Consider the following 461,373-nt stretch of genomic DNA (forward strand, 5'->3'; position numbering starts at 1 on the left):
TGACCGTAGTCAGTTCGTCTCGCCTCTCGGCCTTGAGGATCCGGATTTACCTGAATCCTCAGCCTACCGGCTTTCACCAGGACAACCAACGCCTGGCTCACCTAGCCTTCTTCGTCCCCCCATCGCAATACTGTGAGGTACGGGAATATTGACCCGTTTCCCATCGACTACGCCTTTCGGCCTCGCCTTAGGGGCCGACTCACTCTGCTCCGATTAGCGTCGAACAGAAACCCTTGGTCTTCCGGCGGGGGAGTTTTTCACTCCCCTTGTCGTTACTCATGTCAGCATTCGCACTCGTGATACCTCCAGCATGCTTCTCAACACACCTTCATCGGCTTACACGACGCTCCTCTACCGCGTGTTCGCATCCTTAAAATGACTCAGGCCGTTCACCTTGCCCTGCCCGACTCAACGTTCGGGAAGCGCTTTGCCATCGCTTCGCGATGGCAGCGAACTGACACTATCGAATCACCTTAAGTGATGCGAACACACCCGTAGCTTCGGTACCTGGTTTGAGCCCCGTTACATCTTCCGCGCAGGCCGACTCGACTAGTGAGCTATTACGCTTTCTTTAAAGGATGGCTGCTTCTAAGCCAACCTCCTAGCTGTCTAAGCCTTCCCACATCGTTTCCCACTTAACCAGGATTTCGGGACCTTAGCTGACGGTCTGGGTTGTTTCCCTTTTCACAACGGACGTTAGCACCCGCTGTGTGTCTCCCACGCTTGCACTCACCGGTATTCGGAGTTTGCCTCGGGTTGGTAAGTCGGGATGACCCCCTAGCCGAAACAGTGCTCTACCCCCGGCGGTGATACGTGAGGCGCTACCTAAATAGCTTTCGAGGAGAACCAGCTATCTCCGGGCTTGATTAGCCTTTCACTCCGATCCACAAGTCATCCAAATCTTTTTCAACAGATCCTGGTTCGGTCCTCCAGTTGATGTTACTCAACCTTCAACCTGCTCATGGATAGATCGCCCGGTTTCGGGTCTATTTCCAGCGACTGGTCGCCCAGTTAAGACTCGATTTCTCTACGCCTCCCCTATACGGTTAAGCTCGCCACTGAAAATAAGTCGCTGACCCATTATACAAAAGGTACGCGGTCACCAAACAAGTTGGCTCCCACTGCTTGTACGCATACGGTTTCAGGATCTATTTCACTCCCCTCTCCGGGGTTCTTTTCGCCTTTCCCTCACGGTACTGGTTCACTATCGGTCAGTCAGGAGTATTTAGCCTTGGAGGATGGTCCCCCCGTCTTCAGTCAAGGTTTCACGTGCCTCGACCTACTCGATTTCACAACACTCAGGTTTCGGTTACGGGGCTATCACCCACTATGGCCAGACTTCCCAGTCTGTTCACCTACCAGTTGTGTTGCTTAAGGGCTGGTCCCCGTTCGCTCGCCGCTACTAGGGGAATCTCGGTTGATTTCTTTTCCTCGGGGTACTTAGATGTTTCAGTTCCCCCGGTTCGCCTCTCATGTCTATATATTCAACATGAGATACCCAAGTTACCTTGGGTGGGTTTCCCCATTCAGAGATGTCCGGGTCGCAGGTCGTTTGCCACCTCGCCGAACCTTATCGCAGGCTTCCACGTCTTTCATCGCCTCTGACTGCCTAGGCATCCACCGTATGCGCTTCATCGCTTGACCATATAACCCCAAAGGGTCTGTCAATCGATGATGTCACGACAATTGCCGGATACGCTTGAAACGTATCTTACTTTGTCAGCATGATATACATTGTTAAAGAGCATTAGAGCACAAAACTCTAAGCTGGCGGCTTGTAGCTTGCTAATGAAGCACAAACGTCCAACTTAAAGTTCCGTTAACCGCTCTATCGATCAGGTAATTCATTGTGAGCACTTACCGACAGTCAGATGACGTGTCGTTTAAGGAGGTGATCCAGCCGCAGGTTCCCCTACGGCTACCTTGTTACGACTTCACCCCAGTCATGAACCACACCGTGGTGATCGCCCTCCGAAGTTAGGCTAACCACTTCTGGTGCAGTCCACTCCCATGGTGTGACGGGCGGTGTGTACAAGGCCCGGGAACGTATTCACCGTGACATTCTGATTCACGATTACTAGCGATTCCGACTTCACGGAGTCGAGTTGCAGACTCCGATCCGGACTGAGACCGGCTTTATGGGATTAGCTCCACCTCGCGGATTCGCAACCCATTGTACCGGCCATTGTAGCACGTGTGTAGCCCTACCCGTAAGGGCCATGATGACTTGACGTCGTCCCCACCTTCCTCCGGTTTGTCACCGGCAGTCTCCCTAGAGTTCCCGACCGAATCGCTGGCAAATAGGGACAAGGGTTGCGCTCGTTACGGGACTTAACCCAACATTTCACAACACGAGCTGACGACAGCCATGCAGCACCTGTCTGAGAGCTCCCGAAGGCACCAATCCATCTCTGGAAAGTTCTCTCGATGTCAAGGGTAGGTAAGGTTCTTCGCGTTGCATCGAATTAAACCACATGCTCCACCGCTTGTGCGGGCCCCCGTCAATTCATTTGAGTTTTAACCTTGCGGCCGTACTCCCCAGGCGGTCGACTTATCGCGTTAACTGCGCCACAAAGCTCTCAAGGAGCCCAACGGCTAGTCGACATCGTTTACGGCGTGGACTACCAGGGTATCTAATCCTGTTTGCTACCCACGCTTTCGCACCTCAGCGTCAGTGTCAGTCCAGAAGGCCGCCTTCGCCACTGGTATTCCTCCCGATCTCTACGCATTTCACCGCTACACCGGGAATTCTACCTTCCTCTCCTGCACTCTAGCCTGACAGTTCCGGATGCCGTTCCCAGGTTGAGCCCGGGGCTTTCACAACCGGCTTATCAAGCCGCCTACGCGCGCTTTACGCCCAGTAATTCCGATTAACGCTCGCACCCTCCGTATTACCGCGGCTGCTGGCACGGAGTTAGCCGGTGCTTCTTCTGTGAGTGATGTCCTCCCTCGAGGGTATTAACCTCAAGGCTTTCTTCCTCACTGAAAGTGCTTTACAACCCGAAGGCCTTCTTCACACACGCGGCATGGCTGGATCAGGCTTTCGCCCATTGTCCAATATTCCCCACTGCTGCCTCCCGTAGGAGTTCGGGCCGTGTCTCAGTCCCGATGTGGCTGATCATCCTCTCAGACCAGCTACGGATCGCAGCCTTGGTGAGCCGTTACCTCACCAACTAGCTAATCCGACATAGGCTCATCCGATAGCGCAAGGTCCGAAGATCCCCTGCTTTCCCCCGTAGGGCGTATGCGGTATTAGCCTGGGTTTCCCCAGGTTATCCCCCACTACCGGGCAGATTCCTATGCATTACTCACCCGTCCGCCGCTCGACGCCTCCTAGCAAGCTAGGATCGTTTCCGCTCGACTTGCATGTGTTAGGCCTGCCGCCAGCGTTCAATCTGAGCCATGATCAAACTCTTCAGTTTAAAGTCTGATAGTCCGTTAAGCGGACCAAACTTGGCTCAAGGTTCAAACGTCTCGTTTGACGAGTCGCTTGCCTTGATATTTCAGTGACAGTGTCACTGACTCATCGGCAAGCGCCCACATGAATTACCTGATCAAATTATTAAAGAGCGTGCTCTGGGCTCTATAGAGAGCTTAAAGAGCTGCTCTTGCGGCACCCGGCCGGAAGAGCGCCTCGCTTTGCTGCGCCACAGCCCTAAGGCTTGTCACAGCGCCCTTCGAGGAAGGCGTATTCTACAGAATCGAAGCGCTTCGTCAAGGCTTTCTTTTTTCGCCGTGCAAGCGACGCCTGCAGAACCCAAGAGAAAGCGAAGCGAGCCTGACGCGCATCCTGCGATGCCGTCCTGGCGACTCCGATCGAGTGGCGAGTATTTTACCGATTTCTCGTTGCCCGTCAAGTGGAGAATTTTTCGAAGACTTCAAAAAGCCTTTTCAAAACAACCACTTTTACCACTCTTCACCGCCTGTGACGTTTGCTCGTCGTCGGCAGCGGATGCGTACTTTACGGATCGGGGCCGGCCTTGGCAAGCACTTCGTGTAAAAAAATTTCGACCAAAGGCTAAGCCTGCCCGGCGACGGATTTTGCAGGCCCATGGGTACGCCCGGGGACAGCGCTGCCCACGCTGCCCAAGCCACCGCCCTCCCCTCGTTGGTCTCTACAGCACCAGCAGATCGACAAAGCGATGAACCGGCGTCGCCGCCAGGCGCTCGGCGTCCTGATACAGCGTCATGATCTCGTCGCAACGTCCGGGGGCGAATCGGGTGGCCAGGTGGCGTCGACACTTGGCCTCGAGCACCGCCATGCCCTCTTCGCGACGACGGCGATGACCAATGGGATATGCCACCTCCACCTTGTCGGTCGCACTACCATCGGTGAACACCACCCTGACCGCGTTGGCGATCGATCGCTTGTCCGGGTCCAGATAGTCCCGTGTATAGCCCTCGTCCTCGACGACCACCATCCTTGCCCGCAGCTCATCGATCTCCGGATGAGCCTGATGAAAGTCATCCTCGTAGTGCTCGGCCTGAAGCTCACCCAGCATCAGCGGTACCGCCACCATGTACTGCAGGCAGTGGTCTCGATCTGCCGGGTTGGCCAGCGCCCCTTCCTTGGAGATGATGCGTATTGCCGACTCATGGGTAGTCAGCTCGATGCGCTCGATCTCATCCAGCCGCCCCTTGACCTCGGGGTGCAGGGTGACCGCCGCCTCGCAGGCCGTCTGGGCATGAAACTCTGCGGGGAAGGAAAGCTTGAACAGGATGTTCTCCATCACGTAGCTGCCAAACGACTGAGGCAGACGTAGACGCCGGGTGTCCTCGGGCTTCAGCGAGAGATCACGATTGGAGTGACTGAAGGAGACATCACAGAAGCCCCACTGGGGAGCGCTCAGGACGCCGGGTATGCCCATTTCCCCGCGCATCGCGATGTCCACCAGACGCGCCGACCGCGAGGTGGCGTCACCGGCGGCCCAGCTCTTGCGCGAACCGGCATTGGGAGCATGGCGGTAGGTGCGCAGGCTCTGACCGTCGACGAAGGCATGGGATAGCGCCGACAGCGTCTGCTCACGACTGGCGCCGCGCAGCCTGGCGATAGCGGCAGTGGACGCCACCTTGACCAGTAACACGTGGTCCAGTCCGACACGATTGAACGAGTTCTCCAGCGCCAGCACGCCCTGTATCTCGTGTGCCCGTATCATCGCATCGAGCACCTCGTGCATGACCAACGGGGCTTCGCCCCTGGCCACGCGGCACTGTGAGAGATGGTCGGCCACCGCCAGGATACCGCCCAGATTGTCCGACGGGTGCCCCCACTCCGCCGCGAGCCAGGTATCGTTGTAGTCCAGCCAGCGCACCATGGCTCCGATATCGAAGGCCGCCTTGATCGGGTCCAGTCGATAGGACGTGCCAGGCACCCGCGAGCCACATGGCACCTGGGTGCCTTCCACCAGCGGCCCTAGATGCTTGGTGCATTCTGGGAAGCGCAATGCCAGCAGGCCACAGCCCAAGGTATCCATCAGGCAGTGGCGCGCCGTATCGAAGGCCTCGTCACTATCGATGACGGCGTCCAGCGCATAGTCGGCGATGGCCTTGAGTTCGTCGTCGTAGTCGGGACGAACATTGGATTCGACGGTGCTCATGTCTGCCTCCTTCCAGTGAGCGCTATCGCCCGCTGCCGGCGTGCCTGCACCTGAGCCAGTGCCTGAGCCTGTGCCTGTATCAGGGCAGGGGCCGGGAGTCCGAGGACCAGCGTGGGCGGATGGCGAGAGGTTCGAGAATGGGGGAGAACGACAGCGCCGCCTGGCGGCGGCGCTAATGCAAAAGGTCCGTTGTCAGTATCGTCGTGGTGCGCCACTGGCGCCAGTATCGACACTGGCGGGCTTCATCGGTCGAGAGCGTTATGAATCGAGGACGTCCGCCGGCACCCTGACCTTGCCCTCCATCAGAATGCGGGCACTGCGGCTCATGGTCGCCTCCGTGGCGGTCCATTCCCCGTCCAGCTGTTCAGCTCGCGCCCCGACCCGCAGGGTGCCGGAGGGATGACCGAAGACCACCGAACTGCGCCCCTCGTCGCCGCCGGCGGCCTGGCTGACCAGGGTCCCCGGCACCGCGGCGGCCACTCCGATGGCCACGGCCGCGGTGCCCATCATGGCGTGATGCAGTTTGCCCATGGACATGGCCCGCACCAGCAGATCGATATCGCCTTCGTCGATCTGCTTGCCGCTGGACGCCCGGTAGCCCCGAGGCGAGGCGACGAAGGCCAGCTTCGGCGTGTGCTGACGGTTCGCGGCCTCCTCGAGTCTCGAGATCAGCCCCATCTTCAGCGCGCCGTGGGCCCGTAGCGTCTCGAGCCGATCGAGGGTGGCGGGGTCTGAATTGATATCGTCCTGAAGCTCGGTGCCGTCATAGCCAAGGTCGGCCGCGCTGACGAAGATGGTCGGAATACCGGCATTGATCAGTGTTGCCTGAACGCGACCTCCGGCCACCACCTCCTCAGGAACCTCGAGTTCATCCATCACCTGGCCTGTCGGGAACATCCGCCCTTCGCCGTCGGCGGGGTCCTTGAAGGCCAGGCCGATCTCGGCGGCGGGGAAGGCCACGCCGTCAAGCTCGAAGTCACCGCTTTCCTGCACCTGACCGTCCTGTATCGGCACTCGGGCGACGATGGTCTTTTCGATGTTGGCCTGCCAGATGCGTACCTCCACCTCGCCGTCGGCAGGAATTCGCTCAGGCGGGATCAGTCCGCTCTCGATGGCGAAGGGACCGACCGCCGAGGACAGGTTGCCGCAGTTACCGCTCCAGTCGACAAAGGCCTTGTCGATGGCCACCTGCCCGAACAGGTAGTCGACATCGTGATCCGGCGACTCGCTGGCGCTGACGATGACCACCTTACTGGTGCTGGAGGTGGCGCCACCCATGCCGTCGGTGTGCTTGGCGTAGGGATCGGGGCTACCGACCAGACGCATCAGCAGGGCGTCGCGCACGGGGCCGGGCTCACGCGCGGCCTCGGGCAGGTCGTCCTTGCGCAGGAAAGTACCCTTGCTGGTGCCGCCACGCATGTAGATGGCGGGAATGCGGAGCTGCGGAGCAAAAGCGGCCATCACGCCACCTCCGATTCGAGGAAGTCCTGGGCGAAACGCTGCAGCACGCCACCGGCTTCGTAGATCGACAGCTCCTCGAAGGTGTCGAGACGACAGGTCACCGGCACCTCGAGGCTTTCCCCGTCACGCCGCTTGATCACCAGGGTCAGGCTGGCCCCCGGCTGGATGTCGCCGCGGACATCGAAGGTCTCGCTGCCGTCGATGCCGAGGGTCTTGCGCGTGGTCCCCTCCTCGAACTGCAACGGCAGTACCCCCATGCCGATCAGGTTGGTGCGGTGGATGCGCTCAAAGCCCTCGGCCACGATGACTTCGACACCGGCCAGGCGCACCCCCTTGGCAGCCCAGTCACGGGAGGAACCCTGACCATAGTCGGCCCCGGCGATCACGATCAGCGGCTGCTTGCGCGCCATGTAGGTCTCGATGGCCTCCCACATGCGCATGACCTCGCCCTCGGGCTCGAGGCGAGCCAGTGAGCCCTGCTTGACCTCACCGTCGACCACCGCCATTTCGTTGATCAGCTTGGGGTTGGCGAAGGTCGCCCGCTGGGCGGTCAGGTGATCACCTCGATGGGTGGCGTAGGAATTGAAGTCCTCCTCCGGCAGGCCCATCTTGGCCAGGTACTCCCCCGCCGCGCTGGTCGGCAGGATGGCATTGGACGGCGACAGGTGGTCGGTGGTGATGTTGTCCCCCAGCACCGCCAGGGCGCGCAGCCCGGTCAGCGAGCGCTCGGCGGCCAGCGCACCCTCCCAGTACGGCGGACGCCGGATATAGGTGCTCATCTCGCGCCAGTCGTACAGCGGGCTGATGTCCTTCGACCTGTCGAAGGTGGTGTCGAACATCGGGATGTAGACGTCGCGGAAGTGCTCCGGCTTGACGCTCTCGGCGATGATCGCATCGATCTCGTCATCCGCCGGCCAAAGATCCTTCAGGGTGATCGGGTTGCCCTCGGCGTCTTCGCCCAGGGCGTCCTTCTCGATATCGAAGCGCACGCTGCCGGCGATGGCGTAGGCCACCACCAGCGGCGGAGAGGCCAGAAACGCCTGCTTGGCGTAGGGGTGGATACGCCCATCGAAGTTGCGGTTACCCGACAGCACGGCGGTGGCGTAGAGATCACGCTCGACCACCTCCTTCTGGATCACCGGATCGAGCGCACCACTCATGCCGTTGCAGGTGGTGCAGGCGAAACCGACGATGCCGAAGCCGAGCTGCTCGAGCTCACCGAGCAGGTTCGACTCCTCCAGATACAGCTGCACCGCCTTGGACCCCGGCGCCAGCGAGGTCTTGACCCAGGGCTTGCGGGTCAGGCCCAGCTCGTTGGCGCGCTTGGCCAGAAGCCCCGCGGCGATGACGTTGCGCGGATTGGAGGTATTGGTACAGCTGGTGATGGCGGCGATGATCACCGCGCCATCGGGCATCTCGCCGTCCTTCTGCTCGTAAGGAGCGGCGATACCGCGACTGGCAAGCTCCCGCGTAGAGACCCGGTTGTGCGGACTCGAAGGCCCCGCCAGGGTGCGCTCCACCTTGGACAGGTCGAAGTGCAACACCCTTTCGTAGTCGGCGTTGACGAGGCTGTCGGCCCACAGGCCGGCGGCCTTGGCGTAGGTCTCCACCAGTTCGATCTGCTCCGGCTCGCGCCCGGTCAGCTTGAGGTAGTCGAGGGTCTGATCGTCGATGTAGAACATCGCGGCGGTGGCGCCATACTCCGGCGTCATGTTGGAGATGGTGGCACGATCACCCAGTGTCAGGTGCCCCGCGCCTTCACCGAAGAACTCGAGATAGCTCGACACCACCCGTTCGCTGCGCAGGTATTCGGTCAGCGCCAGCACGATATCGGTGGCGGTGATGCCAGGCTGGGGCTTGCCGCTGAGCTCCACCCCGACGATGTCAGGCAGTCGCATGTAGGAGGCACGCCCCAGCATCACGCTTTCGGCCTCGAGCCCGCCCACCCCGACGGCGATCACGCCGAGGGCGTCCACGTGGGGCGTGTGGCTGTCGGTGCCCACCAGGGTGTCGGGGAAGGCAACGCCGTCACGGGCCTGGATCACCGGCGACATCTTCTCCAGGTTGATCTGGTGCATGATGCCGTTGCCGGGGGGGATCACGTCGACGTTCTCGAAGGCTTCGCGGGTCCAGTTGATGAAGTGGAAGCGGTCCTCGTTGCGCCGATCCTCGATGGCGCGGTTCTTGTCAAAGGCGCCCTCCTCGAATCCCGGGTGCTCCACCGCCAGCGAATGGTCGACAATCAGCTGGGTCGGCACCACCGGATTGACCTTGGCCGGATCCCCCCCCTTCTCGGCGATGGCGTCACGCAGGCCGGCCAGGTCGACCAGCGCCGTCTGCCCGAGGATGTCGTGGCACACCACCCGCGCAGGGAACCAGGGAAAGTCGAGTTCGCGCTTGCGCTCGATGATCTGGGACAGCGCCGCCGTGAGATCCTCCGGCGGACAGCGGCGCACCAGGTTCTCGGCCAGCACCCGGGAGGTGTAGGGCAGTCGGTCGTAGGCGCCGGGAGAGATGGCGTCCACCGCCTCCCGGGTATCGAAGTAGTCAAGGTCGGTCCCCGGCAGGGGCTTGCGATAGTCGGTGTTCATGGGCGTCACGGTCTCGGGCGCCCGAGGGCACGGCCCTCGCGGCGCGAATATGGTAGGAAGGCGGCGGAGCCACTTGTGCCTGCGCATGACCATGACCACAACCATGACCATGCGCGCGCCCCGCCGCTCGAGCCTCGGGATATCTTCAAGATACGTTCAGGAGAGCCCCGGACTCAGTCACGCTCTTCGATGGGTACCCATTCGCTGTGGGCCGGGCCGGTGTAGTCGGCGCTGGGGCGGATGATGCGGTTGTTCTCGCGCTGCTCGAACACGTGGGCGCACCAGCCAGTCACCCGAGAACACACGAAAATCGGGGTGAACAGCTTGGTCGGGATATCCATGAAGTGATAGGCGCTGGCGTGGAAGAAGTCGGCGTTGCAGAACAGCTTCTTCTCGCGCCACATCACCGCTTCGACCCGCTCGGACACCGGGTACAGGCGCGTGTCGCCCACGTCGTCGGCGAGCTTCTTCGACCAGTGCTTGATGATGGCGTTGCGCGGGTCGGACTCGCGGTAGATGGCATGTCCGAAGCCCATGATCTTTTCCTTGCGCTCGAGCATGCCGAGGGTTTCGCGTTCGGCTTCTTCGGCGCTCTGCCAGTTCTCGATCATCGCCATCGCCGCCTCGTTGGCGCCGCCATGCAGCGGGCCACGCAGGGAGCCGATGGCCCCGGTGACGCAGGAATGCATGTCAGACAGCGTCGATGCACAGACACGAGCGGTAAAGGTCGAGGCGTTGAACTCGTGCTCGGCGTAGAGGATCAGCGAGACGTTCATCACCCTGGCATGCAGCTCGGAGGCCGGCTCGTCACGCAGCAGGTGCAGGAAGTGCCCGCCCACCGACTCGTCGTCGGTCTCGGTGTCGATGCGCACGCCATCATGGCTGAAGCGGTACCAGTAGCAGATGATCGAGGGCAGCGCCGCCAACAGGCGATCGGAGACGTCCTGCTGCTGGCTGAAGTCGGCCTCGGTTTCCAGGTTGCCGAGCATCGAAGCACCGGTACGCATCACGTCCATCGGGTGGGCGTCCGCCGGGATCTGCTCGAGTACCGTCTTGAGCGCCTCGGGCAGACCGCGCAGGCCCTTCAACTTGGTGATGTAGGCATCCAGCTCGCTCTGGTTGGGCAACTTGCCCTTGAGCAGCAGGTAGGCCACCTCCTCGAAGCGGGCCTTGTCCGCCAGTTCCTTGATGTCGTAGCCGCGATAGGTCAGGCCCGAGCCACTCTGGCCCACGGTGCACAGTGCGGTCGCACCGGCGCTCTGTCCCCGCAGACCGGCTCCTCCAATCGGTTTATCAGCCATGGCGTATCTCCATTTTCGTCATTGGTCGTTGTTATAAAAAAGGCATGAAAGGCGTGCTGGACGCCCGAGGGTCTCTCAGTCCTTGCCCTCGTCGAACAGCGCGTCGAGCTTGCGCTCGAAGTCGTGGTAGCCCAGCACGTCGTAGAGTTCGTCGCGGGTCTGCATGGTGTCGACCACGTCGCGCTGGTGTCCGTTGTCGTGAATGCTCTGGTAGACCTTGAGCGCGGCAGCGTTCATGGCGCGGAACGCCGACAGCGGGTAGAGCACCATACTGCACCCCACCTCGGCCAGTTCCTGCTGACTGAACAGCGGGGTGGCACCGAATTCGGTGATGTTGGCCAGGATCGGGGCATCCACCCGCTCGCAGAAGGCGCGATAGTCGTCGAGGGTGTGCACCGCCTCGGCGAAGATCGCATCGGCACCGGCCTCGATGCAGGCGTTGGCACGGTCGATGGCCGCGTCGAGTCCTTCCTTCTGGAAGGCATCGGTACGGGCGATCAGGTAGAACTCCGGATCGATGCGCGCGTCGGCAGCAGCCTTGACCCGATCCACCATCTCCTGCTGGGACACGATGGCCTTGTTCGGGCGATGGCCACAGCGCTTCTGCGCCACCTGGTCTTCCAGGTGCACGGCAGCGACCCCGGCCCGCTGCATCTCCTTGACCGTACGCCCGATATTGAAAGCGCCCCCCCAGCCGGTATCGATGTCCACCAACAACGGAAGGTCACTGGCCCCGCAGATGCGATGGGCGTCTTCCACCACATCGTTCATGGTGGTCATGCCCAGGTCCGGCAACCCGAAGGAAGCATTGGCAACGCCACCGCCGGACAGATAGATCGCCTGATGCCCGACCCGCTCGGCCAGCATCGCGGTGTAGGCGTTGATGGTGCCGACGATGGGCAGCGGGCTATTGGCGTTGAGCGCCGCACGAAAGCGGGCACCAGGGGTCGAAGTGGACGAGGATGTCATGGGGGGCTCCAGTCAGGGGAAAGTAAGATCAGGTCACCAGGCCGTTGCCGGCGACCACCTGGGGTTCGTCGCGCCCCTCCAGCGAGGCGGCGTAGCGCGCCATCACGTTCTCGCGGGAAGCGCTGACGTGGCGACGCATCAGCAGCTCCGCCAGCTCGGCGTCACCCGCCTCGATGGCGTCGACGATACGGTGGTGCTCGACGAAGGCCTTCTGCGGACGTGCACCGCTGGCGCTGAACTGGGTGCGGTACATCCGGACCAGGTAATAGAGGTCGTCGCACAAGAGGGCCATCAGCATGCGATTGTGGCTGCCCACCACGATACGATAGTGGAAGTCCAGATCGCCCTCGCGCTGATAGTAGGCCTCACCGCTGGCCAGATCAGCCTGCTTCTCGTGCACTGCCAGCACTTCTCGGAGGCCGGCGATCTCGCTGGCGGTCATATGCTCGGCGGCGATCCTGGCGGCCATGCTTTCCAGCGCCTCGCGCACGTCGAACAGCTCCATCAGCTCCTTCATCGACAGCTTGACCACCCTGGCACCCACATGGGGTACCCGTTCGATCAGCCGGTGAGCCTCGAGTCGTCGCATGGCCTCGCGCAGCGGCCCACGAGAAATACCGTAGGCCTTGGACAGTCCCGGCTCGGTGATCTTGCTGCCCGGCGCCAGTTCTCCCCGGACGATGGCGTCCTGCAATTGATGAAAGACCCGCTCGGCGAGGGTTCTGACTTCGGGGGTGGCGGGGGTCTCGTATTCGGCGCTGGTCATGGGATCATTGTCGACAATGTTGGGATAACGGAAATGTAAGATACGCCAAGGCGCGGGTCAATGGCCTGATCAGGCTCATAACCTTAACCATTGGTTGTAGACAATGCCATCCATCTTCCTTGTCCTGTCGACAATGCAGCGTTGACTCGCGCCATCCTTCCACAACGACAAGCCCTGTCGTTGCCCGTAGAATATGCCGCCTGCAACGCCCGAGGCCCCGAATGAACGCCGAGCTCCAGACCACCTCCCTGCCCTACCACGCGACCCCCCTGCGCTATTTCGAGGCTCTGCGCTCGAGGCCCGGGGCGGTGCTGTTGGACAGCGGCCGGCCCCAGGCCCCCGGCGGACGATTCGATATCCTCTCGAGCGACCCCATCGAATGGCTGGAAGTCGATCAGCATGGTCTGCCCAGAGACTCGAGCGGCAGGGCCCTCGAGGGTTCCGCCTTCGACGCCCAGCAGCGCCTGCTCGAACGCCTGCCCCGTCCACGCCAGCCGCTTGATCTTCCCTTCGTCGGCGGGCTGATCGGCTACTGGAGCTACGACCTGGGCCGGCAACTGGCGGGAATCGAAGGGCCTTCACAGACCGCCACCGCCCTGCCTCAGGCCCGGCTCGGCCTGTATGACTGGGCGCTGATTCAGGACCACCAGGAGCGCCGCTGCCTTCTCGTCGCCTCCCCCGAACGGCGCCAGCAGGTACAGACCTGGCTGGCGACAGCGACACCTGCCGGCGACTTTTCGCTGAGCTCCGCCTTCACCTCCAACCTGAGCGAAGCGGGCTACCGCGATCGCTTTGCCAAGGTGCAGGACTATATCCGTGCCGGAGACTGCTACCAGATCAATCTGGCTCAACGGTATTCGGCGGATTACCGGGGAGACCTGTGGCAGGCCTATCTCCGCCTGCGTGACGCGACGCCGACCCCCTTCGCCGGCTTCATGGCGTGGCAGTGCGCAGGGCGCGAACAGGCGCTGCTGTCGCTGTCGCCCGAACGCTTCGTTGAAAGCCGCCAGGGCGAGGTGGAGACGCGTCCGATCAAGGGCACGCGGCCGCGGGGAGCCAATGAGCAGGAGGATGCAGCCCTGGCACAGGAGCTGTCCTCGAGCATCAAGGATCGTGCCGAGAACGTGATGATCGTGGACCTTCTGCGCAATGATCTGGGTCGCGTGTGTCAGCCCGGCACGGTGAAGGTCCCCCAACTGTGCGGACTGGAAAGCTACGCCAATGTTCACCATCTGGTGAGCGTGGTGAAGGGACGCCTACCCGCCGAGACGCCACCGCTCAAGCTGCTGGAAGCGGCCTTCCCCGGTGGCTCGATCACCGGCGCCCCCAAGATTCGCGCCATGCAGATCATCGACGAACTGGAGCCGGATCGACGCAGCGCCTACTGCGGTAGCCTCGGCTACGTCGATGTGCGTGGCCATATGGATACGTCCATCGCCATCCGTACCCTGGTCGCCGATGCCGGCCGACTGCACATCTGGGGCGGTGGTGGCCTGGTGGCGGATTCTCGGGAACAGGCCGAGTACACAGAAACCCAGGACAAGATTCGCCATCTAATGGCCGCCCTGGGCACTGCGACTGACTCGCGCTAGACAGGAACAGGCCGACCTACCATAAAGAAACCCAGGACAAGATTCGCCATCTGATGGCCGCCCTGGGCACACCTGCCAAATAGTAATAAGAAACCTTACCGCTAATCGATAAACGCTATATAAGAACCGAACCAATCGATATTGGGGCGATGGCGGCGGGTTTTGGTAGGGTATCGGCAAAACCCCCAGTGGAGGTCGCCGTGACGTCCTTTGACCCCAATGCGTTCGTCCTGGCCAATGACCAGGCGACACCCAAGAATATCCTGAAAGCCGCCTACGAGGCCTTCGGCGAACTGACCGTGTCATTCTCCGGCGCCGAGGACGTGGTGCTCGTCGACCTGGCGCTCAAGGTCGCGCCCAAGGACAAGGTCAAGGTGTTCAGCCTGGACACCGGGCGTCTGCACGCCGAGACCTACGAGTTCTTCGAACGAGTCCGCAATCACTATGATATCGAGCTCGATATTCGCTTCCCCGATCAGCAGGCAGTGCAGGCGCTGACCAGCGAGAAGGGATTGTTCAGCTTCTATCAGGACGGCCACCACGAGTGCTGCGGCATTCGCAAGGTAGCGCCGCTGCGCCAGCGCCTGGCAGGCCTGCCGGTGTGGGTCACCGGCCAGCGTCGGGACCAGAGCCCGGGCACCCGTTCGAAGCTGCAGATCGCCGAGCGCGACACCGCCTTCGGCAGTGACGATCAACCCCTCTACAAGATCAACCCGCTGACCCACTGGACCAGCGAAGACGTGTGGAACTACATTCGTTCCTTCGATGTGCCCTACAACGCCCTGCACGAAAAGGGCTACGTCAGTATCGGCTGCGCCCCCTGCACCCGCCCCATTCTGCCCGGCCAGCACGAGCGCGAGGGTCGCTGGTGGTGGGAAGACCAGGGTGGCAAGGAATGCGGGCTACATGCCCTCAACCTGCCCCAGGCGGCCACCAGCTGACGTTGTGAGGTATCTGGCTGCACAGCCTCACAAGATCGCAAAGGCCCCGGACTCGCTTGAGTCCGGGGCCTTTCGGTTCATGACGACGCCGTTCATGGCGACGTCAGTGAAGCTCGCCTGACGCCACCTCGCCGCGGTCAGCGCACCGGCAGGCTGATCTTCTCGAACAGCGCGTGTTCATGGCGCGGTCCCGCTGCCAGGGCAGCGTCGACCAGATCACGGTCCAGATGGTCGGCAAACTGCTGCAGGAAGTCATACATGTAGCCGCGCATGAAGGTGCCGCGGCGGATACCGATCTTGGTCGTGGAGCTCTCGAACAGATGGCTGGCGTCCAGCGCTACCAGATCCTCATCGAGCACCTCGTCCACCGCCATGTGCGCCACGATGCCGACCCCCAGCCCCAGACGCACATAGGTCTTGATCACATCGGCGTCGGCGGCGGTCAACACCACATTGGGAGAGAGTCCACGGGCACGGAAGGCGTCGTCGAGCTGCGAGCGTCCGGTGAAACCGAACACGTAGGTCACCAGCGGGTGCTTGGCCAGTTCGTCGAGTCCCAGACGCTCGACCTCGGCCAGGGGGTGATCCCGCGGCACCAGGATGCAGCGGTTCCAGCGATAACACGGCAGCAACACCAGGTCGTTGAACAGTTCCAGCGACTCGGTGGCGATGGCGAAGTCGGCCTGTCCCTCGCTGACCATCTGGGCGATCTGCTTGGGCGTCCCCTGCTGCATATGCAGAGCGACATCCGGGTAGCGCTGGGTAAAGTTCTGGATCACCGGCGGCAGGCAGTAGCGCGCCTGGGTATGGGTGGTGGCGATGGACAGGCTCCCCCGCCGCTCGTCGCTGTGTTCCTGGGCCACATCCTTGATGTTGGCGGTCAGCCTGAGCACCTGGCCTGCCAGCTCGATGATCGCCTCCCCTGCGGGTGTCACGCGAGTCAGGTGCTTGCCGCTGCGCGCGAAGATCTCTACGCCAAGCTCGTCTTCCAGCAGACGAATCTGCTTGGATATGCCTGGCTGAGAGGTAAAAAGACTCTGAGCGGTAGCCGACACATTCAGGTTGTGGCGGGAAACCTCCCAGATATAGCGCAGCTGCTGTAATTTCATGGCCGGGGCTTACCTCGTCCGAAGTCGACGGATTGGCACGGTGGTCGCGGAAGCGGACTAGACTGGAGCCATCGCGTTGGCGGCGTGACAGCGTCCTTGCCCGGGTTCAAGCACTGGACCTCGGGCATGACAACATGCCAAAGCGCCATAAAAAACCACCTTTGTGATTACTTTATAGCATAATGAGATGAGATGCAGCGATTCGTAAGCTGACTAAGAAACTATCGACCCAATATTTGCCAGCGTATGGGCCGACCGCTACCATCGTCCCACCGGACATGGCAGACATGTCCCACATTCCGCTCGATGAAGCGCAACGTAGATGGAGAAACACATGGCTAACAATGTCGATGTCACCAATGCCAACTTCGAGCAGGAAGTTCTGCAGGCCGACTCCCCGGTATTGCTGAAGTTCTGGGCTCCCTGGTGTGGCCCCTGCAAGGTCATGGCACCGGTGGTCGATGAAGTCGCCGAGGAGCGTGACGGCGCCCTCAAGGTCGTCAGCATCAACGTCGATGATGCCCCGGAAATCGCCGCCGAGCAGGGCGTACGTGGCGTCCCCACCGTGATGCTGTTCAAGTCAGGTGCCAAGGTGGCATCCCTGGTAGGTGCCCAGTCGAAGTCCCAGCTGACCCAGTTCATCGACCAGAACGCCTGATACAGCGCTGTCGACCTCTGCCGTCACCAGACGGGACGTCCAGCCAGGGGCCAAGGCCCCTGAAACATGGCCCGGGATCCTCCTTCAGGATCCCGGGCCATGTCGTTACTGCCCCGAGCGTTATCGCTGAAGCCAAGGGCTTGGGCAATGGCAGTGCCCACCCTCGCCAGTGGATGCCATCGTGCGAGGCTCGAGGCAGCGCCGACATCAGTCCCGCAGCACGTAGCGCAGGATCTCTACCACCTGGTCGGTGGTCGTGGCCCAGGCCTGGGCGTCGGCATCGACCTCCTTGAGCGGATGTACGATGTCCTCGCCGTGCAGCGTCACATAGGGCTTGCCGAGAGCCGAGCAGTAGCCGGCGTCGAAGGCCGCGTTCCACTGCTTGTACTTGTCACCGAAGCGCACCACCACCAGATCGCTCTGCTCGATCAGGGTCCGGGTCCGGATGGCGTTGACCCTGGAAGACTGGTGATCCCGCCAGAAGCCACTTTCCGGCACGCCCAGCATGTCTCCGGCGGCGTCGCTGGCATCATGGTTGGTCACCGCCTGGGTGAACACCACGTCGAGCCCGGCGTCTCTGGCTCCCTGCTTGATCTCTTCACGCCAGTCGGTATGGATCTCACCGGACAGATAGACGGTAAAACTCATGGCCTCATTTCCTTGTTCTCGGTCTTGCATGAATCATTGTCGGAGTGCCAGGACGCCGCCACCGGCCGTCACCCGAAAGAGGGACCAGGACATTCGGACTTCATCCTGGCCTTCGGAGCTGATAATTTGCCTATTGGCGGTCTAAGGAACCTGGCCCTCGTGGCTTCTTGCGTGGCGCTCACCATCATACCCGCGCCTCCTGTACTGACAAACCGGTTGCCCGGCGCAGTGACGGCGTGGCGGTATCGACTCGAGCACCACCAGTCCGTCTGACTTCATTCGACAAGGATCTTCGATGCACCCGCAGGACTCCCCTTCCAACCGGCCAATGCCTGTCAGCGCGGACACCCGGGAAGCCAATCGACGCCAGGACCATTTCGGCTCTCGCGAGGCGATCTGGCTGTTCGGCTACGGCTCGCTGATCTGGAAGGCGGACTTCGCCTATCGCGCACGTCGTCCAGCGCTGATCGAAGGCTACGCCCGCCGGTTCTGGCAGGGCTCCCACGATCATCGCGGCACTCCTGAGGCTCCTGGTCGCGTCGCGACGCTGATCCACCAGCCGGGCTCGCGGTGTCTGGGCATGGCCTACCTGATCGGGCCGGAGGTGTTGGCCCCCCTGGACCTGCGTGAAAAGAACGGCTATCTGCGTGAGCGTGTCACGCTGCATTTTCTGGACAACGATCTCGCCGACAACGATCAGCCTGATGTCGATGACCCACTCGACGATGACGGCCTGACCACCGCCAGGACCGCCGAGGGGCTGGTCTACATCGCCGGTGATGCCAACCCGGCCTATCTCGGTGATGCCTCCGATGACAGCATTGCCGAGCAGATCGCCCACGCCCATGGCCCCAGCGGCCCCAACAGCGACTACCTGCTGCACCTGGCAGACGCCCTGCATGCCATGGGAGGCGAAGACGACCACGTCTTCGGCCTGGCGACCGCCCTGCGCCGTCGAATGCGCCAGGCGGCGACTCACCCGGCTACCACCGACTGAGCGCCGCCCTTCCCCTCGGCAATGCCGGCCACGCCTGGCTCTCGGATCGAGCCGGCGACCCCGCCGGCGACACCTTGTGCCGGACGACCTCCGGCCATCTGTCTGTTACCCGCTGGAGATCCCGGATGAGTGTGACCCTTGAAGACATTCGACGTGCCGCCGATGCGACCGTCGGCCATATCGCCCGTACTCCCTTTCTGCATTCCGCCACGCTGTCGCGGCTGGCCGGCTGCGAGTTGTACATCAAGTTCGAGAACCACCAGTTCACCGCCGCCTTCAAGGAACGCGGCGCCCTCAACCACCTGCTGTCCCTGTCCGAAGACGAGCGCCAGCGGGGGGTCATCGCCATGTCGGCCGGCAACCACGCTCAGGCGGTGGCCTACCACGCCTCAAGGCTCGGCATCCGGGCGGTCATCGTGATGCCGCGCCACACTCCCAACCTCAAGGTCAGCAATACCCGGGCCCTTGGCGCCGAAGTGCACCTGGTCGGTGATGGGGTGGACGAGGCCGGAGACTACGCGGCTCGCCTGGCCGAGGAGCACGGCTATGTATTCGTCCACCCCTACGACGACGAGCGCGTGATTGCCGGCCAGGGCACCATCGCGCTGGAGATGCTCGAAGACGTGGCGGATCTGGATGCGCTGGTCATCCCCATCGGCGGCGGCGGCCTGATCGGCGGCAACGCCGTGGCCGCCAAGGGACTCAATCCCGACATCGAGATCATCGGCGTGCAGACCGCCCGCTTTCCCGCCATGCAGCAGGCGCTGGCGGGTGAAAAGATCCACTGCAGCCTCGCTACCATTGCCGAGGGGATCGCGGTCAAGCAGCCCGGCAAGATCACGCGAGAACTGGTGCGCGAGCACGTCAGTGACATCCTGCTGGTCGACGAGGCCACCATCGAGCGGGCGATCCTGATGTTCCTGGAGATCGAGAAGACGGTCGCGGAAGGCGCCGGTGCGGCGGGACTCGCTGCCGTATTGAGCCAGCCGGAGCGCTTCCGCGGTCGCAAGGTGGGGCTGGTCCTGTGCGGCGGCAATATCGACATGCAGGCGTTGTCGTCGGTGATCCAGCGCGGCCTGGTGCGCTCTGGTCGCATCGTGCGCGTTCGCGTGGGCATCTCCGACGTACCCGGCTCGCTGTCAGAGTTGACCCAACTGCTCGCCGAGCAGCGTGCCAACGTCATCAGCATCACCCACCAGCGTACCTTCACCGACCTGTCGCTGCGCGCCACCGAGGTCGAAGCCACCCTGGAGACGCTGGGCAGCGAACATACCCGAGAGGTCATCGAGGCCCTGCGCCATGAGGGCTACGATCCGGTGATGCCGGCCAATGAGGTGCATCCGGACGAACGTTGGGCCAGCGGCGTGGCTCCCGGCGACGTCTAGGCCCCGCCAGCGGCGGGACGTCACCTCATCGAAGGGTCCCGCCCAGGGCCGCTTTCAGGTCTGCAACAGCCCCGCCGATCGCAGAGCCTGGCCGGTCGCCGGGCCCAGCCGGGCGAGTATCTCGAGCTGTGTCTCGAGTTCCGCCTGCTGGCCGTCGTTTGCCATGCGCTCCACTCGGGCGGCCTGCGCCTCCAGGGCCTGGCAGCCCAGCGAAGCAGAGACGCCCTTGACGTCATGAGCAATCTGACCGAGTGCCTGGTGGTCGCCGACCGACAGCGCCTCTCGCATCTGCTCGAGCCGCTCCGGGAAACGCTGCAGATAGTTGGCCACCATGCGACTCAGGCCCTGGGGCGACATCACCTGACGCAGCTCCTCTACCGTGTCTCCGGCGAGCAGCGTCTCGTCGATCCGGGGCCGATCCTCGAGCATCGGGGCAACGACGGCGGGTGCCGCTTCGACAGTGCCGCCTAAGGTCTCGCTATCCAGGCCGCGGTCCGGACCACTCGCCCTGCCATCGCAACCCCTGCCATCGCCCCCCCTGCCGGCATTGTCGCCACCTGATGGGCTCGCGTCAGCGGAGCTCGGTGCCGCGTGCACCCGGCTGTAACGGCGCAGCGCAGCAGACAGCTCCTTGCGCGAGAACGGCTTGCCGATGACGTCGTCCATTCCCGCATCGAGACAGGCGCGATGATGCTCGGGCATGACGTTGGCGGTCACCGCGATGACCGGCAAACGCTGGACCCGCTGGCCCTGTTCGCGCAGAGCCTCTTCGTGCTGGCGCCAGCGACGCGTGGTCTCTAGCCCGTCCATCACCGGCATCTGCATGTCCATCAAGACCAGATCAAAACGTCGTTGGCCCAGGGCCTCCAGCGCCTGCTCGCCATTGCCCACCAGTTCGCAGGTCTGTCCCAGTCTGGTCAGCATGGCGGCCACCAGCTCACGATTGAGGGCATTGTCCTCGACCACCAGCACGTGCTGGCTTTCCAGCGGCTCCTGCTGCCCGGTGCTGGCAGCACCCTCTTCCACCCCCGCCACCACCGGCAAGGGAAGATCGAACCAGAATCGGCTGCCGGACTCCGGCTGGCTTTCCACCTTGAGCTCTCCGCCCATGGCCGCGACCAACTGAGAGCAGATCGCCAACCCCAGGCCGGCACCCTCATGGCGACGTGACAGGGCGGTATCGGTCTGGGCAAAGGGCTCGAAGATGCGCTGCTGGTCCTGCTGGGCGATACCGCAGCCGGTATCGTAGACCATGAAGGTCAGCCGGCCGTCCCCATTGTCGGAGACCCGGAGCATCACAAAGCCACTTTCGGTGAACTTGAAGGCGTTGTTGAGCAGATTCATCAGCACCTGGCGCAGCCGATGCACGTCGCCATCGACCCAGGTGGGCAAGGCGGGAGCGGCACGCATCAGGAACTGCACCCCGCTGCGGCTCTGGGTCTGATAACCGGTCGCGAGTTGCTCCAGCATTCTCGACAGGTGGAAGGGTTGACGTTCGACCGCCAGGTGCCCTGCCTCGATACGGGTGTAGTCGAGCACGTCATTGATCACCGAACGCAGCCCAGCGGCGCTGTCACGCAGCCCTTCTATCTGGCGGCGTCCCTGATCACTCAAGGGTTCGTCGTGCAGCAGCTCGGCCATGCCCAGCACGCCGTTGAGTGGCGTACGGATTTCATGGCTCATGATGGCCATGAAGTCGGACTTCGCGCGATTGGCCACTTCCATGCGCTGATAGGCCTCGCGCAGGGTTTCGGACTGGGATTCGAGCAAATGGGTCTTGTGACGATGCTGACGCGCCTCCTTCACCAGCGCACGAATCAGCACGCCACCGGCGATCAGCGACAGCAGGATCGAGATCAGCACCGCGATGTACAATCGCCCGAGCACGCCCATGTCCGCGCTGCGCTCTTCCGCGGCGATTCGACCATGATGCAGCATCAATTGCCGACTCAGTTCCTGCGCTTCGCCGAGACGCTCTATCAGTTCGCGTCGCAGTGCAGCGTCATAGGCAACGTCTCCATCGGCCACCGCAATGAAGCGTCGATCCAGCCGTTGCATGCCACGATCCAGCTCGTCGATCAGCTCACGACCGGTCGCGTAGCGATCCAGGAAGTTGCTCGTCTGGCCCTCCAGCAGCACCATGAAGCGCCCGTACAGCAGTTCGAAATCCAAAAGGGTCTCGTCCAGCCGGCTATCGCCGCGCTCCCAGATGGCCAGCCGCAGATCGCGCAGCGAGCGATCGTACTGATACAGGGTCCAGGTGACGGTGTCGACGTCTCGGTGGTAGATCGCCTTGTTGCGGTCATAGATCAGCCCTCCTGTCACCATCACGGCGACAATGAAGACGACGGCGGCGATCGCAGGAATCCTGATGCGCAGACGATGGGCCATGAGAACTCAGTTGACGTCGATGCGGGCGACCTGCCAGACAGATCGACTGAAGTAGATATTGGTCTTGAGTTCCGGCTGGTCGTCGAAAGGATAGACCACGAACAAGGGGCCCTTGTCGCGGATTCTCATGCGCTCTCCATCGCGGCGCATGGCGAGGATCACACCATGTTCGTGGGCGTCGCTCACCGGCATCAGCGTCTCGTAGTCTTTGATGGCGGCCACCCTGAGCTCGTCGCCCTCGGCCTCCACCGCCGCCAGTACATCGCTGAGCAGCGGCCCCTCGAAGCGAGACTGACCATCGATCCAGGGATTGCCGGTCACCACGACATGCTGGGGCAGCGCCTCGAGCATGGCGCGGTCGAAGTGGGCTTCATCACTCACATTGGTCACGGAGATGCGCCCACCCACCTCGAGGATCACCCTGCCACCGGGGGCGTCCAGCGCAAGAGCCTGTCCGACCATTCCCCATAGCATCACCAACGCGATGGTTCGCCATCCCATGACGCCTCTCCCATTGAAAATCGGCATTCTCGACGAATTTTTGCCGTACCAGCGACATGCTACTGCCAGTTCAACGGCCAGGGAAGGCATTCACGCTCAGGATTCAGCGAAAGCTGTCGAGCACTCCGGTGGTTCGCCAGGCAAGACCGGTGCGGGTGCCGATGTCCTCCAGTTCCTTGATCAGAGGCACCAGCGGCTCGTGACGGCCCATCTCACCGTGCTCGATGATCGCCTCCACCACCGCGACCACTGCCGTGCACCCCAGGGTGGTTGACGCATGATGAAGCTCCCTGGCCTCACCGACCAGCATGTCGAAGTCCCTTTCTTCGTGGGCCGTGTAGAGCCTCGCGATGCGAGCAGGAAAGCGGGCCAGGTAGCCGCGTACCATGCGCTCCAGAGCATCCGCCGAGACCATCGAGCGCAGCTCTTGAAGCGTCGTTCGCGACAGCAGGTCGGCACTGGCGACTCTTTCTTCCGTCGCCGTCTGGGTGGGCGCGGAGGCCCCTTCGTGGGCGGATGTACTCGGAGGCGTCCAGAAGTTTTCGTCGGGGTCGAGGGAGGGATAGACCCGAGAGGGAAAGCGACCAAGCACCTGGCCTAGATCCTGACGCGTGAAAGGCTTGCCAATCAGGTCATCCATCCCCGCCTCGCGGCTGGCCCGGCGATGTTCCGGCAGAACGTTGGCCGTCACCGCGATGATCGGCAGCCGAGCGTCGTCGTCGCCATCACCACGGTGGATCGCCGCTTCCCGCTCGCGCCAGCGCCGGGTCGTCTCCAGACCATCCATGACCGGCATCTGCAGATCCATCAGCACCAGATCGAAGTCACGCTGTGACAGCGCCTGCAGCGCTTGCTCGCCGTTGGACACGACTTCGCAGGACTGGCCCAGGCGGGCCAGCATACTGGCCACCAGCTCCCTGTTGAGAAGGTTGTCGTCCACCACCAACACATGGTGCGGCGCCAGCGGCGCCGGGGCAGACGCCACCTCGACCTTCTCCTCTTTCTGATCGCTGGCCGGCAAGGGAAGTTCGAACCAGAATCTGGAACCGCTGCCCAGCTGGCTGTCCACCTTGAGGTCGCCCCCCATGGCGCGCACCAGGCTACGTGCGATGGGCAGGCCAAGACCGGCACCGTCATGACGCCTGGCCATCACCGGATCGGATTGTTCGAAGGGCTCAAAGATTCGCTCGACATCCAGCTGAGATATCCCGCACCCGGTGTCGTAGACGACGAAGGCAATGCGCTGATCCTGGGCACAGGAAACCCTCAACATCACGAACCCCTGGCGGGTGAACTTGAAGGCGTTGTTCAACAGGTTCTGCAGTACCTGGCGCAGCCGATGCTGATCTCCTTCCACGCAAGCGGGCAGGTCCGGGGCCAGGCGCATCAGAAACTGCACATCGCCCAGGCGTTGCGAACGATAGCCCAGGGTGGTCTGGTCGAGCATATGGCGCAGCGCAAACAGTTCGCGCTCGACCTCGATCCGGCCGGTCTCCAGCCGCGTATAGTCGAGCACATCGTTGATCACCGAGCGCAGTCCCGTCGCGCTGGCCTCCAGGCCTTCGATATGACGCTTGCCCTGATCGCTCAGGGATTCGTCGCGCAGCAGATCGGTCATGCCCATGACGCCACTGAGCGGTGTGCGCATCTCATGACTCATGATCGCCATGAAATCGGACTTGGCGCGACTGGCGTTCTCGGCACGCTCCACCGCTTCCTTCAGTGCTCGCGACTGGGCCTGCAGCAACTCCGCCTTGAGGGTGTGGGCACGCCCCTCACGCATCAGCGCCAGCACCAGCACGGTACCGGTCACCATGATAAGCACGATGCAGGCCAGTACGACACCATACAGACGCAGCATCGACTGGGTATCTTGGGTGCGCAACTCGGCCACACTGGCCTTGTGTTGCAACAGCATGTCGCGACTGACGTTCTGCAACTGCCCCAGGGTCTGCTTGAGTGCATCCCTGTCGTCGTCGAGCAGGCGCCCCCCCTGCTCCAGAGGCTCGACTCGCCCCCCCAGATCGTCGATCAATTGCTCCGCGCGCCGATACAGTTCCTGGGAGGCACTGGTCTGACGCAGAAAGTCCCGAGTCTGCCCCTGACGCAACAAGTCGCTTCGTCCGTGCAGAATCTCGTAGTCGAGGACCAGGCTATCGATATCATCCGCGCTGACCTCGGCGGCCTGAATGCGCATTTCGCGCACCATGCGATCGAACTGGTAGAGGTTCCAGGTGACGGTATCGAGGATGCGATGCTGCAATTCCTGCTGCCGATCGAAGGTAAGGCCTCCCGCCACCAGTGCCGCCACAAAAAACAGCACCGTTGCGGTGGCCGCCACCCTCGAGCGATACGGCAGTTTCAGCATAATCTGACCTCGGCCACCGGCGGCTCAGTGGACATCGATGGACTCCACCTGCCAGACGGACCGCGTCAGGTAGACAGCGTTGTAGATTTCAGGGTGCTGATCAAAGGGATAAATCACAAACAGGGGCCCTTGATTGCGCACTTCCAGGCGCTCGCCATCGCGCCACATCGCCAGCACAAGGTTGAAGGTCGAGGCATCCTGCACCGGAACCGACGCCACAAAATCGTTCAATGCGGAAACACGCAGCTCGGTACCGCGCGCCTGGACCGCATCGAGTAGCCCCTCGAGCAGAGGCCCCTGATAGACAGAGGCACCGTCAAACCAGGGGAGATGGGTCGTGATCGTGCCCTGGGGTAGCGCCTCGAGCATGTCGCGGTCGAACCAGGCCTGATCACCGACATTGGTGACCCCGATGTCACCGGACACCTTCAACAAAGGCGTGCCCGAGGGCGGTTCGAGCGCCATCGACAGGGGCGACGCCAGTGTCAGCCCCAGGACCATGAGTCGCCAGCAATATCTCACATCTCCCCCTATGGCCTCCTGCTTGGGCGTGGAAGCAATCTTCGCTTATATGCTGAATCAGCTACCGATGATGTGAAAAGAGTAAAGCAAAAGACACAAACCGTCACGTTTAGAAACCTGAAGCGCCTCTCTACTACCCTTCCATGGTGAAAGACGACCCTCGGGAGACACCAGTCGACACGGACGCGTCTACCCACCAGGCAACAATGGCGTGCTGTTCTCGCAACGTCATGGATGTTTCATGGCCTTGTCATGACCACGCCCTGAACGGTGTGCTCCGTCCTATAAAACCACGTCTCAAACCCCTGTTTCGACCTGCCCTCCCACCAAGTGGTCTCCTACGCGTGCCGAAGCACATATCCTTGCTGGCTTGCCAGCCGGCGATACCAGGATAAGACCGCTTCGGGCCCTTGCGCACGCTACCAGATCACAGCACGCATCCTCACTAGCCTGCCGGCCGGCACTACAAGGACAAGTGCACTTCAGGTACTTGCGCACGCTACCAGATCACAGCACGCATCCTCGCGAACTTGCCAGCCGGCCATACAAGGGCAAGTGCGCTTCAGGTACTTGCCCACGCTACCAGATCACAGCACGCATCCTCGCTAGCCTGCCGGCCGGCCATACAAGGGCAAGGCCGCTTCAGGTACTTGCCCACGCTACCAGCGCCAACTGCTGCGGGCCACGGCGTCGTGGGCGTGCAGGCTCTCGGCATGGATCACCTTCTGTTCGAAGCCATCGATCCCCGGGATGGTCATCAGGCAACCATGCACACGACGTGCGGCGTCCTCGCAGAACATCAGGTTCTGCCCGTTGGCCAATGCAAAGGCCTGTTCGTCGGGACGCTTGACCGCAGTCTGCAGCGCCGTGCCCAGGCTCTGCTCCACCCTGTCGATGACTTCGACCATGGGGACGTCCTCGACCTCGAGGCCCAGCCTGAGCGCCATGATCACCTGGCTGCGCTGGCTATGAGGCGTCGCCACGATCCCCGACTCCTGCCCCAGCCAGCGGTGCACCTCATCACGGGCCGGATGAGGCTCTGCGGCAAAGTCACGGTTGAACTGTTGCTGGATCAATTGACGCGCCAGCGCCGCGGAACAGGGGCAAGTGGAGGAATAGCCCACCTCCAGACGCAGGACTACCGACCGCTGGCCACCTCGTTGCTCGACTTCAAGGTGAAAGGGATAGGCCTTCCAACCAGCCAGGACACTGACCAACGCCGGACGCTTCAACAGCAAACGTCCCTCGAGAGACAGACTGGCAGACCGGGAGAGACCCTCGTGACTGTCGAGAAAGCGCGCCAGGCAGGCGTCCAGTCGAGGCAACGTCAGCGCTTCTTCGGTCAGGTCGTCAAGCGCCAGGTACAACCTCGACATATGAATCCCGCGGGCCTCCGGGGCGTCAAGACTGACCCCTGCGTTCACCCTGGCTTCGATCCGCTGTCCCGCCAGCTCGACGGGCAGCGCGATGCCCTCCATGCCGACCCAGTCCAGGGCGACGCCCTGGCTCACCTGCTGCACGGCCACATCCGACAGCCTTTGTGGATCGTCGATGGGCTCCCTCCCCCGGGCGTCTGTGTCGCTGACCGTGTCGTTGACCGTATCGCTGACTGTGTCGTTGACGGCCTGGCTGGCCTCGATCTGTGCGTCATTCATCCTTTCACCGCCGGTTCAGTCTGATAAAAAACTACGTTATAACATAACATTAACAACGACTGCATTCGGACATCCTGCTCTACCATCAGCACGCAGCAGCGCGACCGAGCACCCGTTCACAGCGCGGCGAGCCGCGCCATTGCCGGCTCGCACCTCGTATCAGCCCAGCACCTCGTATCAGCCCAGCGCCGGCGCTTCGGCCAGCTCTGCCGCCAACCAGTCGGCCAGATCATTTGCCAGCGGATGGCGCGCCCCCCTAGGCCCGGCAGCCAGTTCCAGCACCAGGCAGGCGTCGGTGGCGACAAAGCCCCAAGGCGCCACCAGGCGCCCTGCGCGCACGTCCTCTTCCACCAGGTAGTCCGGCGCAATGCCGACCCCAAGCCCCACCAGGGTCGCCTCCAGCAGGTAGTTGAGGTGCTCGAAGCCCTGGCCCATCGTCAGCCGCTCCGGCGCGATCCCCTGGCGGCGACTCCAGTCGCCCCAGGCGGAGGGACGTGAACGGGTATGCAACAGCGCTTGGCCGAGCAGTACCCGCGGGTCGGGCGGGCTTGCTGTAGCCCCGCCGGGCCGATGCAGCTCAAGCTCACGACTGAGCACGGGACCGATGCGCTCCTGCCCGAGGATACGGGTGACCTCGCCCGGCGGCTCCCCTTCCGGCAAGCGCTGAAAGCGCAGCACACCATCGACCCCGGATAGCGTCGCGACACCTTCCTCACCGGCGGTCAGATGCAACTCCAACTGCGGCAGAGCCTGCTTCAAGCGGGCCAGTCGAGGAATGAACCAGCGCGCCAGGAAGGAGCCTGGGCAGCTCAGCACGAAGGGCGACTGGACGCTGGTGCGAGCGACCTCGGCGCAGACCCGTGCCAGGGCGCCAAGATGGAATCCGGCGGCGTCGGCCAGCTCACGGCCGGCATCGGTCAGTCTCAACCCCCGCCCTTCCTTCTCGACCAGGGCAACCCCCAACTGGTCCTCGAGCAGCTTGATCTGACGACTGACCGCACCATGGGTCAGGTGCAGCGAGGCCGCCGCCCGCGACACGCTACCGTGGCGCCCCAGCGCCTCGAAGGCCCTGAGCGCCCTGAGCGAGGGCAACGGGACGTCCTGGTTGTGCGATGTCATGGCGAGCGTCTCTCCCGGCTTGGCATGGGGTGTCTTGTCTTAGCTCGTCTGGGCCTGGTGTGCCCCGGCGCCCAGAGGTCAGCTGATGGTGCCACTGCGTGCCGTGCGTGCGGACTTCCGGGGCACGGCTCACGGCCTAGTTCGGGACCACAGTGAAGGGCCAAGTGGTCTTGCAGCTCCTCAACTGGTGAGATTTTCTCACACATCCTGGCTGTTATTTCGATTTTTTCCGGCCGCATGCAGCGCTATGCTGCTGTCCATGCCATTCGGGGCGCAGATCGCGCCTGGTCAGCCTTGGAGCCCGTCATGAACCAGCAACGCCCAACTCCCAGCCTCCGTCACGGACCCGACCCTCGTGGTTTCTTCGGTGACTTCGGCGGTCGTTTCGTGGCCGAGACCCTGATGCCGCTGATTCTGGATCTCGAGCAGGAATACGACGTCGCACGCCAGGACCCGACCTTCGCTGACGAGCTGGCCTCGCTGTCGGCCGACTACGTCGGTCGCCAGAGCCCGCTGTACTTCGCCGAGCGCCTGACCGAGCATCTGGGCGGCGCGCGCATCTATCTCAAGCGCGAAGACCTGATGCACACCGGCGCCCACAAGATCAACAACGCCCTCGGCCAGATCCTGCTCGCCCGTCGCATGGGCAAGCGTCGCATCATCGCCGAGACCGGCGCGGGCATGCACGGTGTGGCCACCGCCACCGTCGCCGCGCGTTTCGGCATGGACTGCGTCATCTACATGGGCAGCACCGATATCCATCGCCAGCAGCCCAACGTACAGCGCATGCAACTGCTGGGCGCCAAGGTGATTCCGGTCACCGCCGGCGACGGTACTCTGAAGGACGCCATGAACGAGGCGCTGAGAGACTGGGTCACCAACGTCGACTCCACCTTCTATATCATCGGCACCGTGGCCGGCCCCCACCCCTACCCAGCGCTGGTGCGCGACTTCCAGTCGGTGATCGGGCGAGAGGTGCGCGACCAGATCACCGCCAAGGAAGGACGCCTGCCGGACTCGCTGGTCGCCTGTATCGGCGGCGGCTCCAACGCCATGGGCCTGTTTCACCCCTTCCTCGACGACCCTGAAGTGGCGCTGGTCGGCGTCGAGGCGGCCGGCGAAGGCCTCGACACCCCACGCCATGCGGCCAGCCTCAAGGGTGGACGTTCCGGCGTGCTGCACGGCAACCGTACCTTTCTGCTGCAGGACGACGAAGGCCAGATCAGCGACGCCCACTCCATCTCCGCCGGCCTCGACTACCCCGGCATCGGACCCGAACACGCCTGGCTGCATGCCATCGAGCGCGCCGAGTACGTGGCAGCCACCGATCGTGAGGCGCTGGACGCCTTCACCCTGCTGTGTCGCAAGGAAGGCATCATCCCGGCGCTGGAGTCTTCCCACGCCCTGGCCGAGGTGATCAAGCGCGCCCCGCGACTGCCGGCGGATCATCTGATGGTGGTCAACCTGAGCGGCCGCGGCGACAAGGACATGGCCACCGCCACCGAATGTCTTGCCGATGAACTGGGCCTGGGAAAGCCCGACCAGCAGGACTGACACCCCGGATTCCAGGAGAGAGACCATGACCACGACCACGACCGCCGAGGGGCGCCTCGCACGTCGCTTCGCCGAGACTCGCCAGCAGGGACGCGCCGCCCTGGTGACCTACATCGCAGCCGGTGATCCCGACTATGACACCAGCCTCGCGACCCTCAAGGGCCTGGGCGAGGCCGGCGCCGATGTGATCGAACTCGGCATGCCGTTCACCGACCCCATGGCCGACGGCACCGCCATCCAGCATGCGACCCGCCGGGCGCTGGATGCCGGCCAGACCATGGACAAGACCCTCGAGATGGTCCGCCAACTGCGTCGGACCGATCAACAGACTCCGGTCGTGCTGATGGGCTACTACAACCCCATCTACGCCCGTGGCGTGACACGCTTTCTCGATCAGGCCAAGGCTGCCGGCGTCGACGGTCTCATCGTGGTCGACCTGCCGCCGGAACACGACGACGAGCTGTGCCTGCCTGCCAATCAAGCCGGGCTCAACTTCATTCGTCTGGCGACCCCCACCACTGATGCCCGCCGTCTGCCGGGGGTGCTCACCAATACCTCGGGCTTTCTCTACTACGTCTCGAGCAACGGGGTCACCGGTGGTGCTGCGCCAAGCGCCGAACGCGTGCAACAGGAGGTAGCCCGCATCCGCGAGCACAGCGATATTCCCATCGCCGTCGGTTTCGGTATTCGCACCGCCGCCCAGGCCAGAGAGATCGGCGCCTTCGCCGACGGCGTGGTGGTAGGCTCGGCGCTGATCGATGCCCAGGCCAGCGGCGACACTCCCGCCGAAGGTACCCAAGCCGTGCTCGAATTGACGCGCGAGCTGGCCCAGGCGCTGACCGGCGCCCGCTAAGCCCTGGCAAAGAACCCCGGTCAGGAACTCCGGTAAAGAACCCCTTATCGCGTGATCCCGGTACAGAGGCCCTGTCGGCGTCTGCTCGACATAAAGACGCCTCGAGGAGACTCACGCCAGGCCTTGCGCCAAGCCACTCCCGGGAAGCGTCTCTTCCCCACGCAAGCCCCGCCGATCAGGCGGGGCTTGCTGCCATCGGGCCGAACATCTCCCCAACCCAGTCAATATTTTCAGCGGACACCAGGAATGCAGCCACACCATCTATGCAACTGCTGATCCATGCCAGATTCTTACTGCTGATATCATGCTTAAGTCGAACCGTTGGGTGTGGCCGACGGTGATAGAATCGCCCTCCTTCCGGCCACAAGCCGACGCCCATCCGTCCTGACGCGACGGTCGATGCACACTCCACGCTTCGAGACCAGAGCCATGTCCACCTCCTTGAGCGCCCCCTTCAAGGCGCTGAATCGTCTGGGGCTGATCCCTCAGATCGTGATCGGTATCCTCTGCGGTATCGCCGTCGCCACCCTGTCCCCCGAGCTCGCCGCCTCGGTATCGCTGCTCGGCCAGGTATTCATTTCGGCCTTGAAGGCGGTCGCCCCGGTGCTGGTCTTCGTGCTGGTGATGGCCGCCATCGCCGGCCATCAGCGCGGCCAGCCGACCCAGATACACAGCGTACTGGTGCTGTATCTGATCGGCACCCTGGTGGCGGCGCTGGTGGCGGTGGTGGCCAGTTTCGCCCTCCCCACCGAACTGACCCTGAATACCGCTCAGGCCAGCGGCAATCCGCCAGGCGGCGTGGTAGAGATCCTGCGCAACCTGCTGTTGAGCGCCGTGGCCAACCCGGTCAGCGCATTGATGAACGCCAACTTCATTGCCATCCTGGTGTGGGCCGTCAGCCTCGGCCTGGTGCTGCGCAGCGCCAGTGCCGCTACCAAGGGCATGATCGAGGACCTGTCCCAGGCGGTATCGACCCTGGTGCGCTGGGTCATTCGTCTGGCACCGCTGGGTATCTTCGGACTGGTCGCCGGCACCCTGGCCGAAGCCGGAATCGGTGCGCTGCTGGAGTACGCCCAACTGCTGTCGGTGATCGTCGGCTGCATGCTGTTCGTCGCCCTGGTGACCAATCCGCTGATCGTCTTCCTGGCCACTCGCCAGAACCCTTATCCGCTGGTCTTCAGCTGTCTGCGCGGTAGCGCCATCACCGCCTTCTTCACTCGCTCAAGCGCAGCCAACATCCCGGTCAACCTGGAGCTGTGCAAGCGTCTGAAGCTGGATGAGGACACCTACTCCATCTCGATCCCGCTCGGCGCCACCATCAACATGTCCGGTGCCGCCATCACCATCAGCGTCATGACGCTTGCCACCGCCCATACCCTGGGCATCAGCGTGGACTTCGTCACCGCCCTGCTGCTGTGCGTGGTCTCCGCCCTGGCCGCCTGCGGCGTCTCCGGCGTGGCCGGTGGCTCGCTGCTGCTGATTCCCATGGCCGCCAGCCTGTTCGGCATTTCCGCCGACGTGGCGATGCAGGTGGTCGCCATCGGCTTCGTCATCAGCGTGGTCCAGGACTCCACCGAGACCGCCCTCAACTCTTCCACCGATGTGCTGTTCACCGCCGCCGCCAGCCGCAGGGGCGAACTGAGCGACTGACGCCCAGAGGCGCTGCCGCGCTTGCTCATCTCCTGAAACAACAGCTCTTCTGAAACGACAGCGAGCCCCTCTCACCAAAGGGTGAAAGGGGCTCGCTGTGTTGTTCGAGCGGGCGACATCGCCACGTCAGCCAGCGATGACCTCCGGATGATACCGCGAGGCGATCGTCACCAGGCGCTGCATGGTCTCGCCACTCGGTGGCGCCACTCCTGCCAGCGGATAGTGCTCTCCCAGCTCCTGCCACTTGTACTCGCCAAGTGCGTGATAGGGCAGCAGCTCGACACGCTCGACGTTGTCCATCGTCTCGACGAACTCCCCCAGCAGGTGCATGGATGCCTCGCTGTCGGTAAAGCCAGGCACGATCACCTGACGAATCCAGGTGGGCTTGCCGATCGCCGCCAGATGACGGGCAAAGGCCAGGGGACGGCGTCGGGGGATACCGGTGAGCTCACGGTGCACGCCCTCGTCGAGATGCTTGAGATCCAGCAGCACCAGGTCGGTGGCGGCAAGCAATTCGTCGAGGACCTCATCGTAGTGGCAGACGTAGCCATTGGTGTCGAGGCAGGTGTGCATGCCCTCGGCCTTGGCCGCCTGAAACAGGTCGCGCACAAACGCCGGTTGCAGCAGCGCCTCGCCGCCGGTGCAGGTGATGCCGCCCCCCGACGCCCGCATGAACGGCAGATAGGTTCTGGCTTCGGTGAGTATCTCGTCCACCGTCACCTCACGTCCGCCCTGGCGATCCCAGCTGTCGCGGTTGTGGCAGTACTGACAGCGCATCACGCAGCCCTGCAGAAACACCAGAAAGCGAATGCCTGGGCCATCCACGGCACCACAGCTCTCCAGGTGATGGAGACGGCCAGTGATCATCATCGGGACTCCTCACGAAAAGGGGCTCCGGGAGAGACCCGGAGCCCGGAAAGGGACCGCTGTCGCGGCCCCGGGCGAGACGACTGTCGGCTCAGAGCGTTTCGGTGAAGGTGCGGGAGATCACGTCGCGCTGCTGTTCCGCGGTCAAGGAGTTGAAGCGCACCGCGTAGCCGGACACGCGAATGGTCAGCTGAGGATACTTGTCCGGATTGACCACGGCGTCCTCGAGCATCTCGCGGTTGAGCACGTTGACGTTCAAGTGCTGACCGCCCTCCTGACGTTCGCTGTGGTGGAAGTAACCGTCGAGCAGGCCAGACAGGTTGCTGCGCTGGGCGCCCTCGTCCTTGCCCAGCGCCCTCGGCACGATGGAGAAGGTATACGAGATCCCGTCCTTGGCGTGGGCGTAGGGCAGCTTGCCCACCGACGTCAACGAGGCCACAGCGCCCTTGGTGTCACGCCCGTGCATGGGGTTGGCACCCGGTGCGAAGGGCTCGCCGGCGCGACGACCGTCCGGCGTGGTGCCGGTCTTCTTGCCGTAGACCACGTTGGAGGTGATGGTCAGCACCGACTGGGTCGGCTCGGCGCCACGGTAGGTATTGAGCTTGCGGATCTTGTTCATGAAGGTCTCGACCAGCTCGCAGGCGATATCGTCGACGCGCGGATCATTGTTGCCGAAGCAGGGGTAGTCGCCCTCGATCTCGAAGTCCACCGCCACGCCGTCAGGATCACGCACCGGGCGCACCTTGGCGTACTTGATCGCCGACAGCGAGTCCGCCGCCACCGACAGCCCGGCGATGCCACAGGCCATGGTGCGCTTGACGTCGAGGTCGTGCAGCGCCATCAGCGCTGCCTCGTAGCTGTACTTGTCGTGCATGTAGTGGATGGCATTGAGGGCGGTCACGTACTGGCGTGCCAGCCAGTCCATCAGGCCATCCATGCGCGCCCACACCTCGTCGAAGTCGAGCACCTCGGTGGCGATCGGCTCACTCCTGGGGCCGACCTGGATCTTCAGCTTCTCGTCGACGCCGCCGTTGATCGTGTAAAGCAGCGTCTTGGCCAGGTTGGCCCGGGCACCGAAGAACTGCATCTGCTTGCCGATCACCATGGGAGACACGCAGCAGGCGATGGCGTAGTCGTCGGAGGCGAAGTCCACGCGCATCAGATCATCGTTCTCGTACTGGATCGACGAGGTATCGATGGACACCTTGGCGCAGTAACGCTTGAAGCCGTCGGGCAATTGCTCAGACCACAGCACCGTGAGGTTGGGCTCCGGGCTCGGACCCATGGTGTAGAGGCTATTGAGGAAACGGAAGCTGGTACGGGTGACCAGGGTGCGTCCGTCAAGCGCCATCCCGCCCAGGCATTCGGTGGCCCAGATCGGGTCGCCGGAGAACAGCTCGTCGTACTCAGGGGTGCGCAGGAAGCGCACCATGCGAAGCTTCATGATGAAGTGATCGACCAGCTCCTGGGCGCGGGCTTCGTCGATCACGCCTTGGCGCAGGTCACGCTCCAGGTAGATATCGAGGAAGCTGGAAGTACGTCCCAGTGACATGGCGGCGCCGTTTTGCGACTTCACTGCCGCCAGGTAGCCAAAGTAGGTCCACTGGATGGCCTCCTGGGCGGTGGCAGCCGGGACCGAGACGTCGAAGCCGTACTTGGCGGCCATTTCCTTGAGCTGGCCGAGTGCACGATGCTGCTCGGCGACTTCCTCGCGCAGCTGGATCACCGCCTCCAGGTCCTCGCCCTGTTCGAAGCGCTGCTGCAGCGAGGCAAACTGCGCCTGCTTGTCACGCATCAGGAAATCGACACCGTAAAGGGCGACCCGGCGGTAGTCACCGATGATGCGTCCACGACCGTAGGCGTCCGGCAGTCCAGTCAGCACCCCTGACTTGCGACACTTGAGGATGTCCGGGGTGTAGACATCGAACACCCCCTGATTGTGGGTCTTGCGAAATTCGGTGAAGACCTTCTTGACCTGAGGATCGAGTTCACGACCGTAGGCCTGGCATGAGCCCTCCACCATCTTGATGCCGCCGTTGGGCATGATCGCCCGCTTCAGCGGCGCGTCGGTCTGCAGTCCAACGATGGTCTCGAGACGCTGATCGATATAGCCGGCGTCATGAGCGGTGATGGTCGAGACCAGCGAGGTGTCGAAGTCCAGCGGTGCATGGGTGACGTTTTCCTGCTTGACGCCTTCCATCACAGTGTCCCATAGCTCGCGAGTGCTGGCCGCCGGCTCGCTGACCAGGAAACGCTCGTCACCCTCGTAGGGCGTCACATTGGCCAGCAAGAAGTCTCGTACGTCGACGTCCTTCTTCCACTCGCCCCCGGCAAACCCTTCCCACGCTTGCGCGAATTGCTCTTTCATCGACTTGCACCTCAACAGAGTAAATGACAACGCTAGTCCTGCATGCTGAGCGACGGCCATCCCTCGGAGATGGCAGCCGGCCCGCCTGTTCGGTGGCAGCAGCGGTCGCCGCATCGGAGGCGGCGGGTGTGCTGCACGCTTCTCGATCGGCGAAAAAACACCTGCCCTCGAGAGCACAATTCGACCTTAGCAGTAGTCCCGTCGCCCCTACTTGACCCGCATCATGGCGCCACGGGACGGCGATACAGCGCGAGCGAAGCGGCCAAGAAACCTGTACCAGGCCAATTTCGCGCGGCGAGGACGGCCGCCTGCGCTATGCTGACAAGGGCATACGTAGGCCTGAGCCCTGTCCCACCGCCGGGTGCCCGTGATGAACAGCTTTCCCACGCTTCTGGAGTACGGTCTGCCAGGCTTCGCCGTGGTGCTGCTGATCCTCGGCTACCACCTGCTCAACAAGACCCACACCCTGTTGCTCAATGAGCGCTCTGGCGAGACCAGTGAGGGCACCGAGTTGCGCATTCGCTATCTGCAGGAGATCTCCAAGAACGCCAGGCTGTTCATGGCGCTGAGTCTGCTGTTCTTCGTCGGCGGGCTGGCCATGGCAATGATGAAACCCTCGAGCCAGGTCAATCTTTCCATCGCCCCGCCGGAAGGCGTACTGCCGGTCATCCGTCTGCAGGAGCGGGACATGCCGCTGGATGGCCGGGGCACGGTCGTGCTGAAGGTCCAGGACGACAATGTGCTGCGCATCTTGAACAACGATCTGCACGGCCGGCTGATCGCCATCGAGCAGGAGCGCGACGCCTTGAAGAGCCAACTGGCCGACGTCATCGCTGCAGCGGAGCGAGATTCTCCGCAGGTAGGCTTCTAATGAAGAACAGGCAGGGCGCCTTGGCGTCGCGCGCGATGGCGACAGACCTGGCCGGGCCAGCGAAGGGAAAACGACGGCGCCACCCCACGTCTACGATAAACGCCCTGCTGATCGTGCTGCTGAGCGTCGGGGTGGCGTGGCCGGTGATTGCCCAGCAGGCCCCGCTGTCCAGGGCCAAGGCGCTGTTGCAGCAGGGTGACAACCAGGCCGCCCTGCGCGAACTACGGCCTCTGCTCGAAAGTCCTGATCCGCTGGCCCGGATGGAAGGCTTGAACGCCCAGGGCTGGATTCTGTATCGGGAAGGCCGCCACGCTGACGCCTCAGCGCTGTTCGAGCAGGCGCTCAGGGCGAGTCAAGGTCATGACGGCTTGCGTGAGGTGCGCCTGAAGGCTCTCAACAACGCTGGCATCAACGCCTTTTCCGCCGGAGAGCTCGACAAGGCTCGAAGCTACTTCGAGGCCGCACTGGCCCTCGGCAGCGACGTGGCCCCGCGCTACCTGACCATCATCACCCGCCAGGCCCCCATGCAGTCGGCCCAGCAGCAGGTCAGCGCAGGACGTGAAAAGCGCATCGAGCGCGACTTCGAGGGGGCGGTGGCCGACTACACCCGGGCGCTTGCGATCGACCCGAACAACAACGACGCGCTCTCCTACCGCGGCTACGCCTACTACCGCTTGGGCCAGTACGACAGGGCCCGGGCGGATATCGAGGCGGCCCTGGCGAGTTCTCCCCAGCGGCTGGACGCACTGATCAACCTGCTCAAGGTGAGCTGCGCCAGCGGCGATGACATCGATGCGGTGCTCAAGCGCCGAGGTCACGCCATCCAGCGTCAGCGTGAGGCCATGCTCGACGACAGGGAGCTTCAGCGCCAGTGCCCCGACCTCTTCGCCAGCCTGAAACACTGAACAACCGCCATCGGCGCGGCAAGGACGTCGCCTTGCAGTTGCCTGAACGCAGCGACGCCACCCGAAGGTGGCGTCGTGGTTGGGGCGCTTGAGCTCTTGACGTAGGCAGCCAGCTTGTCAGGCACTCAGCAGGGCGTTGAGACGCTTGACGTAGGCGGCCGGATCGTCGAGATGACCACCCTCTGCGATGATCGCCTGATCGAGCAGGATCCGCGCCAGATCACCGAAGCCGTCACCGTCGGCCCCTTCCAGGCGAGCGACCAGGGCGTGGTCCGGGTTGAGCTCGAGGATCGGCTTGACCTCGGGCAGGCTCTGGCCCGCAGCCTCCATGATACGGCGCATCTGGAAGCCCATCTCGTGCTCGGGTAGCACCACGCAGGCAGGTGAATCGGTCAGGCGGTGGGTGATCTTGACCTCCTGGACCTCCTCGCCGAGCGCTTCCTTGACCCGCTTGACCAGATCCTCCTTGGACTTGGCGGTCTCCTCCTGGGCCTTCTTCTCGTCCTCGTCCTCGACGTCCCCCAGGTCCAGATCGCCCTTGGCAACATCGGCAAACTTCTTGCCATCGAACTCGGTGAGATGGCTCATCAGCCACTCATCGATGCGATCGTGGAGCAGCAGCACCTCGATGCCCTTCTTGCGGAAGATTTCCAGGTGGGGGCTGTTCTTGGTGGCGTTGAAGCCATCGGCGACGATGTAGTAGATCTTGTCCTGACCTTCCTTCATCCGCTCCACGTAGTCGGCCAGGGACTGATCCTGGGTGGCGCTGTCGGTGTGGGTGGAAGAGAAACGCAGCAGTCCGCTGATCTTGTCGCGGTTGGCGTAGTCCTCCGCCGGACCTTCCTTGAGCACCGAACCGAAGGTGTTCCAGAACGTCTGGTAGGCTTCCTTGTCCTTGGCCAGCTTCTTGAGCATGTCCAGGGCACGCTTGGTCAGCGCGGACTTGATCTTCTCTACCTTCGGGTCCTGTTGCAGCAGCTCACGGGATACGTTCAGCGACAGATCGCGGGTGTCCAGCACCCCCTTGATAAAGCGCAGGTACAGCGGCAGGAACTGCTCGGCGTCGTCCATGATGAACACGCGCTGGACGTACAGCTTGACCCCACGGGCACCGTCACGCTCGTACAGGTCGAAGGGTGCGCGGCCCGGCACGTACAGCAGGCTGGTGTACTCCAGGTTGCCCTCGACCTTGTTGTGGCTCCAGGTCAGGGGGTCGGAGAAGTCGTGGGCCACGTGCTTGTAGAAGGCCTTGTACTCGTCCTCGGAGACCTCGCTCTTGGGCCGCACCCACAGCGCGGTCGCCTCGTTGACGGTCTCCCAGGTGGTGACCTCGCTACCGTCGACCTCGTTGCCATCGTCGTCGGTGGCCTTTTCGGTACGCGGCATCTTCACCGGTACTTCGATATGGTCGGAGTACTTGCGCACCAGGCTCTGCAGGCGATAGTCGTCGGCAAACTCCCTGGCGTCCTCCTTGAGGTGGAGGATGATCTCGGTGCCGTGCTTCTCGCGCTCGATCTCGGCGACCACAAACTCGCCCTCGCCTTTCGAGCGCCACTCGACGCCGGCATCGGCGGCGTCACCGGCCTTGCGGGTACGCACGGTGATCTCGTCGGCGACGATAAAGCCTGAATAGAAGCCGACCCCGAACTGGCCGATCAGCCGGGCGTCCTTCTGCTGTTCGCCGGAAAGCTGCTTGAGAAACTCGGCGGTGCCACTCTTGGCGATGGTGCCCAGGTTGGCGATCACGTCCTCGCGGTTCATGCCGATACCGTTGTCACGAAGGGTGACGGTGCCGGCCTCGCTGTCGTGCTCGATCTCGACGCGCAGCTCGCTGTCGCCCTCGTAGAGCGCATCATTGTCCAGCGCCTGATAACGCAGCTTGTCGCAGGCGTCGGCGGCGTTGGAGATCAGCTCCCGAAGAAAGATCTCGCGGTTGGAGTACAGCGAGTGGATCATCAGGTTGAGAAGCTGCTTGACCTCGGTCTGAAAGCCCAGGGTTTCTTCGTGGGTAGCGGTGGTCATGGTAGATCGAACCCCTTTCGACATGGCGATTTCCGGGCCAGCGATGGGTCGCTGGCGGTCCAGAGTGCACGGCTCGCGCCGCACGTCATTCAAGATGACAATCGATATGGGGTCCGCGCTGCGCTTTTCAAGGCTGGCGCCACCAAGTCAAGGCTGGCACCTTCACATCAAGGCTGGCCAGACCTGGGCCGACGTCCCTGGCCGTGGTCACCCGGCTAACGGCTGCCCAGGCCGGCTCTCACCTACGCCGGCGCCCCCAGCACGTAGGTCAAGCGAGCCCGGGCAACCGGCGCGTCTTCGTCGTCCTGCCACGCCCATGCCTCGACATTGGCCATGCGCCGCCCTTCGCGCACCAGACGACAACGCGCGAAGGTTGGCTTCACCCCGGCCGAACTGAGGTAGTCCACGGTGACGTTGACCAGCCTCGGCAGGCGCGGCTCACGGGTCTGCGCCAGGGTATCCAGCGCTGCAGCAGTCTCCAGAAAGGCCGACACCACACCACCGTGCAGCGCCGGCAGCATCGGATTGCCAACGTTGTGGGGACGCGTCTCCAGTACAAAGCGCCTGCCGTGCTCATCGCGGTCCTCCCTCACCCCGATGAAGTCGGCGTAGGGCACCTCGCCAAGCCAGGCGTTGATCTCACCGCTGGCACGCCCACGTTCCAGCAAGCCGCTGACACTCTCGTGTGGAGCCGCCGCTATCGCACCACTGTCGGCATCGCCAACTGGGGCCTTCTCTTCGATAAGGGGATCGCCCTCGTCTTCCACAAGACCGGCGAACATGGCCTCGGCAAAACCTGCTGGCGTGTTGCGCGGCCCCAGCCGGGCAAAGTGCCCGCGGGCGCAGGCCACCACCTGTCCTTCGTGCTGCCAGGCCCGGGCCTCGGTGAACACCACCGAGTCGGTGATGGCCTCCACTTCGGCACGTACCCACAATGACGCCCCCTGACAGGCAGGGCGACGATGACTGATATGCAGATCCAGGGTGGGACAGACCTCAGGACTTGGCAGTGCCGGCAGGACCGAGGCACCGCAGGCGGTGTCCAGCAGTACGCTGAGCACCCCGCTGTGCACCAGGCTTCTCGAGCGATCACCGCACAACTCGGCGCCCCCGGGCAGATATAGGGTGACGCCGCTGGCATCCACCGCAACGACGCGCATGCCGAGCGCCTGGGTATGTGGAATGACATCGACAAAGCGCTGAAGCGCCTGCCGCCAGAGCGACACGGAGGGTGGCTGCAGGGTGCGGTGCGAGGAGGACATGAGCGGGCTCGAATTCAAACGTTTGACTGACAATCTAGACCCAGCCCGCCGACGCCACAATAGGTCCTTGGTCCGCATTTTTACCTTTTACCCGCCAAATGCTCGCCAAGCGTCAGAAACAGACGACGTACCCTGAAGCAAACGCAAAAAGCTCGAATCCGCACACTTCGAGCCAGAAAATCAAGAACAAGGCACCTTAGATGTCGTGGATATCCCGCTCCTCCCGCGGAGCATCGTCCTCGCCAATACCACGCCAGGCGCGATAGTCGGCCAGACTATTGTCCACCTTGGTCAGCAACCAGCCGACGATGACCACATCATCGAGAAGACCGAACAGCAGCAGCACATCGGGAATCAGATCCAGCGGTGACACCAGATAGGCAAAGGCCACCGCCATCCAGCCGAAAGCCGCCCAGGGCACCGGGCGGTAGCGACCGCTGAGCACGTCCTGCAGCATCGGGATAAACAGCTTGAGCGCCCGCATTATATGCTTGAACGCTCGGGTGCGTTGGGTAAAGCGACCAATAACGGGGATTCGATCAAACAGGGCCATGGATAGTCTCCTCGACTCAATTCAGCACCAACGATTGCCGATGGTATTTATCGGGTGTCAACGGCTATCTTCATGGCGTCGACGTCGTCTTATCGCAACATGGGGGCGAAGCTGACCGGGGTCAAGTCTCGTAACCTGGCCGGGCAACTGTTCAAGGCCCGCCGGTTCGGTCACCATGTGGCTTCGATCCGACATCGATTCGCCGTCTACGGCACAAAAAGGCAGCAATGTCTTCTTCTTCACAGACCAGGAGGGTCTCCATGCCATTCGCCTTGTTTCGTCGCCTCGTGCCGCTGGTGGCAGCCACGGCACTGTGCATGCCATTGACGGCTACCGCCCAGGGCAGTGACGGCGCCATGCGCAGCGCCCTGGAAGCCGCCCGTAGCGGCAACTTCCACAACATCAACGACGCCGCCATTCGCGGCCACGAACTGGCCGGCTATGTGGCGTACTATCGTCTGCGCGATCGCCTGCCCAACGCCAGCCCTCAGGAATTTCTCAGCTACATCTCGGCCAATGCCGATGCGCCGCTGGGTGACTGGATGCGTGAGCAGGCCATCCTGCGCTACGGCAAGGCCGGGCGCTACGGCGATCTGCTGGCCGTCGCCGGCGGCGTTCCCGAGACCACCGCCGAGCAGTGCTACTACTACACCGCGCAACTGGGCCAAAGCCCCGCCGTCGCCGCTCAGGGCGGCCGCGAACTATGGCTGGTGGGTCGCTCCCAGCCGGATGCCTGCGACTCCCTATTCTCCACCCTGCGCGCCCGCGGCGAGATCGGTGGCACGGAAATCTTCGAGCGCATGATGCTGGCCTGGGAAAACGGCGAAGACGGACTGGTCAGCTATCTTGGCCGTCAATTGGGACCCGCCTGGAGCTCCGCTGCAGCAGCGCAGCAAAGCGTGGCCGCCAACCCGTCGCGACTGGCAAGCGTAGCGCGCTGCGTCGGCCCCAACTGCGCCGGCACCGCCTCCTTTGTGCGGGCCGCCATCATCGCCACTGCAGAGTCATCCCCGGCGGCGGCGCTGTCCGCCTGGCAGCAGGTCTCCGGCAGTGTGAGCCTGCCGGCCCAGTCTCGCCAGGCGCTGGAGCGCGAGATCATCTATTACGCCCTGCGCCGCGACCAGCGCAGCCTGCTCGGCTGGATCGACGGCGCCCTGGCCGGCCAGCAGGATCCGGAGGTGTTCGAACTGCGTGCACGCCTGGCCATCCGCGATCGCGACTGGGCCGCCGTCGAGCGCACCGTTGGCATCATGCCCGCCGAGCCCCAGGCCAAGGCGCGCTGGCAATACTGGCTGGGCCGCGCGCTGGCCCTGCGCGGGCAGCAGGCAGACGCGCAGGCCGCCTACGCCCGGGCAGCGGGTCAACGCGACTTCTTCGGCTTCGTCGCCGCCGACCGCCTCGGCCAGTCCTACGATCTCAACATGGAAGACACGCGTTTCAGCGAAGCCGAGCGCGCCCAGGTCGCCGGCTGGCCGACGGTGCGTCGCACCGAGGCGCTGCTGCGCGTCGGACAGGAAGGGCTTGCCAACCTCGAGTGGAATCACGCGGTACGCAGCGCAGGCCCCACCGACGCCCGGCGCCTGGCGGACTACGCCGCAGGACGCGGTTGGCACGTACGCCTGGTGCAGACGACCATCGTCGGCAAGATGCTCGACGCCCTGCCCTGGCGCTTTCCCGAAGCCTACCGGGAGGACTTCCGCCGCTGGGGCCAGGCCAACAATGTCGATCCCTACCTGCTGATGGGGATCGCCCGTCGCGAGAGCGCCTACAACCCCGAAGCGCTATCACCCGCCGGGGCCAGGGGCCTGATGCAGTTGATGCCGGGTACCGCCGCGCTGGTAGGACGCCAGGTGGGCATCGGTGATCCTGGACCCTACGGCGTGCTCGACCCGGCCACCAACATTCGTCTGGGCAGCACCTATATCCGTGACATGATCGCGCGCTACGGCGGCAACCGTATCGCCGCGGCGGCGGCCTACAACGCCGGCCCCCACCGGGTCGACACCTGGCTTGCCCGCGCGCCGGGCGAATTCGACCTGTTCGTCGAGGAGATCCCCTTCAAGGAAACCCGCCGCTACGTCCGCGCGGTGCTCGAGTACCGGGTAGTGTTCGAAAGCCTGGCCCAGGGCTCGACCCAGGGCGTGCAGGTGCTGACAGCGGCCGAGAAGAGCTCGCGCTACGACGGTTCCATGGTACGTCGATGATGTAGCGGAGCCCCGGTGCGTCGATGAGGTGAGATCGCCTCGCAAAGCAAGAACCCCCGGCCTGTGGTCGGGGGTTCTTGCTGTCGAGGTCCGGCTTTTGCGGTAGCTTCGCTGGCCTGTGTCTCGGGCTATTGGCCTACGCGCCGATCGCGTCGGCTCAGGACGGCGCCCGCGTCAACGCCAGCTTGACCCCGAACGCCACCAGCACGCCACCGGTCAAGCCGTTGAGCACGCGCGAGAACGCCGGCCGAGCGAGCCAGTGGCTGGCGCTGCCCACCAATACCGCGACCAGGATCTGCCACAGGTTGGCAATCACGAAGTGGATACCGGCAAGCCACAGGGACTTCAGCAAGGCCGGATCCGTGGGGGCGATGAACTGGGGCAGAAAGGCCATGTAGAACACCACCGTCTTGGGATTGAGCACGTTGGACAGCAACCCCTCGCGCAGCGGCCGCCACGGCGATACGCGCTGGCGGCGGGCGCCACTCGCCGCCGACACCGCGAGCCCCTTGCCGGCCCAGGCCTGACGCAGGCTGGCGACTCCCAGCCAGGCCAGGTAGCCGGCCCCGATCATCTTCAACGCCGAAAACGCCCAGGCCGACTGCAGCAGGATCAGCGATACCCCCAGGGCGGAGATGGTGGCGTGGACGAACAGCCCCGAACAGATCGCCAGGCTGGTCAGCACACCGTCGCGCAGACCGCCCCGAGCGGTGTTGCGAATCACCAGCAAGGTGTCGACCCCGGGAGTGACGCTCAACAGCGTGATCGCCACCACGAAGCCCAGCAACTGGGCATCGATCCAGCCTTCCATCAGCGCACGGACTCGAGGCTATCGGAGTGTTTCAGCGAAATCTGGTCGTTGAGCGTCCAGAAGTCGTAGAGGATGCCGATCAAGAACAGACCACCGGTGAGCAGATAGATGATGCCGGTCACCCATTTGCCCATGTAGAAACGGTGCAGGCCGAATACCCCGAGGAAGGTCAGCAGCACCCAGGCCAGGGTGTAGTTGGTGGGACCACCGCGGAACCGCAGGTCGGCCTCGCGATCCATGCTCGGGATCAAGAACAGGTCGATGATCCAGCCGATGAAGAACAGTCCGAGGGTCAGAAACCAGATGGTGCCGGTCACCGGCTTGCCGTAATAGAACCGGTGGGCGCCGAGGAAACCGAACAGCCACAACAGGTAGCCCACCACCTTGGAGTGGGTATCGTCGCTATGGATCACGGGGGCAGTCATGTGAATTCCTTGTGTCATCTTTTCCGTTAAGAGGCAGCAACGGGCGTCCGGCTGGACGCTGCTGGCCTTTCGATCTACAGTAACTTGGCGAGTCGAGGTAAGCCATTCTCGCCTGCCAGGGGTGGTCGACACCAGAGGTGTCGTTTCCCGGGTAATCGGAATCGCCAACTCGACCGCAGCGTAGGACAGCAAGTAGAAACGTCAGCAGTGGTAGTTCGATCGCTCTATTGTCGAAACACGCAATGCGCCCTTCTTTCTTGTCATGCCCACGCAACAGGGTTCAGACCACACGACGGGAGAAAAGCTCCCCGGGTGGTTGAGCCTGCACCATCATTTAGCGAGTTAAGGAAATCGACAATGGCAACTGGCACTGTCAAGTGGTTCAACGATACCAAGGGCTACGGCTTCATCTCTCCGGACGACGGCGGAGACGACCTGTTCGCCCACTTCTCCGAGATTCAGGCTGAAGGCTTCAAGTCCCTGCAGGACGGCCAGAAGGTCTCCTTCGAGGTGACTCAGGGCAAGAAAGGCCTTCAGGCCTCCAACATCAAGGTCGCCGACTGAGCCTAGTGCCTGTCTGACCTTGTCACGGGGAGATCGCATTCTGCGTGATCTAGCCACCCCGTGAAGCAACAGCGCTTGAGCAGGATTGCCGCAAGTTGTGACGATCCTCGATCATGCGACAAGAAGGCCCACCATACGGTGGGCCTTTCTTGTTGGTCGGCAGAGCCTGCCGGGGGGCCGATCGGATGCCGTAAGAGCTTGCTAGCACGCCTTGGGCCCATGACTAAGCCATGATTAAGCCACCCGGACCTGATGCCCTGCCAATACCAGCTCAGGGCGAGTTGTCGGTACGGGTCTCGACGTCGCCTTCGGCGTTGACGTCGGCATCGAAGGACGCGTCCGCGTCGGCGGGCACCTCCTCGGGGACCTGGCGCTCGGCCTGCTCGAAGGTCTCGTCGATCTTGCGCTTGGCTTCCTCGAACCGGCGTTCGGTTTCCTGAAGGATGGCGTCGACCTCCTCGCTCGATCCCTCGAATTGCACCGGTTCCTCGACAGGGTCCGGCACCGAGGGCACCGAGGCTTCTCCGTCGCCTGTGTCGCTCTGCTGCCCTTCACTGTCCGGTGTGCCTTGGCTAGCGCTCGTTGCCTCGGCCTGCTTATAGGTCTCGTCGATCTTGCGTTGCGCTTCCTCGAAGCGACGCTCGGTCTCCTCCAGGATGGCATCGACATCTGACTCGGTGCTCTCCCCCGGCAGCGCCTGGCCCTGCTCCAGGGTGTCGGTGGCACTGCTGCCGAGGTCTACATCGGCCCCATCGGCGTCACTGTTGCTCTGCGCCCCGTCGGCCCCGCTCGACGCCGCTTCACTCGATGACTCTGACTGGGCTGCGGACATCCCGCTCTCGGAATCGGATGGCTGTTGTTGAGTCGCTGACGGCTCCTCGTCAGTAGCTGAGGGCTCTTCCTCAGTAACTGAAGGCTCTTCCTGAACAGCGGAAGGCTCACTCTGAGACGCCGGGGGCTCCTCTCCATCACACCCAACCAGCCACAGCGGTACGCTCAGTGCCACCAGGGCCGCCGCCATTCGAGGGGTCATTGCCATCGTCTTCTCTCCATAAAGCCTTTGTCCATGCGCCCAATCTCCATGATTGATCGCGCGCTATTGCACCAAAGCCACCCCGGCCACGCAACTTGCGTTGGCGCTGCAGCAAGCCGCAATCTCGCCTATCGGGCGACGTCTATGGCGGCTCCCGCCCTGATCATTCTCCCCGGGGTGAGGCCATGCGACAGCTGTCGGGCATGGTCAGACGCAGCGCCAACGGCATGACCCGGGCCTCGAACGCGCGCTGATAGCAGGCTTCGCCGTCCAGCGTCAGCGGCAGGCGCGCCTCGCCATCGGCTTCAAAGCGCAACCAGGCGCTGCGAAAGGCGTCGACGTACTGGCCATGGTAGGGCCTGGCCCGCAGTTCCTGCATCATTGCCCGAAGCTGGCGCAGCGAGCGGAAGTCACGCACCAGCAGCACGTCGAACAGGCCGTCGTCCAGTCGCGCCGCCGGCGTCAACTGCTGACCGCCACCGGCCTGGATGCCATTGCCGATACCCAGCAGAAAGATGCCCGCTCGACTCTCCCCACCATCCCAGGCCAGGTGGCCCTGGTAGAGCTGATAACGCCAGGCCTTGAAGGCACCGAACACCGAGTAGGCTCCCCCGCCCATCAAGCGCTTGAGCGGCTTCGGTGTCGATGTGGTGATCTCGGCACCGAAACCACCGGTGGCCATGTTGATGAAATAGCGATCATTCATCCTTGGCACATCCACCCAGCGGCTGGGCAGACGACAGGCGGCGTCCAGCGACGCTGCCTGGCCGAGCGGCAGGCCCAGGGACTTGGCCAGGTCATTGGCGCTGCCCAACGGCATGATGGCAAGCTCCGGACGCTCTTCGCGCGGCAACTGCATCAGCCCGTTGACCACCTCATGCACGGTACCGTCACCACCGCCGGCGATGACCCGCTTGACCCGATCGCGTCCAGCCTGGGTGGCCTGGCGTTCGCCGTCGCCCTTTTCCCAGGTGACACGCACGTCCACATCGAGGCCGCCTCGCCGACAGGCGAAGACAGCGCTTCGCACTTCCGGCAATTGCGCCGATTGTCCGTTGAGGATCAGCCGATTGGTGCCCGGCGGCTGGGTCATCCTGACGCTTCCTTTTTCACATGAGGTTCATGAAAGTCGCACATCCTCCCTGTGCGGCGCCTATTTCATCACATCCTTCCCCCGGCATGGAGGCCCGCAGCGGCGATCCGACACCTGCCGGCGTCCAGCCACGTCCTGCTGCCGACGCCGCACCTATGCTGTTGCGGGACGGGCACAATCGCAGCCATAGCGCTGACTTGACCCGTATTTCCCTTACAATTGATCAAGACACGCCCCCCTTTGCGACCGAGTTCCTGCATGATTGAACCAATTTTTGTGCTGACCGCCTTTGTTTCAGGCCTGGCCGCCATGGCCCTCAGACTACCACCCTTGGTGGGTTTTCTCGCCGGTGGCTTCATCCTCAATGCTCTCGGCTACGACGAAACGCCGGTCCTGACGCTGATCGCCCACCTTGGCGTCACCCTGATGCTGTTTACCATCGGTCTCAAGCTCAACGTCAAGACCCTGCTGCGCCCGGACGTCTGGGGAGGCGCCAGCCTGCATATGCTGGCAAGCGTCGTGCTGTTCGTAGGTATTCTGGCTGTCCTGAAGGCGATCGTCACCCTCGGCTGGCTGACGTCACCCAACGGTCTACTCGCTGGACTCGACCTGACGACGCTGCTGGTGCTGGCGTTCGCCCTGTCCTTCTCCAGTACCGTCTTCGTGGTCAAGGTCCTCGAAAAGCGAAGCGAGACCCATGCGGCCTACGGACGCCTGGCCATCGGTATCCTGATCATGCAGGACCTGTTTGCGGTGATCTTTCTCACCGCCTCCACCGGCAAGCTGCCGAGCCCCTGGGCCCTGGGCCTGTTCGCGCTGCTGCCGCTGGCGCCGTTGCTGCGGCGGCTGCTCGACCGCATGGGCCACGGCGAGATGCAGATGCTGTGTGGCGTGGTGATGGCCCTGGTGCTGGGCTACGGCCTGTTCGAGGCGGTCGGCGTCAAGGGGGATCTCGGGGCGCTGATCATCGGCATGCTGCTGGCGCCCCACCCCGCCGCCCAGACGCTGTCGCGCTCGATGTTCAATATCAAGGAACTGCTGCTGGTCGGCTTCTTTCTGAGCATCGGCCTTACCGCCCTGCCCAGCTGGTCGCTGTTCGGCATCGCCCTGCTGCTGGTGGCGCTGTTGCCGCTGAAGAGCCTGCTCTACCAGCTTATTCTGATGCGTTTCGGCATGCGCCACCGTACCTCGGTGCTGGCCACCCTCAGCCTGAGCAACTATTCCGAGTTCGGTCTGATCGTCGGCGCCATCGCGGTATCCAGCGGCTGGCTGGCGCCGCAGTGGCTGGTGGTGGTGTCGCTCGCGGTCGCGCTGAGCTTCGTGGTATCGGCGATCCTCAATGCCGTCAGCGAGCAGTTCTACCGCTGGCTCGAGCCACGCCTGCCACCGGTCGACGAGGCGTCGCTGTCCCCCAGCGACCGCCCCATCGAGGTCGGCGACGCCGAAGCGGTGGTGCTGGGCATGGGCCGTATCGGTCGCAGCGTCTACCGTCGCCTGACCAAGGAGTATGGACTCAAGGTGCTGGGGGTCGACTCCAATCCCAAGAGCGTGAAGATGCTGGCCGACAAGGGCTTCAATATCGTCGAGGGCGACGCCGTAGACTCGGACTTCTGGGACAAGATGCTGATGTCCTCTCAGGTAGAACTGGTGGTGCTGGCGATGCCCCACCATGCCGGTAACCTGTTCGCCCTGAAGCAGCTGCGAAGCCGCCACTTCCCGGGCAAGATCACCGCCGTGGTCGAGTACCTGGAGGAGATCGACACCATCCGCGAACTGGGCGCCCACGCGGTCTACCACGTCTACGACGAGGCCGGCCGCGCCCTGGCCGACAGCGCGGCGGAGGAAGCGGGAATCATCTCGCGTACCGAACAACTCGGCTAGGCGCTGTCCGAAAAGTCGACGAGCGAAGGTTAGACAAGGCAAAAATCGGTGAGAAAGCGCAGTTTACGGGGTGTAAATGAGCATGTTGATCCGATTTTTAACGCCGTATTACCGAGCGCAGGCACTTTTCAGACAAGCCCTAGCAAGTGGCGCGCGCAGACCTGTGCAACACCCAGACGCGCTCGGCCACGGGGCTTGCCGTGGACAGGTCGGATGCGGATACTCGGGGCTCCCATGGCCAAGGCTCGTGCTCAAGGCGCGCGCCGAGGCCCTTTGCAAGCTCCACGACAAGGATGCATGGCGGTGGAAGACGTCTTTACCTGGCTGGGCGAGGCCCTTGGCACCCTGATTCGCTTTGTGGTCGATACCCTGGGCACCTTCTTCAACAACATCGATGACGCCGCCGCCGGCTTTATCGACGGCCTGTCTCGCTCGCTGGGCATCGCACCGACCTTCTTCACCCTGGCGCTGCTGGTGCTGGGCCTTTTCTTTCTTTGGCGGGGTCTACGCGCGATCCTCACAGGCTCCCCCATCGCCGCCCTGCTGTGGGCACTGCTGGGCCTCTTGACCCTGGGCATGCTGCTGCCCTGACGCGGGACGGGCTTCAAGGCCAGCCGAGCCGGTAGCACACAGCACAACGCCGCCCCGAGGGGCGGCGTTGGCATTCATGACGGTGGCTCAAGCAGCGATCGTCGTCGCTACATCAGGCCAGCGCCTTTTCCACGATCTCGTAGACGTTGGGCGAGAGTTCCTCGCCACGGATGCGCTCCAGCTCGGCGCGCATCAGCGCCTGGCGAGCCTCGTCGAAGCGCTGCCAGCGGGTCAGCGGCGTGATGATGCGTGCGGCGATCTCGGGGTTCAGCCGGTTCAACTCGATCACCACGTCGGCCAGCAGGCGATAGCCTTCGCCATCCAGGCGGTGGAAGTTGACCCGGTTCTGCCCGGCAAAGGCACCGATCAACGCGCGCACCTTGTTGGGGTTCTTCAGCGAGAAGGCCGGGTGCTCCATCAGATAGCGCACCCGATCCAGGGCGTCCGCCTGGGGGCGGGTCACCTGCAGGCTGAACCACTGGTCCATCACCAGCGGATCGTGGGACCACTTGCGCCCGAAGGCCTTGAGTGCCGGATCGGCGATATCCGAGCGGCTACTGTGGACCAGCAACGTCAACGCTTGGCGCACGTCGGTCATGTTGTGGTCGGCCTCGAACTGGGCCTGGGCCAGCTCGATCGCCACCTCGTCCTCGATGCTCATCAGGTAGGACAGCGCGACATTCTTCAGGGCGCGCTGGCCGATCTGCTCGGGCGTGGGCGCGTAGGCGGCGTCGCTCTGGTTGTCGCGATACAGTGCCAGCAGTTCGTCACGCAGCTCTTGCGCCAGCGACTGCTGGATGAAGGTGCGCGCGGCGTGGATGGCGTCGACGTCGACCAGCGGCTGCTGTTCGGCGATGTAGGCTTCGCTCGGCAATTGCAGCATCTCGGCCAGCACCGCCTTGTCGTCATTGCCTTCCTCGATCAGTGCGCGGAAGGCCTCGACCAGGCGCGTATCCATGACCTTCTCGACACCATTGCGGTGGGCCGCGATCAGATCATCGAGTGCCAGCAGGGTCAGCCGCTGGCCGGCGTCCCAGCGGTTGAAGCCATCGCTGTCGTGGGCCATCAGGAAGGCCAGATCCTCCCGCGAATAGGGGAAGGACAGCTTGACCGGCGCCGAGAACCCGCGCAGCAGCGAGGGCACCGGAGCCTCTTCGATATCGGTGAAGATGAACTCCTGCTCGTCTTCACGCAGATGAATCACGGCGTCTCTACCCAGGCTCTCGCCGTCCAGGGTCATCGACAGGTCGCGGCCGCTCTTGGTGCCGACCAGGCCCAGGCGAATGGGGATATGCAGCGCCTGTTTCTCCGGCTGGCCGGGGGTGGCCGGCGTGCGCTGACGCAGGATCAGGCGGTAGCGGGAGTTGGCGTAGTCGTACTCCCCGAAGGCGTCGATCTCCGGCGTACCCGCCTGGGAGTACCAGCGCATGAACTGCTCGAGATCCTGCCCGGACACCTCGGCCATGCAGTCGACGAAGTCCTCGATGGTGACCGCCTGCCCGTCGAAGCGCGAGAAGTACAGATCCGAGCCCTTGCGGAAGGTCTCCGGCCCCACCAGGTTGGACAGCATCCGCACCACCTCGGCACCCTTCTCGTAGATGGTCAGGGTGTAGAAGTTGCCGATCTCGATGTAGGAGTCGGGGCGAATCGGATGCGCTGTGGGGCCTGCGTCCTCGGCGAACTGGGCGGTGCGGAAGAACGACACTTCCTCGATGCGCTTGACCGGCGCGGAATTGACCTCGGCCGAGAAGCTCTGATCGCGAAAGACGGTGAAGCCTTCCTTCAACGACAGTTGGAACCAGTCACGGCAGGTAACGCGGTTGCCCGACCAGTTATGGAAGTACTCGTGGGCGACGATTCCCTCGACCCGCTGGAAGGCAGCGTCGGTGGCGGTGTTGGGGTGGGTCAGCACCGCCGCCGAGTTGAAGATGTTGAGCCCCTTGTTCTCCATGGCGCCCATGTTGAAATCATTGACCGCCACGATCATGAACAGGTCCAGGTCGTACTCGCGACCGTAGGCCTCTTCATCCCAGCGCATGGCACGCTTGAGTGAGCCCATGGCGTGGTCGGTCTTGTCGAGGTTTTCTTCCTCGACCCAGATCTGCAGGGTGACGTCGCGGCCGCTCATGGTGGTAAAGCGATCCTCGACCTTCTTCAGGTCACCGGCCACCAGCGCAAACAGGTAGGCGGGCTTGGGATGAGGATCGTCCCAGGTCACGAAGTGGCGGCCATCCGGCAGCTCTCCCCGCTCCACCGGATTGCCGTTGGACAGCAACACCGGCTCACGAGTCAGGTCGCCGATCACGGTGGTCGAGAAGGTCGCCATCACGTCCGGGCGGTCCGGGTAGAAGGTGATGCGGCGGAACCCTTCGGCTTCGCACTGGGTGCAGAACATGCCACCGGAACGGTAGAGGCCGGATAGCGCGGTATTGTCCTCGGGCGAGATCTCGACCTCGGTGTCCAGAACAAACGCCTCCGGCGCACCGGTAATCGACAGCCCCTTGCGGGTCAGTTCGTACTCGCCTTCCTCCAGCGGCTGGCCATCGATGGCGATGGCCTTGAGCGAAAGCTGCTCGCCATCCAGCCAAAGCGGTGCACCAGCCTCGCGCTCGGGATGACGCTCCAGATGCAGGCGTGCCTTGACGCGGGTGGTGCCAGGCGCCAGGTCGAAGGTCAACTCGGTGCGTGAGACAAGGTAGGCCGGCGGACGATAGTCGCTCAGATGGATCGGCTGGGGGTCGGACATCGGGGATGCTCCAATCAGAAAAATCGACGATATTGTACGGGTACGGACGTGCCGGGCTCAAAGAACCGGCGCGACCCGGAGCACGTCGGAACCATCAGGCGAAACGGATCAAGGCGGAAGACGTCAGGACGAGGAGGCGGGCTCGGGCCGGGTCACGATCCAGATGGCAATCCCTATCAGCATGACGGTCAACCCAAGCTTCAACCACCACAGTGACACCGTGATCAACAGCACCACCACCGACAGTGACAGCATCGCCAGCGCCATCCACTTGGCATGACGGGGAATCGCACCGGATTCTTCCCAGGCCACCACCGCAGGGCCGAACCGAGGATGACTGCGAATCCAGCGAGCGAACCGCGGCGACCCCTTCGACGCCGCCCACACCGCCACCAGCAGAAAGCAGGTACTGGGCAACAGCGGCACGAAGGCCCCGATGACACCGAGGGCAAAGCTGGTCCAGGCCAGCAACTGCCAGGCCAGGCGACGGGTGGTGGAAATCAAGGGCGAACTCCGGCGGCGCACTCGCCACGCCAATTGGTCAAGAATTCACTTATTGAAACGCAGCAGGTGCGACGAGGCCAATCGGACGCCGCTATCAGGCCAGTAGCCTGCCGAATCCGCAGGGCCACTCGCCTCACGATGCCGGCAACAGAGACATGTCAGCCGCCGATCCTGTCAGTCGCGGAAATTGTCGAACTGCAGCGCCAGATCAGGGCCCTCATCAGCGCGCAGCAGTGCCATCACACTTTGCAGGTCATCGCGCTTCTTGCCGGTCACGCGTACCTTGTCGCCCTGAATCTGGGCCTGGACCTTGAGCTTCGAGTCCTTGATGCGCTTGACGATGTCCTTGGCTTCCTTCTGCTCCAGCCCCTGCTTGAGGGCGACCGTCTGACGCGCCTTGACGCCGGACAGCTCAGCGTCCTGAACGTCCATGATGCGCGGGTCGATGCTTCTGGCGATCAGCTTGTTGCGCAGGATGTCGAGCATCTGCTTGAGCTGGAAGTCGACCTCGGCGTGCAACGCCACGGATTCATCGGACAGCTCGAAACCGGCGTCGACACCGCGAAAGTCAAAGCGCCCCTGGACCTCACGGTTAGCCTGGTCCACGGCGTTCTGGGCTTCGTGGCGATCGAATTCGGACACAATATCGAAAGAGGGCATGCTCGCTCTGCTCCGCTGACAAAAACGCTAGTCTACCATCGACGGCGACCCGCAGGGTGTCACTACCGAGTCCTCCCCGGATGTCACGGAGGACGGCTCGGAAGGTGGTGTAGAAGACGGCGCCGAAGATGTCGCTGGAGCTGCCACGGAAGGTGAACCCCGAGGCACGACGGCAGGCTGCTCTCGAGACAGGCCCAGCGACTTGACCATGCGCCAGGCGGCACAGCCATCCTCGTAGTAGTCGTCGAGCCAGCAAGCCAAGCGAAAGCCCGCCCGTCGATAGAGGCCGAGAGCAACACGATTGTCGGCCCGCACCTCCAGCGTCATGCGCTCGCAGCCACGCTTGCACCCGTCACGCTCGAGCGCCTCGAGCAAGGCCTTTCCCACTCCTTGGCCACGCGCCTCGGGGGCCACACACAGCGAATAGAGGCGCGCTGCGCGGCTGTTGCGACGAAACAGCAAGGTACCGTAGCCGAGCGGCAAAACGGAGCCGGTGGCGTCCTCGGCGATCAGGGTCAGCCCATGGGCGCGCTGGAGCAGGTGGCGCAATTGGCGACGAGTGAAGCGGTCCCCCGAAAAACCGCGACTCTCCAGTCCCTCCAGGGCATCGAGATCGCTTGGGGTGGCCGAACGCAAGGCAAGTGGCATAGTGAGAGGTCCCGTCTCGGCAGCCCGACGCCCGACTCGGGCGACGTGTGTTATCTGTTGATTCTGTCTGGCCCACACGGCGCTGTCAGCCGCCGACAGAATGAATATTTTTCACTTTCTTGCCGTATTGCTTTGCCGCCAACCCAGGCGCATCCTGCCACCGTCGGCCCTGACCTCTACCCCGACTCGTGCGGTGTCCTCCGGCTTCGGGCTATCACCTTGTTTCGGCCTTGCTTCACCCTTGCTCCGCCATTGTCTCGTCCCAGTTTCGCCCCTTGTCTCGCCCCTATCTCGCCCCTTGCCGAGGAATTCTTGCGATGTGCGCCCTGCGTATCGTTGTCGACCGCCAGCGCGACTGGCAGCCCTACCACCCCAGTGACGATGTGATCGACGCCGACCACTATGTCGACGCCGCGGACATCGCCGATGCCAAGGCCACCTCGGGCGCCACCAGCGCACAGGTCATCAACCTGTGTTCCGACCTCGGCTACCTGGGCCGAGGCTACTATGTCTCGCTGCTCGCCCAGGCGCGAGGCGCCAGAGTGATCCCCAGTGTCGATACCCTCAACTCCCTGCGCCGCAAGTCGACCACCGACATGCAGCTCGAGGGCCTTACCGGACTGCTCGATGAGCTGAGCCGGCCCGCTGCAGTCGAGCGACTCGGCGATGACGTCCATTTCAGGGTGCTGTTCGGCGAATGCGTCGAGCCCCTGCTGGCACGCGTCGCCCGCCGCCTGTTCGAGCGCCTGCCCTGTCCGCTGATGGAGGCGCGCCTGAATCGCACCGCCCAGGGCTATCGACTGGTGCGGCTGCGTCCGCTTGCGCTTGGGCGGCTTCATGAAGACGAGCAGGACGCCTTCGCTCGCGCCCTCAATCGCCATTCGCTGAAGATCTGGCGTACCCCCAGGGCGCGGAGGCGCTATCGCTTCGACCTGGCCATGTTGATCGACCCTGAAGAACACCTGCCGCCCAGCAACAAGGGCGCGCTCAAGCAATTTATCCGCGCCGGTCGGCGCCAGGGCATCAATGTCTCGCTGATCACCCATCGCGACAGCGCCCGGCTGGCCGAGTTCGACGCTCTGTTTCTGCGCCAGACCACCGCCCTCGACCACCCCACCTGGCGCATGGCCCGACGTGCCGAACACGAAGGCCTGGTGGTCATCGACGCGCCCCAGGACATTCTGCGCTGCACCAACAAGGTCTATCTGCATGAACTGCTTCGCACCCGGGGGGTCGCCGCTCCCGAGGGACTGTTGCTCAAGCGTTCGGATCGAGCACGTCTCCTCGAGCAGACGCAGGGTCTCAGCTACCCGAGGGTGCTGAAGGTCCCCGATGGCGCCTTCTCCCGTGGCATCGTCAAGGTAACGTCCAGCGAATCGCTGGCTCGGGAAGCCGATACCCTGTTCAAGAGCTCGGACCTGCTGTTGCTGCAGGAATGGCTGCCTACCGAATACGACTGGCGCATCGGCGTGCTCGACGGTGCTCCACTGTTCGCCAGCCGCTACTACATGGCCCGTGGCCATTGGCAGATCTACGATCATTCCGGTTCTCGCACCCGCAGCGGCGGCTTCAGCAGCCACCCCATCGACGAGGTGCCGGCCGCCGTGCTGCGTGCGGCGCTCAAGGCCACCCGGCTGATCGGCAATGGCCTCTACGGTGTCGACCTCAAGCAGGTCGGCGACCGTGTGCTGGTGATCGAGGTCAACGACAATCCCAACATCGATGCGGGCATCGAGGACAGCGTGCTGGGTGCGGCGCTCTACGATCGCCTGATGGAGGTCTTCGCCAGGCGCATGGAGGCGCGCCGACAGGCACGCTCGGCTAACACGGCTTCGCCCCAGGCGGGACGCCAGAGCCTTCCAGCCAATGATCCCGGCTGAGGCGGAAAGGCATATCCGGGCTGACGCCGGCGTCCGCCTCGGCTACCCTGCGCTTTTCACCAGACAGCGGGAGCCGGCATGAGCGAGCAGGACAGAAACACCCGACACAAGAAGGCCATGGAGAAGCTCAAGTCCCACGTCGACGCCAAGGTCGCCGCCGCCGACGAGGAGCGCGGGCTGATGCTGGTGTTTACCGGCAACGGCAAGGGCAAGACCACCGCCGCCTGGGGCACCGTCACCCGCGCCCTGGGTTACGGCTACCGGGTGGGCGTGGTGCAGTTCATCAAGGGACTGTGGGAGTGCGGAGAGCGCGACCGTCTCGAGGCCGACGACAACCTCGAGGTGGCGATCATGGCCACCGGTTTCACCTGGGATACCCAGAATCGCGAGTCGGACACCCAGGCATGCCGCGAGGTCTGGCAGGAGGCCAGCCGCATGCTGGCCGACCCCGAGGTCTATCTGGTGGTGCTCGACGAGATCACCTACATGCTCAAGTTCGGCTACCTGGACATCGACACCGTGCGCACGGCCATCGCCAACCGGCCTGCCGAGCAGACGGTCATCATCACCGGGCGCAACGCCCATCGCGAACTAATTGCCATGGCCGACACCGTGACCGAGATGCAGGAGGTCAAGCACGGCTTCACCAATGGCCTCAAGGCCCGCCGCGGCATCGACTTCTGAGCACACCCGACGCCAGCAAGCGCCGCGAGCGACGATAGGCACCTCGCGGCACAAATGCCCTCGACCCGACGACACAGAGCCCGACGCCAGCCGGGCTCTGTTCCTTTTCACTCGCCGAGACCGGACAGCCCTGTCCGGCGTTGGCCTCCCCCGGTCGCGCCGAGGGAGACCGCTGCCCTGCAACTCAACCTGCTATTCCACCTGCAACTGGCCGTCGTCGATCATCTGCTGCAGGAAGGTCGCCGAGTCCTGTCCCCCCATATCGACGCCATTGAGGGTAATGACCTGATCGGCATCGCCTCCTGTATTGCCGATGCCACCATCGCTCTTCACGTACAACACGGTATTGCCGCCGCCGTCCTCCTCGGCGTAAAGATAGTTGTTGACGGTTGCCTCGGTCGCTCCATCGAGTAGATCCGACATCTCCAGGCGATCGGCCTCGGCGTCACTGCCGACGTCTCCCAGGGTAAAGTCATTGATCTCATCACTGGCAGGCGCAGCACTGGTCCCAGCGTCGCCATCATTCCAGGCGACCACATCGGCGCCGGTGCCCAGATCGATGATATCGTTGCCCGCGCCGCCATCGAGCGTATCGTTGCCGTTGCCACCAACCAGGGTGTCATCACCTTCGCCGCCAAGGAGGGTATCCCCCCCGGCGCCGCCGATCAGGGTATCGTTGCCTTCGCCGCCGTCCAGGGTGTTGATCCCGCCTTCATCACGCGACTCGTCAATCAGATCGTCGAGATTGTCCCGGATATAACCGATCATTTCGCCATCGGTGGGTTCGGTACCACCATTGACTCCCCACTTGACGTATTCGTAGAGCCCTTCGTAGCCCAGACCGTCATGCCCACCCGCGGTAAAGACCTCACCGGTGTCGGTATTCGTCCAGGCCAGGTGGTCACTGTTGAGCACATCGCCGATCAGGATGTCGTCGCCGCCTCCGCCCGACAGGACGTCATCGCCAAGTGCCAGAAGCCCTCCTGCGGCTTCCTGGATGGCACTGTTGAGACCGTCCTCGTCGTTGACGATCTGAACCTGGCCGACCGGATCATTAAACGTCGTACCGCCAATGGTCAGGCCTCCGGTGCCATCGACGTTGCTGTTGTCGAAGTACTCAAGCGTTTCCTCGTTGATCCCGTTGCCGATGCCGATGGCGGCCACCTCGACATCATTGGCGACCAAGTCATTGAAGGCGGCGATCGATTGCGTCATCACCGCGGTGCTGTTGTTGCCTCCGGGGCCGCTGAAGCCACCTGAGCTATTGACATGGTAAGTCGGCTCGCCATCGGTCAGAAACAGCGCGAGGTTCTTGTAACCCGAGGTCGAGCCAGCAATACCTTCGAAGAACGTCTCGGATTCGTTGAACCCAGCCTCGTAGTTGGTGCCCCCGAAAGCCACCATGGCCTCGATATAATCAATTGCATCCTGTAGATCATCAGGGCCGAAGTTCTCAATGATCAGCGAATCAACCGTCTGACCTGTGCCGTCGAGCCCAGGCCTCACCAGGGAGTCAAAGTCCACGATCTGCAGATTGATGGTCCCACCGTAGGTCTGGAGATGGATAAGAAGATTCTCCAGGGCGTCCTTGGCCAGCTGCATCCGCGTCTTGCCGGCGGTGCCCGACGCATTGCCCATGCTGCCCGAGCTGTCGATGATCAGTGACAGGTTGTAATTCTCCGGCTGCGCCTGGGCCACCCCGCCGGCGTCGCCGATCAGCACGTCGTCGCCATCACCACCGGCCTGTTCGCTGTTGTCGTTGTCATCCACGTACAGGGTATCCGGCGCCTCTCCGTTAAGGGTCAGGGTGCTCTCGAGTCGATCGCCGTCGCCATCGACACCGACCAGACCGAGGGGCACCTCGAAGTCCTCGCGCTGCTCGCCGCTGCGATGGTTGATGTCACCCAGTGACAGATCGCCAGGGGACTCACTGCCACTCTGCTCCGCCTCGATGGAGACCGCCTCGAAGGGGCGATCGTCACCGGTGCTCAAGCGCACCTCCCAGCCATCCTTGAGGCCGTCGACCTCAATGCCATCGCCGGTATCGACCAACGACACCCTTCCCGTGACATCCACGCCCCGAGCGTCGAACACCTTGACGTCATCGACGCTCAGATCCATGGCGGCACCGCTGGTCGCCCCTGGATCACCGCTGCCTGCGCCTTCAGCATCGAACACGACGGCAGAGAGCAACAGAGCGGCGGTGACGCCGTTGGTCACATGGACCTTCTGCGAATAGCTCGTCAGGCCAACGTGGTCCTGCCACTCGGGCGTCGCCCCGGAAGCGGTAACGCCCTTGAGCGCATCGATGCGCAGGGTCCCGTCGGTACCGAGGGCGATACGGCCGTCGCTATCCTGGTCGGTCGTTCCCGACAGCAAGAGGTCGTTGACCGCGACGTCATCACCGGCGTGCAAGGCCAGGTAGTCACCGATCGTCTGGGCATCTGCCGGGCTTGAGTCGAACGCCTCGCCATTGGTGATCGCACCGATCACCTCGACGCTGTAGCCATCACCTGCTGCGTTGAGGGTGACGCTGAAGCCGTCCTCGGCACCATCGGCGCTTTCGGCGTATAGCGTCGTTCCACCAGCGCTCAAACGGTAGTTCAGCGGCTTGCCGTCGACCCGCAGCGCGTTGCCCTGGCTATCCGTCGCCGGCTGTCCGTCGAGGGCGGCGGCAAAGACCACCTCCCCGACCCCATCGGCTCCGACATTGGGCCCGAAGTCCAAAGTGCCGTTGCCACTTTCCAGGACGTGCTCCGCCTCGGAGAACACCTGGGGCACGTCGTCCTTGATGTCGATGGTCAGGGTGGCCGGATCACTGGCGTCACCGTCGGAGTCGGTCACCACCACGCTGAAGGCGTCCTGCACAGCGTCGCTGGCGGTACCCTGGCTGGTATGGTCCGTGCTGTTGTCGGTCAGGGTATAGCGATACTGATAGGTCCCCGCGTTATCCTTCCACACCTCCAGGGTGCCGAGGTCTCCGTCGACCTCGACCGGATTGGCCTCGGTACCGTCGGTCACATCGATACCATCGATCTCCACCTTGGCCAGGCTGTCGCTGCCGGTGTCGATGGTGAGCGACCCCAGAGTGGTCTCGAGGTCGGTGGAGGCCTTGCTCCCGCCGTCGTCGAGACCCGCCTCGTCCACCTCGCTGTTGCCCGAGGCATTGGGCGACTCGGGATTGACCTCGACCTCGGGCGTGGCGTCCACGGTGATCGTCAGGGTCGCGCTGCTGAGATCACCGTCGGCGTCGCGGATCGAGTAGTTGATCACCGCGTCACCCTCGAAGCCGTCGGCTGGCGTGAAGGTGATATTGCCGCTGGTGTCGACGCCACTGATGGTGCCGCTGCCACTCTCCAGCTTCACGCTGTCGATATCCATGGTGATCGGTCCATCGGCACCAGGGATATCCTTGCCCCCGGCCGTGCCGTCGAGCACGTTGACGGTGACCGGCTCGCCCTCGTCAGTCTGGACCTCGTCATTGACGGCCGCGGGCACGTCATCCTTGATGTCGATGGTCAGGGTGGCCGGATCACTGGCATCACCGTCGGAGTCGGTCACCACCACGCTGAAGGCGTCCTGCACGGCGTCGCTGGCGGTACCCTGGCTGGTGTGGTCCGTGCTGTTGTCGGTCAGGGTATAGCGATACTGATAGGCCCCCGCGTTATCCTTCCACACCTCCAGGGTGCCGAGGTCTCCGTCGACCTCGACCGGATTGGCCTCGGTACCGTCGGTCACATCGATACCATCGATCTCCACCTTGGCCAGGCTGTCGCTGCCGGTGTCGATGGTGAGCGACCCCAGAGTGGTCTCAAGGTCGGTGGAGGCCTTGCTCCCGCCATCGTCGAGACCGGCCTCGTCCACCTCGCTGTTACCCGAGGCATTGGGCGACTCGGGATTGACCTCGATCTCGGGCGTGGCGTCCACGGTGATCGTCAGGGTCGCGCTGCTGATATCACCGTCGGCGTCGCGGATCGAATAGTTGATCACCGCGTCACCCTCGAAGCCGTCGGCCGGCGTGAAGGTGATATTGCCGTTGGCGTCGACGTTGGTGATGGTGCCGCTGCCGCTTTCCAGGCTCACGCTGTCGGTGACGAAGGTGTAGGGACCGTCGGCCCCGGCCACGTCAGGCTCGCCCGCCGCACCGTCGAGCACATTGACGGTGATCGGCTGGTTCTCGTCTGTCTCGGCGGCGTCATCCTTGGCCAGGGGCACGTCATCCTTGATGTCGATGGTCAGGGTGGCCGGATCACTGGCGTCACCGTCGGAGTCGGTCACCACCACGCTGAAAGCATCCTGCACAGCGTCGCTGGTGGTACCCTGGCTGGTGTGGTCCGTGCTGTTGTCGGTCAGGGTATAGCGGTACTGATAGGTCCCCGCGCTATCCTTCCACACCTCCAGGGTGCCGAGGTCTCCGTCGACCTCGACCGGACTGGCCTCGGTGCCGTCGGTCACATCGATACCATCGATCTCCACCTTGGCCAGGCTGTCGCTGCCGGTGTCGATGGTGAGCGACCCCAGAGTGGTCTCGAGGTCGGTGGGGGCCTTGCTCCCGCCGTCGTCGAGACCCGCCTCGTCCACCTCGCTGTTGCCCGAGGCATTGGGCGACTCGGGATTGACCTCGATCTCGGGCTCGTCGTCCTCCACCTCCACCCGCCAGGTCGCCTGGCTGGTATCACCGTCGTTGTCGGTCAGGGTATAGAGGATTTCGGCGGTCCCCTCGAAGCCCGCCGCCGGGGTAAAGGTAATGGTACCGTCGGCGTCGAAGTCCAGGCTGCCGGCGGTGCTGTCCACCAGTTCTGCAGCGGTCAGCTCGGCGCCATCGGCACCGAGCGTATCGGCGCCTGGCCCATCGTTGATAACGTTCAACATGACCGGAGCATTGTCGGACGCGCCGATAGTCTCGTCATCCTTGGCCTCGGGCACGTCATCCTTGATGTCGATGGTCAGGGTGGCGCTGTCGTTGACGTCGCCATCGCTGTCCTCGATCACCAGCGCGAAGTCGTCCTTGATCCCGTCGGTGGCGGAGCCCTGGGTCGAGTGCTCTTCGGTGTTGTCAGCCAGGGTGTAGCTGTAGCTGTAGTCGCCGTTCGACTCGGTCACCGTCAGGGTGCCGTAGACGCCTTGCACAGTACCGCCATTGGTCACGTCGACCTGTGTGCCATCCTTGTCCACGATCTTCAGCGAGGCCAGGGTGTCACTGCCGGTGTCGATGTTGATCGCACCGCTGGTGGTCTCCAGGTTGGTCTGCGCCTTGCTTCCGCCGTCATCGAGACCCGCTTCGTCGACCTCGTTGTTGCCCGAGGCGTTGGGCGACTCTGGATTGACCTCGATCTCGGGCTCGTCGTCCTCCACCTCCACCCGCCAGGTCGCCTGGCTGGTGTCACCGTCGTTGTCGGTCAGGGTATAGAGGATCTCGGCGGTCCCCTCGAAGCCCGCCGCCGGAGTAAAGGTGATGGTACCGTCGGCGTCGAAGTCCAGGCTGCCGGCGGTGCTGTCCACCAGTTCTGCAGCGGTCAGCTCGGCGCCGTCGGCACCGAGAGTATCGGCGCCTGATGCGTTGGTGATGACATTGATACTCACCGCCGTATCGTCGGTGGTCTCGACGGTAGGATCGTCCTCGGCGCGGGGCGCGTCATCCACGATCAAAATGTCGAGCGAGCCGCTGGCGCTACTGCCGTCCACGTCCACCGCCTGCACATTCAGGCTCTCGAGATAGCCGCCATCGGTGGCGCCGGCAACGCTGTCATTGTCGACGTTGTCGGTCAGTTCATAGGTGTAGCTGACGGTGCCCCCTGCGGCCGACCCGGTGAAGCCGGTCAGCGTCACCACACCATGATCGGTGACGATGGTGACCGGCGAGGTCCCCAGGGCATCAAGCTGGGCAAGCGTCAGGGAAACCGGCCCCACCGTCAGGGTGGCCAGGCCATCAGGTGAATCAAACCCAAAGGAGCCGGTGCGAACCAGCTGGGTGGCGTCGCCACGGCTACCGCCGGCCAGGTCCGCTTCGAACAGCACCTGCTCGGCGCCAGCGGCACCGATGGGCAGCTCGCCAGGATCACCGGGGCCACCGGGACCACCGGGGTTGCCGGGGTTGCCGGGGTTACCTGGGTCACCGGGGCCAGTGGGATCTTCGGGGCCGTCGAGACCGGTCAGGGTGACACCTTCGTCGTCATCGCCGGGATCCACCGCGTCGACACCGGTGAAATCGCGCTCGATGGGACCATCGCGCCCCTCAAGGCCAAACTGGAAGGCCAGCGGATCCACCGTCTCCACGATGCGCAACAGACGGACAAAACCACTGCCCTCGTCGTCCCCTCCCCCGCCGGTGCCGCCGGCCGCCGGATCCTCAAGATCATCGAACAGGTCGCCTTCGCCGGAGTCGATGGCGGCCAGCAGCTCGTTGAGTTCTTCGTCACCCAGCACGTTGTCGGCCTGCTCGGCGATCTGGGCGAGGGCCGCGAGATCAGCGTCCGTGGAGCCGGACGCCTGGGTGCCCTCGGGAACCGGTGCGTCTATGCCGACAGCCGCGCCAGCCGTCACCGGGCTGCCCAAAGGGGTCGCGGGCGCGACGATGGGCGCCGAGTCGTCGGAAATCTCCACAATCCCCTGATCGACCAGCGAAGGGCCGGCCGGCTCGGTGGTGGAAGGCAACAGGCGCACCTGTCCGCTACCGGAAAGTGTCACGGGGTCGCCGACGCCACCGGGCGAAATCGAGATTTCACCACCCTGTGACGTCACCAGGCGCTCCCCGTCGCTGATCACGTCTCCCGGCTTGAGTTCGCGAAGGCTACCATCGGTGCCCTGAACAAAAGCCTGCCCCTGTACCATCACCACCGTCGCCGTGCTCATGTCGCTTCCCCTGATGCTCGTTGTCGTTTATCGAGCGCGCCCAAGGATATTTCTGTCCTCGATAACGCACCTTATCGGCACACTGTGGAAGCAGTATTAGCGAAGCTTTTTTATAACTAGCATTGGACTCAAGTACAGTGGTTTTGGGAACCATCTATTCCATTGATGTTTTATGCAAACTTCTGAAAACAACGCTCATATAATTAACGCCAATAACTTCGCGTCATTCATACTTAACTAACACCAATGATGGCGATAAACCTCATACTCTCCAGTGGACGCATGTGAGCTTCGGTCCCTCCTGGTTCCCCTGTTCGACCCATATTCAAAGCCTAAGCCACTGTTCAAAAAAGCATTCCTCCCCTCATCCGCTGATGACACTGTTTCACTGCCGGGTCGTCCAGCTCGACGTTCGCCGCGGCTCGACGCCTGGAGGCTCTGCCGTTACTCGGCGTCGATAACGTCAGCATGGCGATCGTCATGCCGCAAAAACCGTCTCAAGCATGATGCTCCGATCGGGTGCTGATCGGAGAAACGTAAGAAAACAGTGTTTTCACTTTATTATCAATAACTTATAACACAAAAAACCATTGGCGTATCCATAGAGCAACATATAACTAATTGATTTCTAATGCTTTATACGAACGTCGCGCACCATTGTCTGTTAATGGCGACATTCCGGCCGACCATCGGTCATCCCGGAGAACGCTCACTAGAGCACGCATCCAAATAAGTTGTTGTTTTTAAAATACAAAAAGATAACTGGATCGATCCTTGCCCTCATTGCGGTCAGAACAAGGCTTTCCCGGCGTCCCTCCGACGCCCGAGGCAAGGCCGCCAATATCACAAGCGACGGCAAGGAGTGAGTTCATGAAAATCACGATTCACGGCTCGGGTTACGTAGGACTGGTCACCGGCGCCTGCCTGGCCGATGTGGGACACGACGTGATGTGTGTGGACGTCGATCAGGTCAAGGTCGCCCGCCTCAAGCGCGGTGAGGTACCGATCTTTGAGCCAGGCCTCGAGGATCTGATTCGCCACAATATGGAAGACGAGCGCCTGACCTTCTCCGATAGCCCGGAGGAAGGAGTGGCCCATGGCCTGTTGCAGTTCATCGCGGTGGGAACGCCCCCTGACGAGGACGGCAGCGCCGACCTGACCCACGTGCTTGGCGTGGCCCGTACCATCGGCCAGCACATGGACGGATATCGCGTCATCATCAACAAGTCCACCGTCCCGGTGGGGACCGCCGACAAGGTTCATCAGGCGGTGGCCGATACCCTGGAGGGACGCCAGGCCGAGGTCGACTTCGACGTCTGCTCCAACCCGGAATTCCTCAAGGAAGGCGCGGCTATCGAGGACTTCTCGCGGGGGGCGCGGATCGTCATCGGTACCGACAGCGACAAGGTCCGCAAGCTGATGCGCGAGTGCTATGCCCCCTACAGCCGCCAGCGCGACAAGCTGATGTTCATGGACGTGCGCAGCGCCGAACTGACCAAGTACGCCGCCAACGCCATGCTCGCAACCAAGATCAGCTTCATCAACGAAATCGCCAACCTGGCCGAGCACCTGGGTGCGGACGTCGAGCAGGTCCGCCACGGCATCGGCAGCGACCCGCGTATCGGCTACCACTTCATCTATCCCGGCTGTGGCTACGGCGGCTCCTGCTTCCCCAAGGACGTCAAGGCACTGGCCCGCACCGCCAGCGAGGTCGGCGCCCCCGCCCGCATGCTGCAGGCGGTGGAAACGGTCAACGACGCCCAGAAGACGCGGCTGTTCGACAAGCTGGAACTGGCGCTCCACGGCAACCTCAAGGGCCGCACCATCGCCCTGTGGGGACTCGCCTTCAAGCCCAACACCGACGACATGCGCGAGGCGCCGAGCCGGGTACTGATGGAACAGCTGTGGCAAGCCGGCGCCCGGGTCCAGGCCTACGACCCCGAGGCCGCCGCCGAGTGCCATCGCATCTACGGCGAGCGCTCGGACCTGTGTCTCTCCAAGCAGCGTGACGCTGCCCTGGAAGGCGCCGACGCCCTGGTCATCTGCACCGAGTGGAAGGCCTTCCGCACCGTCGACTTCGACAAGATCGCGCGCACCCTCAATCACCCGCTGGTGATCGATGGACGCAACCTCTTCTCACCCGAGGACGTCGAAGCGGCGGGTCTCGAATACTACGCCATGGGTCGCGGCGCCTCCCTGCAACACCCCCGGGTGTAAGGACGCCACCATGTCATCGCTACCCAAGCACACCTCCGTGGCCAGCAAGGCCACGGAGCTGACCACCCTGGCGCTGCTGCTGTCGCTGCTGATCGTGCTGGTCAGCGAGTTGCCCTCCGAGGTGTTCTCGCCGGCGTCGAAGAGCTTCTTCTTCGCCATTGGCGCGGTCGGTGCGTGGCGCTATTCATGGTGGTTCGTCCAGGCGCTGCGATCGGTGTGGTACAACCGCCGCGTCTTTCCACAGATGCGGGCCGAGGCCGACGCCCTGGGAGAGTCCGGCAAGCCGTCAGAGCTCTACGTGCTGTGCACCTCCTTTCGCATCGACCCCGACGTCTGCTTCCGGGTCTACGACGCGCTGATCGAGGAGACGCGGCACTATGGCGTGCCGACCACCATCTTTGCCTCGGTCTCGGACCAGACCGACGTGGACATCATCTCCCACGTACTGCAGGAACACCGCTGGCCGTCGCACATCGAGGTCCGCTACATGTTCCAGAAGGGCGACGGCAAGCGCTCGGCGATGGCCGAGGTGCTGCGTGCGATCTCGCGCCGGGCCCCGGCCCCCGACGCCCTGCTGGTGTCCATGGACGGGGATATCCTGCTCGAGCCCGGAACCCTGGAGCGCTCGCTGTCGTTCTTTGCCCTGCGCGATGATCTCGGCGCCCTGACCACCAACAACAGCGCCATCGTCACCGGCAACGATGCCACCAAGGAGTGGTACGACCTGCGTTACGCCCAGCGTCATCTGGTGATGAGCTCGATGTCGGTGTCCGAGCGGCTGCTGGTCCTGACCGGCCGCTACAGCGCCTTCCGCGCCGACCTGGCGACCCACCCGGACTTTATCGACATGGTCGAGAACGACCACGTCGAGCATTGGCGCTTCGGCAATTTCAAGTTCCTGTCCGGGGACGACAAGTCGACCTGGTACTGGTTGCTAAAGAACGGCTGGAAGATGCTCTACCTGCCGGATGTCTACGTCTCGGGATTCGAGGAGCTGCCGGACCGCAAGCGCTTCTTTGCCTCGACCACCGACCTGATGCGTCGCTGGTACGGCAACATGCTGCGCACCAGCGGTCGCGCCATTGCCCTGGGACCGAGGCCGATGGGGCTATTCACCTGGTGGAGCCTGATCGACCAGCGGCTGTCCATGTGGACGACCCTGATCGGCCCCATCGTGGCGATCCTGGTGACGCTGTTTGTGCGGCCGTCGTTCATCTTCGCCTATGCCCTGTGGATCCTGTTCACCCGCGGGATCTCCACCTCGATCCTGGCCTGGCAGCGTGGTCGCTTCAGCCTTCTGTGGATCCCGCTGATCTACTACAACCAGGTCTACGGCGCCCTGCTCAAGACCTATGTGAGCTTTCGCTTCAACCGTCAGAAGTGGTCACGCCAGGGCATCTCCGCCGGCGAGCCAGGTGATGAAAAGGCGGTTCGCCGCCAGCGTCGCATGGGTCACCTGCTGCATGGCTTTCATGTGTGCCTGATGTTGTTCGTGCTGACCCTGGCCACCGGCGTACTGAAAGTACCTGACGCTACCTCGCTGAAGATCCTCGAGCGTGCAGGCCCGGTGCCCAGCGACAGTGCCGAGCTGCCTGACGCCAGTCGCTGGCTGGCCAGCCGCATCGAGGATGGCTCGGGCGAGCTGCGCCTGCCTGCCGGCGAGCTGCGGATCAGCGATCGGCTGATCGAACGCCTGGGCGCAAGCAGCATCGGCGAGGCCACCAATCTCAGCGGCAGCCCCCAGGGCACCACGCTAGAGGTCCCGCCGGCGTTGATCGACCGCCTCAAGGACGCCCAGGGGACCACTCCAGCCCCCGGCGATCTGTTGAGCTGCACCGACCAGCAGCGCTGCTCGCTCGATCTTCACGACACCAGGCTGTCGCTGAGTGACCTGCGCATCCAGGTGCAGCCACGCCACGGCTGAACGCCACGGCTGACAACGACGACACGGCCACACTTTGTCGCTGGGCCGCATGTACGGCCAGACACCGCCACGGCTCAGCGAATACTGACTTCAGGACACCGATATGAGCGATTACTTCGACGACAAGGACACCTCCACACCTCGCCACGAGCCCACACACCAGCCGGAACCCGCACCGCGCGCCGAACCCCATCTGGGCGATACGCGCTCCCAGCCGCGCCAAGAAGAGGCACCGGCAGGCTCGGGACTGGCCCATGAGCGCCGCGATGAGCGCCGCTACATCCGCGTTTCGCCGACCTTCGAGGTGCGCTTCGATGACGGCAACCGCTTCCGCGGGCTGGACCTGTCCCAGGGCGGCTTCGCCATCGAGAGCCCGCGCCCGATGCGCCAGGACGCCAGGGTGCGCGGCAGCATCGCCATCACCACCGCCAGCGGCGAGCTACTGGTACCCGTGAGCGCCCAGTGCCGCCATAGCCTGGCGCTGGAAGGTCGCGGTGGCGCACACCACGCCGGCTTCGAGATCACCGACATCTCCCCCTCCCACCTTGAGCTGCTGCGCCGCGTGGTCCGCGCCCATCTGGCCGGCCGGCCGCTGGACGTCGAGCAGATGGTCCAGGGCGAGGATGCCCAGACCCCACGCAAGCGTCGCGGCACCGGCAGCACGCCCCAGGCGGCGGCTCGTCCGCCGAGGCCCATGGGCCGCTACGTGGCGCTGTTCATTGGCTTCGCGGTGCTCGCGGTGGTCGCGGCGGCCACCGCCTATCGCAACTTCATGCTGATCGAGCCCAACTTCGCCGCTGTCACCGCGCCACGCATCGACATTCGTGCACCGAGCCCCGGCATCCTGATGGCGCACGAACTCAAGGCAGGTGACCGTGTCACACGGGACGAGCAGCTCACCCGAGTCAAGGACGTCGATCTGGAGTCCGACCTGATCCTGGCCGAGGCCGCCCAGCGCTACAACAGCCAACTGATCGAGAACCTTCAGGAAAACCTCGACGGCGCCAATGGCGGACAGGTCAGCCTGGCCAACTCCGCCGAGCCCGGCAACGGTGACGCCGTGAGCTTCGAGACGGTGTCCCCGGACATCGCTCGTGCACGTATCGATCAGTTCGAGACCGCCCGGGACTTCCAGGCGTCCAGGGTCACCGCGCTGCAGGCGCGCCAATCCCAGAACGAGATCTACAGCCCCTGCGACTGCCTGGTGGCGTGGGCGCTGTCGAGCTCCGACGGCACCTATATCAACGAAAGCGAAAAGATCATGACGCTGATGCGTACCGGCGACGACGAGGTCATGGTCGAGGCGCTGGTGCATATGGACGACATCGATCGCATCGAGCCCGATCAACTCGCCTATCTGTCGCTGCCCAACGCCTCCGGCCCGATCAGCGCTCGGGTGCGCAGCGTGGCGCTGGACATCGAGCGCCAGCCGCGCGCCGGCTTCCCGAGCTGGGTACGCCAACAGCAGAACGTCGCCAGCGTGCTGCTGGTACCGGAAAAGCCGCTGCCGGTGGAAAGCGTCGGTACTCCGGTGGACGTGCGCTTTACCGAACAGGCCCTGCTGGGCGCCACCGCCGAGTGGATCTGGCAGAGCGGCCGCCGGGTGGTCCAGCAGGCCAGCCAGCTGTTCTCGGGCATTGGTGACAACGACGCCGCCGACACCGCCGGCTGAGCCACGCTCTTTCTTTACACGTATCCGTCCCACTTGCCACGACCACCGCGGTGGTCGTGAGCCAACAGGAGATCGAACGCCATGTCGACACTGACGACGCGCCTGTCCGCCACCCTGCTGGCCATCTGCGCTACCCAACCCGCCCTGGCGGACAACGGCGCCAATGACAGCGACGCCGATCAGCAGAGCCCCGGCGTCCCCCAGGTCGCCGCCTGCTCGGCGCGCCATCCGCTGGTCGCCTCACCCGCCCCTGCGCTGGGTGAGAAAAGCGCCCACGACGCCATCCGCGAAGGCTTCGACACCACCCGTACCTGGGGCACCGAGGAGAACGTCGAGCTGTTGTCGGGTCATTCGGCGACACCGGCGCTCAGGGTCCTCTATCCCGAGGACACCTCCTCGCCTGGCGACACCGACACCGGAGGCGCCGGCTTCTACACCGAGCCTTCCGCGCTCGAAGGGCGCGATCACGCCTGCCTGAGCTACCGGGTTCGCTTCGAGAGCGGGTTCAACTTCGTCAAGGGCGGCAAGCTGCCGGGGCTCTACGGCGGCGAAGCGCCCAGCGGCGGTGACGATGTCACCGGCGAGAATGGCTTCTCCATGCGCTACATGTGGCGCGAAGACGGCCAGGGTGAACTTTACGAATACGTGGTCGGCGGCGAGGGCGACTACGGCGACTCGGTGGCCCGAGGCCGCTTCACCTTCCCCACCGGTCAGTGGGTCACCCTGGAGCAGGAGATCATCCTCAACGACCCCGGCAAGGCCAACGGCATTGCCCGGGTGTGGGTCGATGGTCGGCCGGTGCTCGAGCAGACCAATCTCACCTACCGTACCGACGACGACGTGCACATCGATGGCCTGATGTTCTCGACCTTCTTCGGTGGCCACGGTGAGGACTGGCGCACCCCCAGTGACCAGCACGCTGACTTTGCCGACTTCCGTTTCTACGCCCCCCGTTCATGATCGCGGCGCCCCCAGGGGCGCCGCCAAGGAGACGCTTGATGCCCCCATCCCATGGCTCATCCCCCGGTCCCCTCCCCACCCGAGGCCTGGGCCCATCGATGCCGGCATTCGAATCCGGCCGGTGCCACCACTTCGACCAACGCTCGGCAAATCCGCTCAAGCGTCTGGCACACAGAGTGATGGGATGGCCGACGGCCAGGTTGTCGGGAAAGCTGGCAACGGGCCTGACGCTCGGCCTGACGATGGGTGCCGCCCTGGTATCGTCCGCGCACGCCATGACCCTGGAAGAACGGGCCGAGCTGGACCTCAGCGACTACCGAGTGACCAGACCTGACGCCTCCTACTTCGATGTAGAGGCCCGCATGGAAACACTGGCCGACACCGACAACTCGATCCTGTTGCAGGAGCTCGATCAACTGACCAACGGACCCAGCTGCCAGCAACTGCTGGCCCAGGAGCCGATTACCACGCGCCTGCGGATCCCCGGCTATTATCCCAGCCCCAAGGAGTGGGAACTGGCATCCGAACCCCTGTTCGACTTCGAGGACAGTGTGTCGATGCTCGCCGGCTCCTTCGTGGCCACCGGCGACACCTACTACGCCGACTGCCTGGTGACCTTTCTCGATCAATGGGCCCAGCACGATGCCCTGACCGACTTCCACTACGATCCCAAGGAGCCTCAGGCCTGGTTCGCCACCGAATCGATGATCTTCGCCGCGGGCATGGCCTACTCGGTGGTGCGTCCCCGCGTCGAGGGCAGCGACCAGGCCAAGCAACGTGTCGAGCAGTGGCTCAACCGGCTCGCCCACAAGCACGCCGCCATTCAGGGGCAGCCCGGCAACAGCTGCTGCAACAACCACTTCTACCGCCGCGCCCTCTACGCCAGCATGATCGGCGTGATTACCGAGGACGATGAGCTGTTTCGCTTCGGCGTCAGCGCCATCCATTCGGCGCTCTCCGACATGACCGAGCGCGGCGCCTTTCCGCTGGAGATCGAGCGTGGTCGTCGCGCCACCCACTACCAGAACTATGCGCTGCTCTACCTGATCACCAACATGCAGGTCATCGCACGCCAGGGCTATGACATCTTCGAACTCGAGATCAACGGCCATGACATCCACGACGCCGTGGACTTCGCCATGACCATCTTCAACGATCCCGAGGCGCTTGGAGACCTGGCGCCCCACGAGCAGTACACCGGCTTTCTCAAGGACAACCAGTACTTCGCCTGGATGGAGATCTATCAGAGCCGCTTCGATGACCCGCGCATCGAACGGTTCCTGGCCCAGGTGCGTCCGGTCTACAACCGCAGCGCCGGCGGTTACCAGACGTTGTACTTCATGTCACCCGAGGCGCAGCAGCACCTCGTCGTCGATGAACAGGAGCGCGAGACCACCGCCTTCGAGGGTCTCGACGACGACAGCGCGTCTCAGTGACAGCACACGATCAACCAGGAGGCCTGCTTATGATGCTCCCCCGTTTTCGCCCAGACACCGCCCAGGGCCAACGCTGGTCCCGGGCCTTTCCGCTCACCGCCTCGGTCGCCGTGGCGCTGTGGCTTGGCGGCTGCGCCGCCCCCGGTACCGAGTTCCAGAGTACCGGCGTCGACCCGCTGCCTGCCGAGTATCAGGACTTCTTCGACAAGGAGCAGCCGCGCAACCCCGAATGGATGCATGACAACACCCTGGAAGAGGCGCAGCAGCTCGTCGCTGCCGGCCAGACCCGAGAGGCGATCCTCAAGCTCAAGGGGCTGGCCGCCCAGGACATCCCCAAGGCCTACTACGAACTCGGCAAGATCTGGGATCAGGGCAAGGGCATCCAGGCGGACCCCGCCAAGGCCGCTGCCTACTACGAGGATGCCGTGCGCACGCCGTCCTATATCCTTGGCCACGCATCGCTCAACCTGGCCAAGCTGAGCCTGGAACAGCAGGGTGCGCCCTATCGTCCGGTACTGGCCTACTATCTGCTCGAGCAGGCCATGGAAGAAGAAATCGGCCGTGACGAAGGCGTGGTGATGGCCTCATTGCTGGCCCGCGGCGCCGACGGCGTCGCGGCGGACCCCCAGCGCGCCCTGGCGCTGTATCGTCAGGCGGCGAACAACGGTAATCCGGATGCCATCCTGGCACTGGCCAACGCCTACGCCGAGGGCGGTTGGCTCGACACCGACAAGGCACGCTCGCGCGAGTACGCCGAGCGTTACGCCGAAGGCCTGCGCGAGCGCGCCGGCGGCGGCGATATCAAGGCGATGACCGAACTGGCTGAGCTGTACTCGGCCGACGGCCTGCTGGCCGGCAACGACGATCGCCGCCTGCACTGGCTGACCCAGGCCGCCCAGGCCGGTGACCCCGACGCGGTGGCCAAGGCGGGCCGCGAGATGCTCGACAGCGGCCGCGCCGAACAGGGCGTGACCCTGCTGACCCAGGCGGCCGAGAACGGTGACGTCGACGCCATGGAGCGCCTGGGCCGGATTCTGCTGGAGGGCGACGGCCTCAGGGCACGGCCAATCGAGGCACGCAATTGGCTCGAAAAGGCCATCGACGAGGACTCGGTCGACGCCCGCGTGACCCTGGGTCGCGCCTTGCTGGAAGGCGACGCCCTGCCGGCGGAGCCCCAGCGCGGCATCCGCCTGCTCGAGCAGGCCGCCCGACACGACGACCCGCTGGCACTGGCGATGCTCGGCCAGGCCTACCTGGCCGATGAGGTGGTGCCGACCCAGCCAGTGATCGCCGCCCGCTATCTCGAGCGCGGACATGAGCTGGGCCATCCGTTTGCCACCGAACAGCTGGGCGCGCTCTACCTCAGCGGCCGTGGCGTGGCCACCGATCCGGCCCGGGGCGAACGGCTGTTGCGCGAGGCCATCGACCAGGGGCAGAGCGGCGCCCTGCGCACCCTCGGCGAGGCCTATCTGGCCGAGGACGGTCCCCTGCCCTATCAGCCCCGTGAGGCGGAGCGCCTGCTGACCCAGGCGGTGGAAGCCGGCGATACCAGCGCCGCTACCCGCCTGGGCGAGGCCTATCTGACTGGCGAGCTGACCGGCGAGACGACAGGCCCGAATCCCACCCAGGAACCGGGCGGCGACGCCATGGCCGTGGCCGATGGTGCTTCGACCCAGCGAGGAAATTCTCGGGTGGATCACGGACGGCGCCTGCTGGAGAACGCCGCCGAGCAGGGCGACGCCTACGCCATGGTCGTCCTCGGCCGCGCTTACCGCGACGGTACCGGGGTGAGCCGTGACCTTGCCCAGGCCACCGAGTGGCTCGAACGGGCCGAGGCCGCCGGCCACCCCTCCGCCGCCGAGGCGCTGATGCGCACCCAGCGCGATCGCGGCCAGGCCGGTGACATCCAGGCGCTGATCGCCTCTGCCCGTCAGGGCAACGTCAACTCCATGGCGGACCTCGGCCGCGCCTATCGCGACGGTGAGGGCGTCGGGCGCAACCTGTCCGAGGCCAGCCGCTGGCTCGAGCGAGCCGCCCGCCAGGGTCATCCAGGCGCCGCCGCCGCGCTTGGCCGCATGTACCTCGACGGTGAAGGCGTCGCCCGCGACCCGGCCAAGGGCGCCGAACTGCTCCAGGTGGCGGTGGCCGGTGGCCACGCCGGCGCGCGTGCTGACCTGGGCGGCATGCTGCTGACCGGAAACGGCGTGGAAGCCGACCCCGAGCGGGGTCGTCGCCTGCTGAGCGAAGCCGCCGAGGCCGGCAACGAGTATGCCGCCCAGACCCTTGGCGAGGCCTACCTCGAAGGCAATGGCGTCAGCGCCGACCCGGCCGAGGCCGAGCGCTGGCTGACCCGGGCCAGCGACGCCGGCAGCCTGTCGGCACGCGCCCTGCTTGGCACCGCCCTGGTGCGAGGCGACCAGAGCCTGGCTCAGGACCCGAGCCGGGGCGAACAGCTGCTGACCAGCGCCGCCGACCAGGGACACGCCGGCGCCCAGGCCAGCCTCGGCCGCGAGTACCTGCGTGGCGAAAACCTCGAGCGGGACACCCGCCAGGGCGCCGACTACCTGCTCAAGGCCGCGCGTCAGGGCCACGAGACCGCGCGGCTGGCGCTGGCCAAGGCCTACCTGGCCGCCAATGGCCTGGAGAACGCCAACCGTGAGCAGGCGCTGGTATGGCTCGACGGGGTCATGGACGGCAACTCCCAGATGGCGTCCCAGACCCTGCACGACCTGCTCTCCGACGAGGCTACCCTGGCCGCCATGCCGGAGACCATGAACGCCGGCGGCTGACCCCTGCCCCTGGCGTCACGCCCCAGGCGCCATGTGCCCACTAACTGGTACATGGCGCCCTGGGTTACCTCGCGGCTTCTCATGCCCGCAGCTTCACCGTCGCCTGAGTCCCCCTGAGTCTTCTCCCGCTCGCCTTTCCAGGCGCTCACCATCTTGCCCGGACTGCGCCCTTGCCTGCGTGCTGCCCGCCTTCACCTGGCTTTTTCGGGGCGGCCCTTTTGGATACCTCGACAAACACAGCTAAAGTGCTGAGACGACAGCCACGGCGCCCGTGCGCCCTGACAGGAGACCATCATGAGCTATCGTCCCGCCGAAGACCGTTACGAACGCATGCGCTATCACCGCTGCGGTCGCAGTGGCCTCAAGCTGCCCGCCCTGTCCCTCGGGCTGTGGCACAACTTCGGCCACAACGCCCATGAAGACAACGCTCGCGAGATCTGCCGTACCGCCTTCGATCACGGCATTACCCACTTCGACCTGGCCAATAACTATGGCCCGCCGCCTGGCAGCGCCGAGTCCATGTTCGGGCGCATCCTCAAGACCGACTTCGCCGGCCACCGCGATGAACTGATCATCTCCACCAAGGCGGGCTATAACATGTGGCCCGGCCCCTACGGCGAGTGGGGCAGCCGCAAGTATCTGCTGTCGAGCCTCGACCAGAGTCTCAAGCGCCTGGATCTGGACTACGTCGACATCTTCTACTCCCACCGCTTCGATCCCGAGACACCGCTGGAAGAAACCATGGGCGCGCTGGACCAGGCGGTACGCTCGGGCAAGGCGCTCTACGCCGGTATCTCGTCGTACAGCCCTGAGCGCACCCGCGAGGCCGCTCGCCTGCTGCGCGAACTGGGAACCCCCTGCCTGATCCACCAGCCCAGCTACTCGATGATCAACCGCTGGATCGAGGACGACGGGCTGCTCGATGTGCTGGACGATGAAGGCATCGGCTCGATCGTCTTCTCGCCACTGGCCCAGGGCCTTTTGACCGCCAAGTACCTGGGTGGGGTGCCTGACGACAGCCGTCTTGCTCGCGGTGGTGCGATCCGCGAACAGCACCTGTCCGACGACAACCTCGAGCGTGTCAGGGCGCTCAACGCCATCGCCGAGCGGCGTGGCCAGAGTCTGGCGCAGATGGCGATTGCCTGGGTGCTGCGCGGCGGCCGCGTGACCAGCGCCTTGATCGGCGCCAGCCGCCCCGATCAGGTCAGCGACTGCGTCGAGGCCCTGGACAACCTCGACTTCAGCGACGAGGAGCTGGCCGACATCGACCGCTACGCGGTGGATGGTGGGGTCAATTTATGGGCCCAGTCCTCCAAGGCCTAGGGCTTGTCTGAAAAGTGCCTGCGCTCGGTAATACGGCGTTAAAAATCGGATCAACATGCTCATTTACACCCCGTAAACTGCGCTGTCTCACCGATTTTTGCCTTGTCTAACCTTCGCTCGTCGACTTTTCGGACAGAGCCTAGGGCATATCTGAAAAGTGTCTGCGCTCGTCGACTTTTCGGACAGAGCCTCGGCAAGCCAGCTCGGCAAGCCAGGAAGCATCAAGCCTGCCGCGAAGTGACAAGGCTGCACCGAAACTGCGCCTGCGCTCGATCACAAGGTGACCAGTTGCACCCCGCTGCAACACACCAGTGACTTGTCGCCACGATCGGGCCAGGCCTCGCGCGTATAGGCGTAGATCTGGATGTCCAGGGTGCTCTTGCCGGCGTGCAGATGGCGCTTCAGGGCCTGGGTCACCGGTACCCGCTTGAACGCCGGTGTCATCGGATGGGAAGGCCGGGTATCGAAGCGTCTGAGACCATCCGGGCCATGGCAGTGTCCTGGCGAGCCCCAGCATTCGGCGTGGCCGAACAGCGCAAAGGTGCCGGCATAGCCCCGGCTTTGCGGGGTCACCCTGGCCGGCAGGCGCGCGCTGAAGAAGAGCCAGGCGGTGTAGCTGGGGCGCAGGTGGTGGATGCCATAAAGCTCGACGAAGGCTTCCTCGAACTCATCGGCGCGAAGCGCGCCCAGGTCGAGCCGCGGCAGGCGATAGCGTTGCTCGATCATCAGGCCTCCTCCAGACCGCTGCCGGCCAGGGTCAGGTCCGCCACCGAACGGGCATACTCGTAGCCCAGCGACTGGACATTGAGCACTTCGCCGACGGTCAGGCCGAAGGGTTCCAGCACGATCTCCTCGAGTCCCGGGGGAAAGTTGGTGATGCCGTGGCTCTTCTGCCACAGCGACCAGAGCCGGTCGATCATGCAGTGGTGAGAATAAAAGATCGGATCATAGGCGGCGTAGGTGGTGCTGGCCATGGTCGCACCGACATAGACGTGGAGCTGATCATGCACCGTCTCGATCAGGTCGTTGAACTGCTCGAAGGTGTCCACCCGCTCCACCAGGAAGGCCGCGATCTCGCCCAGCGTCGCCCGGCCATCGCCGTTCACGTCGGCCACTGGAAAGGAAAACACCGGCAACAGGCCGCCAGGATTGCGCTCGGTGACCAGGTCCACCGGTTCGGGCACCTGGGGGGGATAAAGCTGGATGCGCGAGGAGTGGAGCGGATTCTCCTCGCCATCGATCAGCGCAACATCGAAGGCCTCGGGAATGCCCTCGCCTCCGGTCCAGTCCCACCAGGGGATCGAGACCTCTTCATCGATATCCTGCAGCGACTGCTCCAGACGATGGAGGTAGGCCCGGTGCCAGGGCAGAAACAGCCTGGCGCTAAGGCTGGTGCGAGGCGAGAACTGATGATGCCAGCACCAGCGCCCCGGGGCGCCATGGATGCCGGCGTAGTGGTAGAAGCCTCGATTATCCTGTCGAGCCTTGGACGCGCCCAGTGCAGCGATGTAGCGGCGCATGTGCACACGCTCGGCAGCTTCCACCGGCAGGCGATACATCATCTGACCCGACATGCTTCCCCCTTGCCGTCGCTGTCGACGGCAGTCCCGGGCGCCGAAGGACGGTTATCCCCGGCTCGTTTCAGCCTAGTTCAGTCCCCGGGGCTCGGCCACGCCGCCGTTCGCCCTCATTACCGGCCAGCCAGCCGTCTGGACGCGTCTCTCCGACATCGTCCTGATGATCCCAGCCAGCCCGGAGCGACCGCCCGTTATTGAGCAATTACTCAAAATGCGTTTGAATGGCGTCCACCCACGACATCACCGAGTCGTCCCGCGCCCTTCCAAGGAGTCCCCATGGCAAGCGTCACCAATCGAACCCTGCTGGATCTGGGGCGGCTGACCGCCAACCTGGTCACCTACCCCGAAGGCCACAGCGTCTATCGCCACAACGACCCCATGGGTGGCGGCCGCTACTACAAGCTGAACCTGATCCTGAAGGCCCCTCGGGCCGGCGGGGTATTCGAGACCGAAAAGGTGATCTTCAACCTGTTCGACCGGGTGATCCTGTTTCGTCCCGACCTCTACCAGCACAGCGTCTCGAAGATCGAAAAGGGCAAGCGGGTGTTGTTGAGTATTGCCCTGCACACGCCCTGAGCCTATGGCTTTGTATGAAAAGTGCCTGCGCTCGGTAATACGGCGTTAAAAATCACACCAACATGCTCATTTACATCTCGTAAACTGCGCTGTCTCACCGATTTTTGCCTTGTCTGACCATCGCTCGTCGACTTTTCGCCATCCACCTTGCGCCGTCGCCGAAGACTCTGACCTGAGACGTTGGCGTGGGCGTTGGCGTTGGCGCGACACGCCTATCGAAAATGCACGAAAGGTGCGCCTTAGGCCGGTGCAAGCGTAGCCCTGGCCTCGGACCTGGGCCTGCTCGATCATCCCCCCCTACTCGGCTGAACTCCCCCGCCACCTACCGACCAAACTGTTGGCGATCCCCGGCGCCTCACCCCAGGGCCGGCCCCCGGCATCCTGCCCCAGGCTTCGTCAGCCATGCCAACAGGAGGCGTCAGCTGTGACCACCACCCTCGTTCAGGCGGAAATCGCCGCCAATCGCTTTGGCCTCGGCGCGGGGCCAGGTGAGCTTGCCGAGATCGCCAAGGACCCCCAGGGCTGGGTGCTGGCGCAGATCGACGAGGCCGAACGAGCGCCACTGATCGAGCCTCTCGCCGCCCTGCCATCCACCATCACCTACCTGGAGCGCTTTGATCGCTTTCGCCGAGACCACGCGGCCGCCCGTCGACGCATGAGCGAGGCCGCCGCCAATGACAAGCCCACACAGAGCCTGCCGACCCTGCTCGAGCGTTTTGGCGCGATGAAACAGGCCGAGATCCAGGCCAGGGGGCGCCAGCAGTGTCTGAGTCCGTTTCCGGTACTCGAGCGCTGGGTGATGTTCTGGAGCAACCACTTCACCGTGTCCGCCGATCGCGGCGGCGTACAGTTGCTGCCCGGGGCCTTCGAGCGCGAGGCCATCCGGCCCTATGTGTCGGGTAGCTTTTCGGCCATGTTGCTGGGCGTCGAGCAGCATCCGGCCATGCTGCTCTATCTCGACAATGCAGCGTCGGTGGGCCCCGATTCGCCGCTGGCCAGAAGTGCCAGAGCCTCTGCCGGACGGCTCGGGCTCAACGAGAACCTGGCGCGGGAAATCCTGGAGCTGCATACCCTCGGCGTCGACGGCCCCTATCAACAGCAGGACGTGATCGAACTGGCCAGGGCCATCACCGGATGGCGGACACGGCTAGAACTGCCGCCATCGACCGAGGCGCCGGCCCTCGGACCCTACGGTAGCCTGTTTCATGGCGCGGCCCATCAAGGCGGCGAGCGAGAACTGCTGGGGCGGCGCTTCGCTGCAGGCGGGGCCAGGCAGGGGCGTGACATGCTGCGCTTTGTTGCCGGCCAGGAGGCCACCGCAACCTTTGTCGCCACCAAGCTTGCCCGTCACTTTGTCGCCGACGACCCACCCAGTGAGCTGGTATCGGCCTTGGCCTCCACCTTCCAGCGCGAGAACGGTCGCCTGTCGGCGCTGTTTCGCACCCTGTTCAGCCACCCCCAGGCGTGGCAGCCGCAAGCGCTCAAGTTTCGCCGTCCGCAGGAATATCTCGTCGCGCTCTATCGCGCCCTGGGCAAGGCACCCTCGCCCGATGGCAGTGACTGGGGCCAGCAGCTTCGACTGCTGGGCCAGCCACCTTTTCTCGCCGGCGCCCCGGCCGGATGGAGCGATGATGCCAACGACTGGATCGGCGCCGATGCCTTGTACAAGCGACTGCTGGTCGCCCAGCGCCACGCCGGTGACGCCAATGGTGAACCCATGGAGCTGGCCCAGCAGAGCCTTGGCCCACGCCTGCGTGAAACCACCGCGGTGGCGCTCAGTCAGGCGCCCCGGCCACAGGCGCTTGCCATGGTGCTGGCAAGCCCCGAGTTTCAATGGCGCTGAGCGCTGTCGCGACATCACCCAACGGAGTCCGCCATGTTCAACCGACGCGAGTTTCTCAAGGCCATGGGCGCAGGCGCCAGCCTGCTGCTGTGGCCCTCGCTGGCTCCGGCCGACTCCCCGCTCGGCAAGCGCCGCCTGGTCGTGGTGCTGCTGCGCGGAGCCCTCGATGGCCTCGCCGCCGTCCCCTGTGACAGCGACCCCGCCTACCGGCGCTTGCGTGGCAGCCTGGCCTCGCTGGAAGGAGTCGTTGCACCACGACTGGACGGGACCTTTTCGCTGCATCCGTCACTGGCCTTCTGCCACCGTCTCTACCAGGCCGGCGACTTCGCCGTGGTTCACGCCTGCGGACTGCCCTATCAGGGACGCTCGCACTTCGACGCCCAGGAGTGCCTGGAAAACGGCACCGCCACCCCCACAGGAAGCCGCACCGGCTGGCTGAACCGTGCGGTGGGCAGCCTCGGCGACACCCAGGGACTGGGCCTCACCTCCTCGCGCCCGTTGTTGATCCGTGGGCCGGCCCCCTTCGCCACCTGGTCGCCGTCGGCGCACGGTACCACCCAGCCGTCACTGGCCCAGCGGGTCGCCGCGCTCTATCGACAGGATCCCCGGCTGGGCCCGGTGTTCGAGCGCGCCCTGGCGATGCAGCAGATGGCCCCCACCGATATCGACAGCGGTGGCCGCCTGGAGGATACCCTGGCGGCGGCAGCACAGTTCCTGGCCGCCGCGGATGGCCCCCAGATCGCCATGGTGGAAGACGACGGCTGGGACACCCACGCTCGCCAGAATGCGGTGCTGTCACGCAAGCTTGAACAGCTGGATAGCGGGCTTGCAGCACTGCACGGCAAGCTCGGCGAACGCTGGCAGCACACCGCCGTAGTGGTCATCACCGAGTTTGGCCGCACGGTGGCCGTCAACGGCACCGGCGGCACCGATCATGGCACCGCCAGCTGCATCCTGCTGGCCGGTGGCGCCATTCGAGGGGGGCGCGTCCACGGCCAGTGGCCGGGGCTCGCCCGGCTGCGTGACGACCGTGATCTGATCGCCGCCCAGGACACCCGCACCGTCCTCAAGGGTGTGCTGCGTGACCACCTTGGCCTCGACCTCGATCCCCTGGCCGAGCAGGTCTTTCCCGACAGCCGGCAGGTGGGCCCTCTAGCTGGCCTGATTGGCTGAACGGATGACCCGAACTGACTGGCCCGAACTGACTCACTGAGCCGGCTAACGTCGCTGACTCACTGAGCCAGCGACGTTAGCCTGGTTTTACCAGGCTGGAAAAGGGTCATCCGAGTCGACCCAGGCGTCCATGCCGAGGGCCAGCTCCGATTCGCTCAGCAGGCACTCATCCAGCGCCTGACGAATGCGCTGCTCCGCCAGGTTCTGGCCGATGAACACCAGTTCCTGGCGCATATCACCGAAGGGCTCCCGCCATTTGGCCAGAATCGCCTCGCGATACTCCGGGTCCTCGGGCCACTGCTCCTCGGGTACCGCCCGCCAGAAGCGACCCGCCAGGCCGTGGTGAGCGATGCCTCCCGCCTGACTCCACTGACCGGCGAACTGAGGACGGCTGGCAAGCCAGAAGAACCCCTTGGAGCGCAGCAAGGTGCCACCGAACCAGTCGCCATGCAGCAGTTCATGAAACCTGCGCGGATGGAAGGGGCGGCGCGCCTCATAGGCAAAACTCGAGATACCGTACTCCTCGGTTTCCGGCACATGCTCACCGCGCAGCTCCTTGAGCCAGCCCGGCGCCCGCTGGGCCCGCTCGAAGCTGAAGCGTCCGGTATCCAGCACCCGCGACAGCGCCACCTCGCCCTGGACCATATGGACGATGTCGGCCTCGGGATTGAGGGCGCGCAGTACCGCCTCGACCTCCGCCAGTTGCTGCGCCGAGATCAGGTCGCACTTACTGATCGCCAGCACATCGCAGAACTCGATCTGGTCCACCAGCAGGTCCGCAACATTGCGCTCATCGTCCTCGCCCAGCGACTCCCCCGCCTCCTTGAGGGAGCGGGCTTCAGCGTACTGGCTCAGAAAATTGGCGCCATCGACCACGGTGACCAGGGTATCGAGTCTGGCGATCTCGGACAGGCACTGACCGTCCTCATCGGCGAAGGTAAAGGTCTCCGCCACCGGCAGGGGTTCAGAGATCCCGGTGGATTCGATCACCAGGCTGTCGAAGCGCCCCTCCTCGGCCAGCCTGCGGACCTCGATCAACAGGTCCTCGCGCAGGGTGCAGCAGATACAGCCGTTGCTCATCTCCACCAGGCGCTCTTCGGCGCGGTTCAGCGTGACCCGGTCCTCCAGCTCGTCTGATGCCCCTGGCCCACCGCGCACCAGAGCGGCGTCGATATTGACCTCGCTCATGTCGTTGACGATGACCGCGACCCGACGCCCCTGGCGATTGGCCAGAAGGTGATTCAGCAAGGTGGTCTTGCCGGCTCCCAGAAAGCCTGACAGTACCGTGACCGGCAACCTGGCATCATTCATGAACCTGTTCCCCCCATGTGCTCTCGCCAAGGAAAGCCCCTCTCTGCACGAGGCGCTTTCCTTGTTTTAAATGTTACGTTATAACATTGTAAACACATCCCATGGAGACGCCAAGATGTCGCTGTCCAGCTCACTGTCCACCTGCGTCGATGGAGACGCCCCGACCGCGTCTTGCGAGTCGCAGCCAAGTGTCCACTGGGCCCAGGGTATCGATGCCTCGATCCTGCCGCGCATCTTCGAGCAAGGCATCACCATCGCGGTGATGCAGCGCGCGCTGTCCCCCAGCCTGGAACACAGCATCCAGGCACAGTGCGATACCGATCGTCGCTGGAGTTTTCAGTGGCTGGGAGTTCCCGACGCCGCCATGAAGCGAGAACTCCGGCGCAGCATGCCCGCCCCGGAGCAAGCCTGCCCCCTGTTAGACGACGTCGTGCTGTTGACCCAGGCCATGGCGATGCTGTTTGACACCGACACTCTGGGAATACGACTGCGCCTGCTGGACAGCGCCATGTGTCCACGCTTTCACTGCGACAAGTTGCCGGTGCGACTGGTCACCAGCTATCGGGGGCCGGGCAGCGAATGGCTGCCCGAGTCTGCGGTCAATCGCGCCGGGCTCGGCGCACCCTCGCCGGACAAGCCCGAGACGCTTCGCCAGGCCCATGCCATTCAGCGGCTGGGCACCGGCGACCTGGCACTGTTGAAGGGAGACGGCTGGAGCGGCAACGAGGGCCGCGGACTGGTACATCGCAGCCCGGCGCAGCAGGCAGGGGAGACGCGCCTTTTGTTGACCATCGATCCGAGCTGAGTCGAGCGGCCGCCGACGCTTTGCCAGGGGCGTGGCGGCCGCCGGCGCACGCAACGCGTGGTCAGTGGATCTTCAGGCGTGGCCCGACCGAGCGGCCGAGGACGTCGCTCAGCGCCTCGGCGGTACCCTTGAGCGGCCCCAGCAGGATGAACTGGTGCTGGCGCTGCAGTCCCTGGTAGGCCGCCCGCGCGAGTCGCCCGCGCAACTGGACGTCATCGGCGAACCAGCCTTTCACTTCGCCGACGCTGCCGGCCTCACCCAGCGACAGCAGGGTACCCTTGTCCTCGTAGACGAAGGGCGCCGGCGTTTCCCCCGCGAGAAAACGCGGCAACTCCTTGGCCAGATGTTCTGCCTGCTCGCTGGCCGCCTGGGCGGTGGGCGGTGCGGGCTCGTCGTCGATAACCGAGCAGTCACCCAGCGCAAAGACGTGATCACTGTCGACACTCTGCAGGGTCGGCTTCACCCGCCACTGGCGCTTCTTGGTGGTCGCCAGCGCGTCGATCGAGTCGGCCACCGGCGGCCCCACGCGTCCGGCCGCCCAGATGGTCAGGTCCGCCGGAAACTCGTCGCCGCCATCGGTGGTAAGACGGTCGCGATCGACGCGACTGACCTGTTGTTCGGTATGAATGCCGATGCCGACATTCAAAAGGCGCTTGCGGATGGACTGGCGCACCTCATCCTCCATGCCCGGCATGAAGGTATCGGTCGCCTCCAGCAGGGTCACCTTGACCCTGGGCTGGCACTCTCGTGGGGCCACACTCGAGGCCCGCGCCTCGGTGGCCAGCAGCCCTGCCAGTTCCACCCCGGTGGCCCCTGAACCGACGATGGCGATATGGAAGGGATCACTGCGCTGCCCGGCGCGATGCGCCAGCAGCCCCGTCGAGAAGCGCTCGAACAGTCGCTCGGCGTCGGCCTCGCTGTCGAGCATCAGGGCATGCTCGAGCACGCCCTCCACGCCCATGTCCGGGGTCACCCCGCCAATCGCCAGCACCACCGCCTGGTAGCCGATGCAGCGACCGGGCACCCTCACCCGACCGTCGTCTTCGGGCCACTCGGCCAGGGTCAGGGTACGCGCCTCGGGATCGATGTCCGCGAGTTCACCGCGCTCGAAGCCAAACCCCCAGTGCTCGGCGAGTCCTGCGTAGTCCAGCTCATCGACCTCGCCACGCCGAAAACCGGCGGCAAGCTCATGCAACCGCGGTTTCCACACATGGGTGGCGCTACGGTCGATCAGCAATACGTCCTTGTGGCCTGCCTTGGCCAGCCGGATGGCAAGCTCGAGGCCGCCGGCACCACCACCTACGATCACCACGCCTTCACTGCGAACGTTCATGGGACCTCCTGTCATCGCCCCTGCGGGGGATCCACAGGGACGTCCGGTGTCGATTCGTCCCCACCCTACCACTCCGTGCCCGGCTTGAGGACATGCTCGTTGCAGCGTAGTTTGGGGAGGTCGGAAACGGAACTTCTTCAGGAGATTGCCCCTATGCACACCCCTGAGAACCAGCTGATGACTGACCATGCCTATCTTGGCGGACGTTGGGTCGAGGCCAGTGACGGCAAGACCCGGGAGGTCGAAGACCCGGCCACCGAAAAGACCATCGGCAAGGTGCCCCAGCTGACCGAGGACCAGTTGGGCGAGGCCATCGATGCCGCCAGTCAGGCCTTCGAGCGCTGGCGTGACACCCCCGCCCTGGAGCGCGCCGACGCGCTGATGGCCTGGTACCAGGCGATGCAGGACAACGCCGAGGCGCTGGCCCGCCTGATGACCCTGGAGCAAGGCAAGCCCCTGGCCGAGGCCCGTGGCGAGGTCGATTACGCCGCCAGCTTCCTGCGCTGGTTTGCCGGCCAGGCGCGACGCATCGCCGGTGATACCCTGGCCTCGGATGACCCCGACATCTCGCTTGGCACGCTGCGCCAGCCGGTCGGCGTGGTGGCCATCATTACCCCCTGGAACTTCCCGCTGGCGATGATTACCCGCAAGGTCGGGGCCGCGCTGGCGGCGGGCTGCACCACCCTGGTCAATCCAGCAAGCCAGACCCCTTTCTGCGCACTTGCCCTGGCCAGACTGGCCGAACAGGCCGGGCTGAACCGGGGCGAATTCAACGTCCTCACCTGCCCCGGCAAGCGCTTTTCCGAAAAGGTCTGTGACGACAATCGCGTTCGCGCGCTGTCGTTCACCGGCTCCACCGAGGTCGGCCGGACGCTGCTGGCTCAGGCCGCCGACACGGTCAAGCGCAGCGCCATGGAGCTGGGTGGCAACGCCCCTTTCATCGTCTGCGAGGACGCCGACCTGGACGCCGCCGTGGAAGGCGCCATCGCCGCCCGCTTCCAGACCAGCGGACAGGACTGCGTGGCGGCCAACCGCCTGTTCGTCCACCGTTCTCTCTACGACACCTTCATCGAGCGCTTCACCCAGCGCATGAATGACATGCCGGTGGGCAACGGCTTCGATGAGGACATCGAGATCGGCCCGCTGATCAACCGCGACGCGGTGGCCAAGGCCCGCGAACTGGTAGAGGACGCCAGATCCCGGGGGGCGCGCGTGCTCGGTCGCGGCCAGGGCCAGGCCCCAGGGCCACGCTTCTTCATGCCGACCCTGGTGGCCGGCTTCACCGATGATATGCGCATCGCCAGTGAAGAATCCTTCGCGCCCCTCGCCCCGGTGCGCGCCTTCGACAGCGATGACGAGGCCATCGCCGCTGCCAACGACACGGTCTACGGTCTGGCCGCCTACGTCTATGCCAAGGACCAGCAGCGCATCCGTCGCTACCAGCAACGTCTGGAAGTCGGCATGGTGGGTACCAACACCATGGATATCACCGGGCCCCAGGTCCCCTTTGGCGGCGTCAAGCAGTCCGGCCTCGGTCGTGAAGGCGGCCTCGAGGGCATGGAGGAATACCTCGAGACCAAGTACCTGTGCACCGCCCATGGCTAGCGTGTACACACCCTGAGTCCCCCGGGAGAAGCGCAGCCTTCTCCCGGGGAGCACGGTTATCTCCTGCGACCCCGTCCCGCCGAGGATACCCGGCAGGGCCTGCGGCGCCCCCACCGACCCACAGATCCCCCCTCCAGACTCCGTCAGAAACTTAAGAAAAGCTGGCTTTTCAGGAGATTGCCTCACCTCCTGCACAAGGCTGAGGGTAAAGTGAATGCGACACCTGGCCGATACTAATACTTTACTCTCAAGGATCTCACCTGCATGGACCACTCGCTTGCGTCCTACAACCCGGCACTGGTCGCCCTGAGCCTTGGCATCGCCGCCATCGCTTCGCTCACTGCCCTCGATCTCGCCGGACGCGTCAGAGCGAGCCAGGGCCTTGCCCGCCACCTGTGGCTTGCCGGCGGTGCCTTCGCCATGGGCACCGGCATCTGGTCGATGCACTTCGTCGGCATGCTGGCCATGGACCCCGACTCGCACTTCGCCTACGGGATCCCCCTTACCCTGGCGTCCCTGCTGGCGAGCCTTCTCGCTTCCGCCTTGGCACTGGCAACAGTGCAGTCAGGCCACCTCACCGGTCCTCGACTGGCCGTCGGCGCACTGATCATGGGTAGCGGCGTCTGCCTGATGCACTACATCGGCATGGAGGCCATGCTGTCGGTAGACAGCCTGCGCTACCGACCGGACCTGTTTGCCCTGTCCGTGGTCATCGCCGTGCTGGCCTCAGCGGTCGCCCTCAGCCTGGCCTTTCGACTCAACCCGGTGGGGGGACGCTCCCCGCTGTGGCAACGTGGCCTGGCCTCGCTGGTCATGGCCGCAGGCATTTCGGGCATGCACTACACCGGCATGTCCGCCACCAGCTATCGCACCCTGAGCTACTCGGCCTCGGCCCCGGGCATCGGCACCGACCAGCTGGCCATCGTGGTGGCGCTGATCGCCACCTGCATCATGCTGGCAGCGTTGATGATGTCGATCTACGACGCCCATCTGTCCTCGCGCAATGCTCAGCTGGCACGTTCGCTACAGCAGGCCAACCAGGAGCTCAAGGACCTGGTCCATCATGACGTCCTGACCCAACTGCCCAACCGACTGAAGCTCGAGGAGCACCTCGATGAACTGCTCGAGGACAACATCGATACCTTCGCGGTGTTCTTCGTCGACCTGGACCGCTTCAAGCAGGTCAATGACGGCCTCGGCCACCATGTGGGTGACGAGCTGATCAAGGGCGCGGCCCGACGCCTGCAGATGGCGGTGCGCGACAGCGACCTGGTCGCCCGGGTGGGCGGCGACGAATTCATGGTGGTCACCCATCAGGTTGCCAGGCGCGGCGACGCTGAAGCGCTGGCCCAGCGCATCGTCAGTTCGCTGGACAAGCCCTTCCAGATCGGCAACAGCATGGTCAAGGTCTCCACCAGCCTGGGCATCAGCCTTTACCCCGACCACGGGCGCAGCAAGCATGCCCTGATGGTCCACGCCGACGCCGCCATGTATCGCGCCAAGCAGCAGGGACGCAACAACTTCCAGTTCTTCGCCTTGGACATGACCTCCGAGGCGGACCGTCGCAGTACCCTCGAGCGACGCCTGACCCAGGCCATCGAGGAGGATCGCCTGAGCCTGGCCTATCAACCGAAGATCCGCGTCGACAGCGGTGAGGTCTCTGGCGTCGAAGCGCTGCTGCGGTGGCACGATGAGGAACTCGGCCAGGTCACTCCTGACGAGATCATTCCCGTCGCCGAAGACTGTGGCCTGATCCTTCCCCTGGGCGCATGGGTGCTACGCACCGCCTGCCGGTTTTCGAGCGAGTGGCTCAAGGAGTCCGGCGAGCCATTGCCGGTGGCGGTCAACATCTCGGCCATTCAGCTCAATCATCGCGGCTTCGTGGCCACCATCGAGGCTGCGCTTGCCGAATCGGAGCTTCCCCCTCACCTGCTGGAACTCGAACTGACCGAAAGCACCCTGGTACAGAACCCTGATCGCGCCCTGGAAGTACTGAGTACCCTGCGCAACATGGGTGTGCTGCTGTCCATCGATGATTTCGGCACCGGCTATTCCAACTTGACCCAGTTGAAGTATCTGCCCGTGGACCGTCTGAAGATCGACCGCACTTTCATGCAAGGCGTGGTCGATTGCGAACAGGACGCGGCCATCGTCCAGGCGGTGATCTCGCTGGCCAGGTGCCTGGGGCTTCATATCATCGCAGAAGGTGTCGAGAGCGAAGAACAGCTGGCCTTTATCCGCCAGCTGCAGGGCCACGAGTACCAGGGCTACCTGTTCAGCAAACCGGTCCCGGCCGAAGAGCTCAAGGCACTGTTGGCCAAGGGTCACCTCGTGGCAGCGGCCGCAGCGGAACCCCGACACGTCACCCGGGATACGCCGGTGCGCGAGGCCCGCCTATCCGGGCTCGAGCCTGAAGGCAGACCTTCCCACCCCACTGGCATCGTCTAAACGGCAGCCCGATACCGTCGATACAGGCTGCTTGACCTTGCCGGTCAGGCAGCGTCACCCTTCAGCCACCACGACAACAACACTCCGCAGCGCAGAGATCGCCGCCATGTCCAATGCCTTTCGCGCCCCGCCCCCGGCGCACCAGGAATCCCCGCCGCTGTCCTCCCCGGAGCGGCTGGTTCATCTGCTGTCCAGAGTCGCCGACAAGGACCGGGAGGCCTTCGCCGAGTTGTACGAGGCCAGCGTGGCGAAACTCTTCGGCACGGTGTTACGTATCTTGAAGCAGCAGGCCTGGGCCAACGATGTCATCCAGGAGGTCTACGTGACCATCTGGCAGAAGGCCGGACGCTTCGAGAGCGAGCGCGCCTCCGCCATCACCTGGATGGTGACCATCGCCCGCAATGCGGCCATCGACGAGCTACGCAAGGCACCGACACGGCCCACCGAGAGCGACAGTATCCTCGAGAACTGGGTCGCCGAGACGCCCTCCGCCTACGATCAGCGTCACCAGGACGAGACGTCGACACAGCTGACGTTGTGCCTTGATGAACTGGAAGAGAGCCGGCAGCAAATGGTGCGCCTGGCCTATCTGGAGGGCTGGTCGCGGGCCGAACTGGCAAGCCACTTCGACCAGCCGGTCAATACCGTCAAGACCTGGCTGCATCGTGCACTGAAACAACTCAAGGGGTGCCTGGGATCATGAGCGACCGCGACGACAAGGACATGCTGGCCGCCGAGTTCGTGCTGGGCACCCTGGATCGTGACGAGCGCGACAGGGTGCGCCGCCAGCGTCAACACGACAGCGAACTCGAGCAGCGTATCGGTGAATGGGAGAGCCGACTGGCGCCTCTGGCCGACGAGATCCAGGACCTCACCCCGGGCCCGGACCTGTTGCCGCTTATCCAGCAACGCATCAAGGCCATCGAGGACGCCGCGCGTGGCGATACGGCGCCCAACGCCCCCCCGAGCACCGCCAGCGTCACGCCGCTGCACCGCCGCCTGGCCTTCTGGAAGGCCGCCACCGGCCTGTCCAGCGCCGCGGCGGTCATCCTGGCGGCGGTGCTGCTGGCACAGCCGTCGCCGTCCACCAGTGAGTCCAACTTTGTGGCGGTGTTCCAGCAGGACGATCGCCAGCCCGCCTTCATGCTCAGCGTCAACCTGGAGCAGCGCCGCCTGCATGTCCGCCCGGTCAGCGCCGAACCTCTACCCGACCGCTCCTATCAACTTTGGATCAAGCATGATGATCTGGGCTCCGCTCCCCGGTCCGTCGGTGTACTCGACGATGACCTGAGCCTCGACCAGGCCGCCCTGCGCGACTACGAACCTGAATTGCTGAAGCATGCCACCTTTGGCATCAGCGTCGAGCCTCCGGGTGGCTCGCCCACCGGCCAGCCTACCGGCCCCGCTATCCACGGCTACCTGTACCCCACCGAGCCCAGCGGCGGCCAGCGTCTCTGAGAATTTCAGTCCTCACTGAAACCTTTTCGCCTCCCCTGCGTAGCTAGTCGATGACCCCGCCACCGGCAACGGCCGATGGCGGGGTCATCGTGGCGGGCATGCGTTTCGACACCCTCGAGGCGTACGCCCCGCACCACGACTTCCCTGCTTGGCCACTCGTTCGAGTGGCCTTTTTTATCTGGACGTCGGCTCTCGCCTTGGCGTCAGGGCACAACATTTTTTTTCGATGACCTGAAACCCACCGTGGCATCGGCACGTAGCTGTTATCAACTCGGCAGCCATCCTGTCGTGGAGCACCTTCGGCAAGCCAATCAGCAACACCAGGAGACCATCACCATGTTCAAGCCATTGGCAGCACGTACCCTCATCACCTCAGCCCTCCTCGTCGGCGCGGCCACCCTGGCCACCGGCGCCCAGGCCGCCCACCATGGAGAGATGGACGAAGCCGGCCATCTCGGCGTCTGGGCCGAAGATCAGTCGGTGGAGAGCGGCACCGTCACCGCCGATCGCATCGTCGCCGAGAACAACGGTTGGCTGGTCGTCCACCGTACCGACGAAAGCCACAAACCAGGGCGCGTTGTCGGTCACGCCCCGCTCAAGGCCGGTGAGAACACCGATATCGCGGCCATCCTGACTGAAGAGGTCAGCAGCGGCGAACATCTGATGCTGATGCTCCACGGCGAGGACGGCGGCATGCAGACCGGCATCTTCGAATACACCCTGGGCGCCAGCGAAGACGGCCCGGTCAAGGTCGACGGCAACCTGGTGATGAGCGTGATCACCGCTCAATGACACCAGCCCCCTCCTTTTGACGACTTGGCGAGGGCCCTGCCCCTCGCCTTTTTTGTGCCTGCTGCTCGCCCTTCGTACCCCACCGCTGTCCTTCCGCGCCGGCCTCCCGGTCTTTCCTGTGCCTGCCGCTCTTCCTGCTCGCGCCAGCCCCCGCAAAGAATCCTCTTTGATGACTTCACAACGCCTCTTGAAGATTGTATAAAATATAAAACCTGATCAACGACGCCCAGATGATCGTCGATCACCACAACCGACAACAAACCGGGGTACTCCATGCAACGCGTACACGTCATCGATTCCCACAGCGCCGGCGAGCCCACGCGCCTGGTCATGGACGGCTTTCCGACGCTTGCCGGCGCCACCATGACCGAGAAACGCGACTGTCTGCGCGACCGACACGACCACTGGCGCCGCGCGGTGATGCTGGAACCCCGTGGCCACGACGTGCTGGTCGGCGCACTCTACTGTGAGCCGGTATCTCCGGACGCAACCTGCGGGGTGATCTTCTTCAACAACGCCGGCTACCTGGGCATGTGCGGTCACGGCACCATCGGCCTGGTCGCCTCGCTGCATCACCTGGGCCACCTCAGCCCCGGCGACCACCGCATCGACACGCCGGTGGGCCAGGTCGAGGCGACCTTGCATGCCGACGGTGCCGTGACCGTACGCAACGTCCCCTCCTACCGCTACCGCCGGCAGGTCGCGGTGGAAGTGCCCGGCCACGGCATGGTCCATGGCGACATTGCCTGGGGCGGCAACTGGTTCTTTCTGGTCAGCGACCATGGCCAGCGCATCGCCCTGGACAATGTGGAGACCTTGACCGGCTATACCTGGGCCATTCGTCAGGCGCTTGCAGGCCAGGGCTTCACCGGCGATGACGGTGGCGAAATCGACCACATCGAGCTGTTCGCCGATGACGACGAGGCCGACAGCCGCAACTTCGTGCTGTGCCCCGGCAAGGCCTACGACCGATCCCCCTGCGGTACCGGCACCAGCGCCAAGCTGGCGTGCCTGGCCGCCGACGGCAAGCTCGCTCCCGGCGAACGCTGGCGCCAGGCCAGCGTCTGCGGCGGCCTGTTCGAGGCGAGCTATGAATGGCAGGGCGATCAGATTCGCCCCAGCATCACCGGACGCGCCTTCATGAGCGCCGACAGCACCCTGCTGATCGACGAGCAAGACCCCTTCGCCTGGGGCATCGGCGGCTGAAGCCCCAGCGGCTGGCGCCCCAGTACCCGACGACGGCCATTGACGTTTTTACCCACCGGCGGCTGCCCAAGAAGGGCGGCGCCTCCCTGACCCCGTGACACCGTCCCACTCAAGGACCCGACATGAACGACAATATCTTCACCGGCTGCATCCCCGCCCTGATGACCCCGTGCACCAAGGACCGCCAGCCCGACTTCGACGCCCTGGTCGCCAAGGGCCGTGAACTGATCGAGGCCGGCATGAGCGGCGTGGTCTACTGTGGCTCCATGGGCGACTGGCCGCTGCTGACCGAGGCCCAGCGCCAGGAAGGCGTCGCCCGCCTGGTGGAAGCCGGCATCCCCACCATCGTCGGCACCGGCGCGGTCAATTCCCGCGAAGCGGTATCCCACGCTGCCCACGCCGCCAAGGTCGGCGCCCATGGACTCATGGTGATTCCTCGGGTGCTGTCTCGCGGCACCTCGGTGACCGCCCAGAAGGCACACTTCGCCGCGATCCTGGACGCCGCGCCGGACCTCCCCGCGGTCATCTACAACAGCCCCTACTATGGCTTTGCCACCCGCGCCGACCTGTTCTTCGAATTGCGTCGCCAGCATCCCAACCTGATCGGCTTCAAGGAATTCGGTGGCGCCGATGACCTGCGCTACGCCGCCGAGCACATCACCTCCCAGGATGATCAGGTCACCCTGATGGTCGGCGTCGACACCACCGTCTTCCATGGCTTCGTCAACTGCGGCGCCACCGGCGCCATCACCGGCATCGGTAACGCCCTGCCCCACGAGGTGCTGACGCTGGTGGCCCTCAGCAAGAAGGCTGCCAAGGGCGATGTCGAAGCCCGCCGCCGGGCCCAGGAACTCGAGCAGGCCCTGGGGGTGCTGTCCTCCTTCGATGAAGGTGCCGACCTGGTGCTCTACTACAAGCACCTGATGGTGCTCAACGGTGACGAAGAGTATCGCCTGCACTTCAACGAGAGCGACGCCCTCAGTGATGCCCAGCGTCGCTACGTCGAGACCCAGTACGACCTCTTCCGCACCTGGTACGCCGGCTGGTCAGCCTCGCTCGACCTGTCCTGAAGCCCGATATGTCCTGAAACCACCGGGGAGGCTCGCTCGACGCCGGGCCTCCTGTTGTTTTCGGCATGGGCGACAGGGGCGTTGGCACAACCCCCCTTTCGCCCATGCTGCTTCCCGCACTTCCCCCTCGACAGGAGAGTCAAATGACACTGGAAGGCAAGATGCTGATCGGACAGGACGCCGTGACTGGCAGCCAGGCGCCGATCCACGCCATCGACCCCGCCACCGGCAAGCGCCTGGAGCCGGCCTACCCGGGCGGCAGCCAGGCCGAGGTGGAGCGCGCCTGCGCCCTGGCAGAGGCCGCCTTCGATGACTACCGCGAAACCACGCTCGAGACACGCGCCCGTTTTCTCGAGACCATCGCATCGGAAATCGAGGCACTCGGCGATGCGCTGATCGAGCGCGCCATGCAGGAAACCGGCCTGCCCCAGGCCCGCCTTGCCGGAGAGCGCGGACGCACCTGCGGACAACTCAGACTGTTTGCCGACACCGTACGCGCGGGCGAATGGCTCGACGTTCGCATCGACCCTGCCCAGCCACAACGCCAGCCCATGCCCCGTGCCGACCTGCGTCAGCGTCAGATCGCCCTGGGGCCTGTCGCGGTGTTCGGTGCCAGCAACTTTCCGCTGGCCTTCTCGGTGGCCGGCGGCGACACCGCTTCGGCCCTGGCCGCTGGCTGCCCGGTGGTGGTCAAGGCTCACTCGGCCCACCCCGGCACGTCGGAGCTGGTCGGCCGCGCAGTACAACGGGCGGTGGCCCGGTGCGAGCTGCCCGAAGGCGTGTTTTCGCTGATCTTCGGCTCCGGCCGCGTGGTAGGCCAGGCGCTGGTCGAGGACCGCCGAATCAAGGCAGCCGGCTTCACCGGCTCTCGCTCTGGCGGCATGGCCCTGTGGCAAAGCGCCCAGCGCCGACCGGACCCCATCCCCTTCTACGCAGAGATGAGCTCGATCAACCCGGTATTCCTGCTGCCCGAGGCGCTCAAGGCCCGCGGCAAGGACCTCGGCGAGGCCTTTGTCGGCTCACTGACCATGGGCGCCGGACAGTTCTGCACCAACCCGGGGCTGGTGATCGCGGTCAAGGGCGAGGCCCTGGACGCCTTCATCGAGTCGGCCGCCGAAGCCGTCAAGGCCGCGGGCGCCCAGACCATGCTGACCCCGGGCATTCATGACGCCTACACCCAGGGCGTAGAGACCCTTGGCGACAGCGACAAGGTCCGAGAAATCGCACGTGGGCCGCAAGGCGAAGGTGTCAATCAGTGTCAGGCGGGTCTCTTCGTGGCCACGGCCAGCGACTTTCTCGGCGACGAAGCACTACAGGCCGAGGTATTCGGTTCGACGTCCCTGGTGCTGGAGTGTGCCGACATAAGTGAGGTCAAGGCGCTGGCCGAAGGTCTCGAGGGCCAGCTGACCGCCACCTTGCAGATGGACGACGGCGATACCGAGACGGCCCGCGGCCTGCTTTCGATCCTCGAACGCCGGGCCGGACGTATCCTGGTCAACGGCTGGCCAACCGGGGTCGAGGTATGCCATGCCATGGTGCATGGTGGCCCCTTCCCCGCCACCTCCGATGCCCGTACCACCTCGGTGGGCAGCGCCGCGATCCAGCGCTTCCTGCGCCCGGTGTGCTATCAGGATCTGCCCGAATCGCTGTTGCCCCAGGCACTGCGCGACGACAACCCCTGGGCCCTTGGCCGCCTCATCGACGGCAAGCGCGAGGCCTGAATCAGGTCCCTTGCCCAGGCGGCGGCCCCTGGGGCCGCCGCCTGCCCATGGACATTCATCGCGGTTTGTATACAGTGTGCAATAACATCCGATGGGCAGAGAGAGGCTATGGCGACTTTCAAGACACGCGCACAGTTCGTCGCGGATGACCTGCGCAGGCGTATCCTGGGCGGAGAGTTCCAGGGGGGAACTCAGCTGCGCCAGGATGCCCTGGCAAAGGACTATGACGTCAGCCGTATTCCCGTGCGCGAAGCCCTGCTGACCCTGGAGTCCGAAGGGCTGGTCGAGTTCCATGCCCACCGCGGTGCCTTTACCACCGAACTGTCGGTCGCCAAGATTCGCGAACTGTTCGACCTGCGAGTATTGCTCGAGACCTACGTCCTGCGCCATGCCATCAGCGAGTTGACGGAAGACGACCTGCTCAAGGCAGAGCGCATCCTCGAGAAGTACGACGATGCCCTGAACAGCGGCGGCGAGATCGACAACTGGAGCGAGTACAATTTCGCCTTCCACCAGGCCCTCTATGCACCGGCCAGGTTGCCCGAAACCCTGGCGTTGATCAGTCAGCTCAACACCAAGTCGGATCGCTACATCCGCATGCAACTGCTCTACACCCAGGAGATCGAAAAGGCCGAGCGCGAACACCATGGGCTGCTCGACTTCGCCCGTCAGGGCAAGGCCGACGAGGCCTGCGAATTGCTCCAGCGCCATATTCAGGAAGCCTGTGAAGGCATCGTGACCCTGCTCGAAGAACGCGCCCAGCGCGGCGACGCCGACTGAAGCGCCATCCCTCCCCTTGTGCTTACCCTGTCGGCGCCTTGCGGGCGCCGACTCGCTAGAACCCTGGCGTCAACGCCATAGCCCCCTGAACATCCGCGGATGAGCTGCCCGCTTTCGCTGTCGTCGCCCTTGGCCTGCCAGGGGCGTTATCGCCCCCGTCGGCGCCAGCCGCCTGTCATCAAGGTTCCCCCCTGCGCTGGCTTGTTCAAAACGCACCGTCCTGACGCTCCATCCCCTTGGCACGTTTTCTGCGCTCCGAACACGGCGCATTCCTTTGCGCTCCAACCCCAGCGCGGCTCTCTCGGCGCCCCGAACCCGGCGCGGATTTCCAGGCGCCCCGAACCTGGCGCGTTCCTTTGCGCTCCGACCCCAGCGCGGCTTTCTCTGCGCCCCGAACACGGCGCGTTCCTTTGCGCTCCGACCCCAGCGCGGCTTTCTCTGCGCCCCGAACACGGCGCATTCCTTTGCGCTCCGGCCCCAGCACGTCGTTCATGCGCTCCCCCTCGGTGCGTCGCCCATGCAGACCGTCCAGCGGATAACGCCAACGTTGAATATCGCCGCTATTGATCCGAAAGGGCACCTATCTTATATTTTATACAATCGACAAAGACAAACGCTGCAGAGGCAAACCATGGGTTCACCCGGCTCGCGACAAGACCGCCAACCCGGCGACACGCGCATTACCGTGATCGGTGCTGGCGTCATCGGCCTCGCCTGCGCACTCGAGCTACGCCGCCAGGGCTTTTCGGTGCAGGTACTGGATCGTCAGGCTCCCGGCATGGGGGCGTCATACGGCAACGCCGGGCATATGGCCACCGAGCAGGTCTTTCCCATCGCCGACGCCTCGATCCTGACGCAGCTTCCCGCCATGCTGCGTGATCCGATGGGGCCGCTGCGACTGGACTGGCGCTACCTGCCCCGCGCCCTGCCCTGGTTCACTCGTCTATTGCTGAACCTGCGCTCTGCCCCCTACGCCAACAGCGTGGCCGGGATTCGTGCCCTCAACGAGGCCAGCCTGGACGCCTGGCGCAAGCTGCTCGATTCGATCGATGGTCGCCATCTGATGAAGGAAGACGGCTCGCTGCTGGTCTATGAGCAGGACCAATCAAAGCCCCGGATCGACCAGCTGGCCGCCGCCATGTCGGCCCAGGGCGTAGCCCTCGAATCCTGGTCGGGCGACGCCATACGCGAGCTCGCGCCGTCCCTCTCGGCCAAGCTCCGTGGTGGCCTATTCTTCCCCGCCACCGCTCATGTGGTCGCCCCCGCCGCCATCACCGCTGCCCTGGTCGACGCCGCCCGCCAGGAAGGCGTTACCTTCGCCACGGCAGAGGTACGCACTGCCCGTGTCCATGGCCAGGGCGTCAGCCTCCAGACCGATTCTGGGGCGCTGGACTGTGAACGGGTACTGCTGGCCTGCGGCGCCCACTCGGCCCGCCTGGCCGCCGAACTCAGCGGTCGCCGTGTGCCACTGGATACCGAGCGTGGCTATCACCTGATGCTGCCGGCAGAGCGACACCGATTGCCGGTGGCGGTCACCTCGCTGGAGCGCCGCTTCATCATGACGCCGATGAGTGACGGCCTGCGCCTGGCCGGCACTGTCGAATTCGCCGGCCTCAAGCGCCCCCCCAACATGGCCCGCGCCTGGCAGCTCCACCGCCTGAGCCAGGGTCTGTTCGACCACGACCTGGACGCCACCGATGCCAAGCCCTGGATGGGCTTTCGCCCTTCCCTTCCCGATTCGCTGCCGATCATCGACAGCGCCCGGGACGGCCGCGTGCTGCTGGCCTTCGGCCACCACCACCTGGGACTGACCCAGGCCGCTGTTACGGCACAGCTTGTCGCCCGCCTGGCGACGGGGCGGACGGGCCCAGCGACCGGATCCGGTCCGGTGTCACTCCCGCCACTATCGCCACTCCCGCCACTGTCGCCCTATCGGCTCGAGCGCTTCTGAGCATGACCGCTCGGCCCCTGCACCGCAGAACCCACAACAACACCAAAGGAGATCCCATGACGTCGTCTTCCACCCCCATCCGCCTACCCGGCATGGCCGAGGTACTGGCCGTCATGATCGGCTTCATCGCCATCATGTTCTTGAGCATCAATGTCCTTGGCCTGCCCATCCAGCTTGCCCTGTTCGCCTCCTGGTTTCTGGTCATGGCGCTGGGCGTCAGGCTCAAGATCCGCTACGCCAGCATGCAGGAAGGACTGATCAACGGCATTCACAACGGCATGGAAGCCGTACTGGTGCTGACTACCGTCGGCGCCCTGATCGGCACCTGGATCGCCGGTGGCATCGTGCCGAGCATCATCTACTACGGTCTGACGGTGATGGACCCGCAGATCTTCCTGTTCGCTGCCTTCATCATCTGTGCCCTCACCTCGCTGGCCACCGGTACCTCCTTCGGTACCGCAGGCACTGCCGGTGTCGCCATGATGGGCATCGGCCACAGCTTCGGCATCCCGCTGCCGCTGGTCGCCGGCGCGGTGATCTCCGGTGCCTACGTCGGCGACAAGATGTCTCCGCTGTCCGATACCACCGTGATGACCGCCTCGCTGTGCAAGGTCAACCTGATCGACCATATCCGCTCGATGATGCTGGTCAGTGCACCGGCAATCCTGATCGCCGGCGTGCTGTTTCTGGTGGTCGGCTTCTTCTTTATCGACGGCGACGTCGACACCTCCCGTGCCACTGTCGCCATGCAGGCGCTGGAGACCCACTTCACCATCAGCCCCTGGCTGTTGCTGCCGGCGGTGATTGTGATCGGCCTGCTGACGCGCCGATTCCCCGCCATCCCGGTAATCACCTTCGGCGCCGTGCTGGGCAGCATCTGCGCCTGGTGGGCCCAGGACGTGTCTCCGGTCGATGCCATTCGCATCGCCTATGACGGCAACGCCATGGCCTCGGATGTGGAATTCCTCAATACACTGCTCAATCGCGGCGGCATCCAGTCGATGCTCGGCGTGGTGGCACTGATCCTTTTCGCCCTGGGCCTCGGTGGCCTGATGGACCGGGTCGGCATCCTCAAGGCGATCAGCAACGGCTTCCTGCGCTGGGCCAACAACCCGGGCCGGCTGACCCTGTCGACCATGCTCGGTGGCTTCTTCGGCAACTTTTTCGGGGGCGCCGCCTACGTCTCGCTGATCACCGCCAGCACCATCACCGAGAAGAACTACGATGATCAGGGCATCGATCGTCGGGTGCTGTCGCGCAACGCCGAAGCCGGTGGCACCGTGACCACCCCGATGGTGCCCTGGACCGATGGCGGCGTGTTCATGGCCACCACCCTCGGCGTGTCCACCATGGCCTACCTGCCCTTCCTCTGGTATCACATGCTGGTCATCGCCATCTCGCTGTTCTACGGCTACGCCAATATCGCCATCTGGCGCACGACCCCGCCCGCCGAGAAAACGACCACCTCCAGCGGCGAATTTCAGACCACCTGAGCCGTCACCAACAGCAGGCAACCAAAAGCCCCCGCTCGCCTTCACGGTGAGCGGGGGCTTTATCTTGTAGCGGGGCTGGGCAGGCGCGCGCCAGGCTCGTCCCCGGTCGAGGCATCCAGGTCTGGTTCGAGCAGGACGCTTCCTGCCTGGCCTTCTGCTCACGACGGCGTGTCAGTAACGGCCGCTGCGGGTGTCGACCCTGGTCCAGGCAGACTGCAAGCCGAGGACGCCGAACGTCGATCAGCGGCCTTCTGTACCTTCCAGATAGGTCAGGGTGGTTTCCCAGCTTTGGCTACTGACCTCAATCGCGGCCCTGACGGCCGTCTCGTCGCCCGCTTGGAAAGCCGCGTAGATCGCCTTGTGGTCCTTGAGCGCCACCTCAGGCAAGGTCTGCATCGACGTCTCGAGGCCGGCCTCGACCAGTTGAATCAGCGTCTCGCCGACACGAATCGTCATGGGGTTGTGGGTGGCGGCCAGGATCGCGCGATGAAAGGCCGTGTCGTGGCAAGCGGTCTGCTCGTCATTGGCAATGGCTGCCTCGAGCGCGTCAATGGCAGCGCCAATCGCCTCATGATCCTCGGGCGTGGCATTGTCCATCGCCTGCAGCGTATAGGCGGGTTCAAACATCTTGCGAAACTCCAGAACGTCACGGGTCATGCCTCTGGCCAGGATCATGCCAAATGCCATCGGATCGACCAGCGGCTCTCCGGGCTCCTTGCGAATCAGCGTCCCCTGCCCCCGCTTGACCTCGACGATGCCGATCGCCTGCAGCATCTTGATCGCCTCGCGCACACTGGACTTGCCGATTCCCAGGCTATGGGTCAATTCCGTCTCCGAAGGCAGATAGTCTCCTGGCTTGAGCTCACCGGCGATCAGCGCCGTCTTGATGCGCTCGAGCAGCTGCACCGCGACCGACTGGCGGTCGATTGAACTCCCGAAGAGATCCATTGGCTTTATCCTTGTTGATGCGTTTCGAACTTGGCGTGGCGCGGCTGGGTAACACGTCAAAAGCGGTCAGCGACAGAAAATATCCAACCAATCTGCGCATCGACACAAGACGGCCGCGACGAAAATCTATTTTTATCGGTTTTATCATTACTTTTTGAGCGCCAGGACTTGCCTGGACAGCAACCTTGAGTCTAGCATGATGACAGACATCTGATGTCTTATGACAACAACAACGAGACGCGAACATGTCCTCCCTACCCCGTATTCTGGTGATGACCACCGGAGGCACCATTGCCAGTGCCCTGGATAGCTCCGGGCGCAGTCTGTCCGGTGCGCTCCCAGGCGACGCCTTGCTGGCAAGCGTTGCGCTACCCGAAGCGCTCCGCGATCGCGTCGACGTGGTTTCGGTCCTGCAAAAGCCAAGCAACGCCATCAGCCGTGCCGACCTTGTAGCGTTGCACCAGCGTTGCCTGGACGCCATGGCCGACCCAGGCGTGCAAGGCATCGTGATTACCCACGGCACCGATACCCTGGAAGACACGGCGTTCTTCCTCGATCTGACCCTGCCGTCGCACAAGCCTGTCGTGGTGACTGGCTCCCAGCGACCGCCACACCAGGCCGGGACGGACGCTTTCACCAATCTGGCCGACGCCATCCGGGTGGCCGCCGACGAGCAGGCACGTGGACTGGGCACACTGGTCGTGTTCAACCAGTCGTTGTTCGCGGCTCGGCAGGTACGCAAGGTCTCGACCTATCAGCTGGACGGCTTTGCCGCGCCTGCCGCTGGCCCCGTTGGCCGAGTGGATGGAGAGAACGTCCACCTGCTGCAGCGCCCCGTCGATCACCAGGTCTTCGAGTTGCCCTTGCAGGCACAACTTCCTCGCGTCGACATCGTTCCCGCCTACCTCGACGCCAGCCCCGCACTGCTCGAATGCGCCATCGACAACGGCGCCGCCGGCATCGTCATCGACGCCCTGGGTAGAGGCCATGTCCCTCCCGACTGGATGCCGGCTGTTCGTGATGCCAGCTCGCAAGGACTTCCTGTACTGGTCACGAGCAGTTGCCTGTCAGGCCCGCTCCACCAGAGCTACGAATTCTCGGGAAGCCTTGTCGATCTGTGTCAGGCAGGCGCACTGCCGGTCAGCGGGCTTGGCGCACGCAAGGCGCGAATTGTCCTGTCGATATTGCTGGCCAGCGACACTCCACTGGCGGCAACACTCGATGCACTGGCTCGCTGAATCGAAGCACCAGGTCTTACTCAGCCATCCCCGATGGTGCTCCACCATTTTCATCGCGTTGTACCGACCACAACAACAACTACGACAACAACCACGACAAAAAAGGAACCATCCATGAAAATGTCCCTGAAGCTGGCCCTGCCCCTGGCCATCGCCGCAGCCTCCATCTCCGGCCAGAGCCTGGCCGCCGACTACACCTTTTCCTTTGCCCATGTGTTGATTGAAGACACGCCCAATGGCAAGGCCGCCCTCGCCTTCAAGAAGGAGGTGGAGGAGAACTCCGACGGCCGTATCAGCATCAACGTGCTGCCCGCCGCCCAGGTCGGTGGCGATGTCGAAATCATCGAACAGATCCAGATGGGGCTGGTGGATATCGGCATCCCCCCCACCGCAACCCTGGGCAACTTCGAACCCCGCCTGCAGATTCTTGACCTGCCTTTCCTGATCTCGACCTACGATGACATGGAAGCGGTGCTTGATGGCGACGTGGGACGGGAAATCCTCGACACCCTCGAAGATGATGGCATGCATGCCTTCAACTTCTGGGGCGCGGGTTTTCGCCATATGACGAATAACATCCGTGCCATCGAGTCCCCCGAAGACCTCGACGCCATTCGCATGCGCACCATGCAGGCCCCGATCATCATCTCGACCTACGAGAACTATGGCGCAAACGCCACTGCGATGGCGTTCACCGAGGTCTACAACGGCTTGCAGCAAGGCGTGGTAGAAGGACAGGAAAACCCGCTGGCCAATATCTACACCATGCGCTTCCACGAGGTTCAGGACTACCTGTCACTGACCAGCCATGCCTACCACGCCTACGCCGCCGTCATGAACAAGGATGCCTGGGAATCCCTGCCCGAAGACCTCCAGCAGGTCATGCTCGAAGCCTTCGACAACGGTCGCGATGCCTCACGCCAGATGACGCTCGAGGACGAGGAAGTGATCATGTCCGAGATCAAGGACGAGATCGCCATCAACGAGATCAGCGATGAGGCTCGCCAAGCCTTTGTCGAGGCCAGCATGCCGGTACACGAGGACTACGAAGACGTGGTGACGCCGGAACTGCTGCACAAGGTCTACGACGTCGTCGGTATCGAATACTAAGAGAGAGCTCCGATGATCAAGACGCTGAATGCAGCGATTGATCGCCTGGAGAGCGTTTCGATGGTCGCGTTCATGTCGATCGCGACCGTCATTACGGCGGTTCAGGTGGTTTATCGTTATGGCTTCAACAGCTCGCTGTTCTGGGCCGAGGAAGTTGTCATCTATTCCATCATCTGCATGAGCTTCGTCGGTGCCAGCATGGGGGTGCGACACGGCGCTCATATCTCGGTCGATGTGCTCAATGCCATCGCCTCGCCCAGGGTCAATCGCCTGTTGCATCTGGTCTCGGCGGTACTCGGCATCATCTTCGCCGGATTCATGGTCTTCTACGGGTTCCAGCTATTCGGAAAGACCATGGATCGCGGACAGCTGACGGCAGCCCTGAGACTGCCGATGGCATGGTTCTACCTGCCGATCGGTATCTCGGGAGTGCTGCTGATCATCCGTTACCTTGGACTCTTGCAGACGATGTGGTCGAGCCCCCCCATGAGCCACGCTGAACAACTCGCCGCAGAGGCAGACAAGCTCGTCTAACCAGGAGACTCCCATGATTACGGCGCTTCTGCCAATCTTCTTCGCGGTGTTGTTGCTCGGTCTACCGATATTCGCCGCACTCTCACTCGCCGTTTTTGTCGCAATTGAGCTGTTCGGCTCGACCAGTGCGCTGATTGTTCCCATGCGCATGTTCACGGGCATGAACAACTTCTCGCTGATGGCGATCCCCTTCTTTATTCTAGCCGCCGAATTGATGCGTATCGGCGGGCTGTCCGACCGCCTGATCAACCTGGCCAAGGCACTGGTCGGCTGGGTGCCCGGAGGACTCGCGGCAGCCACCGTGCTGTCATGCCTGTTCTTTGGCTCCATCTCAGGTTCCAGCCCAGCCACCGTGGTGGCCATCGGCACCATCATGTTTCCCGCCCTGGTCGCGGCAGGCTACAACCGGCTTTTCGCCATTGGCCTGATCGCCACGGCCGGCACCCTTGGCCCGATCGTGCCCCCCAGTATCGCCTTGATCATCTATGGTTCGGTGACTGGCACCTCGGTGGGTCAGCTATTCGCTGCGGGGTTGCTGCCGGCCATCCTGATCGCCTCTCTGTTGATCGGCTACTGCATGGTCTACGCCAGCCTCAAGGGATATGCGCGTGCGCCGATTCCCTCTTTGGGCGAGATCCTGCGTGCCTTCAAGGCGGCAGCCTGGGGCCTGGGACTCCCCTTTATTCTGCTGGGCGGCATCTATAGCGGCGTCTTCACCCCCACGGAGTCAGCGGCGGTGGCCTGCGTCTACGGACTCTTTATCGGCATGGTCGTGTATCGCACCATTGGCCCCAGAGAGCTGGTCGCCACCCTGAGAAGCTCCGGCTTGACCTCTGCGACCTTGCTGCTGATCACTGCCGGCGCCTCTGCCTTCTCATGGCTGCTGGCGATCACCGGTACGCCAACCCAGCTGGCCAGTCAGGTGCTATCACTGACCGACGATCCCATTCAGGTCATGGCGCTGTTCAATGTGGTGATGATCGTCGCAGGCTTCTTCCTCGACAGTGCCTCGGCCATCATCGTGCTGTCCCCTCTCCTTCAGCCTATCGCCGAGCAGGTCGGCGTCGACCCCGTGCATTTTGGCGTGATCACCCTGATCAACTTCTCGGTGGGAATGATCACTCCCCCGGTCGGGCTGAATCTTTTCGTGGCCATGTCCATCTCGAAGATGTCACTGCAGGAAGTGTTCAAGGCGTGCCTGCCCTTCATCGCCATGATGCTGCTGGCGTTGATTGTCATCAGCTATGTTCCCTGGTTCAGCACCTGGCTGCCCTCACTCATCTATTGAGACGAGCACAATGCAACAGCACAGCACATTAGGGCGAGAGGTCGATATCGATCGCTTCTGGCAGGACGTTCAGACCCAGGCGCGCATCGGCGCGCTACCCGAAGGCGGCCTCGGCCGCCTGGCACTGGACGAAAGCGACATCGAGGCACGTCTGTGGCTGATGCAAGAGGCGGCTTCCCTCGGCGCGAGCGCCTTCCACGACCCCATCGGCAACCTCTACCTGCGCCGAGAGGGGCGCTCCCCGGAGCTCCCACCGCTGTTGATCGGCAGCCATATGGACAGTCAGCCTCGAGGGGGAATCTACGACGGGGCGCTGGGCGTCATCGCTGGCCTCACCGTGCTGCGCACCCTGCACGAACAGGACATCACGCTCGAGTGCCCTGTCGAAGTGGTGAGCTGGACCAACGAGGAAGGCGCCCGTTTCGCCCCGGGAACACCGGGGTCTGCGTGGTTCGCGGGGGTTAGAGACATCGCGGCGATCATGGCGTCACGCGATGATGCCGGAGTGTCATTCGAACAAGCCCTGGCCCCTTGTCTAGAGGCCATGGAAGCCCGGGGATCGACCAAGCGAGAAACCCCCTTTTCACCATCGGCCTATCTGGAGCTGCATATCGAGCAAGGTCCCGTGCTGGATGCAGGCCAACTCCCCGCCTGTGTGGTCGTTGGTATTCAGGGTGTCAACTGGTACCGCTTTCGCCTCCAGGGACGTGCCAACCACGCCGGCACAACGCCCATGGACATGAGACGAGACGCAGTGATGGGGGCACATGCCCTGATCAGGGAGCTGGAGAACTGCGTCAACCGACGGGACTCGCAGGTACGTTTCACCATCGGCAAGTTCAGCGTGGCACCAGACTCGATCAATACCATCGCCGACGAGGTCAGCTTCACGGTCGACCTGCGCCACCCCGATGGCTCGGTACTGGCAGCCATCGACGACGAATTTGCCGCCCTGGTAGCGACTCACTGGCAGGACTGTCCGGCCACACTGGAACGATTGTCCTCGATCGCACCGGTCACCTTCGATTCCGCCATCCTGGCATCACTTGAACAGAAGCTTGAAAAGTACGCCACCAAAGCCCCCCGACTGGTGTCTGGCGCCTTTCATGACGCCATCCATCTGGCCAACCTGTGCCCTGCTGCGATGCTGTTCGTCGCCTGTCGTGACGGCGTCAGTCATCACCCGGACGAACATGTCGAGAAGGACGATGCCGCAGTGGCCGTCCGAACCCTGACCGACACCGTCCTCGAGCTTGCTCAAAGCTAAACACGACTGGCCAGGGCACTCTCGTTCGTGGCAACGGGCTAGGCCAGGCGCTCCAGCACCTCTTCCATGGCCTCGACCAGGCGACGGCATCGGCCATCGTCCATGGCGTGGGCATGCGGTGACGAGAAGCCCTTGCCGTCGTTGTCGTAGTACTGGCCGCCGGCGTTGCCGAACTCCTCGGACAATGCTGCCCTTACCAGGATGTCGACGCCGATGGACAGGTCGTTGCCGGCCACGCCAAAGCCTTCCTTGACCATCTTGCTGGCCAGCAAGGATCCGGGATTGACCGCCACCACCATGGGATCGCCGGCACTGGACCTGGCGGCCAGGTCGCGGGTCCACATGATCAGCGCCAGCTTGCTCTGGGCGTAGGCGTCGAAGTCACCGTCGGCGTCGGCGGTGCCGGCAAGCGCCGCCAGCGACACCGGCGCCTGGGCGGCGGAGGCCAGATTGACCACCCGCCCCTTGTCTCCGAGCAAAGCCGCCAGGCGACGGGCCAGCACGTAGGGCGCCAGGGTATTGACCGCAAAACGCACATCGAGGCCGTCTGCGGTACGGGTGTCCGGGGTGCGGTAGACCCCGGCGTTGTTGATCAGCACATCGATGCGCTCATCGCTCTGCTCGACCTCCGCCGCCAGCGCCGCCGCTTCGGCCAGGCGCGACAGGTCGGCGACATGCCCTGCGGGCACCTCGCCTTGCGAGATCGCTGCCAGCTGCTCACGGGCCGCCGCGAGCTTGTCGGGGTTGCGTCCATGCAGGATGACGCGATGGCCCTGGCGCGCCAGCTCGCTGGCGGTGGCAAGGCCAATCCCATCGGTGGACCCGGTGATCAATATCGTCTTCATGGCAATCTCCTGGCGGCGCCGGTCACCGGATAACGGTGCGGCGACATGTTTTCCCCCATGCTAGTGCAGCCCTGTGCCGACGATAAGCCGGCAAGCGGCGCAATCAGTTTTCGGTTTTCTTGCAAAGCCATCGCCTGCACCACGCCGGCAGCCTCGCCTATCCCGACCCTGGCGTATGGCCAGCGCCTTGCGCCCGACATAAAAAAAGCGCTACCGACGGAGGACGGAAGCGCCAATGGGCGATGCAAATAGACGAGGCCTAGGCGCTGTCCGAAAAGTCGACGAGCGAAGGTTAGACAAGGCAAAAATCGGTGAGAAAGCGCAGTTTACGGGGTGTAAATGAGCATTTTGATCCGATTTTTAACGCCGTATTACCGAGTGCAGACACTTTTCAGACAAGCCCTAGGCTTTGGTCAAGCCTTAGAACAGCAGATGGGTCGCCAGCGCCACCATGGGCATGGCCACCAGGGTGCGCAGCAGGAACACCACGACCAGGTCACGCACCGTCAGCGGGATGTCCGACTCCAGCATGGCGTTGGCACTCTCGGTGAAGAAGATGATCTGCACCGACGACAGGGTGCACACGAAGAACACCGCCATGGGGTCGACGTCGGCGCCGGAGATGATGATCGCCGGCAGCGCGATCTCGGCGATCGATACCAGCACGGTGGGGGCAATGGCGCTGGCATCCGGCAGCTGAAGCGCAGAGATCAACGGCTCCACCAGCACGCCCAGGTAGTCGAATACCGGGGTGTAGGTCGCCAGCAGCAGCGCCAGGGTGGCGATGGCCAGGATGTAGGCGACGATCTTCTGGGCAAAGGTGATGGCCTCCCAGAAGCCCTTGTAGAACACATCGAGACGGGTCTGGGAGGCGCGCTCGGCGGCGGCACCACAGGCCCGGGCCAGGATGTGTCCATCATTGGAGACTTCGAGATCCTGAGCCGTCTGGGTGTTGCCCTGATGGTAGACGTCGAGCTTGCGCGACAGCGGCGGAATCCTGACCATCAGCGCCGCCAGGGTGAAGTTGATGATGAAGGAGACGATGATCATGTGCGGCAGGTAGGCCATGATGCCGCCGATGGACGCCAGCAGGGCGAAGAAGCCCAGGCTGCAGATACTGAAGTTGGTGGCAATGCTGGCCGACTCCCGCTGGGTATAGTGGCCTTCCAGATAGAGCTTGTTGGTGATGAAGATGCCCACCGCCGGGGCGGCGACGAAGGAGGCAACCGCGTCCACCGCAGACTTGCCCGGCAGACGATAGAGCGGACGCATCAAGGGCTCCATCAGGGTGCCGACAAATTCCAGGAAGCCGAACTCGGTCAGAAACAGCACAAACAGGCCGGCGATGGCCACGGTCAGAAAGACGCTGCCCCCCAGGTACAGCGCCAGCCCACCGACATCCTTGTGCAGCAGCCAGTCGGGGCCGATCTGGAACACCAGCATGAAGGTGAACACCGCCGCCAGCAGGAAGGTCAGCCCGGTCATCGTGCCGTCCTTCTCATGGTAGGCGGCGACGGCTCGGCGCCATGGAGACGACGACACGGAGGAAGCCACCAGGCGTGACAGCAGCCAGGTCACACACAACAGGACGACCAGGCCAAGCGTCAGATACTCGAGGGCCCCGCCGAGCGAAGACTTCAGATAGTCGATGATGATCACCAGCGGGATCTTCAGCGAGCCATCTGCCGTCGGGAAGGGGAAAAAGAAGATGCAAAGGCCAATCAGGCTGCCGACCAGCGAGGTCACGCCAGCGCTGCGTGGAGGGGCTGCCACCTTGGGATTGTTCATGTTGTGTCTCCAGTGGGGCTTGCGATGAGCACCGCCCGAGGGGGCGATGCTCGGTGGTGCCGGCGCCGTCATCGACGCCAGCGGGATGGAAGAGATTCAGGAGTTGAATGGCCAGCGCCGTTAAGCACAGAACTGTGGCCATCCGCGTCAGCGCTCGGCCAGTGCCTGGTCGAGTTCGGGCAGTGCCTGGAACAGGTCCGCGACAAGACCGTAGTCGGCGACCTGAAAGATCGGCGCCTCCTCGTCCTTGTTGATGGCGACGATGACCTTCGAGTCCTTCATCCCTGCCAGGTGCTGGATGGCGCCGCTGATACCCACCGCGATATACAGCTCCGGCGCTACCACCTTGCCGGTCTGCCCTACCTGCAGGTCGTTGGCCACGAAGCCGGCGTCCACCGCCGCCCGCGACGCCCCGATGGCGCCGCCAAGGGTATCGGCGATACCTTCGAGCAGGGCAAAGTTGTCACCGCTGCCCATGCCGCGACCGCCGGAGATGACCACCCTGGCAGCGCCCAGCTCCGGGCGCTCGCTCACCGCCCGGGTCTCGCCGACAAAGTGCGAGCGCTGGTTGACGATGGCGATGTCGACGGACTCGATGGGTGCTGCGCTTGAGGCCTCGGCCACCGCCTCGAAGGCGGTGACCCGCACGGTGATGACCTTGACCGGGTCCAGGCTCTGTACCGTGGCGATGGCGTTGCCGGCGTATATCGGCCGCTTGAAGGTATCGGCGGACTCGACCGCGATGACCTCGGAGAGCTGGGCGACATCGGCAAGCGCCGCTACCCGCGGCAGCACGTTCTTGCCGCTGGTCGATGCCGCAGCCAGCACGTGGGTGTAGTCCCCGACCAGCGCCGCCACCAGATCGCCCGTGGGCTCGGCTAGTTGATGGGCAAGGCTCGCCTGATCGGCCAGCCGTACCCGGCTGACGCCCTCAAGCCTTGCCGCCGCCTCGGCGATGCCCGCGACGCCCTCACCGGCTACCAGCACGTCGATATCGACGTCACTTGGGTCTGCTGCGGTCTGTGCGATCTGCCGGGCGGCGGCCACCACCCGCGCGGTGGCCTCGCCGAGCTGTCCTTTGTGATGTTCCCCCACAACCAGAATCTTCATGCGATCACCTTGGCGTCGTTCTTGAGCTTGTCCACGAGTTCGGCCACCGAGGCCACCTTGATGCCGCCCAGCCGCTCGGGCGGCGGCTCGACCGCCTTGAGCCTGAGCCGAGGGCTGACGTCGACGCCCAAGGCGTCGGGCGTGGTCACCGCCAGGGGCTTCTTCTTGGCCTTCATGATGTCCGGCAGCTTGGCGTAGCGAGGCTCGTTGAGGCGCAGGTCGGTGGTGATGACCGCCGGCAGCGCCAGCGACAGGGTCTCGAGGCCGCCGTCGATCTCGCGGGTGACCTTGATCTGGCCCTGCTCTACCTCCAGGGCGGAAGCGAAGGTGCCCTGGGGCATGCCACCGAGGGCGGCCAGCATCTGGCCGGTCTGATTGTTGTCACTGTCGATGGCCTGCTTACCGAGCAGCACCAGCTCCGGCTGCTCCTGCTCGACGACCGCCTTGAGCAGGTGCGCCACCGCCAGCGATTCCAGCGCGACCTCGGTGTCGATGTGCAGGGCACGGTCGGCGCCGAGGGCCAGCGCCGTGCGCAATTGCTCCTGCACCGCCTTCGGCCCGGCACTGACCACCAGCACCTCACTGGCCACACCGGCCTCCTTGAGGCGAACCGCTTGCTCCACGGCGATTTCACAGAACGGGTTCAGGGCCATCTTGACGTTGGTGAGGTCAACGCCGGAGTGGTCCGGCTTGACCCGGATCTTGACGTTGTGATCAATGACGCGCTTGACCGCGACAAGGATTTTCATGGGCTATCTCCCTTGCTGGGCGGTCAGGCGGTGATGGCACGGCCGATGATGATCTTCTGGATCTCCGAGGTGCCCTCGAAGATGCGGGTGATGCGGGCGTCACGGTAGTAGCGCTCGATCGGCAGGTCGGAGATGTAGCCGTAGCCACCATGGACCTGCACCGCGGCGTCGGTGACCTTGGCCGCCGCCTCGGATGCCACCAGCTTGGCCACCGCCGACTCAAGGCTGAAACGCTGGCCGGAGTCCCGCGCGTCCGCCGCCTTGTAGGTCACCAGCTTGGCGGCCTCGAGCTGGGCGTGCATCTCGGCCAGCATCCACTGGATGCCCTGGTGCCGGCACAGCGGCTTGCCACCGACGATGCGTTCCTTTGACCAGGCCAGCGACGCATCTCGAGCGGCCCGCGAGATACCGACGCTCATCGCCGCCACCTCGACCCGGCCGCGATCCAGCACCTCCATGGCGGTGGCGAATCCGGCCCCCTCCTCGCCCATCAGCGCATCCAATGGCAGCACGCAGTCGAAGCCGATCTCGTAGATGTGGCTACCGCGCAGGCCCAGGGTCTTCTCGGGACTCGAGAACTCGATGCCGGCGGTGTGGCGGTCGACCAGAAAGGCAGAGATGCCGCGGTGGCCCTGATCGGGGTCGGTCTTGGCGTAGACCACCAGGAAGTCGGCGAAGGCGCCGTTGGTGATGTAGTGCTTGGTGCCGGTCAGGTGCCAGCCGTCGCTGGTGCGTACCGCCCGGGTGCGCATCTCGGCGGGATTGGAGCCGGCCCCGGGTTCGGTCAGGGCGAAGGCGCCCAGCTTCTCGCCGCTGGCACACTGGGGAAGCAGCGCCTGCTTCTGATCCTCGGTGGCACCGATCAGCACCGAGTCGGTGGCCAGAAAGTGAGCGGTCAGCGATGAACAGGTGGCCGCGCAGTGGTAGGCGATCTCTTCCACCGCCAGCGACATGGCGATGCTCGAGATCTCCACACCGCCATACTGCTCGGGCAGGTTCATGCCCCAGAAGCCCAGCTCGCCCAGGGCGTCGAGGCTCTCGCGGCAGAACTCCCGCGTTTCGTCGTAGCGCGCCGCATTGGTCTTGAGCACCTCAGCGCAGACGCGGTGAGCGGCGTCCTGGAAGGCGATGTCATCTTCATTGAAGGTAAAGTTCATGCGTCGATCTCCTTGTCGAGGTGCTGTGATTCGAGACAGGCGTTGTGTTGGCCAAGCGTCGGCGCGGGGCGATCGCAGACGACCCGTCGGCCATTGAAGAACACCGGTTGAGCCGGCGAGCGCCAGTGCCCCATATCGAGCAGCAGCTGGCGGTCTTCGGCATGCCGGGATTCGGCAAGCTGGGCGATGTTCCAGATCGGAGACGCCGGCACTCCCGCCTGATCGAGACGCGCGCAGACCTCCTCCACGGTGAACTGGCCGGTCCAGTCTTCGATCAGCGACTTGAGTTCGGCCTGGTGGAGACAGCGCTGCTCGTCGTCGACGAAGCGCGCATCCTCGGCGAGCTCTGGCGCCTGCATGCACGCGGCCAGGCGAGAAAACAGCGTGTTGTTGATCACCGCGATGATTACCTGGCCATCCTTGGCCTCGAAGCTGTCGAAGGGCGCCGACAGCGGATGGCGATTGCCGATAGGGGAAGGCGCCTGGCCGCTGGCGACGAACTGCGCCAGGTTGGTGACCTGCATCGAGAACAGGCAATCGAGCATGGACACATCCAGATGGCAGCCCTGGCGCTCGGGGTCACGTTCACGGGCGAACAACGCCGCTGCGATCGACCAGCTGGCGAACATTCCGGCGCACACATCGCCCAGCGACTCGCCGATGCGGGTCGGCATGCCGCCATCGGGACCGGTGGCCGCCATCATGCCCGACAGCGCCTGGGCGATGATGTCGTAGGCTGGCTTGACGCGCATGGCACCGCTCTGACCGAAGCCGGAGATCGAGCAGTAGATGAGACGGGGGTAGCGCGCACGCAGCGTCGCCTCGTCGATTCCCAGGCGCTCGGTAACCCCGGGCCGGAAGTTCTCCACCACCACGTCGGCGCGCTCGCAAAGCCGATGAAAGCGCTCGAGGTCCTGGGGGTCCTTGAGATTCAGACACAGGCTCTTCTTGCCACGATTGAGCATCGAGAAGTACAGGCTTTCGCCCTCGACGTAAGGCGCAATATGACGGCTGTCGTCGCCCTGCCCCGACTCGACCTTGACCACTTCGGCGCCCAGGTCAGCCAGCATGGCGGTGCAGTAGGGCCCGGCGAGCACCCGGGACAGGTCGAGGACGGTGATCCCCTTGAGTGGTTGCATAGCGTCTTGCCTCCGGTCTTGTTGTTGGCAGTGACATCGAGCGCTGACGGCCGCTCAATATGTATATACATATTTATCGCTAAAGTGGCCGGCTTTCCACCCAGACATTCTTGCCAAAAATCTCAGAACGAAATTTATTTATTGTTTTTTAAACGCTTTCTAAAATATAGGCCTTGAGAATTATCGACCAAGGTCTAATGATAAATGGTGACACCAGGCGCTTGTGGCACATATTGGTATATACATCTAGCGTCATCGACGGCCCGCACCGATGTCGAGGGAGTCCGCGGCACGACACCCCGAAGCCCGTCGGGAACCCGAGAGATGGTCATCGAGGGCAACGTCAGGGAGGGGGAGAACGACGGGCGCCAAGCGTTCGTCAGCGCTGCCAGTAGAGAGACAGCAGAGAGATAGCAGGGTGATAGGAGGGAGTTCGGCGAGAGAGCTTGCCGGGGGGGAGATCACCGAGAGAGGGAGGTGAAAACGCGAGCGCTGCATGACACCAAGCCACAGCCGTCACCACCCTCACAGCAAAGACCTGCGAAGGAAGCCGTCCGAACAGCGGCGGCGATGCGCCAGGGTAGCTTCAGGTATTGCGGGAGGCGTTCAGCTTGTAGCGCTTGCCGGGATGCAGAAGCTGGGTGTAGCTGATCAACAGCTCCCCGGACCAGGTACGCCGCACCACCAGCAGGCAGGCGTCGCTGGGAGACATCTCCAGCAGCGCCGCTTCCTCGTCATTTGGCAGCATCGCCTCGACGCTGTTCTCGACGTCGGTGACCGGATAACGCGCCACCAGGATGGCGTTGGGCGTCTGGCGCTCGAAGTCCTGCTGCAGGTAGTCCGGCGCCAGCTTCGGGTTGACGTGGCGTCGCTCGAGCTGGATCGCCACGCCATTTTCCCGATGCACGATCTCGGAGTAGAACACCCGGGTCCCGGTCCTCACCCCCAGAAAGACGGCGACCTCTTCGGATGCGGCCACCTCCTTCAACGCGATGATCTGGCTTGAGTGCTCGCCGCCTCGCAGGCGGATCTCGTCGGCGATATTGCGGATGTCGAACAGCGACGATTCGGACTTGCGCTGACTGACGAAGGTACCGGACCCCACCCGGCGCACCAGCAAGCCCTTCTGTACCAGATCGCGTATGGCCTTGTTGGCGGTCATGCGACTGACCCCAAACTGGGTAGCCAGAGCATTCTCGGCAGGGATTCGATCACCGGCGACGTAGGCCCCGCTCTCGATCTCGGACAGCAGATATTCCTTTATTCTTGCGTAGCTGGGCCGCGAGCTTGCCATGCAACGTCCTGTGGGCAATGGGAAACGCCAAGTGTAGCCATGCTCCCGGCCCCAGGGAAGCCGAGGTGAACATCAAAGCATCGTCGTCAACGGCAGGCACGTCTCGATGCAGGGATTCCGGCTCCCCTCCGAGCACAGCGTTAACACCGTCTCTTGGTTGCCCGGCGGCAGAACTTCACCTCCGTCGCGGCCCTCCTGCTGCTCACTCACTCCCGTCATGACTCGCTGCTGCCTCGATTGAAGCGTTGAGCCGCGAGCAAAAGGTCCGCCAGGCAGCCTGCATGGGTCTCAGCCTGGGAAGGCCATGCAGCGCGCTATGCACCATGCCTTCGGCGATATCCAGAGAAACATGCACTGAAGCGCCCGACCATCGCTCCACGGCATCTGCCGTCATTGCCGTCAGCGGGTCGTGCTCTGCCGCCAGCACATGAACGTAGCGCGACGGCGGAAGGCTCACATCATGACAGGGAATATCGGCCGCGACCGACCGCCACAACGCCATGACATCGTCGCGTGTTAGCAGCGGTGCGTCCGGCCCCAGTGTCGTCATGTGCGGCGTACCGACGACTGGATAGATCAGCCCCAGCGGTGGTACGCCAACGCCTTCCCGAGTTAGCGTGGCTGCTGCATCCATTACCAGCCTGCCCCCGGCGCTATCCCCTACCGCGGCGACAGGATCACAGGTTCGCCACACGCCAAGCACATCCGCCAGTGCTTCGCGGTAATTCGCTTCAGGCAGCAGCCGATAGTCCACGCTGACCACTTCGCGGCCCAGCGCCAGCACCAGGGCTTCGGCGACGCCGCGATGGCTACGACTAGACCCGAGCGACCAGCCTCCACCATGGGCATACACCACCACGCCATCGCCTCGACCCACGCCATCACGCGCCCACAGCCTGGTGACCGGCACACCGGTGATCTCGGTGACGTCGCAAGCGATTGCCGAGCTTCTCACCTGAAAACTTTCGCACAGGCGCTCATAGCCAAGCCGGGAGTCGGCGACTGTCATCCCGTCAAGCTGATTGAGCCCCTTTTGATAACAGTTGATGAACTCTTCGATTTCCATGCGGCTTTCCGGGCACCTTTCCACGTAATGAAGCGTGAGATCATGGTAGCGATTTCTGCAACTTTCAGTCATTTGCATCTGCAATCGTCCCCATTGCAAAGACTCGTGCGTCGCCCCTTGGCAGCGAGCCCCGCTGGCCTAGACTTAAGGCTCCACCCCATAACCGGACTTCTAGATGACACTTCAACGCCGTGCCACGACAACAATCACCGCCGGACTGCTCACCCTCTTTGCCATAACATCTCATGCTGACGACAACATCGTGGTCGGTGGCAAGAACTTTACCGAACAGCAGATCATCTCGAGCATGACCGCCCAGTACCTTGACCATCTCGGCTACGACGTGGACAAGCGCGCCGGCATGGGCTCGGCGGTGCTGCGTCAGGCCCAGGAAAACGGCCAGGTAGACCTCTACTGGGAGTACACCGGCACTTCCCTTATCGTCTTCAATGGGGTCGAGGAAAAGCTCGATTCCCAGGAAACCTATGACCGCGTCAAGGCGCTGGATGCCGAGAAGGGACTTGCCTGGCTCGAACCTTCCGGCGTCAACAACACCTACGCGATCGCCATGCGAGAGGCCGACGCCGAGGCCATGGAGATCACCAGCATTTCGGACATGGCAGAAGCGGTCAACGCCGGCGAGGACCTGCTGTTTGCCTCCAATGCAGAATTCTACGCCCGACCTGACGGACTGCGGCCGATGCAGGACATCTACGGCTTTCAGTTCGAGCGTTCCGACATCAAGCGCATGGATACCGGCCTGACCTACACGGCGCTGAGAGACGATCAGGTGGACATCGCCATGGTCACCACCACCGATGGACGCGTATCGGCCTTCGATCTACGTATCCTCGAGGACGACAAGGGCTTCTTCCCGCCCTACGCCATGACCCCCGTGGTGCGCCAGGAGGCGTTGGACACCCACCCCGAGCTGGAAGCCCAGCTCAATGCTCTCGCTGCCAAGCTCGACGATGAGGTGATGACCCGCCTCAACGAACAGGTGGACGTGAACCGCGACGTCGTCGAGACGGTCGCCGAGCAGTTTCTCGTCGACCAGGGACTGATCGACTGACCATACGCCAACATCCCCAAGATCCCTTCCCCACCAACCGGTCACAAACGGCCTGGCAGGCGGTTTGTGGCCGCTATTTCTTCTGCATCCTGAGGGCGCCATTGTCCGGGAATTCCGAATAGTGTGTTTGGCGGCCGCCGGTGTTTCACGACTCCATAGCACGCTAAGGTGTTGCCATTGATGAACACCTTACGGGAGATCCCATGAAAGCTATCGGTTACCACGCCCCCGGCCCCATCGACCGCGCCGACGCCCTGGTCGATCTGACCCTCGACACGCCACAGGCCAGCGGCTTTGACCTGCTGGTCAAGGTCGAGGCGATTTCGGTCAACCCGGTGGACGTCAAGATTCGCCAGGCCCGCGCCCCCGAAGAAGGTCAGCCTGCTGTGATTGGCTGGGACGCGGTCGGCGAGGTGGTCGCGGTCGGTGACCAGGCCTCACGCTTCGCCGTGGGCGACCAGGTCTGGTACGCCGGCGATATCTCCCGCCCGGGCACCAACAGCGAGTACCATCTGGTCGACGAGCGCATCGTCGGGCATGCGCCTCGCTCCATCCCCACCGCCCAGGCAGCGGCACTGCCGCTCACCACCCTGACCGCCTTCGAGATGCTGTTCGATCGCCTGCGGGTGCTTGATCCGGTCCCCGGTGCCGCCCGTGCAGTGCTGGTGATCGGCGGTGCCGGCGGCGTGGGTTCCATCACCATCCAGCTGTTGCGCGCCTTGACCGACCTGCAGATCATCGCCACCGCCTCGCGCCCGGAGACCCAGGCCTGGGTGAAGGAACTCGGCGCTCACCACGTGATCGACCACAGCCAGCCGCTGCCCGAACAGGTCGAGGCGCTGGGCCTGGGTGCGCCAGCCTTCGTCTTCTCGACCAACTATTCGGAGCACTATGCCCCCCAGGTGGCCGAGTTGATCGCCCCCCAGGGCCGCTTCGGGCTGATCGATGACCCAGAGACGCTGAACATCACGCCGTTCAAGCCCAAGGCGGTGTCGATCCACTGGGAGCTGATGTTTACCCGCGCGCTCTTCACCACCGACGACATCGCCCGCCAGGGCGAGATCCTCGACAAGGTGGCGGGGCTGATCGACACGGGTCGGATTCGCTCCACCGCCACCGACAGCTACGGCACCATCAACGCCGACAACCTCAAGCGCGCCCATGCGCTGATCGAGAGCGGCAAGGCCAAGGGCAAGATCGTGCTCGAAGGTTTTTAAGGCGCAGACGAAAAGACGCCCGCCCCGCTCGGCAGTGCCGAACGGGGCGGGCGGCTTGCGTATCGAAGACGGTCCGATCGAATCGATACCACGATCCGCGTCAGTCGAGCTCCAGAACCTCGGACTCGAACCTCGGTCTCAATCCTCAGAGCCGAATCAGGCCCTGACCTCGGCCCCGAATCTCAGCCCCCGACCTGGGCTTTGCACCTTCCACTCTGCCGTCAGGACAGGCGTTCGCGGAAGTCCTGATAGCCGAACTCGCGGATCACCCTGAGCTCACCGGTCTCGGAGTTCCACACCGCAATGGCCGGCAGGCGCGTGCCATTGAAGGTGGTGGTCTTGACCATGGTGTAGTGGGACATGTCCTTGAAGATCAGCTTCTGACCGATCTCAAGCGGCTCGGGGAAGCTGTAGTCGCCGATCACGTCCCCGGCCAGACAGGTCAGCCCGCCCAGTCGGTAGGTGTGCGGGTACTCGCCTGGCTCCCCCGCCCCCAGCAGACCGGGACGATAGGGCATCTCCAGCACGTCCGGCATATGGCAGGTGGCCGAGGTGTCGAGGATCGCCTGGTTCAGCGCATTGAAGCTCGTGTCCAGCACCGTGGTCACCAGCACCCCGGAACCGATGGCAACCGCCTCGCCGGGCTCCAGGTAGACCTGCACCTGGTGACGCTCGGCGAAGTCACGCACGCAGCGGATCAGGTCGTCACGCTGGTAGTCGGGACGGGTGATATGGTGGCCACCGCCGAAGTTGACCCACTGCATGCGCCCGAGCAGATGGCCGAAGCGCTCTTCCACCGCCGCCAGGGTACGCTCAAGCGGCGGGAAGTCATGCTCGCACAGGGTATGGAAGTGCAGACCGCTGATGCCGTCGAGGCTCTGCTCGTCGAGCTCGGACAACGGGATACCGAGCCGCGACCCCGGTGCGCAGGGATCGTAGATCGGCACATCGCCCTCGGAGTGCTCCGGATTGATGCGCAGCCCGAAGCGCAGCCCCGGACGACGCGCCAGCGCCTCGCGCACCAGCGGCTGGGCCCTACGCCACTGGGCCGAGCTGTTGAACACCACATGGTCGGCGATCTTGAGGATCTCGGCCAGATCGGCGTCGCTGTAGGCGGCGCCGAAGACGTGGACCTCGCCACCATAGTGCTCACGCCCGAGCTGCGCCTCGTGCAGGCCGCTGGCGCAGGTGCCGCTCAAGTAGCGCGACACCATCGGCGCGAAGTGCCACATGCTGAAGGCCTTGAGCGCCGACAGCACCTTGGCACCGCTGGCCTCGGCGACCTCGGCGAGGATCGCCAGGTTGCGCTCCACCGCCACCTCGTCGACGACGTAGCAGGGTGACGGCAGCGCTTCGGCGTCCAGCCGCGTGATATCCGTGAACTGAAGGATCTCCACGCCTTAGAGGTCCTCGCCCTTCTGCACGTCCAGACGGAACGACGGATCCAGCTCGATGACCTTCCACGGCAGACCGTACTCGTTCATGTCGGCCATGAACGGATCGGGATCGCACTGCTCCATGTTCCACACGCCCGGACGCTTCCAGTGACCCTCGAGGATCATCTTGGCGCCGATCATCGCCGGCACGCCGGTGGTATAGGAGATCGCCTGGGACTTCACCTCGGCGTAGCAGTCCTGATGGTCGCAGATGTTGTACAGGTACATGACCTTTTCCTGGCCATCCTTCTTGCCGCGCACCACGGTGCCGATGCAGGTCTTGCCCTTGGTGCGCGGGCCCAGGGTGGAGGGGTCGGGCAGCAGGCTGGCCAGGAACTGGATCGGCACGATCTGCTGGCCGTTGTACTCCACCGGCTCGATGCCGGTCATACCGACATTCTTCAACACCTCCAGGTGCTTGAGGTAGCTGTCGCCGAAGCTCATCCAGAACTGGGCGCGCTTGAGGCTCGGGAAGTGCTTGGACAGCGACTCCAGCTCCTCGTGGTAGAGGCGGTAGATGTTGTAGTCACCGACCTCTTCGGGGCAGCTGAAACGGGCCATCTTGGACATCGGCGGCGTGGTGACGAACTCGCCATCTTCATAGTGGCGGCAGTCCGCGCTGACCTCCCGGATGTTGATCTCCGGGTTGAAGTTGGTGGCGAAGGGGTAGCCATGATCGCCGCCGTTGACGTCGATGATGTCCAGCTCCTCGATCTCGTCGAAGTAGTGCTTGGCGAGATAGGCGGTGAACATGTTGGTGGCGCCCGGATCGAAGCCGCTGCCGAGCAGCGCGGTCAGGCCGGCCTGCTTGAAGCGATCCTGGTAGGCCCACTGCCACTTGTACTCGAACTTGGCGGTATCCAGCGGCTCGTAGTTGGCGGTGTCGAGGTAGTGCACGCCGGCGGCCAGGCAGGCATCCATGATGCTCAGGTCCTGGTAGGGCAGCGCCACGTTGATGACCAGCTCCGGCTTCTCGGCTTCGAGCAGGGCAGTCAGCTCGGCGACGTTGTCGGCGTCGACCTGGGCTGTGCGAATCGGGCGCGGCAACTGCTCGGCGATGGCCTTGCACTTGGATTCGGTGCGACTGGCCAACAGGATATCGGTAAACACCGATTCAAGCTGCGCACACTTGTGAGCGACGACACTGCCCACACCGCCGGCACCGATGATGATCACTTTTGACATAACAATACGCTCCCGCCTGAGTACAACGACCCGTCAAGATGGATAGGCCCGGTCGAGGTGAGCCGAATCGCGACCCACGAGGCTCGTCCACCCGACGAGCCCCCTACCCTACTACCGGACGGCGCATGCTAACCAGATTTGCCGTTTCACGCCACGGCTTTTCGCCCCTTAGCTGTGCGTCGCCGAGGTGGATGTCAAGGCGTGCCACCGACCTGGCGACAGTGTAGTCAATCACCACCAGATGACAGCTTGATGTGACGCTGTCGAGCGCCTGGTGCGAGCCCATGTACGAGCCGCCCTCACCTCGCGCCAGCTCACTCCACCTCACGCCAGCCCACTCCAGCTCACTCCACCTCACGCCAGCTCATTCCAGCTCACTCCAGCTCGCGCCAGCCCACTCCACTTCAGGCCTCCTGACTCACTTGCCCCAGCCTCCACCCGACGCTACAAAGCGCGCACGCCACCCATCAATCCACAAAAAAAAGACTACGTAGTCACTAAATTAAACTAAAGTATATTTAATTAATATTCAGCAACTTACTTCACATACATGGATCATGGAATTTTCTATTGTTGAATACGTATGTCGTTTGGATTTACAAGTGTGCACTCCGCAGCGCCACCACCTCGAGCGCCGCCGATTGCCCCTCGCTGCCGGCCAGGGGCTCACAACGACAACAGGAGAGCTCCATGCGCCACTTTCACCCCCTCCCCTTCAGCCTGACCGCCCTGACCGCCGCTGTCGGTCTTGGCCTGTCCGCGACCGCCCTTGCCCAGCAGGAACGCACCATCGACGTCAGCCTGCCGCTGGGACCCGAGTCACAGCAGGGCATCGGTATCCTCAAGTTCGGTGAGGAACTTGAGCGCCTGTCGGATGGCCGTCTGACCGTCGAACCTCACTACGACAACGCCTTGGGCGCCGAGCGTGAGGTCATCGAGGGCATGGGGCTTGGCATCATCGACGCCGGCATCGCCTCCACCGGCCCCATGGGCGGTTTCGTCGACGAGTTCCTGCTGTTCGACCTGCCCTACATCTTCGAGGACCACGAGCACGCCTACGGCTTCCTCGACAGCGAACACGGCGAACAGCTCGCTCAACTCGCCGAAGAGCAGATGAACGTCAAGTTCCTGGCCTGGATGGAAAACGGCTTCCGCCACAACACCAACTCGGTACGCCCGCTCGAGCACCCGAGCGATCTCGACGGCATCAATCACCGCACCCAGGAAAGCCGCGTTCAGGTGGACACCTGGGAAGCGCTGGGCGCCAACGCCACGCCGATGGCCTGGACCGAGGTCTACACCGCGCTGCAGCAGGGGGTCATGGATAGCCAGGAAAACCCGCTGGCCACCATCTACGACGTCAACTTCTACGAGGTCCAGGACTACCTGAACATCACCCAGCACGTCTATTCGCCGGCGCCGCTGATGATGAGCCTGAACCTGTTCAACTCGTTCAGCGAAGAAGATCAGCAGATCATCCTCGAAGCCGCGCAGATCGCACTGCCGGTACAGCGCGAGGCCAGCCAGGAGCTGGAGCAGCGCTACAAGGGCGAACTGGCGGAACTCGGCATGACCGTGACCGAGCCGGACCTGGCCCCCTTCCGTGAGGCCGTGCGTCCGGTGATCGACAAGTGGGCACCGACCGTGGGCGAGGACCTGGTCGACGCCGCGATCAACTTCGACCACTAAGCAACAAGGCGCCCGCCGAGCCCATGGCAAGGCGGGGGCCGTCTCTTCCTGCGAGGCATCCCATGCAATCCTTCCTGCAATTCGTCAACGTCGGGATCGGGCACTTCAACCGCTTGATCGGCTGGGGCCTGGCGCTGCTGCTGCTGGTCATGACCGTACTGATCTTCTGGCAAGTCTTCGCCCGATTCGTGGTCGGCAGTCCCTTGTTCTTCTCCGACGAGATCGCGCGCTTTTCGATGCTCTGGCTGACCTTTATCGGTGCCGGCTACGCCTACCGCAAGGGCACCCTGATTTCGGTCGACATCGTGCTGGAGTATTGCGGCGAACGCGTGGGCCGCCTGATGCGCATCCTGGTTGTGCTGTGCTCGGCGGTGTTCGCCTTCGTCATGATCAAGTACGGCTTCGAGCTGGTCGGCCGGGTCTCCAGCCAGACCGCCCCCAGCACCCGTATTTCGATGATGTGGCCTTACCTCGCCATCCCGGCAGGCGGCATCGTGATCATGGTCAATAGCCTCGGTCTGCTGATCGACGAAGCCCTGGGCCAACCGGTCCACCACCATCAGGAGGTGAACTGACCATGGCACTGTTACTGTTCGTCCTGCTGATTTCCCTGTTCATTCTTGGCGTCCCCATCGCCTTCTCGCTGGGCTTGGCCTCGGCCATTACCGTCTGGCACGGCGACCTGATGCCGATGCTGATCGTCGCCCAGCAGATGCTGGCCTCGGTCAATTCCTTTCCGTTGATGGCGATCCCGTTCTTCATCCTGGCGGGCTACCTGATGCAGGGTGGCGGCATCTCCAAGCGCCTGGTCGACTTTTCCAACACCCTGGTGGGCAGCATGACCGGCGGCCTGGCCATGGTGGCCATCGTCACGTCGCTGTTCTTCGCGGCGATCTCCGGCTCCGGCGCCGCCACCACCGCCGCGATCGGTGCCATCCTGATTCCCGCCATGCTGTCCAAGGGCTATCCCGGTGGCTACGCCGCCGCCAACCAGGCCGCCTCCGGCGCCCTCGGCGTGATCATCCCGCCCAGCATCCCGCTGATTCTCTACGGCATCGCCGCCAACGTCTCGGTGGGCGACATGTTCATCGCCGGTATTCTGCCGGGCATCCTGGTGACCCTCACCCTGCTGGTGTTTGCCTACTTCTTTGCCCGTGCCAATGGACTTGGCGGCGGAGAAAAAAGCTCGCTCGGCGACGTCTTTCGCGCCGGTAAAAAGGCGATTCTGGCCATCCTGATGCCGGTGATCATCCTCGGTGGCATCTATGGGGGTGTCTTTACGCCCACCGAAGCCGCCGTCATCGCGGTCGCCTACTCCTTCGTCATCGGCACCCTGATCTACCGAGAGATCAAGTTCGCAAGCCTGGTAGGCATCCTCAAGCAATCCGCCGTGACCACCGCGGTGGTGCTCAGCATCATCGGCGCCGCCGGGCTCTATGGGCGCATCCTGCAAAGCCTGCGGGTCCCCGACATGATCTCGGACTTCGTGATCTCGGCCATCGACAGCCCGCTTCTGTTCATCCTGCTGGCGAACCTGTTGCTGCTTCTGGCCGGCATGTTCATCGAGGCCGCCGCCGCCATCCTGATCTTCGTGCCGATCCTGCTGCCGATCGCGGTGAGCTACGGCTTCGACCCGATCCACTTCGGCATCATCATGGTGGTCAACCTCGCCATGGGCATGTTCACCCCACCGGTCGGGCTCAACCTCTTTGTCGCCTCCCAGATCACCAACATCGGCATCGCTCGTCTGACCTGGGCGGTCATGCCCTTTGTCGCGATCGTGCTCGCCAACCTTCTGATCATCAGCCTGCTGCCGGTGTTGTCCACCTGGCTGCCGTCGCTGTGACCCCACACAAGGAGAACACCATGAACGTCGTTGAAAGCCTCACCCCACGCCAGGGACTGCGCGTGCTGGTCACCGCCGGCGCCTCCGGCATCGGCCTGGCCATCGCCGAGGCCTTCGTCCAGGCCGGCGCCAGGGTCCACGTCTGCGACATCGACAGCGAGGCCCTGGCTGCCCTGCCAGACGGCATCACCCATACCCGTTGTGACGTCAGCCTTGAGGACGAGGTCGCCCGCCTGTTCGATGACGCCCGCGCACTCGGCGGTCTCGATGTGGTGGTCAACAACGCCGGGATCGCCGGCCCCACTGCGGGCATCGACGAAATCGATCACGCAAGCTGGACCCAGACCATCGACATCAACCTGAACGGCCAGTACCGCGTCGCCCACCGCGCCGCGCCGCTGCTGCGCGAAAGCCAGGGACTGCTGGTCAACCTGGCCTCGGTGGCCGGACGGCTTGGCTTCGCCTACCGCACGCCCTACGCCGCGAGCAAGTGGGCGGTGGTCGGCCTGACCAAGAGCCTGGCCTGCGAGCTCGGCCCGGACGGCGTGCGGGTCAATGCCATCCTCCCGGGCATCGTGCGCGGGCCTCGCATCGAGAAGGTGATCGAGGACCGTGCCGCCAAGCGCGGCATCAGCTACGCCGAGATGGAAACGGAGAACCTGTCGAAGATCTCCATGCGGCGCATGGTCGAGCCCACCGATATCGCCGCCATGGCACTGTTCCTGGCGGCGCCGGGGGGCACCAACATCAGCGGCCAGGCACTCAGCGTCTGCGCCAACGTCGAATCCCTGTGACCACGGAAGCCTCCTTATGACCAGACCCGTAGGTATTCTCGGCGCCGGCCTGATCGGCCGCGCCTGGGCCATCGTGTTCGCCCGAGCCGGCATCGACGTGCGCCTGCATGACGCCGCAGACGAGGCGCTCGAGCGGGCCCGCGACGCTATCGCCACCTCCCTCGACGACCTCCACCAGGCGGGGCTGATCGAGGACACGGAGCGGGCGATGTCGCGTATCCGCTACGACAGCGACCTGGCATCGGCCATGGCCGGGGTCGGCTACGTGCAGGAGTGCGGGCCGGAAGATGTCGAGACCAAACGGCGCATCTACAGCGACCTTGAAGCCGTGGTGGCCAACGACACGGTGCTGGCCAGTTCGACCTCCGGTATCGCCGCTTCGCGCTTCACCGATCACCTCCATCACCCTGACCGTTGCCTGGTGGCCCATCCGGTCAATCCGCCCTACCTGATCCCGCTGGTGGAAGTGGTGCCGGCGCCGGCCACCGGGCAAGCCGCGGTGGCGTCCACCATGGCGCTGCTGGAGCAGGCCCGGCAGACACCGATCCTGGTCAACAAGGAAGTCCCTGGCTTCGTGCTCAATCGCCTGCAAGGCGCCTTGCTCAACGAGGCGCTGAGACTGTTCGCAGACGGGGTGTGCTCCGCCGAGGATCTGGACAAGACGGTCAAGCACGGGCTGGGCCTGCGCTGGTCGTTCATGGGGCCCTTCGAGACCATCGACCTCAATGCGCCCGACGGCGTGGTCGACTATGGCAACCGCTATGGGCCGCTGTATCGCGACGTCGACCGCGAGCGCGGTGACGACGATCCCTGGCAAACCACGACCCTGGCGGCACTCGACCAGCAGCGCCGTCAACAACTGCCGGCCCAGCGCCTGGGCGAGCGACAGGCCTGGCGCGACCGACGCCTGATGGCGCTGATCGCCCACCAGCAGACGCTGGCAAACGATTGACCCGGGCCAACGACTGACCCAGACCAGCCACTGCCCCACCTTACCCGCCTATCCATCATTCAAGGACCCGACCCATGGCAAAGCAACGCAAGGTCATCATCACCTGCGCGGTCACCGGCGCGATCCACACCCCGTCCATGTCGCCGCACCTGCCGGTCACCCCGGAAGAGATCGCCGAGGCAGGCATCGCCGCCGCCGAGGCCGGCGCCTCGATTCTGCACCTGCATGCGCGTGATCCCGACAACGGCAAGCCGACCCAGGACCCGGCCATGTTCGAGCGCTTCCTGCCCCGCATCAAGGACGCCTGCGACGCGGTCATCAACCTCACCACCGGTGGCAGTCCGCACATGACGGTGGAGGAGCGCATGCGCCCGGCCATGGAGTTCAAGCCCGAGCTTGCCTCCATGAACATGGGCTCGATCAACTTCGGGCTGTTCCCGATGCTCGACCGCTACGCGTCGCTTGAGCACCAGTGGGAGCGTGAGCACCTGGAGAACAGTCGCGACCTGGTGTTCAAGAACACCTTCGCCGACATCGAGAAGGCGATGACCCTGGGCGCCGAGAACGGTACCCGTTTCGAGTGCGAGTGCTACGACATCGGACACCTCTATTCCCTGCGCAACCTGCTCGACCGCGGCGTCATCGGCGGCCGCGTGTTCGTCCAGAGCGTGTTCGGCATCCTCGGTGGCATCGGTCCTCACCCAGAGGACGTGATCCACATGCGGCGCACCGCGGACCGGCTGTTCGGCGACGCCTACGAGTGGTCGGTGCTGGGCGCCGGCAGCAGCCAGATGCGCATCGCTGCCCAGGCCGCCGCCATGGGGGGACACGTGCGGGTCGGACTCGAGGATTCGCTGTGGCTGGGCCCGGGCAAGCTGGCCGAGACCAACGCAAGCCAGGTCGCCAAGGTGCGCGAGATCCTCGAGGGTCTGTCGTTTGAGGTGGCGACCCCGGACGAAGCGCGTCAGATGCTGGGACTCAAGGGCGCCGACCAGGTCGGCTTCTAGGGAGACGGACGATGACCCTGTATCGACTCGGGGGCGAGGCCCCCGATATCGCCGCCAGCGCACTGGTGTTCGACGAGGCCACGCTGATCGGCGACGTACGCCTGGGTGAGCGCGTCAGCGTGTGGCCCGGGGCCGTGCTTCGTGGCGACAATGCGCCTATCGTGGTGGGAGACGACAGCAACCTGCAGGACGGCTGTGTGGTTCACTCGGACCCCGGCTATCCGGTTACCATGGGACGCCAGGTCACGGTCGGTCACCTGGCCATGCTGCACGGCTGCCGCATCGGCGATGACGTGCTGGTGGGAATGAATGCCACGGTACTCAACGGTGCCGACATCGGTGATCGATGTATCATCGGCGCCGGCGCGCTCGTCACCTCGGGCAAGCGCTTTCCCCCTGGCTCGTTGATCGTCGGCAGTCCAGCCAAGGTGGTCAGAGAACTGACCGAGGACGAGATACAGTCGGTGCGCGACAATGCCAGCGTCTACACCGACAAGATCGCCGCCTATGCGTCTCTGGAGCCTGTCGAGCCGGCGTGATCGCCGGCCATTTCTGCCACCCGACACGACATGACTCGATGAAAAAGAAATCCGTCACCTCACACGATGTCGCCCGTCTTGCCGGGGTCTCGCAGTCTGCCGTCAGCCGGACCTTTTCGCCGGATGCCAAGGTGTCGGACAAGACCCGCAAGAAGGTCATGGAAGCGGCGCGGCAACTGGGCTATCGGCCCAACACCATCGCCCGCTCTCTGATCACGCGATCGAGTCGCACCATCGCGGTGGTCGTCTACAGCCTCGAGAATCCCTTCTACAGCTATATGCTGGAAAAGGCGTCCCGCTTCTTCAAGCAGCAGGGTTACCACCTGCTGCTATTCTCGGCGTCCAGCAGCGACGGCTTCGATGACGTGCTCGACGACATCCTGAGAAGCCAGGTCGAAGGCATCCTGATGCTGGCGATTACCCTCAATGACGACCAGGCGGCTCTGGTCTGCGACTACGGCATTCCGGTGGTGATCATCAACCGTACGGTCGACTACGCGGGCATCAGCCAGGTCGCCTGTGACAACTTCCAGGGCGGCTACTGGGCGGGCCGCCACCTGGTCTCGCTGGGCCATCGCCGCATCGCCTACCTGTCAGGCCTGGTCGACTCCTCCACCGACATCCAGCGTCGCGCTGGCTTTGTCGAGGGCCTGGCCTCCATGGGGGCAGCCCTTCACGACAGCGGCATCGGCCACTATCAATACACCAGCGCCTGCCAGGCCACCCGTCTGCTGTTCGCCAGCACCACCCCGCCCGACGCCCTGTTTGCCGCCAACGACCTGATGGCCATCGCCGCCATGGAAGTCATCCAGAGCGAGTTCTGCCTCAAGGTGCCCGAGGACGTCTCGGTCATCGGTTTCGACGACGTGCCCATGGCCGCCTGGCCGAGCCACTCGCTGACGACCCTGCAGCAGCCGGTACAGACCATGATCATGCGTGCCACCGAATTGCTGCTGGCCCAGATCGACCAGCCGGACACCCCACCACAGCAGATCACCCTGCCGGTCACGCCGATGCTGCGCGGCAGCGTCAGGCGCCCTTCAGGCGACGTCAACGACACCTAGTGAAGCGACGACCCTCTCGCCATCCGCCGACGCATGCGTGAGCATGCGCCGGCGGATGGGCCAGCGCCTATTCCACCTCGAGCTGTCCATGGTCGATCAATCGATCGAGGAAGGCGTCGCTGGATGCTCCGCCCATGCGCACGCCGGCCAGGACGATAAACTGATCGGCGCCGGCGCCGTGTGCGCCGATACCACCATCGGACTTGACCGCGATGACGGTATCGTCCCCCTCCTGACTGGCGTGCAGGAAGTCCGACACCTGGTGGTCACGGGCGTCATCGAGCAGATCAGACAGATCGAGCCGGTCTGCCTCGGGGTTGCGGGCGGTGTTGCCCAGGGTGAAGTCCTTGATCTCGTCTTCTGCAGGCCTGCGCACACTGCCCGCATCCCCCGCCTCGTAGCCAAAGGTGTCGGCGCCAAAGCCGCCCCACATCACGTCGCCACCGCGACCGCCGATCAGCACGTCGTCACCACCACCGCCGATCAGCACATCGCGCCCCCCTTGCCCAAGCAGGGTGTCGTTGCCGCCATCGACACGGTCTGTATCCATCAGCTCCCGGTAGTGGTCCTGGATATAGGCAATGATCTCTGCGTCGCTCGCCTCGGCGCCATTGCCATGGTGAACCGACCACTTGAGGTACTCGGTCAGCCCTTCGTAGCCGAGGCCGTCGTGGCTGCCGGAGGCAAAGCTCTCGTTGGTATCGCCGTCTCTCCAGCGGAGGTGGTCGGAGTTGACGGTGTCGCCAAACAGAATATCGGCCTTCACCCCGCCGGCAAGCACATCGTCACCGAGCACCTCGAGCGGTGCGTCGGGGCCACCCTGCGCCAGCGCGGCGTTCAGTACCTCCTGGGTGTTGACGATGACCGACTCACCGGCGGGTGACGTCCACTCGGTGCCGTCCTGCAGGGTGATGGTGCGAGCCCCCTGGGTCTCGGTATTGTCGAAGATGTCCAGATAGTCCTTGCGCAGCAGACCCGCAGGATCCGGCTCCCCCGCGACCTCTTCACCGATGCCGAAGGTATGCACCTCGGACAGCCGACCGAGTTGAAGGAACTGTTGATACGCCTTGTGGACAGGGGTAAAGGCCCCCGCCACATCGCTCTCCACGATGTGTCCCCCCTCCCGGTAGGCGGTTGGGAGACCATCGGTCAGGAACAGGGTCAGCGACCCGTCACCTTCATCTTCCTTTGCGACATGGTATTTTCTGGCGGCGGAGAGGGCTGCCTGATAGTTGGTGGAGCCCTGGGCCGCCGCACCGTTGACGTAAGCGATAAGGCCAGCCACGTTATGTTCGTTCAGACCATCGACCGCTCTGGGTGAATGCGCCTTGTCGTCAAAACGCACCACTTGTACGTCCACATTTCCGTCGTGACCCGCCAGACGTGTGAGCAACAGATTGACGTTCTGCTGCAATAGCTGGAGCCGAGTCAGACCATCGGTGCCGGACGGCTGGCGCATGCTGCCGGACTCGTCGATCAGGATCGAGATATTGTAGTCGACACCTGACGCAATCAATCCCTGCTTGCCGCCCAGGTCGCCGATCAGGACGTCATCACCCGGGCCGGTCGACCCATGATTGTCCCCATTGTCACCGACATAGAGTTCACCATCTTCCCGGCCCGCCATCACATCGACCGTCAGTGACGCCGAGGTGATATCACCGTCGCCATCGGTGCCGTTGTAGTCGATCACTGCGTCACCGGCGAAGCCCTGGTGCGGGACGAAGGTCAGGGTGCTGTCGGGGTTGATGGTGACGCTGCCGACGCCAGCACCACCCTGAACGCTGGCCCTGATGACATCGCCCGGGCCATCGGCACCATGCTCATCGTTGGCCAGCACATCCACACGCACCGGCGTGCCGCTGGCGGTAGTGGCACTGTCGTCATGGGCGATTCCGCTGTCGTCATCGATGATGATCTGCACAGCTCCGTCAGCGCTGTCGCCGTCCCCATCCGTGACGGTGTAGCCCACCGCGAACTTGATATCGTCTTCAAACGTACCGCTGCGGTGGTCCAGCGGACCTTCGACAAACAACTTGTAATAGGCCGTTTCAGGGCCATGCAGTATCCAGATAACGCGGTCACCGTTGTCGTCGAAACCTTCCAGCGAACGACCGTTACCACTGAGCTGCCAATTGATCGGGACGCCGCCGGAAGTTAGTGACGGCAGCCCGGCGGTGTGCCAGGTGAAGGAGCTCACGCCGTCGTTACCGACGTCATAGTTCAAACGAGCGGCGGTAAAGCTCTGGGAAGTCAAGGCGTCGCCTACGCCACCTCGAATGCCGCCGGGCAGGCCCTCTTCGTCAACCACCGACCTGATCAGACCGGCGGTCGGGGTATGGTCGTGTGGACTGTCGATCGAGGTGTAGGTGCTCACATTGTCTGTTTCGGAATCGGTGTTCATGACAGTCTCCTGTCCTTGGGTGGGTCGAAATTCGCGTATGACTCCTTGAAGCTAGGCGGTCGATACCGACCTCGACACTGGACTGGTGGCCACCACTTTTCGCCCCATTACTCCTCGATATCTGGCACCAAACGCGACTTTCATAAAAAACCGACACTTGCGAATCAGCAAAAAACCACTTCGCACCAAAAGCCACACGAAAGAAAATTCACGAAATTCGTTACCAACTGAAAAATAAACCTTTTTGTTTTTCCAGCGATTTTAAAACATGAGATTCCGGCATCGAAAAACTCGAAACAACACAGTTCCGTAGGTCGGATCAACGCCGGCGCTGCCCTGGCTTATAAAAGCCAACAGTCCACCTTGTCGGTCACCGCTACCTTTTGGAATATTGATCGATCAACATTGATCACACGACAGAAAAAACATCCATCAATCATCAAGACGTCGAGGCAGCGTTTCAGCCGGTTTATCGACACAAAAAGACGCGAAGAATATCGCGATAGCCGACAAGACATCACCCAGCCAAAGGCCGGGTGATCGAAGGGAATCTTCGCTGGAGTGATCCACCGCTGACTCCACTCTCTACTCCACTCTCTACTCCACTCCACTGCCTACTCCACCAGCAGCGCAGCCTCCTGGCCGATGCGCTCCAGCGTGGTGTCGCCGGCACCGGCGCCGTTCAGGGCCAGTGCTTGTTCACTATCTGCGCCGCTGTCCATGCCGCCACCACTGCCTCCACCACTGCCCCCTGCCGACGCGGGGCCTACGCTGTCGGTCTGGTCCTGTTCCGGAGGCAGCCAGACCGATACCTCCTCGTCGCTCTCGTCATCAAGCAATTCCGACAGCGCCAGCCGGTCCGTCTGGGCGTTGTCCAAAGCGTTGCCGAGGACGTCGTCCTGAGCCTCGGCTTCGAGGACACTCACGGAGCCAAAGTCGTAGGGCAGCGATCCCGACTGGATGCTGGACTCACCGGGGGCGTCATCACCGCCATCGGTGATACCGTCCGCCAGACCGTCCTCAGCGACGACAACCGGGGTGAGACTCGAGTTGGCCCTGGCGTAGTCACCGGTATCGACATTGCTCTCCACTGTGATGGAAACATCGTCCACATCGATGGAGCCGTCACCGTCGATGACGTTCAGGTAGACGGTGGCGATTCCCGTAAAGTCGGGATGGGCCGTGAAGAAAAATCCTGCGCTGGTGGTGCTGACGCTGCCGACCGCGTCACCCCCCTGAACCTCGACGCTGAAGTCGAGGCCATAGTCGGCACCGGACCTGGAGAAGCGCAGTACATTGCCGAAAAATACCTTGGAGCCACTCTCGATGGTTGCTTCCATGCTGGCCACGGCGAAGGGGCTATCATCGTTTACCCGTACCTGTATCTTGCTTGCGGCACTGTCACCGTCGCCATCGGTGATCCGGTAACCAATATCGAAGTCGATGTTGCTTTCCACATAGGCATCGTCATGGTCCATCGACTGCTCCAACCACACCTGATAGTCCCCGCTGAGGACATCGGTGAGTTCAAACCGTATTACCGTACGCCCATCGGCAGCGCCCCTGAGCACAAGACCGTCGTCGCTGAGCTGCCAATCGATCGAAGATCCCCGACTCGTCAGCGTCGGCAGGTCCTCGGTCAGCCAGGTAAAACTGCCAGGCCCGTCATCGCCGAAGTCATAGCCCAGTTGACCATTGTAAGAAGTGCCAGCGGGGTCAGGAATATCGCCAGGACCACCACCTATACCGTCAACCAGACCGTCCTCGTCGAGGAGAACCCAGGGCGGCGTGGAGGGGGTGGTGGGGATACCATTCCCCTGCGGGTCCCTGACGGTGACGGTAAGCCGCCCCTCACTGGTGTCGCCGTCGCCATCGCTGGCGCTGTAGTCGATCAGGGCGCTACCGGTGAAGCCGTCGCCAGGCACGAAGGTCAGGGTATCGTCGCCATTGACGCTGACGCTGCCGACGCTCGCCCCTCCCTGGACGCTGGCCGCGACCACCCCGCCACTCCCGTCGGCACCGAAGGCGTCATTGGCCAGCACGTCCACGGTCACCGGTGTCTTGGTGCCGGTGGTGGCGCTGCCGTCGCTGACCTGCGGGCTGTCGTCGTCCACGGTGATACGCAGCACGCCTGAGGCGCTGTCGCCGTCTCGGTCGGTGACGGTATAGCCCACGCTGAAGTTGAGATCGTCCTCGATGCCGGCGTAGGTGTGATCCAGCGGCTGTGCCACCGCCACCTTGTAGCTGCCGCTCGCCACATCCGTAAGCTGCACCGAAATCACCCGATCGCCGTTGCCGTCGAACCCCACCAGCGAGCGACCATTGCCATTGAGTCTCCAGCTCACCGGGTCGCCGCCGCTGGTCAGCGCCGGCAGGCCATCGGTGTGCCAAGTGAAGCCGCCCAGACCGTCATCGCCAGCGTCGTAACCCAAGACGCCGGTCTCCACGGTCTGCTCGGTGAGCGCATCCCTGACACCGCCGTGGATGCCGCCGGCCAGGCCATCCTCGTCGACCACGGCCTTGGCCGGACCGGTGGCCGGGTCACCATCGGTTTCAGGGGTGGTCGGGACATCGTTGCGCTGCCCCTCGACCGTGACAGTAAGCTGGCCGTCACTGGCGTCGCCATCACGATCCTGCATGGTGTAGTCGATCAGGGCGCTACCGGTGAAGCCGTCCCCCGGCACGAAGGTCAGAGTATCGTCGCCATTAACGTTGACACTGCCGACGCTCGCCCCGCCCTGGACGCTGGCCGCGACCACCCCGCCACTCCCGTCGGCGCCAAAGGCGTCATTGTCCAGCACATCCAGCGTCACCGAAGTGCCAATGGTGGTGGTGGCGATGTCGTCGTTGGCCCGGCCACTGTCGTCATCCACGGTGACGCGCAATACACCGTCGGCGCTGTCGCCATCAGCGTCGCTGATGGTATAGCCCACGCTGAAGTTGAGATCGTCCTCGATGCCGGCGTAGGTGTGATCCAGCGGCTGTGCCACCGCCACCTTGTAGCTGCCGCTCGCCACATCCGTAAGCTGCACCGAAATCACCCGATCGCCGTTGCCGTCGAACCCCACCAGCGAGCGACCATTGCCATTGAGTCTCCAGCTCACCGGGTCGCCGCCGCTGGTCAGCGCCGGCAGGCCATCGGTGTGCCAAGTGAAGCCGCCCAGACCGTCATCGCCAGCGTCGTAACCCAAGACGCCGGTCTCCACGGTCTGCTCGGTGAGCGCATCCCTGACACCGCCGTGGATGCCGCCGGCCAGGCCATCCTCGTCGACCACGGCCTTGTCGGGACCGGTGGCGGGATCATCGTCGGTCTCGGGAGTGATGGGGGCATCCACGCCGCGGGTATTCATCAGCGCAGTGGCGCTGGCATTGGCTCTTTCGGTGTCGGTATTCATGGGAGCGTCCTCGCCACCGGTTGGTGGCGGCAAACAACGAAAACAAGGCAACAAGCTCGGTTTTATTCCTGCGTCTGCCCTAAACCTAGGCACTGATTTTCGCTCTCGACACTGGACTGACGAACATCATTATCACTCGAAGCCTCCTTGTTTTCCGACATCAAAAATTTCTTTTTTATAAAACAGATAATTGCGCGTCAGAAAACGCCTCATCCACCAATTCACACTTTGTGATAAAAAATTCACAAATTTTTAAATGATTGATAATTCGACACTTTACTGTATAAATAAATACCAAGGTCGCTGCCATCAAGCGACTAAACAATCGATTAAGCACAATTTTGCATGCTTATTCCACGCCTCGGGCAATGATGACTGCGAACAATCACACAAAACACTCTAGATTTTACGTCACGATTTTCTTCCCTTGTCAGTTCGACAACTGAAAAAACAAAAACCACACTTCCATCTTTCCATAAGCGAGTACACGCCGGCCTTTACGCACGTCGCTATAACGCCATAACAAAAAATTATCACCTTTTGATAAAAACCCCGATTGGCCGAATTCAAGTGCTGATGTTGTGGGTCGAGATCACCGCCCGAAGAACAGCCGATAGTTGCTGCGCTTGCAGGATGCAGTGCACGGCCCTGTCGCTGGGAGGGGGCTGGGAGAGAGGGCTGGGAGCGCTCGTAGCGATGCGAGATAGCCGAGGCGTCTCGTACTCGAGGGAGGCTCGTCGCTATGCAAAAAACATCACCCGGCCAAGGGCCGGGTGATCGAAGGGGACTTTCGCTGGAGTGATCCACCACTTGCTCCACGGCCTATTCGACCGCTTGCTCCACTCTCTACTCCACTGCCTACTCCACCAGCAGCGCGGCCTCCTGGCCGATGCGCTCCAGGGTGGTGTCGCCGGCACCGGCGACGCTCAGGGCCAGCGCTTGTTCGCTGTCTGCGCCGCTGTCACTGCCGCCACAGCGCCATTGGGATGATCAGCCCAGCAGCCTTCGAAGCTCGAATGATCGCATAGACCGGTGTCCACTTTTGTTGGGCAAGATCAGGAAGCACCCGCCTGGCGATGGAGCCCAGGCCGTTATGCCTTTCGGGGGATGGCGCCCTCCCACCTCACTCGCCACACTGCGACCACGCCCGAGCAACACGCCAATGCTGCACATCCTGGCACCACCCGACGGATACCGGGAAGACATCAGGCGCCAGACAGCGTCCTGCTTCAGTGATCACATGTCTCCCCTGGCACCGCGGCTCTTTTCTTTCCCTGGGCCCGACACATGGAGTGGAAAATGAGGACTTCCATCGCTGCGACAATGCTGACCGTGGCCCTGTCGGCAGGCCTGTTGGCGGCCAAGGCCCCCATCGCCATGGCCAGCACGCTGTCCCGGGCGGTGGCGGAAAACGACCATCGCCAACCGGCCATTCCCCACCCCCAGCAGCAGGCTGCGGCCGCCCAGGCACTGGCGGACTTCGAGGCCCGCGCGGGCCAGAAGCCTAATATCCTGCTGTTTATCGTCGATGACCTGGGCTACGGTGACCCCGGCGCCTTCGGTGGTGGCGAGGCCGTCGGCGCCCCCACCCCGCATATGGACCGGCTGGCCGATGAAGGCCTGATGCTGACGTCGACCTATTCGCAGTACACCTGCACGCCCACACGTGCGGCCATCTTTACCGGCCGTCTGCCGGTACGCACCGGACTGATCCGCCCGATCCTTGCCGGCGACAGCGTCAGCGTGAATCCATGGGAAGGCGAGACGTCCATTGCCAGGCTGCTGTCGAACCAGGGCTACTACAGTCTGCTGGTGGGCAAGTGGCATATCGGGGAAGAAGAAGGCATGCGCCCCCACGATGTGGGCTTCGATGAGTTCTACGGCTACTATCGCGCGCAGAAGGAGTACACCCAGCGCTTCGATGAGCGTCGCTATCCCGACCTGGTACTGGATGACGACAAGCTTGAGCGCTACGACCGGATCAAGGCCGATGACAACCTGATCCACGGCCTCGCCGACGGCACCACCGAGGTGGTCAGCCAGGTCAGCTCCATCGAGGACATGGCCGAGGGTGACGCCCGACTCAGGGACTACACCGTCGACAGCATCCAGCGGCTGTCGCAGCAGGACGCGCCCTTTTTCATCACCCACGCCTTCATGAAGGTGCACGCCGACAACTGGCCATCGGAGGCGTTTCGCGGCGCCAGTCCATCGAAGTATCCCTACAAGGACGCCGTCGTCGAGGTCGACAGCTATATCGGTGACATCGTTCAGGCGCTGGAAGACAGCGGCGAGCTGGAGAACACCTTCATCTTCGTCACCTCGGACAATGGGCCCCAGATGGATAGCTGGCCGGACAGCGGCTACACCCCCTTCCGTGGCGCCAAGGGCACCACCTGGGAAGGCGGCGTGCGGGTCCCGGGCATCGCCTACTGGAAGGGCATGATCCCGCCCGGCCAGCGCTCCGACGGCCTGTTCGATCTGATGGACCTGTTCAATACCTTCGCCACCCTGGGCGGCGCCGAAGACGGCATCCCTCAGGACCGCTACATCGACGGCATCGACCAGACGTCCTTCCTGCTTACCGAGAACGGTCAGTCCCACCGCGAGCAGGTCTACATGTGGCTGGGCAACCAGTTCACCGCCCTGCGCATGCGTGAGTACAAGATGCATACCGCCGTGGTGCGCGCCGACGATGGCCTGCGCTGGATCGACATGGCGACGGTGGAAAGGACCGCCCTGGCCCCTTGGCTGTTCAATCTCTACATCGACCCCAAGGAACAGATGACCGTCGGCCACCGACGCAACGCCTGGCAAGCGTCCATGGTGGCCGAAGCCGGCGCCCATCGCGCCACCTTCGAGAAATTCCCGGCCAAGAACATCGGACTGGAGTAGCCCGGGCGCCGGGCTCAAGGCCCGCAGCCCCCCTCGCAGGAATCGTCTCTGCCAGGTCGGCAGACGGTGACGACCGTGGCGCCGACGACGTCTGTGCTATCGAGGCGACTTGCCTACTCTGAGGCTGTCGCCGCACGGTGCTTGAGCAGGCTGATACCGGTCACCGCGCCGAGAATCAGCAGCATGCCCCCGACCTGAGGCAGGGTCAGGCTCTCGTCCAGCACGAACAGCCCGAACAAGGTCGCGGTGACCGGTTCGACCATGGCGACGATGGAGGCCATGGTCGGCAGCGTATAGCGCACGCCGACAACGTAGCAGAAGAACGACAGCGCGCCGCCCAGCACACCGACCAGCAGAAACAACGAAACGTCAGCGGACGCCGGCACCGAGGCCAGTGTCGAGAAATCCGCCAGCGGCAGGATCAACAGGGCGGCGGTGGCCAGCGCCATCGGCAGCGCCGCCGTGGCCGAGCCATGCAATGCCGCAAAGCGAAAGCCGAAGATGAAGAAGGCGTAACCGACGCCTGCCAGCAAACCGGCGGCGATGCCGAACGGCGTCACCACCCCGGCATCGGCGCGATAGATGCCGGTCAACAGCACGATACCGCCCATCACCACCGCCATGGCCAGCCACTGCACCAGTGACGGACGCTCGGCCCCGGTGAGGAAGGACACCACGAACACGAAGATCGGCGCGCTGTACATCAGGGTCGCCGCCACCGCCACGCTGCTCTCACTGATGCTGATGAAGTAAAAGGTGAAGTTGGCGGCGATACCGCACCCGGCGAGCATTGCCCACATCACCATCCGGCGGTTGACCGTCGGTCGCCCGCGCCGCCACCAGGACAGCGCCAGCCATACGAGCATCACACCCACTCCCACCAGCGCCCGCCAGAAGGACACCGCCTCAGGCGTCCAGTCGCGCTGCAACAGCAGGCTGCCGAAACCGCCGGCGAGCCCCCACTGCAGCGATGCCAGCATCACCAATAACGTCCCTGTCATTGCCATGACATGCCCTCGCTTCGAACAAATGAGCTCTCGGTCGGGCGTCGCTGCCCAACCGTACCCCAGCGTAGGAAATGATCACGGCGCGTCCTAGAGGCGCGGCAATGACTTCGTGTAAGCCTCATGTACCTTCGGTCGGGTGGCGACACCTTCGGCTAAGGCGCCCCGTGTCACCTCACTCCAGCAGCGCCTCGATATCATCGAGCAGCGCCTGGGGCACCCAGGCGCCACGGGATTCACTCAGCGCCCGCTCACGGTAACGACGCTGGGCCGGCAAGCGTGCGCCCTGGCCCAAAAGATCGTCGAACAACCGCTCGGCCCTGGCCATGTGCGCCTCGCTGGCGGCGCCTGCGGTGCGCGCCGGGTCGATGGCAATGATCAGTTCGCCGTGGTACGGAAGCCCTGCGCGACCGGCGTCGTGCTCGCTGGACTCGACGCTCAGCAGGTCGCCGATCATCGGGCCGGCGATCAGCTCGACCATCAGCGCCAGTGCCGATCCCTTGTGCTGACCAAACGGCAGCATGGCGCCGTGATCCAGTACTTCTTCGGGATCGGTGCAGGGCGCCCCGTCGCGATCGATCCCCCAGCCCTCGGGGATCGGCTTGCCCTCACGGCGATGCAACTCGATGTCGCCCCGGGCGATGGCGCTGGTGGCAAAATCAAACACCAGCGGCTCGCGCCCTGGCCTGGGCCAGCCAAAGGCCAGCGGGTTGGTGCCCAGAAGCGGGCGACTGCCGCCGTGGGGCGCCATATAGGCCTGGGTGGGGTTACAGGCGATCGCCACCAGGCCCTGTTCCGTCAGCCGCTCGAGCTCGACCCACAGGGCGGTGGAATGCACGCAGTGATTGATCGCCATCAGCGCGACCCCCGCGTCGCGGGCCTTGTCCACCAGCAGCGGCAGCCCCAGCTCGAAGGCCAGCGGCGAAAAGCCCCCGCCGGCATCGACCCGCACCACTCCGGCGGCCACGTCTTCTACCTCCGGGACGGCGTCGGCGACCACCGCGCCCTGGCGCAGCGTCTGGACGATCCCCAGCAGACGGTAAAGCCCGTGGGAGTGACTGGCGTCCATCTGCGCCGCCACCAGGGTCTCGCCGAGGGCCCTGGCCTGCTCGGCACTGAAGCCCTGGTGCTCCAGCACGCGGCGACTGAGCGACATCAGCGCCTCGCGGGTCAGGTAGGCCCCGTTGTCGACGGTGGTGTCGGTGTCCTTCATGGGGGCGTCTCCTTTTTCAGTATCCGGGGTCATTTCCACGAGGGGCCACTCAACTGCTCGGGTAGCCACAGCGCCAGCGACGGGAAGCTGAGTACCAGCGCCAGCACCACCAGCTGTACCACGATAAAGGGCACCACCCCGATGTACATGTGCTTGAGCGTCACCTCCGGCGGCGTGATCGCCCTGAGGTAGAAGATCGACGGTGCCAGCGGCGGCGTCAGATAGCTCGTCTGCATCACCACCAGGAAGGCCACGCAGAACCAGATCTCGTCGAAGCCGAGTGCACGCACGATGGGCATGGCCACCGGGATGACGATCAACACCACCGAAATCATGTCGAGCACGAAGCCGGCCAGGAAGGCGATCAGCAGGATCATGCCGAGGATCATCCAGGGGCTCATGCCGGTGTCCATCAACAGCGACTGCACCGTGGCCATGCCACCGGCGGCGAAGAACACCCCGGCAAACATATTACCCCCCAGCACGATCAGCAGAATCATCGCCGAGATATTCAAGGTCCGCTTGGCCGAGTTCCACAGCACGTCCAGGGTCAGGTTGCGATAGGCCAGCGCCAGTACCACCGATCCCAGGGCGCCGCAGGCGGCCGCCTCGGTCGGCGTGGCGATGCCGAGCAAGATCGTGCCGAGCACCGTCATGATCAGCGCCATGGTCGGCAGCAGCGCACCGAAGGTCATCTTGAGCTTCTCGCCGAGGGTCGCCCGCTCGGCGTCATCCTGCGCCATGCGCGGTGCCATCTCCGGCTTCAAGTAGGCGATCAGCACGATGTAGAGCAAGAAGAACAGCGCCATCAGGAAGCCCGGGAACATCAGGCCGCTGAACAGCGACCCCACCGAGACGCTGGCCACCGGGCCCAGCACCACCACCGTGATAGACGGCGGGATCGCCGTCCCCAGCGAGCCGCTGGCACAGATGGTGCCGGACATCAGCGACTTGCTGTACTGATGCTTGAGCATGACCGGGATGGCCAAGAGCCCAATCACCGCCTCGGTGGCACCGACCACGCCACTGGCCGCGGCAAACAAGGTCCCCATGACCACCGCGCCGACGCCCAGTCCCCCCGGCAGCCGACGGGTCCAGAAGTGGATCGCCGTGAACAGCCGCTCGGCGATACCGGAGCGCTCGAGCATGGCGCCCATGAAGATGAACAGCGGCACCGCCGCCAGGATCGAATTGGAGGCGGTGTCCTCGATCTTGGTCAGCAACTGATAGGCGGCAGCGTCGCCGAACTGCATGATGCCGAACAGCGTCGCCACCAGAATCATTGAAAATGCGATCGGAAAGCCGGCGATGATGAAACCGATCAAAGCCGGGAACATCACCAGCGCAAGATAGTCGCTCATGCCGCGCCCCCCTGTTCGGGCGTGCGCCCTTGCATGATATGAACCGCCTTGAGGATCTCGGCCACGACCTGCAGCGCCAGCAGCACGAAGCCGGCCCACCAGGTCAGAAATACGGGCCAGATCACCGGGTTCCAGGCCGAGCGGCCAGAGCGCTCGTTCGAGGCGAAGGCCTCCAGCGCATACTGCCCCAGCTCCCACACCAGCCAGCCCAGCACCGGCAGAAACAGCAGGTAGCCGACCAGGCGCACCGCTGCGTTGGTGCGATCCGACCAGCGCAACGTCAACAGATCGACGCTGACGTGCTGGCCCAGGCGCAGGGCGTTGGCCATGCCCAGCATGAAGATGGCACCCATGACCATGTAGCTGACCTCGAAGGCCCACAGGGTCGGGCGGCCCAGCACGTAACGGCTGAACACCTCATAGACCAGGGCCGCGATCAGCGGAAAGGTCAGCATGGCGCCCAGCCCTCCCGCCAGGCGGGTCAGCCGCTCGATAGCGTGAATAAGCTTCATCTCGTTTGCCCACAGGTGGTGGTAAAGACAGCGGCCCGACCAGGCAGCAAGGGGGTTAGCTCTTGCTGTCTGGCCGGGCCGCAAGACGTGTGGTCAGTCGCGACCCATGGCACCGATCGGCAGGCGATACTGCTGCCAGTTGGTCATGCTGGCCTTGAACTCACGCTGGGACTCGAGCACCCGGGCAAACCACTCGTTGCTCTCGGCGTTCTCGTCTTCCCACTTGCGCGTTTCTTCATAGATGGCGTCGATGAACGACTGATCCAGCTGGACGATCTCGTTGGGACCGTCGACCAGCTCCTGGTAGGCCTCGAGGTCGGCGTAGGAGCTCGCGAGCCAGGAGTCGAACACGCTTAGCTTGCCGGCCAGACGCAGCAGCTCCTGCTGTTCGGCGCTCAGCGCATCCCAGGCGTCCTGGTTGACCTGGCACTCGAGGAAGCCACCCGACTGGTGCACGCCAGGCAGGATCACGTACTGCGCCACGTCCTGGAAGCCGGTGGGCTTGTTCATCTCGGGGCTACCCCACTCGGCGGCGTCGATCACGCCACGGTCCAGGGCGTTGTAGATCTCGCTGCCCGCCATGACCACGGTGGATGCACCCAGCTGAGAGGCGATCTCGGCCCAGGCGCCGGAGGTGCGCAGGCGCAGACCCTGGAAGTCCTCCAGCGTCTCGACCTTCTTGTTGGAGTGCAGGAAGATCTCGGTGCCCAGAATCGAACAGGGGAAGGCCACCACATCGAAGACGTCACGGCGGAACTCTTCATACAGCTCCACGCCGCCGCCCTCGTACATCCACATCATGAACTCTTCCGGCGTCAGGCCGCTGGAATGCCCGGCCAGCAGCGCCGCGGTGGGATCGGTGCCGTAGTCGTAGTTGACGTAGTTGTGGCTGACCTCGGCCACCCCGGCCTTGACCGTATTGGTGACCCGCAGCGCGCCCCCTAGGGTGCCACCGGGGAACACCTCGATGGCGATGTCGCCGGCCGTCAGCTGGTCGACATAGTCGGCGAAGGTCTGGGCATCGCGCTCAAGCCAGGGACCGCCGCCCCAGGGAGTGGCCATCTTCCAGTTCATTTCCTCGGCGTTTGCACTCAGCGAGGCACCCGCCAGCGCGGCCGCCAGGGCGACACCGCCCGCCAGTCGATTCAGTTTGTACATTATTATCCCCATTGGATTTTCTTGTGGAAATTAGGCGCTGTCCGAAAAGTCGACGAGCGAAGGTTAGACAAGGCAAAAATCGGTGAGAAAGCGCAGTTTACGGGGTGTAAATGAGCATTTTGATCCGATTTTTAACGCCGTATTACCGAGCGCAGGCACTTTTCAGACAAGCCCTAGGAGCGCAATGACCGTGCTGGCAAGCGCTTTGGCAACCCCGGGATCACGCCGGAGCGCCCGCTCACACGCACACACCTTGCTATTGTCGCGTTCGTGAATGAGGATTGCATATACGCAATATTCAGTCAAAATTATAAAAAAAGACCAACAATCAACGCTTTTTCTTGAAAAATTCGAGACAAAGGCGTCGGAGACCAGCATGAGCGACACCGTCACCCCGCCTCCACGCGTCAGGGAGCGTCCGCGCAAGGCAGGTTCCATCGGCACCAACCTGAAGGCACTCAGAAGCGATAGGGGCCTGACCATCGCCCAGATGGCCGAGGCCTCGGGCAGTTCCGCCGCCAGCATCTCGCGTATCGAGAACGGCCGGCTATCCCCGACCTACGACGTGATCGTCAAGCTGGCCGCCGCCCTGGAGGTAGATGTCAGCGAACTCTTCTATCACAACGAACGCAGCGCCCTGAGCGGCTGGCGCACCCTGACCCGGGCGGGCCAGGGGCCGGTGGTCGAGACGCCCAACTATCGCTTCGAGCTTCTGTGCAACGACATGGTGGCCAAGGACTTTCTGGTGTTTTCCACGACGGTGCTCAACACCAGTATCGAGGAGTTCGGCGAGTTGCAGCGCCACACCGGACATGAGCAGATCGTGGTGCAGCAGGGTGAAGTGGAGGTATGGACGGAGCACTACGAGCCGACCCGGCTCAAGGTCGCCGACAGCATGTCCTTCGACAGCCAGATGGGCCACGCGGTGATATCGGTCGGTGACGAGCCGGCGCGGATACTGTGGATCTGTACGTCCTGAGGGGCCCGGCAGCCGTAGGCTCGTCCCGACGCCGAGCCCCATGCACACTGCGCCGACCCGGGCCGAGCGCCGGCGTGGTCGGCCACACAGGGGGCCGACCACGCTCGTCGCCCGTAGCGCTTGCGTACAGGCAGACGAGCGATGGCTCCAGTGCGAGCGACGCCAGGCATCAAGCCGACAGCGCTGGCTCCCGTTCGGCAACGGCCACGGGCTTGAGCCCGCCAACCAGACCGGATGCCAGCGAAAGCAGGTGCTCATCGGCCCAGCGATCGGCGATCAACTGCACACCGATGGGCATGCCATTGCTGCCCTGCCCGATCGGCAGGTTGAGACAGGGCACCCCCAACAGGGTCCAGGCACGGCAGTAGAGTGGATCGCCTGTGGCCTCCAGCCCCAACGGCGCCTCGCCCGTGGCGCTGGCTGCCAGGATCGCATCGACCTGGGTGTCGAAGATCTGCGTCAGCGTTTGCCGGACACTGGCCACGGCACGCATTGCCTCGCAGTAGCGCATCCAGCTGATGTTGCGCCCTTCTTCGATCAGCTCGACCAGCTTGGGGCCCATCTGATCCGCGAATCGGTCGTACTCACTGGCCAGGGTGCCCGCGGACTCGTAGGCCATGACCACCCGCTGATGTTCGACCAGTTGTTCAAAGTCATCACCGAGCGCCAGCGGCACGATCTCGGCACCGGCCTCTTTCGCCAGCGCTTCGGCGTCGGCAATCACCTTCTGCACGTCGGGCGCCAGTGGCTGGCCTGCCGGCAGGCTGAAGGTGCCGATGCGAACGCCGGCAAGGCTTTGCTGCGGGGCGATCTCGGCCGCACCGGTCAGACTGGTGAATACCGTACAGATGTCGCCGATGCTGCGCGCAAACCAGCCGAGGGTATCCAGCGATGGGGCGAAGCCCCTGACGCCTGCGGTGCTCAGGGTATTGAACGTCGGCTTGAAACCATAGACGCCGCAATAGCTGGCCGGACGAATCATGCTGCCGGCGGTCTGCGTGCCGAAGGCGATGGGCACCATGCCCGCCGCCACCGCGGCGGCGGACCCACTGGATGAGCCGCCCGGCGTACGCGCTTCATCGTGGGGATTGCGGGTCTTGCCCGGGGTGAAATAGGCGAATTCCGTCGATACCGTCTTGCCCATGATCAGCGCGCCCTGCTGCTTGAGCAGGGTGACCAGGGACGCATCGACCAGCGCGCCGGCAGAACGCAGGTAGCCGCCGGTTCCCCAGGCTGTCGGCAGGTCCACCGTATCGATGATGTCCTTGATGCCCACCGGCACACCGTACAGGGGGCGATCCGCCAGCGCCGGATCCAGCGCCGGCGGCGACTCGGCGAGCGCCTCCCAGGCCCCTACCGAGGCCTCGCTGTGTTCGATTGTTGCCGTACACTCGTGCCACCAGTCCAGCGCCTCGGCGTCGGACTGGTCGAGCCTGTTACGAAAGGCGCCAATGGTGTCAGGACCTGATTGCATATGGATCATCCTCGAGGATTGTTGAAAGCGTTGTTGTGACGTCAGAGGATCAACTTGAGACCCACCACCAGCATCACCGCGGCAAACAACTGGCGCAGCCGGTGGGGGGGAAGAAAGTGGGCGAGCTTCGCGCCCAGCCGGGCCGCCGGCACACTGAACAGGGCGACGCCGAAGAAGGCCGGCCAGTAAAGGTAGCCGGAGCTACCGCTCGGCAGGCCGGAATGCCCAAGCCCGGTGAACAGGAAGGTGATGGCACCAGCGGCGGCGATCGGCAGGCCACACGCTGCTGATGTGCCGACAGCGTGGGTGACCCCGGCGCCGTTTCGGGCAAGCCAGGGCACGCTGAGCACACCACCGCCGACACCGAACAGCGCCGAAAAGGTACCGATGGCGGTGCCCGCAGCAAACATGGCCGGACGACCGGCGCCACTGTCGGCTTCACTGACACCCTTGGAAAGCAACATGTGAAGCGCCAGCAACAGCATGAACACACCGAAGTAGCGCTCGAGCTGCTGTGCGTCCAGCTGCTCGGCCACCAGCCCCCCGAGCACCGCACCACACATCAACCCGGGCAGCATGCGCGTCAGCAGATCCAGTGACACCGCCCCCTTCCTCCAGTGGCTGAAGGCCGAGGAGGCGCCGGTCACCACGATGATGGCCAGCGAGGTACCGATCGCCAGGTGCATCACCAGGTCCGCCTCCACGCCCTGGTGGGCCAGGGCCAGTGACAGTGCCGGCACGATGATGATGCCGCCCCCGATGCCAAACAGCCCCGCGACCAGCCCCGCCAGTCCACCGACCGCGCTGAAGAACAACAGTGCCGCTAGCATTCACTTTTCCTCCAGCATCGAAGATGGGCGGAGGTCATCCTCCACCCACCTTCTCGCTTATGGCGTACTCGACGCCCTGTTACGGTGGTCGACGAGCGACCCGGGAACGCGCCTTAGTTCACGACCTTGGCGGCGAAGGAGTCATCGACGATATCTTCGTAGTACATCTCGCCCTGGATGTTGCCGACGAACTGCTGCATCTCGATGGCGTTGGTAAAGGCGTCTTCGGTAATCGTCACGCTTTCGGGATAGACGTTGTTGTCGATCATGCGCTGCACCGCCGCGTCGACGACCTCACCGGACAGATCGCCGAACTCCTCACGCGCCACCGCCTTGGCAGCATCGGCGTCGGAATGGATCAGCGCCAGGGAGTCATTGATGGCATTGACGAAGCGCAGTACCAGGTCCGGATTGTCATCGATCATCTCCTGGGAGGTGTTGATGGTCGAAAACGCGTACTCGGGATAGTCATCGGTGAAGGCGTGGATTACCTCCAGCCCCTGGGAAATACCCTGCTCAACCTGAGGCTGGTACGCCACGGCGATGTCGCCACGCCCGGACAGCACCGGCCCCAGCTCCGAGCCATTCTGCACCTCGGTGATGGACACCTCGCCGTCGAGCCCGGCGTCTTCGATCAGCCGCTTGATCAAGGTATTCGACGTACCAGGCGCCAGCCCCACGACGACTTCCTTGCCGGCCAGATCAGCAGGCGAACTGTAGTCGAGATCGGGGCTCGCCAGCACCCAGACAGGGGCGCTGTTGGCCACCGCGCTGATGGCCTTGCCGCTGCCCCCCTGTTCCTGGGCAAAGCCGACATGCTCTGGTCCATGCACGGAGAACTGCGATTCGCCGGCCAGCACCGAGGCCAGAGCCGCCGGTCCAGAGCCCGCCGAACGTACCACCGGGACCTCGATGTTGTACTCGTTGAACAGCCCTTCGTGCTTGGCCACGTAGACCGGCAGGTAGAGCAGCGAGTGAAACGCCTCGTTGATCAAGATGGTATCCATGTCTTCGGCCTGAGCCTGGAACGAAGACACGCTGGCCAGGAGGCCGAGACCGACGACAATTTTCTTGGAGCACGCAAATGAATTCATGATGGTTCTGTTCCTTGTCGTTATATTTTCAGCTTCGGGACTGCACTCACTGCACTCACTACTTTCACTACACCTTCAATACTCACTACGCTTACTACCTTCACTACATCTTCTGCACTTTCCACACCTTCCACTCTTGCCACTCTTTCCTTTTGCCACGTCTATTGCTTGTTACACTCACCACCTGACACAGCGTTCTGCGACGGAAATTTCTACTTGTTCTCCCACGGCAACAGACGCTTCTCCACCTTCGATACCACCACGTAAAGTGCGATAGCCACCATCATCAGGACGATCACGCCTACCCAGACCACATTCAGGTTGAACAGGTTGCCCGCCACGAAGATCATTCTGCCCAGCCCGCGATCGGATGAGATGAATTCACCACCGATTTCGGCGATCAACGCAAAGCCGATGTTCAGACGGAAGGCCGAGATGATCCAGGGGAGGGTTGCCGGGGCGACCACCTTGGTAAAGATCTCGCGGCGGGTGCCACCCAGCGACCTCATCAGGTTGATCATGTTGCGATCGATCTGATGGGTACCCTGGTAGGCCGACAGCAACGCCACCACGAAGGTCGCGACGAAGGCCAGCATGATCTTGGAAAACATGCCCGAGCCGAACCAGATGATGATCATCGGTGCCAGGGCGATCTTCGGCAGACCGTTCAAGGCCACCATGAAGGGATCGATGATCCTTGCCGTGGTACGCGAGAACCACAACAGCAGGCCACACACCGAGCCGAGCACGCTGCCGAGAAGAAAGCCCGCGATGGTGGCAGAGACCGTGGCCAGGGTGTCATCCAAAAGCTGACCCGACTGCAACAGGCGCCAGGCCTCTTCCGCGATGCCTGCCGGCGAGCCCATCAAGAACGGATTGATCCAGCCGAGATTGACGCCCATCTGCCACAGCACCACCACCAGCGCGATGCCCGCGCCACGCCAGAGGTTGTCCGTCAGCAGGATCGAGCGACCGGGCGCTTCGCAGTTTTCCCTGTTGCTGCCCGACTGGATCGTATGGGTGTAGACCTGGGCCTCACTCATGCCGCACCTCCGGCTACCTGGATATCCAGGTCATCCCAGATGCGGTCGAACAGCTGTTGATAGCGGACGTCACTGCGTGCCTTGAGGCAGGACCCAAGCTCCCTGGACAGGCCCACGTCATAGACCTTCTTGACCGAGGTGGGTCGCTTAGTCATGACGGCGACACGATCCGACATGGCGATGGCCTCGCCGATGTCGTGGGTGATCAGCACCACCGTCTTGCGATGCTCTTTGAGGATCGACACGATCTCTTCCTCGAGCACCAGGCGGGTTTGATAGTCGAGCGCGGAGAACGGCTCATCGAGCAGAATCAGATCGGGTTCGGTGATCAGGGTGCGTATCAGTGCCACCCGCTGACGCATACCTCCCGACAGCGTATTGGGATACTGATCGGCGAAATCGGCCAGGCCATAGCGCGCCAGTTGCTCCCTGGCCATTTCATAGCGCTTCGCCTTGGATACGCCTTTGACTTCAAGCCCGAGGCAGACGTTGTCGATGATGGTACGCCAGGGAAAGAGCAGGTCACGCTGCAGCATGTAGCCGATCCGCGCCCCACAGACTGGATCGCTCCCGCGCAGCGTGATCTTTCCATCCGTGGGTTCCAGCAGGCTGGAGATGATGTTGAACATCGTGCTCTTGCCACACCCGCTGGGCCCGACGATGCTGACAAACTCTTCCTGTTTGATATCGAGTGTGATGTCTCTTATCACCTCGACGCTGTCATTGCCTGGACTGGAAAAGGTCTTCCTTACCCCCTCCAGCGAGATGACACTCGGGCGCGGCGGAGCTATCGCCTGCGGCTGTTCCAAGGGTAGTGCGTGCGACACCGGGGCATTCATTCGTTACCTCCTGAGCAAGGCCAGTATCCAAGATCATGTGACCTTTACTCAGGCATAACCGGTGCCACAAAAGCGGTTTTCCTTATCAATCAACTCCATAACAAATAATTCATGTACATGAGTCAGATGTGTGCCGATTCGCTCACCTCTTTGTGGTGCAGCGCACCATCCCCATGCACCAAGGCGCTCTGCTGACGGATTCGTAAGCTTTCCAGTGCTCTCACCCCGATTCTCGCCACCTCTCATCGCCCTCGGGACGCGCGACGAGGACACGCGGGTGGTCGCCCTCCCTCCCCTCTGCGCCCATAGCAGCAACGCACGGGTCACCCGTTCAGGACGAGATATCGCTGGAAGACATTCTTGCGAGCCGGCGCCTGCCGAGATCCACCAGGCTACACAGGACAAACACCACAGCGGCGAGGCTGACGATGGTGGGACCGGTGGGCGTGTCGAGCCAGTAGGCCGCCTGAAGACCGCCGCTAGTAGACGCGGCACCGATCACCGCTGCCACCAGCACCATGGCTTCCGGGGTGCGGCAGAAGGGTCTGGCGGCGGCGGCGGGAATGATCAGCAGTGCAGCGATCAACAGTACCCCCACCACCTTGAGCGCCACCGCCACGACCACCGCCAGGGACAGTGTCAGCACCAGTTGCTCGCGCCCGGGATGGATGCCATTGGCCCGTGCCAGATCCGCATCCAGGGTCGCCGTCAACAGTGACGACCAGCGCCACCCCACCAGCGCCATGACCAGCAAGGCGCCGCCAGCGATCAACACCAGATCCCCCTTGCCGACCGCCAGAATGTCACCGAACAGATATGCCATCAGGTCGATACCCACCCCGGACACGAAGGACACCGCCACCAACCCGAAGGCCAGCGCCGAGTGAGCCATGACCCCGAGCAAGGTATCCATGGCATAGCCACGACCGCTGAGCAACGAGACCAGAATCGCCATCAGCAGCGACACCACCAGCACTCCGGCGAAGATCGAGGTCGACAGCAACAGCGACAGTGCCACACCAAGGATGGCGGCGTGCGCAGTGGCATCGCCGAAGTAGGCCATGCGGCGCCACACCACAAAACAGCCCAGCGGGGCGGCGGCCAATGCCACACCGATTCCGGCGAGCGCCGCACGCAGCATGAAGTCATCGAGCATCAGGCCGAGACCCCCAACGAGCGGGCAGCGCCCACCTGCGCCAAGGCCGGGCTAGCGGCGTCTTTTTCGCGCAGGTGTTCGGGGCGGTAGAAGGCGAGCGCGTCAGCGGTATCGGGGCCAAACAGCGCCTGATAGGCCGGGGACGCCAGCACTCGCTCGGGCGTGCCCTGGCAGCAGACGTGGCGATCGAGGCAGATCACCCGGTCCGAGGTGCGCATCACCACATGCAGCTCATGGCTGACCATCAGGATCGCGCAGCCCGTTTCGCGCCTCACCCGCTCGATCTGGCGATAGAAATCCGCCGTACCCCGGTGGTCGAGGCCCTGGGTTGCCTCATCGAGCAGCAACAGGTCGGGCTTCTCCAGCAGGGCTCGCGCCAGCAGAACGCGCTGTCGCTGGCCGCCTGACAACGACAGCAACTGTTGCGAGCCCAGCTCAGGCACGCCGGCCTGCGCCAGGGCCTGCTGCACGGCTTCGCGGGAACGTCGACGAGGCAGGTTGAGAAAGCGCGTGACCGTCATCGGCAGGGTCGGATCGATGGCCAGTCGCTGCGGTACATAGCCGATGGTGAGCCCGGGCCTTCGCACCAAACGTCCGCCAGCGGACGTCAGTGCACCGATGATGGTACGCAAAAGCGTCGATTTGCCCGACCCGTTGGGGCCGACCAGCGTCACGATTTCGCCGCATTCGAGCTTGAGGTCTATGCCCTCGAGGATGGTCTGCCCTCCCAGGACGACCCGCAGATCATCGATCGACAATAGCGGCATGAACATTCTCCAGAGCCTTTCTCGATTTCGAAAACAATGTTATATCATAACAAAATATGCCACAATCACCCGCCCCGAGAACGCTCCAAGAGATCGATGACGATGCACACCTCGCTACGCCCCCTTCTCCTCCCTTGCCTGCTGCTTCCTGCGATGGCTGCCGCAGAGGTCCCCTCGGTGGCTGTGGATATTCCGCCGGTCCACAGCCTGGTGGAGCGCGTGATGGGAGACCTGGGGACGCCGCAACTGGTGATCCAGCCTGGGGCCTCCCCCCACGGCTACGCCATGCGTCCTTCCGAGGCCGAAGCCCTGGCGCAGGCCGACGTAGTGTTCTGGGTCAGCGATGGATTGACGCCCTGGCTTGCCAAGGCACGCCAGTCACTGGCGGTGGATGCGCAGCAGGTGGAGCTGATGGAAAGCGCCGGCACGCAGCGCCTGACCTATCGCCAGGGCGCCACCTTCGAGGCCCACGATCATGATGAGCACCATGAGCACGAGGAGCATAAGGGCCACCGGCACCACGAAGGGCATGACGGGCACGAGCACGAGCAGCATGCCGGCCACGACCATCACGACCATTCAGGCTGGGACCCCCACGGCTGGCTCGACCCGGTCAACGCCCAGGCCTGGCTCGATGCCATCGCCACCTCACTGGCCGAACTCGATCCCGACAACGCCGACATCTATCGACACAACGCAGAGGAAGCCCGCAGCGAGCTCGACGACCTGATCGATGAACTGGAGACCCGCCTCCAGCAGGCCCAGGGTACGCGCTTCATCGTCTTCCACGATGCCTACCAGTACTTCGAGCGCCGCTTCGATGTGCCGGCGGCCGGGGCGATCTCCCTGGGGGATGCCTCCGACCCGAGCCCTGCGCGTATCCGAGAGATCCAGCAGCGTGTCGCCGAACTCGGCGTGCAGTGCGTCTTCCGAGAGCCCCAGTTCAACCCGGCGCTGGTGGACAGCGTGTTCCAAGGCACCGGGGTCGAGACGTCGCTGGTCATCGATCCTCTGGGCGTCGACCTGCCGCTTGGCGCCGAGCTCTATCCCGCATTGCTGCGCCAACTGGCCGACGGCGTCGCCCGCTGCGCCGCCGAGGCCGAGTGATGAAAGCCCTGTTCTTTCCAAGGCCTCCCCGGGGAGGCCACAACGCCCCACCGATCATCCCAAGGAGCAAGACGATGGACCCGATTCTGACCCGCCGCATGGCCGTCGCCGCAATCAGCGCCCTGACACTGGCGACCGCCCCCCTGGCCCTCGCACAAAGCGATTCCGCGGCCAGCGAAGCGCACGATCACGATCACGATCACGATCACGATCACGATCACGACCATCATGATCATGAGCATGATCACGCCAAGGACATCTACGCCGGCTATTTCGACGACGACCAGATCAAGGATCGGCCGCTGTCCGACTGGGAAGGCGACTGGCAGTCCGTCTACCCCTACCTGCTGGACGGCACCCTCGACGAAGTGTTCGCCCACAAGGCCGAACAGAGCGATGACAAGACCGCCGAGGAATACAAGGCGTACTACGAGATCGGTTACGAGACCGACGTCGACCGTATCGTCATCGATGGCTCTACCGTCTCCTTCCACGAAGATGGTCAGGTGCTCTCCGGCGAATACGCCTCCGACGGCTACGAGGTGCTGACCTACAAGGCCGGCAACCGCGGCGTTCGCTACATCTTCGAGTACCAGGGTGAAGACGACAGCCTGCCGAACTACATCCAGTTCAGCGACCATGCCATCTACCCGACCGAGGCCGATCACTACCACCTGTACTGGGGTGACGACCGTGCGGCCCTGCTTGAAGAGGTCACCAACTGGCCGACCTACTATCCCTCCGAACTGGATGGCCAGGGTATCGTCGATGAAATGCTGGCCCACTAAGGCCCAGGCATAGGCACAGAGAGACCAAAGCCCCTCGATCGAGGGGCTTTGTTTTATCGGTGAGTCGGTGCACTAGCCGGAATGCACAGCAGTGCGCCGGACGAACCGTTCACCCACCAGAAACGGTTCGCCAGCGCCATCCTGCTGAACTCGCCTATCGTGCTGGCGATGCAGGCCCGCATTATCGCCCTTTACCGCCATGATGCATAATTTTACGCATAGCTGCGTAAAGAGGCGTATTCCATGGTTTCCGCAACTTATGTCTTTCACCGACCAGCCCTCGCACAGTCGATCGTGACAGGCCTGGCTGGCGATGGCCTGATCGACTACAGCGGCGGGCTATTCCTCGCCGCACCACGGCGCACCGGCAAGAGCACCTTCCTGCGGCAGGACCTGATGCCTGCCTGCGAACAGCACGGCTGGGAAGTGGTTTACGTCGACCTCTGGGCAGACCGCCAGATGGATCCAGGCCTGCTGATCGAACGCGCCATCATGGCCAGATTGCAGACCTACGCGCCGCGCATCAAGAAGCTCTGGAGTGCTGCCGGCGTCGATTCCGTCACGCTACACAAGAGGCTGACGTGGGACCTGACAGGTTCCGCTCTGCCGGATGAAGCCACCCTGACGGAAGCCCTGCAGGCACTGCACGAAGCATCGGAACGTCTGGTCGTACTCTTCATCGATGAGGCACAGCATGCACTCAGTAGCGAGCAGGGGATGAACACCATGTTCGCACTCAAGGCCGCTCGCGATGCGCTGACCCTGGGCAGGGCGAAACCAGGCCTGCGTCTGGTGTTCACTGGGAGCAGTCGTGACAAGCTGGCCCAACTGGTGTTGAGCCGCGACCAGCCCTTCTTCGGCAATACCGTCACACCCTTCCCGCTGCTGGGGGATGATTTCGTGGAGGCATTTACCCACCACGTCAATGCAAGGCTGGCTCCTGGCAACACCTTCCAGGTCGCAGATGTCGCCAAGACCTTCGAACGTGTGGGTCGCCGTCCTGAACTGCTGTGGGACTTCATCAAGCGCGTTGCCTTGGAGCACGGGCGGGCCGACGACCTCGGAAAGCTGCTGGAGCAAGGTGCACAATCGATCCAGGCAGACTACCAGGCCCTCTTCCAGTCCGACTTCGATCAACTGCCCGAGCCACAGCGCGCCATCCTGCTCGTCCTGGCCCGAATGTCGGCGCAACAGCGCCCTTTTACACCCTTCACCAAGGATACGCTCAAGGAGATCCAGGCTCTTGCCAAGCGCAAGACCCAGCCTTCGGCATCCACCGTTCAACGTGCACTCGACTCGCTTCGCGATAAGGGCCTGGTATGGCGCTCTGGTCGGGGAGTTTACGCCCTTGAGGACAGCGGCATGGGAGACTGGCTGCTCTATGCTGATGAGGCAGGCCCAGCGAAGCCCCTTTGACGCGTTAAAGCCGTCAGCAAAGTTTGCTATCCACCACTATCGCCTCTTGGGCAGGTTGAGCTACCGGCCTGCCAATCCCGCTGGTCCAGCACGAAGGCCTCCTAGGCTCAGTCCGGAAAGTCGACGAGCGAAGGTTAGACAAGGCAAAAATCGGTGAGAAAGCGCAGTTAACGGGGTGTAAATGAGCATTTTGACCGGGATGGCGAACCAGCCGATTTTTAACGCCGTATTACCGAGCGCAGACACTTTTCAGACAAGCCCTAAGCCGTATCCAGAAACACTCTTACAGGGATGGCAGCCTTGCCCACCCAGTACCCGGGCCGCTAGAAGCAGACGATCTACAAAGACAGATCATCGCCAGAGATTGATCTACGCAAGACAACCCGAGCAGGCTGAGCGCGAAATGAAGCTCAACGCCGGCCACACACGGCCAGACCTAAACTTTTCACACACAAAAACGACAAGACCCGCCGAAGCGGGTCTTGTCATTCATCTCAGTCAGCTAACTAGAAGTTAGATAACCTTGATGTTAGAAGCCTGAAGGCCTTTCTTGCCCTGGGTCACGTCAAAAGAGACCTCTTGACCGTCCTGCAGGGACTTGAAACCTTCAGCCTTGATTTCGGAGAAGTGGGCGAACAGGTCGTCACCACCGTCGGCCGGAGAAATGAAGCCGAAACCTTTAGCGTCGTTGAACCACTTAACTGTGCCAGTTGCCATGATCGATTTCCTTAACGCAGAGCGTTGTCATTACAGTTTGCCGGGTGTCATCCCAGAAATATGGATATAACAAGGGGGATATTGCCAGGCTACCGAATGATTCGATCACTACTGAAATATACGACTTGCTAACCAACGAGAAGCATCGTCTCACGACTCGCCGCGCCTTGTCAAACCTTTTTAAAGCATGGCAACAGAACTTTCGCACGTTGCGCTGCTGGTCCTCGGGACGATCGAAAAAACATCATCAAGATCCGATAAAAAACTGAATTATTAATCACTTACACGAAATCAGCCTGCGTGATCGACATTGGCATCGTCCGGTACGGCCAGGCGATGGCGGCAATCACCCACGCTTTCGTCCTGCTCTCGGCCCAGCACTCCTGTCAATCGCGCGCCGCATGTGTACGACGGTTTCTCCTAATTCAGTCGTGCAAAACGCCAGAGTCTGGCGATTCGCCACGCTTTCCCTCTAGCAAAACGCTTCGGTTGGCCGAACACGGCTACCTCAAGTCATCTCCTCGCTGCTATTCACTACCCCAACCTATTGAATAAAAAGACCAATTGGTCTTTCTGGCACGACTTGAGCAATAGCCATGTCAATCACAGGAGGACGCCAGGATGAAGGTCTCGCTGCCCCACAAACTCACCACCGCCTTAGCACTCACTGCAACCCTGGGTGGCTGCGCCTCCATCGGTACCGATCCCGTGGCACCCCGTGAAGGCTCGCGAGTGATGACCAACCACACGCCCTACACCCGCTGCCTGAGCGCACTCAGCCAACAACCCGGTGAAAACCTGCCAGTGGTCAGCGTAGGACAGATCCTCGACCGGACCGGCCAAGTCAGCTACTCGACCATCACCGAGAGCCGCACCTTGACCCAGGGCGTGTCTGAAATGCTGATCAGCGCGCTCTACAAGACGCGCAAGGTACGCCTGGCCGAGCGCCTCGACATTCGCATTCCGCTAGCCGAGCGCCAGCTCAAGGATGCCGGAGCCATGCAACGCGCGCCCGCAGCGCTCAACGTGCAGCCCGTCAACTACGTCATTCTCGGCGCACTCACCGAGCTCAACTACAACATCCTGACCCAGGGGGCACGCCTTTATGTAGGACTGATAGGCGCAAGCAACCGAGAAGCGGTCATCAACGTAGGCCTGGATCTCCGAGTGGTGGACGCCACTACCTTTCAGACCGTCTACGTCACCAGTTTGCAAAAGCAGATTGTCGGCAACCAGGTGGAAGCGGGCGTCTATCGCTTCTTCGACAATCAGCTCGTGGAATTCGATGCCGGGACGGTGAGGAACGAACCTCTCCAGCTCGGTGTTCGATCCGTCGTGGAAATGGCTGCATACCAGATCCTGACGGAAGGGCTCGGCCTGCCGATCAACGACACCCAAGCGTGTCAGGTGGCAGACGGGCATTACCCTGCGGCTTGAAAACATCCGAAAAACCAAGGAACGCCGTCATGAAAACTCAGCAAAAAACCGCACTGTCCGCTGCTATCGCCCTCACTGGTCTGATGTCAGCCTCCTCGGCCTTGGCCTTCGACTCGGTGACCTGGGTGTGGGATGCCACGGTCAACAGCACGGTCGACACTTCGGCGCTGTCTGAAGTCAATGTCGCCCCCGAAGGCCTGAACATGACCGAAAATGACCAGACCGCCCTGGGCACCATCAGCGCCACTAGCCTGGTCACCGCCGTCGACAACACCATCATACCGCTGCTCGATGGAAACGCCTTTGAAGACCTGGCGGCGGTAGAAAGCATCGCGACCGCAGTGGGTAACAACGCCGCGATCGAGTCCGATGTGTCGACCCAAACCGACAACTCTCAGGTGTACGCGGGGCTCGACGCCTCAGTCGGCACGCCGCTGACCGGTGAACTGGTGGATGCCACGCTGCCTGGTGCCGTCACCGCGACCGCCTCGGCACTCGCCATCCTCAACGCCACAGTAGACGTTGACGCAACGGCCGTAGGCAACAACATGACCGTCGACCTGACCACCCTGTCTGACAACGACGCCTTCGCCATCACCAACAACGAACAGCTCTCTGTGGCACTGGTCACCAGCACTGCCACTGCCGACGGTGTGCTGTTCAACGGCATCAACGGTATGGGAGGAGGCGATACCGCCGCCGTATCCTCCACCGCCACCGCCGTGGGCAACAACCTGTCGGTCAAGGTGGATGGCAACTTCTGATTCCTCATCTCAACCCTGGCTCGGGCATCCGTGGCCTCCACGGATGCCCTGGGAGTTCTCTCATGACACGCACAGTTAACCGACATGTTTCCGACATTGACTGCCTCCCCCTCGACTCTGGTGCCCTTCCCTCTCGGCGATGGGCCAGCTGGATGGCCGCAGCCCTTGGCGCAGCGCTTCTATCTGCCGGTGGCCCCGCTGAGGCGAGAGATCGAGATCCGCTCGTCGGCCCCTACCCCTACGACTTCCCCGCGCGAGCCAGCATCCAGGGTTCCCTCATCCTGCAGGAGGCACGGCGTCGCAGTAACGGTAGTGGTGGTTCAGGATCTGGCGGCAGCGGCAGCATTAATGCCGGTGCCATCGTCAACAACAATTCCACGTCGATCGCCGTGGGCAACTGGCAACAGATCGAAATGACCCTGGGCGATGGGGCAGAGGGTCTGATCATGACCGAAAACCATCAGACTAATGAAGCCGAGGCCAACGCCCTGTCAAAGATCAATACCACGCTGAACCTGGATGCCGAGAGCTCAGAGGACGTGCTTTCCAACGAACAAACAGCGAAGTAGCAATAACTTGCCCTAGCAATAATGAGAAATTCAGTACTCAAAGTGGAATAACTACGAATGGAGTACCAGCCAAATCCCAGACAATGTCAAACACTGTTAAAGCAACCTTTAAAACAAGGAAAGCTGCTTCGAGTCTGGCTAGGGTGGCAATTGACTCTTGTACGAATCAGAAAGGCTGCGGCAACCGGTACACCCGTTCATACCGAAGCCATCGGTGTCATCAAACCCGATCGCCAAGCGCTGATCGGACGGCGCACTGAAAGATGGCGACGCACGCATCCAAAGAGCACCTCGAGTGACAACTCGTACAAGCTCTGAAACCGGCTTAGAGCCAGCCAAGGGTATTGCCATGACGTCTTACAATGCGCAGGAGCATCACCTTACTTCAACCACATGTCTCCCCAAGCCTGGAGTGCTGATAATCGTAGTCGAGGATGACACCGATACCGCTCACCTCTATCAGACCATCCTGGCCACGCGTTACCACCACGTGGCCGTCTGCCACAGCGGTAGTGAAGCCGTCGCCAGGCTGGTCAGCCACCAAGGCCCTGCCGTAGTGGTACTGGACTACCACCTTCCCGACATGACCGGTATCGAAGTCATGGCCACCTGTCGTGACCTTGAACACCCAGTCGCCTGCATGATGGTGTCCGCCGACCGCCTGAACGACCAGGAGGCCGGATGCGGCGAAGCGATACGTCTGACCAAGCCGCTCGGCTGTCAGACGCTGCTGCAGTGGACCGCAAAGCTCGTGCACAAGGTACAGACTGCAGTTCACGGCGAAGGCCCCGGCGACCATGCCCCCGAAAATCTGCTGATCGGTCAGAGCGCCGCCATGCAACACCTCCGCACGCTCATCCCACGCTTGGCGCAGTCGCGTTCTCCCTTGTGGCTACACGGAGAAAGCGGGACCGGAAAGGAACTCGCAGCGCGCAGTGTGCACTACTGCAGCCCAAGATCCTCCGGTCCGTTTGTGGCCGTTAACTGCGCAGCATTTCCCGAGGCACTGATCGAATCCATGCTCTTTGGTCACGTCAAAGGAGCCTTCAGTGGGGCCACGCGGGATCACAAGGGTTTCTTCGAAGCGGCCGACCAGGGCACCCTGTTTCTCGACGAAGTCGGCGATATGCCACTTCCCTTCCAGGCCAAGCTGTTGCGCGCACTTCAGACCGGCACCATCACTCCCGTGGGAAGCACGCGAGACGTTCGTGTCGATTGCCGGGTGATCACCGCCTGCCACCGAGACTTGGCGCAGTCCGTGCGAGAGGGGGCGTTTCGGGAGGATCTCTATTACCGTCTCAACGTTCTGAGTCTTGCCTTGCCACCCCTGCGCGAGCGACAAGGGGACGCCTTGATGCTGGCAGATCACCTGCTGGAGTCGCTGGCCAGAGAAGAACGTATCGCAGTCTGCCCCCTGGATGAGGAGGCCAGAAACTGGATCCAGCAGCACGACTGGCCCGGCAATGTCCGAGAACTGGAAAATCGTCTGAGGCGCGCCTTGCTGCTATGCGACGGAAAAGCGATAACGGTCAACAACCTGATGCTGAACGATGACGAGCGCCTTCCGTCCGCACTCCCGCCCTCGCAAGCGCCGTCTGGCGTCGGTATACACTTCAGCCCAGGTCGCATGACCTTGCGCCAGATAGAAGACGCGGCCATCGAAGCGACTCTGGAAGCCTGCGACGGCTGTATAGAACGCGCCGCCCGGCAACTCGGAGTGGCGGCGTCCACCTTGCACCGACGGCGCAGGCGCCAGGCCGCCTGAGGCATGTCGAGACCAGCGGCCCGGACACCAGCAAACTCACACACTGTCCTCAGACAAACCTGGGGCGGACGCCGGTCCCCGCCTCCTCGGTACCTGACATGGGACACTCGAACGCCAAGGTCCATCGCCGATGACACTGCGACAAGACCTTATGCATCGGTGCTGCTAGGCCGCTCAGGACAGATCGACACCCCTGCCACGCCATTGGCAAACCGCGTCACTACCCCCGCGCTCGATACGGGCAATTTGCTCGCGACAGTGCGACATTTTTGCCTTCGGCGCCAACTGCTCCAGGCGCGCCGCTTCCGCGGCAAGCTGCCGACACCCCAACGAGGCCGCCGCGCCCTTGAGCGAGTGCGCCTCGCGTTTGATCCGCTCACGGTCACTGCCATCGACAGCCTCGCGCAACGCTTCGACCCGACCATCGAGTCGAGAGAAAAACGCTGCGAGCAGCGACTTCAACGTCTCATGCTCCAGGCTCTGCTTGAGTTCGATCACGGTGTCAGCATCCAGGCCGCCCCTCCCGACGCAGCTGTGATCCTGCACGGGCCTGGCGCCGTCAACATCGGCAACCTGCTCGGGCGCGTAGTCAAAAGGCACGACATGCAAAGCAGCCTGACGGCGCCTGGGTGGGTAAGCGCGAAGGACATCGGCCAGCTCCAGCCGCGTGAAAGGCTTGCTCAGAATGTCGTCCATTCCCGCATCACGACATGCCTGCCGATGCTCCGGCATGACATTGGCCGTCATGGCCACAATAGGCAGGTGGCCCTCGCCCTCTTCGGCACGAAAGCGCCGAGTCGTCTCCACGCCATCCATGCAGGGCATCTGCATATCCATTAGCACCAGGTCATAGTCCTTGCACTTCATCGCAGCCAGCCCCTGCTCTCCGTCTTCGACAAGGTCGAAGGTCTGACCGAGGCGCTTGAGCAAAGCGGCCACCAGATCCCGGTTGACAGGGTTGTCTTCCACCACCAGCAGATGTCGTGAGGCCAGTGCTTCAGACGGATCGTCGAGCAGACGCTCGCTGACACCCTCGGCGGCGCTCAGTGGAAGACAAAAGCGAAAGACGCTGCCCAGGCCCGGCATGCTGTTCAATTCAAGGTTTCCCCCCATGGCTTCTATCAGCCGGTAGCAAATCGCCAGGCCAAGACCGGTCCCCTCGTGACGGCGCGACAGAGATGTATCCACTTGCGTGAATGGCTCGAAAAGCGCGGCCTGGGCCTGTTTGTCGATTCCGACTCCAGTATCACGCACCTCGAAGATGATCGACGCAGGCTTTCGCGATTGGACAGCGAGCGTAATGCTGCCCGCCTGGGTGAACTTGAAGGCGTTGTCCATCAGGTTCATCAGCACTTGTCGTAGGCGGGTCGCATCACCGATCACCACCGCAGGCAAGTCATCACCTAACTGCACGATAAACGACACGTCTCTGGTCTGACGTGATCGATATCCTTCGGCAAGCCTCGCGACCATCCGCGTCAAGGGAAATGGAGAATGGTCAAGATCAAGACGTCCGGCCTCGATCTTCGAGTAGTCCAGTACGTCATTGATGACCGCGCGCAGCGAGGCGGTGCTTTCCCTCAGGGTCGCAAAGTGCTGCTCACGCTTTTCCTGGCAGCGCTCATCCTCGAGCACATCGAGCATGCCCACCACACCATTGAGCGGGGTGCGGACCTCGTGACTCATGATCGCCATGAATTCCGACTTGGCCTGACTCGCCGCTTCTGCCTGCTGCACAGCACGCTGAAGTTCCTGAGACTGCTGCTGCAGACGCTCACCGTGGCGAGCACGAGAGCGCGCCTCGCGCCACAGCGCCATGACAAGATAAGTTCCTGCCAGCATGATCAATATCATCAGCGCGAACAGCAGGACGTACACCCGCAGCATGCCCTGCCGGGTCTGTTCACGAACGCTAGCGAGCGCCTTGTTATGGTCGAGCAGCAACCGTTCCGCATCGTCACGCATGGCGCTGATCAGCTGTGACAATTGCCGGCGCTGAGCAGGCAGCGGTGCCAGCGCTTCCTGATAGAGTGGCTGCAGCAGTACATCAATATCTTCAAGGCGGGCATCGAGGTGCCACAATGCTTCGAGGAGCTCAGGTTGTGAAGCCAGATATTCTCGATATTGTCCTTGCTGCAGCAGCTTTATCCGGCCGTAGAGAATGTCGAAACGCTCCATCAGCCGGGTCCAGGAAGAAAGCTCGCCACGAGTACCTGATACGCCGTGCGTCAACTGGCTGTCCACCTGCTCCAGCGCCACTTCGACTTCACGTGATTGACGATCCAGTTGATAGATCGCCCAGGTGACGTTCTCCAGCCCTTCATGTCGCAGTCGATCGTGACGCTGGAAAGCGGTCACACCGATGACAAGACAGGCCGCGAACAGCAAAAGTGCCGCTGCCGCGGATAACTTGAGACCGCGCGCCTCCTTCATCGACTAGTTGTCGTATACATCAATGGCGGCTACCTGCCAGACGGAGCGGGTGAGATAGGTCTCGGTAAGTAGATCGGGATTGTCATCGAACGGGTAGACGATAAAGAGAGGCCCTTGTTCGCGAATGCTCATCGGCTCACCATTCTTGTGGGTCGCCAGCACGACCCCATGTTCAGCAAAGTCAGAGGCCGGCACATCGGCGGCGTAATCGTTCAGCGCGGTGACGCGCAGATCACTCCCTTGTGCTCCCACCTCCGCCAGCAAGGCGACGCCCAGCGGTCCACTGAAAGACACCTTCCCCTCATGCCAGGGAGTCTGTGTCACGATCTCGCCCTGCTCGAGGCTCGCCAACATGGCCATGTCGAAATGTGCCTCGTCACCGACATTGGTCTGGGTGATGTCACCGCTCACCACCAGTACCGTCTTGCCGGCAGGCGACTCCAGCGCCATTGCCTGATTCGCAACAAGCCCAACCGCCAGGACCAGCAGGACAGGAGTCTTGCACCACAAGGTCTTCATCGACGCATCTCCAAACGTTTGAGCACTTACCTATTCGGTATATGCTAATTTTGGATGTAGGTTTGTGAAACTTTGTCAAACCTGCTCCTGCGAGGCACCAAGACAGGAAACTTCGGTATGCGCATCGCTATCCTCGAAGACGACCCCGACCAGCAGGCTTTGATCGCCGCGGCGCTAGGCGACGGCACAGCCACGCTGACCCCCTTCACCACGGCCCACGACCTGTTTCGGGCAATGCAGAACACAAGTTTCGAGCTACTGGTGCTCGACTGGCGTTTACCGGAGGTCGATGGGTTCGAAGTGCTTGAGACCTTGCGCAATGCATATCAGTGGCCGGGCGCGGTGCTGTTCATTACTGCCGACGACGCCGAAGACAACGTCGTCCGAGCCCTCGGGGCAGGGGCCGATGACTTTCTGCACAAGCCGCTGCGGGTCCCCGAGCTCAGGGCTCGGATCGAAGCCCTGAGTCGCCGGCTAGGTCACGTAGACAGCGTTGGAACGACGCTGTTCGAATGCGGCCCCCTCCAGCTCGACCTGACGGCAGGGATCATCCGCCTACATGGCGATATCGTCGAGCTCACCGATCGGGAATATCGGCTGGCTGCCCTGTTTCTCCAGAATCCCGGTCAGCTCTTCACGCGCGCCTATCTGCTTGAGCGAATCTGGAGCGTCAGTGGTGACCTCAATACCCGTACCGTCGACACCCACATCAGCGGCCTTCGGCGCAAGCTGAAGCTGGATGGGCAACAGAACCACCGACTCAAGAGCGTCTATCAACAAGGTTATCGTCTTGAACTGAGCCAGCACTAAACCTCTGCCACGCGACGCCCCCTCCTCCGAGCCCCGCCAAGGCAACAACACGACGCGACACCCTCCTGTGGGCCGCCTGTAGCGTTTGTAGCGCGGCATGCGTCAACCCGGTAGTTAAACCGACATCAAGGGGATGGTCAGCGCCACGCGAAACATCAGCGCAGCCGACCGGTAAAGCTGTGAACGTCAACATCACTCGCTGGTCTTGGCTTCCACACCAGGGATGGGCTGGGTTGACCTGGGAAACTCTCCTTTCAACACATCAACACCCGACTGGGGATTGGCCAGCGGCACCAGATCTTGCCTGGCCTGACGCCGCTCCTCTGTGTCGATCCCCATACGTTGGTCTCGATCTTCGACCAGGCCCGGCTGCGGCTCTCCGGTACGATTAAAGGACCAAGCCAGCTCGGGCTTACCCAGCGGCAACGCCTGGTCTTGTTCATCGCTGTGTGAACTGCTCCATGTGTGCCACGTCTTGCCATAGCTGTTCATCTTGGATTGCATCAGCTCATGATCAGCGGTTTCAGGCAGGTTGGGCGCGACCAATTGGCCAGACAGAATCTCCCCGTTATGGGGATGCCAATATTGCTTCTCTTCTTCAGGCAGGGTCTCAAAAACGCTTTCGGATATGATGTATTCCACCCCGGTGAGGTGGGCATCCGCAGTATTTCCATCGTAAAGCGCACACTGCATGAAGTCTTCATTGATCTGCTGGCAGAAATGATGCGCTTCGAATTGATGGCTTGGCTCATCCTTCATGGGATGGAAACCGACAAGATAGATATTGAGCTGATCCGTCGGTGCGTCGGTCTGCAATGCACTGGCTCCTGCTTCCAGCACATTGGTCTTGGTGCTTTCTGGCTGTCCGGGCACGTCGGCTGCAGGGCCCGTCTCGGCCATACCGGTACAGCCGTTCAGAGCGACGACACACAGAGCCGCTGACGCACCGCGATAAAACACTGGAGTTCCAGGCACACGCTTATCTTTCATGACCATTCCCTTGGCACGATGAATATCACGCTCCCCCATCGCACAATCTGACAGATGCGCCTGGGAGACGTCTTTGCAATAGCAACTTGACTATACAAGCCGACCCTTATTTACATCAACACGCCGAATGCCAACTCTATAAGACGTCAGCCTTGCTCTTGGCGGCTCCCCAAGTCGTTGCTTATCAGTTGCTTAGCGGTTTATTGGGATGGAAACAAGGACGGAGACGGAGACAACATGCGGAAGCCACGGACGCTTGTCAGCCGTTGATTATTGCCACTCGTGCAATAACAAATTGCAGACAGGCGCCTTTTTTGTATCTGCGCCAATGCACTAAGCTCGCGAACCAGCCTCTTGGACTCGCCACAGCACAGGCGGCCGGCCCAAGTGCATGTCAGTGCTCATCCTCTGACAACTCATCGTGAAGGAGGTCTCGATCATGTCAGCGCCCATCCTTACCCGCTTGGCGTTCGTCAATTATCAGCTCGATCGCCCGGAAGGTCTGCAGATCAAGGTGGACCCGGACGGCGAGACCGGTCGGCGCATTGAGCCGAAGCATGATCGCCAAAGCGTCAGCTTGCAGGATCTGCGCGCCACTCCGCCAAGCTTCGCGTCCCATGGCCTGCTGTTTCTCGATACGCCCGAGCTTGCCGTGGATGTACGCGACGCCAAGGCGCGCGACCGCCTGCACACGCCAGCCATCGAGGCGTTGCTCAAGCAGCAGCTCGGTGTCAGTGAGGTGCATGTGTTCGACCACACCTTGCGTGGCTTCGAAGGTGAACGCGTGCCGGCGCAGCATGTGCATGTCGACTACTCGCCACGCTCTGGCCCGCAGCGCGTGCGCGATCTGCTGCCGCCCGAGCAGGCCGAGCAGTGGCTGAGCGGCCACTACGGCATTGTCAATGTCTGGCAGCCCGTCGAGCAGGCCGTCGCGCGTGACCCGCTGGCGTTCGCCGATACCCAAAGCGTGCACCACGAGGACTGGGTCAACATCGACATCCTCTATCCGGATCGCTGCGGCCAGATCCAGGGCCTCGTCCACAACCCGGATCACCGCTGGTACTTCGTCTCACACATGCGCCCCGACGAAGCCATCGTCTTCAATGCCTTCGACAGCGCCGGCAAGCCACCGGTCGCGCATACCGCGGCCGAGCTGCTCGACACGCCCGAAGATGCGCCGACACGCACCAGCCTGGAGACGCGGGTATTGGTCCGCTATCCCGACTGAGGTGCATCGGCCGTTGGTGGCGGCTGAGTTCCACGGTCAACATGGCGGATACCGGGCCCATCCAGGTAGCTGACTATTTCTCCTCGGTACCGACACTCACCGCCAGTTGACGGTCATCCAGGCCTTCCTCCCGGCAGGCATCGCTGTCCCCACGTTTTCGTCTCACATTCTTCGTCATTCAGGAGCTTTGCCATGAGCTTGTCATTCCATGTCGTCAGCCACGAACGCGGCTTCTCCCCCATGCCCCTGCCCATCTGGACGGACAACGGCGACGTGTCTGACCTCTTCGAAGCCGACGCGACGCCAGAGGTTGTCCGTCAGGAGGTCGAGGGTGTCCCCGGCGCCTTCCAGCTGCTCAATGTGCTGACACCTGCCGAGGCCGACAACTTCGTTGCCGTTGTGGAGGACATGGGCTTCGAGGAAGATGCGCCCGTCTCCCTGCCGCGCTCGGTACGCCACAATCACAACGTCAACTGGGTCGTCAGTGAAGCGGTCGATCAAGTCATCTGGCAGCGCTCGGCGCCGCGGGTCACCGAGCAGATCCAGGGCGAGGGAGCCAAAGGCATCAATGCGCGCTTTCGTGTCTATCGCTACGAGGCCGGCGACTTCTTCAAGCCGCACACCGATGGCGCCTGGCCGGGCAGTCGCGTCATCAATGGCGAGGTCGTCCAGGACGCCTATCCGGGCCTGATGAGCCAGTACACCTTTCTTATCTTCTTAAGCGATGGCTACACTGGCGGACGCACCGAGTTTCTGGTCAGCCGCCGTGATCCCGACAAGCCGGCTCAGTCGCGGGACGATATCCAGACGGTCTCGGTCTCCACGCCCAAGGGTGGCGTACTGTGCTTCCCGCACGGCTCGCATCCGCAGCACTGCGTGCACGCCAGCGAGCCGATCCGCGACGGCGCCAAGTACATCATCCGTAGCGATATCCTCTACTGAAGGCTGCCAGATGAGCACCATCTGATAAACACCGCCTGATGAGTATCGTCCAAGCAGTCGCGACGTGCGCACAGGGCCCGATCTCCCTTTAGATCGGGCCCTTCGTGTATCTGGACGACGGACAGCGCGCACGGCTGGCTAGTGACAGGACAGCCGCTCGCGGCGGGCCAGCAAGAAGTCGATCCAGGCGCGCACGCGCGGGTTATGCTGATTCTCGCGCGCGTAGACGACATGGATACCGGTGTCGAAATCCGATGAGGTGACCTGATAGTCCTCCAGCACCGGCATCAGGCGGCCGCTTGCCAGCTCTTCTCGTATGGCCCAGAGCGGCTGTACCACGACGCCGGCGGCGCCCAGCGCCGCCTGGGTGAGAATGTCGGCATTGTTGGTGCGCAACGCACGGGCCCGCACCGAGATACGATGCTCACGATCCCCTTGCACCAATCGCCAGTGATGATTGGCGGTGGTATAGCTGAAGGTCAGCAGACGGTGCTGCTCCAGGTCTTCCGGCCGATGGATCGGGGGCTGGGCCGCGAGGTAAGACGGCGCGGCGGCCAGCACGAAGCGCTGGTCACTGATGTGCCGCGCGATCAGGCTCGAATCTTCCAGGTGACCGATGCGCAGGGCCACGTCGAAGTGGTCCTCGATCAGATCCACACGCTGGTCGCTGCTGACGATATCCAGCGCCACCTCGGGATAGCGCTGCATGAACTCGCTCACCAGCGGCGCCAGATAGAGGCGTGAATAGCGCCACGGCACCGAGATACGCAGCGGCCCCGCGACGCGCTCACTCAGCGTCTCGAGCTCACCCTCCAGTTGTTCCACCTCGGCCAGAATGGCGCGAAAGCGGATCAGCGCTCGCTCTCCAGCGGGTGACAACCGCACATGGCGAGTGGTGCGCACCAACAGCGGCTCGCCCAGCTGGCGCTCCAGATGATTGACATGACGTGTCGCCGTGGAACTGGCGATATCCAGCTCACGCGCCGCCACATTGAAGCTCTGATGCTCCGCCACCTTGAGAAAGGTGCGCAGGCGTTGGGTCAGTTCGTTCATGGTGCTCCTGCGAATCCTCGGCGTCCTTGTCGCATGCCCCACAGGTCAGCCGGCCGGCCAATCACCTGACCAGTAGACTCGGCAATCGGTGGGCGACGTCGCCTGGCGATGACGGTTGGCGATGGTCGGGCACGAGCATATCATCGTCGCAACGCTGGATGGCCGAAAGGGAGAACGAATGACATGGACATCATGAGCAGCATGAAAGGACTCGCCGGCGGCGTCCTGATCGGCCTCTCGGCAGTGATGCTGATGGCCTTTCTGGGACGTATCGCGGGTATCAGTGGCATCACGCGGGGAGCGCTTCTGGAATCAGGCCCGGACCACCGCTGGCGTATTGCCTTCGTGCTCGGGTTGATCAGCGGCCCGCTGCTCCTTGTGCTGTTCAATCTTGACTGGGGCAATGTGGCCGAGCGCTCAGATGCGCTGATCGGCGATCCCACCAGCGGGGGTGTGAGCATGATGTTCGCAGGCCTGCTGGTAGGCGTGGGAACCGGCATCGGGGGCGGCTGTACCAGTGGCCACGGCGTCTGCGGTATCGCTCGTCTTTCACTCCGCTCGCTGGTGGCCACTGTGGTGTTCGTGGCCGTCGCCATGCTGACGGTCTTCGTGAGCCAACACCTGCTGGGAGAGTCACCATGAAAGCGATCATCGGCTTCATCACCGGCCTGGTCTTCAGCCTCGGGCTGACACTCAGCGGCATGACCGATCCCGCGCGTGTCGTCGGCTTTCTCGACGTGGCCGGTGACTGGGACCCCACACTGATCTTTGTACTTGGCGGTGCCGTCATCACCACCTTCATCGGTTATCGCCTCGTCTGGCGGCGTGGCGCTCCCCTGCTGGGCGAGCGCTTCCAACTGCCCAGGCGTCGCGATATCGATGCCCGCCTGCTGCTCGGCGCGGCCCTGTTCGGTGTTGGCTGGGGCCTGAGCGGTTACTGCCCCGGGCCTGCCATCGTCTCCAGCAGCGCCATGAGTCTGCCATTGGCGGGTTTTCTGCTGACGATGCTACTGGGCTGGTGGCTGGCCACACGCCTGACTCGCGGTCACTGAACCGAATGCCACGCTTCGCCCAGCAAACGCCGGCCATCCGGCCGGCGTCACAACGGCGTCACAACGGCGTCACACGGGATATTGTGCGGTAGCTGGTTTATTTATCACTCTTAAATCGGAACAAAAGACCGCTTTTAGCAGATAATTTAAACCGAAAGCTGAGTCTCTGGCCCTGCTTGAGGCCAAAATCAGTCGTAGGAAGCTTGAGGGACGAGGCCAGGCTGAGAAGGCCGCTGCAGAGGACGAAGCGGCCACGCATCACGTCAATCCTGATAGTGCGTGTACTTTTTCGCACTACCCTTCACTTTCTCGGCCGGATATTTCACCGCATTCTTCTCCATCTTCGTCCGGCACGCCGCTTCGATATCCACGTCCAGCTTGCCTGCCAGCCGGATCAGGTAGAGCTGAACATCGGCGATTTCATCGCGTACGGCGGCCAGTTGCTGCTCATCCAGCACCCTGGACTGCGCCTCGGTCAGCCACTGAAAGCACTCCTGCAGCTCAGCTGCCTCCACCGTCAGCGCCATGGCCAGGTTCTTGGGTGAGTGGAACTGATCCCAGTCGCGCTCGGTGGCGAACTGGTCCATGGCGTCGCGGAGCTGCTTGAACGGGTCTGACATCTGGGGGTCACCTAGTTCAGCGGTATCGGATAGCGCTGAGCATGCCTGCTCTGTCACTCGCTATCCAGCCAGCATCGACAAAGGCGACCACTCAGCCGTCCACTCGCTCACAGCGTAGAGAGGAATTTTCCGATGCCAGTCAGGTCCCCGACCTTCTCGCTCTGATACAGCTTGATCGTGACACTGCCGCCGTGGTCCGGGCCCTCAATGGCGCGATGCTGCACCACAACGATCTTGCCTTGCCGTGTGTCACCAGGATTGGCGCGGACCAGGCGCCGTTGGGGATGCGCCCTCACCGCACAAACGATGGTCTATCTACCATTGAGCAAAAACAGCGTGATATCCAGAGCCTGACGTGTGTCTCGAATAGTCGGTGCGATTCAGTACCGGTGGTGTACCTGTTCAGGGAAGATGCGAGTGGATGCATGGCATACTTCCCGTGCTATCCCGTGGTCACCGTGTAACACATGAGGATGTGTGTCATGAGCGATGCTACCTTCACCTTTCGGGTCGATGAAGGCCTGAAAGCAGAATTTGCCAGTGCTGCCAAGGCTCACGATCGTGCCGGGGCACAGCTTCTACGCGACTTCATGCGCAACTATGTAGCCCAGCAGCAGGAAGCGCAGGACTATGATGCCTGGCTGGTTGCCAAGGTCGAGCAATCACGGGCCTCGGCAGAAGCTGGCAATCTCATACCTGCCGCCGATGTGGAAGCCAGGTTTGCTGCCCGCCGTGCGTCTACCCGTGCACGTCTGGAGAAGACTAAATGATGGGTTCTTCGTCACTTCATGTGGATTTGACCTGATCCCGCATACGCTCCACAGGCTGCCGATCTGGTAGATCATGGTGATGAAATAGGCCCCGTTCCGGTATCCACGTGTACCTGACCTGGCAGCCTGAAACAGTCCGTTCATACCTTCCAGCCGGGCGTTGGTCGGCCTCGAGTCCCACGCCTCATCACTTGTTCAGCATGGCGCTTGAGTGTCGACAACGCCTTCGCCATCGGTTAGAGCAGTGGCAGATCACTGCCGGCCGCCGCCATTGCCGGAGAGGTGCTGGGCCACCGAGATCAATAGCAGGCGCATGCCTTCGTTAATGTAGGCGCGAGAGAAGAACTTCTCGGCATCCTAATACTCCTCGGCGACCGTGCCGGTTGCCACCTGGGTGATATCCGCAGCGCATTCCGACTACTTGAGGGTGCCTCCCAGCACGTCCTTATGTGGCATGACGACATCTAGCCAGGCTTTCAGTGACATTATGACGACCCCACGTCTGCTTGTGCGATGAATTCAAGCTCACTCTCTGGCTGCCCAGTGACTGGGTCAGTGAAGCGTTGCCGCTGAATACGTACTGAGGGGAAGCGCGTCTTCAGCGTCTTCCATTCAATGAATTTTTCCCAGCTGCTGAGAAACTGCAATTCTGGCTCCAACTCCTGGAGCGCCACCTCCAGGCCCAGTCGGGTGATGAAGTAGCGCCCTGTGCGATTACCCTTCATCTGGCCACCAGCATGCAAGTCGGCGTGCTGTATCGGCTCAAGACGATAGACGTAGTAGGGCTGGTCAGGCCGGTTCGGCGCCCAAGTGGTACCCGTCTGCTTGAGCTCCTTGCCCAGCAGTACCTCAATACCCACGACGTTGGCCCAGCCGATGATCTTTCTCTCTTGCTGGTCATAGAGCGCCACCGCCTTTACCTCATGCAGCGGATAGCGTGGTGAGTCCGGACGCTGGGTGTAGAAAATCTGGCAGTTACGATGGTAGTGCAGCCTGGCTTCCCGATCCCTGGCGGGAATCATGCCCACCATTACCAGGTCCCGACTGGACTGCCGGCGCTGCTGGTAGGTACGGTCGTCGTAGTGGTAAAGCGACTCGGTAATCACCTCGCCAGGTTGCTCAAAGAGGCTATCCAGATACTGCCGGAACAGTAGGTTCTCGCGCGCTCTACCCGGCTGTAGCGGTACCGCTCCGATATTGACCTTCTCGATGCTCTGGTAGAAGGGGTGGGCCACAAAATCCTGCTCATTTTCCGGATAGGGGAACAGGATTACCCCGCCGATACTCTTGTTGGCCATCTTGACGGATTTCTGCTGCTCCCCCTTGTCCTCCCACAAAATGGCATCACGATAACGATGCAGCTGAGCGATGGTATCCAGCGGCGGACCATAGGGCGTGTCCTTGGGGCCGGTGGGGTACCCCTTCGAGCCACGATCGAAGCGGTACTTGGCATCCATCATCACCTTGAACGACTTTTTGTCACGGCTGCTGCCGAACCCGCTCCGAGAGAATTCGATGAACTGATCCGGCTTTTGGTCGAAGGTGTAGGTGTAGTCCTTCCGCGGGAAGGTGCGGTTGAAGTAGATGGCAATGTCATCGCCGGTACCGCGCTGCACGAAGTTGACCGCAGATTTCGTGCCCTTGCGGAGGTTCACTTTAAAGCGGTGGTGCTCTAGCTTGACGATGTCATTGCTGGCCAATTCGTACTTGGGATTTTCCCGCAGTAGCTTCACTGTCTTCAGGAAGCACCAGTACTCGTAGATGGTGGCGATGTCCTTATAGTCCATCTTGAACAGCGGGTGCTCGGCCATGGTAAGGCCCTTACGCAGCAGCAGGAAGCGGTGATAGAAGTCCTTGTACCCCGGCGCCATGGTCAGGGTGGTCGAGAAGAACATCTGGTGATTGAAGGCCCCTACTTCGGCCAGCACCGGACCTCTCAGGCGGCGCCGCAGGTGGGATTTGCTGCGCTCCAGCGCCTCCACTTCCACTTGGACCCGTTGACTGTCCAAGCCCCGACCGCCGCTCAGATGGCGGATGGCACGCTGAATCTGACGCAGGATTTCGGTGATTGCCCAGGCGACGAAACGGTTCTCCTGGGTGTCGTAACTGATACGCTTATGCTGCTCGCTCAGGTGTGAAAGTTGAACCCCAGGAACCACCTGCAGCCCACCGCCGCGGCAGTAGCGGTCGGGGCGCTGGGTGGCGGCCTTGATCGCCCGAGGTGTCGCCCGCTTCACCCGGTGAATGGGCTTTACCCGTGACTCCTTGCGCAGATCCGACTTGGGCGAGCGCAACAGCGTGTCCAGGCTCTGCTCTAAGCTGTGATAGAGCGCCTTGAACAGATTCAGCCACTCCGAGGTGAGCTGGTGGTAGGTAGAGCGTGGACGGGTCGATGCAAAGGTCCTGGTGAACGCATCGAAAGCTAGCGAGTAGAGGATCTCGGTGATCTCATCGAGCATCGCCGGGAAGTCGTCCTTGTAATCCAGCTTCTGGGGAAACACCTCGCTATCCAGGGCGAACAGCACCTTGCCACCGGCGTCACGCACCTCGAAGCGCGTCAGCCCGACGCTATTCTCGAGGTTTATGGTGCCCATCAGGCGGACCTGGCCATGTAGCGACCTCGACCTGACCCGCTTCTGATGCACGCCATTGACGTAGAGCGACAGAGGAGGCTCGCAGCGGCAGCCCGGGCCTGGCTCGAACAGCCACTCCAGCTGCTGCCATTCGAAGAACAGCGGCGAGTTTAGCGAGCCTTCCAACTCCGACTCAGATTCGTTGAACGCCAGGCCGTGTGCCTTGAAACGAGAACGCTGCTCGCGGTGACGCTGAGCCTCAATCGCCGGCGTCAGGGCCACCTCGCTTACGGCGAGTTGGCAGATGGTGCCATCGGGGTGGTCGAAACAGAGCGCCGTCATACCCACCTACAGCCAGAACGAGGTGAAGCCGTCGTCGTGGAAGCGCTGCAGCATGAACAGCAACTTCTTGACGCTTCTGGGGTAACGGGTCTGTTCTGGGCTTACCTCCTTCTCGACAACGCTGTATTCCGCTTCATCATCGAGCGGTTTGTTGGCCAGCAGGCCCAGCAGGCGTATCAGCACCTTGAGCACGCTCAGCGAACTGCCTTGAATGCGCGGCAGCACCTTCTGCATCAGCTGGAAATCCAAGGCAGCGTCGGCACCGAAGCCATCTAGCCGTTCTAGGCCCTCTTCGCGGTGCAATGTCAGGTAAAAGGCGACCTCGTCGCGCACGCGGTAGCCAAAGTGGAGCCCGGCAGGCTCCAAGATGGCGTTAACCTTCATAAGAAACGCCATGGGCGTCTCGAGCGCCTGCTTTTGGCCGGCGGTCAGGTCAATAGAGTTAAGGAACGGACTTCTCAGCGCATCGGCATGGATGTCGGAGACCGGCCCCACATTCAGAGGCGGGCTCACCCACGCCAAGTCGATATCGTTCATCTCGATGGCATTGGCCCGGTCCAGCACCTTGCGGCTGAAGGCGTGTGTGGTCTCGTCCATGTTTACCGTGCCCACCACCATCAAGTTCTGGGGTAGGTAGATCGGGCGCCCACCGTTCACGTCGGCACGGCTGATCAGCGGCTCGGTGACGATGACGTCATCGTTGTCACCCCCGCGGGTCTCGATAAAGCTCAGGAACTCCGAAAAATAGTGCTCAACCCTGGCCAGGTTCATCTCATCCAGGATAACGAAGTAGAGCTCATCGGGGTGCTCGATGGCTCGGGCCATTACATCCAGCAGCGGCTTGGTCTCGAACTTGCCCTGGATGTTAGCGTAGCCGATCAAATCCGAGCTATCGGCCCAGTCCGGACGCACGGCGATTAACACGCAGTGGTCGGAATCTCCATAGCCGATGGCCTTGGCGAACTGGCGCACCAACTGGGTCTTGCCAGTACCCGAGATCCCCGCCAGCATCGCAAGCGGCTTTGTACGCAAACAAAGATAGAAGTTGGCCACCTCCGCCAGCGAATAGTAAAAGCCCTGGCTGGCCATATAGGCCTTCACCCGGGGTAGCCACTCCCTGGCCGGTGTCTGGGTGACCGCGACTGGCAGACGGCGCTCCTCGGCTGCTTCAGAAGCGTCGTCTTCGTCGGAGGCTTCCTCTTCGTCCTCGATTAGGTGGTCGAGGGCCGGCAGCCAGCGCTGTATTTCGTCGGGTAGCGCCAGAGTGTACCCATCGAGCAGGATCGCCAGCGCCTCCCAGGTAAATTCGAACAGGTAGCCCTGATTTCCTGTGCCATCGCGATTGTAGGGTCCACGTACGTTGGCTAGGGCTTTCTGCAGCTGCGCTTTCTTCTGACGGATGGTGCCTAGGACAACTGGCTGCTCAAGCTGGACTAGCACCTCTAGCTCGACGCGGTGCCCATTTCCTCGCCACTCATTGTCAAACGCATCCGGCTGCGGGGCCACCATGGGCATGGAGGCCGCCCGGGTGATGGCTTGGACCCCACCTCCCGCATGATGAACGATGATGTCACCCAGCCGAACATCGCCGACGGCCTTCCAGTGACTAAACGACCGCCCGTTTTTCCCCTCCAATGGGGCCCAGATGTATGACAGGGCTTTCTGATACGAGAACGTCTTCCCCTGCATGACATACCAAATCTTGGGCTCACGCTGCTGTTCGGGTTCGTCATCATCCACCAGGTGGCTGAGCAACGCCTGGTAGCAGGTCTGCAGCTGTAGGACGATCTCTTCCTCTCGCGCGAACACCTCAAGCAGCAAATTAACTCGCTCCAAGTTGTTCCTGGCAGCATTGGCGCCGACTTGTTGTCCCGATATGTAGGAGTGTTCACCGCTACCAAAGGTCTTCCACTGCCAGCCCGACGGCGGGTGCTGGAGCGATCTGATCTCGATGCAGACGAACTCTGGATATTCGCCGCTGACTTCGAACGTCTCGCCTTGATGAGTAAAGCGGCTGACATTACTCTGCTCGTCAAACTCCGCGCGGATCATGGTGTCCTGAACGTAGCCAAACAGCACTCGGGCAGCGCTATTGTTGACCACAAACACCGGGGCGCCGCGATCAAGCTTGGCAAACTTATCGCGGTTCCAGTAGAACCGATTCTGGTTGGCTGAGAACAAGCGCTTAAAGTTCTCCTGCACAAGAGGTGGCTTCTTCACCTCGTAGACCATCACGGTCAAACTAGTATCACCGATCTCGCCGCAATTGCTGACCACCGAAAATTCGCGTTCCTTGAGTGCCTCGACAAAGGGCTCGTAGGACGCTTGCTCGAGCACCTCAGGGTCGACTTTGTGCTGTTTGGCTTGTACCAGAGCCTCCGCCAACAGCTGCTTAGGATCGAAACGGCGCCCCAGGTAGAGGCACGAGAAGCACTCACCAGGCGGTATGCGCTGGCCGTTCGCATCGATGGTGCGAATCAGATCGTTGCGCGTAAGCTGCTGTATCGCCTGCTCAATACTCATTGCGTCCCTCAGTACTCAGTCGCCATAGTGTCCACCTCATCTAGCCAATTCAGCAACCGTCCAGGGCACCTCAGCACCCGAGGAAAATCGGTCAACGATCTTTTGGTGCGAATCAACTGCCTCAAGCCGCCGTTTCAGCTTAAGCCGCAAATTACCCGGATCGACAGCGCGTGGGAATAGTTTTGACGGGTTGCGGGGCTGTCCCAGATCCAGGACCACCCCCAGCCGTAAGCGACTCACTGCCAGCCGCGCTCCCTGGTCAGGACCTCCAGACGCTCGAAGAGCAAGCGCTTCCCGGTTGGGGTCTCCGGCCGCACTCTGCACGGCATATCCGAAGAGATCATTGTCGAGAAGTGTGCTGAGCTCATCTGCGATATAGGCCGGAAGATCGCTGCCGGTGGCTCTCACCTCATCAAGTAGCTCGGGGGCGGCCATCAACAAGATTGAGGATGTCCTCGATGTCGTGGCTCGATAAAGGATCGTCCTCACCCCGCCCCTTGTAGGCTTCAAGCTTGGTGGCAACGAAAAGCGGTGGTGCGACCACGCGGATGGAAAGATCCCCACCTAACGAGACGGGCTGTGCCGTTTCCAGTGCCTGGGGGTGCCAGTGATTGCTGAAACCGAGCACGTCGTCATGGTCCGGCATCAGATCGACGCGCAACTCCCCCAGCTTCATGGCGCAGATTGGCATATCCTCATCTAGAGAGGAGGGCTCATTGCCCCCCTTTGCCTTCAGCAATGCTGGGGACTATCTAGATGGAGACTGCGGGGGCAGTGGACGATCGCCCATTGCTTGACGCCCGTTCATTCAAGGAAGTAGTACTGGAACGATCTTCGTCGAGAGTCAAGCATCGAGAAGCCCCTGCGTACAAGAGCAATGTAAAACCCAGACAGGACAACCAACAGGAAGGAAGGAAGGAAGGAAGGAAGGAAGGAAGAGACGATGGTGGGCCCAGTAGGACTTGAACCTACGACCAAGGGATTATGAGTCCCCTGCTCTAACCAACTGAGCTATAGGCCCTTATCAGCGCGGGCGTATGATAGCGAAAGCTGCGGCCGTAGGCTAGCGGGTTTCGGGTGGACGCTTGCCACTGATCAGTATGGCGGCTTTCGAGGCGCTTTGGCTGTGCCCTTCCTCGCATCACAGCCCTTGTCGCATCATCGTTCCGGCGCCTCGAAGTCCGGTTTTGGCGGCTGGGTGTACCGCAGGCGTACCCGCCATCGTCCAGTTCCGCACGCACTTTTCCCCGCGCCATTTCTTCCCGCACCCACTCTCACGCGCAATTAATCGCTATCGTTACTTGTCACTCTCTATCCCTCTTTACTCCACTCCAGAGCTATCCAGTCCCCAACTCCGCGTTTTGCTCTGCCTCGGTTCGATGTGGCGTTGTGCCATGCCTGAACCGCTTCGTGCCTACTGCACCAGTCCGAGGATGGTGTAGGGGGCTTCGCAGCAGCGGCGTTCGTCGCGTTCGCTGACGCTGTGCAGGTCGTAGTTGCGGTCGTTGTCGTAAGCGACGAACAGGCGTTCGCGGTCCAGCACGGCGAGGCCTTCGGCCTTGTGTTCGAACTCGAGCACCTTGTCGTTCTCGTCGCGTACCAGGGTGGGTGCCCTGCCCTGGCGGAAGTCGTGCAGCGACATCACCCACAGATAGCCGCCGATGACCTCGTCGTCACCCTCTTCGGTCTCAAAGCTGGTCAGCAGGTACAGCTGGCCGTGGTAGGGATCGTACTCGAGGCTCGACAGGCCACAGATGTGCTCCACGCCGTCGTACTCGCCGGGGTCGAAGCTGAAGACATCGTGCAGGGCGTCGACGAACTCCAGGTTGTCGTCGTCGTTGATGATGTAGTGGGCACCAATGACCCGGCGCACGTAGTCGAAGTCATCGTGGGCCTTGCCCTGCTCGCGGATGCCGAACAGCAAAAGGCCATCACCACGCTCCCCGGGGATCGCGGCCAGACCCTCGATCTTGTAGTAGGGCTCGCCTACGGCTGCGTCCATCTTGCGACGAAATTCGAGCGAGCCTTCCACACCGTCGCGGGGGTCGGGGTCCACCACCTGGACCCGGTCAGGCTCGTGAAGTGGCCAGATCAGCAGGTGGTTGTAGGCGTTGAGTTCGTGGGTCTCGTCGTCGATGCGATCGAAACCGGTGGTGGCGATCATGTGGCGCCCATCGGTGGTCAGGGCGAAGTCTTCATACTTCACCGCTTCCTTGATGGTCTGCTGGGTCAGGTAGTCGATGCGGCTGTCGTCGGGACCATCGGCGGTCAACGGCAGGCTGAAGGCGGCAGAACGCTCGTGGCCGGGAATCGGCTTGTCGCTGGCCATCAACAGTCGCTCGCCGTCGTAGGCCACCGCAGAAATCTCGGCGTTGACCAGCTCGCCCTGGTCGTCACGCAGGCCGGGAGGAAAGCAGTGGATCGTGCCCTGCTTGAGGATCTTTACTCGTGCCATCAGGCCTCCTGATCGTCGCGTGGTAGATGCATCCAGCCTACGCCTTGTGCCTCTGGTCGGCGAGGGGGTGAGCTTGACTTGCACAAATCTTAAAATTGAATACGAACGCTTCGCATTATTTTCACAATTCGCTATATTGCTTGCCGCTGCCGAAGCTGCACACCTGCCCCACGGGCAACACGCAGCTCCCTCGGCAGGTGGCGCGAGACGGGCCGCCAGAAGCCCGGTCCGCACTGTCCCATCGGCTCGTCTCGACAAGCCGGTCAACATCAGCCAAGCGATCATTCCATGCCTTCCCAGATTCCGACCCAGATCCACACACGCCCGCGGCCCGTTACTACTGCGCCAGTCACCGGCGTTACGTCATATGGCGGCTCTCCCTTGTCAGCGTCACTTTCCCTCGGTGCAGGCCTTTTGCTGCTGGCCGCTGCTCCGTCGCTTAGCTGGGCGCAGGCGGTTGGCGCCGATCAGCCAGGCACCGACGCCAGGGCGGCCACCGACGAGGCAGCTGTCCAATCCCAGGAGACCATGGTGGTGGTCGGCTCGCGCACGCCGAAGTCGATCAGCGAGATTCCCGGTGCGGTGTGGGTGGTGGACCAGCAGCAGCTGGAGACTCAGATCGCGACGGGAGCCGACCTCAAGACCGCGCTGGGTCGGTTGGTACCGGGGCTGGATCTGGCCCCCCAGGGACGCACCAACTATGGCCAGAACATGCGTGGCCGCAGCGTGCAGGTGCTGATCGACGGCGTCTCGTTGAACAGCTCCCGGGGCCTGTCGCGCCAGTTCGACGCCATCGACCCGTTCAACATCGAGCGCGTCGAGGTGCTGTCCGGCGCAAGCAGTCTTTATGGCGGTGGCGCCACCGGCGGCATCATCAATATCGTGACGAAGAAAGGTGACGGCCCAGGTCGCCACTTTTCCACCGCGACGAGCGTCACCAGCGGCTTCAATGACAGTGACGACGCCGACTTCCGCCTGGCCCAGTCGATCAGTGGCGGCAACGAGCGTGTTCAGGGACGTCTGGCGGTGGCCTATCAGGACAATGGACGCTTCTATGACGGGCGCGGCGACGAGATATTCCCGGACATCGCCCAGACCGACCTGCAGGACAATCGCTCCATCGACATCATGGGCAGCGTCGATCTGGCGCTGAGCGCCGAGCAGACGTTGACGCTTGGCGCTCAGCTATACCGCTCGGCCTATGAAGGGGACCGTGGGCTCTATTTCCCCAACCTGGCGCTAGGCAATCTGGAAGGCGCCGAGATCCGCGACGGCTATTCGTCGGATCGCGATCCCGAGACGGATCGTCGCATGGTCAACCTGCAGTACCACCACGCCGACCTGCTGGGTCAGGACTTCTACCTGCAGGCGTTCTATCGCGAAGAAGAGGCAAGCTTCAATGCCTTCCCCTACGCCACCACTCAGGGCGTCGAATTCCGCGCCTCCAAACAGGACACCGATCTGGGCGGTATCAAGGCGCTGTTCGATGCCGAGCTGGGTGAGCACGTCTCGCTGACCTATGGCCTCGACATGGACCGTGAGTCCTTCGACGCCGACCAGATGTACTTCGACATCGCCACCTCGAATGCCAGTGGCGGTCTCACCCAGGAAGAGCGCGAGATCGGCCCACGCTATCCAAGCTACGAGGTCGACGGCTACGCCGGCTTCGCCCAGGGCGACTGGCGGGTCACCGACGGCCTGACCCTGTCCGCCGGGGTGCGCCAGCAGCATATGGACGTCGAGGTCGATGACTTCAACGGCGTACCGGGTGGCGAGAATGACTATGATGCCACCCTGGTCAACGCAAGCGCCCTCTACGATTACGGCAACGGCCACCAGAACTGGATCCAGTTCAGCCAGGGCTTTGAGCTGCCGGACCCGGCCAAGTACTACGGCAAGAGCGCCGATATCAGCGTCGACGACAACCCGCTGGACGCCATCAAGACAGACCAGGTGGAACTCGGCTGGCGCTTCAATGACTCCGACTGGAGCACCCAGGCAGCGATCTACTACGCCTGGTCCGACAAGGCGGTGGAAAATGCCGAAGACCTGTCGGTCAGCGTGGTCGAGGAAAACAAGCGCGACTACGGCCTGGAGGCGGCGGTGACCCGCTTCCTGGACAGCGGCTTCGAGGTCGGCGGCACCCTGCACCTGGTGCGCTCGGAGCAGGAAGACGAGAACGGCAGCTGGGAAAAGCGTGACGCCCGCTATGCGTCGCTGTCCTCCGCCACCGCCTTCGTCGGTTGGCAGGACATGGCGGCAGGACGCAGCGCCCGGCTGCAGGCCAACCATGCCCATAACCTGGAAGATGACGATGACCGTCAGATCGACGGCTACACCACGGTGGACATGGCGCTGGCCCAGGATATCGATATCGGCCGTCTGACGCTGGGTATCGACAACCTGCTCGACGAGGAATATTCCACCGTCTGGGGACAGCGAGCGGCAATGTTCTACTCGCCCTACTACGGTCCGGAGTACCTGTACGACTATCAGGGTCGGGGACGGACCTTCACCCTTGGCTGGACCATGGACTTCTAATATTCATCCAGGGAATTCCCATCCCCACCAAGCGCCGGGCCATTTCAGGTCCGGCGCTTATGGTTTCAGGCTGGTGGCATCGCTCACCTGGCGCGACGACTTCGGGTAGTATTCCTCTCTCCTCTCATTTGATAATGAATTGCATTTGCTTTTGCGTCATGGCATGCTCTTGGCCCTCCGCATTTCCGCTTTCCAGGACTGTGAGACGGTTCATGTTCCAGGCCCGGCCCACCAACACACTCGCCAAGGCCCCTGCGTCGCGGGGTGCTGAGCCGTCTTCCGATGCCTCGTCGAAGACCCGCGCCGGGGGAGCCTGGGTGCTGGTCAGCGTGTTGTTGGGCACCTTTACCGTCAGCCTCAATAACAGTGCGCTGAATCTGGCGGTGGCGGAGCTGATGGCGACCTTCGATGCCAGCGCCAGCCAAGTGAACTGGGTCATCACCCTGTTCATGATCAGCATGGCCATGACCATGCCGCTGACCGGCTATCTGGCCGATCGCTTCGGCCGGCGGGTGATCTATCTGCTGGGGCTGGTCGGTTTTATCGCCGGCTCTGGTCTCGGCGCCGTGGCCGACAGTCTAGACAGCATCATCATCGCCCGGGGCGTCCAGGGCATGGCGGCGGGGCTGATGATGCCGCTGTCGCTGGCGCTGATCTTCGCCGCCTACCCGCCCGAGCAGCGTGGCCGCGTCAGCGGCATCTGGGGGTTTGCGGTGATGATTGCGCCGGCCATCGGCCCAAGCGTCGGCGGCCTGCTGCTGGAGGTCAGCCACTGGCGGGCGCTGTTCGTCATGAATCTGCCCTTTGCGCTGCTGGGGCTGGTAGTCGGCTGGCGCTGCCTCCATCGGGAGGCACCCAATCGCGCCAGGCGCTTCGACCTGCCGGGCTTTTTGCTGATTACCCTCGGTATGGGCGCGGTGCTGTTTTCGCTAAGCCGAATCGACAGTCTGGCCGAACTGCTCACACCCTCGGCGCTCGTCCCCCTGGGGCTCGGACTTGCCGCCCTGGCAGGGTTCGTGGTGGTCGAACGGGGTATGGAGTTCAAGGCAGGGCGTATGCAGGAACGGAATGCCGACCCAACAGCAGCCCAGGGCGCCCCGGCGCCTTTACTGTCGCTGTCCCTGTTTGGACACCGCGCCTTTCGCCTGAGCGTCGTCCTGGCCTGCCTGCAGTCCATCATCCTGTTCGGCTGCGTGCTGCTGGTGCCGCTGTGGATGCACCAGGTGCTCGGGGCGAGTCCGCTGACCACCGGGCTGGTGTTTCTGGCCACGGCCCTGATGGCGTCGCTGTCCTCGCCCATCGCCGGGCGGATGATCGACCGCCACCCGCCCCAGTGGTGCCTGCTCGCCGGCCTTGTGCTGACCGCTGCCGGTCTTGCGGGGCTCGCGCTGATGTCGTCGGCGATGCCAGCCTGGGTAGTGGGGCTGTGGATGGGGACGCGTGGCATTGGCCTGGCTTGCGGCTATCTGCCCTCCACCACCGTGGGCATGCGCGCCCTGCCCGACCGGGACATGGCCCAGGCCTCGGCCATGAACAATATGGCGAGGCGCTTGATCGCCTCGCTGGGTCTGGTGGCGCTATCGCTTTACTACGACACCCGCGTAAGTGGCGTCACCGCCGCTGGCGTGAGTGCTGCCGAGGCCAGCGCCCAGGCCCTGCACGAGACCTTTATCGCCCTGGCCGCCATTGCCCTGCTGTGCCTGCCGCTGGCCTGGGCGCTGGGGCGAGAAATCGGCCACTCGTCGGGCGCCAGACACGCCAATACAGGTGAAGGATCATCCCCATGACGTTCACGCCATCGCTGCGACCGCCGTCGCAACCCTCACCAGGCTCGCGCTCACCATTTTCATCGCACATGCCACCCAAGCCGCCGCACCGCTCCCGGCCCCAGCCTCGGCAGGCACCCTCAGTGCTGCGCAGTCTGCTGCTGGTGCTCGGGCTGTTCGCCGGCGTGCTGGCCTTTGTGGCACTCGCCCTGCTCGCCGGGATGCTGTTGTTTGCAGGCGCTGCCGAGGCCAACATCAGGGGTGATGAAAGGGCTGGTGTAAGCTCTGGTGTAAGCGCTGATGCAAGGTCTGACTCGGCGGCCGCTGCGCCGGTAGTCTCCTCGGCTTCGACACCACGCCTGGTCACGCTGTATCAGGGGGCCACGGACAGCGCCGTGGCGCTGGGGGTAACGCCCATCGGGGTAGTCGATGCCTGGATGGAGAAGCCCACCTATCGCTACCTGCGCGAGGCGCTCGATGGCGTCGAGCACGTGGGCCTGGAGACCCAGCCCAACCTGGAAAAAGTGGCCTGGCTCGATCCCGAAGTGATCGTCGCCACCCGCTTTCGACACGAACGGGTGCGCCCGCTGCTCGAGCAGATCGCGCCGACGGTGTTCTCGTCCACGGTGTCTGACTTCAAGGCCTCGCTCACGCTGGTGGCGGCGGCGACCGGGCGCGAGGACAGGGCCGAACAACTGCTGGCCTGCTGGGACGACCGGGTAGCGGATCTGCGTGCGAAAATCGCCACGACACTGGGTGACGCCTGGCCGCAGAAGGCCGCGGTGGTGCGCTTCAAGAGCGACCACGTGCGTCTGTATTCCTCCGGCTTCGCCGGCAGCATCCTGGAGGAGCTGGGCTTCCGCCAGCCTGACGCCGCCGCAGACCAAGGCTGGGGCATGAAGTTGACCAGCGAGGAGAACATCCCCGCGCTGGACGCCGACGTCATCTTCGTGCTGCTGGAAGACGACCCGGCGATCCATGACACCTACCGCCACTGGACCGCCCACCCGCTATGGCAGCGGCTGACCGCGACCCGCGCCGACCGAGTGTACGAGGTGGACACGGTCAACTGGATCATGGGCGGCGGTATCCTCGCCGCAAACGCCATGCTCGATGACCTCTATCGCCACTACGGCCTGGCGCCTCAGGCGCTCTCCCCTTCCTGCGCGCTGGGTGACGCGCTGGGTGGGGAGCCTTCATCTGTGAAAGAGCCTTCAGCTATTAAAGAGCCGTCGCCAACAACAGACGAGGGTGCTGCCTGATGCTGGAACGCACCTCCACCCGGGCCGCCGGACTTATCTTCGGTACCCTGCTGCTGCTGGCGGCGTTCGGCGCCAGCGTGGTCCTCGGCACCACCGAGATCGCGCCGCTGACCGCCCTTGAGTCCATCACCGACTACGACGGCGGCAGGGTCAGCCATATCATCATCCTCAGCGAACGCCTGCCCCGAGCGGTGATCGCCACCCTGACCGGTGCAAGCCTAGCGGTGGCCGGTGCGCTGATGCAGACCATGACGCGCAACCCGCTGGCCTCGCCAAGCATCCTCGGCATCAACGCCGGCGCCATGTTCTTTGTGGTGGTGGCGGTATCGCTGCTGCCGCTGCACACCCCCGGTCAGTACGTGTGGGCGGCCTTGCTCGGCGCGCTGGTCGCCGCACTCGCCGTGGTGGCGCTCAGCCGTGGCCGGCGCGGCGAGCTGTCACCGCTTCGGGTCGTGCTTGCCGGGGTGGCGGTGACGGCGATGTTCGTGTCCTTCAGTCAGGGCCTGTTGATCATCGACCAGCAGAGCTTCGAGAGCGTGCTGTACTGGCTGGCGGGCTCGGTCTCCGGGCGCGAGCTAGAACTGGTGGTGCCGCTGTTGCCGCTGTTTGCCTTGGCCCTTGCGATCACCGCGGCCCTCGCCCGTCAGGCCAACGCCCTGCTGCTGGGTGATGACATGGTCACCGGCCTTGGCATGCGCGCCGGCACCCTTAAGCTTGCCCTGGGTCTGTGCGTGATCCTGCTGGCCGGCAGCTCGGTGGCGCTTGCCGGGATGATCGGCTTCGTCGGCTTGATCGTGCCACACATGGCCCGCGGCCTGGTCGGCATCGACCATCGCTGGCTGCTGCCGGCCTGTGCGCTGCTCGGGGCCACGCTGCTGCTGGTCGCCGATATCGCCTCGCGCTTTCTGATGGCGCCCCAGGAGATCCCGGTCGGCGTCATGACCGCGCTGATCGGCACGCCCTTCTTTATCTATCTGGCCCGCAAGAAGCAGGTATCCGCATGAACAGCTTGTCTGGCGCCAACGCCGAATCCGCCACACAGGACCAGACACCGGGTCATGCACAAGGCCATACGCAAGGCCATACACAAGATCGGGCCAACCGGCGCTATCGCCGCCTGGTAGCGCTGCTGGCGCTTGCGCTGGTGGCAAGCGCAGGCCTGTCGCTGTCGCTGGGCAGCTTCCCCACCCCACCCATCGAGGTGCTTAAAGCCCTGGCCGCGCCCCAGGCCAGCGACATCGGCTTCATCGTCTGGGAGTTGAGGCTGCCGCGCATTCTGCTGGCGGTGCTGGTGGGCGCGGCGCTGGCGGTGGCCGGCGCGGTGCTCCAGGGCATCGTCAGAAATCCCCTGGCCTCGCCGGATGTGATCGGTATCACCAGTGGCGCGGCGCTGGCGGCGGTGGTGTTTCTGGCCGGCTTTGCCAGTCAGCTGAGCATCCACCTGCTGCCGCTGGCGGCGCTGGGCGGCGCTGTACTGGCCACCGTGCTGGTGGTGGCGCTGGCCTGGCGAAAGGGGCTCAACCCCAGCCGGGTGGTGCTGGTGGGTATCGGGCTATCCGCCGCCATGGGGGCGGCGACGACCCTGCTGATCGTGATCAGCGACGACGCCTCGGCGCTGCACGCCTACGTATGGCTCACCGGCAGCCTGTATGCGGCCCAGTGGCGCCATGTGCTGTCGCTGCTGCCCTGGCTGCTGGTGGCGATTCCGCTGTGCCTGAGCCTGGCTCGGCATATGGACGCCCTGGCTCTAGGCGACGCCGTGGCCGTCGGGCTCGGTGTCGATGTACTGAGAAGCCGGCTGATCCTGCTGGCCCTCAGCGTGGCGCTGGCCGGCGCGGCGGTGGCGTTTGCCGGGGGCCTCAGCTTCGTCGGACTGGTGGCGCCCCATCTGGCGGCCCGCCTGGTCGGGCGCAGTCTTGCACGGCTGGTGCCGGTGGCGGCGCTGTGTGGCGCGCTGATCGTGCTCTACGCCGACTTGATCGGCCGAGTGGCCTTTCTGCCAAAGGACCTGCCCGCCGGGGTCTTCGTCTCCGCGGTGGGTGCGCCCTTCTTCGTCTATCTGCTCTATCGCACCCGGCAGTGATGGCGTCGGCTGCTCGTCGTGATCTGGTCAGCACTCCCTCAGCAACACATCCGACAGGAGGTCCAATGTTCCACATTGCCCCGCGCCGGGACAGCTTCAGCCAGGCGCAGATCGATCGCTTCGCCGGGCTTGCCACCTCGACCCTGGGCCACTTCAGTGACTTTGGCGCCATCGCCTCGCTGGAGCCGCTGCACCGCCCGGTACGCCTGGTCGGCACCGCCCTGACGGTCAGAATTCCCCATGTCGACGGCGCCATCATCCGCGAGGCGCTGACGCTCGCACGCCCCGGTGACGTGCTGGTGATCGACGTGTCCGGTGATCATCGTCGCGCCTGCTGGGGCGAATTTCGCGCCTACGCGGCGCTGACCAAGGGACTGGCCGGCGTCGTCACCAATGGCGCTGTCACCGACCGAGAAACACTGTCTCGGCTGACCCTGCCGATGTTTGCTGCAGGTACCAGTCCGCTGACTACTCGCTCGCTGTCGCTGGAGGGTGAGATCAACACTCCGGTATCCATCGACGGGGTCTCCATCGCGCCCGGCGATCTGGTGCTCGGTGACGACGACGGTCTGTTCGTGGTGCCCCCGCACCGGGCCGACGAGCTGGCCGAAAAAGCCCTGGCCAAGCAGCAGGACGAAACTCGTCGGCGCGAGGCGATGCTCGCTGAGCATCCCGAATGGCTTCGCTGAATATCCCGTCTCTTGCGCACGAAAAAACGGCGGCATCGGTGTTCACCGATGCCGCCGCGTATTTTCCTGACGATGAGATCAGGCTTGCTGCAGTGTCCCTAGGCGGTCGGCTTCGCCAGCGGTACCGACACCCTGTTCAACACCAGCAGTTGCCTCGGCGTTCTGATGCGTCAGCTCCCCCTGGCAGGCCCTCAGCGGATTGACGGTCTCGCTGACGCCAAAAGGCATGCTGCCGGGGCCGCCCGCACGCTCGATGATCGGGGCGATCAGGCGCTTGTAGGGCCAGCGCTCGCGCTCGAACAGCGCGGACTTCAAGACATTGCGCTCGGCGGCATCGAAGGGCACGGCGTCGAGCTGGGCCTCGAGCTGAACCGTCAGATCCCGCCATAGGGCGCGCTGGCAAAGGCCATAGTGTCCCGCCAGAGTGTCGATGATCGCACGCAGGTTGACCTGGATCGCCAGGGTCTGCAGCCAGAACAACAACGCCTCCTGACTGTCGTGGTAGAGGGTGTTGGCGTGACCCGGCTTGATCCGGTAGCAGGGATCCTGCATGCCGTGGCGCTCGAGCTGGCCGACGTTGATACGCAGCGAGTCATGGTCACGCAGCAACAGGCCCTCGACCCTACCCTGGCGCACCACCAGCACGGCGTTCTGGCCGTGCACCTCCGCCAGCATACCGAGCCTCAGCATGCGCAGGTTGATCTCGAAAAAGCGCGCACACAGCTCACCAAATAGCGTTCGTGCGTTCGCGGCTCCGGCTTCCATGCCACGTAGCGCCATCCAGTCATCGAAGACGTGATGGGCGCTGGTGCGAGCTGGACCGGACGCCCCGACCATCGGAAGTGGCGTGCCCAGGGTCGCCATGGGTACCAGCTGGGTGCCGGCCTGCTCGAGCAGCGCCTGAGGATAGCTGCGCACCATGGCGCTCAGATGGCGCGGGGCCTCATCGAACAGACTGGCGTCCTCGGGCAGGTAGGCCCACCACTTGCCCTCGTCGCACAGGTGCAGGGCGCTTGCCAGCAGCGGGTCGCGCTGCTTGGCTTCAGCCAGCAATCGGGCGCTCAAGTCGCCATTGATCATCTTCACCGCCGGCAGGTAGCGCGAGGCCCCCAGCGAGTGGATGGCCATGGGCAGCTTGAGGCTATACGCTGCGCCGTCTGACGAGGGCGCAGCCGGCAGCAGCGAGCGCAGCGATGAGGTCGGCCACCAGCGCCCGGCGCGAGCCTCCAGGGTGATGCAGTGACCAGCGGCGAAGTCCTCGGCAAGCCACTTCGGCAGGGCATGATCGTGCTGCCAGGGGTGCACCGGCAGTGCCAGGTGGCTGTCGGCGATGCCCTTGGCACGCATCTCATCGTCCAGTGCCTGACGCTCCTCGGCCGCGAGCAGCCAGTCTGCGGGTTGTTCCAAATGGACGCTCGCTCTATCGCCGCCCGACCTCGCGCCGGCTGTCGCTCTATCGGCGCCCGAAGCCGCGCCGGCTTCAAGACCCCCCACCCCTGCGCCATGGGTCAGCCGGTGACGCGCTACCGCCACCCAGTAAAGCTCGACGGGGTTGGCAAACTCGGCCATATAGGCACGGTACTCAGCAGCGCTTAAACCCTGTTTGGCCTTGGCGGTGGGATGGTAGGGCCGGTCGAGCAGCGACGCCCACTGCTCCAGAATGGTGAAGTGCTCAAGGGTACCCAGGGAGGCGAGATGGCGGGTATCCACGCCGTGCGCCATGGAGGCCGTGGCTTGCCACAGGCTGTCCTCCAGGGCGTCGAGAAAGACGCGCTGGCCAGGCGTCAGGGCCTGTTCATCGCCGCCGAACACCCGACGCATCACTGCCACGGGGTCCAGGGGTGCCGGCGCTCCCCCATCGAGCGCCAGCACCGGCGTGCCAGGCACCTTCTGCCAGTCCTGGGCGATGCCGGGCTCCAGCAGCATCACCAGGCTGGTCTTTTGGCTAGCGCCCTGGGCCCGCTCTTGGCGCCACAATCGCGCCCCGGGGTGGGCCACCAGAGTGTCATCACCAAACAGCTCAGCGGCAAACGAACGGGCATCGCCGTCATCACCGGCCAGCGAGTCGATCTCGAGGATCCCCTCGACCAGCAGGCCATCGACCAGCGATTGAAGGATCTGCTCGCTGGCCAGGCGCCTCGCCTGGGGTGAAGGAACGGGTGAAGAAACGGAATCAAACGAGGCCATATTGGGCTCTCCTTGCAACTGCAACAATCGGGGGCACCGACGAAGGCGCGACAGCAGGGTTCGGGGTTCGGGCAACAGGGGTTCGGGACCCAGGGGCACCGGAAGCAAGCGGCAGCCACCTCATGCGCGTGCCTCCTTCAAGGCGCTCGTCAGGGCGCGAAAGGCGATGCCCCGCTCGTCGCCGAGCAGGAAGGTACGCACACCGCGCTCGCGCCACTCGGCCTTGGCGTCCGCATGGCGCAGGAAGGCGGCGTAGGGAAGGCCGTGGTCCGCCGCCCGCTGCTGCACTCGGCAAAGCGCTTTTAGCACCTCGGGGTGGGCGGTCTGCCAGCTCACGCCCAGGGACTGGGACAGATCGGCGGCACCTTCCAGCACCAGGTCGAGACCATCGACGGCGCACAGCTCGTCGATGCGCTCGACGCCGGCCCGGCTCTCGATCATGGCAACAACCAAGATCTCGTCGTTGGCCTTTTGAACGTATTCGGCCAGGGAGTGCTTGCCGAAGGCGCCGGGGCGCCCGGCGTTGAGGCTGCGCGTGCCCTGGGGCGCGTACTTGCAGGCACCCACCGCGGCGGCCAGTCGCTCGGGGTCTTCGACGCTCGGCAACACGATGCCCTGGGCGCCGCCGTCGAGCAGGCGCAGCAGGGTCTTGGGGTTGTCGTCGGCGACCCGCACCAACGGCGTCAGTCCGTAGCTCTCGGCGGTGCGGATCATGTGCTCGACGGTTTCCGGGTTGATCAGCACGTGCTCGGTGTCGATCACCACGAAGTCGAAGCCGGCTTCGGCGATCAGCTCGATCGACGCCGCCGTGGGCAACGACGCCAGCACTCCGTAGATCTCGCGCTGCTCGATTAGCGCACGTTTCAGGCGATTGGTTCTCAGCATGGGGTACGCTCCTGTATCGCTGCAGCCTTCCCCGTGGTCACAGACGCAGGGCGCTGCACCGGTGCATGCAAGGCCAGGGGATTGGGCACCCGCTTGATCTGAGGCATCTCGTCGCCGAACAGCCGCCGGCGGGTCAGTGCTTCCACTTCCCACTCGGGGACGAAGACGTCGAACTGGCGATAGCGCTCGGCGTGCTCTGGATGGGCGTCCTGGTAGGCGGTGATGACGTCGGCGACCATGGCCCAGAAGGAGCCCTCGGTGAGTCCGAAGTGACGCTCGAGGAAGATCGCCATCTCGGCCAGGGCGATAAAGAAGAAGGCGTCGCAGGAGTAGTCGCGCACCGCCGCCAGGTCATCGGTGACGATAAAGGAATTTCGGTTGCGCGCGGCGTGGGCCGCCGGTAACGGCTCCAGGCTGGGGGCCAGCTCGGGACGGGCCAGCGCCGAGGGACAGAAGCGCACCCCGTCGTGGAAGTCCTTGAGCGCGACTCGCACTGGCCAGCCGTCTCGGTGGATCACCACGATATTCTGGCCGTGGGACTCAAGCCCCACCCCTTCGGCGAACAGCAGGTGGATGATCGGCAGTGTCGCCACCCTCACCAGCTGGCGGGTCCAGGCGTCGCGCCCGTGACGGGCGATCCAGTCGGCAATAAAGGGCTCTGCGGGCGCCCCGTCCGGGTCGCGCAGACACTGGCTCAAGCCGTTGAAGGGAACCGCCTGCTCGCCAGGGGCGAGAAAGCCGTCGATGTGCTCACGCCACAGCGCGCCGGCCTGGCCGTACACCTCGTCATGGCGCAGGCCGCCAAAGGCGCGTTCGTCCAGGGCAACACCGGCCACCTCGCCGAGGATCACAACGTTGGCCGCCCCGGCGCCGGCGTCGCTCTCCAGAAGCTGCTTGAGCCAGGCGGTGATGATAGGCCCGTTGGTGATGGTATGGCGCGCCAGGATACGAGTGCTGGAGGTGTTGGTGATCCCCAGCGCCAGCTTGAGATAGGGCGTCGGGGACGCGCGCCGATCGTGATCCAGCGGCGCCAGGGTACGAATCGACTGCTGCGGCCGATAGCGGGTCTCGCCCTCGCCGAGCAGGAGGATCTCGCCACTGGCAAGCTCCGGGTAGAGCGCGCCGACCAGCACGTTTTCCCACTGCCAGGGGTGCACCGGCAGCAGCACCGCCTGCTCGCGCGCAAGGCCTCGCTCGCCTAGCCATTTCACCAGGCGCTGCCTGGCCGGCGATCCCTCTTCACCCAGCTCGGCATCGGCCATGGCCGCAAACGTCGCCAGGGCGCCGAGACCAGGAACAGCCCCCTGATGCGCCAGCCGCGCCGGCAGCGCCAGCCACAGCACCCGCAGCGGCTGGCCGAACTCGGGACCGAAGCGACGGTTGTCGCCAAGCGTGAAACCAAGCCGAGACTTGTAGCAGGGATGGTAGCTGTGGGCGTCGGTGAAGTACTGCTCCAGGGCGTCGGCGTCGAGCGTGTGAGGCGCGCTCTGGCCGTCGACGGGCGCTGCTGTCGAAGACTGCAGGTCCTTGATCAGGGTCTGCTTGAGCTCGTTGATGAACCCCGGCTGCAGCCGCCCTTGAAGGTCTCCCTCGGCCCTGGCGCTCAGTGTGGACGCCAGGTCGTCCAGAAACTCCGAGAGCGACGGCGACTGGGTCCGGCCATCGTGTCCGGCCAGAGCCGGCGCCTTTGTCGACGCCCGAGCCGACGCCTGTGTCGACGCAACAGCCAGACTCTGATGATCGAGGCGAATCAGTGAGAAGCTGTGGCACAGCCAGCCTCGCACCCGATAGTCGCGCTCTCCAAGCGAGACGACGAAGGTGGTTTCACGCCCCTGCCCTTCACCCTCAGTCGGGGCCAGGTGCTCGCAGCGATACTCGAGCACGTCTTCGTACAGCAGGGTCTGCAGCAATTGGCCGATGACCCGCCGCTCGATGCGCGACCGATGACGCCAGTCGTCGGAACGGGCAAAGGGAACGGCAGCGGGGACAGCACTGGGAGCAACAAAGGAGGCAACTCGAGGTGCGGCGACGTCTGCGACGGCGTCAGCGGACCCCGTCGCGGGCTCGGCAACGTAGGAAGGTGATGACATGAACAACCTCAGCGTGCGGTATCGGGTGACGCCCTGTCGGCGCCAATGAAGATCTGCGGCGGCCTTGGGTGGCACAGAAAGTCGGCGTGGGAGATGTTGTAGCCGTAGGCCCCGGCCAGCGGCAGCACCAGCAGGTCTCCCGGGGCGACGTCGCCAAGCAGTCGATCGCGCCCCAGCACGTCCTTGGGCGTACACAGCTGCCCCACCACCGTCCAGGGTCGCTTCTCGCCGGACGACGCTTCGCCGCGCTCCCCGCTCGGCAGGTGGATGACCGGGTGGTCGTGGCCCTGGGCCGCGGGCAGCCGGAACTGGTGGGTACCGCCACGACAGACGACGAAGCCCTGACCATGGCTGTGCTTGGTGTCCAGCACCTCGATGGCGTAGTAGCCACAGAAGGCACTGAGGAAGCGGCCGATCTCGAAGCGCACCCGCGGGGCCTGAGCCATCGCCTTGAGTCGCGCGTCCAGATGGGCGCACAACGCCTGCCAGTCGAATTGCCGCTCGGGTTCGAACGGCGCCATGTAGTCGACGCCGATGCCACCCCCGACATTGAGCTGGGTGACCCTGGCAGGCGAGGCGGCAAGCGCTCGCCATTCGGGCCAGCGCGCCAGGTAGCCGTCCAGCAACGCCTGGTGGCGCGCCACGCTCGTCTGGTGGGACATGGCGTGGATATGAAAGCCGACCAGGGTGAGATGGGCAGCGGCGTCCACCGCCGCCACCGCCTCGCCAAGACTGGCTTCGTCGATGCCGAAGGGGGTGGCGATACCGGCCATGCGCAGACGACTCGACAGCGCCTCGGGCAGGGTCGGATTGATGCGGATCAGCACCGCCTGTTGACGCCCCCTGGCCGCGGCGAGTCGCTCAAGGCGCGCGATCTCGCCAAGGCTCTCCAGGTGAAAGGCCTCAATGCCCTCGTCCATGGCCAACGCCATCTCCGTGTCGAGTTTGCCCGGTCCCGACAGCACCCAGGGCAGCGTGCTCGTCGCCTCGCGCATGCGACCGATCTCGCCACCGGAGGACAGCTCGAAGCCGTCCACGATGGGGGCCAAGGTCCCGAGGACCGGCGCCTCGCTATTGGCCTTGATGGCGTAGAAAAGCTCTACACCGTCGGGCAGCGCGGACTTGATCGAACGCGCCCGGGCGGCCAGCGCCTCCAGGTCATAGAAGAAGGCGGCGATGGGATCTTGCGCTTCGGCCTGGTGGCAACGGATCGCCTCCCGCACCGCTGGCGGCAACCGCTGGGCCTCTTTACGGCCCGAGGCAGCAACGCTAGCCATGGGCCACCTCCAGACGCTCACCTGCGAGCTGATGCCAGGGGTTGGGTAGCCACACATAGTCGGCGTGACGATCGGCGCGGGCCATCAGCCTGAGCTTGAGGTTGGTCTTGCACGGCAAGTCGCCGCCGGCGAGCAGCACATCGAGCTCGGGCGTGGCGACTCCGAGCCGTTGCCTGACCCGCGAAAGCTCCTCCCCGGTGGCCGCCCACAGACGCTCGGCGAGGGCCGGGCGGCGCCAGCTCAACGCCAGGATCGCCTCGGCCAGGTGATTGACCAGCAGGCAGTAGGCGATGCGCTTCCAGCCCTTGTCGCGGCTGTAGGTCATCGACGCGCGCACGCGCTCATCCAGCGTCTCGCCGGCGAGCCAGTCAAGGCCCTGATCCTCGGTCAGCTTGACTCCTTCGAAGTCGCGCAGCAGTACGCGACGGGGCCAGCCCTGGTCATGGATCAGCACACAGTTCTGCAGATGCGGCTCGACCACGATGCCATGACGGAAATACAGCGCCAGCACCGGCTCGACCAGGGCGCCAAGATAGGCCTTGTACCAGTCGACAATCCTGTGTTCGGGCACATCGTCGGCGTGAGCGCCGCTCACAGCAGCGGACGCAGGCGAACTCGCGCGCGCCACCAGCGTTGGCGCCATCGGCTCAAGTTCGGTGTCACGGGCGAATACCGTCGCCGCCAGCAGGCAACGCTCGGCGCCGAAGCGCTGGCAGAAGTTCTCGCGCAGGATGACCCCGGTCTGCTCGCGGAACCAGCGGCGCTGGTCGTCGTCAGCGTCCTGCGGGGCCCAGTGCAGGGTGGCGGGCTCCCGAGCCAGCTCGAGGGTCTCGAGCGCCGGGTCTTCACTGTCGATCAAGCGACTCATGATGCGATCGATGACCAGGGTGCTTTCGAGCTCGTACCAGGCGTTCTTGCGCACGCAGTTGGTAATGCGCACGTTGAGCGAGCCCTTGATGAACCAGGGATGCTCAGGCGCATGCCAGGTACGCATCGAGGCGGTGGGCAGCGCCAGCGGGCCGCTTCTGCCCAGGTCGCGGATGCTGCCGTCGTTGATCCGCGCGGCGACATCCGGCACCTGGCGAAACAGCTCGGCCTGGACCGGGTGCATGGCCAGCACCACCCGCCCGGCCTCGGGCTCCGCGCTCTGGTCGGCGGCCTGGCTGAGCACCTCACCGGGCTCCAGGCCATTGCAGGCGATCCGTAGCCCTTGTGACGGAAACGAGAACTGGTGCAAGCGGGAACGCTGACCAAACTCGGGGGAGCAGTCCCTGCCCTGCCCGTTCAAGCCTTGCGGCCACTGCCTGGCCTTGGGTGTGGGGTGATTGGGATGGCCGAACCACAGCCCCTGTTCGCTGGCGACGTAGTCCTTGAGCGGGTCATGGGGGCGTCGCCGAGCGTCCTCGATGATGGAGGCCATCACGGCCTGGCTCTGCAGCACCTGGTCGCCGAACTCGGGGTTGGGGCTGGCCTCGCGCCAGGGGCCATCTTCCAGCAGGGCCGATACCAGCTCGTCGGTATCGGCCTCCCGCCAGGGCTGATCGAGGCTGCGGCGCAGATACAGCGGCGACACAACCTGATGGCAGCCCATCGCCGAGTGGCGATCGACCAGCACGAACAAGGTTAAAGAAGACGACCAGGCGACCTGCAATGGCAGGCCCTGGAGGCTCGTTGGCAGGCCACGCCTGTTGGCGGGCCAGTGGTGGCTCAACAGGTCGTGGGGGATAGCCACTTCCTTGATGATGCCGTTGAGCAGGGCATGCTGTGAGGCATGCCGAGCGATCTCGCCAGGGGTGCGAGTACATGGGGGGAATTGCATGTGCAACCTCCGCAAGGATTCCTTCCTTGTTTTGCTTCCCCGGACGTCGAATCATCGACGCCTTTCGTCAGGGGAAACCGCGCTTTCCTGGCTAGTCACTTGGCGAAGGGTTGTTGTTATGGCGTAGTTGTTATGAAGTCGTTGATCTGGAAACTGATTCTGCAGATGGCCTGAAAACAGCCTCAGGCGTTGCCTGATGTCATCGAAGCGGCACCACGGTCCGTCCGCGTGGACCGCCGCCGTCCTGGCGGCGGTCCGGGTCAGCCAAATAGCAGCGCTTTCCAGCAGCGGCGCTCTACAGCAGCGGTGCTTTCCAGCAGCAATGCTTACGAATAACGGCCTTTAGAAGTCGACGCTATACCCTACCGTCAGGGTACGACCACGACCGGCGAAGTAACGGTCGTCGTTGACCAGCGCGCTCTGGGAGTAGTAGGTGATGTAGTCCTCGTCGAGCAGATTGGACACGCCCACATTCAGCTTACCGGTAGGCAGTTGGTAGCCCACCGCAGCGTCCACCAACAGATAGCCGTCGAACTCGCGATCGTCCTCGTCATAGGTCTCATCGAACGAGTAGTTGGCCTGGAGGAAGGTGGACACCTTGTCGGTCCAGTTGGCGGACCAGCTACCGATCAGACGATCCGGCGAGACATCCAGGCCGGACAGTTCGGCATCGAGGTCGCCATCGTCGTCGCTGTCATACAGCCCGGTCATGTGGGAGTAGGCCAGGCGACCGGAGTGGCGCTCGGTAAAGGCGTAGTCCACCGAGGCCTCGATACCGGTGATCTGGGTCTCCTGGCGGTTCATGATGAAGACGCCGTCTTCTTCGGTCAGGCGGCTGCCGAAGTCGGAGGTGGACTCGTAGTAGCTCAGCTCTGCCGACAGGCGATCCCCTTCGAAGCGCACGCCGGTCTCGACGTTCTCGGTCACGATGGGACGCAGGTTGTCGATGCTGTCGACGGACTGTCCCGGGGTATCGATGCCGCGCAGCGCACGACCGACATCAGGGATCGAGAAGCCTTCGGAGTAGTTGGCGAACAGGCTGACGCGATCGACCGGCTTCCACACCGCGCCGACGTTGTAGAGCGTCTCGTCGAAGTCAGGATTGCCGCCCTCGACGTCGACGCCATTGTTGGCCCACACCGTCTGATAGTCATCGATATCCAGCTCGGCGTACTCATAACGCACCCCGGCGGACAGCAGCAACGAGTCGATCGGCTGCAGTTCGGCCTGGAAGAACGGCGACAGGTCGGTGTAATCGGTGGGCGGCACGTAGGTGCGGTTGCTCTGATACAGGTACTGCTCGGTCTCGTCGAACAGCGTATCGAAGCCACCGGTCAGCTTGAGCCGGTCATTCCACAGGTCGTCCTTGGTCAGCGAGACCTTGGTGCCGAACTTCTCGGTCTTGGCCGAGCTCTGGTCGTAGTAGGTGCCTACCGGCGCCAGTGACGGATCCTGGAAGCTGCTGGAGTCGGTGGCGCCGAACAACGCCTCGTAGTCCTGATAGTAGGCCTGGGCACTCAGGTGCATGCCGGCCAGGTCATAGTTCTCGTAGCTAAGCCCAGTGGTCCAGACCTCGTTGAAGGGGGCGTCGCCCTCGGGGGTGCCACGCTCGGAGGTGGTCGGAATCCCGGCGTCGCGATCGCCGGTCACGCTGACGTAGTCGTTGTGACCTTCGATGTCGTAGTGATTGAGGGTGAACTGGATGCGCTGGTCATCGTCGATCCAGTAGGCGATCTTGCCGAGCAGGTCATAGCTGCGCGAGTCCATCAGGTCGCCCTGGGTGTTGTCGACACCGACCGGGTCGTCCTTGGCGTCGAGGTACAGCCCCTGGTCCTCGTAGCTCAGACCAAACAGGTAGTCGACGTTGCCCTTGTTGCCGCTGAAGCCGTAGTCGGTCTTGTAGCTCAGGGTGTCCTCGTCCAGCTCGCTGGTCGGGGTGGTCATCTGCACGCCGAAGTGCTGATTGAAGGAACCCGGCTCCGGACGCTTGGTGATGATGTTGATCACCCCGCCGGCTGCGCCGACGCCGTTGGTGGCGTTGGCACCCTGGATCACCTCGATCTGCTCCACCTGGGAGAAATCGATGGTGTGGGCCTCACGACCGGTCGGACGCAGCGGATTCGACTGGGGAATGCCGTCGATCAGAAACAGCGGTGTGCGGCCCCTCAAGGTCTCGCCGCTGCCGGTCATCTTCTGGCGGTTGGGCGAGTAGGACGGCAGCAGGTTGCTCAGGATCTGGGAGGAGTCGGTGGTCACGTCCAGCTGCTGGGCGATCTCCTCCTCGCTGATGATGCGCACGGTCTGCGGCGAATCTTCCTTGGTGGTGTTGGTCCGCGAGGCGGTCACCACCATGGTCGGGGCCTCGTCGGCACGGGCGCCGTTCGAGGAAGAGGTATCGACGGAGGTCTGCGCCGCGACCTGCTGTGCGGCCACCAGGCCAAGCAGTGAAACGGTGGGCCAGAGAGCATGACGTTTCATGTCGTGCATCGTTCCTTTTGCTAAATCGAATGATCGCGCAAACGCTGACTCGAGGTCTGGCGAATCCCTCACGCCAGGACGTTGCTCTCGGACGTCGTCCCTGCCCCGTGCTGCCGCTACCGGCGAGCGGTGGCGATGCGATTCGCCACCTTCCCGAAGGGCCGCACCTTACCGAAGCCTCGATGCCGCATTGCGTCGTTTATTGCCATCTCACATACAAATGAGAACGATTATCCCAATTAATCGCTTTCATGATGTCCACGAAATGCGAACCATTCGTTCGGCATAAGCTAACAACACACTGTGCTAAAACGCCGCGCGCCATGCCGACAAACCGCGCCGATACGGGCTTGGCCGGATTGAAAATGAGAATTTTTTGTCATACCGTGCTGCTGCCACACACCCCAGGCGGGCCTTGCATGACCTCATCTCAGCCTTCTTTGCCGACCACACCCTCGTTCAGCGCGGCCCCCCGACACCGGTCCGATGCATCGTCTGACGAGCCGTCAGACGGATCGACCGCGGCGTCCGCGCTCGGCCACCAGTTGGCGGGACATTCTCTCAAGGTCGGCTACGAGGAACGGCTGGTACTGGACGGGGTGGATATCGCGGTGGCGCCAGGCAAGCTGACGGTGCTGCTCGGTCCCAACGGCAGCGGCAAGTCGACCCTGCTGAAGACCCTGGCACGCACCTTGAAGCCCCAGGGCGGTCAGGTGCTGCTCGACGGTCAGGATATCCACCGTCGCTCCACCCGCGAGGTCGCCCAGCATCTGGGGCTGCTGCCCCAGGGGCCGACGGCACCGGAGGGGCTGAGCGTGCGCCAGCTGGTGGCAATGGGACGCTTTCCCCACCAGCGCCTGTGGCAACGCGATGCCCGTCGCGACGCCGAGGTGGTCAAGCAGGCGATGGCCTACACCCGGGTCACCGAGTTCGCCGAACGCCACGTCGACACCCTGTCCGGTGGACAGCGCCAGCGCTGCTGGATCGCCATGGTGCTGGCCCAGCAGACCGACCTGATCCTGCTCGATGAGCCCACCACCTTTCTTGACCTCAAGGTCCAGGTGGACCTGCTGGAGTTGCTCTCGGGACTGGCCCACGACCAGGGGCGCACCCTGCTTTTGGTGCTGCACGACCTCAACCTGGCCGCCGCCTACGCCGACGAGCTGGTGATGATGCGCGACGGCCGCATCCTCACCAGCGGCGCGCCGCGAGAGGTGTTCACCGCCGACAATCTGAAGCGCGTCTTCGACCTGGACGCCCACGTCATGGTCGACCCGGAAAGCGGCAAGCCGCTGTGCGTGCCCTTGCTGGGGCGCCGTGAATCGCAGGCGCAACAGCAGAGACCAACCGACGAGTCGCCGGCCCCACACACTCAGCCAAGGCATCCTTCGACAACGTCAGGGCCGAGGCCATGAGCCACGTCTTCTGTACCGACCTGTCTCGCGAAGCGGGGGACCCATTGCCCGGCAGCGGCGCCCACGCCGAGCGCAACCTCTTGATCAGCTGGCCCCGGGCAAGGTGGCAGCGCAACCTGCGCCACGCCAGCGACATGCCCCCCGATCTGGCAGCACAACTCGACGCCCTGGCCGCCAGCGGTCGCCGGGTCAATCTGATCCATCGTCGTGATCAGCCTGCCGAGGTCCACGAGGTGATCCTGATGCCGGAGCGTCGGCGTCTCCAGCTCGAGCGCAGCGCACTGCTGGCCTTTGTCGAGGCGCTGGCGGCGGGCGAGGATCTCGAGCGCTGGCCGTCCACACCACAGCACCACGACCTGGTGCTGTGCTGCACCCACGGCAAGAAGGACAAGTGCTGCGCGCGCTACGGCTATCGCAGCTACAAGGCGCTGGCCCGCGCCGTGGAGGAACATCGCCTGCCCTTCGACGTGTGGGAGAGCAGCCACCTGGGCGGTTGCCGCTTCGCCGCGAGCATCATCCTGCTGTCACCGGTGCGCAAGTACGGGCGCATCGAGCCCGACCAGGCTTTGCCCATGCTGCAAGCCGAGGCGCAGGGGCAGCGCTTCCTGCCCGGCTATCGCGGAGCCTCCCACCTGACCCCGGCCCAGCAGTGTGCCGAGGTCGCCGCACTCCAGTGGCTGGCCAGGGACTCGGCCCTGCCCTGCGTCGAACTGGCGCTGGTGGAGGACAGCGCCCTGGCACCGGAGGAGATGCCCGGCCACCTTGGCGGCAGCAGCAGCAGCAGCAGCGACAACGACGGCGACAACGAACCGCAATACCGGCGCCAGATCTGGCGCTGGCGCCAGTCCGGCGAGGGCGAGGGCGAGGGCGAGGGCGAGGGCGAGGGCGAGGGCGAGGGCGAGGGCGAGGGCGAGGGCAAGGCCAAGGCCAAGGGCGAGAGAGCGAGCGGTGAGCTGGTCGTCCATTGCCATACCCTCACGCTTGCACGGATCGACATGTGCTCGGATATCGACCAGGGGCCCAGCCCCAGCCAGGTCTGGCGGGCCGCCAGCGTTCAGTCGATCGACGCCGGCTATCGGCAATATTCTTGATAACAATTCGCATTTAATTTATGGTGTCCACCGTTGGTCTTATGACCTCAAGCCTCCGGCCTGCAGGACACCCCATGACATCAGCGCTGCCTCGTCTGTATTGCGGTCCCCTGGAACACCTTGCCGTACCCACCGTCGCGGCCGAGCTACCCGACGACGCCATGCCTGCCGAGCGTCTGCTCGAACCTGGCGTGCTGGACGAATTGCTCGAGCGCTTCGCCGCCCAGTACCAGGGCGATGACCTCAAGGCGGTGGCCTCGCTCTGGTCCAAGTGGCATTTCAGCGCCATGGTCGCCCATACCCTGGCCTCCAACCTGCTGCTGGAGCGCGACCTGCCGGTAGCGCTGGATCAGATGGGCCTGTATCTCAGCGACAGCGGCCAGACGACTGGCATCGCCCTGCCCCACGAAGGCACCCCGCTGGGGTCGCTCGACGCCTTCGAGCGCTTCGAACGCCTGCTGCAGGGGCATGTGGCACCGCTGGTCGACATGCTGGGCTGCGTCTCCGGGGCCTCCCCCAAGGTGTTCTGGAGCAACTTCGGCAACTACTTCGAGTACTTTGCCAAGGCTGCAGTGCACCACCCCATGGCCTCACCTGGGCTCGGCGACGAGGCGCTGCGCCTGATCGACCACCGGGTCTACCCGGATGGCCGGCGCAATCCCCTGTTCATGCCGGTGCGCTACCTGCCCGACGAACACGGAGAGACCCAGCGCACACGGCGGCTGTGCTGCCTGCGCTATCGACTCGAGGACTTCGGCTGCTGCGGCAACTGCCCGCTGGACGATGCCGCCGTTGCCAGGGCGAGCAGCACGACCAGCAAACAGACCAGCAGCACGACCGGCAACAAGGTCAGCAATAAGACCAGGCAGCCCAGGACCACAGCGATGCCCCAGAGCACGGGGGCAGTGGTGCAGACCTTCCCCTCCCGCGGCGACGCCCGCCGCCTGGTCGCAAGCTGAAGATGAGCGCTGCAAGCCACGCGCAAGCCTGCGAGTCGAGTGGCGCTCAGCCTCGCTCGCGCCCGCTGGCCGGAGCCGCCGCGGGACTTGGTGATACCCGGGTCATCCGCGCGCGGGACTTTCTGCGATTCGGCCAGCGCCACGGCATCGACTACCGCTTCGACGGCGCCCGCTTCCCGGCGGTGGCCCACCACCTGGAAATTCTCAGAGGCCGCGTCATCGAGGAAGAGGTGCGCAGCGGCTGGCATCTGACCTTTTCCGATGTCGAGGTGCTCAAGCCCTACGACTCCTGCTCCACCATGGCCTCGCCGCTGTTCGTGTGCGTGGTGATGGAAGGCGCCATCGTGGTCGACACCGGGGGACGGCGGCAGCGGCTCACCGCCGGCAGCGCACTGAGCGCCCGGCTCGCCGATCAGGTTTCCCTGCGCGTGCATCAGGATGAGGGGCAGCGGTTGCGCACCCTGAACCTGTCGCTGGACCAGGCCGCGATCGCCTCGTTGAGCCAGCGCCCGGACATCACCGAACTGCTCGACGCCCCGCGTCCTCATCTGCACGTCTGGCCGCTGCCGGGCTACCTGGCGCCGATGCTCGAACAGGCGGTCATGCCGCAGCCTTCCCCCGGCCAGCGCCAGCTCTTGATGGAGGCCATCGGCCTGCAACTACTGGCCCATGGGCTGCGACATCCCGGCCCGCGCCAGCGCGGTGACCTGCCCCTGCCGGAGCGCCAGCGGCTGGAACGGATCCGCCAGCGGCTACACGACTTTCCCGCCGAGTCCTACTGCCTCGAGCAGCTGGCGGCGATGGCGTCCATGAGCGCCTCGGGCCTGCGCGCCAAGTTCCAGCGCCTGTTCGGCGTTTCGGTCTTCGACTACCTGCGAGAACGCAGACTGACCCTGGCCCACGAGCTGCTGGCCCAGGGCGCCAGCGTGCAGCAGGCCGCTTTCGAGAGCGGCTACAGCCACGCCTCCAACTTTTCCACCGCCTTTCGGCGGCGCTTCGGGGTCTCGCCACGCGACGTTGGCTAGGCGCTTCCAGGACCTTCGCCCTTCGCCCAGCCCCCCCTGGGCAGCTCTCCCCCAGAGACCTCAACTGGACGCAGTACACCGCAACGGCACCCAGCCGTCGGGCGGTGCTTCGTCGATGACTGGATCCACTACATCAGCTAGCACTCGCTACGCCGATAGCACTCGCTACGCCGATAGCACTTGGCTACTGAGGTTTCATTATCGGTGCAGGTCCTGTCACCACGCATAAGGTTCTTGGCGCCGCGCATAAACAGGCCTACTCGCAAAATGTAATAATTCGCATTACCGAAACATGACCGCTTTGTTCAGGTGCCTACCCCGCGGCGCCTTTCCCTGCTCCCAATGGTAAGCGACAACATGCGTATCACCTCGACCCTGCCCTTCGCGCTGACGCCTTTCGCCCTGAAACCTTTCGCCTTGAAGGCTGGCCCGGCGCTGCTGGCGGCCAGCGTGTCCTCCGCCGCACTGGCCCAGACCGCCCTCAGTGACAATGCCGTCAATACTGGCACCTCCGCCGATACCGAACTGGGCACCATGACGGTCACCGGCCAGGCCGCCACCAAGACCGATACGCCCTTCCTCGAGACGCCCCAGGCCACCTCGACGGTCAGCGCCGAGCAGATCGAGCGACGTGGTGCCCAGACGGTGCAGCGGGCGCTGGACTACACCCCCGGGGTCTATACCAACCAGCTCGGGTCGTCCAACCGCTACGACTATCTGGTACTGCGGGGCTTCTCCGACGGCAGCCTGAGCAATACCTTCCTCGACGGCCTCAAGCTGATGGGCGACACCAACAGCTTCAGCTCGCTGAAGGTCGACCCCTGGATGCTCGAAAGCATCGAGGTGGTAAAGGGACCGGCCTCGGTGCTCTATGGTCGCGCCTCCCCTGGCGGCCTGGTCGCGCTGACCAGCAAGCGCCCTGAGTTCAGCGACAGCCCCACCGGCGAGGTGCAGGTCGGCTTCGGCAACAATGAGCAGCAGCGCGCCGCCTTCGATGTCACCGGCAGCGTCGACGAAGGCCAGCGTGCCGCCTTCCGCCTGACCGGCATCGCCCGCTCCTCGGATACTCAGTTCGATCAGGTCGAGGAAGAGAGCTACGCCATCGCGCCGTCGCTGACCTGGGACATCACCGACGCCACCACCCTCAACCTCAACGCCTACGTCTCGCGTGAGCCCGAAGGCGGCTATCACGCCGGTCTGCCCTACGACGGCACGGTGACCAGCCATGCCGGTGGGAATATCGACAACACCTTCTTCGAGGGCGAGGACGACTACGACAACTTCGAGCGCGACCAGACCCTGCTGGGCTATGAGCTGGAGCACCGTTTCGGCAACGGCATCACCGCTCGCCAGAAGCTCAAGTATCTGGAATCCGACGTCGAGATGGATCAGGTCTACGCCTACGGCTGGGCCAACGACACCGAGCTCAACCGCTACTACTCCGGCGCCGACGAAGACCTCGAGGCCTGGACCGTGGACAACCAGCTCGAAGCCAACTTTTCCACCGGCGGCTTCGAGCACCGGGTGCTGACCGGGTTCGATTACCAGACCCGCGAGAACGACGTGGTCTGGTCCGGGGGCACCTTCCCCAACATCGACGCCTTCAACCCGAGCTACGGTGCTGGCCCCATCGGCGATATCGTCGTGACCACCCGTGAGAAGCACGAACTCGACCAGACCGGCGTCTACCTGCAGGACCAGATCAGCTGGGATCGCTGGCACCTGACCCTGGGTGGCCGCTATGACTGGGTCGACATCGAGAACACCAATCTCGATAGCGGCGACAGCTCGGATCTCGACGAAACCCAGTTCAGCGGCCGCGCAGGCCTGCTCTACGCCTTCGACAACGGCGTCTCGCCCTACGCCAGCTACTCGACCGCCTTCACCCCGACCAGCTTCGTCGATGCCTCCGGCGATCTGCTCGAGCCGATGGAGGGCGAGCAGGTGGAAACCGGGCTCAAGTACCAGCCGTTGGGTACCCAGGACCAGTACTCCATCGCCCTGTTCCATATCACCCAGGAAAACGTGGCCACCAAGGAGCAGCCCACCGATCCGTATCGTGCCGTGGGCGAGATCGAATCCCAGGGAATCGAGCTCGAGGCGCGCACTCAGCTCACCGAGGCACTGAGCCTCCAGGCCGGCTACGCCTACACCGACATCACCTACGCCGAAAGCGATGACCCCAGCGAGGAAGGCAACGACGCCATCTACTCGCCCAAGCACATCGCCTCGGTGTGGGGCTACTACGACTTCCTCAAGGGACCGCTGGCCGGGCTCAACACCGGCCTCGGGGTGCGCTACCACGCCGATATCCAGGCCGACCGCGACAACACCAAGTCGGTCCCGGACTACACCCTGGTCGACGCCACCCTGGGCTATGACTTCAGCCAGGTCGGACTGACCAACGTCAGCGGCCGCCTCAACGTCAGCAACCTGCTGGACGAGGACTACGTGGCCTCCTGCAACTCGCTCGAATTCTGCTACTTCGGCGCCGAACGCAGCGTCAGCGCCACCCTGAGCTATCGTTTCTAGCCACTGACCCAAATGAAGGAAAAGCGCCCCGTCCATGAACGGGGCGCTTTGCGTTTCGGCCCGACCGCTATCCTCGCCTGCTGCTGCACCGGAATCCGCAGCAAGGCCTTGTTGGTGGGCAGCCCACCGCCCCTACTCCCAACGGGCAAGCTGCCTCAGATGGTCATCGCGGGCACGCTCCGGCGACTCCGGCACCAGGCGCACCTCGGTGCCGGGCAGGCACTGGGCCAGACGGGCGCAGGCCAGCGGGGTCAGAGCGCCGAGGCGCGGGTAGCCGCCGATGGTCTGGCGGTCGTTCATCAGAATGATCGGCTGGCCGTCCGGCGGTACCTGCACCGCCCCCAGCGGAATGCCTTCCGACACCATGCCGCTCATGCTGCCCTCAAGCTGCGGCCCGGTCAGGCGAATCCCCATGCGATCGGCGCGCTGATCCAGCGTCCAGACGTCATTGAAGGCGCGATACAGGCTGGTGCCCGAGAAGCTCGCGATCTGGGCCCCGGGCACCAGCGACAGCGCCAGTGGCCCGTCGCTTGCCGTGACCAGAGCCCCCGGCTCTCGATCAGCATCCCGCTGCCCCTTGTCGGCGTCCCGCTGTGGCAGGCGACGATCGCCGCCCGAGGGCCGATCCTGCTTTGGCGTCAGCACGTCGCCCTGGGCCAGCGGCTTGCCGAAACCGTCGAGGCCACCGAGCCCTTCTCGCACGGTGCTCGTGACGCTGCCCATGATGGCGCTCGCCTCGATCCCGCCCGGCAGTGCCAGATAGGTGCGCAGGCCACTTTTCGGCCGCTCGAACACCAGCCGCTGACCACGCTTGAGCGTTACCGGCTCCGCCAGGGCCAGGGGTTCGCCGTCCAGGGTCGCGCCCAGGTCGGCACCGGCCAGCGCCACGCTCACGTCGGCCTCGACCACCAGCGCAAGGCCGCCCACCATGATCTCGATGCCGGGGGCGTCCGGGGCGTTACCCAGCAGCCAGTTGGCCCAGCCTAGCGCCACCCAATCCATGGCACCGCCCTGGGTCACGCCCAGATGGCGCACACCCTGACGACCACCATCGACCACCAGCGCCAGGGGACCTGCGCGTTCCACCTTGAGACTCATGCGCCGCTCTCCTCGGCCGGGGGTTGGGGAGTGGTGTCGCCACCCTGCGCCTCGAAGGTGGCGCGGTCGATGGCCACAAAGCGCACGCGATCGCCGGGCTTGAACAGGGTGTAACCCTCGCGCTCGCGATCGAACAGCCGGGTGGCGGTGCGTCCGATCAGGTTCCAGCCGCCAGGCGACGGCGCGGGATAGACGGCGGTCTGGCGATCGGCGATGCCGACGCTGCCCGCGGCGACCTTCTGGCGCGGTGTCTTGAGTCGAGGCGTGGCCAGGGCGTCCTCGACCAGTCCCATGAAGCCGTAGCCGGGGGCAAATCCCAGCGCGAACACGCTGTAGTCGTGGGCGCAGTGGCGTTCGATGACCTGGTCGGCGGTGATGCCTGCGCGCTGAGCGATCAGCTCAAGCTCAGGGCCGACGCTTGCGTCATACCACACCGGGATCTCGTGCAGGCTACCGTCCTCCGTCGCCCGGGGCGAAAGGTTCGCCAAGGCCTCGCCGAGGCGCGCTCGAGCCTCGCCAAGCGACAGCCTGCGGATATCGAGCTGCACCAGTACCGTGGTGTAGGACGGCACCACCTCCAGGGCATCCTCGCCCAGCCGCTCGCGGATGGCGTCCACCGCCGCCAGCACCCAGGGCATATGCGACTCGTCGATGGCGTCGAACAGCCGCACGATCAGGCTGTCGAAGGCCACCGTCTCCAGACGTGGGCTCGGCGTCATGCCCCCTCCAGCTGGTCGAAGGCCTCGCGGATGGCACGCACCGCCGCCACTGAACTCTCGTTGTCGCCGTGCACGCACAGGGTATCGGCGGGAAGGACCAGTTTGGTGCCGTCGCGGGCGGTCAGCGCCTCGCCCCGGGCCAGGGTCACCGCCTGGCCGACGATGGTGTCCTCATCGTGATGCACCGCGTCTGGCTCACGCCGGGATACCAGCCGACCTTCGCCGTCATAGGCACGGTCGGCGAACACCTCGAACCACAGGCTGACGCCCTCCTCCTCGGCAAGCGCCCTCACACCGGCGGTGTCGGCGGTGGACATCACCAACAGCGGCAGGCTTTCGTCATAGGCCTTAACCGCGCGCATGGTGGCGCGCAGCAATTCCATGTTGGTGGCCATGTCGTTGTAGAGCGCGCCGTGGGGCTTGACGTAGCCGACCCTGGTGCCCTCGGCACGACAGACGCCGTCGAGGGCACCGATCTGGTAGAGCAGCAGGTTCTCGGCTTCGCTCGGGGACACCGCCAGGCTGCGCCGACCAAAGCCCACCAGGTCGGGATAGCCGGGGTGGGCGCCGACCAGCACGTCATTGGCCACTGCGTAGCCTACGGTGCGTCGCATCACGTCAGGGTCGCCGGCATGGAAGCCGCAGGCGATGTTGGCGCAGTCGATATAGGGCATCACGTCGGCGTCACGGCCCATCTTCCAGGCACCAAAGCTCTCGCCAACGTCGCAGTTGAGTCGGGGTATCGGCATGGGGGCAGCCTCTGTTGTCGACGTCCTTTGGTGAACCTTCGCCAACGGACGTCAGGTGGTTAACGAACCTGTTATTGTCGTCTTCCGCTGTCTTCTGTCGCCATCGTGGCGTCCAGCGCGCGCTCCGAGCACTTGCCTTCGAGCCCTTTCGCGGATGCTTCGATCGCGTTGCCGGGGCGCCACACAATATTCTCTTGTCAGTTGAATCTAACGCCCGAGTCGATTCCCGACAAATTCGGCAAGAAGATTGACGCCACGATCCTCCCCGGCCAAGAATCAGTGATATACCCCTTCACCTACTCCGGAGTTTCCCCATGGCCGTCAGCGACCCCTTCCATCTTGCCATTCAGGTCCGTGATATCGACGAGGCCCGCGAGTTCTATGGCAACTTTCTCGGCTGCCCCGAAGGCCGCAGCTCCGAGTCCTGGGTCGACTTCGACCTCTACGGCCATCAGTTCGTCTGCCACCTGAACCCCGGTCTCAAGGACGCCGCCGACGCTGCCCACAAGAACCCGGTGGACGGCCACGGTGTGCCGGTGCCGCACTTCGGCGTGGTACTGGAAATGGACGCCTGGGAGGCCCTGGCCGAGAAGCTCAAGTCCCATGGCGTCAAGTTCGAGATCGAACCCTACATCCGCTTCAAGGGCGAGCCCGGCGAGCAGGCCACCATGTTCTTCAAGGACCCGTCCGGCAACGCACTGGAGTTCAAGGCGTTCAAGGATCGCGAAAGCCAGCTGTTCAAGAAGGCCTGAGAGCCCAGCGGCATCGGCAAGGCGGCTTGATCTTCAACGCCATCCTGCCCGATGCTGCATAGTCAGACTGATACCTCCATCACGACACGTCGTTTTCACCGCCACGTTTCTACAACAACAAGGTAGGCATCATGACGCGATACTCCTCCCTGGGGCTGGCCGTTGCCGTGGCCACGCTCTCCACCGCCACTGCGTTCAGCAGCGCCCAGGCCGCCGAATGGAATCTGGCGACGCCCTACGGGGATGCCAGCTTCCACACCGAGAACACCAAGCAGTTCGCCGAAGACGTGCGCGAGGCCACCGAGGGCGAGCTCGACATCACCGTGCACTCCGGCGGTTCGCTGATCAGCCACGGCGAGATCAAGCCATCGGTGCGCCGTGGTACCGTTCAGGCCGGCGAGATCTTCATGTCGATCCTGTCCAACGAGTCGCCGGTGTTCGAGCTGGACACCCTGCCGGGGCTCGCCGGCAGCTACGACGAGGCCTGGGAGCTGTGGCAGGCGAGCAAGCCGGTGATCGAGGAGCTGTTCGCCGAGCAGGGCATGAAGCCGCTGTACGCGGTGCCCTGGCCGTCACAGGGTATCTACACCGACTTCGAGTTGAATGACCCCGCCCAGTTCGAGGGGCTCAGGGTAAGAGCGCCCAACATCAATACCCAGCGCCTGACCGAGAACCTCGGCGGCCTGCCCACCGAGACCGAGGAATCGGACATCCCCACCGCCTTCTCCACCGGCCGGGTCGACGCCATGATCACCTCGGTGTCCACCGGCGAGTCGATGGCGGCCTGGGACTATGTCTCCCACTTCTCCGACGCCAACCTGTGGATTCCGAAGAACATCATCTTCGTCAATCAGAAGGCCTTCGATCGCCTGGATGAGGCGACCCAGCAAGCGCTGATGGAAGCGGCGGCCGAGGCCGAAGAGCGCGGCTGGGAGGCCAGCAAGGCCGATATGGAAGGCAGCGCCCAGGCCCTGGAGGAAAACGGCATCACCATTGGCGAGCCCAACGAGGCGGTGGCCGGAGCCCTTTCCGAGGCCGGCGACAAGCTCTTCCAGGACTGGGAGAGCCGCGCCGATGACCGGGCCAAGGCGCTGATCGAGGACTACCGCGCCAACACCGAATAGCGCTCGGGACGAGCGGTGAGGGACTTCCTCGCCGCTCGTTCGTTGTCCCGTTCACGGCCTGTCTTTCGCAACACGCCACGTCGCGACGCCGTGCAAGAAAGGTGCGGTCAACGACTCACGGACAACGTATCGCTCCACTGACGCCAAGGATCGCCTATGAAGTTTCGCCTGATGCCGCTTTACCGCCTTGGTGGGCTGGGTGCGGCCGCCTCCATGGTCGCCATCTGCGGCCTGATCACCATCCAGGTGCTGTTTCGCCTGCTGGATGCCCTGCTGGTGCTGTTCGGCGGCGCGCGTCTTGGCCTCGAGATCACCGGGGTGTCGGAACTGGCGTCCTTCCTGCTGGTGGGCGCGACCTTTCTCGGCATGGCCTACACCTTCAGCCACCACGCCCACATCCGCATGTCGCTGGTGATCCAGCGCCTGCCGGCGGCGGTGCGCGCCTTCACCGAACTGTTCTGCCTGGCGGTGGCTTCGGCGCTCAACGCGCTGTTGTGCGTATCGCTGTGGCAACTGATGCACGAGAGCCTCGAGTTCGACGACGTCTCCTCGGGACTGCTCGCCGTTCCGCTGTGGATTCCCCAGCTGGCGTTGCTGGTCGGCATGGCGCTGATGAGCCTGGCCCTGGCCGAAGCGCTGATCGACACCGCCAGACAGGCGCTGACGGCGCCGCGCCGTTTCGAGGCCCCGGACGAGGAGCCCAGCCATGACTGACCCGAGGATTCCTGTTCGCCTGCTGCGCATGTCTCGCCAGGAGGGCTTGCCGAGATGCTGACGATCAGTCTGGTCACCCTGCTGGCGCTGGCGGTGCTGCTCGGCAGCGGCGTGTGGATCGCCTACGCCCTGCTCGGCACCGGCTTTATCGTGCTGACGCTGTTCTTTCCGCTGGAGCCCGGCCCGATCCTGGCCTCGGACTTCTGGGGCGCCAGCTACGGCTGGGACCTGACCGCGCTACCGATGTTCGTGTGGATGGGCGAGATCCTGTTTCGCTCGGGGCTCGCCAACAACATGTTCCAGGCGCTGTCGCCCTGGCTCGGGCGTATTCCCGGACGTCTGTTGCATTCCAACATCATCGGCAGCGGGCTGTTTGCCGCGGTCTGCGGCTCCTCGGCGGCGACCTGCGCCACCGTCGGCAAGATGACCCTGCCGGAGCTTGAAAAGCGCGGCTACGACAACGATCTGGCCATCGGTACCCTGGCCAGCGCCTCGACCCTGGGGCTGTTGATTCCGCCGTCGATCATGATGATCGTCTACGGCGTGGTCACCGAACAGTCGATCTCTCGCCTGTTCATCGCCGGCGTCGGGCCGGGACTGATGCTGCTCGGTCTGTTCATGACCTACGTGATCGGCTGGTCGCTGCTGGTGGGCAATCGTCGTGGCGCGGTGGGCAAGCGCGACAGCGACATGCCGCTGCGCCAGAAGCTGTCGGGAAGCCTGCAACTGCTGCCGTTGCTGGCGCTGATCGGCGGCATCCTCGGCAGCATCTACGGCGGGCTTGCCTCGCCCACCGAGGCCGCCGCCTCGGGGGTCGTGCTGTCGATGCTGACCGCTCGAGCCAACGGCCACTTCAACGCCACGATCTTCAAAGACGCCCTGTTCGCCGCGGTGCGCACCTCCTGCATGATCGCCTTCATCATCGCCGGGGCCTCGTTTCTGTCCTCGGCCATGAGCTTCACCCAGCTGCCCATGGACCTGGCCGAGAAGATCGGCGCCATGGGTCTGTCACCGGCCTGGCTGCTGGTGGTGCTGACCCTGTTCTTGCTGGTGCTGGGCTGCTTTCTCGACGGTATCTCGCTGATCCTGCTGGTGACCTCGATCATCATGCCGGTGATCGAGACCGCCGGCTTCGATCTGATCTGGTTCGGCATCTACCTGGTCATCGTGGTCGAGATGTCGCAGATCACCCCGCCGGTGGGCTTCAACCTGTTCGTGATCCAGGGCCTGACCGGGCGCGACATCATGTCGATCACCCGCGCCACGCTGCCGTTCTTCCTGCTGATGATCGTGGCCATCGTGCTGATGAGCCTGTTCCCGGGCATCGCCACCTACCTGCCCCAGGCGATGAGCGGCTGATAGACTAGTTGACAAGATGCTAGGCAGACAGGGGTACGCTACATGAACAGCAAAGTTGAAAAGTACGGCCTCCAGGCCGTGGAACGCCCGCGAATCAAGGCGACCAGAAAATTGGACCTCTCAGGTCCCGAGGGGCAGCAAATCGTCAAGTCGGAGACCAAGCTGGCGTTACGCACGCACAGAAATACCTTCCGGAAACTGGCCGACATGTAATGGAGATTATCCAGTTTCCATTTGAAAGAGTCATTGAGATCAACACCTTGATTCTAGCCACCGAGCCTGGGATGCAAGGTTCTGTGGATGTTTGAAAACTTCAGGGAGCACTGGGTCGTATTGACAATGCCATCGTCTACAGCGGGCTTTCCTGAGCACTGAACCACTTCTCCTTTAGCGGTTTCGAAATCCATCAACTTCGGCCGATAGCGCCTGGAATCGGCCAGCAGCCCCCTATCGAGAAGTCCCCTTACGCAAAGCGCTCCACCAGAAAGTCGATCAGCACGCGAACGCGTCTGGGCAGCAGGGTCGTGGCCGGCCGCACGATGGACACTGTCGTCGCCTGCTCGCTGGCGACGACGTCATCGAGCAGGCGTTCGAGCCGACCCGCCTGAAGATCCTCGTCGACCATGTACGCGGGTAGGCAGGCGATGCCTCGCCCCTGCAGACAGGCGGCGTGCAGTGTCTCCAGCGAATTGGAAAGAAACCCGGGTTGCGGGAGCCTGCTGTCCTTGATTCCCCACATGACGGCGCCCCGGCCCTGATGCAGGAACAGCCCCACATGCCGGGGCAACTCATCTTCCGCCAGCGGCCTGCCGTGGCGAGCCAGGTAGGCAGTTGCGGCGCAGATCAGCCGGGGATGCGCCACCAAGGGCCGAGCGATCAGGCTCGAATCGTCAAGCGTGGCGCTGCGAATCGCCAGGTCCATACGCTCGTGCACCAGATCGACCATCGCGTCGGTCAACGTCAGGTCGATCTCCACCGCCGGATAGCGCTCCATGAACGCCAGCAGCAGCGGCATCAACCGCTGCTTGCCCAGCGCGGTGGGCGACGTGAGGCGAATACGCCCGCGCAGCTCGCTGCGGCCTTCGGCGATACCCTGTTCCACCTGGGAAAGCCGCTCCAGCAGCCCCCGGGTCTCGCTGGCGAAGGTCTCTCCCGCTTCGGTCAGGCTCATTTGTCGCGTGGAGCGCAGGATCAGGGGGACACCCAGCCGCTGTTCCAGCCGGCTGATGCGCTTGCTTACGGCCGAGTGGGTGACGCCCAACTGGCGGGCGGCCCCTGAAAAAGTGCCGGCGTCGATGACGGCATGGAAGACGGAAAGTTCGCTGACAGTATCCATCTGTTCCTTATAGTCACAAGTCCTGTGCCTCGACAAGGGATTATCGCTGCCCCGGCGGCGTGCCAGGATGGCGGCTCCTGCTCAGGTGCCGTTCTACCGTTCCCTTTTCCCTTCCCATCGACGCTCGGAGTTTGCCCATGATCCCTTCCTGCGACACCGCGCACGACGACAACGACATCGGTCCGCTGTTCTCGCCGCTGACGCTGCCCTGCGGCCTGGTGCTGAAAAACCGCATCGCCAAGGCGGCCATGTCGGACTCACTCGGCGATGGCACCGGTCACCCTACCGAAGCCCAGGGCCGGCTCTACGAGCGCTGGGCCCAGGGCGGAGTCGCCCTGTCGCTGATCGGCGAGGTACAGGGCAGGCCCGATGTGGCCGAGAAGCCCGGTAATCTAGTCTTGAACGAGCACTCGGATCTGACGGCCTTCGAGCGACTGGCACAACGTGGCAATCAGCATGGCAGCGGCCTGTGGCTGCAGCTCGGTCACGCCGGAGCGCTGGCCTATCCGCCGACCAGTGTCGCTAGGGGCCCCAGCGCCCTCGACCTGCCGGGTCTACGCTGCGCGGCCTTGAGCCCAGACGAGATCCACGCCCTGCCCGATCAGTTTGCACGCACCGCCGCACTGGCCAGGGCGGCAGGCTTCGCCGGCGTGCAGGTCCACGCCGCCCACGGTTTCCTGCTCAGCCAGTTTCTTTCCCCGCTGTTCAACCGACGCGACGATGCCTACGGTGGCTCGATCACGGGACGCCGACGCCTGCTGCTCGAGGTGATCCAGGCGGTACGCGATGCCGTGGGGCCGGCGTTTCCGGTGGCGGTCAAGCTCAACGCCAGCGACCAGCTCGAAGGCGGGCTCGACCAGGAGGATGCGCTCGAGGTGGTGAAGTCGCTGGACAGCCAGCCCATCGACCTGATTGATATCAGCGGTGGCACCTACTTTCCCGGCGCCCGTTCTGCCTCAGACACGGGCACGGCGGCTGGCAGCCCCTACTTTCTGGCGTTTGCACGTCGGGCTCGCCGACACACGACGCTGCCGCTGATGCTGACCGGAGGCTTCAAGACACTGTCCCAGGCACGCAGCGCGGTGGATGAAGGGAGCGTGGATATCGTCGGACTGGCCCGGGCCCTGGCCATTAAGCCCGAGCTGCCCCGCCACTGGCAGCAAGGTCAGAGCGCGGGCCCGTCCTTCCCACGCTTCGACACCCCGCCCGAGGGCGGCATCACCGCCTGGTACACCATGCGCCTGACGCAATTGGCCGAGGATCGCGACGACGAGTCGCCGGGATCCCTCGAGCAGGCGCTGACTGACTACGAGGCCCGCGACCAGACCCGCACGCTAGCCTGGTGTCGCCACTTCTATTCGACCCCGGGTTGATGCTGCGTCGTGCCCCAAAGCCCCTGAACGCTTCCTCGGCCCTCGCGCTCAGGCCTGGTGGCGCTGCCTGAGCGTCTCGATCACCTCTCCCAGACGACGCCTGGCCTCGCCGTCTGGCTGCTCGGCGACCAGATCATCCAGCACCTGAACCACGTCGGCGTCACGGCGAGCCCGCGCCGCCTTGCCAGTCTTGTCGCCCGCGTCGTTTGCCAGCAAGGCGCAGATCACCCGGTCCAGAGTACCGAACAGAAAATCGATGCTGTAGCCGGCGAGAAAGCCCAGGGCGGCGCCGCTCAGCGCCACCTGTGCGCCCTGATCGGTGGGAATCTGGGAGACGAACAACACGATGGCGCCACCGGAGAGCGTGCCCAGCACGATGCGATTGACATGCTCGCCGATCCGCGCGGGATCGAAGGTGCGACTGTACAGCCGGGTCGCGGTCACCCGCAGCACAAAGGCGAAGGCCCCGAGGGCACCATAAAGAAAGGGCTCTGTGTGGCGAAGTCCCTCGTAGATAAAGTCGAGCGCGGTATTCCAGTGGGTCCAGTCGAGCCCAGAGGACGGCCGGCCAGTATCGATGGCGTACATCAGCACGTTGGAGCCGATCACCGCCATCACCACCGCCCCGGTCCACCACCAAAGGCGAATCAAGTACTTGCCGGTGCGGCTGTCGCGCATTCGACCATCGCTGTCCGGGCGCGTCGCCGCCAGGGTACGAGGCGAGATACCTGGGTAGAGCCGGGACAGGCGCCGGTAGCAATCCACCACGCCGGCCAGTTCTTCGGTGGTCAACAGCTCCTTGCGATCGGTCTTTTCCTTGGCCACGAAGTAGGCGGTCAGGTCGATCTCCGGCGGGTAACCTTCGAACTCCTGGGCGTAGTCCAGCAGCGCCGTGGTGTCGTCGAGCAGCTTGCGGATACGCTCTCCGCAGCCATCTTCACTGCCGTTGCCGTTGCCGTTGCCGTTGCCGTTGCCATTGCCGTTGCCGTTGCCGTTGCCGTTGCCGTTGCCGTTGCCGTTGCCGTTAACATTGTCACTATCGCTGCCGCCGTCGGCATCATCGTCCCTGCGATCGCGACGAGGCCCCTCCTGCTCTGAACTGCTCATCGACAGTGTCCTCCCTCGCTTGCCTGGGTGCGCTCGTCCACCACACAGATCAGGCCGTTGATGGTGTAGCTCTCGCCATCGGTATGAACGACGATGTGGCGATTCTCGACGTAGGCCCCCAGGTAGCTTCCACCTTCGCCCTGGCGCGTCTGGAACAGCAGCGGTGCCGGGCTGAGCTTGGCCAGGCGATCCAGCGGAGCCTGCCGCGGCAGGCGATAGCGCAGGTTCACTCCACCATCGCCGACGCTGAGCACGGCCACCTCGGGTCTCAGCGTCTGCACAAAGGTGTCGCTGGTGCTGGTGTCGGAACCGTGATGATTCAGCTTGAGCACGTCGACGTTGCCCACCTGGGCGGCGACGAAGGCCTCCATGGGTACGCTGCGAGCACCACCTCCGGTGAGGTCGCCGCCGGTGAAGTAGCGAAAGCGCCCGTGCTCGATGATCAGTGCCACGCTGCGGGCGTTTTCCCGCCGTGGATGAAGTGACTGCTCACCGACCTCACAGAAACCGATATCCCCGGCCAGGTGCCGGCCGCCCGCTGCGGCCACCTGGATACGGGTGTCGGCGCCCAGGCGCAGCTGGGGATGATCGGGACGACAGTCGGGGATAAGCTCGACCAGCCGCGCCCCCACGGCCCGGGCCGCCGCCAGGTACTCGCCGTACTGGGTGTCGCGGCCGGTGGGAGACAGCACCTCGGGCTTGATGCCGGGTCGTTCCAGTACCGTCTCGACGGTGACGCCCGCCTCGATGAGTTCATCGAAGCCACCGATATGGTCGGCGTCATAGTGGCTGGCGAGAAAATAGTCGAGTCGATCGATCCCCAGTGCGATCAGGGCCGGCGCCACCACCCTGCGGCCATCACCGCGATTTCCCGCATCGATCAACAGACTCTGACCGCTGCCGGTATCCACTACCAGGGTGGCGTCACCCATGCCCACGTCGAGGTGCAGGATGCGCAGGTCGGCGAGGGCCGGCGTCGTTGCCAGGCAACCCAGCAGCAGAGCCGCCCGGACCAGGGCACTCGGACGCCAAGCCGCCAGTAAACAAGCCGCCTGTAAACAAGACGCCGACACTCGCAAGGCCCGCATCGCCAAGGCGGGTGCAGCTAAGCCTGGTATAACAAAGCCCGGTACAACAAAGCCCGGTACAACAAAGCCCGACAGCAGACGATGGAACGCCCGGCGACGAACCCCGTCCCCGAGCAGTACGCAGCTCATCCTTCACGCCTCATGCAGCATAGGAAGTTACTACTTACTTACCCTAGACTGCACAGACGGTGCTGGCGAGCCGTATCCTCCACGCCTGAACCGGTTTCGGGGCCTGTTCCGGGGCCGGCACCGAGCCCGCGGCCAAGTCCCGCGCATCGCGACAGGTCAGTGCGCCAGGTCAGGGCGACGTGGCTGCCACCGTCGCCGCCTCGCCGGTCTGCACCTGCCACTGGGCGGCGTAGCGCCCGCCCCGGGCGATCAGCTCGGTGTGGACGCCGCGCTCGACCACCTGTCCGCGCTCCATCACCACGATCTGGTCGGCGTGGACGATGGTCGAGAGCCGGTGGGCGATCATGATCACGGTACGCTCACCGCCGATGCGCGACAGCGAGCGCTGAATCGCCGCCTCGGTCTCGTTGTCCACCGCACTGGTGGCCTCGTCCAGCACCAGCACCGGGGGATCCTTGAGCAGCGCCCGGGCCAGCGACAGACGCTGGCGCTGCCCGCCGGACAGGCGCACGCCGCGCTCACCGACACGGGTATCGAGGCCGTCCGGCAGACGCTCGATGAACTCCCAGGCTTCGGCGGTGCGTGCCGCGGCGATGACCTCCTCATCACTGGCCTCGGGACGGGCATAGGCGATGTTGTCACGCACGCTGCCCTCGAACAGGTAGACGTCCTGGCTGACCAGGCCGATGGCGTCGCGCAGCGCTCCCTGGCGAAGCTCCGCCACCGGGACGGCGTCGAGCTCGACCCGCCCCTGGTCGGGGTCGTGAAAGCGCAACAGCAGCTTGATCAGGGTCGACTTGCCGGAGCCGGTGGGCCCGACCAGCGCCAGGGTACTGCCGGCGGGTACCGCCAGCTCCACAGCGTCGATGCCGGCGCCGCTGCCCGGGTAGTGAAAGCTCACTTCTGCAAAGCGCACCTCGCCACGCACCGGCGTCTTGAGCTCACGGCGTCCATCGTCACGCACCCGGATCGGGGTAGCGATCAGATCGAGGATGCGCCGGGTGCTGGCCATGGCCCGCTCGAACAGGTCGATGACCTGGGCCAGTCCGGTCAGCGGCCATAGCAGCCGCTGGGTCAGGAACACCAGCACGCCGTAGGCGCCGACGTTGAGCTCACCGGACAGCGCCTGCATGCCGCCGACGATGAAGGTGGCCAGAAACCCGGTGAGGATCGCCATGCGGATCACCGGAATAAAGGCCGAGCTGATACGAATGGCACGGCTGTTGGCGTCCACGTAGGCCTCACTGTCGGCCTTCAGCCGAGCCGCCTCGCGGGCCTCTGCGGTAAAGCTCTTGATGGTGGCCATGCCCTGAATATTGTTGGACAGCCGGCTGGACAGCACCCCGACCTTCTCACGCACGTCGGCATAGAGGGGACCGGCCTTGCGCTGAAACACGAAGGCACCCCACAGGATCAGCGGCACCGGGGTAAAGGCCAGCAGCGCGATCAGCGGCGACAGCACGAAGAACACCGCCCCTACCGCCACCACGGTGACTGCGACCTGGATCAGTGAGTTGGCACCGCCGTCGAGGAAGCGCTCGAGCTGGTTGACGTCGTCATTCATGGTGGCGACCAGCTCACCGGACGAGCGCGACTCGAAGAAGCCCATGTCCAGGCGCTGCACGTGCTCGTAGGCGTCCTGGCGCAGGTCGGCCTGCAGGCGCTGGGCAAGATTGCGCCACAGGATCTGATAGAGGTACTCGAACAGCGACTCGCCGGCCCAGATAAAGAAGGTCAGCACCCCCAACACGATGATCTGGGAGCTGGCCGAGACGAAGCCGAGCCCCGCCACGAAGCTCTGCTCCTGGTTGACCACCACGTCGATGGCCACCCCGATCAGGATCTCGGGGGCGATATCAAACAGCTTGTTGATCATCGAACACAGGGTGGCGGCGACGATCCGTCGACGATAACCGCGGGCGTAGCGCAACAGGCGCCCTAGCGCCTGCAGGCTGGATGAGCGGGACACGGCGTGAACTCCTTGTTGTCGCACCACAAGGGCGACGACCAATCCAGACGGCGCCCTGACCGGGGCACCAACCAAAAGCGCCGCGGCCCTGGGGGCCGCGGCGCGGGTCTTGCGCTAGCTCGGATGACGTCGAGACATCGACGTCAGGCCGGCTTCGCTCAGGCAGTGGCGGCCTGGTAGCGACGCTCGACTTCGTCCCAGTCCACCACGTTGAAGAAGGCGGCGATGTAGTCGGGACGCTTGTTCTGGTACTTCAGGTAGTAGGCGTGCTCCCACACGTCCAGACCCAGCACCGGAGTGTTGCCGTGCATCAGCGGGCTGTCCTGGTTCAGGGTGTTTTCCACCACCAGGGCGCCGTCCGGAGTGACGGAGAGCCAGGCCCAGCCAGAGCCGAAGCGGCCCAGCGCGGCCTTGGTGAAGGCATCCTTGAAGGCGTCAAAGCCGCCCAGTTCCTTCTCGATGGCCTCACCGACCTTGCCCTTGGGGTCGCCACCACCGTTCGGGGACATCACGGTCCAGAACAGCGAGTGGTTGGAGTGGCCGCCGCCGTTGTTGATGACCGGCTGGCGCTTGTCTTCCGGCAGACGCTCCAGGTTGGAGATCAGCTCGTCGACCGGCAGGTCCTCGAGACCGGTGCCTTCCAGGGCGCCGTTGAGGTTGGTGACGTAGGTGTTGTGGTGACGAGAATGGTGGATCTCCATGGTCAGCGCATCAATGGAGGGTTCCAGTGCGTCGTAGGCGTAGGGCAGTTCCGGCAGAGTATGTGCCATGGTGATACCTCCTTCCTTGTCGAAATTGGGCTGGGTTCAGGGGGGATAATCGTATCCCACTCACCAGCTTACGTCATCGTGGGCCTCATACTATAGGCAAGACGCGTTCTTCTCGCTAGCGTGCTCCACGCCAAACGCATTGCCCGCCTGGCGGTGTCGGCATCCCTGCCGTCGTTGAAGAGGCCCGATGTCGTGGACCACAGGGTGTCATCCTTTACGCCCCTTCTACAAGGGTTGATCAATAGTCTTTCAGCGCAACGCCTCCCTGACGTGCATCATTGACAATAACAAACAAATTGATAACCATTCCTATCCATTATCTTTCCTGCCCGGTCGCCCGGACCAGCCTGCCCGGACCAGCCAGCCCAAGCCACCCTGCCCCAGTCACCCAGCGGAGCCGTCTTCATGTTCGATCTTCAGTCCGCTTCCTTCGCGATCCCGGGCAAGACCCTGCTGTCGCCGACCAGCCTGAGCTTCGATGCCGGCCGGGTCCACGGACTGATCGGCCACAACGGCTCCGGCAAGTCGACCCTGCTCAAGCTGATGGCTCAGCAACAGCCGGCCAGCGAGGGGCGCATCCTGTTCAACGGCCAGCCGCTCGAGGCCTGGGGGCGCCGCGCCTTCGCCCGCGAAGTGGCCTATCTGCCGCAACACCTGCCCAGTGCCGAAAGCCTGACCTGTCGCGAGCTGATCGCCTTTGGTCGTTACCCCTGGAAGGGGCTGCTGGGTCGCTCGCGGCGCGACGATCACGAACACGTGGCGCGAGCCATGGCGCTGACCCACACCGAGGGCTTTGCCGATCGCCTGGTGGACACCCTGTCCGGCGGCGAACGTACCCGGGTGTGGCTGGCCATGTTGCTGGCCCAGGGCAGCCGCCTGCTGCTGCTCGATGAACCGCTGGCGGCGCTGGATATCGCCCATCAGGTGGAAGTGATGACCCTGGTACGCAAGCTGTCGCGGGAGCTCGACCTGGGCGTGGTCATCGTGTTGCACGACATCAACATGGCCTCACGCTTCTGTGATCGCCTGGTCGCCCTGCACAGCGGTCGCGTCATCGCCGAAGGCGACCCGCAGACGCTGATGACCGGCGACCTGCTCGAGGACATCTACGGCGTGCCGATGCAGGTGATGCCCCATCCCTCCGGCGAACACGCGGTGGCGCTGGTGCAATGAGGTTGTCCTTGAATGTCCGCCGTGCTCTGACTGTCCGCCGTTCTATGGTGTCCCTGGCTTCCCTGCGCTTGCGTTCCGGCCTTTTTCGCTCGGGTGGCTACCATAGCTTGGTGTGGCTGGCGCTGTCGGCCTGGCTGCTGGCGTCTCCGGCCAGTGCCGCGCCGCGTATCGCCAGCCTGGACTGGACCCTGGCCGAGACGCTGATCGCACTTGACGCGCCACCGGTGGCGCTGGCCCAGGTCGACGACTACGAAAGCTGGGTGGGGCTCGAGGCGCCGCCAGGTGCCACCGACATCGGCCTGCGTACCCAGCCGAACCTGGAACTGCTGTCCGAACTCGACCCCGACGCCATCGTGATCTCGCCGATGTTCGCCAACCTGGCGCCGCGGCTTTCATCGATCGCCGAGGTCAAGCAGCTCGCCATGTACAGCGGCGAGGGCACCTTCTGGTCGCAGTCTCTGGCGCTGACCCGACAGCTCGGCGAACTGGTGGATCGCGAAAACGCCGCCGAGGCATTGATCGAGGAGACCGAGGCCTACATCGCGGACATCGCCGCTCGGCTGCCCGAGGACACCCGCCCGCTATTGCTGCTCCAGTTCATGGATGAGCGCCACGTGCGCCTGTTCGGTGAGCACAGCCTCTACCAGGCGGTGCTTAGGCGCATGGGCCTGACCAACGCCTGGCGAGGCGCCACCAATGCCTGGGGCTTCAGCCTGATCGGCATCGAACAGCTGGCCAATTATCCCGAGGCCCGCATCGTGGTGGTCGAACCCTATATCGCCGGGGTGCGCGAGGCGCTGGCCGACAGTGGCCTGTGGCGCCATCTGGGCAGCGTCCAGCGTGACGACGTCGTCACCCTGCCACCGGTGTGGAGCTTCGGCGCCCTGCCCTCGGCCAGGCGCTTTGCCACCCTGCTGGGCGACGCCCTCTCCAGCAACATGCCAGATACTCGCGCTCCCGATACTAGCCCCCCCGACACCAGCGCTCCCGGCACCAGCGCTTCCGATACCCACACTCTCGGCACCAGCGCTCGCGACACCAGCGAACGGGCCACCACACCGGATCAGGCACAAGGAAATACCGATGCTCGCCGCTGAATCCCGCGCCCGCCGTACCTCCGCGCTGGGCATCACCGGCCTGGTGCTGGCGCTGGCCTGCATGCTGGCCGCCTTCTACTCCCTGGCCGAGCTGGGCGGCCCACAGGCGGCGCTTGCTGCCCTGACCGATTCGGGGGCGCTCGGCGCCAATGAACCGCCAAGCCCGGATACGCTGGTGCTGCACTATAGCTGGTGGCCGCGCCTGGTGATGTCGCTGAGCGCCGGCGGCGCCCTGGGGCTGGCCGGGGTGCTGATGCAGCAGGTGCTGCGCAACCCACTGGCCGCCCCCACCACCCTGGGGGTGGCCAGCGGCGCCAATCTGGCGCTGATGGTCGCCACCCTGATGGCGCCTGGCCTGCTGGTGCTGGGCCGCGAGTGGGTGGCGCTGGCCGGCGGTGGCCTGGCCATGGGACTGGTGTTCGCCCTCGGCTGGCGTCGTGGCCTGTCACCCGGCGTCGTGGTACTCGGCGGCCTGGTGGTCAATCTCTACTTCGGCGCCCTGGCGGTGGTGCTGTTGCTGTTCAACCAGGAGGCGCTCAAGGGCGTGCTGGTGTGGGGCGCCGGCTCGCTGGCCCAGAACGGCTGGGACGGCGTGCTCTACCTGTTGCCGCGTCTGGTGATCGCCGGCGCCCTGGCCATCTGGCTGCTGCGCCCGCTGGCGCTGCTGGAACTGGACGACGCCAGCGCACGCAGCCTCGGCGTCTCGCTCAAGTGGCTGCGCCTGGGCGGGCTGGGTCTCGCGGTCTTCATCACCGGCTGTGTGGTGGCAGTGGTCGGCATCATCGGCTTTATCGGCCTGGCGGCGCCCAATATCGCGCGCATGGCCGGTGCCCGGCGTCTGCCGGCGCGGCTGGGTTGGTCGATCGCGTTCGGCGCGCTGCTGCTGGCGGTCACCGACCTGGTACTCCAGGGCGGCGTCGACGCCCTGCCTACCCTGCTGCCCACCGGGGCGACCACCGCCGCCCTGGGGGCACCGCTACTGCTGTGGCTGATCCCACGCCTGCGCCTGACCGCCCGGCGTCCACCGCCCAGCTCGAACCCGCAGGCCCTGCGTGCCGAGGCCCCCGGGCGCCTGCTGCTGGTGCTCGCCGTGCTGCTGGCCCTGGCGACCCTGGTCGGCATTCTGATCGGCCAGTCCAGCACCGGCTGGTCGTCGAGCCTCGACGGCGACGTTCTCGACTGGCGCTGGCCGCGCATCTTCGCCGCCGCCGGCAGCGGCGCCCTTCTGGCCATCGCCGGCACCCTGATCCAGCGGGTCACCGCCAACCCCATGGCGAGCCCGGAACTGCTGGGCATCAGCGGTGGCGCGGCGATTGCGCTGATTCTCACCATCTTCCTGGTGCCAGCGCCGAGCAACCTGACGCTGGTGGGCGCCGGCACCGTTGGCGCGCTGGTCGTGCTCGGCGTGCTGGTGGCGCTCAATCGCGCCAGCGGCTTCCAGCCAGAGCGCCTGCTGCTCAGCGGCGTGGCGATCACTGCGCTGTTCGACGCGGTGCGCTCGATCGTGCTGGCCGGCGGCGACCCTCGCGGTCAGCAGGTCATCGCCTGGCTGTCAGGGTCGACCTACTACGTCGACCCGGCCTCGGCGCTGGTGGTACTGGGTATCGGGGCGCTGGCCGCCGTCGCCGCTCAGGCGCTGACTCGCTGGCTGGATATCCTGCCGCTGGGCGCTGCCACCGCCAAGGCGCTTGGGATCCACGTCGAGCGCGCCCGCCTGGGCCTGCTGGCGACGGTGGCGATACTGACCGCGGTGGCCACCCTGATCGTCGGTCCGTTGTCCTTTGTCGGCCTGCTGGCGCCTCATATGGCACGTCTGTTGGGGCTGTCCCGGGCACGCGCGCACCTGGCCGGGGCGGCGCTGATCGGGGCGCTGCTGATGGTGCTGGCCGACTGGGTCGGCCGCCAGTTGCTGTTTCCCCAGGAGATCCCGGCAGGCCTGGTCGCCTCGCTGATCGGCGGCAGCTACTTCATGTGGGGGCTGCGAAAGTTGTAAGCTAAAGGCGTCTTCGGTGACAAAGCCGCTCCGCCAACGAGGGAATCCCGATGCACGACAGCCTGCCCCTGCTCCGTCCTTCCCTCGCCCGTCTGGCCCTCGGCGGTAGCTGCTACTGGTGCCTGGAGGCGGTCTATCAGTCGCTGCGCGGGGTCGAATCCGTCCACCAGGGCTGGGTCGCCGCCGACGGCGAGCACTCGGACTTTCATGAAGCCGTGGTGGTGGACTATGACCCCTCTCGCCTGCCCCTCGACGTGCTGATCGAGATCCACCTATACACCCACCGGGCCACCGCAGACCACCAGCGCCGCGGCCGCTATCGCTCTGCGGTCTATGTGCTGACCGAGTCTCAGGCAGCTTCTGCTCGAGACACCCTGGCCCAGTTGCAGGATGACTTCGACGCGCCCCTGCTCACCCGAGTACTGCCGCTGGTGGACTTTCGCGCCTCGAAGGAGGACTACCACGACTACTTCTACAGCGACCCGTCGCGGCCCTTCTGCGAACGCTGGATCACCCCCAAGCTAAAACTGTTGCTCGAGCGCTTCGGCGACGTCGCCGACGGCGAGCGCCTGGCCCGGGCCGGGGTAACGGCGGAGGGCGGCCAGGGCCAGAGCTAGAGAGCTAGAGAGATAGAAAGATAGAGAGATATGGCTATAGAAAGACAGGAATAGCGATAACACTCGGACCGCCTAGGCCCGCTGTTCTTCCACCGGCAGCCTCCATGCCAAGACGCCCGACCGGGAAAACCGGTCGGGCGTCTCGATTCAGCGAGTTGATCAGCGGGGCTGGAAGCCCGCCACTGGATCAGAAGCGGTACTTGATGCTGCCGACCACGCTGCGCTCCTCGCCGTAGTAGCACCAGTATTCGCAGCCTGAAACGTACTCTTCGTCGGTCAGGTTGTTGACGTTGACCTGGGCGGTCCACTGGGGCGTGATGTCATAGCTGACCTTGGCGTCCCACAGGGTGTAGGAGTCCACCGTGGCATCAGAGTAGCGCGGGCTGTCCTTGGTCTCGCCCACATAGCGCACACCGCCCCCCAGGTTCAGACCGTGCAGCGCTCCCGGGACCGCGTAGTCCAACCACAACGAGGCCTGGTTACGCGGGATCAGGCCGGCGCGCAGGTCGCGCTCCTCACGGCTGATATCGACGCGTACGTCGGTATAGGTGTAGGCGGCGGTGACCTTGAGGTCGTCGGTGACATAGCCCACCCCCTCGATCTCGAAACCCTGGGACTCGCGCTCACCGCCCTGGCGGTTGGCCGACTCACCGCTGGTATAGAGGGTATCGCTTTCCTCGAGGTCGAACACCGCAGCAGTAATATAGCCATCCAGCCAGTCCGGGGCATACTTGACGCCGACTTCCCACTGCTCGCCCTCGCTGGGACGATAGGCACGACCATCCGGATCGGTGCCGATCTGCGGTGAGAAGGACTCGCTGTAGCTCAAGTAGGGCGAGATGCCGTAGTCGCCCAGGTACATCACGCCGCCGGAGAAGGTGGTCTCGTCCTCGCTGCCGCCACCGTTGTCCTCCCCGTCGATGCGGTTGGTCACGTCCACGCTGTCATGACGCAGGCCGGCCAGGAAGATCCAGCGGTCATCCAGACGAAGCTGGTTCTGGGCGTAGAAGCCGAGTTGTTCCTTGCCTTCCTCGTGATCGGTTCCATTTCGGGAGCTCGGAGTAAAGTTGCCGTACTCCGGATCGAAGATGTCGAAAGGCGAACCGAAGGCGAAATCGTCGTAGTTGTCGTAGTCAATATCCAGATCCTGGTAGTCGACGCCGACCAGCAGGGTGTTCTCGGTGCGATCGCTGTACCAGCGGCCGATGGCGCGGGTATCCACCGTGACCGCGTCGAAGTCGCCGTCGCGATAGGTCAGGCCGCGCTGGGCGTTGCGGTCGTCCAGCAGGTAGGACACATAGACGTCACGCTCGAGCAGATCCAGATGGCTGTAGCGGAAGTTCTGCTCGATGTCCCAGGTATCGTTGAGACGGTGGGACAGTTCGTAGCCCAGCGCCCACTGCTCGTGTTCCTGGCGCTCGTAGTCCGGCTCTCCCAGGTTGTCCTCGGGGTCGAGCTTGCCGAAGGGGGTGTTGTCCACGGTGCCGTAGGGCAGCTTGAAGCCGTTGGTAGGCGTGCCGTGGTCCTTCAGGTAGCTGGCCAGAAAGGTGACGCTGGTATCCTGCGACAGATCGAGCTCCAGGCTCGGCGCCAGATAGACCCGCTGATTGTCGGTGTCCTCGATCTGGCCATCATTCTCGCGGAACAGTCCGACCATGCGATAGCGCACATCATCGCGCCCTGCCACAGGCCCCGAGACGTCGACGCCCACCTGCTCGTGGTCGTCGCTGCCGTATTGCAATTCGATCAGCCCCTGAGGCTCGTCGGTGGGACGCTTGCTGATGGCGTTAATGACACCCCCGGGAGGCGCCTCGCCATAGAGGATCGAGGCCGGCCCCTTGAGCAGTTCGACGCTCTCGAGGCCGAAGGTCTCGGTGCTCCACCAGAAGTAGCCGCCCTCACGAAACTGACGCAGGCCATCCTGGTACAGTGAGTCCTCGCCATTGAAGCCGCGAATATAGAACCACTCGGCCTTGTTGTCCTGGCCGAACGGCTGGGATACCACACCGCTGCGGTAGCGCAGCACCTCGTCGTACTTGTTGACCTGGCGGTTATCGAGTTCCTCGCGGGAGACCTGGGAGGTAGCCCGAGGCGTCTCGAGCACCGGGGTCTCGACCTTCAGCGCCGAGGTGCTCACCACCATGGTGTCGCTCGTCACCTCGGTGACCGCCTCCTCCTGGGCAAACGCCATCCCCGCCCCGGCAAGTGGGGCCAGCCCCAGCGCGAGGCGCACGGCGATGGCAAGCGGGCGACGGGAGACAGGGCTGCCGGGCAGGAAGTCGGTGAACAGTGGGCTGGCGGATGGACGGGGACTGGCGGGTTGCATGCGGTAGGCCTCGGAGCGCATCGAAGACGACAACGAACGACGTTGAACGTTCGTGAAACATCTACGGCATGCTAATTGTTTTCATTTTTACACGCAATCAAGACCAGCTTTCATTTACATAAATCCCGCCAAAGGCCGATGTCGATCAAGGGCTGCGAAACCACCTCGCGCCATCAGCGACACCAGAGCGACCCATTAACCACAGGCACACGAAAGCCCGAACAAGCCGTGCTCGGGTGCGAGGGAGCCAGGCAGGGGGGATGGATGAACCGCTGGATGGTGGCGAGAGCGCTCTACCGGCTGAGCGAATCGCCCTACAGCGGATCGAGCCGGGCCACGGCATCACGACTGGCGGCCTCGCGGCTGGACCCGGTGAGTTCGACAAGCTGCCCTGCGCGCATCTCGAACAACCGGTCGGCGTGCTGAAAGTAGTGGTCGTCGTGGCTGATGGCGAACACCGTCTTGCCCATGTCCTTGAGTCGCGGCAGCAGCTCACGATAGAACACCCGTCGGAACTGCGGGTCCTGGTCGGCGGCCCATTCGTCGAGCAGCAGGATATCTCTCTCCTCGGCCACCGCCATCAACAGCGCCAGCCGCTTGCGCTGCCCCTGGGACAGCTCCGGGTTGGTGACCCGCTGGCCGTCGAAGTGAAGCTTCTCGCGCATCGCCAGGTACTCGAGCCAGTCCTCGACCAGCGCGGGGTCGGCCTTGTCACCGCCGGGGCCTATCAGGGTGTCGAACTGGTGGAAGTCGGTGTAGACCGCGGAAAAGCGCTGGCGATAGGCGCCCATCTCAGCGGCCCCCACCTCCTGGTCGTCGATCAAGAGACGCCCCTGGTGGGGCCGGTAGAGACCGGTCAGCAGCTTCGCCAGGGTCGACTTGCCGCTGCCGTTGCCGCCGATCAGAAATACCAGTTCACCACGCCGCAGGGTCAGGTCCAGCGGCCCCACGGCGAAACCCGGGCCTTTCGACGCTCGTCCTGCCCCGTCGTCTTCGTCGGACGCTTTAGCGGGCTCGGGGTAGCGAAAGGCCACGCCTTCAAGGTGCAGTCGCTGCCAACGCTCGCCATCTGCCTCCTGCACCCCGAAGTCGCCCTTGGCCTCGGCCAGATCGAGTCCACGCAGCTTGTCGAAGGCCACTTGGGCGCTTAGCAGCGTCGGCAGTGCGCCCACCGCCGAGATCAGCGGGGTACGCAGGAACAACAAGGTCAACGAGAAGGTCGCCGCCACCTCGGTGGTGGCCCAGCCAAGCCCATTGGCCAGATAGAACACCACCCCGATGGCGCCGAGCATCATGATATTGGAGACATTGACCGCGCTCAGGTGATAGGTGTCGGCGCGGATGACATGGTGACGATAGCGGCGGGCATCATGGTCGTAGGTGTCCTCGAACAGGGCTCGCGCCCGGGCACGATTGAGCGCCAGTTCCTTGCGTCCATCGATGACCGCCTGATAGTCGCGATAGAGCGAATCTTCGGTCGCACGAACCTGGGCCAGATGGCGGTAGACCCGCCCTACCAGCCAGGCCCCTCCTGCCATGGTCAGCGTGACCCACAGCGCGGTGACCAACAGCAGCCCGGGGGACAGCCAGCCGAGATACAACGCCGAGCCCAGCGTCAGCACGATGCCCTGAACCAGCTCGGGCAGACGTACGAAAGCGATGGTGATATTGCGGATATCGCTGGACAGACTGGCCAGTAATTCGGCGCTGCCCAGGCGTTCGAGGCGCTCGATATCGGTATCGAGGATCTGCTTGACCAGGCGGCCTCTCAGGCCATAGACAAAATGATGCCCCAGGGTGGTCAAGGCCAGCTGAGAGGCCAGAGTCACGGCCAGCAATGCCACGATCACCCCGAGAAACTGCGGCAGCACGCCGAGCGCATCTCCGGACACCTCGATCAAGCGGCGGTTGATAAAGGCGATGGCGCCGATACCCAGTCCGGCACTGGCAAGGCTCAGCAGCATGACGCCGATAAAGGGCCAGCGATAATGACGAAAGACGACGCTCAACAATTCCACGAAACAGGACCTCGAGGGGCGGGCCAGACGGCGCTTTCGCACCGCTTATACGGTGTCGATCGTCGCCCTGGCCATGATAATGCGGACAAGGGGCCGGTATTGTCCCAGAGGCAACACACCATGGAAAGCCGCATGCGCACCTGACTTTTCAAACAGGGATCATCCCTGAAATAGCGCCAGGTCGGCTCTCTCGAGCACGTTTGAAACAAGCTCTGTGGTGGCGTCATCGATAGGCAACAGAGCCTTGCATGTTTCTTTCACAAGACTGGCTTGAAATCTTGTACATAACCTCCACAATGATTCGTGCAACATCGCAAGTCGCAGCACAGGAACCCGCTGCGACCGATGACATCGCTGGAACCATCCGCGAGAAGGAGAAATGGAATGATCCGCAAGAATCTGCTGACTACCGCTATCGCAAGCACCGTCTTCGCCGGCACCATGGCCGTGGGCACCAACGCCTTCGCCGAGCAGAACACCGCTCAGAATAATGGCGCCGGTAACCAGCAGCAGGCTCAGGGCCTCTACTCCGCCGATGAGCTGATGGACGCCGACGTTTTCGCCAAGGGTTCGAGCGAGGATGAAGTGGGCGAAGTCGAGGACATCCTTCTCGACAATGACATGAAGGTCCGCGCCATCGTCGTCGAAGCGGGCGACCTGCTTGACCTCGGCGGCAGCGAGTATGTGGTCGAAACCGGCAACTTCACCGTGCAGACTGCCAACGGCGACAGCCTCGACAACATCGAGTACAGCGTTCATCTGGACATGACTCAGGACGAGGTGTCCCAGCTGCCCGAATACACCGATACCTGGTGGAACCAGACCAAGTCCAGCGTTCAGCAGGCCTGGATGGACACCAAGGAAGGCGCCCAGAGCGCCTGGCAGACCACCAAGTCTGCTACCGCCAACGCCCTGACCAGCGCCGGCAACGCCATCGAAGGTGCGGGCGACAATGCCCAGGACGCCGCTCAGGACGCTACCAACTAAGAGCGATCCGAAGCTGACGGGCAGCACCCGTCAGTCAGCGAACACACCCGGCCTTCGCGCCGGGTGTGTTGCGTCTGGCTCCCCGAATTCGCTTCCCTAAAGGCCTGCATACCCGTTCGGCCCCGCCAACCATGACCCGCCGCCGACTATGCCTCGCGCCGACTAAGCCTCGCGCCAACCAGGCCCTGCCGACCAAGACCTGGCGACTAGGCCTCGCGCCAACTAGGCGCTGTCCGAAAAGTCGACGAGCGAAGGTTAGACAAGGCAAAAATCGGTAAGACAGCGCAGTTTACGGGGTGTAAATGAGCATGTTGATCCGATTTTTAACGCCGTATTACCGAGCGCAGGCACTTTTCAGACAAGCCCTAGGCCCTCCGACTAAGCCCGGCCAGCAATGGCTTGCCGGTCAGCGGGTCTTCCACCAGCGAGCAGTCCACGTCGTAGAGTTGCCTGACCAGTGCCGGCGTCACCACCTTTTCCGGCTCGCCCTCTGCCACCAGGCGCCCATCGCGCATGGCGACCAGGTGATCGGCGTAGCGGCAGGCGCTGGAAAGATCGTGGACCACCATGATCACCGTACGCCCTCGTTCCACCAGCCGATGCAGCAGTTCGAAGACCTCCAGCTGGTGGCCCAGATCCAGCGCCGAGGTGGGCTCGTCGAGCAGAATGATCGGCGTCTGCTGGGCGATGGTCATGGCGATCCAGGCGCGCTGGCGCTGACCGCCGGACAGGGTATCGAGGGCGCGTTCGGCCAGGTCCTCAAGCCCCGCCGCGGCGATGGCGCGCGCCACCACCGCCTGGTCCTCCTCGCTCCACTGGCGATACCAGGCCTGGTGGGGCTGGCGCCCGAAGCGAATCAGGTCGCTGACGCTCAGCCCCTCCGGGGCCGACGCTTCCTGGGGCAACAGGGCGATGCAGCGGGCCAGCTTGCGCGCCGCAAACCGCTTGAGGTCCTGGCCTTCGAGCCAGACGCGCCCGCCACTTGGTGCATGCAGGCGGGACAGCCCGGCCAGCAGCGTCGACTTGCCGCAGCCGTTGGGGCCGACGATGGCGGTGAGCTTGCCCCGCGGGATCGTCAGGTCGAGACCATCGATGACCTTGTGACGGCCGTGGCAGAGCACCAGATCCTCGACCACATAGGGATGCGGCACTGCGGTGTCCCGCTGCTGGCCCGAATCCGGGTGCGAAGCCACCTCAGCCCGGGGAATCCCATCGGATCGTGAAGACAGCGTCAGTGACATCAAGGTCCCCTTGCACAAGCGCCCCCGGCCGCCATTGGCCCGGGAGCGGGTCAATATGAATTCAGCGGCGAATCAGTATCCACAGAAGCCAGGGGCCACCGACCACGGCGGTGACGATGCCCACCGGCAGCTCCAGCGGCGCCAGCATCAATCGTCCTGCCAGGTCGGCCAGTACCATCACCGCCGCCCCGGCCAGGGCAGCACCGATCAACGGCACCTGACGGTTGCCGCACAGATGGCGCGCGATTTCCGGACCCAAAAGCCCCACCATGCCGACCGGCCCCGCCACCGATACCGCCAGCGCCGTCAACGCCACCGATACCACCAGTACCTGCAGCCTGTGACGCCTGAGCGGCGTCCCCAGGCCGAGTGCCACGGCATCGCTGAAACGCATCAGGCTAAGCGAGCGCGACAGCCACAGCGCCACCGGGGTGAGCAGCGCAAGACCGATGGCGAGAACGACGACGGCTTCGGCCGGCCGTGAGTTCAGGGTGCCCACGGTCCAGGGGTAGGCGGCGTTGGCCGCATCGATGGCGGCACGCGACAGTATCAGCTGGGTCACCGCGGCGAAGATCGCCCCGACGCCGATGCCGGCGACGATAAAGCGATAGCCCTTGGCACCGCCCCCGGCGGCCAGACCGAAGGTCAGGGCCGCTGCGGTGGCAGCCCCGGTCAACGCCATGGCAGAAGGCGCCAGGCTCAAGCCCATCCCCACCACCGAGGCCACCGCAAAGGCGGTGGCGCCGTTGTCGATGCCGATGATGCCGGGCGTGGCCAGACGGTTGCGCGCCAGCGTCTGCATCAGGCACCCCGACAGCCCAAAGGCGGCGCCGCTGGCAAGCGCCGCCAACAGCCGTGGCAGGCGTAGCTGTTCCACCACGAAGGTATCGAGCATCGCGCCCTGTCCATTGATGACCGCCCAGATTTTACCCGGCGACAGCGGTTTCTCGCCGAGGCACAGATAGGCCAGGCTCGCCCCGACCAGCAAGACAGCGAGCAACAGGGCGCCAAAAAGCTGGCGTCGATCGACCAGCAGGCTGAACCGCCCACCGCGCAGCAGCCACATGCCGTCGGGGGTGGCGCTGGCATCGCGGCGGTCGTGACAGTCGCGATATTCATCCGGCGAGCGGGTGGCGGCGGCAGACAAGGAACGATCATCCAGCATGGTCACAGGCTCGGCAGACGGCGGGCGCGAACGACGCTGATCAGCACCGGCGCCCCGCATAGCGCGGTCAGCACCCCCAGCGGCATCTCCGAGGGCGCCACCAGGCGGCGCGAGATCACGTCGGCGGTCAGCACCAGCAGAGGCCCCAGCGGCAGGCACAGCCACAGGGTGCGACGCAGCTCCGGGCCGGCGATGGCACGGGCGATAAAGGGCACCACCAGGCCGACGAAGGCGATCGGCCCGGCGATAGCGGTAGCCCCGCCCACCAGAAGGGCGACGATCAGGATGGCCAATAGCCGCAGTCGCCCCGGATGGTGACCGAGACCGGCGCTGGCGCGCTCGCCCAGCGCCAGGCTGGCCAGCGGCCGCACCACCATCACCAGCACCAGCGCCGCCAGCGCCATGCTGGGCAGTACCGCCAGCAGGTCGTCGAGCCGCCGTCCCGACAGGCTACCCACCACCCAGAAACGAATCTCGTCGGCGGCGCGCCGGTCGGTGATCAGGATCAACGAGGTCATCGCGCCAAGCAGCCCCGAAAAGGCCGCCCCCGCCAGCACCAGGCGCACCGGATCGGCGCCGAGCCCACGGATGCGGCTGACCCCGAGCACGCACAGACAGCCGAGCAAGGCCCCCAGCTGGGCCACGCCGATGCGCAGCTCCAGCAGGCTGCCACCCAGCAGCAACATCAGCGCGACGGCAAAGGCGGCGCCGGCGCTGACGCCGAGCAGGCCCGGCTCGGCCAGGGGATTACGGGTGATCGACTGCAGCAGGGTACCGGAGACACCCAGCGCCACCCCGACCACCAGGCCGACCAGGGTCCGCGGCAGCCTCAGGTCCCACACCACGAAGCGTGCCTCCTCGTTGCCCAGGCCCAGCAGCGCCTGAAACGACGGCACCGGACCGATCTCCCCGGCACCCACGACAAGGCTCGCCATGATGGCGAGCCCAAGCAGAACGACAAGGCCGAACAGGATTCCTGCGGGTAAGCTGCGCTCTGCACTCACGGTGTCACGACGCCCTCCAGGGCCTGCTCGATGTCATCGAGCACCGCCTGGGCAGCGATGGGACCGCTGGCACTGGTCCACAACTGGCCGTCCACCGCCACCACACGGTCGTTGCCGACCACCGCCAGACGCTTGAAGGCATCGCTCTGCATCGCCTGATCCAGCGCCTCGGCCCCGTTGGCGTCCAGGGTCGCGACGAACAGCCAGTCACCGTCGACCCGGGACAGCGCCTCCAGGCTCAGCGGGTCGCTGTGGGGCCGTCCCTGCGGCACCAGCTGATCGTCCTGGACGTCGAGGCCGGCGGCGGCGAGCAGGCCGGTGGTGAAAAGCTCGGTGGACATCACCAGCGGCCCCTGGGGCATCCAGCGAATCAGGAAGGCGTTGTCCTGGGACGTCTGTGCCTCGAAGCTAGCGGCGAGCTCGGCGGCGCGCGCTTCGACCGTCTCGATGGCCCGATCGATCTCGCTTTCGTGGCCCAGCGCCCTGCCGAACAGCCGCGCCTCGTCCTTCCAGGCCTCGGGGTCGAAGCCCTCGGTCGCCGGCACCACGGTGGGGGCAAGCTGCGACAGCAGCGCGTAGGTATCCTCGGACAGTCGCGAGGAAGCCAGGATCAGGTCCGGCTCGAGCCCGACCACCGCTTCCACATTGACCTCGCCGGCGGTGCCCACGATCTGGATATCGGGCACCTCATCCTTCAGGTAGTCGGCCACGTCCTCGGCGGCGCGGGTCGCCACCGCGCCAAGCGGCGTCACCCCGGCGGCCAGGGAGGTGTCCAGTGCCCCTTCGTAGAGCGTGACAACCCGCTCGGGCTGGCCCTGGATCTCGACCTCACCGAAGGCGGTGTCGAGGACACGAGGTTCCTCCTGGGCGCCGGCCACCCCCAGGGTGGCCAGGCTGAGTCCGAGTGCCAGGCCGATCCCCGGACCTACTTTCTGGCCCAGCGCGACGGCGCCTCGGGCCAGGGGTGACATTCCACGCATGCTCATCTTCCTTGTCGGTTCCCCCGCACCAGGGCGGGGCATCACTATTGACGCTTATAGTAATCAATCTCGTTTGAGAATACCTGCCCTTCTCGTCCAGGCTCGCGCAACGATGCGTTCGATCATGGCGGACAGGCATTCCCATTTCTTCCCTTGGTCCCCCAGAGGGTCAGAAATCGACGTTCAGCCCCAGCCACAGCCGGCGGCCATCCTCGACGTAGCCATACTCGTCGTAGTCGATGTCTTCATCGAACAGGTTGTAGATGCCGACGTTGACGCGGGCGGCGTCGGTCAACTGATAGCCGAGGCCGGTGTCGACGAAGGTGTAGTCCGGCGCGACGATTTCACTCTGGGACGGTCCGGTGGTGGGCTGACTCTCGTCGCCACGGTAGGTGACCCGGGTCCACTGGGACAGGCGATCGTTGATCTCCCAGTCGAGACTGGCCGAGAACTCGTGCTCCGGCAGCTGGGTCAGGGGCTCGCCCTCGTACTCGCCACTCTTCTGCTCGGAGTCGGTGTAGGTGTAGCTCGCCGACAGCTCGAGCGAGTCGCCAAGCGGCGTCGACAGCGACAGCTCCACCCCCTGGGTGACCGCTTCGTCGACGTTGACCCGATAGGTGGGGTTGCTGCCGAACTGGTTGGGGCCGTCGGTACAGACGTCGGCCGGACACTCGATCCGCGTGATCTTGTCGTCGAAGTCGTTGTGGAACAGCGTGGCGCTGGCCGACAACCCGCCAGCCCCGTTATAGAGAAGGCCCAGCTCCTTGTTGAGCGAGGTCTCCGGCTCGAGATCCGGGTTGCCGTAAACGTCACCGCCGCGGCTGACCTGGCCCCAGTCCGGGGTGATTTCCCTGAGGTCCGGAGAGCGATAGCCGGTGGACACGCCACCCTTGAGGGTCCAGTCCTGGGTCATGTGCCACACGCTGTAAAGCCGTGGGCTGATCTCGGAGCCGTAGTTCTCGTCATGATCCATGCGCACGCCACCGGTCAGCGACCAGTCGTCGAGCAGCATCCATTCGTCCTCGGCGAACAGCGCCCATTGGCTGTTGCGGACATTGGTGAGATCCGATATCTGATTCGAGGTACGATCGTCCAGCTCCTCTTCCTCGAAGCTTGCCCCGACGGTGACGATATGGGCACCGAGCGGCACCACCAGGCTCGACTTGGCGTTGGTGTTGGTGATCTCCATCTCGCGGGTCTCGTTCTCGGACACCTCGCGCTGGACATAGGTCTCGCTGGTGCCGAAGGAGAAACGCCCGGTATGGGTCAGGGCGACGTACTCCTGGGTGTAGTCGTCGAAGCTGTCCTCACAGCCGCCACGACAACCGTCCGGATCGACGCTGTTGCCCACCAGCCTCTCGCGCTGCTGCTCGGTGCGACTGGCCTCCAGCGCCAGGTCGTGGTTGACGCTGGGTGTCAGCGACAACCTCGCGGTCAGGCTCTGGACCTGCTTGTCCTCGTAGCCATAGAGGATATTGTCTTCATCGCGCTGGGTCGCACGGCCGTAGAGGGTCAGCCCGGCCAGCCCCTCGACCAGCGGACCAGAGGTATAGAAGTTGGCCTGACGGCTGTCGCCGGACGCGCTGTCTTCCTGCAGCATGGTGTCGAGCTGCAGGTTGCCGTGCCACTCATCGGCCACCTTGCGGGTGATGACGTTGATCACCCCACCGATGGCATCGGAGCCGTAAAGAGTGGCCATGGGGCCACGCACCACCTCGATGCGCTCGATGGCCTGCAGTGGCGGCAGCCAGTCCTGCTCGAAGCCGGCGCTGCCGTTGGGGCGGGTCTCACGAGTACTGACACGGCGCCCGTCGATCAGCAGCAGGGTGTACTCCGCGGGCATGCCGCGCATGCTGATGTCGTAACCGTTGTCACCACCGCCGCCGCCGGTCACGATCACCCCGGGCACGTCACGTAGGGCGTCGGTGACGTCCTGGTAGTAGCGCTTTTCCAGATCCTCCCGGGTCACTACGCTGATCGAGGCCGGCGCATCGGCCACGCTCTGATCGAAGCCTGAGGCGGTGACCACCACGTCATCAAGCGCCATGTCTTCGGCGCCGAGCGCCGGCACTGCGCCACACAGGGCGATCCCCGACAGCCCCGCCGCCAGGCGGCGAATGTGAAGCGATAGAGGGTGAAGCGACAGGCAACGAGGTGACAGGCTGCGAGATGACAGAGGTTGAGCTGACAAGCGCTGAGGCAACATCTTCTTCATGACTCCGAAAAGGGGTGGCAAGCCACCCGGTGGCACGCGCAATGGCTGGCGTTTCAGGACCGCCGCCCTGGGTCGAGACGACCTGCGCACAACAATGAATGTGAATATTTATCATTTAGATTCTTCCATCAAAGTTGCACAATTGCTCGTGAACGTGACGTTGCAACTCTCGCAACCCCCTCCCGAAGCTGGCTTGCCTGCCTTGTCTGCCTTGCCTGTCTTGCCTGTCTTGCCTGTCTTGCCTGTCTTGCCTGTCTTGCCTGTCTTGCCTGTCTTGCCTGTCTTGCCTGTCTTGCCTGTCTTGCCTGCCTTGCCTGCCTTGCCTGCCTGATTCGCCCGCCCCTACTCGCCTTGCCCGCCTGCCCTCCCGGCTTGTGTCGCTCCACGCGCAGGACGTGCACGGCTGGCATGCGGTAGAGGCCGTCAGCACAAGGGAGAATGATTTTCATCCGCACGATCCCGTGGCATACTGGCGGTTCGTGTTGCCCCTCTTCCCGCTTGCGTGATGCCATGCCAGATCTCGACGAACTGCTTGCCTTCAACCGCGTCATGGAGACCGGAAGCCTGACCCAGAGCGCCATCCAGCTGGGTCTGGCGAAGTCGACCTTGAGCCGGCGAATCAGCCAGCTCGAGTCGCGGCTGGGCCAGCCGCTGCTCAAGCGTCAGGCCAACCAGCTCCTGCCCACCGAGGCCGGACAGCGCTACTACGTGATCAGTCGGGAAATCCTGGAACTCGCCGAACAGGGTCAGCGCACCCTGGACAGCCTGCGCGAGGACGTCAGCGGCGAGCTTCATGTCGAAGCCCATCGCACCCTGACGCGAAGCTGGCTGGGCGGCGTGATGGAGACCTTTCTGGAACGTCATCCGGCGATACGCCTGACGCTGAGTACCGGCGAAACGGCGCCACGGGATCCCGACTTCCAGGGCATCTGCGTATGGCTTGGCGAGACCGACGAGGGCAACCTGCGCCAGGAGCGCCTCGGCGCGCTGGAGCGCGGCATCTACGCTCATCCGGACTATCTGGCGAAGCACGGTACCCCGGAGGCTCCCGACGCCCTTGGCCATCACGCCTGGATCGACCTGATGGGCGACAGTCAGGGCGGCATCACCCTGTCCCACCGTCACGGCGGCACGGTGCACTTCCAGCCACCGGCGTCACGCTTTCGCGTCGACCAGTCGATGCTGCATATCGACGCCATCGCCCGGGGACGCGGGCTCGGCATCCTGCCGGTGTGGACCACCGAAGCCCGCGAACGCCATCACCCCGGCGAACTGGTGCGCTGCCTGGAAGACTGGTCGCTGGCACCGCTGCCGGTGACCCTGCTTTACGGTTTCGGCCATCAGCCGCGCAAGGTCAGCGCCCTGCTCGACCATCTGCGCGACGCCGTGCCGGACGCCTGGCGAGCCCTGGAGACCACAGCCCTGCCCCGCCGTCAGGCGGGGTGAGCCCCTCCCGCCTTGCTTGCATGTTTGCTACGCTTGGTCTCGGTTACACGATTCACAACCGCACGGTTGAATCCCGGGGAGGCCCAGCATGGCGCTCAAGGAAGTCGCGCTTGGCGGTATCTATTTCAGCCCACTGCTGGTCTACGCCCTGATCGGACTGCTGCTCGCCGCAGTACTGCGCTTCGCCCTGCACCGCCTGTGTGGCACCTCTCGGCTGTGGTACGAGGCGTGGCTGGACACCTCTCTTTTCGTTCTGTGCACCGCCGGGGTCGCCTGGTGGGGTGCGCTTGCCAGCGGAGGCGCCTGAATGCGCAAGACCCTGCGCGTGCTGATCACCCTGGCGGTGGTCGCCGCCGCCGTGGCTGCCGGACTGTGGCTATGGCGCTACTATCTGTACAGCCCCTGGACCCGTGACGCCCGAGTCGGCGCCGACATCATCACCGTGGCACCCGACGTCTCGGGCCGGGTGATCGCCCTTGCGGTCGACGACAACGACCACGTTGAAAAAGGCCAGGTGCTGTTTCGTATCGACGATGCTCGCTACCAGGCCGCCCTGGCCAAGGCCTCTGCCATCGTCGCCCAGCGTGAGGCCGAGCTTGCACTGAAGGAACACGAGGCGTCGCGGCGAGAGCAGCTCAGCCGCCAGGCGATCAGCGCCGAGAATCGCGAAAGCGCCAATCGTGACCGCGATGTCGCCGCCGCCTCCCTCGACCAGGCCCGCAGTGACCTGACCAGCGCCCGCCTGGACCTGGAGCGCACCGAGGTCACCGCCCCGGCCCCGGGGCACCTGATCAACCTCAAGCTCACTCAGGGCAACTACGTCAATCGGGGCACCTCGGTCATGGCGCTGGTGGTGGAGGATTCCTACTACGTCACCGCCTACTTCGAGGAGACCAAGCGTCCTGCCCTGGCCGTGGGCGATCCAGCCAAGGTCATTCTGATGAGCGGCAACCTCGAGCTGGATGGCCACGTCGACAGCATCGGACGAGCCATCGCCAATGACAACGCCACCCCCAACGACCAGCTGCTGCCCCAGGTCGAGCCCACCTTCAGCTGGGTGCGCCTGGCCCAGCGCATTCCGGTACGCATCGCCCTCGACGAGGTGCCGACGAACCTCGACCTGAGCGCCGGCATGACCGCCACGGTGCGGGTCCGGCCCGAGTCTCGCTGATGCCTTTTTCGGTATGGTGGCAGGCCTACCTGACGCCGCCGGCCAGTGCGGTCAAGTTCGCCATCAAGGCCACCCTGGCCATGGGTCTGGCGCTGTACATTGCTCTCTGGTGCGACCTCGATCGTCCCTACTGGGCGCTGATTTCCGCCGCCTTTCTGCAGATTCGCCCGATGAGCGGCATGGTGCTGGAGAAAGGCATCAGCCAGATCACCGGCACCGTCGTCGGCTGCCTCGCCGGCATCGCCATCATGTCGCTGTTCGTGCAGTCGCCGCCACCGGCACTGGTCTGTCTGACCGCCTGGATCATCCTGTGCGCCTACGCCGCCTCGGTGACCCGCAACAACGCTTCCTTCGGCTGCATCATGGCGGCCGTCACCGCCATGCTGATCGTGGTCATCACCGCCAGCGCCCCCACGGGTCTGTTCGCGGTGGCCGTGGCGCGCCTGTCGGAGCTGGCGCTGGGGGCCATCTGCGCCACCCTGGTCAGCGCCTTGCTGTGGCCGATTCAGGTCCGTGATCATCTCGCCGGCCTGGCCGATCAGGTGGTCAATCAGGCCTTCCTGCACGGCGCCCTGCGCCTGGACAACAGCCCCGATATCGCTGCCCTGCAAGCCACCCTGACCGCCAGTCTGCAACCCCTGACCCAGCTGGAAACCGATAGTCAGGCGGCACGCTACGAAGGCCCGGAAGGCATCGGCCGGCTACGCGCCAGCCATGTGCTGACGGTGCGCACCGCCCGCCTGCTGGCGATCCTCCACGCGCTCCAGCAACTGCTGCGCTCCCACGGCGGCGAGCTGCCATCGTCCACCCGACGCCTGATCGAGGACATGGCCAGTGACCTGCGCCAAAGCGCCGAGGGCAGCGGTGTGGCCCAGGCCCGCCAGCGGCTGCAGGCGCTCAGGCATCGGGCCCTTCAGTGCATGGCCGCAGACTTGGACGAGGACATAGCCCCGGACTTAGACCAGGCCCCAGACCTGGCCTCGGACCAGGCCCCAGACCAGGCCGCAGGCCAAACCACAGCCCGGTGCGGGCGCAGCGCCAGTGGGCCCATCACCAGCGACCCCGCTACGACACGCACTACCGAGTCACCAGAGGCGCTGCTGCAACGGCGCATCCATCTCGGCCTGCGCGAGGCCCTCGGCCACGCCCTGATCATCCTCGATGCGCGGGAGGCGATCCACACCCCCGGCAAACGCCGCCTCAAGGCGCCGGCGCTGGCCTTTCACCGGGATCATCTGGAAGCCGCCCTCAACGGACTGCGAGCCGGACTGGTGTTCACCCTGCTGGCCATCGTCTGGCGCTACACCGCCTGGGACAATGGTCAGATCGCGATGCTGGTCGGCACCCTGTTCTCGGCCTTCTTCGCGACCCGCGACAATCCGGCAGCGGTCGCCACCACCTTCCTCAAGGGCATGCTGGCGGCGGTGCCCAGCGCCTTGCTGTTCGGCCATGTACTGCTGGCCCAGGCCAATGACTTCGTCACCCTCGCGCTGGTGTTCATGCCGCCCTTGTTCCTTGGTCTGCTGGGCGCCGCCAACCCCCGCTTGATGGGCTATTGCCTGGCCTTCACCATCGGCAACATCCTGCTGACCATGCCCGGCAATGGCATGGACTTTTCCGTCGACGGCTTCCTCGGCCGCGCTATCGCCCTGCTGCTCGGGCTCTCCACCGTGGTGATGGCCTTTCGCCTGGCGCCAGGCCTCCCCACCACCATTCGCAAGCACCGGCTGGTCAGCGCCACGGTGAACGACCTCCACGGGCTTCACCGGCGCAGCCTGCATGAAGCCGAGTCACGCTTCGGTGGTACCATGGCGGACCGCCTACTCAGGCTCGCCCAGCACGACGACAGCCTCCCGGAAGAACGCCGCTATCTATTTTCGCTGGGCCTGGTGGGGCTGGACCTTGGCTACGCCAGCCTCAATCTGCGGCGACGGCTGGGCGGGCGCAGTGACGCGCTCGACCTCGCCCTTGACGAGCTCGCCGCCGCCCTCGCCGACGACTACGGCGCCAGCGCCAGAGGCCACGCACCAGATAGAGCTCGTGAATACGGCAACCGGCTGCTGCAGACGCTTGAACGACAGGCGGATGACGGCGCCGAGTACCGGCTGATGGCGGGTCTGATAGAGCGCTTGACGATGTCGCTGGAGCACCAGGCCGCTCGCTCTCGACAGGCCCGGCAAGCCGCGCCTGCTGTCGGCGTCACTGGCCGGCAGCGTACTCCAGACCGACAGGGTGCCAAGGCCCCGGGTGTCGACCGATAAGGAGATAGATCCTCGCATGTTTGCCCAACTCTTCGCCGTGATGGCGCCGGTGATCACCGGCGCCGGTCTCGGATTCTTCTGGATCCGCCGCGGTTTCGACTATCCAGTGGCCTTCGTCACCAAACTGGTGTTCAACATCGGTACGCCTGCGTTGGTGATCGCCTCGCTGGCGGGCGCCGAGATCGACGCCTCGAGCTTCGGTCGCACCATGCTGGCAGCCGCCCTGGTGCTGTGCGCCATGGCCGCGCTGGCCTTCGTGCTGGCGCTGGTGCTGCGCAAGGACTGGCGGGTACTGCTGGCTCCCACCATGTACCCCAACACCGGCAACATGGGGCTACCGGTGATCCTCTACGCCTTCGGCGAGGCAGGTTTCGCCTTCGGCATCACGGTGATGGTGACGGTGTCGCTGTTCCAGTTCACCCTGGGCACCATGCTGGCCAGTCGCGGCAATCCGCTGAAGTCGCTGGTCAAGACGCCCACGGTCTACGCCATCCTGATCTCCATCGCGCTGTTGTTCACCGACACCGAACTGCCGCTGTGGCTGCAGAACAGCGTCGATCTGATTTCAGGCTTCACCGTGCCGCTGATGCTGATCACCCTGGGGGTGTCGCTGGCCAGCATCCAGGTCAGAAGCCTGCGCTCGGGCGTCTGGTTCAGCCTCTTGCGCATCCCCCTGGCGGCGGGCGTGGCCTGGGGCATAGGCATCTGGCTTGACCTGCCCCCCATGGCACTGGCGATCCTGGTGCTGCAGATGAGCATGCCGGTGGCGGTGTTCAACTATCTGTTTGCCCAGAAGTCCCAGCGCGAGCCCGCCTATGTGGCGAGCCTGGTGTTCTGTTCCACACTGCTATCCTTGATCTATCTACCGGTGCTGCTGGCGCTGCTGCTGTAACGCTTGTTGACCTTGGCAGGAAAAGCGTCTCCGTCGACCTGGCACGCCATCGCCGCTCGGCGTGCCCGGGACTGGGAAGCGGTCCGCCACCGGAAACCCATACTTGCCGTGCGGAGTCTCCATGTTGCGAAGCCTCACCCTCGCCCTGCTGACATTGTCATTGCCTGCAGGCGCCCAGGCGGCGTCGTTGCCCGAGCAGGTGCCGGGGCTTCATCACCCGGTCGCGCTCGAGCTGATCACCGATGAGCTGGACACCCCCTGGTCGCTGGCCTTTCTGCCCGATGGGCGCATGCTGGTCGCCGAGCAGCCCGGGACCCTGGCGCTGGTGGATGACGGTGATGTCCAGAGACTCGACGGCCTGCCGGAGGTCTCACACCGCGGCCAGGGTGGGCTCTTTGACCTGGCGCTGCATCCGCAATTCGGCGATGGCACCCACGACTGGCTCTACTTCAGCTGGGCGCAGCCCGGCAAGGACGGCGACTCGGACGACGCCACGGCGGTATCACGGGTCAGGTTCGAGGACGACGCCCTGGGCGCGATAACGCCAATTTTTGTGCAGAATCGCTTTTCCACGCCAGGCCGCCATTACGGTGGCCGCCTGCTGTTCGACGACCAGGGCCTGCTGTGGCTGACCATCGGCGATCGCGGCGTCAGCAAGAGCCGCGCCCAGGACCCGGCAGACCACGCCGGCAGCCTGCTCAGGCTGACCGCAGACGGCGATCCCGCGCCGGACAATCCGGGCTTCGACGATGACGCGGCCCCAGAGGTCTACTCGATCGGCCACCGCAACCCTCAAGGCCTTGCCCAGGCTGCCGACGGCACCCTGTGGTCGACCGAGCATGGCCCGCGCACCGGCGACGAACTCAATCGTATTCTGCCCGGCGAGAACTACGGCTGGCCCGAGGTGACCCTCGGACGCGACTACGCCACCAACCTGCCGCTGGGCGTCGACAGTGCCCCGGGCATGCGCGATCCGGTGCATGTGTTCGAAGGACGCTTTGCGCCGTCCGGGCTCGCCGTGGTCAGCGGTGAAGAATTCCCTGCCTGGCAGGGCGATCTGCTGGCGGGCGGGCTTCGCGGCGAGCGACTGCTGCGCCTGCGCCTCGAGGGCGACAGCATCATCGAGCGCGAGGTGGTGCTGGATGGCGAGGTCGGCCGCATCCGCGACGTGCGGCTCGGCCCCGACGGCGCCATCTACCTGCTGACCGACAGCGATCCCGGCCGTCTGATCAGGCTGACGCGGGTACGCTGAGCGGCGCCGATACGGAGCGTGACATGGAAATAGCTCCCCTTGCCCATGCCGTTCCGGCATGGGCTTCTCCCCCACTTCTACCCAATACCGCACCCACCGGGGCTTTCTCGATTCAGTGAACGTGCGCCCATGCTGAATTTGAATGATCTTTCAAAGACCTTTAGGGTATTGCACCTTTCTGCGCCTCAACGGTGAAAGCTGGCATGCTGTTCAGCCGTGGGGATGCGGCAAGGAGTGCCGCCCCTGACGCAGCCGCGCCAGCGCTGGACGATGAACGCCGACGCCAGGATGCACGTGACGTCGACCTTCATCGTTCGACCGGCTGGACGTGTTTACGCAACCCAACAAGGCACCCCTACCCATGAGCGAGAACCGATCCGTCAAGATCAAGGTTCGCGGGCTGAGCAAGGTCTTCGGCGACCAGCCGAAGAAGGCACTCAAGCTACGCGATGAAGGGCTCAAGCGTCCTGAAATCCTGGACAAGACCGGCCAGACCCTGGGCCTGTCGAACATCGACTTCGACGTCCATGAAGGCGAACTGCTAGTGATCATGGGCCTCTCAGGCTCGGGCAAGTCGACCCTGATCCGCTGCCTCAACCGGCTGATCGAGCCCACCGAAGGCGAGATCATCATCGACGGCGAAGACATTCCGCAGCTCTCCGACAAGGCACTGCTGGAGTGCCGTCGTCGCCACTTCTCGATGGTCTTCCAGAACTTTGCCCTGTTCCCCCATCGGACCGTGCAGCAGAACGCGGAGTTCGGGCTGGAGATTCGCGGCATCGATGCCGACACCCGCACCAAGACCGCCCGTGACGCCCTGACACAGGTCGGGCTGAATGGCTGGGAAGACGCCTACCCCAATCAGCTGTCCGGCGGCATGCAGCAGCGTGTTGGCCTGGCCCGGGCGCTGGCCAATGACTCGACCGTGTTGCTGATGGACGAGGCCTTCTCGGCGCTCGACCCGCTGATCCGCAAGGATATGCAGCAGGAGTTGCTGGAACTCCAGCACCGCATGAAGAAGACCACGGTGTTCATCACCCACGACCTAGACGAAGCGCTGAACATCGGTGACCGCATCGTCCTGCTCAAGGACGGTGAGGTGGTGCAGATCGGCACGCCGGAGGAGATCCTGACCAAGCCGGCCGACGACTACGTCGAGCGCTTCATCGAAGGCGTCGACATGTCCCGGGTGCTGACCGCCGAGAGCGCCATGCGCCCGGTGCGTGCCACCGCCCGCGAGGACGACGGCCCGCGTACCGCACTGCGCAAGATGAAAGAAAACGCCATGGACTCGATCTACGTCACCAGCCGCGATCGCAAGCTCAAGGGACTGGTCGAGGCCGACGCCGCCAACAGCGCCATCCAGAGCGGACAGGATCGACTGGATAGCGTGATGACCCAGGACTTCCGCACCGTGGGACCCGACGAGCCGCTGCACAATCTGTTCGCGCTGTTCAACGAAAAGAGCTTCCCCATCGCCGTCATCGACGACGAGCGACGCCTGCTGGGCGTGGTGGTCAAGGGCGCGGTACTGGATGAACTGGCACAGGCAGGAGACCACTAATGGCGATCGAGATTCCTCGCATTCCCCTCGGTGACTGGATCGAAACCGGCCTGAGCTGGCTGACCACCGAATACTCTGCCGTCACCCGCGGCATCTCGCGGATTACCCAGACCGGTATCGACGGCCTCAATGACGCCCTGATGTGGCTGCCCGACTGGGCCCTGCTGCTGATCATCGCCGGCCTGTGCTGGAAGATGGCAAGCCCCAGGCTCGCCATCGGCGCGGTCTTGGGCCTTGGCCTGATCTGGAACCTCGATCTGTGGGACCCGATGATCGAGACCCTGACCCTGGTCGTCATCGCCACCCTGGTGGCGGTGGTCATCGCCTTGCCGGTGGGTATCGCCGCGGCGCTGTCCGATCGACTCTACCGCCTGATCATGCCGGTGCTGGACTTCATGCAGACCATGCCGGCCTTCGTCTACCTGATCCCGGCGATCCCGTTCTTCGGTATCGGCTCGGTGTCGGCGATCTTTGCCACCGTGATCTTCTCCATGCCGCCGGCCATTCGCTTCACCACCCTGGGCATCCGTCAGGTACCGGTGGAGCTGATCGAGGCCGCCGACGCCTACGGCGCCACCCGCGGCCAGAAGCTAGTCAAGGTGCAGCTGCCGCTGTCGCTGCCCACGGTAATGGCCGGCATCAACCAGACCATCATGCTGGCCCTGTCGATGGTGGTGATCGCCGCTATGATCGGCGCCGATGGCCTGGGCAGCGAGGTCTGGCGAGCCATCCAGCGACTGCGTCCGGGCGATGGCTTCGAGGCCGGCATCGCGGTGGTCATCCTGGCGATGCTGCTGGATCGCCTGACCCAGTCCCTGCGCAAGGAGCGCAAGCAGTAAACGCTCGACGCGGGCTCCCTCGGCCGGGGGAGCCTGCGGGGCGGCATTTGCAAGACACTGTCGCCTGCTTCACGCTAATACCTCTTATCGCAAGGAGAGTCGCACCATGTCACCCAAGGCAACTCGTTCTCTCGGTCTGGCCCTGGCCATCAGCGCCGCCGCCACCAGTGTTCACGCCCAGGACAAGGGTTCCGTGCACCTGGCCTACGTCGAGTGGTCGTCCACCGTGGCGTCCACCAACGTGGTTCGTGCTGTGCTCGAACAGGCCGGCTACGAGGTCGAGACCTCCGCACTGTCTGCCGCGGCCATGTGGCAGTCCGTCGCCAGCGGCGACGCCGACGCTCTGCTCGCCGGCTGGCTGCCGACCACCCACGAGGACTACTACGCGCGCCTCCAGGACCAGCTGGTCGATGCCGGCGTCAACCTCGACGGCACCAAGCTGGGCCTTGCGGTTCCGGCAGATTCCGAGGTCAACTCGATTGATGAGCTCAATGAACACGCCGACCAGTTCAATGGCGAGATCATCGGTATCGATCCCGGCGCCGGCCTGATGCGTCTGACCGAGGAAGTGGTCGACGCCTACGAGCTCGACCTGGACCTGCGCACCGGCAGCGGCGCCACCATGACCGCCGCACTGGGCAGCGCCATCGACCGTGGCGAGCCGATCGTGGTCACCACCTGGACCCCGCACTGGATGTTCGCCCGCTGGGACCTCAAGTACCTCGAGGACCCCCAGGGCGTCTACGGTGGTGCCGAACAGATCCACACCATCGTCCGTCAGGGCCTCGAAGAGGACATGCCGGAGGCCTACGCCATCCTCGAGAACTTCGAGTGGACCACGGAAATGATGGGTGAAGTCATGCTGATGAATCAGGAAGACGACACCGATCCCTACGAAAACGCCCAGAAGTGGGTCGAGGATAACCAGGACGTGGTCAAGGAGTGGCTCGGCGAGGCCTGAGTCCGATAGATGCCACGCCACCGTCATGATGCTGTGGCAATGGTCAGGGGTGCCCCGGGGCGCCCCTGCTGTCGTTGCGGCCAGCACCTGCGTCGCCCACGCGGTGCAAGCGGTCGCCGGCAGAACCTTGGGTCTCGGACGATCGTGGCAAGCTGACCCAGGCGTGCCCGGGCGGCCTTCGAACAGATGCCGTTGACGGCACAACTGGCAAGCTGGCTCAGGCAGGCCACACTTCAGGCAGGCTGGACCATACGGTATCGATGACAGGCGAGCCAGCCGCGACCCCGCTCCGAGTCGATGGCGTGACGCCACAGTTACCATTTTTAAACGCAAGGGAGATCGCACGTGGAAAAAGACCCCAACCACAAGCCTTCATCTGCCGATACCGGTAGTGAAGGAGTACCGGCCCCGGAGGGGCCAGCCAACCTGATCGATACGGACTACGTTATCGGTCAGGACAATATCGTCACCAAGTCCTTCGGCGTGGACGTGGACCTGCACGGCAAGGTGTTCACCGTCTCGTCGCTGCTGATCCTGGTCTTCGTGATCCTGACCCTGGCCTTTCAGGGCGGCGCCGAGCCGTTCTTCAATGGCATCCGTGGCTGGCTGACCAGCAACCTGTCCTGGGTCTTTCTGCTCGGCGGCAACGTATTCGTGCTGCTGGCACTGGTACTGATCTTCACCCCGCTGGGCAAGGTCCGCATCGGTGGTGCCGAGGCCACGCCCGACTACAGCTACATGGGCTGGTTCGCCATGCTGTTCGCCGCCGGCATGGGCATCGGTCTGATGTTCTATGGCGTGTCCGAGCCGATGACCCACTTCTCCACCGCGCTCGGGGGCACTTCGGTCGGCGAAAACGGCATACGTACCGACTGGGCTCCGCTGGGCGCCGCCGCCGGTGACGAACAGGCCGCGGTCGATCTCGGCATGGCGGCAACCATCTTCCACTGGGGTCTGCACCCCTGGGCGGCCTACGCCATCGTCGGCCTGTCACTGGCCATCTTCGCCTTCAACAAGGGTCTGCCGCTGACCATGCGCTCGGTGTTCTACCCGATCCTGGGCGAGCGCGTATGGGGCTGGCCGGGCCACCTGATCGACATCCTGGCGGTCTTTGCCACCCTGTTCGGTCTGGCCACCTCGCTGGGGCTTGGTGCCTCTCAGGCTGCCGCCGGCCTGAACGAGCTGTTCGGTACGCCGAATACCGACACCACCATGGTGCTGCTGATCGCCGGCATTACCGCTGTCGCCCTGTGTTCCATCATGCTTGGCGTCGAGAAGGGTGTGCAGCGCCTGTCCCAGGTGAACATGGTGCTGGCCTTCCTGCTGCTGGCGTTCGTGATCCTGGTGGGCCCGACTCTGGCCATCGCCACCGGCTTCTTCACCAACCTGGGTCACTACCTGGCCGAGCTGCCGGCGCTGTCCAACCCCTTCGGTCGCGAGGACGCCAACTTCGTCCAGGGCTGGACCGCCTTCTACTGGGCCTGGTGGATCTCCTGGTCTCCGTTCGTCGGCATGTTCATCGCCCGGGTCAGCCGTGGCCGCACCGTGCGTGAGTTCCTCACCGCCGTGCTGCTGGTCCCGACCCTGGTATCGGTGCTGTGGATGACCTCCTTCGGCGGTACCGCCATCGAGCAGTACATCACCGACGGCTTCCAGGGCGTCCAGGACGCCGCACTCGAGCTCAAGCTGTTCGCCATGCTCGGCGAGCTGCCGCTGGCCTCGATCACTTCCTTCATCGGCATCGTGCTGGTCATCGTGTTCTTCGTGACCTCTTCGGACTCCGGTTCGCTGGTCATCGACTCGATCACCGCCGGCGGCAAGGTCGACGCACCCAAGCCGCAGCGCGTGTTCTGGGCCATCATCGAAGGCGCCATCGCCATCGCCCTGCTGCTGGGCGGCGGTCTTACCGCCCTGCAGGCGGCGGCGGTCTCGACCGGGCTGCCGTTCACCCTGGTGCTGCTGGTGGCCTGCTACGCCATCATCAAGGGCCTGATGAGCGAGCCCAAGGCGGTCTAGGCCAGCCTTACGCAGACAGCAAGTGCATGAAAAAAGCGGCAGCCCTCGGGCTGCCGCTTTTCTTTTGGAGAGATGGCTGACGCCTCGACGGGCAGCTCAACTCCCTTATTCAGCTCCACAACATGCCGATGGGCGTCTCCGGGCCGTAGTTGCCGGCTACTTGCGCCTGCAGCAACTCCGCCGTGGCGATGGCGTCGGTCAGGGCGTGGTGGCCATGATAATGCGGTAGCCCGTAGCGCAGCCGACTGTCGTGCAGGCGGATCGACCTGGGTGGTCGGCCCATCCAGCGACGAAAGCGCGCCATGGTCGACTGACGGTGGATGCGCGCCTCCAGCGACATGGTGTCGATCACCGGGAAGCTCAGTGACTCCTTCCAGGCCGCTCGTACCGCGGCGTCCAGAAAGGACCTCTCGATATGGCGAAAGTGCACCACCAGCAGGTGGCCGGCCATGGCGCGGAAGACATCGGCGAGCACCTCCTCGATCCGCGGAGCCCCCTGGATATCGGCGTGGGTGATGTGATGAAAGGTCACCGACTCGGCGTTCAGGGTGCGATGGGGACGCACCACCCAGTAGCGCCGCTCGGCGAGCCGAATACGCGACAGCGAAAAGGGCACCAGGCCAATCGAGACGATCTCGTCACGCCTGGGATCGAGCCCGGTGGTCTCCAGGTCCAGTGCCATCAGCGGCGCCTCCTGAATCGGCAGGATCGGCGACAGGTCGGCCCCGGCGAAGAAGTCCACCAGCGCCTGCTGGCGGCTCTTCTGACGTCGGGCGACCAGGTAGTCGTGCCAATCCGGCGCCGAGCGAGTCTTGGGGCGAAGCAACGGCATGGCGGCTACCTGCTGGTAAGGGGATAACGGAACTTGAGGAACTTCTGGGCGTTGCTGAGCGCCTGGAAGGCATCCTTGAGATTGTGTCGCTCCTCGCTGGAGACGTTTTCCGGCTCGATATTGTTGTCGGGCTCGTGCTCGTGCTCCAGATCGATGACCTGGTGACGAATCCGCGACATGGACAGAAACTCGAGCGCGTAGCGCAGCTTGTCACTGACCCCGGGCGCCAGCAACTGGGTGCGATCGATATCGTCCAGGCGGTCAAAGCTGTTCTGGGCGCGGGAACCGCAGGCCAGGGCATGGATACGGATCAGGTCCACCATCGGCGCCGTGCCGCGACGCTTCAGATTGATCGAGTTGTTGTGCTTGCCGTCCTTCTCCATCACGAAGGTGCGGAAGATGCCCAGCGGCGGCGTCCGATTCAGCGCATTACGCGCCATGGCGGAAAGAAAGCGCTTGTGCTTCGACGCCTTGGTGGCGACCAGGTCCTGCAACTCCTCCACCAGCGGATTGTCACCGTGGACCGTGTCCAGATCGAAGAAGATCGAGCTGTGCAGCAGCCCTTCCGGTGACGGCCGCTCGATCCATTCGGTGAAGTAGCCCTTCCACACCGACAGCGGCTGGCGCCACTTCGGATTGGTGGCCATCACGTCCCCCTTGCAGTAGGTATAACCACAGGCGGCCAGGCCATCGCTGACCCGCTTGGCCATGGTCGCGAAGTACTCGTCGTGCAACGCTGGATCGAAGTCATCGGACAGTACCAGAGCATTGTCCTGGTCGGTGACGATGCTCTGCTCGTTGCGCGCCATCGAGCCCAGCGCCATGAAGCAGTACGGCACCGGTGGCGGCCCGAGCTCCTCTTCCGCCATCTCCAGAAGCCGTCGGGTGAAGCTGCGCCCGATGGTCGACAGCGCCTTGCCCACCATCTGCGAGTCGGCACCGTCGTGAACCATGCGCACAAAGGCGGCCTGGACGTCCGGCGCCAGCTTGGCCAGACACTCCACCGACGGCTGATGGAAGATATTGCTGACCAGATAGAGGCTGCTCTGGGTCTCGTAGCGAATGATGTCGGAGAGGTGCACGATGCCCACCGGCGAACGACGGTGCATCACCGGCAGGTGGTGGATATTGTTGCGCAACATGCACAGCATCGCCTCCTGCACCGACTCGTCGGACTGCACCGCGATCAGGCGGCGGCCGGCGACCTCACCCACCGGAGTATCCGGCGACAGCCCCTCGGCCACGACCTTGGTGCGAAAGTCGCTGTCGGTCAGGATCCCGGTGACCTGCCAGTAGCCACCTTCACTATCCCTGAAGGTGTAGCGCGGGTTGTTCTCGGGCTTGTCCAGCACCAGCACCGCCGAGGCTTGGGACTCGCTGATCTGGCGCGCCGCCTCCTGCACCGTGGCTCGCGCCTCGACCATGACGGGATAGCGGGTCAGCAGCTTGCGGATCCGCGTCACCATCATGTCGTTGTTCTTGCGCTGACTTTCCACAGCCGTCTCGAGCCGTGGGCGATCCACCTCGACGAACTCGGCGAACTGCTCGTCGGCTTCGCACAGCTGGTGAAACATCGCCTCGGGGATGAAGTAGATCAGGCTGTCTTCCAGCGCCCTGGCCGGGAAGCGCACGCGACTGTGGCGCAGCAGGCTGAAGTGGCCAAAGATGTCGCCCTCCCCCAGCAGGTTGTAGAGCTCTCCGTTGCGCCGGGTGACCTCCACCGCGCCGCTGCGGATGTAGCAGAACTCCTGATGCACGGCATCAAGCTCGAGAATGGTCGAGCCGGCCTTGAAGTAGCTGACCTGCACCTGTCCGGCGACCTCGTCCAGCAACTCCTCCGACAGCCCGTCAAAGGGCGCAAAGCGCCCCATATGCTGGCTGATTTCCAACAGTTCCGCTTCCATGGTGTCCTCCGCGCGGTCGCCGTGGCTGGCAGCAGGACGCTCCCTGGTCCCCCACCCTCTGACTATCGGAAGCATGGAGCCGAGGCCAGCGGCTGTAAAGCATTAGCAGTATCTTGATCGGCCTCTCGCCAAACGCCGCAGAAGCCATCGAGCGTGGCCCGGAGAGCCAGGCATTGCTGACACTGCGACCTGATGACCGATCCATCCTTCGTTGATCACGACTTCACACCCGACCGGCCGCTCGAATCCTCGCCCTGTGCAAACATCTTCAGCACTGCAAACAACAACGCCCGCCGACCTCGAGGGCGGCGGGCGTCGATCTAGGCGGCCAGTCTCTTTGACTGGCGAGAGTGGCGGTCAGCTCACGACTGCGCCATCTCCTGTACGCGCTTCATCATGTCCGGGTTCTGCTGGATAGCCTGACCGATAGCGTTGAAGGTCTCGACCTCGAGCCCGCTCTGCTGGACGGCTTCGACCATCTTCTGGTTGGCCTCGGTGCGCACATCCTGCTGGGCCTGCTGGCCTTCGGCTTCCTGCAGCTGCTGGGTGTAGTCCTGGGAAATCGCGGCGATCTCCTTGGAAGCGTCGGCGAACTTCTCGAGCTGGGCATCAGAGAAATTCTGCGCCTGAGCGGCAGCCTCGACGTCAGCGTTGCCTGACGCCTGCGCGTTTGCTTCCTGGGCATGGGCGGTGGCGCTCATCAGACCAGCAGAAAGCAGGGCGGCGGTGATCAGGGCGGTGAATCGTTGCATGAAGTCCTCCAGGAGGTGGTTGAGAATTCGTCAATCGCTCGCACAATGTGACGACGCAGTTGCATGAGGGTTCCCCACAATCGTGTTACGAAATGCAAGCCATTTTCGCCTCCGCGTCGCCGGTCGGCGACAACCGCCAGAGGCCACGGCAGGCCATGGGGATAAGCGTCATGATACGCCAGGCAATTCTTCGGCGAAGCACCGAAAAAGGCGTGTTGCCTGCCACTGCTGAACATCTTGCAAAAACGCCTCCGGCCGAGCCGGCCGGAGGCGTTGTCATGACACCGCCCGACTAGCCGTAGGCCAGGTTGGGCAGCCAGGTGACCAGCGCCGGGAACATGATCACCAGCAGCAGGCCCAGCGCTTGCAGCGCAAGGAAGGGAAAGGACGAGCGGAAGATCTGGCCCATGGTGATATGCGGCGGACACACCCCCTTGATGTAGAACAGCGCATAGCCGAACGGCGGGCTGAGGAAGGACATCTGCATATTGACCAGGTAGATCACCCCGAACCACAGCGAGACGTCGGCGGGGTCCACCCCGGGCAGGCCAAATACCCCGGTGAAGTCCAGCCCCTTGATCAGCGGTACGAAGATCGGCACCGCCAGGAGCAGGATACCGACCCAGTCCAGGAACATCCCCAGCGCCACCAGCAGCACCATCATCAGCGCCAGCACCGCGTAGGGGCCAAGCCCTGCCCCGGCGATCAACTCCTGCACGAAGGTCTGGCCGCCCTGCAGGATGTAGAAGCCGACGAAGATGCTGGCACCGAAGATGATCCACATGACCATGGCGGTCGCCACCAGGGTGGTCATGCAGGCGGCGTGCAGGTTGGGCCAGGTCAGCCGCTTGTGCATCGCCGCCACCACCAGCGCACCGAAGGTGCCGATACCCGCCGCTTCCACCGGGGTCGCCACCCCGGTGAAGATGATGCCGAGCACCAGCAACACCAGGGCGATAGGCGCCAGCATATTGCGCAGCAGGCGCAGCTTCTCGGCGGTGGAGACCCGGTCTTCCTCCGGCATCGGCGGCGCCACCTTGACGTTCAGGGTGCCCCTTAGCCAGCAGTAGAAGGCGTACATGCCGGCCAGCAACAGGCCGGGAATCAGCGAGCCCAGGTAGAGCTCGCCCACCGACTGCTGGGCGATGACGCCGTAGATGATGGCCAGGATGGACGGCGGGATGAGGATGCCCAGGGTGCCCCCGGCCATGATCGACCCCAGCGCGATCTCCGGCTGGTAGTTGCGCTTGAGCATGGCCGGCAGCGCGATCAGGCCCATGGTCACCACCGCCGCGCCGATCACCCCGACCATGGCGGCCAGCAGCGTCGAGGCGATGATGGTGGCGATCGCCAGGCCCGCCTTGAGACCGCCCATCCACTTGTAGACCACATCGAACAGCTCTTCGATGATGCCGGCCTTCTCCAGTACCGAGGCCATGAAGATGAACAGCGGAATGGCCGAGAGCTGGTAGTTGGTCATCATCGGGAAGATGCGCGAAGGCATCAGGTTCAGCATGTGCTGATCGCCCACCAGGTAGAGGAACACCACCCCCAGACCGCCGGTAACGAAGGCCAGCGGTAGCCCCGCTACCAGCACCACCATCAGGGTGCCGAACATCAACAGGGTCAGCGCGCCGATACCCACCGTGGACAGCGAGTTCTCAAGGCTAAGCGCCAGGCTCTCGTAGTCGGTCAGGGCGATATTGACGATTTCGTGGATGGTGTAGGCGCCGAGGATCACCGCCAGCACCACCAGAATGCTGGCAAACACCGTCGATCCTTCGTGGTGCTCGCGGTGGTGACGATAGGCCTGGAGGTCCTTGATCAACTGCGCGATCCCCTGCAACAGCAGCAGCAAGGCACCGAAGAACAGCATGAACTTGACCGGGAAGTACTGCACCGCCCATTCGGTGAAGGACACCTCGTTGGCGTAGCTGTCACCGAACCACCAGACGTCGCTGACCGACTGCGAGAAGAAACGCCAGCCGGTGGTCAACAGCGCCAGGGTGAAGATGAAGAAGAAGATCGAGGTGACCAGGTCCAGCGCGGCCTTGTTGAGCGGCGCCGCCCGCTGGTAGAGGATATCGACGCGCACATGCCCGCCCTCGCGCAGCGCGAAGGCACCCGCCAGCAGGTACTGCATGCCGAACATCAGGGTCATCGACTCGTGAGCCCAGTTGGTCGGCGAGTTGAAGGCGTAGCGCAGCACCACCTCGTAGGTGAACACGAAGGGCGCGATCAGCGACCAGTAGGCCACGTAGCGCCCGGCAAAGCCGGAAATGCGGTCGATGCCGCGGGTCACCACATTGCCAGGCGCTGCGTAGGCCTGCTCGCTCGTCGCGACGGGAGTCTCGGCGGTATCGCCACCGCTCACCTCGCCACCCCGGCGGAAGCTTCGATCCACCAGCAGCATCACGATCAGCGGCAGTCCTGCCAGCACCGCCCAGTAGAGCCAGTGCGGCAGAACGAAATCAATCTGTAGATTCATTGACGCTCCTCCGCTGGTCGCCTGGCGTTTCGCCAGGCGACCACGGAATATTCATCGACGTCGACCGGGTCGCCCCGGTCGACACGTGCAGGCCTAGGCGTTGAGCTCGAAGTCCTTGATGTCCTCTTCGGTGATCAGTGCCACCGACGGATCGAGCATGGTGTTGAGGTGGGCACGGAACAGCTTGGCCGCGTCCGGATCCTTGTTGGCCCATTCGAACCACAGCGGAATCGCGGCGTCGCGGAAGCGGTCGGCGTCGTCCTCGGACAGGTGGATGATCTCGACGCCCTTCTCGCGGTACTTGGGCCAGGCCTCCGCGTTGGCCTTCTGGATGGCGGCGTAGTGCTCGCGGGAGTAGGCCGCGACCAGGTCATGCATCAGGTCCTTGGTCTGATCGGACATGCGCTCGTAGACCCGGCGATTGACCGCGATATCCATCAGGTCGACCGCCTGGTGCAGACAGGGAGTCGAGGGCGGGCCCATGATGATGTAGTCGGTCACCTGCCAGAAGCCCAGCTCGAAGTTGACCGCCGCACCGGTGTAGTCGGCGGCGTCGATGGTGCCCTTCTCCAGCGCCGGATAGACCTCGGAGCCCGGCAGCAGCGTGGTGCGCGCACCGATCTTGGCGAAGGTCTCGGCGACGATGCCGCCGGGCATGCGGATCTTCACCCCTTCGAAGTCATCGAAGCTTCTCAGCGGTACCTTGGAGTGGATCAGGTTGAGGTCGTGGTGGACGTAGCCCAGAAGCTCCTGACCCTGCTTGCGGTAGAGGTCCTTGGCGATGCCGAAACCGCCGTAGGCACCGAACATCATGTCCCACTGGTGGGGTACCGACAGCCCCATGGGATAGGCGGTGAGAAAGACCCCGGCGGGCATCTTGCCCGGCCAGTAGACGGTGAACCAGTTCTGGCCATCGAGCACGCCGTTGCGCACCGCGTCGGCTACCTCGAAGGCACCGGCCACGGCTCCGGCCGGGAACGGCTCGATGGTGACCTCGCCGCTGGTGGCCTCGGCGACGCCGGCGGCCCACTCCTCGAAGATGCGGTAGCCGGTGGTGCCGGGCTGCCAGGATGACTGCATGCGGATGCGGATGCCCTGCTGAGCCTGGACGTTGCCGACCCAGGGTGCCGCCACCGCGGCGGCGGAACCAACCGCAGCAGCCTTCAGAAAGCGGCGGCGGTCCGGGGTCGCGATGCGTTCGGACAGGGAGGCCGTTGGCGAGGCCGTATCAAGGTCTTGCTGGGGCTTGTCTAGCCGGGACATGGCATAACTCCTGGTGGATCGGTGCGGTCTCGATCTGCCGCACCCGGTGTGTTGTTGTTGTCGATCCATGGCATCGTCATGAGCGCTCGAGGCACTTTCGCCGCAAGCGAGGCCCGCCTGTTGCAAGCGATTTGCGTCGCTGCGCTCTTGAGCCGGGCGTTGCCCGTGCGCGTCCTTGCGAGGACCTCCTCGGGGCATGAACGGGACATCGCTTCGATGCAAGCGAGGCGTCCCCCTCCCGGGGTGTCATCGAAAAGAAAGCTAGCGAAAAGGCCCCAGGCGGCCAACGGCCCCATTCAACGCAACCTGTCTGCATTATTGGTCTGACCAGCGGCCATTTCGCCTATAAACTGCGCAAAAACAAGCATCGGCGTGGTCAGACCAATCTCACTCTCCCTCCACGACCTACGACCAAAGCACGAGAACAACGCTTGGCAATCCCCTCCTTGAGGGAGGCGGGATAGGGCATCATGATTGGGCGATCGCCCTGCCGATGACATGAACCACAAGGAAGTCCCCGCGATGCCACCCTCAGTGATCACCGCCCAGCCCCCGCTTGCCGCATCGTGTGTCGGGTGGCCGCTTGCCGCACCTTTTGTCGGGTGCCCGCTTACCGCACCTTGTGCGAGGTGCGCGTGAGCCGCCCCGCCCTGCCGTCCTGGCTGTTGCCGGCCATGCCGCTGGTGTTCGTGGTGCTGTGGAGCACCGGCTTCATCGGTGCCAAGTTCGGCCTGCCCTACGCCGAGCCCTTCACCTTCCTGAGCATTCGCTTCGCCGCCACCCTGGCGCTGCTGGTCCCCATCGTCTGGCTGACCCGCTCGGCCTGGCCGTCGAGTCCCCGTCTGTGGGGGCATGTGGCGGTGTCCGGCTGTCTGGTTCACGGCGGCTACCTGGGCGGCGTGTTCTACGCCATCAGCCTGGGCATGCCGGCGGGACTGGCGTCCCTGCTGGTGGGGTTGCAACCCTTGCTGACCGCTGCGCTGGCGGGCCCCCTGCTGGGCGAGCGGCTGTCTGCGCTGCAGTGGATGGGACTGGCCCTGGGGCTGGCCGGGGTCAGCCTGGTACTGGGAGGCAAGATGGACCTGTCGGCGCTGTCCTTCGAAGGGTTTGGCTGGCCGGCGCTGGCCTGCACCCTGGTGGCGCTGGTGGGGATTTCGCTGGGGACGCTGTACCAGAAGCGCTATTGCAGCGGCATGCCGCTGCTCGGCGGCACCGTGGTGCAGTACCTCGGGGCGCTGGCCTTGCTTGGCGCCGGCAGCCTGCTGCTGGAAACCCGCGAGGTGGAGTGGTCGCTGACCTTTGTGCTGACGCTGGGCTGGCTGGTGCTGGTGCTGTCCATCGCCGCCATCATGCTGCTGATGATGCTGATCAAGCGTGGCGAGGCGTCCCGCGTCGCCAGCCTGTTCTACCTGGTGCCGCCGGTCACCGCGGTGGAGGCCTGGTGGCTGTTCGATGAAGGGCTGCCGCCGGTATCCCTGATCGGCATGGCGCTGGCCATTGCCGGCGTCGCCCTGACCGTGCGGGCCAAGAAGCCCCGGGCGTCCTGAACGGCCGCTGCAGGCGCTACACTTTCACCTTGCGAAAGCGGGCATTGATGACGCAGTAGGTACCGTAGTTCATCAGTCCACCGGCCACGGCGGCGAGCAGCCAGGGGCCGAAGGGCTGGGCGGCCAGGGTATCCAGGGTGCCGCCGAGCCCTTCGGCCTTGGCGGGATCGACCTGCCAGGCGGCCACCAGCAGGAAACTGCCGATCAGCGCGAACACCAGCCCCCTGGCGGCCAGCCCCCAGCGGCTGAGGCCCGAGGCCAGATCACGCTGGCGTTGGCTCATGTCCTGCTGACGCCAGCGATTGAGATAGCTGCGCGCCAGGGCGCGCCACGACTGACGCAGCCCCACGCCGATAAAGATCGCCCCCAGGATCGCCACCAGCCAGACGCCGCCGGGGTGCGACATCAGCATGGCGGTGCGCTCCTCTGCGCCGCCGGTGGTCTCCTGGGGATCGTCCAGCAGCTCAACACCATACCAGCCGAGACTTGCGTAGATACCACCGCTGATGACCAGCGCCAGGCGGGTACCCAGGGCCTTCCAGCTACGCCCCCGATGCTCGACATCGAACAGCCCCTGCAAGCCCCGCCAGGCGGCGTAGGCGTAGAGCCCCAGCACCAGGGCCCCCAGCATCAGGGTGCCGAAGGGCTGGCGAGCCAGGTGCGCCAGCGCCTCCTTGGTGCCGACGTTGTCGCCGCCAAGGCCCGCAGCGCCGAGTGCCGCCAGCACGCCGATCAGCAGGTACACCAGCCCCTTGGCGGTATAGCCCAGGCGGGCGATGATGACGATCAGTCGGCGCCGGTGGCGCAGCAGGCACTGCAGCGAGGGCATGGGGGCTCCTGTCGGGATTAGGGTCCCCCATCCTCCCCAAAAATGCCTGATTCGGCAAAGCCTATCGTGCCGAATCCTCAGCCGACAGACGCGTCAGGGCGAACCCGGCGATGGCCGTGTCCTGGACACCGGTACCGGTCAGGTCGCATACCGTGATGGTGGCGTCCGACAGCCGCAGACGCTCGCCGCGGGCAATGACCGCGCCCAGTTCGTGGACCTTGAAGGGCACCTCGCGACCGGCAAGGGCCTTGAGCTCGCCGTTGGACTCGCTCTGGGGCCGGGTATCGCAGACGAAGGCGTCCGCGCGGGTCAGCACGCTCTCGGCCAGTTCACGCTTGTCGGGACTGTCGGAGCCCATGGCGGTGACGTGGACGCCCTCCGGCAGGTCCGCCGCCTCGAGGATCGGCGTCTGCGACGGCGTCGTGGTGACGATGATGTCGGCCGCTCGGCAGGCCTCGCGCACGCTGTCGTGGACGGTGACCTCGAGACCCGCAGCGCGCATGCGGGTAGCGTATTCCTCGGCGGCCTGGGGCCTTCGCGCCCAGACGTCGATGGCGGTGATGTCGCGCACCAGCCGCAGCGCCTCGACCTGCTTGACCGCCTGCTCGCCGGCCCCCAGCACCGCGACCCGGCGGCTGTTCTCCCGCGACAGGTGCTTGGCGGCGATGGCGCCGGCCAGGGCGGTACGTACCATGGTCAGGTAGCCCTCGTCGAACAGCACCGCATCGACGAGCCCGGTGCGCGCGGAGAACACCATCATCAGCCCGTTGAGGCTTGGCAGCCCCAGCTTGGGGTTGTCGAAGAAGCCGGGGCTGACCTTGATGGCGAAGCGCTCGTTGCCACGAATATGGGCGGTCTTGACGTCGACCTCTCCGTTGGCCTCCTCGATGGCCATGGACAGGATCGGCGGTTGCACCACCTCGCCACGCCCCAGGGCGGCGAAACCGGCTTCCACCGCCGCCAGCGCGTCCTGGTCGATGGCGACCGCCTGGCTGATCTGCTCACGCTTGTAGAGTTGCATCCTTGGCTCCTGATCGGGTTGTTGCTGGGCTTGTCTGTCGGTTGGTGGCCTTGACGGTCTATCGCTGGCCTTGACTGGCGCAATCCGCCGCCAGGCGGCGCGCCTGATCGAGGGTATCCAGTGACACCCCGTTGCCGGAAAGCACCAGCACGACCCGCTCCCCCTTGACCTCGAGGTGGCCCTCGGCCAGTGCCGCCAGTCCCACGGCGGCGGCGCCTTCGACCAGCAATTTCTCGCTTTCGAGCATGTCCACCATGGCCTGGGCGATGGCGCCTTCCGACACCTGACAGTGGTCGTCCATCACCGCTTCGACCAGCGCCAGGGTGCAGCGGTTGTCGAGGCCGATGCCGCCGCCCAGCGAGTCGCCCAGGCTCTCGACCTCTTCCACCGCCACCGGCTTGCCGGCCTTGAGGCTCTCGCACATGGCCGCCCCCGCCGACAGACTGACCCCGCTGATTCTGGCCTGGGGTCGAACGCCCTTCAGCGCGGCGCCGATGCCGCCGAGCAGACCACCGCCGGACAGCCCGACGATGACCCGATCGACCCGCGGCAGGTCCTCGAGGATCTCGATGCCGATGGTGCCCTGCCCCGCCGCGATCAGCGGATCATCGAAGGGGGGAATCAGCGTCATGCCCTCTTCCTGCACCAGCCTTGCCACCTCCTCGAAGGCCTCGTCCTGGCTGGCGCCGACGCGACGCACCTCGGCACCGAGCGCCTCGATGGCAGCGACCTTGTTGGCCGGCACCAGCCGCGACAGGCAGATCACCGCCGGCACCCCCAGGCTGGAGGCGGCGTAGGCCACGGCGCGGCCATGATTGCCGGTGGACGCGGTGGTGACGCCCTGGGCCAGGGCCTCGCGTCCATGGCGCTCGATCAGTGCGGCGATCATGTTGGTGGCACCGCGCAGCTTGAAGGCGCCGGTGGGCTGCAGCGTCTCGAGCTTGAGATAGACCTCGGCGTCGAAGCGTTCGGACAGGGCCCGCGACAGCACCAGTGGCGTGCGCGTTACCTGACCGGCGATGCGTCCCCGGGCCTTGAATATCTCGTCCAGGGTCACGCCGTGACTCGGGCAAGGGGGTGAATCCACCTTCATGACCTTCTCCTTGAACTCATATCGTGAAGACCGGTTGCCAATGCCGGGAGGGCAGGCCCTGTCGGCGGTTCGGCGCTCGCCTACCTGTTCCGCGCTCGCCTATCTGTTCCGCGCTCGCCTACCTGAATGAAAACCGACAGGGGCCGCCTCCTTCAAGGAAGCGGCCCCTTTTGCACCTGCCAAGGTGCGGGCGTCAGGCCAGACACCGGCCTGGGCTTGGACCAACCATCGGACCAGGCATCAGGCCAATCATCGGACCAGGCATCAGGCCGTCTGCAGTACGCCTTCCTTGACCAGCTCGTCGGTGACCTTGTTCACCGCACGCTCGGCGCGGGCAACGATCTCGTCGACCTCGTCACGGGTGGTGACCAGCGGCGGCGCGAAGCCGAGGATGTCCCCCTGGGGCATCGCCCGGGCGATCAGGTTCTGCTCCAGCGCAGCGGCGGCGATGCGTGCACCGACCTTGTGGCTGGGATCGAAGGGACGGCGAGTCTCCGGGTCCACGGCGAATTCCAGCGCCGCCAGCATGCCGACGCCGCGGGTCTCGCCGACGATCGGGTGATCGCCGAAGGCGGCCTGCATGCGGCTCTGCAGATAGGCGCCGGTATCACGGGCGTTGCCGGTCAGGTCCTCGCGCTCGATGATCGCCAGGTTGGCAAGGGCAGCGGCGCAGCCCAGGGCGTGACCGGAGTAGGTCCAGCCGTGGCCGATCGGGCCAAGCTCGCTGGTGCCCTGCTCCAGCACCTGCCACACGCGATCGCCGACGATCACTCCGGACAGCGGCTGGTAGGCGCTGGTCAGGCCCTTGGCGATGGTGATCAGGTCGGGCTTGATGCCGTAGGCATGGCTGCCGAAGTCGGCGCCGATACGGCCGAAACCACACACCACCTCGTCGGCGATCAGCAGGATGTCGTACTTGTTCAGTACCGCCTGGATCGCCTCCCAGTAGCCTTCCGGCGGCGGCACGATACCACCGGTGCCGAGCACCGGCTCACCGATGAAGGCCGCCACGGTGTCCGGGCCCTCGGCCAGGATCATCTCTTCGAGCTTGGCCGCACAGTGGGCGGAGAACTCGCGCTCGCTCATGTTTTCCTGCTCGGCGCTGCGCTGGTAGTAGTGCGGTGCTTCGGTGTGCAGGATGCCGGCCATGGGCAGGTCGAACTGGTCGTGGAAGGCCTTGAGCCCGGTCAGCGAGCCGGTGGCGAGACCGGAACCGTGATAGCCGCGCTGACGCGAGATGACCTTCTTCTTCTGCGGACGGCCAAGCACGTTGTTGTAGTAGCGCACCAGCTTGAGCTGGGTCTCGTTGGCATCGCTGCCGCCGAGGCCGTAGTAGACCTTGGACATGCCGGGGCCGGCGAGCTTGAGGATCTGCTCGGACAGGGCGATCTGCGGCTCGTTGGAGTGACCCACGTAGGTGTGGTAGTAGGACATCTCCAGCGCCTGCTGGTAGATGGCCTCGGCCACCTCGGTACGGCCGTAGCCGATGTTGACGCAGTACAGCCCGGCAAAACCGTCGATGAACTCGCGACCGTCCTTGTCGACGATGTTGATGCCCTTGCCGCCGGTGATCACGCGACCCGGTGCGTCGCCATGGGCGAAGTCACGCAGGTGGGTGGAGGCGTGGAAGGTTACCTTGCGGTCGCGGTCGATCAGGTCCTGATGGGTGCTCATCTCGTTTCCTTTTTTTCCTTGGACCGCCCTCGCCGGGAGGGCGGCGTCATCTGTTCATCGAAAGGTGGCCGGCCCGCTGTCAGGCCGGCGATCACTGCCGCTCAGGGCATCAGCTGCCGGAGACGGAGCCCAGGGCGCCGAGGCAGTAGTACTTGGTTTCCAGATACTCGTCGATGCCGGTCGCGCCGCCTTCGCGGCCAAGGCCGGACTGCTTGACGCCGCCGAAGGGCACCGGCGGGCCGGTCATCTTCACCGAGTTGACCGATACCATGCCGAACTCCAGCGCCCGCAACAGCTTCCAGATGCGGCGGATATCGTGGGTGTAGACGTAGGCGGCAAGACCATACTCGGTGTCGTTGGCCAGGGCGATCACCTCGTCGTCATCGCGATAGGCGGTGACACCGGCCACCGGCGCGAAGCACTCCTGACGCCACACCTGCATGTCCTGGGTCACCCCGGTCAGCAGCACCGGCATGAAGAAGTTCTCGCCCGGCGCCTGGGACTGGTCCCCGGCCACCAGGGTGGCACCCTTCGACAGGGCGTCATCCACCGTGGCGCGGGCATTTTCCACCGCCCGGCGGTGAATCAGCGGGCCGAGATCGACTTCACTTTCCATGCCGTTGCCCACGGTCAGCGCGGCCATGCGCTCGGTGAAATGCTCGATAAAGGCGTCGTGGATCGACTCGTGGACCAGGATGCGGTTGGCCGCCAGGCAGTCCTGACCGGCGGTCTGGAACTTGGCCGCCACCGCGGCCAGGGCCGCTTCCTTGGGGTCCATGTCGGGGCCGATGATAAAGGGCGCATTGCCGCCAAGCTCCATGGACACACGCTTGACCGTGGGCGCCGACTGTTCGAGCAGCAGGCGGCCGACCCGGGTCGAGCCGGTGAAGGATACCGCCTTGACGCGATCCTCGGCACACAAAAGCGAGGACACCTGGGCGGCGTCGCCCAGCACCACATTGAAGATGCCCGCCGGAATACCGGCACGCTCGGCCAGCTCCGCCAGCGCCAGCGCCGAGAACGGGGTCTCGTTGGCCGGCTTGACGATCACCGGACAGCCAGCGGCCATGGCGGCGGCGGCCTTGCGGGTGATCATCGCCAGCGGGAAGTTCCACGGCGTGATCAGAAGCGCAATGCCCACCGGCTCCTTGATGGTGCCCAGCGCCGCATTGGGGATGTGGCTGGGGATGGTCTCGCCGTAGGTACGCTTGCCTTCCTCGGCGAACCAGCGCACGAAGCTGGCGCCGTACTCGACCTCGCCACGGGCGTCGGGCATCGGCTTGCCCTGCTCCAGCGTCATGATGGTGGCCAGATCCTCGCGATGGGCCTGCAGCAGGTCGTACCAGGCCAGCAGCCGCTCGCAACGCTCGTCGGCGCGCAGCGCCCGCCACTGGGCAAAGGCCTCGTCGGCGACGTCGACACTGGCGCGGATCTGCTCGGGCTCGAGCAGCGGGATATGGCCGATCACCTCGCCATTGGCGGGGTTGATCACCGCTTCCTCGCGGCCTTCGTCACCGTGGGTCCACTTGCCGCCGATGTAGGCGTACTGACGGAACAGGCGCGGATCGCTGAGTTTCATGACACTACCTCCCCAAGTGTGTCCCGCCGCAAGGTCAGGGGGTGCGGAACACGAAAACGACGTCATGGCCAGCGCCATGTACTGCCGTCATGGTAAGGGAGAAGCCAGGGTCGGACTTTTTGAAGCGCCCGTCTGTCGATGGCGTTTTTTTTGTCCAGAACCGTGAAAACGCGGTTTTTTCTGCAACGCCTGTTTTAGCAAAAACCTGCAAGCCGACAAGAACTTCCGGGCCTGTGCCGATGGCGCTCAGAGCGCCCCGTTGGCCAGCTCGTCGATATCGACTCCCTCGCGAGGAGCCTTGACCGTCTTGGTGACGATATAGGTGAAGTAACGCTCGATGCCGACATCCGAGGTCAGCCAGTCGTCGATCAAGCGCTGGTAGGCGTCGATGGTCTCGGACTCGACCTTGATCAGATAGTCGACTCCGCCGCCCACCGCCACGCACTCGGTGACCGCGTCGGTGGCATGCACCAGCGACTCGAAACGCTGGAAGCTTTCGGCATTGTGGGCCTTGAGTTCGATCTGAACCCACACCGGGGTACGCCGGACCAGGGCGCTTGCGTTGATCCGGGCGCAGTAGCCTTCGATGATGCCGGCCTTCTCGAGGCGGCGGACGCGCTCCCAGCAGGGGCTCACCGACAGGTTGATGGCCTCGGCCAGGCGGGACTTGGTGATGCGGCCGTCGCGGGACAGGATGGAGAGGATCTTGAGGTCGTAGCGGTCGAGTTTCATGGCCGGGCTTGTGTGGTTGAACGGGACCGCCCCGCGAGAGGCTCTCGGCGGGGCGCTGATGACGAGAAACGGCGGGCGGGCTCGGGCAAGACGGTATCCCGAGCCCTGGCCCGTTCAGTCGCCCAGGGTCTCGACCACCTCGGCGATGACGGCGATGGTGTCGCCCATGTTCACCTGGGCGGGGAAGCGTCGAGCCGCCAGGATACCATCACGCTCGGCACGGTACTCGATCGGCTCGGCGCCGCTGCGGGTCATGTCGTAGACCCGGGCGATCACGTCGCCCTTGGCAATACTGTCGCCGAGGGCGTGGGTCAACTCCAGAAGCCCGGTGTGCTCGCTTTGCACATAGCAGCTGGCATCCGGCATATCGAGATAGACCTGGGTCTCGGGCATGGCCACCTCGCCGTCCTTGAGCCCGAAATGGATCAGCACATTGTCGATGCCGCGCTCGGTGATGGCCAGGCTCTCCGGCGTGGAGGTGCCGCCGCCCCCGAGTTCGGTGGCGATGAAGATCTTGCCCTGGTTCTCCACCACGGTATCGAACAGCGCCGCGGCGTCCAGCTCGAACATCATCATCGCATAGGGCGCGCCGAAGGCCTTGGCCCCTTCCAGCGCCTGACGCTGCTGTTCGGGGTTGTCGAGCACGTGGGAGGCACCGAAGGGAATGATGTCCAGGGTGCGGCCGCCGGAGTGCAGGTCCAGCACCACGTCGGCCATGGGCACCATCTCCCGGGTGAAGTAGTCGGCGATCTTCTCGGTCACGCTGCCGTCCGGGTCACCGGGGAAGCTGCGGTTCAGGTTGCCACCGTCCATCGGCGAGGTGCGACGGCCGACCTGGGCCGCCGGGGTGTTCATCATCGGTACGATGATCACCCGTCCCTTGACGTCTTCGGCCTTGAGCGAGGTCGAGAGCTTTTGCAGCGCGGTGATGCCCTCGTACTCGTCGCCGTGATTGCCACCGGTCAGCAGGGCGGTGGGGCCTTCGCCGTTGGCGATCACGGTCACCGGGATCATCACCGCGCCCCAGGCGGACTCGTCGTTGGAAATGGGCAGTTTCAGAAAGCCGTGCTGCACACCCTGGGCGTCGAAGTCGACGGTGGCGGAGATGGGGCTCTTGCGCTTGCTCATGGTGACTCCAGAAACAGGGACAACGGTCAGATTGGATTGTAGTGGTGATGGGCGACGTCGGTCGCCGAGGGCCGATCACAGAAGGCTAGGGCTTGTCTGAAAAGTGCCTGCGCTCGGTAATACGGCGTTAAAAATCGGATCAAAATGCTCATTTACACCCCGTAAACTGCGCTTTCTCACCGATTTTTGCCTTGTCTAACCTTCGCTCGTCGACTTTTCGGACAGCGCCTAATCAACAGGGCCGATCACACCGGGCCGATCACAGAGGGCTAGTCAACAGGGCCTGATCGACAAGCCCTGCTCAGCCGCCCCCGGCCTACTTGACGAACAGCTGTCGCGGAAACTCCGCCAGCGGCTCGGCGCCATTTTCGGTGATCAGGATGCTCTCGGTGATCTCGAGCCCCCAGTCGTCCATCCACATCCCGGGCATGAAGTGGAAGGTCATGCCCGGTTGCAGGATGGTCTCGTCAGACGGACGCAGACTCATGGTGCGCTCGCCCCAGTCCGGCGGGTAGCTGATGCCGATGGGATAACCACAGCGCGCACCGCCTCGGTCGAAGCCGTACTTGTCCATGGCCGCGCCGAGCGCCAGGGCGATGTCCGCGGTCCGGTTGCCCGGCTTGGCCACGGCCAGGCCTTTCTCGATGCCTTCGAGCAGTGCCGACTCGCCACGCACGAAATCCCGCGGCGGCTTGCCGAGAAACACCGTGCGCGACAACGGGCAGTGGTAGCGCTTGTAGCAGCCGGCGATCTCGAAGAAGGTGCCCTCGCCTTCGCGAAACGGCGTGTCGTCCCAGGTCAGGTGGGGGGCAGCTGCGTCGCTGCCGGTGGGCAGCAGCGGCACGATGGCGGGATAGTCGCCACCGTAGACGCGCCCTTCGCTGTCGGTCCAGCCCTCGATGCCGACCCGATAGATCTCGGAGACCAGCTTGGACTTGGCAAGGCCCGGCTCGATCATCTCGAGGATGCGCGAGTGCATGCCCTCGACGATACGCGCGGCGATGCGCATGTACTCGATTTCACGCGGTGACTTGATCGCCCGGCACCAGTTGACCAGCGCGTTGGCATCCTGGAAGCGCGCGTGGGGCATCTCCTTGATCAGGCTCTGGTAGGCCTTGGCGGAGAAGTAGTAGTTGTCCATCTCCATGCCCACGACCCCTTCGCACCAGCCGCGATCCGGCATGATCGACTGTGCCAGATACTCCATCGGATGCATCTCGGGATTCTGGACATAGTAGTCGGGGTAGTAGGTGATATTGTCAGGGTCCATCCAGCAGGTACGCAGGGCACCATTGCTGTCCTGACGTCGTCCGTACCACACGGGCTCGCCTTCGAGCCCCACCAGTACGCACTGATGGACATAGAACGACCAGCCGTCATAGCCGGTCAGCCAGGCCATATTGGAGGGATCGCTGACAATCAGCACATCGATGCCTCGCATGGCCATCTCGGCACGCACCTTTCGCAGGCGCTGAGCGTATTCCTCACGAGTGAACGGCAGGGATACCTGAATCATGAAACCACTCGCCACACAGTGTCATCACCGAAAAACCGGACTCATTGGAGTCCGGCGCGCCCTTGAAGCGACATTGCATCCCCTGTAGCGTGCTGACAGGTCACAATTGTCATGAGAAGCTCTTAACAACGTCATGACAATGACTGATCAATGCCGTCTTGCTGATACTAGCACTACGAATAAGCTACCGGTCAAAGGCTTTATTGGATCATGACAATTGACCTGCTGCCATATCTGGACGATAGCCAACCCAAGTATCTTGCGATTGCGCGGGCACTTTCTCGCGCGATCCGTTCCGGTGAGCTTACGCCAGGCACCCGGCTGCCGCCCCATCGACAGTTGGCGGAGCACATAGGCGTCAGCGTCCAGACGGTGTCACGGGCCTATTCACAGGCAGAAAAGATGGGCCTGGTGCAGGCCAGGGTCGGCAGCGGCACCTGGATCAACGCCCTCGATGACAACCGCGAATCCGCCTACCTGAGGGCCGGCGAGCCGCGAACCGAACAGGCGGTGATCGACCTGTCGATCGCCCATCCGGTCTGTCCCCCAAGCCATGACCAGCACTTTCGCGATGCCCTGAGAACGCTGGCCGACAGCGCACATCCCGACGTCTTCACCGCCTGCCGGCCGATCGCCGGCCTGCCCCATCAGCGCGAACGCGCCAGCTGGTGGCTGAACGAGCGCCTGGGCATGCCCGGTGAAGCGGACGACCGCATCCTGACCAACGGTGGCGCCCACGGCATCATGCTGGCGATTTCCAGCGTGGTACAGCACGGCGACCTGGTCCTGACCGAGGCACTGACCGACCATGGCCTGATCGCCCTGTCTCGCACCCTGGGCTTCCAGCTGCGTGGCGTCACCATCGATAGCCAGGGCATCGTACCCGACGCCCTCGACGCCGCCTGTCATCGCTTCAAACCGCGCGCCGTGTGCCTGACCTCGTGCCAGCTCAATCCCACCGGGGCCACCCTGGACGAGAGGCGCCGCGACGAGATCGCCGCCATTCTGGAGCGCCACGGGGTGTGGCTGATCGAGGATGACGTCCACACCCTGCTCGAGCCCGAGCCGCTGATGCCGATCAGCGCGCGCATCCCTTCCCATGCGTTCCACGTCACCAGTCTGACCAAGGCCACCCTGCCCGGGCTTCGCGCCGGCTATCTGACGGTGCCACGCAGTCAGCTGCACCACACCCTGCCCCGCCTGCGGGCGACCTCCTGGATGGCCACACCGCTATGCTTCGAGGTCGCCAATCTATGGCTGGAGGACGGCACCATCGAGCGCATGGCTCAGCAGCAACGCGAACTGCTGGCAGAGCGCCAGCAGCTCGCCGCACGCATCCTGCACAGCCATGGCAGGGCCTCCCGCCCCACCAGCCTGCACGTCTGGCTGTCGCTGCCGGGTAGCTGGCGGGCCGAGGAACTCCAGCAGCTGGCCGAACAGGAAGGGGTGGCCATCACCACAGCGACCCCCTTCATGGTCGAACAGAGTCCGGCGCCACGCCGAGTGCGCCTGAGCCTCGGCGCGGAGCCCGAGATCGAACGTCTCGAGGACGGCCTCAAGCGCCTTGCCAGCCTGCTGGATGACGCTCCGCCGCCCATGATGCAGATTGTCTACTGAACCCCATTCATTCGACCGGAGCGGAATTGTCATGAAGGTGATCGTACACACCGACCAGGCCGGCCAGTGGCAGCAGGCGCTAAGCGAGCGGCTGCCCCAGGCCACCATCTGGAAGAGTCAGGAGGCCGACCGCGAACAGCGCGCCCAGGCGGACTTTCTGGCGGCCTGGAAGCCAGACGAGACGCTGCTGCGGGAGTGCACCGGACTCAAGGGCATCGTCAACCTGGGGGCCGGCGTCGACGCCCTGCTCGGCAACCCGGCCCTGCCTCGCGACGTTCCCATCGTCAAGTTGCGTGACGCCGGCATGGCCGAGCTGATCGCCGATTACGTGCGTTACGGTCTTTTCCACTTCCAGCGCGACTTCGACCGCTACGCCCGCCAGCAGCAGCAGTGCGAGTGGCGTGAGCACGAGGTGATCGACAAGCCGGACTGGCCGGTGGGCGTGCTCGGCCTCGGCGCCATCGGCGCCAAGGTGGCCCGGGCCATCGCCGCCGATGGCTTCCCGGTGCTCGGCTGGAGTCGCTCGCACAAGGATATCGACGGCATCGAATGTCTGAGCGGTGACGAAGGGCTCGACCGGCTCCTGTCGCGGGTGAAGACCTTGGTGCTGCTGCTGCCCGATACCTCCTCGACCCGCCATATCATCAACGCCGAGACACTCGGCAAGATGCGCGAGGGGGCCAGCCTGATCAACCCCGGGCGCGGCACCCTGATCGACGAGGACGCCCTGCTCGCAGCGCTGGGCGACAAGAACCAGCGCCAGGAAGGTCGCCTCCGGGGCGCGCTGCTCGATGCCTTCCCGACAGAGCCGCTGCCGGAATCCAGCCCGCTGTGGCGCCACCCGCGGGTCATCGTCACCCCTCACATGGCAGGACCGACACCCTTGAGCGAAGCGCTCGATCAGGTCGCCGCAAGCCTCGACGCCCTGGACAAGGGCGAGGACATCGAGACCGTCGACCCCGACGCGGGCTACTGACCCAGGAGCCGGCAAGTGCCAGCGAGGGCCGGTAAGGAACGAGGCGGCAATCGTCTCGCGTTCCAGGCCCGACCCGGATCAAGCCCCAGATTGATTCACAAAAAAAGGGCGCCTCCTCGGAGGCGCCCTTGTCGGTGCTGAAACGACAGATTGTCGTTCAAAGGATCAAGCGTCGTCGCCGATCTTGTCCTGGGTACGCAGTTCGAAATCGCTGGCGTCGTGACGCTCGTGGAGCTGCTCTTCGGGCTCACCGAAGGTGCGGTTGACCATGCGTCCACGCTGTACCGCCGAGCGAGCATCGATGGCCTTGGCCCAGCGCTGGACGTGCTCGTACTCGTGCACGGACAGGAACTCCGCCGCGTCGTACAGACGCCCCAGGGCGAGCTGGCCGTACCAGGCGAAGGTCGCCATGTCGGCGATGCTGTACTCGTCACCGGCCAGGTACTCGTGCTCGGCCAGATGCCGGTCGAGCACGTCGAGCTGGCGCTTGGCCTCCATGGCGAAGCGGTTGATCGGGTACTCGTACTTTTCCGGCGCGTAGGCGTAGAAGTGGCCGAAACCACCGCCCAGGTAGGGGGCCGAGCCCATCTGCCAGAACAGCCAGCTCATCGCTTCGGTACGCGCCTTGTGCTCGGTCGGCAGGAAGGCGCCGAACTTCTCGGCCAGATAGAGCAGGATCGAACCCGACTCGAAGACCCGGGTCGGCGGCGTGGTGGTGTGGTCCACCAGGGCCGGAATCTTGGAGTTGGGGTTGATCTCGACGAAGCCGCTGGAGAACTGGTCGCCCTCGCCGATACGGATCAGCCAGGCGTCGTACTCGGCCTGATCGTGGCCCTGCGCCAGCAGTTCCTCGAGCAGGATATTGACCTTGACCCCGTTGGGCGTGGCCAGGGAGTAGAGCTGTAGCGGATGCTTGCCCACCGGCAGCGCCTTGTCGTGGGTCGCACCGGCGATGGGACGGTTGATGCTGGCGAAATGGCCGCCACTCTCACCTTCCCACTTCCACACCTTCGGCGGCTGATACTCGGCATCGTTGCTCATGATGTTCCTTCTCGTTGAGTGGGGCACCACCCGGCACCGCCGGGCTCATTGATGCAGTAAAGATACACAAGCCTAGCGAAAAATAGCGTCAGACGAAGCACCTTGGAGCGACCTGGCGTATTGCGCCGCGGCCGGACTGGCGTCTCCCGGGACGGCGACGCCAGTCGAACGCCAGCCCTTACAGCTCCTGGCGAGTGGGGCGCAGGATCAGTTCGTTGACGTCGACGTCCCCCGGCTGCTCTACCGCAAAGGCGATCGCCCGCGCCACTGCATCGGCATCGATGGCCAGGGTGTAGAGCTCGTTGACCCCCTCGGCGGTCTCATCATCGCTGATCGTCCGAGTCAATTCGGTGTCGATCGCGCCAGGAGAGATATTGGTCGCGCGAATCTCGCCATTGGATTCCTGACGCAGGCCCTCGGTCAGCGCCTTGACCGCGAACTTGGTCGCGCAATAGACCGACGCGGCGGGGAACACCACATGCCCGGCGACCGAGGACAGGTTGATCACGTGGCCTTCGTGCTGTTCGCGCATGGTCGGCAGCACCGCGGCGATACCGTAGAGCACGCCCTTGATGTTGACGTCGACCATCTGCTCCCACTCGTCGACCTTGAGCTTGTCCAACGGCGAAAGCGGCATCAGCCCGGCGTTGTTGACCAGCACGTCGATGCGCCCGAATTCGTCGCGGGCAAGCTTGGCCAGGGCCTCGACCTGCTCACGGCTGGTCACGTCGGTGACACGGTAGACGGCCTGGCCACCGTCTGCCTTGATGTCGTCGCACAGTGCCTTGAGGCGGTCCTCGCGACGCGCGCCCAGCACCAGGCGGGCACCGCCCTTGGCCAGGCGCTTGGCGGTGGCCTCACCCAGCCCACTGCTGGCACCGGTGATGATCACGACCTTGTCCTTGATACCGTCGGTGTTCAGGTTGTTCACGTCCATGCGGTCCTCCTGTCGGGCCTCCAAGGCCCCTTGAAATGTTCCAGATCGATGACGTTGGCAAGACGGCGAACCGCTTGGCCGTCATCGAGAAAAAGATGTCATCGCGCCAGCGAACTTCAAGCGCTAGCGGTCTTCGAGAAACGGGTAGTCGGTATATCCCTTTTCATCGCCGCCGTAGAAGGTGTCGTAGTCCGGCTCATTGAGCTCTGCTCCGCGACGAAAGCGCTCCGGCAGGTCCGGATTGGCGATAAAGGGACGCCCGAAGGTCACCAGATCGGTCTTGCCGGCGGCGATGCGCTCACGCGCTTCCTCCGCGCTGTAGGCGCCATTGGCGATATAGACACCGCTGAAGCGCTCGCGGATGGCGCTGATGATCGACTCGGGGCGACCATTCTCGTGGTTGCCCTGGAAGGAATCTTCCACGACCTCGAGGTAGGCGATGCCGATCTCGTCGAGCGCGGCGGCGAAGGCCGGGAAGGTCTCCTCGGGCTTCTGGTCGTGGACATCGTTGAAGCTGCCGGTGGGACTGATGCGCACCCCGACACGGCCCTTGCCCCAGACGTCGACCACCGCACGCACCACTTCGAGAGGCAGTCGCAGGCGGTTTTCCAGGCTGCCACCGTAGGCATCGGTGCGCGCGTTGCTGTCGGACTTGATGAACTGATCGAGCAGGTAGCCGTTGGCGGCGTGCACCTCGACGCCGTCGAAACCGGCTTCGCGGGCGTTGATCGCCGCCTGGCGGTACTGCTCGACGATGCCTGGAAGCTCGTCGGTGTCGAGCGCACGCGGGGTCGGCACTTCCACCATGCCGGACTCGGCGCTGATGAAGGTCTTGGCGCCTTCAGGCTTAATCGCCGAGGGCGCCACCGGGTCGGCGCCACCGGGCTGCAGCTCCGGATGCGAGATTCTTCCCACGTGCCATAGCTGGGCGTGCATACGACCGCCGGCGTCATGCACGGCGTCGGTGACACGGCGCCAGCCAGCGATCTGCTCCTGGCTATGGATGCCCGGGGTAAAGGCGTAACCCTTGCCCTGGGGCGAGATCTGGGTGGCCTCGCTCAGGATCAGGCCCGCGCCGGCCCGCTGACGGTAGTACTCGACATTCATCGCCTGGGGCACGTCCCCCGGTTGGGCCGCGCGAGAACGGGTCAGCGGCGACATCAGCACTCGGTTTGGCAAGGTGATGTCACCGAGGACCTGCGGGGTATAGAGGGGATCTTGCTCGCTCATGGAAATCTCCTGTCGTGAAGCTGATACCACGAGGCGCTGCGGCCTCAGCGAGGATGCACGGCTGCACGGTGGCTGGCGCTTCGTTGGCTCGTCGCCAACGGCTGCCCAAGGTGTTCGACTAACGTTTTAGCGAATGTTCAGCACTTACCGTACAACTCATGCATCACATATCAAGCAGTTTTGTACAAAAATAGAGGCTTTTATAGACCAGTCTATTATTACTTAGGACCAAGAAAACGGCAGGGGAATCGAGGACCCACCCTGCCACGCCTTCACCTCGATGCGTTAGCGTTTGATACAGGCCAGTAACGTATTCTCGAATTCGGTCAGTGGCTCACAGGTTCTGGCCATCTTGGAGCGCAGCAGCGCCCCCTGCCAGCCCGCCAGAATAAAGGCCGCCATGGCCTGGGGCGTGATGTCGTCACGCACGCTGCCGTCGGCCTGGCCTTCCTTGAGGCAGCTGGTGAAGTAGCCTTCCCAGCGCTTGAAGATGGCGTCTAGGGCATCGCGCAGGCAATCGCTCTGGGATGACATTTCCTGGCCGAGGGTACCGATCAGGCAACCCCGGGTGTGGCCGCACTCGGCCATCGCCTGGCGCACGTCTTCAAAATAGTGGCGCAGGCGCGCAACGGGGGCGTCGTGGGAATTCACCAGCAGCGCCTGGAAGCGCTCGTCGTAGTCTTCGGCGAACACCTCGACCACGGCAAGGCCGAAGGCCTCCTTGCTGGAGAAATAGTGGTAGAAGGAACCCTTGGGCACGCCAGCAGCCTTGAGCACCGTATTGATGCCCGTCGCCGTATAGCCGTGCTCGGCAAAGGTGTTCATGCCGACCTGTATCAACAGGTCACGTGTGGGAGCCTTGGTTGTCATGCCCCAGACACTAGACCAGTCGTCTAGTCGTCGTCAAGTGGCTTTCTGCCAAGAGCCCAACGGTTGGGTTTCCAAGGGATCTGGCCTCACTCCTGGCCTGGGCCTGTACCCAGGCCAGAAGGGGCCGGACTGGCGGGCCTACAGCAATTCGTTGAGCTGGCGCAGCCACTCCGGGTGCGCGGGCCAGGCTGGCGCGGTCACGAACTTGCCGCAGGTGATGGCGTCGGTGACTTCGATGTCGACGAATTTGCCACCCGCCAGGCGTACCTCGGGGGCGCAGGCGGGATAGGCCGAGATACGATGTCCTGACAGTGACACCGCCGCCGCCAGAAGCTGGGCGCCGTGGCAGACAGCGGCCACCGGCTTCTCGCTGTCGACGAAGTGGCGCACCACTTCCAGCACGCGCTCGTCCAGGCGCAGGTACTCCGGCGCTCGCCCACCGGGGATGACCAGGGCGTCGTAGTCGGCCAGAGTGATGTCGGCGAAGGTCTCGTTGAGCGCGAACAGATGCCCGGCCTTTTCGGTGTAGGTCTGGTCGCCCTCGAAGTCATGGATGGCGGTCTTGACCTTGTCGCCTTCCTTCTTGTCGGGGCACACCGCATCGACACGATGCCCCATGGCCTGCAGCGCCTGGAAGGGCACCATGATTTCGTAGTCCTCGACAAAATCTCCCGCGAGCAGCAGCAAACGTGCCATGTGGCAAACTCCTTGGTCATTGAGGGGCGGCGCAGGGTCATGATGGCGACCATGCTGTAATGCAGCGTAACCACTGGACCGCGCTTCTGCCAGCCCGCCGGGGAACCTTCAGGCCGCACCGGCCTCCCAAGGTGACAGCTCGTTTCCATATGCCACTCAAGCAGCGGACGCTACTATGCCCAGCAACTCCATCGCCTACCGCTCGCCGTCTCTTCGCCCGCGCCTCGCGGCGGGGCTGCTATGGCTACTGTTCTTGCTGCCGTTTGCAGCACAAGCCGCATCGATGGCCAGCTTCGATGCCCGCTACCACCTGTCGGTGGACGGCTGGCCCGATGCCACCGTGCATCATCGGGTGTACCGCGAAGGCGATCACTGGCGCAGCGACATGCGCGCCCAGGTGGCCATCGCCGAAGGTCAGGAAACCGCGCGCTTCGCCGAGAACGGCGACGGCTTGCGTGCGCTGGGCTATTCCAGTGGCTATCGTCTGCTGGGCATCGGCAAGAGCTACCGACTGGACAACCGTCAGCTACTGCGTCACCCCGACCGTCAGACCGCACTGGTGGATCTGTCACGTAGCGTCCAGCGAGAGCGCTGCGCCAGCGGCTGCGAGATTCACTATCTCGATCACAAGGGCGACATCGAGACACTGGTCGCAAGCCCTCTGCCCACCGCCGCCATCGACGTGAACGGGCGCATGGTGGACGCCCTGCGGGTCCGCCTGGTCGAGCCCGGCAAGGACGACCGCCACATGGTCGTGGCCTTCCACCCGGACCTGCCCGGCCTGCTGCTGGGGGTGGACTACATCAAACGCGGCGAGCGGGTCAGTCGGCTGAGCCTGACCTCCTTGACCACTTCCAACAACTGAAGCTGCTCCGTCTCTCCCTTCCTCGGGCGCCTTTTTGCGCGCTTGGTCAGGGGCTTGTTCAGCCGCCCTGCCTCACCACCATCCGGCCTTCCGCCCCGCCGAGGCCGACGGCTCGTTGCCAGGATGCCTTGTCGACGTCCGGGGTATGGCGCCGATCTTGCCGACCACTGACGCTTTGGTCGTCTTTTCTCCCTTGTGAAACTTGCATAGAGTATTGCGCTTTTGGTCGCGCCGTTGACCACCGATTTGTCCTGCTCATCCTCGACGGACGGGCTCACGAGCGCAGCAACTCATCGATGCGGTGCCTGACCGACACGCACCGCCTCCATCGAGCAAGGAAGTTCGTTCATGTTCACCGGTCTGTTGATCGTGCTGCTGCCGCTGGTGCTGGGCTATCTGGTACCGGTACGCCGCGCAAGCGTCATGGCCTGGATCAATCGCGGCGTCAGCGCATCGATCTACCTGATCCTGCTGTTGATGGGGGTGAGCCTGGCGGGCCTGCCCGACCTGGGCACTCAGCTGTCGCGCATGGGCGGCCAGGCGCTGTTGCTGTTCGTGGTCATCTCAGCCTTCAACCTGGCCGCCCTGTGGTGGCTGTCGCGTCGACTGCGCCTGGACCTTGGCGAAAAACGCGTGATCGACGGCGCCCCGACCAGCAAGCTGGCGGCCATGGCGGGTTCGTTGTCACTGGTCGGGGTGGTGATCGCAGGGCTGGTCATCGGGCTGATGCTGGTGGGACGCTGGGGGACGACGCCCTTCGAGCTGGCGGAACACCTGGCAGAATGGGTGCTCTACGTACTGCTGACGCTGATCGGCTGCCAGCTGCGCAACTCCGGCATGCCGCTCAAACAGATCCTGCTAAATCGTCATGGCCTGTTCATCGCCATGACCCTGGCGGCAAGCTCGCTGATCGGTGGACTCGCCGCGGCACCGATGCTCGGGCTCGCCTGGAACGAGGGCCTGGCCATGGCCTCGGGCTTCGGCTGGTACTCGCTGTCCGGTATTCTGATCGGCGAACACCTGGGGCCGGCCCTGGGCGGCGTCGCCTTCTTCAACGACCTGACCCGGGAACTGCTGGCCTTCGTGCTGATTCCGCTGGTCATGCGACGCTACGCGCCCCTGGCAATCGGCTATGGCGGCGCCACATCGATGGACTTCACCCTGCCGGTGATCCAGCAACACGGTGGCGTGCGCTGCGTGCCCATCGCCGTGGTCAGCGGCTTTATCCTGTCGCTGCTGTCACCACCACTCATTCTGTTTCTGGTCGCACTATGATGCCGGATCACGACAACCACTCATTTGGTCGCACTATGATGCCGGGTCACGACAACCACTCATTCAGCGCTTTATGGAAGCACTCTGATGCCGGGTCACGACAACCACTCATTCAGCGCTTTTCGGTAGCGCTGTGATGCTGGAATAAGATGCCCGGTTGTGCTGCCAAGCCGTGACGCCCGGTGGCCCAGCGCTTTATGCTGTCGAGTGCACGCAGCAAGGAAGACAAGCCCGTGGTGAATCCTGAGGACCGCCCCATCACCCTGAAGAATCTGGCCCAGCGACTTGGGGTCTCTACGGCCACCGTCTCCAACGCCTTCAATCGCCCCGATCAGTTGTCTCGCGCCCTGCGAGAGCACATCCTCGAGGAGGCCCGACGCCTGGGCTACCGCGGCCCCGACGCCAGGGCCCGCAGCCTGCGCACCGGGCAGTCCCGCATCGTCGCGGTGGTGCTGGCAGAGACACTGACCTACAGCCTCAACGACGCGGTTTCAAGCGAGCTTCTGACCGGCATCACCGAGGTGCTCGACGCCCACGGGCACACCCTGCTGCTGCTGTCGGGACGTCAGCCCGAATCTCCCCGTCACGCCGACGCACTCTGTCACCCGGGCTCCGCCAGCATGGCCGACGGCTTTGTCGTCTATGGTCTGATGCCCGGGGATCGGCTGATCAACGAGCTGCCGGCCCAGCGTCCACTGGTCGGGGTGGATTTCCATATCGATGCCCGCCCCACCGTCCATATCGACAACGAACCGGCCTGCTACGCCATCGCCTGCCACGCACTGAAAAAACGTCCACGGCGGGTCGGCATCCTCAGTCTGCGCTTGATCGATGAATCCTATAATGGCCCGGTGAGTGCCGAGCATCGCTGCCTCGATGCCCATCGCACCATCACCCGCTCGCGCCTGGACGGTTTCCACCGCGCCCTGGACGAACACGACATCGACCCCAGCGGCGTCCCGGTGTGGAACATCGACGAGAACACCCACGCGGTCTGCGCCCCGGTGATCGAGAAGATCCTCGACCTGCCGGCAGAACAGCGCCCGGATCTGCTTTTGTGCATGTCCGACCGCATCGCCCTGACCGTCCTGACCCTGGCCGAACAGCGTGGCATCCGCGTCCCCGAGGACCTGCGCCTGACCGGCTTCGACGGTATCGAAGAAGGCCAGTACCGAGCCCCACGACTGACCACCGTGCGCCAGGACAGCATCGAGAAGGGGCGCGTCGCCGCGCGCATGGTGCTGTGTCTGGAACCCGCCGAGAACCGCCTATTGGGAACGCGACTGCTGATCGGGGAAAGCTGTCCCTGACGGTATGACCGCTACGGACTGAGGTGAACGCTCGACTCATCCGTCGGCGAAGGCTGCACAAAGGTTTCACCGTTATTGGCGCCTTTTTGGCGCCGACGATGGCATGCTGTGTTCATCTTTTTCGCCATTTCGGTCAAGGAATCGTCGCATGTCCGCGAAACGCCTGTTTCGCCCGGCCTTCTCACGTCTGGGTCTGAAGCTCTTCGTCATCATCCTGGTGGTCAATGTGGCCATCGCCGGGCTGGTGTTCGTGGCGATTTCGCGCAGCCTCGACCAGGGCTTCATCGAGTACCTCGACCGCTCCCAGACCCAGCGCGCCGAGACCCTGGCGGAAGGCCTCGGCGAGGCCTGGGCGCGACGCCAGAACTGGCAGTGGCTGCGCCAGTCGCCGCGCGCCTGGCACCACCTGGTACGCCGCCAGCTTTGGCCCGGCGACAACCTGCCGCCGATGAGCATCGAAGGCGACCTGGGCGACCCCAGGGACTTCGTGCTCCATGACGAAAGCGGCCTGCCGGTGATCGGCCTGCCCCCGGACAAGGACGACATGGCCGCCGAACTGCGCTGGCTGCCGGTGATGAGCGCGGGCCGCCAGGTCGGCACCCTGGGCTATCGCCCGCCGGAGCAGTTAATGGCACGCATGGACCGGCTGTTTCTGGCCCAGCAGCAACGCAACCTGACCATCATCGTCATCGCCCTGGCGCTGACCTCGCTGCTGCTGGCCGCCGCCCTGTCCTGGTGGATGGGCCGACGCGCCCGCGGCATGGCACTGGCCACCCGCCGGCTGACCGAGGGCGACTACAGCATCCGCCTGCCGGAGCGCGGTCGCGACGAGCTGTCCAGCCTGTCCCACGACTTCAATGTGCTGGCGGAAACCCTGGAAGCCAGCCGCGAGGCACGTACCCGCTGGGTTTCCGACATCGCCCATGAGCTGCGTACCCCACTGGCGGTGCTGCGCGGCGAGATCGAAGCGATGCAGGACGGCATTCGCGCCCTCGACCAGGACAACCTGCGCTCGCTGTCCCAGGAGGTCGGCCAGCTAGAGCGCCTGGTCGCCGACCTGCGCCTGCTGTCCCAGAGCGACGCCGGCGCGCTGGAAGTCCAGCTCGCACCGCTGGACCTGGGCGAGCAACTGGCCACCCGGCTGGACGAAGCCGAGGGCTGGCTTGCCGATCATGGCCTGACCCTCGAGCACGATATTCAGGGCCCGGCGTGGATTCGCGGCGACCTGCAGCGCCTGCGCCAGCTATGGAACAACCTGATCGACAATACCTGCGCCTACACCCAGGCGCCGGGGCGACTCAAGGTATCGCTGCGGCGTGAGGCCGACGACTGGGTGCTGCGCTGGGAAGATAGCGCCCCCGGGGTGCCGGTCAACGAACTGCCGCGGCTGACCGAACGCCTCTACCGGGTGGAAGGCTCGCGCAACCGTTCAAGCGGCGGCAGCGGCCTGGGGCTGTCCATCGCCACCGCCCTGGCCCGCGCCCACGACACCGACATGCGCCCCTCCCCTTCCGAGCTTGGCGGGTTATGCTGGACCCTGCGTTTTCCGGCCCTGCCGGACCATCAGCAGCACGAGGACGATGAATGAACGACACCGACGCCAGTCTCGACGACATCCTGATCGTCGAGGACGAACCCAAGATCGCCCGTCTGGTGGCGGACTACCTGGAGGGCAGCGGCTACGCCACCCACCATATCGACCACGGCGACCAGGTGGTCGGCTACCTCAGCGAGGCCGAGTCGCGCCCCAGCCTGGTACTGCTGGACCTGATGCTGCCTGGCACCGACGGCCTGACCCTGTGCCGCGAGATCCGTCAGCGCTGGCCCGATATCGCGGTGGTGATGCTGACCGCCCGAGTCGAGGAGGTCGACCGCCTGCTGGGCCTCGAACTGGGTGCCGACGACTACATCTGCAAGCCGTTCAGCCCGCGCGAGGTGGTCGCCCGGGTCAAGGCCGTGCTGCGCCGCAGCCAGGCACACCAGCAGGACAGTGAAGCCAATCACGACCTGGTGCTGGACGAAAGCGGCTGGCGCGCCCTGGCCGACGGACAGGACCTGGGCCTCACCGCGGTGGAATTCCAGCTGCTCAAGGTGATGATGCACTCGCCGGGTCGAATCTTCGCCCGCGAGCAGTTGATGGATCACATGTACCGCGACCACCGCATCGTCTCCGAGCGCACCGTGGACAGCCATATCAAGAAGCTGCGCAAGAAGATCGCCGATATCTGGCCCGAGCGAGAAATCATCCGCTCCGTCTACGGCGTCGGTTACAAGTACCAGCCGGAAGAGTGATCCCCGGGGCTGCCTCTGATGGCAGCCGTCCCCCGGCAGCAGTCCCTCGGCGGCTGGACATCGTCCGGCCGCGCTGCCTTTCCCTTTTTCTGCTTGATGCCCCGAGTCTTATGCATCGAAAAGGAGACACTGCCCTGCAACGCCCTGCTGCAGGCAGGACAGTTGCTGCGGGCCGCATGATGTCACACTATGTAGTACACTACGAATGGCAAGGACACGGCCGGTGAGGATCTTCAAGAACGCCTGGTTTGAACGCTTCGCCAGAAAGCAGAAACTTGACGCCGCCGCGCTGCGCGACGCTATCCAGCGAGCGGAACGGGGCTTGATCGATGCTGACCTGGGCGGAGGCGTGATCAAGCAGCGGGTGGCTCGTCCCGGGCAAGGCAAGTCAGGCGGCTACCGCACGATCATCCTCTACCGCCAGGCACACCGAGCCTTCTTCGTTTACGGCTTCGCCAAGAGCCAACAGAGCAATATCAGCGACGAGGAAAAGGTTGCGTTCAAACGGGCCGCCCAACACATCCTCGAGCTGTCAGAAGAGCACCTGGTCGAGTTGATTCATAAGGGGCATTTTTTGGAGGTGGAAGACGATGGCGAAGAAATACCGTAGCGAAGCGATGGCGGCGATCCATGAAACCATGGAAGCTCTGCACGAGGTAGGCGCCGTCGACAAGCAAACGATGCGCGACTTCGATGAGAGCTGCCTCACCACTGTAGAAATGATTTCCCCCGACGCCATCAGAGCGCTGCGCGAGCGCGAAAATCTTTCTCAGTCTGTCTTCGCTCGCTACCTCAACGTCAGCAAGAACCTGGTCTCAGACTGGGAGCGCGGCGTGAAGCGTCCTGGAGGGCCCGCGCTGAGGCTACTGGCAGTCATCCAGAAAAAAGGCATTCAGGCCATCGCTTGCTGAGCGCGCCTCTCCATACCTGCCGGTGGACGGGCCACTTGCGTGGAGAGGCGAGTCAAGCACCGTACTCAGGGGGGCCGCCATATATCACGTTGTGCCCTCTGTCACGCTGCCATGGCCGTAATCGAGAGCCCCCTCTATCTGTTTCGCCTCGACTGACGGCAGGCCCGAAGATTCAGTCGCCAGCACCAAGCAAGCCGGTCGGCTAAGTGTCTCGACCGACTCACCGATAACGCAAGAGGCCGCCCAAGGGCGGCCTCTTGCGTATGGCACTTGCGCTCGATCTAGAACAGCGCGGGAATCCCGTACTGTCCCTCGAACATGCCCACCGCCAGCATGGCGAACAGACACACCGCCAGCACCGAGGCGGGGATGATCAGACGGTCGGCCAGCGACAGCCGGGTGGCGCGTTCGCGATCACCGATCCAGCCGTTGTTGTCGAGCAGCATGGTCACCGCCCAGGCCAGCACCGGGTTGGTGACCGCCGCGGCGAACAGGCAAACGCCGGCGGCCTGGGCGTCGCGGCTTTCCTTGATCATCTGCACGCCGGCCTCCAGCATCGGCAGGAAGACTCCGACCAAAAGCGCCACGCACATCACCGGCGGCCACACCGCCACATCCATGGGGAAGCCGAGGATGGCGATGGCGATGGTCAACAGCCCCAGCAAAATGGCGCCGGCGGGAATCGGCCGCTTGGCGATGGCCGCCGGGATCATGTAGGTGCCCCAGGACGAGGTGATATTGCCACCGCCGAGGGCGGTGCCAACCACCTGACGCAGCGAGCACATCGTCATGGTGTCGTCGACGTCCATCAACACCCGATCGGTCCCCTTGGGATAGTTCATCTCCTGGAAGATGCGATGACCGAGAAAGTCCGGTGACCACATGGCAACCGCCAGGATCGCGAACGGCAGCGAGGCGATGAAGTGCTGCATGTTCGGCAGCCCCAGCATCCAGCCTTGGTCGGTGCTGCCCCACCAGTAGCTGGGGCTGAGCGGCGGCAGGCCGGTCTCGGTGGTGAACTCGAGATCGAAGCCCGCACCCAGCGCCAGCGCCACCACCAGGCCGGTGACCGCGCAGGCGGGAATCGCCAGCCAGCGCTTGCCCAGCCGCGCCAGCACGGCGTACAGCAGGATATTGACCGCCAGCACCACCAGAGCGACGTAACCCATCTCGCCCTCGAGCCCCATGCCCCACGCCTTGAGGCTGCCGATCTGGCTCATGGCGCCGGAAAAGCCGAGAAAGATCAGCAGGCCACCGGCGGTGCCCTGGGAGGTCAGGTTGACCAGGCGCGAGCCGCCCTTGACCCAGGAAAGGCCGAGGCCAAAGGCGCCGATCCACAGCGCCAGGGCCAGCGGGTGGGCACCGGCAAGGGCCATGCTGGCGATCAGCGGAATCATCGGGCCGTGATTGCCGGCCAGGTTGGCACGCGGATTGAAGATACCCGAGCCCAGCACGCAGAACAGCAGGACCGGCAGCAGCATCTCCAGGCGCGAGACGGCGATGGCGAACTCGCGCCCCAGGGTGACATCGGGCCAGGCGGCGGACAGGCCATTGGCCCAGGACATCATCACCGCCGAGTACATGGCGATGATGCCGATGGTGCCGGCAATCGCCGGTACCAGGTCCTCGAGTTCGAAGTGGAAGTCCCGGCCGATCAGATTGAGACCATAGCGCCGGGGACGCATGATCTTGAGTTCATGCTCGAGGTAGTCGGAACGGCTGGCAAATTCGCTGGCATCGCGGTGCATCTCGCGATAGCTGGGGGCCTCGCCGGCCTCCCGGGTGGACGTCACGGTGTCTGTCATGTGGATCTCGATGTCTGAGGTGACGCTGCTGTCCGACGCCGAGCCAAGTCCCCCTGACCGTTCGTCGAATTGACAGCGCGCCTTGAAAAAAGATGACAGACCTTAACAATGCCCCCCGCGGGCCTCGTTGACGGCTATCAGGCTTTGGCCTCGCCAAGGGTTGCGACGCCAAAAATGCCTGACAAACTCCCCTCTCCCTTGATCCAGCGCAGGCGTCTCTTGCCTGGCATCTCAGGATCGACGAGAGTGAAGACCTCGACGCAGCCACCGCGTCTTGCCAGGAAGACCGTCATGCCCCCCAGGATCGCTGCCACCTTTTCCCGCTATCTGCGCGACCCGCGGATGCCCCAGGTCGAGGCGCGCCGAGTCAGGGGCGGGCACCGGCTAAGCCACGCGCCCCACAGCCACGACACCCACTCGCTGGGCGCGATCGTCCAGGGCCACTCGAGCTTCCTCAACCGCCACCGTACCCTTGAGGTGCGCCAGGGAGACGTGGTGCTGATCAACCCCGGCGACGTCCACGCCTGCAACGCCTTGAGCGAGCGAGACTGGGGCTATGACATGCTCTACCTGGACAGCGCCTGGCTGACCGAGCGCTGCGGCCTCGACGGCGACGACGGCGCGGTGTTCTCGGCACTGACGACGCAAGACGCCCACCTTCACCATGCCATTCGCGTCGCCACCGACGCCCTTGCCGATGGGGATGCCAGCCTGCTTGAGCGCGAGACCGTGCTTGAGCGGCTCGCCGAGCGCCTGACAGGCCTGCTCGACCTGCCGGCGCAAGGCGAGGCAGAACATGGCGCGCCTCCCGAGCGACTGGTGCGCGCCTGGGAGCGGCTTCACGACGACTGGCAGCAAGAGCTGCGCCTGGACGATCTTTGCGCCGCCGCCGAGTGCCGCGCCACCAGCCTGATTTCGGGCTTTCGACGTCACTATGCCACCACCCCCCATGCTGCGCTGATCGACCTGCGCGTGCGTCATGCCAGGCAACGACTGCGACGGGGCGATCCCATCGCTGCGGTCGCCAACGACTGCGGTTTCGCCGACCAGGCGCACCTGCAGCGCACCTTCAAGAAGCTGCTGGCCACCACCCCGGGGCACTATATCCAGGGTCATATGCAGGATCAGATGCAAGGTTATATGCAAGATCAGATGCCAGGCCCGTTGAAGGGTCAGATTCAGCACCTTAAGCAGCGCGCCTGACCGTCGTACCGGTGGCCGCAAGCTGCCTCACAGCAGCATCAGCGCGCCGCTGCAAATCAGCAAGGCCGCCAGCAGGCGCTGGAGAACCCGCCGTCTTGCCTCGCACGACAGCCAGCCCCGGGCGTGTCCACCGAGCCACGCCCAGCCGATGGCGCTCGCCAGACAGACGCTGCCCCAGACCAGGGTGAACAGCGCGATATCGACGCTTCCCCGTCCCGCCGTAAACAGTCCCAACCCTGCCAGCGAGGCGATCCAGGCCTTGGGGTTGAGCCACTGCATCAGCGCGCCGGTGGCGGGACCCGGCGGTTCACGCCGCTGGTCCGTGCCCCAGTCGCCTGCGTCCGTCAACAGGCGCCAGGCCAGCCAGGCCACAAAGCTCAGGCCCGCCAGCCGCACCAGCCACTGAAGCCCGGGCAGCGCCAGCCAGACACTCCCGAGCCCCGCCGCAAGCAGGCCCAGCAGCAGGGTGAAACCGCCGCTGGCACCCACCACCAGGGGCATCGCTCGGCGCCAGCCGTGACCCACTCCGGTGGACAGGATCAGCAGGTTGACCGGGCCCGGCGATATCGAGGCCACCAGCGAGAAGGCGAAGATCGCCAGCAGTTCTTCCAGAGAAAACGTCATCACACATGCCTCACAGGATGGCGTTTCAGGCTGACGCGATGACGGCCTTCGGTATTGAAGAAAATTTCACCGGCGCCGACTCCTCGGCCGCTGCTCTACTCCCCCATCGAAAATTCGAACCCTGCGTTGCACGAACTCGTCTGCGCTTGCCGCTTCTCTGCACATTGGCTGCATCAGCCTTGCACGAGCCAGGGTCAAGATGGATCACGTCAACAAGGGCATCGCCCGCCATAACGCCACGTCCTGTGACGAGGCATCAACGCTGAAGGAAGTCGACCCATGAAAATGACATTTGCCCGCAAGGCCCTGCTGTCCGCCGCTGTCTCTGCCGCCCTGCTGCCGGTCGCCATGACCGCAACAGCCTCGCCCGACCGCCCAGAAGGCCCGCGCCACGAAGGGGGCGAGATGCGCGCCGAGCTGTTTGACCGCGCCGGCATCGACGCCGAGACCCGCGAAGCCCTGAAGCAGGCCGCCATGGAGCACCGTCAGGAGGTCAAGGAACTCAACGACGATTTCCGCGAGCAGCGCATGGAGATCCTCGGTGAAGACGGTGTCGCCGCCCTCGAACGTGCCCGCCACGAGCTGCGCGAGGAGCGCATCAACGCCCTGGTCGACAAGTGGGAGCTGTCCGACGACGAGCGCGACGCCTTCAACGCCGCTCGCGAATCTTTCAAGGAAGGCGCCGAAGCGCTGAAGGCCCAGGACTTCGAGAACCCCGAAGCCCGTCATGACGCCTGGCGCGAACTGATGTCCTCCACCCGTGACCAGCTGGCCGAGATCCTCGACGAGCGCCAGCTGCGTGAACTGAAGCACACCATGATGCCGGGCCACGGCGACCACCCCCGCGGTGGTCCGGGTGAGCACCGCGCTCATGGTCACGACAAGCATCACGCCCCCGAGGCCTGATATTGACGCCACCGGTTCGGCCATAGGCGCTGCTCCGGGGGACCAGAAAGCCCTGTACCAACACGCCATGTCCGAGCCTCGGGCATGGCGTTTTCGTGCGCCCCCTGCCCGCCGTTTCTCCCCCTCGGGTTGAAAGATGCTCCCCATCTCTGTATTTTATTGAACGTTCAATCAATAAAATAACCGCGCGCCCCTGGCCGCGGTGGGTCGCCCAGACCCTTCGCAAGAGCCGCCAACAGGTGCCGAGCCACGACTCGGCCACTCCGCCATCATCATTTTGTTAATTGGTCGGTCAATTAACAAAATGGCGTAACGCTCACGGAAGCAGCATCAGGATGCCAGGATGGCATCGTGGAGAACGGCGATAGCCTCGCCGGGCAGGCTCTGTCTCACTTCATCCTCGAGGGAGCACGTGCATGTCACATCACGAGAGCGCCTCCCGCGATCGCCTCAACCCCGTCGTCTTTCACGGCGCGGTAGCCGGCATCGTGGTCTTTCTGTTCTTCACCATGACCTTCACCGAACGGGCCGGTGCCCTGTTCGACAGCGGTCTTGCCTGGGTCAACGACACCTTCGGCTGGTACTACATGCTGGCCGCCGTGGCCTATCTGGTGTTCGTGCTGGTCATCAGCCTGTCCCGGGTCGGCAACATTCGCCTCGGCCCGGACCACTCGCGCCCGGAGTTCTCGCTGCTGTCATGGGCCTCGATGCTGTTCGCCGCAGGCATCGGCATCGACCTTCTGTTCTTCTGCGTGGCCGAGCCGCTGTCGCACTATCTGACGCCCCCGGACATGGCCCCGGAAAGCGCCGCCGCCCTTAGGCAGGCGGTGCCCCAGACCTTCCTCCACTGGGGCCTGACCGGCTGGGGCATGTACGTGCTGATGGGCATGGCCCTGGCCTACTTCAGCTATCGCCATCGCCTGCCGCTGGCCATCCGCAGCGCCCTCTATCCGCTGTTGGGCAAGCGCATCTACGGCCCCATAGGCAATGCCGTCGATATCACCGCGGTGATCTCCACCGTGTTCGGCATCGCCACCAGCCTCGGTATCGGCGTCATCCAGCTCAACTACGGCCTGAGCTTCATGTTCGGCGTACCCGAAAGCCTGTCGACCCAGGTGGTGTTGATCGTGCTGGTGGTGATCCTGGCGACCATCTCGGTGGTCACCGGCGTCGAGAAGGGCATTCGCCGGCTGTCCGAGTTCAATATGCTGCTGGCCGCCGCCCTGCTGCTGTTCGTGCTGTTCCAGGGTGACACCCTGGCGCTGCTCAACGCCCTGGTGCTCAACGTCGGCGACTATCTCAGTGGCTTCGTCGGCAAGAGCTTCGACACCTACGCCTTCGCCGGCAGCGACGCCCAGCAGTGGAAAGGCTGGTGGACCATCTTCTTCTGGGGCTGGTGGATCGCCTGGACGCCCTTCGTCGGGCTGTTTCTGGCGCGCATCTCGCGCGGGCGCACCATTCGTCAGTTCGCCCTTGGCGCCCTGCTGATTCCGCTGGGCTTCATGATGGCGTGGATGTCGATCTTCGGTAACGCCGGCATCGACATGGTCGCCAATGACGGCCTGGCGGTGCTCGGCGAGCAGGCGCTGGCCACTCCCCAGACCACCATCTACACCTTCCTCGAGCAGTACCCCTACATCGGCGTCACCGCCTCGGTGGTCACCCTGCTCGGAGTGGTGTTCTTCGTTACCTCGGCGGACTCCGGCGCCCTGGTGCTGGCCAACTTCACCTCGATTCTGCGCGACGTCAACCACGACGCGCCGATCCGCCTGCGCATCTTCTGGGCGGCGGTGATCGGCCTGATTACCATCGCCCTGCTGATGGCCGGCGGCCTCGACGCCCTGCAAAGCGCGGTGGTGATCACCGCCCTGCCGTTCTCGCTGGTGATGTTCGCCATCATGGTGGGACTGGCCCGGGCCCTGCGCACCGAGAAGGAAAAGGCCGACGCGCGCAAGCTGGTCGCGGCCAGCGGCGAAGGCGGCAACTGGAAGGAACGCCTGGATCGGGCGCTGGACACCTCCAACCGCGCCGGTGCCGAGTCGACCATGGAGCACGCCCTGCGTCCGGGCCTGAAACAGTTCGTCGAGGAGCTCGAGCGTCGCGGCCAGTCGGCCACCCTGAGCGAAGAGCAGATCGAGGGCGAACCGCTGCCGCGGCTGACCCTGCAGGTAGACTTCGAGGAGATGCAGAGCTTCGTCTACCAGGTCCGCCCCCATCGCATGCGCACGCCGAGCTTCCTGCCGGCGGACGATGACTACTACCTGCGCCTGGACGTGCATCTGGCCGAAGGCGGCGTGGGTCAGAACCTCAATGGCTACACCCGGGGTCAGGTCATCGATGACGTGCTCGGCGAGTACGAACGCCACCTGCAGTTCCTGGCGATCGCCCGCCAGGGCACGCCGACGCCGGCCATGCCGGGCTTTATCGGCGAGCCACCCCAGGGCACGACCCAGGAACCCTGAGCGTGAACCGGCAAGGTCGTCACCGACGACGCCGGAGCAAGTGACAGCGGCGGCCCCAGGGCCGCCGCTTCAGTATGTAACGCTGGTGGGCAGGCGGGCGTGACACCGCGATTGCCATGCATCGCCAGGGACGCGATCCTTGTCGACGTCATCAGCAGAGCGCCCAGGAGAGTCCCATGCCCGACGTCGAGCAGATTCGCTACTACCACGCCCACCTCTACTACGACGATGCCGAAGGGCTTGCCCAGGCCAGGACCCTGGCCGAGCAATGCCAGTCGCGCTTTGCCGTTCAGGTGGGGCGTTTTCATCAACAACCGGTGGGGCCGCATCCGCGCTGGAGCTGCCAGCTATCCTTCGCGGCCGAGGCCTTCGGCGAAATCGTGCCCTGGCTCGCCATCCATCGGGGCGAGCTGGACATCTTCGTGCATCTGGGCACCGACGACGACCTCTTCGACCATACCCAGGGCGTCATCTGGCTGGGACGCAGCCACGCACTCGACCTGTCCGTTTTTTCCCCGAGCTGACCTTCACGAGGCCTGGGGTCGCTCGCCCCGGGCGAGCCGAGCCGCGATCTGATCCAGCACACCGTCAAGCTCGGCGACGCTTGCGATCAGGTAGTGGGGGCGACAGGCGCTCAGTCGCTCGGCTACGTGGCGCCGGCGCCGCTCGAGCGCGTCCGGCGGGGTCGCTTGGTAACCCTCGAGATCCAGCCCCATGGCGTTGCCGGTATCGGTCACCGCCACCGTCCACATGCCGGCGGCGCGCCCCTCCTCGATGCCGGGAGCGGTATCATCGACCTTGACGCAAGCCGCCACATCGCCGATACCGAGCGCCACCACATTGGCCAGCGCCTGAGCCGGCCCGGGTCGCCCGCGCACCACCTCGTCACCGGCGACGGCGTGGTCCACCTCGAGCCCCGCCTGGCGCGCCGCACGGCGCACCGGCGCCAGCACCTCGGCGGGATAGCCGGAGCAGGAACCGATCTTGAGTCCTCTGCCCCGCAGCCCCGCGAGACATTCCCGGGCGCCAGGAATCGGCGCGGAATGCTCGGCCACCTTGGCCACCTGCAACGGCATGAACCGCCGATAGAGCACGTCGACGTCCTCGTCGCTCGGCGAGTGGCCACAGGCCTGGCGAAAACGCTCGGCGATGTCGGGCAGATCGCACAGGGCGCGGATATGATCCCACTTGCTCATGCCCATGGGGCCACGGGCTTCGTCGAGGCTGACGGCCACACCGATCTCGGCGAACACCTCGACAAACACCTGGGTCGGGGCGAAGGAGCCAAAGTCGACCAGGGTCCCGGCCCAGTCGAAGATGACGGCCTCCAGGGCCAGGGGGGCGTGACGTTCGGTACTCATGCGGTCGGCTCCTTGCGGGTTCGAGATGCCATGGATGGTGCCGCGACACCAGCGTAGGCAAGGATGACAAGGACATCACATGCATATGACAGGGCGGCGACACCTGGTGTCGCCGCCCTGCTGTATCGACCGCTGCTGCTCAGTCAACCTAGCCCTGCATATCGAGCACGACTCGGCCTTCGATCTTGCCATCGATCATGCGGCCGAAGATGTCGTTGATATTGGCCAGACGGTCGGTGGACACGGTGGCCTTGACCTTGCCTTCACCAGCAAAGTCCAGCGCCTCCTGAAGGTCCTGACGGGTACCGACGATGGAGCCACGCACGGTGATGCCGTTGAGCACGGTATCGAAGATCGGAAGCGGAAAGTCGCCCGGCGGCAGGCCGTTCAAGGCGATGGTGCCACCGCGCCGGACCATGCCCTGGGCCTGCTCGAAGGCCTTCGGCGAGACCGCCGTGACCAGGGCCCCGTGGGCGCCGCCGATGTCCCGCTTGATCGCCGCCACCGGGTCCTCCTTCAAGGCGTTGACGGTGACCGTGGCGCCGAGCCGTCGTGCCAGCTCCAGCTTGTCGTCGGCCACGTCCACCGCCGCCACGTTCAGGCCCATGGCCACGGCGTACTGCACCGCCATATGGCCAAGACCACCGATGCCAGAGATCACCACCCACTGCCCCGGGCGGGTATCGGTCGTCTTCAGGCCCTTGTAGACGGTGACACCGGCGCAAAGTACCGGGGCGATCTCGACGAAGCCGACGTTGCTCGGCAGATGGCCGACGAAGCCGGCGTCGGCGATGGCGTACTCGGCGAAGCCGCCGTTGACCGAGTAGCCGGTGTTCTGCTGGGACTCGCACAGGGTCTCCCAGCCACCCAGGCAGTGCTCGCAGTGGCCGCAGGCGCTGTACAGCCAGGGAATCCCCACCCGATCGCCTTCCTTGACGTGGTTTACACCCTCGCCCACCGCGGCGACCTCGCCGACGCCTTCGTGTCCGGGAATAAATGGCGGGTTGGGCTTGACCGGCCAGTCGCCGTGGGCGGCGTGCAGGTCGGTATGGCAGACCCCGGAGGCGGCGATCTTGACCAGTACCTCGCCCCTGGCAGGACGCGGTACCTCGACCTCCTCGATGGTCAAGGGCTGACCGAACTGACGAACGACGGCGGCTTCCATGGTGCTTTGCATTGTTATACTCCTTGCCCTGATCCGGGCAAAAAGGGTCTCTATCCGCCCGCTATCAAGGAAGGACGGTACAGAGGAGAAAGGTGTCCGGGGACACCCGGTGAAGGGGCGTGGCGCTGAGAGCCAAACGGCGTCAGGCCACTGGGGTGAAGCTTCCCGGGCCCGGTGGTACCGGGCCCGGATCGACTCCCTTTAGAAAAAACCGAGGGGGTTGGTGTCGTAGCTCACCAGCAGGTTCTTGGTCTGCTGGTAGTGCTCGAGCGCCATCTTGTGGGTCTCGCGACCGACGCCGGATTTCTTGTAGCCGCCGAAGGCGGCGTGGGCGGGATACTGGTGGTAGCAGTTGGTCCATACGCGACCGGCCTGGATGCCACGCCCCATGCGGAAGGCCACGTTGATGTCACGACTCCAGACGCCGGCGCCAAGACCGAATTCGGTGTCGTTGGCAATCGCCAGGGCTTCTTCCTCATCCTTGAAGGTGGTCACCGCCACCACCGGGCCGAAGATCTCTTCCTGGAAGACGCGCATCTTGTTGTTGCCCTTGAGCAGCGTCGGCTCGATGTAGTAGCCGGTGTCCAGATCGGCATTGAGCTTGGCCTGGTTGCCACCGGTCAGGAACTCGGCGCCTTCCTCCCGGGCCACGTCCATGTAGGACATGATCTTGTCAAACTGCTCCTTGGAGGCCTGGGCGCCGACCTGAACCTCGGTGTCCAGCGGGTTGCCACGCTTGATGGTGGTGACCCGCTCCATCACCTTGGCCATGAACGGCTCGTAGATGCTCTCCTGGATCAGCGCCCGCGACGGGCAGGTGCACACCTCACCCTGGTTGAAGAAGGCCAGCACCAGCCCCTCGGCGGCCTTGTCGATGAACTCCGGCTCGGCGTTCATGATGTCGGCGAAGTAGATGTTGGGCGACTTGCCGCCAAGCTCCACGGTAGAAGGAATGATGTTGTCGGCAGCGCACTTGAGGATGTGCGAGCCCACCGGGGTGGAACCGGTAAAGGCGATCTTGGCGATGCGCTTGCTGGTGGCCAGGGCCTCCCCCGCCTCGGCGCCGAAGCCGTTGACCACGTTGACCACGCCGGGAGGCAGCAGGTCACCGATCACCTCCATCAGCTTGAGGATCGAAGCCGGGGTCTGCTCGGCGGGCTTGAGCACCACGCAGTTGCCGGCGGCCAGCGCAGGCGCGAGTTTCCAGGTGGCCATCAGCAGCGGAAAGTTCCAGGGGATGATCTGGCCGACGACGCCGAGTGGCTCGTGGAAGTGATAGGCCACGGTATTGGCGTCGATATCGGCGGCGGTGCCTTCCTGGGCACGAATGCAGCCGGCGAAGTAGCGGAAGTGGTCCACCGCCAGCGGAATATCGGCGTTCAGGGTCTCGCGCACCGCCTTGCCGTTGTCCCAGCACTCGGCCACCGCCAGCGCCTCCAGGTTGGCCTCGATGCGCTCGGCAATCTTCAACAGGATGTTGCTGCGCTCGCCGGCGGAGGTGCGCCCCCAGGCCGGCGCTGCCCCATGGGCGGCGTCCAGCGCCTTGTCGATATCCTCGGCACCGGAGCGGGGGATCTGGCAGAACACCTGGCCGTTGACCGGGCTTACGTTGTCGAAGTACTGACCCTTGACCGGGGCGACGAACTCGCCGCCGATATAGTTGCCGTAGCGCTCGTCGAAGCTGACCACGGCGTCGGGTTGTCCGGGGTTGGCGTAGATCATGGCGTGTCTCCTTGGAAAGGATGTTGTAGTTGTCTGCCACTCCAGTCTTGGTCAGGAACCTGGCTTGCGACATACTGCCCTGGCAGGAGAGCGCCTCCTCCTTCGGTAGGAGACCGACCAAGGACACAGACAACCGGGACGCCAGACATGTACAGCCTGATGGTGGCTGACGATCACCCGCTCTTTCGCGACGCCATTGCCGCGGTCATTCAATCGGGCCTGCCCGGCACCGAGCTGCGCGAGGCGGACTGTTTCGCCGCGCTGGCAAGCGCCCTCGACGCCGACGACGACGTCGACCTGGTGCTGCTGGACTTGAATCTGCCTGACGCCTCGGCCCTGGACGGGCTGCGCGAATTGCGCCGGGCATTTCCGGCGGTGCCGGTGGCGGTGCTGTCGGCCGAAAGCGAGCGCGCCACGGTGCTCGGCGCCCTGGATCTGGGCGCCATCGGGTACCTGCCGAAGTCCACGCCACGCCCGGACCTGCTGGCGGCGATCAAGCAGATCCTGGACGGCCAGATCTATCTGCCCGCCGAGATCATGCGCCGCCCGGCCGAGGCCTCGAGTGCCCCGCCTGCGACGCAGGGGGCGACACAGGGGGTGACGGGTCCAGCCGATGCAGGCGCGCTCGAGCAGTTGACGGTCAAGCAGCTCGAGGTGCTGTCCCTGCTGATTCGCGGCGCCTCCAACAAGGTCATCGCCCGCGAGCTCGATATCGCCGAGACCACGGTCAAGACCCACGTCTCGGCGATCCTCAAGAAGCTTGGCGTCGGCAGCCGTGTTCAGGCGATCCTGGCAGCCGACGAGTCCACCCTGCTGGCCTGCCTGGCCAGGCGGCGGGCGCGCTAGAAGGCAGAACGTCTCGCTGACCAAGGCAAGACGGCTCAACCGGCGTCGAGCAGGTGTATCAGTGCCTGACGCAGGCGCAGGGGCTTCAGCGGCTTCAGTAGACAGGGGAAGCCAAGCTCACGACAACGCCGCTTGATCTCGGCGTCGTGGTTGGCAGTGATCAGTATCGGGGCCAGGTCTACATGAGAGCCGGCCAGGCGCTGCGCCAGCGCCAGGCCATCTTCTTCGTCGCTGGACAGGTGGTAGTCGATCATCACCACCGTTGGCGACGGCCTATCCATGCCCTGTGTCTCGTGGCGCTCGGCCAGGCTCTGTTCCAGTTCAACCACTCGCGACGCGAGGCGCGCCCGACATCCCCAGCCACCCAGCAGCGCGCTCATGCCCTCGAGGATGGCGGGATCGTTGTCCAGCACCCATACCTCGGTACTCTGCAGCTGCCGCGTGCCGGCCTGCTGCAGGGTCGAGGCCGACGGGGCCACCGCACGCGCCGGGCGAGCGCAGGGCACGCTTACCGAGAACTGGGCGCCCTGGCCGGGTCGGCTATTGAGGGTAATGGGATGATCGAGCAGCCGGGCGATGCGATCGACGATGGCAAGCCCCAGTCCCAGCCCGCGCTCCTGCCCCGGGGCTGCGGCGTTGCCCCGGCGAAACTCCAGAAAGATCTCGTCGCGCCGAGCCTCGTCGATGCCCGGGCCGGTATCCCCCACCAGGATCTCGAGCCAGTACTGCTGGCCTACCCGACGTCTGCGACAGCCGAGCAGCACCCGCCCCGACTCGGTGTAGCGCACGGCGTTGGACATCAGGTTGCGAATCACTCGGGCCAGCAGCGCCAGGTCGGACTCGACCCAGGCGGAACTCGGCACATAGCGAAACGCCAGCCCGCGGGCGCCGGCCATCTGACGAAATTCCTCGGCGAGCGCATCCAGCAACTGCGAGACGGCGAAGGGGGCCACGTCCGGGGTCAACACCCCGGCATCCAGTCGCGAGATGTCGACCAGGGTCCCCAGCAGCAATTCCACGTCGCTGAGCGAGCGATCGATACGCTGCACCAGGCGACCGGATTCTTCCGGCAGCTTTCGCTCTTCCAGGGCGCTGGCAAACAGCCGCGCGGCGTTGAGCGGCTGCAGCAGGTCGTGGCTGACCGCCGCCAGGAAGCGGGTCTTGGAGGCATTGGCGGCCTCGGCGTCGCGCCGGGCCTCCTCCAGACGGGCATTGGTTTCGGCCAGTTCATCCAGGGTACGGTGCAGGGTCTCGGTGCGCTCGCGCACCTGCTCGGCGAGCAGCACCGCGTGCTCGAAGGCACCATAGGGTGCCCCGCCCGCCCCGGCGGACTCGACCCGCTCGATCAGCGCCTGGCAGATCCGGCGTAACCGATGGTTTTCCTCCAGCAGTTCCTGTTCCAGTGCACTGCTGGCGCGATCCTGCCTTGGCTCACCGACCAGATCCAATCGCCACCCCCGTGAAAGTCTGGTTGATATGCATGCCGTGGTGCTGCTCACCGTAGGTGTTGAAGCCCACCACCGAGGCCCTGGAAAGTCGTTCGGAGGCGTCGCCGATCTGCGCGAGCGCCTCGAACTCCAGACGCCTGAGAAAGCAGTCACAGCCGATGATCAACTGCGGTTTCCCCAGCCGGCGCTGAAGGCCCCCCAGGGTATCGTCGAGGGCCTCGAGAATCGGCGTGCCGGCCATGGCGGTCAGCACGATGCCGGTCTCCACCGCGCAGTAGAAGCTGAGGCTACCGTCGGCGTTGGCACGCTGGATCGAGCGGACGTAGTAGGCATCGCCCAGCTTGACCGCCAACGGGTGGCGGGCAAACACGCCCTCATCGAGTTCGCTTGGCAAGACACCGACCAGCCGGGCGTACTCGTCCACCGCGGGCAGGGCATTGAGCTCCAGCACACGCCGGCCCGCAGGATCGGCGCGGGTGACCACCAGCTTGTCACGGCGTGCCGCCAGGTGATGGGTCGAGAACACCTCGAAGGGATGGTGGGTGGTGATCAGCACCACCACCGCCGCCGCGCTGTGAAAGCGCCCACCGGCAAACACATGGGTATGCGCCAGTCGGTTGTCGTCCCCGGCCGAGCCACCGAAGCTCGGGATACCACCCAGGGCGGCGTCCAGAGTGGTCAGCACCTGCTCTTCGCTGGCCGACAGCCCATCGAGCAGGGTCAGCGCGAAGGCCTCGCCATCCAGATGCCCCCTGGCGGTGGCAAGAAGCGACTCCACCCGACGCTGGGCGTCGATCAGGGAGACGCTCTCGAGGTCCTCGAGCAGGGTGGTGGCCACGCCAAAATGACGGCGATCGAACCCGATGGCGACGATGGTCCCGCGCTCGTACCCCAGCGGGGTGATCTCACCCGCCGTGGTGCAACCCGCCAGCGGCAGCCCACCGAAGGTCGACTCCAGGGCCTGGGCCAGGGGGTCCAGCGCGTATTCGGCGCTGACGAAGAACAGCACGAAACCCAGGTCGGGATGATAGAGCTCGTGATGCAGCTCACACGCCGCCTGTTCAGCCTTGGGGTGGCGGCTGGCCGCCACCTTGAGTCCCAGCGACGCAAGCTCTTGTTGTTCTGGTGTAGGGCGCTCCCGCGCGGTGATGTCGCCTTCCACGCGGGGCGCCGTGCTCGCACTGCCCATGGGCTGTCCTCAAGATCCGCGGCAACGCCGCATGACCTGAGTGTAGGCGCGAGCAGTGGCCAGACTCAATGCGAGCCGGGAGGGCCGCCTGTCAGCCTCAGCTGCGGCGCAGACGCAGGCTCAGGCGAGCGCCACGTCCGGGCGGCGCCTGAAGCCAGGGCGCCAGCAGGCGGGTAGACAGGGGGATGAAAAGGAACACCATCACCGGGGTCAGCATCAGGGTGCTGGCGAGTACCCGAGGAACCAGCGGCAAGGTCGCCAGGGTATCGCCCAGCAGCCACTGGAACATCAGCGACACCGGGAAGAACGCCAGCCAGATGGCGATCGCCTGCTTCCAGCGCGGCGGCACCCTGGGGCCGGGGCTGGTGAACCAGCTGTCGAGTCCCAGGGCACGCCGCTCCTGGGGGGCCTCGAACAGGCCGGCACCACGCTCGAGCCAGGCACGGCGCGAGGCGGAATGCTCCCAGCGTGCGAGGGTATCGGTGTCCTGAAAGCGAAAGATGATCTGATACTCGTCGTCGCCGGGGGGCGGCGCCAGGATGCCGGAGCCGAGATAGCCGGGAAAGTCCGCCGCCAGCTCGCGGCCTTCATCGAGCCACAGGGTGAAGTCGCGGTAGCGTCCACGCGCCACGCGGCGGGCCACCATGAGAGTCACGGGTTCGCTTGACATGGGATCTCCTCATCAATCGGACGTACCGCCTCGTGCCTGCTCGCGCCGACTTTCGCCGGCCTTCACAAGAAAACGGTCGTCCTTGTCAGGCCCCGGGTGGGGGCCGCCTGGGCCCGGTAAGGCCCTGTCCCGGCTGAGGTGGGGTCGCCACCTGCTCCGGGTCCTGCCTAGCATGAGGCAAGAAGCGCGCCATTATGCCATGCGCTCGGAATTTTTCCGTCTTTTTACTGAGAATCCAGAAAAATAACAGTCGATCATTTCGTTAAAGGGTCAAGAACAAAAAAAATGGCCCGACCTGTCAGGCCGGGCCATTGAGCAATACCCTTCATCGTGCACCAGTGAGAGGCGCCCAGGACGCCATCTGCACCTTGCTGGCCGTCAACCGCCGGTGAGTGCCGAGCCCCCCTTATCAGGCCCCCTCGCCCACCGGCATGGAGGCCGTCTCGCCGCGCTTGATGGCGGCGTAACCGAGCCCGGTCACCAGCGAGCCCGCGACGATCGCCAGCAGGTACCACAACACTGGAGTAATCGCATTTGGAATCAACAGCACGAATACGCCGCCGTGGGGGGCCATCAGCTTGGCGCCCACCAGCATCGAGATGGCTCCGGTGATGGCGCCGCCCAGCATGCTGATGGGAATCACCCGCAGCGGGTCCTTGGCGGCGAAGGGAATCGCGCCCTCGCTGATGAAGCACAGCCCCAGCACGAAGGAGGCCTTGCCGGCCTCGCGCTCGGGGTCGGCAAACTTGCGCCCGGCGACGAAGGTGGCGATGCCCATGCCGATCGCCGGCACCATGCCGGCGGCCATGATCGCCGCCATGGGGGCGTAGGTCTCGGAGGCGAGCAGGCCCACCCCGAAGGTGTAGGCCGCCTTGTTGACCGGCCCCCCCAGGTCGAAGCACATCATCGCGCCGAGCAGAATCCCCAGCAGCACCGCATTGGTGGAGCCCATGCTCTCGAGGAAGGCGGTCAGTGCCTCGAGCACCCCGGCCACCGGCTCACCGACCACATAGATCATCACCAGACCGGTGACCAGACTCGCGACCAGCGGGATGATCAGGATCGGCTTGAGTGACTCGACGCTGGAAGGCAGCTTGACGTAGCGGGTCACCGCCTTGGCCACGTAGCCGGCCAGAAAGCCCGCCAGGATACCGCCGATGAAGCCGGCACCGATGTTCGACGCCAGCATGCCGCCGATCATGCCCGGGGCGATGCCGGGCCGATCGGCGATGGAATAGGCGATGTAGCCAGCCAGCACCGGCACCATCAGGGCGAAGGCGGTGCCCCCACCGATCTCCATCAAGGCGGCAGGCAGGGTGCCCTCCTCCTTGAAGGCCTCGATGCCGAAGACGAAGGACAGCGCGATCAAGAGGCCCCCGGCTACCACCATGGGCAGCATGAAGGACACCCCGGTCAGCAGGTGCTTGTAGACGCCCTTCTCCTTGAAGCTCTTGGCAGACTCGGCCCTGGCGCCACCATCCGCGCTTTCCACCTGGGCCTCGATCAGCGCCGCCTCGATGGTCTGGCGCGACTTCTTCAGGGCGTTGCCGGTGGACGTGCGGTAGATCCGCTTGCCGGCAAATCGGGTGGGATCGACCTCGATATCGCAGGCCAGGATGACCAGGTCCGCCTGGGCGATCTCGTCGTCGGTCAACTGATCCTGAGCGCCCACCGAGCCCTGGGTCTCGACGCGTACCTGATGGCCGAGCCCACGCCCTGCCTCGGCCAGTGCCTCGGCGGCCATGAAGGTGTGGGCGACCCCGGTGGGACAGGCGGTCACCGCGACGATGCGCGCCTCGTCGCTGACGTCTGCAGCCACGGGGCCATTCCCTGAAGCGCTGGCCGCCTCATCATTGAGGGGGGTAAACACCTGGGCGTCACGGGCCGCCCGCTCGAGAAAGTCCGACGGGTCGCTCAGGGCATCTTCCAGGCTGCCACGATACAGGCGCTTGCCGCTGAAGCGGTGGGCCCCGGCGATGGGTTCGCCCACCGCGATCACCAGCTCGGCCGCGGCCAGGGTCTGGTGGGACAGGGTCTCGACCGGCGCCAGGCTCGAGTGCACCTCGGTGGAGAGCTGCCAGTCCTTGGCCTCGGCGGCAGGGGTCAGGCGCTGGGCGGCCAGGTAGCTCGTGACGCTGCCGCCGGGGCAGGTCGTCAACAGGATCACGTTCATGCAAGTACTCCCCGGGCTTCGACGTCATTGAGGCGCCGCACCCTGGTGTCGGAAAGAAGGTCGGTGAAATCGGAGGCGTCGGCCCGGCCCACGCCGGTGTGGCGCACCGCCTCGGCGGACAGCGCCGTGGCAAACCTCAGCGCCTGTTCCACAGGCGCCTCGCACAGCACGCCGTGCAGCATGGCGGCAAACAGGGTATCGCCGGCACATACGGTATTGGCCACCCTGACCGCAGGAGGCAGCGACTGCCACAGGCCATGCGGACCCAGCCAGGTCACACCGTCGGCACCGGCGGAAATCAGCACGTCGCCGACGCCGGCGGCGTAAAGCTCAAGGGCTGCACGCTGAACGTCGACGTCTGTTGCAATGTCACGATCCGCCCAGTCGGCCAGCTCCTCCAGGTTGGGCTTCACCGCGTCGGCCCCCGCCTTGACCGCTGCCTTGAGCGCCTCGCCGCTGGTGTCCACCCACACGGGTACGCCGGTGGCCTTGATCCGAGTGATCAGTTCGGCCAGCGCCGAAGCGCCGACTCCCGGTGGCTGGCTGCCGCCGATCATTACCGCGGCGGGGCGCAGCGCAGGCGTCGTCAGGCGCGCCTCGATGGTGGCGATCAGGCGCTGCCAGGCGTCGGCATCGACGCTGAGTCCCGGCGCATTGATATCGCTGACGCGACCGTCGGCCTCGCTCAGCTTGGTGTTGATGCGGGTGGCGCCGGGCAATCGCACAAAGGCGTCCTCGACCCCCATCTCGGCGAAGGCATCGATGAAGGGCGAGTCGTTGTCACTGCCCAGAAATCCGGTGACACAGACCGGGTGGCCCAGGGCGGCGAGCACCCGCGCCATGTTGACGCCCTTGCCGGCGGCGGTCAGCTCGACTGACTCGGCGCGGTGCAGCGCACCTGGCGTCAGCCGGTCCACAGCGACAGACAGGTCCAGCGCCGGGTTGGCCGAAATGGTCAGCACCGGTGGCTTGACGGCATTGCCGGATATCTCGCTCATTGGTTCGCCTCCAGCTCTCTGCGCACGTCCCGGGCGGTGGGAGCGGCCAATGCCAGGGCGGCGAGTTCCCGGGCCCGGGTGGTGGAGACCGACGCCAGGCGTGCCTTGACCATGGGTACCTGGCGGGCGCTCACCGACAGCTCGTCGATGCCGAGGCCAACCAGCACCGGAATCGCCTGGCGGTCGCTGGCCAGCTCACCGCACACGCCGACCCACTTGCCATGGGCATGGGCCGCCTGGACGGTCATCTGGATCAGCCGCAGCACGGCCGGGTGCAGGCCGTCGGACTCCCCGGAAAGCTCAGGATGACCACGGTCGATGGCCAGGGTGTACTGGGTCAGGTCGTTGGTGCCGATGGAGAAGAAGTCGACCTCGGGCGCCAGGCTCGGCGCCAGCAGCGCGCAGGACGGCACCTCGATCATCACGCCCAGCTGCAGGCGGTCGCCGTCTCGGCTGACGCCGAGTTCGCGCAGCACCTCATCGAAGATCGCACGGGCGGCGCGGAACTCATCCAGGTCCTTGACCATGGGCAGCATGATGCGCAGCGGCCGGCCGTCGGCGGCCTTCACCAGGGCGCTGAACTGATCGCGCAGCACCTGGGGACGCCTGAGGGCCAGACGAATGCCACGCAGGCCGAGGAAGGGGTTGTCCTCCTGGGGCAGTGGCCAGTAAGCCAGCGGCTTGTCGCCACCCACGTCCAGGGTCCGCGCCACCAGCGGGCGGCCGTCCAGAGCATCCAGGGCTTCGCGATATTCGCGCTCCTGGGTCTCCACGTCCGGCAGCGAGGCGTGGGCCATGAACAAAAACTCGGTACGCAGCAGCCCCACCCCCTCGGCGCCGCGCGATACGGCGTCGCGGGCGTGGGCGGTATTGCCCAGGTTGGCGACCACCTCCACGCGGGTACCATCCTCGGTCCGGGCGTCCTCGAAGCGAGCGTCCCAGGCACGTGCCTTGAGCGCCTCCAGCGCTTCCATGCGCGCCTCGAAGCGCTCGCGACGCGCTTGCGAGGGTGCCGGCACGACCCAGCCTTCATCGCCGTCGAGCAGCATCTCGGTGCCATTTTCGAGCGCCAGCACGCCGGCACCGGCACCGACTACCGCCGGTATCCCTAGTGCCCGGGCGAGTATCGCGCTGTGGGCGGTGGCGCCGCCCCGGGCGGTGAGGATGCCGCGGACCCGCTCGGTGTCCAGGCGGGCGACATCGGACGGACCGATATCGTCGGTCACCAGCAGGTAAGGCACGGCCGGCGGCTCGGGCAGCTCGACGTCGCACAGGATACCCAGCACACGACGGCCGACGTCACGCAGATCCGCGGCTCGTTCGGCCAGCAGGCGATCGGCCAGTTGTTCCTGGGCGCGGGCGGCGACGTCGATTGCCTGCCACCAGGCGGCCTCGGCGGAAAGCCCCTCGTCGATGCCCTCGCGCGCGGCCTGGGCCAGTTCCGGGTCTTCGAGCATTTCCTCATGCATCGACAGAATGGCGGCGACCTCGCCTCCGGCGGTCCGGGCGATCAGGGCCTTGAGCTGCTCGCCGCCCTGGGCGATGGCCCGCTCGAGGCGCTGTCGCTCTAACGCGGAGTCCGCCGCCTCGCGGGGATAGTCGAAGTCCGGGGTCTTGATCACGAAAAGCGGCGCCACCGCGAGTCCCGGCGATGCGGCCACCGCTTCCAGCGGCTGGTCGGCGGGCGGCATGCTTGCCGCCACCGGCTCCGCGACCGCCTGCTCGGCCCCGGCCTGCGACACAGCCGAAGACGCCAGTGGCGTCACCTGCTCCCCCAGACCATCGTTGATCGCCTCGACCAGCGATGTCAGCGCCTGTTCGGCACCCTCGCCTCGCGCCGACAGGATCAGCTCCTGTCCTCGTCTGGCACCAAGACCGATCACCTTGGTCAGCGACGCCGCCGACACCGGGCGTCCGCTGCCCTCGGCCAGGCGCACCTGCACGGCGACCCCGCTTTCGCGTGCCTTCTGGACCAGCACCTTGGCCGGACGAGCGTGAAGCCCATGGGCGTTGAGCAGGCGTACGCGACGACTCTGCGCCGAGCCACCTTCGCCAGCCAGCAGCGCCAGCCAGTCGTCAGCGTCCCGCTCGCGCAGATGGGCGGCGTCGGACTCATCCAGTGACGCCACCAGCGACACGATGGCGTCAGCCAGCGGGCGTCCTGCCTCGCCATGGGAGGCCAGGCACAACACCGCCTCGACGTCGCTACCCTGATGCTGGACGGGCTTGGCCGGCGTCACCGCGGCGAGTGCCGGCGTGGACACGCCGGCTTCGCTGGACGCAAGCCACAGCCCCCGTCCCAGGTGCGTCGGGATGGTGGTGACCATCTCGGCAAGATAGGCGGTATCGACCAATGCCAGCTGGCGCAGCCGCTGAGCCCCGGCCAGCGCGAGATCGAGCAGGTCGTCGGCGCGATGGCCCAGCACCAGGGTGTCCTGGTCCAGTCGCGGGCGAACCACCGGCCGAGCCAGCAGCTCGGTGATCACCTCGGCGCTGCTCGCCTGAGCCAGGCGTTCGGCGACACCGTCCCGGTCGAGCACGTGGGTCAGGCTTCTGAGGATATCCAGGTGCTCATCACTCTGGGCGGCGATGGTCACCAATACGTGAACGAGGTTGCCGTCGTGCCAGCGCACGCCCTCGGGGAACTGCAGCACCCGCACCCCGGTGCGACGCACCGCGCCTCGACTCTCGGGGGTGCCGTGGGGGATGGCGATGCCATTGCCAAGCCAGGTGGAAGACTGGGACTCCCGATCGACCAGGCCCTGGCGGTAGCCGTCATCGACCAGGCTGGCCGCCTTCAGGGTGTCAAAGGCGGCGTCGAGGGCGTGGCGCCAGCTCTCGGCACGACAATCCAGCAGGATGTCGTCGGCGTTCAGCGTCAGCATGAAGGGCTCTCCTGGGTGAGGTGCAGCGTTTCCTCACCGGTATCGGTTGAACGGTGTCGGCGAGGAGGTCCAGCGACCCGGCACTGCCGGGATGCAACAGATACAGCGCACGCCGGATGCTGGGATCACCTGGCTTCGGCAAATGCAAAATGCTCGAAAGCTGAATCGTGTCACCTCACCATGTCACAATGCTGGTACGATTCAGCGCACATGGCAAGTCGCAAAAGCTACGACTTTGGCAGGGGGACACTGCTGCCATGCCAGGTAGACTAGAGGGAATTGACACCTTGTCGCCGTGACCACGCCCGACGCCTTCAATGGAGACACCCGCATGACCTTGGCCGAAATTGCCCGCCTGGCCGGCGTTTCCCGCACCACCGCCAGCTACATCGTCAATGGCAAGGCCAGGGAGCGCCGTATTCGTCAGGACACCGTGGACCGAGTGATGGCGGTGGTGGCGGAGCATGGCTACCGTGTCGATGCCCAGGCGGCGGCCCTGCGGCGCGGCAGCAGCCGCATCCTGGGGCTGATCGTGCCGGACCTGGAAAACTCCAGCTACGCCCGCCTGGCCAAGCACCTGGAACGCGGAGCGCGGGCCCAGGGCTACCAGCTGCTGATCGTCGGCTCCGACGACCAGCCCGACAGCGAGCGGGACCTGGCCCTGTCACTGCGCGCCCAACGCTGCGAGGCGCTGATCGTGGCAAGCTGTCTGGCGCAGCCGGCGTCCTTCTATACCGAATTGATGAATGAGGGTCTGCCGATCATCGCCATCGACCGGGGCCTGCCCGAAGCGAGCTTCGCCAGCGTCGTCAGCAACGACCGCGAGGCCGCCGAACAGCTCACACGCTCGCTGATGACGCCGGCAGTCAAGAGCGTGCTATGGCTCGATGCGGTGCCGCACCTTTCGATCACCGAAGAGCGCCGCGCCGGCTTCCGCGCAGGCGTGGAGGGACGCGAGCTCGAGTGCACCCTGGAAAGCGGCGATCACTATGCCCGCGAGGAAGGCGCCAGGCTGCTGGCTGACTACATCGACAAGAAGGGACTGCCCGACGCCCTGGTAACCGCGTCCTACATTCTGCTGGAAGGCGCCCTGGACGAATTGATTGCACGCGGCGGCCTGCCCCCGCGTCTGGCCATGGCGAGTTTCGGCGACAACCGTCTGCTGGACTTTCTGCCGCTGGCGGTCAACTCCGCCGTACAGGATCATCGAGGCATCGCCGAGCAGGCCCTGGCGCTGGCGATGGATGCGGTGCGGGGTGAATACCGGGCCCAACGGGTGGTGGTTCCACGACATCCGCGCTGGCGGCGTCCCCGTCCCCAAGGCAACTGAGCCACTGAGCCGTCCACCTTCACCAGCAACACAGCGGGACGCCGAAGCCGACCTCAGGTCTGGGAGGCGCGCCTCTCGCTGCGGGCAAAGGCCGCCAGGGTGCGTTCAAGCAGCTCAGGCAGCGCATCGATGACGCCTCTGGCATCCTCGATGCAGCCATCCAGGGCACAACGCTCCAGCGCTCGCGCCGCCTCGGCCAGAGCCATGGCGCCGACGCCGGCGGCCTCGCCCCTGAGCTGATGGGCCAGTTGGGCCAGCGGCTCCTCCTCGCCTCGCCGGTAGGCGCTCTGGATCTCCGGCAAGCGTTCGCGCGCCTGTCGCCCGAACAGGTCCACCAGAGCATCCCGGCGCTCGCCCCCAAGCCCTTCGTCCAGGGCATCGAGCGTATCGGCATTGATCAGTGAGGTGATACCCCTCGGAGTCGTCGAGGTCTCGGACTCTCCCAGCAGGTGGCGCTTGAGCACCATCAGCAGCGTGCCCATCAACAGCGGCTTGGTCAGATAGTCGTTCATGCCGGCCGCCATGCAGTCCGACTCATCGTGACTGGCGCCACCAGCGGTCATCGCCACCACGGGAACCTCACTACGCCAGTCGGAAAAGCTGCGAAGGCGTCGGGTGACCTCGCGACCATCGAGGTCAGGCATCTGGACATCCATCAATATCAGGTCAAAACGGCGCTGTGAGCAGAGAGCCAGCGCTTCCTTGCCGCAGGAAGCCAGGGTAGCCGAACAGCCGAGGCGTTCCAGCATCGCGATCGCCACTTCCTGGTTGACCAGATTGTCTTCCACCACCAGCAGATCCGCCTCGGCGAGCTGTTTGGGATGCGCGCGCGCCCTGGCCACCGTCAGCGGTTGACGGCGGGGTTCGTCACAGGGCACCAGCGGCAATCGGAACCAGAAGCGACTGCCCTTGCCTCGACGGCTGTCGACCCCTATCTCGCCCCCCATGGCCACTACCAGGCGCTTGGAAATCGCGAGGCCCAGACCGGTGCCGCCATAGCGCCGGGCGACGGAGGCATCGCCCTGGCGGAAGGGCTCGAACAACTGAGGCAGCAGGGACGCCTCGACACCCTGACCGGTATCCACCACGTCGAACTGCACCCAGCCCTCGTCCACAGGCGCTACCGACAGCCTCACCATGCCGCGGTCGGTAAACTTGATGGCGTTGGCCAGCAGGTTGAGCAGCACCTGCCGAAGCCGGCCTGGGTCCCCCTGGAGTCGTGCCGGCAGCGTCTCGTCCACGTGGCCAAGCAAGCGCAACCGCTTGTCGAGTGCGCGCGGACGAAACAGCTCCAGCGCATCTTCGATCAAGGCATCGAGTGCCACCGGCTGAACATCCAGCTCCATGCGTCCTGCCTCGATCTTGGAGAAGTCGAGGATGTCATCGATCATGCCCATCAGTTGGCGGGCGCTGTCATGAATGGTGTGCGAGTAGCGGCTGGCGGGCTCCGACAGTTCGAGATCACGCAACAGTTCGCTCATGCCGATGACGCCGTTGAGCGGCGTGCGGATCTCGTGGCTCACCGTGGCCAGAAAGTCGGACTTGGCCTGACTGGCGGACTGGGCGCGCCGGGCACTGATTTCCAGTTCGCCGCTCAGCGTCTCCAGTGCCTTGCGCGAGGCCTCGTTGTCACGGGCTTCCTTGAAAAGCACGGCAAGCATGACCCCTCCGGCCAGGCTCATACCGAGGATCATCACCAGCAGCAACAGGTACAGTCGCTGCAGACGAACACGCTCTGCGGTATTGATCTCGGCCAGATGGCCATTGACGGCCATGATCAACCTTTCGGTCTCGGTGGATAGCGCGGCAAGATGCTGGTCAAGAACGGCCTCTGCCTCGCTATCGAGGGACGCCAGGGCACTGACCTCGGCATCCAGGTCCTGCATCAGGCTGATGATGATCGACAGTTGGCGACGCGCGGCCGGAGCCTCCTCGACCAGATCGTGAATGTCGCTGTGGCGAAACAGGTTCAGTCGACTGAACAACAGGTCGAACTCGAGCCTGAAGCCGGCCAGCTGTTCGGGTCCATGCTCCCCGAACAACAGGTGATTGCGCAGCAACACCACGTCTCGGTCCAGCTTGTAGGAATGCCAGGTGATATCCTCCACCACCTGGTGGGAAAGATTGTCATGGCGCCAGGCGACCAGACCGATCACCACCATGGCGGCGGCAAAGAAGGTCAGTGCCGCCACGGCACTGAATACCAGTCTCAGAGGATAGCGTCGCATACGGAACGGATGCGCCGAGCACCCTCCTCCTTGGGTCGGGAATCTGCTGGCAGAATGTTCGGGTCGACACCAGCCGACACACCGGGATCACTCACTATGGTATTGGGGCGCTGCACTCCCTGCCTTGCCTCCTGATGGCCTTCGACCGATCTCCCGGTGACATTGATCACGGGACCTCGATGGCATCTACCTGCCACACCGAACGAAACTGGACCGACTCGTTAAGTAGTTCTGGATGATCATCGAAAGGGTACAACACAAACAGCGGGCCGAAGTTTCGCACCGACATCGCTTCGCCGTCCTGCTTCATGGCCAGGATGACGTCATAGCGATAGGCATCGGAGACCGGGATATCGGCCACGAAGCCGTTCAAGGCGTGCACGCGAATGCTGTCGGCGGTGACACCGGCGGATTCCAGCACGCTGCGGAGCAGCGGCCCCTCGAAACGGCTGGCCTGGCTATGCCACGGGGTATCGGTCACCAGCGCACGACTCTCAAGATCGTCGAGCATGGCACGATCCAGCAGAAGCTGTGCATCCACATTGGTGTTCTGGATATTGCCCGATACTTTAAGCAGCACAGGCCCCTCCGGAGCTGGCAGAGGCTGGGAATGGACCTGGCCGATTCCCCCTGCTACCAACAGCCCCAGGAGGACACCCACCTGGCAAAGGAAAGCTGGCACCCGCATGACGTCTCCTGACTCTTTCTGCAGGAGTAGATTACGTGATCGAGCGCCAAAGGTCAGTCTGCGGGCCCCTCGAGCTTTGCTGGTTCAGGAAAACGCCCCCTGTCGGGGCGTCTTCACGGACCAGGTTGCCGCCCTCAGGCGCCGGGGTCGTCCAGCCGTTCGCACACCACCAGGTCTTCGTAGGCGTGCCAGCTCGCGTGCCCCAGTACCGGCAGAATCAAGGCAAGCCCGATATAGAAGGTGGCCATCCCCACCAGTACGCAGCCGGTGAGAATCGCTGCCCACAGCAGCATCGGTCGGAAATTGCGTGCCACCGAACGAATACTGGCCTCGATGCCCTCCATGAACGTCAGGTCCTGATCCATCAGGGTTGGAATCGCGACCACGCTAATGGAAAAGGCGCCAAACGCCAGCACACAGCCAAAGGCCAGCCCCACCACCAGCATGCCGAGGCCTTCCGGCGTGGTCAGAAGTGACGCATAGACCGTGGACGGATCCGGCGACTGGAGACCGAAGAACAGGGCAAACAGCAAGGTGGCCAGGCGAATCCAGGCGAGAAAGAAGATCATCATCATCACGCCCATCATGGCCAGTTGCCCGGTGTGGCCGCGCCAGGCGCCAAAGGCATCCCCCAGGGTCGGGGAGCGGCCTTCTTCCAGCGCCCTGCTGATCCCGTAGGAGCCCACCGCCACCAACGGCCCGATGAACATGAAGCCGGCCACCAGCGGCAACAGCCAATGCCACAGTCCCAGCGTCAGCGCCCCTGCCGTGACGGCGATGCTGAGCCCGACCCAGAACATGCCATAGGAAAGGCTGACCGCAGTGGCGGCCCGAAAGTCCTCGAATCCCGAAGATAACCACACCCTGGGCCGCCCCATACCGACGTTCTTGATGGAGATCTTTACCCTGGCCCCGCTCGACTCCTTGTCGTGTCGTGATGCTGCTGCACTCATCATCTACTCCCCCTTGTACCCACGGATGACGGTTGCCACCGCCCACCTGTCACGGGAGTCAAGGGGCAAGATGCGAGGTTCCTTCACGCCATCGCCGGCGCCCATCGACTCTAATTTGACTGTAGTTGATGGGCCCTGGATTCGCCTTCAACCTACGCAAGCTTACGAAAACGCCCCCTCATGTGAGGGGGCGTCGATGGCGCTAGCGCTTGTCGTCTGGGTCAACGCACGATCATCACCGAACACTTGCTGTGATGGACGACGTGCTCGGCGTTGGGGCCGATCACGTAGTCGGCGAACTTGCGCTTGGTATGCGAGGCCATGACGATCAGGTCGGCATCGATCTTCTTGCCGACCTTGATGATGGCTTCCCAGGGGGAGCCATCGGCGATGATCGCCTGAGCCGTCAGGTCCTCCGGCACGTGCTCGACGATGAAGTCATGCTGCGCCTTCTGTACCGCTTCATGGGCCTTCTTGGCGAAGTCCTTGGGGAAGTAGGACCCCACCAGCGGCATGCGGTAGTCCGGCAACACCGTCACCAGGTGCAGGCTGGCACCAAAGTTGCGGCACAGCGAGAGCGCCACCGGCAGTGCCCTCTCCCACGACGATGGCTCATTGAGATCGACCGGTAACAGGATCTTCTGGTACATGACGGACCTCCTCAGGCCGTGGCCTCAGTGGTTTCAGGGGGCCGGCGACGGCGTTGTGCCAACACGATCAGGGCGAACAGCAGAAGCGCCGGAATCCACATCAGCTCTTTCGGCCAGCGATCCACCGGTGCCTGAATCTCGACGATCTCCTGATCGAAGTCGAAGCCGAGATCCGCAGCCTGACTGCCATAGGTCACCATGTCGACGATGGCGCGACCGTCCTCGACGATCAGCTCCAGACCGAGATTGAGCAGGCGATCCTCACCGGTCTCGCCCTCTGCCACCGGCAGCGTCATGTAGGTCGTCAGCGGATCGCCGAAGGCGTCCTCGCCCTTGACCTGCAGACGCAGGGTGCTGTCCTCGTCCACGTTGCCGTAGGCCTCGACGAACTCGGACGGCGGCACACTGCGATAAGGATCATGGATGATGTCCATCCAGAAGCCCGGGCGGAACAGGGTGAAGGCCACCAGCAGCAGCAGGATGCTCTCGTACCAGCGATTGCGGGTGATCATGTAGCCCTGGGTCGCCGCGGCGAAGATCAGCATGGCGATGGTCGCCACCACGAAGATCAATACGCCCTGCAAGGGCGCCACATCGATCAGCAGCAGGTCGGTGTTGAAGATGAACAGGAACGGCAACGCGGCGGTACGCAGGCTGTAGTAGAACGCCTGGAAGCCGGTGCGGATCGGATCCCCTCCAGAAACCGCCGCGGCGGCAAAGGAGGCAAGGCCCACCGGCGGCGTGACGTCGGCCATGATGCCAAAGTAGAACACGAACAGGTGCACCGCGATCAGCGGTACCAGCAGACCATTCTGCTCACCCAGTTGCACGATCACCGGAGCCAGCAGCGCCGACACCACGATGTAGTTGGCGGTGGTCGGCAGCCCCATGCCCAGGATCAGGCTGAGAATGGCGGTGAAGAACAGAATCAGCATCAGGTTGCCCATGGACAGGATCTCGACCACGTCCGCGAGCACCAGGCCGACACCGGTCTGGGAGACCGCACCCACGATGATGCCGGCGGTGGCGGTGGCGATACCGATACCGATCATGTTGCGCGCGCCGGTCACCAGCCCCGTCCACAGGTCCAGACAGCCTTCGCGCAGATCCTTGCCAAGATCACCCCGCCCACGGAAGGCGTGCATGATCGGGCGCTGGGTCAGCATGATGAAGATCATGAACACCGTCGCCCAGAAGGCGGACAGTCCCGGTGACAGGCGCTCCACCATCAGACACCAGATCAGCACGATCACCGGCAGGATGTACTGCAGGCCTACCAGCACCGTGGGTCGGGTCTGGGGCAGCTTGTAGATAGGCTCGTTGGGATCATCGAGCTCGAGCTCGGGATAGTTTGCACCCAGCTTCAACAGCGCCACGTAGACCACCGAGAGCGCCACGGCCACCACCCAGGGAGTCGCATCACCCAGTACCGGCTTGAGCCAGCCCAGGCCGTAGTAGACACCCAGCGCCACCACCATCATCAGCAGCAGACCACCGAGGAAGCCGATCACCTTGCGTACCAGCGGCTTGGGCGGGTTGGAGCTTTCCAGCCCCTCCATGTTGGCCTTGAGCGCCTCGAGGTGAACGATGTAGATCAACGCGATATAGGAAATCAGCGCCGGCAGGAAGGCGTGCTTGATCACCTCCACGTAGGAAATGCCGACGTACTCCACCATCAGGAAGGCGGCGGCGCCCATCACCGGCGGCATGATCTGGCCATTGACCGAGGAGGACACCTCCACCGCACCGGCCTTCTCCGAGGAGAAGCCGACACGCTTCATCATCGGAATGGTGAAGGTACCGGTAGTCACGGTATTGGCGATGGACGAGCCGGAGATCAGGCCGGTCATGCCGGAGGCCACCACGGCGGCCTTGGCGGGCCCGCCCTTGTAGTGGCCCAGCAACGAGAAGGCGACCTTGATGAAGTAGTTGCCGGCACCTGCCTTGTCGAGCAGCGCGCCGAACAGCACAAACAGGAAGACGAAACTGGTCGAAACGCCCAAGGCGATACCAAACACACCCTGGGTGGTCAGCCACTGGTGATTGACCAGGCCGTAAAGGCTGACGCCACGGTGAGCGAGGATACCCGGCATCCAGGGCCCCGCCAGCGAATAGAAGATAAAGATCGAGGCGATGATCATCAGCGGCGGCCCGAGCGCCCGCCGTGTTGCCTCGAGCAGCAGAATCAGGCCGGTCACACCGACGATGACGTCCTGCAGGATGGGTGCGCCAGGACGGTCAGCCAGCTGTTCGTAGAACACGAACATGTAAGCCCCGGCGGAAGCGGCCAGAATCGCCAGCACCCAATCCTGAAGAGGAATGCGGTCCCGCGGCGAGCGCTTGGTCGCGGGGTAGGCCATGAAGGCCAGAAACAATGCAAAGGCCAGGTGAATAGAGCGCGCTTCGGTGGCGTTGAAGACGCCGACGCCGGCCATGAACGGCAACGGCGAAGCAATCCATAGCTGGAACAGCGACCATGCCGCCGCAACGCCTACCAGCAGCTTGCCGGGCGCACCCAAGGGGTTGCGCGAACCGGAGTCGCTGGAGGCGACCATGTCCTCGAGATCCACTTCGGACTGCGTGGATCTCTTGTTGTCCTCAGTCATAAGCGTGCCCTGCCTGGAAGAGGAATCGTCATGATGGAGGGCTTCGCCTCCATCCCCGAATGCCCGCTTTCGCGGGCCAGTCGTGCTGGCGCTGTCTGGTCTCTACCGAACGTCCGGTGTCGATCCATCGACGGGCCACAACGCACTGCGCGGCCGCCCAACGGCCGACCGCGCAGAGATTAGCTGGCTATTCCCCCGAGAGGGGAAGAACCCTTACTCGATCCAGCCCTGCTCGCGATAGTAACGAGCGGCACCTTCATGCAGCGGTGCGGACAGACCGTTGGATACCATGTCCTGTGGATCCAGGTTTTCGAAGGCCGGGTGCAGACGCTTGAAGCGATCGAAGTTGTCGAACACTGCCTTGACGGTCTGGTAGACCAGCTCGTCGTCGGCCTCGGCGCTGGTCACGAAGGTCGCGGCGACACCGAAGGTCTCGACGTCATCCGGGTTGCCCTTGTACAGACCGCCTGGAATGGTGGACATGGAGTAGTACGGATACTCCTCGACCAGGCCCTTGATGGCGTCGTCGTTGAGCGGCACCAGCTTGGCGTCGACGGTGGTGGTGGCTTCCTGGATGGAACCATTGGGGTGGCCGACGACGTAGGCCATGGCGTCGATGTTGTTGTCCGACAGGGCAGATGCCATCTCGGCTGCGTCGAGCTGCGAGGCCAGCGAGAAGGTGTCTTCGGTCCAGCCCTTGGCGTCCATCACCACTTCCATGGTGTTGCGCTGGCCGGAACCCGGGTTACCGATGTTGACGCGCTTGCCGGCCAGGTCATCGAGGCTCTCGATGTCGGCGTCGGCACGGGCCAGGATGGTCAGCGGCTCGCCATGCACCTTGAACACGGCACGCAGGTCTTCGTAGGCTTCGCCCTCGAAGTTGCCGGTACCGTTATAGGCCTGATACTGCACATCAGACTGGGCGACACCCATGGTCAGCTCGCCACTGCGAATACCATTGACGTTGGCCACGGAGCCACCGGTGGACGGCGCGTTACAGCGGATGCCGGTCTCTTCGCTGTTGCGATTCACAAAGCGGCAGACAGACTGGCCAACGACGTAATACACGCCGGTCTGACCCCCGGTGCCGATGGTGATGAACTGTTCTTCGTCCTGGGCCATGGCCGGGGACGTGAACATGGCGGCTCCGAGAATGGCGCTGGACAGTGCAGCGGCGGAGAAAGCATGGCGCTTCATGGTCACACCTCTTTTGGTATTGTCGACGTTGACGGCATGGACTCGTGCCTTGCCCCTCCTGGGCCAGCAAAAGATCCACCAGTCATTCCTTTTGCGATAAATTCACCTGGAGAGACCAGGCCGAATCATTGTAAAACGAGAGTTTAGCTACCGCTAACGTTTAGTGGGCGTTAATTTTTTCTGCACGCCCCTCAGGGCGTGGAGAAATATCCCTTCCCTCCCCGTCGGCCTGCAACGATGGCCAGGTACACAACGAGGACTTAAGGCGCTCGACCACTGACACTCGCGGAGCGGAAATCGAGCGTCGACGGTCTACCGTGAGCATAGCCCTTGGCACCGCTGACGCAATCGACTGCCGCCCATGTCGTCGCGCTGTCGATTCGGGTTACCCTGCCTCTTTCGCCAACTGCGAGGAATCCATGCGCCTGCTGGCTTGCCAGACCACAATCCCGGCGACCCGCAATCGGCTCGACCAGCGCGACCACCTGGACGCCCTGGCCGGGCGCCTGCGCACTGCCGCGTCGCAGCAACGCCCACAGCTGATCGTGCTGCCGGAGCTGTCGTCCCAGGAGTACGGCGAGCAGGCCTTCGAGGCGATGGATGAACTCGATGACGACCTGCAAGGGCCTGTGACAGCACACTATTGCGCGCTGGCCCGGGAACTCAGGTGCCCGATCGCCTTCGGCGTGGCGCGCAGATCACGCCGGGCCGACGGCTCCCTCTGGCGCCATATCAGCCAGGTGGTCGTCGACGCCGAGGGGCAACTGGCGGGAGCCTACGACAAGCTGCACTGCGCCCAGTTCGGCGCCAGCGCCGAGGCGGCCCACTTCAGCCCGGGCGAGCGCCTGGTGACGCTGGATATCGCCGGCTGGCGCGTCGGCTTCATGATCTGCTACGACCTCAGGTTCGGTGAGCTGGCCGCCCGCTACCGCCGGTTGGGCGTCGACCTCATGATCCACCCGGTGGCCTTCACTCGGGACTTCTCCTTCACCAGCTGGCACAGCTTCGTCATCACCCGGGCGATGGAAAACCAATGCTACTGGCTAAGCCTCAACCGGGCCGGTAACGGCTGGGGGCACTCGCTGTTGTGTCCGCCACTGGTCACCCCCGAGGCGTCGCCAGAGGTTCTGGGCGAAGAGGAAGCGTTGGTCAGCTGGCAGCTCGAGCGCGACACCCTGGAGCGTGCCAGGAAGCGGCTTCCACTGGCGGGCGACCGCCGTCAGGACATCGACCGGCTGGCCACAGGGCCGCTACCGTCACCGACGGTTACCACCGCAAGCCAATGACAGGAGTCTCCATGGACTATCCCTTGATCGAATGCATTACCGGTGACATCGCCCGCCAGGCCGACGTCGAGGCGGTGGTCAACGCAGCCAACGCCCAGCTGGAAAGCGGCGGCGGTGTGGCCGGCGCCCTTCACCGTGCCGCCGGCCCGGAGCTGGCCCAGGCCGGGCGGCCGCTGGCACCGATTCGCCCCGGCCAGGCGGTCATCACCGAAGGCTTTGCGCTGCCCAACGCCTGGGTGATCCACTGCCTCGGCCCGGTCTACGGCGTCGACGAACCGAGCGCCGAACTGCTCGCCGGCTGCTACCGAGAGGCGCTGGGCCTGGCCCAGCAGCAAGGCATCCGTCGAGTGGCGTTCCCGGCACTGTCCACCGGCGTATTCGGCTACCCGCTGAACGAGGCGGCGGAAATTGCCGTGTCCACGGTCCTGACCACCCTGCCCGCCTGCCCCGATATCGAACTGGTACGCTTCGTGCTGTTCGACGAGGCCAGCCGAGACGTCCATCAACGCTGGCTCGAGACGCTGACCGACAACGACTGAAGACCATGAACACAACAAGGCGCGAGCCATGCTCGCGCCTTGTGCCCCCACTGCCCAGGGTACTGCCCCAGGCGGCCTAGACGTTGTAACCCAGCACCCGAGGCAGCCACAGCGCGATCTCCGGGAAGATCACCACCAATGCCAGCGCCGAGGCCATCGCCGCCACGAACACCATGGCCCAGCCCAGGGTCTGCTCCAGCCTGACCTTGGCGACCTCGGTGGTCACCATCAGGTTGACCGCCACCGGCGGAGTAAACTGGCCGATGGCGATGTTCATGGCCAGCAGGATGCCGAACCACACCGGATTCCAGCCGAAGTGCTGCATCACCGGGATCAGGATCGGCATCATGATCAGGTAGATCGAGATGGCGTCCAGCAGCATGCCCGCGGCCAGCACCGCCAGCATGATCAACAGCAGCAGCAAGGTGCCGTTGTCGGATAGCCCGATGACCCACTCTGCCAGGTGACGGAAGGTGCCGAGCATGGTCCCGGACCAGGCGAAGATGCCCGCCAGGGCGATGATCAGCATGACCACCCCGGACACCACCGCCGCCTCGCCCATCAGCCCCCACAGGTCCTTGAGCGACAGCTCACGGGTCAGCACCAGGCCGACCAGGATGCCGTAGGCCACGGCGACCACCGCCGCCTCGGTGGGCGTGAACAGGCCACTGCGCAGACCGCCGAGTATGATCACCGGCGCGAACAGCGCCGGCAGCGCCTCGCGGAAGCTCTTGCCGATGGGTGGGCGCTCCATCTCGGCAGGGTCTTCCCAACCATAGCGCCGGGACAGCCACAACGCCGGAATCAGCAGCGAAGCGCCGGCCAGCACCCCGGGAAAGAGTCCGGCGGCGAACAGCGCCCGCAGATCCACTCCCGGCACCACGATGGAGTACAGGATCAAGGCCACCGAAGGCGGGATCAGGATGGCGGTAGACGCCGAGGAAGCGATCAGGGTCGCCGAGAAGGGCCGCGGATAGCCCGCGCGGGTCATGCTCGGCAGCATCACCATCGCCACCGCGGCGGCGTCGGCGGGGCCGGAGCCGCTCATGCCCCCCATGATCATGCACACCACCACCGCGACCACCGCGAGGCCACCATGGCGAGGCCCGATCAGCGCCTGGGCGAAGCGCACCAGGCGTGCCGCGACCCCCGCCCGCTCGAAGATCAGCCCGGTCAGGATAAATAGCGGAATGGCGATCAGCGGATACTTGGCCACGCTGTTGTAGGTATTGGTGCCAAGGGTCGCCAGCATCGCCGGCGACAGCCCGGTGACGATGCCCACGGCGCCGGACAGGCCCAGCGAAAAGGCCACCGGCACGCCGGCGATCAGCAGCACCAGAAAGGCGATCAGCATCCATACATCAGGCGTCATCGTGAGCACCTCCGCGCAGTCGCTCCAGGCTCGCCTGGCACTGGCGGAGGAACATCAGCCCCGACAATAGCGGCAGCCAGATCAGGTACCACCACTGGGGCAGCCCAAGTCCGGGCGACAACGACTGCCACTGGTACTCCTGCCAGGTCATGAGCGCACCGAACCAGGTGATCAGGCCCAGCACCAGCAGCCCGCACAAGCCCTGGAAGATCACCAGCAGGCGATAGCCAAGCGGCGGCAGCGCCCGCTCCAGCAGGCCGATACGGATATGGCGATGGCTTCGCAGAGCCACCGAGGCACCGGCGAAGGTCAACATGACCAGCAGAAAGACAGAAAACTCTTCGGTGAACGCAAAGGAACCACCGGTGATGTAGCGCACCACCACATTGACCAGGCTGATCGCACCGATGATCAGGATCGCCAGGGTGGCCAGGGTGCGCTCGATTCGTGCATCAGGACGTTTCATCGAGAAAGGGCGTCGGTAGGGAGTCAATCAACGCCGACCCTCGATCATGAGGGTCGGCACAAGGTTTACCGCCGCGTCAGAGCGGTTGCTCAGCGCGCGTCGATGGCGCTTCGGGCGGCCTCGACCAGGTCCTCGCCGATGCGCGGTACCCACTTCTCGTAAACCCCTTCGGTCGCCGCGACGAACGCCTCGTGCTGCTCCTCGTTCAAGTCGGTGACGGTCACTCCACGCTCCTGAATGGCCGCCAGGCGCTCGCTCTCCTGCTCGCGGGTCATGGCGATCTCCCAGGCGCCGGCTTCGACCGCGGTCTCACGCAGCAACGCCTTCTCGTCATCGGACAGGGTGCTCCAGACCTGCTGGTTGGCGGCGAAGATCAGCGGATCGTTCATGTAGTTCCACAGCGTTACGTGCTCCTGGCCGACCTGGTCGATACGCGCCACGTCGAACACCGACAGCGGGTTCTCCTGGCCATCCACCGCGCCGGTGGTCAGCGCCGGCTTGGCGTCGGCCCAGCTCATCTGGGTCGGGTTGGCGCCCAGTGCGCTGAAGGTGTCCTGGAACAGCGGCGACCCCACCACCCGGATCTTCAGGCCTTCCAGGTCCGCCGGCTCGTCGATCACGCCCTGGGAATTGGACAGCTGGCGGAAGCCGTTCTCGCCCCAGGCCAGCGGCACCACGCCCCGCGACTCGATCGCCTGGAACACCAGCTCGCCGGCCTCACCTTCGGTGATCGCGTCCACCGCGCTCTCGTCCGGCATCAGGAAGGGCAAGGAGAACAGATTGAGTTCCGGCACCTGGGGCGACCAGTTGATGGTCGAGCCCACCGCCAGGTCGATCAGCCCCGAGCGCATCGCCGAGAACTCCCGGGTCTGGTCACCGCTGACCAGCTGGGAATTGGGAAAGACCCTGAGCGTCAGCTCGCCGTCGGAACGCTCCTCGACCAGGTCAGCCCACTTCTGAGCGGCCTGGCCCCAGGGGAAGGCATCGGAAAGCACCGTGGAGACCTTGAGTTCCCGCGCTGCGACGTCCGCCGAGGCGGCCAGCGAGCCAAGGGCGATGGCCGCACCGACCAGGGTGAGAGAGAAACGAGACGGCGAGCGCGAGCCGAACAGAGATGTCATGACGTGTCCTTGCATTGATGCCCCCTTGGCCAGGCCAACGCTGACCGGCACCTGACACAAGCGCTGCATCAGAAGCCGGATCTAGCCTGGCGAAGGCTGGGGGTCGAGTGTGGTGATTAAGGGAGAAACGTATTGATCTTGTCGACTTTTCAATATGCCTGCAAACGGTAATCCGCGACAAGTGCCGCGCGATGCGCGAAAGGCCCGTTGGCCTTCGGACACGCACGCTCAGATGTCCTCGCCATGTCGTTCGTGCGAGGGCTGCACGGCTGGAGCTTGTGAGAGCGTGGACACCAAACGTCTGCGAAGGGGGTGCTAGCATGACGCGGTGAACAAGGCAGTCGAACGAAGGCGCCCCTCGGACCGGCCCAGGGGCTCTGCTATGCTGCTCGTTTTACCCATCAAGGACGACCGGTGCCCCTACGCGACCTCCTTCTCGGCCTCCTGGTCATCGTCATCTGGGCGTTGAACATCATCGTCATCAAGCTTGGCGTGTCAGACATGCCGCCCTTGCTCCTGACCACCCTGCGCCTGGCATTGGTGGCCGCGCTGCTGGTGCCCTTTCATCCGGTGGCGCGCCATCACCTGCCCTTCCTGGCACTGCTGTCGGTGACCTTCGGGGTGATGAACTTCGCCCTGCTGATCATCGGGCTCGGCCAGGCCGAGGCGGGTACCGGTGCCTTGCTGGTGCAGATGGGTACGCCCTTCGCCACCCTGCTGGCGGTGATCTTTCTCAGGGAGCGGCTCGGCGCAAAACGCCTGGTGGGACTGTTGCTGTCGTTCGGCGGCATTGGCGTGCTGGCCGGCGGGCCGACCCTGCCGGCGCCGCTGCCTACCGCACTGCTGCTGGCCAGCGCACTGGGCTGGGCGGTATCCCAGCTATTGATCAAGCTCGGACCCAAGGTCTCGCCGATGGCGATTGCCGGCTGGATCGCGCTGTTCGCCACTCCCCAACTGGCGCTGGCCTCCTGGTGGTTCGAGGACAACCACTGGCAGGCCATGCTCGACGCCGGCCTTGCGGGATGGGGGGCGGTGCTCTACACCGCCCTGATGTCCTCGATCCTGGCCTACGGCATCTGGTTTGGCTTGATCCGGCGCCACGACGTCAACCGGGTGGTACCGCTGACGCTGCTGGTGCCGGTGCTGGCGGTGATCCTCGGCATCGTGCTGCTGGGTGACAGCGTCAACGCCTACAAGCTGGGCGGTGGTGGCATGGTGGTCGCCGGGGTGGCGCTGATCGTCATCCGCTTCGGGCCTCGTCGTGCTCCCGCCACCCCGCCGGTACCCACCGCCCCCAGCAAGGACCCCTAGCCGCTGCAGCTCTCGCTGCTGCCCGGCCAGCTGACACAGTCGCCGGGACCGACGCCCAGCGCCTCGAACGTCCCGGCCTTGACCTCCAGGGCAGCGTGGTAGCGCGACGCCGGGCGGGTGGTCGGACATTCCTGGGCCTCGCCCTGGCAGGGCTCCATGCGACGAATCTCCTGGATGCGTCCGTCGGCACCGATAAAGGCGATATCCAGCGCCAGCAGGGTCTGATACATCCAGAAGCCGTTATGCACCCCCTGGGGACTGGCGTAGAGAAACAGCATGCCGGCGTCATCGGCCAGTCGCTCGCGCCCCATCAGCCCACGGTTGCGCTCCGCCGCCTCGTCGGCCACCTCGACCGTCAGACGACTCGGCCCCTGGGATCCATGGACCACCAGGGTTACCTCTTCCCTGTCGGCGGCGGCAAAGGCCGACGTCGCCAGAAAGGGAGTAGAAAACGCCACCGGCGCGAGCGCCAGGGAGCTGAGGAATCGACGGCGAGTCAGGGTCATGGAGGCCTCTCAGTCAGGATGGTCATCGGCAGGCAAGGCAGGCAGCTTATCCGCTTGCATCAGGTGGATGCCAGCAGCCAGCAACGAGACATTGACCCAGGCACCCTGCTCGAGTCCATTGCGCCTGGCGGCGTGGGTCGAGATATCAAAGCGCAGGGGCTGGCTTTCGTGGGGCACCCTCAGGGTCACGGAACTCTGTCCGCCCAGCACCAGCAGCTCGTCTACCCGCGCGGTGACCAGGTTTTCCCGCACCCCGCGGGAGGGCCGGTCGCGGCGCTGCAGCACGATATCGGATTCCGGCAGGTACCAGGTCACCCTGGCTCCCTCGCCGAGTCCCTCGAGGCCTGCGGCCACCTCAAGACACCACTCGCCCCAGCCAAGGCGCAGTCCCTGGGCGGTATCGACCACTCGCCCGCTGAAGATGTTCGGCCGGTCCAGCAGGCGCGCCACCTCGGGACTGTCGGGGCGCCGGAACAGCTCGCTCGGGGTGCCCTGCTGCAGGGTCCGGCCGCCATGCAGCACGCACAGGCGATCGGCCAGGGCGCTGGCCTCGTTGAGGTCGTGGGTGACCAGCACGATGGGGATATTGAGGCGTTCGCGCAACTGCACCAGCTCACGCTGAAGCCGACGGCGCGTCACCTGGTCCACCGCCGAGAAGGGTTCGTCGAGCAGCAGCACCTGTGGCTCCCTGGCCAGCGCCCTGGCCAAGGCCACCCGCTGACGCTGGCCGCCGGACAGCTCTCGCGGCAGGCGCCGCTCCAGCCCTTCGAGGTTGACTCGCTCTAGCCAGTGCGCGGCTCGCAGGCGACGTTCACGCCGCGGCAGGTGGCCCAGGGCGGTGGCGATATTGTCGGCGGCGTCGAGATGAGGAAACAGCGCATAGTCCTGAAACACCAGCCCCACCCTGCGCCGCTGCGGCGACCACACGACCCCCTGTTCGGCGTCAAACCACCGCTCACCGCCACAGTGCACCGTCCCCGAGGCGGGAGCATAGAGCCCCGCGATGGCGCGCAGCAGGGTCGACTTGCCGCTGCCCGAAGGTCCGACCAGCGCCAGCAACTCCCCGGGACGGCAGGCGAACTGCGCCTCGAGCGGGATCGGCCCGGGCTGGGCCAGGTCGACGTCGAGTCCCGTATGGACATCCTGGTGATGGTGCATGCTCAACGCCCCCGCCAGCGGCGGCGCGCCGCCAGCCCGTAGACCACCGCAATGGTCACGAAGGAGACCACCAGCAGCAGCGCTGACATCACCCCGGCGGCCCCCTCGTCGAAGGCCTGAACGTGGTCGTAGATGGAAATCGCCAGGGTGCGGGTCTCGCCATCGATGGCCCCGCCCACCATCAGGATGACGCCAAACTCCCCCAGGGTGTGGGCAAAGGTCAACGCCAGCGCCGAGATGACACCAGGCATCACCAGCGGCAGTTCGATGGTCATAAAAGTGCGCCAGGTCGATAGCCCACTGCACCAGGCGGCCTCACGCAGGTGGTCCGGCAAGGCCTCGAAGGCACGCTGGATCGGCTGTACCGCGAAGGGAATGTTGACCACCAGCGAGGCCAGCAGGATGCCGCTGAAGGAGAAGTTCAGGCTGGTGCCGGTCAGCGCCTGCCAGGCGCCGCCCAGCGGGGCGTCGGCACTGAAGGTGAGCATCAAGTAGAAGCCCATGACGGTGGGCGGCATCACCAGCGGCAGTGCCACCAGGGATTCCGCAAGCGGCCGCCAGCGTGACCGGCTGTGGGCCAGGCGCCGCCCAAGCCAGATACCCGGTGCCAGCAACAAGAGACTGGTCAGCAAGGCCAGCTTGAGCGAGACGACCAGCGCCAGAGCGTCCATAACGCGGCTACTCGCCGGTCACGGGCGCAGTGAAGCCATAATCCCGCAGAATCTCCTGCGCCTCGGGCGTCTGCAAGAAGTCAAAGAAGGCCTCGGCGCCGGCGCCCGCCCCTTCGAGCAGCACCATGCGCTGTACCAGCGGTCGATGCCAGTCAGCCGGGATCAACCGCCAGGCAGCGCGCTCGGCCAGGCGTGGCGCCTTGACCAGGGAATAGGCGACCAGGCCACCGGAGGCCTCGGCGGACAGCGCGAACTGGGCGGCCTGGGCGACGTTTTCACCCAACAGTTGCAGGGGTTCACTTGCCTGCCACAGCCCTTGGCGTTCGAGTACCTCGCGGGCGGCCATGCCATAAGGGGCGTGGCGCGGGTTGGCCAGGGCGATACGCCGCGCAGGGCCGCCCTGCTCAAGCCCTGCGACCGCCTCGCGCACCGCCTCAAGCGGTGCGTCCTGCGGCGGCAGCGGTCGATCGTCACGCTGCAGCCAGACCAGCCGGCCCTGGGCATAGTCGACGCCCTCGCCCTGGGTCAGCCCGGCCTGCTCGAGGTCCCGGGCGCGGCGCTCGTCCGCCGACAGAAACAACGCGAAGGGCGCCCCCTGTTCGATCTGGCGCTGAAGATTGCCCGAGGCGCCGAAGGTGACGCTGAGGTCGATGTCGCCATCCTTGCTGGCGTCGCTGTCGCTCGTCTTGAAGCGCTCGATCAAGGAGGGCATCGCGAGCTGTAGCGAAGACGCCGCCGCGACGTGAACCCGGTCGGCCACGGCGGACATCGGTGCAAGTCCGAGAGACAGGCCAAGGAGAAGGATCGACAAGGGAAAACGCATGATCAACACGGCTCGCGGCGGCAATCAGGAAGAAAGGAGTCTCGCCTCAACCCTCGCCGCCCAGGATCGACTTGAGGTCGATACGGCTGTCCCGTGGTCCCAGGTCGAGAAGGCCCATCAGGCTGTCGAGGTGATGCTCGATGTCGTTGCGACTGGCTGCGGCGTCGCCACTGCGCAGGTGCTCGAGCAGACGGTGGTGATCGCCCTCGAGATAGCAGCTACCGAGCCCCTGGCGCTTGTACAGCGCGATAACGATCGAGGTGCGCAGGATCAGGTCAGTGAGCATGGTGCCCAGCACCCGGTTGGGAGAATGCTCCGCCAGCAGGTGGTGGATCGCCAGGGAATGTTCGATGCGCGAAGGCTCATCATTGGCGAGAAAGGCCTGACGCTCACGGTCGGCACGATCCTCGATCTGCAGCAGTACCGTCGATGGCAGCGTGCCGGCGGTCAGCGCCGCCAGCTCACCTTCCACCAGACGCCGGGCGGCAAAGGTCTGGCGGGTTTCGTCCACGTCCGGTGAGCGCACCCGCGCCACCTGATTGGGACGCTGGTCGACCACGTACTCGGAGGCCAGACGCGTCAGCGCCTTGCGCACCACCGAACGACTCACGCCGAACACCTCGCCCAGCGTCACCTCGGGCAGTCGAGTGCCCGGCGGCAGCCGCTGGGCCAACACGGCTCGGCGAACCTGGCGTACGATATCCCCATCGCTGATGCGTCCCCCGGCCTTGATCTCGGCCAGCACCTCTTGCTGCCAGGCGTTGCTCATTGCTGCCTACCCATCATCTTGGAAAGCTTGACCTTCTCACGTTTTCTGCCATTGCACCACATTCAGCGCATCATATGTATACACCAGTGGTGGCACCCCACAACGACCGCGCCCGATCCATTGGATCGGGCGCGGAACCTGTGCATCGGGCTGAGTGAAGGTTCAGCCAGCGACGTGACCGTCGTTGACGTCCAGGATCTTCAGGGTATTGGTGCCGCCGTGGGCGTTCATGTGGTCGCCGCGGGTCAGGATGACGTGGTCCCCCGGCACGGCCACGCCGTGGTTGACCAGACGCTCCAGGGCGCGGTCGTTGAGCTCGGAGGCGGACATTTCGCTGGTGTCGAAGGGCAGCGAGATGACCCCGCGATACAGCGCCATGCGCCGCTGGGCGATTGGGTTGTGGGCCAGCCCGACGATCGGCAGGCCCGAGCGGATGCGCGAGGCGATCAGCGGCGTATAACCGGTGGAGGTCATGCAGGCGATGGCGGCCACCCCCTCCAGATGGTTGGCGGCGTACATCGCCGACAGCGCGATGGTCTCGTCGATGCGCTCGAAGCCTTCGTGGATGCGGTGCCCGGACTCCTGGGCGATACGCTCGCGCTCGGCGCCCAGACAGACGCGATCCATGGCTTCGATGGTTTCCACCGGGTAGTCGCCGGCGGCGGTCTCGGCCGACAGCATCACCGCGTCGGTAGCGTCCAGCACCGCGTTGGCCACGTCGAACACCTCGGCCCGGGTGGGCAGCGGCGACTCGATCATCGACTCCATCATCTGGGTGGCGGTGATCACCGCGCGGTTATGGCTGCGGGCATGCTTGATGATGCGCTTCTGGGTACCGATCAGCTTCTCGTCACCGATCTCGACGCCCAGGTCACCACGCGCCACCATCACCGCCTCACTGGCCTCGATGATGCCATCCAGGGTTTCATCGGAGGCCACCGCCTCGGCGCGCTCGAGCTTGGCGACCAGGCCGATCTCGGCGCCGGCCTCGCCCAGCAGGCGACGCGCCTCCAGCATGTCCTCGGCGGTGCGCGGAAAGGACACGGCCAGATAGTCGACGCCGATATCGATGGCGGTCTTGAGGTCTTCCTTGTCCTTGTCGGTCAGTGCCGGCGCCGACAGGCCACCGCCCTGCTTGTTGATGCCCTTGTTGTTGGACAGCTTGCCGCCGACCACCACACGGGTATGGATCTGGCTGCCGTCGACGCGGTCCACGTCCAGCACCACGCGGCCATCGTCCAGCAACAGACGGTCGCCACCGGCCACGTCGTCGGCCAGTTCCTTGTAGTCGCAGCCGACCCGGGTGGCGTCGCCAGCCTGGGAATCCATCGACACATCGATGACGAAGTCAGCGCCTTCTTCCAGATTGACCGCCCCCTCGGCGAAGCGGGCGATGCGGATCTTGGGTCCCTGAAGATCCCCCAGCGCGGCCACACTGCGACCGAGTCGATCGGCGATGGTCCGGACCTCGTTCAGGCGGCGGCGATGGTCGTCGGCGCTGCCATGGGAAAAATTGAGGCGAACCACGTCAACGCCGGCACGCAGCATCTCCTCCAGGACCCCTTCACGATCACTGGCGGGCCCGAGGGTGGCAACGATCTTGGTACGACGTACGGGGGTATGCGGGAGTTGGCTCATGCTGTCCTCGACTGGTTCGAAAATGACGCAAGCAGGATAGGTAGAAGCCACTTCGATGGCATCCAGATCCGAATCCTGTAATTTTACTACAAAATGATCGCTGTAGCGACCACCACTAAAGGCCAAGATGCTGGTGCCACCACCTCTACGATGCGCCAAGGTTAGGCGCAACCTGATGATAGACAAGGATCATCACGGAATTCGAGCACGCCAATTCCAGCGCAGGAAAATTTGATCGCGACCTGTAATTAAACTACAAAACTTTCGTGATAGCGGGGCTCGCCAGCAGTGATACCTGTTCAAGGCTGCCTTGCTCAAGAGGCTATCGCAATCCCTCTTTCCGTCGATACGAGAGAGATGCCCAGGAAGAAGGACAACCAGGGCTCAGGTCAGCATCGCCTGGCATCAAGCGTCGCCTGACAGCAAAAAGAGCTCACCGATGGGAAAAATGGGGGGGCCCATCGGCGAGCAAGGATCGCCTGCGCGATCCCGACGAGTGACGACCTCACACCCGCCGTTCAGGGAGCAGTCATCTCCCTGCCCGGCCCCCGGACCTTGCCGGCCCGAGGGCTCGAACCCGTCTACTGACCGATTTCGTGATCGGCCAGGGCCTCGAGGGCACGCACAATACCGGCGTGATCCCAGTCGCTGCCACCCAGGGCGGCACAGGACTGGAACAGTTGCTGAGCGTTGGCGGTACCCGGCAGCGCCAGATTGAGCCCTCGCGCTCCTTCCAGTGCCAGATTGAGATCCTTCTGATGCAGGCGAATACGAAAGCCAGGATCGAAGGTCCGCTGGATCATCCGCTCACCGTGCACGTCGAGGATCTTCGACTGGGCCAGACCACCCAGCAGCGACTCACGCACCTTGGCCACGTCGGCACCGGCCTTGGAGGCGAACAGCAATCCCTCGGATACCGCCTCGATGGTCAACGCCACCACGATCTGGTTGGCCACCTTGCAGGTCTGCCCGGCCCCGTGACCGCCGATATGCGTGATGGTCTTGCCCATCACCTCCAACAGCGGCAAGGCACGCTTGAAGCCTTCCTCGGTGGCGCCCACCATGATCGTCAGGGCGGCATTGATGGCGCCCCCCTCGCCGCCGGATACCGGCGCGTCGACATACTCGCCCCCGGCCTCGTGAATACGACGGGCAAATTCCTGGGTCGCCAGGGGGGCGATCGAGCTCATGTCGATCACCAGGGTGCCGGGCTTGAGCCCTTCGATCACGCCGTCTTCGCCGAACAGGACGTCTTCGACATCCGGGGTGTCGGGGACCATGGTGATGATCACCTCGCTGGCCTCGGCCACGGCCCTGGGGCTTGCGACCTCACTGAGCCCCTTGTCGGCCAGGGTCGCGTCGAGCTTGCCGCGCTTGACGCTGACCAACTCATGCCCGGCATCCAGCAGATGTCCTGCCATGGGACGCCCCATGATGCCCAGTCCGATAAAACCGATCTTGCTCATTGTGATTCTCCTTGCCTGATCTTTCAGGGGGTTACGAATATCGGGATCACGCCCCGGCCTGGTCGAACCAGCCCAGGCCTTCCTGGGTGGTCGTGGCCGGCTTGTACTCGCAGCCGATCCAGCCCTGATAGCCGATCCGGTCGAGGTGGGCGAAAAGGAAGGGATAGTGGATCTCGCCACTGCCCGGCTCGTGACGTCCGGGGTTGTCCGCCAGCTGCACGTGGGCGATGCGTGCGAGATGACGCTCCATCGTCGGCGCCAGGTCGCCCTCCATGATCTGCATGTGATAGATGTCGTACTGCAGCTTCAGATTGTCGCTGCCCACCTCATCGAACAGCGCCAGCGCCTGTTCGGTGCGATGGAGAAAGAAGCCCGGGATATCACGGGTATTGATCGGCTCGGCCAACAGCACGATACCGGCGTCGGCCAGGCGTTCGGCGGCGTAGCGCAGGTTGTCGACCAGCGTACGGTGAGCCTCGTCCTGACTGACGCCCTGGGGCACGATGCCGGCCAGACAGTTGACCTGACCACAGCCCAGGGTGGTGGCGTAAGCGATCGCGGTGTCGACGCCGGCACGAAACTCTTCGACGCGATCCGGGTGGCAGGCGATACCGCGCTCTCCGGCGGCCCAGTCGCCGGCCGGCAGGTTGTGCAGCACCTGGGTCAGGCCATGGGCGTCGAGCCGCGCCTTGATCTCCTCGGCGGGATGATCATAGGGAAAAAGGTACTCGACACCCTGGAAGCCGGCCTTGGCGGCGGCCTCGAAGCGATCGAGAAAGTCCACTTCGGTGAACAGCATGCTCAGGTTGGCGGCAAACTTGGCCATGAAAATCTCCTGTTGCGCGTAAGACACTTCGTCGATCGACGACCGCCAGACCACGGCGGCCGTCGCTCTCAGTTCGAGCTGAATCAGGTCAAGGCAGCGATGGAACTCGGTGCGTCCTCGAGGTTCTCGGCCAGCGCCTCGAACTCGTTGATACCGGTCAGGTCGGTGCCCATGGCGATATTGGTGACCCGCTCGAGGATGACCTCGACCACTACCGGCACGCGGTGCTGACGGGCCAACTCGCGGGCCTGCTCCAGCGCCGGCGCAATGTCATCGGGCCGACTGACCCTGAGCGCCTTGCAGCCCAGTCCCTCGACCACCGACACATGGTCGACGCCGTAGCCGTCGATCTCCTCGCAGTTGATGTTCTCGAAGGCGAGCTGCACGCAGTAGTCCATGTCGAAGCCGCGCTGGGCCTGGCGAATCAGGCCGAGATAGGCGTTGTTCACCAGCACGTGGACGTAGGGCAGCTTGAACTGCGCCCCAACCGCCAGCTCCTCGATCATGAACTGGAAGTCATAGTCCCCCGACAGCGCCACTACCTCGGCCTCGGGATCCGCCCGGCAGACACCGAGGGCGGCAGGAATGGTCCAGCCCAGGGGGCCAGCCTGACCGCAGTTGATCCAGTGGCGCGGTCGATAGACGTGCAGGAACTGGGCCCCGGCGATCTGTGAAAGGCCAATGGTGCTGATGTAGCGGGCGTTGCGACCGAAGACCTTGTTCATCTCCTCGTAGACCCGCTGGGGCTTCACCGGCACATCGTCGAAGTGGGTCTTGCGCAGCATGGTGCGCTTGCGCTCCTGGCAGGACTCGGCCCAGCCGCTGCGATCCTTGAGCCGCCCCTGTTCACGCCACTCGCGGGCCACCTCGACCATCATCTCGAGCGCCGCCTTGGCGTCGGAAACGATGCCGTAGTCGGGGCCGAAGATGCGCCCGATCTGGGTCGGCTCGATATCGACGTGCACGAAGGTGCGGCCTTCGGTGTAGGTCTCGAGATTGCCGGTGTGACGGTTGGCCCAGCGGTTGCCGATCCCCATCACGAAGTCCGACTCGAGCAGGGTCGCGTTGCCGTAGCGGTGGGAGGTCTGCAGCCCCACCATGCCCGCCATCAGCGGGTGATCGTCCGGCACCGCGCCCCAGCCCATCAGGGTCGGAATCACCGGCACTCCGAGCAGCTCGGCCAGGGTCTGAAGCTCGCCGGCGGCGTCGGCGTTGATGATGCCTCCTCCCGCCACCAGCAAGGGGCGCTCGGCCTCGTTGAGCATACCCAGGGCCTTTTCGCACTGGGCACGGCTGGCCCGCGGCTTGTAGGCCGCCAGGGGCTCATAGGCGTCTACATCGAACTCGATCTCGGTCAACTGGACGTCGATGGGCAGATCGATCAGCACCGGCCCCGGACGCGAGGAACGCATGATCTGGAAGGCCTGCTGGAAGGCGTGCGGCACCTGGGCCGCCTCCCGCACGGTGATCGCCCACTTGGTCACGGGCCCGGCGATGGCCTGGATATCCACCGCCTGGAAGTCTTCCTTGTGCAGCTTGCTGACCGGAGCCTGGCCGGTGATGCAGAGGATCGGTATGGAGTCGGCGCTGGCGGAGTAGAGCCCGGTGATCATGTCGGTTCCGGCAGGCCCGGAGGTGCCGATGCAGACCCCGATATTGCCGGCCTTCGTGCGGGTATAGCCTTCAGCCATGTGGGAGGCGCCCTCGACATGGCGCGCCAGCACATGGTCGATCCCGCCGACGCGTCGCATCGACGAATAGAAGGGGTTGATCGCGGCCCCGGGCACGCCGAAGGCCACCTCGATACCTTCCTTGATGAGTACGTGAACAGCGGCGTCGGCAGCAGTCATGCGAGTCATGATGCATCTCCTGAATCGTCTATTATTGTATACATTTTTGCAGCGCAACATCATACGAAACTGTTTTTTTGGAATCTCTTTCCATTATTTCTAGCAGCCAGACAAGCGGCCCGCAAACAATTTTGGAAATTTTTTCCATTAGCCCGTTGGCGTCAGCCAACTTGCGTAGGCAAGTCCCTGATACAACGAGTGATCGGCGAGATGTGCCGTAACGGGCGTCACCCATCAGAGCGAATCGCGCGACAACTGGCGGTCGCGCGGACAAGGAAAGGTTCGAAAGCACGGCGCCGTGCGGATGAACCAGAGGAAACGTCAAGAAGAGTGAGTGGAACAGGAACACTCACCCGAACAGCAACGGGCTATACTCGATAAACTGTGCGGTTCAAAGCACATAAGGGACAGGCCGCCGGATTGGCGGGCACCCGCCCCAATCGCCTCTGATGACCAGACGGGAAGGCAACCTTGCCCTGCGTTTCATGGTGCGCCAGCCAATGACGCTCTTGCTCTTGCTCTTGCTCTTGCTCTTGCTCTTGCCCCTGCCCCGCTCTCCTGCGCGCAAGCGTCACCGGGCGCTCGAGATCGACTGCCACGGTGATCGACACGATGGCCAACTTTCGCGATATCGATGAGCGCTTGTCCAGCCTGTCGGCGCATCGCACCCTGCTGGCCATTCGCAACGCCTATCTGTCGATCCTGCCCTACGTCATCGTGATGGCGGCGGTGACCGTGGCCGCCAATCTGTTTCACTTCGCTGGCATCGACACCGGCATCGCCGTCTATGTCAGCCACCTGGCCCGCTATCTCGGAGAGCTGTTTCCCGAAGTGATCCTGCTGTCGTTGAGCTGGTCACTGAACAGCCACAACCGCATCCGTGCACCGGCCGTCATGCTGGTGTCACTGCCGGTGTTCTGGATCCTGTGCGGCTGGGACCAGCTCTACTCCGAAGTGGGACAGCAGACCCGCAGTCTGGGGTCGACCATCGCCATCTACCCCGCCATCCTGCTGACCCACACCACCTTCAAACTGTTCGCTCGGGAAAGTACCCGGAGCCATCCCCAGCGAGTGGTCATGAGCCAGATGATCACCTTCAACCTGCGCTACGTGCTGCCTGGCGTCATGGCAGTCATGCTGGCCATCGTGCTGCGCTTTGCCTTCGTCGCCCTCGCCGATCGCTACGCCCAGGACATCTATGCGCTGCTGGTCGACCGTATTCCCTATCACCTGGAGGTCATCCTGTTCGTGATGTTTCTGCAGGTGCTGTCGCTGTTCGCCATCCACGGCTACGCCACCATGCTGGGGGTGTTCGAATACCTGCAGAACAAGAGTGACGTGCTGGGGCTGCCTTCGCCGGAGTTCTTCACCCTCTACGCCACCCCGGGCGGGGCGGGCTCGGTGTTGTGCCTGATGCTGGTGATGCTGGTGGTGAGTTCACGCCGGGAGTACAAGTCGCTGGCGCGCATCTCCGCCCCGCTGACCTTGTTCAACATCAGCGAGACCCTGGTCTTTGGCATACCGCTAGTGTTCAACCTGCGCATGGCCTGGGCCTTTATCTCGGTGCCGACGATCAATGCCAGCCTGGCCTACGCCGCCATGTCCATGGGCTGGGTAGCGCCGCCACCCAACAGCGTCCACTGGGCGGTGCCTTATCTGATCTCGAGCTACCTGGCTTTCGACGGCGTCTACCTGCCATCGATGCTGCTGCAACTGACCTGTATCGGCTGCGGGGTGCTGATATACAGCGTGGCGTGGCGCCGCTATGTTCACCGCGAGCGCTCCAGCAAGGACGAATACCCGGTCTTTCCCTCGCGCAATGCAAACGACTCGGCGTTTGGCGATGACGCCCTGGATATTGTGCTGATGGAAGAGAACGTCAGCCGCTGGAGTCGTATCAAGCAGGCAGACCGAACCCTGAAATGGCTGAACGAAGGCCAGCTCGAACTGGTCTTCCAGCCCATCGTCGACGTCAGCACTCACCGCATCAAGCACATCGAGGCCCTGCTGCGCTATCGCGATGCCCAGGGCCTGCTGCATCCCCCACAGTTTCTGGACGTGCTGCGCCACCACCCCGGCGTCATGGAAGGCATCGAATGCTGGGTGATAAGGACTGCCGCTCACCATGTGCGGCAGTGGAATGAGGCGGGGTTGTCCAAGCGTCTGTTCATCAACGTGACGCCGCTGTTCTTTTCCAGCGGCAACGTCCGGCGATGCTTCTTCAATGCGCTCAACGATTGCCCGGTCAACTCGCTGGGCATCGAGATCACCGAACAGGCCCTGCTCGAGGACCTTCCCCGAACGCTTTCCGATATCAAGCTGTTTCAATCCATGGACGTCCAGTTCGCACTGGATGACTTCGGCAGCGGATACTCCTCCTTCAACTACCTGAGCCAGCTTGGCGTGGACTTCATCAAGCTGGACAAGACGCTGATCGACAATATCCACCTGCCCCGCCAGGCCAGTGTCGTCGAATCGGTGTACCAGTTGTGCCGGCACTTGAGCCTGCAGGTCATCTGTGAGGGCGTGGACAAGGACGCCAAGGAGGCTCGCCTCGAGCGAATCGGCGTCACCCTGATGCAGGGCTTCCTGCTCTACCGCCCGATGGAGGCCCCCGCGCTGGAAACCCTGCTGCGTCAGGAGCAGCACGCAGCAGGTTCCTAGTAAAGGGCGTGAGGGGTCGGGGGCCTCGATCGAGCTCGCTTTCCGGGTCGAGGCCCTGGTCGGTCAGTCCAGCGTCGGCAGCTTCATGTGCCGATTGACGTCCTTGTACAGCAGATAGCGGAACGGACCGGGACCACCGGCGTAGCATGCCTGCGGGCAGAAGGCGCGCAGCCACATGTAGTCACCCGCTTCGACCTCGACCCATTGCTGGTTGAGGTGGTACACCGCCTTGCCCTCGAGCACGTAGAGGCCGTGCTCCATGACATGGGTCTCGTCGAAGGGAATCACTCCGCCGGGCTGGAAGGTCACCACCGTCACATGCATGTCGTGACGCATGTCGTCGGGATCGACAAAGCGGGTGGTCGCCCACACCTCGTTGCAATCCGGCATCACCGTCGGCGCGATATCGTTCTCGTTGGTGACGATGGGCTCGGGCAGATCGATACCGTCGACGCGTTCGTAGGCCTTGCGTATCCAGTGGAAACGCACGGCTTCCTTGCTGCGATTGTGCACTTGCCAGTCGCTGCCAGGGGGGATAAAGGCGTAGCCGCCGGGCACCATCACGTGCACCTGGCCCGCCAGGGTCAGCTCCAGCTCCCCCTCGACGACAAACAGCACGCCTTCCGCCTGAGGGTTGGGCTCCGGACGTTCACTGCCGCCCTCCGGGCCGACTTCCATGATGTACTGGGAGAAGGTTTCGGCGAACCCCGACAGCGGCCGTGACAGCACCCACAGCCGGGTGTTGTGCCAATGGGGCAGCTTGCTGGTGACGATGTCCCGATAGACGCCCTTGGGGATCACCGCGAAGGCTTCGGTGAACATCGCCCTGTCGGTGGTCATCACCTTCTGGTCCGGATGCCCACCGCGGGGCGCATAGTAGTGTCGTGTCGGTTGGGAAGCGCTCATTGAAAAATCCTTGTTGTTGGCCCGTATGCCATGCAGCTGTATCGCTCAGCCGTGTCTTTCGCCCGGTCGACGGGGCTCGTCACTCACCCAGGGTGACGCGAATCTCGAGGGGGTATTCGTCGCAATTGTTGCCGTCACCACCGCGATCGACGACGAGAAACTCGCCTTCACGCTCCAGCACGGACTGGATGGCGTGCCAGGTACCGGCGCGGTAGTTGACGCCCTGGCGGCCGTCGGTGACGAAGGCACGGACCTCGGCAGGGTCGATGCTATCGCCGGCCGGAGCCACCACGATGATGAAGCGTTCCTCATGCAGCGGCATGAAGGCCTGGCTGCCGAGAGGATGGCGCTCCAGAAAGGACAGCGTCAGCGGCAACTCGATGGGCTGGCTGACGAACAGGCTGATCATCGGCCGCGCGTTGTCGCCCAGGGTCTCGATCGGCACCAGATCATGGTGGCGCTGGGTGCGGCCAGCGTTGATCGGAAAGGAGGCGGAGCTGCGCGCGTCGATGACCTCGCCAAAGGGGGCGAAGGCCTCCGCCGTCAGGGGATGTGCGGTCAATTCGAGCATACACGTCTCTTCAGTTGTGGCTGATGCGATGCAATCCGTTAAAACCCCGTGATCAGGCCCCGAAAACACTGCACCAGATTTTCTTGTGGAATTAAATTTCATAATAATATTGACTGTCATGCTGGCGCAATTCTTGCGCCATGAGTCATGACAAAAAGCGCTCGCCATTTCCTACAAATACATCAACAAACGATGAGAACCACATGTCACAGACAACCCCCGATTCCAGCCCAGTGACACGTAGCAGTCCATTTCGCATGCCACACATTTACGTCATCCTTTTCATTTTCATCGGGTTGGCTGCACTGGCAACCCACTTCGTCCCGGCCGGTGAGTACGAACGTATTCCAGGTCCGAATGGGCGAATCACCATCGATGCAGAGTCCTTTCGATTCGTTGACCCTAGCCCCGTTGGCTTCACCGACTTCATGCTCGCCATCCCCAATGGATTGATGAGCGCCGGGCAGGTCGTGTTCTTTACCTTCATGATCGGCGGCATGTTTATGGTCCTGCGCCGTACCGGCATCATCGAAATCGGTGTAGACAAACTGAGTCGACGCTTCACCAACCGTCGTTTGATGATGATTCCCGTGTTGATGACCGTCTTTGCACTCGTCGCTACCATCATCGGCACACAAGAGCTATCTCTCGTCTACGTGCCGGTGATCCTTCCCCTCATGATCGCCCTGCGCTTCGACTCGATGACAGCAGCAGCCGTCGCGCTCTGTGCGACCACAGCAGGCTTTACCACCGGGGTCCTCAACCCCATTAACACCGGCCTCGCACAGCAGCTCTCCGGTCTGCCTCTGTATTCAGGTTTTTTGCTGCGCGCGCTGATCTTCGTAATCATTCTTGGTGCCGCCATCTTCTTTGTCATGCGCTATGCACGTCGCGTGGCTGACGACCCCGCCCTTAGCCTGATGGCAGAAGACCCCGCTGAGGCGGACAAACGCCTCGCCTATCAGCATGCCTCGGATGACGGTGAACTCAAGGCGTCTCACCGCCAACGCCTGGCGGCTCTTGCCACTTTTGCCTTCATGGCATTGCTGGTCTACGGCGTTCTTTCCCTCGGCTGGTTCATGATGGAAATGGCGGGACTCTTCATCATTATGGGTGTCGTCGTCGGCATGATCGCCGGTCTCTCTACCGAAGATATCTGCGAAGGCTTCAACCAGGGGTTTCGTGATGTGCTGGTCGGAGCCATGATCGCCGGTATCGCTCGCGGCGTCGCCGTGGTGCTCGAAGATGGACAGATCATGGATACCCTGGTCTTCGGACTCGGTAATCTTGTGGGCGAGCTTCCCTCACTGCTTTCTGCCGCCGGCATGTACTTCTCCCAATTGGCCTTCAACTTTGTGGTTCCATCAGGCAGCGGCCAGGCACTGGTTACCATGCCGATCATGGCACCGCTGGCGGACATTGTCGGCGTTACTCGTCAGACGGCTGTTCTCGCCTATCAACTGGGGGACGGAATCGGCAATATCCTTTACCCCACGTCAGGCTATTTCATGGCTACCCTGGCCTTGGCGGGTGTCCCATGGCAAAAGTGGGTCAGGTTTTTCTTGCCCCTGTTTTGCGTTTGGGTCGTGATTTCCCTCGCTTTCCTGCTGCTGGCTCAGGCCATCCAATGGGTTGGCTGACCGAGCCTCTCACCGAAACTGACGCCGGTCATCTTGACCGGCGTCTTTCCTTCTAGCCGATCGGCGCCGGCGTCGGCGCGGGAAACTGCTCCGCCCAGTGGCGTGCAATATCGATCCGCCGGGTGACCCAGACCCGATCGTGGGCCTCGATATGGTCGAGAAAGCGCTGCAAGGCGCGAAAACGTCCCGGACGGCCAATCAAGCGGCAGTGCAGGCCCACCGACAGCATCTTGGGAGAGTCCTCACCCTCGGCGTAGAGCACATCGAAGGCATCACGCAGATAGGTGAAGAAGTGATCGGCGGTGTTGAAGCCCTGGGGCGCGGCGAAGCGCATGTCATTGCTGTCCAGGGTATAGGGCACCACCAGATGCGGATGGTGCTGGCCCTGGCTGTCGGCCTCGCAGGTCCAGAACGGCAGGTCGTCGCCGTAGTAGTCGCTGTCGTAGAGGAAACCGCCTTCGTCGAGTATCAGCCGCCGCGTGTTGGGGCTGTCGCGGCCGGTGTACCAACCCTGAGGACGCTCGCCGTAGAGCCGCTCGAAGATCTCGATGGCCTTGCGCATGTGCTCCCGCTCGACCTTCTCCGAGACCTGCTGGTAGTGAATCCAGCGATAGCCATGACAGGCGATCTCGTGCCCCAGCTCCTTGAAGGCGTGGGCCAGTTCAGGGTGGCGTTCCAGCGCCATGGCGACTCCGAATACCGTCAACGGCAGCCCCCGCCGTTCGAATTCCCGCAGCACTCGCCAGACCCCGGCACGGGAGCCGTACTCGTAGATCGATTCCATGCTCAGATGGCGATCGGGATAGCTGTCGGCACCGATGATCTCGGACAGAAACTGCTCGGAGCCCGCGTCACCATGGAGCACACAGTTCTCGCCGCCCTCTTCGTAGTTGAGCACGAACTGCACGGCGATCCTGGCCTTGCCCGGCCAGTTGGCATGGGGAGGCGTGCGACCATAGCCGATCAGATCACGCGGATAGGATGTTGTTGTCATGGGTAGCTTCTCCTGAAAGTCGGGCGATGGCCGGGGCCACCACTGCCGTGCGAGCGTGCAAGTACATAGGCGACAGAGCAAGGTGGCGTGCCTGCGGCCCCCGGACGCCTGCGGTTGAATGGGCACCTGAAACACAGTTTCTGGAACCTGGGGCCCGGGTCGTGGTGGCAGGCACACGGGACCAGGCGCTTTTAAGGCTTGTCTGAAAAGTGCCTGCGCTCGGCAATACGGCGTTAAAAATCGGATCAAAATGCTCATTTACACCCTGTAAACTGCGCTTTCTCACCAATTTTTGCCTTGTCTAACCTTCGCTCGTCGACTTTTCGGACAGAGCCTAGCCAGACACATGAGCAACGACGCCTGGGGCTCCCTGAATAGCGCGCTTCAGCCGATCGTTTCAACGAGACACTTCAGCTGAACGCTACCCTCCGGGCGCAGCGTTTGCGCCTGCCTTCGCTCCTCCCTTGCGCCTGCCTTCGCGCGCCGTGCGTGACGTCACCGCACGCCATTATGTATACAAACTAAAAATAGACTGTACTCACTTTCTTGGCAACACCTTCATCGATCCCCTACCAGGGGAAAAAGGCACATCGTACTTCGCCGCAGAACTCGCCGCAGAACTCGCCGCGAGGCCACGCCCACGCCCTCCCCTCACTGCCCATACCGTTCATGACGACAGGCCGCATGAAGTCCAGACACGACATACTGTATACAGTAATTACCATGAAATTGTACGGACTATATCGATAACCCAGTATTCATTTACAGTTCACACTCCTCATGATCGTGACCCTCGCACCATAAAAACACTCAATACACTGTTTTTTAAGGCGTTTCCCCGCCAACCGCGTTCGACCAATTCAGTTCTTGATGCGTATCCGATATCGATCTATTTTGTGTACAAAGACATTAATTCCTCGTCCATGAAGGAAGACAGGCATGCATCTCCACCTGATCAACCCCAACACCACCGCCGGCATGACCGAGACGATTCGCCTCGCCGGCAGTGCCATCGCCGCGCCAGGCACGCGCATCACCGCCTCCCAGCCGGTCAGTGGCCCGGTATCCATCGAGGGCCATTTCGATGAGGCGATCAGCGCCGTGGGCGTGGTCGAGGAGGTCCTGCGCATGGACAGGGAAGCCCAGGTCGATGCCTACGTGGTGGCCTGCTTCGGCGACCCGGGCTTGTTGGCGGCGCGAGAAGCCACCCGTGCACCGGTGATCGGCATCGCCGAAGCGGCCTTCCATATGGCCAGCCTGATCAGCACGCGCTTCTCGGTGGTGACCACCCTGGGACGCACCGTGATCATCGCCGAGCACCTGCTCGACCAGTACGGTTTCCGTCACCAGTGTCGCCGAGTGCGTGCCGCCGAGATCCCGGTGCTGGACCTTGAAGACGATAGCGACTGCGCGCTCGACAAGATCATCGAGGAGAGCCGTCGTGCCAGGGACGAGGACGGCATCGGCGCCATCGTGCTGGGCTGCGGCGGCATGGCCGACCTGACCGAAACCATCAGCCGCGAGGTGGGCCTGCCGGTGGTGGAAGGGGTGACGGCGGCGGTGAAGCTGAGCGAGGCACTGGTAGGGCTGGGCCTTGGCACCTGCAAGACCGGTGACCTGGCCTTTCCCCGACCCAAGGCTTTCAGCGGCACCTTCCAGCATCTGTCCCATCTGGATCTGGAGACCACCGGCCGCTGACCCCTTCCCTCTGCCCCCTCACCGCATGACAAGGCTTGACCCATAACAATCCACAACGAGCGAGGTCCAAGATGACCACTTCCACTTCCCGGCCAGGCGAGCCCCAGGGCGTCGCCGAGGCCACCACCAAGAGCGTCGGCGACGAATCGCTGGCCCCCCAGAAGACCCGTATCATGGGGCGCACCTCCTACCTGCTGGCCTGGTTCGGTGGCTGCGTCTCGATCGGCACCTTCACCATGGGCTCCAGCGTGGTCGGCACCCTCAACCTGATCCAGGCCACGGTGGCCATCGCCATCGGCTGTTTCGTCATCGGCATCGCCCTGGCCATCAATGGCGCCGCGGGCTACAAGTACGGCATTCCCTTCATGGTCCAGGCGCGCAGCGCCTTCGGTTTCCAGGGCACTCGTCTGCCAGGACTGGTCAGGGCGGTGCCGGCCATCGTCTGGTACGGCTTTCAGAGCTGGATCGGAGCGGGCGCCCTGAACCTGGTGTCGGCCACCCTGTTCGGCTACGACAACCTGATCGTGTTCTTCATCGGCTTTCAGTTTCTGCAGATCGGCCTGTCGGTGCTCGGCTTCCAGGGCATCAAGTGGCTGGAGAACGTGGGTAGCGCCTTCATCCTGGCCTCGCTGGTCTACATGTTCTATAGCACCGTGGTCCGCTACGGCGATGCCCTCTCGGCCAACCTGTTGACCATGGAAGGCTCCTGGGGGCTGCCTTTCTGGGGTGCCACCATGCTGTTTCTGGGCATCTACTCGACCATGATGCTCAATGTCAGCGACTACTCCCGCGAGCACGTCAAGGGCACCGGGCCGGGTCTGTTGACCACCATCTACGCCATGTCGATCCTGCCCTGCACGCTGTTCATGGGGTTGATCGGCTACATGGTGTCCGAGGCCACCGGCGTGGCCGACCCGATCAAGGTCTTCGCCAACGCCGTGGACAACACTCCGCTGCTGATGACGACCCTGCTGTTCATCGCCTTCGCCCAGGTCACCACCAACGTGCTCAACAACGTGGTGCCGCCCACCTACGTGCTGATGGACACCTTCAAGATGAGCTTCCGCAAGGCGACGGTGGTCGTCGGCCTGCTGGCCTTCGCGACCTTTCCCTGGGAGCTGGTTAAGGACGAGTCTGCCGCCGGCCTGCAGGTGTTCGTGCAGACCTACTCCTCCTTCCTCGGCCCGATCTTCGCGGTGCTGGTGGTGGACTACTACCTGATTCGCCGCCGTACCCTGGATCTGGACAAGCTGTACGACGAGAACGGCCCTTACCGTGGCGTCAATCTGGCCGCCTTCATCGCCACCGCGGTGGGTGTCGTCGCCGCCTTCAGCATGCCCACGGTGTCCTGGTACGCAAGCCTGATCCCGGCGGGCCTCACCTACCTGCTGCTGATGCGCTACTGGAAGGGCTGCCAGCGCTTTACCCAGTGAACAAGGCGAGGCCCCGACCCCAGTTGGTCGGGCGCCTCGCACTCGTCGAATTCCGAGGACAACAAGATGACACTCTCTCTTCCTTCCCTGCTCCAGGCTGTCGCCGTTCCCGGGCTCGCCCTGATGATGGCTGTTGCGCCGATGGCCAACGCCGAAAAACCAGCATCGGCACCCCTGAGCACCATCGTGCTCATCAACCCCAACTCCAGCGATACCGCCACCCAAGCCATGGCAGCGCTGGCCGAGCGCGAAACCCAGGGAAAGGCGCGGGTCGTCGGGGTCAGCAATACCTCGGCGCCTCGCCTCTTGACCACCCCCGAGGATATGGTCGCGGCGAGCCAAGGCGTAGTCGAACTGGGCCGCCAGGCCGCCGAAGACCCATCCACCGGCGCCATTATCGTTTCGGCCTTCAGCGATCCCGGACTTGATCAACTGCGCGAAGCCGTCGACATTCCAGTATTCGGCATCGGCGAAGAGGTCTTCCACGAGGCAGCGCGCGATGGCCGCCCCTTCGGTATCGCCACCATCACCCCGGACCCGGCACTGATCGAGTCCTTTGCCGCCAAGGCCGAGGCTCTGGGCTATCAGGATCAGTACAGAGGCACCCGCGTCACCCCCGGCGATCCGGTTGCCTTGCTCGACTCGCCGCAGGCACTCGATACCGCCCTGGCTGACGCCATCGAGGCCTCGGTCGGCGAAGACGGCGCCGAAGCCGTGATCATGGGCGGGGGGCCCTTGTCAGATGCCGCCATTCGCCTTCAGGACAGCACCGAAGTGCCCTTGGTGATAGCCGTCAGTGCGGCGGCCAGGGCGGCGGTCGCGGCCCTGGGCCGCGACTGAGCGCGTCCTTTGCATCAATAGTCACGACGGCTGAAACAACAACAGAAACAAGAAAGAGACACCTTTATGTCCCATGACGATCTAAGCCTCGATACCTCCCGGGTCGATCCGGGCCTGTACAACGAGGACCTGGCCCCGCTGCCCCACGCTCGGCGAAACTGGGGCGCCTTCGAGATCTTCAACGTCTGGTCCAATGACATCCAGAGCCTGTTCGGCTACACCCTGGCCGCCTCGCTGTTTCTGTCCTACAACCTGAGCGGCTGGGCGGTGATGGCGGCGATCATCCTGGCCGGGGTGATCGTGATGTTTCTGGTCAATCTGACCGGTGCCCCCAGCGTGCGCTACGGCATCCCCTTCCCGGTCATGGTGCGGGCGAGCCTGGGCGTGCGCGGCTCCAACCTGCCGGCGCTGTTGCGAGCCCTGGTCGGGATCTTCTGGTACGGCGTCCAGACCTACTTCGCCTCCACCGCCGTCACCCTGATGATCACCGCCCTGATCGGTACCGACGGCGGGGCCGGCATACTCGGTCTGTCACCGGTCGCCTGGCTGTCCTTCGTGCTGGTGTGGCTGTTTCAGATCGCGATCTTCTGGTCGGGGATCGAGCGCATCAAGCACTTCCTCAACTGGGCGGGGCCACTGGTCTACGTGGTCATGGTGGCGCTGATGGTGGTGGTCTGGTGGCAGGCCGGCAGCGAGCTGCTGCCGGCGGTGGGCACCATCTTCTCGGCCAGCGGGGAAGGCGGTGGTGGCATCGGCGCCTTCGCTGCCGTCGTCGGTACCATGGTGGCCTACTTCGCCGCCGTGGTGATCAACTTCGGCGACTTCACCCGCTTCGTCAGAACCGAACGTCAGATGAAGCTTGGCAACCTGCTGGGGCTTCCCCTCAACGTCGCCTTCTTCTCCTTTATCGCGCTGATCATCACCGCCGGTACCCTGGTGCTGTTCGGCGAGGCCCTGACCAACCCCACCGATATCGTCGAACGGGTCGACGCCTTGCCGTTGACGCTGCTGGCGGCGGTCACCTTCTTCGCCGCCACCGTCGGCATCAACCTGGTGGCCAACTTCATTCCCCCGGCCTACGACCTGGCCAACCTCTTTCCTCGGGTGATCAGCTTCAAGGTCGGCGGCCTGATCACCGCCTGCGTGGCGTTCTTCGTCGGCGCGTTGTGGGTCTCGGTGATCAGCCAGATCGGCGTGCCCGGCTTCGTCAACGCCGTGGGTGCCATCGTCGCTCCGTTCTACGGCATCATTGTGGTCGACTTCTACCTGATCAAGGGCCGCCGACTCGACGTCCAGGCGTTGTTCTCGTCCCGTGAAGGCGACGCCTACACCTACACCAACGGCTGGAACCTGCGCGCCGTGGTGGCCTTTGCGCTGGCCGCGATCTTTTCGCTGGCGACGGTAGTGGTGCCGGCCCTGCAAGGACTGGCCGGCTTCGGCTGGATGATGGGGGCAGCACTCGGTGGCGCTATCTACTACGCGCTGATGCGCCAGCACAAGCAGGCGGTGACGGCCAGCTGAGGCCAGGCCCGACAGCCGAGCGTCCTCGAGCAGCTCTCAGCAACCAGCAACCAGCAACAAGACTCCCGGCGATCGCCGGGAGCCTTGTCGTTTCGGAGCCAGGCATTCTAGAGACGCGGTGAGCGTCAGGGCGCAAAGATATCGAACAGGTTGGGCGCCTCGTCCTCTTCCTCGACGATCGACAACGAGGCCTCGATGGCCTTGAGGTGGCGGCCCATGAAGGCGGCGGCACGCTCACCCTTGCCGTCTTCCAGGTACTGAATCAGATCCTGATGGTCGTGTGACTCGCAGCCCAGGTGCCCGGCGTTGCCATAGACGGCCAGAATCAGCGAACTGCGCGAACACAGGCGCTCGACGAAATCCGCCAGGGTGCGGTTGCCGGAGACCCTGGCCAGGTAGGTGTGGAAGTCGGCGGATAGACGAATCGCGACGCTCTGCTCACCGCTGCGCAGCGCTTCCCGCTCGCGCTGGGCCATGTCCTTGAGGGTGACGATGTCGTCCTGGGTGATTCGCCTGGCGATATCCGACATCAGCCCGCACTCGACCATCTGGCGGGCGTCGAACACGTCCTTGGCTTCGTCAGCGGTAGGACGCGTCACGCTGGCGCCACGGCGTGGCGTCAGCGTGACGAGCTGCTCCAGCGCCAGGCGCTGCAGGATCTTGCGAATGCCGGTACGACTGACCCCGAACACCTCGGACAGGGCATCCTCGCGCAAACGTGCGCCCGGCTTGAGCCGGTGCTCGATGATGGCGTCGCTGATCGAGCGATGAATGGCCTCGTGACGCTCGGCGCCGTCACCGTTCTTGCCCTGTCTGGGGGCCGGTGAGGCGGGGGGCGAAGGCTTCACGCGCTGATTCATCGACACTGTCCTCGGATGCAATATATCCCCATTGTATACGAGATATACCGACAGGAAAGAACCGCAGCTCCCCGCGTCTCGCCGGGGCAACTGCGGCTCATCCTGGCCTCTATTCGCCCCAGTTGGCGACCAGAGCACGCTCCTCGTCGGTCATCTGGGTCAGGTTGCCAAGCGGCATATAGCCGCTGGCGACCACCTGCTGGATCGCGGCCTTCTGCTGCTCGACCTGGGCCTCGGTTTCCAGCGCCACACCGGCGGGCGGAGCGGTGAATCCGGCGTGGGCGGGCTGGGCGGCGTGGCAGCTGACACAGCGCTCCTGCATGACGGCATGCACCTGGGCCAACGGCGAAGCGTCGGATGCAACCGGTGCACTGCTGCCGCTGTTGGCGTTGTCGGGGGCCGGACTGGTCGTCAGGCTCGGAGCCCCCACCGCGAAGGCCACCAGAATCAGCGCCACCCCGGCTGCCGGGTAGCTCGGCTTGTGCTGACCGCTGTGCATCAGCACGAAGTACTGGCGAATCAGGGCGCCGGCAAAGATCAAGAGCGCCATGATCACCCAGGCCCAGTCGCTGGTATAGGCGAAGGAATAGTGGTTGCTGATCATCAGCAGCACCACCGGCAGGGTGAAGTAGGTGTTGTGCACCGAGCGCTGCTTGCCGCGCTTGCCGTCCAGGGGGTTGGGCGTCTCGCCCGCCTTCATCGCCTTCACCATGCGGCGCTGACCCGGAATGATCCAGAAGAAGACGTTGGCGGACATGGCGGTGGCCATTACGGCACCGGTCAGCAGGAAGGCGGCACGTCCGGCGAAGATATGCACGCTGAGATAGGCCACCACCACCATCATGACGGCGACACCCAGGCTCAAGAGGCCATCGCGCTCCATGTTGGGGCTGACACGCTTGCACATCTCGTTGTAGACGACCCAGCCACCGAGCAGGAACAGCAGAGCCACCACATTGGCCTGCCAGCCGGACAGGTTGGCGGCCCACTCCCAGGGACTCTGGGGGTTGACCAGGTAGAAACTGGGGTTGGCCATGTACAGAATCACGAACAGCGCAAAACCGGACAGCCAGGTGGTATAGGCCTTCCAAAAGGACCAGTGCAGATCGTCCGGCAGCTTGGCCGGCGCCGTGGCGTATTTCTGATTGTGGTAGAAGCCGCCCCCGTGGACCGCCCACATTTCGCCGAACACACCCTTGCCGCGGTCTTCTTCGTCCTTGGGGGTCTTCAACGAGTTGTCCAGCATGACAAAGTAGATCGACTCGCCTATCCAGGCGATGGCCGCGATGACATGCAGCCAGCGCAGCAGAAAATTGCTCACGTCCAACAGGTACGATGACATGGCCCTATCCCGACTTCAGTTGTTGTTGGAAGGCAGTCAGTATCGATGGCTGCCTGGTTGATCGTGCTCGATGACGCTCAGCTGCCGCGGTAGGTGGAGTAGCTATAAGGCGACAGCAAGAGCGGCACATGGTAGTGCTCACTGGCATCCGCCACGCCGAATCTCAGGGGAATCCGATCGAGGAAACGCGGCTCCGAGGCCTCGACACCCAGGGCGCGCAGATAGTCACCGGCGTGAAACAGCAGTTCGTACTCTCCTTCGACGAAGTCGTCGCCTTCGAGGATCGGGCTATCGCAGCGACCGTCATCGTTGGTCATCGTCTCCCCGAGGCGCTGACGTTCGTCGCCAAGGATGCGAAAGAGCTCAATACGAATCCCCTGGCCTGGGCGGCCAAGCGCGGTATCCAGTACATGGGTGGTCAGGCGTCCCATAAGTGTCCTCCCCTCTCGCGGGTCATCAGCGGGTCGATCAGCGGGTCAATGTATCCAGTCCTGGACTGGCTAAAGTGAATCACTGATATGGAGCATCATCGTCTCTCGTCACACCTGGCCAGAGGCTTTCGCCGGTCGTGGCTTGCAGCAACACGAAGATGACTTCAGCGATGCCGGCATGGCGGAACCAGTGCATGGTGGTGTGGAACCATGACAACATACATCATTGACCAAATTAAGAGTACATTTCAAACTATTTTTTGTATACAGTTTGAGCATGCATAGCTGCCTGGTGTTTGCCGACAGCAACAGAGGCTCGACCGACCTCTTGCCGTCTGCGCCTACGCCCGCTGCCAACAAGGTGTGACCGACACCAACGAGTCATCAGAGCTATGCTCGTCCCCATCTACCTTGCCGTCATGACAGGAGCCACTCCCCATGCCTAGCCTCACCCAACGCCCCAGCCAGATGGACAAGACCCAATTCGTGACCACCTACGGAGACGTCTTCGAGCACTCACCCTGGGTGGCGGAGCGTGCCTTCGATCGTGGCCTGAACGAGCAGCATGACGACCCGGTACGTCTTGCCGAGCACATGGGCCAGGTCCTCAGCGACGCCTCCCCGGAGGAACAGCTGCAGGTCATCCGGGCGCACCCTGATCTTGCCGGCAAGGCTGCCGCCGCAGGCGAGTTGACCAACGACTCCACCCGCGAGCAGGCCGGGGCCGGGCTGGACCAGTGCACCCCGGAGGAGCTGGAGCGCTTCACCCGCCTCAACGAAAGCTACAAGGCGCGTTTTGGTATTCCCTTCATCATGGCGGTCAAGGGCGGCAATCGGCACACCATCCTCGCCGCCTTCGAACAGCGCCTGAACAACTCAGCCGAGCAGGAAAGGCAGGAAGCCGTGGTGCAGATCAATCGGATCGCTCGGTTCCGACTGGAAGATCGCGCTAGCTGAAGTAGCAAGCACACAAAAACGGCCGGTCACCTGGTGACCGGCCGCCAAACCCTACGTCGATGACCAGAGGCCTTGGCGCTCTCGTCATCCTGAAATCGTCACGCTTTTCGCGTCCGGGCTGGTTGTAGACGAACGGCCCCATGTGGATGGCGGCCTACCAGACCCTTTCACGTGGTGCCCATCGGCCACGTTCAGCGAACCACCGGGTCATGCTCTGGGCCCTGCCAGCTGCACGACAGTAGAGTTGCGCTACCTCACTTCTGGGGCTCGTCGCTCTCGCTTGAGTTGCACTACCTCATCTCACGACCATGCTGAAACTGCACCCAAGGCGGGACCATTACGCTCGTGCCCACCTTTCCGCGACTTGCGCAGCGCCTGTCGCTCGGGGCCAGGCACCTTTTTACTGCTTTATTTACTTCTGACTAATCTCTTTCTAGCTAATCTCTTTCTAGCTAATTTCCTGCTAGCTAAACGCTTGCTGGTGACGTTCCTGCTGGCTCCATTCTTCTTTTTTGATATCTCTGCTTGAGCCTGCCGGTGTCATCATCGACATGTCGACGTCGATATCTCCGGGCCATATCGCCGAGCCATATCACCGAGCCATGTATCCGGGCCGTGTCTGCGGGCAATATTCCTCGACGATGACGCTAGCCGATGTCTCCAGCCGACGCCCCTGGCGTCCAGAACGTACCAGCTTCGCCGCTACTCCTTGGCCGAATCCAGCGCTTCCTTGGCCACTCCCTGACACTTTTCCTGGTACTCCTTGCTCAACTTGAGCAACGTCTCGCTCTCCTCGCGCAGGCTCTCTCCGATCACCGACAGGGTTTCCTGCTGGGACTGGCTGGCGTTCTTCAGACTTTCGGCATCGCGCACTTCGCACCAGGACCGGGCCTGTGCGATACCTGCCTTCATGGCGGAGTCCATGGTCTTGAAACGCACATCCAGCATCTTCTGGGAATACTCCAGCGTCAGCAGGCTCCCCTCACGCCACGGACTCAACAATTTGTCCATGGAGGGGATCATGTTTTCCATTGTCGGCATTGCCTTGTTCTCGCTCATGTTGGTACTCCCTATAGGTATGCCAGCACGCTCGGCCCACGGGCAGCCTGACCGCCGTAACAACGACGAGACGAGGCAGCCTGGCAGTATCTTGTGCTGCACCGGTTACATATCGTCTTCAAACGAGCACAGAATCGTCTCGCATGTGAAGACTAGAACGCACCTTGTTGCACCGCAACATCACATAAGGCATATACGAGCCACTAATTGCACTAACGCGGGTAAAGTCACCCAGCATTCTCAGCATCTGCCCAGCGGCGCACCATTCGCACCATAGCAGTAGATGATTGACGCTCTGATGACAGCAGCGGCACCAGCTCCAGAAGCACAATAAACACGCTTTTGTGAGAAATAACGACCAATACAATCGCCAATAACGACGGTCGCCGATAGAGACAATCGACAGCAGCGACAATCGGCAGTAGCGACAATCGACAGCTTCGTCATCAAACACAAGACCGCTGCTTCGCCATTTCCGACGGGCCACCGGAGCAACTTGCACGCAGATTCACCAGCTCGGTACAGCTACCGCAGCGTTGTCCGATGGCCTTCCAAAAGATATCTGCAAGATTAGCCAAGACGAGGGCCCTTGCCGGCGATCCTCTAAAGCCATGATCGACATGCGGTAATAACCGAGGGGTCATGATCGCCGCAGACTAAAGGCGAAGGCTTACCGAAGGAAACTGAGGAGGGAAGCGCAACGAGGAGCCAAGAGTCGAGAGCAGAGAGCAGAGAGCAGAGAGCAGAGAGCAGAGAGCAGAGTGCGAGACAAAGCAGCGAGCAAAGAGCGAGACGACGATATCAGGGCGTCGCCTCGCTCGGCAGCAAGGGTCAGGCGCGATAGGCGCCTTCGATATCACAGATGCGCACGGCGTTGCGGCCGACACCGCCATTGGCATCAAGCATCCGCTCGATCCAGGCGTAGACCGGATCGGCATTGGACACCAGATCCGCTGTGGACACCGAACGCGCCCACATGAAGTTGGCAAACACCAGGTAGTCCGCCGCACCGGGCGCATCGCCATCGATGAAGTCGCTTCCCGACAGCTGGCCACGCAGGGGCTCCAGGGCGCTATCGAGCTGGCTGAGCCCCTTGGCCGGAGAATGGAACTGCTCCAGCGTCATGCCCAGGCGTTTTTCACGAGTGGTGCGGAAGTAGTCGCGGTCCTTGGGATGGATGGCGTTCATCAGGTCCATCACGATGGTGCGCAGGATCGGCAACTGCAGGGCGCGCTCGCTGTAGTGCTTGAAAAAGCGGGCGCGGGATTCGGCCAAGGGACCGCCAAGCAGCGTCGGGGCCTCAGGGTAGGCACGATCCAGGTAACGCAGGATCTCGAAACTGTCGGTGATCACTTCGTCGCCATCGATCAGCACCGGGACCTTGTCATGGTCCGTGAATTCGAGCTTTTCCTTTTCGGTAAAGCACCAGGGCCGCGCCTCCACCTCGAGCCCCTTGTGGGCGATGGCCAGCTTGGCTCGCCAGCAGAAGGGAGAAAAACGCAGTGACTCATCGATGCCACACAGGTCGTACATCACCAGGGCCATGCCAGATACCTCTAGAAGGGGAATGTCTGCCGATAGTGCCATCAACCGCCCACCTCGCCAACGCCATGATTTCCTGAGGGATGGAGACAAACCTGTCCATTAGTCTAAGAAACTAGCCTCGTTCGCACCCGCCTCCAGCGTCTTTGTCGACTCTAACCTACTGTTAAACAATAAATTTGAAGAATGATCGGACGAGGAGTCATCAGCGCTGTATTGGTCTGACCAATATCCCAGTCTAGAACGATTTCGCTAGTCGGCTTATCGTGCCGCCTTGTCCGAGCCTTACCCCGGCGTGAGACCGCCAACTTCGACACAACGGATATTACAAACAAGGACACGACAAGAGACCCCAACACCATGACCGACACCACTCTAGCCTTGATAGCCTTTGTGCCGCTCATACTGGCCGGCATCCTGCTGATCGGCATGCGCATGGCCGCCAAGGTCGCCATGCCCATCGTCTTTCTGGTCACCGCGCTGATTGCCCTGGTGGCCTGGGACATGACCTTCACACGGGTCCTGGCCTCGACCCTGCAAGGATTGATCCTGACCGTGGCGATCCTGTGGATCATCTTCGGCGCCATCCTGCTGCTCAACACCCTGAAGCACTCCGGCGGTATCGCCGCCATTCGCAATGGCTTCTCCGGCATCAGCCCGGACCGCCGCGTCCAGGCGATCATCGTGGCCTGGCTGTTCGGCTGCTTCATCGAGGGCGCCTCGGGCTTCGGCACGCCGGCGGCGGTGGCCGCCCCGCTGATGGTCGCGCTGGGCTTCCCGGCACTTGCCGCTGTGGTGGTGGGCATGATGATCCAGTCCACTCCGGTGTCCTTCGGCGCTGTCGGCACCCCCATCGTGGTCGGTGTCGCCGGTGGCCTGGACAGGGTCGGCATCACCGAGACGCTGGAAGCCGGTGGCTCCACCTGGATGGAGTACTTCCGCCTGATTGCCGGAGAAGTCGCGCTGGTGCATGCCGTGGTCGGTGTGCTGATGCCGCTGATCATGGTCAGCGTCATGGTGCGCTTCTTCGGTGCCAACCGCTCCTGGAAGGAAGGCCTGGCGATTGCTCCCTTCGCGATCTTCGCAGGCGTCGCCTTCGTGGTGCCCTACGCCCTGGCTGGAGTCTTCCTGGGCCCCGAATTCCCGTCGATGATCGGCGCCATGGTAGGCCTTGCCATCGTGGTCCCGGCCGCCCGTCGCGGTTTCCTGATTCCCGAAAAGAGCTGGGACTTCCCGGAAAGTGACAGCTGGCCTGCCCACTGGATCGGCAAGCTCAGCATCAAGGCCGACGAGGTCGTGGGCCGCGCACCGATGAGCACCTTCATGGGCTGGCTGCCCTACGTGCTGCTGGCGGTACTGCTGGTGGCGTCACGTACCATCGAGCCGTTCAAGCAGGCACTGACCTCGGTAAGCCTGGGCTTCAGCGACATCCTGGGTGAGGCCGGTATCTCCGGCAGCCTGCAGCCACTCTACCTGCCCGGCGGAATCCTGCTGATGGTGGTGCTGATCACCGCTCTGATGCATCGCATGAACGGCAATCAGCTCAAGGCGGCCTTCAGTGAATCCAGCCGTACCCTGCTGGGCGCCGGCTTCGTGCTGGTGTTCACCATCCCCATGGTGCGCATTCTGATCAACTCCGGCGTCAACGGCGCGGATCTGGCCTCCATGCCGGTGGCCATGGCCACCGCGGTGGCCAACGGTGTCGGCGACATCTATCCGCTGTTCGCTCCTGCCGTCGGCGCGCTGGGTGCCTTCATCGCCGGCTCCAACACCGTGTCCAACCTGATGCTGGCAGACTTCCAGTTCAACGTGGCCCAGCAACTCGGTGTGTCCACCGCGCTGATGGTGGCGCTTCAGGCCGTCGGCGCCGCCGCCGGCAACATGATCGCCATCCACAACGTGGTAGCCGCCTCGGCCACCGTGGGCCTGCTGGGACGCGAGGGCATCACCATTCGCAAGACTATCCTGCCGACCATCTACTATGTGCTCGCGGCGGGGCTGATCGGGCTGGTGGCGATGCAGGTCGTCGGTATCTCCGACCCGCTGATGGGGCTGTTGCAGTAGGCACTACGCCAAGCCAGGCGCCACCTGGCTGACCGACAAGGGGGTGTCATCGACGATGACACCCCCTTCTTGTTGGCGACAGGCGCCACCTTTGCTCGAGAACTGCGCCACTCTAAGCACAGTTCGACTACCTCTGTGCCGATATGGCGACCCTTATACCCTGCGCCTAGAGTTAATTCAGTGCAGTACGCACGTGCAGCATTCTTGCTTTCAGGTTCACAGGCAAGGCGCGTTGTCTTCGTACTGACCAGGGGATGGCTCTTCGTGAGCGCCCCCGCACGCATGGCCTCGACAAGGGCCACGACTCTCGACCAGGGGAAATTCAGATGTCCTATCTGCTGCTTGCCATGATCACCGTGATCGCCGTCGTGGTGATTACCAACGGCGCGAGATCCTCGGAATCCATGCTGTTGCTGAGGCACAAGGCTCCCGGTCCACACAGGGTCAAGCGGCACAGAAGGCCGACCCGACGACATCTCTAGGCCGGGGACGCTGCTCCCTCCAGGGTGATGACGAGTTGCCCACAGACCACAGACAGCGCGGCGAAGTGTCCGTGGCCTCTTGCGAAGGGGGGCCAGGCGCTGTCCGAAACGTCGAAGAGCGCAGGCTCTGATGACCTAGCCGATGCGAGCCAGCCGGGTACGATGTAGCCGCGCCTTGGTCACGTAGCCCTCGGCATTGGTCTTGAGTGCGGCGATGGCCTTGTCGTCCAGTTGCCGGATCACCTTGCCCGGCGAGCCGACGACAAGGCTGTTGTCGGGGATCTCGGCGCCTTCCTTGACCAGCGCCCCTGCCCCGATCAGGCAGTTCTTGCCGATCACCGCGCCGTTGAGCACCACCGCCTGGATGCCGATCAACGAGCCCTCGCCCACGGTGCAGCCATGCAACATCGCCTGGTGCCCCACCGTGACGCCCGGTCCCACCGACAGCGGGTAGCCGGGGTCGGCATGCAGCACGGCGCCATCCTGGATATTACTGCCTTCACGCACTTCAAGTGATTCGGTGTCGCCCCTGAGTACCGCCTGGTACCAGATGCTGGCGTCTTCATGGATTTTCACCTGGCCGATGACCTCGGCGCTCTCGGCGACGAAGACGGTGCGATGAATATGGGGGGAATGGTTACCCAGACGATAGATGGCCATGGCCCGCTCCTGACGAGGTTATCCTTGTGGATGGGGGGCGCTGGGCGCCCACCCTGCCTATATAGTGGACGCTGTTTCCAAACTCTGCCTACTCCGTTATCGGTTCCTGTGCGAGAGAGGCAAAGTACGCTGCGATCTCCGTCGCCACTCGGCGTACATCCGACTCGCTGACCCCCAGATGGGTCACCAGGCGGGTGCGCGGCCTCACCGCGATCAAGATGCCACGCTCGGCAAGAAAGCCCTCCAGTGCGGCGCAGTGAGGAGCCGGCACGTCGAGAAAGACCATGTTGGTGGCCTGACCTGCCACCCCGATGCCTTCAATACCACCCAGCCACTCGGCGAGCTGGCGGGCATGACGGTGGTCGTCGGCCAGTCGCTCCACATGGTGATGCAAGGCATGCCGGCAGGCCGCCGCCAGCAGCCCCGACTGGCGCATGCCGCCTCCCAGCGTCTTGCGCCAGCGACGGGCCGCGGCGATAAAGCGCTCGCCGCCGACCAGCAACGAGCCCACCGGCGCGCCCAGCCCCTTGGAAAAGCACAGCGATACAGAATCGAAACCGGCACACAGCTCCGCCAGCGACTTGCCGGTGGCGACGCTGGCGTTGAACAGGCGGGCGCCATCGAGGTGACAGGCCAGGCCTCTCTCGGCGGCAAGGCCGGTCACCTCCTGCACATAGTCCTGGGGCAATACCCGGCCCTGAAAGGTATTTTCCAGTGCGATCAGTCGGGTTCGCGCATGATGGATATCGTCTCCCTTGATGGCCTCGGCGATATCCTCCAGCGCCATGCGTCCATCTGCCTGCTGGGCCAGGGGCTGGGGCTGGATGCCGCCAAGGACAGCGGCACCGCCGCCTTCATCGCGATAGATGTGCGAGCGTTGCCCGGCGATCACTTCGTCGCCACGCGCGCAGTGGACCAGCATGGCGGTCAGATTGCTCTGGGTGCCGGAGGGAAAGAAGGCCGCCGCGGCGAAGCCCGCGCGATCGGCCACCTCAGCCTCGAAGGCGGCGACGCTGGGGTCATCACCCCAGACGTCATCGCCCACCGGAGCGATGGCCATGGCATCACGCATGGCCTCGGTCGGTTGGGTCACGGTATCGCTGCGTAGGTCGATCATGGCGCTCTCCTTGTTCGCGCTGCCCTTTCCCCGAGTATGCCAGTTCGGCCTTCACCTGAGGACTGCCCTCACGCGCATTGGCCCCCTGCCCTCCCGACGACTCAGGCCAGCGCCTCGGCCAGCACCCTGGCGACATGACGCGCCTCACGTGCGGCACCGTCACGAATCTGGTGACGACAGCTGGTGCCGTCGGCCACGATCAGCGCATCCTCGGCGTCGCGCACCGCCGGCAGCAACGAGAGTTCCGCCATCTGCATGGAGGCCTCATAGTGCTCACGCTCGTAGCCGAAACTACCGGCCATGCCGCAGCACGACGACTGGATGGTCTCCACCTCGAGCTCGGGAATCCAGGACAGCACCTGCTGCACCGGCGTCAGGGCATCGAACGCCTTCTGGTGACAGTGGCCGTGGAGCAGCGCCCGCGACACCGGTAGCGCCTCGAGCGAAAGCTCCAGCCTGCCGGCATCTTTCTCGCGCACCAGAAATTCCTCGAACAACAGGCTCGCCTCGGCCAGTCGCTTGGCGGGCTCGCCCAGGCCGAAGCCCAGGAACTCGTCGCGCAGGGTCAGCAGGCAGGATGGCTCGAGCCCGACCACGGCAAGCCCTTTCTCCACGTGGGGGGTCAGCGCCGCCAGGGTCCGCTCGGCCTCCGCCCGGGCCCGATCGACCTGACCGCTGGCCAGGTAGGTACGCCCACAGCACAGCGGACGACGATCCGCAGCGCTCGCCAGGATCACCCGGTAACCCGCGGCTTGAAGCACGCGCATGGCGGCCTCGGCGTTGTCGGCTTCCATATAGTTGTTGAAGGTGTCGACGAACAGCACCACCTCCTTCATCGCCTGGTCGGCAACGGCCGGTCGCTCGCCCTGTCGGGCCCGCCCCAGGTAGTCGTCGGTGACGCGTGGCAGCGCGCGCTCCTCGGCCAGCCCCAGCGCCCGCTTCAGCGGTGATGCCAACCAGGGCGTGCCGTCGATGGCCTTCACCAAGGGTGACAGGCGTCGCAGCACCGGTGCGCGCCTGGGCAGGTCACCGATCAGTCGCTCGCGCAGCGACACACCTTCCTTGGCGACCCGTGCCGCCCGGGCCTCGATCTTGATCCGCGCCATATCGACGCCGGTGGGACAGTCACGTTTGCAGCCCTTGCAGGAAACGCACAGGTCGAGCGCCTCCTTGACCTCGTCGCTGGCCAGGCCGTCGCGACCGAGCTGGCCGGACAACACCAGACGCAGGGTATTGGCGCGGCCGCGGGTCAGGTGCTTCTCGTCGCGGGTGATGCGATAGCTAGGACACATGGTGCCGGCGTCGAACTTGCGGCAGTGGCCGTTGTTGTTGCACATCTCCACTGCGCTGGCGAGGCCGCCGGTGACATCGCGGCCGCTACCCGGTGGGGTCTGCTCGCCGTTCAAGGGATCTCGCTCGACGTTCCAGGGCGACCAGTCCAGCACCGGCGTCAGTTCGATGCGCTGGTACTCCCCGGGAAAGCGGAAAAGCCGCGAGTCGTCCATCTTCGGGGTATCGACGATCTTGCCGGGGTTGAGCAGGTTGTCCGGATCGAACAGCCCCTTGACCTCGCGGAAGGCGTCGTTGAGTGTCTCGCCAAACTGCCAGGCCACCCACTCGCCGCGACAGATGCCGTCGCCGTGCTCACCGGAGTAGGCGCCCTTGTAGGCCTTGACCAGTGCCGAGGCCTCCTCGGCGATGGCGCGCATCTTCTCGGCGCCGTCCCGGCGCATGTCGAGAATCGGGCGCACGTGCAGGGTGCCGACGCTGGCGTGGGCGTACCAGGTGCCCTCGGTGCCGTGACGATGGAACACCTCGGTAAGCTTGTCGGTGTACTCGGCCAGATGCTCGAGCGGCACCGCACAGTCCTCGATGAAGGACACCGGCTTGCCGTCGCCCTTCATGCTCATCATGATGTTGAGTCCCGCCTTGCGCACGTCCCACAGCGCCTTCTGGGCCTTGGGTTCGGGCATGTCGACGACACAGTCCGGCAACCCCAGGTCGGCCATCAGCTCGTTCAACCGGGCCAGGCTCGCCAGCAGCTCGTCGCGATTCTCGCCGGCGAATTCCACCAGCAGCACCGCCTCGGGCTTGCCGATCAGGGCCTTCTCGATCACCGGACGGAAGGACGGATTCTCCAGCGACAGCGCGATCATGGTCTGATCGACCAGCTCCACCGCCGTCGGTGACAGGGTCACGATGTGCTGGGTCAGGTCCATGGCCTGATAGAAGGTGGGGAAGTTCACCACCCCCAGCACCTTGTGCTGCGGCAGAGGTGACAGCTTCAGGGTCAACTGGCGGGTCAGCGCCAGGGTGCCCTCGGACCCCACCAGCAGATGGGCCAGGTTGGCGCGACCGTCGGCCTCATAGGGCAGCGGGTTCTGACAGTCGAACAGATCGAGGTTGTAGCCCGCCACCCGCCTGAGCACCTTGGGATAGTGCTCGCGGATGCGCTCGCCTTCACGCCGGGCGATGGCCTCGACCTGCTCGGCCAGCCGCGCCGCCCGGGAACCGGCGGCCAGCTCGCCGACCAGACCGAGGTGCACCTTCTCGCCGTCGGCCAGCAGGACGTCCAGTGCCTGGACGTTATGCACCATGTTGCCGTAGTGGATCGAGCGCGAGCCGCAGGAGTTGTTGCCGGCCATGCCGCCCAGGGTGCACTGGGCGCTGGTGGAAACATCCACCGGGAACCACAGGCCATGGGGCTTGAGCCAGGCGTTGAGGTGATCGAGCACGATGCCGGGCTCGACCACCACCGTGCGCGCCTCCTTGTCGAAGGACACCACACCGTTCAGATGGCGGCTGGCGTCGATCACCAGCGCCTCTCCCACCGTCTGGCCGCACTGGCTGGTGCCGCCACCCCGAGGCAGCACCGGAATGCCTTCCCCACGAGCGATCTCCAGGGCCGTGGCCAGATCATCCTGATGGCGCGGGATCACCACGCCCACCGGGGTGATCTGATAGATCGAGGCGTCGGTGGAATAACGGCCGCGACTGGCGGCGTCGAACAGCACCTCGCCCTGGATTTCCCTGGCCAGGCGCGCGGCAAAGTCCGGCAGCGGCTGGATCCGTGCATCCCGCCCCTTGGCGGCAGACGTCAACGAGTTCATCACCCTCTCCTTGATAACCCTGGGTAGACCGTCGGCGACAGCGCCGCCGACGGGCGGGCGGTGGTTCAATCGCGAGCAAGGCGGGCCACGTGGGGCGCCGGGTTCTCGGAGAAGTACGCCATGGCAGCCTCGACGCCGCTGCCGGCAAGGCTCACCCCGGAAAGCTTCAGCCCCATCTCGCAGCCGGCCAGGGTCGCCATCAGCGTCAGGTCGTTGCAGTCGCCCAGGTGGCCGATACGGAACATGCGTCCCTTGGCCTTGCCAAGCCCGGTGCCGAGCGACAGGTCGAAGCGCTCGTAGATCAGCTTGCGCACGGCATCGGCGTCGACGCCCTCCGGCATCACCACGCCGGTCAGCACCGGCGAGTAGACCTCGGGGTCCTGGCACTGGATCTCGAGTCCCCAGGCGTTCACCGCCGCGCGCACGCCCGCCGCCCAGCGCTGATGACGGGCCAGGACGTTATCCATCCCCTCGTCCAGCAGCATGTCGATGGCCTCGTTGAGGCCGTAGAGCAGATTGGTATTGGGGGTATAGGGCCAGTAGCCGCCCTGGTTGGCCTCGAGGATCTCGTCCCAGGCCCAGAAGCTCTTGGGCAGCCGCGACTCGCGACTGGCGGCCAGGGCCTTGTCGGAGATCGCGTTGAAGCTGATCCCCGGCGGCAGCATCAGTCCCTTCTGGGAGCCGGAAATAGTGACGTCGACACCCCACTCGTCGTGGCGATAGTCGGCGCTGGCAAGCCCCGAGATGGTATCGACCAGCAACAGCGCCGGATGACCGGCGGCGTCGATCGCGCGGCGCACCGCGGCGATGTCGCTGGTAACACCGGTGGAGGTCTCGTTGTGGACCACGCACACCGCCTTGATCCGCTGTTCGGTGTCTTGCTTGAGGCGTGCCTCGATCATGTCGGCCTGGACACCGTGGCGCCAGCCCTCGGCCCCCGGCAGGCCCAGAAACTCGGGCTCGAGTCCAAGACGCAGGGCCAGACGATGCCACAGCGAGGCGAAGTGGCCGGTCTCGAACATCAGCACCTGATCCCCCGGCGACAGGGTATTGGCCAGGGCGGCCTCCCAGGCCCCGGTACCGGAAGCCGGATAGATGATCACCGGCTTGTCGGTCTTGAAGATCTTGCCGACCTTGCCGAGCAATTCACGTCCGAGGGCGCCGAACTCCGGGCCACGGTGATCGATGGTCGGCAGGCTCATGGCCCGCAGGATACGATCCGGCACCGGCGAGGGGCCGGGGATCTGGAGGAAGTGACGTCCGGTGGGATGAAAGTCGAGATTCAGCATGTAAGGCCTCCTGGCCAGGCGTCGCACTGGGCGACGCCTGGATAGCTGTTCGGGCGCCAAGCGCTGCCGCGCCCCTCTTGTAATAATCTGTAATAATGAATGCAATTTTTATGGTGGCACCGCCCCAGCGATTCGGCGACATGCCAGACGCTAGCTGCCGATCACGGTGGTGCCGGTGTCAGCGCACGGCACCCTGCTGACGCAGCGCGTCGATCTCGTCCGCTGCCAGCCCGATCTCCCCAAGCACCTCGTCGGTGTGCTGGGCGAACAGCGGCGCCGGCTGGCGAATCGCCAACGGGGTCGCCGAGAACTTGCTGGGAAAGCCCAGGGTCTTCATCCGCCCCATGGTCGGATGATCGACCTCCAGCACCATCTCGCGGGCCAGGTAGTGTTCGTCATGCATGGCCTGGTCGAAGTCGTTGATCGGCCCTGCCGGCACCCCGGCGGCGTCACAGCGATCGAGCCAGTAGGCGCGATCCTGTTGCCCGAGGATGTCCTCGAGGATGGCTTCCAGCGCCTCGACGTTGGCCCCGCGGTCGAGGTTGGTCTTGAAGCGCTCGTCGACCATCAGCTCGGGGCGCTCGATGACGTCCTCGCAGAAGCGCTCCCAGGTACGCTGGTTGGCGCAGCCGAGCATCATGTAACCATCGCGTACCCGCATCGCCTGGTAGGGCGCGGACACCCGATGGCGCCAGCCGGTGGCCTCGGGCACTCGGCCTTCGGAGAAGTAGGCGCCCGCCTCCCAGGTGAACCAGGGCAGGCCACACTCGGCGATGGCGATGTCCAGGTGCTGGCCTTCGCCACTGCGCTGACGGTGGATATAGGCCGCCAGGATCGAGTAGATGGCGGTCAGGCCGGCGCCGATATCGTAGACGGCGACCCCGGTCTTGAGCGGACGCCGGCCCGGCTCGCCGGTCATCGACATCAGCCCGCTCATGCCCTGGGCCACCAGGTCGAAGCCGCCCTTGTGACGCGACGGACCGGTCTGGCCGTAGCCCGAGATCGAGCAGTAGATCAGCCCCGGGTTGATCGCCTTGAGGCTGTCGTAGTCGATCTTCAGCGACTGGGTGACGCCGGGTCGATAGTTCTCGACCACCACGTCGGCTTCCCTGGCGAGGCGATAGAACACCTCGCGGCCCTTCTCTTCTTTCAGGTTGAGCGAAATGCTCTTCTTGTTGCGGTTGATCTGGGCGAAACAGGTCGATTCATCCTCGACGTAGGGGCCCATCTGGCGGCTGTCGTCGCCGCCGTTGGCCTTCTCGACCTTGATCACCTCGGCGCCCATATCTCCCAGCACCATGGTGCAGTAGGGGCCGGCCATGATCTGCGAAACGTCGAGTACCTTGATCCCATCGAGTGGCAGCATTGTGGTTCTCCTTGCCTCAGGGCCTTTATCGGCCCTGCCAGCGGAAGGGTGTCTTGTTGACGAACTTGTCCACCGCGGCCTTGAAGTCGCGGCTGGTGTAGCAGGTGGCGATCCAGTCGTCGCTGGCGTCGAAGGCCGGGCGGCGCTGTTCGATGACCCGCTGGATCACCTCCTTGGCCGCCCGCACGGTCAAGGGGGCACGCTCCTTGAACGCCTGCGCCCGCTCGGCCACCGTCGCCTCGATGGCCTCGGCGTCGACGATCTCGCCGACCAGCCCCAGGGCCAGGGCCTCCTCGGCACGTACCAGTTCGCCCGCCATCAGTACCTGCTTGGCCCGGGCGATACCGGCGTGCTCGACCAGCCGCGAGACGTTGGTGATCGACAGGCAGTTGCCCAGCGTCCTGGCGATGGGGATACCGAACTTGAGACTCGGTGTCGCCAGGCGGAAGTCGCAGGCCAGAGCGATGGCCGCGCCACCGCCGACACAGAAGCCTTCCAGCAGCGCCAGCGTCGGCAGCGGCAGGGTCTCCACCCGCCCGACCACCCGGTCGATGCGACGCTCGTAGGCGATGGCGTCTTCGCCCTTGTCGAAGGCAGCGAACTGCTTGATGTCAGTGCCGGCGACGAAGGCTTCTCCGCCGGCGCCACGCATGACTACCGCGACCAGCTCCGGGTCGTTCTCGATGGTCTCGCAGTGGGCCTCGAGCTGGTCGTACATCTGCCAGGTCATGGCGTTGCGGCTGGCGGTGCGATCGAAGGTCAGCCAGGCGACGCCATCTTCGCTGTGGTAGTGCACCTGGCCCTGATCGTTGTCGCTCATGTCGTTGTTCTCCTTGTGGTGGTCGCGATCACACGCCGTAGATCAGGTTGACCAGCGCCAGGGCCACGGCGGGCACGTAGGTGTTGATCAGCAGGATCACGAACAGCACCGCCAGGAACCAAAGATTGGTGCGCGTGGTGGCCCAGATGTCGGCCTTGGCGATGGAGCAGGAAGCGATCAGCACACTGGCCACCGGCGGGGTCTGCTGGCCGATGGCCAGGTTCAGCGTCACGATCAGACCGAAGTGCAGCGGATCGATGCCCACCGCGGTCACCAGCGGCAGCACGATGGGCACCACCAGGATGATCGCCGCCGCCGAGTGCAGGAAGATGCCCAGCACCAGGAAGATGACGTTCAGAAGCGCCAGTACCACGTACTTGTTGTCGGTCATCTCGGCGATCGAGTTGGCCAGCTGCTGGGGAATCTGGGTCTCGGTCAGATACAGACCGACCACTGCAGAGGAAGCCACCAGCAGCATCACCACCGCCGTCTGCACGCCAGCATCGAGACAGGCCTTGTAGAAGATCTTGAGGCTGAACTCGCGATAGATCACCGCGCTGATGAAGATCGCCACGACCACCGCCAGCGCCGCGCCCTCGGTGGCGGTGACGATGCCGCCGAAGATGCCGCCGAGGATGATCACCGGAATCAGCAGCGCCCAGATGGCGCCCTTGAAGGCCTCCCACAGACGCGAGGCCTGGAAGCTCTGCTCCGCCGGCAGGTTGTGACGACGCGCCAGGAAGTAGCACATGGCCGCCAGCCCCAGGGCGCCGAGCAGCCCTGGGAAGATGCCGGCGACGAACATCTTGACCACCGATTCGCCGGACATGACCGCGTAGAGGATCATCGGGATCGACGGCGGCAGGATGATCGCCAGGCTCGCCGCCGAGGACGAGATGGCTGCGGCGAACTCCTTGGAGTAGCCCTTCTTGCGCATGGCCGGAATCAGGATCGAGCCGATCGCCGAGACACCGGCGACGGCGGAGCCAGAGATCTCGGCAAAGAAGATCGAGGCGCCGATGGTCACCATGGCGAGACCGCCCTTGATGAAGCCGACCATGGCCGAGGCCAGATCGATCAGACGGCGCGAGATGCTCGAGGCGTTCATGATGGCGCCGGCCAGGATGAACAGCGGTATCGCGATCAGCGGGAACTTGGTAGCACCGTCGAACATCACCATGCCGACATTGGGCAGGGCCAGGGTGCCGTAGCTGGCCACGGTGGCCAGGGCGCCGACGAGGCCGAGGGCGATGGCCACCGGCACGTTGATCAGTATCAGCCCGATCAGGCCGAAGAACATGGAAGCAATGATCATGGGGTTCTCCTCGTCAGCTGGCGCGCTGCGGACCGGTGGGTGAATCGTCGGTACGCACGTCGTCGGCCAGCACACCGGCCTCTTCGAGCTCGTGATCGACGAAGCCGGCTCCCTTGGCCGCCCGGATGACCTCGGGGAGCCTGAGCAGCTGGGCGAGAATGAACATCGCGGCACCGATCGGAATCACCGACTGGGTGAACTGCACCGAGATGCTGGGCAGGCTCACCAGGGTGGAGCCTTCAAGAATCTGCACCACCTGAAAACCAGTGACGCCGAGCAGCACGAAGAAGCCGATGGTGATCGCCTCGGCGAGCAGCGCGATGGGCAGGCGAATGGACGGCGAAACCATGTTGATCACGCTGGGACAGGCGATATGGGCGCCCTTGAGGGCGGCCAGGGCGGCGCCATAGTAGGTCAGCCAGGCCAGTCCGATCGAGGCGACCTCGTCGTACCAGCTGAAAGGAGAGCCCAACAGGCGTGACGCGAACCCGATGGTCACCACCAGGGTCAGCGCCAGCACATTGAGAAAGACGATGACCTCCAGAATCTTCTGGTAGGCCGCGGAAATGGTGGTAAGCACAGAGCATCCTCCGAAGGTGGATGCGGCCTCACCGAAAGTGGAGAGGCCGCAGTGGACAGGCGTTATTCGCGCAGTGCTTCCACCCGCGACAACAGTTCCTCACCACCTTCCACCTCGGCGGCGAACTTCTCGTAGATCCCGCGGGAACCCTCGACGAAGGCGTCGGTGTCGACCTCGTTCACCTCCATGCCTTCCTCTTCCATGGTGCTGACCAGGCTTTCGTCAAGCGAGGCGCCCTGCTCCAGTGCGAAGGCCTCGACCTCTTCGGCGGTCTCGATCAGCACCTCGCGGACGTGCTCGGGCAGGCGGGTCCAACTGGCACCTGCCAGCACATAGGCCGGGGAATAGACGTGATTGGACAGCGACAGGTAGTCCTGAACCTCCTGGAAGCGCTGGGAATAGATCTGTACCAGCGGGTTTTCCTGACCGTCCATGGCGCCGGTCTGCAGCGCGACGAACGCCTCGGACAGCGCCATGGGCGCCGGCGATGCGCCGTAGCTCTTGAACATCTCGACCCGCCACACACCGTTGGGGGTACGCAGCTTGATGCCGTCCAGATCCTCAGGGACCACGATCGGGCGGACGTTGTTGGTGATCTGGCGGAAGCCGTTCTCCCAGATGCCGATGATGCGGTAGCGCTTGTCTTCGGCGACCGGATACAGGACATCGCGCAGTACCTCGTCGCGGACTCGGGCGAGGTGCTCCCGGTCCTCGATCAGGTAGGGCATCTCGAACAGCGAGAATTCCGGCGCCACGCTGCTCATGATCGACGACGGCAGCGACAGATCGATGGTGCCGAGCTTGAGCTTGTTGAGCATCTGCTCGTCGGAACCCAGCTGGCTGGAGCCATAGGTCACCACCTCGGCCTCGCCTTCCAGGCGCTCGTTGGCCAGACGGGCGAACTCGTTGGCGGTCTTCTCGAACAGCGATCCCGGGCCACCGACGTGGCCGAACTTGATCTGCACCTCGTCGGCCTGAGCGGCACCGACGCCAAGCGCCAGTACGGATGCGGCCAGTACGGTCTTCAGCAGTTTCATAACCCTCACTCCGATTGTTGTTGTCCATCGTGGTCTGGCGGTGGGCGCCGACTGGCACCCTGGAGGAAGCCTCAACGGGAGCTGGCGTGCTCTTCACGTAACGGTTCCGTCAGTCGCGGTTTCCGTCACTTGAGCTTTCCGTTTCCAGGGCGTTCAGGGCCTGGGGACAGGAGTCGCTTCCCGCTGGGTCAGGGTCAATATGGATACATAATTCAAAATTAGGTATTAGACTTTTGTCTTTCGCAAACTCGCCTTAGAGAACATTTGTTGCTTAAATTTCAATGGTTTATATCGAAACAACGAGCTATCCAAGCCACTCGTTCCCTTGTTGCATCCCTGGAGACATACACAAAAAAAGCGAGCTCGAAGGCTCGCTCTGTCACTTGCTGTCGGGTCTGGCACCCGTCCCTGTCGCCAGACAGTTGCCAGCCCGGGATCAGGGATCGGGGGCCATATCGGGCTCCAGCCCGGCTTGCCAGCCTGCCGCCTCGATGCCAGCGATGGCGGCGGCCTGATCGTCGGCCGAAGAGGCGCCACTGATACCGACCGCGCCCAGAATGCGCTGGTCGTCATCCAGGATCAGCACCCCCCCCGCCACCGGCACGAAGCGGCCCCCGGAGGCCTCGGCCACCGCCGCCAGGAAGGCGGGACGCTCGCGGTTACGCTCGCCGGTGGTACCACTGGATACCCCGATACCCAGCGCGGCGTAGGCCTTGCCGTTGGCCACCGGCCAGCGCAGCGGGCTGCAGCCGTCTTCACGCTCGGCCGCCACCGGATTGCCGCCGGCGTCCAGCACCACCGCGGTCAGAGGAGGCAGTTCGCCCTTGCGGGCAAAGGCGAAGGCGGCGTCGAGCAATTGCCGCGCCGACTGACGCGACAATTGTACCTGTGCAAGAAATACGTTTCCGGCCATAGCAACTCCAGCGCAAGATATGAGAGAAGACAGAAAAGGCAGGCAGCAAGACAACGGCCGGAATCCGATCGATGCCATTCGGCCCCACCCTCCGCTGCCTCACAGGGTTACCCGAGTGCCTGGCCAAATACGCTCGCCAACACTCGCATAATTTGAATAATGAATTCATAATACGGAAAAGTTGAACCGTCAAGCGTTCGACCGTCAAACGATGATGAGCCCGGGAAATCCGCTATGGAAAAGATTCAGCCGCGTAGCCTGTACCTGGAAGTGGCCGACAGGATCCGCGACCTGATCGAGCAAGGCAGCCTGCTGCCCGGCGAGAAGATCGCCGAAAAGGCCCTGTGTGAAACCTTTGGTGTGTCACGCACCCCACTGCGAGAAGCCCTCAAGGTGCTGACGTCCGAAGGGCTGGTCGAGAACCTGCCCAATCGAGGTTCCCGCGTGGTGCGATTGACCCGGCGTGGGGTCAAGAACACCTACGACGTCATGGGCGCCCTGGAAGGCCTGTCCGGTGAGCTGGCCTGTCAGCACCTGACAGACGCCGACATCGAGGAGATCCGTCGTCTGCATCAGCTGATGGTGGGCCATTACCAGCGCCAGGAACTGGCCCCCTACTTCGAGGTCAACCAGCAGATCCACGAGTGCATCCTGGCCGCGTCGAACAACGACGTGCTGATCGAGATGTACAACAACCTGAGCCAAAGGGTGAAGCGCATTCGCTACAGCGTCGAGATGGGCTCGGCCAACTGGGCCAAGGCCGTCGCCGACCACGAGGCCATGCTGGAGGCGATCGAGGCCCGCGATGGCAAGCGCCTGGGCGACATCCTGCGCGCGCACCTCGGCCACAAGCTCGAGGTAGCCGCCGTCAGCGGCATCATCGACGAGGAATAGCAGGCCCCGGGACGGCGCGCAGAAGTCTCTGCCGTCGTCCCGGCACTTACCACTCTTCCAGGCGCATGGCCGAGCGCTCCAGACGCTGATCCTCGGCCTCGATCTCGCGCAGCATGTCACCGATGGTGGACAGGTGCTCCAGCGCCACCCGCCGCGCCAGTTGTGGTTTGCCCTCTACCACCGCTCGGTGCAGGCGGGCGTGCTGGCGGTTGATCATGTCCCTGGCGTCAGGGCGATGATAGAGGTGCTTGACCGAGGCGAACACCGAACTCAGCAGCAGGTCGGTGAGGCTCTGCAGCGTATGCGCCAGCACCGGGTTATGCGACGCCTGACAGATCGCCAGGTGGAAGGCGTGGTCGAGTCGCGCCAGACGCTCCACCTCGAGGGGGTCCGCCTTGTCCACGTAGTCCGCCATCTCGCGGTAGCGACGGGTGATCAACACCCTGTCCGAGGCGGTGCCGCGGCTCGCGGCCAGGCTCGCCGACTCCCCTTCCAGCAGCGCACGCACCTCGAGCAGGTCATACAGGGTGCGTGGGTGCTCGCGAAACAGATGCATCAAGGGCGTGGCATGGGGCGCCTCCACCAGCGGCGCCACCTCGGAGCCACGCCCCTGGCGAGTCACGATCACCCCTTTGCTTCGCAGGCTGCCAAGCGCCTCGCGCAGCGAGGAACGCCCCACCCCCAGCCGCTCGCACAGCCGCCGTTCCGAGGGCAACAGCTGCCCCGGGCGAAAGACACCGTCAAGGATCAGCGTCTCCAGCTTCGAGGCGATGGCCTGGGAGGTGCTGCTCGGTGCCAGTCGTTCTTCGTTGTCCCACATGTCCTGCCTCCCGCAGCGTGCGTGGTTCATCGTCCGTATTGATGCCCTGAACCGAGCACATCTGCCAATAACTGGTCAGACCAGCAAACCAAAATCTGGACACCGAGGTCAAGACAACGCAGATTGTAGTGCAGACAATAACCATCATTAGCCGCACGACCGTGCTAGCTCAACCGAGGAAGCGTCATGAACATCCTCTATGACGAACGCCTGGACGGCGCCTTGCCACGGCGCGAGAAGAACGAGGTGCTCGCCGAACTCACCCGCGTGGTCCCCGACCTCACCCTGCTGCACCGCGAGGAAGACCTGCGCCCCTTCGAATGCGACGGCCTGTCGGCCTACCGCGTACTGCCCATGCTGGTGGCCCTGCCAGAGCGCCTGGACCAGGTCGAGGCGCTGCTCAAGCAGTGTCGTGAACTCGGCGTGCCGGTGGTCACCCGCGGCGCTGGCACCGGCCTTTCCGGCGGTGCCCTGCCGCTGGAACAAGGCGTGCTGCTGGTCATGTCGCGCTTCAATCGGATTCTCGACATCGACGCCGACGCCCGCATCGCCCGGGTCCAGCCAGGGGTGCGCAACCTGGCCATCTCCGAGGCGGCGTCGCCCTACGGGCTCTACTATGCGCCGGACCCCTCCTCCCAGATCGCCTGCTCGATCGGCGGCAACGTGGCCGAGAACGCCGGCGGCGTGCACTGCCTCAAGTACGGCCTCACCGTACACAACGTACTGAGGCTCGAGGTGATGACCATCGAGGGCGAGCGCATGACCATCGGTTCCGAGGCGCTCGACAGCCCCGGTTTCGACCTGCTGGCGCTGATGATGGGCTCCGAGGGCATGCTCGGCGTGGTCACCGAGATCACCGTCAAGCTGCTGCCCAAGCCCGAGACCGCCAAGGTGCTGATGGCCAGTTTCGATGACGTGGAAAAGGCCGGCGCCGCGGTCGGTGACATCATCGCCGCCGGTATCATCCCAGGTGGCCTCGAGATGATGGACAACCTGGCCATCCGCGCCGCCGAAGACTTCATCCGAGCCGGCTACCCGGTGGACGCCGAGGCGATCCTGCTGTGCGAGCTCGACGGCGTCGAGGCCGACGTGGACGACGATATCGAGACCGTGCGTGAGGTGCTGGCCAAGGCTGGCGCCAGCGACGTTCAGCTCGCCCGCGACGAGGCCGAACGCGCCAAGTTCTGGGCCGGTCGCAAGAACGCCTTCCCTGCGGTCGGCCGCATGTCGCCGGACTACTACTGCATGGACGGCACCATTCCTCGCCGCGAGCTGCCGAGGGTGCTCAAGGGCATCAGCGATCTGTCAGAGCAGTACGGGCTCAAGGTGGCCAACGTCTTCCACGCCGGCGACGGCAACATGCACCCCTTGATCCTGTTCGATGCCAACCGCGAAGGGGAACTCGAAACCGCCGAGGCACTGGGCGGCAAGATTCTCGAGCTATGCGTGGAAGCCGGCGGTTCGATCACCGGTGAACACGGCGTCGGCCGCGAGAAGATCAACCAGATGTGTGCCCAGTTCGACAGCCTGGAGATCACCGCCTTCCACGCGGTCAAGGCCGCCTTCGACCCGGAGGGACTGCTCAACCCAGGCAAGAACATCCCGACGTTGGCCCGGTGCGCCGAGTTCGGCGCGATGCACGTGCACAACAACGAGCTGCCGCACCCGGAACTGCCAAGGTTCTAGCCATGACAGCCACGAGAGCGTCCCGACGCTGGCGCGCTGCGCGCGATCAAGGTTCAGTGCGATGCACGTGCACAACAACGAGCTGCCGCACCCGGAACTGCCAAGGTTCTAGCCATGACAGCCACGAGAGCGTCCCGACGCTGGCGCGCTGCGCGCGATCAAGGTTCAGTGCCATGCATGGTGCACAACAACGAGCTGCCGCACCCGGAACTGCCAAGGTTCTAGCCAGAGCCGCCGCGATTCCAGGCGCCGCAGGAAAGGGTCACGGTTCAGGCAGGAAGGCGGCAAGCCTCGTCTCCTGCCAACGACCGTGACGCCCTTGCAGCGCTGCCGTGCTCCGTGTGTCGCGCCTTGTCGACGTTTGTCCCTCTTTGTCGGAATTCAGGTACCACCATGTCCAACAATGACGTTTCCCCTTCCGCCTTCGACGGCCTGGCGGCTCTGTCCGAAGCGATCCAGTCGGCAAGTGCCGAACGTCCGCTTCGCATCGTCGGCGGCAACACCAAGGCCTTCTATGGCCGCCCGGTGGAAGGTACGCCGGTATCCACCCGCGAACACCGCGGTATCACCAGCTACGATCCAGTCGAGCTTATCGTCTCGGTGCGTGCCGGCACCCTTCTCTCCGAACTCGAGGAGGCGCTGGCCGACCAGGGCCAGATGCTGCCCTTCGAACCCCCACACTTTGGTGCCGAGGCCACCGTCGGCGGCACCATCGCCGCCGGACTGTCCGGGCCCCGCCGCCCCTGGGCCGGCTCGGTGCGAGACTTCGTGCTGGGCCTGCGGGTACTCGATCACCAGGGGCGTGAACAGCGCTTCGGCGGCGAAGTCATGAAGAACGTGGCAGGTTACGACCTGTCACGCTTGATGGTCGGCGCCCAGGGCACCCTGGGACTGATCACCGAAGTCACCCTCAAGGTGCTGCCGCTACCTACCGCCAGCGCCAGCCTGCGTCTGGAAATGTCCCAGTCAGAGGCTCTGAGTCGTCTGGCCGAATGGGGACGCAAGCCGCTCCCCTTGAGCGCAGCGGCCTGGCACAGTGGCGCCCTGCATCTGCGTCTCGAAGGCGGTGCAAGCTCGGTGGCCGCCACCCGCGAGGCGATCGGCGGGGACACCCTCGAGGCCGACTTCTGGCGCGAGCTCCGAGAGCTGTCGCTGCCCTTCTTCAGCGACACCAGCACGCCGCTGTGGCGGATCAGCCTGCCGACCAACACCCCGAGCCTGGACATCGCCGGCGTCGAGCCACATCAACTGCTGCTCGACTGGGCCGGTAATCAGCGCTGGCTCAAGGGGCAGGTCGACGCCGAGTCGCTGCGCGACGCCGTCGCCCAGGCCGGTGGCCACGCCACCTGCTTCACACCGGGCGCCGCCGAGCCCTTCACGCCACTGCAGCCGGTGGTCGCCAAGTACCACGAGCGGGTGAAACGCAAGCTCGATCCCGACGGCATCTTCAATCCGCGCCGACTGTATCCGGACTGGTAGACCGGGCGCTGAACGATCACAGCCGCCCGGCGAAGGCGGCATGATCGGACAGCCATCGACAGACGACCTGATCCCCCGTTTGGCCCCGGCGACGGTCCGGGCCTCGACCATGACTAGCGGATAACAACATGCAGACCCATTTCAGCGAAAAAGACCTCGAGAAGCCGCACATTCGCGAGGCCGACAGAGTCCTGAGAAGCTGCGTTCACTGCGGCTTCTGCAATGCCACCTGCCCGACGTACCAGTTGCTTGGCGATGAGCGCGACGGTCCGCGCGGCCGCATCTACCTGATGAAGGAGATGCTCGAAAGCCCTGAAGACGATGACCAGATCACCGAGGAAACCCGTCTTCACCTCGACCGCTGCCTTACTTGTCGCAACTGCGAGACGACCTGCCCCTCAGGCGTCGAGTACCACAAGCTTCTGGATATCGGCCGCGCCGAGATCGAGCGGCGTGTGCCGCGCAGCACCTCCGACAAGGCGCTTCGCTTCGGCCTGCGCAAGGCACTGGTCGAGCCCGGCCGGTTCAAGGCCCTGCTGGCGCTGGGCCAGACCTTCAAGCCGCTGGTCCCCGGGGCGCTCAAGAGCAAGATGCCCCCGGCCCCGGTCGACGCTGGCAAGCGCCCCGACGGCAAGCGTCATCCGCGCCAGATGCTGATTCTCGAAGGCTGCGTGCAGCCCGGCCTGTCGCCCAACACCAATGCCGCCACTGCTCGCGTGCTGGACCGCCTGGGGATCGGCCTGACGCCCGCCCCCGAGGTCGGCTGCTGCGGCGCCATCGACTTCCACCTGAACGCCCAGGAAGCCGGACGCGAGCGAGCCAGACGCAACATCGACGCCTGGCTGCCTCACCTGGACGCCGGTTGCGAGGCCATCATCCAGACCGCCAGCGGCTGCGGCGCCTTCGTCAAGGAGTATGTCGAAGTGCTGGCCGGCGACCCCGACTATGCCGAGAAGGCGCGCCGGGTCAGCGAGGCCGCCAAGGACCTGGTCGAGGTGCTGGGGCAGGAAGACCTGACAACCCTCGACGTGCGCGCCGACCAGCGCCTGGCCTTCCATTGCCCCTGCACCCTGCAGCACGCTCAGAAGCTCAACGGCGCGGTGGAAACGGTACTGACCAGGATGGGCTTCACCCTGACGCCGGTGCGAGATGGTCACCTTTGCTGTGGCTCCGCCGGCACCTACTCGATCACCCAGCCCGAACTGTCACGCCAGTTGCGTGACAACAAGATGGACGCGCTGGAGGAAGGCAAGCCGGAGGTGGTTGTCACCGCGAACATTGGCTGCCAGACCCATCTCGCCGCCACCAACCGCACCCCGGTGCGCCACTGGATCGAGATCGTCGACGAGGCTCTGGTCAGACAGGCCCAGAGCGCCTAGACTAAAAACGAAAATATTTTCCATATTAACCACAACCCTCAATCACAAGGACTCCCCATGCCGACCAAGCCTTACCTCGACCAGTCCCAGGTCAACGCCATCCTCGACGCTGCCCAGAAGGAAGCCGAGGCCAATGGCTTCGCCGTGACCATCGTCGTCAGCGATGATGGCGGCTACCCGCTGGGCCTGCGCCGCCTCGACGGCGCTGCACCGTTCAGTGCCGACGTCGCGATGGCCAAGGCCCGCTCCGCCGCCATCGGTCGCAAGGAGACCCAGGTCTTCGAAGACATGATCAACGGCGGCCGCAACGCCTTCCTGTCGGCGCCCATGGAGGGCCTGATGTCCGGTGGCGTACCGGTGATCATCGACGGCCAGGTGGCCGGTGCCGTTGGCATCTCCGGCGTCAAGCCGGACCAGGACATCCAGGTCGCCAAGGCCGGAGCCGCCGCTATCGGCTAAACGCCTGGGCAGGACACAGTGATACGTCACTCGAATCCTGTACAAGCCTGCTGTACAACTGGTATTGCGTTATCGACCGCCGCCTTGATAGGCGGCGGTGCCTTTTCCGCCAGACCTTCTCGATGACATGGACCCGTCCCGATGCCCCTCCTGCCCTTTCTGGCCCCCCTGGGCGCCGTCTTGATCTGGTCCGGCAACATGACCATCAACCAGCTGACCGTCGGCACCATCGCCCCCAGCAGCATCGCCTTCCTGCGCTGGTTACTGGCGGTGGCCGTGTTGACGCCCTTCGTCTGGCGCCAGAGCTGGCGCGAGCGACACGCCATCGCCACGCATTGGCCCAAGCTTGCGCTTCTGGGACTGCTGGGCATGGCCCTGTGGCAAGGATTGGCCTACGTCGCGGCGGCCTCTACCAGCGCCACCAACATGGGCATTCTGGCAGCCATGGTGCCGCTGTTGACGATTCTGCTCAGCGCCCTGGTGCTGCGTGAGCCACCTAGCTGGGGCGGCTGCCTGGGCGGCGTGATGGCTCTCGCTGGCGTGCTGTGGCTACTCGGCCGAGGTGACATCGCCGTCCTGGCCAATCTGGAAGTGGCCCCTGGCGATGCGCTGATGGTGGTGGCCGCGACCTGCTACGCCCTTTACGGGGTCATGCTCAAGCGTTGGCCGCTTGCCATATCGCCCTGGGTCATGCTCTACGTTCAAGCGGTGTTCGCCGTCCTGCTGTTGCTGCCGGCCTACCTGCTGGGCCCAATGACACCGATCGACACAAGCAACGCCGGCCTGATCCTGTACGCCGGCATCCCCGCCTCTATCATCACCACCTATCTGTGGATGTTCGCGATTCGCCACATCGGCGCCAGCCGCGCCAGCATCTTCATCAACCTGATGCCGCTGTTCAGCGCCCTGATCGCCATGCTCTGGCTCGGCGAACGGCTTGGCTGGTACCACCTCAGCGGCGGCGCTCTGGTGCTTGCCGGCGTGCTGACGGCCCAGACCTTCCGGCAGCCGATCCGCCGTCACGGCGAGGCCCGCTGACTTTCGTCCCGCGGCCCCGTCACAAGGGCCGAGGGCGTCAAGATGTCGCTGAAACGGCTAACCATAATTAGACAAGAATAACGTCCGTATTTGCAAAACCACCATGCGTTGTATAGGTTTAGTACAACCGTTGAGCACAGGACGCCAACGGCCTCTGCAAATCCAGCGACGAGAGGTTCCGCATGAAACACATCGTCAAGGCCGCAGCACTCATGAGCACGATGGCACTGTTCTCCAGCATGGCCATGGCCGCTCACCATGAGGAAAACGAAGCCCAGGAAAGCGGCGTCGATACCTCAAACAATGTGACCGAACAGCAAGACTCTTCCAGCATGGCCGATGACAGCGCCATGAATGCCGACAAGCCCCTCGTCGAAGACGGTGGCGTCGACTCTTCCAACAGCGCCGAGCAAGCCGACGACAGCATGTCCGAGACCCAGCCGAAGGGTGAGCTGGCAGAGGATAGCGGCGTCGACTCCGCCAACGACACCGAATAATCGCCAGGCCACGGATGGTCACAGTGGCAGGGACTCGCCACGGCATGGCGGCCAGGATGGCCGCTGGTGGTTCCAGGAAGGAACCGCAGGGCAGGACGCCCACGACTGAGCGATGGACAGGCTCGCGCCCGATATCCCCATGGACGATCTCGGGGCCCACGGAAGGGCCCAGGCCTTGACCCGAACAGCCGCGTGGCAGTCATCGCCGCGTGATAGCGGCCAGGATGGCCGCAAGAGGTTCCAGGAAGGAACCGCTGGGCAGGAAGCCCAACAGAGCCAGCGGACAGGCTCAGTGCCCGACACCGACAGGGAAGAACACAGGGCCCACGGAAGGGCTCAGGCCACCCACTCGATGGCGTCACCAGGAAGGTGACGCAATATGTCGCGAGCAGGCCTGCTCACGACCCGCCCCACATCCCGCCCCCCACCCTTCAGTCCCCGCATGAAGCGACGGACAATGAAAGGTCGACGACGGGAATGCCGTTGGGCCGTCATCAGAGCATCATCAACAGCTACAACCCGGAGGTACTACGATGAACACCTACCAGACCACACTGCTGAAGCGCCTCGCCCTGGCCGGCTTGATCGGCCTGTTCTCCAGCGCCGCCCTGGCCGATCACCACGCCGAGGGAGACGAAGAGATGAAGCAGGAGCAAGTCATGCCTGAAGATAGCGGCGTCGACTCCTCCAACGATTCAGCGAAGGCCGAGGGCGAAGATGGCGCCATTCCCGGAGGCGAGATCGTCAAGGATGGCGGTGTCGACTCCAACCACGCGCCCAGCGACGACGCTTCCGCCAGCGACAGCCAGTCGGCGCTGGACGAGGGCGACCTGGTGGAAGACAGCGGTGTCGATTCGGCCAACGAGCCGGAAAACGACGTCTAAGCCTCCAGATTGCAGGACACCTGCGCTGCAGAGCTTGCACGCAGCATCCCAAGGCTCCGCTACGGCGGGGCCTTTGTCGTGGCAAGGCCCGCTGTTTGTTGGACGCGTTCTTTCCAGCGCTCTCTCCAGCGCTTCATGCTTCCCTTGATGTGCACTACTGCCCCCCGAGCTTTAGATGCATAACGCTTATGCTTTTGCGCTATGCTGCACACCTCGTTCCGCCTTGCCCTGGGCGGCATGTTAGACTATGCGGTCCATTTCCGGAGGAACGCTTCATGTCCCTCGATGATCTTCAGCTCAATCTCCGTAACCTCACCTGTGACGACTACCCTCAGCTCAAGGGGCTGATGGACAAGGTCTACCACGACATCGGCGGAGCCTGGCCCAGGATCACCATCGACAGGCTGGTGGCGGAGTTTCCTGACGGCCAGATCGTCATCGAGGACGACGGCCGGGTCATCGGCGTGGCGCTTACCGCCCTGGTCGACTACGAGGAGTTCTCCAACCCGCACAAGTACGACGACCTGATCGGCAAGCGCGAGACGATCCAGAACGCCAAGGACGGCGATGCCATGTACGGCATCGACGTGCTGATCGACCCCGACTACCGCGGCTATCGCCTTGGCCGTCGCCTCTACGAGGCGCGCAAGGAGGTCTGTCGCCAGCTCAACCTCAAGGCCATCCTGGCCGGCGGACGCATCCCCGAGTATCACCGGGTGGCCGACAGCATGTCGGCGAGCGAGTACATCGACAAGGTCTCGCGCAAGGAGCTGCATGACCCGATCCTGTCGTTCCAGTTGTCCAACGACTTCCAGGTCAAGCGCCTGCTGCGCAAGTATCTGCCGGAAGACGAGAAGTCCCAGGGCTACGCGACCCTGCTCGAGTGGAACAACATCCTGTTCGAGCCGGCCGAACGCATGCTGGAAAGTCGTCCGACCCAGGTTCGGGTCGGCGCAGTGCAGTGGCAGATGCGCGAGTTCGCCTCGGTGGAGGCGGTGCTGCAGCAGGTCGAGTACTTCGTCGATGCCTTGTCCGACTACCAGAGCGACTTTGCGGTCTTCCCGGAGCTGTTCAATGCACCGCTGATGGGCCTTCAGGACCGCGCCGCCCAGCAGGACCAGATGGCGGCCATCCGCTTTCTGGCTGGCTTCACCGAGCGCTTCAAGACCGAAATGTCACGCATGGCGGTGGCCTACAACATCAACATCATCGCCGGATCGATGATCGAGGAAGGTGACGACGGACGCCTCTACAACGTGGCCTACCTGTGCCACCGCGACGGCTCCATCGAGCGCCAGGCCAAGCTGCATATCACCCCCCAGGAGCGCCGCGACTGGGTGATCGAGGGCGGCGAGGATCTGTGCGTATTCCAGACGGATGCCGGACGCATCGGCATCCTGATCTGCTATGACGTGGAGTTCCCGGAGCTGGGCCGACTGCTCGCCGATCAGGACATGGACCTGCTGTTCGTGCCCTTCTGGACCGACACCAAGAACGGCTATCTGCGGGTTCGTCACTGCGCCCAGGCCCGAGCCATCGAGAACGAATGCTACGTGGTGCTGTGCGGTAGCGTCGGCAATGTGCCGTCCATCGAGAACCTGGACATCCAGTACGCCCAGTCATCGGTGTTCTCGCCTTCCGACTTCGCCTTCCCCCACGACGCAGTGATGGCAGAGACCACCCCCAACACCGAGATGATCATGTTCTCTGACCTGGATCTGTCGCGGTTGACCGTGGTGCGTGCCGAGGGCTCGGTGACCAACCTCAAGGACCGCCGCAAGGACCTGTTCGACCTGCGCCTGCGCGACTGGTCGTGGAAGTCCGGCGCCAGGGACCAGGACGACAGCTAGGCTGTGTTGTCACGACTCAAGCGCTGGCGGGCAGCCCGCTTCGATGCCCGCCATCCCTTCCCCGCCGACACCTGGGCAGGCGCGCGGGCGCGGCTGCCCTTGCTGGCCCGGGTGCCCGAGGCTTCGGCCCAGCGCCTGGGTCAGCGCGCCTGGCGGTTTCTTCATGACAAGCGTCTGAGCCTGCACCCGGACCTGGACCCTGCGGCACTGGATAGCGAGGAACGCCTGGCCCTGGCGGCCCAGGCCTGTCTGCTGACGCTCGGCTGGAGCGAGCACGAGCACCAGGAAGCCTTTGCCAACGTGCACGAAGTACTGGTGTTGCCCGACGCCTTTCGTCGCCAGGTCGAAGAGATGGACGAGGCCGGGGTGATGCACGTCTACGAGGACGAGCGCGCCGGCGAGACCTTCTACCAGGGGCCGGTGGTGATCGCCTTTCCCGATCTGGTCGAGAGCGGTGGCCTGGATGGCTTCAACGTGGTCATCCATGAATTCGCCCACAAGCTCGATATGGGCAATTCCCAGGACGTCGACGGGTTTCCACCACTGCCGGTCGCCATCGCCTCCAGGGAGTGGCATCGCGAGTTCACGGCGGTCTGGCAGGACCTGCAAAAGCGCCTCGAAGCAGGCGACCCCACGCCGATCGACGACTACGCCGCGAGCCATCCCGGCGAGTGCTTTGCCGTCTGCTGCGAGACCTTCTTCAGCGCCCCCGACCGTCTGATGGAGGCCTACCCGGGACTCTACGATCTGCTCTGTCGCTACTTTCAGCAGCAGCCCCTCAAATGGCCGCTGACTGCCGATAACGACCATCCCGCACCCTCACCCGCCACTCAGGAATCCCCCCGATGACGCGGCGCTGGCTACTGCCGACCCTGGCCATCACCGTGCTGGCAGCGCTGGGACTGACCTGGCAGTGGCTGGCCATGCATGACCTGCTTACCGTCGACACCCTGATGAAGCTTTCCCAGGGTGGCACGGCGTGGCGCGACAGCCCCTGGGCCATCGTCGTGGTGGCTGCTGTCTATGCAGGGCTATCGCTTGTGATGTTTCCGCTGAGTCTGCTGGTGGCAGCGACCGGGCTGGTATTTGGCCCCTGGTGGGGCTTCGGCTACGCCCTGATCGGTACCCTGTCGGCCTCCTGCCTGACCTGGTGGGTCGGTCGCAAGCTTGGCCGCGATGCGCTGTTGCGCTACGGGGGAAAGCGCTTGAACGGCCTGTCACGCTACCTGTCGGGACACGGCATCCGCACCATGACGCTGGTCAACCTGCTGCCGCTGGCCCCCTTTACCCTGACCAACATGATGGCCGGAGCCTTCCATCTGCGCTTTCGCGACTACCTGATCGGTTCCACCCTGGGCATCGCCCCGGGCCTGGCCGGGGTCACCCTGCTCGGCAGCCAGTTGGGCGAGTTGATCACCGCCGACAGTCGCAGCGAGATCTTCTATGCGCTGGGTGGCCTGGCGCTGGGTGTCGGCCTGCTGGTCGGACTCAAGCGCTGGGCCGACGGGAGAAAGGCCGATCGGGGATCATCCAGACAAGTGGAAAGCAAGTAGCACCGCCACGGCTGACCTACTGCGTCACGTGCACGAACTCGACTCGGTTTCGACCATTGGTCTTGGCCTTGTACATCGCCTGATCGGCCTGATTGACCAGGCTGTCGAGGTCAGCGCTGTCACTGTCGATCAGCAACGCACCGATACTGGCGGTGACGCGTATCACGCTATCGGCGACGGGTATCTCCAGCTCGGACAGGGCAAGGTTGAAACGCTCGAGGGCGGACATCAAGGCAGGCTTGTCGACGTCCGCCATGACCACGCAGAACTCCTCTCCCCCCATGCGGGCGATAAGGTCCGACTTGCGAAAGCTTGCGTCGAGCGCCTTGGCCACGGCGACCAGCACCCTGTCCCCGGATTCATGGCCGTAGGTATCGTTGATCGACTTGAAGTGATCGAGATCGACCAGCGCGACACCCAGCGCTCCCTTGCCGCGCTGCCAGCGCTTGGCCAGGGTGGCAAAACGGGTAGCAAAGGCGCGACGATTGCACACCCCGGTCAGGGGGTCGGTCTCGGACAGCACTTCCATCTCTTCGATCTGATGATGGATGCGTATGCTGGCGGCGACCCAGTGGGCCATGGCCTGCAGGCGCTCACGATCTTCATCGGTGAAGGCATTCGGGCTTTCGTGGGCGATGTTCATGGTGCCCACGCAGCGACTGCCGCTGATCATCGGGACATCGAGACAGCACCCTAGCCCCTTGGCACTGAGCATCTGGCAGTCGAGATCGGGACTCCCGTCAAAACGCTCGGCGTACTCCGCCTGGCGAGTGCGATAGACACGTCCGACCATGGTGCCGTAGATCGGCACAGGCTGATCCATCGGGATGGCGTTGTTACCTTCCATGGCGATCAGGGTCAGCTCGGTCTCGGACTGCGCCAGAGTGATGGAAGCGCGGTTGGCGCCAAACACCGTACTTGACCAGCGTGCCACCGTATCCAGCACGTCCTGGAGCGATTCGGCCGCGGACAGCTCATGCACGAAGCGTATCGGTAACTCGATGGTCAGATCCGCGCGCAGGGACACGGCGTCGTCATCACGCTGCGCCGACGATGATCGCTTGCTGTCCTGCCGTGTCTGTTCCAACGTCATACCCTCACCGAGCGCTGTTCGCTCTATCCAACCGAAGAAACGAAGCCTTTGGAGATTCTATCGTGCTCTCCTGGTGAAGCCGAGTCACATGAGCATAAAATGAATGAACGCACTATTCGGAAAATTTTGTGCGTTTAAACCTAGGTGTCTTGAATCAGCAAGCGGCGTCACCTCGACGGCAGTTCGGGTTCGTCTTCATGTTGGCCGGGCCACCAGGATGGCCGCTCCTCACGCCACTCTTCACGCCACTCCTCCTGGACCAGGTGGCGTAGTACCCTCCCTCGGTAGCGTAGCATCTGCCACTCCGCGCCCAGTCGGCTGCGTACACGCTCCCAGCCGCCGTCATCGGCGTGGGTGAAGGGGCCGCCGCGGGCGATCGCCAGGCGGTAGACCCGCAGGCAGCGCTCGGCGCAGCGAGCCTCGTCGTAGGCCTGGGCCGTGCTCAGGGCGGTCTCGTGCAGGGCCGGCCAGTATCGTGCGTCGGTACATTCGGCCAGGGCCAGGGCGAAGGCCTGCTCATCCTCATGCGCCAGCAGCCGTCCATTCTCGCCATTTCGCACGACTTCGCGAACGCCAGGGGCATCGAGGGCCACCACCGGCAGCCCCGCTGCCATTGCTTCGGCCACCACCATGCCCTGGGTCTCGCTGTGTGATGCAAAGGCAAAGACGTCCATGGCGTGGTAGGCGTCGATCAGCGCCTGCCCGTGCAGGCAGCCGGTAAAACAGACACGCTCGCTCACCCCATGACGATCGGCGGCGGCTTCCACCGCTTCTCGGGCATCACCGTCTCCTACCACCAGCCACCAGGCCTCGGCATCCTCGACCAGCGCCTGGCACACCGCGCCCGCCAGAAATGCCAGATTCTTCTCTTTGGCCAGCCGACCAAGATGGCCGATCACCCGGGCATCAGCGGGGATCGCGAAGTGGTCCCGCCAGCGATCACGCTTGCCCGTCGCAAAGAGTGAAGTGTCCACCCCGCTGGGCACCACCGTCATGTCCGGGTTGCCGGCGCGCTGGACCAGCAGTTGCTTGACGCTCTCGCTGGGAGCAATCACCTCATCGCACAGCCAGGTGTACTGGGTCGCCAGTGCCACCGCAAAGCGCTGCATCCGCGAGGAATCCCCCGGCACGTAGTGGGTGTAGTGCTCGTACAGCGTGTGGTGGGTGAACACCAGTGGCAGGCCGTAGGTTTCCGCCGCGCGCGCTGCGGTGTCGCCCAGCAGGAAGGGATGGTGTGAATGCACGATGTCCGGCTCGAAAGCCTCGATGGCGTCGAACAGTTGTCCGGGGATTGGCACCGGCAGCGAGAAGTCGCTGCCGTTGAAATGCTGCACCGCGACGACACGCACCACGTCCGGCTCGTGTTCCGGCTGTCCCTCCAGCCGAGGCGCCACCACCAGTACACGATGCCCCGCCCGCTGCAACTGGTGCTTCAGGCGCTGCACGGACTCGCTGACACCACCGACGATCGGCGCATAGGTGTTGGTGAACATCAACACATTCACGGCGGCAGCAGTCTCCCGAAACAGATGATGGACCGCACCCCGGCGGCGACAATCCCAGGGTGCGGTGCAGGCGGGAGCCGGACGGCACCCTCATTCTCAATTCTATGCTCTTACGAGCGCCAGCGCCCGCCAGCGATAGCGCTCGATCGGCGGGCACGATCATACCGACTCGAGCGGCTCAGCCCCAGCCCTCCTGGAGCAAAGTGCCGAGGCCTGACCTCTTGCCGACAAACTTGTCACGATGGCCCAGGCGCCACCTCGCCCGCCAGCCAGCGCCATAGCCGTTCGCTTTCGATACTGCCCTGCGCACTGCGCGGGCGACACAACCAGAATCCTTCGCGGGTGGGCACCTCGATGTCGAACGGAGCAACCAGCCCCTGGGGATCTTCCAGCAGGCAGCGGTGCACCAGCGCCACCCCCGCCCCTTGCCGGGCCAGGGCCATCACCATGGACAGGTTGTCGCAGATCAGACTGTGACAGTGGCTCGACAGATCCTTGCGCCCGGCGTGCTCCAGCCAGGCCGGCCAGCCGGCCGCGAAGCCCGCCGCATGGAGCAAGGTCTGCCCGGCCAGGGCATCCAGCGAGACGAGCTGCCCTGCCAGCGGCGGCGTACAGACCGGCAACAACGACGACGCCCCCAGCGAAATCGACTCCATGCCGCGCCACTCTCCCTGGCCGTAGCGCAGTTCGATATCGGCCCCTTCGGCACCGAAATCCGAACTCCAGACGGCGCTGACCACACGCACGGTCACCTCGGGGTGAGCGATGTGAAATCGTGCCAGACGAGGCGCCAGCCATTGGCTCTGAAGCGCCGGCGTAGTGCGCAGCGTCACCGAACGATCCGGGGTCACGCCGAACACCTCCAGGGTGCCCTCATCGAGCCGCGCAAAGGCTTCCTGGACGCTCGGCAACCAGGCCTGGCCCGCCGGCGTCAGCGTCAGGCTGCGCGGGTGGCGCACGAACAGTGGCTGCCCCAGGCGGTCCTCCAGCAGCCGAATACGTTGACTGATGGCGGCCTGGGTTACCGACAGTTCCTGGCCCGCCGCGGTAAAGCTCAGGGTTCTTGCCGAGGCCTCGAAGGCCTGCAGCCAATGCAGAGGAGGAAGTCGGTGCATGTGGTTTCTGGCCCTATGGTTTAGCGTCAATGAAAAAGACAGTCATAAGCCAAGCTTGGCCTAAGGCGTCATATTAGTCGTTTGTCGCCATCGCCTCGAGCCTCCACCATCGGCGTCAACACTCGTCACCTATTTCGTCAACACTCGTCACCTGGGAGCCATCCATGAGCACCACCTCGTTGACCTCGACCTCCGACGCCGGCCACATCGATATGCACGAACTGGCCCCCTGGCCCCAGCACCTGACGCTGACCGACGTGGTCGCTGAAGGCTTGCGTCTCTCGCTGGTCTGGAACAACGGCGACCGAGGACAATTTCCTCTGTTGTGGCTGCGCGATCACTGCGCCTGTGATCAGTGCCGCCACCCGCTGACCCGGGAACGCCTGGTCACACCGATGGCCGCCGTTCCAGGGCTCGACGAGGCCCGCATCGAGCACGGTCAGCTCCACCTTGACTGGCAGGACGGACACCACAGCCGCTTCGCCGCCGGCTGGCTGCACCAGCGTCGCCCCGGCGAGGCCGTCATCGACAGCCTGCCGCGGCCTGTCGCCTGGCAGACGCCGTTTTCCCCCCAGCATGTGCGGCATGCCGATCTGGTGGCCGGTGGCAACGGCGAAAAAGCCTGGATCACGGCGTTGCTGCGCGACGGCCTGGTGCTGCTCGACGAGGGGCCGCTGGAACTCGAGGAGGTCAGTCGCCTGGCACGGCGCATTGGCCCGCTCAAGGCCACCAACTTCGGGGCTCGCTTCGACGTCATTTCAAAGCCCAACCCCAACAACGCGGCCTACACCTCGATTGCCCTGGCGCTGCACACCGACCTGCCTAACTGGCGCCAACCGCCGGACATGCAGTTGCTGTATTGCCTGAAGAACGATGCCGAAGGCGGCGGCTCGATCTTCGCCGACGGCATCCAGGTCGCCGAGGCGCTGCGCGCGGCCAACCCCGATCACTTCCAGCTTCTGGCCGAGACCGCCATCGACTTTCGCTTCCAGGACGAGGAACACGATATCGGCGTCCGCGAGCCGGTCATCGACGTCGGCACGGATGGGCGCATCCGCGAGATTCGCTTCAACAACTGGATTCGTGACACCCTGCACCTGCCTGCCGACCTGATCACCCCCTGGTACGAGGCCTACCACCACTTCTGGACCCTGCTGCATGCACCACAGCATCAGATTGCCCTCGACCTGCGTCCCGGGCAGATGGTGGCCTTCGACAACCGCCGGGTACTGCATGGACGTGAGGCCTTCGATCCCTCCACCGGAGAGCGTCACCTCCAGGGCACCTACCTGGACCGCGACATGCTGGAATCCCGGCTGCGAGTGCTGGCACGCAAGGGCTGACGGGGCCGGCAGTCGTTCAATCGAGTGACGGGATCCTGGCCGCCAGGCGCCGAGCGAGGAAGTCGACCAGCGCACGCAAGCGCGCGGGGACGTGCCGGCGCTGGGCGTAGACCGCGAAGAAGTCGGCACGCACCCCCTGCCAGCCCGGCAGCAGGCTGACAAGGCGCCCCTCCTTCAGTTCATCGTGAACGTCCCACCAGGAGCGCAGCATCACCCCGTGACCATCGAGCGCCAGTCGCTTGATGACCTCACCGTCATTGCTGGTAAGGCGCCCGCCGACCTTGACCGACGTCTCGACACCGTCGGCGTCGACGAATCGCCACAGCGCAAAATCGCTGTCATTCTCCCGCAGTACCAGACAGGCGTGGCGCTGCAGCGCCTGGGGAGTCTCGGCCCGACCACAGCGCTCGATATAGTCGGGAGAGGCGCAGGCAACACGTCGGCTGGCCACCAGACGGCGGGCCACCAGGCGCGAGTCGGGGGGCTCGCCAATCCGGATGCCCAGATCCACGCCCTCCACCAATGGCGCGGGAAAGTTCGAGAGTTCCAGTGACGCCTCGATGCCCGGATGCAAGGCACAGAACTCGGACAGCAAGGGAGCCACATGGCGACGGCCGAAACCGAAGGTCGCGTTGAGCCGCAGCGGTCCCGCCAGCGCCTCGCGATCCTCGCCCAGGCTCTCTTCCAGTTCGGCCAGCTCATCCAGTAGCGCTACCCCCCTTGCCAGGTAACGCTCACCTTCGGCGGTCAGGGTAAGCCGCCGGGTGGTGCGCGTGGCGAGTTCCACCCCGAGCCGCGCCTCCAGCTGCTTCAGGCGCTTGCTGACCGCCGACAGCGACAGCCCCAGCTCGCGTGCAGTGGCGGTCAAGTTGCCGGCCTGGGCCAGTTGACGAAAGAACGCCAGATCATCGAGTGACGCCACCCTTTTCTCCACTTGAGATCAACAATGAATTGCCATCGAGCCCCATTATCGCCTCGCTGTAAAGAGCTAGACTGACCTTACACCTTGCCGCCGCCACCCTTCACACCAAGCACAATCGTGGCCGCTGCGCGAGGCACCCTCTACACGCCAGCAGACAGGATCAAGGAGCTTTCATGGCCCATCGCATCGCCATCATCGCCGGTGACGGTATCGGCACCGAAGTCATGCCCGAGGGCGTGCGCGCCCTCGAGGCTGCCGCAAAGCGCTTCGCTATCGACCTGGATACCCAGACCTTCGACTTCGCCTGCTGCGACTACTACCTCGAGCACGGCAAGATGCTGCCGGACGACTGGCGCGAGACGCTGATCGACTTCGATGCGATCTTCTACGGCGCCATCGGCTGGCCCGAAAAGGTACCGGATCACATCTCGCTGTGGGGCTCGCTGCTCAAGTTCCGCCGCGAGTTCGACCAGTACGTCAACCTGCGCCCCTGCCGCCTGCTGCCGGGTATCAAGAGCCCGCTGGCCGGTCGCGAGCCCGGCGACATCGACTTCTACGTGGTCCGCGAGAACACCGAAGGCGAATACTCGAGCGTCGGTGGCACCATGTTCGAGGGCACCGACCGGGAGGTGGTGATCCAGGAAACGGTGATGACCCGCCACGGCGTCGACCGGGTGCTCAAGTACGCCTTCGACCTGGCCCAGAGCCGCCCGCGCAAGAAGCTGACCTCGGCCACCAAGTCCAACGGCATCGCCATCACCATGCCCTGGTGGGACAGCCGTGTGGCCGAGATGGCCAAGCAGTACGGCGACGTCGAGGTGGACAAGTTCCACATCGATATCCTGACCGCCAACTTCGTCATGCATCCGGACTGGTTCGACGTGGTGGTGGCCTCCAACCTGTTCGGCGATATTCTTTCCGACCTGGGGCCCGCCTGTACCGGCACCATCGGCGTGGCGCCCTCGGCCAACATCAATCCCGAAGGCACCTTCCCGAGCCTGTTCGAGCCGGTTCACGGCAGCGCCCCGGATATCGCCGGCAAGGGCATCGCCAACCCCATCGGCCAGATCTGGTCCGGCGCCATGATGCTCGAACACCTGGGTCACAAGGACGCCGGTGACGCCATCCTGGCCGCCATCGAGGCGGTGCTGGAAGACGGCGACAGCGAAGTGCTGACCCCGGACCTGGGCGGCAACGGCACCACCGAGCGTCTGGGCGCCGCGATCAGCGAGCGTATCGCCCAGGGCTGATCACCCTGCCGGCCCGGCATCCTCGAGCCGGGCCGGTCTTCAGAACCCCACGATCTGCTCTGGCAACCATGTCGCCAGACTCGGCACCAGTGCCACCGCCAGTAGTGTCACCAGCTGGATCGCGATGAAGGGCAGCACCCCTCGGCACATCTGACCGTAGGTGATGTCATCCGGGGCGATGGACTTCAGATAGAAGATCGACGATGCCATCGGTGGGGTGAGATAGCTGGTCTGGATGGTCACCAGCACCAGGGTGGCGAACCAGACCGGATCGATGCCCAGTTGCTTGACCACCGGCGTGAAGATCGGAACGCAGATCAGCACGATGGAGGTCCAGTCGAGCACGAAGCCGAGCAGGAAGGTCACGCCGAGGAAGAACAGTATGACACCGGTGGGGCCGCCGAGCTGCTCAGCGATCTCGGCCACCATCTCGCCGCCGCCGTTGACCGCAAAGATCCCGGTAAACATGGTGCCCCCCGCCACGATCAGCAGAATCATGGCGGTGATGCGCACCGTCAGGGACAGCGACTCCCCTAGCGCCTGGACGCTGATACCGCCATTCATCACAGCCAGCAGCAAGGCGCCGCCCACGCCGACCGCCGCCGCCTCTGTCGGTGAGGCAATGCCCATCAGCAGCGAGCCCAGCACCGCAAACATCAACAACAGCGGGGGTACCAGGGCCTTAGCGGTGATCGCGAGCTTCTGGCCCAGCGGCAAGGGTGTCGCCTCCACGGCCGGAGGGCCGTCCTGGGGGCGCAGGGCGCAGCGCACCAGAATGTAGAGAGCAAACAGCGAGACCATCAATCCGCCTGGCAGAATGATGGCGGCAAAGAGTTCGCCGATGGAAAGCTGGGCAAGGGCCGCATACACCACCACGATCACGGTCGGCGGAATGATCGTGCCCAGGGAGCCCCCAGCGCAGATGGTCCCGCTCATCAGGCTATTGCGATAGCCATAGGCCCGCATCGCGGGTATCGCCATCAGACCGATCATGATCTCGACAGCACCGACCACTCCAGAGGCGGCGGCAAAGATGGCCGCCATGGCGATCGTCGTCAGCGCCAGCCCCCCAGGCAGTCGGCCGATCCAGAGCTGGATGGCATCGAACAGTTGACGCGCGATTCCCGACTTCTCGAGGATTCCTCCCATCAGCACAAACAGCGGGATGGAAGACAGCACATAGTGGGTGGCGGCGCTGTAGACGCTACCGTACAGCTGCTGAAAGATCATCGGTCCGAAGGCGTACCAGCCAGCGGCAACCGAGACCAACGTCAACGAATAGGCGATGGGGATGCCCAGGAAGATAAGCAGAAATAAGCCGGGAAACATCAGACCGGCAACGAGGGCATCCATCAGCGACTCTCCTCGGTGGTGCGTGCTGTACAAAGCTGCCGCACTCCGTCCACCGCAAGCTGGCAGGCGAAGAGGGAAAGCCCGATGGCGATAAGGGCGTAGAGCGGCCACATCCTTGGTGCCCATACGCTGACCATTTCCACCTCATTGGTGTGCCAGGCCCGCAGGGTGCGCAGCCATCCGTGATGCGCCATCAGCGCCACCACCGGCACCATCAGCAGTAGATAGACGGCACCGTGCAGGCGCTGGACCAGACGCGGCGGAAGCAGGCGACTGAAGGCATCGACCCTGACGTGGCCATCCACCTTGGCGGTCCAGGCGATGCCGAGAACAAAGGCTGTTCCCGTGGCCATGTAGGACAGATCGAAGGCCCAGATGGTCGAGGCATTAAAGGCATAGCGTGCAATGACTTCGTAGAGCATGGCGCCGGTCAGGGCGACAAGCGCCAGGCGACTGCCCCACGCCAGCAGCGTCGACGCCCTGTCGATGAGGTTCATCAGTGTATTCATGAATAGGCGTCACCCCGCAGGCCGAGGTGACGTTCCTCCAGGATCGGTTGAGGGGTCAGTCGCGGATCAGGTAGTCGTTCTGCTCGCTCCAGCGCTGCTGGTAGGTGCGGTAGTCTTCCAGCAGCGCCCGCATTGCAGGATCGTCTGACGCTTCAACCGTGGCCTCCATCCAGGCCCGACCGCTCTGGGCCAGATCCTCGACAAACTCGGGGTCCAGGCTCACCACTTCATTGCGGCCCGAACGGTAAGCCTCCATGGCCAGCATGTCCTGGTGATAGAACTGGCTCAGGCCTTCATAGGTCGTGAGCTTGGCGGCGGCTTCGATCAGCGGCTTGAGGTCGTCTGGGACGGCCGCCCAGGTGTCCTCGGTCACGACAACCTCCCAAAGGAAGGTGGGCTGATGCACGCCGGGAACCACGATGTACTTGGCGGCTTCATGGAACCCTTCTGGCTGGTTGCTCGATGGGGTTGCCCACTCCACCGCGTCGACACCCTTGCGCTGAAGCAGGGTGTAGGTGTCCCCCGGCGGCACCACGGTCGGCACTGCGCCGTAGTATTCACGCATCACCTCCGCCCAGGGGCCCGACGTACGATACTTCAAACCTTCGAGATCGTCGGCACTATCGATCCTGACGTTGGCGTGAGCGAAGACTTCGGTGGAGCCGATACCGACGATCAAGGAATGCAACCCCTCGCTGGCACGCAGCTCCTGCAAGGCCTCTTGACCGCCCCCCTCGTAGATCCAGTTGATATAGGTCTCCGGCCCCATGCCACCGGGGAAGCCGGCAAAGATGGCGTTGATGGGCTTCTGGTTTACCAGGTAGCTGGGCGTGGAGTGCCCCGCCTCCACGGTGCCTTCCAGCACGGCCTCGTATACCTGCAACGCAGGTACGATCACCCCTGCGCCGAAGGGTTTGATCTCCACCCGTCCCTGGCTGAGGGTGTCGGCGTTATCGGCAAACCGCTCCAGAAAGTTCTCGTAAAAAGGGGAGCCCGCCGGTACCGAGGTCGGCACCTTCCACTCGACGTCAGCCGCCAGGGCAGGCGCCACCAGCCCCATCACCAGACTTCCGATCGCTGCTGCACTCAAGGCCTTGTTGTTCATTGTATTGACTCCATCGGTGTATCCAGCGCCCATCGCCAGATTCCACATTCCCCAACGCTTCGACAGGCCGATACGCCCAGACTCAGGCAACACCGCCAAAACGTAGATTGTATAAAATATATTTACAGGATACCCAAATGCAAGAGCGCCGTGAAAGCCCGCCCCTGTGATCCATCACGACAACGGTCAGCCCAGAACCCGTTCAGGTGGCGCATGCCAGCTCGACGTGACACAACCGCACCAGGCCACCCTGTACCAAGGCGTCGCGCGTCGGCCGAGAGAGCCTGCGAAAAAAGCACGGAGGGAAGGCAGGAAACAGAGAAGGATGCCGAGAGAAGAATGCAGAGAGACGACCAGAGAGCACAGAGCATTAGCAGGCTTGGCAAACCCGTGCCCCCGAGGAGGCAACCATGGGAGAGGGAGCCTCCTTGAGGAGGCCGTCCGCTGAACGACATACAGCGGCGCTTATTCTATGAATCCAGGTGCTTGAATTCAGGGGGTCAAACTGTCAGGTTCGCGGCAATGGGTGGTGTTGCCACACCCCCTGGACCACCCTCACCCGGTCGTCGCTGAGGTTATCGAGCAGGTTACGGCCCATCTCCACGAAGACCTCACCAAAGATCAGCGCAGGCCCGGGCAAGCGGGGACGAATGGGAGGACGGGCAGCAGGCCCTGACGCCTGAGGTGACGACTCGCCCCCCTCCTGCCTGGGCGGCTGCGCCTGGTCCGTGTTGCTGCCACCATGGGCTCGGCGGTCAGCCCCGCCCTGCTCGCGACGCCGGTGATGGCTACGCCAGGCCAGCGCCTCGGCGCTGACATCCTCCAGCGCCTGGCGCTGAAACCCGGCGGCCAGGAGGTGTTGCTCGAGATCCTTCAGGGACAACAGTCGGCTATGCTCGGGCGTTCTCGCCCAGGGCACCGGCAGCGATAACGGCGCAGGATTGTCGCCTCGAACCACCTCGTGGAGCAGCAACCTGCCGCCCGGAGCGAGCACCCTGCGACACTCGCTCAACACAGCGGCGAGGTCCGGCATATTGAGCAGGGCATGCTGGCACCACACCGCCTCGACACTGGCATCCCCCAGCGGCAACTCGGCGGCATCGGCGCACACGAAACGGGTAGTGTCCTCCAGTCCACAGGCCCGACTCAGCCAGGTCGCGACCTCGATGAAGCCCGGCGTGATATCCACACCCACCACTTCGTAGCCAAGCTCACGGGCCAGCAGACGACTGGCGCCGCCGGTACCGCAGCCAAGATCGAGCAGGCGCGCTGCGCCGCTGGAACCCGTGCCCGCACCCGCGAACGCGTCCAAGGGAGATCCTTCACGCTTGTCCGAGATCTGCTCAGTCTCAGTGGACTGGCCGGCATCCCACCCCGCCAGGGCCATCAATCGCCGGCTGGCCGCCCTGCCCCCCAGATGCAGTTGATCGATACCGGCCATCTCGTCATGACTCAGATGGTCGGGGTCGCATCCCGCCTCGACGAAGGCACGTTCGAGCCGAGCCAGCAGGCTTCCTTTGGCATCATAGTGCTGGCCCAGCTGGCTACCTGGCGTTCCTTGCGGGGCCTCTCCTGGTGTCCCCTTTAGCGTCATGCGGCGCTCCTTGCACGTTTATGGCTGCTCGACCTCAAGCGGGAAGCCTCTTGGACAACAGCAGCAAAAAAGACATACACTTCTTGTACGAAAATTATGCAATACATCCAGCGGTGACTCGACTTCCACCCACCTGCCACCCTTCAGGAGCCCTCATGGATACGCAAGGACGCCGGCCTTCGTCGGCCCCGGCTCGAAAGCCGACGCGACGCTCTGCCCTGCTCGCCGCCGTTGGCGCCCCGCTGGTGCTGTCGGCCTGCACAGGCCTGCCCTCTGGCACCCAGCCCATCGATGACTTCACCCTGGAGGACTATCTGGGTCGCTGGTACGAGATTGCGCGCTTCGATCACAGCTTCGAGGAAGGGCTCGACTGCGTCACCGCCGACTACGCCACCCGGGATGACGGTGGCGTCCAGGTGATCAACCGTGGCATCGACCTGTCCAAGGGCGAGCCCGACGTGGCCGAAGGCAAGGCCTACCTGCTGGAGGAAGACAACGTCGGCCGCCTGAAGGTGAGCTTCTTCGGCCCCTTCTATGCAAGCTACAACATTCTGGCGCTGGATGACGCCGGACAATGGTCGCTGGTCACCGGACCGGACCGCGACTATCTGTGGATCCTCGCCAGAAGTCCCCAGCTCGACGATGCGACCTACCGCTCGCTGGTCCAGCGCGCACAGGATCTGGACTACCCGGTCGAGGAGCTGATAGAGGTCGAACAGGGCGAGGAGTGCGAGCCCTATCGCCAGGGCTGAGCAATAATCAGGCGCTGCCACAGGCCGCCTGACCTCGTCAGAATGTATAACATACAGACCAGTGAACACCTCATACGCTGAAAGGGCGACCACCTCGGTCGCCCTTTCACTGCATGGAGGTCAAGCAATGTCACTGGGAAGACGAGAGTTTCTTGCCGCCACGGCGGCCATCGGCGCCACCGCTGCGGCGCCGTCGCTATTTGCCCATGCCGCCACGCCCGAGCGTTATCCGATCGACGCCTGGCAGGTGGTGGATGATCGCTTCAAGCAGTACATGCTGTTCAACGCCCCGCTGGAACGGGAATGGACGGGCGGACTCTGGCTCGAGGGGCCTGCCTGGAACGCCGTGGGTCGCTACGCCGTGTTCAGCGACATCCCCAGGGCCCGGCAGATGCGCTGGGACGAGGCCAGCGGCCAGGTCAGCGTGCTGCGTGATCATATCGGCCATTCCAACGGCAACGCTTTCGACGATCGTGGTCGCCTGATCGCCTGCGAACACTCGCCGGCCCAGGTGGTTCGCTACGAGTGGGACGGCAGTCGCCATGTGCTGACCAGCACCTTCGACGGCAAGCCACTCAATGCCCCCAACGATCTGGTCACCCTGCCCGGCGGCGCCATCATCTTCACCGACCCCGGCTACGGCGCGCACTCCGACTACGAGGGCAAGCAGCGCTCGCTCGAACTCGAGACCGCCATCTACTACTGGGAGGACGGCATGCAGGAGCCGACCCGTCTGACCACAGAGCTCTACAAGCCCAATGGTATCGCCCTGGGGCCGGACGGCAGCTCGCTGTATGTCACCGATACCGCCCCTTCGCACCATCCCGATCAGCCCGCTACCATCACGCGATTCACCTTCAGCGCCGAGAACAGGACGCTGGCTGGTGCCGAGAGGCTGGTGGAAAGCACCAGCGAGGGCTACGACGGCATGTGCTGTGATGAGGACGGCAACCTCTGGGTCGGCACCTCAGGGGGCGAGGGCAAGGATGGGGTCAGCGTGTTTGCTCCGGATGGCACCCTGATCGGTCGCGTCCTGCTGCCGGAAGTCTGCGCCAACGTCTGCTTCGTCGGAGAGAAGCGCAACCGTCTGCTGATGGCCGCCAGTCAATCGCTGTATACCCTCTATACCGGCGCTCGCGGTCTCTAGGCGCCTGCCGCTGTGGCCGCTCATCTCCAACCCGGCGGCGAATGCTGCCGGGCCTTTCATTATCGCACCCCCGGTTTTCACCAGATCGACGCTCGCTCTTGCGAGGTCCCTCGCTGCCTAAGAAGGTGAAGCGGCATCCGCGCCTCCAGCGATGATCGAATGCCCGACCATCGGCCGCTGACAGGCCACGCCCTGCCCTGTTTCCGTTCGCCCCAGCTCGGCTGGCGAGTCGGCCCGGAGGGTCGCTAGTGGGTAGGTAGTGGGCCAGCTCTGGGCCGATAAGAGGCAACGGGGTCCTCCTGGGGGCTCGCAATGGTGCGGCGACAAGAATTCGATAAATGCCTTGGCAACAAGAAGACTCCCGATGACGTTTGTTCTGACACCCGACTCAGGTTCCCTTTGTTCCTCGCCTCTGGCGGGAGGTCGCCATGCTGGCTGAGTGGCTGACGGCAAGTCTTGAGGCCGATGCGTCGTCCCCCGACCGGCCGATCAAGGGCCGGGAAGGCTCGCTTTCAGGCGGCCGCTATCGGATCGAGGGGCCAGGCCTGCTGCGCCTGATCCCGGACACCGTCGGCGCAGATGCACGCGCCTGCGTGCTGTCCGTCGGCATCCACGGCAACGAGACCGCGCCGATCGAGCTGCTGGGTGATTGCCTGGCGCGCCTGGAGGCAGGGCTTGCCTCTGTCGGTGCTCCGGTATTGGTGATCCTCGGCAACCTCGAGGCGATTCGTCGCAACACCCGCTTCGTCGAGACCAACCTTAATCGGCTGTTCCGGCGGGAACTCGACCAGCCAGGCGACGAGGCCGTCCGCGCGCGTGAGCTGATGGCCGCGGTGGATGCCTTCTTCGCCGACCACAGCCAGCTGCCAAGGCTGCACTACGACCTGCACACCGCGATCCGCGACAGCCACTACCCACGCTTCGTGGTGGACCCTTTCGCCGAGACTCGTACCGATAGCGAGCAGTGGCACTGGATGGCCGGCGCGGGCATCCAGGCGGCGCTCAAGCAGCATCAGCATAGCTGGACCTTCTCCCACTACAGCAAGCACTACCACGGCGCCCAGGCGTTTACCCTGGAACTCGGCAAGGCGTTGCCGTTCGGCCACAATGATCTCGAGCCACTTGAACCCATGGGCCGGCTGATTCAGTCGCTGATCGCCGGACAATTGCCCGAGTCGGGCGAGATCCAGCAGCTGGATGGCTTTGCGGTGGCTGTCGAAGTGTTCCGTGAAAGCGAGGACTTCGCGCTGTGCTTTGCCGATGACATTCCCAACTTCACCGAGTTCGCCCCCGGTACCGTGGTGGCGCGTGACGCCCAGGCCGGCGATACCCGTATCGGTGACGAGCCGCTCAAGGTGGTGTTCCCCAACGCCAGGGTAGAACTCGGCGCTCGAGCGGCGCTGCTGGTGCGCCCGGTGAGGCTGACATCAGCGTGAGATCGCACCTCTTTTACTTACAATAAATATATATATAACAACAACCTGGAGATAGACGCATGACAACTCCCGCCCCTATACTCGACGAAGGTCTATACCCCCTCGGATCAGCTTCGTCTGCTGCGCCGTTCCAAGCCTGTTAGAATCCCCCGTTTTTTTCGCGCCAGCCCGCGCCATCCGGCCGGCCCACCCGGCACGGCCGATTCTATCTGGAGCCCGATTCATGGCTGATACACCAATTCCGCTGGAAGTGCGCAATATCAAGAAGCGCTTTGGCAACACCGAAGTGCTCAAGGGGCTGTCTCTCGAGGCCCGCAAGGGGGACGTCATCACCCTGATCGGCGCCTCCGGCTCCGGCAAGAGCACCTTCCTGCGCTGCATGAACCTGCTTGAACAGCCCAACGAGGGCGAGCTGTTTGTCCACGGCGAACAGATCCGCTTCAAGGAAACCAAGCACGGCCGCGAGCCTGCCGACTGGAACCAGGTGGTACAGATGCGCGCCAAGCTGTCGATGGTGTTCCAGAGCTTCAACCTCTGGGCCCACATGACGCTTCTGGAGAACGTCATCGAAGCGCCTGTCCACGTGCTCAAGAAGTCGAAGAAGGAGGCCATCGAACACGCCCGCGCCCTGCTAAAGCGGGTCGGCCTGGCCGAACGCGCCGACTACTATCCGGCCCAGCTTTCCGGTGGCCAGCAGCAGCGTGGTGCCATCGCCCGGGCACTCGCCATGGACCCGGAGGTCATGCTGTTCGACGAGCCGACCTCGGCGCTGGACCCGGAGCTTGTCGGCGACGTGCTCAAGGTCATGCGTGACCTGGCCGAGGAAGGCCGCACCATGATCGTGGTAACCCACGAAATGGCCTTCGCCCGCGACGTCTCCAGTCAGGTGATCTACCTGCACCAGGGTCAGGTCGAGGAAGCGGGTCCGCCCGACCAGGTGCTGGGCAACCCCAGTTCCGAGCGACTCAAGCAATTCCTTGCACCCAAGCGCTGAGGCGGCCAGGAGAGACCCATGATTGACCTTCACGGTTACGGGCCACGCCTTCTCGAGGGGGCGCTGGTCACCATCGAACTGGCGGTGCTGTCACTGATCCTGGCCATCGGGCTTGGCCTTGTCACCGCCAGCGCCAAGATGTCGCGCAACTGGGTGGCCCACCGCCTGGGCACCCTCTATACCACCATCATCCGCGGCGTACCGGACCTGGTGCTGATGATGCTGCTGTTCTTCGGCGGCCAGATCGGCATCAACATGGTCACCGACTGGCTGTATGCCCGCTTCGGTATCGACATCTTCATCAACGTCAACGAGTTCGTCGCCGGCGTCCTGACCATCGGCCTGATCTTCGGTGCCTATATGGGCGAGACCTTCCGTGGCGCCTTTCTGGCGGTGGACAGCGGCCAGATCGAGGCAGGCCGCGCCTACGGCATGAGCCACGCCCTGGTGTTCCGCCGTATTCGCTTCCCGCAGATGATGCGCCATGCCCTGCCGGGCCTGTCCAACAACTGGATGGTGCTGTTGAAGACCACCGCCCTGGTCTCGGTAATCGGCCTGTCCGACATGGTGCGGGTCGCCGCGGAGGCCTCCAAGGCCACCCGCGAGCCCTTCCTGTTCATGATCATCGTGGCGGTCATCTATCTGCTGATCGCCAGCGTCTCGGAGTGGTTCTTCGCCAGACTGCAGAAGCGCTACGACGTCGGCTTCGGAGGGCATGACTGATGGATTCACTGCTTGCCTCAATCGAAGCACTGCTGGCCGACAACACCATCTTCACCCTCGACACCCTGTCCTACTACGGTGAGGGTCTGACCACCACGGTCCAGCTGGTGTTCCTGTCATTGATCGTCGGCCTGATCGCCGCGGTGCCACTGGCCATCGGCCGGGGTTCCAAGCGCCGCTGGATCAAGATGCCGATCTTCTTCTACACCTATGTGTTCCGCGGCACGCCGCTGCTGGTGCAGCTCTATCTTATCTACTACGGCGTGGTGTTCGTCGAGGGCATCCAGGACACCTGGCTATGGGTACTGCTGGAGAAGCCGTTCTTCCCGGCGCTGGTGGCGTTCTCGTTGAACACCGCGGCCTACACTACCGAGATCTTCCATGGTGCGATCAAGGCCACCCCGCGTGGCGAGATCGAGGCGGCCAGGGCCTACGGCATGCGCTACTCGCTGATGATGCGCCGCATCGTGCTGCCCAGCGCCTTCCGCCGGGCGCTGCCGGCCTACGGCAACGAGGTGATCTTCATGCTCCACGCCAGCGCCATCGCCAGCGTGGTGACCATCATGGACCTGACCGGTGCGGCACGCTTCGTCTATGCCCGCTACTACGCGCCCTTCGACGCCTTCCTGTTCGTGGCGGCGATCTACCTGTGCCTGACCTTCGCCATCCTGTACCTGTTCCGCTATCTGGAAAAGCGCCTGCTGGCTCACTTGAAGCCGGCCTCCGGTTAAGCCGTCGTGACGCCGGAGGCCACCGCCTCCGGCGCCGTCGGGCTATCGTCAAACAAGCGTTGGGAACTGGCGTTTCATTTCTGCCGCCCTGCCCTTCCTGAGAGGGCCCCGATTCGCTAAGGTGATGGTATGCGTCCACAAGACGCCCTCCCATCGCATCAACACCCGCTTATCAATAACAAGGGTTTACCTATATGACACTGCGCAAGCTCTTTACCGCTGGCCTGATCGGCACCGCGGTTCTCGCTTCTACCGCCCAGGCCGAGGTTCGTGACATCCGCATCGGCGTCGATGTGCCCTACGAGCCGATGGAATACCGCACCCCCGACGGCGAGCTGACCGGCTTCGACATCGATCTGGGTAACGCTCTTTGTGCTGAAGTCGGCATCCAGTGCGAGTGGGTGGTTCAGGGCTGGGATGGCATCATCCCCGGCCTGATGGCGCGCAAGTACGACGCCATCATGTCCTCCATGACCATCAACGACGAGCGTCGTGAGCAGGTGCTGTTCTCCGACCCCTACTTCACCCCGCCGTCCGCCTGGTTCGCCCCGACCGACCTGGAGATGGGCAACCCTGACGTCGAGTCCCTAGAGGGTCTGACCATCGGCGTGCAGCGTGGCACCCTGCAGGACAACTACGTCACCGACCTGTACGGCGACGTGGCCGATGTCAGCCGCTACGCCACCGCCGACGACCTGGTGCTGGACATGGACTCCGGTCGCGTCGACATCGGCTTCCTCGACTATCCGGTCGGCAAGTCGACCCTGCTGGACAGCGAGGCAGGCGACTACAAGGTGGTCGGCGAGCAGATTACCGAGCCCAAGGAGTACTTCGGTGACGGCTTCGGCATCGCCTTCCGTCAGCGTGACGAGGACCTGGCCAAGGCCTTCAACGAGGCGCTCGCCACCCTGAAGGACAACGGCACCTACGAAGAGATTCATGCCAAGTACTTTGCTGAATAAGTCTTTGCCGAATAAGCTTTCGCTGAATAAGTATCTTGCTGAAAAACCAAGTCCTGCCCGAGCCAACGCCTCGAGCAGGCACCGCGCCGGACCCTCTTGGGTCCGGTGTCACCACCGGCACTCGCTGGAACACTTGCTGTAGCACTCGCTAGAACACTCGACAGCACCTTGAAGCGACAGGACATCTTCGTGCCCCTGACCTGGCTCCCCATCTTCGCAGAGTCCCTTCCCCGGCTGCCCTGGCTGGATGGCTTTGCCCTGAGCGAATGGTTCGACGAATAGCGTCCCCTGCGCATACTCCAATGCCTTGAAAGTTCTGCTTGTTCGCCCTCCCCTGGCGACATTGCCCTGTCTGTCGGCAGCTCCCTGCTGATGCATCGTTGCAGGGGTCCTACTCTGTGGTTATTCACTCTTGTCCAAGGAAATCCCCATGAATCGTTCCCCCCTTCTGCTGGCCTCCGCCCTGTCCGCGCTGATGATCGGCGCAGGCCCATCACTCGCCGAAGAGCCGCTTCGCCTGGCCGTCGATGTGCCCTACGAACCCTTCGAGTACAAGACCGCCGACGGTACCCTGACCGGCTTCGAGATCGACCTGGGCAACGCCGTCTGCGAGCGCCTCGAGATCCAGTGCACCTGGGTCGAGCAGCCCTGGGACGGCATGATCCCGGCGCTGATGGCGCGCAAGTTCGACGCCATCATGTCGTCCATGGCGATCACCGAGGAACGCAGCCGCCAGGTGCTGTTTTCCGAGCCCTACTACACCACCCCGAGCGCCTGGATCACGCCGCGCGGCCGCGACATCGACATCGCCGACAAGGCCAGCCTCGAAGGCCTGAGCGTCGGCGTGCAGCGCGCCACCCTGCAGGATCGCTACGTCACCGACCTGTACGGCGATGTGCTCGAAGTACGCCGCTACGCCAGTGCCGACGACGTGGTCGCCGACCTGCGTGCCGGCCGCCTGGACCTGACCTTCATGGACTACCCGATCGCCGAGGCGATGATCGACATCGATACCGAGCAGAGCGACTTCGTGCGCATCAGCGACTTCATCAAGGAGCCCGAGACCTACTTCGGCCAGGGCGTCGGCGTGGCCTTCCGCAAGCGCGACCGTGAACTCGCCGAACGTTTCAACGAGGCCCTGGCTGAGCTCAAGTCAGACGGCACCTACGACGAGATCATGAACGAGTACTTCAGCTACGACGTCAAACTGTGAACGTTGCCCTTTATCGTTCAGGCCGGCCTGCCCCAGGGCCGGCCCTGTCTCGGGAGCCGCCATGCTGATCCTTCTGAAGAATGCCCGCCTCTACGCCCCTGCCGCGATGGGCCTGAAGCACCTGCTGATCACCGACCGCCGCATCGCGGCGGTGCTGGAGCCCGAGGCCAGCGTCGATGAACACTTTCCCGGCCTCGAGGTACACGACCTCGAGGGCCGGCGGGTCATCCCTGGCCTGGTCGATCCACTGGTGCACATGACCGGCGGTGGTGGCGAAGGCGGCTTTGGCACCCGCACCCCCGAGCTCCGCCTCGAGGATGCCATCGCCTCCGGCGTCACCACCCTGGTGGGGGCGCTCGGCACCGACGCCCTGACCCGCACGCCGGCCAACCTGCTCGGCAAGGTACGCGAGCTCGCCGCCGGCGGCCTGAGCTGCTACGCCTACACCGGCTCCTACCAGCTGCCGCCGGTGACCCTGACCGGCTCGGTGGCCGAGGATATCGTCCATATCCCCGAGTTCATCGGCGTCGGTGAGGTCGCCATCAGCGACCATCGCGGCTCCCAGCCCAGCGCCCATGAACTTGCTCGGCTGGCCTCCGAGAGCCGCACCGCAGGAATGCTCGCCGGCAAGTCCGGGATCGTCTTCATCCACACCGGCGACGCCGAAGGTGGCCTGGAGATCCTGCGTGAGGTAGCACGCACCACGGCCTTGCCCATCGCCCAGTTCATGCCGACCCACATCAACCGCACCGCGGCGCTGTTCGAGGATGGCCTGCGCTTCGCCCGGGACGGCGGGCGGATCGACTTCACCACCAGCACCACGCAGGAGCTTCTGGCCGACGGCGAGGTGCCGGCCTCCGAGGCCGCCGCCAGGGCGCTCAAGGCCCGCGTCGACCCTTCGCGCATCAGCCTGTCCTCCGACGCCAACGCTTCCCTGCCCCGCTTTGACGCCGAGGGGCGATTCGTCGGCCTCGAGGCTGGCCGCCTGGACAGCCTGTTCGAGGTACTGGGCGAGTGCGTCAACGACCACGGCATCGCCCTGGAGGTCGCCGTAGGCCTCGCCAGCACCCACGCCGCAGACGCCCTCGGGCTCAAGCGCAAGGGACGTCTGGCGGTCGGTCAGGACGCCGATCTGCTGGTGCTCGGCGACGATGACTGGGCGATCGACCAGGTCTGGGCGCTGGGCCAATGCCTGCATCGGCGTGACACGAATCGTTAGGCGTGTAAGGATCTCTCCATCACCACGACTGATTACGGTCCCGCAAGCTGGCGTGTAACCTTGATGGCAAGCCATCGCGCCGAGCCTGCGTCTCCCCCACCCACGAGGAGAGCCCATGAAAAGCTATGAAAAGTCACCCGAGGCCATCGCCCGACTGAACCGCGAGCAGTATCGGGTCACCCAGGAAAGCGGCACCGAGCGTCCCGGCACCGGGGAGCACCTGCACAACCAGGAGCCCGGCATCTACGTGGACATCGTCTCTGGCGAGCCGCTGTTCGCCTCGTCGGACAAGTACGAGTCCGGCTGTGGCTGGCCCAGCTTCACCAAGCCGATCGAGCCGGCCTACGTCAACGAGCTGGTGGATTCGTCCCATGGCATGATCCGCACCGAGGTGCGCTCATCCCACGGTGACAGCCACCTGGGTCACGTCTTCAACGACGGCCCCAGGGACAAGGGAGGCATGCGCTACTGCATCAACTCGGCGTCGCTCAGGTTCATCCATCGCGATGACATGGAAGCCGAGGGCTACGGCGAATATCTGAATCAAGTCGAGGAGGTCTGAACATGGCACAACAACGCGCAGTTCTCGCAGGCGGGTGCTTCTGGGGCATGCAGGATCTGATTCGCCAGTTGCCAGGGGTCGAGTACACCCGGGTCGGCTACACCGGTGGCGACGTGCAAAACGCCACCTATCGTAACCACGGCACCCACGCCGAGGGTATCGAGATCCTGTTCGATCCCGACGTGATCAGCTATCGCAAGCTGCTGGAGTACTTCTTCCAGATCCATGACCCGACCACGCCCAATCGTCAGGGCAACGACCGTGGCATGTCCTACCGCTCGGCCATCTACTACGTGGACGAGGAGCAGAAGCGTGAAGCGCTCGACACCATCGCCGACGTGGAAGCCTCGGGTCTGTGGCCCGGCAAGGTGGTCACCGAGGTCGAGCCGGTGGGGGATTTCTGGGAGGCCGAGCCCGAGCACCAGGACTACCTGCAGCGCATTCCCCATGGCTACACCTGCCACTTCCCGCGCAAGGACTGGGTACTGCCCAGGCGCACCGAAGAGGCCTGATGCGCGTCGTCTGACAACGCCAACCAGGCCATCGCATCACAGCACCCACCAGCGCCGCCCCTCGGGGCGGCGCTGTCGTGTCCGGCTCCAGGTGTCCTGTCCGGGCTCTCTGCAAGGGGAGACGCGGGCTTGCGCCAGCCGGGCTCAACGCCGCGGATGGACGCCACCTACGTGGGCATGCTCCAGCGTCTCGGGGGGATCGACCGGCTGGGACAGTTCATTGAGGATGCCGCACTCGCCGACCTTGCCCTGGCCTGCGCAGCGACGGCGCAGGCCTTCCAGTTCGACCTTGAGCCTGGAGAGCTGAGCGATCCTCTGCTCGACGTGCCCCAGGTGCGCCTCGATCAGGGCGTCGGCCTCCTCGCAGGGCTGCTCGGGATCGTCCTGACAGACCAGCAGCGCGCGGATCTCGTCCAGCGTCATGTCCAGGGCGCGGCAGTGACGGATAAAGTCCAGGCGCTCGGCGTGGGCCTCACGATAGAGTCGATAGTTGCCCTCGCTGCGCGCAGGCTCGGGCAGCAGTCCTTCGCGCTCGTAGTAGCGCACCGTCTCCACCTTGACCCCGCTGCGTCTTGCCAGCTCGCCGATCTTCATGGGTTTTCCTCTCGCCAAACGTCCGTCCATTCTGGCCAGGCATCGACTGTCTCGTGCCAGCCCTTGACCCTATAGTGACTACAGGGTGTCAACTCTGACTCAGAGACCCGAGTGGAGTTCCCAGGATGGTAGATTCCCCCAAGATGGCAGATTCCCCTGAAGAGCGCAGCGCGAAAAGTACGAGCAAGGCCGGCTGCTGCGCCTCCAGTGCCACGCCCCGCACTGAAACCAAGACCGAAACTAGAGACGAAACAACAAGCGAAACCAGGCCGGCGGGAACCAGTACCTGCTGCGGGGCAGCCGAGACTGCCGACACCCCACAGAGCAGCGAAGCGTCCCCTTCGGCCAGCCGTCTTGCGCTGACCATCGACGAGATGTGCTGCCCCACCGAAGAAGGCGTGCTCAGAAAGGCGCTGGCCGATCTTCCCGGGGTCGAGGCACTGAGCTTCCAGCTGATGCAGCGTCGTCTGGTCGTCCATCACCAGGGTGTCGATCGCGACGCCCTGACCGCCCGTGTCCGCGATACCGGCATGACGCCTCGCTTCGAGGATGACCAAGGCGCGGATGCCACCGATGATTCCCGCAGCACCACGACGACGCCCTGGGGGCGCCTCGCGCTGGCCGGCATTCTGGCCCTGGGCGCCGAGGCCATCGGCTGGCTCGGGCTGACCGCTGGCTGGCTTACGCCGCTGCTGGCCATAGTCGCCATCGCCCTGGTCGGCATTCCCACCTGGAAGAAGGGCCTTGTGGCGCTACGCCACGGCACCCTCAACATCAATGCGCTGATGAGCGTAGCGGTGACCGGCGCTGTGCTGATCGGCCACTGGGCCGAGGCGGCCATGGTGATCGTGCTGTTCACCCTGGCCGAGCACCTCGAGGCCAGGTCGCTTGCACGCGCGCGCCAGGCCATCTCCGGGCTGCTCGACCTGGCCCCGCCCAGGGCACGGGTGCTGGATGAAGGAGAGTCTGGCACCGGCGAGTGGCGCGAGATCGACGCCGACGACGTCGCCATAGGTGATCTGGTCAGGGTACACGCCGGCGAGCGTCTGGCGCTGGACGGCGAGATCGTGCGCGGTGACCCTAGCCTGGATGAGGCGCCGATCACCGGCGAGAGTCTGCCGCGTGATCGCTCCCTCGGCGAGAGCGTCTACGCCGGCTCCATCAACCTAGCCGGCGACTTCGATTACCGCGTCACCCGGCGGGCCAATGACACCACCCTGGCGCGCATCATCCACGCGGTGGAAGAAGCCCAGTCCCGTCGTGCGCCTACGCAGCGCATCATCGATCGCTTCGCCGCCATCTACACCCCGGTGGTGTTCGTGCTGGCCGGGCTGGTCGCGCTGGGCTGGCCACTGCTCGGCCTCGGCCCCTGGCTCGACGGGGTCTACCGCGCCCTGGTGCTGCTGGTCATCGCCTGCCCCTGCGCGCTGGTGATCTCCACCCCGGTAACGGTGGTCAGCGGCCTCGGTGCCGCCGCACGCCAGGGTATCCTGATCAAGGGCGGGGTCTTTCTCGAGCAGGCCACCCGACTCACCCACCTGGCGCTGGACAAGACCGGCACCCTGACCGAGGGCAAGCCACGGCTGGTGCGCTCAGCTGCGCTCGGTGACAGCAGCGACGCCGAGGGACAGCGCCTGGCCCTCGCCCTGGCGGAGCGCTCCAACCATCCGGTGTCCCGCGCCCTGGTGCAGGGGCTGGGCTCTCAGCCTACGGTGTCACTGGAAGGTGTCGAGGAGCGCGGCGGTCGTGGTCTGGTGGCAAGCGAGGCCGATAGCGGTGCGACGGTGTGGCTCGGCAACGCCCGCCTGGCCGGCGAGATGGGGGTCAGCCAGGCCCAGCTGACCAGCGGTGACGCCGACAACGACGACGCCGGCATCGTCTGGCTGGGGCGCGACGATCGGCTGCTGGCCTACTTCGCGGTCAGGGACGCCCTGCGCAGCACCAGCCGCCAAGCCATCGAGCGCCTGCATCGCCAGGGGGTGAGCGTCAGCATGCTCAGCGGCGACGCCCAGGCCAGGGTCGATGCCATCGCTCGTGAAGCCGGCATCGACGAGGCCTACGGTGAGCTGTTGCCGGAGGACAAGCTGGCGCGCCTGGACGCGCTGTCCCGCCGCGGTGTGTGCGCCATGGTCGGCGACGGCATCAACGACGCCCCGGCGCTGGCCCGGGCCGACATCGGCATCGCCATGGGCGCGGCAGGCAGCGACGTGGCCATCGAAACCGCCGATATCGCGCTGATGAACGACGACACGGCCAGCCTGCCACGGCTGATCGACCTGGCCCGCAGCACCCGCCGCCTGCTCATCCAGAACATCGCCCTGGCGCTCGGCATCAAGGCGGTATTCCTGGCCCTGGCGCTGACCGGCCACGCCACCCTGTGGATGGCGGTGTTCGCCGACCTGGGCTCGAGCCTGCTGGTCGTCGGCAACGGGCTGAGGATACTCAGACAGCGGTTTGATTGAAGCGCAGTCTCCACTTTGCCATCACGGCGTCGTCGATGCGTCCGGCCAGCGAGGCCTGGCCTGGCGCGTCCGCCAGCTATTTGGCGGCCAGACCTCAATCGCTACCATGTTCTCGAATATACTGTTTCAGGGCCTGGTCGATGCGGCGCTGCCAGCCATCACCGCCCTGCTTGAAGTGGTCAATGACGTCCCGAGACAGACGGATCGACGTCTTCACCTTCGTCGGCGTTCGTTGCGCCCCCCGCTGTCCGATGGCCCGTTTGAGGTTTGCAGGCAACACCTCATCCATGGGGCGCATACGTTCGATATCCTCATCGGTGAGTTCCCGGACCTCACCTGTCCTGTCCGTGAGTCGCCTTGTCATAGCGCCGCACCTCCCGAGCGTTGGCCTTTCTCAAGCTGATGACGCGAATTCCACCTTCAATCGGCGTGAAGCACACCACGTGGGCCCGCTGACCGATCATCCCGATGGCAACAAACCGACGCTCCGGGTAATCGTTGCGCTTGTCCTCGGTCAGTAGCGCCCCTTCCCAATCGAAATGAAACACCTCGCTGAAGGGCAGGCCGCGCACTCTGGCATTCCAAGCGCTCTTCCCCGGATCGAAGTCGATGATCATGCTTTAAATGTATGGACAAAAAAAGGACAAGAAGGTTCGTTCTCCCACAACGCACTCGTTGCCGAAACTAATGCTTGCCAGGTGCCTTGGCTGCCACCACCAAATAATGGCCTCCATCTTGCGTCTCGTCACCCCTCCCTGACCGCCATCGCCTCGCGCATGAAACGCAGTATCCACTCGGCCATCACGCCGTCGTCGATACGTCCGGCCAGTGAGGCCTGGCCCTGGCGTACCCGTTCTTCCCCGACCAGGCCCTGGCGCAGGTGCATCAGGTCGCGGGAGTAGTCGGGGCGAAACTCGGGGTGGCCCTGGACGCCAAGAAAGCAGCGGCCGACGCGGATCAGGTAGTGGGGACAGAAGCCGCTGCCGCCCAGGGTCGAGGCGCCTTCGGGCAGCGTCTCGACCTGATCCTGATGGCTGACCAGCAGATCGAGGTCATGCTGCCAGGGGGTCATCCAGGGCTCGCGCTCGCCGACCCGATTGTTGGAAAGCCCCACGCCCCAGCCCTTGGGACTCTTGATCACCTCGCCGCCCAACGCCTTGACGATCAACTGATGGCCGAAGCACACCCCCACCAGAGGCTTCTCCGCGCGATAGAGCGCGCGCACGAAGTCCTCGAGCCGGGCGATCCAGGCGTGGCCGTCGTTGACCCCGAACTTCGAGCCGGTGGTCAGCCAGGCGTCCACTGCCTCGACGTCATCGGGAATCTCGCCGTCCAGGCAGCGGTAGACCTGCCACTCGAGGCTGACCCCCAGAGAAAAGGCCGCCGGCGCCAGCAGCGCCTCGAACATGGCCGGATAGTTGCCGTGGGCGTCGATCAGCTCCGGCGCCACGTCGTCGCACTGCAGTAGACCGATTCGCATGATGTTCTCCATCACCAGTACCCCCTTGACGCTGGCCGGCCACCTTGCCAGAGACGACCCGGGCGCCGCCAGGGCTACGTCATCGGGCGGGGCCGGGCGCTATTCCAAGCGCTATAGCCGGCCCTGCTGGGCCGCCAGGAAGATGCGTTGATAGTCCTCGGCCGTAAAGGCGATGGGATTGCTTGCCGCGGACGGGTCGACCACCGCCATTTCGCCGATCTTCACCGCCTCGGCGTCGTCGATGCCGATGGCCGCCAGGTCGTGGGGGATCGCGAGCCGCTCACGCAGCTCGAGCACCCAGTCGATGGCACTTGAGGTGCCCGGCTGGCGGATATCGAGATAGCGACACAGGCGCACCATGGGCTCGCCGATGGCGCGCTCGTTGGCCTTGAGCACATAGGGCATCAGGATGGCGTTCAAGGTGCCATGGTGAGCGTCGTACAGCGCCCCCAATGGATGGGCCAGGGCATGCATGGCGCCGAGCCCCCGCTGGAAGGCGGTGGCGCCCATGCTCGATGCCACCAGCATGTTGAGCCGGGCCTCCAGATCGTCGCCGTGGGCGTAGGCCCGGGGCAGATAGTCACGGACCCGGCGCATGCCCTCCACCGCGATGCCCTCGGCCATGGGGTGATAGCCCGGCGCGCACCAGGCCTCCAGACAGTGGGACAGGGCATCCATACCGGTAGCGGCGGTAACCGCAGGGGGCAGGCCCACGGTCAGGGTCGGGTCCAGGATCACCCGGGCCGGCACCATGCCGGGGTGGAAGATGATGCGCTTGACCCGCTCGGCCTCGTCGGTGATCACCGAGGCGCGTCCCACCTCCGAGCCGGTACCTGCGGTGGTCGGCACCGCCACCAGCGGCACGATGGCGTCGCCGTCGGCGTTCTTCCAGTTGTCGCCGACGTCCTCCAGCGACCACAGCGACAGGCCGTCGCGCTGATTGGCCATCAGCGCCACCGCCTTGGCCGCGTCGAGTCCGGAGCCTCCGCCGAAGGCGATCACGCCGTCGTGCTCACCCTGGCGGAAGGCGTCGACGCCGGCGATGACGTTGGCACCGGTGGGATTGCCCTTGATCTCGGCAAACAGCCCCGCCCTGAGTCCTTCGCCGGCGCAGTGATCGAGCACTTCGCGCACCATCGGCAGCGCCGCGAGCCCCGGATCGGTGATCAACAACGGCGCCGTCATGCCAAGCTCTCGGCACTGCGCTGGCAGATCACGAATTCGACCGGCGCCGGTGAGGATGGCCGAGGGGTAGTTCCAGCTGGTGGTGTAGCGGCTGATATCGCTCATGGTTGCCTCAGGCGTGTTTCAGGTGGAAGGACTTGGGCCGGGTCAGGCTGTCGAAGCCGAGCCGCGACAGCGAGCAGCCGCGCCCCGAATGCTTGACGCCGGTCCAGGCCAGCTCCGGATCCAGATAGTCGCAGCGGTTGACGAAGGCGGTGCCGACCTGAAGCCGCGCAGCCAGCGCTTCGCCGGCGACCAGGTCGCGGGTGAAGATCGCCCCGGTCAGGCCGAATTCGGAGTCATTCATCAAGGCGATGGCCTCGTCGTCGCCGTCCACCGCCATCACCCCGACAACCGGGCCGAAGCTCTCCTCGCGCATCACCGCCATGCTGTGGTCGACCCCGGTCAACAGCTGTGGCGCCAGATAGGCGCTGCCGGGGCGCGACAGCGGATACTCGCCGGGGTCGATCCAGGCGCGGGCGCCGGCGGCCACCGCCGCCTCCACCTGGCCCCGTACGAAGTCAGCGGCGGCGGGCTTGACCACCGGCCCCAGGCTGGTGGACGGGTCGCAGGGGTTGCCGAGCCTGAGCTGCTTCAGCCAGGCCACCGCCCGTTCGACGAAGTCATCGAAGATGGCGCGCTCGACATAGATCCGCTCGATGCCACAGCAGCTCTGGCCCGAGTTGAAGAAGGCGCCGTCCATCACCCCTTCCACCGCGCTGTCCAGGTCGACGTCGGCACGCACATAGGCGGCGTCCTTGCCGCCGAGTTCCAGCGCCGTGGCGATAAAGCGCCCGGCGGTGGCGGCTTCGACGGTGCGACCACCGCCCACCGAGCCGGTGAAGGACACATGGTCGATGCGAGGGTCACCCATCAGGGACTCGGTGGCCTGGTGGCTCAGATGCAGGTACTGGAACACCCCCTCGGGGATACCCGACTCTCGGGCGGCCTCGACCATGCGCTCGGCACACAGCGGGGTCTGGGCGGAGTGCTTGAGGATCACCGCATTGCCGGCGAGGATCGCCGGCACCACGGCGTTCACCGCGGTCATGTAGGGGAAGTTCCAGGGCGCGACGATCAGCGAGACGCCCAGCGGTTCGCGGCGGATATAGCGGGTAAAGCCGGGCTTGTCGGCCAGGCGCAGCGGCGCGAGCGCCTCAGGCGCCATGGCGATCATCGCCCGGGCGCGCTCCTCGAAGCCGCCGATTTCCCCGCCGCCCTGAGAAATGGGCCGGCCCATCTGCCAGCACAGCTCCTCGGCGTGCTGATCGCGCCGGGCGACGAAGGCGTCCACCATCGCACTGCACAGGCGGCAGCGCTCGGCGACGTCACGTTCGCGCCAGTCCTGCTGGGCCTCGACCGCGCGGGCCAGGGCCGTTTCGATCTCGGCCGCGCCGGCCTGCTCGCGCTCCACGTACACCGAGCCGTCCACCGGCGATATCGTCTGTTGAATGGCCATGCAGTTCTCTCGTCTGTCGGTTGGCGGGATGCCGGGATGCCGGGATGCCGGGATGCCGGGCATCCGCGTCAGATAATCTCGAAATAGCGATCGAGCTCCCAGTCGGTGATATGCCGACGGAATTCGCGCTCCTCCCACTCCCGGGTGGCGGCAAAGTGCTCGACGAAGTCGTCGCCGAAAAGCCCGCGCGCAGGCGTCGATGCCTTGAGCCGCTGGGCCGCCTCCCACAGGGTTCGCGGCAGCGCCTGGTGCTCGGGATGGTCGAGCTCGTAGGCGTTGCCGGTAACCGCGGTATCGGGCTCGAGCCCCTGCTCGATGCCATAAAGGCCGGCACCGATGGCCGCGGCCAGCGCCAGGTAGGGATTGGCGTCGGCGCTGCCGAGCCGGTATTCGACCCGCTGGGACTTGGCGCTGCCGGGGATCACGCGCAGGGCGGTGGTGCGATTCTCGACGCCCCAGGTGGCGTCCGTCGGCGCCCAGAAGCCGGGAATCAGCCGGGTGTAGCTGTTGATGGTGGGGGCGAACATGGCCAGAAACTCCGGCATCAGCCGCTGCTGGCCGGCGACGAAGTGACGCTGGATGGCGCTCATGGAGTGCTCGGCGTCGGCGTCGTAGAAAGCCGACTCGCCGCTCTCGAGGTGCTTTAACGACAGGTGGATATGGCCGCTCTGGCCGGGATAGTCCGGCGACCACTTGGCCATGAAGGTGGCCATCAGGCCGCGTCGCTGGGCCCACACCTTGGTGAAGGTCTTGAACAGCGCCGCCTTGTCGCCGGCGGCCAGCGCCTCGTCGACGCCGATGGCGGCCTCGAGCACGCCTGGCCCGGTCTCGGTGTGCAGCCCCTCGATGGGGAAGTCCATGCGCTGGGACAGCTCCAGCAGCTCGTGGTAGAGCTCGGCATGCACCGAACTCCTGAGCATGGAGTAGCCCATCATGTCCGGGGTCAGCGGACGCAGGTTGCGAAAGCCCTTCTCGCGCACCGATTCCGGCGTCTCCTGGAACATGAAGAATTCATACTCCAGCGAGCCGTGTACCGAGAAGCCCATCTCGGCGGCCCGGCCCAGCACTCGCCGCAGCAGGCCACGCGGACAGATCGCCTCGGCCCGCTCGGTGAATTCGGCCATGAACAGCAGCATGTCGCCTTCAAAGGGTACCTCGCGACAGCTCTCCGGCAGCACGCGCAACTGGGCGTCGGGATAGCCGGTGTGCCAGCCGGTGTAGCGCGTGTTGTCGTACAGCTCGTCCTTGCTGTCCCAGCCCAGCACCACATCGCAGAAGGCGAAGCCGCCGTCGAGGGCGGCAAAGAACTTGTCACGGTGCATGTACTTGCCGACCATCACCCCGTCCAGATCGAGGAAACCGATCTTGACGTGGGAGAGGTTGCGCGCCTCGACCACCCGGCGGGCGTCATCCGCCGTACGCACGTCCCTGGGATTGAGTCCTGACATCGATCACCCTCCTCATGGGCGAAGGAACAAGGGCGAAGAAACAACGGGCCGACCTTGATTGCCGAGCCGGCCCGCAACGCCCGATATCTACCGTGAGTGTCAGCTGAAGCGGTAGGGAGGTCCCGCCTGCTGCATGGTCTGACGATAGTCCTTGAGGATCTGCACCACCTTGGCGTTGCGCTCGCTCTGGCCTGCGATCTCGTCCCAGAAGCTCAGCGCCTCGTCCTCGATGGTCTGCCACTCGCTTTCCGGGATCGAGGTCAGCTCCAGCTTGCCGCCCTGGGTGCGGTAGTGGGCCTCGCCCCACCAGTACCAGTGCTGACGATAGTAGTGAGAGCTGTCCATGCACATTCTGAACAGTGTCTTCAGGTGATCCGGCAGCTCGTTCCAGCGCTCGCTGTTGGCGAAGTAGGAGCCGGCCCAGGCGCCGGAAATATTGTTGGTCAGGTAGTAGCTGGAGACGTCCGCCCAGCCCACGGTGTAGGCCTCGGTGATGCCGGCCCAGGCGATGCCGTCGAGTTCACGGGTCTGCATGGCGACCTCGATGTCCTCCCACGGCAGGGTCACCGGCACCACCCCGAAGCGGGTCAGGAAGCGCCCGGCGGTGGGGAAGGTGAAGACCCGTTTGCCCTCCAGGTCCTTGATGCTGCGGATCGGCTCCCGGGTGACAAAGTTGCAGGGGTCCCAGCTGCCGGAGCCGAGCCAGGTCACTCCCTCGATCTCGCCGTAGGCCTCCTCCCAGATTTCCTTGAGGCCGTAGTGGTTGAACAGGGTCGGCACGTCCAGGCTATAGCGCGAGGCGAACGGGAAGTAGCCGCCGAACACCGAGACATCGACCGGAGCATTGATCGAGTCGTCGTCGCTCTGCACCGCGTCGATGGTGCCCCGCTGCATCGCTCGAAACAGCTCGCCGGTGGGCACCAGCTGGTCGGAGAAGTACAGCTCGATCTCCATCTCGCCGTTGGCGGCCTTGTTGAAGGCCTCGATGGAGGGCTTGATCACGTGCTCCGCCAGGGCTGGCCCCGCATAGGTCTGCAGTCGCCAGCGGATCGGCGTCTTCGACTGGGCGTGGACGTAGGGGGCGGCCAGGGTGCCCGCCCCCACGGTGGCGGCGGTGGCGACACCGGCCTTCTTGAGGAAGTCGCGACGATTGGTCATCCGTTCTCTCCCGTTTTCGTTGTTGTTGCCTGACGTTGCGTCCGTAAAGGACGCCTGTGGTCGTCTTCTCCTGCCTTCTTTAAAGCTCCTTGCTTCACATCCCTGCCTGCCGGGCCAAGACCGCGACAGTCCTGCCTCAGTAGTCCCTGAACAGACCCGGCAGCCATAGCGCCAGCTCGGGAAACGCGGTGATCAGCGCAAGCCCCGCCAGCATGATGGCGACGAATGGCCAGACGCTGCGGTAGATGTCGCCGAGACTGATCTCCGGCGGGGCCATGGCGCGCATCAGAAAGAGGTTGTAGCCAAACGGTGGGGTCATGTAGGCGATCTGCACGGTGATGGTGTAGAGCACTCCGTACCAGATCGGGTCGAAGCCCAGGGTGATCACCAGCGGCACGTACAGCGGCGCCACGATCACCAGCATGGCTGTGTCGTCGAGGAACATGCCCAGCAGAATGTAAGACAGCTGCATCATCACCAGGATCTGCCAGGGGGTGAGGCCGAACTGGTCGAGGAATACCGACTCGATGGCGCGCACCGCGCCGAGACCGTCGAACACCGCGCCAAAGCACAGCGCCGCCAGGATGATCCACATGAACATGCAGGTGATGCCGAGCGAGCGGCGCACCGTGGTCTCGATCACCGCCAGCGTCAGACGGCGCTTGAACGCCGCCGCCAGGGTCGCCGACAGCGCCCCCACCGCGGCGCTCTCGACCAGGCTGGTGACGCCCATCACGAATAGCCCGGTCATGAAGAAGAAGATCGCCAGCGGCATAATGCCCGCGCGCAGAAGCTTCAGCTTGTCGGCGGTGGACAGGTTGCGCTCCTCCGGCGGCAGCGCCGGGCCCAGGCTCGGCTGCAGGCGACAACGCACCACGATGTAGATGACGAACATCGCCGCCAGGATCAACCCGGGGATGGCTCCGGCCAGCCATAGCTGGCTGACCGGCTGTCGCGCGATCATGCCGTAGAGCACCAGCACCACGCTGGGCGGCACCAGGATGCCAAGCGAGCTTCCGGCCTGGATCACCCCGGTGACCATGATCTTGTCGTAGCCCCGGCGCAGCAGTTCCGGCAGGGCGATGGTGGCACCGATGGCCATGCCGGCCACACTCAGTCCATTCATCGCCGAGACCACCACCATCAGCCCGATGGTACCCACGGCGAGCCCGCCCTTGAGCCCGCCCATCCATACGTGGAACATCTCGTAGAGCTCGGAGGCGATGCCCGACTCCGACAGCATGTAGCCCATGAAGATGAACAAAGGCAGGGTCAACAGCGGATACCAGTTCATCAACTGGATGGCAGCGCTGAACGGCATCTCCATGCCGCCATCGCCCCACAGCAAGAGCGCCGCCGCCGCGCCGACGAAGCCGATGACGCCGAACACCCGCTGTCCGGTCAACAGCAGCAACATCATCGAAGAGAACATCGTCAGCGCGATCATTTCATAGCTCATCGATCGCCCTCCGTCCCTGGCTCTGGCTTAGAAACAGCAACATCATCGACGCTCTCGACAAGGGCAGCATAAGCGCGATCATTTCATGGCTCATCGATCGCCCTCCGTCCCTGGCTCTGGCTTAGAAACAGCAACATCATCGACGCTCTCGACAAGGGCAGCGTAAGTGCGATCATTTCATGGCTCATTGATCGCCCTCCCCGTCCTTCCGGTCCTGCTCTTCCCTGCCGTCCTTCTCCCCCTCGGTCTGCTCGAGCGGGTGTCCTCTCAGCACGGCGATATCCTTGAACAGGGTCGACAGGCACTGGGCGAGCATCAGCGCTACCCCCAGGGTCATGATGATCTTGATCGGCGCCAGCGGCGGCGCCCAGGAGCTGTAGTTGGTCTCGCCGTACTTGATCGCGTAGCTGGTGCTGGAGATGCCGCCGGCCAGCAGGGTGGCGAGGAACACCAGCAACAGCAGCATGGTCAGGATGTCGCTCATGGCCTTGGCCCGTGGCGACAGTCGGGTATAGAAGAGATCCATGCGCACATGGTCGTCGAGCTGCATGGAGTAGGCGCCGCCCAGCAGAAAGTAGGCGACCATCAGGAACTGAGAGACCTCGACGCCCCAGATCAACGGCCGATCAAACAGGGTGCGCGAGAGCGAGGCATAGAGCAGGACCCCGATCATCACGAAGATCAGGTACATGACGATACGACCGATACGCCGATTGAATCGGTCCACGTAGCGGACGTAGAGACGAATGGCTGCCGGCATGGGCGCTCCCGGACACAAGAGGAATCTCCTGAGTCTTGGCCCAGCCTGGCCGGACGTGCCAGTTGCATCGACTTCAACGACGTGATGACTATCGAAGCTTTCGATACTGCTCAAGCAAAGTGCAGAGAAAAGCAGCCACTGCACCGAAACCGGCCATGCAACTGGCCATCGCCGGGAAGATCCTCAGACGGAAGTGACGATCTGCTCCTCGACCCAGGGCAGCTCCTCGGTGAGCGTGGCACGAAAGTCGCCGTCCAGCAGGCGGCGGGCGTCCCGCGCCAGCTGTCCAGGCAAGCCACCGAGTTCGTCGCGCCTGGCGACCAGCGTCAACGAGCGCTTGAGCGGCGCCAGCGGCAGCGCTTCGATGCGCACCCTGAGCTGATCGAGCCCCGCCTGATACAGGCACAGCGGGGTCGTCACGGTAAAGCCGACGCCGTCGCTCACCGCCTTGAGCAAGGCGCAGGTATTGTCCAGGTGCAGCCGCGCCGGCAGCTCTACTCCGGCCAGGCGCAGGTGGCGCTCGATACTCTGGCCGATCAGCGACTGTGGCACATAGCGCACGAAGTCGAGCTGACGCGATAGCCAGCGCAGATTGTCAGCAGGCCCCGTCCAGCTCGCCGGCAACACCAGCACAAAGGGCTCGTCCAGCACCCTGTGACGCTCCAGGCCATCGTAGTTTTCCAGCCGATCGTCGGAGATGATCACGTCCACGTGCCGCGTCAGCAGCGAGTGGCCGTGCATGTGCGAAAGCCCGGTGGTCAGGGTGTAGTCACGGGTGTGGCGGCGGATGACATCGATCAGCGGCTTGCCCACGGCGGTGGCCAGCGAATCTACCAGCGCCAGGCGCATCTGATGCAATTGACCAAAGGCGCCGGTGATCAGTTCGCGGCGGGTATCCCGGGCCTCGCCCAGCAGACGGCGGGCACGGTCATAAAAGAAGCGTCCGGCGCTGGTGGGTTCCAGCGGCCGCGAGCGGCGCTCGAACAGCGCCAGCCCCAGGCTCTCTTCGAGGGTCGCCAGACAATGCGACACCGACGACTGGGTCAGGCCGAGCGCCTCGGCGGCGGCGCTCTGGCTACCGCGTTCCAGGGTCTCGACGAAGATTTCCATACTGCGCAGGTCGAAGCCGAAGCCATTCTTCATGGCGTCTCCTCGGTGGTGATGTTGTTATTGTCTCGGCGCTGTTGTCGGCTCTTGCAGGGGCTGTCGCAGCGATCCTTGACCCGGTGCTGATCCTGGTCGGTGTCGAAGCTCTACTCTGACTCCTGCGGAACTTGTCGGCCCGGCACAAGTCTACCCTGGCAAGCCGAACAACAGGGAAGTCCGATGACCTACGTCGCCAGCGCCAGCTACCACGAACGACCGTCCTCCCACTGGACCGGCTGGGGCCAGTGGATCGCGCTTGTCACCATGACCCTGGACCACCTGGCACGCTACCTGGCCACCGACGCCTGGCACCTTGGCTGGGTCGACTCGAGCGTGGGCCGTATCGCCTTTCCGCTGTTCGCCGGCATGGTCGCCTGGCACGGGCTATTCAATACCCGTGATCCGCTGCGCTACGCACGCCGGGTGATGATCATCGGTCTGCTGGCCCAGTTACCCTACCAACTGATGCCCCGCGAGGCGCTGTTTCAGCTCAACATCTGCTTTACCCTGGCGCTCGGGCTGATGGCCGGCCACTGGCTTGAGCAACTGACCCGGCGACAGGAAGCCGGAGAGCTCGGCCATGTACGCCTGGCGCTGGAAACCCTCGGCGTGGCAACCGGCTGGTACTTTGCCGGCTTCTGGGTCGAATACGGCCACCATGGCCTGTTGCTGGTGCCGTTTTTCATGCTCGGCATGGGCCAGCTCCATCGTACCGACGACGCCCTGCTCTCGCGCCTGCTGGCGGTGGTCGGCTGCCTGCCGCTGCTGCTGGTGGCAGGCATGATGAACAGCTCCGACATGGCCAAGTCGGTGACCGTGGCCACGGTCCTGGCGGTACTGCTGCTGGCCGCTGGTGCTCACCGGCTATGCCGCGCGCCCGGCATCGTCATGCCGCGGCGGATGTGGCTCGCATGGTATCCCGCCCACTTCGCGGTGATCGCCGCCATCCTGCTATGGACCGGCAACGCCCAGATCATGTAACGGTACCGGCAACGCCCAGAGAACCCGCCAAGGTGGCTCGCCTGCTCTTGATACCCCCAGGCCCACTTCGCGGTGATCGCCGCCATTCTGCTGTGGAACGGCAACGCCCAGATCCTCTAGGCGTCCTGCGCCGGCAGCGCGAAACGGCTTCTCTGTTCCATCAAGAAGACCTTGAAGGCCTGCCAGGCCGGGCTGCGGTAGCGGTCCGGATGCCACACCAGCGAGAAGTGGCGGGTCAGCGGCAGGTCATGTGACAGCGCCAGCAACTCCCCTCGTTCGAGCTCTCCCCGCACGCTCAGGTGCGACAGGCAACCCAGTCCCAGGCCCGCCGCCACGGCCTGCTTGATCGCCTCGTGCTGTCCCAGCTCCATGCGTACCTTGAGCCTCGGCACCCGGGGCAGCACCGCCGCCTCGAGTACCTCCCGGCTGCCGGAGCCGATCTCGCGCAGGATCCACGACTGCTCGACCAGATCAGCGTCCTCGACCCGGCCCTTGGCCACCAGAGGGTGCCCGGGCGCGCAGACGATCACCATATGGTCTTCGCACCACACTTCGCTGGCGAGCCCTGGCTCGTGACAGCGCCCCTCGATCATCCCCAGGTCGGCGTCGAAGCGCTGTACCTCGGAGATCACCTCGCCGGTATTGCGCAGTCGCAGGCGCAGGTCGACCCCCGGATGCAGTCCGCCGAACTCCCCAGCCAGCGGCGGCAACAGATAGGTGCCGATGGTGGCGCTGGCGGAGATCGCCAGGCTGCCGTGGAGCTCGTCTCCCGGTTCCTCGGCGGCGGCGATCAGCTCGCCCAGATCATCCAGCAGCTGTTCGGCGCGCGGCAGCAGTCGATGGCCCATGTCGTTCAGGCCAAGCCGCCGTCCCGGGCGTTCGAACAGGGTGACACCAAGTTGACGCTCCAGGTCCGCCAGCGCCTGGCTGGTCGCCGACTGGGACAGGCTCAGTTGTCTGGCCGCGGCGCTGACGGTTCCCAGCCGGGCCACCGCCACGAAGACCTCGAGCTGGCGCAGGGTGATATGGGAGCGGGTGGGACTGTCTGGCGAGAAACTCATCACGGTGCTCGACGGTTGCAGGGAAGATGGCGGGGAAACGAAAACGGCTCCTATATCGGCTCAGCTTATAACAGGTTTCGTTATTACACGATAATCATCTGGTATATCCACGCCTAGAATCTCCCTATCGAACCGACGCCTCAGGCTCCACCCAGACGAGCCGGTAGCGGCGATACCCTGACACGAAGAGGAGATCCGCTCATGTGGCAAGGACTTGCGCTATGCGCACTATTGACGCTGGCCGGGCAGGCCATCAGCCGACTGCCCGGTATCGCCGACGCAGGCGTGAGTCCGCTGGTGTTCGCCCTGCTGCTGGGCATCGTGGTCGGCAATCTGCCGCTCAAGCGCACCGTCGAGGGCGCCCAGCCGGGGCTCGCCTTCGCTACCCGCTGGCTGCTGCGCGGCGGCATCGTGCTGTTCGGCCTGTCGCTGACCTTCGCTCAGGTGGTCGGACTCGGGCCCAAGGTGCTGCTGCTGGACGCGCTGATCATCACCGCGGTACTGCTGGTCGGCTACCAGATCGGCACCCGGGTGCTCGGCATGGATCGCGAGACCACCCTGCTGACCAGTGCCGGCAGCGCCATCTGCGGCGCCGCTGCGGTGCTCGCCACCGAGTCGACCATTCGCTCGAAGCCGGCAGCGGCGTCCATGGCGGTGGCCACGGTGGTGCTGTTCGGCTCCCTGGCCATGCTGACCTACCCGCTGCTGTATCCGTGGCTGGGCATGGACGAGGGACTGTTCGGGGTCTATATCGGCGCTACCGTGCATGAGGTGGCCCAGGTGGTCGCCGCCGGCGACGCCGTCGGCCCGGATGCCCTGGCCAACGCGGTCATCGTCAAGCTGGTGCGGGTGATGCTGCTGGTGCCCTTCCTGCTGGTGGTCGGCCAATGGTGGCTGCGTCAGCCGACCCAGGAAGGCGCCGAGGCCGGCGCTCAGGGCGCACACAAGGCCAAGCTGGTGATCCCCTGGTTTGCCCTCGGCTTTATCGCCATGGTCGGCGTCAACAGCGTCATCACCCTGCCCGCGCCCCTGCACTCGGGTCTGGTGCTGGCCGGCCAGATCGCCCTGACCATGGCCATGGCCGCGCTTGGCATCAACACCCGGATGTCGCGCCTCAAGGCGCTCGGCGTGAAGCCCTTTCTGCTCGCCCTGATCCTGTTTGTGCTGCTGGTGGTTGGTGGCGGGATGGCCAGTGCCCTGCTGATGGGCTGACCGGATCGATGGACCGGGCAGGAACCCGACACACAGCGAAGAAGGCGGCCTTGCGGCCGCCTTCTTGCGTGGAGCTGATCCATCATTGAGCAGCGAGAGACTTGCCCCTGCTACAGAGAGAATTCCTCGCCGTCGTAGGACGTCTGTACCTCGATGCTTCCTTCGACGATCTCGGCGGCGAGGCGATCGAGTTCGGCGACGATGTCGTCCTCGACCCAGGGCGCCAGCGACAGACTCACCGCCTCCGGGTTATCCAGGCCGATACGCACCACCTCACCCGAGCTCCAGCTGCCCTGCTTGACCGCCTCGGCAGCAACAAAACCCGCCATGGACACGTTGGCGATGGCGGAGCCGGCGAACACCTCCGGGTAGTCCTCATGCCACTCGCGCACATTGCCGAACTGCCAAACGCCTTCGGCCTCCTGCATCGCCTCGATGGCCCCTTGGCGACCTGCATTCAACATGGTGAAGATGATATCGGCACCGGCCTCGATCTGGGCGCTGGCCACGTCATGGGCCAGTGACACATCGTCCTGATCGCCGGCGAAGATGGTGAGGAAGTCGGCGTCCGGTCGGGTATGCTGCAGACCGTGGTAGAAGCCCCCGCGACCCTTGAGACCCGGAGTGACGCGAATCCCCGAGATATGGCCCACCACGCCGCTTTGGGTCAGCAGACCCGACGCTGCACCGGCGAGCCAGGCGGATTGCTCCTGAAGGACCTCATAGCTCGACACATTGTCGCCGGTGACATCCCCCTGGGTGACGGAGAACAGCACCTCGGGATAGTCCCCTGCCACCGTCATCACCGCCTCGGAATTCTGACCGCCGTGGGCGATGATCAGGTCCGGCCCGGCATCCGCCAATCGCCGCAGGGCGGCCTCAAGCGCGTCGGGCTCCGGCGCTATCCCGTCCTCGTAGCTGATCTCGGCGCCAAGTTCGGCCTCGATGCGCTCGAGTCCACGGTAACCCGCCTCCATGAAGCCGCCGTCATCCTTCTGCCCCGGCAATAGCATGGCCACCTCGAAGGCATCCGCCACGGCCAGGGAAGGCGAAAGCGAGAGACCACACAGCGCCGCCATGTATCCAACTTTGCGAATCATCGAACACCTCATTACTTATTTTTGTATACAGAACGCATCAACTACTCTAGCGCCGCGGTGGCGTCATCGCCACCCCGAAACGACGACGGGCCCCGTGTTGGGGCCCGTCCTGGAGGGAGCAAAACAGCGCCTGGCTCAGTCTTCGAAGCTGAAGCGCACCTCGGGCGCGTCCGGCACCAGGGCGGCGCATTCGCGCACCCGCTCAAGCAGGCTCGCGTGATCGTCGGCGACCAGGTTGATGTGACCAAGCTTGCGACCGGCGCGCTCGCTCTTGTCGTAGCGATGAAGATGAGCGTCGCGCATGGCCAGCACCTGGCTCGGCTCGGGCTCGCGTCCGATCACGTTGACCATGCAGGTCGGCGCCCGGGCACTGGTGTCCCCCAGCGGCAGGCCCTGGATGGCACGCAGATGATTCTCGAACTGGCTGGTCACCGCGCCATCCATGGTCCAGTGGCCGGAGTTGTGCACTCGCGGTGCCATCTCGTTGGCCAGCAGGCTGCCGTCGGCGCACTGGAACAGCTCCAGGGTCAGCACACCGACATAGTCCAGCTCATCCAGCAGCGCCCGGATGTATTCATCGGCGGTGTGCTGGACGCTGTCGTCGAGATCCGGCATCGGCGCCAGCGAGTAACGCAGGATGCCATCGACATGGACGTTTTCCGCCATGGGATAGAACACCACCTCACCGTCGCGTCCACGCACGGCGATGATCGACACCTCGCGCACGAAGTCGACAAAGGACTCGACGATCAACCGCGGGTGATTGATGCGCTTCCAGGCATCGGCAGCTTCCGCCGGGTCCTTCAGCACCGCCTGCCCCTTGCCGTCATAGCCCTCGGTGATCGACTTGGCCACCACCGGCGTGCCCAGCTCACGAGCGGCGGCTTCCAGCGACTCGGCGCTGTCCACCAGGCGATAGGCCGGCGTCGGAATACCCAGTCGATCGAACAGCGCCTTCTCCTCGGCACGATTCTGACACACCCGGATCGCCTCACTGCCGGGGTAGACCGGTTTCTCGGCTTCGATCGCCTGGACCAACGACACCGGCAGGTGCTCAAACTCGTAGGTGACCAGGTCGACGTCTTCGAGGAAGCTCTGGACGTGCTTCTGGTCGGTGTCGATCATCACCTCGCCGATCCCGGCGCTGGGGTGGCCGGTGGTATCGAGAAAGCGGAACCGGTTGGCCAGCGGATAGCCGGCCAGCGCCAGCATACGGCCGAGCTGTCCGGCCCCGAGAACGCCAATCTTCATGACTTGCTCCTGTTTTCCTGCGGGTACACGACGCCGTTCAGCCCTGGCGAGACTCGGGCGGACGAGGATCGGGATTGTCGAGCACGGTCTGGGTCTGCTCGGCGCGGAAGGCCTCGACGGCCTCGCGAACCTGGCTGTCCCCGAGCCCCACGATCTGGGCTGCCAGCAGGCCAGCATTGGTAGCGCCGGCCTTGCCGATGGCCAGGGTGCCGACGGCGACGCCGCCCGGCATCTGGGCGATCGACAGCAGTGAATCCAGCCCCTTGAGCGCCTTGGACTCCACCGGCACGCCGAGCACCGGCAGCGCGGTCTGGGAGGCGACCATGCCGGGCAGGTGCGCTGCACCGCCAGCCCCGGCGATGATCACCTGAATACCACGCTCGGCGGCACCCTTGGCGTAGTCGAACAGCAGATCCGGGGTGCGGTGGGCGGAGACCACCTGGGTCTCGTAGCTCACGCCGAGGCGCTCGAGCATGGTCACGGCGTGTTCCATGACCGGCCAGTCGGACTTGGAACCCATGATCACGCCGACCCGGGGCGCTGGGGAAGTGGATGACATCGGCAACTCCTCGAAGAAACGACGGCGCCGCGGCAAAGAAATCGCCACGACAAGGGAACAATCGGGAAGCGGCATAGTCTAGCAGAGCCGGGGGAGCAGTACCTCTCCCTATGCGGAGACGTCGCCAGCCAGCGACAGCGCCTTTCACCCTGACTGCGCATTGGCCTGCTAGGGTAACGCTGCTGTCGCGGCCATCGCCGACACTCCACGCCGCCTGACAGGACGACCCGCTCACCCAAGGAGAGAGCCATGAAACCGACCCTGCTGCTTATTGCCGCCCTGACCTCCGGCCTGGCGCTGGCCGGTTGCGATGAGGGACAGAGCACCGCCAGCACCGCGCAGGAGGGCTCGAACGCCAGCCAGCAGAGCACCACCGAACAGGCGCAGAAAATGACGCTTGACGGTACCCTGAGCTTCGCCGAGGCCGGCCAGAGCCTGCCCGACAATGCCGAGGTCACGGTGTTGCTCAACGACGTTGCCCTCGCCGACGCCCCGGCCAGGACCATCGCCGAAACCACGGTGACCATCGAGCGCCAGGCACCGACCGACTTCTCGCTGAGCTACGCAAGCGACGCGGTGAACCCGCGCCACACCCACAGCCTGCGTGGCGAGATCCGCAACGACGAAGGTCAGTTGGTGTGGACCAGTACCGAAGCCACTCCGGTGGAAGTCGGTGCCGACGCCGACCAGCCGCCGGTGTCGGTGGTGCTGCGCCCGGTGGGTGCCGACGGCAACGCCCAGAGCGACAGCATGCAGAAGGCCCAGGAGGCGCTGCTGTCCAGCGGTGATGAACCCACCGCCGCCGAGAAGCAGGCCGTGGAAGAGGCCGACGCCGTGGCCGAACAGGCCGCCGGCATGCAGGAGCCCAGCCAGGGCGCCGCCGCGGCGAGCGGCGAAAATGCCGACACCGGTGCCAATACCGAGACGTCGTCCAGCCAGCCGCAGTAAGCGAGCGCCCTCGACGGACCGGCTCCTCCCGATACGACAACGCCGTGCCCTTGGGCACGGCGTTGTCGCTGTTGGCGGCTGCCCTGGCGCCGCTACGCTGTTGCCGGCGTGCGGCGGGCCTGCCAGAAGTTGAGGCTGATGATCGCCAGCATGACGGCGGCACCGGCGACGTCGAACACCAGCGACGGCAGGAACACCCCGACGATCGCCGGCAGCAGCAGCACGCGCTGCCAGATCGCCATGCGGGTGAACAGATAGCCTTCCAGGGTGGCGGCGAAGGCGCCCAGCGCCAGAAGCCCGGTGAAGCCCTTCCAGATCAGCAGCCAGACCGGCCCGCCGACGATGATCTCGGGGTTGTAGACCATGAACAGCGGCACCAGATAGAGGCCCTTGGCAAACTTCCACGACTGGAAGCTGGTCTCCATGGGCTTGGCCCCGGCGATGGCGGCCCCGGCGAAGCCGGCCAGCGCAATCGGCGGCGTCACGTTGGAGTCCTGGGAATACCAGAACACCACCAGGTGGGCGATCAGCAACGGCACCCCGAACTCATTGGCCAGCGCCGGCCCCACCAGCACGATCAGCACGATATAGCTGGCCGTCACCGGCAGCCCCATACCCAGCACGAGACTCGCCAGCAGCACCATGATCAGCGCCAGCAGCAGGTTACCGCCCGAGAAAGCCAGCATCATGGCCGAGAACTTGAGGCCGAGACCGGTCAGCCCCACTACCCCGACGATGATCCCTGCCACCGCACAGGCCATGGTCACCGCCACGGCGTTGCGCGCACCGAGTTCGAGGCCTTCAAGCAACTTGAGCAGACCGTTGCGACAGGCCAGCCCCAGACGCTCGGCGGTCACCGGCTGCCCCTCGCCTGGCGCCACGAACAAGAACCACACCGCGAAACGCAGCACCGCCACCAGCAGCATGCAGACGATGGCGTAGTAGCCCACTCGCATCGGCGACATGTTCATCATCAACAGCCACACCAGCACCGCCAGCGGCAGCAGGAAGTGCCAACCGTGCTTGAGCACGTCGCTCATCTGCGGCAGCTCGTCCTTGGCCATGCCCTGCATACCCTCCTTGAGGGCGATGATATGCACGAACAGATAGACGGTGGCGAAGTACATGAAGGCCGGCAGGATGCTGACCTTGACCACCTCGAGATACGGCAGCCGGGTGTACTCGGCGATCAGGAAGGCACCGGCCCCCATCAGCGGAGGCATGATCTGGCCACCGGTAGACGCCGCCGCCTCGATGCCACCGGCCTGGTGGGGCTTGTAGCCCAGGCGCTTCATCAGCGGGATGGTAAAGGCGCCGGTGGTGACCACGTTGGCGATGGCACTGCCGGAGATCGAGCCCATGCCGGCAGAAGCGATGACCGCGGCCTTGGCGGGCCCGCCACGCTGGCGTCCGGTGGCGGCGTAGGCCAGATCGATAAAGAACTTGCCCGCCCCGGTGATCTCGAGAAAGGCACCGAACAACACAAAGATGAAGATATAGGTCGCGGCCACCCCCATGGGCAGGCCGAAGATGCCTTCCTGACCCAGGTAAAGCTGGCCCACCAGACGATCGAGATTGTAGCCGCGATGCTCGAGGATGCCAGGCAGGAACTGGCCGAGCCAGGGTAACTCGCCACGGGGCCCGGCAAAGGCGTAGAGGATGGCGATCAGGCCGATGATGGTCATGCCCAGCCCCACCGCGCGACGGCTGGCCTCAAGCACCGTGATGGTGGCGATGATGCCGACGGTGATGTCGGTCTGGCTCCAGAAACCGGCGCGATTGATGATCTCGTCCAGAAACAGCGCCATGTAGCCGCCGGTGATCATCGCCCCGATGAAGAACACAAGGTCGATCGCCCCACCCAGCACGCCCCTGTCACGCTTGGGACCGAACACCGGAAACATCAGGAACGCCAGCATCATCACCAGCGCAAGGTGGATGCTGCGCTGATAGAACAGCCCCAGCGGCTGAATCCCCGCCGAGTAGAGCTGGAACAGCGACAGGCCGACCGCCACCAGGGTGATCAGCCATAGGATGGTCTTGGGGTGGTTGGCCTGGCTGCCAGGCACCACCGGTGAAGCTGCCGTTTCGCTCATTGTCGTGATTCTCGTCAGGCCTTGCCGGCGCTTGGCCGGTTGGCATAATTCGGAATGCTGTCGCAGGTCGCAGGCCCTCGAGGGGCCGAAGTGCCCACGCGGTTGGTGGCATCATTCGATAGCCTGGGCCAACGACAGGCTAGTCGCGCCGCTCGAGTCCAACGCTGACCAAACGCCCCGCCGCCAGATCGCTCAGGCTGATGGGCGTGGAGGCCGCCGGCACGGCCAGGGAGTCCCCGTCCGCACAGTCGGCCCGAGCCTTGATCAACGTCTCCAGGGTCGGCTCACCACGGCTGACCAGGCGATGATCGACGCGCTTGGCGCCGACCCTCAGCCGATAGCGATTGCCGGGGACGGGCTCGTCGATGTCCTCGATCCAGTAGCCGCCCTGACCGTCGCTGACCTGGCGTCCGCGCCAGGGCACGTGGTCGAGGCCCGCGGCAAAGTCCGGCAGGTGACTGCGTTCAAGCACCATGGCACCGCCGAGGTTGCGATAGCAGTCGAGCACCTCGAAGCCTTCTACCGAGTGGTTCCAGGCCAGGCACCAGCCGGCACCATCGGGCATCGGCAGTTCCACCAGCGCTGCACCCTCGGCGTCGCGCACGCTCAAGGTAAATAGAGCATCGCAGTCGGCATCACTTGCCTGGCCAGCGCCCGCCACAGTCATCAGCGTGACCAGCCCAAGCGCAGGCAGGGCGAGCCCGGAGGCCCGCCCTGCCATGAATCGACGCCCCGCCATCAGGGACGCTGCTTGTCCTGCACCTCGGCACCGACTTCCTCGTAGTAGCGCAGTGCGCCAGGGTGGAAAGCGATGGGTGTGGAGTTCACCGAGAACTCGACGGTGGTGTCATTGGCCGCCGGATGGATGGCGATCAGCTCGTCGGTCTGCTCGAACAGGGTCTTGGTGATCTGGTAGGCCAGTTCCTCGTCCATCTCGCTGCTGGCGATCAGCACGTTGGGTACGCCAAGGGTCTGCACCGCTTCTTCCATGCCTTCGTAGAGACCGGCCTTGAGCTCATACGGGGCAAACACCGGTTCGTCCTCGCGCGCCTTGGCGACTTCCTCGTCGCTGAGGCCGATCAGCCGAACATCGCTGGTGGTGGCCAGATTCAGAATCGAGCTGGTGGGCGGCCCCACGCTCCAGAAACCGGCATCGATATCGCCATCACGCAGGGCGTCGGCGGTCTCGTTGAAGTTCAAGCGACGCGGGTCGAAGTCGTCGTAGCTGATGCCGTTGGCTTCGAGAATGGCGCGGGCGTTGAGCTCGGTGCCGCTGCCCGGCGCGCCCACGGACACGACCTTGCCTTCCAGGTCATCCAACGAGTCGATGCCGGAGTCGGCCATGGTCACGATCTGCACCGCATTGGGATAGATGGAGGCGATGGCACGAATGTTCTCGAGCTTGCGCCCCTCGAAGTCACCGGTACCGGTAGCGCCCTGGTGGACAGTGTCGGCCAGCGCCAGCGCCAGATCGGAGTCACCACGCCAGACCAGTCCCATGTTCTCCACCGAGGCGCCGGTCACTTCGGCCACTGCGTCGTAGCCGTCGACGTGCTTCTTGATCAGCTCGGCCAGGCCTCCACCGTAGGGGTAGTAGGTGCCGCCGGTTCCACCGGTGGCGATCGACAGCTGGCTCTGGGCCACGGCGCTGTGGCTGGCAACCAGCAGGGATGCCGTCAGGGCAAGGGTCAGTGCTCGCATGGTCTTCCTCCGTTCCTCGTGGGAACCGCTTAGAATTTATTGTGCGGAATTGAAGTGTCGATACAGCAATCGCCTAGGCAAGCTAGCAAGAGCCGGCCTCGCTTGCCACTGCAGACATTTCGACGTTTTTTATCTTTGTCTGCAATTCTCACAAGGTCTTAGAGACACTGGCCCGCCATCCTGCCCGTCGAACCCCCGAAGGGCGCGCTTCTCAGGGAGCTGGCGTCGCGCCGGCTTTTCACGCCTCAGCGTTGACTGTCGACCTGCTCGCGTACCTTGGCGACGATATGGGCACCGATCGGCAACGCCGAGGTCGCCGCCGGCGATGGCGCATTGCCTACGTTGATGGTGCGCGGCGTGTTGACGAACAGGAAGTCGTCGACCAGCTTGCCGTCTCGTGTCACCGCCTGGGCACGCACCCCGGCCGGGTAGGGCTTCAGGTCATCGAGGGTGAGACTCGGGCAGTACTTGCGCACCTCTTCCAGATAGCCACGCCGTGACAGCGAGTTCTTCATCTCACGCATGCCAGGGCCCAGATGACGCCACAGCACTTTGAGAATACCCGGATGGCTGACCATGCCGACCAGATCCGCTGCCGAGACATCACGCTTGCGATAGCCCTCGCGGGCCAGTGCCAGCACGGCGTTGGGCCCCACCGTCACGCTGCCATCGATCATGCGGGTAAGGTGGACGCCGAGAAACGGCATGCTGGGGTCCGGAATCGGGTAGATCAGATGATTGACGATGGCGTTGCGGTGCTCGGGCAACTGAAAGTACTCCCCGCGGAAGGGACAGATGGTGAAGCTCGGGGTCTGCCCCAGCATGCGCACCACCCGGTCGGCCATCAGCCCTGAGCAACTTACCAGGTAGCGACTGCTGAAGGTCTCGGTGGTGGTGGTCACCACCACTTCCTGGCGACGTTCGTCGAGCCCGGTTACCTCCCGTGAGTAGCGGATCTCGCCACCGCGTCGCTCGAACTCGGCGGCCATGGCGCGAGTGACCTCGGCATAGTCGACAATACCGCTGGACGGCACGAAGATGCCGCCGACGCCGGTGATGTTGGGCTCACGCTCTGCAAGGGCACCGGCGTCGAGCCATTCACGCTCAAGCCCATTGGCTTCGGTGCGTTCCCACAGGGCCTTCATCCGCCCCAACTCCACCTCGTTGGTGGCGACCAGCAGCTTGCCGCAGCTTTCGTAGGCGATGTCGTGGGTCTCGCAGAACGCCTTGGTGGCACGGTTGCCTTCCAGACAGAAGCGCGCCTTGAGGCTGCCCGGTGTGTAGTAGACCCCGGCGTGTATCACGCCACTGTTGTGACCGGTCTGATGGCGAGCCGGACCGTCCTCCTTTTCCAGCAACAGCATGCGCTTTTCAGGATAGGCGTCCTTGAGATGCATGGCGGTGGACATGCCCAGAATGCCACCGCCGATGATGATGAAGTCGTACATGGGGGTCTCGTTGTCCTTGGTCTTGCCCCGCCGCCGGGACGGGGCCGGATACATCGTGGGCGACCGGGTATCGCGGGGCCCATCACCCTAGAGTACCGCGTCGGGCCGTGCCCCGCTGCCCCGCTGCACCCCTCTTCCCCGGAGGACACCTCAGTCCTGGCGAGCTCGCAGGGTGCTGCCACAGGTGAAGACACCGCGCTGGCGCATCAGCTCGCGCCTGAGCTGCGGGTGAGCCTCGAACTTGTCGCGACCGTGCAGCCAGAAGTGGTTATTGATCAGCAGGAAGCTGCCGACCGGATTGGGCAGGGAAATGACGCCGTCGCTCGACTCCAGCGAGTCCGACAGCTCGCAAAGCCAGTTGCCCTCCTCCAGATCACGTGGCTGGACGAACTGATCGATGTAGGCCATCACCGGGCGGCCATCACGGTCGACGTCGAATACCGGGTGAAAGACGTCGCGCACCACATTCTTGCTGGGCGGAGCCGACCAGCGCATCTCACTGAACGCCAGCGGGTGACGGCAGAACCGCTCCAGCTCGTGCCAGTCGTCCAGATGGAGCAGCCGCGAGTTGCCGCCTTCCATGTGTTGCTCGTCGATCTTCATCATCAGTACGTAGTCGGTGACCTGCTCGACGAAGGTGCCGTCGTTGTGAAGCTCCATCACCCGATGCGGCGCCCGCAGATAGCTGTCGGAGGTGTCGACATTCTCGACCACGAAGCGGGCATAGTACTGACCACTCATGGCATCGAAGTTGGATCGTCCGATCAGGTGGGCAACGGCGGTGGAAAACTTGACCATGTCCTCGGCCTGCTCGACCCGGTCCAGCCCTTCCGGCACGACCTGCAGCGCTCCCTGGCGACGGTCCAGCAGGATATTGGCCAGCCGCGGCTTGAGCGTCCCCTCGCACAGCTCATCGAGTATTCCCGCGACACGAAAACGCAGCATCGACTTGTACTCCAGCGCCTGAATCGGCCATTCGGCACAGGCGTCGAGGAAGGCAGCGACGACCGACCGCTCGACACGCAGCTCCTGCAGACGCTCGGAAGAGGTCGACGGGACCAGGGTGAACCCGCGTGGATCGCGTGCGCCAGGGGCGGTGGTCTGATCATCACGATCCTGAAGCTGGGCAGAGGCAAGGATGGACATGGCAGGGCTCCGTATTGTTTTGACGTTTTGTAAAAATATCTACATTTTTACTTTTGGTCAACAAAAACACGGCTGCCGCCGGGTGCTGATTTTCGGGACAAGGTCCAGAGTTCTTGAAGCGTCCGCCGGCCGGCAAAGCCGCCGACCGGCGTTGCGGTCAAGGCGTCAGGTGCCTTCCAGCTCACGACGCATCTGTCGCTGGCTGTAGGCCGTGCCATAGCGGCGGCGGGACCACAGGTACAGGCCAAGCCCGGCACCCATCCAGCCGGCGAACAGCCCCCACTCGATGGGTGACAGCGCCGAGGGGCTGCCGGGCAGGTAGAGCCCGATCAGTCCCAGCGACAGCACCACCGCCAGCCAACCGACCAGGCGAGGATGGCTGACCTTGAACGGCCTTTCGAGTTCCGGCTCCTTGCGCCGAAGCACCAGAAACGAAATGGATACGAACAGGTAGGCGATGACGATGCCGAGACCACCGGCCACCACCAGCCACACCATGGCCTGGCGGCCCAGCAGAGGCGCCAGGCTCGACAAGGCTCCCATCAACAGGATGGCGTTGACCGGCGTCCTGTGACGAGGATGCAGCTTGGCCAGAAAGGCCGGCAGCATGCCGCAGTGGGCCAGTGCATAGATGGCGCGAGAGCCACCGACGTAGAAGGCGTTCCAGCTGGTCAGGATGCCGGCGATACCCGCCAGCACCATCAGGTTGGCCGCCCAGGGGGTGTTGAACACCGCCCCCATGGCGTCAGGTACCGCCAGGGAGCTGTTCTCGAGCTCCGCCTTGGGCAGCATCAATGCCGTTCCCAGCACGATGAAGGCGTACCAGAACACCGCCAGGACCACCGACAGCATCAAAACCCTACCGATCTCGCGAAACGGCAGGTCGATCTCTTCCGCCGCCTGCGGGATGACGTCGAAGCCGACAAACAGGAAAGGAACCATGATCAGCACCATGGTGATCCCGCCCAGCACACCCTCTTCGGTGTTGAACAACGGCGTCAGCGAAGCGCTGCTACCCTCGAACAGGGCGCCGGTGATGAACATCACACCGACGGCCAGAATCAGCAGCGTCACCACCTTCTGGACCAGCGCCGCGGTGCGCACGCCAACATAGTTGATGGCCATCATGACCACCGAGCCGGCCACACCGACGGCAACCCAGGTGGCCTTGACGTCCCAGCCCGCCAGGGTCCACAGGTGACCGACGGCGTAGCCGGGGAACAGATGCTCGACCACGGTGGGCAGCGCTACCGCCTCGAAGGCCACCACGCTGAGATAGCCCAGCACGATCGCCCAGGTACACAGGAAGGAGGCAAAATGGCCCAGGGCACGGTAGCTGTAGACGTGCTCACCGCCGACCTGGGGCATCGCCGAAGCGAGCTCAGAGTAGGTCAGCCCCACCAGCACGATCACCATGCCGCCCAGCACGAATGCCAGTATGGCGCCAAGGCTTCCTGCCGAGGTGATGAAGCCACCCGTCAATACGATCCAGCCCCAGCCGACCATGGCACCGAAGGCCAGCGCCAGGACGTCCTTGCGGGCCAGCACTCGGCTCAGCTGGGCTCCGCCATTGCTGTTATTGTCCATGAGATAAACCTCTCGCCGCAGTGGTGCGTTCCCGCAGAACAGTGATTGTTGACCGGGGACAGGACGCACCGTTGAATTTATCAATCGCGCGTGCAACTTATCATGAGGATGTTTGCCGTCCGCAGCCTTCGTTTATACCTCTTTGGTCTAAGTTTGTAGGGCCTGCAGATGGCGCCATCGCCGTCAGCCGCAGTCTCCCGCGGCGTCTGCGGAATGAGGAGTTTTCGTCGCTGCGCCACGTCCAGAACGGACACCAAATTGGACTGGCAAGAGGGCAAAAAAGGTTGCATGCTGTAGGGGTCGAAAACGCCCATTGGAGTACCATGAGCACCGCAGATTCCTTGTCTCGAGCAGACGCTTCCGAACCGCCTCCTCGACGATGCCCTGACCTCGATGTCAGGGACCTGGAACAGCGCACACGACTGATGCGCATTGTTACGCGGCTTATCGCCGTATCTGATCTCGGAAGCCGCGAGATCGCACGCCGCGCGGGTCTCCCCATGCAGAAGATCAGTGATCTGCTGTCAGGACGACTGGAACACTTCACCTGCGACGAGCTGCAGGCCATTCGCCGCATCATCGACGATGGCCATCTGTCACTCTCCTGAATGGCCCGTGCTGGACGGCGCCCCGGAAGGCAATTCTGCCAGGGCGCCGCGTCTTGTTGGCGCGAGCCATTGCCCCGCCCTTCCCCTTGATCTTCATGCCATGAGGAATCATCGATGCGCCGTCTGCTAGCGGCTTGTCTGCTATGTGTGTCTGCAAGCGCCCTGGCCGATGGCCAGGCCACCCTGGTCGATGGCAGTGGCGACCCCGAGAGCGCCGTCACCGCACGCTGGATCGGTGATCAACTGCGCCTGGACTTTCCCCGCCACGCGGCCAAGGGCTATCTGCTGTTGAGAGACGGCAAGGGCCACGTGGTCACCAACTTCGGTGGTCAGACGGTGGTGCTGGGCATCCGCGATGTTCAATCCATCGCCGGGCAACTCGGTGGCCAGGACCTGTCCGACCTCGGCAGTTACCAGGCCCAGCAGGTGCTGTCGCTGGAGCCTGTCGGCACGCGGGAAAGCGTCGCCGGCATCGAGGGCGAGGTCTATCGTCTTGACTGGATTACCCAGGAGGGCGATCGCCGAGAGGATGAACTGGTACTCAGCCAGCGACCGGAGGTCATCGAGCTTTTACGGGTCGTCGACCGCTATCAGAGCATTCTGTCGGGGCAACCGGACCCGGTGGCGGCAAGGCTCGAGCAACAGGGGCTCGGACTTCTGCGTTTTGGCGACAAGTTTCAGGTGGCCAGCCTGACGGCGACGTCGCCCGATCCTGCCGTGCTGGCATTGCCGTCCCAGAGTGGCAACGTTGGTGAGCTGTTGCGTTCGGTCATTCAATAGACTTAGGGCCAGGCGCCAACTTTCCCCCTCTCCAGCACTAGATCCACAGCATACCTAGGATGGTGTACTTGATCGCGCACCGCGTGGAATAGGTGTGTGTCAATTGCGTGTAAAACCGCGAAAATGCGATGCAGGAGTCTCCAATCCACGATATATCTTGAAGGTAGCCTTCAAGACATGGTGCGGCCGCACGGCTCGATGTCGTTCCGCAGTGGTCGCACCCATCCAGTGAGAGTTGCCATGAGGCCAATCGACAAGTCCCTGCTGGAACAGATGCACATCAGCGAGGTCGAGATCCAGCGTCGCAAGGAATTCCTGAGCCTCGACGAAGCCGACCTGGCCGATCTGGCAGCGCTCAAACCCCTCATCAACGAGCATATCGAGATCATCGTCGAAGAGTTCTACGAGCGGCAGACCGAGATCGACGAGATCAGCCTGCTGATCGGCGACTCCGAGACCCTGCAGCGACTGCGCTCGGCCCAGCGCCAGTACGTCCTCGACATCTTCACCGGCTACTACGACGCGGAATACGTCAACAGTCGGCTGCGCATCGGTCTGGTGCACAAGCGTATCGGCGTCGAACCCAAGCTGTTTCTGGCCGCCATGCGCACGCTCAAGGAAATCCTGTTTCGCGTCATCGACGAGAACCTCGAGGACGTGCAAGCGACCAAGTCGGCGAAGAACAACCTCGACAAATTGATGTACTTCGATATCACCCTGGTCTTCGATACCTATATCGATACCCTGCTCAACGAGGTCCACAGCGCCAAGCGCCGAATGGAGCTCTACGCTCGCAACCTGGAAGAGAAGACCAAGGAGCTGGCCGCCTACGCAGAAAAGGACGCCCTCACCGGGCTGTTCAACAAGCGAGGCATGAGCGAGGCCCTGAACAGGGAGATCCGCATGGCCGAGCGACGTCACTCGCTGGTCAGCCTGATCTACTGCGATATCGATGACTTCAAGCAGATCAACGATACCCACGGCCACCACAAGGGTGATGAAATCCTTGTCACCTTCGGCCAGATCATGCGTGAAACGGTCCGCAGCAGCGACATCTGCTGCCGCCTCGGGGGGGATGAATTCTGCTGTATCCTGCCAGACTGTGACGCCAAGAGCGCCAAGACCATCGGCAGCAAGATTGAACTGGCCTTCCAGAGCAAGTACCCGAACTTCTCGATCAGCCTGGGCGTCGCCGAGACCGGGGATCGAGACTACCTGCGCGAGGAAGAACTGCTGCGCGCCGCCGACGCCATGATGTATCGCAACAAGGAAGCCAGAAAGCGCAGTGCCGCAGAGGCCGCCTCGAAGACCTCAGCCAGGACGTTGCCAGCCCCCGCCCAGGCAGCAGAGAAGACAACCAGCTCAACGGCCGCCCAGAGTGACGATCACTGACTTCCACTCGCCTGGCTCGGCATTGTCTCGATAAAAATTTAAATTTCTGCTAATAAAGTTGGATCTAAAATAAAAAGCCTCGATCAGGGCATGCGGGAAGCTCGGCAGACGCTCCTGCTTCGACCAGGTCCTGATGGTGGCATGTGCTGGTTGTCGTACGGTCTCGAGGAAAATGCCCCATGTCCTACCATGAAGCCAAGGAACACGCGCCCGGTCGCCTGCATCGGCTATTCAGTTCGCCCTATACCGCCTTCGACAACCAGACCAGCGAGCGACGCCTGCATCTACTGCTGGCCCTCAATCTGCTGGTCTTCGCGCCGATGCGCCAGGGCCGACTGACGTTACGACTGCTCGATGGCTGGGAAAACGGCGACTGCGAACAGCACACCCTGAACTTCCGGGACGCCGACATCCACCGCCCCCATGACCTCATCAACGCCGCACCACACACCCAGTCACGCCCACTGCTCGCCCCGGCCCTGGAAGAGGCGTTGTCCAGCGCCGAGGCCAATGCCATGGGGCTGGATAGCGATATTCGCCTTCACCCGGCGAAGTGGCCGGCCTTCCCCGGCGGACTCTCGCTCTACACACGCTACAAGGTCTGCCATCGCCTCATCTATGGCGAAGACGACAGCTACCGCTCGATTCGCTGCGAGACCCCGGTAGGCCTGCGCGAGATTCACGAGTTCCACCTGGAAGAAGGCGACTTCGCCGTCAGCCTGCCCCACGATGACTCCCCCGCCGACAGCGATGACACCGTGGGCCTGGTCCTTCATGCGGCCCAGCGCTCCGCCCTCACCCACTGGCTTGCCGATCTGGCAGAGCAACCACTGTCGAAGCTGATGGGCTGAGTTCAGGCGTCTCTGGGCACCCTGCCCATCAAATAGAATTCCGGGTTGGGTGGCGTCCCGGTCAAGGTCACCAGGCGGTTGGACAGCCCAAAGAAGGCGCAGATCGCACCGATATCCCAGATATCGTCGCGGCTGAACCCCACCGCCTGCAGACGTTGCTCCCACTCATCGGTCAGCTCGCCCAGATCGATTGCGCAGTGCAGCGCGAAGTCCAGCATGACGCGATGTCGCTCGCTCAAGCCAGAACTGCGATGGTTGACCGCCACCTGGTCGGCGAGCAGAGGATCCTTGCTGTAGATCCTGACCAGCGCTCCATGAGCCACCACGCAGTAGAGGCAGTGGTTGCGGGCGCTGGTGGCGACCACGATCATCTCCTTCTCGGCCTTGGTCAGGCTATCGGACTCACGCTCCATCAGCGCATCGTGATAGGCGAAGAAGGCACGAAACTCCGCCGGCCGATGGGCCAGCATCAAGAAGACATTAGGCACGAAGCCCGCCTTCTCCTGAACCGCCAGGATGCTGTCACGGATATCATCGGGCAGATCGTTCAGTGATTCGGGGACGGGAAAGCGGCTGAGAGATGGGCTGATCGAGGGGCTCATGGGGGCTCCGGGCTGACGTGGGCATGGAAGAAGGGCCAGGCAATACATTGACGTTAACGTAAAGGTCAATTTAGTGCTCTGGTACTTTGATCGAATGCCGGGTCGCCGCTGCCGAAAACGACGATGCCCCCTTGATGGGGGCATCGCAGCCTGCAGCCGGGCCAGGCCCGAGAGCTCGAGTCAGACAGGACGTGGCCGCTGCGTCAGCATGCCTGCTCGGCCCTGGATCAGCCGAGCGAGATGGTGCTGTTGATGCCGCTCGAGACGTTTTCCGGCTCGAACCAGCGCGCGGTCACCGTCTTGGTCTGGGTCCAGAAGCTGATGGCCTGCTTGCCATTGGGGCCAAGGTCACCCAACTTGGAGGCGCGCGAGCCGGTAAAACTGAAGTAGGCCACCGGCACCGGGATCGGCACATTGATGCCCACCTGACCGACATCGATATCGCTCTCGAAGCGACGCGCCACCCAGCCGGAATTGGTGAAGATGGAAGTACCATTGCCGTTGGGGTTGGCGTTGACGAAGGCGATGGCCTCGTCCAGCGTGTCCACCTCGACCACGCACAGCACCGGACCGAACACCTCTTCACGATAGATGCTCATGTCCGCCGTCACGCCGGCGAACAGGGTTGGGCCGACGAAGTTGCCGTCGGGGTAGCCCTCGACCTGGCAGCCACGTCCGTCGACCAGCAGCCGAGCGCCTTCCTGTTCGCCCTTGGCGATCAAGCCTTCGACACGATCCTTGGCCGCCGGTGACACCAGAGGCCCGAGATCCGCCTCGCGGTCGGTGCCCGGCCCCACCTTCATGTTGCGAGCCCCCTCGACGATATCCTCGAGCCACTCCCGGGCCTGGCCGACCAGCACCACCACCGAGTTGGCCATGCAGCGCTGGCCGGCGGCGCCGAAGGCCGACCCCAGCAGGTTGTTGATGGCCTGAGAGCGGTTGGCGTCAGGCATCACCACACAGTGGTTCTTGGCACCCATCATGGCTTGAGCGCGCTTGCCGGACTCGCTGGCACGGCGATAAAGCTGGGTGCCGACATGGGTGGACCCGATAAACGACATGGCCTTGATATCCGGGTGCTCGCACAGGTGATTGGCGACATCAGGGCCGCCATGCACCACGTTGAGCACACCGGCGGGGACACCGGCCTCGAGCGCCAGTTCCACCAGGCGCAGGGTGGAGCTCGGGTCCTGTTCGGAGGGCTTCAGCACGAAGGTGTTGCCGGTGGCAATGGCCAGCGGGAACATGAAGCAGGGCAACATGATGGGGAAGTTGAAGGCGGTGATGCCGGCACCTACCCCCAGCGGCTGGTTGAGGGTGTAGACGTCCACCTCGTTGGCGGCGTTCTCGGCCAGCTCCCCCAGTTGCAGCGAGGTGATCGAGCAGGCGTGTTCGACCACCTCGAGACCACGACCGACTTCACCTTCGGCGTCGGGCAGGGTCTTGCCGTGCTCCTCGGTGATCAGGGCGGCAAGCTCCGGGGTATGCTCGCGAATCAGCGCCTGCAGCTTGAGCATGATGCGCATGCGCTTGGCCAGCGGCACCTTGCGCCAGGTGGCAAAGGCCTGATGGGCGCTGGCAACGGCCTGGTCGACCTCCTCCAGGGTACAGAACGGCACCCGCGCGACCACTTCCTGGGTCGCCGGATTGATCACATCGCGCCATTCGCTGGACTGCGAGGGGACGGCCTGGCCATCGATGATCATGGGAATTTCGCGGACTGACATGGGCGTGCTCCGGCTGTTGTCGTTGTGCATGAGCGTGGCGTCGTATGAGATGGACTGGGCGTACTGCCATGCCAGCAGCCGCCTTGATCGCTGTGGCGGTGTGCACCACGGCACGGCTATCCATGCTGTCCAGTCTAGACACAGGTAGGATGGCCAAACAACGGCCAGCCAGGCACATTGCTTGTGCACTGATGCACAACCACAAACACATCGAAGTCCACGACGTCGTCGCTCAGCGGAGGTGATTTTTGCTCGATTGGCAGGACCTTCAGGTCTTTCTCGAGGTGGCCAGGCATGCCCGCCTGTCCGACGCCGCCCGACGGCTGGGCGTTGACCACTCGACCCTGTCGCGGCGAACCCGCCGCTTCGAACAGCGACTCAACACCCAGTTGTTCGAACGCAGCACCCATGGCTACCGCCTGACTCCCGCCGGCGAACGTCTGAAGAGCCACGCGGAACAGATGGCCCGACACGCCGACGAGGCCGCCGACAGTCTGACCGATCAGAACCTGCGCCTGGAGGGCCAGATCCGACTTGGCGTGACCGAAGGCTTCGGGACCTGGGTGGTGGCCCCGCTGCTCAGCGCCTTCTGCCGGCGTCATCCCGGCCTCACCCTGGACCTGCTGGCGCTGCCTCGCGTGGTCAATCTCAGCCGCCATGAGGCAGACCTGGCGATCACCATCGAACGACCGGGCAACCCCGGCCTGGTCACCTCGCGACTGTGCGACTACCGGCTCAAGCTCTACGCGGCGAGGCACTACGTCGAGCGCCACGGGGCACCGCAGCAGCTTGCCCAGCTGGGCACACATCCGCTGATCGGCTACGTGGACGACCTGTTGTTCAGCGAGCAGCTCAACTACCTGGATCCGTTGCTGTCGCCGCAGGTGCAACAGGCGCAGCAGACCCACTTTGCGCTTCGCAGCACCAGCGTGACGACCCAGATGATGGCCACCGAGAGCGGCGCAGGCCTGGGCATTCTGCCGTGCTTCATGACGGCGGGACGAGACGGGCTGATGCCGCTGCTGGAGGATGAAGTATCGGTGGTGCGTCAGTTCTGGATCACCGCCCGGCAGGAGCAGCGCCAGCTTGCCCGGGTGCGTCTGCTGTGGGACTTCCTGCGCGAGGCGCTGGCAATGAATCAGGATTTTCTGATGGGCCGCCATGACCGGCTGGTGCTGCCGGACGACGTCGAATGAACACCGGCTGGCTGCCACCAGGGCCGGCGCCAGCATAGGACTGGGCCCCCGCTGGCGGTGGTGTCGCAAGCCCCAGAACCACGACACCCCGCCTGGGCGGGGTGTCGTCGATGCGCAAGCAACCGCGTCAGGATTCGACCTTGGGTGGCTCGACCTCGAGCTTCTGGGCCGCGATCACCGCCTGGGTGCGCGAGTGCACGCCCAGCTTTCTGAGAATGGCGGTCACGTGGGCCTTGATGGTGGCCTCGGAGACGTTCAGCTCGTAGGCGATCTGCTTGTTGAGCAGGCCTTCGGTCAACATGTTGAGTACGCGGAACTGCTGAGGCGTCAGCGAGGCGATGGCCTCGGCAAAGCGCGCCTCTTCCTCGTTGGCCTCACCCAGGGCGTCGGCCATCTCTTCCGGCAGCCACACTTCGCCGTCGAGGATCTCGCCCACCGCCTCGGCGATCAACGCCAGCGACGAGGACTTGGGAATGAACCCCGAGGCACCGTAGTCGATGGCGCGGCGCACGACGTGCACTTCATCGCTGCCGGATACCACCGCCACCGGCACATCCGGGGTCTGACCACGCAGCTGGATCAGCCCGGAGAAGCCGTGGGCTCCAGGCATGTGCAGATCGAGCAGGATCAGGTCCGCGTCGGGGTGGCGAATGACCACGTCCGAGGTGGCCTCCATGGTGTCGGCCTCGATGATTTCGGCCTGGGGCGCGAGCTGGCGAAGCGCCTGCGTCAGGGCGGCACGGAACAGCGGATGATCATCGGCTACGATGAATTTCTGGGCAAAGGCCATGGACTCTCCTCCGGATTCCGATGCAGCGTGTCAGGCCTGGACGCCGCAACGCAAGACGCTTGTTTGCACAGCATGTTACCCCATGGTTGCCGGCTTTCCCAAGCGCCCTGACGCAAGCATCCTCAACGGCTACCCGTGGTGCCGACTCTGCGGCCTCCGTCACTATGCAAAAACGGGCCGGCGCCGGAAGTTTCCGGCAGCCGGCCCGCGGGACCTGCTGTTACGCCATGAGCCTTACTTGGCGGCGCGGTGCTCGATCAGATCCTCGACCACCGAAGGATCGGCCAGGGTACTGGTGTCGCCGAGGCCATCACACTCATTGGCGGCAATCTTGCGCAGAATCCGGCGCATGATCTTGCCCGAGCGGGTCTTGGGCAGTCCCGGTGCCCACTGGATATGATCCGGCGAGGCGATCGGGCCGATGTCCTTGCGCACCCACTGGGTCAGTTCCTTCTTGAGCTCGTCGGTGGGTTCGGCCTCGTCGTTGAGGGTCACGTAGATATAGATACCCTGCCCCTTGATGTCATGGGGGAAGCCCACCACGGCGGCCTCGGCCACCGCTGAGTGTGCCACCAGCGAGGACTCGATCTCGGCGGTGCCCATGCGGTGACCGGACACGTTGAGGACGTCGTCCACCCGGCCGGTGATCCAGTAGTAGCCGTCCTCGTCACGGCGACAGCCGTCACCGGTGAAGTAAGTCCCCTCGTAGGTGGAGAAGTAGGTCTGGATGAAGCGCTCGTGATTGTTCCAGATGGAGCGCGCCTGTCCCGGCCAGGAATCGAGGATGACCAGGTTGCCGTCGGTGGCGCCCTCGAGGCGCTTGCCTTCGTTGTCCACCAGCGCCGGCTGCACACCGAAGAACGGCAGGGTCGCGGAGCCCGGCTTCTGGTCGATGGCACCGGGCAACGGGGTGATCATGATGCCGCCGGTCTCGGTCTGCCACCAGGTATCGACGATCGGGCATTTGCTGTTGCCGATCACCCGGTAGAACCACTCCCAGGCCTCGGGGTTGATCGGCTCGCCCACCGAGCCAAGCAGGCGCAGGCTATCCCGAGAGCTGGAGTCCATCACCTTGTCGCCGTGGGCCATCAGGGCGCGCACTGCGGTGGGGGCGGTGTAGAGGATACTGACCTTGTGCTTGTCGACGATCTCACCCATCCGCCCGTGGGTCGGATAGCTCGGCACCCCCTCGAACATCAGGGTCACCGCACCGTTGGCCAGGGGCCCATAGACGATGTAGCTGTGGCCGGTGACCCAGCCCACGTCCGCGGTGCACCAGTAGACCTCGTCCTCGTGATAGTCGAACACGTACTGGTGGGTGAGGCTGGCGTAGGTCAGGTAGCCACCGGTGGTGTGCTTGAGCCCCTTGGGGGTGCCGGTGGAGCCGGAGGTATACAGGATGAACAGCGGATCCTCGGCGCCCATCTCTTCGGCGGGGCAGTCGGTGTCCTGGTCGGCCACGGCGTCGTGGTACCAGACGTCACGTCCCTCGTGCCATTCGATGTCACCGCCGGTACGCTTGACCACCAGCACCTTCTCGGCCACGTCGGTGCCATCACGGGTCAGTGCAGCGTCGACGTTGTCCTTCAGCGGTACCTGCTTGCCACCGCGTACGGACTGGTCGGCGGTGATGATGACCCGTGAGGCAGCGTCCTTGACCCGCTGTGCCAGGGCGTCGGGAGAAAAGCCGCCGAACACCACCGAGTGCACCGCACCGATACGGGCGCAGGCCAGCATGGCCATGGCGGCTTCCGGGATCATCGGCATGTACAGGGTCACGGTGTCACCCTTGCCGATCCCCATGGACTTCAGGGCGTTGGCCAGCTGGCAGGTACGCTCGTACAGCTCGCGGTAGGTGATCACCGAAGATTCGTTCGGATCGTCCCCTTCCCAGATGATCGCCGGCTTGTCGCCACGCTTGTCGAGGTGTCGATCCAGGCAGTTGGCCGCCACGTTGAGGGTGCCATCCTCGAACCAGCGGATATCGACATTGTCGCTGGCGAAGGATACCGACTTGATGGTCTGCGGTGGCTTGATCCAGTCAAGGCGTGCGGCCTGCTCCTTCCAGAAGCCCTCGGGATCTTCCACCGACTGCCGGTAGAGCTTGTCGTAGGTGGCCTTGTCGGCCCAGGCGGTCTTGGCAAACGCATCGGAAACCGGATAGACGTGCTGATGATCGCTCATGGTGCTCTGTCCTTGGATACCCATCGAAGTGAAGAGCCAGCCGCCTGAATAAGAGAGACCGACCGGCGCGAATAACCTGACAGCCAGCATAACGTCGCCAGGCCAGGGTTTCCCCTTAGACATTGGTATGACTATTTTTTTATTTTATAACAAGAGGTTAAGCGCAAATTTCAGCACTTCTTCCCAACCAGGCACAGTCGGCCGCGACAGTGCCGGCAGCGATACTCCTGACCGGCCTGGGCGTTGGCGTGACGCCGTGCCGAGAATCCGTGCTCGCGACAGGCGCAGCGATAGCGATACGGGACAGGGCTCGAGCGGGCGGTATCGAAGCGATGGGTGACCCGGGGGGCCAAGCCGAACAGCCTGAGCATGACGGTCTGCCACTCCCTGCCATGGGGGCGAAAGGTAGGCCCATCTTCCAGGTGCCAGACCAGCCAGTGGGCCACCTCGTGGGGCACCACCTCGGTGAAGAAGGCGTGGCGGTTCTCTTCCAACAACTGGCCATTGAAGCGCAGTCCGCCGCGACCGAAGTGGGCCTGCCCTGCGCCCTTGCCGCGCAGATCGCACCACACCTTCGGCTCCGGCAGCCCAGGATGATAGTCAAGACACAGCGCCACCGCCTCCACGACTCTTGCCATCAGCGCCTGGCGCAGGGCGGCGACGTCGAGTGACTGAAGCCAGGCGTCGTCGACGTCGGGCAACACCGGGGTGGGAGAGTCACCGCGAGCGCGCGGGCGAATTGATGGCCGGGTCGAGGTCATGACGCAGTCAGAGTAGGTAAAGGAGTGCTAGAATGCCGCCTCGAACGGGGACGGTAAAGACCACCGTCCAGTCATCCCCTCGCCAAGTGAGCGCCCCATGTCCGACGCCGAAACGCCGCTCCCCCTCCCCTTGCTCGAAGACGACGCTCTGGACCTGCTCGATGACTTTCTCGAGGAGCGCGCCGGTCCCGATGCGCTGGACCTGATCGGCGCCCACGGCTTCCTGGTCGCGCTGGCGGTGGCGCCGCGGGATGTCGAGGCTGCCGCCTGGGTCGCGGAGCTGTTTCACGGCACCCCCGAGTTCGAAAGCGACCAGGAAAGGGAGATCATCCTGGGCCTGCTCGAGCAGCTCAGGACCAACGCTATCGGCGTGCTGGAAGGCGGCGGTCTTCCCGAACTGCCCTTCGAGCTGACGCTGGACGGCATGGCGTCGGAAGAGACGCCCATCGGCGACTGGTGTGCCGGCTTCATGGAAGGCGTCTTCCTCGACGAGGCCGCCTGGTTCGAGGGCGATGAAGAAACCGTGGCCACACTGCTGTTGCCCTTCATGGCGCTGTCGGGACTGTTCGCCGACGAGCCCGACATGGCCGATCTGGCCGGGGAAGGCGAGCGACTCGAGCGCCTGGTCGGTCAGTTGCCGGAACTGGTGCTGGATCTGTACCTGCACTTCCGGGTACCGCCGGACACCCCCAAGCCCAAGCCCCGCGGCAAGGCGCCAGCCGGCGGCAGGGGTGGCAAGGCAGGCCACAAGGGTCATGGCAACAAGGGGCAAGGCAACAAGGGGCAAGGCAACAAGAGCAAGAGCGGCCAGGGCAGACCCCAGGCCAAAGGCCCCAAAGGCAAGCGATAGCGAATAACAGGCCAAGCGATAGCGCGTCACAGGCCAGGCGCTGGTCAGCACCGGAGCAAGCGATAGCCGGCGCCTCAGCGCAAGCGGGTCAGCCAGCCATCAAGGGTGCCGTACAGCCAGGTCCTGATCCTGGCCCACCAGGAGCGGCGCGCCCAGCTTTCCCGGGTGATCTCCCGACTCGCCGCGAAATTGCGCTCGAACAGCGCCGCGACCTCGTCGGCCAGGACGGCGTCCTCGACCTCCTGATTGGCCTCGAGGTTCCACTGCAAGCTCCAGTGGTCGAAGTTGCAGGAACCCAGGCTGACCCAGTCATCGGCGACCACAAACTTGGCGTGGATGAAGCTGGGCTGGAACTCGTAGATGCGCACACCCGCCCGCAGCAACCGAGTGTAGAAACGCTGCCCGGCGTAGCGGATGCCGGGATGGTCGTGGTCCCGCCCCGGCAGCAGCAGGCGCACGTCGCGGCCCTTGCGCGCCGCACGCTGCAGCCTGAGCCTCAGCCCCAGGGTGGGCACAAAGTAGGGCGTACACAGCCACAGGCGCCGTTCGGCGCGGGCGATTCGCTCCTGCAGTGAGTGGCGAATGGCCTGAAAGCGGTACCCCCGCCCCCAGATCACCCGTGCCCTGACTCCAGGGTCATGGCGCCTCTCGCCACTCGGCGACGGCAGCGCCGGCGCCTGCGGGGCGCCTCTGGTCAGCGGCGAGTTCCACACCTGGGCAAACAGCGCCACCCAGTCGGCCACCACCGGGCCCTCGACACGCACGGCCACCTCGAACCAGGCCGCCAGGAACTCATCGACGGCGCCAAAGCCCCCGGTAAAGGCCAGTCGCTGATCCACCACCACCAGCTTGCGATGATCACGACTGACGTTGCGTCCCAGCGAGTGCCAGCCCAGCGGGTTGAAGTCCCGCAACCACACGCCGGATGCGACCAGGCGTTCTCTATCCTGGCCTGAAAGCCCCATGGCGCCGAAACCGTCCAACAGTAGATAGACGGCGACGCCGCGCTGCGATGCGGCCACCAGCGCCTCGATGACTCGGTCGGCCAGTTCGCCGGACTCCATCAGATAAAGTTCGATCAGCACGCTTTGACGGGCCTCGGCCACCGCCTCGAACAGCGCCGGCAGGAAGCGATCGGCCTCCGGCAATAGATCGACGCGATTATGCTGTCGCCACGCGGTGGTCATGCTGCACGTCTCCCTGGCGGTGTCATATCAACCGGATATCAAGCAGATCATGGCGCCACCCTACCCGATCGTTATACTGACGGCACGACATGGATGGCCCGCAGACGGTCCTCGCCTACTGCCCCGAACAACGGAATTGCTATGCCTGGCATGCTTCGCGCACCGCTGCGCCGACTCATCGAACTGTGGACCGAGGTTCGGCTGGCGGAACCGACGCCGGATAAACTGGCGCTGGATCCGCAGCTGCCGACGCTCTATGTGCTACCGCGCCCCTCGCTGAGCGACGCCCTGCTGCTGGACAGCTACTGCCAACGTCATGGCCTGCCCCCGGCGCGTGGCCGGTTGGCGCTGCCCGACAGCAACCTGCCGCGCTGCGTGGCGCTGCCGGCACGCCGGTTCCGGCTGTGGCCGGGCCAAGCCACCGGTGTCGCGCCCTTCACCGAGCTGATCACCAGCGACACCCGGATACAGCTGGTGCCCGTCAGTGTGTTCTGGGGGCGAGCCCCGGGCAAGGACTTCGGCCTCTGGCATCTGCTGGCAGCGGACAGCTGGCGCCTGACCGGACGACTGCGGCGAGCGCTGTCGGTGCTGGTCAACGGCCGCGACGTGGAAATCCAGTTCGGCGCCCCGCTGCACCTCGAAGAACTGCATGACGGTGACGCCCCACGCACCAACCGCAAGGCGGCAAGGCTGTTGCGGGTACACTTTCGCCGGGTGCGTACGCGGGTGCTGGGGCCGGACCTGTCGCACCGCAGCACGATGATTCAGGGAGTGGTGGCAAGCGACGAGGTGCGTCGGGAGATCGACCAACTGGCAGAGAAGGCCAGCTCACACAAACGACTCAAGCGACGCGCCAGACGCTATGGCCACGAGATCGCGGCCAACATGACCTATCCGGTGCTGCGCTTTCTGGCCGGCGCCTTGAAGCGCCTGTGGAACCGGCTCTACGACGGCGTCGACGTCAATGGTCTGGAAGAGGTCAAGGCCCTGGCCGAGGATCACACCCTGATCTACGTGCCCTGCCACCGCAGCCATATCGACTACCTGCTGCTGTCCTACGTGCTCTACCGCGAAGGCTTGATGCCACCCCACATCGCCGCAGGACGCAACCTTGACATGCCGTTGATCGGCCCTTTGCTGAGACGTGGTGGCGCCTTCTTCCTGCGTCGCAGCTTTCGCGACAACCGCCTCTACGGCGCGGTGTTCAACGAATATCTGCACCGCCTGCTGGCCCGGGGCTATCCGATGGAGTACTTCATCGAAGGCGGTCGTTCCCGCAGCGGTCGCATGCTCACGCCTCGTCCCGGCATGCTGGCGATGACACTGCGGTCCTTCCTGCGCTGCCAGCGGGTCGACGAGCGGCCGATGGTCTTTGTTCCGGTCTATATCGGCTACGAGCGTATTCTCGAGAACTCCAGCTACCAGCGCGAACTGGGCGGTGGCAAGAAGCGCAAGGAGTCCCCGCTGGATCTGCTGCGGGTGCTCGGACGTCTGCGCGAGCCCTACGGCCGGGTATCGGTCAATATCGGCGAGCCGCTGCCCATCGGGGGCTTTCTCGATAGCCACGCCCCCGGCTGGCGAGACGACGAGTCGCCGCGCCCCGACTGGCTGGCACCGACGGTCACCACGCTTGGCAGATCCCTGACCCGGCGCATCAACCGGGTGGCGGCGCTGAATGCCATCAACCTGACAGGCCTAGCGCTACTCTCGTCGCCGCACCGCGCCCTGGAGTACGCCACCCTGACCGACCAGCTCGCCCTGCTCTGTCGCCTGGCCGACAGCCCCGCCTGCGGCGAAAGACCCAGTCTGCCCGACGAGTCTCCGGAAGCCTGCATCGCCAGGGCGGTGGACCTGGACATGGTCGAGCGCCACGCCCATAGCCTTGGTGACATCGTTAGCGCCACGCCCGAGCAAGCGGCACTGCTGGCCTGGTATCGCAACAACGTGCTGCACCTGTTCGCCCTGCCGGCGCTGGTCGCCTTCGCCTTTCGCAGCCGCCACCAACGCAGCCTCCACGAACTCTGCGACCTGTTGACGCCGCTTTGGCCACCGCTGGCCCGGGAGTTCTGTGTCGATGAAAGCGCGGACATGAAGGAACGCCTCGCGGCCATTCTTGCCGTCCAGGTGGACCTGGGGCTGCTGGAGCGCCATGGCGAAGGCTTTACGCCGGTGGAAAGCCTAGAAGGCCGAGAACGCCTCGAACTGATCGGCCGCATGATCCAGCCATCGCTGGAGCGCAACGCCCTGCTGATCGAGGTGCTGCTGCGATCCGGATCGGGGGCACTGGACCGGGCCACCCTGAAGGAGCGCTCGCGTGCGCTGTCGGAGCGCCTTGGACTCCTCAGCGGTCGCGAGGCACCGGAGTTCTTCGACCCCAAGCTGTTCGAGACCCTGATCGATACCCTGGAACAGGAAGGCTGGGTGTGGCTCGAGCAGGACCGGCTGCACTTCGACGAGTGCCTCAAGCGCGCGGCCCAGCGGGCCTCACGCCTGCTCGACGCCTCGCTGCGACGGCGACTGGCGTTGATCAGCCGTCACCGCGAGGAGGCCGCCGAGGCTCCCTCGGAGGTCAGCGCTCAGCCTTGAGCGAGCGGTGCACGTAGATGTCGTAGCGGCTGGTCTTCTCCTCGAGTCGATGCCTCGGCTCGGGGCCTGCTATGGGAGGCGCCTTGCGCGGACGCTTGACCACCACGCGGTGGCTGGCGACGTCCAGCGCCGCTTCCAATAGCCGCGGTGCATCGTCATCGTCCCCCGCCAACTCGCGAAACAGCCGCATCTCCTTCTTGACCAGGGCCGACTTGTCGCGGTGGGGGAACATCGGGTCCAGGTGGATCACTTCCGGGGCTACCCCGGCCGCTGCCACGATGTCGCCAAGCTCACGACTGCTGTCGCCATGGGCAAGGTGCATGTGCGCCGCCGCTTCCTGAGTGTCGCTATCCTCCCGGGCACGCCGGAGTCCGTCATCCAGCAGGGCCGCAATCGCGGCTACCCGCTCGATCAGCAGCACCTCGGCGCCCAGGCTCGCCAGCACGAAGGCGTCACGGCCTAGACCCGCGGTGGCATCGATGATGCTCGGGGTGACGCCCTTGGCAAGACCACAGGCCCGAGCCACCAGTTGACCGCGCCCGCCGCCGAAACGCCGTCGGTGGCCGGCTCGCCCACCGACGAAGTCCACCCACAGCGGCTTGCCATAGCGGGCCTCGTCACCGACCAGCACCAGCCGACCCTGGTCATCCCATTCCAGCGCCAGCGCCGCCTCGGGATCGCTGTCCATAACGAAAGGCAGCGCCATGTCAGGGCTCAGGCGAACACTCACGAACGCGCCTTTCGCTCGGCCTTCTTCCAGGCCACCTGATCGCGCAGATAGACGGGCTGGGCGTCATGGGGGCGCTGGGCATCGCCTGCGACAAAGACCTCGACGGCCAGCCGCACCATGTCCTCGGCGGCAGGGTCGGCATCGGTCACGGTCAGGTTGAGGCTGGCCTGGATCTCGGCGGGCATCTGATCCCACAGCGCCCAGCCAGACCCCAGTCCCACCCAATCATGGTCTTCATGCTCGCGGGGCAGCACCAGCCGTTCGGGCGGCAGCACCGCTTCGTCCATCAGTGCCAACGGCCGCCCATCCTCGACCCGCCAGGCACCGACGTAGATTTCGCCCATGCGGGCGTCCAGCGCGGTGACCATGTAGCGATAGCGATGGCGCAGGTGGCCGCCCAGCGCCAGTGCCTCCAGCGTCGATACACCGACCAGCGGGCGGTCCAGTCCGTAGGCCAGCCCCTGGGCCACACCCGCGGCAATCCTCAAGCCTGTGAAGGAGCCTGGTCCGCGCCCGTAGGCCACGGCGTCCAGTTCGCTGGCCGCCACCCCGGCCTCGGCCAGCACTTCGTCGACCATCGGCAACAGACGGCGGGTATGCTCTCGCGGGGTCTGCGCAAAACGCGCTATCACCTCGTCCGGGCTACCCTCCTGGCGACGCAGCAGGGCCGCGGAGCAGGCGCTCGAGGAGGCATCGAGGGCCACAATCAAGGTCATGTCAGGCTCATCCTGGTAGTGAATCCGGCACATTATAAACGACTCACGGCCCGCCTTGGGGCGAGCCGTGAGTCGAATGCAGCAAGCGTGGTGCGGTAGATCAGCCTTCGAGGGCCTCGCGCACCTGACGGGTGATGTCATCGACACTCCCCACGCCTTCCACGCGATGATAGCGCGGGGCATCCTCAGGCGCCTGCTGGGCCCATTGCTGGTAGTAGCCCACCAGCGGCTCGGTCTGCTCGTGGTAGACCGACAGACGATTGCGAACGGTATTCTCGCGATCATCATCACGCTGAACCAGCGCCTCGCCGGTCACATCATCCTTGCCGTCTTCCTTGGGCGGATTGTGGTCGACGTGGTAGACGCGGCCGGACGCCGGGTGGACCCGACGACCCGCCAAACGATTGACGATTTCCTCGTCGGCCACGGCGATCTCGAGCACGTGATCGATCTTGACGCCACCTTCCTTCATGGCATCGGCCTGGGGAATGGTGCGCGGGAAGCCGTCAAACAGGAAACCGTTGGCGCAGTCAGGCTGGGTGATGCGTTCCTTGACCAGGGCGATGATGATGTCATCGGAGACCAGGCCACCGGTGGTCATGATTTCCTTCACCTTGAGGCCCAGTTCACTGCCTTCCTTGACCGCTGCACGCAGCATGTCACCAGTGGAAATCTGTGGGATATCGTAGCGCTCACAGATGAATTGGGCCTGGGTGCCCTTGCCGGCACCCGGGGCACCCAAGAGGATCAAGCGCATCGTTGGAACTCCTTCGAGAAAGCGAAAAGTCGGGGTGAAGAATGGGTTAAGCGAACAATACCCGTGCCGTCTTGGCGACACAACCTGAGGTTACTCGCAACTCACCGAAAACCTGCAGAAAAAGCGTTTAACATCAAGCTGCTGGCATCTAGATTGCACTTTGGTCAGGAGTCATAGAAGCGTCACGATTCGCCCGGCCTGGCACATCCACATGGCACGCTGTCAGAGCTGACGGCAGGACGAGAAACGGCGCCTTGCGGCGCCGTTCTGTTCTCGCATTCGGCCTGAATTACAGCAGAAGGCGACGCACGTCGGTCAACAACTGTCCCAGCAACGCGGTGAAGCGCGCGGCATCGGCGCCGTTGACGGCACGGTGGTCATAGGACAGCGACAGCGGCATCATCAGTCGCGGCTGGAAGTCCGCGCCATTCCACACCGGCTTCATCGACGCCTTGGAAACCCCGAGGATCGCCACCTCCGGCGGGTTCACGATGGGCGTGAAGGCGGTCCCGCCGATGGAGCCCAGGCTCGAGATGGTGAAGCAACCACCGGTCATCTCGTCACGCTTGAGCTTCTTCGACTGAGCCTTCTTGGCCAGCTCCACCGACTCCTTGGCCAGGTCGATCAGCGACTTCTTGTCGGCATCGCGGATCACCGGCACCATCAGGCCATCGGGCGTGTCCACGGCAATACCGATGTGCACGTACTTCTTCTGCACCACGGTCTCGCCGTCGGCCTTGAGGCTGACGTTAAACTGCGGGTACTTGTTCAAGGCATAGGCGCACGCCTTGATCAGGAACGGCAGCGGAGTCAGCTTGGCGCCCTGGGCTTCCGCCTCGGCCTTCATCGACTTGCGGAAGGCCTCGAGCTCGGTGATGTCCGCCTCGTCGAACTGCGTGACGTGGGGAATATTGACCCAGCTGCGATGCAGATTGTTGGCGCCCATCTTCATCAGGCGGCCCATCTGCTTCTCTTCGATCTCGCCGAACTGGCTGAAGTCCTGATCCGGGATCGGCGGAATGCCAGAGCCCCCGGCAGCAGGTGCCGCAGCGGCGTCGCTCTTGCCCTTGCCCTGGTTGGCCATGGCCTGCTTGACGTAGTTCTGCACGTCTTCCTTGAGCACTCGGTCCTTGGGACCGGAGGGCTTCACCAAGGCCAGGTCGACACCCAGTTCGCGGGCCAGCATGCGCACCGCAGGGCCGGCGTGGACGCTCTTGGCATCACGCGGCTTGTCGGCCACCGCAGAGCCCTGACCGGACGCCGCCTGCTGCTTGGGCGCGTCCTTCTTCGGGGCATCCTTTTTCGGGGCGTCCTTCTTGGGAGCGTCCTTCTTCGGCGCCTTCTTCTTGGGCGCCGCGCCGGCGACCTCGATGTAGCCGATCAGGTCACCCTCGGAGACACTGTCGCCTTCCTTCACCGACAGCTCCACCACCTTGCCCTTGAACGGACTCGGCACGTCCATGGAGGCCTTGTCGGACTCCAGGGTGATCAGGGCGTCCTCGACGTCCACCTCGTCACCTTCGCTGACGGCCATCTCGATGATCGGCACGTCGCTGGAACCGGACAGGTCGGGGACACGAACCTCCTGACGACCACCTTCGGCGGCCTCGTCGTCGGAATCGTCCTCTTCCTGCTCTTCCGACGCGCTTTCGGCGGACTCGGCTGCACTATCATCGGCAGACTCATCGGCCGACTCATCGGCAGAGTCGTCATCGCCATCATCGCCTTCACCGGCGACTTCCATGGAGCCGATGACGTCACCTTCGGAGACGGTATCCCCTTCCTTGACGTTCAGGCTGACCAACTTGCCGGCGTGGGGGCTCGGCACGTCCATGGAGGCCTTGTCGGACTCCAGGGTGATCAGGGTGTCTTCCTCGCCGACCTCGTCGCCTTCGGACACCGCCACCTCGATGATCTCGACGTCGCTGGAGCCACCCAGGTCCGGCACCTTGATCTCGACGGTCTTGCTGCCACCGCCGCTCTTCTTCTTCGGTGCCGGCTTGTCGTCGGACTTGGGCGCTTCCTGCTCGTCGCCGCCGGAATCGGCCTGCGACTCTTCAGCCGAATCGGCGTCGGCGTCAGCATCCTCGTCGGCGTCGCCACCACCTTCGGCCTCGATCTCGACGATGTCATCGCCTTCCGAGACGGTGTCGCCTTCCTTGACCAGAACCTTGAGGACCTTGCCGCCCTTGGGCGCCGGCACGTCCATGCTGGCCTTGTCGGATTCCAGGGTAATCAGGGTGTCTTCCGGCTCGATCACGTCACCTTCGGACACCGCGACTTCGATGATTTCCACATCGGTGTCACCACCGATATCGGGCACTTTGATGATTTCGCTACTCAAGGTCGCGCTCCTTCAAACTCTTGACGGAGGCGGGCCACCGGCCCGCCATGCCACCGGACAGTCCAACCGATGCCTTACACCTCGAGCGGGTTGGGCTTATTCGGGTCGATGTCGTACTTCTTGAGTGCCTCGGCCACGACCTTGCGGTCGATCTCGTCACGATCGGCCAACGCCTTGAGCGCCGCCACGGTGACGTAGTAGCGGTCGACCTCGAAGAACCGGCGAAGCGCTTCGCGGGTGTCGGAGCGACCATAGCCGTCGGTGCCCAGTACATGATAGTCGGTCGGCACCCAGGCGCGGACCTGGTCGGCGTACAGCTTCATGTAGTCGGTCGAGGCGATCGCCGGTCCCTTGCGCCCTTCCAGACACTTGGTGACGTGAGGCTTCTCGGGGTCGGCATCCGGGTTGATGAAGGCCTGACGATCCAGCCCCAGGGCCTCGCGGCGCAGCTCATTGAAGCTGGTCACGCTCCAGATGTCGGAGCCCACACCCCACTCTTCGGCCAGTATCTCGGCGGCAGCCTCGACCTCGCGCAGGATGGTACCGGAGCCCAGCAGCTGGACGTGGCCCTTCTTGCCCTTGGTCTCGCGCAGCAGGTACATGCCCTTGATGATGTCCTCGGCGGGAATCTCCTCGAGCTCGGGGTGCTCGTAGTTCTCGTTCATCAGGGTCAGGTAGTAGAAGCAGTTTTCCTTGTCGGAGAACATCCGCTTCAGACCATCCTGCACGATGACCGCGACTTCGTGCCCGTAGGTCGGGTCATAGGTGCGGCAGTTCGGGATCATCGCTGCCTGCAGCAGGCTGTGACCGTCCTGGTGCTGGAGACCCTCGCCGTTGAGCGTGGTACGACCGGCGGTACCACCGCACAGGAAGCCGCGAGCCTGCATGTCACCGGCGGCCCAGGCCAGATCACCGATCCGCTGGAAGCCGAACATCGAGTAGTAGATGTAGAACGGCAGCAGAGTGGTGTTGTTGTTCGAGTACGAGGTGGCCGCGGCAATCCAGGCAGACATGGCGCCGGCCTCGGTGATGCCTTCCTCGAGGATCTGACCCTTCTGATCCTCGCGGTAGAACATGATCTGGCCCTTGTCGACCGGCTCGTACTTCTGGCCTTCGGAGGTGTAGATACCGAGCTGACGGAACATGCCCTCCATACCGAAGGTGCGCGCCTCGTCGGGGATGATCGGGACCACCCGCTTGCCGATCTTCTTGTCCTTGACCAGGCCATTGAGGATCCGCACGAAGGCCATGGTGGTGGACACTTCGCGGCCCTTGGAGCCGCCGGTCTGGGAGGCGAAGGTCTTGTCATCGAGGCCGGGAATCTCGAGCGCCTCGAAGTCATTGCGACGGCTCGGCAGATAGCCGCCCAGCTGTTCGCGCTGATAGTGCATGTACTTCATTTCGGGCGAATCGTCGTCCGGCTTGTAGTACGGCACTTCCTTGAGCTGGTCGTCGGAGATCGGGATGCCGAAGCGATCACGGAAGCGCTTGAGCGCCTCGTACTCCATGGTCTTGACCTGGTGCGCCTCGTTGGCCGCCTCGCCGTCGCCGCCACCCATGCCGTAGCCCTTGACGGTATGCGCCAGGATCACGGTGGGGCGACCATTGGGTTTGGTGGTCGCCTCGTGGTACGCCGCGTAGACCTTGAACGGATCGTGGCCACCGCGATTGAGCTTCCAGATGTCCTCGTCGGACATGTCCTTGACCAGGTCGGCGGTCTCCGGGTACTTGCCGAAGAAGTGCTCACGGGTGTAGGCACCGCCGTTGGCCTTGTAGTTCTGGTAGTCGCCGTCGACCGCCTCGTCCATGCGCTTCTGCAGCATGCCCTTCTTGTCCTTCTCGAAGAGCGGGTCCCAGTGACGACCCCAGACGACCTTGAGCACGTTCCAGCCGGCACCGCGGAAGACACCCTCGAGCTCGTCGATGATGCGGGAGTTGCCGCGCACCGGGCCATCGAGACGCTGCAGGTTGCAGTTGATAACAAAGATCAGATTGTCGAGCTTCTCGCGGCTGGCCAGGTGGATGGCGCCGAGAGATTCCGGCTCGTCACACTCACCGTCGCCCATGAAGCACCAGATCTTGCGATCCTGCATGTCGTGCAGCTCGCGGGAGTGCAGGTACTTCATGACGTGGGCCTGGTAGATCGCCTGGATCGGGCCCAGACCCATGGAAACCGTCGGGAACTGCCAGAACTCCGGCATCAGCCACGGGTGCGGGTAGGATGACAGGCCGTTGCCATCGACTTCCTGGCGGTAGCTGTCCATCTGCTCTTCGGTCAGCCGGCCCTCGAGGTAGGCGCGGGCGTAGATGCCCGGTGCCACGTGACCCTGGATGTAGATCAGGTCGCCTTCGAAGTCGCCGTTGGGGGCACGGAAGAAATGGTTGAAGCCCACGTCGTAGAGAGTCGCGGAGGACATGAAGCTGGCGATGTGGCCACCCAGTCCCGGCTTCGCCTTGTTGTTGCGAATGACCTGAGCGATGGCGTTGTAGCGGATCACCGAGCGAATACGACGCTCCATGAACAGATCGCCAGGCATCGGGGCCTCGCAGTGCACCGGAATGGTGTTGCGATGCGGGGTGGTGACCGAGAAGGGCACCTGCATGCCGTCCTGGCGATAACGGTCGGCGAGCCGCGTCATCAGGTACCGGGCACGATCCTCGCCCTCACGATCCAGAACAGACTCCAGGGAATCCAACCATTCCTGGGTTTCGACCGGATCGAGATCTTCTCTTGAACCAAGACTCATAGAACGTCTCTCCGAATGACGATGGGGGTCCATTGCCCCACGATCGAGGCCAATGAGCGAGCGGGATAGAGGGGGTGATTCCCCGCCCGCCTCGCAGCGTCAGGCATGTAGTAATATTACTAGAATGTCCGTGCCAAACGAGCACGATTGGGCAAGAAGATACCTCAAACGCCCTGCACTGCCAATTGAAGCAGCTATGGAAATATTTTTCAATTACCTCATATTGCACTGCAACACAATGGCTTAACCCAAAGGGGGTATGACTTAAGCGCCTCAAGTCAGCCACTTGTAAACAAACTACCGTTTGACCTGAAGGTGATGGCTCGCGCTATGCCGAAACGATGCATCGCATCTTCATCTAGCGGTGCTGCAAACAGCGCCGCAGGTACGCCCAGTCGAAGGAGGGGCCGGGATCGGTCTTTCGCAGGGGAGCGATTCGCGCGTGACTGGTCAGTCGTTGGGGGGTGATCTCGGGGTAGACGTCAAACAGCGCGTGCAGCACCTGGGCCAGGGCACGGTACTGGGCGTCTCGATAGGGCGACACCTCGTCCCCTTCGAGCTCGATCCCGATCGAGAAGTCGTTGAGCTCGCGGCGCAGGCAATGGCCATCGAACCAGCTGGAGCGTCCCGCGTGCCAGGCCCTCGCCTCGAAGGGCGCAAACTGAACACACTCTCCGTCGCGACGGATCAACAGATGCGCCGAGACCTTGAGTCCGGCGATACTCGCGAAGTAAGGGTGGGCCTCGGGATCCAGACGGTTGGTGAACAGTTCCTCGATGTGCTCGCCGCCGAATTGACCCGGCGGCAGACTGATGGAATGCACCACTACCGCCGATATTTCTCGTTCGGGTCGTTCATTGACGTTGGGCGAAGGCACTCGCCTGGCCCCGTCGAGCCACCCGTCGTGACACTGCATGCTGGTGTCTCCATTGTCTGAATATGGGATCGTCACCTCGCCCACTGACGTCGAGGTGCTAGTGCCCCTATAATGTCGGCTCCACGCGCCGCAATACAGAGATACCCATGCACTTTCAGGACGCCCTTGCCGAAGACATCCGCAACAGTGCCGCTCGCCTGCTGGCCGAGGACGTCGGTCCGGTGGACATCACCGCCCAACTGATTCCCGAAAAGCATCTGGGCAAGGCCCGCGTCATCAGCCGCGAGCCGGCGATACTCTGCGGCGTGGCCTGGGTCGACGAACTGTTCCGCCGCCTCGATCCCCGGGTCGCTCTGACCTGGCACGCCGCGGACGGCGATCGACTGACGCCAAACGAGCCCTTTCTCGAACTGGCCGGCCCCGCACGCAGCCTGCTGACCGGCGAGCGCGCGGCTCTCAACCTGCTGCAGACGCTGTCGGCCACCGCCACGCGCACCCGCCACTACGTCGACCTGCTCGAGGGCACCGGTGTGCGGCTGCTCGACACCCGCAAGACGTTGCCAGGTCTGCGTATCGCCCAGAAGTACGCGGTGGCCTGTGGCGGTGGCTGCAACCATCGGATCGGCCTCTACGACGCCTTCCTGATCAAGGAAAACCATATCTCGGCCTGCGGCGGCATCGCCGGCGCCGTGAAGGAGGCCCGCAGCATCGCGCGTGACCTGACGGTGGAGGTGGAAGTCGAGACCTTCGAGGAACTGGATCAGGCGCTGGCCGCCGGCGCCGACGTGATCATGCTCGACAACTTCTCACTGGATGACATGCGAGAAGCGGTGCGCCGCGTCGCAGGCCAGGCGACGCTGGAGGCGTCCGGCAATGTCGACGAGACGACGCTGAAAGCCATCGCCCAGACAGGTGTCGACTGCATCTCGAGCGGTGCACTGACCAAGGACGTGAAAGCCATCGACCTGTCCATGCGCATGGTCGAGGAAGGCCCGGCAGGCTGACGCCCTGCCCGTTTCGAGAAGCGATCCCCCGGCCTGGACCCTGGCCCATACCTGGGGGCTATTCTTGAAGGGCACTCTCGGGGGCACTCCTGGAGATTACTCTCAGGGGGCTCTCCAGCGGGGGGGCTCTCCAGCGTCCAGCGGGGCCAGCGTCCAGCGGGGGGCATTCCAACGTCCAGCGGAGGTCACTCCAACGGCTTGCTCATGCATAGCCGTGGCAGCAGCTCTCCGGCGCGCTCGACCCACTCTTCACCGTGGGATTCCCAGCCAGCGTCGAGCAGTGGCTCTGCCAGCATCAGGCTGGCTTCGATGATCATCCGCCGGGCGCCGGCGTTTCTCAGGCGCTCCTCGGCAAGCGACAGCAAGCGGCCGCCGATGCCCTGGCCGGTCAGCGAGGGCCACACATAGAGCGTCTCGACGCGCGCGCGACCGGGGTCCAACTCGACAAAGCCGACGCAGCGACCGTCACACTCGGCCACCAGGGTAGTAAACAATGCCTGACGAGCACGCCAGGCGGAACCGTCCCTGGGCAGCGCCGAAGCCCAGGCCTGACGCTGGGCCAGGCTGTAGTGGCGACTGGCCCCCATCATGACGGCGTGATAGAACACTTCGGCCTGATCCGAGCCATCCTTGGCGAGGGCCTCACGATAGTGAATACGGGAACGTCGCTCGACCGGCATGGCTTGCGACATTCTGGGTTCGGACATGTAGGGAACTCCTGCAGGACTGGAGACGGATAATCCGGCGCGTCGAGGTTCGCCAAGCCTAATCAGATAACGGGCGCGATCCAACACTCCTGACCACCCTGATGCCCGGCGACGCTGTTTCATGCCCAACTGGAGCTTTGTCATGTCACGATACCTGCAAGCACGTTGCTGGAGCCATTCAGGTCAACCCTGACCCACTTCCTGCGTCATCAGAGTTTCGACATCAGAGCATCGACGTAACAGCATCCACATCAACGCCTCGACATCAGAGCCTCACCAGATCATGCCCGACGACTTCTATACCCTGACGCCCATCGGCACCATACGCAGCGACTTCCCGGACAAGTTCGGCGTACCCCGTCAGCCAGGGCTTGCAGAAGATGCCAGAGCTCGTCTGGTGCTGGAGGGCGACTTCGCCGATCCCATGGCCGTACGTGGGCTGGAGGGGTTCAGCCACCTGTGGCTGACCTTCATCTTTCACCTTAGTCCGCCCCACTGGAAAGCGATGGTCCGTCCGCCTCGACTGGGAGGAAATGCACGAATAGGCGTATTTGCCAGCCGCAGCACCCACCGCCCCAACCGTCTCGGGCTCTCGCTGGTGGAGTTGATCGACATCGATACGCGCGACGGCGTCAGCCTGGTGCTCAAGAGCGCCGATCTGGTCGACGGCACACCAGTGGTGGATATCAAGCCATACCTGCCCTGGGCCGAGAGTCGCCCCGACGCCCGTACCGGTTTTGCACCTGAAGCGCCGACGCAGCATCCGGTGGTGTTCTCGGCCGAGGCCGAAGCGGTGCTTTCCAGCAGCGACAACGATGGTTCCTTGCGTCGCTTGATCGCCCAGGTCCTCGCCCAGGACCCGCGCCCCGCCTATCGCAGCAAGGGCAGTGACGACGATCGCCAGTACGGCGTCAGCCTGAGAGGTTTCAACGTGCGTTTTCGCGCCGAAAACGACAAGGGCGCCCTGCGCTTTCGCGTGGACGCCCTTGAAACCGGACAGGAACCAGGACGAGACGACTAACCCGCTGTGCTCGCAACTCCACTGGCCGCAGCATCATATGCCGCTACTTTAACTTCCGCGCCCCCTGTCACTGTGCATCGACGCCGATCACCATCCGTGATCGCGACACCGTCAGTACCGCTGTGTCTTGCGACACAGCCGCACCCAAGGTGAACGACCAGATTTTCGTTTGACCTGCCCACTGGTCTCAATCGATGACCCCGGAGATTCCCAGACCGATCGTTGGGCCACCGTGGGAGGCGCCAATCCCCATCCCGACACTCCAGCGGCCAGTATCAGCGGTTCGTCGTACGCTCACACCTAGTGCCGATTCTCCGTTGTAGTAGCCAGTCCCCACATGATAGGTGAGCTTTCCTGCGACATAGGGTGCATCGCCCATGGCGGCCAGGGCCGCGATCCCCGCACTGGCATCTCGCTCTACTTCGTCAATCTTGTGGTCGAGTTGGTTGTAGTCGGAAGTGAACTTACGGTTCAGTTCATTGAGCTGCGACATGTTGACCGCATCGGTGGGTGCCGAACCGGCAGCCACGTTATGCAACTGGGTGGGGCCACTGCCATTGCCCAGGCTGACAGAGTGGTAGTCGACGCTGCCATCCTCGCTACGATCGTAGTTGACCGCTCCCTCTTGCACGGCACTGAGCTGGCGCACATTGACCGCATCGGTGTCCTCGGTGCCCCCCGCGACGTGGGTGATCTGACGTTCACCACCCTCGCTGCCGACCGCAACAGCTCCCTTGGATGACTCCACCGCCACGTGCGAAAAGGCTTCCTCCTCCCCCTTCATGCCTTCTCTATCGGCCACAGCGCCATCACCAAGTGCAACACCTCCTTCAGCTTGTGCCTTGGCGCCACCTCCGATGGCAACGGTGTCTGCAGCACTAGTAGTGGCAGCGTCTCCCTGCGAATTCGCCTGGAAGTACTTGGTGTCCTGACCACTCAGTGCCAGGTCGCCGATATCCTCCATCAAGTCCCAGATCTGACCACCATTGACCGCATCAGTACTGCCTTGATGGATATCGCCTTCGGCCAGATTGCTGATCACGGTACCACCGTCGGCACCAGCCAGAGTGATCTTTCCCTGGTTGGAATCTGGGTCATATTGCACGACATTCTGGGCCGGGTTGCCACTGCCTCCCCCCAAGCTGTCGAGGGTCGTCTGGATATCACCGACATCGCCTTCAAGATTGGTGAGACGACCATTGGTGGCGTGGAGCTGACTGCCGTTGACCGCCTCTAGACTGGTGTCGGAAAGCGACCCATCCGCAATATTACCGAGCACGGTACCGCCGAAGGCTCTACCAGGCGACTTCAGGGTTACGTGGTTCCAGTCGACGCTGCCGTCGTTGAAGTGGTCATACGCCACCACTTCCTCAAGCGCCTTATTGGTCGCATGGAGCTGGCTGCCATTGACCGCATCGGTACTGGTAGCGGAGATTCGACCCGCGGCCAGGTGGGTCAAGGTTCGCTCCTGCCCTTCGTCACCGATGCTGACGGTAGCAATGGGGTTTGTGCCGGCGTATTCATGCTGTTCACCGAAGATAATGCCTGACTCGGTGCCTATTGCCTCCTGTGAGGTCGACTGGGCCCCCAACGCCACATCCATAGCCTGATTGGCGCTGGCTCCAGCACCCAGGGCCATCGCCTGCTCGCCCGAGGACACTGCCGTACTACCGACCGCAATCGCATCTTCCAGCAGGGTGTGGCTCTGGTCGCCAATGGCAACCGCACCGGCTGCCCCTATCTCCACCTTGGCGCTCACCCCCATACCGATGGCGTCATCGCCATTGACCGTGGTATCAGGCCCAATGGCGATGGAGCCTTCGCCGGTGGCGAGGGCGTCGACTTCCCCTCCCCCGTTGGCATGAAAATACAGCGATCCCGTATCCGAGAGCGACCCCACGGCCCCCTTGAGCTGACGCATGGTCACCGCATCGTGATCCTCGATACCATCGGCGATGTTGATCAACTGGCGATACTCACCGTCCCGCCCCACGGAGACCGCTCCCATTAGATCGGCGTCCGAAGTGTTGTATTGAATGGTGGCATTGCCCACGACGATCTGGCCGGAGACCTTCGCCACCTCGCGGTTCGCGATCGCTCCGCTGCCCAGTGCCACGCCGCCAAACACCGAGCTTGAAGCGCCATTGCCGATGGACACCGCATTGGTTGCCGACGACACCGCCGCCGGCCCCATCGCCAGGCTGTCTGTGCCGCTGGCACTGGCGCCGCTACCGCTGGATTTTGCCTGGTAGTAGATGCTGTCGGCGGCGATATCCCCCAGGTTGGTGGTGAGATTGGCGACATCGCCTTCGTTCTGGGTCACGCGCACATTCGTCGCGTTCAACTGACGACCGGTGACCGCATCGGTGCTGTCGGTGGACAGGGTGGCGTCGGTCAGATTGGTGATTCGGGTACCGGCATCGCCGGCCAGGGTGATACTGCCCTCATTGAGCGTGCCACCGGTGCCGCGGTCGTAGACCACTGCGCCCTCGGCCAGATTCCCCAGGTTGGTGGTGAGGTTGGTGATATCGCCTTCGTTCTGACTGACTCGAGCATTGGTCGCGTTCAACTGACGACCGGTGACCGCATCGGTGCTGTCGGTGGACAGGGTGGCGTCGGTCAGATTGGTGATTCGGGTTCCGGTATCACCGGCCAGGGTGATGCTGCCCTAATTGAGCGTGCCACCGGTACCGCGGTCGTAGACCACTGCGCCCTCGGCCAGATCCCCCAGTGCCTGATTGGTGGCATGGAGCTGGCTGCCGTTGACCGCGTCGGTACTGGTGGCCGAGAGTCGACCTGCTGCCACGTGTGTGATGGTACGCTCGCTGCCGCTGGTGCCCACGCTGACCGTACCGGTCGGGCTGCTGCCGGCCAAGGCGTAGTCAGTACCGGCCACGGTGGCCGTGGTGGTGGCCACCGCCGCTTCCGTGGTGGCACCGTTACCCAAGGCTACGCTGTTGGCGACGCTGGCCTTCGCGCCATTGCCGATGGCCACCCCATTGGTTGCCGACGACACCGCCGCCGGCCCCATCGCCAGGCTGTCGGTGCCGCTGGCACCGGCGCCGCTACCGCTGGATTTGGCCTGGTAGTACGCGCTATCGGCGGCGATATCCCCCAGGTTGGTGGTGAGATTGGTGATATCGCCTTCGTTCTGGGTCACCCGCACATTGGTGGCGTTCAACTGACGGCCGGTGACCGCATCGGTGCTGTCGGTGGACAGGGTGGCGTCGGTCAGATTGGTGATTCGGGTACCGGCATCGCCGGCCAGGGTGATACTGCCCTCATTGAGCGTGCCGTCGTCGCTGCGGTCGTAGACCACCGCACCGGCCGCCAGATCCCCCAGGTTGCTAGTGAGGTTGGTGATATCGCCTTCGTTCTGACTGACTCGAGCATTGGTCGCGTTCAACTGACGACCGGTGACCGCATCGGTGCTGTCGGTGGACAGGGTGGCGTCGGTCAGATTGGTGATTCGGGTACCGGCATCGCCGGCCAGGGTGATACTGCCCTCATTGAGCGTGCCTCCGGTACCGCGGTCGTAGACCACTGCGCCGTCGGCCAGATCCCCCAGTGCCTGATTGGTGGCATGGAGCTGGCTGCCGTTGACCGCGTCGGTACTGGTGGCCGAGAGTCGACCTGCTGCCACGTGGGTGATGGTGCGCTCGCTGCCGCTGGTGCCCACGCTGACCGTACCGGTCGGGCTGCTGCCGGCCAAGGCGTAGTCAGTACCGGCCACGGTGGCCGTGGTGGTGGCCACCGCCGCTTCCGTGGTGGCACCGTTACCCAAGGCTACGCTGTTGGCGACGCTGGCCTTCGCGCCATTGCCGATAGCTACCCCATTGGTTGCCGAGGACACCGCCGCCGGCCCCATCGCCAGGCTGTCGGTGCCGCTGGCACTGGCGCCGCTGGCGGAAGAGTTGGCCTGGTAGTAGATGCTGTCGGCGGCGATATCCCCCAGATTGGTGGTGAGATTGGCGATATCGCCTTCGTTCTGAGTCACGCGCACATTCGTCGCGTTCAACTGACGACCGGTGACCGCATCGGTGCTGTCGGTGGACAGGGTGGCGTCGGTCAGATTGGTGATTCGGGTACCGGCATCACCGGCCAGGGTGATGCTGCCCTCATTGAGCGTGCCGTCGTCGCTACGGTCGTAGACCACTGCGCCGTCTGACAGATCTCCCAACGCCTGCACGCCTTCAGACAGTTCTCCCAGCGCCTGATTGGTGGCGTTCAGCTGACTGCCGTTGACGGCATCCGTGCTGGTGACAGCTAACCGTCCGGCCGCTACGTGGGTAATAGTACGCTCGACGCTGGCTACCGCATTGCCCCCGCTATCGGTCGTTGCCGCCGCGCCAAGGCTCAGAGTGCCTGTCGGTGCCGCACCGGCGAAACTGTAGCTCTTGCCCGCGATGGTAGCCTGGGTGGTTCCCACCACCGCCTCGGTGGTGGCGCCGTTTCCCAAGGCCACGCTGTTGGCCACGCTGGCCTTGGCATTGGTACCGATGGCAATGGCATTGCTGGCGGACGCCTCTCCGGAATCACCGAGCACCATGGAGTAGTTGCCACTCGCTTTCGACCAATTTCCCACTACATTGGTAGCGGCGCCGGCGACGGTATTTTGAAGACCTACTACATTGGCACCAGTAGCAGTCGATGACAGCGTGTTACTTGAGCCGAAAACACCGGAAAAATCGCTGGTCACGTTATTGGTATTGCCAACGACCCGGACTGCATTGCCTTGAACGGTATTGTTGAGACCAATCGCAGACGCATATGTCGATGCGCCTTCGATCTTGTTGGAAGTACCAATGGCAATCGCGCTCTTGGCGCCTGTCGATGTGGAGTTGCTCTCACCCAATGCAAGGCTATTGTCGCCATTGGAAACGTTGAGATGGCCAGCACTGACACTTTTCGCGCCGTTGGCAACACTGCCTGATCCCAGTGCCGTGGAGTGGCTACCCGTCGCTTTAGCCGTGGCCCCAAGTGACGTCGCATTGGTCGCCGTGGACGTCGCCTTTGCGCCAATAGCAAGACTCGAGGTGGCGCTGGCAACGGACCCTCCGGTCAGGTCTCCGCCAATGGCAATGGCGTTTACACCTATCGCTTGTGCGCCGTTTAATCGAGCGACCGTGCCGCTAGACAGTGCCCCGCCACCAATAGCGACGCCATTCTTGCTTTTCGCATAAGCCCCACGCCCGATCGAGACACCGGCTAAGCCGCTGGTAACAGCCTGATCGCCCAGGGCAATACCAGAATCTGCCGCCGCACTCGTGGTCGCATAGTAGCCCATCGCGATAGAGGCATCACCATCGCCAACGGCACCGGTGCCTATATGGATGGCAGATGCCCCCGCAGCGGGCTGGATGCCCACCGGCGCCAGATAACGATTGACGACAAACTGTTCAGGCTTGTCGGCAGGCGTCGACGTCTCACCTGGCATGACGCATCTATCTTTAGTCGGTGACGTCAGAGGTATCATTGCCTCCTCTGACGCTATGTTGCCGACTTCACCTGCCACCGTCGGACAGTCATCAACGAGGGGGCCAGCCTCCGCTTTACTCGACCCCAGCCCAGGCGTGACAGCCGATAGAGACATCAGGATACAGGTGATACAAACGCTTTTTGTCCCACTTCTTGCTGTTTTGAGCGAGTTAACGAACAAAAAAGTACGGCTATCCAATTCACTCACTCCGACCTCCTTGCCACCAATACTTAGGTGACATCTTCGTGCGCCACCAAAACACTCACTTTCATCCGAAATCCATCTTCAACCACCCAAAACTCTCTTATAAAAATCCTAAAAACAGAAAAACGAATCAAAAAACCAATAGCGTGCAGAAACCCGACTTCTTTACACAAAACTTTCGAAAAGAAACATGATTAAAAAATCTACACGCGCAGCGCTGTCACTTCCATTTTTAAACGTGACACAGATCATTTCTTGCTTGTAATTGGCGCAAGGCGCGCCAAATAAAGCACAAAAACTGACGGTCCGTTTCAGAAGCTGTACGGGCACTGATGAGATTCATCTTTCCACCCAGCCATAGCCAGGTGCCATCAAAAACTGACGAGCGATGGTCAAATAAACAGGAATTTTCCCGACAGCTCAGTGCAAAGGAAGGTGCTGTACTGCGGTTAGACGCAGCCACACCAGGCACAGGGGGCTTCAGGACTTGCGGGAATGCGAATAACGTTGCCGCACACCTATCCGAGTCGACACTTCCCAGTACCCAACATCAGCGTAGCGCCAGGAACTTCATTCACTCGTGGGAGCCCAGCCATTGGTACAGACGTGGGCAGCGGAAAGCAGATCGCCCGGGCCAGGCCCGGGCGATCCTCTACATGCTTTCGGCGTTATCACCACTTGCACCACCGTCGTTGCATCATGCCCTTGCGGCAGTCAGCGCAGACCAGTGCCGGCAAGCGGCTGTCAGCTGAAATCGATGCCGATACGACGGCCGACTTCCTCGTAGGACTCGATGACACTGCCCAGCCCCTGGCGGAAGCGATCCTTGTCGAGCTTTTCGCGGGTCTTGGCGTCCCACAGGCGGCAGCCGTCCGGCGAGAATTCGTCACCCAGCACGATCTTGCCGTGGAATACGCCGAACTCGAGCTTGTAGTCCACCAGCAGCATGCCGCCGTCGGCGAACAGCTGCTTGAGCACCTCGTTGACCTTGAAGGTCAGAGCCTTCATCTCGGCCAGTTGCTCGGCGCTGGCCCAACCGAAACTTTCGGCCAGGGACTCGTTGACCATGGGATCGTGGAGCTCGTCGTTCTTCAGGAACAGCTCGAAGGTCGGCGGTGTCAGCGGCTCGCCTTCCTTGACGCCGAGGCGCTTGACCAGACTGCCGGCGGCGATGTTGCGTACCACACACTCCACCGGAATCATGTCGAGCTTCTTGACCACGCACTCGGTGGGCGACAGCAGCTCTTCCACGTGGGTGGGGATGCCGGCCTCTTCCAGCTTGGCCATGATGAAGGCATTGAAGCGGTTGTTGACCATGCCCTTGCGCTCGAGCGACTCCATGCGGCGTCCGTCGAAGGCGCTGGTGTCGTCACGAAAGTGCAGGATCAGACGATCCGGGTCATCGGTGGCATAGACCGACTTGGCCTTGCCGGCATAGAGTTCTTCGCGCTTTTCCATGGGTGCCTCCACAGGCAAATCAAAAAAAGGGGTTCAAGCAGGACCAGGGTCCTGAATCAGTGAATCGCTTGCCAATCCAGGCCGTCATCCTGGGCAGCCACGGTCAGGCGGGTCTCGTCGCCATCCAGCAGAGGCGTCAATGCCTCCAGAGCGAGTTCGGGGCGGTTATTATGCTCCGACAGGTGGGAGCAGACGATACGCTGCAGCCGATCCAGCCCCAGTTCGGTCAACAGCGCCGCAGCCTGGCCATTGGCCAGGTGCCCCCAACGTCCGCCGACACGGCGCTTGAGACTGGGCGGATAGGGGCCTTCAGCCAGCATGCGCACGTCATGATTGCACTCGAGCACGAGGGCATCGCAGCCACGGAAGGCCTGGCGCACGTGTTCGCTGGGGTGGCCCAGGTCGGTCAGCAGCCCCAGCTTCCTGTCACCTGCGGCGATACGAAACTGCACCGGCTCTCGGGCGTCATGGGGCACCGTGATGGCGTCGACGTCGAGTCCCTTGATGGCAAAGCGCGACTGAGGGGTGATCCAGTGGGTCCGGGGGAGCCGGCCGAGCTTGCCGGATAGCCAGGTGCCCGGGGTCAGATGTACCGGCAGGTCATAGCGACGGGCCAGGGGGCCGATGCCACGCACATGGTCGCCATGTTCGTGGGTGACCAGCAAGGCATCGAGCTGACGCGGATGGACACCCAACCGCGCCAGCCGGCGTTCTGCCTCCTTGAGACCGAAACCGCAGTCCACCAGCAACATCGACTCGCCGTCGCTGACCAGGGTGGCGTTGCCCTTGCTTCCGCTGCCCAGGGAGGCGAAACGCAAGCCTCCCTGGGAACCATTGGCATGCCCGACGCTCATCAGCGCAGCAAGCCCTCCATGCGCTGCAGCAGCTCACGCTGGTCATCGCCGGAAAGCGGCTCGTCGTCGGCGCTACGTGCCTCCATCAGGGTTTCCTGGCCCTGGGGCGACAACCTGAGCTCGATGCGTTGCATCGACTCAAGCAGATCCATCGAGGTCAAGGAGTCGATGAAGCCACGGGTACGCTCGCTCTCGGTGATGTAATCGATCACGAAGCGCTTGCCGCTTTCATCCACGGAGACCAGTTCCCGGCGATCTTCCATCTCGAAGTTGTTCTCGAGCTGGAAGGCGAGCTCGGCGTAGGCCCGCTCGATGTCGAAGGGCATCACCATCACCCAGTCATCGCCGCGGGGCTCGAAGCGAACGCTGTCGGCTTCGGGCGTCTGCTGGGCCGACGCCGAGGCGATGCTGGCCGAGGCGCTACGCGCTTCAAAGTGACGCTGCAGAGAGTTCAGGCACAGCCGGTTGAGCTGGCCCGCGGTATCACAGCGCACCTCACTGGTGCCCGACCTGAGGCCCTGGCGCAGTACCAGGCTGGCGTCGGAGGTCTCGATGACACCGCTGGCGCTGTCGCTGCGGGTGATCTCCAGCCCGCGCTGTTCGACGAAGCGCTCGAGCTCCGGCCACACCACCGCAGGCGCGGCCCCTACCACCAGCCAGCGATCGGCGTCGGTCTCGCGCACCGCCACGTCACCGGCGGCCACCGCAGTGCTGGCAGACAGCGTCTGGGGCAAGGGCGCGGCGAAGTCCCCCTCGCGGGCGTAGAAGTCCCCGCGAGCCTGAGGCACCGGCATGATATCGCGATAGCGGCTCTGGTCGCGGCTGCCGGGGAGGGTCAGCGGAGCCGCCTGACGGGCGCCCGCGTAATCCTCGTTGCGATCGTGATAGTGACCGTCCTTGGCACAGCCGGCCAGGGTCAGGGCCGCGATCATCGCCAGCGGCAGTCCTTTAAGCGCAGAATTCATGCATCCACCTTGATTGAAAATTGGGTCCACGACATCACGACCGGAGGCACGGTTCAGGCGTCAGTCCTCGATCAGTCCTGCCAGCTGCAGGGCTTCGCTGATGGTGGAGTGATACTTCTCGCTCAGCCAGGTCAACGGCAGGCGGATGCCGGGCTCGATGATACCCATGCGGTTGAGCGCCCACTTGACGGGGATAGGATTGGCCTCGATGCCCAGGTTGGTATGCAGGGGTAGAAGCCGGGTGTTGATCTGGTGAGCCTTGTCGCTTTCACCGGCCACGGCGGCGGCGCACAACTCGTGCATGGCCTTCGGCGCCACATTGGCGGTCACCGAGATATCGCCATGACCGCCCATCAGCATGAAGTCGCAGGCGGTGGCGTCATCGCCGGAGTAGAGCATGAAGTCGCTGCCCTTGAGACGTTCGATCAGGTCCTCGGCGCGCTCCAGGTTGCCGGTGGCATCCTTGAGGCCGATGATGTTGTCGACCTCGGCCAGACGCAGCACGGTCTCGTTGTAGATGTCCGAACAGGTGCGTCCCGGCACGTTGTACAGGATCACCGGCAGATCACTGGTCTCGGCGATCACCTTGAAATGCTGATACAAACCTTCCTGGGTCGGCTTGTTGTAGTAAGGCGCCACGGTCAGGCAGTAGTCGGCCCCCACTTCCTTGGCGTAGCGGGTCAGCTCCACCGCCTCGGTGGTGTTGTTGGAGCCGGTGCCGGCGATGACGGGAATGCGGCCATTGACCTCTTCGACCACGCTGCGAATCACGTCGAAGTGCTCGGCGAAGGTCATGGTGGTGGGCTCACCGGTGGTACCCGCCGCCACGATGGCGTCTGTGCCATTGTCGAGGTGGAAATTCACCAGTTTGCGCAACACTTCCCAGTCGATATCGCCGTTGGCCTTCATCGGTGTCGCCAAGGCGACAATACTGCCCGTGATCATCCTCGTTGTTCCTCTGTTGTCTGCCCTCCCGCGACCCTGACGATGGCGGTCGGGGTGAACGAATGTGGCCAAGGGGGTCGCGACCCGGGGAAGCGTGGTCGTGACCAGAGCACAAATGGTACTCAGGCGGCCATATCCTGTACAGCCGCGTCTTTACATGAAGAGCGTCATTGCGTGTAATCGGACGCCTATTTTTGCGATTCTGGAGCCACCATGACAGTGTCCATCGGCGAGCCGGTCCCCGACTTCAGTGCCAGCGCCACCGGCGACAACACCATCACCCTGTCGCAACTACGCGGTCGCCAGGTGGCGATCTACTTCTACCCCAAGGCCAGCACCCCCGGTTGTACCACCGAGGGCGGCGACTTTCGTGACCACAAGGCAGACTTCGACGACGCCAACACTGTGGTCATCGGCGTCTCCCGTGACGGCATCCGTGCCCAGGAAAACTTCAAGGCCAAGCAGGGCTTCAATTTCGAGCTGATATCAGACAAGGACGAAGCCGTGTGTGGCCTGTTCGACGTCATCAAGCTCAAGAAGCTCTACGGCAAGGAGCACCTGGGTATCGAGCGCAGTACCTTCCTGATCGACAGCGAAGGTCTCCTGGCCAGGGAATGGCGCAAGGTCAAGGTCAAGGGCCACGTGGAAGAAGTGCTGGAAGCCGCCCGCGAATTGCACGCCCAGTCCTGACACGCCGGCCCACGGATGCAAGCCTCGTCCTCCCCGGCAAAGAACGAATGCCCGGCCATTGGCCGGGCATTGTGGTTCGCCTAGAGAGCAGGGCTCAGCCGTCGGTGCCGGTCCCTGTACCTGCGTCAGAGTGGGGCGGCAACCTTGCCATGCTGCGCTCCTTGATCCCGCGAGGCCAGGCGTAGACCAGCGCCTTCAACAGGGTCGCCAGCGGGATCGCGAAGAACACCCCCCAGAAGCCCCAGACGCCGCCGAAGAACAGCACCGCCAGGATGATCGACACCGGGTGCAGATTGACCGCCTCGGAGAACAGCACCGGCACCAGCACGTTGCCGTCCAGCGCCTGGATCACGCCGTAGGCGACGATCACATAGAGAAACTGGTCGCCCAGTCCGAAGTGAAAGCCCGCCACCGCCGCCACCGGCAGTGTCGCAACCGCGGCGCCGATGTAGGGCACCAGCACCGAAAAACCCACCAGTACCGCCAGCAGCGCCGAATAGGGAAGGCCAAAGAAGGCGAAGGTGAAGAAGGTCACACTACCGACGATGACGATCTCGGTGGCCTTGCCGCGCACATAGTTGGCGATCTGGCAGTCCATCTCCTTCCACACCCGGGTCATCAGGTCACGCTTGGCCGGCAAAAGCGACACGGTAAAGCCCACCAGACGGTCACGGTCCTTGAGCATGAACAGCACCAGGATCGGCACCAGTACCAGGTAGATGAGCAGTCCCAGCACATTGCCGAGCGACGCCAGCGACAGCGTCAGCGCACGCTGGCTCAATTGGGTCGCCTCGCGGCTGAGCACGGCGATCCAGTCCTGGACCAGGTCCGGAGTGATCAGCTGGGGGTAGCTCATCTGCAGGTCGTCCAGCATCTGCTGGCCGGCAGCAAACATCCGCGGCGCTTCCTGGATCAGGCTGGCGAGCTGGTTCCAGATCAACGGCAGCAGGATCAGCGCCAACGCCAGCAGCACCCCGACAAAGGCCAGAAAGACCGTCATGACCGCCACCAGGTGTGGCACCTTGCGTCGCGTCAGGGCGTTGACCGCGCCCTGCAGCAGAAAGGCCACCACCAGCGCGGTGAGAAAGGGCGCCAGCATCTGGCCAAGCCAGATCACCACCGCCAGCCCCACCACCAGCAACACCAGCAGCAGCACCGCCTCTTCATCGGAGAAGTAGTGATCGACCCAGCCACGAAATACGCTACGCAGACTCATGCATCACCCGCCTTGCGCAACCAGTAGACATAGACCTTGTCGCGTTCTTCACGCCCTTCCAGCACGTGGGCGCTGTGCTCGGCAAAGCTTTCAAAGTCTCGCCAGGAACCGGCGTCGGTGGCCCTGACCTCCAGCACCTGCCCAGGCGACAGGCGCGACAGCGCCTGCTTCGCCTTGAGCAGCGGCAGCGGACACGGAAGTCCGCACGCATCTAGCACATCGTCAGGTTGCACTGCCATGATCTCTCCCGAGAGAATGCGATATCGGATCGCTGCACATCGCAGCGCCGTTGCCCCGAGGGGCGAGCCCTTGCGATTTAAAGGCACTTTTCCGGCTGAATCAATGTCCCAAGGCAACCCCCTCCAACGCTATCGACGAGGATTTCGATGCCCAAGCGCACGCTGTTTGCCGTCACCGCTCGCCCCGCGCGGGCACGCCGTCAGGCATCACCTTGGCATCGTGGCCGCTGGCGCCCGATGCCGGGCCTGGCCCTGGCGTCGACGCTTGCGTTGAGCCTGAACGCCACCACAGTCCAGGCCCAGTATCTGGACCAAGGCACCCTGCTCGATCAGCCGAGGGAGCTGAACCTACCCTCGCTGATGTCCACCGGCAGCAACGCCATCAGCGGCGAGGAAACCCGCCTTGGACGTGCCTGGCTACGCCAGTTTCGCGCCCACGTGCCGGAATGGCGCGACCCATTGGCCCAGCACTATGTGGAGACGCTGGTCGGCCGCCTGGTGCCCTACAGCGACCTGGGAGGCATCAACACCACCATCACCCTGGTCGACAACAAGACCCTGAACGCCTTCGCCGTCCCCGGCGGCGTGGTCGGCGTCAACACCGGCCTGTTCGCCTTCGCCGACCAGGAGGCCGAGGTGGCCTCGGTACTGGCCCACGAGCTGGGCCACCTGTCACAGCGCCACTACGCCCGTAGCAAGGCACGCGCCGAGCAGACCCAGGTGCCTGCCATGGCCACCATGCTGGCGGGCCTGATCCTGGCCGCCAGCGGCGCCGGTGACGCCGGCATCGCGGCCCTGGCCGGCAGCCAGGCGGCGATGATCCAGGACCAGCTGCGCTACTCGCGTCGCTACGAGGAAGAGGCCGACCGCATCGGCCTGCAGGCCATGGCCAGCGCCGGCTACGAGCCCCAGGCCATGGTCGACATGTTTCGCTCCATGCAACGTCTGATGAGCCTCCAGGGCGGCACTCCGCCGGAGTTCCTGCTGACCCACCCGATCACCGAATCACGCATCAGCGACACCCAGGCCAGGGTCAACCAGACCCGGGTGACGGGCTCGGCACCGGATGAACTGCAGTACCAGTTCATCCGGGCCCG

Annotated in this window: 370 protein-coding genes, 1 tRNA gene, 2 rRNA genes and 2 pseudogenes (2 of these 375 running past the window's edge); 166 read left to right on the forward strand and 209 right to left on the reverse strand. The window is 64.1% G+C overall.

Annotated elements, in window-relative coordinates; translation table 11 throughout:
- The 8 genes from NFH98_RS14255 to NFH98_RS14290 all read right to left on the reverse strand — a co-directional run.
- Positions 1 to 1,644, reverse strand: a 23S ribosomal RNA gene (locus NFH98_RS14255); it reaches 1,362 nt to the left of the window's first position.
- A 240-nt stretch (positions 1,645 to 1,884) separates the two neighbouring features.
- A 16S ribosomal RNA gene (locus tag NFH98_RS14260) occupies positions 1,885 to 3,422 on the reverse strand.
- The 16S and 23S rRNA genes sit together here, the layout of an rRNA operon.
- A gap of 693 nt (positions 3,423 to 4,115) precedes the next feature.
- Positions 4,116 to 5,597 (reverse strand): bifunctional 2-methylcitrate dehydratase/aconitate hydratase, encoded by a 1,482-nt coding sequence (locus NFH98_RS14265; RefSeq protein ID WP_108133817.1) that lies wholly within the window; start codon positions 5,595 to 5,597, stop codon positions 4,116 to 4,118.
- Positions 5,598 to 5,855: 258 nt separating this feature from the next.
- Positions 5,856 to 7,058 (reverse strand): 2-methylaconitate cis-trans isomerase PrpF, encoded by a 1,203-nt coding sequence (gene prpF, locus NFH98_RS14270; protein ID WP_348826852.1) that lies wholly within the window; start codon positions 7,056 to 7,058, stop codon positions 5,856 to 5,858.
- Positions 7,058 to 9,649, reverse strand: coding sequence for a Fe/S-dependent 2-methylisocitrate dehydratase AcnD (gene acnD, locus NFH98_RS14275; RefSeq protein WP_348826853.1), 2,592 nt, complete (start codon positions 9,647 to 9,649; stop codon positions 7,058 to 7,060). The genes prpF and acnD overlap by 1 nt, the downstream gene beginning before the upstream one ends.
- Before the next feature lie 173 nt (positions 9,650 to 9,822).
- Positions 9,823 to 10,950, reverse strand: coding sequence for a bifunctional 2-methylcitrate synthase/citrate synthase (gene prpC / locus NFH98_RS14280; protein WP_213231206.1), 1,128 nt, complete (start codon positions 10,948 to 10,950; stop codon positions 9,823 to 9,825).
- Between the two features lie 75 nt (positions 10,951 to 11,025).
- The gene (gene prpB / locus NFH98_RS14285) at positions 11,026 to 11,919 is read right to left on the reverse strand and encodes a methylisocitrate lyase (protein WP_045993771.1); all 894 of its coding nucleotides are present in this window, start codon (positions 11,917 to 11,919) and stop codon (positions 11,026 to 11,028) included.
- A 28-nt stretch (positions 11,920 to 11,947) separates the two neighbouring features.
- A complete protein-coding gene (locus NFH98_RS14290) occupies positions 11,948 to 12,685 on the reverse strand; it encodes a GntR family transcriptional regulator (protein ID WP_045993772.1) in 738 nt (245 codons plus the stop codon).
- Positions 12,686 to 12,906: 221 nt separating this feature from the next.
- Between NFH98_RS14290 and pabB the strand changes: the two genes are divergently transcribed.
- Both pabB and NFH98_RS14300 read left to right on the forward strand, forming a co-directional pair.
- Positions 12,907 to 14,277, forward strand: a complete 1,371-nt coding sequence (gene pabB, locus NFH98_RS14295) for an aminodeoxychorismate synthase component I (RefSeq protein ID WP_348826855.1) — start codon at positions 12,907 to 12,909, stop codon at positions 14,275 to 14,277.
- A 200-nt stretch (positions 14,278 to 14,477) separates the two neighbouring features.
- The gene (locus NFH98_RS14300) at positions 14,478 to 15,218 is read left to right on the forward strand and encodes a phosphoadenylyl-sulfate reductase (RefSeq protein ID WP_231498732.1); all 741 of its coding nucleotides are present in this window, start codon (positions 14,478 to 14,480) and stop codon (positions 15,216 to 15,218) included.
- A 137-nt stretch (positions 15,219 to 15,355) separates the two neighbouring features.
- On the opposite strand, the gene cysB is transcribed toward NFH98_RS14300, so the two are convergent.
- The gene (gene cysB / locus NFH98_RS14305; RefSeq protein WP_045993775.1) at positions 15,356 to 16,327 is read right to left on the reverse strand and encodes an HTH-type transcriptional regulator CysB; all 972 of its coding nucleotides are present in this window, start codon (positions 16,325 to 16,327) and stop codon (positions 15,356 to 15,358) included.
- 334 nt (positions 16,328 to 16,661) lie between these two features.
- Here cysB and trxA point away from each other — a divergent pair, with 334 nt between their 5' ends.
- A complete protein-coding gene (gene trxA, locus NFH98_RS14310) occupies positions 16,662 to 16,985 on the forward strand; it encodes a thioredoxin (RefSeq protein ID WP_045993776.1) in 324 nt (107 codons plus the stop codon).
- Positions 16,986 to 17,192: 207 nt separating this feature from the next.
- Here trxA and NFH98_RS14315 read toward each other — a convergent pair whose 3' ends face one another.
- Positions 17,193 to 17,633, reverse strand: a complete 441-nt coding sequence (locus tag NFH98_RS14315; protein ID WP_213231200.1) for a YtoQ family protein — start codon at positions 17,631 to 17,633, stop codon at positions 17,193 to 17,195.
- 295 nt (positions 17,634 to 17,928) lie between these two features.
- Between NFH98_RS14315 and NFH98_RS14320 the strand changes: the two genes are divergently transcribed.
- Both NFH98_RS14320 and NFH98_RS14325 read left to right on the forward strand, forming a co-directional pair.
- Positions 17,929 to 18,630 (forward strand): gamma-glutamylcyclotransferase, encoded by a 702-nt coding sequence (locus NFH98_RS14320; RefSeq protein ID WP_502878749.1) that lies wholly within the window; start codon positions 17,929 to 17,931, stop codon positions 18,628 to 18,630.
- A gap of 125 nt (positions 18,631 to 18,755) precedes the next feature.
- The gene (locus NFH98_RS14325) at positions 18,756 to 20,015 is read left to right on the forward strand and encodes a threonine ammonia-lyase (RefSeq protein ID WP_124803013.1); all 1,260 of its coding nucleotides are present in this window, start codon (positions 18,756 to 18,758) and stop codon (positions 20,013 to 20,015) included.
- A gap of 54 nt (positions 20,016 to 20,069) precedes the next feature.
- Here NFH98_RS14325 and NFH98_RS14330 read toward each other — a convergent pair whose 3' ends face one another.
- From NFH98_RS14330 to NFH98_RS14355, 6 genes are all read right to left on the reverse strand, one after another.
- Complete coding sequence (locus NFH98_RS14330; RefSeq protein WP_348826857.1) at positions 20,070 to 22,406, reverse strand: ATP-binding protein; 2,337 nt, start codon at positions 22,404 to 22,406, stop codon at positions 20,070 to 20,072.
- 6 nt (positions 22,407 to 22,412) lie between these two features.
- Positions 22,413 to 22,907 (reverse strand): putative pterin-binding protein, encoded by a 495-nt coding sequence (locus NFH98_RS14335; RefSeq protein WP_108133826.1) that lies wholly within the window; start codon positions 22,905 to 22,907, stop codon positions 22,413 to 22,415.
- A 103-nt stretch (positions 22,908 to 23,010) separates the two neighbouring features.
- Positions 23,011 to 25,275 (reverse strand): ATP-binding protein, encoded by a 2,265-nt coding sequence (locus NFH98_RS14340; protein ID WP_213231196.1) that lies wholly within the window; start codon positions 25,273 to 25,275, stop codon positions 23,011 to 23,013.
- Between the two features lie 24 nt (positions 25,276 to 25,299).
- Positions 25,300 to 25,740, reverse strand: a complete 441-nt coding sequence (locus NFH98_RS14345; protein ID WP_231498733.1) for a putative pterin-binding protein — start codon at positions 25,738 to 25,740, stop codon at positions 25,300 to 25,302.
- Positions 25,741 to 26,456: 716 nt separating this feature from the next.
- Positions 26,457 to 27,452 carry a GTP cyclohydrolase FolE2 gene (gene folE2 / locus NFH98_RS14350; RefSeq protein WP_349622885.1) on the reverse strand — a complete coding sequence of 332 codons (996 nt, stop codon included), beginning with the start codon at positions 27,450 to 27,452 and terminating at the stop codon, positions 26,457 to 26,459.
- Between the two features lie 177 nt (positions 27,453 to 27,629).
- Positions 27,630 to 28,571, reverse strand: a complete 942-nt coding sequence (locus tag NFH98_RS14355) for a LysR family transcriptional regulator (RefSeq protein ID WP_348826859.1) — start codon at positions 28,569 to 28,571, stop codon at positions 27,630 to 27,632.
- A 306-nt stretch (positions 28,572 to 28,877) separates the two neighbouring features.
- On the opposite strand from NFH98_RS14355, the gene trpB reads away from it, so the two are divergent.
- The 3 genes from trpB (at position 28,878) to sstT (ending at position 32,628) form a co-directional block, all read left to right on the forward strand.
- Positions 28,878 to 30,125: a tryptophan synthase subunit beta gene (trpB, locus tag NFH98_RS14360; protein WP_349622886.1), complete on the forward strand. Its 1,248-nt coding sequence runs from the start codon at positions 28,878 to 28,880 to the stop codon at positions 30,123 to 30,125.
- Positions 30,126 to 30,150: 25 nt separating this feature from the next.
- Positions 30,151 to 30,978, forward strand: a complete 828-nt coding sequence (gene trpA / locus NFH98_RS14365; protein WP_045993785.1) for a tryptophan synthase subunit alpha — start codon at positions 30,151 to 30,153, stop codon at positions 30,976 to 30,978.
- Between the two features lie 429 nt (positions 30,979 to 31,407).
- Positions 31,408 to 32,628 (forward strand): serine/threonine transporter SstT, encoded by a 1,221-nt coding sequence (sstT, locus tag NFH98_RS14370; protein WP_045993786.1) that lies wholly within the window; start codon positions 31,408 to 31,410, stop codon positions 32,626 to 32,628.
- Positions 32,629 to 32,754: 126 nt separating this feature from the next.
- On the opposite strand, the gene pflA is transcribed toward sstT, so the two are convergent.
- Complete coding sequence (gene pflA, locus NFH98_RS14375) at positions 32,755 to 33,498, reverse strand: pyruvate formate lyase 1-activating protein (RefSeq protein ID WP_348826860.1); 744 nt, start codon at positions 33,496 to 33,498, stop codon at positions 32,755 to 32,757.
- 88 nt (positions 33,499 to 33,586) lie between these two features.
- A complete protein-coding gene (gene pflB, locus NFH98_RS14380) occupies positions 33,587 to 35,863 on the reverse strand; it encodes a formate C-acetyltransferase (RefSeq protein WP_348826861.1) in 2,277 nt (758 codons plus the stop codon).
- A gap of 370 nt (positions 35,864 to 36,233) precedes the next feature.
- Here pflB and NFH98_RS14385 point away from each other — a divergent pair, with 370 nt between their 5' ends.
- On the forward strand, positions 36,234 to 36,734 hold the full coding sequence (locus tag NFH98_RS14385; RefSeq protein WP_222515836.1) for a hypothetical protein: 501 nt from the start codon (positions 36,234 to 36,236) through the stop codon (positions 36,732 to 36,734).
- The gene (locus NFH98_RS14390; RefSeq protein WP_222515837.1) at positions 36,734 to 37,639 is read left to right on the forward strand and encodes a tetratricopeptide repeat protein; all 906 of its coding nucleotides are present in this window, start codon (positions 36,734 to 36,736) and stop codon (positions 37,637 to 37,639) included. Before NFH98_RS14385 ends, NFH98_RS14390 begins: the two co-directional genes overlap by 1 nt.
- Before the next feature lie 117 nt (positions 37,640 to 37,756).
- Here NFH98_RS14390 and htpG read toward each other — a convergent pair whose 3' ends face one another.
- The 3 genes from htpG to NFH98_RS14405 form a co-directional block, all read right to left on the reverse strand.
- Complete coding sequence (gene htpG, locus NFH98_RS14395; RefSeq protein WP_045993791.1) at positions 37,757 to 39,661, reverse strand: molecular chaperone HtpG; 1,905 nt, start codon at positions 39,659 to 39,661, stop codon at positions 37,757 to 37,759.
- Between the two features lie 242 nt (positions 39,662 to 39,903).
- Positions 39,904 to 40,923, reverse strand: a complete 1,020-nt coding sequence (locus tag NFH98_RS14400; protein ID WP_240184312.1) for a PaaI family thioesterase — start codon at positions 40,921 to 40,923, stop codon at positions 39,904 to 39,906.
- A gap of 196 nt (positions 40,924 to 41,119) precedes the next feature.
- A complete protein-coding gene (locus NFH98_RS14405) occupies positions 41,120 to 41,476 on the reverse strand; it encodes a YkvA family protein (protein WP_045993792.1) in 357 nt (118 codons plus the stop codon).
- Positions 41,477 to 41,736: 260 nt separating this feature from the next.
- Here NFH98_RS14405 and NFH98_RS14410 point away from each other — a divergent pair, with 260 nt between their 5' ends.
- Complete coding sequence (locus NFH98_RS14410) at positions 41,737 to 43,680, forward strand: transglycosylase SLT domain-containing protein (protein WP_349622887.1); 1,944 nt, start codon at positions 41,737 to 41,739, stop codon at positions 43,678 to 43,680.
- A 157-nt stretch (positions 43,681 to 43,837) separates the two neighbouring features.
- On the opposite strand, the gene NFH98_RS14415 is transcribed toward NFH98_RS14410, so the two are convergent.
- Both NFH98_RS14415 and NFH98_RS14420 read right to left on the reverse strand, forming a co-directional pair.
- Complete coding sequence (locus tag NFH98_RS14415) at positions 43,838 to 44,491, reverse strand: LysE family translocator (protein ID WP_045993794.1); 654 nt, start codon at positions 44,489 to 44,491, stop codon at positions 43,838 to 43,840.
- Positions 44,491 to 44,916, reverse strand: coding sequence for an NINE protein (locus NFH98_RS14420; RefSeq protein WP_045993795.1), 426 nt, complete (start codon positions 44,914 to 44,916; stop codon positions 44,491 to 44,493). The genes NFH98_RS14415 and NFH98_RS14420 overlap by 1 nt, the downstream gene beginning before the upstream one ends.
- A gap of 357 nt (positions 44,917 to 45,273) precedes the next feature.
- Here NFH98_RS14420 and NFH98_RS14425 point away from each other — a divergent pair, with 357 nt between their 5' ends.
- Positions 45,274 to 45,480 (forward strand): cold-shock protein, encoded by a 207-nt coding sequence (locus NFH98_RS14425; protein WP_045993796.1) that lies wholly within the window; start codon positions 45,274 to 45,276, stop codon positions 45,478 to 45,480.
- Positions 45,481 to 45,751: 271 nt separating this feature from the next.
- Here NFH98_RS14425 and NFH98_RS14430 read toward each other — a convergent pair whose 3' ends face one another.
- On the reverse strand, positions 45,752 to 46,312 hold the full coding sequence (locus tag NFH98_RS14430) for a hypothetical protein (protein WP_348826862.1): 561 nt from the start codon (positions 46,310 to 46,312) through the stop codon (positions 45,752 to 45,754).
- 364 nt (positions 46,313 to 46,676) lie between these two features.
- Complete coding sequence (gene yegS, locus NFH98_RS14435) at positions 46,677 to 47,606, reverse strand: lipid kinase YegS (protein ID WP_045993797.1); 930 nt, start codon at positions 47,604 to 47,606, stop codon at positions 46,677 to 46,679.
- A 258-nt stretch (positions 47,607 to 47,864) separates the two neighbouring features.
- Here yegS and NFH98_RS14440 point away from each other — a divergent pair, with 258 nt between their 5' ends.
- The gene (locus tag NFH98_RS14440) at positions 47,865 to 49,487 is read left to right on the forward strand and encodes a cation:proton antiporter domain-containing protein (RefSeq protein ID WP_197037166.1); all 1,623 of its coding nucleotides are present in this window, start codon (positions 47,865 to 47,867) and stop codon (positions 49,485 to 49,487) included.
- A 297-nt stretch (positions 49,488 to 49,784) separates the two neighbouring features.
- On the forward strand, positions 49,785 to 50,078 hold the full coding sequence (locus tag NFH98_RS14445; RefSeq protein ID WP_348826863.1) for a hypothetical protein: 294 nt from the start codon (positions 49,785 to 49,787) through the stop codon (positions 50,076 to 50,078).
- A gap of 112 nt (positions 50,079 to 50,190) precedes the next feature.
- Here NFH98_RS14445 and pepN read toward each other — a convergent pair whose 3' ends face one another.
- The 4 genes from pepN to NFH98_RS14465 form a co-directional block, all read right to left on the reverse strand.
- Positions 50,191 to 52,824 carry an aminopeptidase N gene (gene pepN, locus NFH98_RS14450; protein WP_348826864.1) on the reverse strand — a complete coding sequence of 878 codons (2,634 nt, stop codon included), beginning with the start codon at positions 52,822 to 52,824 and terminating at the stop codon, positions 50,191 to 50,193.
- Between the two features lie 123 nt (positions 52,825 to 52,947).
- A complete protein-coding gene (locus tag NFH98_RS14455) occupies positions 52,948 to 53,328 on the reverse strand; it encodes a YbaN family protein (RefSeq protein ID WP_231498735.1) in 381 nt (126 codons plus the stop codon).
- A 174-nt stretch (positions 53,329 to 53,502) separates the two neighbouring features.
- On the reverse strand, positions 53,503 to 53,988 hold the full coding sequence (locus NFH98_RS14460) for a YajQ family cyclic di-GMP-binding protein (protein ID WP_108133842.1): 486 nt from the start codon (positions 53,986 to 53,988) through the stop codon (positions 53,503 to 53,505).
- Positions 53,989 to 54,015: 27 nt separating this feature from the next.
- Positions 54,016 to 54,636 carry a GNAT family N-acetyltransferase gene (locus NFH98_RS14465; protein ID WP_108133843.1) on the reverse strand — a complete coding sequence of 207 codons (621 nt, stop codon included), beginning with the start codon at positions 54,634 to 54,636 and terminating at the stop codon, positions 54,016 to 54,018.
- A gap of 317 nt (positions 54,637 to 54,953) precedes the next feature.
- Between NFH98_RS14465 and NFH98_RS14470 the strand changes: the two genes are divergently transcribed.
- On the forward strand, positions 54,954 to 56,516 hold the full coding sequence (locus NFH98_RS14470) for a RimK family ATP-grasp domain-containing protein (RefSeq protein ID WP_348826865.1): 1,563 nt from the start codon (positions 54,954 to 54,956) through the stop codon (positions 56,514 to 56,516).
- A gap of 78 nt (positions 56,517 to 56,594) precedes the next feature.
- Positions 56,595 to 57,200, forward strand: coding sequence for a cob(I)yrinic acid a,c-diamide adenosyltransferase (gene cobO, locus NFH98_RS14475; protein ID WP_348826866.1), 606 nt, complete (start codon positions 56,595 to 56,597; stop codon positions 57,198 to 57,200).
- A 192-nt stretch (positions 57,201 to 57,392) separates the two neighbouring features.
- Here the strand turns inward: cobO and NFH98_RS14480 are convergent, their stop codons facing one another.
- Positions 57,393 to 64,052: a retention module-containing protein gene (locus NFH98_RS14480; protein ID WP_349622889.1), complete on the reverse strand. Its 6,660-nt coding sequence runs from the start codon at positions 64,050 to 64,052 to the stop codon at positions 57,393 to 57,395.
- Positions 64,053 to 64,922: 870 nt separating this feature from the next.
- Between NFH98_RS14480 and NFH98_RS14485 the strand changes: the two genes are divergently transcribed.
- From NFH98_RS14485 to mgrA, 7 genes are all read left to right on the forward strand, one after another.
- Positions 64,923 to 66,269, forward strand: coding sequence for a UDP-glucose dehydrogenase family protein (locus NFH98_RS14485; protein ID WP_213231477.1), 1,347 nt, complete (start codon positions 64,923 to 64,925; stop codon positions 66,267 to 66,269).
- A gap of 10 nt (positions 66,270 to 66,279) precedes the next feature.
- On the forward strand, positions 66,280 to 68,193 hold the full coding sequence (locus NFH98_RS14490; protein WP_124803041.1) for a glycosyltransferase: 1,914 nt from the start codon (positions 66,280 to 66,282) through the stop codon (positions 68,191 to 68,193).
- Between the two features lie 103 nt (positions 68,194 to 68,296).
- Positions 68,297 to 69,865 carry a PilZ domain-containing protein gene (locus NFH98_RS14495; protein WP_124803043.1) on the forward strand — a complete coding sequence of 523 codons (1,569 nt, stop codon included), beginning with the start codon at positions 68,297 to 68,299 and terminating at the stop codon, positions 69,863 to 69,865.
- Between the two features lie 81 nt (positions 69,866 to 69,946).
- On the forward strand, positions 69,947 to 70,825 hold the full coding sequence (locus NFH98_RS14500; RefSeq protein WP_205254744.1) for a polysaccharide lyase: 879 nt from the start codon (positions 69,947 to 69,949) through the stop codon (positions 70,823 to 70,825).
- Positions 70,826 to 71,004: 179 nt separating this feature from the next.
- Positions 71,005 to 72,261, forward strand: a complete 1,257-nt coding sequence (locus tag NFH98_RS14505; protein ID WP_083970380.1) for an alginate lyase family protein — start codon at positions 71,005 to 71,007, stop codon at positions 72,259 to 72,261.
- Between the two features lie 29 nt (positions 72,262 to 72,290).
- Entirely contained in the window at positions 72,291 to 75,050 is a 2,760-nt protein-coding gene (locus tag NFH98_RS14510; RefSeq protein WP_349622890.1) for an SEL1-like repeat protein, read from the forward strand.
- Between the two features lie 294 nt (positions 75,051 to 75,344).
- Positions 75,345 to 76,373 carry an L-glyceraldehyde 3-phosphate reductase gene (mgrA, locus tag NFH98_RS14515; RefSeq protein ID WP_124803047.1) on the forward strand — a complete coding sequence of 343 codons (1,029 nt, stop codon included), beginning with the start codon at positions 75,345 to 75,347 and terminating at the stop codon, positions 76,371 to 76,373.
- 273 nt (positions 76,374 to 76,646) lie between these two features.
- Here mgrA and NFH98_RS14520 read toward each other — a convergent pair whose 3' ends face one another.
- Both NFH98_RS14520 and NFH98_RS14525 read right to left on the reverse strand, forming a co-directional pair.
- A complete protein-coding gene (locus NFH98_RS14520) occupies positions 76,647 to 77,099 on the reverse strand; it encodes a hypothetical protein (protein ID WP_045992561.1) in 453 nt (150 codons plus the stop codon).
- Entirely contained in the window at positions 77,099 to 77,947 is an 849-nt protein-coding gene (locus NFH98_RS14525; RefSeq protein WP_349622891.1) for a tyrosinase family protein, read from the reverse strand. The genes NFH98_RS14520 and NFH98_RS14525 overlap by 1 nt, the downstream gene beginning before the upstream one ends.
- Before the next feature lie 279 nt (positions 77,948 to 78,226).
- On the opposite strand from NFH98_RS14525, the gene NFH98_RS14530 reads away from it, so the two are divergent.
- From NFH98_RS14530 to NFH98_RS14540, 3 genes are all read left to right on the forward strand, one after another.
- Positions 78,227 to 78,526, forward strand: coding sequence for a 2OG-Fe(II) oxygenase (locus tag NFH98_RS14530; RefSeq protein ID WP_124803051.1), 300 nt, complete (start codon positions 78,227 to 78,229; stop codon positions 78,524 to 78,526).
- A 424-nt stretch (positions 78,527 to 78,950) separates the two neighbouring features.
- Entirely contained in the window at positions 78,951 to 80,369 is a 1,419-nt protein-coding gene (locus NFH98_RS14535) for a DUF1800 domain-containing protein (protein WP_349622892.1), read from the forward strand.
- A gap of 33 nt (positions 80,370 to 80,402) precedes the next feature.
- A complete protein-coding gene (locus NFH98_RS14540; protein WP_349622893.1) occupies positions 80,403 to 81,542 on the forward strand; it encodes a DUF1501 domain-containing protein in 1,140 nt (379 codons plus the stop codon).
- A gap of 87 nt (positions 81,543 to 81,629) precedes the next feature.
- On the opposite strand, the gene zigA is transcribed toward NFH98_RS14540, so the two are convergent.
- Positions 81,630 to 82,853, reverse strand: coding sequence for a zinc metallochaperone GTPase ZigA (gene zigA / locus NFH98_RS14545; protein ID WP_349622894.1), 1,224 nt, complete (start codon positions 82,851 to 82,853; stop codon positions 81,630 to 81,632).
- Between the two features lie 115 nt (positions 82,854 to 82,968).
- On the opposite strand from zigA, the gene NFH98_RS14550 reads away from it, so the two are divergent.
- Positions 82,969 to 83,658 (forward strand): DUF1826 domain-containing protein, encoded by a 690-nt coding sequence (locus tag NFH98_RS14550; RefSeq protein WP_349622895.1) that lies wholly within the window; start codon positions 82,969 to 82,971, stop codon positions 83,656 to 83,658.
- Positions 83,659 to 83,719: 61 nt separating this feature from the next.
- Here NFH98_RS14550 and NFH98_RS14555 read toward each other — a convergent pair whose 3' ends face one another.
- Positions 83,720 to 84,991 (reverse strand): NAD(P)/FAD-dependent oxidoreductase, encoded by a 1,272-nt coding sequence (locus NFH98_RS14555; protein ID WP_349622896.1) that lies wholly within the window; start codon positions 84,989 to 84,991, stop codon positions 83,720 to 83,722.
- 153 nt (positions 84,992 to 85,144) lie between these two features.
- On the opposite strand from NFH98_RS14555, the gene NFH98_RS14560 reads away from it, so the two are divergent.
- From NFH98_RS14560 to nhaC, 11 genes are all read left to right on the forward strand, one after another.
- Positions 85,145 to 86,596, forward strand: a complete 1,452-nt coding sequence (locus tag NFH98_RS14560; RefSeq protein WP_045992554.1) for an NAD-dependent succinate-semialdehyde dehydrogenase — start codon at positions 85,145 to 85,147, stop codon at positions 86,594 to 86,596.
- A 264-nt stretch (positions 86,597 to 86,860) separates the two neighbouring features.
- Positions 86,861 to 89,044: a putative bifunctional diguanylate cyclase/phosphodiesterase gene (locus tag NFH98_RS14565; RefSeq protein ID WP_071211106.1), complete on the forward strand. Its 2,184-nt coding sequence runs from the start codon at positions 86,861 to 86,863 to the stop codon at positions 89,042 to 89,044.
- 106 nt (positions 89,045 to 89,150) lie between these two features.
- Positions 89,151 to 89,747, forward strand: coding sequence for a sigma-70 family RNA polymerase sigma factor (locus tag NFH98_RS14570; protein WP_045992553.1), 597 nt, complete (start codon positions 89,151 to 89,153; stop codon positions 89,745 to 89,747).
- Entirely contained in the window at positions 89,744 to 90,502 is a 759-nt protein-coding gene (locus NFH98_RS14575) for an anti-sigma factor (protein ID WP_045992552.1), read from the forward strand. The genes NFH98_RS14570 and NFH98_RS14575 overlap by 4 nt, the downstream gene beginning before the upstream one ends.
- Before the next feature lie 336 nt (positions 90,503 to 90,838).
- Positions 90,839 to 91,294, forward strand: coding sequence for a DUF7282 domain-containing protein (locus NFH98_RS14580; RefSeq protein WP_045992551.1), 456 nt, complete (start codon positions 90,839 to 90,841; stop codon positions 91,292 to 91,294).
- Between the two features lie 273 nt (positions 91,295 to 91,567).
- Positions 91,568 to 92,500 carry a 4-hydroxyproline epimerase gene (locus tag NFH98_RS14585; RefSeq protein WP_045992550.1) on the forward strand — a complete coding sequence of 311 codons (933 nt, stop codon included), beginning with the start codon at positions 91,568 to 91,570 and terminating at the stop codon, positions 92,498 to 92,500.
- 122 nt (positions 92,501 to 92,622) lie between these two features.
- Positions 92,623 to 93,570, forward strand: coding sequence for a dihydrodipicolinate synthase family protein (locus NFH98_RS14590; protein ID WP_045992549.1), 948 nt, complete (start codon positions 92,623 to 92,625; stop codon positions 93,568 to 93,570).
- A gap of 143 nt (positions 93,571 to 93,713) precedes the next feature.
- Positions 93,714 to 95,291 carry an aldehyde dehydrogenase (NADP(+)) gene (locus tag NFH98_RS14595; RefSeq protein ID WP_045992548.1) on the forward strand — a complete coding sequence of 526 codons (1,578 nt, stop codon included), beginning with the start codon at positions 93,714 to 93,716 and terminating at the stop codon, positions 95,289 to 95,291.
- A gap of 108 nt (positions 95,292 to 95,399) precedes the next feature.
- On the forward strand, positions 95,400 to 96,071 hold the full coding sequence (locus NFH98_RS14600; protein WP_045992547.1) for a GntR family transcriptional regulator: 672 nt from the start codon (positions 95,400 to 95,402) through the stop codon (positions 96,069 to 96,071).
- Positions 96,072 to 96,702: 631 nt separating this feature from the next.
- The gene (locus NFH98_RS14605; protein ID WP_349622897.1) at positions 96,703 to 98,022 is read left to right on the forward strand and encodes an NAD(P)/FAD-dependent oxidoreductase; all 1,320 of its coding nucleotides are present in this window, start codon (positions 96,703 to 96,705) and stop codon (positions 98,020 to 98,022) included.
- A 56-nt stretch (positions 98,023 to 98,078) separates the two neighbouring features.
- Complete coding sequence (nhaC, locus tag NFH98_RS14610; protein ID WP_348814625.1) at positions 98,079 to 99,515, forward strand: Na+/H+ antiporter NhaC; 1,437 nt, start codon at positions 98,079 to 98,081, stop codon at positions 99,513 to 99,515.
- Between the two features lie 240 nt (positions 99,516 to 99,755).
- On the opposite strand, the gene NFH98_RS14615 is transcribed toward nhaC, so the two are convergent.
- Entirely contained in the window at positions 99,756 to 100,463 is a 708-nt protein-coding gene (locus NFH98_RS14615; protein ID WP_045992544.1) for a FadR/GntR family transcriptional regulator, read from the reverse strand.
- A 245-nt stretch (positions 100,464 to 100,708) separates the two neighbouring features.
- On the opposite strand from NFH98_RS14615, the gene NFH98_RS14620 reads away from it, so the two are divergent.
- The 5 genes from NFH98_RS14620 (at position 100,709) to NFH98_RS14640 (ending at position 105,900) form a co-directional block, all read left to right on the forward strand.
- The gene (locus tag NFH98_RS14620; protein WP_045992543.1) at positions 100,709 to 101,701 is read left to right on the forward strand and encodes an asparaginase; all 993 of its coding nucleotides are present in this window, start codon (positions 100,709 to 100,711) and stop codon (positions 101,699 to 101,701) included.
- A gap of 114 nt (positions 101,702 to 101,815) precedes the next feature.
- Positions 101,816 to 102,811: a TRAP transporter substrate-binding protein gene (locus NFH98_RS14625; RefSeq protein ID WP_045992542.1), complete on the forward strand. Its 996-nt coding sequence runs from the start codon at positions 101,816 to 101,818 to the stop codon at positions 102,809 to 102,811.
- A gap of 12 nt (positions 102,812 to 102,823) precedes the next feature.
- A complete protein-coding gene (locus tag NFH98_RS14630) occupies positions 102,824 to 103,345 on the forward strand; it encodes a TRAP transporter small permease (protein WP_045992541.1) in 522 nt (173 codons plus the stop codon).
- 13 nt (positions 103,346 to 103,358) lie between these two features.
- The gene (locus NFH98_RS14635) at positions 103,359 to 104,633 is read left to right on the forward strand and encodes a TRAP transporter large permease (protein WP_045992540.1); all 1,275 of its coding nucleotides are present in this window, start codon (positions 103,359 to 103,361) and stop codon (positions 104,631 to 104,633) included.
- 10 nt (positions 104,634 to 104,643) lie between these two features.
- Positions 104,644 to 105,900: a M20 family metallo-hydrolase gene (locus tag NFH98_RS14640; protein WP_349622898.1), complete on the forward strand. Its 1,257-nt coding sequence runs from the start codon at positions 104,644 to 104,646 to the stop codon at positions 105,898 to 105,900.
- A 38-nt stretch (positions 105,901 to 105,938) separates the two neighbouring features.
- On the opposite strand, the gene NFH98_RS14645 is transcribed toward NFH98_RS14640, so the two are convergent.
- The 8 genes from NFH98_RS14645 to NFH98_RS14680 all read right to left on the reverse strand — a co-directional run bounded on the left by NFH98_RS14645 (position 105,939) and on the right by NFH98_RS14680 (position 115,048).
- On the reverse strand, positions 105,939 to 106,745 hold the full coding sequence (locus NFH98_RS14645; RefSeq protein WP_349622899.1) for an SDR family NAD(P)-dependent oxidoreductase: 807 nt from the start codon (positions 106,743 to 106,745) through the stop codon (positions 105,939 to 105,941).
- Positions 106,746 to 107,165: 420 nt separating this feature from the next.
- Positions 107,166 to 108,533, reverse strand: a complete 1,368-nt coding sequence (locus NFH98_RS14650; protein WP_349622900.1) for a YjiH family protein — start codon at positions 108,531 to 108,533, stop codon at positions 107,166 to 107,168.
- A gap of 147 nt (positions 108,534 to 108,680) precedes the next feature.
- Positions 108,681 to 109,643 (reverse strand): electron transfer flavoprotein subunit alpha/FixB family protein, encoded by a 963-nt coding sequence (locus tag NFH98_RS14655; RefSeq protein WP_045992536.1) that lies wholly within the window; start codon positions 109,641 to 109,643, stop codon positions 108,681 to 108,683.
- Positions 109,640 to 110,392 carry an electron transfer flavoprotein subunit beta/FixA family protein gene (locus NFH98_RS14660; protein ID WP_349622901.1) on the reverse strand — a complete coding sequence of 251 codons (753 nt, stop codon included), beginning with the start codon at positions 110,390 to 110,392 and terminating at the stop codon, positions 109,640 to 109,642. Before NFH98_RS14660 ends, NFH98_RS14655 begins: the two co-directional genes overlap by 4 nt.
- 23 nt (positions 110,393 to 110,415) lie before the next feature.
- Positions 110,416 to 111,549: an acyl-CoA dehydrogenase family protein gene (locus tag NFH98_RS14665; protein WP_349591476.1), complete on the reverse strand. Its 1,134-nt coding sequence runs from the start codon at positions 111,547 to 111,549 to the stop codon at positions 110,416 to 110,418.
- On the reverse strand, positions 111,546 to 112,688 hold the full coding sequence (locus tag NFH98_RS14670; protein WP_349622902.1) for a CaiB/BaiF CoA transferase family protein: 1,143 nt from the start codon (positions 112,686 to 112,688) through the stop codon (positions 111,546 to 111,548). Before NFH98_RS14670 ends, NFH98_RS14665 begins: the two co-directional genes overlap by 4 nt.
- Positions 112,689 to 113,274: 586 nt before the next feature.
- Positions 113,275 to 113,982: a histidine utilization transcriptional repressor HutC gene (gene hutC, locus NFH98_RS14675; RefSeq protein WP_349622903.1), complete on the reverse strand. Its 708-nt coding sequence runs from the start codon at positions 113,980 to 113,982 to the stop codon at positions 113,275 to 113,277.
- Positions 113,983 to 114,184: 202 nt separating this feature from the next.
- Positions 114,185 to 115,048 (reverse strand): alpha/beta hydrolase fold domain-containing protein, encoded by an 864-nt coding sequence (locus tag NFH98_RS14680; protein ID WP_349622904.1) that lies wholly within the window; start codon positions 115,046 to 115,048, stop codon positions 114,185 to 114,187.
- Between the two features lie 175 nt (positions 115,049 to 115,223).
- Between NFH98_RS14680 and NFH98_RS14685 the strand changes: the two genes are divergently transcribed.
- Both NFH98_RS14685 and NFH98_RS14690 read left to right on the forward strand, forming a co-directional pair.
- Positions 115,224 to 116,120, forward strand: coding sequence for a glycine betaine ABC transporter substrate-binding protein (locus tag NFH98_RS14685; protein WP_348814636.1), 897 nt, complete (start codon positions 115,224 to 115,226; stop codon positions 116,118 to 116,120).
- Between the two features lie 203 nt (positions 116,121 to 116,323).
- Entirely contained in the window at positions 116,324 to 117,337 is a 1,014-nt protein-coding gene (locus NFH98_RS14690) for a zinc-binding alcohol dehydrogenase family protein (protein ID WP_348826886.1), read from the forward strand.
- A gap of 221 nt (positions 117,338 to 117,558) precedes the next feature.
- Here NFH98_RS14690 and nspC read toward each other — a convergent pair whose 3' ends face one another.
- Together nspC and NFH98_RS14700 are read right to left on the reverse strand one after the other, a co-directional pair.
- Positions 117,559 to 118,734: a carboxynorspermidine decarboxylase gene (gene nspC / locus NFH98_RS14695; protein WP_239452538.1), complete on the reverse strand. Its 1,176-nt coding sequence runs from the start codon at positions 118,732 to 118,734 to the stop codon at positions 117,559 to 117,561.
- Between the two features lie 3 nt (positions 118,735 to 118,737).
- Positions 118,738 to 119,958: a saccharopine dehydrogenase family protein gene (locus NFH98_RS14700; protein WP_045992530.1), complete on the reverse strand. Its 1,221-nt coding sequence runs from the start codon at positions 119,956 to 119,958 to the stop codon at positions 118,738 to 118,740.
- 690 nt (positions 119,959 to 120,648) lie between these two features.
- Between NFH98_RS14700 and NFH98_RS14705 the strand changes: the two genes are divergently transcribed.
- From NFH98_RS14705 to NFH98_RS14740, 8 genes are all read left to right on the forward strand, one after another.
- Positions 120,649 to 121,647 (forward strand): TRAP transporter substrate-binding protein, encoded by a 999-nt coding sequence (locus NFH98_RS14705; RefSeq protein ID WP_349622905.1) that lies wholly within the window; start codon positions 120,649 to 120,651, stop codon positions 121,645 to 121,647.
- Positions 121,648 to 121,709: 62 nt separating this feature from the next.
- A complete protein-coding gene (locus NFH98_RS14710; RefSeq protein WP_349622906.1) occupies positions 121,710 to 122,222 on the forward strand; it encodes a TRAP transporter small permease in 513 nt (170 codons plus the stop codon).
- A gap of 2 nt (positions 122,223 to 122,224) precedes the next feature.
- Entirely contained in the window at positions 122,225 to 123,493 is a 1,269-nt protein-coding gene (locus NFH98_RS14715; RefSeq protein WP_045992526.1) for a TRAP transporter large permease, read from the forward strand.
- A 20-nt stretch (positions 123,494 to 123,513) separates the two neighbouring features.
- Positions 123,514 to 124,287 carry an SDR family oxidoreductase gene (locus tag NFH98_RS14720; RefSeq protein ID WP_349622907.1) on the forward strand — a complete coding sequence of 258 codons (774 nt, stop codon included), beginning with the start codon at positions 123,514 to 123,516 and terminating at the stop codon, positions 124,285 to 124,287.
- 16 nt (positions 124,288 to 124,303) lie between these two features.
- Entirely contained in the window at positions 124,304 to 125,239 is a 936-nt protein-coding gene (locus tag NFH98_RS14725; RefSeq protein WP_349622908.1) for a 3-hydroxyacyl-CoA dehydrogenase, read from the forward strand.
- Between the two features lie 74 nt (positions 125,240 to 125,313).
- Positions 125,314 to 126,246: a 3,5-dioxohexanoate:acetyl-CoA acetone transferase gene (gene kce / locus NFH98_RS14730; RefSeq protein WP_045992523.1), complete on the forward strand. Its 933-nt coding sequence runs from the start codon at positions 125,314 to 125,316 to the stop codon at positions 126,244 to 126,246.
- A gap of 11 nt (positions 126,247 to 126,257) precedes the next feature.
- Positions 126,258 to 126,785: a gamma carbonic anhydrase family protein gene (locus NFH98_RS14735; RefSeq protein WP_124803092.1), complete on the forward strand. Its 528-nt coding sequence runs from the start codon at positions 126,258 to 126,260 to the stop codon at positions 126,783 to 126,785.
- A gap of 38 nt (positions 126,786 to 126,823) precedes the next feature.
- Positions 126,824 to 127,849, forward strand: a complete 1,026-nt coding sequence (locus NFH98_RS14740; RefSeq protein ID WP_045992521.1) for a LacI family DNA-binding transcriptional regulator — start codon at positions 126,824 to 126,826, stop codon at positions 127,847 to 127,849.
- Between the two features lie 67 nt (positions 127,850 to 127,916).
- Here the strand turns inward: NFH98_RS14740 and NFH98_RS14745 are convergent, their stop codons facing one another.
- The gene (locus NFH98_RS14745; RefSeq protein WP_349622909.1) at positions 127,917 to 130,253 is read right to left on the reverse strand and encodes a type I secretion C-terminal target domain-containing protein; all 2,337 of its coding nucleotides are present in this window, start codon (positions 130,251 to 130,253) and stop codon (positions 127,917 to 127,919) included.
- A gap of 614 nt (positions 130,254 to 130,867) precedes the next feature.
- On the reverse strand, positions 130,868 to 133,648 hold the full coding sequence (locus tag NFH98_RS14750; protein ID WP_348826892.1) for an Ig-like domain-containing protein: 2,781 nt from the start codon (positions 133,646 to 133,648) through the stop codon (positions 130,868 to 130,870).
- A gap of 1,299 nt (positions 133,649 to 134,947) precedes the next feature.
- On the opposite strand from NFH98_RS14750, the gene NFH98_RS14755 reads away from it, so the two are divergent.
- A complete protein-coding gene (locus tag NFH98_RS14755; protein WP_349622910.1) occupies positions 134,948 to 136,543 on the forward strand; it encodes an arylsulfatase in 1,596 nt (531 codons plus the stop codon).
- A gap of 113 nt (positions 136,544 to 136,656) precedes the next feature.
- On the opposite strand, the gene NFH98_RS14760 is transcribed toward NFH98_RS14755, so the two are convergent.
- The 5 genes from NFH98_RS14760 to NFH98_RS14780 form a co-directional block, all read right to left on the reverse strand.
- Positions 136,657 to 137,550 carry a DMT family transporter gene (locus tag NFH98_RS14760; RefSeq protein ID WP_261392059.1) on the reverse strand — a complete coding sequence of 298 codons (894 nt, stop codon included), beginning with the start codon at positions 137,548 to 137,550 and terminating at the stop codon, positions 136,657 to 136,659.
- A gap of 172 nt (positions 137,551 to 137,722) precedes the next feature.
- Positions 137,723 to 138,760, reverse strand: coding sequence for an Ldh family oxidoreductase (locus NFH98_RS14765; RefSeq protein ID WP_348826894.1), 1,038 nt, complete (start codon positions 138,758 to 138,760; stop codon positions 137,723 to 137,725).
- Positions 138,761 to 138,789: 29 nt separating this feature from the next.
- Entirely contained in the window at positions 138,790 to 140,121 is a 1,332-nt protein-coding gene (locus NFH98_RS14770; RefSeq protein WP_045992516.1) for a TRAP transporter large permease, read from the reverse strand.
- Complete coding sequence (locus NFH98_RS14775) at positions 140,118 to 140,633, reverse strand: TRAP transporter small permease subunit (RefSeq protein WP_108133679.1); 516 nt, start codon at positions 140,631 to 140,633, stop codon at positions 140,118 to 140,120. The genes NFH98_RS14770 and NFH98_RS14775 overlap by 4 nt, the downstream gene beginning before the upstream one ends.
- Positions 140,634 to 140,726: 93 nt before the next feature.
- Positions 140,727 to 141,791: a type 2 periplasmic-binding domain-containing protein gene (locus tag NFH98_RS14780; protein ID WP_045992514.1), complete on the reverse strand. Its 1,065-nt coding sequence runs from the start codon at positions 141,789 to 141,791 to the stop codon at positions 140,727 to 140,729.
- A gap of 376 nt (positions 141,792 to 142,167) precedes the next feature.
- On the opposite strand from NFH98_RS14780, the gene NFH98_RS14785 reads away from it, so the two are divergent.
- On the forward strand, positions 142,168 to 142,770 hold the full coding sequence (locus NFH98_RS14785; RefSeq protein WP_185696385.1) for a helix-turn-helix domain-containing protein: 603 nt from the start codon (positions 142,168 to 142,170) through the stop codon (positions 142,768 to 142,770).
- A gap of 169 nt (positions 142,771 to 142,939) precedes the next feature.
- On the opposite strand, the gene NFH98_RS14790 is transcribed toward NFH98_RS14785, so the two are convergent.
- The 7 genes from NFH98_RS14790 to NFH98_RS14820 all read right to left on the reverse strand — a co-directional run bounded on the left by NFH98_RS14790 (position 142,940) and on the right by NFH98_RS14820 (position 149,973).
- The gene (locus tag NFH98_RS14790; RefSeq protein ID WP_348826896.1) at positions 142,940 to 144,244 is read right to left on the reverse strand and encodes an amidase; all 1,305 of its coding nucleotides are present in this window, start codon (positions 144,242 to 144,244) and stop codon (positions 142,940 to 142,942) included.
- A 41-nt stretch (positions 144,245 to 144,285) separates the two neighbouring features.
- The gene (locus NFH98_RS14795; RefSeq protein ID WP_348826897.1) at positions 144,286 to 145,074 is read right to left on the reverse strand and encodes a sulfite exporter TauE/SafE family protein; all 789 of its coding nucleotides are present in this window, start codon (positions 145,072 to 145,074) and stop codon (positions 144,286 to 144,288) included.
- 113 nt (positions 145,075 to 145,187) lie between these two features.
- Positions 145,188 to 146,168, reverse strand: coding sequence for an ABC transporter substrate-binding protein (locus tag NFH98_RS14800; RefSeq protein ID WP_348814648.1), 981 nt, complete (start codon positions 146,166 to 146,168; stop codon positions 145,188 to 145,190).
- A gap of 212 nt (positions 146,169 to 146,380) precedes the next feature.
- Positions 146,381 to 147,211, reverse strand: coding sequence for an ABC transporter permease (locus NFH98_RS14805; RefSeq protein ID WP_348814649.1), 831 nt, complete (start codon positions 147,209 to 147,211; stop codon positions 146,381 to 146,383).
- On the reverse strand, positions 147,208 to 148,050 hold the full coding sequence (locus tag NFH98_RS14810) for an ABC transporter ATP-binding protein (RefSeq protein ID WP_348814650.1): 843 nt from the start codon (positions 148,048 to 148,050) through the stop codon (positions 147,208 to 147,210). The genes NFH98_RS14805 and NFH98_RS14810 overlap by 4 nt, the downstream gene beginning before the upstream one ends.
- A gap of 331 nt (positions 148,051 to 148,381) precedes the next feature.
- Complete coding sequence (locus NFH98_RS14815; protein WP_348826898.1) at positions 148,382 to 149,206, reverse strand: metal ABC transporter permease; 825 nt, start codon at positions 149,204 to 149,206, stop codon at positions 148,382 to 148,384.
- Entirely contained in the window at positions 149,206 to 149,973 is a 768-nt protein-coding gene (locus NFH98_RS14820; protein ID WP_349622911.1) for a metal ABC transporter ATP-binding protein, read from the reverse strand. The genes NFH98_RS14815 and NFH98_RS14820 overlap by 1 nt, the downstream gene beginning before the upstream one ends.
- A 177-nt stretch (positions 149,974 to 150,150) precedes the next feature.
- Here NFH98_RS14820 and NFH98_RS14825 point away from each other — a divergent pair, with 177 nt between their 5' ends.
- The 3 genes from NFH98_RS14825 (at position 150,151) to NFH98_RS14835 (ending at position 153,284) form a co-directional block, all read left to right on the forward strand.
- Positions 150,151 to 151,080, forward strand: a complete 930-nt coding sequence (locus NFH98_RS14825; RefSeq protein WP_349622912.1) for a zinc ABC transporter substrate-binding protein — start codon at positions 150,151 to 150,153, stop codon at positions 151,078 to 151,080.
- Between the two features lie 74 nt (positions 151,081 to 151,154).
- The gene (locus NFH98_RS14830; RefSeq protein ID WP_253552851.1) at positions 151,155 to 151,868 is read left to right on the forward strand and encodes a ZinT family metal-binding protein; all 714 of its coding nucleotides are present in this window, start codon (positions 151,155 to 151,157) and stop codon (positions 151,866 to 151,868) included.
- Between the two features lie 243 nt (positions 151,869 to 152,111).
- On the forward strand, positions 152,112 to 153,284 hold the full coding sequence (locus tag NFH98_RS14835; RefSeq protein ID WP_349622913.1) for an ATP-binding protein: 1,173 nt from the start codon (positions 152,112 to 152,114) through the stop codon (positions 153,282 to 153,284).
- Between the two features lie 513 nt (positions 153,285 to 153,797).
- On the opposite strand, the gene NFH98_RS14840 is transcribed toward NFH98_RS14835, so the two are convergent.
- On the reverse strand, positions 153,798 to 154,001 hold the full coding sequence (locus NFH98_RS14840; RefSeq protein ID WP_045993826.1) for a cold-shock protein: 204 nt from the start codon (positions 153,999 to 154,001) through the stop codon (positions 153,798 to 153,800).
- A gap of 621 nt (positions 154,002 to 154,622) precedes the next feature.
- Between NFH98_RS14840 and NFH98_RS14845 the strand changes: the two genes are divergently transcribed.
- The 4 genes from NFH98_RS14845 to NFH98_RS14860 all read left to right on the forward strand — a co-directional run bounded on the left by NFH98_RS14845 (position 154,623) and on the right by NFH98_RS14860 (position 158,536).
- Positions 154,623 to 155,438 (forward strand): CsgG/HfaB family protein, encoded by an 816-nt coding sequence (locus NFH98_RS14845; RefSeq protein WP_045993825.1) that lies wholly within the window; start codon positions 154,623 to 154,625, stop codon positions 155,436 to 155,438.
- Between the two features lie 29 nt (positions 155,439 to 155,467).
- Complete coding sequence (locus tag NFH98_RS14850) at positions 155,468 to 156,202, forward strand: hypothetical protein (protein WP_045993824.1); 735 nt, start codon at positions 155,468 to 155,470, stop codon at positions 156,200 to 156,202.
- A 152-nt stretch (positions 156,203 to 156,354) separates the two neighbouring features.
- Entirely contained in the window at positions 156,355 to 156,771 is a 417-nt protein-coding gene (locus NFH98_RS14855; protein WP_348826902.1) for a hypothetical protein, read from the forward strand.
- Positions 156,772 to 157,120: 349 nt separating this feature from the next.
- Positions 157,121 to 158,536, forward strand: coding sequence for a sigma-54-dependent transcriptional regulator (locus tag NFH98_RS14860; protein WP_083970521.1), 1,416 nt, complete (start codon positions 157,121 to 157,123; stop codon positions 158,534 to 158,536).
- 174 nt (positions 158,537 to 158,710) lie between these two features.
- Here NFH98_RS14860 and NFH98_RS14865 read toward each other — a convergent pair whose 3' ends face one another.
- Positions 158,711 to 160,969 (reverse strand): ATP-binding protein, encoded by a 2,259-nt coding sequence (locus NFH98_RS14865; protein ID WP_349622914.1) that lies wholly within the window; start codon positions 160,967 to 160,969, stop codon positions 158,711 to 158,713.
- Positions 160,970 to 160,972: 3 nt separating this feature from the next.
- The gene (locus NFH98_RS14870) at positions 160,973 to 161,488 is read right to left on the reverse strand and encodes a putative pterin-binding protein (RefSeq protein ID WP_348814661.1); all 516 of its coding nucleotides are present in this window, start codon (positions 161,486 to 161,488) and stop codon (positions 160,973 to 160,975) included.
- Between the two features lie 117 nt (positions 161,489 to 161,605).
- Here NFH98_RS14870 and NFH98_RS14875 point away from each other — a divergent pair, with 117 nt between their 5' ends.
- Positions 161,606 to 162,298 carry a response regulator transcription factor gene (locus tag NFH98_RS14875; protein WP_045993820.1) on the forward strand — a complete coding sequence of 231 codons (693 nt, stop codon included), beginning with the start codon at positions 161,606 to 161,608 and terminating at the stop codon, positions 162,296 to 162,298.
- Positions 162,299 to 162,490: 192 nt separating this feature from the next.
- On the opposite strand, the gene NFH98_RS14880 is transcribed toward NFH98_RS14875, so the two are convergent.
- Positions 162,491 to 163,288 (reverse strand): OBAP family protein, encoded by a 798-nt coding sequence (locus tag NFH98_RS14880; RefSeq protein WP_348826905.1) that lies wholly within the window; start codon positions 163,286 to 163,288, stop codon positions 162,491 to 162,493.
- Positions 163,289 to 163,727: 439 nt separating this feature from the next.
- On the opposite strand from NFH98_RS14880, the gene NFH98_RS14885 reads away from it, so the two are divergent.
- A complete protein-coding gene (locus NFH98_RS14885; protein ID WP_348826906.1) occupies positions 163,728 to 164,516 on the forward strand; it encodes a CmcJ/NvfI family oxidoreductase in 789 nt (262 codons plus the stop codon).
- A gap of 192 nt (positions 164,517 to 164,708) precedes the next feature.
- Positions 164,709 to 165,458: a 2OG-Fe(II) oxygenase family protein gene (locus NFH98_RS14890; protein ID WP_348826907.1), complete on the forward strand. Its 750-nt coding sequence runs from the start codon at positions 164,709 to 164,711 to the stop codon at positions 165,456 to 165,458.
- Positions 165,459 to 165,596: 138 nt separating this feature from the next.
- Here NFH98_RS14890 and NFH98_RS14895 read toward each other — a convergent pair whose 3' ends face one another.
- Complete coding sequence (locus NFH98_RS14895) at positions 165,597 to 166,511, reverse strand: LysR family transcriptional regulator (RefSeq protein ID WP_045993818.1); 915 nt, start codon at positions 166,509 to 166,511, stop codon at positions 165,597 to 165,599.
- Positions 166,512 to 166,694: 183 nt separating this feature from the next.
- On the opposite strand from NFH98_RS14895, the gene NFH98_RS14900 reads away from it, so the two are divergent.
- Positions 166,695 to 167,153: a YeeE/YedE family protein gene (locus NFH98_RS14900; RefSeq protein ID WP_348826909.1), complete on the forward strand. Its 459-nt coding sequence runs from the start codon at positions 166,695 to 166,697 to the stop codon at positions 167,151 to 167,153.
- A complete protein-coding gene (locus tag NFH98_RS14905; RefSeq protein WP_348826910.1) occupies positions 167,150 to 167,563 on the forward strand; it encodes a DUF6691 family protein in 414 nt (137 codons plus the stop codon). The genes NFH98_RS14900 and NFH98_RS14905 overlap by 4 nt, the downstream gene beginning before the upstream one ends.
- 263 nt (positions 167,564 to 167,826) lie before the next feature.
- Here NFH98_RS14905 and NFH98_RS14910 read toward each other — a convergent pair whose 3' ends face one another.
- Positions 167,827 to 168,183 (reverse strand): nucleotide pyrophosphohydrolase, encoded by a 357-nt coding sequence (locus NFH98_RS14910; protein WP_348826911.1) that lies wholly within the window; start codon positions 168,181 to 168,183, stop codon positions 167,827 to 167,829.
- A gap of 482 nt (positions 168,184 to 168,665) precedes the next feature.
- Between NFH98_RS14910 and NFH98_RS14915 the strand changes: the two genes are divergently transcribed.
- A complete protein-coding gene (locus tag NFH98_RS14915; RefSeq protein WP_348826912.1) occupies positions 168,666 to 168,953 on the forward strand; it encodes a CopG family ribbon-helix-helix protein in 288 nt (95 codons plus the stop codon).
- A gap of 54 nt (positions 168,954 to 169,007) precedes the next feature.
- Here NFH98_RS14915 and NFH98_RS14920 read toward each other — a convergent pair.
- From NFH98_RS14920 to NFH98_RS14945, 6 genes and pseudogenes are all read right to left on the reverse strand, one after another.
- A pseudogene (locus NFH98_RS14920) lies at positions 169,008 to 169,189 on the reverse strand (transposase); the annotation flags it as partial.
- 249 nt (positions 169,190 to 169,438) lie between these two features.
- Positions 169,439 to 171,868 carry a DUF2357 domain-containing protein gene (locus tag NFH98_RS14925; RefSeq protein ID WP_348814669.1) on the reverse strand — a complete coding sequence of 810 codons (2,430 nt, stop codon included), beginning with the start codon at positions 171,866 to 171,868 and terminating at the stop codon, positions 169,439 to 169,441.
- A 6-nt stretch (positions 171,869 to 171,874) separates the two neighbouring features.
- Positions 171,875 to 174,391, reverse strand: coding sequence for an McrB family protein (locus NFH98_RS14930; RefSeq protein WP_348826913.1), 2,517 nt, complete (start codon positions 174,389 to 174,391; stop codon positions 171,875 to 171,877).
- A 412-nt stretch (positions 174,392 to 174,803) separates the two neighbouring features.
- Complete coding sequence (locus NFH98_RS14935; RefSeq protein ID WP_348826914.1) at positions 174,804 to 175,082, reverse strand: hypothetical protein; 279 nt, start codon at positions 175,080 to 175,082, stop codon at positions 174,804 to 174,806.
- A 253-nt stretch (positions 175,083 to 175,335) separates the two neighbouring features.
- Positions 175,336 to 175,412: transfer RNA gene (locus NFH98_RS14940), tRNA-Ile, on the reverse strand.
- Between the two features lie 393 nt (positions 175,413 to 175,805).
- Entirely contained in the window at positions 175,806 to 176,846 is a 1,041-nt protein-coding gene (locus NFH98_RS14945; protein ID WP_348826942.1) for a hypothetical protein, read from the reverse strand.
- A gap of 381 nt (positions 176,847 to 177,227) precedes the next feature.
- Between NFH98_RS14945 and NFH98_RS14950 the strand changes: the two genes are divergently transcribed.
- The 6 genes from NFH98_RS14950 (at position 177,228) to NFH98_RS14975 (ending at position 185,187) form a co-directional block, all read left to right on the forward strand.
- Positions 177,228 to 179,387 carry a TonB-dependent receptor gene (locus NFH98_RS14950; RefSeq protein ID WP_348826943.1) on the forward strand — a complete coding sequence of 720 codons (2,160 nt, stop codon included), beginning with the start codon at positions 177,228 to 177,230 and terminating at the stop codon, positions 179,385 to 179,387.
- Positions 179,388 to 179,599: 212 nt separating this feature from the next.
- Positions 179,600 to 181,174 (forward strand): MFS transporter, encoded by a 1,575-nt coding sequence (locus NFH98_RS14955; RefSeq protein ID WP_348826944.1) that lies wholly within the window; start codon positions 179,600 to 179,602, stop codon positions 181,172 to 181,174.
- Between the two features lie 122 nt (positions 181,175 to 181,296).
- The gene (locus NFH98_RS14960; protein WP_348826945.1) at positions 181,297 to 182,415 is read left to right on the forward strand and encodes an ABC transporter substrate-binding protein; all 1,119 of its coding nucleotides are present in this window, start codon (positions 181,297 to 181,299) and stop codon (positions 182,413 to 182,415) included.
- Positions 182,415 to 183,419, forward strand: coding sequence for a FecCD family ABC transporter permease (locus tag NFH98_RS14965; protein WP_348826946.1), 1,005 nt, complete (start codon positions 182,415 to 182,417; stop codon positions 183,417 to 183,419). The genes NFH98_RS14960 and NFH98_RS14965 overlap by 1 nt, the downstream gene beginning before the upstream one ends.
- Complete coding sequence (locus NFH98_RS14970) at positions 183,416 to 184,498, forward strand: FecCD family ABC transporter permease (protein WP_348826947.1); 1,083 nt, start codon at positions 183,416 to 183,418, stop codon at positions 184,496 to 184,498. Before NFH98_RS14965 ends, NFH98_RS14970 begins: the two co-directional genes overlap by 4 nt.
- Positions 184,499 to 184,563: 65 nt before the next feature.
- Entirely contained in the window at positions 184,564 to 185,187 is a 624-nt protein-coding gene (locus NFH98_RS14975; protein ID WP_348826948.1) for an RraA family protein, read from the forward strand.
- A gap of 78 nt (positions 185,188 to 185,265) precedes the next feature.
- Here the strand turns inward: NFH98_RS14975 and NFH98_RS14980 are convergent, their stop codons facing one another.
- The 6 genes from NFH98_RS14980 to NFH98_RS15005 all read right to left on the reverse strand — a co-directional run bounded on the left by NFH98_RS14980 (position 185,266) and on the right by NFH98_RS15005 (position 195,923).
- Entirely contained in the window at positions 185,266 to 187,374 is a 2,109-nt protein-coding gene (locus NFH98_RS14980; protein ID WP_348826949.1) for an IucA/IucC family protein, read from the reverse strand.
- A 120-nt stretch (positions 187,375 to 187,494) separates the two neighbouring features.
- Positions 187,495 to 188,259, reverse strand: coding sequence for an HpcH/HpaI aldolase family protein (locus NFH98_RS14985; RefSeq protein ID WP_306168585.1), 765 nt, complete (start codon positions 188,257 to 188,259; stop codon positions 187,495 to 187,497).
- A complete protein-coding gene (locus tag NFH98_RS14990) occupies positions 188,253 to 190,349 on the reverse strand; it encodes an IucA/IucC family protein (protein ID WP_348826950.1) in 2,097 nt (698 codons plus the stop codon). The genes NFH98_RS14985 and NFH98_RS14990 overlap by 7 nt, the downstream gene beginning before the upstream one ends.
- A gap of 8 nt (positions 190,350 to 190,357) precedes the next feature.
- Entirely contained in the window at positions 190,358 to 191,626 is a 1,269-nt protein-coding gene (locus NFH98_RS14995) for a type III PLP-dependent enzyme (RefSeq protein ID WP_348826951.1), read from the reverse strand.
- Positions 191,619 to 193,445 carry an IucA/IucC family protein gene (locus NFH98_RS15000; protein WP_349622915.1) on the reverse strand — a complete coding sequence of 609 codons (1,827 nt, stop codon included), beginning with the start codon at positions 193,443 to 193,445 and terminating at the stop codon, positions 191,619 to 191,621. Before NFH98_RS15000 ends, NFH98_RS14995 begins: the two co-directional genes overlap by 8 nt.
- A 342-nt stretch (positions 193,446 to 193,787) precedes the next feature.
- A complete protein-coding gene (locus tag NFH98_RS15005; protein WP_348826953.1) occupies positions 193,788 to 195,923 on the reverse strand; it encodes a TonB-dependent receptor in 2,136 nt (711 codons plus the stop codon).
- A 545-nt stretch (positions 195,924 to 196,468) separates the two neighbouring features.
- On the opposite strand from NFH98_RS15005, the gene NFH98_RS15010 reads away from it, so the two are divergent.
- The 5 genes from NFH98_RS15010 (at position 196,469) to NFH98_RS15030 (ending at position 202,945) form a co-directional block, all read left to right on the forward strand.
- Positions 196,469 to 197,338: an ABC transporter ATP-binding protein gene (locus NFH98_RS15010; RefSeq protein WP_349622916.1), complete on the forward strand. Its 870-nt coding sequence runs from the start codon at positions 196,469 to 196,471 to the stop codon at positions 197,336 to 197,338.
- Positions 197,335 to 198,429: a ferredoxin family protein gene (locus NFH98_RS15015; RefSeq protein WP_349622917.1), complete on the forward strand. Its 1,095-nt coding sequence runs from the start codon at positions 197,335 to 197,337 to the stop codon at positions 198,427 to 198,429. The genes NFH98_RS15010 and NFH98_RS15015 overlap by 4 nt, the downstream gene beginning before the upstream one ends.
- A gap of 74 nt (positions 198,430 to 198,503) precedes the next feature.
- Complete coding sequence (gene fhuF / locus NFH98_RS15020; protein WP_348826956.1) at positions 198,504 to 199,388, forward strand: siderophore-iron reductase FhuF; 885 nt, start codon at positions 198,504 to 198,506, stop codon at positions 199,386 to 199,388.
- Between the two features lie 2 nt (positions 199,389 to 199,390).
- Entirely contained in the window at positions 199,391 to 200,413 is a 1,023-nt protein-coding gene (locus NFH98_RS15025) for a helix-turn-helix transcriptional regulator (RefSeq protein WP_222515929.1), read from the forward strand.
- Between the two features lie 357 nt (positions 200,414 to 200,770).
- Positions 200,771 to 202,945, forward strand: a complete 2,175-nt coding sequence (locus NFH98_RS15030) for a TonB-dependent siderophore receptor (protein ID WP_502878750.1) — start codon at positions 200,771 to 200,773, stop codon at positions 202,943 to 202,945.
- A gap of 132 nt (positions 202,946 to 203,077) precedes the next feature.
- On the opposite strand, the gene NFH98_RS15035 is transcribed toward NFH98_RS15030, so the two are convergent.
- The 3 genes from NFH98_RS15035 to NFH98_RS15045 are packed head-to-tail and all read right to left on the reverse strand — an operon-like array spanning position 203,078 to position 205,511.
- A complete protein-coding gene (locus NFH98_RS15035; RefSeq protein WP_348826957.1) occupies positions 203,078 to 204,043 on the reverse strand; it encodes a 5-oxoprolinase subunit C family protein in 966 nt (321 codons plus the stop codon).
- On the reverse strand, positions 204,040 to 204,762 hold the full coding sequence (pxpB, locus tag NFH98_RS15040; RefSeq protein WP_108132500.1) for a 5-oxoprolinase subunit PxpB: 723 nt from the start codon (positions 204,760 to 204,762) through the stop codon (positions 204,040 to 204,042). The genes NFH98_RS15035 and pxpB overlap by 4 nt, the downstream gene beginning before the upstream one ends.
- Positions 204,759 to 205,511: a 5-oxoprolinase subunit PxpA gene (locus NFH98_RS15045; RefSeq protein ID WP_222570144.1), complete on the reverse strand. Its 753-nt coding sequence runs from the start codon at positions 205,509 to 205,511 to the stop codon at positions 204,759 to 204,761. The genes pxpB and NFH98_RS15045 overlap by 4 nt, the downstream gene beginning before the upstream one ends.
- A 314-nt stretch (positions 205,512 to 205,825) precedes the next feature.
- Between NFH98_RS15045 and NFH98_RS15050 the strand changes: the two genes are divergently transcribed.
- From NFH98_RS15050 to NFH98_RS15070, 5 genes are all read left to right on the forward strand, one after another.
- On the forward strand, positions 205,826 to 206,263 hold the full coding sequence (locus tag NFH98_RS15050; RefSeq protein ID WP_045992313.1) for a VOC family protein: 438 nt from the start codon (positions 205,826 to 205,828) through the stop codon (positions 206,261 to 206,263).
- A 131-nt stretch (positions 206,264 to 206,394) separates the two neighbouring features.
- Entirely contained in the window at positions 206,395 to 207,387 is a 993-nt protein-coding gene (locus NFH98_RS15055) for a TRAP transporter substrate-binding protein (protein WP_348826958.1), read from the forward strand.
- A 156-nt stretch (positions 207,388 to 207,543) separates the two neighbouring features.
- The gene (locus NFH98_RS15060; protein WP_045992315.1) at positions 207,544 to 208,101 is read left to right on the forward strand and encodes a TRAP transporter small permease; all 558 of its coding nucleotides are present in this window, start codon (positions 207,544 to 207,546) and stop codon (positions 208,099 to 208,101) included.
- Positions 208,102 to 208,155: 54 nt separating this feature from the next.
- Positions 208,156 to 209,460: a TRAP transporter large permease gene (locus NFH98_RS15065; protein WP_348826959.1), complete on the forward strand. Its 1,305-nt coding sequence runs from the start codon at positions 208,156 to 208,158 to the stop codon at positions 209,458 to 209,460.
- A 42-nt stretch (positions 209,461 to 209,502) separates the two neighbouring features.
- Entirely contained in the window at positions 209,503 to 209,673 is a 171-nt protein-coding gene (locus NFH98_RS15070; protein ID WP_108132496.1) for an acetyltransferase, read from the forward strand.
- A gap of 250 nt (positions 209,674 to 209,923) precedes the next feature.
- Here the strand turns inward: NFH98_RS15070 and NFH98_RS15075 are convergent, their stop codons facing one another.
- The gene (locus NFH98_RS15075; protein WP_108448298.1) at positions 209,924 to 210,796 is read right to left on the reverse strand and encodes a LysR family transcriptional regulator; all 873 of its coding nucleotides are present in this window, start codon (positions 210,794 to 210,796) and stop codon (positions 209,924 to 209,926) included.
- Between the two features lie 137 nt (positions 210,797 to 210,933).
- Between NFH98_RS15075 and NFH98_RS15080 the strand changes: the two genes are divergently transcribed.
- A complete protein-coding gene (locus NFH98_RS15080; protein ID WP_348826960.1) occupies positions 210,934 to 212,169 on the forward strand; it encodes an oxidoreductase in 1,236 nt (411 codons plus the stop codon).
- 48 nt (positions 212,170 to 212,217) lie between these two features.
- On the opposite strand, the gene NFH98_RS15085 is transcribed toward NFH98_RS15080, so the two are convergent.
- The 4 genes from NFH98_RS15085 to NFH98_RS15100 all read right to left on the reverse strand — a co-directional run bounded on the left by NFH98_RS15085 (position 212,218) and on the right by NFH98_RS15100 (position 217,232).
- Positions 212,218 to 213,276, reverse strand: a complete 1,059-nt coding sequence (locus tag NFH98_RS15085) for a hypothetical protein (RefSeq protein ID WP_349622918.1) — start codon at positions 213,274 to 213,276, stop codon at positions 212,218 to 212,220.
- Positions 213,273 to 214,349 (reverse strand): ComEC/Rec2 family competence protein, encoded by a 1,077-nt coding sequence (locus NFH98_RS15090; RefSeq protein WP_348814709.1) that lies wholly within the window; start codon positions 214,347 to 214,349, stop codon positions 213,273 to 213,275. The genes NFH98_RS15085 and NFH98_RS15090 overlap by 4 nt, the downstream gene beginning before the upstream one ends.
- Before the next feature lie 313 nt (positions 214,350 to 214,662).
- Complete coding sequence (locus NFH98_RS15095) at positions 214,663 to 216,462, reverse strand: ABC transporter ATP-binding protein (RefSeq protein WP_348826963.1); 1,800 nt, start codon at positions 216,460 to 216,462, stop codon at positions 214,663 to 214,665.
- 158 nt (positions 216,463 to 216,620) lie between these two features.
- Positions 216,621 to 217,232 (reverse strand): superoxide dismutase, encoded by a 612-nt coding sequence (locus NFH98_RS15100; RefSeq protein ID WP_045992322.1) that lies wholly within the window; start codon positions 217,230 to 217,232, stop codon positions 216,621 to 216,623.
- Positions 217,233 to 217,637: 405 nt separating this feature from the next.
- Here NFH98_RS15100 and NFH98_RS15105 point away from each other — a divergent pair, with 405 nt between their 5' ends.
- The 4 genes from NFH98_RS15105 (at position 217,638) to NFH98_RS15120 (ending at position 222,112) form a co-directional block, all read left to right on the forward strand.
- Positions 217,638 to 218,405, forward strand: coding sequence for an ATP-binding cassette domain-containing protein (locus NFH98_RS15105; protein WP_045992323.1), 768 nt, complete (start codon positions 217,638 to 217,640; stop codon positions 218,403 to 218,405).
- A gap of 110 nt (positions 218,406 to 218,515) precedes the next feature.
- Complete coding sequence (locus NFH98_RS15110; protein WP_231498627.1) at positions 218,516 to 219,502, forward strand: ABC transporter substrate-binding protein; 987 nt, start codon at positions 218,516 to 218,518, stop codon at positions 219,500 to 219,502.
- Complete coding sequence (fhuB, locus tag NFH98_RS15115) at positions 219,489 to 221,495, forward strand: Fe(3+)-hydroxamate ABC transporter permease FhuB (protein ID WP_348826965.1); 2,007 nt, start codon at positions 219,489 to 219,491, stop codon at positions 221,493 to 221,495. The genes NFH98_RS15110 and fhuB overlap by 14 nt, the downstream gene beginning before the upstream one ends.
- Positions 221,496 to 221,545: 50 nt before the next feature.
- Positions 221,546 to 222,112: a peptide-methionine (S)-S-oxide reductase gene (locus NFH98_RS15120; protein WP_348826966.1), complete on the forward strand. Its 567-nt coding sequence runs from the start codon at positions 221,546 to 221,548 to the stop codon at positions 222,110 to 222,112.
- A gap of 187 nt (positions 222,113 to 222,299) precedes the next feature.
- On the opposite strand, the gene NFH98_RS15125 is transcribed toward NFH98_RS15120, so the two are convergent.
- Together NFH98_RS15125 and NFH98_RS15130 are read right to left on the reverse strand one after the other, a co-directional pair.
- Entirely contained in the window at positions 222,300 to 224,438 is a 2,139-nt protein-coding gene (locus NFH98_RS15125; RefSeq protein WP_348826967.1) for a TonB-dependent siderophore receptor, read from the reverse strand.
- Between the two features lie 314 nt (positions 224,439 to 224,752).
- Positions 224,753 to 226,456, reverse strand: a complete 1,704-nt coding sequence (locus tag NFH98_RS15130) for a multidrug ABC transporter permease/ATP-binding protein (protein WP_348826968.1) — start codon at positions 226,454 to 226,456, stop codon at positions 224,753 to 224,755.
- A 384-nt stretch (positions 226,457 to 226,840) separates the two neighbouring features.
- On the opposite strand from NFH98_RS15130, the gene NFH98_RS15135 reads away from it, so the two are divergent.
- On the forward strand, positions 226,841 to 227,443 hold the full coding sequence (locus NFH98_RS15135) for a hypothetical protein (RefSeq protein WP_052704314.1): 603 nt from the start codon (positions 226,841 to 226,843) through the stop codon (positions 227,441 to 227,443).
- A gap of 365 nt (positions 227,444 to 227,808) precedes the next feature.
- Here NFH98_RS15135 and NFH98_RS15140 read toward each other — a convergent pair whose 3' ends face one another.
- The 5 genes from NFH98_RS15140 to NFH98_RS15160 all read right to left on the reverse strand — a co-directional run bounded on the left by NFH98_RS15140 (position 227,809) and on the right by NFH98_RS15160 (position 233,880).
- On the reverse strand, positions 227,809 to 228,684 hold the full coding sequence (locus NFH98_RS15140) for an ABC transporter ATP-binding protein (protein ID WP_083970345.1): 876 nt from the start codon (positions 228,682 to 228,684) through the stop codon (positions 227,809 to 227,811).
- Between the two features lie 61 nt (positions 228,685 to 228,745).
- Complete coding sequence (locus NFH98_RS15145) at positions 228,746 to 229,849, reverse strand: FecCD family ABC transporter permease (RefSeq protein WP_502878751.1); 1,104 nt, start codon at positions 229,847 to 229,849, stop codon at positions 228,746 to 228,748.
- A gap of 2 nt (positions 229,850 to 229,851) precedes the next feature.
- On the reverse strand, positions 229,852 to 230,820 hold the full coding sequence (locus NFH98_RS15150; protein ID WP_274601865.1) for a FecCD family ABC transporter permease: 969 nt from the start codon (positions 230,818 to 230,820) through the stop codon (positions 229,852 to 229,854).
- 29 nt (positions 230,821 to 230,849) lie between these two features.
- The gene (locus tag NFH98_RS15155) at positions 230,850 to 231,833 is read right to left on the reverse strand and encodes an ABC transporter substrate-binding protein (protein WP_348826969.1); all 984 of its coding nucleotides are present in this window, start codon (positions 231,831 to 231,833) and stop codon (positions 230,850 to 230,852) included.
- A gap of 169 nt (positions 231,834 to 232,002) precedes the next feature.
- Positions 232,003 to 233,880, reverse strand: a complete 1,878-nt coding sequence (locus NFH98_RS15160) for a ligand-gated channel protein (RefSeq protein WP_502878764.1) — start codon at positions 233,878 to 233,880, stop codon at positions 232,003 to 232,005.
- 678 nt (positions 233,881 to 234,558) lie between these two features.
- Here NFH98_RS15160 and NFH98_RS15165 point away from each other — a divergent pair.
- From NFH98_RS15165 to NFH98_RS15210, 10 genes are all read left to right on the forward strand, one after another.
- The gene (locus NFH98_RS15165) at positions 234,559 to 235,494 is read left to right on the forward strand and encodes a LysR family transcriptional regulator (RefSeq protein WP_124803206.1); all 936 of its coding nucleotides are present in this window, start codon (positions 234,559 to 234,561) and stop codon (positions 235,492 to 235,494) included.
- 88 nt (positions 235,495 to 235,582) lie between these two features.
- Positions 235,583 to 235,801, forward strand: coding sequence for a DUF1656 domain-containing protein (locus NFH98_RS15170; RefSeq protein WP_108132484.1), 219 nt, complete (start codon positions 235,583 to 235,585; stop codon positions 235,799 to 235,801).
- Positions 235,802 to 236,665 carry an efflux RND transporter periplasmic adaptor subunit gene (locus tag NFH98_RS15175; RefSeq protein WP_348826970.1) on the forward strand — a complete coding sequence of 288 codons (864 nt, stop codon included), beginning with the start codon at positions 235,802 to 235,804 and terminating at the stop codon, positions 236,663 to 236,665.
- Positions 236,665 to 238,926, forward strand: coding sequence for an FUSC family protein (locus tag NFH98_RS15180; protein ID WP_349622919.1), 2,262 nt, complete (start codon positions 236,665 to 236,667; stop codon positions 238,924 to 238,926). The genes NFH98_RS15175 and NFH98_RS15180 overlap by 1 nt, the downstream gene beginning before the upstream one ends.
- 16 nt (positions 238,927 to 238,942) lie before the next feature.
- Complete coding sequence (locus NFH98_RS15185; protein ID WP_045992015.1) at positions 238,943 to 239,818, forward strand: AEC family transporter; 876 nt, start codon at positions 238,943 to 238,945, stop codon at positions 239,816 to 239,818.
- A 121-nt stretch (positions 239,819 to 239,939) separates the two neighbouring features.
- Positions 239,940 to 241,070 carry a PQQ-dependent sugar dehydrogenase gene (locus NFH98_RS15190; RefSeq protein WP_348826972.1) on the forward strand — a complete coding sequence of 377 codons (1,131 nt, stop codon included), beginning with the start codon at positions 239,940 to 239,942 and terminating at the stop codon, positions 241,068 to 241,070.
- Between the two features lie 361 nt (positions 241,071 to 241,431).
- Entirely contained in the window at positions 241,432 to 242,634 is a 1,203-nt protein-coding gene (locus NFH98_RS15195; protein WP_287164171.1) for a quaternary amine ABC transporter ATP-binding protein, read from the forward strand.
- A 5-nt stretch (positions 242,635 to 242,639) separates the two neighbouring features.
- Positions 242,640 to 243,473, forward strand: a complete 834-nt coding sequence (locus NFH98_RS15200; protein WP_045992040.1) for an ABC transporter permease — start codon at positions 242,640 to 242,642, stop codon at positions 243,471 to 243,473.
- 106 nt (positions 243,474 to 243,579) lie between these two features.
- A complete protein-coding gene (locus NFH98_RS15205) occupies positions 243,580 to 244,434 on the forward strand; it encodes a glycine betaine ABC transporter substrate-binding protein (RefSeq protein WP_045992018.1) in 855 nt (284 codons plus the stop codon).
- Between the two features lie 345 nt (positions 244,435 to 244,779).
- A complete protein-coding gene (locus NFH98_RS15210) occupies positions 244,780 to 246,450 on the forward strand; it encodes a BCCT family transporter (protein ID WP_108132480.1) in 1,671 nt (556 codons plus the stop codon).
- A gap of 109 nt (positions 246,451 to 246,559) precedes the next feature.
- On the opposite strand, the gene NFH98_RS15215 is transcribed toward NFH98_RS15210, so the two are convergent.
- From NFH98_RS15215 to dctP (NFH98_RS15235), 5 genes are all read right to left on the reverse strand, one after another.
- Positions 246,560 to 247,282 (reverse strand): 3'-5' exonuclease, encoded by a 723-nt coding sequence (locus NFH98_RS15215; protein WP_045992020.1) that lies wholly within the window; start codon positions 247,280 to 247,282, stop codon positions 246,560 to 246,562.
- A 5-nt stretch (positions 247,283 to 247,287) separates the two neighbouring features.
- Positions 247,288 to 249,186, reverse strand: a complete 1,899-nt coding sequence (locus NFH98_RS15220) for a DUF294 nucleotidyltransferase-like domain-containing protein (RefSeq protein ID WP_348826973.1) — start codon at positions 249,184 to 249,186, stop codon at positions 247,288 to 247,290.
- A 362-nt stretch (positions 249,187 to 249,548) separates the two neighbouring features.
- Positions 249,549 to 249,938, reverse strand: coding sequence for a DUF4168 domain-containing protein (locus tag NFH98_RS15225; RefSeq protein WP_108132478.1), 390 nt, complete (start codon positions 249,936 to 249,938; stop codon positions 249,549 to 249,551).
- Positions 249,939 to 250,230: 292 nt separating this feature from the next.
- Entirely contained in the window at positions 250,231 to 252,426 is a 2,196-nt protein-coding gene (locus NFH98_RS15230) for a TRAP transporter large permease subunit (RefSeq protein WP_108132477.1), read from the reverse strand.
- A gap of 93 nt (positions 252,427 to 252,519) precedes the next feature.
- The gene (dctP, locus tag NFH98_RS15235; protein WP_083970293.1) at positions 252,520 to 253,689 is read right to left on the reverse strand and encodes a TRAP transporter substrate-binding protein DctP; all 1,170 of its coding nucleotides are present in this window, start codon (positions 253,687 to 253,689) and stop codon (positions 252,520 to 252,522) included.
- A 674-nt stretch (positions 253,690 to 254,363) separates the two neighbouring features.
- Here dctP (NFH98_RS15235) and NFH98_RS15240 point away from each other — a divergent pair.
- A complete protein-coding gene (locus NFH98_RS15240; protein ID WP_108448279.1) occupies positions 254,364 to 255,236 on the forward strand; it encodes a DMT family transporter in 873 nt (290 codons plus the stop codon).
- A 16-nt stretch (positions 255,237 to 255,252) separates the two neighbouring features.
- Here the strand turns inward: NFH98_RS15240 and NFH98_RS15245 are convergent, their stop codons facing one another.
- The 8 genes from NFH98_RS15245 to doeA form a co-directional block, all read right to left on the reverse strand.
- Positions 255,253 to 256,065: a DUF1206 domain-containing protein gene (locus tag NFH98_RS15245; protein WP_108132476.1), complete on the reverse strand. Its 813-nt coding sequence runs from the start codon at positions 256,063 to 256,065 to the stop codon at positions 255,253 to 255,255.
- A 61-nt stretch (positions 256,066 to 256,126) separates the two neighbouring features.
- Complete coding sequence (locus NFH98_RS15250; protein WP_287164182.1) at positions 256,127 to 257,086, reverse strand: cyclodeaminase; 960 nt, start codon at positions 257,084 to 257,086, stop codon at positions 256,127 to 256,129.
- Between the two features lie 58 nt (positions 257,087 to 257,144).
- On the reverse strand, positions 257,145 to 258,179 hold the full coding sequence (gene eutB, locus NFH98_RS15255) for a hydroxyectoine utilization dehydratase EutB (protein WP_108132474.1): 1,035 nt from the start codon (positions 258,177 to 258,179) through the stop codon (positions 257,145 to 257,147).
- A 264-nt stretch (positions 258,180 to 258,443) separates the two neighbouring features.
- Complete coding sequence (locus NFH98_RS15260) at positions 258,444 to 259,853, reverse strand: aminotransferase (protein ID WP_045992026.1); 1,410 nt, start codon at positions 259,851 to 259,853, stop codon at positions 258,444 to 258,446.
- 109 nt (positions 259,854 to 259,962) lie between these two features.
- Positions 259,963 to 261,432, reverse strand: coding sequence for an NAD-dependent succinate-semialdehyde dehydrogenase (locus tag NFH98_RS15265; RefSeq protein WP_045992027.1), 1,470 nt, complete (start codon positions 261,430 to 261,432; stop codon positions 259,963 to 259,965).
- A gap of 246 nt (positions 261,433 to 261,678) precedes the next feature.
- Complete coding sequence (locus tag NFH98_RS15270; protein ID WP_045992028.1) at positions 261,679 to 262,164, reverse strand: Lrp/AsnC family transcriptional regulator; 486 nt, start codon at positions 262,162 to 262,164, stop codon at positions 261,679 to 261,681.
- A gap of 114 nt (positions 262,165 to 262,278) precedes the next feature.
- Positions 262,279 to 263,292, reverse strand: a complete 1,014-nt coding sequence (gene doeB / locus NFH98_RS15275; RefSeq protein WP_108132473.1) for a N(2)-acetyl-L-2,4-diaminobutanoate deacetylase DoeB — start codon at positions 263,290 to 263,292, stop codon at positions 262,279 to 262,281.
- A 316-nt stretch (positions 263,293 to 263,608) separates the two neighbouring features.
- Positions 263,609 to 264,808 (reverse strand): ectoine hydrolase DoeA, encoded by a 1,200-nt coding sequence (gene doeA / locus NFH98_RS15280; RefSeq protein WP_045992030.1) that lies wholly within the window; start codon positions 264,806 to 264,808, stop codon positions 263,609 to 263,611.
- A gap of 210 nt (positions 264,809 to 265,018) precedes the next feature.
- Between doeA and ehuR the strand changes: the two genes are divergently transcribed.
- Both ehuR and NFH98_RS15290 read left to right on the forward strand, forming a co-directional pair.
- Positions 265,019 to 266,425, forward strand: coding sequence for a MocR-like ectoine utilization transcription factor EhuR (gene ehuR / locus NFH98_RS15285; protein ID WP_045992031.1), 1,407 nt, complete (start codon positions 265,019 to 265,021; stop codon positions 266,423 to 266,425).
- Positions 266,426 to 266,456: 31 nt separating this feature from the next.
- Positions 266,457 to 267,401 carry a 2-hydroxyacid dehydrogenase gene (locus tag NFH98_RS15290; protein WP_045992032.1) on the forward strand — a complete coding sequence of 315 codons (945 nt, stop codon included), beginning with the start codon at positions 266,457 to 266,459 and terminating at the stop codon, positions 267,399 to 267,401.
- Positions 267,402 to 267,566: 165 nt separating this feature from the next.
- On the opposite strand, the gene yghU is transcribed toward NFH98_RS15290, so the two are convergent.
- The 5 genes from yghU to NFH98_RS15315 form a co-directional block, all read right to left on the reverse strand.
- Positions 267,567 to 268,442 (reverse strand): glutathione-dependent disulfide-bond oxidoreductase, encoded by an 876-nt coding sequence (gene yghU / locus NFH98_RS15295; RefSeq protein WP_045992033.1) that lies wholly within the window; start codon positions 268,440 to 268,442, stop codon positions 267,567 to 267,569.
- Positions 268,443 to 268,620: 178 nt separating this feature from the next.
- The gene (locus NFH98_RS15300; protein WP_045992034.1) at positions 268,621 to 269,379 is read right to left on the reverse strand and encodes an SDR family oxidoreductase; all 759 of its coding nucleotides are present in this window, start codon (positions 269,377 to 269,379) and stop codon (positions 268,621 to 268,623) included.
- Positions 269,380 to 269,502: 123 nt separating this feature from the next.
- Complete coding sequence (locus tag NFH98_RS15305) at positions 269,503 to 270,609, reverse strand: alkene reductase (RefSeq protein ID WP_222515954.1); 1,107 nt, start codon at positions 270,607 to 270,609, stop codon at positions 269,503 to 269,505.
- Positions 270,610 to 270,894: 285 nt separating this feature from the next.
- A complete protein-coding gene (locus NFH98_RS15310) occupies positions 270,895 to 271,479 on the reverse strand; it encodes a TetR/AcrR family transcriptional regulator (RefSeq protein ID WP_108132469.1) in 585 nt (194 codons plus the stop codon).
- 138 nt (positions 271,480 to 271,617) lie between these two features.
- Entirely contained in the window at positions 271,618 to 272,175 is a 558-nt protein-coding gene (locus NFH98_RS15315) for a DJ-1/PfpI family protein (RefSeq protein ID WP_222515955.1), read from the reverse strand.
- A 175-nt stretch (positions 272,176 to 272,350) separates the two neighbouring features.
- Here NFH98_RS15315 and NFH98_RS15320 point away from each other — a divergent pair, with 175 nt between their 5' ends.
- The 7 genes from NFH98_RS15320 to NFH98_RS15350 all read left to right on the forward strand — a co-directional run bounded on the left by NFH98_RS15320 (position 272,351) and on the right by NFH98_RS15350 (position 278,828).
- Positions 272,351 to 273,040: a hypothetical protein gene (locus NFH98_RS15320; RefSeq protein WP_045992038.1), complete on the forward strand. Its 690-nt coding sequence runs from the start codon at positions 272,351 to 272,353 to the stop codon at positions 273,038 to 273,040.
- A 348-nt stretch (positions 273,041 to 273,388) separates the two neighbouring features.
- Positions 273,389 to 274,315 carry a LysO family transporter gene (locus NFH98_RS15325; RefSeq protein WP_222515956.1) on the forward strand — a complete coding sequence of 309 codons (927 nt, stop codon included), beginning with the start codon at positions 273,389 to 273,391 and terminating at the stop codon, positions 274,313 to 274,315.
- Between the two features lie 182 nt (positions 274,316 to 274,497).
- Complete coding sequence (locus NFH98_RS15330) at positions 274,498 to 275,625, forward strand: LacI family DNA-binding transcriptional regulator (RefSeq protein ID WP_348814725.1); 1,128 nt, start codon at positions 274,498 to 274,500, stop codon at positions 275,623 to 275,625.
- Between the two features lie 148 nt (positions 275,626 to 275,773).
- Complete coding sequence (locus NFH98_RS15335) at positions 275,774 to 277,213, forward strand: ATP-binding protein (protein ID WP_045994065.1); 1,440 nt, start codon at positions 275,774 to 275,776, stop codon at positions 277,211 to 277,213.
- Positions 277,210 to 277,917 carry a response regulator gene (locus NFH98_RS15340; protein ID WP_045994066.1) on the forward strand — a complete coding sequence of 236 codons (708 nt, stop codon included), beginning with the start codon at positions 277,210 to 277,212 and terminating at the stop codon, positions 277,915 to 277,917. Before NFH98_RS15335 ends, NFH98_RS15340 begins: the two co-directional genes overlap by 4 nt.
- A gap of 223 nt (positions 277,918 to 278,140) precedes the next feature.
- Complete coding sequence (locus NFH98_RS15345; RefSeq protein WP_348814726.1) at positions 278,141 to 278,527, forward strand: type II toxin-antitoxin system RelE/ParE family toxin; 387 nt, start codon at positions 278,141 to 278,143, stop codon at positions 278,525 to 278,527.
- On the forward strand, positions 278,508 to 278,828 hold the full coding sequence (locus NFH98_RS15350) for a helix-turn-helix domain-containing protein (protein ID WP_108132465.1): 321 nt from the start codon (positions 278,508 to 278,510) through the stop codon (positions 278,826 to 278,828). Before NFH98_RS15345 ends, NFH98_RS15350 begins: the two co-directional genes overlap by 20 nt.
- 281 nt (positions 278,829 to 279,109) lie before the next feature.
- On the opposite strand, the gene NFH98_RS15355 is transcribed toward NFH98_RS15350, so the two are convergent.
- Entirely contained in the window at positions 279,110 to 280,633 is a 1,524-nt protein-coding gene (locus NFH98_RS15355) for a DUF3360 family protein (RefSeq protein WP_348814727.1), read from the reverse strand.
- 291 nt (positions 280,634 to 280,924) lie between these two features.
- On the opposite strand from NFH98_RS15355, the gene NFH98_RS15360 reads away from it, so the two are divergent.
- On the forward strand, positions 280,925 to 281,836 hold the full coding sequence (locus NFH98_RS15360) for a helix-turn-helix transcriptional regulator (RefSeq protein WP_348814728.1): 912 nt from the start codon (positions 280,925 to 280,927) through the stop codon (positions 281,834 to 281,836).
- Between the two features lie 27 nt (positions 281,837 to 281,863).
- On the opposite strand, the gene NFH98_RS15365 is transcribed toward NFH98_RS15360, so the two are convergent.
- On the reverse strand, positions 281,864 to 282,460 hold the full coding sequence (locus tag NFH98_RS15365; protein WP_348814729.1) for a LysE family translocator: 597 nt from the start codon (positions 282,458 to 282,460) through the stop codon (positions 281,864 to 281,866).
- A gap of 279 nt (positions 282,461 to 282,739) precedes the next feature.
- Here NFH98_RS15365 and NFH98_RS15370 point away from each other — a divergent pair, with 279 nt between their 5' ends.
- The 3 genes from NFH98_RS15370 to NFH98_RS15380 all read left to right on the forward strand — a co-directional run bounded on the left by NFH98_RS15370 (position 282,740) and on the right by NFH98_RS15380 (position 286,352).
- On the forward strand, positions 282,740 to 283,366 hold the full coding sequence (locus NFH98_RS15370; protein ID WP_108132461.1) for a hypothetical protein: 627 nt from the start codon (positions 282,740 to 282,742) through the stop codon (positions 283,364 to 283,366).
- 416 nt (positions 283,367 to 283,782) lie between these two features.
- Complete coding sequence (gene betT, locus NFH98_RS15375; protein WP_349622920.1) at positions 283,783 to 285,828, forward strand: choline BCCT transporter BetT; 2,046 nt, start codon at positions 283,783 to 283,785, stop codon at positions 285,826 to 285,828.
- A 176-nt stretch (positions 285,829 to 286,004) separates the two neighbouring features.
- Positions 286,005 to 286,352, forward strand: a complete 348-nt coding sequence (locus tag NFH98_RS15380; RefSeq protein ID WP_045994072.1) for a DOPA 4,5-dioxygenase family protein — start codon at positions 286,005 to 286,007, stop codon at positions 286,350 to 286,352.
- Positions 286,353 to 286,355: 3 nt separating this feature from the next.
- Here NFH98_RS15380 and phnX read toward each other — a convergent pair whose 3' ends face one another.
- The 3 genes from phnX to exaC all read right to left on the reverse strand — a co-directional run bounded on the left by phnX (position 286,356) and on the right by exaC (position 290,076).
- Positions 286,356 to 287,189 (reverse strand): phosphonoacetaldehyde hydrolase, encoded by an 834-nt coding sequence (gene phnX / locus NFH98_RS15385; protein ID WP_108448262.1) that lies wholly within the window; start codon positions 287,187 to 287,189, stop codon positions 286,356 to 286,358.
- 148 nt (positions 287,190 to 287,337) lie between these two features.
- The gene (gene adhP / locus NFH98_RS15390) at positions 287,338 to 288,366 is read right to left on the reverse strand and encodes an alcohol dehydrogenase AdhP (protein ID WP_349622921.1); all 1,029 of its coding nucleotides are present in this window, start codon (positions 288,364 to 288,366) and stop codon (positions 287,338 to 287,340) included.
- Between the two features lie 189 nt (positions 288,367 to 288,555).
- Positions 288,556 to 290,076 carry an acetaldehyde dehydrogenase ExaC gene (gene exaC / locus NFH98_RS15395; RefSeq protein WP_045994075.1) on the reverse strand — a complete coding sequence of 507 codons (1,521 nt, stop codon included), beginning with the start codon at positions 290,074 to 290,076 and terminating at the stop codon, positions 288,556 to 288,558.
- Between the two features lie 147 nt (positions 290,077 to 290,223).
- Between exaC and NFH98_RS15400 the strand changes: the two genes are divergently transcribed.
- The gene (locus NFH98_RS15400) at positions 290,224 to 290,922 is read left to right on the forward strand and encodes a response regulator (RefSeq protein ID WP_349622922.1); all 699 of its coding nucleotides are present in this window, start codon (positions 290,224 to 290,226) and stop codon (positions 290,920 to 290,922) included.
- Between the two features lie 35 nt (positions 290,923 to 290,957).
- Here the strand turns inward: NFH98_RS15400 and NFH98_RS15405 are convergent, their stop codons facing one another.
- The 6 genes from NFH98_RS15405 to ptsP form a co-directional block, all read right to left on the reverse strand.
- A complete protein-coding gene (locus tag NFH98_RS15405) occupies positions 290,958 to 292,370 on the reverse strand; it encodes an ATP-binding response regulator (protein WP_231498611.1) in 1,413 nt (470 codons plus the stop codon).
- Positions 292,354 to 293,559 (reverse strand): nitric oxide-sensing protein NosP, encoded by a 1,206-nt coding sequence (nosP, locus tag NFH98_RS15410; protein WP_083970549.1) that lies wholly within the window; start codon positions 293,557 to 293,559, stop codon positions 292,354 to 292,356. The genes NFH98_RS15405 and nosP overlap by 17 nt, the downstream gene beginning before the upstream one ends.
- Positions 293,560 to 293,656: 97 nt before the next feature.
- The gene (locus NFH98_RS15415) at positions 293,657 to 294,229 is read right to left on the reverse strand and encodes a putative antibiotic biosynthesis monooxygenase (RefSeq protein ID WP_204248979.1); all 573 of its coding nucleotides are present in this window, start codon (positions 294,227 to 294,229) and stop codon (positions 293,657 to 293,659) included.
- 409 nt (positions 294,230 to 294,638) lie between these two features.
- Positions 294,639 to 296,402 carry a PTS fructose-like transporter subunit IIB gene (locus NFH98_RS15420; RefSeq protein WP_045994077.1) on the reverse strand — a complete coding sequence of 588 codons (1,764 nt, stop codon included), beginning with the start codon at positions 296,400 to 296,402 and terminating at the stop codon, positions 294,639 to 294,641.
- The gene (locus NFH98_RS15425; RefSeq protein ID WP_045994078.1) at positions 296,399 to 297,400 is read right to left on the reverse strand and encodes a 1-phosphofructokinase family hexose kinase; all 1,002 of its coding nucleotides are present in this window, start codon (positions 297,398 to 297,400) and stop codon (positions 296,399 to 296,401) included. The genes NFH98_RS15420 and NFH98_RS15425 overlap by 4 nt, the downstream gene beginning before the upstream one ends.
- Positions 297,397 to 300,285: a phosphoenolpyruvate--protein phosphotransferase gene (gene ptsP / locus NFH98_RS15430; protein ID WP_349622923.1), complete on the reverse strand. Its 2,889-nt coding sequence runs from the start codon at positions 300,283 to 300,285 to the stop codon at positions 297,397 to 297,399. The genes NFH98_RS15425 and ptsP overlap by 4 nt, the downstream gene beginning before the upstream one ends.
- Before the next feature lie 331 nt (positions 300,286 to 300,616).
- Between ptsP and cra the strand changes: the two genes are divergently transcribed.
- Positions 300,617 to 301,615: a catabolite repressor/activator gene (gene cra / locus NFH98_RS15435; protein WP_108132450.1), complete on the forward strand. Its 999-nt coding sequence runs from the start codon at positions 300,617 to 300,619 to the stop codon at positions 301,613 to 301,615.
- 53 nt (positions 301,616 to 301,668) lie between these two features.
- Here the strand turns inward: cra and NFH98_RS15440 are convergent, their stop codons facing one another.
- The 6 genes from NFH98_RS15440 to NFH98_RS15465 all read right to left on the reverse strand — a co-directional run bounded on the left by NFH98_RS15440 (position 301,669) and on the right by NFH98_RS15465 (position 309,937).
- Entirely contained in the window at positions 301,669 to 303,843 is a 2,175-nt protein-coding gene (locus tag NFH98_RS15440; RefSeq protein WP_108448257.1) for an ATP-binding protein, read from the reverse strand.
- A 166-nt stretch (positions 303,844 to 304,009) separates the two neighbouring features.
- Positions 304,010 to 304,423 carry a putative pterin-binding protein gene (locus tag NFH98_RS15445; RefSeq protein ID WP_231498610.1) on the reverse strand — a complete coding sequence of 138 codons (414 nt, stop codon included), beginning with the start codon at positions 304,421 to 304,423 and terminating at the stop codon, positions 304,010 to 304,012.
- Between the two features lie 242 nt (positions 304,424 to 304,665).
- Complete coding sequence (locus NFH98_RS15450) at positions 304,666 to 305,484, reverse strand: DUF2189 domain-containing protein (protein WP_045994083.1); 819 nt, start codon at positions 305,482 to 305,484, stop codon at positions 304,666 to 304,668.
- 221 nt (positions 305,485 to 305,705) lie between these two features.
- Positions 305,706 to 306,134 carry a universal stress protein gene (locus NFH98_RS15455; RefSeq protein WP_045994084.1) on the reverse strand — a complete coding sequence of 143 codons (429 nt, stop codon included), beginning with the start codon at positions 306,132 to 306,134 and terminating at the stop codon, positions 305,706 to 305,708.
- 11 nt (positions 306,135 to 306,145) lie between these two features.
- Complete coding sequence (locus NFH98_RS15460) at positions 306,146 to 308,740, reverse strand: TRAP transporter permease (protein ID WP_287164204.1); 2,595 nt, start codon at positions 308,738 to 308,740, stop codon at positions 306,146 to 306,148.
- A 213-nt stretch (positions 308,741 to 308,953) separates the two neighbouring features.
- The gene (locus NFH98_RS15465) at positions 308,954 to 309,937 is read right to left on the reverse strand and encodes a TAXI family TRAP transporter solute-binding subunit (RefSeq protein WP_045994086.1); all 984 of its coding nucleotides are present in this window, start codon (positions 309,935 to 309,937) and stop codon (positions 308,954 to 308,956) included.
- Positions 309,938 to 310,356: 419 nt separating this feature from the next.
- Between NFH98_RS15465 and NFH98_RS15470 the strand changes: the two genes are divergently transcribed.
- Positions 310,357 to 311,223 (forward strand): carbon-nitrogen hydrolase family protein, encoded by an 867-nt coding sequence (locus tag NFH98_RS15470; protein WP_052704464.1) that lies wholly within the window; start codon positions 310,357 to 310,359, stop codon positions 311,221 to 311,223.
- A gap of 11 nt (positions 311,224 to 311,234) precedes the next feature.
- A complete protein-coding gene (locus tag NFH98_RS15475; protein ID WP_204248980.1) occupies positions 311,235 to 311,762 on the forward strand; it encodes a macro domain-containing protein in 528 nt (175 codons plus the stop codon).
- Between the two features lie 76 nt (positions 311,763 to 311,838).
- On the opposite strand, the gene NFH98_RS15480 is transcribed toward NFH98_RS15475, so the two are convergent.
- The 3 genes from NFH98_RS15480 to NFH98_RS15490 form a co-directional block, all read right to left on the reverse strand.
- Entirely contained in the window at positions 311,839 to 313,134 is a 1,296-nt protein-coding gene (locus NFH98_RS15480; RefSeq protein ID WP_045994088.1) for a TRAP transporter large permease, read from the reverse strand.
- Positions 313,124 to 313,600, reverse strand: coding sequence for a TRAP transporter small permease (locus NFH98_RS15485; protein WP_045994089.1), 477 nt, complete (start codon positions 313,598 to 313,600; stop codon positions 313,124 to 313,126). The genes NFH98_RS15480 and NFH98_RS15485 overlap by 11 nt, the downstream gene beginning before the upstream one ends.
- An 89-nt stretch (positions 313,601 to 313,689) precedes the next feature.
- Complete coding sequence (locus NFH98_RS15490) at positions 313,690 to 314,721, reverse strand: DctP family TRAP transporter solute-binding subunit (RefSeq protein WP_375037969.1); 1,032 nt, start codon at positions 314,719 to 314,721, stop codon at positions 313,690 to 313,692.
- Positions 314,722 to 315,135: 414 nt separating this feature from the next.
- Here NFH98_RS15490 and NFH98_RS15495 point away from each other — a divergent pair, with 414 nt between their 5' ends.
- Complete coding sequence (locus tag NFH98_RS15495; protein ID WP_348814739.1) at positions 315,136 to 316,032, forward strand: DMT family transporter; 897 nt, start codon at positions 315,136 to 315,138, stop codon at positions 316,030 to 316,032.
- On the opposite strand, the gene NFH98_RS15500 is transcribed toward NFH98_RS15495, so the two are convergent.
- From NFH98_RS15500 to gcl, 9 genes are all read right to left on the reverse strand, one after another.
- Positions 316,029 to 316,538: a DUF192 domain-containing protein gene (locus NFH98_RS15500; protein WP_045994092.1), complete on the reverse strand. Its 510-nt coding sequence runs from the start codon at positions 316,536 to 316,538 to the stop codon at positions 316,029 to 316,031. The two genes, NFH98_RS15495 and NFH98_RS15500, sit on opposite strands and share 4 nt — an antisense overlap.
- A 9-nt stretch (positions 316,539 to 316,547) precedes the next feature.
- Positions 316,548 to 317,696: an ABC transporter ATP-binding protein gene (locus NFH98_RS15505; RefSeq protein ID WP_108448254.1), complete on the reverse strand. Its 1,149-nt coding sequence runs from the start codon at positions 317,694 to 317,696 to the stop codon at positions 316,548 to 316,550.
- Positions 317,697 to 317,698: 2 nt separating this feature from the next.
- A complete protein-coding gene (modB, locus tag NFH98_RS15510; protein ID WP_222515969.1) occupies positions 317,699 to 318,367 on the reverse strand; it encodes a molybdate ABC transporter permease subunit in 669 nt (222 codons plus the stop codon).
- 7 nt (positions 318,368 to 318,374) lie between these two features.
- Positions 318,375 to 319,190 (reverse strand): molybdate ABC transporter substrate-binding protein, encoded by an 816-nt coding sequence (gene modA, locus NFH98_RS15515; RefSeq protein WP_349622924.1) that lies wholly within the window; start codon positions 319,188 to 319,190, stop codon positions 318,375 to 318,377.
- Between the two features lie 46 nt (positions 319,191 to 319,236).
- On the reverse strand, positions 319,237 to 319,959 hold the full coding sequence (locus tag NFH98_RS15520) for a GntR family transcriptional regulator (protein ID WP_045994095.1): 723 nt from the start codon (positions 319,957 to 319,959) through the stop codon (positions 319,237 to 319,239).
- A gap of 162 nt (positions 319,960 to 320,121) precedes the next feature.
- Positions 320,122 to 321,597: a pyruvate kinase gene (pyk, locus tag NFH98_RS15525; RefSeq protein ID WP_045994096.1), complete on the reverse strand. Its 1,476-nt coding sequence runs from the start codon at positions 321,595 to 321,597 to the stop codon at positions 320,122 to 320,124.
- 581 nt (positions 321,598 to 322,178) lie between these two features.
- On the reverse strand, positions 322,179 to 323,063 hold the full coding sequence (locus NFH98_RS15530; RefSeq protein WP_349622925.1) for a 2-hydroxy-3-oxopropionate reductase: 885 nt from the start codon (positions 323,061 to 323,063) through the stop codon (positions 322,179 to 322,181).
- Between the two features lie 46 nt (positions 323,064 to 323,109).
- On the reverse strand, positions 323,110 to 323,889 hold the full coding sequence (gene hyi, locus NFH98_RS15535; protein WP_348814741.1) for a hydroxypyruvate isomerase: 780 nt from the start codon (positions 323,887 to 323,889) through the stop codon (positions 323,110 to 323,112).
- A gap of 83 nt (positions 323,890 to 323,972) precedes the next feature.
- Positions 323,973 to 325,748, reverse strand: coding sequence for a glyoxylate carboligase (gene gcl / locus NFH98_RS15540; RefSeq protein ID WP_213229135.1), 1,776 nt, complete (start codon positions 325,746 to 325,748; stop codon positions 323,973 to 323,975).
- Positions 325,749 to 326,351: 603 nt separating this feature from the next.
- Between gcl and NFH98_RS15545 the strand changes: the two genes are divergently transcribed.
- Positions 326,352 to 328,403, forward strand: a complete 2,052-nt coding sequence (locus NFH98_RS15545; protein WP_108195011.1) for an EAL domain-containing protein — start codon at positions 326,352 to 326,354, stop codon at positions 328,401 to 328,403.
- Between the two features lie 63 nt (positions 328,404 to 328,466).
- Here the strand turns inward: NFH98_RS15545 and NFH98_RS15550 are convergent, their stop codons facing one another.
- Positions 328,467 to 329,309: a bifunctional allantoicase/(S)-ureidoglycine aminohydrolase gene (locus NFH98_RS15550; protein ID WP_045995186.1), complete on the reverse strand. Its 843-nt coding sequence runs from the start codon at positions 329,307 to 329,309 to the stop codon at positions 328,467 to 328,469.
- Positions 329,310 to 329,388: 79 nt separating this feature from the next.
- The gene (locus NFH98_RS15555) at positions 329,389 to 329,880 is read right to left on the reverse strand and encodes an ureidoglycolate lyase (RefSeq protein WP_108132437.1); all 492 of its coding nucleotides are present in this window, start codon (positions 329,878 to 329,880) and stop codon (positions 329,389 to 329,391) included.
- Positions 329,881 to 330,083: 203 nt separating this feature from the next.
- Between NFH98_RS15555 and NFH98_RS15560 the strand changes: the two genes are divergently transcribed.
- On the forward strand, positions 330,084 to 331,520 hold the full coding sequence (locus NFH98_RS15560; RefSeq protein ID WP_108132436.1) for a YfcC family protein: 1,437 nt from the start codon (positions 330,084 to 330,086) through the stop codon (positions 331,518 to 331,520).
- A gap of 52 nt (positions 331,521 to 331,572) precedes the next feature.
- Here the strand turns inward: NFH98_RS15560 and puuE are convergent, their stop codons facing one another.
- The gene (gene puuE, locus NFH98_RS15565) at positions 331,573 to 332,514 is read right to left on the reverse strand and encodes an allantoinase PuuE (protein WP_045995184.1); all 942 of its coding nucleotides are present in this window, start codon (positions 332,512 to 332,514) and stop codon (positions 331,573 to 331,575) included.
- A 939-nt stretch (positions 332,515 to 333,453) separates the two neighbouring features.
- Here puuE and NFH98_RS15570 point away from each other — a divergent pair.
- From NFH98_RS15570 to NFH98_RS15585, 4 genes are all read left to right on the forward strand, one after another.
- Positions 333,454 to 334,212 (forward strand): aspartate/glutamate racemase family protein, encoded by a 759-nt coding sequence (locus NFH98_RS15570; protein ID WP_108132434.1) that lies wholly within the window; start codon positions 333,454 to 333,456, stop codon positions 334,210 to 334,212.
- A 71-nt stretch (positions 334,213 to 334,283) separates the two neighbouring features.
- A complete protein-coding gene (locus NFH98_RS15575; protein ID WP_108132433.1) occupies positions 334,284 to 335,645 on the forward strand; it encodes an NCS1 family transporter in 1,362 nt (453 codons plus the stop codon).
- Positions 335,646 to 335,711: 66 nt separating this feature from the next.
- Positions 335,712 to 336,485: an aspartate/glutamate racemase family protein gene (locus NFH98_RS15580; RefSeq protein WP_222515976.1), complete on the forward strand. Its 774-nt coding sequence runs from the start codon at positions 335,712 to 335,714 to the stop codon at positions 336,483 to 336,485.
- A 66-nt stretch (positions 336,486 to 336,551) separates the two neighbouring features.
- The gene (locus NFH98_RS15585; RefSeq protein ID WP_222515977.1) at positions 336,552 to 338,006 is read left to right on the forward strand and encodes an NCS1 family nucleobase:cation symporter-1; all 1,455 of its coding nucleotides are present in this window, start codon (positions 336,552 to 336,554) and stop codon (positions 338,004 to 338,006) included.
- Between the two features lie 125 nt (positions 338,007 to 338,131).
- Here NFH98_RS15585 and NFH98_RS15590 read toward each other — a convergent pair whose 3' ends face one another.
- From NFH98_RS15590 to uraH, 3 genes are all read right to left on the reverse strand, one after another.
- A complete protein-coding gene (locus NFH98_RS15590) occupies positions 338,132 to 338,866 on the reverse strand; it encodes a GntR family transcriptional regulator (RefSeq protein ID WP_083970245.1) in 735 nt (244 codons plus the stop codon).
- A 109-nt stretch (positions 338,867 to 338,975) separates the two neighbouring features.
- Positions 338,976 to 340,208 (reverse strand): urate hydroxylase PuuD, encoded by a 1,233-nt coding sequence (locus NFH98_RS15595; protein WP_349622926.1) that lies wholly within the window; start codon positions 340,206 to 340,208, stop codon positions 338,976 to 338,978.
- A gap of 77 nt (positions 340,209 to 340,285) precedes the next feature.
- Positions 340,286 to 340,639: a hydroxyisourate hydrolase gene (gene uraH / locus NFH98_RS15600; protein WP_045991737.1), complete on the reverse strand. Its 354-nt coding sequence runs from the start codon at positions 340,637 to 340,639 to the stop codon at positions 340,286 to 340,288.
- Between the two features lie 438 nt (positions 340,640 to 341,077).
- Here uraH and uraD point away from each other — a divergent pair, with 438 nt between their 5' ends.
- On the forward strand, positions 341,078 to 341,596 hold the full coding sequence (uraD, locus tag NFH98_RS15605; protein ID WP_045991736.1) for a 2-oxo-4-hydroxy-4-carboxy-5-ureidoimidazoline decarboxylase: 519 nt from the start codon (positions 341,078 to 341,080) through the stop codon (positions 341,594 to 341,596).
- Positions 341,597 to 342,298: 702 nt separating this feature from the next.
- On the opposite strand, the gene NFH98_RS15610 is transcribed toward uraD, so the two are convergent.
- Both NFH98_RS15610 and NFH98_RS15615 read right to left on the reverse strand, forming a co-directional pair.
- Positions 342,299 to 342,655, reverse strand: a complete 357-nt coding sequence (locus NFH98_RS15610; RefSeq protein ID WP_045991735.1) for a hypothetical protein — start codon at positions 342,653 to 342,655, stop codon at positions 342,299 to 342,301.
- An 831-nt stretch (positions 342,656 to 343,486) separates the two neighbouring features.
- The gene (locus NFH98_RS15615; RefSeq protein WP_108132429.1) at positions 343,487 to 344,200 is read right to left on the reverse strand and encodes a glutathione S-transferase N-terminal domain-containing protein; all 714 of its coding nucleotides are present in this window, start codon (positions 344,198 to 344,200) and stop codon (positions 343,487 to 343,489) included.
- 357 nt (positions 344,201 to 344,557) lie between these two features.
- Here NFH98_RS15615 and NFH98_RS15620 point away from each other — a divergent pair, with 357 nt between their 5' ends.
- Positions 344,558 to 346,261 (forward strand): L-lactate permease, encoded by a 1,704-nt coding sequence (locus tag NFH98_RS15620; protein ID WP_108132428.1) that lies wholly within the window; start codon positions 344,558 to 344,560, stop codon positions 346,259 to 346,261.
- 617 nt (positions 346,262 to 346,878) lie between these two features.
- Here NFH98_RS15620 and NFH98_RS15625 read toward each other — a convergent pair.
- The 10 genes from NFH98_RS15625 to NFH98_RS15670 all read right to left on the reverse strand — a co-directional run bounded on the left by NFH98_RS15625 (position 346,879) and on the right by NFH98_RS15670 (position 358,950).
- Entirely contained in the window at positions 346,879 to 347,403 is a 525-nt protein-coding gene (locus tag NFH98_RS15625) for a gamma carbonic anhydrase family protein (protein ID WP_045991732.1), read from the reverse strand.
- Between the two features lie 88 nt (positions 347,404 to 347,491).
- Positions 347,492 to 348,520, reverse strand: a complete 1,029-nt coding sequence (gene ltaE / locus NFH98_RS15630) for a low-specificity L-threonine aldolase (RefSeq protein WP_045991731.1) — start codon at positions 348,518 to 348,520, stop codon at positions 347,492 to 347,494.
- A 101-nt stretch (positions 348,521 to 348,621) separates the two neighbouring features.
- The gene (locus NFH98_RS15635) at positions 348,622 to 351,630 is read right to left on the reverse strand and encodes an FAD-binding and (Fe-S)-binding domain-containing protein (RefSeq protein WP_349622927.1); all 3,009 of its coding nucleotides are present in this window, start codon (positions 351,628 to 351,630) and stop codon (positions 348,622 to 348,624) included.
- A gap of 65 nt (positions 351,631 to 351,695) precedes the next feature.
- On the reverse strand, positions 351,696 to 352,919 hold the full coding sequence (locus NFH98_RS15640) for a pyridoxal-phosphate-dependent aminotransferase family protein (RefSeq protein ID WP_213229115.1): 1,224 nt from the start codon (positions 352,917 to 352,919) through the stop codon (positions 351,696 to 351,698).
- A 178-nt stretch (positions 352,920 to 353,097) separates the two neighbouring features.
- Positions 353,098 to 354,285 (reverse strand): CaiB/BaiF CoA transferase family protein, encoded by a 1,188-nt coding sequence (locus tag NFH98_RS15645; RefSeq protein WP_108132424.1) that lies wholly within the window; start codon positions 354,283 to 354,285, stop codon positions 353,098 to 353,100.
- Between the two features lie 25 nt (positions 354,286 to 354,310).
- Positions 354,311 to 355,105, reverse strand: coding sequence for an enoyl-CoA hydratase (locus NFH98_RS15650; RefSeq protein WP_108132423.1), 795 nt, complete (start codon positions 355,103 to 355,105; stop codon positions 354,311 to 354,313).
- A 28-nt stretch (positions 355,106 to 355,133) separates the two neighbouring features.
- Positions 355,134 to 356,420: a TRAP transporter large permease gene (locus NFH98_RS15655; protein ID WP_045991726.1), complete on the reverse strand. Its 1,287-nt coding sequence runs from the start codon at positions 356,418 to 356,420 to the stop codon at positions 355,134 to 355,136.
- A gap of 13 nt (positions 356,421 to 356,433) precedes the next feature.
- Positions 356,434 to 357,000, reverse strand: a complete 567-nt coding sequence (locus NFH98_RS15660) for a TRAP transporter small permease (RefSeq protein ID WP_071211091.1) — start codon at positions 356,998 to 357,000, stop codon at positions 356,434 to 356,436.
- 62 nt (positions 357,001 to 357,062) lie between these two features.
- Positions 357,063 to 358,037 carry a TRAP transporter substrate-binding protein gene (locus tag NFH98_RS15665; RefSeq protein ID WP_045991725.1) on the reverse strand — a complete coding sequence of 325 codons (975 nt, stop codon included), beginning with the start codon at positions 358,035 to 358,037 and terminating at the stop codon, positions 357,063 to 357,065.
- A gap of 436 nt (positions 358,038 to 358,473) precedes the next feature.
- The gene (locus NFH98_RS15670) at positions 358,474 to 358,950 is read right to left on the reverse strand and encodes a GlcG/HbpS family heme-binding protein (protein WP_348826993.1); all 477 of its coding nucleotides are present in this window, start codon (positions 358,948 to 358,950) and stop codon (positions 358,474 to 358,476) included.
- 234 nt (positions 358,951 to 359,184) lie between these two features.
- Here NFH98_RS15670 and NFH98_RS15675 point away from each other — a divergent pair, with 234 nt between their 5' ends.
- A complete protein-coding gene (locus NFH98_RS15675; protein ID WP_349622928.1) occupies positions 359,185 to 359,844 on the forward strand; it encodes a GntR family transcriptional regulator in 660 nt (219 codons plus the stop codon).
- Positions 359,845 to 359,890: 46 nt separating this feature from the next.
- Here the strand turns inward: NFH98_RS15675 and glcC are convergent, their stop codons facing one another.
- Positions 359,891 to 360,664 carry a transcriptional regulator GlcC gene (gene glcC, locus NFH98_RS15680; RefSeq protein WP_045991722.1) on the reverse strand — a complete coding sequence of 258 codons (774 nt, stop codon included), beginning with the start codon at positions 360,662 to 360,664 and terminating at the stop codon, positions 359,891 to 359,893.
- A 186-nt stretch (positions 360,665 to 360,850) separates the two neighbouring features.
- Here glcC and glcD point away from each other — a divergent pair, with 186 nt between their 5' ends.
- The 10 genes from glcD to NFH98_RS15730 all read left to right on the forward strand — a co-directional run bounded on the left by glcD (position 360,851) and on the right by NFH98_RS15730 (position 371,489).
- Positions 360,851 to 362,350 (forward strand): glycolate oxidase subunit GlcD, encoded by a 1,500-nt coding sequence (gene glcD / locus NFH98_RS15685; protein WP_349622929.1) that lies wholly within the window; start codon positions 360,851 to 360,853, stop codon positions 362,348 to 362,350.
- Positions 362,351 to 362,743: 393 nt separating this feature from the next.
- Complete coding sequence (glcE, locus tag NFH98_RS15690; protein WP_213229109.1) at positions 362,744 to 363,829, forward strand: glycolate oxidase subunit GlcE; 1,086 nt, start codon at positions 362,744 to 362,746, stop codon at positions 363,827 to 363,829.
- 128 nt (positions 363,830 to 363,957) lie between these two features.
- On the forward strand, positions 363,958 to 365,208 hold the full coding sequence (gene glcF, locus NFH98_RS15695) for a glycolate oxidase subunit GlcF (protein ID WP_349622930.1): 1,251 nt from the start codon (positions 363,958 to 363,960) through the stop codon (positions 365,206 to 365,208).
- Between the two features lie 57 nt (positions 365,209 to 365,265).
- Positions 365,266 to 365,667: a GlcG/HbpS family heme-binding protein gene (locus NFH98_RS15700; protein ID WP_045991718.1), complete on the forward strand. Its 402-nt coding sequence runs from the start codon at positions 365,266 to 365,268 to the stop codon at positions 365,665 to 365,667.
- Positions 365,668 to 365,808: 141 nt separating this feature from the next.
- A complete protein-coding gene (locus NFH98_RS15705) occupies positions 365,809 to 366,705 on the forward strand; it encodes a DMT family transporter (protein ID WP_045991717.1) in 897 nt (298 codons plus the stop codon).
- Positions 366,706 to 366,887: 182 nt separating this feature from the next.
- Positions 366,888 to 367,202, forward strand: a complete 315-nt coding sequence (locus NFH98_RS15710) for a hypothetical protein (RefSeq protein WP_045991716.1) — start codon at positions 366,888 to 366,890, stop codon at positions 367,200 to 367,202.
- Positions 367,203 to 367,735: 533 nt separating this feature from the next.
- Entirely contained in the window at positions 367,736 to 368,086 is a 351-nt protein-coding gene (locus tag NFH98_RS15715; protein ID WP_108132416.1) for a hypothetical protein, read from the forward strand.
- 275 nt (positions 368,087 to 368,361) lie between these two features.
- On the forward strand, positions 368,362 to 369,936 hold the full coding sequence (locus tag NFH98_RS15720) for a bifunctional GNAT family N-acetyltransferase/carbon-nitrogen hydrolase family protein (RefSeq protein ID WP_045991713.1): 1,575 nt from the start codon (positions 368,362 to 368,364) through the stop codon (positions 369,934 to 369,936).
- Between the two features lie 3 nt (positions 369,937 to 369,939).
- On the forward strand, positions 369,940 to 370,785 hold the full coding sequence (locus tag NFH98_RS15725) for a M90 family metallopeptidase (protein WP_349622931.1): 846 nt from the start codon (positions 369,940 to 369,942) through the stop codon (positions 370,783 to 370,785).
- Positions 370,782 to 371,489 (forward strand): TVP38/TMEM64 family protein, encoded by a 708-nt coding sequence (locus NFH98_RS15730; RefSeq protein ID WP_349622932.1) that lies wholly within the window; start codon positions 370,782 to 370,784, stop codon positions 371,487 to 371,489. Before NFH98_RS15725 ends, NFH98_RS15730 begins: the two co-directional genes overlap by 4 nt.
- 16 nt (positions 371,490 to 371,505) lie before the next feature.
- Here NFH98_RS15730 and NFH98_RS15735 read toward each other — a convergent pair whose 3' ends face one another.
- The 3 genes from NFH98_RS15735 to NFH98_RS15745 all read right to left on the reverse strand — a co-directional run bounded on the left by NFH98_RS15735 (position 371,506) and on the right by NFH98_RS15745 (position 375,202).
- A complete protein-coding gene (locus NFH98_RS15735) occupies positions 371,506 to 372,582 on the reverse strand; it encodes a sensor domain-containing diguanylate cyclase (protein ID WP_083970241.1) in 1,077 nt (358 codons plus the stop codon).
- A gap of 167 nt (positions 372,583 to 372,749) precedes the next feature.
- Positions 372,750 to 374,087, reverse strand: a complete 1,338-nt coding sequence (locus NFH98_RS15740) for a glycosyltransferase (protein ID WP_045991740.1) — start codon at positions 374,085 to 374,087, stop codon at positions 372,750 to 372,752.
- Between the two features lie 236 nt (positions 374,088 to 374,323).
- The gene (locus NFH98_RS15745) at positions 374,324 to 375,202 is read right to left on the reverse strand and encodes a LysR substrate-binding domain-containing protein (protein WP_222515991.1); all 879 of its coding nucleotides are present in this window, start codon (positions 375,200 to 375,202) and stop codon (positions 374,324 to 374,326) included.
- A gap of 164 nt (positions 375,203 to 375,366) precedes the next feature.
- Here NFH98_RS15745 and NFH98_RS15750 point away from each other — a divergent pair, with 164 nt between their 5' ends.
- Entirely contained in the window at positions 375,367 to 376,545 is a 1,179-nt protein-coding gene (locus tag NFH98_RS15750; RefSeq protein WP_349622933.1) for a TauD/TfdA family dioxygenase, read from the forward strand.
- Positions 376,546 to 376,561: 16 nt separating this feature from the next.
- Here NFH98_RS15750 and NFH98_RS15755 read toward each other — a convergent pair whose 3' ends face one another.
- Entirely contained in the window at positions 376,562 to 377,467 is a 906-nt protein-coding gene (locus NFH98_RS15755; protein ID WP_108132410.1) for a LysR family transcriptional regulator, read from the reverse strand.
- 173 nt (positions 377,468 to 377,640) lie between these two features.
- Between NFH98_RS15755 and NFH98_RS15760 the strand changes: the two genes are divergently transcribed.
- Complete coding sequence (locus NFH98_RS15760; RefSeq protein WP_045991709.1) at positions 377,641 to 378,717, forward strand: tartrate dehydrogenase; 1,077 nt, start codon at positions 377,641 to 377,643, stop codon at positions 378,715 to 378,717.
- 39 nt (positions 378,718 to 378,756) lie between these two features.
- On the opposite strand, the gene NFH98_RS15765 is transcribed toward NFH98_RS15760, so the two are convergent.
- The 4 genes from NFH98_RS15765 to NFH98_RS15780 form a co-directional block, all read right to left on the reverse strand.
- On the reverse strand, positions 378,757 to 380,070 hold the full coding sequence (locus NFH98_RS15765) for a TRAP transporter large permease (protein WP_045991708.1): 1,314 nt from the start codon (positions 380,068 to 380,070) through the stop codon (positions 378,757 to 378,759).
- The gene (locus tag NFH98_RS15770) at positions 380,070 to 380,579 is read right to left on the reverse strand and encodes a TRAP transporter small permease subunit (RefSeq protein ID WP_045991707.1); all 510 of its coding nucleotides are present in this window, start codon (positions 380,577 to 380,579) and stop codon (positions 380,070 to 380,072) included. Before NFH98_RS15770 ends, NFH98_RS15765 begins: the two co-directional genes overlap by 1 nt.
- Positions 380,580 to 380,634: 55 nt before the next feature.
- Entirely contained in the window at positions 380,635 to 381,684 is a 1,050-nt protein-coding gene (dctP, locus tag NFH98_RS15775) for a TRAP transporter substrate-binding protein DctP (RefSeq protein ID WP_349622934.1), read from the reverse strand.
- A gap of 508 nt (positions 381,685 to 382,192) precedes the next feature.
- Entirely contained in the window at positions 382,193 to 383,278 is a 1,086-nt protein-coding gene (locus NFH98_RS15780) for a class I SAM-dependent methyltransferase (RefSeq protein WP_349622935.1), read from the reverse strand.
- Positions 383,279 to 383,433: 155 nt separating this feature from the next.
- On the opposite strand from NFH98_RS15780, the gene NFH98_RS15785 reads away from it, so the two are divergent.
- The 11 genes from NFH98_RS15785 to msrA all read left to right on the forward strand — a co-directional run bounded on the left by NFH98_RS15785 (position 383,434) and on the right by msrA (position 393,529).
- Positions 383,434 to 384,030, forward strand: coding sequence for a lipocalin family protein (locus NFH98_RS15785; RefSeq protein ID WP_349622936.1), 597 nt, complete (start codon positions 383,434 to 383,436; stop codon positions 384,028 to 384,030).
- A gap of 127 nt (positions 384,031 to 384,157) precedes the next feature.
- Positions 384,158 to 385,177, forward strand: a complete 1,020-nt coding sequence (locus NFH98_RS15790; protein WP_349622937.1) for an SMP-30/gluconolactonase/LRE family protein — start codon at positions 384,158 to 384,160, stop codon at positions 385,175 to 385,177.
- 428 nt (positions 385,178 to 385,605) lie between these two features.
- Complete coding sequence (locus NFH98_RS15795; RefSeq protein WP_349622938.1) at positions 385,606 to 386,613, forward strand: succinylglutamate desuccinylase; 1,008 nt, start codon at positions 385,606 to 385,608, stop codon at positions 386,611 to 386,613.
- A 223-nt stretch (positions 386,614 to 386,836) separates the two neighbouring features.
- Positions 386,837 to 387,607: an ABC transporter ATP-binding protein gene (locus tag NFH98_RS15800; protein ID WP_045992792.1), complete on the forward strand. Its 771-nt coding sequence runs from the start codon at positions 386,837 to 386,839 to the stop codon at positions 387,605 to 387,607.
- An 18-nt stretch (positions 387,608 to 387,625) separates the two neighbouring features.
- Entirely contained in the window at positions 387,626 to 388,330 is a 705-nt protein-coding gene (locus NFH98_RS15805) for an ABC transporter permease (protein WP_045992793.1), read from the forward strand.
- Positions 388,330 to 389,061 carry an ABC transporter permease gene (locus NFH98_RS15810; RefSeq protein ID WP_108132404.1) on the forward strand — a complete coding sequence of 244 codons (732 nt, stop codon included), beginning with the start codon at positions 388,330 to 388,332 and terminating at the stop codon, positions 389,059 to 389,061. The genes NFH98_RS15805 and NFH98_RS15810 overlap by 1 nt, the downstream gene beginning before the upstream one ends.
- Positions 389,062 to 389,255: 194 nt before the next feature.
- Positions 389,256 to 390,023, forward strand: a complete 768-nt coding sequence (locus NFH98_RS15815; RefSeq protein WP_371931862.1) for a transporter substrate-binding domain-containing protein — start codon at positions 389,256 to 389,258, stop codon at positions 390,021 to 390,023.
- Positions 390,024 to 390,453: 430 nt separating this feature from the next.
- The gene (locus NFH98_RS15820; RefSeq protein ID WP_222515994.1) at positions 390,454 to 391,236 is read left to right on the forward strand and encodes a transporter substrate-binding domain-containing protein; all 783 of its coding nucleotides are present in this window, start codon (positions 390,454 to 390,456) and stop codon (positions 391,234 to 391,236) included.
- 61 nt (positions 391,237 to 391,297) lie between these two features.
- Entirely contained in the window at positions 391,298 to 392,455 is a 1,158-nt protein-coding gene (gene iadA / locus NFH98_RS15825; protein ID WP_222515995.1) for a beta-aspartyl-peptidase, read from the forward strand.
- Positions 392,456 to 392,570: 115 nt separating this feature from the next.
- Positions 392,571 to 393,017 (forward strand): peptide-methionine (R)-S-oxide reductase MsrB, encoded by a 447-nt coding sequence (gene msrB, locus NFH98_RS15830; RefSeq protein WP_108132402.1) that lies wholly within the window; start codon positions 392,571 to 392,573, stop codon positions 393,015 to 393,017.
- 2 nt (positions 393,018 to 393,019) lie between these two features.
- Entirely contained in the window at positions 393,020 to 393,529 is a 510-nt protein-coding gene (msrA, locus tag NFH98_RS15835; protein WP_045992797.1) for a peptide-methionine (S)-S-oxide reductase MsrA, read from the forward strand.
- A 144-nt stretch (positions 393,530 to 393,673) separates the two neighbouring features.
- Here the strand turns inward: msrA and cadR are convergent, their stop codons facing one another.
- Positions 393,674 to 394,123 carry a Cd(II)/Pb(II)-responsive transcriptional regulator gene (cadR, locus tag NFH98_RS15840; RefSeq protein WP_045992798.1) on the reverse strand — a complete coding sequence of 150 codons (450 nt, stop codon included), beginning with the start codon at positions 394,121 to 394,123 and terminating at the stop codon, positions 393,674 to 393,676.
- A gap of 125 nt (positions 394,124 to 394,248) precedes the next feature.
- On the opposite strand from cadR, the gene NFH98_RS15845 reads away from it, so the two are divergent.
- On the forward strand, positions 394,249 to 396,585 hold the full coding sequence (locus NFH98_RS15845) for a heavy metal translocating P-type ATPase (protein WP_349622939.1): 2,337 nt from the start codon (positions 394,249 to 394,251) through the stop codon (positions 396,583 to 396,585).
- Positions 396,586 to 396,679: 94 nt separating this feature from the next.
- Here the strand turns inward: NFH98_RS15845 and NFH98_RS15850 are convergent, their stop codons facing one another.
- From NFH98_RS15850 to NFH98_RS15895, 10 genes are all read right to left on the reverse strand, one after another.
- The gene (locus tag NFH98_RS15850) at positions 396,680 to 396,949 is read right to left on the reverse strand and encodes a BrnA antitoxin family protein (RefSeq protein WP_108132401.1); all 270 of its coding nucleotides are present in this window, start codon (positions 396,947 to 396,949) and stop codon (positions 396,680 to 396,682) included.
- Positions 396,918 to 397,202: a BrnT family toxin gene (locus NFH98_RS15855; protein ID WP_348814766.1), complete on the reverse strand. Its 285-nt coding sequence runs from the start codon at positions 397,200 to 397,202 to the stop codon at positions 396,918 to 396,920. The genes NFH98_RS15850 and NFH98_RS15855 overlap by 32 nt, the downstream gene beginning before the upstream one ends.
- Before the next feature lie 128 nt (positions 397,203 to 397,330).
- On the reverse strand, positions 397,331 to 398,065 hold the full coding sequence (locus NFH98_RS15860; RefSeq protein ID WP_108132551.1) for a glutamine amidotransferase-related protein: 735 nt from the start codon (positions 398,063 to 398,065) through the stop codon (positions 397,331 to 397,333).
- Between the two features lie 111 nt (positions 398,066 to 398,176).
- Positions 398,177 to 399,355, reverse strand: a complete 1,179-nt coding sequence (locus tag NFH98_RS15865; RefSeq protein ID WP_185696393.1) for an iron-containing alcohol dehydrogenase — start codon at positions 399,353 to 399,355, stop codon at positions 398,177 to 398,179.
- 7 nt (positions 399,356 to 399,362) lie between these two features.
- Complete coding sequence (locus NFH98_RS15870) at positions 399,363 to 400,748, reverse strand: aldehyde dehydrogenase family protein (protein WP_348827005.1); 1,386 nt, start codon at positions 400,746 to 400,748, stop codon at positions 399,363 to 399,365.
- A gap of 68 nt (positions 400,749 to 400,816) precedes the next feature.
- Positions 400,817 to 402,196 (reverse strand): glutamine synthetase family protein, encoded by a 1,380-nt coding sequence (locus NFH98_RS15875; protein ID WP_348827006.1) that lies wholly within the window; start codon positions 402,194 to 402,196, stop codon positions 400,817 to 400,819.
- A 99-nt stretch (positions 402,197 to 402,295) separates the two neighbouring features.
- Positions 402,296 to 403,354, reverse strand: a complete 1,059-nt coding sequence (locus tag NFH98_RS15880; protein WP_348827007.1) for a twin-arginine translocation signal domain-containing protein — start codon at positions 403,352 to 403,354, stop codon at positions 402,296 to 402,298.
- 136 nt (positions 403,355 to 403,490) lie between these two features.
- Positions 403,491 to 404,813: a TRAP transporter large permease gene (locus NFH98_RS15885; protein WP_045992804.1), complete on the reverse strand. Its 1,323-nt coding sequence runs from the start codon at positions 404,811 to 404,813 to the stop codon at positions 403,491 to 403,493.
- A 184-nt stretch (positions 404,814 to 404,997) separates the two neighbouring features.
- Positions 404,998 to 405,573 (reverse strand): TRAP transporter small permease subunit, encoded by a 576-nt coding sequence (locus NFH98_RS15890; protein ID WP_348827008.1) that lies wholly within the window; start codon positions 405,571 to 405,573, stop codon positions 404,998 to 405,000.
- A 183-nt stretch (positions 405,574 to 405,756) separates the two neighbouring features.
- The gene (locus NFH98_RS15895) at positions 405,757 to 406,716 is read right to left on the reverse strand and encodes a LysR family transcriptional regulator (RefSeq protein WP_045992806.1); all 960 of its coding nucleotides are present in this window, start codon (positions 406,714 to 406,716) and stop codon (positions 405,757 to 405,759) included.
- 183 nt (positions 406,717 to 406,899) lie between these two features.
- On the opposite strand from NFH98_RS15895, the gene NFH98_RS15900 reads away from it, so the two are divergent.
- Positions 406,900 to 407,700, forward strand: a complete 801-nt coding sequence (locus NFH98_RS15900; protein WP_108132396.1) for a TraX family protein — start codon at positions 406,900 to 406,902, stop codon at positions 407,698 to 407,700.
- Positions 407,701 to 407,816: 116 nt separating this feature from the next.
- Here NFH98_RS15900 and NFH98_RS15905 read toward each other — a convergent pair whose 3' ends face one another.
- Positions 407,817 to 408,761, reverse strand: a complete 945-nt coding sequence (locus NFH98_RS15905; protein ID WP_045992807.1) for a LysR substrate-binding domain-containing protein — start codon at positions 408,759 to 408,761, stop codon at positions 407,817 to 407,819.
- A 201-nt stretch (positions 408,762 to 408,962) separates the two neighbouring features.
- Here NFH98_RS15905 and NFH98_RS15910 point away from each other — a divergent pair, with 201 nt between their 5' ends.
- Positions 408,963 to 409,973, forward strand: coding sequence for a YeiH family protein (locus NFH98_RS15910; protein ID WP_108132395.1), 1,011 nt, complete (start codon positions 408,963 to 408,965; stop codon positions 409,971 to 409,973).
- Between the two features lie 110 nt (positions 409,974 to 410,083).
- On the opposite strand, the gene NFH98_RS15915 is transcribed toward NFH98_RS15910, so the two are convergent.
- The 3 genes from NFH98_RS15915 to purE all read right to left on the reverse strand — a co-directional run bounded on the left by NFH98_RS15915 (position 410,084) and on the right by purE (position 412,883).
- The gene (locus NFH98_RS15915) at positions 410,084 to 411,073 is read right to left on the reverse strand and encodes a BMP family protein (protein ID WP_348827009.1); all 990 of its coding nucleotides are present in this window, start codon (positions 411,071 to 411,073) and stop codon (positions 410,084 to 410,086) included.
- A gap of 135 nt (positions 411,074 to 411,208) precedes the next feature.
- A complete protein-coding gene (locus NFH98_RS15920) occupies positions 411,209 to 412,324 on the reverse strand; it encodes a 5-(carboxyamino)imidazole ribonucleotide synthase (RefSeq protein ID WP_108448226.1) in 1,116 nt (371 codons plus the stop codon).
- A 37-nt stretch (positions 412,325 to 412,361) separates the two neighbouring features.
- Complete coding sequence (gene purE / locus NFH98_RS15925) at positions 412,362 to 412,883, reverse strand: 5-(carboxyamino)imidazole ribonucleotide mutase (protein WP_045992811.1); 522 nt, start codon at positions 412,881 to 412,883, stop codon at positions 412,362 to 412,364.
- Between the two features lie 249 nt (positions 412,884 to 413,132).
- Between purE and NFH98_RS15930 the strand changes: the two genes are divergently transcribed.
- On the forward strand, positions 413,133 to 413,831 hold the full coding sequence (locus NFH98_RS15930) for a YbaY family lipoprotein (RefSeq protein ID WP_052704348.1): 699 nt from the start codon (positions 413,133 to 413,135) through the stop codon (positions 413,829 to 413,831).
- A gap of 92 nt (positions 413,832 to 413,923) precedes the next feature.
- On the opposite strand, the gene NFH98_RS15935 is transcribed toward NFH98_RS15930, so the two are convergent.
- The 6 genes from NFH98_RS15935 to NFH98_RS15960 all read right to left on the reverse strand — a co-directional run bounded on the left by NFH98_RS15935 (position 413,924) and on the right by NFH98_RS15960 (position 421,809).
- Positions 413,924 to 415,927, reverse strand: a complete 2,004-nt coding sequence (locus tag NFH98_RS15935) for a TRAP transporter permease (protein ID WP_348827010.1) — start codon at positions 415,925 to 415,927, stop codon at positions 413,924 to 413,926.
- A gap of 139 nt (positions 415,928 to 416,066) precedes the next feature.
- Positions 416,067 to 416,666, reverse strand: coding sequence for a DUF1850 domain-containing protein (locus NFH98_RS15940; protein WP_349622940.1), 600 nt, complete (start codon positions 416,664 to 416,666; stop codon positions 416,067 to 416,069).
- Complete coding sequence (locus NFH98_RS15945; protein ID WP_348814775.1) at positions 416,666 to 417,628, reverse strand: TAXI family TRAP transporter solute-binding subunit; 963 nt, start codon at positions 417,626 to 417,628, stop codon at positions 416,666 to 416,668. The genes NFH98_RS15940 and NFH98_RS15945 overlap by 1 nt, the downstream gene beginning before the upstream one ends.
- A 245-nt stretch (positions 417,629 to 417,873) precedes the next feature.
- Entirely contained in the window at positions 417,874 to 419,076 is a 1,203-nt protein-coding gene (gene lhgD / locus NFH98_RS15950) for an L-2-hydroxyglutarate dehydrogenase (RefSeq protein ID WP_348827012.1), read from the reverse strand.
- A 150-nt stretch (positions 419,077 to 419,226) separates the two neighbouring features.
- Positions 419,227 to 420,222, reverse strand: coding sequence for a glutarate dioxygenase GlaH (glaH, locus tag NFH98_RS15955; RefSeq protein WP_348827013.1), 996 nt, complete (start codon positions 420,220 to 420,222; stop codon positions 419,227 to 419,229).
- A 165-nt stretch (positions 420,223 to 420,387) separates the two neighbouring features.
- On the reverse strand, positions 420,388 to 421,809 hold the full coding sequence (locus NFH98_RS15960; RefSeq protein WP_045992816.1) for an APC family permease: 1,422 nt from the start codon (positions 421,807 to 421,809) through the stop codon (positions 420,388 to 420,390).
- A 323-nt stretch (positions 421,810 to 422,132) separates the two neighbouring features.
- Here NFH98_RS15960 and NFH98_RS15965 point away from each other — a divergent pair, with 323 nt between their 5' ends.
- The 4 genes from NFH98_RS15965 (at position 422,133) to NFH98_RS15980 (ending at position 425,440) form a co-directional block, all read left to right on the forward strand.
- A complete protein-coding gene (locus tag NFH98_RS15965; protein ID WP_071211119.1) occupies positions 422,133 to 422,417 on the forward strand; it encodes an XRE family transcriptional regulator in 285 nt (94 codons plus the stop codon).
- Between the two features lie 114 nt (positions 422,418 to 422,531).
- The gene (locus NFH98_RS15970) at positions 422,532 to 423,197 is read left to right on the forward strand and encodes a hypothetical protein (protein ID WP_348827014.1); all 666 of its coding nucleotides are present in this window, start codon (positions 422,532 to 422,534) and stop codon (positions 423,195 to 423,197) included.
- A gap of 240 nt (positions 423,198 to 423,437) precedes the next feature.
- Positions 423,438 to 424,589 carry a diguanylate cyclase gene (locus NFH98_RS15975; RefSeq protein ID WP_181248598.1) on the forward strand — a complete coding sequence of 384 codons (1,152 nt, stop codon included), beginning with the start codon at positions 423,438 to 423,440 and terminating at the stop codon, positions 424,587 to 424,589.
- 179 nt (positions 424,590 to 424,768) lie between these two features.
- Positions 424,769 to 425,440, forward strand: coding sequence for a hypothetical protein (locus NFH98_RS15980; RefSeq protein ID WP_306168907.1), 672 nt, complete (start codon positions 424,769 to 424,771; stop codon positions 425,438 to 425,440).
- A gap of 2 nt (positions 425,441 to 425,442) precedes the next feature.
- Here the strand turns inward: NFH98_RS15980 and NFH98_RS15985 are convergent, their stop codons facing one another.
- Positions 425,443 to 426,042 carry a peroxidase-related enzyme gene (locus tag NFH98_RS15985; RefSeq protein WP_261395179.1) on the reverse strand — a complete coding sequence of 200 codons (600 nt, stop codon included), beginning with the start codon at positions 426,040 to 426,042 and terminating at the stop codon, positions 425,443 to 425,445.
- A gap of 227 nt (positions 426,043 to 426,269) precedes the next feature.
- Positions 426,270 to 427,769, reverse strand: a complete 1,500-nt coding sequence (locus NFH98_RS15990; RefSeq protein ID WP_348827015.1) for a CoA-acylating methylmalonate-semialdehyde dehydrogenase — start codon at positions 427,767 to 427,769, stop codon at positions 426,270 to 426,272.
- Between the two features lie 248 nt (positions 427,770 to 428,017).
- On the opposite strand from NFH98_RS15990, the gene NFH98_RS15995 reads away from it, so the two are divergent.
- Complete coding sequence (locus tag NFH98_RS15995) at positions 428,018 to 428,965, forward strand: LysR family transcriptional regulator (RefSeq protein ID WP_108448215.1); 948 nt, start codon at positions 428,018 to 428,020, stop codon at positions 428,963 to 428,965.
- 127 nt (positions 428,966 to 429,092) lie between these two features.
- Here NFH98_RS15995 and NFH98_RS16000 read toward each other — a convergent pair whose 3' ends face one another.
- From NFH98_RS16000 to NFH98_RS16010, 3 genes are all read right to left on the reverse strand, one after another.
- A complete protein-coding gene (locus tag NFH98_RS16000) occupies positions 429,093 to 429,755 on the reverse strand; it encodes a LuxR C-terminal-related transcriptional regulator (protein ID WP_045992823.1) in 663 nt (220 codons plus the stop codon).
- 234 nt (positions 429,756 to 429,989) lie between these two features.
- A complete protein-coding gene (gene acs / locus NFH98_RS16005; RefSeq protein WP_222516005.1) occupies positions 429,990 to 431,939 on the reverse strand; it encodes an acetate--CoA ligase in 1,950 nt (649 codons plus the stop codon).
- Positions 431,940 to 432,109: 170 nt separating this feature from the next.
- Positions 432,110 to 432,700 (reverse strand): SprT family zinc-dependent metalloprotease, encoded by a 591-nt coding sequence (locus NFH98_RS16010; protein WP_348827016.1) that lies wholly within the window; start codon positions 432,698 to 432,700, stop codon positions 432,110 to 432,112.
- 97 nt (positions 432,701 to 432,797) lie between these two features.
- Here NFH98_RS16010 and NFH98_RS16015 point away from each other — a divergent pair, with 97 nt between their 5' ends.
- Positions 432,798 to 433,550 carry a YecA/YgfB family protein gene (locus tag NFH98_RS16015; RefSeq protein WP_108132384.1) on the forward strand — a complete coding sequence of 251 codons (753 nt, stop codon included), beginning with the start codon at positions 432,798 to 432,800 and terminating at the stop codon, positions 433,548 to 433,550.
- A 74-nt stretch (positions 433,551 to 433,624) separates the two neighbouring features.
- Here the strand turns inward: NFH98_RS16015 and NFH98_RS16020 are convergent, their stop codons facing one another.
- Positions 433,625 to 434,737 carry a phospholipase D-like domain-containing protein gene (locus NFH98_RS16020; protein WP_348827017.1) on the reverse strand — a complete coding sequence of 371 codons (1,113 nt, stop codon included), beginning with the start codon at positions 434,735 to 434,737 and terminating at the stop codon, positions 433,625 to 433,627.
- 141 nt (positions 434,738 to 434,878) lie between these two features.
- Here NFH98_RS16020 and plsB point away from each other — a divergent pair, with 141 nt between their 5' ends.
- A complete protein-coding gene (gene plsB, locus NFH98_RS16025; protein ID WP_306168902.1) occupies positions 434,879 to 437,323 on the forward strand; it encodes a glycerol-3-phosphate 1-O-acyltransferase PlsB in 2,445 nt (814 codons plus the stop codon).
- Here plsB and NFH98_RS16030 read toward each other — a convergent pair.
- The 6 genes from NFH98_RS16030 to ampD all read right to left on the reverse strand — a co-directional run bounded on the left by NFH98_RS16030 (position 437,307) and on the right by ampD (position 445,533).
- The gene (locus tag NFH98_RS16030; protein WP_306168922.1) at positions 437,307 to 438,011 is read right to left on the reverse strand and encodes a class I SAM-dependent methyltransferase; all 705 of its coding nucleotides are present in this window, start codon (positions 438,009 to 438,011) and stop codon (positions 437,307 to 437,309) included. The two genes, plsB and NFH98_RS16030, sit on opposite strands and share 17 nt — an antisense overlap.
- A 38-nt stretch (positions 438,012 to 438,049) precedes the next feature.
- A complete protein-coding gene (tsaB, locus tag NFH98_RS16035) occupies positions 438,050 to 438,769 on the reverse strand; it encodes a tRNA (adenosine(37)-N6)-threonylcarbamoyltransferase complex dimerization subunit type 1 TsaB (protein ID WP_306168901.1) in 720 nt (239 codons plus the stop codon).
- A gap of 100 nt (positions 438,770 to 438,869) precedes the next feature.
- Complete coding sequence (adk, locus tag NFH98_RS16040) at positions 438,870 to 439,526, reverse strand: adenylate kinase (protein ID WP_222516010.1); 657 nt, start codon at positions 439,524 to 439,526, stop codon at positions 438,870 to 438,872.
- A gap of 289 nt (positions 439,527 to 439,815) precedes the next feature.
- Positions 439,816 to 441,870: a pyruvate dehydrogenase complex dihydrolipoyllysine-residue acetyltransferase gene (gene aceF / locus NFH98_RS16045; protein ID WP_108448209.1), complete on the reverse strand. Its 2,055-nt coding sequence runs from the start codon at positions 441,868 to 441,870 to the stop codon at positions 439,816 to 439,818.
- A 74-nt stretch (positions 441,871 to 441,944) separates the two neighbouring features.
- Positions 441,945 to 444,617 carry a pyruvate dehydrogenase (acetyl-transferring), homodimeric type gene (aceE, locus tag NFH98_RS16050; RefSeq protein ID WP_045992830.1) on the reverse strand — a complete coding sequence of 891 codons (2,673 nt, stop codon included), beginning with the start codon at positions 444,615 to 444,617 and terminating at the stop codon, positions 441,945 to 441,947.
- Between the two features lie 358 nt (positions 444,618 to 444,975).
- A complete protein-coding gene (gene ampD, locus NFH98_RS16055) occupies positions 444,976 to 445,533 on the reverse strand; it encodes a 1,6-anhydro-N-acetylmuramyl-L-alanine amidase AmpD (protein WP_222516011.1) in 558 nt (185 codons plus the stop codon).
- 107 nt (positions 445,534 to 445,640) lie between these two features.
- Here ampD and nadC point away from each other — a divergent pair, with 107 nt between their 5' ends.
- Complete coding sequence (gene nadC / locus NFH98_RS16060; protein WP_222516012.1) at positions 445,641 to 446,498, forward strand: carboxylating nicotinate-nucleotide diphosphorylase; 858 nt, start codon at positions 445,641 to 445,643, stop codon at positions 446,496 to 446,498.
- Between the two features lie 185 nt (positions 446,499 to 446,683).
- Here nadC and NFH98_RS16065 read toward each other — a convergent pair whose 3' ends face one another.
- The gene (locus tag NFH98_RS16065; protein WP_045992833.1) at positions 446,684 to 447,205 is read right to left on the reverse strand and encodes a GNAT family N-acetyltransferase; all 522 of its coding nucleotides are present in this window, start codon (positions 447,203 to 447,205) and stop codon (positions 446,684 to 446,686) included.
- Between the two features lie 283 nt (positions 447,206 to 447,488).
- On the opposite strand from NFH98_RS16065, the gene tsaA reads away from it, so the two are divergent.
- Positions 447,489 to 448,226, forward strand: coding sequence for a tRNA (N6-threonylcarbamoyladenosine(37)-N6)-methyltransferase TrmO (tsaA, locus tag NFH98_RS16070; RefSeq protein WP_222516013.1), 738 nt, complete (start codon positions 447,489 to 447,491; stop codon positions 448,224 to 448,226).
- 187 nt (positions 448,227 to 448,413) lie between these two features.
- On the opposite strand, the gene NFH98_RS16075 is transcribed toward tsaA, so the two are convergent.
- The 7 genes and pseudogenes from NFH98_RS16075 to dapA form a co-directional block, all read right to left on the reverse strand.
- Positions 448,414 to 450,795: a YadA family autotransporter adhesin gene (locus NFH98_RS16075; RefSeq protein ID WP_502878752.1), complete on the reverse strand. Its 2,382-nt coding sequence runs from the start codon at positions 450,793 to 450,795 to the stop codon at positions 448,414 to 448,416.
- 99 nt (positions 450,796 to 450,894) lie between these two features.
- A complete protein-coding gene (locus tag NFH98_RS16080; RefSeq protein ID WP_349622941.1) occupies positions 450,895 to 452,775 on the reverse strand; it encodes a YadA family autotransporter adhesin in 1,881 nt (626 codons plus the stop codon).
- A gap of 351 nt (positions 452,776 to 453,126) precedes the next feature.
- Positions 453,127 to 453,819, reverse strand: a pseudogene (locus NFH98_RS21025) (hypothetical protein); the annotation flags it as partial.
- 834 nt (positions 453,820 to 454,653) lie between these two features.
- Positions 454,654 to 455,367, reverse strand: coding sequence for a phosphoribosylaminoimidazolesuccinocarboxamide synthase (gene purC, locus NFH98_RS16085; RefSeq protein ID WP_045992003.1), 714 nt, complete (start codon positions 455,365 to 455,367; stop codon positions 454,654 to 454,656).
- Positions 455,368 to 455,423: 56 nt separating this feature from the next.
- Complete coding sequence (locus NFH98_RS16090) at positions 455,424 to 456,221, reverse strand: MBL fold metallo-hydrolase (protein ID WP_348827020.1); 798 nt, start codon at positions 456,219 to 456,221, stop codon at positions 455,424 to 455,426.
- Positions 456,221 to 457,186: an outer membrane protein assembly factor BamC gene (locus NFH98_RS16095; RefSeq protein WP_045992001.1), complete on the reverse strand. Its 966-nt coding sequence runs from the start codon at positions 457,184 to 457,186 to the stop codon at positions 456,221 to 456,223. Before NFH98_RS16095 ends, NFH98_RS16090 begins: the two co-directional genes overlap by 1 nt.
- 60 nt (positions 457,187 to 457,246) lie before the next feature.
- Complete coding sequence (gene dapA, locus NFH98_RS16100) at positions 457,247 to 458,131, reverse strand: 4-hydroxy-tetrahydrodipicolinate synthase (RefSeq protein WP_045992000.1); 885 nt, start codon at positions 458,129 to 458,131, stop codon at positions 457,247 to 457,249.
- Between the two features lie 213 nt (positions 458,132 to 458,344).
- Between dapA and NFH98_RS16105 the strand changes: the two genes are divergently transcribed.
- Positions 458,345 to 458,821 carry a peroxiredoxin gene (locus tag NFH98_RS16105; RefSeq protein WP_348827021.1) on the forward strand — a complete coding sequence of 159 codons (477 nt, stop codon included), beginning with the start codon at positions 458,345 to 458,347 and terminating at the stop codon, positions 458,819 to 458,821.
- A gap of 94 nt (positions 458,822 to 458,915) precedes the next feature.
- Here the strand turns inward: NFH98_RS16105 and NFH98_RS16110 are convergent, their stop codons facing one another.
- Positions 458,916 to 460,037: an AI-2E family transporter gene (locus tag NFH98_RS16110; RefSeq protein WP_045991998.1), complete on the reverse strand. Its 1,122-nt coding sequence runs from the start codon at positions 460,035 to 460,037 to the stop codon at positions 458,916 to 458,918.
- Positions 460,034 to 460,276 (reverse strand): sulfurtransferase TusA family protein, encoded by a 243-nt coding sequence (locus NFH98_RS16115; protein ID WP_045991997.1) that lies wholly within the window; start codon positions 460,274 to 460,276, stop codon positions 460,034 to 460,036. The genes NFH98_RS16110 and NFH98_RS16115 overlap by 4 nt, the downstream gene beginning before the upstream one ends.
- Before the next feature lie 147 nt (positions 460,277 to 460,423).
- Between NFH98_RS16115 and NFH98_RS16120 the strand changes: the two genes are divergently transcribed.
- Positions 460,424 to 461,373: the 5' portion of a M48 family metalloprotease gene (locus tag NFH98_RS16120; RefSeq protein WP_239452522.1), read on the forward strand. Its footprint extends 613 nt past the window's final position; only the first 950 of its 1,563 coding nucleotides appear in the window; its start codon is at positions 460,424 to 460,426; its stop codon lies beyond the right edge, outside the window.

The sequence above is a fragment of the Halomonas sp. H33-56 genome (assembly GCF_040147035.1).
GTDB classification, from domain to species: domain Bacteria; phylum Pseudomonadota; class Gammaproteobacteria; order Pseudomonadales; family Halomonadaceae; genus Halomonas; species Halomonas litopenaei.

Coding starts and splice junctions, on each gene's coding strand:
- NFH98_RS14265 (WP_108133817.1), bottom strand. CDS start 5,597: ATGAGCACCGTCGAATCCAATGTTCGTCCCGACTACGACGACGAACTC.
- prpF (WP_348826852.1), bottom strand. CDS start 7,058: ATGGCCGCTTTTGCTCCGCAGCTCCGCATTCCCGCCATCTACATGCGT.
- acnD (WP_348826853.1), bottom strand. CDS start 9,649: ATGAACACCGACTATCGCAAGCCCCTGCCGGGGACCGACCTTGACTAC.
- prpC (WP_213231206.1), bottom strand. CDS start 10,950: ATGGCTGATAAACCGATTGGAGGAGCCGGTCTGCGGGGACAGAGCGCC.
- prpB (WP_045993771.1), bottom strand. CDS start 11,919: ATGACATCCTCGTCCACTTCGACCCCTGGTGCCCGCTTTCGTGCGGCG.
- NFH98_RS14290 (WP_045993772.1), bottom strand. CDS start 12,685: ATGACCAGCGCCGAATACGAGACCCCCGCCACCCCCGAAGTCAGAACC.
- pabB (WP_348826855.1), top strand. CDS start 12,907: ATGAACGCCGAGCTCCAGACCACCTCCCTGCCCTACCACGCGACCCCC.
- cysB (WP_045993775.1), bottom strand. CDS start 16,327: ATGAAATTACAGCAGCTGCGCTATATCTGGGAGGTTTCCCGCCACAAC.
- trxA (WP_045993776.1), top strand. CDS start 16,662: ATGGCTAACAATGTCGATGTCACCAATGCCAACTTCGAGCAGGAAGTT.
- NFH98_RS14315 (WP_213231200.1), bottom strand. CDS start 17,633: ATGAGTTTTACCGTCTATCTGTCCGGTGAGATCCATACCGACTGGCGT.
- NFH98_RS14320 (WP_502878749.1), top strand. CDS start 17,929: ATGCACCCGCAGGACTCCCCTTCCAACCGGCCAATGCCTGTCAGCGCG.
- NFH98_RS14325 (WP_124803013.1), top strand. CDS start 18,756: ATGAGTGTGACCCTTGAAGACATTCGACGTGCCGCCGATGCGACCGTC.
- NFH98_RS14330 (WP_348826857.1), bottom strand. CDS start 22,406: ATGGCCCATCGTCTGCGCATCAGGATTCCTGCGATCGCCGCCGTCGTC.
- NFH98_RS14335 (WP_108133826.1), bottom strand. CDS start 22,907: ATGGGATGGCGAACCATCGCGTTGGTGATGCTATGGGGAATGGTCGGA.
- NFH98_RS14340 (WP_213231196.1), bottom strand. CDS start 25,275: ATGCTGAAACTGCCGTATCGCTCGAGGGTGGCGGCCACCGCAACGGTG.
- NFH98_RS14345 (WP_231498733.1), bottom strand. CDS start 25,740: ATGGCGCTCGAACCGCCCTCGGGCACGCCTTTGTTGAAGGTGTCCGGT.
- folE2 (WP_349622885.1), bottom strand. CDS start 27,452: ATGAATGACGCACAGATCGAGGCCAGCCAGGCCGTCAACGACACAGTC.
- NFH98_RS14355 (WP_348826859.1), bottom strand. CDS start 28,571: ATGACATCGCACAACCAGGACGTCCCGTTGCCCTCGCTCAGGGCGCTC.
- trpB (WP_349622886.1), top strand. CDS start 28,878: ATGAACCAGCAACGCCCAACTCCCAGCCTCCGTCACGGACCCGACCCT.
- trpA (WP_045993785.1), top strand. CDS start 30,151: ATGACCACGACCACGACCGCCGAGGGGCGCCTCGCACGTCGCTTCGCC.
- sstT (WP_045993786.1), top strand. CDS start 31,408: ATGTCCACCTCCTTGAGCGCCCCCTTCAAGGCGCTGAATCGTCTGGGG.
- pflA (WP_348826860.1), bottom strand. CDS start 33,498: ATGATGATCACTGGCCGTCTCCATCACCTGGAGAGCTGTGGTGCCGTG.
- pflB (WP_348826861.1), bottom strand. CDS start 35,863: ATGAAAGAGCAATTCGCGCAAGCGTGGGAAGGGTTTGCCGGGGGCGAG.
- NFH98_RS14385 (WP_222515836.1), top strand. CDS start 36,234: ATGAACAGCTTTCCCACGCTTCTGGAGTACGGTCTGCCAGGCTTCGCC.
- NFH98_RS14390 (WP_222515837.1), top strand. CDS start 36,734: ATGAAGAACAGGCAGGGCGCCTTGGCGTCGCGCGCGATGGCGACAGAC.
- htpG (WP_045993791.1), bottom strand. CDS start 39,661: ATGACCACCGCTACCCACGAAGAAACCCTGGGCTTTCAGACCGAGGTC.
- NFH98_RS14400 (WP_240184312.1), bottom strand. CDS start 40,923: ATGTCCTCCTCGCACCGCACCCTGCAGCCACCCTCCGTGTCGCTCTGG.
- NFH98_RS14405 (WP_045993792.1), bottom strand. CDS start 41,476: ATGGCCCTGTTTGATCGAATCCCCGTTATTGGTCGCTTTACCCAACGC.
- NFH98_RS14410 (WP_349622887.1), top strand. CDS start 41,737: ATGCCATTCGCCTTGTTTCGTCGCCTCGTGCCGCTGGTGGCAGCCACG.
- NFH98_RS14415 (WP_045993794.1), bottom strand. CDS start 44,491: ATGGAAGGCTGGATCGATGCCCAGTTGCTGGGCTTCGTGGTGGCGATC.
- NFH98_RS14420 (WP_045993795.1), bottom strand. CDS start 44,916: ATGACTGCCCCCGTGATCCATAGCGACGATACCCACTCCAAGGTGGTG.
- NFH98_RS14425 (WP_045993796.1), top strand. CDS start 45,274: ATGGCAACTGGCACTGTCAAGTGGTTCAACGATACCAAGGGCTACGGC.
- NFH98_RS14430 (WP_348826862.1), bottom strand. CDS start 46,312: ATGTCCGCAGCCCAGTCAGAGTCATCGAGTGAAGCGGCGTCGAGCGGG.
- yegS (WP_045993797.1), bottom strand. CDS start 47,606: ATGACCCAGCCGCCGGGCACCAATCGGCTGATCCTCAACGGACAATCG.
- NFH98_RS14440 (WP_197037166.1), top strand. CDS start 47,865: ATGATTGAACCAATTTTTGTGCTGACCGCCTTTGTTTCAGGCCTGGCC.
- NFH98_RS14445 (WP_348826863.1), top strand. CDS start 49,785: ATGGCGGTGGAAGACGTCTTTACCTGGCTGGGCGAGGCCCTTGGCACC.
- pepN (WP_348826864.1), bottom strand. CDS start 52,824: ATGTCCGACCCCCAGCCGATCCATCTGAGCGACTATCGTCCGCCGGCC.
- NFH98_RS14460 (WP_108133842.1), bottom strand. CDS start 53,988: ATGCCCTCTTTCGATATTGTGTCCGAATTCGATCGCCACGAAGCCCAG.
- NFH98_RS14465 (WP_108133843.1), bottom strand. CDS start 54,636: ATGCCACTTGCCTTGCGTTCGGCCACCCCAAGCGATCTCGATGCCCTG.
- NFH98_RS14470 (WP_348826865.1), top strand. CDS start 54,954: ATGTGCGCCCTGCGTATCGTTGTCGACCGCCAGCGCGACTGGCAGCCC.
- cobO (WP_348826866.1), top strand. CDS start 56,595: ATGAGCGAGCAGGACAGAAACACCCGACACAAGAAGGCCATGGAGAAG.
- NFH98_RS14480 (WP_349622889.1), bottom strand. CDS start 64,052: ATGAGCACGGCGACGGTGGTGATGGTACAGGGGCAGGCTTTTGTTCAG.
- NFH98_RS14485 (WP_213231477.1), top strand. CDS start 64,923: ATGAAAATCACGATTCACGGCTCGGGTTACGTAGGACTGGTCACCGGC.
- NFH98_RS14490 (WP_124803041.1), top strand. CDS start 66,280: ATGTCATCGCTACCCAAGCACACCTCCGTGGCCAGCAAGGCCACGGAG.
- NFH98_RS14495 (WP_124803043.1), top strand. CDS start 68,297: ATGAGCGATTACTTCGACGACAAGGACACCTCCACACCTCGCCACGAG.
- NFH98_RS14500 (WP_205254744.1), top strand. CDS start 69,947: ATGTCGACACTGACGACGCGCCTGTCCGCCACCCTGCTGGCCATCTGC.
- NFH98_RS14505 (WP_083970380.1), top strand. CDS start 71,005: ATGGGATGGCCGACGGCCAGGTTGTCGGGAAAGCTGGCAACGGGCCTG.
- NFH98_RS14510 (WP_349622890.1), top strand. CDS start 72,291: ATGATGCTCCCCCGTTTTCGCCCAGACACCGCCCAGGGCCAACGCTGG.
- mgrA (WP_124803047.1), top strand. CDS start 75,345: ATGAGCTATCGTCCCGCCGAAGACCGTTACGAACGCATGCGCTATCAC.
- NFH98_RS14520 (WP_045992561.1), bottom strand. CDS start 77,099: ATGATCGAGCAACGCTATCGCCTGCCGCGGCTCGACCTGGGCGCGCTT.
- NFH98_RS14525 (WP_349622891.1), bottom strand. CDS start 77,947: ATGTCGGGTCAGATGATGTATCGCCTGCCGGTGGAAGCTGCCGAGCGT.
- NFH98_RS14530 (WP_124803051.1), top strand. CDS start 78,227: ATGGCAAGCGTCACCAATCGAACCCTGCTGGATCTGGGGCGGCTGACC.
- NFH98_RS14540 (WP_349622893.1), top strand. CDS start 80,403: ATGTTCAACCGACGCGAGTTTCTCAAGGCCATGGGCGCAGGCGCCAGC.
- zigA (WP_349622894.1), bottom strand. CDS start 82,853: ATGAATGATGCCAGGTTGCCGGTCACGGTACTGTCAGGCTTTCTGGGA.
- NFH98_RS14550 (WP_349622895.1), top strand. CDS start 82,969: ATGTCGCTGTCCAGCTCACTGTCCACCTGCGTCGATGGAGACGCCCCG.
- NFH98_RS14555 (WP_349622896.1), bottom strand. CDS start 84,991: ATGAACGTTCGCAGTGAAGGCGTGGTGATCGTAGGTGGTGGTGCCGGC.
- NFH98_RS14560 (WP_045992554.1), top strand. CDS start 85,145: ATGCACACCCCTGAGAACCAGCTGATGACTGACCATGCCTATCTTGGC.
- NFH98_RS14565 (WP_071211106.1), top strand. CDS start 86,861: ATGGACCACTCGCTTGCGTCCTACAACCCGGCACTGGTCGCCCTGAGC.
- NFH98_RS14570 (WP_045992553.1), top strand. CDS start 89,151: ATGTCCAATGCCTTTCGCGCCCCGCCCCCGGCGCACCAGGAATCCCCG.
- NFH98_RS14575 (WP_045992552.1), top strand. CDS start 89,744: ATGAGCGACCGCGACGACAAGGACATGCTGGCCGCCGAGTTCGTGCTG.
- NFH98_RS14580 (WP_045992551.1), top strand. CDS start 90,839: ATGTTCAAGCCATTGGCAGCACGTACCCTCATCACCTCAGCCCTCCTC.
- NFH98_RS14585 (WP_045992550.1), top strand. CDS start 91,568: ATGCAACGCGTACACGTCATCGATTCCCACAGCGCCGGCGAGCCCACG.
- NFH98_RS14590 (WP_045992549.1), top strand. CDS start 92,623: ATGAACGACAATATCTTCACCGGCTGCATCCCCGCCCTGATGACCCCG.
- NFH98_RS14595 (WP_045992548.1), top strand. CDS start 93,714: ATGACACTGGAAGGCAAGATGCTGATCGGACAGGACGCCGTGACTGGC.
- NFH98_RS14600 (WP_045992547.1), top strand. CDS start 95,400: ATGGCGACTTTCAAGACACGCGCACAGTTCGTCGCGGATGACCTGCGC.
- NFH98_RS14605 (WP_349622897.1), top strand. CDS start 96,703: ATGGGTTCACCCGGCTCGCGACAAGACCGCCAACCCGGCGACACGCGC.
- nhaC (WP_348814625.1), top strand. CDS start 98,079: ATGACGTCGTCTTCCACCCCCATCCGCCTACCCGGCATGGCCGAGGTA.
- NFH98_RS14615 (WP_045992544.1), bottom strand. CDS start 100,463: ATGGATCTCTTCGGGAGTTCAATCGACCGCCAGTCGGTCGCGGTGCAG.
- NFH98_RS14620 (WP_045992543.1), top strand. CDS start 100,709: ATGTCCTCCCTACCCCGTATTCTGGTGATGACCACCGGAGGCACCATT.
- NFH98_RS14625 (WP_045992542.1), top strand. CDS start 101,816: ATGAAAATGTCCCTGAAGCTGGCCCTGCCCCTGGCCATCGCCGCAGCC.
- NFH98_RS14630 (WP_045992541.1), top strand. CDS start 102,824: ATGATCAAGACGCTGAATGCAGCGATTGATCGCCTGGAGAGCGTTTCG.
- NFH98_RS14635 (WP_045992540.1), top strand. CDS start 103,359: ATGATTACGGCGCTTCTGCCAATCTTCTTCGCGGTGTTGTTGCTCGGT.
- NFH98_RS14640 (WP_349622898.1), top strand. CDS start 104,644: ATGCAACAGCACAGCACATTAGGGCGAGAGGTCGATATCGATCGCTTC.
- NFH98_RS14645 (WP_349622899.1), bottom strand. CDS start 106,745: ATGAAGACGATATTGATCACCGGGTCCACCGATGGGATTGGCCTTGCC.
- NFH98_RS14650 (WP_349622900.1), bottom strand. CDS start 108,533: ATGAACAATCCCAAGGTGGCAGCCCCTCCACGCAGCGCTGGCGTGACC.
- NFH98_RS14655 (WP_045992536.1), bottom strand. CDS start 109,643: ATGAAGATTCTGGTTGTGGGGGAACATCACAAAGGACAGCTCGGCGAG.
- NFH98_RS14660 (WP_349622901.1), bottom strand. CDS start 110,392: ATGAAAATCCTTGTCGCGGTCAAGCGCGTCATTGATCACAACGTCAAG.
- NFH98_RS14665 (WP_349591476.1), bottom strand. CDS start 111,549: ATGAACTTTACCTTCAATGAAGATGACATCGCCTTCCAGGACGCCGCT.
- NFH98_RS14670 (WP_349622902.1), bottom strand. CDS start 112,688: ATGCAACCACTCAAGGGGATCACCGTCCTCGACCTGTCCCGGGTGCTC.
- hutC (WP_349622903.1), bottom strand. CDS start 113,982: ATGGCAAGCTCGCGGCCCAGCTACGCAAGAATAAAGGAATATCTGCTG.
- NFH98_RS14680 (WP_349622904.1), bottom strand. CDS start 115,048: ATGGAAATCGAAGAGTTCATCAACTGTTATCAAAAGGGGCTCAATCAG.
- NFH98_RS14685 (WP_348814636.1), top strand. CDS start 115,224: ATGACACTTCAACGCCGTGCCACGACAACAATCACCGCCGGACTGCTC.
- NFH98_RS14690 (WP_348826886.1), top strand. CDS start 116,324: ATGAAAGCTATCGGTTACCACGCCCCCGGCCCCATCGACCGCGCCGAC.
- NFH98_RS14700 (WP_045992530.1), bottom strand. CDS start 119,958: ATGTCAAAAGTGATCATCATCGGTGCCGGCGGTGTGGGCAGTGTCGTC.
- NFH98_RS14705 (WP_349622905.1), top strand. CDS start 120,649: ATGCGCCACTTTCACCCCCTCCCCTTCAGCCTGACCGCCCTGACCGCC.
- NFH98_RS14710 (WP_349622906.1), top strand. CDS start 121,710: ATGCAATCCTTCCTGCAATTCGTCAACGTCGGGATCGGGCACTTCAAC.
- NFH98_RS14715 (WP_045992526.1), top strand. CDS start 122,225: ATGGCACTGTTACTGTTCGTCCTGCTGATTTCCCTGTTCATTCTTGGC.
- NFH98_RS14720 (WP_349622907.1), top strand. CDS start 123,514: ATGAACGTCGTTGAAAGCCTCACCCCACGCCAGGGACTGCGCGTGCTG.
- NFH98_RS14725 (WP_349622908.1), top strand. CDS start 124,304: ATGACCAGACCCGTAGGTATTCTCGGCGCCGGCCTGATCGGCCGCGCC.
- kce (WP_045992523.1), top strand. CDS start 125,314: ATGGCAAAGCAACGCAAGGTCATCATCACCTGCGCGGTCACCGGCGCG.
- NFH98_RS14735 (WP_124803092.1), top strand. CDS start 126,258: ATGACCCTGTATCGACTCGGGGGCGAGGCCCCCGATATCGCCGCCAGC.
- NFH98_RS14740 (WP_045992521.1), top strand. CDS start 126,824: ATGAAAAAGAAATCCGTCACCTCACACGATGTCGCCCGTCTTGCCGGG.
- NFH98_RS14745 (WP_349622909.1), bottom strand. CDS start 130,253: ATGAACACCGATTCCGAAACAGACAATGTGAGCACCTACACCTCGATC.
- NFH98_RS14750 (WP_348826892.1), bottom strand. CDS start 133,648: ATGAATACCGACACCGAAAGAGCCAATGCCAGCGCCACTGCGCTGATG.
- NFH98_RS14755 (WP_349622910.1), top strand. CDS start 134,948: ATGAGGACTTCCATCGCTGCGACAATGCTGACCGTGGCCCTGTCGGCA.
- NFH98_RS14760 (WP_261392059.1), bottom strand. CDS start 137,550: ATGGCAATGACAGGGACGTTATTGGTGATGCTGGCATCGCTGCAGTGG.
- NFH98_RS14765 (WP_348826894.1), bottom strand. CDS start 138,760: ATGAAGGACACCGACACCACCGTCGACAACGGGGCCTACCTGACCCGC.
- NFH98_RS14770 (WP_045992516.1), bottom strand. CDS start 140,121: ATGAGCGACTATCTTGCGCTGGTGATGTTCCCGGCTTTGATCGGTTTC.
- NFH98_RS14775 (WP_108133679.1), bottom strand. CDS start 140,633: ATGAAGCTTATTCACGCTATCGAGCGGCTGACCCGCCTGGCGGGAGGG.
- NFH98_RS14780 (WP_045992514.1), bottom strand. CDS start 141,791: ATGTACAAACTGAATCGACTGGCGGGCGGTGTCGCCCTGGCGGCCGCG.
- NFH98_RS14785 (WP_185696385.1), top strand. CDS start 142,168: ATGAGCGACACCGTCACCCCGCCTCCACGCGTCAGGGAGCGTCCGCGC.
- NFH98_RS14790 (WP_348826896.1), bottom strand. CDS start 144,244: ATGCAATCAGGTCCTGACACCATTGGCGCCTTTCGTAACAGGCTCGAC.
- NFH98_RS14795 (WP_348826897.1), bottom strand. CDS start 145,074: ATGCTAGCGGCACTGTTGTTCTTCAGCGCGGTCGGTGGACTGGCGGGG.
- NFH98_RS14800 (WP_348814648.1), bottom strand. CDS start 146,168: ATGAATTCATTTGCGTGCTCCAAGAAAATTGTCGTCGGTCTCGGCCTC.
- NFH98_RS14805 (WP_348814649.1), bottom strand. CDS start 147,211: ATGAGTGAGGCCCAGGTCTACACCCATACGATCCAGTCGGGCAGCAAC.
- NFH98_RS14810 (WP_348814650.1), bottom strand. CDS start 148,050: ATGAATGCCCCGGTGTCGCACGCACTACCCTTGGAACAGCCGCAGGCG.
- NFH98_RS14815 (WP_348826898.1), bottom strand. CDS start 149,206: ATGCTCGATGACTTCATGCTGCGTGCGGCGCTCGCCGGAATCGGTGTG.
- NFH98_RS14820 (WP_349622911.1), bottom strand. CDS start 149,973: ATGCCGCTATTGTCGATCGATGATCTGCGGGTCGTCCTGGGAGGGCAG.
- NFH98_RS14830 (WP_253552851.1), top strand. CDS start 151,155: ATGGACCCGATTCTGACCCGCCGCATGGCCGTCGCCGCAATCAGCGCC.
- NFH98_RS14835 (WP_349622913.1), top strand. CDS start 152,112: ATGGTTTCCGCAACTTATGTCTTTCACCGACCAGCCCTCGCACAGTCG.
- NFH98_RS14840 (WP_045993826.1), bottom strand. CDS start 154,001: ATGGCAACTGGCACAGTTAAGTGGTTCAACGACGCTAAAGGTTTCGGC.
- NFH98_RS14845 (WP_045993825.1), top strand. CDS start 154,623: ATGAAGGTCTCGCTGCCCCACAAACTCACCACCGCCTTAGCACTCACT.
- NFH98_RS14850 (WP_045993824.1), top strand. CDS start 155,468: ATGAAAACTCAGCAAAAAACCGCACTGTCCGCTGCTATCGCCCTCACT.
- NFH98_RS14855 (WP_348826902.1), top strand. CDS start 156,355: ATGGCCGCAGCCCTTGGCGCAGCGCTTCTATCTGCCGGTGGCCCCGCT.
- NFH98_RS14860 (WP_083970521.1), top strand. CDS start 157,121: ATGACGTCTTACAATGCGCAGGAGCATCACCTTACTTCAACCACATGT.
- NFH98_RS14865 (WP_349622914.1), bottom strand. CDS start 160,969: ATGAAGGAGGCGCGCGGTCTCAAGTTATCCGCGGCAGCGGCACTTTTG.
- NFH98_RS14870 (WP_348814661.1), bottom strand. CDS start 161,488: ATGAAGACCTTGTGGTGCAAGACTCCTGTCCTGCTGGTCCTGGCGGTT.
- NFH98_RS14875 (WP_045993820.1), top strand. CDS start 161,606: ATGCGCATCGCTATCCTCGAAGACGACCCCGACCAGCAGGCTTTGATC.
- NFH98_RS14880 (WP_348826905.1), bottom strand. CDS start 163,288: ATGAAAGATAAGCGTGTGCCTGGAACTCCAGTGTTTTATCGCGGTGCG.
- NFH98_RS14885 (WP_348826906.1), top strand. CDS start 163,728: ATGTCAGCGCCCATCCTTACCCGCTTGGCGTTCGTCAATTATCAGCTC.
- NFH98_RS14890 (WP_348826907.1), top strand. CDS start 164,709: ATGAGCTTGTCATTCCATGTCGTCAGCCACGAACGCGGCTTCTCCCCC.
- NFH98_RS14895 (WP_045993818.1), bottom strand. CDS start 166,511: ATGAACGAACTGACCCAACGCCTGCGCACCTTTCTCAAGGTGGCGGAG.
- NFH98_RS14900 (WP_348826909.1), top strand. CDS start 166,695: ATGGACATCATGAGCAGCATGAAAGGACTCGCCGGCGGCGTCCTGATC.
- NFH98_RS14905 (WP_348826910.1), top strand. CDS start 167,150: ATGAAAGCGATCATCGGCTTCATCACCGGCCTGGTCTTCAGCCTCGGG.
- NFH98_RS14910 (WP_348826911.1), bottom strand. CDS start 168,183: ATGTCAGACCCGTTCAAGCAGCTCCGCGACGCCATGGACCAGTTCGCC.
- NFH98_RS14915 (WP_348826912.1), top strand. CDS start 168,666: ATGAGCGATGCTACCTTCACCTTTCGGGTCGATGAAGGCCTGAAAGCA.
- NFH98_RS14925 (WP_348814669.1), bottom strand. CDS start 171,868: ATGACGGCGCTCTGTTTCGACCACCCCGATGGCACCATCTGCCAACTC.
- NFH98_RS14930 (WP_348826913.1), bottom strand. CDS start 174,391: ATGAGTATTGAGCAGGCGATACAGCAGCTTACGCGCAACGATCTGATT.
- NFH98_RS14935 (WP_348826914.1), bottom strand. CDS start 175,082: ATGCCAATCTGCGCCATGAAGCTGGGGGAGTTGCGCGTCGATCTGATG.
- NFH98_RS14945 (WP_348826942.1), bottom strand. CDS start 176,846: ATGGCACGAGTAAAGATCCTCAAGCAGGGCACGATCCACTGCTTTCCT.
- NFH98_RS14955 (WP_348826944.1), top strand. CDS start 179,600: ATGTTCCAGGCCCGGCCCACCAACACACTCGCCAAGGCCCCTGCGTCG.
- NFH98_RS14965 (WP_348826946.1), top strand. CDS start 182,415: ATGCTGGAACGCACCTCCACCCGGGCCGCCGGACTTATCTTCGGTACC.
- NFH98_RS14970 (WP_348826947.1), top strand. CDS start 183,416: ATGAACAGCTTGTCTGGCGCCAACGCCGAATCCGCCACACAGGACCAG.
- NFH98_RS14975 (WP_348826948.1), top strand. CDS start 184,564: ATGTTCCACATTGCCCCGCGCCGGGACAGCTTCAGCCAGGCGCAGATC.
- NFH98_RS14980 (WP_348826949.1), bottom strand. CDS start 187,374: ATGGCCTCGTTTGATTCCGTTTCTTCACCCGTTCCTTCACCCCAGGCG.
- NFH98_RS14985 (WP_306168585.1), bottom strand. CDS start 188,259: ATGCTGAGAACCAATCGCCTGAAACGTGCGCTAATCGAGCAGCGCGAG.
- NFH98_RS14990 (WP_348826950.1), bottom strand. CDS start 190,349: ATGTCATCACCTTCCTACGTTGCCGAGCCCGCGACGGGGTCCGCTGAC.
- NFH98_RS14995 (WP_348826951.1), bottom strand. CDS start 191,626: ATGGCTAGCGTTGCTGCCTCGGGCCGTAAAGAGGCCCAGCGGTTGCCG.
- NFH98_RS15000 (WP_349622915.1), bottom strand. CDS start 193,445: ATGCAATTCCCCCCATGTACTCGCACCCCTGGCGAGATCGCTCGGCAT.
- NFH98_RS15005 (WP_348826953.1), bottom strand. CDS start 195,923: ATGAAACGTCATGCTCTCTGGCCCACCGTTTCACTGCTTGGCCTGGTG.
- NFH98_RS15015 (WP_349622917.1), top strand. CDS start 197,335: ATGAGCCACGTCTTCTGTACCGACCTGTCTCGCGAAGCGGGGGACCCA.
- fhuF (WP_348826956.1), top strand. CDS start 198,504: ATGACATCAGCGCTGCCTCGTCTGTATTGCGGTCCCCTGGAACACCTT.
- NFH98_RS15025 (WP_222515929.1), top strand. CDS start 199,391: ATGAGCGCTGCAAGCCACGCGCAAGCCTGCGAGTCGAGTGGCGCTCAG.
- NFH98_RS15030 (WP_502878750.1), top strand. CDS start 200,771: ATGCGTATCACCTCGACCCTGCCCTTCGCGCTGACGCCTTTCGCCCTG.
- NFH98_RS15035 (WP_348826957.1), bottom strand. CDS start 204,043: ATGAGTCTCAAGGTGGAACGCGCAGGTCCCCTGGCGCTGGTGGTCGAT.
- pxpB (WP_108132500.1), bottom strand. CDS start 204,762: ATGACGCCGAGCCCACGTCTGGAGACGGTGGCCTTCGACAGCCTGATC.
- NFH98_RS15045 (WP_222570144.1), bottom strand. CDS start 205,511: ATGCCGATACCCCGACTCAACTGCGACGTTGGCGAGAGCTTTGGTGCC.
- NFH98_RS15050 (WP_045992313.1), top strand. CDS start 205,826: ATGGCCGTCAGCGACCCCTTCCATCTTGCCATTCAGGTCCGTGATATC.
- NFH98_RS15055 (WP_348826958.1), top strand. CDS start 206,395: ATGACGCGATACTCCTCCCTGGGGCTGGCCGTTGCCGTGGCCACGCTC.
- NFH98_RS15060 (WP_045992315.1), top strand. CDS start 207,544: ATGAAGTTTCGCCTGATGCCGCTTTACCGCCTTGGTGGGCTGGGTGCG.
- NFH98_RS15065 (WP_348826959.1), top strand. CDS start 208,156: ATGCTGACGATCAGTCTGGTCACCCTGCTGGCGCTGGCGGTGCTGCTC.
- NFH98_RS15070 (WP_108132496.1), top strand. CDS start 209,503: ATGAACAGCAAAGTTGAAAAGTACGGCCTCCAGGCCGTGGAACGCCCG.
- NFH98_RS15075 (WP_108448298.1), bottom strand. CDS start 210,796: ATGGATACTGTCAGCGAACTTTCCGTCTTCCATGCCGTCATCGACGCC.
- NFH98_RS15080 (WP_348826960.1), top strand. CDS start 210,934: ATGATCCCTTCCTGCGACACCGCGCACGACGACAACGACATCGGTCCG.
- NFH98_RS15085 (WP_349622918.1), bottom strand. CDS start 213,276: ATGAGCAGTTCAGAGCAGGAGGGGCCTCGTCGCGATCGCAGGGACGAT.
- NFH98_RS15100 (WP_045992322.1), bottom strand. CDS start 217,232: ATGGCACATACTCTGCCGGAACTGCCCTACGCCTACGACGCACTGGAA.
- NFH98_RS15105 (WP_045992323.1), top strand. CDS start 217,638: ATGTTCGATCTTCAGTCCGCTTCCTTCGCGATCCCGGGCAAGACCCTG.
- fhuB (WP_348826965.1), top strand. CDS start 219,489: ATGCTCGCCGCTGAATCCCGCGCCCGCCGTACCTCCGCGCTGGGCATC.
- NFH98_RS15120 (WP_348826966.1), top strand. CDS start 221,546: ATGCACGACAGCCTGCCCCTGCTCCGTCCTTCCCTCGCCCGTCTGGCC.
- NFH98_RS15125 (WP_348826967.1), bottom strand. CDS start 224,438: ATGCAACCCGCCAGTCCCCGTCCATCCGCCAGCCCACTGTTCACCGAC.
- NFH98_RS15135 (WP_052704314.1), top strand. CDS start 226,841: ATGATCCGCAAGAATCTGCTGACTACCGCTATCGCAAGCACCGTCTTC.
- NFH98_RS15140 (WP_083970345.1), bottom strand. CDS start 228,684: ATGTCACTGACGCTGTCTTCACGATCCGATGGGATTCCCCGGGCTGAG.
- NFH98_RS15145 (WP_502878751.1), bottom strand. CDS start 229,849: ATGCTGGATGATCGTTCCTTGTCTGCCGCCGCCACCCGCTCGCCGGAT.
- NFH98_RS15155 (WP_348826969.1), bottom strand. CDS start 231,833: ATGCGTGGAATGTCACCCCTGGCCCGAGGCGCCGTCGCGCTGGGCCAG.
- NFH98_RS15160 (WP_502878764.1), bottom strand. CDS start 233,880: ATGGCGCTTGATGACGTGGTGGTCACCGCCTCAGGCTTCGATCAGAGC.
- NFH98_RS15165 (WP_124803206.1), top strand. CDS start 234,559: ATGCCAGATCTCGACGAACTGCTTGCCTTCAACCGCGTCATGGAGACC.
- NFH98_RS15170 (WP_108132484.1), top strand. CDS start 235,583: ATGGCGCTCAAGGAAGTCGCGCTTGGCGGTATCTATTTCAGCCCACTG.
- NFH98_RS15175 (WP_348826970.1), top strand. CDS start 235,802: ATGCGCAAGACCCTGCGCGTGCTGATCACCCTGGCGGTGGTCGCCGCC.
- NFH98_RS15180 (WP_349622919.1), top strand. CDS start 236,665: ATGCCTTTTTCGGTATGGTGGCAGGCCTACCTGACGCCGCCGGCCAGT.
- NFH98_RS15185 (WP_045992015.1), top strand. CDS start 238,943: ATGTTTGCCCAACTCTTCGCCGTGATGGCGCCGGTGATCACCGGCGCC.
- NFH98_RS15190 (WP_348826972.1), top strand. CDS start 239,940: ATGTTGCGAAGCCTCACCCTCGCCCTGCTGACATTGTCATTGCCTGCA.
- NFH98_RS15195 (WP_287164171.1), top strand. CDS start 241,432: ATGAGCGAGAACCGATCCGTCAAGATCAAGGTTCGCGGGCTGAGCAAG.
- NFH98_RS15205 (WP_045992018.1), top strand. CDS start 243,580: ATGTCACCCAAGGCAACTCGTTCTCTCGGTCTGGCCCTGGCCATCAGC.
- NFH98_RS15215 (WP_045992020.1), bottom strand. CDS start 247,282: ATGCCGTTGCTTCGCCCCAAGACTCGCTCGGCGCCGGATTGGCACGAC.
- NFH98_RS15220 (WP_348826973.1), bottom strand. CDS start 249,186: ATGGAAGCGGAACTGTTGGAAATCAGCCAGCATATGGGGCGCTTTGCG.
- NFH98_RS15225 (WP_108132478.1), bottom strand. CDS start 249,938: ATGCAACGATTCACCGCCCTGATCACCGCCGCCCTGCTTTCTGCTGGT.
- NFH98_RS15230 (WP_108132477.1), bottom strand. CDS start 252,426: ATGAATCTACAGATTGATTTCGTTCTGCCGCACTGGCTCTACTGGGCG.
- dctP (WP_083970293.1), bottom strand. CDS start 253,689: ATGTCCCGGCTAGACAAGCCCCAGCAAGACCTTGATACGGCCTCGCCA.
- NFH98_RS15240 (WP_108448279.1), top strand. CDS start 254,364: ATGCCGCTGGTGTTCGTGGTGCTGTGGAGCACCGGCTTCATCGGTGCC.
- NFH98_RS15245 (WP_108132476.1), bottom strand. CDS start 256,065: ATGCCCTCGCTGCAGTGCCTGCTGCGCCACCGGCGCCGACTGATCGTC.
- NFH98_RS15250 (WP_287164182.1), bottom strand. CDS start 257,086: ATGCAACTCTACAAGCGTGAGCAGATCAGCCAGGCGGTCGCCATCGAC.
- eutB (WP_108132474.1), bottom strand. CDS start 258,179: ATGAAGGTGGATTCACCCCCTTGCCCGAGTCACGGCGTGACCCTGGAC.
- NFH98_RS15260 (WP_045992026.1), bottom strand. CDS start 259,853: ATGAGCACCCATCAGGACCTGATCGACCGCGACCGCAAGGTAACCTTC.
- NFH98_RS15265 (WP_045992027.1), bottom strand. CDS start 261,432: ATGAAACTCAGCGATCCGCGCCTGTTCCGTCAGTACGCCTACATCGGC.
- NFH98_RS15270 (WP_045992028.1), bottom strand. CDS start 262,164: ATGAAACTCGACCGCTACGACCTCAAGATCCTCTCCATCCTGTCCCGC.
- doeB (WP_108132473.1), bottom strand. CDS start 263,292: ATGAGCAAGCGCAAGAGCCCCATCTCCGCCACCGTCGACTTCGACGCC.
- doeA (WP_045992030.1), bottom strand. CDS start 264,808: ATGATTCAGGTATCCCTGCCGTTCACTCGTGAGGAATACGCTCAGCGC.
- ehuR (WP_045992031.1), top strand. CDS start 265,019: ATGACAATTGACCTGCTGCCATATCTGGACGATAGCCAACCCAAGTAT.
- NFH98_RS15290 (WP_045992032.1), top strand. CDS start 266,457: ATGAAGGTGATCGTACACACCGACCAGGCCGGCCAGTGGCAGCAGGCG.
- yghU (WP_045992033.1), bottom strand. CDS start 268,442: ATGAGCAACGATGCCGAGTATCAGCCGCCGAAGGTGTGGAAGTGGGAA.
- NFH98_RS15300 (WP_045992034.1), bottom strand. CDS start 269,379: ATGGACGTGAACAACCTGAACACCGACGGTATCAAGGACAAGGTCGTG.
- NFH98_RS15305 (WP_222515954.1), bottom strand. CDS start 270,609: ATGAGCGAGCAAGATCCCCTCTATACCCCGCAGGTCCTCGGTGACATC.
- NFH98_RS15310 (WP_108132469.1), bottom strand. CDS start 271,479: ATGACAACCAAGGCTCCCACACGTGACCTGTTGATACAGGTCGGCATG.
- NFH98_RS15315 (WP_222515955.1), bottom strand. CDS start 272,175: ATGGCACGTTTGCTGCTGCTCGCGGGAGATTTTGTCGAGGACTACGAA.
- NFH98_RS15320 (WP_045992038.1), top strand. CDS start 272,351: ATGCCCAGCAACTCCATCGCCTACCGCTCGCCGTCTCTTCGCCCGCGC.
- NFH98_RS15325 (WP_222515956.1), top strand. CDS start 273,389: ATGTTCACCGGTCTGTTGATCGTGCTGCTGCCGCTGGTGCTGGGCTAT.
- NFH98_RS15335 (WP_045994065.1), top strand. CDS start 275,774: ATGTCCGCGAAACGCCTGTTTCGCCCGGCCTTCTCACGTCTGGGTCTG.
- NFH98_RS15340 (WP_045994066.1), top strand. CDS start 277,210: ATGAACGACACCGACGCCAGTCTCGACGACATCCTGATCGTCGAGGAC.
- NFH98_RS15350 (WP_108132465.1), top strand. CDS start 278,508: ATGGCGAAGAAATACCGTAGCGAAGCGATGGCGGCGATCCATGAAACC.
- NFH98_RS15355 (WP_348814727.1), bottom strand. CDS start 280,633: ATGACAGACACCGTGACGTCCACCCGGGAGGCCGGCGAGGCCCCCAGC.
- NFH98_RS15360 (WP_348814728.1), top strand. CDS start 280,925: ATGCCCCCCAGGATCGCTGCCACCTTTTCCCGCTATCTGCGCGACCCG.
- NFH98_RS15365 (WP_348814729.1), bottom strand. CDS start 282,460: ATGACGTTTTCTCTGGAAGAACTGCTGGCGATCTTCGCCTTCTCGCTG.
- NFH98_RS15370 (WP_108132461.1), top strand. CDS start 282,740: ATGAAAATGACATTTGCCCGCAAGGCCCTGCTGTCCGCCGCTGTCTCT.
- betT (WP_349622920.1), top strand. CDS start 283,783: ATGTCACATCACGAGAGCGCCTCCCGCGATCGCCTCAACCCCGTCGTC.
- NFH98_RS15380 (WP_045994072.1), top strand. CDS start 286,005: ATGCCCGACGTCGAGCAGATTCGCTACTACCACGCCCACCTCTACTAC.
- phnX (WP_108448262.1), bottom strand. CDS start 287,189: ATGAGTACCGAACGTCACGCCCCCCTGGCCCTGGAGGCCGTCATCTTC.
- adhP (WP_349622921.1), bottom strand. CDS start 288,366: ATGCAAAGCACCATGGAAGCCGCCGTCGTTCGTCAGTTCGGTCAGCCC.
- exaC (WP_045994075.1), bottom strand. CDS start 290,076: ATGATCTACGCCAACCCCGGACAACCCGACGCCGTGGTCAGCTTCGAC.
- NFH98_RS15400 (WP_349622922.1), top strand. CDS start 290,224: ATGTACAGCCTGATGGTGGCTGACGATCACCCGCTCTTTCGCGACGCC.
- nosP (WP_083970549.1), bottom strand. CDS start 293,559: ATGGGCAGTGCGAGCACGGCGCCCCGCGTGGAAGGCGACATCACCGCG.
- NFH98_RS15415 (WP_204248979.1), bottom strand. CDS start 294,229: ATGTCAAGCGAACCCGTGACTCTCATGGTGGCCCGCCGCGTGGCGCGT.
- NFH98_RS15420 (WP_045994077.1), bottom strand. CDS start 296,402: ATGAACGTGATCCTGTTGACGACCTGCCCCGGCGGCAGCGTCACGAGC.
- NFH98_RS15425 (WP_045994078.1), bottom strand. CDS start 297,400: ATGAGCGAGATATCCGGCAATGCCGTCAAGCCACCGGTGCTGACCATT.
- ptsP (WP_349622923.1), bottom strand. CDS start 300,285: ATGCTGACGCTGAACGCCGACGACATCCTGCTGGATTGTCGTGCCGAG.
- cra (WP_108132450.1), top strand. CDS start 300,617: ATGACCTTGGCCGAAATTGCCCGCCTGGCCGGCGTTTCCCGCACCACC.
- NFH98_RS15440 (WP_108448257.1), bottom strand. CDS start 303,843: ATGCGACGCTATCCTCTGAGACTGGTATTCAGTGCCGTGGCGGCACTG.
- NFH98_RS15450 (WP_045994083.1), bottom strand. CDS start 305,484: ATGAGTGCAGCAGCATCACGACACGACAAGGAGTCGAGCGGGGCCAGG.
- NFH98_RS15455 (WP_045994084.1), bottom strand. CDS start 306,134: ATGTACCAGAAGATCCTGTTACCGGTCGATCTCAATGAGCCATCGTCG.
- NFH98_RS15460 (WP_287164204.1), bottom strand. CDS start 308,740: ATGACTGAGGACAACAAGAGATCCACGCAGTCCGAAGTGGATCTCGAG.
- NFH98_RS15465 (WP_045994086.1), bottom strand. CDS start 309,937: ATGAAGCGCCATGCTTTCTCCGCCGCTGCACTGTCCAGCGCCATTCTC.
- NFH98_RS15470 (WP_052704464.1), top strand. CDS start 310,357: ATGCGCCTGCTGGCTTGCCAGACCACAATCCCGGCGACCCGCAATCGG.
- NFH98_RS15475 (WP_204248980.1), top strand. CDS start 311,235: ATGGACTATCCCTTGATCGAATGCATTACCGGTGACATCGCCCGCCAG.
- NFH98_RS15480 (WP_045994088.1), bottom strand. CDS start 313,134: ATGACGCCTGATGTATGGATGCTGATCGCCTTTCTGGTGCTGCTGATC.
- NFH98_RS15485 (WP_045994089.1), bottom strand. CDS start 313,600: ATGAAACGTCCTGATGCACGAATCGAGCGCACCCTGGCCACCCTGGCG.
- NFH98_RS15490 (WP_375037969.1), bottom strand. CDS start 314,721: ATGACATCTCTGTTCGGCTCGCGCTCGCCGTCTCGTTTCTCTCTCACC.
- NFH98_RS15500 (WP_045994092.1), bottom strand. CDS start 316,538: ATGACCCTGACTCGCCGTCGATTCCTCAGCTCCCTGGCGCTCGCGCCG.
- NFH98_RS15505 (WP_108448254.1), bottom strand. CDS start 317,696: ATGCACCATCACCAGGATGTCCATACGGGACTCGACGTCGACCTGGCC.
- modB (WP_222515969.1), bottom strand. CDS start 318,367: ATGGACGCTCTGGCGCTGGTCGTCTCGCTCAAGCTGGCCTTGCTGACC.
- modA (WP_349622924.1), bottom strand. CDS start 319,190: ATGCGTTTTCCCTTGTCGATCCTTCTCCTTGGCCTGTCTCTCGGACTT.
- NFH98_RS15520 (WP_045994095.1), bottom strand. CDS start 319,959: ATGAGCAACGCCTGGCAGCAAGAGGTGCTGGCCGAGATCAAGGCCGGG.
- pyk (WP_045994096.1), bottom strand. CDS start 321,597: ATGAGCCAACTCCCGCATACCCCCGTACGTCGTACCAAGATCGTTGCC.
- NFH98_RS15530 (WP_349622925.1), bottom strand. CDS start 323,063: ATGAGCAAGATCGGTTTTATCGGACTGGGCATCATGGGGCGTCCCATG.
- hyi (WP_348814741.1), bottom strand. CDS start 323,889: ATGGCCAAGTTTGCCGCCAACCTGAGCATGCTGTTCACCGAAGTGGAC.
- gcl (WP_213229135.1), bottom strand. CDS start 325,748: ATGACTCGCATGACTGCTGCCGACGCCGCTGTTCACGTACTCATCAAG.
- NFH98_RS15545 (WP_108195011.1), top strand. CDS start 326,352: ATGGCCAACTTTCGCGATATCGATGAGCGCTTGTCCAGCCTGTCGGCG.
- NFH98_RS15550 (WP_045995186.1), bottom strand. CDS start 329,309: ATGAGCGCTTCCCAACCGACACGACACTACTATGCGCCCCGCGGTGGG.
- NFH98_RS15555 (WP_108132437.1), bottom strand. CDS start 329,880: ATGCTCGAATTGACCGCACATCCCCTGACGGCGGAGGCCTTCGCCCCC.
- NFH98_RS15560 (WP_108132436.1), top strand. CDS start 330,084: ATGTCACAGACAACCCCCGATTCCAGCCCAGTGACACGTAGCAGTCCA.
- puuE (WP_045995184.1), bottom strand. CDS start 332,514: ATGACAACAACATCCTATCCGCGTGATCTGATCGGCTATGGTCGCACG.
- NFH98_RS15570 (WP_108132434.1), top strand. CDS start 333,454: ATGCATCTCCACCTGATCAACCCCAACACCACCGCCGGCATGACCGAG.
- NFH98_RS15575 (WP_108132433.1), top strand. CDS start 334,284: ATGACCACTTCCACTTCCCGGCCAGGCGAGCCCCAGGGCGTCGCCGAG.
- NFH98_RS15580 (WP_222515976.1), top strand. CDS start 335,712: ATGACACTCTCTCTTCCTTCCCTGCTCCAGGCTGTCGCCGTTCCCGGG.
- NFH98_RS15585 (WP_222515977.1), top strand. CDS start 336,552: ATGTCCCATGACGATCTAAGCCTCGATACCTCCCGGGTCGATCCGGGC.
- NFH98_RS15590 (WP_083970245.1), bottom strand. CDS start 338,866: ATGAATCAGCGCGTGAAGCCTTCGCCCCCCGCCTCACCGGCCCCCAGA.
- NFH98_RS15595 (WP_349622926.1), bottom strand. CDS start 340,208: ATGTCATCGTACCTGTTGGACGTGAGCAATTTTCTGCTGCGCTGGCTG.
- uraH (WP_045991737.1), bottom strand. CDS start 340,639: ATGGGACGCCTGACCACCCATGTACTGGATACCGCGCTTGGCCGCCCA.
- uraD (WP_045991736.1), top strand. CDS start 341,078: ATGCCTAGCCTCACCCAACGCCCCAGCCAGATGGACAAGACCCAATTC.
- NFH98_RS15610 (WP_045991735.1), bottom strand. CDS start 342,655: ATGAGCGAGAACAAGGCAATGCCGACAATGGAAAACATGATCCCCTCC.
- NFH98_RS15615 (WP_108132429.1), bottom strand. CDS start 344,200: ATGGCCCTGGTGATGTACGACCTGTGTGGCATCGATGAGTCACTGCGT.
- NFH98_RS15620 (WP_108132428.1), top strand. CDS start 344,558: ATGACCGACACCACTCTAGCCTTGATAGCCTTTGTGCCGCTCATACTG.
- NFH98_RS15625 (WP_045991732.1), bottom strand. CDS start 347,403: ATGGCCATCTATCGTCTGGGTAACCATTCCCCCCATATTCATCGCACC.
- ltaE (WP_045991731.1), bottom strand. CDS start 348,520: ATGATCGACCTACGCAGCGATACCGTGACCCAACCGACCGAGGCCATG.
- NFH98_RS15635 (WP_349622927.1), bottom strand. CDS start 351,630: ATGAACTCGTTGACGTCTGCCGCCAAGGGGCGGGATGCACGGATCCAG.
- NFH98_RS15640 (WP_213229115.1), bottom strand. CDS start 352,919: ATGCTGAATCTCGACTTTCATCCCACCGGACGTCACTTCCTCCAGATC.
- NFH98_RS15645 (WP_108132424.1), bottom strand. CDS start 354,285: ATGCTGCCACTCGATGGGATCAAGGTACTCGACGTTTCGCAGATCATG.
- NFH98_RS15650 (WP_108132423.1), bottom strand. CDS start 355,105: ATGAGCGACAACGATCAGGGCCAGGTGCACTACCACAGCGAAGATGGC.
- NFH98_RS15655 (WP_045991726.1), bottom strand. CDS start 356,420: ATGATCATTGCTTCCATGTTCTTCGGCCTGATCGGGCTGATACTGATC.
- NFH98_RS15665 (WP_045991725.1), bottom strand. CDS start 358,037: ATGAAACTGCTGAAGACCGTACTGGCCGCATCCGTACTGGCGCTTGGC.
- NFH98_RS15670 (WP_348826993.1), bottom strand. CDS start 358,950: ATGGCCGGAAACGTATTTCTTGCACAGGTACAATTGTCGCGTCAGTCG.
- NFH98_RS15675 (WP_349622928.1), top strand. CDS start 359,185: ATGGAAAAGATTCAGCCGCGTAGCCTGTACCTGGAAGTGGCCGACAGG.
- glcC (WP_045991722.1), bottom strand. CDS start 360,664: ATGTGGGACAACGAAGAACGACTGGCACCGAGCAGCACCTCCCAGGCC.
- glcD (WP_349622929.1), top strand. CDS start 360,851: ATGAACATCCTCTATGACGAACGCCTGGACGGCGCCTTGCCACGGCGC.
- glcE (WP_213229109.1), top strand. CDS start 362,744: ATGTCCAACAATGACGTTTCCCCTTCCGCCTTCGACGGCCTGGCGGCT.
- glcF (WP_349622930.1), top strand. CDS start 363,958: ATGCAGACCCATTTCAGCGAAAAAGACCTCGAGAAGCCGCACATTCGC.
- NFH98_RS15700 (WP_045991718.1), top strand. CDS start 365,266: ATGCCGACCAAGCCTTACCTCGACCAGTCCCAGGTCAACGCCATCCTC.
- NFH98_RS15705 (WP_045991717.1), top strand. CDS start 365,809: ATGCCCCTCCTGCCCTTTCTGGCCCCCCTGGGCGCCGTCTTGATCTGG.
- NFH98_RS15710 (WP_045991716.1), top strand. CDS start 366,888: ATGAAACACATCGTCAAGGCCGCAGCACTCATGAGCACGATGGCACTG.
- NFH98_RS15715 (WP_108132416.1), top strand. CDS start 367,736: ATGAACACCTACCAGACCACACTGCTGAAGCGCCTCGCCCTGGCCGGC.
- NFH98_RS15720 (WP_045991713.1), top strand. CDS start 368,362: ATGTCCCTCGATGATCTTCAGCTCAATCTCCGTAACCTCACCTGTGAC.
- NFH98_RS15730 (WP_349622932.1), top strand. CDS start 370,782: ATGACGCGGCGCTGGCTACTGCCGACCCTGGCCATCACCGTGCTGGCA.
- NFH98_RS15735 (WP_083970241.1), bottom strand. CDS start 372,582: ATGACGTTGGAACAGACACGGCAGGACAGCAAGCGATCATCGTCGGCG.
- NFH98_RS15745 (WP_222515991.1), bottom strand. CDS start 375,202: ATGCACCGACTTCCTCCTCTGCATTGGCTGCAGGCCTTCGAGGCCTCG.
- NFH98_RS15750 (WP_349622933.1), top strand. CDS start 375,367: ATGAGCACCACCTCGTTGACCTCGACCTCCGACGCCGGCCACATCGAT.
- NFH98_RS15760 (WP_045991709.1), top strand. CDS start 377,641: ATGGCCCATCGCATCGCCATCATCGCCGGTGACGGTATCGGCACCGAA.
- NFH98_RS15765 (WP_045991708.1), bottom strand. CDS start 380,070: ATGGATGCCCTCGTTGCCGGTCTGATGTTTCCCGGCTTATTTCTGCTT.
- NFH98_RS15770 (WP_045991707.1), bottom strand. CDS start 380,579: ATGAATACACTGATGAACCTCATCGACAGGGCGTCGACGCTGCTGGCG.
- dctP (WP_349622934.1), bottom strand. CDS start 381,684: ATGAACAACAAGGCCTTGAGTGCAGCAGCGATCGGAAGTCTGGTGATG.
- NFH98_RS15780 (WP_349622935.1), bottom strand. CDS start 383,278: ATGACGCTAAAGGGGACACCAGGAGAGGCCCCGCAAGGAACGCCAGGT.
- NFH98_RS15785 (WP_349622936.1), top strand. CDS start 383,434: ATGGATACGCAAGGACGCCGGCCTTCGTCGGCCCCGGCTCGAAAGCCG.
- NFH98_RS15790 (WP_349622937.1), top strand. CDS start 384,158: ATGTCACTGGGAAGACGAGAGTTTCTTGCCGCCACGGCGGCCATCGGC.
- NFH98_RS15795 (WP_349622938.1), top strand. CDS start 385,606: ATGCTGGCTGAGTGGCTGACGGCAAGTCTTGAGGCCGATGCGTCGTCC.
- NFH98_RS15800 (WP_045992792.1), top strand. CDS start 386,837: ATGGCTGATACACCAATTCCGCTGGAAGTGCGCAATATCAAGAAGCGC.
- NFH98_RS15805 (WP_045992793.1), top strand. CDS start 387,626: ATGATTGACCTTCACGGTTACGGGCCACGCCTTCTCGAGGGGGCGCTG.
- NFH98_RS15810 (WP_108132404.1), top strand. CDS start 388,330: ATGGATTCACTGCTTGCCTCAATCGAAGCACTGCTGGCCGACAACACC.
- NFH98_RS15815 (WP_371931862.1), top strand. CDS start 389,256: ATGACACTGCGCAAGCTCTTTACCGCTGGCCTGATCGGCACCGCGGTT.
- NFH98_RS15820 (WP_222515994.1), top strand. CDS start 390,454: ATGAATCGTTCCCCCCTTCTGCTGGCCTCCGCCCTGTCCGCGCTGATG.
- iadA (WP_222515995.1), top strand. CDS start 391,298: ATGCTGATCCTTCTGAAGAATGCCCGCCTCTACGCCCCTGCCGCGATG.
- msrB (WP_108132402.1), top strand. CDS start 392,571: ATGAAAAGCTATGAAAAGTCACCCGAGGCCATCGCCCGACTGAACCGC.
- msrA (WP_045992797.1), top strand. CDS start 393,020: ATGGCACAACAACGCGCAGTTCTCGCAGGCGGGTGCTTCTGGGGCATG.
- cadR (WP_045992798.1), bottom strand. CDS start 394,123: ATGAAGATCGGCGAGCTGGCAAGACGCAGCGGGGTCAAGGTGGAGACG.
- NFH98_RS15845 (WP_349622939.1), top strand. CDS start 394,249: ATGGTAGATTCCCCCAAGATGGCAGATTCCCCTGAAGAGCGCAGCGCG.
- NFH98_RS15850 (WP_108132401.1), bottom strand. CDS start 396,949: ATGACAAGGCGACTCACGGACAGGACAGGTGAGGTCCGGGAACTCACC.
- NFH98_RS15855 (WP_348814766.1), bottom strand. CDS start 397,202: ATGATCATCGACTTCGATCCGGGGAAGAGCGCTTGGAATGCCAGAGTG.
- NFH98_RS15860 (WP_108132551.1), bottom strand. CDS start 398,065: ATGCGAATCGGTCTACTGCAGTGCGACGACGTGGCGCCGGAGCTGATC.
- NFH98_RS15865 (WP_185696393.1), bottom strand. CDS start 399,355: ATGAGCGATATCAGCCGCTACACCACCAGCTGGAACTACCCCTCGGCC.
- NFH98_RS15870 (WP_348827005.1), bottom strand. CDS start 400,748: ATGGCCATTCAACAGACGATATCGCCGGTGGACGGCTCGGTGTACGTG.
- NFH98_RS15875 (WP_348827006.1), bottom strand. CDS start 402,196: ATGTCAGGACTCAATCCCAGGGACGTGCGTACGGCGGATGACGCCCGC.
- NFH98_RS15880 (WP_348827007.1), bottom strand. CDS start 403,354: ATGACCAATCGTCGCGACTTCCTCAAGAAGGCCGGTGTCGCCACCGCC.
- NFH98_RS15885 (WP_045992804.1), bottom strand. CDS start 404,813: ATGAGCTATGAAATGATCGCGCTGACGATGTTCTCTTCGATGATGTTG.
- NFH98_RS15890 (WP_348827008.1), bottom strand. CDS start 405,573: ATGCCGGCAGCCATTCGTCTCTACGTCCGCTACGTGGACCGATTCAAT.
- NFH98_RS15895 (WP_045992806.1), bottom strand. CDS start 406,716: ATGAAGAATGGCTTCGGCTTCGACCTGCGCAGTATGGAAATCTTCGTC.
- NFH98_RS15900 (WP_108132396.1), top strand. CDS start 406,900: ATGACCTACGTCGCCAGCGCCAGCTACCACGAACGACCGTCCTCCCAC.
- NFH98_RS15905 (WP_045992807.1), bottom strand. CDS start 408,761: ATGAGTTTCTCGCCAGACAGTCCCACCCGCTCCCATATCACCCTGCGC.
- NFH98_RS15910 (WP_108132395.1), top strand. CDS start 408,963: ATGTGGCAAGGACTTGCGCTATGCGCACTATTGACGCTGGCCGGGCAG.
- NFH98_RS15915 (WP_348827009.1), bottom strand. CDS start 411,073: ATGATTCGCAAAGTTGGATACATGGCGGCGCTGTGTGGTCTCTCGCTT.
- NFH98_RS15920 (WP_108448226.1), bottom strand. CDS start 412,324: ATGAAGATTGGCGTTCTCGGGGCCGGACAGCTCGGCCGTATGCTGGCG.
- purE (WP_045992811.1), bottom strand. CDS start 412,883: ATGTCATCCACTTCCCCAGCGCCCCGGGTCGGCGTGATCATGGGTTCC.
- NFH98_RS15930 (WP_052704348.1), top strand. CDS start 413,133: ATGAAACCGACCCTGCTGCTTATTGCCGCCCTGACCTCCGGCCTGGCG.
- NFH98_RS15935 (WP_348827010.1), bottom strand. CDS start 415,927: ATGAGCGAAACGGCAGCTTCACCGGTGGTGCCTGGCAGCCAGGCCAAC.
- NFH98_RS15940 (WP_349622940.1), bottom strand. CDS start 416,666: ATGGCGGGGCGTCGATTCATGGCAGGGCGGGCCTCCGGGCTCGCCCTG.
- NFH98_RS15945 (WP_348814775.1), bottom strand. CDS start 417,628: ATGCGAGCACTGACCCTTGCCCTGACGGCATCCCTGCTGGTTGCCAGC.
- lhgD (WP_348827012.1), bottom strand. CDS start 419,076: ATGTACGACTTCATCATCATCGGCGGTGGCATTCTGGGCATGTCCACC.
- glaH (WP_348827013.1), bottom strand. CDS start 420,222: ATGTCCATCCTTGCCTCTGCCCAGCTTCAGGATCGTGATGATCAGACC.
- NFH98_RS15960 (WP_045992816.1), bottom strand. CDS start 421,809: ATGGACAATAACAGCAATGGCGGAGCCCAGCTGAGCCGAGTGCTGGCC.
- NFH98_RS15965 (WP_071211119.1), top strand. CDS start 422,133: ATGAGCACCGCAGATTCCTTGTCTCGAGCAGACGCTTCCGAACCGCCT.
- NFH98_RS15970 (WP_348827014.1), top strand. CDS start 422,532: ATGCGCCGTCTGCTAGCGGCTTGTCTGCTATGTGTGTCTGCAAGCGCC.
- NFH98_RS15975 (WP_181248598.1), top strand. CDS start 423,438: ATGAGGCCAATCGACAAGTCCCTGCTGGAACAGATGCACATCAGCGAG.
- NFH98_RS15980 (WP_306168907.1), top strand. CDS start 424,769: ATGTCCTACCATGAAGCCAAGGAACACGCGCCCGGTCGCCTGCATCGG.
- NFH98_RS15985 (WP_261395179.1), bottom strand. CDS start 426,042: ATGAGCCCCTCGATCAGCCCATCTCTCAGCCGCTTTCCCGTCCCCGAA.
- NFH98_RS15990 (WP_348827015.1), bottom strand. CDS start 427,769: ATGTCAGTCCGCGAAATTCCCATGATCATCGATGGCCAGGCCGTCCCC.
- NFH98_RS16000 (WP_045992823.1), bottom strand. CDS start 429,755: ATGGCCTTTGCCCAGAAATTCATCGTAGCCGATGATCATCCGCTGTTC.
- acs (WP_222516005.1), bottom strand. CDS start 431,939: ATGAGCGATCATCAGCACGTCTATCCGGTTTCCGATGCGTTTGCCAAG.
- NFH98_RS16010 (WP_348827016.1), bottom strand. CDS start 432,700: ATGACCTCGACCCGGCCATCAATTCGCCCGCGCGCTCGCGGTGACTCT.
- NFH98_RS16015 (WP_108132384.1), top strand. CDS start 432,798: ATGTCCGACGCCGAAACGCCGCTCCCCCTCCCCTTGCTCGAAGACGAC.
- NFH98_RS16020 (WP_348827017.1), bottom strand. CDS start 434,737: ATGACCACCGCGTGGCGACAGCATAATCGCGTCGATCTATTGCCGGAG.
- plsB (WP_306168902.1), top strand. CDS start 434,879: ATGCCTGGCATGCTTCGCGCACCGCTGCGCCGACTCATCGAACTGTGG.
- NFH98_RS16030 (WP_306168922.1), bottom strand. CDS start 438,011: ATGGACAGCGATCCCGAGGCGGCGCTGGCGCTGGAATGGGATGACCAG.
- tsaB (WP_306168901.1), bottom strand. CDS start 438,769: ATGACCTTGATTGTGGCCCTCGATGCCTCCTCGAGCGCCTGCTCCGCG.
- adk (WP_222516010.1), bottom strand. CDS start 439,526: ATGCGCTTGATCCTCTTGGGTGCCCCGGGTGCCGGCAAGGGCACCCAG.
- aceE (WP_045992830.1), bottom strand. CDS start 444,617: ATGAGTCTTGGTTCAAGAGAAGATCTCGATCCGGTCGAAACCCAGGAA.
- ampD (WP_222516011.1), bottom strand. CDS start 445,533: ATGCAGTGTCACGACGGGTGGCTCGACGGGGCCAGGCGAGTGCCTTCG.
- nadC (WP_222516012.1), top strand. CDS start 445,641: ATGCACTTTCAGGACGCCCTTGCCGAAGACATCCGCAACAGTGCCGCT.
- NFH98_RS16065 (WP_045992833.1), bottom strand. CDS start 447,205: ATGTCCGAACCCAGAATGTCGCAAGCCATGCCGGTCGAGCGACGTTCC.
- tsaA (WP_222516013.1), top strand. CDS start 447,489: ATGCCCGACGACTTCTATACCCTGACGCCCATCGGCACCATACGCAGC.
- NFH98_RS16080 (WP_349622941.1), bottom strand. CDS start 452,775: ATGGTGCTCGGTGATTCCGGAGAGGCGTCCGCCAGCAATGCCATTGCC.
- purC (WP_045992003.1), bottom strand. CDS start 455,367: ATGGAAAAGCGCGAAGAACTCTATGCCGGCAAGGCCAAGTCGGTCTAT.
- NFH98_RS16090 (WP_348827020.1), bottom strand. CDS start 456,221: ATGAGCGTCGGGCATGCCAATGGTTCCCAGGGAGGCTTGCGTTTCGCC.
- NFH98_RS16095 (WP_045992001.1), bottom strand. CDS start 457,186: ATGAATTCTGCGCTTAAAGGACTGCCGCTGGCGATGATCGCGGCCCTG.
- dapA (WP_045992000.1), bottom strand. CDS start 458,131: ATGATCACGGGCAGTATTGTCGCCTTGGCGACACCGATGAAGGCCAAC.
- NFH98_RS16105 (WP_348827021.1), top strand. CDS start 458,345: ATGACAGTGTCCATCGGCGAGCCGGTCCCCGACTTCAGTGCCAGCGCC.
- NFH98_RS16110 (WP_045991998.1), bottom strand. CDS start 460,037: ATGAGTCTGCGTAGCGTATTTCGTGGCTGGGTCGATCACTACTTCTCC.
- NFH98_RS16115 (WP_045991997.1), bottom strand. CDS start 460,276: ATGGCAGTGCAACCTGACGATGTGCTAGATGCGTGCGGACTTCCGTGT.